General features: G+C 70.0%; 338 protein-coding genes and 4 tRNA genes (1 of these 342 cut by a window edge). 133 read left to right on the forward strand and 209 right to left on the reverse strand.

The annotated features are described in order from the left end of the window. Positions 1 to 254, reverse strand: the 5' portion of a protein-coding gene (locus ACQ143_RS06155) for a serine hydrolase domain-containing protein (protein ID WP_449569827.1). The gene continues 562 nt to the left of window position 1, outside the view; the window shows 254 of its 816 coding nt (coding positions 1–254); it begins with the start codon at positions 252 to 254; its stop codon lies beyond the left edge, outside the window. Positions 255 to 283: 29 nt separating this feature from the next. Next, positions 284 to 712 (reverse strand): DUF6630 family protein, encoded by a 429-nt coding sequence (locus ACQ143_RS06160; RefSeq protein ID WP_449569828.1) that lies wholly within the window; start codon positions 710 to 712, stop codon positions 284 to 286. A gap of 64 nt (positions 713 to 776) precedes the next feature. Here ACQ143_RS06160 and purU (ACQ143_RS06165) point away from each other — a divergent pair, with 64 nt between their 5' ends. Beyond that, positions 777 to 1655 (forward strand): formyltetrahydrofolate deformylase, encoded by an 879-nt coding sequence (purU, locus tag ACQ143_RS06165; protein ID WP_449569829.1) that lies wholly within the window; start codon positions 777 to 779, stop codon positions 1653 to 1655. A 36-nt stretch (positions 1656 to 1691) separates the two neighbouring features. Here the strand turns inward: purU (ACQ143_RS06165) and ACQ143_RS06170 are convergent, their stop codons facing one another. The 5 genes from ACQ143_RS06170 to ACQ143_RS06190 all read right to left on the reverse strand — a co-directional run bounded on the left by ACQ143_RS06170 (position 1692) and on the right by ACQ143_RS06190 (position 5969). Further along, on the reverse strand, positions 1692 to 2501 hold the full coding sequence (locus ACQ143_RS06170) for an IclR family transcriptional regulator domain-containing protein (RefSeq protein WP_449569830.1): 810 nt from the start codon (positions 2499 to 2501) through the stop codon (positions 1692 to 1694). Between the two features lie 32 nt (positions 2502 to 2533). Further along, the gene (locus ACQ143_RS06175; protein WP_449569831.1) at positions 2534 to 3709 is read right to left on the reverse strand and encodes a thiolase family protein; all 1176 of its coding nucleotides are present in this window, start codon (positions 3707 to 3709) and stop codon (positions 2534 to 2536) included. Between the two features lies 1 nt (position 3710). Further along, positions 3711 to 4376 carry a 3-oxoacid CoA-transferase subunit B gene (locus ACQ143_RS06180; RefSeq protein WP_449569832.1) on the reverse strand — a complete coding sequence of 222 codons (666 nt, stop codon included), beginning with the start codon at positions 4374 to 4376 and terminating at the stop codon, positions 3711 to 3713. Next, positions 4373 to 5131 carry a 3-oxoacid CoA-transferase subunit A gene (locus tag ACQ143_RS06185; protein ID WP_449569833.1) on the reverse strand — a complete coding sequence of 253 codons (759 nt, stop codon included), beginning with the start codon at positions 5129 to 5131 and terminating at the stop codon, positions 4373 to 4375. Before ACQ143_RS06185 ends, ACQ143_RS06180 begins: the two co-directional genes overlap by 4 nt. Positions 5132 to 5222: 91 nt before the next feature. Continuing rightward, a complete protein-coding gene (locus ACQ143_RS06190) occupies positions 5223 to 5969 on the reverse strand; it encodes an IclR family transcriptional regulator (RefSeq protein ID WP_449569834.1) in 747 nt (248 codons plus the stop codon). Positions 5970 to 6120: 151 nt separating this feature from the next. Here ACQ143_RS06190 and ACQ143_RS06195 point away from each other — a divergent pair, with 151 nt between their 5' ends. After that, a complete protein-coding gene (locus ACQ143_RS06195; protein WP_449569835.1) occupies positions 6121 to 8013 on the forward strand; it encodes an FAD-binding monooxygenase in 1893 nt (630 codons plus the stop codon). A gap of 13 nt (positions 8014 to 8026) precedes the next feature. Here ACQ143_RS06195 and pcaC read toward each other — a convergent pair whose 3' ends face one another. The 6 genes from pcaC to ACQ143_RS06225 all read right to left on the reverse strand — a co-directional run bounded on the left by pcaC (position 8027) and on the right by ACQ143_RS06225 (position 12970). Then, positions 8027 to 8428, reverse strand: coding sequence for a 4-carboxymuconolactone decarboxylase (gene pcaC / locus ACQ143_RS06200; protein ID WP_449569836.1), 402 nt, complete (start codon positions 8426 to 8428; stop codon positions 8027 to 8029). Further along, positions 8425 to 9201 carry an alpha/beta fold hydrolase gene (locus ACQ143_RS06205; protein ID WP_449569837.1) on the reverse strand — a complete coding sequence of 259 codons (777 nt, stop codon included), beginning with the start codon at positions 9199 to 9201 and terminating at the stop codon, positions 8425 to 8427. The genes pcaC and ACQ143_RS06205 overlap by 4 nt, the downstream gene beginning before the upstream one ends. Next, positions 9198 to 10667 carry a lyase family protein gene (locus ACQ143_RS06210; protein ID WP_449569838.1) on the reverse strand — a complete coding sequence of 490 codons (1470 nt, stop codon included), beginning with the start codon at positions 10665 to 10667 and terminating at the stop codon, positions 9198 to 9200. Before ACQ143_RS06210 ends, ACQ143_RS06205 begins: the two co-directional genes overlap by 4 nt. Then, positions 10657 to 11235 (reverse strand): protocatechuate 3,4-dioxygenase subunit alpha, encoded by a 579-nt coding sequence (gene pcaG, locus ACQ143_RS06215; RefSeq protein ID WP_449569839.1) that lies wholly within the window; start codon positions 11233 to 11235, stop codon positions 10657 to 10659. Before pcaG ends, ACQ143_RS06210 begins: the two co-directional genes overlap by 11 nt. After that, positions 11235 to 12098 (reverse strand): protocatechuate 3,4-dioxygenase subunit beta, encoded by an 864-nt coding sequence (gene pcaH / locus ACQ143_RS06220; protein WP_447946144.1) that lies wholly within the window; start codon positions 12096 to 12098, stop codon positions 11235 to 11237. Before pcaH ends, pcaG begins: the two co-directional genes overlap by 1 nt. Before the next feature lie 113 nt (positions 12099 to 12211). Next, on the reverse strand, positions 12212 to 12970 hold the full coding sequence (locus tag ACQ143_RS06225) for an IclR family transcriptional regulator (protein ID WP_449569840.1): 759 nt from the start codon (positions 12968 to 12970) through the stop codon (positions 12212 to 12214). A gap of 52 nt (positions 12971 to 13022) precedes the next feature. On the opposite strand from ACQ143_RS06225, the gene ACQ143_RS06230 reads away from it, so the two are divergent. The 3 genes from ACQ143_RS06230 (at position 13023) to ACQ143_RS06240 (ending at position 16605) form a co-directional block, all read left to right on the forward strand. Further along, positions 13023 to 13775, forward strand: coding sequence for an IclR family transcriptional regulator (locus tag ACQ143_RS06230; RefSeq protein WP_449569841.1), 753 nt, complete (start codon positions 13023 to 13025; stop codon positions 13773 to 13775). A gap of 122 nt (positions 13776 to 13897) precedes the next feature. Then, positions 13898 to 15082 (forward strand): 4-hydroxybenzoate 3-monooxygenase, encoded by a 1185-nt coding sequence (locus ACQ143_RS06235; RefSeq protein ID WP_449569842.1) that lies wholly within the window; start codon positions 13898 to 13900, stop codon positions 15080 to 15082. A gap of 278 nt (positions 15083 to 15360) precedes the next feature. Then, on the forward strand, positions 15361 to 16605 hold the full coding sequence (locus ACQ143_RS06240; protein ID WP_449569843.1) for an MFS transporter: 1245 nt from the start codon (positions 15361 to 15363) through the stop codon (positions 16603 to 16605). A 174-nt stretch (positions 16606 to 16779) separates the two neighbouring features. Here ACQ143_RS06240 and ACQ143_RS06245 read toward each other — a convergent pair whose 3' ends face one another. Continuing rightward, positions 16780 to 17271 carry a MarR family winged helix-turn-helix transcriptional regulator gene (locus ACQ143_RS06245; RefSeq protein WP_449569844.1) on the reverse strand — a complete coding sequence of 164 codons (492 nt, stop codon included), beginning with the start codon at positions 17269 to 17271 and terminating at the stop codon, positions 16780 to 16782. A 96-nt stretch (positions 17272 to 17367) separates the two neighbouring features. Here ACQ143_RS06245 and ACQ143_RS06250 point away from each other — a divergent pair, with 96 nt between their 5' ends. The 15 genes from ACQ143_RS06250 (at position 17368) to ACQ143_RS06320 (ending at position 31812) form a co-directional block, all read left to right on the forward strand. Continuing rightward, complete coding sequence (locus ACQ143_RS06250) at positions 17368 to 18285, forward strand: SDR family oxidoreductase (RefSeq protein WP_449569845.1); 918 nt, start codon at positions 17368 to 17370, stop codon at positions 18283 to 18285. A gap of 40 nt (positions 18286 to 18325) precedes the next feature. Beyond that, positions 18326 to 19216 (forward strand): amidohydrolase family protein, encoded by an 891-nt coding sequence (locus tag ACQ143_RS06255; RefSeq protein ID WP_449569846.1) that lies wholly within the window; start codon positions 18326 to 18328, stop codon positions 19214 to 19216. Then, entirely contained in the window at positions 19216 to 20403 is a 1188-nt protein-coding gene (locus ACQ143_RS06260; RefSeq protein ID WP_449569847.1) for an acyl-CoA dehydrogenase family protein, read from the forward strand. The genes ACQ143_RS06255 and ACQ143_RS06260 overlap by 1 nt, the downstream gene beginning before the upstream one ends. 15 nt (positions 20404 to 20418) lie before the next feature. Further along, the gene (locus tag ACQ143_RS06265; RefSeq protein ID WP_449569848.1) at positions 20419 to 20871 is read left to right on the forward strand and encodes a MaoC family dehydratase; all 453 of its coding nucleotides are present in this window, start codon (positions 20419 to 20421) and stop codon (positions 20869 to 20871) included. A 70-nt stretch (positions 20872 to 20941) separates the two neighbouring features. Next, positions 20942 to 21943: an ABC transporter substrate-binding protein gene (locus tag ACQ143_RS06270; RefSeq protein ID WP_449569849.1), complete on the forward strand. Its 1002-nt coding sequence runs from the start codon at positions 20942 to 20944 to the stop codon at positions 21941 to 21943. 122 nt (positions 21944 to 22065) lie between these two features. Next, the gene (menE, locus tag ACQ143_RS06275; protein ID WP_449569850.1) at positions 22066 to 23574 is read left to right on the forward strand and encodes an o-succinylbenzoate--CoA ligase; all 1509 of its coding nucleotides are present in this window, start codon (positions 22066 to 22068) and stop codon (positions 23572 to 23574) included. Further along, a complete protein-coding gene (locus ACQ143_RS06280) occupies positions 23571 to 24404 on the forward strand; it encodes an ABC transporter permease (RefSeq protein ID WP_449569851.1) in 834 nt (277 codons plus the stop codon). Before menE ends, ACQ143_RS06280 begins: the two co-directional genes overlap by 4 nt. Next, positions 24401 to 25177 carry an ABC transporter permease gene (locus tag ACQ143_RS06285; RefSeq protein WP_447946157.1) on the forward strand — a complete coding sequence of 259 codons (777 nt, stop codon included), beginning with the start codon at positions 24401 to 24403 and terminating at the stop codon, positions 25175 to 25177. Before ACQ143_RS06280 ends, ACQ143_RS06285 begins: the two co-directional genes overlap by 4 nt. Continuing rightward, on the forward strand, positions 25167 to 26024 hold the full coding sequence (locus ACQ143_RS06290) for an ABC transporter ATP-binding protein (RefSeq protein WP_447946158.1): 858 nt from the start codon (positions 25167 to 25169) through the stop codon (positions 26022 to 26024). Before ACQ143_RS06285 ends, ACQ143_RS06290 begins: the two co-directional genes overlap by 11 nt. Continuing rightward, a complete protein-coding gene (locus ACQ143_RS06295) occupies positions 26021 to 27235 on the forward strand; it encodes a multidrug effflux MFS transporter (protein WP_449569852.1) in 1215 nt (404 codons plus the stop codon). The genes ACQ143_RS06290 and ACQ143_RS06295 overlap by 4 nt, the downstream gene beginning before the upstream one ends. Before the next feature lie 139 nt (positions 27236 to 27374). Further along, positions 27375 to 27728, forward strand: a complete 354-nt coding sequence (locus ACQ143_RS06300; RefSeq protein ID WP_447946160.1) for a VOC family protein — start codon at positions 27375 to 27377, stop codon at positions 27726 to 27728. Between the two features lie 292 nt (positions 27729 to 28020). Beyond that, positions 28021 to 28827 carry a methylenetetrahydrofolate reductase gene (locus ACQ143_RS06305; protein ID WP_449570140.1) on the forward strand — a complete coding sequence of 269 codons (807 nt, stop codon included), beginning with the start codon at positions 28021 to 28023 and terminating at the stop codon, positions 28825 to 28827. Between the two features lie 11 nt (positions 28828 to 28838). Continuing rightward, positions 28839 to 29714, forward strand: coding sequence for a formyltetrahydrofolate deformylase (purU, locus tag ACQ143_RS06310; RefSeq protein WP_449569853.1), 876 nt, complete (start codon positions 28839 to 28841; stop codon positions 29712 to 29714). A 31-nt stretch (positions 29715 to 29745) separates the two neighbouring features. Then, positions 29746 to 31152, forward strand: coding sequence for a vanillate/3-O-methylgallate O-demethylase (ligM, locus tag ACQ143_RS06315; RefSeq protein WP_449569854.1), 1407 nt, complete (start codon positions 29746 to 29748; stop codon positions 31150 to 31152). A 78-nt stretch (positions 31153 to 31230) separates the two neighbouring features. Then, positions 31231 to 31812, forward strand: coding sequence for a PadR family transcriptional regulator (locus ACQ143_RS06320; protein ID WP_449569855.1), 582 nt, complete (start codon positions 31231 to 31233; stop codon positions 31810 to 31812). A 110-nt stretch (positions 31813 to 31922) separates the two neighbouring features. On the opposite strand, the gene ACQ143_RS06325 is transcribed toward ACQ143_RS06320, so the two are convergent. Next, positions 31923 to 33422 carry an aldehyde dehydrogenase family protein gene (locus tag ACQ143_RS06325; protein WP_449569856.1) on the reverse strand — a complete coding sequence of 500 codons (1500 nt, stop codon included), beginning with the start codon at positions 33420 to 33422 and terminating at the stop codon, positions 31923 to 31925. A gap of 158 nt (positions 33423 to 33580) precedes the next feature. Here ACQ143_RS06325 and ACQ143_RS06330 point away from each other — a divergent pair, with 158 nt between their 5' ends. Continuing rightward, positions 33581 to 34246: a GntR family transcriptional regulator gene (locus ACQ143_RS06330; protein ID WP_449569857.1), complete on the forward strand. Its 666-nt coding sequence runs from the start codon at positions 33581 to 33583 to the stop codon at positions 34244 to 34246. Between the two features lie 216 nt (positions 34247 to 34462). Here ACQ143_RS06330 and ACQ143_RS06335 read toward each other — a convergent pair whose 3' ends face one another. Genes ACQ143_RS06335 through ACQ143_RS06355 form a run of 5 tightly spaced genes read right to left on the reverse strand, consistent with a single transcriptional unit; the run spans position 34463 to position 39194 of the window. Beyond that, positions 34463 to 35731 (reverse strand): ABC transporter substrate-binding protein, encoded by a 1269-nt coding sequence (locus ACQ143_RS06335; RefSeq protein WP_449569858.1) that lies wholly within the window; start codon positions 35729 to 35731, stop codon positions 34463 to 34465. 2 nt (positions 35732 to 35733) lie between these two features. Continuing rightward, positions 35734 to 36819 (reverse strand): branched-chain amino acid ABC transporter permease, encoded by a 1086-nt coding sequence (locus ACQ143_RS06340; RefSeq protein ID WP_449569859.1) that lies wholly within the window; start codon positions 36817 to 36819, stop codon positions 35734 to 35736. 8 nt (positions 36820 to 36827) lie between these two features. Then, positions 36828 to 37709, reverse strand: coding sequence for a branched-chain amino acid ABC transporter permease (locus ACQ143_RS06345; RefSeq protein ID WP_449569860.1), 882 nt, complete (start codon positions 37707 to 37709; stop codon positions 36828 to 36830). A gap of 5 nt (positions 37710 to 37714) precedes the next feature. Then, a complete protein-coding gene (locus ACQ143_RS06350) occupies positions 37715 to 38425 on the reverse strand; it encodes an ABC transporter ATP-binding protein (RefSeq protein ID WP_449569861.1) in 711 nt (236 codons plus the stop codon). Further along, the gene (locus ACQ143_RS06355) at positions 38412 to 39194 is read right to left on the reverse strand and encodes an ABC transporter ATP-binding protein (RefSeq protein ID WP_449569862.1); all 783 of its coding nucleotides are present in this window, start codon (positions 39192 to 39194) and stop codon (positions 38412 to 38414) included. The genes ACQ143_RS06350 and ACQ143_RS06355 overlap by 14 nt, the downstream gene beginning before the upstream one ends. Positions 39195 to 39452: 258 nt before the next feature. Here ACQ143_RS06355 and ACQ143_RS06360 point away from each other — a divergent pair, with 258 nt between their 5' ends. From ACQ143_RS06360 to ACQ143_RS06375, 4 genes are read left to right on the forward strand one after another with little or no spacing between them, the layout of a single operon-like run. Then, entirely contained in the window at positions 39453 to 40826 is a 1374-nt protein-coding gene (locus ACQ143_RS06360; RefSeq protein WP_449569863.1) for an aminomethyl transferase family protein, read from the forward strand. Between the two features lie 41 nt (positions 40827 to 40867). Next, positions 40868 to 41713: an IclR family transcriptional regulator gene (locus tag ACQ143_RS06365; RefSeq protein ID WP_449569864.1), complete on the forward strand. Its 846-nt coding sequence runs from the start codon at positions 40868 to 40870 to the stop codon at positions 41711 to 41713. 35 nt (positions 41714 to 41748) lie between these two features. Then, the gene (locus tag ACQ143_RS06370) at positions 41749 to 42537 is read left to right on the forward strand and encodes a DUF1932 domain-containing protein (protein ID WP_449569865.1); all 789 of its coding nucleotides are present in this window, start codon (positions 41749 to 41751) and stop codon (positions 42535 to 42537) included. Beyond that, positions 42534 to 43136: a class I SAM-dependent methyltransferase gene (locus ACQ143_RS06375; RefSeq protein WP_449569866.1), complete on the forward strand. Its 603-nt coding sequence runs from the start codon at positions 42534 to 42536 to the stop codon at positions 43134 to 43136. Before ACQ143_RS06370 ends, ACQ143_RS06375 begins: the two co-directional genes overlap by 4 nt. Positions 43137 to 43214: 78 nt before the next feature. On the opposite strand, the gene ligM (ACQ143_RS06380) is transcribed toward ACQ143_RS06375, so the two are convergent. Next, complete coding sequence (gene ligM / locus ACQ143_RS06380; RefSeq protein ID WP_449569867.1) at positions 43215 to 44621, reverse strand: vanillate/3-O-methylgallate O-demethylase; 1407 nt, start codon at positions 44619 to 44621, stop codon at positions 43215 to 43217. Positions 44622 to 44763: 142 nt separating this feature from the next. Here ligM (ACQ143_RS06380) and ACQ143_RS06385 point away from each other — a divergent pair, with 142 nt between their 5' ends. From ACQ143_RS06385 to ACQ143_RS06400, 4 genes are read left to right on the forward strand one after another with little or no spacing between them, the layout of a single operon-like run. Next, positions 44764 to 45519, forward strand: a complete 756-nt coding sequence (locus ACQ143_RS06385) for a PIG-L deacetylase family protein (RefSeq protein ID WP_449569868.1) — start codon at positions 44764 to 44766, stop codon at positions 45517 to 45519. Further along, a complete protein-coding gene (locus ACQ143_RS06390; protein ID WP_449569869.1) occupies positions 45516 to 46217 on the forward strand; it encodes a 4-carboxy-4-hydroxy-2-oxoadipate aldolase/oxaloacetate decarboxylase in 702 nt (233 codons plus the stop codon). Before ACQ143_RS06385 ends, ACQ143_RS06390 begins: the two co-directional genes overlap by 4 nt. Beyond that, positions 46210 to 47289 carry a 4-oxalomesaconate tautomerase gene (locus ACQ143_RS06395; protein WP_449569870.1) on the forward strand — a complete coding sequence of 360 codons (1080 nt, stop codon included), beginning with the start codon at positions 46210 to 46212 and terminating at the stop codon, positions 47287 to 47289. Before ACQ143_RS06390 ends, ACQ143_RS06395 begins: the two co-directional genes overlap by 8 nt. Before the next feature lie 28 nt (positions 47290 to 47317). Continuing rightward, positions 47318 to 48310 (forward strand): VOC family protein, encoded by a 993-nt coding sequence (locus ACQ143_RS06400; protein WP_449569871.1) that lies wholly within the window; start codon positions 47318 to 47320, stop codon positions 48308 to 48310. A 141-nt stretch (positions 48311 to 48451) separates the two neighbouring features. Here the strand turns inward: ACQ143_RS06400 and ACQ143_RS06405 are convergent, their stop codons facing one another. Then, the gene (locus ACQ143_RS06405) at positions 48452 to 49561 is read right to left on the reverse strand and encodes a 5-methyltetrahydropteroyltriglutamate--homocysteine S-methyltransferase (RefSeq protein ID WP_449569872.1); all 1110 of its coding nucleotides are present in this window, start codon (positions 49559 to 49561) and stop codon (positions 48452 to 48454) included. 93 nt (positions 49562 to 49654) lie between these two features. Then, positions 49655 to 51868 carry a tannase/feruloyl esterase family alpha/beta hydrolase gene (locus tag ACQ143_RS06410; RefSeq protein ID WP_449569873.1) on the reverse strand — a complete coding sequence of 738 codons (2214 nt, stop codon included), beginning with the start codon at positions 51866 to 51868 and terminating at the stop codon, positions 49655 to 49657. A gap of 215 nt (positions 51869 to 52083) precedes the next feature. Between ACQ143_RS06410 and ACQ143_RS06415 the strand changes: the two genes are divergently transcribed. After that, positions 52084 to 52593 (forward strand): MarR family winged helix-turn-helix transcriptional regulator, encoded by a 510-nt coding sequence (locus tag ACQ143_RS06415; protein ID WP_449569874.1) that lies wholly within the window; start codon positions 52084 to 52086, stop codon positions 52591 to 52593. 55 nt (positions 52594 to 52648) lie between these two features. Here ACQ143_RS06415 and ACQ143_RS06420 read toward each other — a convergent pair whose 3' ends face one another. The 3 genes from ACQ143_RS06420 to ACQ143_RS06430 all read right to left on the reverse strand — a co-directional run bounded on the left by ACQ143_RS06420 (position 52649) and on the right by ACQ143_RS06430 (position 57445). Beyond that, positions 52649 to 53557, reverse strand: a complete 909-nt coding sequence (locus tag ACQ143_RS06420; RefSeq protein ID WP_449570141.1) for a serine hydrolase — start codon at positions 53555 to 53557, stop codon at positions 52649 to 52651. A gap of 89 nt (positions 53558 to 53646) precedes the next feature. After that, positions 53647 to 55626: a M13 family metallopeptidase gene (locus tag ACQ143_RS06425; protein ID WP_449569875.1), complete on the reverse strand. Its 1980-nt coding sequence runs from the start codon at positions 55624 to 55626 to the stop codon at positions 53647 to 53649. A gap of 31 nt (positions 55627 to 55657) precedes the next feature. Further along, positions 55658 to 57445 (reverse strand): lipase family protein, encoded by a 1788-nt coding sequence (locus ACQ143_RS06430; RefSeq protein ID WP_449569876.1) that lies wholly within the window; start codon positions 57443 to 57445, stop codon positions 55658 to 55660. Positions 57446 to 57539: 94 nt separating this feature from the next. On the opposite strand from ACQ143_RS06430, the gene ACQ143_RS06435 reads away from it, so the two are divergent. Further along, positions 57540 to 58859, forward strand: coding sequence for an MATE family efflux transporter (locus ACQ143_RS06435; RefSeq protein ID WP_449569877.1), 1320 nt, complete (start codon positions 57540 to 57542; stop codon positions 58857 to 58859). Between the two features lie 24 nt (positions 58860 to 58883). Here the strand turns inward: ACQ143_RS06435 and ACQ143_RS06440 are convergent, their stop codons facing one another. Beyond that, positions 58884 to 59567: a TrmH family RNA methyltransferase gene (locus ACQ143_RS06440; RefSeq protein WP_449569878.1), complete on the reverse strand. Its 684-nt coding sequence runs from the start codon at positions 59565 to 59567 to the stop codon at positions 58884 to 58886. Positions 59568 to 59670: 103 nt separating this feature from the next. On the opposite strand from ACQ143_RS06440, the gene ACQ143_RS06445 reads away from it, so the two are divergent. Both ACQ143_RS06445 and ACQ143_RS06450 read left to right on the forward strand, forming a co-directional pair. Beyond that, on the forward strand, positions 59671 to 60987 hold the full coding sequence (locus ACQ143_RS06445) for an Nramp family divalent metal transporter (RefSeq protein WP_449569879.1): 1317 nt from the start codon (positions 59671 to 59673) through the stop codon (positions 60985 to 60987). Between the two features lie 9 nt (positions 60988 to 60996). Next, positions 60997 to 61632, forward strand: a complete 636-nt coding sequence (locus ACQ143_RS06450; protein WP_449569880.1) for a metal-dependent transcriptional regulator — start codon at positions 60997 to 60999, stop codon at positions 61630 to 61632. Positions 61633 to 61712: 80 nt separating this feature from the next. Here the strand turns inward: ACQ143_RS06450 and ACQ143_RS06455 are convergent, their stop codons facing one another. Continuing rightward, entirely contained in the window at positions 61713 to 62669 is a 957-nt protein-coding gene (locus tag ACQ143_RS06455; RefSeq protein ID WP_449569881.1) for an SDR family NAD(P)-dependent oxidoreductase, read from the reverse strand. 42 nt (positions 62670 to 62711) lie between these two features. On the opposite strand from ACQ143_RS06455, the gene ACQ143_RS06460 reads away from it, so the two are divergent. Further along, positions 62712 to 63521, forward strand: a complete 810-nt coding sequence (locus tag ACQ143_RS06460) for an HAD-IIA family hydrolase (protein WP_449569882.1) — start codon at positions 62712 to 62714, stop codon at positions 63519 to 63521. Positions 63522 to 63749: 228 nt separating this feature from the next. Here ACQ143_RS06460 and pyrE read toward each other — a convergent pair whose 3' ends face one another. Then, positions 63750 to 64331, reverse strand: coding sequence for an orotate phosphoribosyltransferase (pyrE, locus tag ACQ143_RS06465; RefSeq protein ID WP_449569883.1), 582 nt, complete (start codon positions 64329 to 64331; stop codon positions 63750 to 63752). A gap of 187 nt (positions 64332 to 64518) precedes the next feature. Between pyrE and ACQ143_RS06470 the strand changes: the two genes are divergently transcribed. Genes ACQ143_RS06470 through ACQ143_RS06480 form a run of 3 tightly spaced genes read left to right on the forward strand, consistent with a single transcriptional unit; the run spans position 64519 to position 68352 of the window. After that, the gene (locus ACQ143_RS06470; RefSeq protein ID WP_449569884.1) at positions 64519 to 66063 is read left to right on the forward strand and encodes a Re/Si-specific NAD(P)(+) transhydrogenase subunit alpha; all 1545 of its coding nucleotides are present in this window, start codon (positions 64519 to 64521) and stop codon (positions 66061 to 66063) included. Continuing rightward, positions 66060 to 67463 carry a Re/Si-specific NAD(P)(+) transhydrogenase subunit beta gene (pntB, locus tag ACQ143_RS06475; RefSeq protein WP_449569885.1) on the forward strand — a complete coding sequence of 468 codons (1404 nt, stop codon included), beginning with the start codon at positions 66060 to 66062 and terminating at the stop codon, positions 67461 to 67463. Before ACQ143_RS06470 ends, pntB begins: the two co-directional genes overlap by 4 nt. 43 nt (positions 67464 to 67506) lie before the next feature. Then, entirely contained in the window at positions 67507 to 68352 is an 846-nt protein-coding gene (locus tag ACQ143_RS06480; protein WP_449569886.1) for an exodeoxyribonuclease III, read from the forward strand. Positions 68353 to 68466: 114 nt separating this feature from the next. Here ACQ143_RS06480 and ACQ143_RS06485 read toward each other — a convergent pair whose 3' ends face one another. From ACQ143_RS06485 to ACQ143_RS06495, 3 genes are read right to left on the reverse strand one after another with little or no spacing between them, the layout of a single operon-like run. After that, positions 68467 to 68991, reverse strand: coding sequence for a hypothetical protein (locus ACQ143_RS06485; protein ID WP_449569887.1), 525 nt, complete (start codon positions 68989 to 68991; stop codon positions 68467 to 68469). Between the two features lies 1 nt (position 68992). Further along, positions 68993 to 69523 (reverse strand): CoA transferase, encoded by a 531-nt coding sequence (locus ACQ143_RS06490; protein ID WP_449569888.1) that lies wholly within the window; start codon positions 69521 to 69523, stop codon positions 68993 to 68995. A gap of 39 nt (positions 69524 to 69562) precedes the next feature. Beyond that, positions 69563 to 71293, reverse strand: coding sequence for an FAD-dependent oxidoreductase (locus ACQ143_RS06495; RefSeq protein WP_449569889.1), 1731 nt, complete (start codon positions 71291 to 71293; stop codon positions 69563 to 69565). A gap of 58 nt (positions 71294 to 71351) precedes the next feature. Between ACQ143_RS06495 and ACQ143_RS06500 the strand changes: the two genes are divergently transcribed. Then, positions 71352 to 71960, forward strand: a complete 609-nt coding sequence (locus ACQ143_RS06500) for a helix-turn-helix domain-containing protein (protein WP_449569890.1) — start codon at positions 71352 to 71354, stop codon at positions 71958 to 71960. 7 nt (positions 71961 to 71967) lie between these two features. Here the strand turns inward: ACQ143_RS06500 and ACQ143_RS06505 are convergent, their stop codons facing one another. Both ACQ143_RS06505 and ACQ143_RS06510 read right to left on the reverse strand, forming a co-directional pair. Continuing rightward, positions 71968 to 72585, reverse strand: coding sequence for a dihydrofolate reductase family protein (locus ACQ143_RS06505; protein WP_449569891.1), 618 nt, complete (start codon positions 72583 to 72585; stop codon positions 71968 to 71970). A gap of 12 nt (positions 72586 to 72597) precedes the next feature. Further along, positions 72598 to 72936, reverse strand: coding sequence for a VOC family protein (locus tag ACQ143_RS06510; RefSeq protein WP_449569892.1), 339 nt, complete (start codon positions 72934 to 72936; stop codon positions 72598 to 72600). Between the two features lie 95 nt (positions 72937 to 73031). Between ACQ143_RS06510 and ACQ143_RS06515 the strand changes: the two genes are divergently transcribed. The 4 genes from ACQ143_RS06515 (at position 73032) to ACQ143_RS06530 (ending at position 77077) form a co-directional block, all read left to right on the forward strand. Continuing rightward, on the forward strand, positions 73032 to 74303 hold the full coding sequence (locus tag ACQ143_RS06515; protein WP_449569893.1) for a sensor histidine kinase: 1272 nt from the start codon (positions 73032 to 73034) through the stop codon (positions 74301 to 74303). Then, positions 74300 to 74989, forward strand: a complete 690-nt coding sequence (locus tag ACQ143_RS06520; protein ID WP_449569894.1) for a response regulator — start codon at positions 74300 to 74302, stop codon at positions 74987 to 74989. The genes ACQ143_RS06515 and ACQ143_RS06520 overlap by 4 nt, the downstream gene beginning before the upstream one ends. 106 nt (positions 74990 to 75095) lie before the next feature. Further along, positions 75096 to 75980, forward strand: a complete 885-nt coding sequence (locus tag ACQ143_RS06525) for an ABC transporter ATP-binding protein (protein ID WP_449569895.1) — start codon at positions 75096 to 75098, stop codon at positions 75978 to 75980. After that, on the forward strand, positions 75977 to 77077 hold the full coding sequence (locus ACQ143_RS06530; protein WP_449569896.1) for an ABC transporter permease: 1101 nt from the start codon (positions 75977 to 75979) through the stop codon (positions 77075 to 77077). The genes ACQ143_RS06525 and ACQ143_RS06530 overlap by 4 nt, the downstream gene beginning before the upstream one ends. A gap of 82 nt (positions 77078 to 77159) precedes the next feature. Here the strand turns inward: ACQ143_RS06530 and ACQ143_RS06535 are convergent, their stop codons facing one another. From ACQ143_RS06535 to ACQ143_RS06545, 3 genes are all read right to left on the reverse strand, one after another. Then, positions 77160 to 77735: an NADPH-dependent FMN reductase gene (locus ACQ143_RS06535; RefSeq protein ID WP_449569897.1), complete on the reverse strand. Its 576-nt coding sequence runs from the start codon at positions 77733 to 77735 to the stop codon at positions 77160 to 77162. Between the two features lie 129 nt (positions 77736 to 77864). Beyond that, on the reverse strand, positions 77865 to 78287 hold the full coding sequence (locus ACQ143_RS06540) for an arsenate reductase ArsC (protein ID WP_449569898.1): 423 nt from the start codon (positions 78285 to 78287) through the stop codon (positions 77865 to 77867). Further along, positions 78287 to 79600, reverse strand: coding sequence for an NAD(P)-binding domain-containing protein (locus ACQ143_RS06545; protein WP_449569899.1), 1314 nt, complete (start codon positions 79598 to 79600; stop codon positions 78287 to 78289). Before ACQ143_RS06545 ends, ACQ143_RS06540 begins: the two co-directional genes overlap by 1 nt. Positions 79601 to 79687: 87 nt before the next feature. On the opposite strand from ACQ143_RS06545, the gene ACQ143_RS06550 reads away from it, so the two are divergent. Further along, a complete protein-coding gene (locus ACQ143_RS06550) occupies positions 79688 to 80038 on the forward strand; it encodes a metalloregulator ArsR/SmtB family transcription factor (protein WP_449569900.1) in 351 nt (116 codons plus the stop codon). Between the two features lie 15 nt (positions 80039 to 80053). On the opposite strand, the gene rraA is transcribed toward ACQ143_RS06550, so the two are convergent. Further along, positions 80054 to 80521 carry a ribonuclease E activity regulator RraA gene (gene rraA / locus ACQ143_RS06555; protein WP_449569901.1) on the reverse strand — a complete coding sequence of 156 codons (468 nt, stop codon included), beginning with the start codon at positions 80519 to 80521 and terminating at the stop codon, positions 80054 to 80056. 89 nt (positions 80522 to 80610) lie between these two features. Beyond that, entirely contained in the window at positions 80611 to 82404 is a 1794-nt protein-coding gene (locus ACQ143_RS06560; RefSeq protein WP_449569902.1) for a glycoside hydrolase family 15 protein, read from the reverse strand. A 58-nt stretch (positions 82405 to 82462) separates the two neighbouring features. Between ACQ143_RS06560 and ACQ143_RS06565 the strand changes: the two genes are divergently transcribed. Then, complete coding sequence (locus tag ACQ143_RS06565; RefSeq protein ID WP_449569903.1) at positions 82463 to 83827, forward strand: glucose-6-phosphate dehydrogenase; 1365 nt, start codon at positions 82463 to 82465, stop codon at positions 83825 to 83827. Between the two features lie 41 nt (positions 83828 to 83868). Here the strand turns inward: ACQ143_RS06565 and ACQ143_RS06570 are convergent, their stop codons facing one another. Beyond that, the gene (locus tag ACQ143_RS06570) at positions 83869 to 86073 is read right to left on the reverse strand and encodes an ATP-dependent Clp protease ATP-binding subunit (protein ID WP_449569904.1); all 2205 of its coding nucleotides are present in this window, start codon (positions 86071 to 86073) and stop codon (positions 83869 to 83871) included. A 249-nt stretch (positions 86074 to 86322) separates the two neighbouring features. Here ACQ143_RS06570 and ACQ143_RS06575 point away from each other — a divergent pair, with 249 nt between their 5' ends. The 3 genes from ACQ143_RS06575 to ACQ143_RS06585 all read left to right on the forward strand — a co-directional run bounded on the left by ACQ143_RS06575 (position 86323) and on the right by ACQ143_RS06585 (position 89192). After that, on the forward strand, positions 86323 to 87483 hold the full coding sequence (locus ACQ143_RS06575; RefSeq protein WP_449569905.1) for a LuxR family transcriptional regulator: 1161 nt from the start codon (positions 86323 to 86325) through the stop codon (positions 87481 to 87483). 9 nt (positions 87484 to 87492) lie between these two features. Further along, complete coding sequence (locus tag ACQ143_RS06580) at positions 87493 to 87939, forward strand: helix-turn-helix domain-containing protein (RefSeq protein WP_449569906.1); 447 nt, start codon at positions 87493 to 87495, stop codon at positions 87937 to 87939. Positions 87940 to 88079: 140 nt separating this feature from the next. Continuing rightward, entirely contained in the window at positions 88080 to 89192 is a 1113-nt protein-coding gene (locus tag ACQ143_RS06585) for a class I SAM-dependent methyltransferase (protein WP_449569907.1), read from the forward strand. Positions 89193 to 89358: 166 nt separating this feature from the next. Here ACQ143_RS06585 and ACQ143_RS06590 read toward each other — a convergent pair whose 3' ends face one another. The 3 genes from ACQ143_RS06590 to ACQ143_RS06600 all read right to left on the reverse strand — a co-directional run bounded on the left by ACQ143_RS06590 (position 89359) and on the right by ACQ143_RS06600 (position 92885). Next, entirely contained in the window at positions 89359 to 90324 is a 966-nt protein-coding gene (locus ACQ143_RS06590) for a GlxA family transcriptional regulator (RefSeq protein ID WP_449569908.1), read from the reverse strand. A gap of 237 nt (positions 90325 to 90561) precedes the next feature. Then, complete coding sequence (locus ACQ143_RS06595; RefSeq protein ID WP_449569909.1) at positions 90562 to 91656, reverse strand: glycosyltransferase family 4 protein; 1095 nt, start codon at positions 91654 to 91656, stop codon at positions 90562 to 90564. Between the two features lie 2 nt (positions 91657 to 91658). Further along, complete coding sequence (locus ACQ143_RS06600; RefSeq protein ID WP_449569910.1) at positions 91659 to 92885, reverse strand: glycosyltransferase; 1227 nt, start codon at positions 92883 to 92885, stop codon at positions 91659 to 91661. Positions 92886 to 93038: 153 nt separating this feature from the next. Here ACQ143_RS06600 and ACQ143_RS06605 point away from each other — a divergent pair, with 153 nt between their 5' ends. The 5 genes from ACQ143_RS06605 (at position 93039) to ACQ143_RS06625 (ending at position 96299) form a co-directional block, all read left to right on the forward strand. After that, on the forward strand, positions 93039 to 93632 hold the full coding sequence (locus tag ACQ143_RS06605) for a hypothetical protein (RefSeq protein WP_449569911.1): 594 nt from the start codon (positions 93039 to 93041) through the stop codon (positions 93630 to 93632). Between the two features lie 115 nt (positions 93633 to 93747). After that, positions 93748 to 94491: an SDR family oxidoreductase gene (locus tag ACQ143_RS06610; RefSeq protein WP_449569912.1), complete on the forward strand. Its 744-nt coding sequence runs from the start codon at positions 93748 to 93750 to the stop codon at positions 94489 to 94491. A 35-nt stretch (positions 94492 to 94526) separates the two neighbouring features. Continuing rightward, on the forward strand, positions 94527 to 95108 hold the full coding sequence (locus ACQ143_RS06615; protein ID WP_449569913.1) for a TetR/AcrR family transcriptional regulator: 582 nt from the start codon (positions 94527 to 94529) through the stop codon (positions 95106 to 95108). Positions 95109 to 95118: 10 nt separating this feature from the next. Further along, positions 95119 to 96099 carry an NADPH:quinone oxidoreductase family protein gene (locus ACQ143_RS06620; RefSeq protein ID WP_449569914.1) on the forward strand — a complete coding sequence of 327 codons (981 nt, stop codon included), beginning with the start codon at positions 95119 to 95121 and terminating at the stop codon, positions 96097 to 96099. Between the two features lie 32 nt (positions 96100 to 96131). Continuing rightward, positions 96132 to 96299 carry an SDR family NAD(P)-dependent oxidoreductase gene (locus ACQ143_RS06625; RefSeq protein WP_449570142.1) on the forward strand — a complete coding sequence of 56 codons (168 nt, stop codon included), beginning with the start codon at positions 96132 to 96134 and terminating at the stop codon, positions 96297 to 96299. On the opposite strand, the gene ACQ143_RS06630 is transcribed toward ACQ143_RS06625, so the two are convergent. From ACQ143_RS06630 to dnaK, 11 genes are all read right to left on the reverse strand, one after another. Continuing rightward, a complete protein-coding gene (locus tag ACQ143_RS06630) occupies positions 96241 to 96693 on the reverse strand; it encodes an SRPBCC domain-containing protein (protein ID WP_449569915.1) in 453 nt (150 codons plus the stop codon). The two genes, ACQ143_RS06625 and ACQ143_RS06630, sit on opposite strands and share 59 nt — an antisense overlap. 113 nt (positions 96694 to 96806) lie before the next feature. Further along, positions 96807 to 98012, reverse strand: a complete 1206-nt coding sequence (locus ACQ143_RS06635) for an acyl-CoA dehydrogenase family protein (RefSeq protein WP_449569916.1) — start codon at positions 98010 to 98012, stop codon at positions 96807 to 96809. Next, entirely contained in the window at positions 98012 to 99091 is a 1080-nt protein-coding gene (locus ACQ143_RS06640; protein WP_449569917.1) for a phosphotransferase family protein, read from the reverse strand. Before ACQ143_RS06640 ends, ACQ143_RS06635 begins: the two co-directional genes overlap by 1 nt. Before the next feature lie 49 nt (positions 99092 to 99140). Further along, positions 99141 to 99551, reverse strand: a complete 411-nt coding sequence (locus tag ACQ143_RS06645; RefSeq protein WP_449569918.1) for an acyl-CoA thioesterase — start codon at positions 99549 to 99551, stop codon at positions 99141 to 99143. Positions 99552 to 99627: 76 nt separating this feature from the next. Further along, on the reverse strand, positions 99628 to 100083 hold the full coding sequence (locus ACQ143_RS06650) for a MaoC family dehydratase (RefSeq protein WP_449569919.1): 456 nt from the start codon (positions 100081 to 100083) through the stop codon (positions 99628 to 99630). Beyond that, positions 100080 to 100829, reverse strand: coding sequence for an SDR family oxidoreductase (locus ACQ143_RS06655; protein ID WP_449569920.1), 750 nt, complete (start codon positions 100827 to 100829; stop codon positions 100080 to 100082). Before ACQ143_RS06655 ends, ACQ143_RS06650 begins: the two co-directional genes overlap by 4 nt. A gap of 40 nt (positions 100830 to 100869) precedes the next feature. Further along, on the reverse strand, positions 100870 to 101970 hold the full coding sequence (locus ACQ143_RS06660) for an alcohol dehydrogenase catalytic domain-containing protein (protein WP_449569921.1): 1101 nt from the start codon (positions 101968 to 101970) through the stop codon (positions 100870 to 100872). Between the two features lie 129 nt (positions 101971 to 102099). Beyond that, a complete protein-coding gene (locus tag ACQ143_RS06665) occupies positions 102100 to 102534 on the reverse strand; it encodes a heat shock protein transcriptional repressor HspR (protein ID WP_449569922.1) in 435 nt (144 codons plus the stop codon). A gap of 59 nt (positions 102535 to 102593) precedes the next feature. Then, on the reverse strand, positions 102594 to 103571 hold the full coding sequence (locus ACQ143_RS06670; protein WP_449569923.1) for a DnaJ C-terminal domain-containing protein: 978 nt from the start codon (positions 103569 to 103571) through the stop codon (positions 102594 to 102596). A gap of 13 nt (positions 103572 to 103584) precedes the next feature. Then, on the reverse strand, positions 103585 to 104217 hold the full coding sequence (locus ACQ143_RS06675; protein WP_449569924.1) for a nucleotide exchange factor GrpE: 633 nt from the start codon (positions 104215 to 104217) through the stop codon (positions 103585 to 103587). Positions 104218 to 104222: 5 nt separating this feature from the next. Next, complete coding sequence (gene dnaK / locus ACQ143_RS06680) at positions 104223 to 106091, reverse strand: molecular chaperone DnaK (protein ID WP_449569925.1); 1869 nt, start codon at positions 106089 to 106091, stop codon at positions 104223 to 104225. Positions 106092 to 106319: 228 nt separating this feature from the next. On the opposite strand from dnaK, the gene ACQ143_RS06685 reads away from it, so the two are divergent. Then, a complete protein-coding gene (locus ACQ143_RS06685) occupies positions 106320 to 107768 on the forward strand; it encodes an MFS transporter (RefSeq protein WP_449569926.1) in 1449 nt (482 codons plus the stop codon). Between the two features lie 84 nt (positions 107769 to 107852). Here the strand turns inward: ACQ143_RS06685 and ACQ143_RS06690 are convergent, their stop codons facing one another. Together ACQ143_RS06690 and ACQ143_RS06695 are read right to left on the reverse strand one after the other, a co-directional pair. Then, a complete protein-coding gene (locus ACQ143_RS06690; RefSeq protein ID WP_449569927.1) occupies positions 107853 to 109763 on the reverse strand; it encodes a BCCT family transporter in 1911 nt (636 codons plus the stop codon). Between the two features lie 64 nt (positions 109764 to 109827). Further along, positions 109828 to 110415, reverse strand: a complete 588-nt coding sequence (locus ACQ143_RS06695) for a MarR family winged helix-turn-helix transcriptional regulator (protein ID WP_449569928.1) — start codon at positions 110413 to 110415, stop codon at positions 109828 to 109830. A gap of 120 nt (positions 110416 to 110535) precedes the next feature. Here ACQ143_RS06695 and ACQ143_RS06700 point away from each other — a divergent pair, with 120 nt between their 5' ends. After that, a complete protein-coding gene (locus ACQ143_RS06700) occupies positions 110536 to 111429 on the forward strand; it encodes a MarR family winged helix-turn-helix transcriptional regulator (protein ID WP_449569929.1) in 894 nt (297 codons plus the stop codon). Positions 111430 to 111675: 246 nt separating this feature from the next. Here ACQ143_RS06700 and dcd read toward each other — a convergent pair whose 3' ends face one another. From dcd to ACQ143_RS06760, 12 genes are all read right to left on the reverse strand, one after another. Then, on the reverse strand, positions 111676 to 112281 hold the full coding sequence (gene dcd, locus ACQ143_RS06705) for a dCTP deaminase (RefSeq protein WP_449569930.1): 606 nt from the start codon (positions 112279 to 112281) through the stop codon (positions 111676 to 111678). A 154-nt stretch (positions 112282 to 112435) separates the two neighbouring features. Next, positions 112436 to 114052, reverse strand: a complete 1617-nt coding sequence (locus ACQ143_RS06710; RefSeq protein ID WP_449569931.1) for a GMC oxidoreductase — start codon at positions 114050 to 114052, stop codon at positions 112436 to 112438. Between the two features lie 50 nt (positions 114053 to 114102). Next, entirely contained in the window at positions 114103 to 115605 is a 1503-nt protein-coding gene (locus tag ACQ143_RS06715; protein ID WP_449569932.1) for an MFS transporter, read from the reverse strand. 149 nt (positions 115606 to 115754) lie between these two features. Next, on the reverse strand, positions 115755 to 116273 hold the full coding sequence (locus ACQ143_RS06720) for an RpiB/LacA/LacB family sugar-phosphate isomerase (RefSeq protein WP_449569933.1): 519 nt from the start codon (positions 116271 to 116273) through the stop codon (positions 115755 to 115757). A gap of 39 nt (positions 116274 to 116312) precedes the next feature. After that, a complete protein-coding gene (locus ACQ143_RS06725; RefSeq protein ID WP_449569934.1) occupies positions 116313 to 117248 on the reverse strand; it encodes a VOC family protein in 936 nt (311 codons plus the stop codon). A gap of 14 nt (positions 117249 to 117262) precedes the next feature. Further along, positions 117263 to 118261, reverse strand: coding sequence for a fumarylacetoacetate hydrolase family protein (locus ACQ143_RS06730; protein ID WP_449569935.1), 999 nt, complete (start codon positions 118259 to 118261; stop codon positions 117263 to 117265). Then, the gene (locus ACQ143_RS06735; RefSeq protein ID WP_449569936.1) at positions 118258 to 119262 is read right to left on the reverse strand and encodes an amidohydrolase family protein; all 1005 of its coding nucleotides are present in this window, start codon (positions 119260 to 119262) and stop codon (positions 118258 to 118260) included. Before ACQ143_RS06735 ends, ACQ143_RS06730 begins: the two co-directional genes overlap by 4 nt. Beyond that, on the reverse strand, positions 119259 to 120392 hold the full coding sequence (locus tag ACQ143_RS06740; protein WP_449569937.1) for an FAD-dependent monooxygenase: 1134 nt from the start codon (positions 120390 to 120392) through the stop codon (positions 119259 to 119261). The genes ACQ143_RS06735 and ACQ143_RS06740 overlap by 4 nt, the downstream gene beginning before the upstream one ends. A gap of 44 nt (positions 120393 to 120436) precedes the next feature. Then, entirely contained in the window at positions 120437 to 121447 is a 1011-nt protein-coding gene (locus tag ACQ143_RS06745) for a cyclase family protein (protein ID WP_449569938.1), read from the reverse strand. Further along, a complete protein-coding gene (locus ACQ143_RS06750; RefSeq protein ID WP_449569939.1) occupies positions 121444 to 122412 on the reverse strand; it encodes a fumarylacetoacetate hydrolase family protein in 969 nt (322 codons plus the stop codon). The genes ACQ143_RS06745 and ACQ143_RS06750 overlap by 4 nt, the downstream gene beginning before the upstream one ends. Before the next feature lie 88 nt (positions 122413 to 122500). Then, positions 122501 to 123277 (reverse strand): hypothetical protein, encoded by a 777-nt coding sequence (locus ACQ143_RS06755; RefSeq protein WP_449569940.1) that lies wholly within the window; start codon positions 123275 to 123277, stop codon positions 122501 to 122503. Beyond that, on the reverse strand, positions 123274 to 124302 hold the full coding sequence (locus ACQ143_RS06760) for a Gfo/Idh/MocA family protein (protein WP_449569941.1): 1029 nt from the start codon (positions 124300 to 124302) through the stop codon (positions 123274 to 123276). The genes ACQ143_RS06755 and ACQ143_RS06760 overlap by 4 nt, the downstream gene beginning before the upstream one ends. A gap of 113 nt (positions 124303 to 124415) precedes the next feature. On the opposite strand from ACQ143_RS06760, the gene ACQ143_RS06765 reads away from it, so the two are divergent. Together ACQ143_RS06765 and ACQ143_RS06770 are read left to right on the forward strand one after the other, a co-directional pair. Then, on the forward strand, positions 124416 to 125672 hold the full coding sequence (locus ACQ143_RS06765) for an ROK family protein (RefSeq protein WP_449569942.1): 1257 nt from the start codon (positions 124416 to 124418) through the stop codon (positions 125670 to 125672). Between the two features lie 42 nt (positions 125673 to 125714). Continuing rightward, complete coding sequence (locus tag ACQ143_RS06770; RefSeq protein ID WP_449569943.1) at positions 125715 to 127124, forward strand: hypothetical protein; 1410 nt, start codon at positions 125715 to 125717, stop codon at positions 127122 to 127124. Between the two features lie 95 nt (positions 127125 to 127219). Here ACQ143_RS06770 and ACQ143_RS06775 read toward each other — a convergent pair whose 3' ends face one another. The 12 genes from ACQ143_RS06775 to ACQ143_RS06830 all read right to left on the reverse strand — a co-directional run bounded on the left by ACQ143_RS06775 (position 127220) and on the right by ACQ143_RS06830 (position 138390). Then, positions 127220 to 128092, reverse strand: a complete 873-nt coding sequence (locus ACQ143_RS06775; RefSeq protein WP_449569944.1) for a ThuA domain-containing protein — start codon at positions 128090 to 128092, stop codon at positions 127220 to 127222. 2 nt (positions 128093 to 128094) lie between these two features. Next, positions 128095 to 129099 carry a sugar phosphate isomerase/epimerase family protein gene (locus tag ACQ143_RS06780; protein WP_449569945.1) on the reverse strand — a complete coding sequence of 335 codons (1005 nt, stop codon included), beginning with the start codon at positions 129097 to 129099 and terminating at the stop codon, positions 128095 to 128097. 26 nt (positions 129100 to 129125) lie between these two features. Then, positions 129126 to 130286 carry a Gfo/Idh/MocA family protein gene (locus tag ACQ143_RS06785; protein ID WP_449570143.1) on the reverse strand — a complete coding sequence of 387 codons (1161 nt, stop codon included), beginning with the start codon at positions 130284 to 130286 and terminating at the stop codon, positions 129126 to 129128. A 47-nt stretch (positions 130287 to 130333) separates the two neighbouring features. Continuing rightward, positions 130334 to 130750: a C-glycoside deglycosidase beta subunit domain-containing protein gene (locus ACQ143_RS06790; protein ID WP_449569946.1), complete on the reverse strand. Its 417-nt coding sequence runs from the start codon at positions 130748 to 130750 to the stop codon at positions 130334 to 130336. 12 nt (positions 130751 to 130762) lie between these two features. After that, on the reverse strand, positions 130763 to 131542 hold the full coding sequence (locus tag ACQ143_RS06795; RefSeq protein ID WP_449569947.1) for a nuclear transport factor 2 family protein: 780 nt from the start codon (positions 131540 to 131542) through the stop codon (positions 130763 to 130765). Between the two features lie 15 nt (positions 131543 to 131557). Beyond that, positions 131558 to 132598, reverse strand: coding sequence for a sugar phosphate isomerase/epimerase family protein (locus ACQ143_RS06800; protein ID WP_449569948.1), 1041 nt, complete (start codon positions 132596 to 132598; stop codon positions 131558 to 131560). Further along, positions 132595 to 133701, reverse strand: a complete 1107-nt coding sequence (locus ACQ143_RS06805) for a sugar phosphate isomerase/epimerase family protein (protein WP_449569949.1) — start codon at positions 133699 to 133701, stop codon at positions 132595 to 132597. Before ACQ143_RS06805 ends, ACQ143_RS06800 begins: the two co-directional genes overlap by 4 nt. Next, a complete protein-coding gene (locus ACQ143_RS06810; RefSeq protein WP_449569950.1) occupies positions 133698 to 134102 on the reverse strand; it encodes a C-glycoside deglycosidase beta subunit domain-containing protein in 405 nt (134 codons plus the stop codon). The genes ACQ143_RS06805 and ACQ143_RS06810 overlap by 4 nt, the downstream gene beginning before the upstream one ends. Positions 134103 to 134157: 55 nt before the next feature. Beyond that, positions 134158 to 135687, reverse strand: a complete 1530-nt coding sequence (locus ACQ143_RS06815; protein ID WP_449569951.1) for a GMC oxidoreductase — start codon at positions 135685 to 135687, stop codon at positions 134158 to 134160. Then, positions 135684 to 136478, reverse strand: a complete 795-nt coding sequence (locus tag ACQ143_RS06820) for a TIM barrel protein (RefSeq protein WP_449569952.1) — start codon at positions 136476 to 136478, stop codon at positions 135684 to 135686. The genes ACQ143_RS06815 and ACQ143_RS06820 overlap by 4 nt, the downstream gene beginning before the upstream one ends. A gap of 106 nt (positions 136479 to 136584) precedes the next feature. Further along, entirely contained in the window at positions 136585 to 137421 is an 837-nt protein-coding gene (locus ACQ143_RS06825) for a carbohydrate ABC transporter permease (RefSeq protein ID WP_449569953.1), read from the reverse strand. 3 nt (positions 137422 to 137424) lie between these two features. Further along, positions 137425 to 138390 (reverse strand): carbohydrate ABC transporter permease, encoded by a 966-nt coding sequence (locus ACQ143_RS06830; RefSeq protein WP_449569954.1) that lies wholly within the window; start codon positions 138388 to 138390, stop codon positions 137425 to 137427. Between the two features lie 155 nt (positions 138391 to 138545). Between ACQ143_RS06830 and ACQ143_RS06835 the strand changes: the two genes are divergently transcribed. The 3 genes from ACQ143_RS06835 (at position 138546) to ACQ143_RS06845 (ending at position 145370) form a co-directional block, all read left to right on the forward strand. Next, positions 138546 to 141707, forward strand: a complete 3162-nt coding sequence (locus tag ACQ143_RS06835; protein ID WP_449569955.1) for a glycosyl hydrolase — start codon at positions 138546 to 138548, stop codon at positions 141705 to 141707. Positions 141708 to 141835: 128 nt separating this feature from the next. Then, the gene (locus ACQ143_RS06840; RefSeq protein ID WP_449569956.1) at positions 141836 to 143137 is read left to right on the forward strand and encodes an ABC transporter substrate-binding protein; all 1302 of its coding nucleotides are present in this window, start codon (positions 141836 to 141838) and stop codon (positions 143135 to 143137) included. A 73-nt stretch (positions 143138 to 143210) separates the two neighbouring features. Beyond that, complete coding sequence (locus ACQ143_RS06845) at positions 143211 to 145370, forward strand: glycoside hydrolase family 3 N-terminal domain-containing protein (protein ID WP_449569957.1); 2160 nt, start codon at positions 143211 to 143213, stop codon at positions 145368 to 145370. Between the two features lie 578 nt (positions 145371 to 145948). Here the strand turns inward: ACQ143_RS06845 and ACQ143_RS06850 are convergent. After that, on the reverse strand, positions 145949 to 147733 hold the full coding sequence (locus ACQ143_RS06850; protein ID WP_449569958.1) for an ATP-dependent nuclease: 1785 nt from the start codon (positions 147731 to 147733) through the stop codon (positions 145949 to 145951). 430 nt (positions 147734 to 148163) lie between these two features. Here ACQ143_RS06850 and ACQ143_RS06855 point away from each other — a divergent pair, with 430 nt between their 5' ends. Further along, positions 148164 to 149675, forward strand: a complete 1512-nt coding sequence (locus ACQ143_RS06855; protein ID WP_449569959.1) for a TIR domain-containing protein — start codon at positions 148164 to 148166, stop codon at positions 149673 to 149675. Positions 149676 to 150159: 484 nt separating this feature from the next. On the opposite strand, the gene ACQ143_RS06860 is transcribed toward ACQ143_RS06855, so the two are convergent. Together ACQ143_RS06860 and ACQ143_RS06865 are read right to left on the reverse strand one after the other, a co-directional pair. Beyond that, positions 150160 to 150423, reverse strand: coding sequence for a ribbon-helix-helix domain-containing protein (locus tag ACQ143_RS06860; RefSeq protein WP_449569960.1), 264 nt, complete (start codon positions 150421 to 150423; stop codon positions 150160 to 150162). A gap of 107 nt (positions 150424 to 150530) precedes the next feature. Beyond that, positions 150531 to 151139 carry a recombinase family protein gene (locus tag ACQ143_RS06865; RefSeq protein ID WP_449570144.1) on the reverse strand — a complete coding sequence of 203 codons (609 nt, stop codon included), beginning with the start codon at positions 151137 to 151139 and terminating at the stop codon, positions 150531 to 150533. Positions 151140 to 151302: 163 nt separating this feature from the next. Between ACQ143_RS06865 and ACQ143_RS06870 the strand changes: the two genes are divergently transcribed. Next, positions 151303 to 151794, forward strand: coding sequence for a hypothetical protein (locus tag ACQ143_RS06870; RefSeq protein ID WP_449569961.1), 492 nt, complete (start codon positions 151303 to 151305; stop codon positions 151792 to 151794). 60 nt (positions 151795 to 151854) lie between these two features. On the opposite strand, the gene ACQ143_RS06875 is transcribed toward ACQ143_RS06870, so the two are convergent. The 3 genes from ACQ143_RS06875 to ACQ143_RS06885 all read right to left on the reverse strand — a co-directional run bounded on the left by ACQ143_RS06875 (position 151855) and on the right by ACQ143_RS06885 (position 153852). Beyond that, positions 151855 to 153012, reverse strand: coding sequence for a PD-(D/E)XK nuclease family protein (locus ACQ143_RS06875; RefSeq protein WP_449569962.1), 1158 nt, complete (start codon positions 153010 to 153012; stop codon positions 151855 to 151857). Positions 153013 to 153295: 283 nt separating this feature from the next. Further along, entirely contained in the window at positions 153296 to 153571 is a 276-nt protein-coding gene (locus ACQ143_RS06880) for a type II toxin-antitoxin system RelE family toxin (protein ID WP_449569963.1), read from the reverse strand. Continuing rightward, complete coding sequence (locus ACQ143_RS06885) at positions 153568 to 153852, reverse strand: type II toxin-antitoxin system Phd/YefM family antitoxin (RefSeq protein ID WP_449569964.1); 285 nt, start codon at positions 153850 to 153852, stop codon at positions 153568 to 153570. Before ACQ143_RS06885 ends, ACQ143_RS06880 begins: the two co-directional genes overlap by 4 nt. Positions 153853 to 154004: 152 nt before the next feature. On the opposite strand from ACQ143_RS06885, the gene ACQ143_RS06890 reads away from it, so the two are divergent. Then, positions 154005 to 154784 carry a hypothetical protein gene (locus ACQ143_RS06890; protein ID WP_449569965.1) on the forward strand — a complete coding sequence of 260 codons (780 nt, stop codon included), beginning with the start codon at positions 154005 to 154007 and terminating at the stop codon, positions 154782 to 154784. Positions 154785 to 154840: 56 nt separating this feature from the next. Here ACQ143_RS06890 and ACQ143_RS06895 read toward each other — a convergent pair whose 3' ends face one another. After that, positions 154841 to 155395: a GNAT family N-acetyltransferase gene (locus ACQ143_RS06895; RefSeq protein WP_449569966.1), complete on the reverse strand. Its 555-nt coding sequence runs from the start codon at positions 155393 to 155395 to the stop codon at positions 154841 to 154843. Positions 155396 to 155700: 305 nt separating this feature from the next. Here ACQ143_RS06895 and ACQ143_RS06900 point away from each other — a divergent pair, with 305 nt between their 5' ends. Continuing rightward, positions 155701 to 156639, forward strand: coding sequence for a LysR family transcriptional regulator (locus ACQ143_RS06900; RefSeq protein ID WP_449569967.1), 939 nt, complete (start codon positions 155701 to 155703; stop codon positions 156637 to 156639). Between the two features lie 27 nt (positions 156640 to 156666). Here the strand turns inward: ACQ143_RS06900 and ACQ143_RS06905 are convergent, their stop codons facing one another. Genes ACQ143_RS06905 through ACQ143_RS06920 form a run of 4 tightly spaced genes read right to left on the reverse strand, consistent with a single transcriptional unit; the run spans position 156667 to position 161831 of the window. Then, positions 156667 to 158130 (reverse strand): family 43 glycosylhydrolase, encoded by a 1464-nt coding sequence (locus ACQ143_RS06905; RefSeq protein WP_449569968.1) that lies wholly within the window; start codon positions 158128 to 158130, stop codon positions 156667 to 156669. Then, positions 158127 to 159041, reverse strand: a complete 915-nt coding sequence (locus ACQ143_RS06910; protein ID WP_449569969.1) for an alpha/beta hydrolase — start codon at positions 159039 to 159041, stop codon at positions 158127 to 158129. Before ACQ143_RS06910 ends, ACQ143_RS06905 begins: the two co-directional genes overlap by 4 nt. Beyond that, positions 159038 to 160513 (reverse strand): C-glycoside deglycosidase beta subunit domain-containing protein, encoded by a 1476-nt coding sequence (locus tag ACQ143_RS06915; protein WP_449569970.1) that lies wholly within the window; start codon positions 160511 to 160513, stop codon positions 159038 to 159040. Before ACQ143_RS06915 ends, ACQ143_RS06910 begins: the two co-directional genes overlap by 4 nt. Positions 160514 to 160529: 16 nt before the next feature. Then, positions 160530 to 161831, reverse strand: a complete 1302-nt coding sequence (locus ACQ143_RS06920; RefSeq protein ID WP_449569971.1) for a C-glycoside deglycosidase beta subunit domain-containing protein — start codon at positions 161829 to 161831, stop codon at positions 160530 to 160532. A gap of 313 nt (positions 161832 to 162144) precedes the next feature. Here ACQ143_RS06920 and ACQ143_RS06925 point away from each other — a divergent pair. After that, positions 162145 to 162218, forward strand: a tRNA-Gly gene (locus ACQ143_RS06925). 16 nt (positions 162219 to 162234) lie between these two features. Here the strand turns inward: ACQ143_RS06925 and ACQ143_RS06930 are convergent. Together ACQ143_RS06930 and ACQ143_RS06935 are read right to left on the reverse strand one after the other, a co-directional pair. Continuing rightward, complete coding sequence (locus ACQ143_RS06930) at positions 162235 to 163452, reverse strand: tyrosine-type recombinase/integrase (RefSeq protein WP_449569972.1); 1218 nt, start codon at positions 163450 to 163452, stop codon at positions 162235 to 162237. Continuing rightward, positions 163449 to 164198, reverse strand: a complete 750-nt coding sequence (locus ACQ143_RS06935; protein WP_449569973.1) for a helix-turn-helix domain-containing protein — start codon at positions 164196 to 164198, stop codon at positions 163449 to 163451. Before ACQ143_RS06935 ends, ACQ143_RS06930 begins: the two co-directional genes overlap by 4 nt. Positions 164199 to 164270: 72 nt before the next feature. On the opposite strand from ACQ143_RS06935, the gene ACQ143_RS06940 reads away from it, so the two are divergent. The 6 genes from ACQ143_RS06940 to ACQ143_RS06965 are packed head-to-tail and all read left to right on the forward strand — an operon-like array spanning position 164271 to position 167151. Next, the gene (locus ACQ143_RS06940) at positions 164271 to 164525 is read left to right on the forward strand and encodes an excisionase family DNA-binding protein (protein ID WP_449569974.1); all 255 of its coding nucleotides are present in this window, start codon (positions 164271 to 164273) and stop codon (positions 164523 to 164525) included. Between the two features lie 8 nt (positions 164526 to 164533). Continuing rightward, positions 164534 to 165352, forward strand: coding sequence for a hypothetical protein (locus ACQ143_RS06945; protein ID WP_449569975.1), 819 nt, complete (start codon positions 164534 to 164536; stop codon positions 165350 to 165352). After that, positions 165349 to 165774 carry a helix-turn-helix domain-containing protein gene (locus ACQ143_RS06950; protein ID WP_449569976.1) on the forward strand — a complete coding sequence of 142 codons (426 nt, stop codon included), beginning with the start codon at positions 165349 to 165351 and terminating at the stop codon, positions 165772 to 165774. Before ACQ143_RS06945 ends, ACQ143_RS06950 begins: the two co-directional genes overlap by 4 nt. A gap of 2 nt (positions 165775 to 165776) precedes the next feature. Next, positions 165777 to 166001, forward strand: a complete 225-nt coding sequence (locus tag ACQ143_RS06955; RefSeq protein ID WP_449569977.1) for a hypothetical protein — start codon at positions 165777 to 165779, stop codon at positions 165999 to 166001. Then, a complete protein-coding gene (locus tag ACQ143_RS06960) occupies positions 165998 to 166414 on the forward strand; it encodes a hypothetical protein (protein ID WP_449569978.1) in 417 nt (138 codons plus the stop codon). Before ACQ143_RS06955 ends, ACQ143_RS06960 begins: the two co-directional genes overlap by 4 nt. Beyond that, on the forward strand, positions 166411 to 167151 hold the full coding sequence (locus ACQ143_RS06965) for a hypothetical protein (protein ID WP_449569979.1): 741 nt from the start codon (positions 166411 to 166413) through the stop codon (positions 167149 to 167151). Before ACQ143_RS06960 ends, ACQ143_RS06965 begins: the two co-directional genes overlap by 4 nt. A 99-nt stretch (positions 167152 to 167250) precedes the next feature. Here the strand turns inward: ACQ143_RS06965 and ACQ143_RS06970 are convergent, their stop codons facing one another. From ACQ143_RS06970 to ACQ143_RS07025, 12 genes are all read right to left on the reverse strand, one after another. Next, on the reverse strand, positions 167251 to 167841 hold the full coding sequence (locus ACQ143_RS06970) for a hypothetical protein (protein ID WP_449569980.1): 591 nt from the start codon (positions 167839 to 167841) through the stop codon (positions 167251 to 167253). A 517-nt stretch (positions 167842 to 168358) separates the two neighbouring features. Then, positions 168359 to 168784 (reverse strand): hypothetical protein, encoded by a 426-nt coding sequence (locus ACQ143_RS06975; protein ID WP_449569981.1) that lies wholly within the window; start codon positions 168782 to 168784, stop codon positions 168359 to 168361. Positions 168785 to 168854: 70 nt separating this feature from the next. Further along, positions 168855 to 169727, reverse strand: coding sequence for a carbohydrate kinase family protein (locus ACQ143_RS06980; protein ID WP_449569982.1), 873 nt, complete (start codon positions 169725 to 169727; stop codon positions 168855 to 168857). Then, positions 169724 to 170953: a glycoside hydrolase family 32 protein gene (locus ACQ143_RS06985; protein ID WP_449569983.1), complete on the reverse strand. Its 1230-nt coding sequence runs from the start codon at positions 170951 to 170953 to the stop codon at positions 169724 to 169726. Before ACQ143_RS06985 ends, ACQ143_RS06980 begins: the two co-directional genes overlap by 4 nt. Positions 170954 to 171037: 84 nt before the next feature. Beyond that, positions 171038 to 172060, reverse strand: coding sequence for a LacI family DNA-binding transcriptional regulator (locus ACQ143_RS06990; RefSeq protein WP_449569984.1), 1023 nt, complete (start codon positions 172058 to 172060; stop codon positions 171038 to 171040). A gap of 42 nt (positions 172061 to 172102) precedes the next feature. Beyond that, positions 172103 to 173443 (reverse strand): NosD domain-containing protein, encoded by a 1341-nt coding sequence (locus ACQ143_RS06995; RefSeq protein WP_449569985.1) that lies wholly within the window; start codon positions 173441 to 173443, stop codon positions 172103 to 172105. A gap of 19 nt (positions 173444 to 173462) precedes the next feature. Next, positions 173463 to 174299, reverse strand: coding sequence for a carbohydrate ABC transporter permease (locus tag ACQ143_RS07000; protein ID WP_449569986.1), 837 nt, complete (start codon positions 174297 to 174299; stop codon positions 173463 to 173465). Continuing rightward, positions 174296 to 175150: a carbohydrate ABC transporter permease gene (locus ACQ143_RS07005; protein ID WP_449570145.1), complete on the reverse strand. Its 855-nt coding sequence runs from the start codon at positions 175148 to 175150 to the stop codon at positions 174296 to 174298. Before ACQ143_RS07005 ends, ACQ143_RS07000 begins: the two co-directional genes overlap by 4 nt. A 131-nt stretch (positions 175151 to 175281) precedes the next feature. Then, entirely contained in the window at positions 175282 to 176562 is a 1281-nt protein-coding gene (locus ACQ143_RS07010; RefSeq protein WP_449569987.1) for an ABC transporter substrate-binding protein, read from the reverse strand. A gap of 171 nt (positions 176563 to 176733) precedes the next feature. Then, positions 176734 to 178227, reverse strand: a complete 1494-nt coding sequence (locus tag ACQ143_RS07015) for a glycoside hydrolase family 32 protein (RefSeq protein WP_449569988.1) — start codon at positions 178225 to 178227, stop codon at positions 176734 to 176736. Between the two features lie 66 nt (positions 178228 to 178293). Further along, entirely contained in the window at positions 178294 to 179130 is an 837-nt protein-coding gene (locus ACQ143_RS07020; protein ID WP_449569989.1) for a carbohydrate kinase family protein, read from the reverse strand. Between the two features lie 42 nt (positions 179131 to 179172). Then, positions 179173 to 180414 carry a serine hydrolase domain-containing protein gene (locus ACQ143_RS07025; RefSeq protein WP_449569990.1) on the reverse strand — a complete coding sequence of 414 codons (1242 nt, stop codon included), beginning with the start codon at positions 180412 to 180414 and terminating at the stop codon, positions 179173 to 179175. Positions 180415 to 180499: 85 nt separating this feature from the next. Here ACQ143_RS07025 and ACQ143_RS07030 point away from each other — a divergent pair, with 85 nt between their 5' ends. Further along, positions 180500 to 180808, forward strand: coding sequence for a DUF2470 domain-containing protein (locus ACQ143_RS07030; RefSeq protein ID WP_449569991.1), 309 nt, complete (start codon positions 180500 to 180502; stop codon positions 180806 to 180808). 96 nt (positions 180809 to 180904) lie between these two features. Beyond that, on the forward strand, positions 180905 to 181567 hold the full coding sequence (locus ACQ143_RS07035; protein WP_449569992.1) for a biliverdin-producing heme oxygenase: 663 nt from the start codon (positions 180905 to 180907) through the stop codon (positions 181565 to 181567). Between the two features lie 24 nt (positions 181568 to 181591). On the opposite strand, the gene ACQ143_RS07040 is transcribed toward ACQ143_RS07035, so the two are convergent. Further along, positions 181592 to 182968: an ATP-dependent DNA helicase gene (locus ACQ143_RS07040; protein ID WP_449569993.1), complete on the reverse strand. Its 1377-nt coding sequence runs from the start codon at positions 182966 to 182968 to the stop codon at positions 181592 to 181594. A gap of 43 nt (positions 182969 to 183011) precedes the next feature. On the opposite strand from ACQ143_RS07040, the gene ACQ143_RS07045 reads away from it, so the two are divergent. Beyond that, entirely contained in the window at positions 183012 to 184064 is a 1053-nt protein-coding gene (locus ACQ143_RS07045) for a hypothetical protein (protein ID WP_449569994.1), read from the forward strand. A 23-nt stretch (positions 184065 to 184087) separates the two neighbouring features. Here ACQ143_RS07045 and ACQ143_RS07050 read toward each other — a convergent pair whose 3' ends face one another. From ACQ143_RS07050 to ACQ143_RS07130, 17 genes are all read right to left on the reverse strand, one after another. Then, positions 184088 to 186064: a cytochrome c oxidase assembly protein gene (locus ACQ143_RS07050; protein ID WP_449569995.1), complete on the reverse strand. Its 1977-nt coding sequence runs from the start codon at positions 186062 to 186064 to the stop codon at positions 184088 to 184090. A 141-nt stretch (positions 186065 to 186205) separates the two neighbouring features. Beyond that, the gene (locus tag ACQ143_RS07055; protein ID WP_449569996.1) at positions 186206 to 186484 is read right to left on the reverse strand and encodes an HU family DNA-binding protein; all 279 of its coding nucleotides are present in this window, start codon (positions 186482 to 186484) and stop codon (positions 186206 to 186208) included. Positions 186485 to 186789: 305 nt separating this feature from the next. Then, positions 186790 to 187095 (reverse strand): 30S ribosomal protein S14, encoded by a 306-nt coding sequence (gene rpsN, locus ACQ143_RS07060; protein WP_449569997.1) that lies wholly within the window; start codon positions 187093 to 187095, stop codon positions 186790 to 186792. Between the two features lie 4 nt (positions 187096 to 187099). Further along, positions 187100 to 187270, reverse strand: coding sequence for a 50S ribosomal protein L33 (rpmG, locus tag ACQ143_RS07065; protein WP_029145259.1), 171 nt, complete (start codon positions 187268 to 187270; stop codon positions 187100 to 187102). Beyond that, the gene (gene rpmB, locus ACQ143_RS07070) at positions 187270 to 187506 is read right to left on the reverse strand and encodes a 50S ribosomal protein L28 (protein ID WP_449569998.1); all 237 of its coding nucleotides are present in this window, start codon (positions 187504 to 187506) and stop codon (positions 187270 to 187272) included. The genes rpmG and rpmB overlap by 1 nt, the downstream gene beginning before the upstream one ends. A gap of 139 nt (positions 187507 to 187645) precedes the next feature. Next, on the reverse strand, positions 187646 to 188371 hold the full coding sequence (locus tag ACQ143_RS07075; protein WP_449569999.1) for a DNA-3-methyladenine glycosylase: 726 nt from the start codon (positions 188369 to 188371) through the stop codon (positions 187646 to 187648). Then, positions 188368 to 189780 (reverse strand): hypothetical protein, encoded by a 1413-nt coding sequence (locus ACQ143_RS07080; RefSeq protein ID WP_449570000.1) that lies wholly within the window; start codon positions 189778 to 189780, stop codon positions 188368 to 188370. Before ACQ143_RS07080 ends, ACQ143_RS07075 begins: the two co-directional genes overlap by 4 nt. A gap of 1 nt (position 189781) precedes the next feature. Further along, positions 189782 to 190555 carry a TIGR03943 family putative permease subunit gene (locus ACQ143_RS07085; protein WP_449570001.1) on the reverse strand — a complete coding sequence of 258 codons (774 nt, stop codon included), beginning with the start codon at positions 190553 to 190555 and terminating at the stop codon, positions 189782 to 189784. Next, positions 190548 to 191579: a permease gene (locus tag ACQ143_RS07090; RefSeq protein ID WP_449570002.1), complete on the reverse strand. Its 1032-nt coding sequence runs from the start codon at positions 191577 to 191579 to the stop codon at positions 190548 to 190550. Before ACQ143_RS07090 ends, ACQ143_RS07085 begins: the two co-directional genes overlap by 8 nt. Beyond that, positions 191566 to 191970 (reverse strand): Fur family transcriptional regulator, encoded by a 405-nt coding sequence (locus tag ACQ143_RS07095; RefSeq protein ID WP_449570003.1) that lies wholly within the window; start codon positions 191968 to 191970, stop codon positions 191566 to 191568. The genes ACQ143_RS07090 and ACQ143_RS07095 overlap by 14 nt, the downstream gene beginning before the upstream one ends. 9 nt (positions 191971 to 191979) lie before the next feature. Further along, entirely contained in the window at positions 191980 to 192837 is an 858-nt protein-coding gene (locus tag ACQ143_RS07100; RefSeq protein ID WP_449570146.1) for a metal ABC transporter permease, read from the reverse strand. A gap of 23 nt (positions 192838 to 192860) precedes the next feature. Continuing rightward, a complete protein-coding gene (locus ACQ143_RS07105) occupies positions 192861 to 193673 on the reverse strand; it encodes a metal ABC transporter ATP-binding protein (protein WP_449570004.1) in 813 nt (270 codons plus the stop codon). After that, positions 193670 to 194653, reverse strand: coding sequence for a metal ABC transporter solute-binding protein, Zn/Mn family (locus tag ACQ143_RS07110; protein WP_449570005.1), 984 nt, complete (start codon positions 194651 to 194653; stop codon positions 193670 to 193672). The genes ACQ143_RS07105 and ACQ143_RS07110 overlap by 4 nt, the downstream gene beginning before the upstream one ends. A gap of 365 nt (positions 194654 to 195018) precedes the next feature. Then, entirely contained in the window at positions 195019 to 196356 is a 1338-nt protein-coding gene (locus ACQ143_RS07115; protein WP_449570006.1) for a dihydrolipoamide acetyltransferase family protein, read from the reverse strand. 36 nt (positions 196357 to 196392) lie between these two features. After that, on the reverse strand, positions 196393 to 197373 hold the full coding sequence (locus ACQ143_RS07120; RefSeq protein ID WP_449570007.1) for an alpha-ketoacid dehydrogenase subunit beta: 981 nt from the start codon (positions 197371 to 197373) through the stop codon (positions 196393 to 196395). Beyond that, complete coding sequence (locus tag ACQ143_RS07125) at positions 197370 to 198500, reverse strand: thiamine pyrophosphate-dependent dehydrogenase E1 component subunit alpha (protein ID WP_449570008.1); 1131 nt, start codon at positions 198498 to 198500, stop codon at positions 197370 to 197372. Before ACQ143_RS07125 ends, ACQ143_RS07120 begins: the two co-directional genes overlap by 4 nt. Before the next feature lie 103 nt (positions 198501 to 198603). Next, positions 198604 to 199671, reverse strand: a complete 1068-nt coding sequence (locus ACQ143_RS07130; protein ID WP_449570009.1) for a histidinol-phosphate transaminase — start codon at positions 199669 to 199671, stop codon at positions 198604 to 198606. 111 nt (positions 199672 to 199782) lie between these two features. On the opposite strand from ACQ143_RS07130, the gene ACQ143_RS07135 reads away from it, so the two are divergent. Next, a complete protein-coding gene (locus ACQ143_RS07135) occupies positions 199783 to 200178 on the forward strand; it encodes a phage holin family protein (RefSeq protein ID WP_449570010.1) in 396 nt (131 codons plus the stop codon). Here the strand turns inward: ACQ143_RS07135 and ACQ143_RS07140 are convergent. Both ACQ143_RS07140 and ACQ143_RS07145 read right to left on the reverse strand, forming a co-directional pair. Further along, positions 200175 to 201476 (reverse strand): hypothetical protein, encoded by a 1302-nt coding sequence (locus tag ACQ143_RS07140; RefSeq protein ID WP_449570011.1) that lies wholly within the window; start codon positions 201474 to 201476, stop codon positions 200175 to 200177. The genes ACQ143_RS07135 and ACQ143_RS07140 overlap by 4 nt on opposite strands. Beyond that, complete coding sequence (locus tag ACQ143_RS07145) at positions 201473 to 201760, reverse strand: hypothetical protein (RefSeq protein WP_449570012.1); 288 nt, start codon at positions 201758 to 201760, stop codon at positions 201473 to 201475. Before ACQ143_RS07145 ends, ACQ143_RS07140 begins: the two co-directional genes overlap by 4 nt. 106 nt (positions 201761 to 201866) lie before the next feature. Here ACQ143_RS07145 and ACQ143_RS07150 point away from each other — a divergent pair, with 106 nt between their 5' ends. Then, the gene (locus tag ACQ143_RS07150; RefSeq protein WP_449570147.1) at positions 201867 to 202382 is read left to right on the forward strand and encodes a low molecular weight protein-tyrosine-phosphatase; all 516 of its coding nucleotides are present in this window, start codon (positions 201867 to 201869) and stop codon (positions 202380 to 202382) included. Between the two features lie 28 nt (positions 202383 to 202410). Continuing rightward, entirely contained in the window at positions 202411 to 203790 is a 1380-nt protein-coding gene (gene purB, locus ACQ143_RS07155; protein WP_449570013.1) for an adenylosuccinate lyase, read from the forward strand. Between the two features lie 18 nt (positions 203791 to 203808). Here the strand turns inward: purB and ACQ143_RS07160 are convergent, their stop codons facing one another. Together ACQ143_RS07160 and ACQ143_RS07165 are read right to left on the reverse strand one after the other, a co-directional pair. Continuing rightward, positions 203809 to 204144: an amino acid transporter gene (locus ACQ143_RS07160; RefSeq protein WP_449570014.1), complete on the reverse strand. Its 336-nt coding sequence runs from the start codon at positions 204142 to 204144 to the stop codon at positions 203809 to 203811. Next, positions 204141 to 204779: an acyl-CoA synthetase gene (locus tag ACQ143_RS07165; protein ID WP_449570015.1), complete on the reverse strand. Its 639-nt coding sequence runs from the start codon at positions 204777 to 204779 to the stop codon at positions 204141 to 204143. The genes ACQ143_RS07160 and ACQ143_RS07165 overlap by 4 nt, the downstream gene beginning before the upstream one ends. Before the next feature lie 126 nt (positions 204780 to 204905). On the opposite strand from ACQ143_RS07165, the gene ACQ143_RS07170 reads away from it, so the two are divergent. Continuing rightward, on the forward strand, positions 204906 to 206348 hold the full coding sequence (locus ACQ143_RS07170) for a PQQ-dependent sugar dehydrogenase (RefSeq protein ID WP_449570016.1): 1443 nt from the start codon (positions 204906 to 204908) through the stop codon (positions 206346 to 206348). Between the two features lie 46 nt (positions 206349 to 206394). On the opposite strand, the gene ACQ143_RS07175 is transcribed toward ACQ143_RS07170, so the two are convergent. Genes ACQ143_RS07175 through ACQ143_RS07185 form a run of 3 tightly spaced genes read right to left on the reverse strand, consistent with a single transcriptional unit; the run spans position 206395 to position 207684 of the window. Continuing rightward, a complete protein-coding gene (locus ACQ143_RS07175) occupies positions 206395 to 206826 on the reverse strand; it encodes a hypothetical protein (RefSeq protein WP_449570017.1) in 432 nt (143 codons plus the stop codon). 1 nt (position 206827) lies between these two features. Then, complete coding sequence (locus ACQ143_RS07180; protein WP_449570018.1) at positions 206828 to 207244, reverse strand: VOC family protein; 417 nt, start codon at positions 207242 to 207244, stop codon at positions 206828 to 206830. A gap of 5 nt (positions 207245 to 207249) precedes the next feature. Further along, entirely contained in the window at positions 207250 to 207684 is a 435-nt protein-coding gene (locus ACQ143_RS07185; RefSeq protein WP_449570019.1) for a helix-turn-helix transcriptional regulator, read from the reverse strand. A 163-nt stretch (positions 207685 to 207847) separates the two neighbouring features. On the opposite strand from ACQ143_RS07185, the gene ACQ143_RS07190 reads away from it, so the two are divergent. Both ACQ143_RS07190 and ACQ143_RS07195 read left to right on the forward strand, forming a co-directional pair. Then, complete coding sequence (locus tag ACQ143_RS07190; protein WP_449570020.1) at positions 207848 to 209560, forward strand: DUF222 domain-containing protein; 1713 nt, start codon at positions 207848 to 207850, stop codon at positions 209558 to 209560. Positions 209561 to 209691: 131 nt separating this feature from the next. Continuing rightward, a complete protein-coding gene (locus ACQ143_RS07195; protein ID WP_449570021.1) occupies positions 209692 to 209982 on the forward strand; it encodes a DUF4287 domain-containing protein in 291 nt (96 codons plus the stop codon). 79 nt (positions 209983 to 210061) lie between these two features. Here the strand turns inward: ACQ143_RS07195 and helR are convergent, their stop codons facing one another. From helR to ACQ143_RS07220, 5 genes are all read right to left on the reverse strand, one after another. After that, positions 210062 to 212233, reverse strand: a complete 2172-nt coding sequence (gene helR / locus ACQ143_RS07200; RefSeq protein WP_449570022.1) for an RNA polymerase recycling motor ATPase HelR — start codon at positions 212231 to 212233, stop codon at positions 210062 to 210064. Between the two features lie 130 nt (positions 212234 to 212363). Then, positions 212364 to 213446, reverse strand: coding sequence for a DNA glycosylase AlkZ-like family protein (locus tag ACQ143_RS07205; protein ID WP_449570023.1), 1083 nt, complete (start codon positions 213444 to 213446; stop codon positions 212364 to 212366). A 39-nt stretch (positions 213447 to 213485) separates the two neighbouring features. Next, positions 213486 to 214283, reverse strand: coding sequence for an alpha/beta fold hydrolase (locus ACQ143_RS07210; protein ID WP_449570024.1), 798 nt, complete (start codon positions 214281 to 214283; stop codon positions 213486 to 213488). Positions 214284 to 214361: 78 nt separating this feature from the next. Then, on the reverse strand, positions 214362 to 215888 hold the full coding sequence (locus ACQ143_RS07215; protein WP_449570025.1) for an MATE family efflux transporter: 1527 nt from the start codon (positions 215886 to 215888) through the stop codon (positions 214362 to 214364). 132 nt (positions 215889 to 216020) lie between these two features. After that, on the reverse strand, positions 216021 to 218096 hold the full coding sequence (locus ACQ143_RS07220) for a heavy metal translocating P-type ATPase (protein ID WP_449570026.1): 2076 nt from the start codon (positions 218094 to 218096) through the stop codon (positions 216021 to 216023). Between the two features lie 91 nt (positions 218097 to 218187). Here ACQ143_RS07220 and ACQ143_RS07225 point away from each other — a divergent pair, with 91 nt between their 5' ends. The 5 genes from ACQ143_RS07225 to ACQ143_RS07245 all read left to right on the forward strand — a co-directional run bounded on the left by ACQ143_RS07225 (position 218188) and on the right by ACQ143_RS07245 (position 221754). Beyond that, complete coding sequence (locus ACQ143_RS07225) at positions 218188 to 219228, forward strand: mechanosensitive ion channel family protein (protein WP_449570027.1); 1041 nt, start codon at positions 218188 to 218190, stop codon at positions 219226 to 219228. A 17-nt stretch (positions 219229 to 219245) separates the two neighbouring features. Continuing rightward, entirely contained in the window at positions 219246 to 220166 is a 921-nt protein-coding gene (locus ACQ143_RS07230) for a DUF808 domain-containing protein (RefSeq protein ID WP_449570028.1), read from the forward strand. Positions 220167 to 220214: 48 nt separating this feature from the next. Next, entirely contained in the window at positions 220215 to 220796 is a 582-nt protein-coding gene (locus ACQ143_RS07235; RefSeq protein WP_449570029.1) for a dihydrofolate reductase family protein, read from the forward strand. 176 nt (positions 220797 to 220972) lie between these two features. After that, complete coding sequence (locus ACQ143_RS07240) at positions 220973 to 221149, forward strand: CsbD family protein (RefSeq protein ID WP_449570030.1); 177 nt, start codon at positions 220973 to 220975, stop codon at positions 221147 to 221149. 74 nt (positions 221150 to 221223) lie between these two features. Next, a complete protein-coding gene (locus ACQ143_RS07245; RefSeq protein WP_449570031.1) occupies positions 221224 to 221754 on the forward strand; it encodes a DUF488 domain-containing protein in 531 nt (176 codons plus the stop codon). On the opposite strand, the gene ACQ143_RS07250 is transcribed toward ACQ143_RS07245, so the two are convergent. Genes ACQ143_RS07250 through ACQ143_RS07265 form a run of 4 tightly spaced genes read right to left on the reverse strand, consistent with a single transcriptional unit; the run spans position 221748 to position 225540 of the window. Then, positions 221748 to 222503, reverse strand: coding sequence for an iron ABC transporter ATP-binding protein (locus ACQ143_RS07250; RefSeq protein WP_449570032.1), 756 nt, complete (start codon positions 222501 to 222503; stop codon positions 221748 to 221750). The genes ACQ143_RS07245 and ACQ143_RS07250 overlap by 7 nt on opposite strands. Next, entirely contained in the window at positions 222500 to 223546 is a 1047-nt protein-coding gene (locus ACQ143_RS07255; RefSeq protein ID WP_449570033.1) for an iron chelate uptake ABC transporter family permease subunit, read from the reverse strand. The genes ACQ143_RS07250 and ACQ143_RS07255 overlap by 4 nt, the downstream gene beginning before the upstream one ends. Next, positions 223539 to 224519 carry an ABC transporter permease gene (locus tag ACQ143_RS07260; protein ID WP_449570034.1) on the reverse strand — a complete coding sequence of 327 codons (981 nt, stop codon included), beginning with the start codon at positions 224517 to 224519 and terminating at the stop codon, positions 223539 to 223541. The genes ACQ143_RS07255 and ACQ143_RS07260 overlap by 8 nt, the downstream gene beginning before the upstream one ends. 10 nt (positions 224520 to 224529) lie before the next feature. Beyond that, on the reverse strand, positions 224530 to 225540 hold the full coding sequence (locus ACQ143_RS07265) for a siderophore ABC transporter substrate-binding protein (protein WP_449570035.1): 1011 nt from the start codon (positions 225538 to 225540) through the stop codon (positions 224530 to 224532). Positions 225541 to 225751: 211 nt separating this feature from the next. Between ACQ143_RS07265 and ACQ143_RS07270 the strand changes: the two genes are divergently transcribed. Continuing rightward, positions 225752 to 226207, forward strand: a complete 456-nt coding sequence (locus ACQ143_RS07270) for a flavodoxin family protein (RefSeq protein WP_449570036.1) — start codon at positions 225752 to 225754, stop codon at positions 226205 to 226207. Positions 226208 to 226213: 6 nt separating this feature from the next. On the opposite strand, the gene ACQ143_RS07275 is transcribed toward ACQ143_RS07270, so the two are convergent. Continuing rightward, on the reverse strand, positions 226214 to 226414 hold the full coding sequence (locus tag ACQ143_RS07275; RefSeq protein ID WP_449570037.1) for a zinc-binding dehydrogenase: 201 nt from the start codon (positions 226412 to 226414) through the stop codon (positions 226214 to 226216). 87 nt (positions 226415 to 226501) lie between these two features. Beyond that, entirely contained in the window at positions 226502 to 227566 is a 1065-nt protein-coding gene (locus tag ACQ143_RS07280) for a hypothetical protein (protein ID WP_449570038.1), read from the reverse strand. Between the two features lie 186 nt (positions 227567 to 227752). Here ACQ143_RS07280 and ACQ143_RS07285 point away from each other — a divergent pair, with 186 nt between their 5' ends. Next, on the forward strand, positions 227753 to 227881 hold the full coding sequence (locus ACQ143_RS07285) for a hypothetical protein (protein ID WP_449570039.1): 129 nt from the start codon (positions 227753 to 227755) through the stop codon (positions 227879 to 227881). Between the two features lie 308 nt (positions 227882 to 228189). Here the strand turns inward: ACQ143_RS07285 and ACQ143_RS07290 are convergent, their stop codons facing one another. The 6 genes from ACQ143_RS07290 to ACQ143_RS07315 form a co-directional block, all read right to left on the reverse strand. Next, the gene (locus ACQ143_RS07290; RefSeq protein WP_449570040.1) at positions 228190 to 228921 is read right to left on the reverse strand and encodes a Type 1 glutamine amidotransferase-like domain-containing protein; all 732 of its coding nucleotides are present in this window, start codon (positions 228919 to 228921) and stop codon (positions 228190 to 228192) included. Beyond that, on the reverse strand, positions 228918 to 231680 hold the full coding sequence (locus ACQ143_RS07295) for a glycoside hydrolase family 2 protein (RefSeq protein ID WP_449570041.1): 2763 nt from the start codon (positions 231678 to 231680) through the stop codon (positions 228918 to 228920). The genes ACQ143_RS07290 and ACQ143_RS07295 overlap by 4 nt, the downstream gene beginning before the upstream one ends. Positions 231681 to 231684: 4 nt before the next feature. Further along, complete coding sequence (locus ACQ143_RS07300) at positions 231685 to 232521, reverse strand: carbohydrate ABC transporter permease (protein ID WP_449570042.1); 837 nt, start codon at positions 232519 to 232521, stop codon at positions 231685 to 231687. Further along, positions 232518 to 233492: a carbohydrate ABC transporter permease gene (locus ACQ143_RS07305; RefSeq protein ID WP_449570043.1), complete on the reverse strand. Its 975-nt coding sequence runs from the start codon at positions 233490 to 233492 to the stop codon at positions 232518 to 232520. Before ACQ143_RS07305 ends, ACQ143_RS07300 begins: the two co-directional genes overlap by 4 nt. Continuing rightward, positions 233489 to 235573, reverse strand: coding sequence for a hypothetical protein (locus ACQ143_RS07310; protein ID WP_449570044.1), 2085 nt, complete (start codon positions 235571 to 235573; stop codon positions 233489 to 233491). The genes ACQ143_RS07305 and ACQ143_RS07310 overlap by 4 nt, the downstream gene beginning before the upstream one ends. Before the next feature lie 224 nt (positions 235574 to 235797). After that, positions 235798 to 237072 carry an ABC transporter substrate-binding protein gene (locus ACQ143_RS07315; protein WP_449570045.1) on the reverse strand — a complete coding sequence of 425 codons (1275 nt, stop codon included), beginning with the start codon at positions 237070 to 237072 and terminating at the stop codon, positions 235798 to 235800. Positions 237073 to 237255: 183 nt separating this feature from the next. Between ACQ143_RS07315 and ACQ143_RS07320 the strand changes: the two genes are divergently transcribed. Continuing rightward, positions 237256 to 238596: a DUF3863 domain-containing protein gene (locus ACQ143_RS07320; RefSeq protein WP_449570046.1), complete on the forward strand. Its 1341-nt coding sequence runs from the start codon at positions 237256 to 237258 to the stop codon at positions 238594 to 238596. Continuing rightward, complete coding sequence (locus tag ACQ143_RS07325) at positions 238593 to 241130, forward strand: family 78 glycoside hydrolase catalytic domain (protein ID WP_449570047.1); 2538 nt, start codon at positions 238593 to 238595, stop codon at positions 241128 to 241130. Before ACQ143_RS07320 ends, ACQ143_RS07325 begins: the two co-directional genes overlap by 4 nt. On the opposite strand, the gene ACQ143_RS07330 is transcribed toward ACQ143_RS07325, so the two are convergent. After that, complete coding sequence (locus ACQ143_RS07330; RefSeq protein ID WP_449570048.1) at positions 241115 to 241867, reverse strand: SDR family NAD(P)-dependent oxidoreductase; 753 nt, start codon at positions 241865 to 241867, stop codon at positions 241115 to 241117. The genes ACQ143_RS07325 and ACQ143_RS07330 overlap by 16 nt on opposite strands. A gap of 61 nt (positions 241868 to 241928) precedes the next feature. On the opposite strand from ACQ143_RS07330, the gene ACQ143_RS07335 reads away from it, so the two are divergent. Genes ACQ143_RS07335 through ACQ143_RS07345 form a run of 3 tightly spaced genes read left to right on the forward strand, consistent with a single transcriptional unit; the run spans position 241929 to position 244788 of the window. Then, positions 241929 to 242879, forward strand: coding sequence for an SIS domain-containing protein (locus ACQ143_RS07335; RefSeq protein ID WP_449570049.1), 951 nt, complete (start codon positions 241929 to 241931; stop codon positions 242877 to 242879). Next, complete coding sequence (locus tag ACQ143_RS07340) at positions 242876 to 243847, forward strand: NAD(P)-dependent oxidoreductase (RefSeq protein ID WP_449570050.1); 972 nt, start codon at positions 242876 to 242878, stop codon at positions 243845 to 243847. Before ACQ143_RS07335 ends, ACQ143_RS07340 begins: the two co-directional genes overlap by 4 nt. Beyond that, entirely contained in the window at positions 243844 to 244788 is a 945-nt protein-coding gene (locus ACQ143_RS07345; RefSeq protein WP_449570051.1) for a phosphotriesterase family protein, read from the forward strand. Before ACQ143_RS07340 ends, ACQ143_RS07345 begins: the two co-directional genes overlap by 4 nt. Here the strand turns inward: ACQ143_RS07345 and ACQ143_RS07350 are convergent. After that, positions 244775 to 247234, reverse strand: a complete 2460-nt coding sequence (locus ACQ143_RS07350) for a glycosyl hydrolase 2 galactose-binding domain-containing protein (protein WP_449570052.1) — start codon at positions 247232 to 247234, stop codon at positions 244775 to 244777. The two genes, ACQ143_RS07345 and ACQ143_RS07350, sit on opposite strands and share 14 nt — an antisense overlap. Before the next feature lie 135 nt (positions 247235 to 247369). Between ACQ143_RS07350 and ACQ143_RS07355 the strand changes: the two genes are divergently transcribed. The 8 genes from ACQ143_RS07355 to ACQ143_RS07390 all read left to right on the forward strand — a co-directional run bounded on the left by ACQ143_RS07355 (position 247370) and on the right by ACQ143_RS07390 (position 256273). After that, a complete protein-coding gene (locus tag ACQ143_RS07355) occupies positions 247370 to 247975 on the forward strand; it encodes a glucose-6-phosphate isomerase family protein (RefSeq protein ID WP_449570053.1) in 606 nt (201 codons plus the stop codon). After that, complete coding sequence (gene deoC, locus ACQ143_RS07360; RefSeq protein WP_449570054.1) at positions 247968 to 248678, forward strand: deoxyribose-phosphate aldolase; 711 nt, start codon at positions 247968 to 247970, stop codon at positions 248676 to 248678. Before ACQ143_RS07355 ends, deoC begins: the two co-directional genes overlap by 8 nt. After that, the gene (locus ACQ143_RS07365) at positions 248675 to 249646 is read left to right on the forward strand and encodes a shikimate dehydrogenase family protein (protein ID WP_449570055.1); all 972 of its coding nucleotides are present in this window, start codon (positions 248675 to 248677) and stop codon (positions 249644 to 249646) included. The genes deoC and ACQ143_RS07365 overlap by 4 nt, the downstream gene beginning before the upstream one ends. Positions 249647 to 249648: 2 nt before the next feature. Then, positions 249649 to 251115 (forward strand): xylulokinase, encoded by a 1467-nt coding sequence (locus ACQ143_RS07370; RefSeq protein WP_449570056.1) that lies wholly within the window; start codon positions 249649 to 249651, stop codon positions 251113 to 251115. A 53-nt stretch (positions 251116 to 251168) separates the two neighbouring features. Beyond that, a complete protein-coding gene (locus ACQ143_RS07375) occupies positions 251169 to 251891 on the forward strand; it encodes an SDR family oxidoreductase (protein WP_449570057.1) in 723 nt (240 codons plus the stop codon). Beyond that, positions 251891 to 252286 (forward strand): D-ribose pyranase, encoded by a 396-nt coding sequence (rbsD, locus tag ACQ143_RS07380; RefSeq protein ID WP_449570058.1) that lies wholly within the window; start codon positions 251891 to 251893, stop codon positions 252284 to 252286. Before ACQ143_RS07375 ends, rbsD begins: the two co-directional genes overlap by 1 nt. Next, complete coding sequence (gene eda / locus ACQ143_RS07385) at positions 252283 to 252900, forward strand: bifunctional 4-hydroxy-2-oxoglutarate aldolase/2-dehydro-3-deoxy-phosphogluconate aldolase (protein ID WP_449570059.1); 618 nt, start codon at positions 252283 to 252285, stop codon at positions 252898 to 252900. The genes rbsD and eda overlap by 4 nt, the downstream gene beginning before the upstream one ends. Positions 252901 to 253087: 187 nt before the next feature. Then, the gene (locus ACQ143_RS07390) at positions 253088 to 256273 is read left to right on the forward strand and encodes a chitobiase/beta-hexosaminidase C-terminal domain-containing protein (protein ID WP_449570060.1); all 3186 of its coding nucleotides are present in this window, start codon (positions 253088 to 253090) and stop codon (positions 256271 to 256273) included. 283 nt (positions 256274 to 256556) lie between these two features. Here ACQ143_RS07390 and ACQ143_RS07395 read toward each other — a convergent pair whose 3' ends face one another. The 4 genes from ACQ143_RS07395 to ACQ143_RS07410 all read right to left on the reverse strand — a co-directional run bounded on the left by ACQ143_RS07395 (position 256557) and on the right by ACQ143_RS07410 (position 259283). Then, positions 256557 to 257720 carry an IS30 family transposase gene (locus ACQ143_RS07395; RefSeq protein WP_449570061.1) on the reverse strand — a complete coding sequence of 388 codons (1164 nt, stop codon included), beginning with the start codon at positions 257718 to 257720 and terminating at the stop codon, positions 256557 to 256559. 87 nt (positions 257721 to 257807) lie between these two features. Further along, entirely contained in the window at positions 257808 to 258083 is a 276-nt protein-coding gene (locus ACQ143_RS07400) for a hypothetical protein (RefSeq protein ID WP_449570062.1), read from the reverse strand. Then, positions 258067 to 258561, reverse strand: a complete 495-nt coding sequence (locus ACQ143_RS07405) for a hypothetical protein (RefSeq protein ID WP_449570063.1) — start codon at positions 258559 to 258561, stop codon at positions 258067 to 258069. Before ACQ143_RS07405 ends, ACQ143_RS07400 begins: the two co-directional genes overlap by 17 nt. Before the next feature lie 17 nt (positions 258562 to 258578). Next, on the reverse strand, positions 258579 to 259283 hold the full coding sequence (locus ACQ143_RS07410) for a hypothetical protein (RefSeq protein ID WP_449570064.1): 705 nt from the start codon (positions 259281 to 259283) through the stop codon (positions 258579 to 258581). Between the two features lie 139 nt (positions 259284 to 259422). Between ACQ143_RS07410 and drmC the strand changes: the two genes are divergently transcribed. Then, positions 259423 to 260133 carry a DISARM system phospholipase D-like protein DrmC gene (gene drmC, locus ACQ143_RS07415; RefSeq protein WP_330170736.1) on the forward strand — a complete coding sequence of 237 codons (711 nt, stop codon included), beginning with the start codon at positions 259423 to 259425 and terminating at the stop codon, positions 260131 to 260133. Between the two features lie 274 nt (positions 260134 to 260407). Here drmC and ACQ143_RS07420 read toward each other — a convergent pair whose 3' ends face one another. Next, the gene (locus ACQ143_RS07420; protein ID WP_045246029.1) at positions 260408 to 260740 is read right to left on the reverse strand and encodes an ArsR/SmtB family transcription factor; all 333 of its coding nucleotides are present in this window, start codon (positions 260738 to 260740) and stop codon (positions 260408 to 260410) included. A 78-nt stretch (positions 260741 to 260818) separates the two neighbouring features. Here ACQ143_RS07420 and ACQ143_RS07425 point away from each other — a divergent pair, with 78 nt between their 5' ends. Then, a complete protein-coding gene (locus ACQ143_RS07425) occupies positions 260819 to 262855 on the forward strand; it encodes a heavy metal translocating P-type ATPase (protein WP_449570065.1) in 2037 nt (678 codons plus the stop codon). A gap of 39 nt (positions 262856 to 262894) precedes the next feature. Here the strand turns inward: ACQ143_RS07425 and ACQ143_RS07430 are convergent, their stop codons facing one another. The 20 genes from ACQ143_RS07430 to dnaB all read right to left on the reverse strand — a co-directional run bounded on the left by ACQ143_RS07430 (position 262895) and on the right by dnaB (position 283376). Further along, a complete protein-coding gene (locus ACQ143_RS07430) occupies positions 262895 to 263290 on the reverse strand; it encodes a DUF4307 domain-containing protein (RefSeq protein WP_045246023.1) in 396 nt (131 codons plus the stop codon). 10 nt (positions 263291 to 263300) lie between these two features. Further along, positions 263301 to 265280, reverse strand: a complete 1980-nt coding sequence (locus tag ACQ143_RS07435; RefSeq protein WP_045246025.1) for a cytochrome c oxidase assembly protein — start codon at positions 265278 to 265280, stop codon at positions 263301 to 263303. Between the two features lie 129 nt (positions 265281 to 265409). Continuing rightward, positions 265410 to 266426 (reverse strand): c-type cytochrome biogenesis protein CcsB, encoded by a 1017-nt coding sequence (gene ccsB, locus ACQ143_RS07440; protein WP_045246027.1) that lies wholly within the window; start codon positions 266424 to 266426, stop codon positions 265410 to 265412. A gap of 313 nt (positions 266427 to 266739) precedes the next feature. Next, on the reverse strand, positions 266740 to 268359 hold the full coding sequence (lnt, locus tag ACQ143_RS07445; RefSeq protein ID WP_101305216.1) for an apolipoprotein N-acyltransferase: 1620 nt from the start codon (positions 268357 to 268359) through the stop codon (positions 266740 to 266742). A gap of 3 nt (positions 268360 to 268362) precedes the next feature. Beyond that, a complete protein-coding gene (locus ACQ143_RS07450; protein ID WP_045246896.1) occupies positions 268363 to 269304 on the reverse strand; it encodes a cytochrome c oxidase assembly protein in 942 nt (313 codons plus the stop codon). Then, positions 269301 to 270989, reverse strand: coding sequence for a cytochrome c biogenesis protein ResB (resB, locus tag ACQ143_RS07455; RefSeq protein ID WP_045246897.1), 1689 nt, complete (start codon positions 270987 to 270989; stop codon positions 269301 to 269303). The genes ACQ143_RS07450 and resB overlap by 4 nt, the downstream gene beginning before the upstream one ends. Then, positions 270970 to 271737: a cytochrome c biogenesis CcdA family protein gene (locus ACQ143_RS07460; RefSeq protein WP_045246898.1), complete on the reverse strand. Its 768-nt coding sequence runs from the start codon at positions 271735 to 271737 to the stop codon at positions 270970 to 270972. The genes resB and ACQ143_RS07460 overlap by 20 nt, the downstream gene beginning before the upstream one ends. Beyond that, positions 271734 to 272333, reverse strand: coding sequence for a TlpA family protein disulfide reductase (locus tag ACQ143_RS07465; protein WP_045246899.1), 600 nt, complete (start codon positions 272331 to 272333; stop codon positions 271734 to 271736). Before ACQ143_RS07465 ends, ACQ143_RS07460 begins: the two co-directional genes overlap by 4 nt. Continuing rightward, complete coding sequence (locus ACQ143_RS07470; RefSeq protein ID WP_045246900.1) at positions 272330 to 272665, reverse strand: DUF6804 family protein; 336 nt, start codon at positions 272663 to 272665, stop codon at positions 272330 to 272332. Before ACQ143_RS07470 ends, ACQ143_RS07465 begins: the two co-directional genes overlap by 4 nt. After that, a complete protein-coding gene (locus ACQ143_RS07475) occupies positions 272662 to 273195 on the reverse strand; it encodes a signal peptidase II (protein WP_045246901.1) in 534 nt (177 codons plus the stop codon). Before ACQ143_RS07475 ends, ACQ143_RS07470 begins: the two co-directional genes overlap by 4 nt. A 77-nt stretch (positions 273196 to 273272) precedes the next feature. Next, positions 273273 to 273548 (reverse strand): TFIIB-type zinc ribbon-containing protein, encoded by a 276-nt coding sequence (locus ACQ143_RS07480; protein WP_045246902.1) that lies wholly within the window; start codon positions 273546 to 273548, stop codon positions 273273 to 273275. Continuing rightward, on the reverse strand, positions 273545 to 274261 hold the full coding sequence (locus tag ACQ143_RS07485; RefSeq protein WP_048809232.1) for a copper resistance CopC family protein: 717 nt from the start codon (positions 274259 to 274261) through the stop codon (positions 273545 to 273547). Before ACQ143_RS07485 ends, ACQ143_RS07480 begins: the two co-directional genes overlap by 4 nt. Before the next feature lie 13 nt (positions 274262 to 274274). Next, a complete protein-coding gene (locus ACQ143_RS07490; protein WP_045246903.1) occupies positions 274275 to 275294 on the reverse strand; it encodes an NAD(P)-binding domain-containing protein in 1020 nt (339 codons plus the stop codon). Next, a complete protein-coding gene (locus ACQ143_RS07495; protein WP_045246904.1) occupies positions 275294 to 275962 on the reverse strand; it encodes a DsbA family protein in 669 nt (222 codons plus the stop codon). The genes ACQ143_RS07490 and ACQ143_RS07495 overlap by 1 nt, the downstream gene beginning before the upstream one ends. Positions 275963 to 276053: 91 nt before the next feature. Continuing rightward, positions 276054 to 276506, reverse strand: coding sequence for a hypothetical protein (locus tag ACQ143_RS07500; RefSeq protein ID WP_045246905.1), 453 nt, complete (start codon positions 276504 to 276506; stop codon positions 276054 to 276056). A 215-nt stretch (positions 276507 to 276721) separates the two neighbouring features. Then, on the reverse strand, positions 276722 to 278827 hold the full coding sequence (locus ACQ143_RS07505) for a heavy metal translocating P-type ATPase (RefSeq protein WP_048809234.1): 2106 nt from the start codon (positions 278825 to 278827) through the stop codon (positions 276722 to 276724). Next, positions 278824 to 279168, reverse strand: coding sequence for a hypothetical protein (locus ACQ143_RS07510; protein WP_048809235.1), 345 nt, complete (start codon positions 279166 to 279168; stop codon positions 278824 to 278826). Before ACQ143_RS07510 ends, ACQ143_RS07505 begins: the two co-directional genes overlap by 4 nt. Then, positions 279165 to 279500, reverse strand: a complete 336-nt coding sequence (cmtR, locus tag ACQ143_RS07515) for a Cd(II)/Pb(II)-sensing metalloregulatory transcriptional regulator CmtR (RefSeq protein WP_067165134.1) — start codon at positions 279498 to 279500, stop codon at positions 279165 to 279167. Before cmtR ends, ACQ143_RS07510 begins: the two co-directional genes overlap by 4 nt. Before the next feature lie 7 nt (positions 279501 to 279507). Next, positions 279508 to 280452: a bile acid:sodium symporter gene (locus tag ACQ143_RS07520; RefSeq protein ID WP_431779296.1), complete on the reverse strand. Its 945-nt coding sequence runs from the start codon at positions 280450 to 280452 to the stop codon at positions 279508 to 279510. A gap of 359 nt (positions 280453 to 280811) precedes the next feature. Beyond that, positions 280812 to 283376 (reverse strand): replicative DNA helicase, encoded by a 2565-nt coding sequence (gene dnaB, locus ACQ143_RS07525; protein WP_449570066.1) that lies wholly within the window; start codon positions 283374 to 283376, stop codon positions 280812 to 280814. A gap of 356 nt (positions 283377 to 283732) precedes the next feature. Between dnaB and ACQ143_RS07530 the strand changes: the two genes are divergently transcribed. Together ACQ143_RS07530 and ACQ143_RS07535 are read left to right on the forward strand one after the other, a co-directional pair. Continuing rightward, positions 283733 to 284899, forward strand: coding sequence for a hypothetical protein (locus ACQ143_RS07530; protein ID WP_449570067.1), 1167 nt, complete (start codon positions 283733 to 283735; stop codon positions 284897 to 284899). A gap of 78 nt (positions 284900 to 284977) precedes the next feature. Continuing rightward, positions 284978 to 286369, forward strand: coding sequence for a chaplin family protein (locus tag ACQ143_RS07535; protein ID WP_449570068.1), 1392 nt, complete (start codon positions 284978 to 284980; stop codon positions 286367 to 286369). Positions 286370 to 286444: 75 nt separating this feature from the next. Here ACQ143_RS07535 and rplI read toward each other — a convergent pair whose 3' ends face one another. The 4 genes from rplI to rpsF form a co-directional block, all read right to left on the reverse strand. After that, positions 286445 to 286897 (reverse strand): 50S ribosomal protein L9, encoded by a 453-nt coding sequence (gene rplI / locus ACQ143_RS07540; protein ID WP_449570069.1) that lies wholly within the window; start codon positions 286895 to 286897, stop codon positions 286445 to 286447. 11 nt (positions 286898 to 286908) lie between these two features. Next, positions 286909 to 287163, reverse strand: a complete 255-nt coding sequence (rpsR, locus tag ACQ143_RS07545; protein ID WP_005054609.1) for a 30S ribosomal protein S18 — start codon at positions 287161 to 287163, stop codon at positions 286909 to 286911. Positions 287164 to 287229: 66 nt separating this feature from the next. Further along, a complete protein-coding gene (locus ACQ143_RS07550) occupies positions 287230 to 287739 on the reverse strand; it encodes a single-stranded DNA-binding protein (protein ID WP_449570070.1) in 510 nt (169 codons plus the stop codon). A 5-nt stretch (positions 287740 to 287744) separates the two neighbouring features. Then, entirely contained in the window at positions 287745 to 288083 is a 339-nt protein-coding gene (gene rpsF, locus ACQ143_RS07555; protein WP_449570148.1) for a 30S ribosomal protein S6, read from the reverse strand. A 282-nt stretch (positions 288084 to 288365) separates the two neighbouring features. On the opposite strand from rpsF, the gene ACQ143_RS07560 reads away from it, so the two are divergent. Together ACQ143_RS07560 and ACQ143_RS07565 are read left to right on the forward strand one after the other, a co-directional pair. Continuing rightward, complete coding sequence (locus tag ACQ143_RS07560) at positions 288366 to 289112, forward strand: hypothetical protein (protein WP_449570071.1); 747 nt, start codon at positions 288366 to 288368, stop codon at positions 289110 to 289112. Between the two features lie 21 nt (positions 289113 to 289133). Then, positions 289134 to 290300, forward strand: a complete 1167-nt coding sequence (locus ACQ143_RS07565; RefSeq protein ID WP_449570072.1) for a hypothetical protein — start codon at positions 289134 to 289136, stop codon at positions 290298 to 290300. 18 nt (positions 290301 to 290318) lie between these two features. Here ACQ143_RS07565 and ACQ143_RS07570 read toward each other — a convergent pair whose 3' ends face one another. Genes ACQ143_RS07570 through ACQ143_RS07590 form a run of 5 tightly spaced genes read right to left on the reverse strand, consistent with a single transcriptional unit; the run spans position 290319 to position 296126 of the window. Further along, entirely contained in the window at positions 290319 to 291653 is a 1335-nt protein-coding gene (locus ACQ143_RS07570) for a DUF6716 putative glycosyltransferase (protein ID WP_449570149.1), read from the reverse strand. Between the two features lie 2 nt (positions 291654 to 291655). Next, complete coding sequence (locus tag ACQ143_RS07575) at positions 291656 to 292528, reverse strand: N-acetylneuraminate synthase family protein (RefSeq protein ID WP_449570073.1); 873 nt, start codon at positions 292526 to 292528, stop codon at positions 291656 to 291658. A gap of 27 nt (positions 292529 to 292555) precedes the next feature. Further along, positions 292556 to 293794 carry a cytidylyltransferase domain-containing protein gene (locus ACQ143_RS07580; protein ID WP_449570074.1) on the reverse strand — a complete coding sequence of 413 codons (1239 nt, stop codon included), beginning with the start codon at positions 293792 to 293794 and terminating at the stop codon, positions 292556 to 292558. Continuing rightward, positions 293791 to 295152 carry a polysialyltransferase family glycosyltransferase gene (locus tag ACQ143_RS07585; protein WP_449570075.1) on the reverse strand — a complete coding sequence of 454 codons (1362 nt, stop codon included), beginning with the start codon at positions 295150 to 295152 and terminating at the stop codon, positions 293791 to 293793. Before ACQ143_RS07585 ends, ACQ143_RS07580 begins: the two co-directional genes overlap by 4 nt. Next, entirely contained in the window at positions 295149 to 296126 is a 978-nt protein-coding gene (locus ACQ143_RS07590) for a glycosyltransferase family 2 protein (RefSeq protein ID WP_449570076.1), read from the reverse strand. Before ACQ143_RS07590 ends, ACQ143_RS07585 begins: the two co-directional genes overlap by 4 nt. A gap of 135 nt (positions 296127 to 296261) precedes the next feature. Between ACQ143_RS07590 and ACQ143_RS07595 the strand changes: the two genes are divergently transcribed. Then, on the forward strand, positions 296262 to 296570 hold the full coding sequence (locus ACQ143_RS07595) for a hypothetical protein (protein WP_449570077.1): 309 nt from the start codon (positions 296262 to 296264) through the stop codon (positions 296568 to 296570). Positions 296571 to 296600: 30 nt separating this feature from the next. Here the strand turns inward: ACQ143_RS07595 and ACQ143_RS07600 are convergent, their stop codons facing one another. The 4 genes from ACQ143_RS07600 to ACQ143_RS07615 form a co-directional block, all read right to left on the reverse strand. After that, positions 296601 to 297800, reverse strand: a complete 1200-nt coding sequence (locus ACQ143_RS07600; protein WP_449570078.1) for a Fic family protein — start codon at positions 297798 to 297800, stop codon at positions 296601 to 296603. Between the two features lie 74 nt (positions 297801 to 297874). Continuing rightward, positions 297875 to 300049 carry a 4-alpha-glucanotransferase gene (gene malQ / locus ACQ143_RS07605; RefSeq protein WP_449570079.1) on the reverse strand — a complete coding sequence of 725 codons (2175 nt, stop codon included), beginning with the start codon at positions 300047 to 300049 and terminating at the stop codon, positions 297875 to 297877. A gap of 34 nt (positions 300050 to 300083) precedes the next feature. After that, positions 300084 to 301511, reverse strand: coding sequence for a CCA tRNA nucleotidyltransferase (locus ACQ143_RS07610; protein WP_449570080.1), 1428 nt, complete (start codon positions 301509 to 301511; stop codon positions 300084 to 300086). Positions 301512 to 301521: 10 nt separating this feature from the next. Beyond that, positions 301522 to 303102: a DUF7059 domain-containing protein gene (locus tag ACQ143_RS07615; protein WP_449570081.1), complete on the reverse strand. Its 1581-nt coding sequence runs from the start codon at positions 303100 to 303102 to the stop codon at positions 301522 to 301524. A 69-nt stretch (positions 303103 to 303171) separates the two neighbouring features. On the opposite strand from ACQ143_RS07615, the gene ACQ143_RS07620 reads away from it, so the two are divergent. The 4 genes from ACQ143_RS07620 (at position 303172) to trxA (ending at position 308505) form a co-directional block, all read left to right on the forward strand. Then, entirely contained in the window at positions 303172 to 305406 is a 2235-nt protein-coding gene (locus ACQ143_RS07620) for a DUF6049 family protein (protein WP_449570082.1), read from the forward strand. Further along, positions 305399 to 306997, forward strand: coding sequence for a murein biosynthesis integral membrane protein MurJ (gene murJ / locus ACQ143_RS07625; protein WP_449570083.1), 1599 nt, complete (start codon positions 305399 to 305401; stop codon positions 306995 to 306997). Before ACQ143_RS07620 ends, murJ begins: the two co-directional genes overlap by 8 nt. A 126-nt stretch (positions 306998 to 307123) precedes the next feature. Then, positions 307124 to 308110 carry a thioredoxin-disulfide reductase gene (gene trxB, locus ACQ143_RS07630; protein WP_449570084.1) on the forward strand — a complete coding sequence of 329 codons (987 nt, stop codon included), beginning with the start codon at positions 307124 to 307126 and terminating at the stop codon, positions 308108 to 308110. Between the two features lie 71 nt (positions 308111 to 308181). After that, a complete protein-coding gene (gene trxA / locus ACQ143_RS07635; protein ID WP_449570085.1) occupies positions 308182 to 308505 on the forward strand; it encodes a thioredoxin in 324 nt (107 codons plus the stop codon). A gap of 5 nt (positions 308506 to 308510) precedes the next feature. Here trxA and ACQ143_RS07640 read toward each other — a convergent pair whose 3' ends face one another. The 9 genes from ACQ143_RS07640 to rpmH all read right to left on the reverse strand — a co-directional run bounded on the left by ACQ143_RS07640 (position 308511) and on the right by rpmH (position 314570). Continuing rightward, complete coding sequence (locus ACQ143_RS07640; protein ID WP_449570086.1) at positions 308511 to 308852, reverse strand: tryptophan synthase subunit alpha; 342 nt, start codon at positions 308850 to 308852, stop codon at positions 308511 to 308513. A 34-nt stretch (positions 308853 to 308886) separates the two neighbouring features. Then, positions 308887 to 309855, reverse strand: a complete 969-nt coding sequence (locus ACQ143_RS07645; RefSeq protein WP_449570087.1) for a ParB/RepB/Spo0J family partition protein — start codon at positions 309853 to 309855, stop codon at positions 308887 to 308889. After that, on the reverse strand, positions 309855 to 310745 hold the full coding sequence (locus tag ACQ143_RS07650; RefSeq protein WP_449570088.1) for a ParA family protein: 891 nt from the start codon (positions 310743 to 310745) through the stop codon (positions 309855 to 309857). The genes ACQ143_RS07645 and ACQ143_RS07650 overlap by 1 nt, the downstream gene beginning before the upstream one ends. Before the next feature lie 651 nt (positions 310746 to 311396). Further along, complete coding sequence (gene rsmG / locus ACQ143_RS07655) at positions 311397 to 312026, reverse strand: 16S rRNA (guanine(527)-N(7))-methyltransferase RsmG (protein ID WP_449570089.1); 630 nt, start codon at positions 312024 to 312026, stop codon at positions 311397 to 311399. Positions 312027 to 312045: 19 nt separating this feature from the next. Next, the gene (locus tag ACQ143_RS07660) at positions 312046 to 312552 is read right to left on the reverse strand and encodes a Jag family protein (RefSeq protein WP_449570090.1); all 507 of its coding nucleotides are present in this window, start codon (positions 312550 to 312552) and stop codon (positions 312046 to 312048) included. Positions 312553 to 312588: 36 nt separating this feature from the next. Continuing rightward, a complete protein-coding gene (yidC, locus tag ACQ143_RS07665) occupies positions 312589 to 313650 on the reverse strand; it encodes a membrane protein insertase YidC (protein ID WP_449570150.1) in 1062 nt (353 codons plus the stop codon). Between the two features lie 81 nt (positions 313651 to 313731). Further along, positions 313732 to 314088, reverse strand: a complete 357-nt coding sequence (gene yidD / locus ACQ143_RS07670; RefSeq protein ID WP_449570091.1) for a membrane protein insertion efficiency factor YidD — start codon at positions 314086 to 314088, stop codon at positions 313732 to 313734. Beyond that, on the reverse strand, positions 314085 to 314423 hold the full coding sequence (rnpA, locus tag ACQ143_RS07675) for a ribonuclease P protein component (protein ID WP_449570092.1): 339 nt from the start codon (positions 314421 to 314423) through the stop codon (positions 314085 to 314087). The genes yidD and rnpA overlap by 4 nt, the downstream gene beginning before the upstream one ends. 9 nt (positions 314424 to 314432) lie before the next feature. Then, positions 314433 to 314570, reverse strand: a complete 138-nt coding sequence (rpmH, locus tag ACQ143_RS07680; RefSeq protein WP_022879826.1) for a 50S ribosomal protein L34 — start codon at positions 314568 to 314570, stop codon at positions 314433 to 314435. Positions 314571 to 314845: 275 nt separating this feature from the next. Here rpmH and dnaA point away from each other — a divergent pair, with 275 nt between their 5' ends. The 13 genes from dnaA (at position 314846) to ACQ143_RS07745 (ending at position 329168) form a co-directional block, all read left to right on the forward strand. Then, positions 314846 to 316261: a chromosomal replication initiator protein DnaA gene (gene dnaA / locus ACQ143_RS07685; RefSeq protein WP_449570093.1), complete on the forward strand. Its 1416-nt coding sequence runs from the start codon at positions 314846 to 314848 to the stop codon at positions 316259 to 316261. A 434-nt stretch (positions 316262 to 316695) separates the two neighbouring features. After that, a complete protein-coding gene (dnaN, locus tag ACQ143_RS07690) occupies positions 316696 to 317841 on the forward strand; it encodes a DNA polymerase III subunit beta (protein ID WP_449570094.1) in 1146 nt (381 codons plus the stop codon). A 73-nt stretch (positions 317842 to 317914) separates the two neighbouring features. After that, complete coding sequence (recF, locus tag ACQ143_RS07695) at positions 317915 to 319108, forward strand: DNA replication/repair protein RecF (RefSeq protein ID WP_449570095.1); 1194 nt, start codon at positions 317915 to 317917, stop codon at positions 319106 to 319108. Beyond that, the gene (locus tag ACQ143_RS07700; protein WP_449570096.1) at positions 319101 to 319598 is read left to right on the forward strand and encodes a DUF721 domain-containing protein; all 498 of its coding nucleotides are present in this window, start codon (positions 319101 to 319103) and stop codon (positions 319596 to 319598) included. Before recF ends, ACQ143_RS07700 begins: the two co-directional genes overlap by 8 nt. 123 nt (positions 319599 to 319721) lie before the next feature. Beyond that, positions 319722 to 321764 (forward strand): DNA topoisomerase (ATP-hydrolyzing) subunit B, encoded by a 2043-nt coding sequence (gene gyrB, locus ACQ143_RS07705; RefSeq protein ID WP_449570097.1) that lies wholly within the window; start codon positions 319722 to 319724, stop codon positions 321762 to 321764. A gap of 46 nt (positions 321765 to 321810) precedes the next feature. Then, positions 321811 to 324381, forward strand: a complete 2571-nt coding sequence (gene gyrA / locus ACQ143_RS07710) for a DNA gyrase subunit A (RefSeq protein ID WP_449570098.1) — start codon at positions 321811 to 321813, stop codon at positions 324379 to 324381. An 8-nt stretch (positions 324382 to 324389) separates the two neighbouring features. After that, positions 324390 to 324794 carry a DUF3566 domain-containing protein gene (locus ACQ143_RS07715; RefSeq protein WP_449570099.1) on the forward strand — a complete coding sequence of 135 codons (405 nt, stop codon included), beginning with the start codon at positions 324390 to 324392 and terminating at the stop codon, positions 324792 to 324794. Between the two features lie 72 nt (positions 324795 to 324866). Further along, positions 324867 to 324940, forward strand: a tRNA-Ile gene (locus ACQ143_RS07720). Positions 324941 to 324955: 15 nt separating this feature from the next. Continuing rightward, a tRNA-Ala gene (locus ACQ143_RS07725) sits at positions 324956 to 325028 on the forward strand. Positions 325029 to 325150: 122 nt separating this feature from the next. Next, the gene (locus ACQ143_RS07730) at positions 325151 to 326356 is read left to right on the forward strand and encodes a Fic family protein (protein WP_449570100.1); all 1206 of its coding nucleotides are present in this window, start codon (positions 325151 to 325153) and stop codon (positions 326354 to 326356) included. An 85-nt stretch (positions 326357 to 326441) separates the two neighbouring features. Beyond that, positions 326442 to 327023: a PadR family transcriptional regulator gene (locus tag ACQ143_RS07735; protein WP_449570101.1), complete on the forward strand. Its 582-nt coding sequence runs from the start codon at positions 326442 to 326444 to the stop codon at positions 327021 to 327023. 11 nt (positions 327024 to 327034) lie between these two features. After that, on the forward strand, positions 327035 to 328705 hold the full coding sequence (locus ACQ143_RS07740; protein ID WP_449570102.1) for an ABC1 kinase family protein: 1671 nt from the start codon (positions 327035 to 327037) through the stop codon (positions 328703 to 328705). A gap of 37 nt (positions 328706 to 328742) precedes the next feature. Next, positions 328743 to 329168: an NUDIX hydrolase gene (locus ACQ143_RS07745; RefSeq protein WP_449570103.1), complete on the forward strand. Its 426-nt coding sequence runs from the start codon at positions 328743 to 328745 to the stop codon at positions 329166 to 329168. Here ACQ143_RS07745 and ACQ143_RS07750 read toward each other — a convergent pair whose 3' ends face one another. Together ACQ143_RS07750 and ACQ143_RS07755 are read right to left on the reverse strand one after the other, a co-directional pair. After that, positions 329169 to 329645 (reverse strand): aminoacyl-tRNA deacylase, encoded by a 477-nt coding sequence (locus ACQ143_RS07750; protein WP_449570104.1) that lies wholly within the window; start codon positions 329643 to 329645, stop codon positions 329169 to 329171. It lies immediately after the preceding gene. A gap of 1 nt (position 329646) precedes the next feature. Continuing rightward, a complete protein-coding gene (locus ACQ143_RS07755; RefSeq protein WP_449570105.1) occupies positions 329647 to 330231 on the reverse strand; it encodes a DNA helicase in 585 nt (194 codons plus the stop codon). 89 nt (positions 330232 to 330320) lie between these two features. On the opposite strand from ACQ143_RS07755, the gene ACQ143_RS07760 reads away from it, so the two are divergent. After that, positions 330321 to 330878 carry a peptidylprolyl isomerase gene (locus ACQ143_RS07760; protein ID WP_449570106.1) on the forward strand — a complete coding sequence of 186 codons (558 nt, stop codon included), beginning with the start codon at positions 330321 to 330323 and terminating at the stop codon, positions 330876 to 330878. Positions 330879 to 330890: 12 nt separating this feature from the next. Next, positions 330891 to 331772 carry a rhomboid family intramembrane serine protease gene (locus ACQ143_RS07765; RefSeq protein WP_449570107.1) on the forward strand — a complete coding sequence of 294 codons (882 nt, stop codon included), beginning with the start codon at positions 330891 to 330893 and terminating at the stop codon, positions 331770 to 331772. Between the two features lie 81 nt (positions 331773 to 331853). Here ACQ143_RS07765 and ACQ143_RS07770 read toward each other — a convergent pair whose 3' ends face one another. Next, on the reverse strand, positions 331854 to 332093 hold the full coding sequence (locus tag ACQ143_RS07770) for a cell division protein CrgA (RefSeq protein WP_449570108.1): 240 nt from the start codon (positions 332091 to 332093) through the stop codon (positions 331854 to 331856). Positions 332094 to 332147: 54 nt separating this feature from the next. Here ACQ143_RS07770 and ACQ143_RS07775 point away from each other — a divergent pair, with 54 nt between their 5' ends. From ACQ143_RS07775 to ACQ143_RS07785, 3 genes are read left to right on the forward strand one after another with little or no spacing between them, the layout of a single operon-like run. After that, on the forward strand, positions 332148 to 332942 hold the full coding sequence (locus ACQ143_RS07775) for a class E sortase (RefSeq protein WP_449570109.1): 795 nt from the start codon (positions 332148 to 332150) through the stop codon (positions 332940 to 332942). Then, on the forward strand, positions 332942 to 333100 hold the full coding sequence (locus tag ACQ143_RS07780; protein ID WP_449570110.1) for a hypothetical protein: 159 nt from the start codon (positions 332942 to 332944) through the stop codon (positions 333098 to 333100). Before ACQ143_RS07775 ends, ACQ143_RS07780 begins: the two co-directional genes overlap by 1 nt. Positions 333101 to 333104: 4 nt before the next feature. Next, entirely contained in the window at positions 333105 to 333740 is a 636-nt protein-coding gene (locus tag ACQ143_RS07785; protein ID WP_449570111.1) for an anthranilate synthase component II, read from the forward strand. Between the two features lie 22 nt (positions 333741 to 333762). Here ACQ143_RS07785 and pknB read toward each other — a convergent pair whose 3' ends face one another. The 7 genes from pknB to ACQ143_RS07820 form a co-directional block, all read right to left on the reverse strand. Further along, entirely contained in the window at positions 333763 to 335457 is a 1695-nt protein-coding gene (gene pknB, locus ACQ143_RS07790; RefSeq protein WP_449570112.1) for a Stk1 family PASTA domain-containing Ser/Thr kinase, read from the reverse strand. 64 nt (positions 335458 to 335521) lie between these two features. After that, the gene (locus ACQ143_RS07795) at positions 335522 to 337294 is read right to left on the reverse strand and encodes a serine/threonine-protein kinase (RefSeq protein WP_449570113.1); all 1773 of its coding nucleotides are present in this window, start codon (positions 337292 to 337294) and stop codon (positions 335522 to 335524) included. Beyond that, positions 337291 to 338748 (reverse strand): peptidoglycan D,D-transpeptidase FtsI family protein, encoded by a 1458-nt coding sequence (locus ACQ143_RS07800; RefSeq protein ID WP_449570114.1) that lies wholly within the window; start codon positions 338746 to 338748, stop codon positions 337291 to 337293. The genes ACQ143_RS07795 and ACQ143_RS07800 overlap by 4 nt, the downstream gene beginning before the upstream one ends. Continuing rightward, entirely contained in the window at positions 338745 to 340124 is a 1380-nt protein-coding gene (locus ACQ143_RS07805) for an FtsW/RodA/SpoVE family cell cycle protein (RefSeq protein WP_449570115.1), read from the reverse strand. The genes ACQ143_RS07800 and ACQ143_RS07805 overlap by 4 nt, the downstream gene beginning before the upstream one ends. Further along, positions 340121 to 341362 carry a Stp1/IreP family PP2C-type Ser/Thr phosphatase gene (locus tag ACQ143_RS07810; RefSeq protein WP_449570116.1) on the reverse strand — a complete coding sequence of 414 codons (1242 nt, stop codon included), beginning with the start codon at positions 341360 to 341362 and terminating at the stop codon, positions 340121 to 340123. Before ACQ143_RS07810 ends, ACQ143_RS07805 begins: the two co-directional genes overlap by 4 nt. Before the next feature lie 12 nt (positions 341363 to 341374). Further along, positions 341375 to 341908 carry an FHA domain-containing protein FhaB/FipA gene (locus ACQ143_RS07815; RefSeq protein ID WP_449570117.1) on the reverse strand — a complete coding sequence of 178 codons (534 nt, stop codon included), beginning with the start codon at positions 341906 to 341908 and terminating at the stop codon, positions 341375 to 341377. Then, positions 341905 to 342639, reverse strand: a complete 735-nt coding sequence (locus ACQ143_RS07820) for an FhaA domain-containing protein (protein WP_449570118.1) — start codon at positions 342637 to 342639, stop codon at positions 341905 to 341907. Before ACQ143_RS07820 ends, ACQ143_RS07815 begins: the two co-directional genes overlap by 4 nt. A 144-nt stretch (positions 342640 to 342783) precedes the next feature. Here ACQ143_RS07820 and ACQ143_RS07825 point away from each other — a divergent pair. The 3 genes from ACQ143_RS07825 to ACQ143_RS07835 all read left to right on the forward strand — a co-directional run bounded on the left by ACQ143_RS07825 (position 342784) and on the right by ACQ143_RS07835 (position 344982). Then, positions 342784 to 342867, forward strand: a tRNA-Leu gene (locus ACQ143_RS07825). Between the two features lie 111 nt (positions 342868 to 342978). Beyond that, entirely contained in the window at positions 342979 to 343554 is a 576-nt protein-coding gene (locus ACQ143_RS07830; RefSeq protein WP_449570119.1) for a hypothetical protein, read from the forward strand. Positions 343555 to 343599: 45 nt separating this feature from the next. Beyond that, positions 343600 to 344982: an LLM class flavin-dependent oxidoreductase gene (locus ACQ143_RS07835; protein WP_449570120.1), complete on the forward strand. Its 1383-nt coding sequence runs from the start codon at positions 343600 to 343602 to the stop codon at positions 344980 to 344982. Positions 344983 to 344986: 4 nt separating this feature from the next. On the opposite strand, the gene ACQ143_RS07840 is transcribed toward ACQ143_RS07835, so the two are convergent. Beyond that, positions 344987 to 345628, reverse strand: a complete 642-nt coding sequence (locus ACQ143_RS07840; protein ID WP_449570121.1) for a GntR family transcriptional regulator — start codon at positions 345626 to 345628, stop codon at positions 344987 to 344989. A gap of 286 nt (positions 345629 to 345914) precedes the next feature. Between ACQ143_RS07840 and ACQ143_RS07845 the strand changes: the two genes are divergently transcribed. After that, positions 345915 to 346121 carry a cold-shock protein gene (locus ACQ143_RS07845; RefSeq protein WP_449570122.1) on the forward strand — a complete coding sequence of 69 codons (207 nt, stop codon included), beginning with the start codon at positions 345915 to 345917 and terminating at the stop codon, positions 346119 to 346121. Positions 346122 to 346164: 43 nt separating this feature from the next. Here the strand turns inward: ACQ143_RS07845 and ACQ143_RS07850 are convergent, their stop codons facing one another. Further along, the gene (locus ACQ143_RS07850) at positions 346165 to 347415 is read right to left on the reverse strand and encodes a hypothetical protein (protein ID WP_449570123.1); all 1251 of its coding nucleotides are present in this window, start codon (positions 347413 to 347415) and stop codon (positions 346165 to 346167) included. After that, positions 347412 to 348092 (reverse strand): HAD hydrolase-like protein, encoded by a 681-nt coding sequence (locus tag ACQ143_RS07855; RefSeq protein WP_449570124.1) that lies wholly within the window; start codon positions 348090 to 348092, stop codon positions 347412 to 347414. Before ACQ143_RS07855 ends, ACQ143_RS07850 begins: the two co-directional genes overlap by 4 nt. Before the next feature lie 52 nt (positions 348093 to 348144). Here ACQ143_RS07855 and nucS point away from each other — a divergent pair, with 52 nt between their 5' ends. After that, positions 348145 to 348834, forward strand: coding sequence for an endonuclease NucS (nucS, locus tag ACQ143_RS07860; protein WP_449570125.1), 690 nt, complete (start codon positions 348145 to 348147; stop codon positions 348832 to 348834). Positions 348835 to 349127: the final 293 nt, after the last annotated feature.

The raw sequence follows: 349127 nt of genomic DNA on the forward strand, positions 1-349127 counted from the left end.
AACGGCAGGCCGCTGGTGTGGTCGAGCAGATGCCGCACTGTGGATCCGGCGGGGCCGGCCGGATCGTCCAGGCCCATCTCACCCCGTTCGATCGCGACGAGGACGCCCCATGCGGTGAGGGGTTTGGTCACGGATGCCAGCGGCAGCACCTGCTGCGGATCGCCCTGCACCGCGAGGGTCTGCCCGGAGTCGGTCACCCCGACGCAGGCGGTGAAGGGGAAGTCGGCGGTCGCGGCGAAGGTCGTGGTCTCCACGTCCTCATCGTCCCATGTCGTGGTGCCGGTCAGCCGAAGAGGCGGGCTTGGCGACCCAGGTCGGCCGCCCGCGCGACGATCTCCTCCGCGTGCGCGGCGGGCACGACCACGAGCGGGTAGGCGTCGGGCTCTTCGGCGAGGTACACGATGCGCAGCCCGTGCGGTGCCAGCAGACGGTCGGCCTCCACGATCGCCGCGTCGAGGTCGTCGATGTCGGCCACGCCGGCGAGGTCGGCGCCGCAACGGAAGACCCGCGGCACTCCGGCCAGGCCATCGGCCAGTTCACCGCCGAAGTCGTCGCGCTCGAGGTAGGCGAGCGCCCCGCCGTCGTCGAGGGTGTCGATCAGCACCGTCCACGGATCACCGGCATCCGGGTCCACAGCCGCACGCCCGACGGCGGCGACGAGTTCGGGGTCGTCGTCGAGCAGGGTGCAGAGCCGGATCCAGTCGTCGGTCACAGGAACACGGTACCCACGGCGGCACCGGCACGCGGCATCGGCTCGGACACGGCAGAATCGAGGGATGACCACTGCCAGCCCGCACCTCATTCCCGACCACGCCTGTCTCATCGTGCACGGCAGCGACCGGCCGGGAATCGTCGCGGCGGTGTCGGCGATGATCACGCGCATCGGCGGCAACATCGTCGCGTTCGACCAGTACACCGACGACCCCGTCGGCGGCGCGTACTTCCAGCGTGTGGTGTTCCACCGCCCGCAGTTCGCCGCCGACCGGCCGAGCATCGAGGCGGAGATCGCCCAGACGCTCGCGCCGTTCGAACTGGACTGGTCGCTCACCGACCATTCCCTGCCCAAGCGCATGGCGATCCTCGCCTCGCAGCAGGACCACTGCCTGCTCGACCTGCTGTGGCGGCACCGCCGGGGCGAGCTGCCGGTGACGATCCCGATGGTCATCTCCAACCACACGACCTCCGCCGAGGACGTCCGCTCGTTCGGCGTCCCGTTCTTCCACGTGCCCTCGGTCGTGGGCCCCGACAAGTCGGCTTCGGAGGAGAAGATCCTCGAACTGCTGGCCGGCAACGTCGACTTCGTCGTGCTCGCGCGCTACATGCAGATCCTCTCCAGCGACTTCCTCGACCGGCTCGGGGTGCCGGTGATCAACATCCACCACTCCTTCCTTCCCGCGTTCATCGGCGCTGAGCCGTACAAGAAGGCCAAGGAGCGCGGGGTCAAGCTCATCGGCGCGACCTCGCACTACGTGACGACCGACCTGGACGAGGGCCCGATCATCGAGCAGGACACCGTCCGCGTCACGCACGCCGACACGGCCGCCGAGCTCGCGCGTCGCGGCGCCGACGTGGAGCGTCAGGTCCTCTCGCGCGCCGTGCAGTGGCACGCGCAGGACCGCGTGATCCGCCACGGCAACCACACGATCGTGTTCTGAGGCGCGCGGCGCGGTACGCGGACCGCGTTCGTCCGGCTAGACCAGCCGCAGCTCCGCGTCGATGGCGGCGGTGGTCTCGCGCAGCCGGGGCAGGTACCGATCGACCAGGTGATCGACGCTGTCGCGGGTGGCCGAGCTCGACACATTCACCGCGGCGACGACGCGGCCGTGCCGGTCGTGCACCGGCGCGGCCACCGACCGCAGCCCGGGCTCGAGTTCGCCGTCCACAAGCGCCCACCCCTGTGCCCGCACGGTGGCGATCTCGTCGCGCAGCGCGGCACGGTCGGTCACCGTGCGCGGCGTGAGCGCCGGGTGCGCGGAGTCGGAGAGGGCGGCGTCGAGTGCGTCGTCGGCGAAGCCGGCCAGCAGCACACGGCCCATCGACGTCGCGAACGCCGGGAAGCGGGTGCCGATCGTGATGCGCACGCTCATGATCCGGCGGGTCGGCACGCGGGCGATGTAGACGATGTCGTCGCCGTCGAGCACGGCCGCCGACACGCTCTCCCCCACTTCGTGCGACAGTCGCTCGAGGTGCGGCTGCACGATCTCGGGGATCGACAGCGCCGACAGGTAGCTGAAACCGAGCTCGAGCACGCGGGGGGTCAACGCGAACCTGCTGTCGTCCCGGCGCACGTACCCGAGGTGCTCGAGGGTGCGCAGGAATCGCCCGGCCGCCGCCCGGGGGATGCCGGCGCGACGGGCGACGTCGCTGAGCGTCAGTTCGGCATGCTCGGCGTCGAAGGCTCGGATCACCGCGAGGCCCCGCACGAGCGACTGGACGATGTCGCCGGTCGCCGCGGCGACGCCTTCGCCGGTGGCCGTGCCCGCGGCATCAACCTCACTCATCGCGTGCCCCCCGGCGCAGACCGCCTCATGGGTCAGCGTTCCAGGACGACGGCCATGCCCTGGCCGACGCCGATGCAGATCGCGGCGACGGCGACGCCACGGCCGCGGCGTGCCAGCTCGTGCGCCGCGTGCCCGATGATGCGACCGCCCGACGCACCCAGCGGGTGCCCGATCGCCAGAGCGCCGCCGTGGATGTTGACCTTCTCGGGGTCCAGGCCCTCCCAGCCGGCGATGTCGGCGAGCGCCTGGGACGCGAAGGCCTCGTTGAGTTCGACGAAGTCCACGTCGTCCCAGGTCTTGCCCGCACGGGCCAGGGCCTTGTTCGCCGCCTCGATGGGCGCCAGCGGGAACACGTCGGGGTCGACGCCGTGCACGGCGCGGGTGACGATGCGCGCGAGCGGTTCGGTGTCGAGGACGCCCTCCCCGCCCAGCAGCACCGCGGAGGCGCCGTCGTTGATGGAGGACGAGTTGCCGGCGGTGACACTGCCGTTGCCGTCCGGGGCGAAGAGCGCCTTGAGGCCGGCGAGCTTCTCCATCGACGTGTCGTCGCGGATGCCCTCGTCGCGCGCCAGCTCGGCGCCGGGAACCTGCACGATCTCGCCGTCGTAGACCCCGTCGGCCCACGCCTGCGCGGCGAGCCGGTGCGACCGCACCGCGAAGGCGTCCTGCGCCTCGCGGCTGATGCCCCACTCGCGCGCGACCTTCTCGGCGGACTCGCCGTTGCTGATGGTCCAGTGCGCAGGCAGCGCCTTGTTGACCATGCGCCAGCCGATCGCCGTGTTCCACAGCGTCTGGTTGCCGGTCGCCGGCCACGGGCGCGCCGACTTCTCGACGACGAACGGCGCCCGGCTCATCGACTCGACACCACCGGCGAGGATGATGTCGGCGTCGCCGGCCTCGATCGCGCGCGACCCCTGCACGACCGCCTCGACGCTGGACGCGCACAGCCTGTTGACGGTGACGCCGGTCACGCTCGTGGGGAATCCGGCCAGCAGCGCGCCGAACCGTGCCACGTTGCGGTTGTCCTCCCCCGCCTGATTCGCGTCGCCGAAGACGACGTCGTCGATGCGCGCCGGATCCAGACCGGTGCGCTCGATCGTGGCCTTCATGACGACGGCGGCGAGGTCGTCGGGGCGAACGCCCGACAGTGCGCCGCCGGCCCGGCCGAAGGGGGTGCGGACGGCGTCGTAGACGAATGATGCGGACATGTCAGTCCTCCGATCCGGATGCCGGGACACCGGCATCCACCAATGTCAGGCCGGTGAGCTCGCTCAGCGACGCGACCGTGTTGTCGCCGAACGCCTCGCGCACGGCGAAGCCGTCGGGCGTGACGTCGAACACGGCGTGGTCGGTGTAGACGCGGGTGACGCAGCCGACGCCGGTGAGCGGGTAGGTGCAGGATGCCACGAGCTTCGACTCGCCGGTCTTGGTGAGCAGGTCGGTCATGACGTAGACGTTCTTGGCGCCGATGGCGAGGTCCATCGCCCCGCCGACGGCCGGGATGGCCCCGGGCGCACCGGTCGACCAGTTGGCGAGGTCGCCGTTCTGGGCGACCTGGAAGGCCCCCAGCACGCAGACGTCGAGATGACCGCCGCGCATCATGGCGAACGAGTCGGCGTGGTGGAAGTAGGCGGCGCCCGGCAGCGCGGTGACCGGCTGCTTGCCCGCGTTGATGAGGTCGGGGTCGATGCGGCCGGGCTCAGGGGCGGCGCCCATGCCCAGCAGGCCGTTCTCGGTGTGGAGGATGATCTCCTGATCGGCCGGCAGGTAGTTGGCGACCTTGGTGGGCGCCCCGATGCCGAGGTTCACGAAAGATCCTTCGGGGATGTCGGCGGCGATGCGCTGGGCGAGCTCGTCACGGCTGATGCGGGTCACTGGTCGACCTCCGTCGCGGTGGGGGATGCCGGTGCCGGACGTCCTTCGACGTCGACGCCGCCGATGAATTCGCCGTCGCGCAGCCAGGGCCGCTCGCCGACGGCGACGACGCGGTCGACGAAGATGCCGGGCGTGACGACGGACTCCGGGTCGAGGGTGCCCAGCGGCACGATCTCGTCGACCTGGACGATCGTCGTCGTCGCGGCGGTGGCCATGATCGGGCCGAAGTTGCGGGCGGTCTCCCGGAAGACGAGGTTGCCCCAGCGGTCGCCGCGGTAGGCGGAGATGAGGGCGACGTCGGCTTTGATCGGGTATTCGAGCGCGTAGGTGCGGCCGTCGATCTCGCGGGTCTCCTTGCCCTCGGCCAGCTGCGTGCCGACGCCGGTGGGGCTGAAGAACGCGCCGATGCCGGCGCCGGCGGCTCGGATGCGCTCGGCGAGGTTGCCCTGCGGCACGAGCTCGAGTTCGATCTCTCCGGCGCGGTACAGCCCGTCGAACACCCAGGAGTCGTGCTGGCGCGGGAACGAGCAGATGATCTTGCGCACGCGCTTGGTCGCCAGCAGCGCCGCCAGGCCGACATCACCGTTGCCGGCGTTGTTGTTCACGATGGTGAGGTCGCTCGCGCCCTGCGCGATCAGCGCGTCGACGAGCTCGACCGGCTGTCCGGCCCGGCCGAAGCCGCCGATCATCACGGTCGAGCCGTCGGCGATGCCCGCCACCGCCTCCTCGACACCGGCCACGGTCTTGTCGATCACGCCGACCTCCTGTGTTCGCTGTGCGAACGCATGTGCGTTCTGCGGATAGTCTACCGCGAGGCGATGGAGTTGGTGAGGGGCCGAAACCCGCTCAGCCGCCGAGGGCGTCGCGGATCACTGCCGCGGAGCGCACCAGGCGCTCGGCGATCGCCGCGGGCTCGTGCGACGGGTCGACGTACACGACCGCGAGCGCAGCCGGCCGGCGCCCCCGCAGCGCGAGGGGCACCGCCACCGCCTTCACGGTCGGGATGACCTCGTCGTGGCTCGTCGCGTACCCGCGCACCGCGACCTCGGCGACCTCGGCGCGCAGCCGGTCGGACACCCCGGCCGGCCACTCGGCCTCGGGAAGCAGCGACAGGATCGCCTTGCCCGGCGCCCCGACGGTCACCGGATGCTGGTCCCCGGGGCGCTGGGCGACCGAGGCGACGGCGTGGCGCGGCTCGACGCTGGCCAGGGTGATGCACTGATCGCGCTCGAGCACGCCGAGGAAGCACGTGGCCGCCAGTTCGTTGGCGATCGCGGTCAGCTCCGGCAGTGCTTCGGCCTGGAGGTCGGGCGCGACGCCCGCGGCGAGCGCGGCCATGCGCCCGCCGAGCGTCGCCTTGCCTGCCGAGTCCCGTTCGACGAGCCCGTGGTGCTCCAGCGTGCGCAGCAGGCGATAGGCGATCGACCGGTGCACACCCAACCGAGCGGACAGCTCGTCGATGGACAGCGGCGCACCCGCGTCGGCCAGTGCCTCGAGGATCTGGATGCCACGGCTCAGCGTCTGGGAGGCCGGCGCCGTCCCGCCCGAGACCTGGGCGTCGCCCCCGCGCGTCTGTGCACCCGTCGCGACCATGCCCCACCTCCGCGACCGGGCATGCTTGCGCGATCGACATCACTTCGTATACGATCTGTCCAATAGTAGAACAGCTCGTTCGAATATAGAACGCGTTCTGCTCTTCCGTCAAGAACCCGACGAAGCCGTCCGGGGAGAGGAATCGAAGACGATGCAGTTCCACCACCACGGTTACGTGTCCGGCGACCCGCGCGTGCAGCCGGCGTCGGGCACCGGCATCCACCGCCCTGACGAGCTTCCCGACGAGATGGACGTCCTCATCGTCGGCTCCGGACCGGCGGGCATGCTGCTCGCGGCCCAGCTCGCGCAGTTCCCGACGATCACGACGCGCCTGGTCGAGCGCCGGGGCGGACGACTCGAGATCGGTCAGGCCGACGGCATCCAGGCGCGCAGCGTCGAGACCTTCCAGGCGTTCGGGTTCGCCGAGCGCATCGTCTCGGAGGCCTACTGGCTCACCTCGATGAACTTCTGGTCACCCGACCCCGCCGACCCTTCCCGCATCATCCGCACCGCCCGCGAGAAGGACGACCCGACCGGGGTGAGCGAGTTCCCCCACCTGATCGTCAACCAGGCGCGCGTGCTCGACTACTTCGCCGAGGCGGCCGCGAACGCGCCCGCGCGCGTCAAGCCCGACTACGGCTGGGAATTCGTGACGCTGACCGTGGACACCGAGGGCGACCACCCGGTGAAGGTCACTCTGCGGCGCAGCGCCGGCGACGACGAAGGGACTGAGCGCATCGTCCGTGCGAAGTACGTCGTCGGGTGTGACGGAGCCCGCAGTCGCGTGCGGGAGGCGATCGGCCGCAAGCACGTGGGCGCGGTGTCGTACCACGCGTGGGGGGTCATGGACATCCTGGCCGACACCGACTTCCCCGACATCCGCACCAAGTGCGCGATCCAGTCGCACGACGAGGGCAGCATCCTGCTGATCCCGCGTGAGGGCGGCTACCTGTTCCGCATGTACGTGGACCTCGGCGAAGTGCCCGAAGACGACAACGGCAAGGTGCGCACCACGCCGTTCGACGAGATCGTCGCCAAGGCGAATCGCATCATCTCGCCGTACACGCTCGACGTGCGCAACGTCGCCTGGCACAGCGTGTACGAGGTGGGCCACCGCGTCACCGACAAATTCGACGACGTGTCGGTGGAGGACACCGGCCGCCGCGATCCGCGCGTGTTCATCGCCGGCGACGCCTGCCACACACACAGCGCCAAGGCCGGTCAGGGCATGAACGTGTCGATGCAGGACGGGTTCAACCTCGGCTGGAAGCTCGGCCAGGTGCTCGAGGGCCGCAGCCCCGCGTCGCTGCTGACGACGTACTCCGGCGAGCGCCAGGTCATCGCGCAGAACCTCATCGACTTCGACCGCGAATGGTCCACGATGATGGCGCGCAAGCCCGAGGACTTCGCGAGCCCGACCGAACTGGCCGAGTTCTACACCTCGACGGCGGAGTTCCCCGCCGGATTCATGACCGAGTACCAGCCCTCCCCCATCACCGGGGAGAAGACCCACCAGAACCTCGCGACCGGTTTCCCGATCGGCAAGCGCTTCAAGTCGGCGCAGGCCACGCGCGTCGGCGACAGCAACCCCGTGCACCTCGGGCACCACCACCGCGCCGACGGACGCTGGCGCATCTACGCGTTCGCCGACGCCGCCGCGCCCACCGAGGCCTCGGCGCTGCGCGACTGGGCGGAGTGGGCGGCGACGTCCCCGGACTCGCCGATCATCCGGTTCACGCCGGCCGACACCGATGTCGACAGCGTCTTCGACGTGAAGGTGATCTATCAGCAGCCGCTGGATCAGGTGCAGATCACCGACGCACCGGAGCTGTTCTTCCCGCGCGTGGGTCCGTTCCAGGTGCGCGACTACGAGAAGGTGTACGCGACGCTGCCCGAGGACGACATCTTCGAGGCCCGCGGCATCGACCGCGGCGGCGCCCTGGTCGTGGTGCGGCCCGACCAGTACGTCGCGCACATCCTGCCGTTGACGGCCCGCACCGAGCTGACCGACTTCTTCGCGCAGAGCATGCTGCCCCAGCGCTGACCCGCGCCGCGGGCTACTGGTCGGCGGCGAAGACCTCGGCGGCGATGCGGAAGGCTGTGTTGGCGGCGGGCACACCCGCGTAGATCGCGGACTGCAGGATGACTTCCTTGATCTCGTCGAGCGTCAGGCCGTTGCGGCGGGCGGCGCGCAGGTGCATCGCCAGCTCCTCATGGTGGCCGAGCGCGATCAGCGACGACAGCACCGCGACCGACCGCGACCGGCGGTCGAGCCCCGGCCGTGACCACACGTCGCCCCACGCCACCCGGGTGATGAAGTCCTGGAAGTCGGCGGTCAGCTCGGTCGTGTTCGCGATCGACCGGTCGACGTGCGCGTCGGACAGCACCTCACGACGCACCGTCATCCCCTGGTCGTAGCGCTCCTGATCGCTCACGCCCTCGCCCGCCGGACGGGTCACGCGGCACCTCCCACGACCGGGTCGAAGAAGTCGCGCAGGGCGGCGGCGGTCGCGACCGGGTCATCGGCCGGCGCCAGATGCGACGCGTTAGGGATGCCGACGGCGCGGCCGTGCTGGACGCCTTCGGCGATCTCGACCGCCGACGTCTCCGGGGTCACGCCGTCGTGGGCACCCCACACCGCCAGCACCGGCACGGCGATCTCACCGAGCCGGTCGCGCACGTCGAACGTCGCGAGCGCCTCGCAGCACAGGGCGTACGACTCGTCGTCGGTGTCCTGCAGCACGTGCAGGAGGCGTCCGGTGATGTCCGGGTTCTTCTCGATCGAGCCCGGAGCGAACCACCGCTGCGCCGAGCCGGCGATGAGTGTCGACGTGCTCTGCGCGCGCACCTGTGCCGCGCGCTCGTGCCAGGCCTCGGGTTCGCCGATCGCAGCGCCTGAGCACACGATCGCGGCGGCGCGCACCCGGTCCGGGTGGCGCACCAGCAGCTCGAGTCCGACGCTGCCGCCGAGCGAGACGCCGGCGTAAAGGAACGGCGCGTCGACGGCGGATGCCACGGCGTCGGCGAGCTCCCCCACGGTGAAGCCCGCGGTCGCGGCGGGCGCGGCACCATGGCCGGGCAGATCCCACGCGATGACGCGGTACCGCTCGGCGAGGGCCGGGATGGTCGTCGACCACAGCAGCGTGGACGTGCCCAGCGACGGGCCGAGGACCAGCAGCGGGGCGCCGTCGGGGCCGACGGGCTCGGCGAGCGAGATGGCGGGGATGGTCACGCGGTCTCCTTCGGGTCGGGGTCCGGGGGTGAAGCGTCTGCGGGCGAGGAGCCCGCCGCGCGGACGAGGTCGGCGAGGTCGGATCCGCCCGCGCCGTCACCGGTCGCCCCGGAGCCGACGGCGTCGTCGACGAGCCGGCCGGCCAGGCCGGTGTAGCGGGCGGGGTCGAGCAGGTCGGTGACGAACGCCGCGGGGTCGAGGTCGCGCCCGCGCGCGAAGGCGGCGACGTCGGGGTCACTGGTCAGCGCGGCGGCGAGATCGCCGCCGGCGGCGGCCTCGGCCACCAGGGCCGACACACGGTCGGAGCCGAGCACGGGGCCGAGCACGATCGAGAGCCGTTCGGCGACAAGGAGCCCCCCGGTGACGGCGAGGGTGCGGGCGACGGCGCCGCTGTCGACCCGGAGCCCGGCCACCAGCGTGGCCGCGTGCGCGGAGGCGCCGAGAGCGAGGCGTAGCAGCTCGCGCAGCGCGGGCCATTCGGCATGCCAGGCGCCGTCGGGCCGTTCGTCGACGGCGAGGGCGGAGGCCGAGTGCAGTGTCGCCCCCAGGTGCGGTGCCCGCAGCGCGGCCGAGCGGATCAGCACGGATGCCGCCGGGTTCTGCTTCTGCGGCATCGCCGACGAGCCGCCGCCGGTGCCTTCGGCGAGTTCGCCGATCTCGGTGCGACTGCCGGTCGCGACATCGGCGGCGATGACACCGAGGGCGTCGACGGCCTGCACGAGCGCATCGCCCAGCTCGGTGACCGGCCACCGGGTGGTGTGCCACGGCGACTCCGGCGCCGCCAGGCCCAGCTCCTCGGCGAAGGCCGCCGGCAGTGCGGCCGCGGCCTCGACCCCGCCCAGCTCGGTGAACGAGGCGAGGGTACCGGCGGCTCCGCCCAGCTGTGCGGGCAGCTGGTCGCGCGCGTCGGCGAGGCGGTCGGCCGCCCGGCGCACCCCGCGCAGCCAGGTCGCGGCGCGCAGGCCGGTCGTGGTGGGCACAGCGTGCTGGGTCAGGGTGCGCGCAGCGGCCACCTCGTCCCGGTGCGCGGCCGCGAAGGCCGTCAGGGTGACGTCGACGGCCGCGAGCGAAGCCAGCACCTCGACGGCGGCGCGGCGCGCGACGAGCATGAGCGCGGTGTCGAGGATGTCCTGACTCGTCGCGCCCCGGTGCACCCACGCACGGGCCGGGTCAGGCACCTGCGCCTTCAGCAGCTTCACCAGCGGGATCACCGGGTTGCCGCCGGCGACCGCGGCGGCCGCGAGCGCGTCGAGGTCGATCGCGGCAGGGTCGGCGACGGCCGCGATGGCCTCGGCCGCGGCATCCGGCACCATCCCCACCCGTGCACCCGCGCGGGCCAGCGCCACCTCGGCGGCCACGAGGGCGTCGCGCACGGCGGCATCCGACACGACCGCGTCGCGCCCGACGGTCACGGGTGAGAGCAGCCCGACATCGATCGAGCTGCCACCACGTGCCTCAGAATGCAAGGAAGACGGTCTCCTTCTCGCCCTGCAGGTGGAAGTCGTGCTGCAGGTACCCCTCGGGGGTGCGCGTCGCGATGAGCGTAGCGCGCTCGTCCGCATCGAGCGAGGAAAGCAGCGGGTCGGCCGCCAGGAGCTCCTCGTTCTCGGGCAGGTAGATGCGCGTGTGCAGCTTGTTCGGCAGGCCCCGGGCATACACGATCGCGGCGAAGAACGGCGCCTTGCCGGGCTCGGCACCGGGGTTGCGGGTCCAGAACTCGTAGTGACCCTCGTCGGTCGTGAAAGTGCGGCCGAACCCGGTGAAGGTGTGGCCGTCGCGCTTGAGCGAGCCCCGCGCACGGGAGATCGTGCCGTCGGTGTCGGCGCCCCAGATCTCGATGATCGAGTCGGGGATCGGGTTGCCGGCCCCGTCGTACACGGTGCCGCCGACGACGATGGCGCCGGGGCTGTGCGGGAAGGCGATCTCGTTCATGCGGTCGAACTCGGTGCCGAACGCGAAAAACGGGCCGACGGTCTGACCGGCGGTCGGGGCGTGGGTCTTGGGACCCCATGCGGCGGGGGGCTGGGCAGCCATCAGTGCTCTCCCTCGGGCTCGAACCAGGTGGCATCGGGGCCGTCGACGACGATGTCCCAGCGGTAGCCCATCGAGAACTCGGGCACCGTCAGGTCGTGGTCGTAGGTCGCGATCAGGGCGTCCCGGTCGCGCTGGCGCCGGATGGTGTTGTAGATGGGGTCGAGGGCGAACAGGGGGTCGCCCGGGAAGTACATCTGGGTGACGATGCGCTGGGTGAACCCGGTGCCGAACAGCGAGAAGTGGATGTGCGCGGGCCGCCACGCGTTGATGTGGTTCTTCCACGGGTAGGGGCCGGGCTTGATGGTCGTGAACTTGTACTCGCCGTTGTCGTTGGTGACGATGCGGCCGGCGCCGGTGAAGTTCGGGTCCAGCGGCGCGGGGTGCTGGTCGCGCTGGTGGATGTACCGGCCGGCGGCGTTGGCCTGCCAGATCTCCACGAGCTGGTTGCGCAGCGGGCGGCCCCATGAGTCGAGCAGCCGGCCCTCGACGGTGATGCGTTCGCCCTGCGGCTCGCCGCTGTGCTGCAAGGTGAGGTCTGCCTCGATCGCGGCCACATCGCGCTGGCCGTATGCCGGCGACCACAGCTCGATCGACTCGGGGTCGACCAGGCGCGGGTTCTTCGTCGGGTGGCGCAGGATGCTGGAGCGATACGGCGGGAAGTCGTACAGCGTCGAGGGCACCGACTCCCCCGCCTCTTCACGGGCGTTGGCCTCGGCGTGCAGATCGATGATCTCCTGCGTGATCTGCGACTGCGGCGGCATGTCGGCCGACGCGAGGAGGGTCTCGGGTGCGGCCACGGTCTGTGTCTGGTCGATGATCACCGACGACGAGAACGCTTCCGAACCTTGTTCAGGCTGGGTCATGAGGTCTCCTTCGACACCCGGACAGACGGGTCGCGTCCAGGTTCGCACCCGGCGCGGCGACCCGCATGTCTGATTCTCATTCAGTGAGAATGGATGCCGGTGGGCGCGGCCGCTCAGGTGCTTCGCAGCTCGTGGTGCAGTTCCTTGGCGGCCTGCACGACCAACGGGGCCAGGCGCCGCTCGTCGGCGCGTTCGAGGTGGACGACCAGGCCGATGGCCGCCGGCGGCAGCCCGTCGACGCGGCCCACCGCCGCGGCCACGGACACGTTACCCAGGGTCATCTCCTCGCGCGTGGTCGCGTAGCCGAGTGTGCGGGCGCGGACCAGTTCGGCGCGCAGGCGGGTCTCGGAGGTGATCGAATGCACGGTCTCGCGCTCGAGCGGCGCGCGGAAGTACCGGGAGAGCCAGTCCTCGTCGCGCTCGGCCAGCAGCGCCTTGCCGACGCCCGTGACATGCAGGGGGTTGCGCCCGCCCACGCGGCTGAGGGTCGGAATGGACTGCCGACCGGTGAGGCGCCCCACGAACAGGGCGCTGGAGGTCTCGGGGGTGGGACCGTCGAGCACGGCGAGGTGGACGTTCTCGCCGGTGGCTTCGTACAGGCGCACCATGTGCGGCAGTGCGGTCTCGCGCAGTCGCAGCGACAGGGGGGACAGCTCCCCGAGCTCCCACAGCCGCGAGCCGACCGCATAGGTGTGTCCGGGGCCGCGCGTGAGCAGTCCTTCGGCGACGAGGGTCGCCAGCAGCCGGTGCAGCGTCGACGAGGCCAGGCCCGTGCGGTGGGCGAGAGCGGCGGCGGTGACCGCCGGTTCGTCTTCGGAGAAACAGCCCAGCACGCGCAGCACGCGTTCGAGCACACCCTCACCGTCGGCCATCATCCCTCCTGCCTGTGAGGTTACCGGCCGCGGCCCATGAGACAGTGGGCGCATGGCCAACTCGCCCTCCGGCGACTCGATGACCGACCGCATCGTGCGGGTGCTCGAGACGTTCACCGCCGACCGGACGATGCAGACCGCTTCCGAGATCGGACGGCACGCCGGACTGCCGTCGTCGACGGCGCACCGCATCGTCGACGAATTGGTCGCCGCCGGGCTGCTCGAACGCGACGAGGACCGTCGGGTGCATCTGGGGATGCGTCTGTGGGAGCTGGCCCTGCGCGGCTCGACGGCGCTGCGGCTGCGGCAGGCTGCCCTGCCGTTCATGGAGCAGGTGCAGGCCGCCGTGCGCGAGCACACCCAGCTCGCGGTGCTCGAGCAGGATGAGGCTCTGTTCCTCGAGCGGCTGTCGCACCCTGAGGCGGGCGCCAACATCACCCGCATCGCCGGACGGCTGCCCCTGCACGCGTCGTCTTCGGGGCTTGTGCTGCTCGCCTTCGCCTCGGCAGCGCTCCGCGAGCGGATCCTGACCGGGCCGCTGCGTGCGGTCTCCCCCGAGACGGTGACGGATGCCGGCCGGCTCCGTCGCGTGCTCACCGACATCCGGCGCAGCGGCATCGCCGTCGCCCCGGGGTCGATCGAGACCGTGTCGACGGGCGTGGCCGTGCCGGTGCGCGACGCCGGTGAGGTGGTGGCGGCGCTGTCGGTCGTGCTGCCGCGGGACGCGGATCCGACCGCGGCGATCGCGGCGCTGCGGGAGGCCGTGGTCGGCGTCGAGGCCGCGCTGCGCACCGCGCGCCGCTGACGCTCGGGACACTGTCGGGGCCTCCGGTATCCGGTTCGTTCCCATTGAACAGGAATCGGCGCCTCGGTCGTCGATCGCGCGGGACACTGGGGCGCACGAGACTTCCCGTCGAAGGAGACGTCATGACCACCACCCGCACCCGTGTCGCGATCGTCGGCGCCGGCCCGGCCGGCCTGCTGCTGGCGCATCTGCTGGGCATCGCCGGCATCGACTCGGTCATCATCGACCGGCGCACCCGCGAACAGATCGAGACGACGATCCGCGCCGGCATCCTCGAGCAGGGCACCGTCGAGATCCTCGACCAGTCCGGGGCGTCCTCGCGTGTGCGCACGGTCGGCCAGCGCCATGACGGCATCGAGTTGCGGTTCGCCGGCGCGGGCCGTCGCATCGACTTCGCCGACCTCGTCGGCCGCGGCGTCTGGCTCTACCCGCAGCACGAGGTGCTGAAGGACCTCATCGCCGTGCGGCTCGACAAGGGCCAGGACCTGCGATTCGGCGTCACGGCCGTGCGGGTCGAGGATCCGGCATCCGATCTCCCCCGTGTCGTCGCGACCGGACCCGACGGCGAGCAGATCGTGATCGAGGCGGAGTTCGTCGTCGGCGCCGACGGGTCGCGCAGCGTCGTGCGCGAGGCGGTGACCGGGTCGCAGACCGGCGGCTACTTCCGCGAATACCCGTTCGCCTGGTTCGGGATCCTCACCGAGGCGCCGCCGAGTGCCGACGAACTGATCTACAGCAACTCGCCGAACGGCTTCGCGCTCATCAGCCAGCGCAGCCAGACCGTGCAGCGGATGTACTTCCAGTGCGACCCGGATGCCGATCCGAACGCGCTCAGCGAAGAACAGCTCTGGCAGGAGCTGCAGTCACGGGTACCGGGGACGACGCTCAAGGAGGGCCCGATCTTCCAGCGCGACGTGCTGCGCTTCCGGAGCTTCGTGGCGCACGAGCTGCTGCACGGCCGAACCGCGCTCATCGGCGACGCCGCCCACACGGTGCCGCCGACCGGCGCGAAGGGCATGAACCTGGCGGTCGCCGACGTCGTCGTGCTGGAACGGGCGCTGCGGGCGCTGCTGCTCGACGGCGACGCGCGGCTGATCGAGGCATTCCCCGAGACGGCGTCGCACCGCATCTGGAAGGCGCAGCACTTCTCGTGGTGGATGACGAACATGCTGCACGTCGCGCCCGACGCGTCGGACTTCGACCGGCTGCGCCAGCTCGGCGAGCTGCGCTCGGTCGTGGAGTCGGAGGCCGGCCGCCGCTACCTCGCGGAGGCGTACACCGGGTGGCCGCTGGAGGGCCTCGCCTGACGGCGCTGATCCGCGGCGGGCCGGCATCCCGTCGCAGGCTGTGTGAGTTCCGGGTCACACGCCCGGGGGGAGTGGACGCTCAGCATCGCCGCGGGGCCGGCATCCCCCTCGCAGTCCATGTGAGTTCCGAGGCACACACCCGGAGGGTTGGACGCTCAGCATCGCCGCGGGCCCCCGGCATCCCTCTCGCAGACCATGTGAGTTCCGAGGCACACATCCGGTGAGCGGCCCCGCGGCGATGCGGGGCTTTGTGCGCGGCTGGGATATCGTCCGTACTCATGGCCTCACCGTCGCGGACGACGCCCCCGCCGCCGGCGCGCGGCGCCGCGGTTGCGATGCTGGTGGTCGCGGTGTGCCTGGTCGCGGCGAACATGCGGCCGGCCATCACCGGGCTCGGGCCGCTGCTGGACCAGATCGGCGCGGACACAGGGATGTCGATCGACGCGCTGGGCGTGCTCGCGGCCGTGCCGCTGGTGGCGTGGGCGCTGTTCTCACCCCTCGCGCACACGCTGAGCCGGCGGTTCGGGCAACCGCGCGTGCTGCTGGGCTCGCTCCTCGTCCTGCTCGCGGGCACAGTCGTCCGGTCGCTGCCCGGCGTGGGCGACGGCCTCGGCCAGGTGGTCTGGCTGTGGCTCGGGACAGCCGTCATCGGCCTCGGGATCGCGGTCATCAACGTGCTCATGCCCGCCGTGGTCAAGCGCGAGTTCCCCGGCCGGGTGGCACTGGTCACCGCGATGTACACGGCCCTGCTCGGCGGCTTCGGCGCGATCTCGTCGGGCGTCGTCGTGCCGATCTCGCACCTCGACGTGGGCGGCGACCCGGCCGGCTGGCGGGTGGCGCTGCTGGCCACCGGCGCCGCCCTGCTGCCTCTCGCGATCCTGGCGTGGTGGCTGACCCACCGCGGCCCACGCCATGTGCACGTCCGTTCGTCGACGCACCGCGGTCGCACCGGCATCTGGACAGACCCGGTGGCGTGGCTGGTCGCGGCCTACATGGGCTTCCAGTCGGCGATGTTCTACATGCTCGTGACGTGGCTCGCGGCGATCTCGATGTCGACCGGACGCTCCGAGGTCGTCGCCGGGATCGACGTCATGGTCTACCAGCTCATGTCGCTGGCGGGGGCCACGACGCTGCCGTTCCTGCTGCGCGGCCGCGTCGAGCGCTATATCCCCGCGCTCATCCCGGCCCTGGCGATCGCCGGGACGATCGGGCTCATGGTCGCTCCTGCGCCGATCACGCTCTGGACCGTGCTGCTCGGCCTGTCGTCGGGGTCCACCCTCGGCATGTCACTGACCCTGATGGCGCAGCGCGCCCGCGACCACGACGCGTCCAGCGCCCTGTCGGGCATGTCGCAGTCGGTGGGCTATCTGATCGCCGCGCTCGGACCCATCGCCTTCGGTTCCCTGCACTCGCTCACCGGTGGCTGGACCGCGTCGCTGTCGCTGCTGCTGGTCGTACTGGTGCTGCTCACCGTCACCGGCTTCTTCGCCGGACGCCCGCGCTTCGTGCTCGAGCGCCGCTGACCCCCGCGCGCGCTGCGCTTCCGCGCCGCGGCGCCCCCGTTTCCCGAGCCGCGTACCCGCGTGCGAGCCGCCCATGTGTGTACCGTCCACAGGTAGGCGGTTCGCACAGAAGTGGGCGTCTCGCGGAAGGGCTCGCACAGAAGTGGGCGGCTCGCCGAAGGTGGATGCCGCGGGTCAGTCGACGGCGGGGGCCCAGGCGAGTTTGCGCAGGGCAGGGGCCAGGGCCGCGACCTCGGTGGCGTCGAGCCGGGCGAGGAACTCCGCGTCGGCCTGATCGGCCGCCGCCCGCGCGCGGCGGAACAGCGCCTTGCCGGCCTCGGTGGCCACCACGACCTTGGCCCGGCGATCGGTGGGGTCGGGCTCGCGGCGCACGAGGTCGCGCGATTCGAGGTGGTCGACGACGGCGACGATCTGACTGGGGTCCAGCCGCAGGAAGTCCGACAGCTCGCGCTGCGACGGGCGCAGGCCCCCGGCCGCGATCGCCAGCACGGAGTACTGCCGCACCCGCAGCCCATGCTCGGCCAGGGCCGCATGCACGCCGGCCAGCGACAGCGCGTTGGCCCGCGCGAGCACGAAGCTCAGGCCCCCGCCGACGGAGGACTGCCAGAGGCGGTCGTCCGCCGACGCCGGAAGCACCGGCGCACGCCTTCGCGTCGTCTTCGACATGGCACTCATCCTAGAGCAGTTCATTGAACTCAGAAACCATTGACAATTTCAACTATGTCCACTTCAATGAGGGCATCACGTGTGAAGGAGCACCCCATGAGCCTTGACGGCAAAGTCGCCATCGTCACCGGATCGGGCCGCGGACTCGGTCTCGCCTACGCCCAGGAGCTCGCCCGCCAGGGCGCGGCGGTCGTGGTCAACGACGTCGACGAGGCCACTGCGGCCGCCGCCGTGGCATCCATCACCGACGCCGGCGGGCGCGCGGTCGCCGTCGTGGCCCCGGTCGGCCCGACCGAGACCGCCGACACGCTCGTCCAGACCGCCGTCGACACGTTCGGTCGGCTCGACATCCTCGTCACCAATGCCGGCGTGCTGCGCGACACGGTGCTGTGGAAGATGAGCGACGACGACTTCGACACCGTGATCGGCGTGCACCTGCGCGGCACGTTCACCACCGTCCGCGCGGCCGCCACCTACATGCGCGAGAACCAGATCGCCGGCCGCATCATCACGATCGGCTCGCCGACCGGCCAGCGCGGCAACTTCGGCCAGACCAACTACGCCGCCGCCAAGGCCGGCATCGTCGGCATGGTCCGCACGTGGGCGCTCGAGCTGAAGAAGGCCGGTATCACCGCCAACGCCGTCATCCCCGTGGCCGCCACCGCGATGACGGCGACCGTGCCCTTCTTCGCCGCCGCCGTCGAGGCCGACGCGAAGGGCGAGGCCATGCCCGCGTTCTTCCGCCACGACCTGGGCTTCGGCACCGCGGCCGATGTCGCCGGACTCATCGCCTACCTCGCGTCCGACGAGGCGGCCGGCATCACCGGTCAGGCCATCGGCATCGGCGGCGACCGCCTGCAGGTGTGGTCGCACCCGGAGGCCGCCACGACCGAGTACCGCGAGGGCGGCTGGACCTACGACGCGCTGATCGAGCGCGGCGCCGACGTCATCGGCGGCCACCTCCAGTCGGTCGGCGAGTCGTTCCCGCCGCTGCCCGAAGACCTCCAGCGCTGACCACCGCCCACCCCGACCGGAGACCCGAGCACCCGAAGCCATGACCCGCTACGAACCCGCGATCGACCTCGACGCCCTCACCGCGATCGACGTGCACGTGCACATCGAGGTCGACGCGCACGGCCGCTCGTCGCTGCCGGCGGATCTGTCCGAGGCCGCGTCGAAGTACTTCTCGGCGGAGGGCCCCCGGCCCGACCTCGACAGCGTCGCCGCGTACTACCGCGAGCGGAAGATGGCCGCCGTCGTGTTCACGGTCGACGCGCAGACGCAACTGGACCACCCGCCGCTGTCGAACGAGGAGATCGCCGAGGGCGCGGCCCGCAACAACGACGTGCTGATCCCGTTCGGCTCGGTCGACCCGCGCCGCACCGACGCCGTCGACCGCGCCCGGCGCCTCATCGAGGACCACGGCGTGCGGGGGTTCAAGTTCCACCCCACCGTGCAGGGCTTCGACCCGAGCGACGAGCAGCACTACGGGCTGTACGCCGCGCTGCAGGATGCCGGGGTGACCGCCCTGTTCCACACCGGACAGACCGGGATCGGCGCCGGCATGCCTGGCGGGCGGGGCTTCCGTCTGGCGCTGTCGAACCCCATGCTGCTGGACAGGGTCGCCGCCGACTTCCCCGACCTGCAGATCATCATGGCCCACCCGTCCGTGCCGTGGCAGGACGAAGCCCTGTCGGTCGCGACACACAAGCACAACACCTGGATCGACCTGTCGGGCTGGAGCCCGAAATACTTCCCGGAGTCGCTGGTGCGCGCCGCCAACTCCTACCTCAAGGGCCGCGTGCTGTTCGGCTCGGACTTCCCGCTGCTCACACCCGACCGCTGGCAGCGCGACGCGGCGGCGGCCGAACTGTTCAAGCCGGAAATCCTCCCCGGCATCCTCAAGGACAACGCCGCCCGGCTCCTCCGCCTCGGAGGCACGTGATGACCCTCGCCCGCGACGACGCGATCGGCCTCGACCCGTACGGGTACGCGCAGACCCACCTCAGCGACGGTGCGCGCCGTGTGCTGGCCGGCCTCGCCGCCACCCTCGAACGCGAGATCACGCCACTGATGCGCGACGCGTGGGAGACGGCGACCATGCCCGGCGCCGTGCTCGAAGCCCTCGTGCCGCTGGATCTCATGGCGCCCGAGGGCATGACCGCCGAAGAGGCCGACTCGTCCATGTTCAGCGGGTTCCGCAACTATGTGCTCGCCCGCGCCGACGTGTCGGTCGCGACGCTCTACAACGCACAGTCCGGCCTGTTCCGCGCCGCGGTGCGGCTGGGCGGGTCCGCAGCGCAGGTCGCCGAACTCGACCCGCTCGTGCGCACGTTCGCGCTGACCGGGGTGTTCGCCCTCACCGAGCCCGACCACGGCTCCGACATCGCGGGCGGCCTGGCCACGACCGCCCGCCGCGACGGGGACGACTGGGTGCTGTCGGGCCGCAAACGCTGGATCGGCGGCGCCGACACCGCCGACGTGCTCGCCGTCTTCGCCCGCGACACCGCCGACGGCGAGATCAAGCTCTTCCTCGTCGACCGCGTCGCCGTCGGCATCCACCTGGAGACCATCACCGGCAAGGTGTCGCTGCGCCCCATGCAGAACGCCGTCATCACGCTCGAGGATGTCCGCGTGCCCGAGGCCCGGCGTCTGCAGAACGTGGACTCGTGGCGGGACGTGTCGCGGATCCTGCGCACGATGCGCTCGGATGTCGCGTGGATCGCGGCCGGCCTGCAGGCCGGCGCCCTCGAGGCCGCCGTGCGGTACGTCCGCACGCGCGAGCAGTTCGGGCGCCCTGTCGGGGGCTTCCAGCTCGTGCAGGAGAAGCTGGCCCGCATGCTCGGCAACGCCGTCGCGGCGCTGGGCATGGCGGTGCAGCTGTCGCAGCGACAGGATGCCGGGGACTACAGCGACACGAACTCCGCACTGGCGAAGATGACCACCGCGCGCCTGGCCCGCGAGACCGTGGCGCTGGGCCGCGAGGTGCTCGGTGGCAACGGCATCCTCCTCGAGCATGACGTCGCACGGTTCTTCGCCGACGCCGAAGCCGTCTACTCCTACGAAGGCACCCACGAGATCAACTCCCTCATCGTCGGACGCGCCCTGACCGGCGTGGCCGCATTCGTCTGACACGAAAGGCCCCACATGCCCACCACCGCCGCCTACGCCGACGCCGCCACCCTCGCCGGCACCGACCTCGGGTTCAGCGACTGGACCGAGGTGACGCAGGACCGCGTGAACCTGTTCGCCGACGCCACCGACGACCACCAGTGGATCCACGTCGACCCCGAGCGCGCCAAGGACGGTCCGTTCGGCGGCCCGATCGCCCACGGATTCCTGTCGCTGTCGCTGACGGTCAAGTTCTGGTCGGAGCTGTTCGACCTCGAGGGCGTGACCACCAAGGTCAACTACGGGCTCGACAAGGTCCGCTTCGTGTCGCCGGTCAAGGTCGGCGACCGCGTGCGTGGCGGGGCCGTCATCACCGAGGTGACCGAGGTGCCCGGCGGCTACCAGTTCACCGTCGACCAGACCATCGAGATCGACGGCGGCACCAAGCCCGCCGTCGTCGCCCGAGGCCTGTATCGCTTCTACGCCTGAGCCGGAACCCAGGCGCCCCACAACTGAACATCGCACAGCAACCACCCGCAGTTACAAAGGAGTCACTGAAATGTCACGACGTACCCGCTTCACCGGTCTGGCGGCCCTGGCCACCGCCGGAGTCCTCCTGCTCTCGGCGTGCACATCCGGCTCGCCCAGCGGCGACCCGGACCCCACCGGCGACACCGACCCCGGCACGACCGACGAGCTCACCTCGATCAACGTCGGCCTGCTGGCCATCGCGCCGTCCGCGGCGGTGACCTACGGCATCAACGAGGGCATCTTCGAGAAGCACGGCCTCGATGTCGAGGTGGTCATCCAGGAAGGCGGTGCCGCCATGCTGCCGGCCGTCTCGACCGGTCAGCTCGACTTCGGCGTCGGCAACCCGCTCTCGGTGCTGGTCGCCTCCAGCCAGGGCGTCGACGTCCGCGTCGCGACCGGCTACTCGTTCTCGCTCGCCGAGGGCGACGACATCAACGCCGTCGTCACCCGCGCCGGTGACGGCATCGACAGCTGGGCCGACCTCGAGGGCAAGCGCGTGTCGGTCAACGCCGTCAACACGCAGGGCGACCTCACCATCAAGGAGTCCGTCGCCAAGGACGGCGGCGACCCCGACGCGGTGAACTTCATCGAGATCGGCTTCGCCGACGCGCTCGCGCAGCTGGACAGCAACAACGTCGACGCCGTGTGGATCCCCGAGCCGTTCATGTCAGCAGCCATCGCCGACCCGGAGAAGTACTCGGTGCTCGGCTACCCGAACCAGAACACCATCCCGGGCCTGCCCACGATGGTCACGTTCACCTCGGGCGCTGTCGCCGAAGACGCGGACACCCTCGAGAAGTGGCGTGCCGCCCTGGGCGAGACCCTCGATGCCGCCAACGACGACCGCGAAGGCCTGGCCGCCGCGATCGCCGAGCTCACCCCACTCCCCGAGGCCGCCGCCCTCGACCTGCGCCTGGAGCGCCTGTCGGCCGACCTCGACCCGCAGGTGCTGATCGACCTGAGCGACCTCGCCCTGAAGTACGACTTCATGGACAGTGAGCCCGACCTCGACACGGTGATCATCCCGTAATCCGCTCGGACGGGGGCGGGCGCCGCCCGGCGGCACCCGCCCCTGTCCTGCAATCCCGCTACAGCAACGAGGCACACCGAATGGAAAACCAAGGCCTGGGGACCTGGATAGAACGACGCCGCGTGAAATCGCACGGCGACACCGCGATCATCTCCGCCGAGCGGACCCTGCGCTACGAAGAGCTGGCCGACCGCATCGCCCGCCTGACGAACGTCCTCGCCGACCGTGGCGTGGTCGCCGGCGACCGCGTCGTCTACCTCGGCAACAACCACCCCGACTTCCTCACCACCTTCTTCGCGTGCGGCGCGATCGGCGCGATCTTCGTGCCCTTGAACACCCGGCTCGCTCCCCGCGAGCTCGAGTACATGATCGAGGACTCCGGGGCGCGCTTCCTCATCACCCACCAGTCGCTGCGCGAACTGGCCCGCGCGGCCGCGTGGTCGAGCGCGATCACCGGACGCCTCGTGGTGGACGGTCCGGCCGAGCCGCCCGCCGTCGAGTCCTTCGACGAGGCGCTGGCCGCGGCATCCACCGATCTGCGCGTCGCGCCGGTGACCTTCGACGACCCGGCCATGATCCTGTACACCTCCGGCACGACCGGTCGCCCGAAGGGCGCGGTGCTCACCCACGGCAACCTGACCTGGAACTCGATCAACGCACTGGTCGACTACGACGTCACCAGCGACGACGTGTCGCTGCTGATCGCGCCGATGTTCCACGTCGCGTCGCTGAGCATGGGCGCCCTGCCCACGCTGCTGAAGGGCGGCACGATCGTGCTGCACGACAAGTTCGATCCAGGGGCCGTGCTCGAGGCGATCCAGACTCACGGGGTCACCAGCCTGTCGGGTGTGCCCACCACCTTCCAGATGCTCGCCGAGCACCCGGCATGGGAGAGCACCGACCTGTCGTCGGTGCGCAAACTCACCTGCGGCGGGTCGAGCGTGCCGCTGCGGGTCATCGAGGCCTACGAAGCGCGGGGATTGAGCTTCTCCTCCGGCTACGGCATGACCGAGACCTCCCCCGGTGCGACCTCGCTGCCCTACCGCAAGGCGCGCGCGCACGTCGGCTCGTCGGGCCTGGCGCACTTCTTCACCGACGTGCGCATCGTCGGCCCCGACCTGCAGCCGCTGCCGGCCGGGCAGACCGGTGAGATCGAGATCAGCGGCCCGAACGTGATGCGGCAATACTGGAACCGACCGGATGCCACCCGTGAGGCCTACGACGGCGAGTGGTTCCGGTCCGGCGACATCGGACACCTCGACGAGGAGGGGTATCTCATCGTGAGCGACCGCCTCAAGGACATGATCATCTCCGGCGGGGAGAACATCTATCCCGCCGAGATCGAGCAGCTCATGATGGAGCTGCCCGAGATCGAAGCGGTGGCCGTCATCGGCGTGCCGGACCAGCGGTGGGGCGAGGTGCCCGTCGCCGTGGCCGTCGCCCGCCGCGAGATCGCCGCCGACGCCGTGCTGGCCCACCTGAACGGACGGGTCGCCAAGTACAAGGTGCCCCGCGCCGTCGCGTTCGTGTCCGGTCTGCCCCGCACCGCCAGCGGCAAGGTGCGCAAGGCCGACCTGCGGGCGCGGTTCACGACGCTCGAGGCGGTCACCGGACAGGAGGGGGGCTCATGACCGACACGATCACGCGCACGGTCGCCGTCGCGAACGCCCGGCGCCGGCGCCGCCGGTTCCGGCCACGACGGATGCTGCTAGGTGCGGCGGGGGTGCTCACGTTCCTCGGTGTCTGGGAGATCGCCTCCCGCACCGGGCTGGTCGACCCGACCTATCTGCCCCCGGCATCCACCGTTCTGGTCACCCTCGCGCAGAATGCGACGCTCACCGGCTTCTGGGAGGCGGTCGGACAGACCGTCACCAGCTGGGCGCTCGGCATCGGACTGGCGCTCGTACTGGCGCTGCCGCTGGGAGTGCTCATCGGGCTGTCGTCGTTCCTGCAGAAGGCGACGCGCACGACCGTCGAGTTCCTGCGGCCGATCCCCTCGGTCGGTCTCATCCCGCTGGCGGTGCTGCTGTTCGCCGTCCCGCTGCAGCAGAGCCTGCTGATCATCACCTACGGCGCGTTCTGGCAGATCTTCATCCAGGTGCTCTACGGCGTCGCCGACGTCGACACTGTCGCCATGAACACCGCCCGCAGCTTCGGCTTCACCTGGTGGCAGCGCGTGCGCGACGTCGTGTTCCCCACGATGCTGCCGTACCTGCTCACGGGGCTGCGCCTGGCGGCGGCCGTCGCGCTGATACTGGCGGTGACCGCAGAGCTGGTCATCGGCACGCCGGGGCTCGGCAACCAGATCGCCCTGTCGCGCAACGTCGGACTGTACGAGTCGACGTACGCCCTGGTCCTGGCCACCGGCCTGCTGGGCCTGGTCATCAACGTGGGCGTGCGACTGCTGGAGCGCCGGCTGCTGAGCTGGCACCAGTCGGTGCGCGGGGAGGCGGTCGTATGAAGAAGTTCCTCATCGCCGCGGCCTACGCGGTCGGGCTCCCGATCATCCTCATCGCCCTCTGGTGGCTGCTGAGCCTGAATGCGACGAGCATCTTCGTGCCCAAGCCCGCGGAACTGGTCGCCGAGTTCTTCGAGACCTGGGTCGGCGAGCGCTTCTTCAGCGATGTGCTGCCCTCGCTCGGCCGGTTCGCCGTCGGCACCGGGGTCGCCATCGTCCTCGGCGCCGTGCTGGGCCTGCTGATCGGCCTGAACCGCGACCTGCGTGCCTTCACCGAGCCGATCTTCGAGTTCTTCCGCGCGATCCCGCCGCCGGTGCTCATCCCGATCTTCGGACTCCTGATCGGCGTCGACGACACGATGAAGATCGTCGTCATCGCCGCCGGCGCGATCTGGCCGGTGCTGCTGAACACGATCGAAGGCGTGCGCGCCACCGACTCGGTGCAGACCGAGACGAGCCGGTCCTACGGCATCCACGGGTTCTCCCGGGTGCGCTACCAGGTGCTGCCGTCGGCGGCCCCGCAGATCCTCGCCGGGGTGCGCCAGGCGCTGCCCATCGGCATCATCCTCATGGTGATCAGCGAGATGTTCTTCTCCTCCTCGGGGCTGGGCTTCTCGATCATCCAATTCCAGCGGCGCTTCGCGATCCCCGAGATGTGGTCGGGGATCCTGATGCTGGGACTGATCGGCATCGCCGTCTCGGTGCTGTTCAAGTACGTCGAGCGCCGCATCCTCCGCTGGTACTACGGACTGAAGGACATCGAGAATGCCTCTTGAGAACACCCCGCCGCTCGTCGGCCGCGGCCGCACCCTCGCCGCCGAGGACACGCTGCTGTCGGTGCGCGGGCTGCAGAAGATCTACCACACCGACGGCGGCGACATCGAAGCCGTCCGCGACCTGACCTTCGACCTCGGCAAGAACGAGCTCACGTGCCTGGTCGGTCCGTCCGGGTCGGGCAAGACCACCCTGCTCAAGTGCATCGCGGGGCTGCTCGAACCCACCAGCGGCGAGGTCGTGCTCGACGGCAAGCCCGTGACGGGGCCGCCGAAGAAGATGGCCGTCGTCTTCCAGGAGTACGGCCGGTCGCTGTTCCCGTGGCTGCGTGTGGCCGACAACGTGGAGCTGCCGCTGCGCAACGCGGGCGTGCCGAAGGCCCGCCGCAAGGAGCTCGTCGAAGAGGCGCTCGTCAACGTGGGCCTGGACCACGTGCCGCAGTCGTACCCCTGGCAGCTGTCGGGCGGCATGCAGCAGCGGGTGGCGATCGCCCGCGCCATCGCCTACCAGCCCGAGGTGCTGCTGATGGACGAGCCGTTCGCGGCCGTCGACGCGCAGACCCGCGCCGACCTCGAGGACCTGGTGCGCAGCGTGCGCAAGTCGCTGGGCCTGTCGGTGCTGTTCGTCACCCACGACATCGACGAGTCGGTGTACCTCGGCGAGCGGGTCATCATCCTGTCGAGCTCGCCGACGGTGGTGCAGGAGGACCTCGAGATCGATCTGCCGGCCGAGCGGGACCAGCTCGAGACGCGGTCGCTGCCGCGGTTCACCGAGCTGCGCCACCACGTGTACGAGCAGATCCAGCTCGCGAAGAAAGGGTTCCGGCCCGACGCCGTGACCGCCTCGTGACCGACGCCGCCGCGTCCGGCCGCCGCGACCCGCTGGGCGGCGGCCGGATCTACGCGCTCGGGTTCGTGTCGATGACGGCGTCACTGTCGACCGACATGTACCTGCCGGCCTTCCCGTCGATGGCCGACGACCTGGGGGCGGCGGCCTCGGCGGTGCAGCTGACGCTCACCGCGTTCCTCATCGGCTCGGCGTTCGGGCAGCTGATCATCGGGTCGATCTCCGACGCGCTGGGGCGACGCCGCACGCTGATCGCCGCGCTCGCCCTGTTCTCGGCGTGCGCGCTGGGGGCCGCCTTCAGCCCGACGCTGTCGGCGCTCATCGCCATCCGGGCGGTGCAGGGCTTCGCCGGGGCGGCCGGCGCGGTGCTGTCCCGGGCCGTCATCGCCGACCTCGTGTCGCATGAGCGCGCGGTCCGTGCCTTCAGCACCCTGTTCGTGATGATCGCCCTGGGACCGGCGGTGGCCAGCCCCCTGGGTGCGCTGTTGGCCCAATGGGGCGGTTGGCGGGCGACGTTGGGCGGACTGGCGGTGATCGGCGCGGCGATGCTGGCGGTCGCGATCCTCGCCGTCCCGGAGAGCCTGCCGCGCGAGCAGCGGCATCCCTTCACCCTGGCGGCGCTCTCCGGCAACATCGGTCGGCTGCTGCGCCGCCCCGTGTACCTGGGGTACGTGCTCGCGTACGGTGCGGGGTACGCCGCCCTGATGACCTACATCAGTTCGTCGTCGTTCATCGTGCAGGATGCGCTGGGCCACACCGCCCTCACCTACGGCCTGACCTTCTCGGCGACGTCGGTGGCGGTGATGACCGGCGCTTGGCTCAACGGTCGCATCGCGGCGCGGTGGGGAGCACCGCCCACGCTGCGCAGCGCGCAGCTGCTCGTGGTGTCCGCGGCGGCAGCCCTCGCGGTGCTGGCACTGTCGGATGTCCTCGTCCTGTGGTCGTATCTGCTGCTGGCCTGCCTGTTCGCGGCCGGCTGCGGGGCGGTGATGTCGAGCGCGTCGGCCCTCGCGGTCGGCCACGCCGCCGGGACGGCGGGCGCGGGATCGGCCCTGCTGGGCTTCGCGCAGTTCGTCTTCGGCGCGGGCGCGTCACCGCTCGGCGGCCTGGCGGGAACGGCCACCGCGGTGCCCGCGACCGTCGTGATGACAGCGTTCGCCGCGATCGGCATCGGCGCGGCCCTGTTCGCCGCGGCGCGCGAGCGCACACCCTGACCAGGTCGCGGCCTTTGACCCGGTCTTGTCGCCGGACGCCGGGACCGTCTGCGCACTACCGTGATCAGCGAGCGCACCGCCGCGCATCCGCCGGGATGCGCGGGCTCGCCGTGCGCACCCGCTGCGTGAGGAGACGCTGATGACCAGCCACCAAGTGAAGATGATCGTGCTGTCGACCGAAGACCTCGACGAGTCGATCCGGTTCTACACCGAGACCCTCGGCTTCCCGCTGAAGTTCCGCGACGGCAACCACTTCGCCGCGCTCGACGGCGGCACGGTGACCATCGCCCTGGCCACCGCGATCGACCACCCGATCCCGGGCCAGGTCGTGGTGGGCATCAAGACCGACGATGTGGATGCCGCGGTCCAGGCCGTCGACGACAACGGCGGCGGACTGGCGCGCGGCCCCTACAACGACGCGCACGAACGCCGCGCCGTCGCGTACGACAGCCAGGGCAACGGCCTGGTCTTCTACTCGCCGCTCCCGCGCTGACCCGCGCCGCCGCGCGGGCCCGCGCCCCCGGCATCCGCCGATCGGCGAGAGAACAATGGGACGCCGAGAGAACGGGTATCACCCGCACCCTCGTCCGTCCGTTGTTCCCTCGCGGGGATGGTGCGCTCGGGGGGCCGGGAAGAATTTCCCTCTTGCGATTACCTATCTCCATAGGTAACGTGATGAGGGAGGGCGCGACGAAGCGCTCCGGAAGGGACTCGCTGTGGCATCCATCTCCCCCGCCCCCGATCGGGCGGCCGCTCTCCGCCTCGTCGACGGCTTCTCTCTCGAGATGACCGGCAAGGATGTGCCGGGGCTCGAAGAGGCCGCACCGGTCATCCCGGCCGGCACGAAGATCAATGTCACCTTCCTCGGCAACGAGGACCTCGAGATGCGGGTGGCGGCGGCCAAGGCCGTCAAGGATCTCGGCTTCACGCCGGTGCCGCACATCTCCGCCCGGCGCCTCGGGTCGCAGACGCAGCTCGAGGAGTTCCTCGCCGCCCTGCAGGCGGTCGGCGCGACCGAGCACGTGTTCGCCGTCGGCGGCGACCCGGCCGAGCCCGAAGGGCCCTACCCCGACTCGCTGAGCGTGATCCGTTCCGGCATCCTGCAGCAGTACGGCGTGAAGGAGGTGTCGATCGCCGGTTACCCCGAGGGCCACCCCGACATCGCCGACGACGTGCTCTGGCGCCACCTCGAGGACAAGTCCGCCGCACTGGCCGAGCAGGGCCTGGATGCCGTCATCCTCACCCAGTTCGCCTTCGACACCGACCCGGTGCTCGCCTGGATCACCGCCGTGCGCGACCGCGGCATCCACACCCCGATCCGCATCGGCACGCCCGGTCCGGCCGGCATCAAGCGCCTCATCAACTTCGCCCGCCGGTTCGGCGTGGGCGCCAACGCGATGATTGTGAAGAAGTACGGCTTCAGCCTGACCAACCTCATGGGCACCGCCGGCCCCGACCGCTTCGTGGGCGACCTGGCGCAGCTGCTGGCGCAAGAGCCCTCATCGGGCGAGGTGAGCCTGCACTTCTACACGTTCGGCGGCCTGCTGGCCACCTCCGAGTGGGCGCGCGACTACGTCGCCGCGAATTCGTGAGGGGCGAGGCGGTGACGGTGCACACCGAAGCGCTGCGCGACCATGCATGCCTCATCGTCCACGGCCCCGACCAGGCCGGTCTCGTCGCCGCGGTCACGGGCCTGGTGACCCGCAACAAGGGCAACATCGTCACGCTCGACCAGTACTCCGACAACCCCGAGGGCGGCGCGTTCTTCCAGCGCGTGGTCTTCCACCGCACGGGGCTCACCGCGGCGCTGCCCGAGATCGAGGCCGACCTCGACAAGACGCTCACGCCCTACGGCATGACGTGGCAGCTCACCGATCAGTCGGTGCCCAAGCGGATGGCCATCCTGGCATCCACCAGCGACCACTGTCTACTCGAGCTGCTGTGGCGGCACCGCCGCGGCGAACTCAACGTGTCGATCCCGATGGTGATCTCCAACCACACCAACACCGCGGAGGACGTGCGCTCCTTCGGCATCCCGTTCTTCCACGTGCACTCGCAGGGCCCGGACAAGTCGGAAGCCGAGGCGAAGATCCTCGAGCTGGTGAAGGGCAACGTCGATTTCCTGGTGCTGGCCCGCTACATGCAGATCATCAGCGAGGACTTCCTGGATGCCGTGGGCGTGCCCGTCATCAACATCCACCACTCCTTCCTCCCCGCCTTCATCGGCGCCGCGCCGTACCGCAAGGCGCGCGAGCGCGGGGTGAAGCTCATCGGCGCGACGAGCCACTACGTGACCAAGGACCTCGACGAGGGCCCGATCATCGAGCAGGACGTCGCCCGCGTCGACCACTCCATGACCGCGGCCGACCTGCAGGCCCGCGGCGCCTACGTCGAACGCGCCGTGCTGTCGCGGGCCGTGCAATGGCACGCCGAAGACCGTGTCATCCGGCACGGCAACCACACCATCGTCTTCAGCTGAAACCACCACAACGAACAGAGAGGTTCCACCCATGGCTGACAACCTGCAGCAGCTGCTCGACCAGACCAACCCGGTCGAGATGCTCCGCAATTCGCAGATCGGCTCGTACATCTACCCGGTCGTGCCCGCCGACTTCCAGAACTGGATCAAGGAGCAGAAGGCCTGGCGCGACACGGCCGTGCTCTACGACCAGTCGCACCACATGGACAACGTGTTTCTGAACGGCTCGGACGCCATCAAGCTGATCAGCGACACCGCCATCAACTCGGTCGCCAACTTCCCCGTCGACAAGGCCAAGCAGTACGTGCCGACCACGGCGGCCGGGCACGTCATCGGCGACGGCATCCTGTTCCGCCAGGGTGAGGACGAGTACGTGTACGTCGGCCGTGCCCCGGCATCCAACTGGCTGCTGTACCACGCCGAGACCGGCGGCTATGCGAACCTCGACATCTCCGTCGACCGCCGTTCCCCCTCGCGTCCGTACGGCCACGCCGTCTCACGCCAGTACTACCGCTTCCAGATCCAGGGGCCGCGGGCGTGGGACGTCATCGAGAAGCTCAACGGCGGGCCGCTCGAGAAGATCGGGTTCTTCAACATGGCGACCATGAAGATCGCCGGCAAGGACGTCCGCACTCTGCGCCACGGCATGGCCGGAGCCCCGGGACTGGAGATCTGGGGACCGTACGCCGACCACGACGAGATCCGCGACGCGATCGTCGAGGCGGGGGCCGAGTTCGGTCTCGTGCCCGTCGGCTCGCGCGCCTACCCGTCGAACACGCTCGAGTCGGGGTGGATCCCCTCGCCGCTGCCGGCCATCTACAGCGGTGAGGCCGAGCGCGGCTACCGCGAGTGGCTCGGCGTGGACAGCTACGAGGCCACCGGCACGCTGGCCGGCTCGTTCGTCTCGGACAACATCGAGGACTACTACCTCACCCCGTGGGAGCTCGGCTACGGCAACTTCATCAAGTTCGACCACGACTTCATCGGTCGCGACGCGCTCGAGAAGATCGACCCGGCCACGCAGCGCAAGAAGGTCACCCTCGCGTGGGATGCCGAAGACCTCGGCAAGGTGCTCTCCTCGCCGCTGAACGTGGACGGCCCGAACTACAAGTTCTTCGACCTGCCGCTGGCCAACTACGGCTCCGCGAACTACGACTCGGTCGTGGATGCCGACGGCAACGTCGTGGGCTTCTCGATGTTCACCGGGTACAGCGCGAACGAGCGCCGCGGCCTGTCGCTGGCCACGGTCGACCCTGACGTGCCGGAGGGCACCGAGCTGAAGGTCGTCTGGGGTGAGCCGGACGGCGGCACCTCGAAGGCGTCGGTCGAGCCGCACGAGCAGACCGAGGTCCGCGTCGTGGTCTCGCCGGTCCCGTACTCGACGGTGGCCCGCCAGACCTACCACGGCGGCTGGCGGACCGGCTACAAGAAGGACTGATCCTTCGCCGCGTCGAGGGGTCCGGGTCAGCCCGGGCCCCTCGAACTCGCTACGCTCGTCTGGCGGAAGGAGCCCCCCATGAGTCTGCGCTACGCGCTGCTGGCGATCCTGCGTGTCGGCCCCCTGTCGGGGTACGACCTGCAGAAGCAGTTCGCCCAGTCGGTCGGGCACGTCTGGCACGCTCCGGACTCGCAGATCTACCCGGAGCTGCGCAAGATGGCGTCGCTCGGGCTCATCGAGGGTGAGGAGCAGGCTCGCGGCGAGCGCGGCACCCGGCGCGTGTACCACGTGACCCCGGCCGGCAACGCGGCGTTCGAGGAATGGATGGCCTCGCCGCTGGACTATCAGCGCGTGCGGGATCCCGCCCATCTGCGCGCCGCCTATCTGGAGACCACGACACCCGAAGCCGCACGTGACTTCCTGCAGCGGCACATCGCCGTGTGGGAGGACGAGCTCGCGCAGTTCCAGGGGCAGCTCGACGCCATCGACCAGATGAGCAGCGCGATGCTGTCCCGCCGCCTCTCGGTGACGCCGCCCGCCGAGCACGAGCGCACGATCGCCTACAAGCGGTTCACCTACGAGGGGCTCGCCGCACGCGCCCGCGTCGAGATCGAGTGGGCCCAGCGCGGGCTCGAGCTCGTGGACCGCATCGAGGGCTGAGCCCGGCCCGCTTCGCCGAGCCGCCTACCTTCGTACGAGCCGCCCAGGTTCGTACGGTCCACAGGTGGGCGTCTCGTACAGAGCTGGACGGCTCGCGGGGAGTGAGTGGCTCAGTGGGCCATGCCGGCGAGGGCCTCGGGGTCGATGGTCGCGATCGAGCGGGTGTCCTGGAAGGCCCGGATCCCTGCGAGGCCCTGTTCGCGGCCGAAGCCCGAGGACTTCATGCCGCCGAACGGCGCGCGCAGGTCGAGGCGCGTGGCGCCGTGGTCGTTGACCCACACGTAGCCGCACACCAGTTGCGAGCCCACGCGCTGAGCCGCCTCGGGCGACGCGGTCCACACCGAGCCGCACAGCCCGCCCCAGGTGTCGTTGGCCATCTGGACGGCCTCCTCCTCGGTGTCGAACGCGATCACGGGGATGACGGGGCCGAACTGCTCCTGCGTCACGACGCGCAGCTGCGGGTCGGGGTCGACCACGAGCGCGGGCCGCACGAAGTTGCCGCCGGCCAGGTCACCGCCGGGCAGCTCTCCGAACTCGCGCACGTCGGCACCGGCATCCTTGGCCTCTTGGATGATCTCATCGACGAACGCCTTCTGCGCGGCCTGGTGGAGCGGACCCATCGTCGTGCCCTCGTCGAGGCCGTAGCCCAGCGTGACCTTCTGCAGCCGCGCTTCGAGCCCGGCGACCAGCTCGGCCTGCCGCGACCGGTGGACATAGACGCGCTTGGCGTTCATGCAGATCTGCCCGGTCGTGTCGTAGATCGCCGCGAACAGCCGGTCGAGGTGCTCGTCGTCCAGGATCGCGTCCTCGAGGAACACGGCGGCGTCGTTGCCACCGAGCTCCAGCGTGACCCGGGTGAGCGAGTTCGCCGCCATCGCCATGATGCGCTTGCCGCCGTTGACACTGCCGGTGAAGCACACCTTGGCCACATCGGGGCTCTCGATGAGCGCGGCCATGTCCTCGTCGCGACCGGTGACGATGTTCAGCACGCCCGCCGGCAGCTTCTCGGCCACCCGCTGCACGAGCCGCGTGATCGCCAGCGGCGTCGTGGGCGGCGGCTTCACGATGACGGTGTTGCCGGCCAGCAGCGCGTGCGGCAGCGAGGCGCCGAGGATCGCGATCGGCCAGTTGAACGGCACGATGATCGTCACCACGCCCAGAGGCTGGTAGCCGACGTCGGTCGATACCGGGATGGCGCCGGGCACCACCGGCAGCGTCGTGACCGCGTCGACCTCATCGGCGTGCATGAGTGCGAGGTTCCACCGGATCTCGAACACGAGTGCGTCGATCCACGCCTCCATGCGGATCTTGCCGTTCTCCTGCGACAGGATCGCGGCGTCGGTGTCGCGGTCGTCGGTGATGCCGGCGATGGCCTGAGTCATCTGGTGCGCGCGTTCCTGCGGGCTCAGCGCCGCCCACCCCGGATACGCGTCGCGCGCTGCCGCGATCGCGTCGGCGACGTCGGCGGGCGAGGCCGCGGCCGCATGACCCACGATCACTCCGGGCTTGCCGGGGTCGGCGACCGCGAGCGTCTCCGCGGTGGGGCGCTCCTGCCCGCCGATGAACAGGCCGGTCCTCACGGCGGCCGTCGTGCTGGTCGTATCGGTCATGGTGCACCTCACAGACGGGTCGGGTTGCTGTTCTCAGCGTGCCCCATCCGGGCCCAGCCTACAAGGGAGTCGCGCCAAAATCATCACAGATCTCGTCGACAATCCACCGGAGCGCCTATCCTGGGCACGAACCCCCCGCTCTTCCCGAGGAGATGCGCATGTCGGATGCCACGCAGACAGTCAGCCGGACCGGTGCGGAGGACGGCTTCGCCGACCTCGCCCAGCGCCTGCGCGACGCGATCATGCGCGGCGAGTTCGCCCCGCACCAGCGTCTCATCGAAGCCGACCTCAGCGACCGCTTCGGCGCGAGCCGAGCGACGGTGCGCACGGCGCTGCTGCACCTGGCCACCGAAGGCATCGTCGAGCGACTGCCCAACCGCGGCGCACGCGTGCGGTCGATCACGATCGACGAGGCCGTCGAGATCGTCGAGGTGCGGATCGGGCTCGAGTCGCTGTGCGCGCGCAAGGCCGCCGAGAACCTCACCGACGACGACGCCGCCGGGCTGCGCGCCCTCCGCGACGATCTCGAGCAGGCCGTCGCCGGCGGCGACCTCATGGCCTACGCGAGCCTGAACCAGGAGCTGGACCGGCGCATCCGCGAGCTGAGCCGGCACACCACGGCCGTGCAGCTGCTCGAGCGCCTGCGCGCGCAGTCGGCGCGCCACCAGTTCCGGCTGAGCTTCGTTGCCGGCCGGGCGGCCGTGTCGCTGGGCGAGCACATCGCGATCATCGACGCCGTCCTGGCCCGCGACCCCGAAGCGGCGGCCGCCGCGACCACGACGCACCTGCGCGGCATCATCGACGTGCTGCGCACCCTCGACTGAACACCCCGCGCGAACCCAGGATGCCGCCCCGCGGCCGATCGCCCGCAACGTCGCCCCGCGGCATCCACGGTTGACCCGCCGCGACAGACGAGGATGCCGCATCCCGCAACGCCGCCCCGCGGCATCCACCCCACGCACCGCGCACCCATGCCGAAGGGGCGGCCCGATCGCGGACCGCCCCTCCGATCATCGGATCAGCCGAAGCCGATCACCGGATCAGCCGAAGCTCTCGGCCGACTCGTAGCCCTTGCCGTTGTACTTCTGCACGACCACCTGCGACACCGCCGGGGTTCCGTCGGTGGTAGTGTCGATGGCCGCGCCCGGCAGCATGAACGGAGCGTCGAAGTCGGAGATGCTGCGCAGCGCCTCCATGAAGCTCTCGCGCGTGGGCTCCTCCATCTTCGTGAACGCCTCCTCGAGCACCGACGCACCGATCCAGCTCCACACGCAGTGCGGGAAGCCGGGGATGCCGTCCTGGTTGGTGTACTCGCCGAGGGCCTCGAGGAACGCCTTGCCCTCCTCGCTCTCCTGGAAGGCGGGGCTGGCCGCCGACTCGGAGAAGGCCACCGTGTAGATGCCGGGGAAGGCGTCGCCGCCACCGGGCTCGAGGATCGCGACCGGGCTCGACGTGTTTGACGGCAGGAACCAGCTGGGCAGCCAGCTCAGCTGCTGCGCCTTCTGCAGCGCCGAGATCACCAGCGGCGTGATCGACATGGCGTTGAAGAACACGTCGGCGTCGGTGCCGGCCAGTTCGGTCAGCTGCGCGTCGACGCTCGTGTCGGTCGCCTCGTAGGTGAGCTCTCCGACGACCTCGATGTTGTCGGCGCCGGCGATGGCCTCCTTGAAGCCCTCGACGTAGCCGTCGCCGTAGTCGTCGTTCTGCGACAGGATCGCGACCTTGTGCGGCTCGCCCGACTCGACCAGCAGCTCGCCGAAGGCGGCGCCCTCCTGCATGTAGGTGGGCACCAGGCCCAGTTGCCAGGGGCTCTGCTCGACGTCGCTGAACAGCGGGTCGCCGGTCATGACCAGCACCTGCGGCACCTCTTCGTCGATGGCCGCTTCGCGCCAGGCGCGGTTGGTGGGCGTGCCCAGGCCGATGCCGGCGGCGAACACGTCGTCGGCGACCATCTGCTGGAAGTTCGACAGCGCCTTCTGCGGGTCGTAGGTGTCGTCGTAGGTGGTGATCTCGATCGTGCGGGTCTTGCCGTCGCCGAACTCGATGCCGCCTTCGGCGTTCTTCACGCCGAAGTACGCCAGCGCACCGTCGGCCGTACAGTTGCCCGGGCCGGCGGTGGCGCCGGTCAGCGGACTCGTGATGCCGAAGCTGAGCTCGGTGTCGGTGATGCCGGGACTGGCGGTGACGCCGTCACCGTCCCCGTTGCCGTTGTCGCCGTCGTCGCCGCCACGCGCGCAGCCGGAGACGACGAGGGCGACCGCGGATGCCATGGCGACGATGCCGACGGCTCCCTTGACGCTTCTGTGCATTCTCATGCCTGACCTTGCCTCTCTGTTTCGGGTCCCTCCGTCGTGGGTGCCGCGTCGCGGGGCGGCGGAGTGGTCTGGATGCCGGTGCCGGCGGTGTCGGTGGTGCCACCGACGCCGGCGGTGCCGGTCGTGCTGCGCCGGCGCGCGAGGCGCCGGACGACGCGGGGCAGCGACACGAGGCCGCCGGGCAGCAGGAACAGCACGGCGACGAGGATGATGCCCTGGCTGATCGCGGTGATCGTCGGGTCGATCTCATTGGTGATCTGCGGCACCAGCACGTAGTAGGCACCACCGAGGAGGGAGCCGACGATGCTCGCCGCGCCGCCGACGACCATGGCGGCCAGCAGGCTGATCGAGTGGTGGAAAGCCAGCGTCTCCGGCGAGGTGTACTGCACGGCGACCATGTAGAGGAACCCGCTCACGCCCCCGAAGGTGGCCGCGATGGTGAACGCCATGACCTTGTAGCGGTACGGGGAGATGCCCATCGACCGCGCCACCGCCTCGTTGTCGCGCACGATGGCCATGGCCCGGCCGTATCGGCCGCGCACGAGGTTGGCGGCCAGGACGAAGGCGATGACGGCGATGAACACGACCACGTAGTACTGCCACTGGTCGTTGTCAAGGCCCGTCCACTCCGGCGCCGAGGAGAAGCGCGCCGAGGTGCCCTGGGAGCCGCCGGTGAGGTCGGAGAGCCGCTTGGCCAGGGGCACGCCGATGATCGGCAGCGCGATGGTCACCATCGCGATCGCGAGCCCGCCGAGCCGGGCGGCGGCGAGGGCCACGACCAGTCCGAGGATGCCGGGGATGATGCACGCGGCGACGAACACCACCACGATGTTCCAGTCGTTGACCACGCCGTACGCGGTGACATAGGCGCCCGCGCCCAGGAAGAAGATCTGCCCCAGCATGACCTGACCGGTGTAGCCCATGATGATGTTCAGGCCCAGCACCGCGACCGCGTAGACGCCGATGCGGGTCAGGGTCTGGTTGGCGAGCACGGGCAGCACGAGCGGCAGGATCGCGAGGATCACGACCACGCCGACACCCACACCCAGGCGCACCCAGGCGTTGTCCCAGAGTCTGCTCATCCGGTTCATCAGACGCGCACCACGACCTTCCGCCCGAACAGCCCCTGGGGCCGCAGCAACAGCACGACGAACAGGATCACGAAGGGCACGGCGATCTTGAGATCGTGCCCGATGATCGGCACATACACGGCGGCGAGGTTCTCGAGCACGCCGATGCCCCACGCCGCCACGACGGCGCCCATGGGGCTGTTCATCCCGCCGATGATGACGGCGGCCAGCGCGTAGACCAGGGCGGTGTCCATCATCCCGGGGGTGAGGGTCAGCTGCGGGGCGACCAGCGCGCCGGCGACGGCGCCGAGCGCGGCGGCCAGTCCCCACCCGATCATGAGGAGGCGTCCGACCGGCAGGCCCGACAGCGACGCCGACTGCGGATTGACCGACACGGCCCGCAGCGCCAGGCCGAGCTTGGTGCCCAGGAACAGCACCTGCAGCAGGACCATGATCGCGATGATCACGAGCGTCGTGCCCAGCGACCGGATGCTGATCACCGCACCGAACACCTCGACGGTGGACAGCGGGAACAGCGACGGGAACTGCCGGTTGTTGTAGCCCCACAGCCAGCCGCAGATGCCGGTGACCAGGGTCAGCAGACCGATGGTGACCACCACGGCCGTGTCGGGGTCGCCGCCCTCGAAGCGCCGGATGAGCAGCCGCTCCACGACGGCGCCGATGACGAACGAGACGACCACCGAGCCCAGGATCGCGAGGATCGTGGGCAGCCCCCAGCCGATCAGCACATACGCGATGTAGCCCGACAGCACCGCCATCGCGCCCTGCGCGAAGTTGATGAGGCCCGTCGACTGGTTCACCAGCACGATCGCCAGGGCCAGCGCCGCGTAGATCGAGCCCAGCGAGAGCCCGTCCACGACCAACTGGATGAAGGTGTCCATCTGCGTCACCCTCCCAGGTAGGCTCGGCGGATCTCGTCCATGCCCCGCAGTTCGGCCGACGAACCGGTGAGCACATTGCGTCCGGCCTCGAGCACCGTGGCGGAGTCGACGACCGAGAAGGCCAGGTTGGCGTTCTGCTCGACCACGAGCATCGCGATGCCCGAGTCCTGGCGCAGCCGGCGGATCGCCTCGTAGACGTTCTTGGCGGTGCTGGGCGCCAGTCCCAGCGAGGCCTCGTCCAGCAGCAGCAGGGTGGGCTTGGCCATGAAGGCCCGGGCCACGGCGAGCATCTGCTGCTCACCGCCGGACAGCGCCGACGCGCTCGAGGAGATCCGGTCCTTCAGCTGCGGGAACAGCTCGAGGCAGTAGTCGATGTCGGCGGCGACGCCCCGGCGGTCCTTGCGCAGATACGCGCCGACCCGCAGATTGTCGCGCACGGTCAGCTGGCCGAGCGTGCCGCGCCCCTCGGGCACGTGGGCGATCCCCAGCCCGGCCACCTGCTCGGGCCGCATGCCGCGGATGTCGCGGCCGGCGAACGTGATGCGGCCGCCCGCGCGGACGGCGCCGCTGATCGCACGCAGGGTCGTGGTCTTGCCCGCGCCGTTGGCGCCGAGGATGCCGACCGCGCCGCCTTCGGGCACGGTCAGCGACACGGCGTCGAGCACCTGCACCGGGCCGTACCACGCGGTCACGTCTTCCAGTTCAAGCAGCGTCATCGGCGGCATCCTTTCCGATGTACGCCTCGATGACGCGCGGGTCGGACTGGGCTTCGGCGGCGGTGCCCTCCATGAGCTTGCGGCCGTTGTCGAGCACGACGACGCGCTCGGTGAGCGCAGAGATCAGACCCATGTGGTGTTCGACCACCACGATCGTCACGTCGAAGTCGTCGCGGATGGCGCGGATCAGTTCGATCAGCCGGTCGACCTCCGCGTGCGGCAGGCCGGCGGCGGGTTCGTCGAGCATGAGCAGGCGGGGGCGCAGCAGCAGCGCACGCGACAGTTCGATGCCTTTGTGCAGACCGTGCGAGAGCTCGTCGGGGGTGCGGTCGGCCGCCCACCCCAGGTCGAGGCGATCCAGCAGCTCACGCGCCTCGGCCCGCAGGGCGCGCTCGTCCTTGCGGGTGAACGGCAGCCGCAGCGCCCATTCGACCGGGCCGCCGCGCAGCCGCGGATGCGCGCCGAGCATCACGTTCTCCAGCACCGTCTTGTCGAGCTGGAGTGCGGCGTGCTGGAAGGTGCGCGCCAGCCCCAGCCGCGACATACGCCAGGCGGGCTTGGCGGTCACCTCGACGTCGTCGATGCGGATGCTGCCGCCGGTGGGCCGGTAGTGCCCGCTGATGCAGTTGAACAGCGAGGTCTTGCCGGCGCCGTTGGGCCCGACCAGCCCGAAGATCTGACCGGGCTGCACGGTGAAGCCGACTTCCTGCAGCACCTTGATGCCACCGAAATTCAGACTCACATCGTGCACGGTCAGCTCAGCGGCCATCGCTCACCTTTCGCATCATCGCGTCGTGCAGGGGTTCGGGTAGTTCCTCGTGAATGGGAAGTTACGGAATCGCCGGAAAATTGTCAACGATTTTGGCGCGAGTCCGTCGTGCCGTGGCCGGATCGTGACCCGCCTCTCCTGCACCCTCTCGCGCGCACGCCGGCATCCCGCGGTCGGATTCTGTTCAACGGAACTTGCCGACAGCAACTGACGGGGCGGTCCTACTCTGGCCGCACCCGTTCCACAGGAAGGTCGATGATGACATCCGAGTCCCTCGCCCAAGCGATCGCCCGCGTCGGCAGCCCCGTCGAGCTGCTGCGCAACCAGAACTGGCCCGCGTTCACCTTCCCGGTCGCGCCCGAGTTCACCAACTGGCGCGATGAGCAGCGCGCCTGGAACACGACGGTCGCGCTCATGGACCAGTCGCACCACATGACCCAGCTGTTCCTGCACGGCGACGACCTGAACGAGCTGCTCGCCTCGATCTCGCCGAACACCTTCGCGACGTTCCGTCGCGGGGTCGCCAAGCAGCTCATCTCGGTCAACAAGGACGGCTACCTCATCGGCGACGGCATCCTGTTCTACAACGAGGAGGGACCGGAGGGCCGCGTGCTCATCGGTCACCACCTCCTCATCGACTGGGTGCGCTACAACGTGGAGAAGGCGCAGGCCGCCGGCAAGGACGTGCACCAGCGCCTGGAGGCCAACTCGCACATGCGGCAGGGGCCGCCGACGTTCTACCGGTACGAGCTGCAGGGCCCGCGGGCCGACGAGGTGATGACGAAGGTGTTCGGCGGACCGCCGCCGGAGATCAAGTTCTTCCACATCGGCGACGTGACCATCGCCGGCCGGCCGGTCAAGGCGCTGCGGCACGGCATGGCCGGCCAGCCCGGGTTCGAGTTCTACGGGCCCTGGGCCGACGCCGACACCGTGCTGGAGGCGCTCATGGATGCCGGTGCCGAGCACGGCATCCGTCGCGTCGGGGCGAAGGCGTACTCGTCGTCGCCGCTCGAGTCGGGCTGGGTGCCCACGCCGTTCCCCGCGATCTTCGACGACGACTTCGCCGAATACCGCGAATGGCTCCCGGCGGCGCGTGCGGGCTCGATCGGCGGCTCGCTGTATTCGACCGACATCCACGACTACTACATGACGCCCTACGACCTGGGGCTGGGACGCTCGGTGCGCTTCGATCACGACTTCCACGGACGCGAGGCGCTCGAGAAGATCGCCGCGGCGCCGCGGCGGCGCAAGGTGACCCTGATCTGGGATGCCGATGACGTGGCCGCCGTGGTCCGCTCGCAGCTCGAGCCGGGCACCCCCGCCAAGTACCTCGACTTCCCCAAGGGCCGGTACGGGCTGTTCCAGATGGACGAGGTGCGCGGCCCCGACGACGCGCTGGTGGGCATCTCCACCGACGCCGGCTACGTCGCCTTCGACCAGCTCTACATGTCGCTGGCGACCCTCGACGTCGAGATCGCCGAAGGCGCGCAGGTCGAGGTGGTGTGGGGCGAGGATCCGGTCTCGCGCAAGGACGGCGTCGACGCGGTGCACCGGCAGGTGCGCATCCGCGCGACGGTGGCGCCGGCGCCGTACCACGAGTTCGCCCGCACGGTGTATCGGGCGAACGACTGACGGGCGCGCGTTAGCATGACGGCATCATCGAGGAGGATGTCGTGGCGCGAGGATCCGGCGGCGAGACGGTTCTGCACAAGCATCTGCGCGTGCTCGACTGCTTCGACGCCTGGCATCCGTTCCTGACGCTCAGCGAGATCGCCGCCTCGGCCCGGCTGGCGCGCTCGACCGCGCACCGCCTGGTCGGCGAGCTCGAGCACGAGGGCCTGCTCGAACGCCTGCCCGACCGCACCTACCGGCTGGGTGTGCGGCTGTGGGAGTATGCCAGCCGCACCCCCGGGGCGGTCGGCCTGCGGGAGATCGCCCGGCCGTGGCTCAGCGCCGTGCACGAGCGGGTGCGCCAGCACGTGCAGCTGGGGGTGCTGAGCGGACGCGACGTGCTGTTCATCGAACGCATGTCGACGCCGGACGCGGTGGTCAATGCCACCCTCCTGGGCGGACGCATCCCGCTGCACGCCTCGTCGGGCGGCCTCGTGCTGCTGGCGCACGCCGACCCGGCGCTCATCACCGAAGCCACCGAGGGCGATCTGCGCACCTACACCGACCACACCATCCGCACGGGCACCGAGCTGGCCGCCGTGCTGCGCCGGGTGCGCGCCGAGGGATGGGCGGTGACCGAGGGACACATCCACCCCGAATCGCGCGGCATCGCGGTGCCTGTGCACGGCCCCGACGGGTCGGTGTACGCGGCCGCGGGGGTGGTGGTCCCAGCCGACGGCTCGTCGCCCGCCCCGTACATCGAGCTGCTGCATCGCGCGGCGCGCGGCATCACCCGCGACCTGGCCGAGGCGTACCGCGCCGACGTCGACGAGCGCCCGCACGGGATCCGCCAGCTCGTGCGCGGTTCGCGCCGCTCGCTCGCCTACCTCGAGAGCCTCGATCACTGACGGCCGGCCGGCACCGGCCGTTATCGTGAAACCACATGACGACGATCGCGATCCTCGGACTCGGCGAAGCCGGCCGCCGCTACGCGCAGGGTCTGGCCGCGGCCGGCGCCGGTGTGCGCGGCTACGACCCCGCGCAGCGACTGGACGACGCGGCCGTGCGACAGATGCCGACGCTCGCGGCGGCGGTCGAGGACGCCGACGTGGTCCTGAGCCTCGTGGCGGGGCACACCGCGGCACCCGTCGCCCACGACGCGCTGCCCCACCTGCCGCCCGCGAGCGTGTTCGCCGATCTGAACTCGGGGTCGCCCGCGGTCAAGGAGCAGATCGCCGCCGCCGCAGCCGACCACGGCGTGCACATGGCCGACGTGGCCGTGCTCGCCCCGGTCGTGCGGGCCGGTCACCGCACGCCGCTGCTGGCCAGCGGCGACGGGGCCGCGGCATTCGCGAACGCGCTGACACCATTCGGGGTCCCCGTCGAGGTGCTCAGCGCACCCGCCGGCGCCGCGGCACGATTGCGGCTGCTGCGGAGCGTGTTCATGAAAGGCCTGGCCGCCCTCACTCTCGAATCGCTCACGGCCGCCGAGGCCGCGGGCGCGGGCGACTGGCTGCGCGGCCAGATCGCCGCCGAGTTCGGGGGCGACGGCACGGAGCTCGTCGACCGGTTGGTGTCGGGCTCGCCCCGCCATGCCGCGCGCCGGTTGCATGAAGTGCGCGCCGCGGCGACGGAGCTCGACACCCTCGGCACCCCCGCCGACATCACCCGCGCGACGCTGACCTGGCTCGAACGCCTCGCCGCCGAGCCGGACGCGGAGCAGGGTCGATGACCGCGGCCGCCCGTCCGCCCCGCATCCACGACGATGCGCTCGACGACCTGGAGCGCACCTTCCTCTCCCGGGTGCGCGGACGCGTGCTCGAGATCGGGGCGGGCGAAGGCGAGAACTTCGGTGCGTTCCATCCCGATGTGGAATGGATCGGCCTGGAACCGGACGGCACGCGCCGGGCGGAACTGGCCACCCGCGCACGCGAGTGGGGCCATCCGGCATCCCCGCTCGATGCGGTCGCGGAGCGGATCCCGCTGCCCGACGACGCGGTCGACGCGGTCGTCGGCACCTATGTCATGTGCTCGGTGGACGACCTCGACGCCGCCCTGGCCGACGCCCGCCGGGTCCTCGTCCCCGGCGGGCGCATCGTGCTCATCGATCACGTCGCCGCGCCGGCGGGCACCGTGCACCGGGTGGTGCAGGAGCTGGCCACACCGCTGAGCCGGCGGTTGTGCGACGGCTGCCGATGGAACCGCGAGCCCGATGTCGCGTTGGCAGCGGCCGGCTTCACCGGCCACGACGTCCGCCGCGTGCGGGTGCGCGCGCTGCCGATGCCGGCGACGCCGGTGCTCCTGTTCGACGGGCGCGCCCCCGGGGGCTGACGCCCGAGGGCGACGGCGCGTGGATGCCGGAGCCCGGCCGCGCACGGCGACCGGACCCCGGCGGTTCGAGGGCCGGACTCAAGCGGTGCCGGCGGTGCGCCAGCCCCCGTGGTACTCCTGCCGGGCGGTCTCGGCGTAGGGCACGGGGCTGACGATCGCGCGGACGGCGAACTGCTCGTGCGGCTCGACGGTGGTCTTGGCCGATCCCCCGTCGGGCTCGCCCCACACCACGCGCACCTCGGCGCCGTCGGGCACGTTGCGGTCGACGGTGGCCAGCGACAGGCCGCGCTTCTCGTTCGCGGTGACGCCCGTGAACAGCGAGAGCCCAATGTTCGTACCGTCGGCGTCGATCACCGCGTCGTAGTTGCTCGACCCGTAGTTGGCGTTGGGCAGGTCGAAGAACTGGTAGCCGGGGCCGGAGCGGTCCAGCACCGTGGCGAGGATCTTCGCGAGGTCCTCGTCGTTCCAGGCCAGAGTGACCTTGCGGCGCTGCGTGGCCGGGTCGATCTTCTCCAGCGCCTCCCGGCCGATGAAGTCGTGGTCGAACTTCACGAACGAGCCGTACCCGAGATCCCACGGGTTCAGGTAGTAGTCGTCGATGTCGTCCGACACGAACGAGCCGGCGAGCGCGTTGATCGCCTCGTAGCTGTCCGCCGGCAGCCACTCACGGAAACGGCGCTCGATGTCGCCGCCGGTGTAGACGGCCGGCAGCGGCGAGGGGATCCAGCCCGACTCGAGGGTGTTCGACGAGTACGCGCGCGAGCCGCACGGCTCGATGCCGAACTCGCGGCCGGCCTCGAGGATCGCGTCTCGGATCTTGCCGTGCTCGGCGTAGGGCCCCCACAGCTCCAGGCCGGGTGCCCCCGCCATGCCGTGGCGGAGCGTGCGCACCTCGGAGCCGGCGATGGTCATGTGCCCCATGTGGAAGAACTTCACCCGCTCGACGGGGCCGCCGGCGAGCTTCTCGATGATGCTCCAGGCGTTGGGCCCCTGGATCTGGAACCGGTAGTAATCGCGGTGCACGGCCGCGCCGTACGGGCGGGAGGGCGACCGGTCGTCGTAGCGGGTCTGCACGTTGTAGCCGCCGGTCTCGGCGTGGAACTGCAGCCAATTCGCGGCCGGCGCGCGGCCGACGTAGACCAGCTCGTTCTCCGCCTCCCGGAACAGGATGCCGTCGCCGATCACCCCGCCGTTGGATGCGGTGGGCACGAACTGCTTGGCCGTGTCGACCGGGAAGTTCGCGAAGCTGTTGATGCCGGTATCGCTGACCAGCTTGATCGCGTCGGGACCGGAGATGAAGAAGTTCACCATGTGGTGGGTCTGGTCGTACAGCACGGCGGTCTCGCGCCATGCCTTCTGCTCGCGCCGCCAGTTGGTGAACTCGGCCGGGACGACCGGATAGATGTACGTGCCCAGCTGCGAGCCGCGGAGCATCTGGACGATGTTCCCCCGCTCGGCGATGAGCTCCTGCAGATTGCTGACCATGGGAATCCTCGACTTCCTTGTCTGTCCGTGATGGTACGGCGCCAATTTACCTATGTCCAGAGGTTATGGCCAGAGGTATCTCGTCACCAGGATTGTAGACAATCTGTTGACCAATCCGCTACGGGTGTGCTTCGCTGGGTGCATGAGCCAGACCCCCCAGGCCCTGCTGGTCGTCAGTGCCCACGCCGGTGATTTCGTGTGGCGCGCCGGTGGCGCGATCGCGGCGGCGACCCAACGCGGCGGCCGCGCGGTGATCGCGTGCCTGTCGTACGGCGAGCGCGGCGAGTCGGCGAGCCAGTGGCTGGCCGGCAAGAGCCTCGACGAGATCAAGCAGATCCGGCGGGACGAGGCGGAGGCGGCTGCGGCGGCCCTCGGCGCCGAGATCGAGTTCCTCGACCTGGGCGACTACCCGCTTATCGAGTCCCCCGAGGCCGTCGCGAAGCTCGTCGACGTGTACCGGCGCACCCAGCCCGACGTGGTGCTCACCCACCCACTGGCCGACCCGTACAACGGCGATCACCCCGCCGCGGCGCGCATGGCGCTGCAGGCGCGCGTGCTGGCCCAGGCGATCGGCGTCGCGAATGCGGACGGCTCGTTCCCGACCAAGGACGACATCATCGGCGCTCCCCCGGTGTTCTTCTTCGAGCCGCATCAGCCCGAGCAGTGCGACTTCAAGCCGGACGTGCTGCTGGACATCACCGCCGCCTTCCCGGCCAAGCGGGCGGCGATGGAGTGCCTGCCCGCGCAGAAGCACATGTGGTCGTACTACACCGACCTCGCGGTCCGCCGCGGTGTGCAGGTCAAGCGCAACGCGGCGGCCAACCTGGGGCTGGCGCACGAGACGATGGGTGAGGCCTACCAGCGGTACTACCCCCAGGTGACGGACGTCCTGCAGTGAGCGGGGTCATCGTCACCGACATCGCGCGGGCCGACCCGGCGGTGATCGACCGGCTCGCCGCCCACGGCGTCGCGACGGTGCACGAGGCGATGGGCCGCACGGGGCTGGTCGGCCCCTCGGTCCGCCCGATCCAGCAGGGCGCCCGCATCGGCGGGTCCGCCGTCACGGTGCTCAACTGGCCCGGCGACAACCTCATGATCCACGCTGCGATCGAGCAATGCCGGGCGGGCGACGTGCTCGTGGTCACCACCACCTCCCCCAACCGCGACGGCCTGTTCGGCGACCTGTTCGCCTCGGCGCTGCAGGCCCGCGGCGTGCGCGGCATCGTCACCACCACGGCGGTGCGCGACACCGCCGATCTGCGCGCGATGGGCTTCCCCGCCTGGGCAGCCGCCGTCTACGCACAGGGGTCGGTGAAGGCGACCGGCGGCTCCGTGAATGTGCCCGTGGTCATCGACGGCGCACCCGTGGCCGCCGGCGACGTGGTCGTCGCCGACGACGACGGGGTCGTGATCGTCCCCCGCACCGGCGTCGATGCGGCCCTGGCCGCCGCCGACGCCCGCGTCGCGAAAGAGGACGCCGACCGCGAGGCGTACGGCAGCGGCCGCGAGCTGAGCCTGGACCGCAAGGGACTGCGCCCGCTGCTGGCCGAGCTCGGCGTCCGCTACGTCACCCAGGCCGAGTACGACCGTGGCTGACCCCGTCCGCGACGGCATCGCCTGCATGCTCATGCGCGGCGGGACGTCCAAGGGCGCGTATTTCCTCGCCGGCGACCTGCCGGCCGATCCTGCTGAGCGCGACGACGTGCTGCTGCGCGTCATGGGCAGCCCCGACCCGCACCAGATCGACGGGCTCGGCGGGGCGCATCCGCTCACGAGCAAAGTCGCGATCGTGTCGCGGTCGCCTGAACCGGGCGTAGACGTCGACTACCTGTTCGCGCAGGTCGGCGTCGACCAGCCGGTCGTGAGCACGGCACAGACCTGCGGCAACCTGCTCGCCGGCGTCGCCCCGTTCGCGATCGAACGCGGGCTCGTGTCCGCCGCGGCGGACACCACGACGGTGCGCATCCGCCTGCTCAACACCGGCGACATCGCCACCGCCGTCTTCGCCACACCCGGCGGTCGCGTCGACTACGCCGGCGAGGCCCGCATCGACGGCGTACCCGGCCAGGCATGCGCGATCGACCTGGCCCTGACCGCGGCTCCCGGCAAGCCGCTGCTGCCCACCGGCAACGTGGCCGACGAAGTGGCCAGGCACCCGGTCACGCTCATCGACAACGGCATGCCGGTCGTGCTGATGGATGCCGCTGAGTTCGGCGTCGACGGCTCCGAGACCCCCGCGGCTCTCGAAGCCCGCACCGAGCTGGCGGCCGAGGTCGAGAAGGTGCGCCGGGCCGCAGGAACGCTCATGGGCCTCGGCGACGTCAGCGCGCAGACGGTGCCGAAGATGTTCCTGCTCGCGCCGCCGCGCGCCGGCGGCGCGATCGCCACGCGCGCGTTCATCCCGCACCGGGTGCACACCTCGATCGGGGTGCTCATGGCGGCGTCGGTCGCCGCCGGCATCCGCATCCCCGGCGCTGTCGGGGCCGACCTGGCGCAGCTGCCGGCATCCACCGACGCCCCCACCCCGCTCGAGCATCCCGGCGGCGTCTTCCCCGCCGACGTCCGGGTCGAGCGCGATGCGGACGGCACGTGGCGCGCGACCTCCCTGTCGCTGCGCACGGCCCGGAAGATCTTCGACGGTCGCGTGTTCCCGCGGCCCGCGCACTAGCATCCGACACGTCAGAGAGGACACGACCATGGCTGTACCCGAGAACTTCGACCTCGCCCACCTCGGCGCCGTCGAGCTGTTCACCCCCAAGTTCGAGGAGAGCCTGCACTTCTTCCGCGACCTGTGCGCCATGCGCGAGGTCGCCCGCATCGGCGACTCGGCCTACCTGCGCTGCTGGGACGAGTACCAGCTGTACACGCTCAAGCTCACCGCGTCCGACACGAACGGCGTCGGACGCACGCTGTTCCGCGCGAGCAGCGAACAGGCCCTGCAGCGGCGGGTCGCGGCGATCGAGGCGGCGGGGCTCGGCCACGGCTGGCGCGACGCCGAGGTGGGCGTGGGCCGCTCGTACGAGTTCGAGGACCCGGACGGGCACCTGATGGGCCTGTACTTCGACACCGAGCACTACGTGCCCGACGACGAGGACCGCCCGGCCCTGAAGAACCAGGCGTCGGCCTATCCCGGCCGCGGCATCAACGCCCGCCGCATGGACCACATCAACTATCTCGCCTCGGATGTGAACGCCGCCGGCGAGTTCTGGCGCGACGTCATGTTCGCGCGGGAGTCCGAGCGGGTGCGCCTGGACGACGGCCGCTACGGCGCGTGGTGGTTCCGGTTCAACCAGAAGTCGTACGACGTCGTGTACTCCGACGACTGGACCGGCGAGCGCGGCCGGTTCCACCACTTCGCGTTCGCCCCCGATTCCCGCGAGGACATCCTCAAGGCTGCCGACATCTGCCTCGAGAACGGGGTCTACATCGAGTACGGGCCGTACAAGCACGCCATCAACCAGACGTTCTTCCTGTATGTGTGGGAGCCGGGCGGCAACCGCATCGAGTTCGCCAACGCTCAGGCCCGGCTCATCCTCGACCCCGACTGGCCGGTCGTGGAGTGGAGTCAGGCCGAGCGCGCGAAGGGCCAGGCGTGGGGGATGAAGACGGTCGCCACCTTCCACACCCACGGCACGCCCTTCGTCGCCGACCAGGAGGAGATCGACCGCCGCGCGCTCGAAGGCCACTGAGCCCTACGCTCGCCGCCCCCGCCGCCGAAACGCCCACCTTCGGCCGAGACGCCTACTCTCGGACGGTCCGGTCGTAGGCGGCTCGCACGAGGATAGGCGTTTCGCGCAATGCGGGGCCCCGCGCAGCGCGGCCCCGCGGGGTCAGCGCCAGACGTCGGCGGCGATGTCGACGACCTCGCGGACCTTGGCCCACTGCTCGTCTTCGGTCAGCTGGTTGCCCTCTTCGGTCGACGCGAACCCGCACTGCGGGCTGAGCGCGAGCTGCTCGAGCGGGGCGAAGCGGGCCGCCTCGTCGATGCGCGCCTTCACGGCGGCCACGTCTTCGAGCTGCCCGGACTTGGTCGTGATCAACCCCAGGACGACGGTCTTGTCCCCCGCGGGCAGGAACCGCAGCGGCTCGAAGCCGCCGGCGCGCTCGCTGTCGTACTCGAGGAAGTAGCCGTCGTAGGCGGTGTTGGCCAGCAGCTGTTCGGCGACCGGCTCGTACCCGCCCGAGGAGATCCACGTCGAGCGGAAGTTGCCGCGGCACACATGCGTGGTCACCGTCAGGTCGTCGGGCTTGCCGTCGAGGATCCGGTTGACGATGTCGGCGTACCGCTCGGCAATCCCCTCGGTGCGGATGCCGCGGTCCCGCGCCTTGGCCAGCTCGGTCTCGCTGCACAGGTAGGCCCAGGCGGTGTCGTCGAACTGAAGGTAGCGGGCGCCGGCGTCGTAGAACGCGGCGAGGGCGTCGCGGTAGGCCTGGACGAGGTCGTCGACGATGTCGTCGCGCCCGGCGTAGCCGCCGCCGATGTGGTCGGGCTCGAGGCGGAAGTCGAGCACGGTGGGTGAGGGGATCGTGAACTTCGGGGTGGCGCCGGTGGAGCGGGCCAGCAGATCCTTGAGCGAGCGGAAGTGCGCGAGGAACGGGTGGGTGTCGCTGAAGCCGATCCGGCCGGCGACCTCGACGCCCCGCGGCTTGGTCTCGACACCGGTGAACTGGATGCCGTGGTCGAGCTCGACGATCTCGACCCCGTCGAGGAACCCGAAGAAGTCGAAGTGCCACCAGGAGCGGCGGAACTCGCCGTCGGTCGCGACCTGGAGCCCGGCCTCGGACTCCTTCTGCACGAGCTCGCCGATGGCGGTGTCCTCCGCGATGCGCAGGGCATCGGCATCCACCTCGCCGGCGGTGTGGCGGCGACGGATGTCGGCGAGGACGGCGGGGCGTAGGAAGCTGCCGACGATGTCGGCGCGGTACGGCGGGACAGGCATGAGTCGAGCCTACGCCGGGCGTCTGGGCACGCGGTGTGCCCCGTCACCGGACGAAACGGTGGGCCCGGCCCCGGGGAGTCGGGCCCACCGCTGTCACCTCAGCACGATCACCAGACCGTGCCCGGTGGCCGGGGCGACGGTGTCGGAGCCGGCGTAGGCGGCGGTGATGCGGTGCACACCGCGCGGCAGCGCGCCCACCTCGAACGTCGCGATGCCGTCGGCGACGGTGCCCTCGAAGGTGGCGTCGCCGACCGTCACGGTGACCGGCCCGTCGGCGTCCACGCGGGAGGGCAGGATCCGCACGGTGACGGTCACCGGTGTGCCGCGCGAGACGACGACCGGCTTCGCGGTCACGATCGCCACCGCCGCGTGGCGCACCTGCACCTCGGCGCTGACGGCCTCCGCCGTGCCGTCGGCGTTCGTCGCGGTCACGCGGACGCTCAGGGCATGGCCCTGGTCGCCCGGCCGCACCCGGTAGTCGGCGCGGTGCGCGCCGCGGATCGGCTCACCGTCGCGCAGCCACTGGTAGCGGTACGTGATGTCCGTCCCGCTCCAGTCGCCGGCCGATGCCGTGAGCTTCTTCCCCACCTGCGGGGTTCCGGCGATCGACGGGTCGACGATGACGATCGGCGCCTGGGACGTCGAGCAGGTGAAGCTCGCGGCCGACTCCGGATCGCCGCCGGTGTAGACCGCGACGGCCGGGTACACGCACAGCGGCCGGCTGCGGGTGTCGGACCAGTCGGCGGGCAGCTCGGGGTTGCCGGGGTTCACCGTCGCGACCAGCGCCTCGGGGGCGACGCCCTGCTCGACCCACGCGACGAGAGCGGCCAGGGCCGCATACCGGTCGGTGGCGGGGCCGCCGCTGACGTGCCCCATGCCGGGCACTTCGTAGTAGCGGACGAACTCCTCGGCAGCACCGCCGTAGTTCGCGTCGAGCGCGTCGAACCAAGCCGCGGTGTCGTCGGGCGAGAACACGCCGTCCGAGGCGCCGTGTGTGATGATCATCTTCCCGCCGCGGTCGCGCAGCGTGTCGAGATCGGTCGGGTCCGGCGGGGTCATGAACGACATCGCGCTCTCGGTGTAGATGCCGTCGGTCTCATAGATCTGCCGCGCGACGCGGTCGATGTCGACCGACAGGGCGTACTGCGGCAGGGCGTTCAGCGCCGGTGCGTCCGGCGGGGTGCCGAACACGTAGCCGACCGCGGAGGGGTCCAGCGCCACCGCGGCGAAGAACTCCCAGAAGCCCCAGCCGCCCTGCACCAGGCCCGGGTCGAACGGGAAGGAGCTGTAGATCTCCTCACCGTCGCTGGTGCGCGCCCCGGCGAAGATGGCGGCGACGACCGCCTGCTGCGCCGCCGTGAGGCAGGTGCCGTCGCGGTCGCTGTCGCAGGTGGGCACATCGCGTTCCACATCGAAGGCGGCCTGGCAGCGGTCGAGGGCCTGCACCATACCGTCGGCGAGTCCGTCGAGCCCGTCGCAGCGGGTGAGGATGCTCTCGGCCACGACGCGGCGCTCGGCAGGCGTGAACGCGGTGTTCAGGTCGGCGGGGTCGGTCGCCACCGTCGCGTACTGCTGCGCACCCCACAGCTGCGCCACCGCGGCCTGCGGCAGATTGAACCCGGGGGCCAGCGCGAGGAAGCCGTCGTACTCGTCGGCGTATCGCGCGGCGCCCACCATCGTGTGCCGCCCGCCGTTGGAGCCGCCGGTCATGTACGAGCGGTCGGGTCCGCGGTCGTAGCCGGCGGTGATGAGCGCCTTGGCCATGGGCGTGAGGGTGCCCACCGCCTGATACCCGTAGTCGAGTCGCGCCTGCGGGTCGAGACCGAACGTCGGGTTCTGCGCGCCGGAGTGCCCGGCATCCGAGCTGATCACCGCGAAGCCCATCTGCAGACCGCTCTCGCCGCCGCCGACGCCACCGAGCGCCGGGGCCACGGCGCCGTCCATGCCGCCGTTGGCCTGGTAGAGGTAGCGGCCGTTCCAATCGACGGGCAGGCGCATCTCGAACCCGATGGCGTAGGTCTGCCCGTCGACCGCGCTGACCCGTTCGTTCATGCGGCCCTGCACGAGACAGTGCGCGCCGACCCAGACCCCCTGCACGGGGCCGGCATCCACTTCTTCGGCGCGGGTGATGGTGGTCTGCGGATAGGTGAAGTCCGCCAGCTGCACGCACTCCTGCAGCGTGCCGGGCTGTGCGGCCGGCAGCGGACCGGCCGGCGTCGCGCTCGCGGTCGCGGTCATCCCGCTCAGGAGCAGCGCTGCCAGCGCCACCGTCGACGCGGCCAGACCGGCCGCCTTCCGGCGGTTCACCTCGCCCCTCCCGCACCTCGGGAGGCCGGACACATGATCGTGGAGAACATCGTTTTCCTCTCTGCGTCACGCCGCCTGTGCCCCATCGCACGACGGCCCGGCGGCGTCATCGCCGCGCGTTGGCGCCAACGTAGCGGGAAATCGTTGGTCTTGGCAATGGTTGCAATGCGCAATCAGCGTCGTCGCGGCGCGCACGCGGTGGCTAGACTCCCGGGATGTCCACCGTGTCGCCGTCGACCTCTGTCCCCCGCGTGGGCGCCGCCCGTTCCGCCGGCTCCGCCCGAAGCCGGGCAGACGACGTCGGACGCCTCACGGACAACATCGGGTTCCTCGCCGCGCGGCTCAGCTACGCCGCCGCCAAGGCCGGCCATCGCGCGCTCGAGCCGTTCGACCTCTCGATCCGCGAGTACACCGTGCTCGAGCTGTCGACGGTCGGTGCGGGCATGTCGCAGCGGGAGCTGGGGCGCATCATGTGCCTCGATCCGAGCAACGTGCTGCGGCTGGTCGACCGGCTGGCCGCCCGCGACCTCGTGGTGCGCCGGCGCGATGCGGCCGACCGCCGCGTCACCCTCATCTGCGCCACCGCGTCCGGGCGGCGCATCGCGGCCGACGCCGGTGACGCGCTCGAGCAGGCGCATGCCGAGCTGGTCGCGCCGCTGTCGCCCGCCGAGCAGGACACGGTCCTGGCCCTGTTGCGCCGCCTGGCGCTCGACCCGGAATCCTGAACGGCCGGAAACCCGGGACCGCCGGCGCGCCGCGTCCGGCCACACGGTCGCCGTGTCAGAACACGTGGTCCATGAGGTCGACGCCGAACGTGCGGAACGCGTCGTGCACACGCAGCCGGTGTGCGATCGACAGGTCGTCGAAGGCCACGACGAGGGCGTAGGCGACTCCGGCACGGGGCCCGGCGAGTACGCCCGCCTCGGCCCGGATGCCGTCGGCCCGGCCGGTCTTGTTGATGAACAGCAGATCGTGCCGGTCGTCGTCGTGCGCGAACGGGTCGAGTCCGGTGACGGATGCCACCAGCGACAGGTCGTGGTTGAGGCTCAGCCACTCGGAGACCTGGGCGCTGACGGCGGGCGAGACGAGGCGCGAGTTGACGAGCGCGGCGAACACCGCCGCGAGTTCGCCGGCGGTGCCCAGCGCCACCTGGGGTGCGTCGTCGGGCCCGCGGTGGTCGCGGAAGCCGTCGAGCAGCGCGAGGTGCTCCAGGCCCAGCTGTCCGATGCGTCGGCGCACCGCGTCCAGGCCCACGCGTTCGAGCAGCATGTTCGCGGCGAGCGCGTCACCGGTGGCCGCCACGAGCACGGCGAGGTCGCACAACGGCAGCGCCGGAGCCTTCAGGTGCTGCCAGACGCCGGCGATGCCGACCGGCTCGACCCCCGCACGGTCGGCGATCTCGAGCGGGTCGAGGGCGCCGTCCTCGAACGCGGCGGCCACTTCGATCAGCAGCGGCACCACCCCGAGGCCGGCCACCGGCAGCAGCTGGTGGTCGTCGCCGGCGAACACGACGGTGCCCCGGTCGAGGTCGGTCACCCGCACCGAGACCTTCGCCCCGGAGACCGCCAGCTCGTGCAGGGCCCGCAGCGTCGCGTCGAACGAGCGGCCGGAACTGGCCGGTCGTCGCGGTCGCCGCAACGCCGCGCGGGTGTTACCGCGCAGACGCTGGGTATCGCGCGCGGTGCGCATCGGTTCGTCGGTGGCGGCCGCGTCGATCGGACCGGTACCGCGCGCCGACGACCGGCGCCGGGGTCCCGGCTCGTTCGACTCGGTGCCGGTCACCAGATCGTGACGCGCTGTTCGGGGTCGAGCCAGAGCGCGTCCCCTTCGGCGACATCGAACGCGCGGTAGAACTCGTCCACGTTGCGCACGATCTGGTTGCACCGGAACTCGTTCGGCGCGTGCGGGTCGATCGTCAGCAGTCGGATCGTCTCGGCATCCCGTCCCTTCTGCTGCCAGATCTGAGCCCAGCTCAGCAGCAGACGCTGGATGCCGGTGTAGCCGTCGATGACGGGGCCGTCCCGCTCTTCGCCGGTGGCGGCCAGGTGCAGGCGATAGGCCTTGATCGCGATGCCGAGACCGCCCAGGTCGCCGATGTTCTCCCCGATCGTGAGCGCACCGTTGACGGTGTGCTCGGCGGCGAGACCGACCGGGACCAGCGCGTTGTACTGCGCGATCAGGGCGCCGGTGCGCTCCGAGAACGCGGCACGGTCTTCATCGGTCCACCAGTCGTTGAGCGCGCCGGCGCCGTCGTAGGCGCTGCCCTGGTCGTCGAAGCCGTGCCCGATCTCGTGGCCGATGACCGCGCCGATGCCGCCGTAGTTGGCCGCCGCGTCGCGATCGGGGTCGAAGAAGGGGTACTGCAGGATCGCCGCGGGGAACACGATCTCGTTCATCAGCGGGTGGTAATAGGCGTTGACCGTCTGCGGGGTCATCAGCCACTCGTCGCGGTCGATCGGGCCGCCGAGCTTGGCCAGCTGCCGGTCGTGCTCCCACGCGCCGGCGCGGCGCACGTTGCCGATCAGGTCGCCCTCGACGATCTCCAGCGCCGAGTAGTCCTTCCACTTCACCGGGTAGCCCACCTTGGGAGTGAACGCGGCGAGCTTCTCCAACGCGCGCTCGCGCGTGGCCGGGGTCATCCAGTCCAGCTGCGAGATCGACTGGCGGTAGGCCTCGATGAGGTTGGCGACCAGCTCGTCCATCGCGTCCTTCGCGGCCGGCGGGAAGTGGCGCTCCACGTACACGCGGCCGATCGCCTCGCCCATCGCCGCCTCGACCAGGCTCACCCCGCGCTTCCAGCGCTCGCGGTTGACCGGAACGCCGGTCAGCTCGGTCCCGTAGAACAGGAAGTTGGCGTCGACGAACGCGCTCGACAGGAACGGCGCCGACGCCCGGACGATCTGCAGGCGCAGCCACGCCTTCCAGTCGTCCAGCCGGTCGTCGGTCAGCAGCGCGCCGAGCCCTTCCAGGTAGCTCGGCTGATTGACGTTGACCTCGGCGAAGCCGTCCCGGTGGCCGGGGGCGACGGCATCCAGCCACGGGTCGAGGTCCGCGCCGGTCAGGGCGTTGAGCTCGGCCCAGGTCATGAGGTTGTAGGTGGCCACGGCGTCGCGGCTGCGGACGTTGTCCCAGTGGTGCGAGGCCAGCTCGGTCTCCAGGGCCAGCACCCGGTCGGCCTGCGCGGCCGCGTCCTCGACGCCGGCGAGGCCCAGCACGGTGGCGGCGTAGTCGCGGAAGGCGGTGCGGGTGCCGGCGAAGTTGTCGAGCCGGTAGTAGCTCTCGTCGGGCAGCGAGAGCCCGCCCTGCAGCACGAAGGCGACGTACCGCTGCGGGTCGCCGGGGTCGGGTTCGACGTACACACCGACGAACCCGCCGACGCCCTCCCGCTCGAGCGCGCCCACGGCGCCCAACAGGTCGGGGATGCCGGTGACGGCGTCCACCCGGTCGAGCTGCGCACGGATGGGCTCGGCGCCGAGCGCTTCGATGCGCTCGGTGTCCATGAACGCGGCGTACAGGTCGCCGATCTTGCGGGTCTGGGTACCCGGCTCGGCCGTGACGGCCTCTTCGATGATCGCGTGGACGTCCTTCTCGGCCTGTTCGGCGATGAGGTGGAACGAGCCCCAGCGTGCTTTGTCGTCCGGGATCTCGGTGCGCTGGATCCACGCGCCGTTGACGTGGCGGAACAGGTCGTCCTGGGGGCGGATCGTCGGGCTGAGCTCGGCGATCTCGATACCCGAGCGGAGGGGGTTCTCGGTCATGCCCTCAAGGATATGCGGCGCCGCGGCGGGGTCAGCCGTCGGATCGGGTGCACTCCATCTCATACGGCTCCCCGGCGAACCGGGCACGGGTCCACTCGAACAGTTCGGGGATGAGCGGGGAGGGACGTTCGACGAGGGCGGCGTGCTCCATGCCGCCGTACGTGCGGTAGTCGACCGGGGTGCCCGCGTCGCACATCCGCTGGACGAAGGCGTCCTGGCTCGCCGGGTCGATGATGCTGTCGGCGCGGCCCTGCGCGATCAGCAGCGGGGCGGTCATGGTGACCGGGGCGATGTTGGTGCGCAGGTGCCGGGCGAGGGTGCCCACGGTCGGGTCGGCGGCGAAGATGACCGGGTCACGGCTCATGCCCAGGGATGCCAGCACCGATACGACGGTGCCCGGATCGGACAGGCAGCGCGCGGCCATCGCCTCGACGATCGGCTGCGCACCCGGCCGGATGTAGCGGCGTGCGGTCACGTCGGGGTAGATCGACTCGAACGACTCGAAGGCGAACGAGGCGAAGATGCTGCCGCCGGTGATGGTGGACACGTCCTCGACCAGGGCGAGCGGGTCGCTGGCCGGGGCGAGGGCCGCGACCCCGCGGATCCACACCTCCGGCGCGTACGAGCGCGCCATGGACCCGGCCCACAGCGCCGCGCCGCCGCCCTGCGAGTGCCCCCACACGACGGTGCTGGCCCCCAGGTCGGCCTCTTCGAGCTGCCGGGCCGCGCGCACGGCATCCAACGACGCCGACGCGCTGGGCGGACCGATCAGATAGGGGTGCGGGCCCTGCGTGCCCAGGCCGATGTAGTCGGTGGCCACGATCGCCCAGCCCTCGTTGATGACCTGCCGGGTGACGTACATCGCGCCGGACCACAGCGGACGCTCCTGCAGCGACGGGGCGCAGTGCTGCGCGTAGCCGGTGGTCCCGTGGTTCCAGTCGATGACCGGCCAGCGCCCGTCGCCTTCGAGGGGGACGACGACGAGGCCGCTCGCAACGCGGATCTCACCGTCGACGCCGGTGGTCGTGTAGAGGATGCGCCAGGCCTGCGCGTTGGCGGGGATGTCGCGCGTGAACGGCTCGGCGCGCACCAGCCGGCCCGGCTCGTCGGGGGTGTCGCGGGGTGCGGCGTAGAACGCGTCGATCACGGTGGAGCCCTCGCGCAGCGGGGCGGTCACCCCGACGGTGACCACGGCCAGCACGACCGCGCCGATGGCCAGCGCGGTGCGGCCCCAGCGGCGCCAGGGCGGGTCGGGCGCGTCGTCGGGCACGCGGGAGCGGCCCCGACGCAGCCCGTTCCACAGGTCGGCGACGCCGCGCATGATGAGCCACGCTCCGAACACGACGGCGACCACCAGCAGCGTGATGTCGGGCCAGGCGAGGGCGAAGATCCCGAAGAGGATGCCGGCTGTGCCGAACGCCGCGTCGGCGATGCGCTCGTCCCAGGTGCGCCGGCGACGGAACGTCCCGACGATGCCGGCACTGCCGTTGAGCAGCAGGAGCAGGCCCACCAGGACGGCCACCAGGCGCACCGTCAGGCCGGGCCAGAACAGCACGAACACGCCGACGGCCAGCCACGCGCCGCTGACGACGATGCGCCAGCGGCGGCGTTCGGCGTCGTCAGTGCGGCCGGTGGCCTCGAGCACGCCGGTGAGCACCATGCCGCCGCCCAGCAGCACCGCGAGCACGTCCAGGGCCGTCGTCGGCCGGATGATGATGACCGCGCCGAGCCCGATCGAGACGGCAGCCAGCACGATGCGCAGCCAGAGCGGCATCCGGGCGTGGAGGCGCCCGAGGGGCAGTCGCGCCAGCAGCCCCATCGACGCTCCTTCCGCTCACGGTGTGTGCTTCAGCGAACCAGAGTACGTGGGGCGTCGTCGGCGCGGGCCGGGCAGGGCCGCATAGGCTCGGAAGATGGCCGCCGCGACACTCAACCGGGAGATCCTGCGGCTTGCCGTCCCGGCGCTGGGCGCCCTCGTCGCCGAGCCGCTGTTCCTCATCGTCGACGCGGCGCTGGTGGGCCATCTGGGCGTCGTGCCCCTGGCGGGCCTGGGCATCGCCTCGGCGGTGCTGCAGACGATCGTCGGCCTCATGGTGTTCCTGGCGTATTCGACGACGCCGGCCGTCGCGCGCCGGTTCGGCGCGGGCGATCACGGTGACGCGGTCAGCGCCGGCATCGACGGGCTGTGGCTGGCGCTGGGGCTGGGTGCCCTGCTCGCGGTGGCGGGCTGGTTCGCGACGCCCATGCTGGTGGGCATGTTCGGGGCGGATGCCGCGGTCGCCGAGCAGGCGGAGATCTATCTCGGCCTGTCGATGTGGGGGCTGCCGGCCATGCTCATCGTGTTCGCCGCGACCGGGCTGCTGCGCGGCATGCAGGACACGGTGACGCCGCTGTGGATCGCCGGGCTCGGCTTCGGCGCCAACGCGCTGCTGAACTGGCTGTTCATCTACGGGTTCGGCTGGGGCATCGCCGGGTCGGCGGCCGGCACGATCATCGCCCAGTGGGGAATGGTCGGTGCGTACGCGCTCGTGGTGGCGCGGCTGGCACGCCGGCACACGGCCTCCATCCGCCCGCAGCGGGCCGGCATGCGCGGGTCGGCACGGGCCGGCGGGTGGCTGTTCCTGCGCACGCTGTCGCTGCGGGCGGCGCTGCTGGCCACCGTGGGGGTGGCGACGGGTCTGGGCACCGCAGAGCTGGCGGGCTGGCAAGTCGCCTTCACGATGTTCTCCACGGCGGCGTTCGCGCTGGATGCGCTGGCGATCGCGGCGCAGGCGCTCATCGGCCGCGGGCTCGGTGCCGGTGACGAGCCGTTCGTGCGGCGGGTGCTCGGGCGCACGGTGGCGTGGGGCGTGTGGTTCGGCGTCGTGGTGGGGCTCGTGATCGGCGTCTTCTCGGGCTGGATCGGCCTGCTGTTCACCGGCGATCCCGCTCTGGCGGCGCTCATCCAGCCGGCGCTGATCGTGCTCGCGGTCGCCCAGCCGGTGTGCGGTGTCGTCTTCGTGCTCGACGGGGTGCTCATCGGCGCGGGCGACGCGAAGTTCCTCGCGATCGCCGGCGTGGTCAACCTCGTGCCCTACATCCCGGCGCTGCTGATCCTCGCGGCGGTGGCCCCGGCCGGTGTGGCCGGGCTCGCATGGCTGGCGGTGTGCTTCTTCGGGGTGTACATGCTCGCGCGGCTGACGACCCTGGGGTGGCGGGTGCGGCGGCCCGAGTGGGTCACCGCCGGCGCGTGAGGCGCCGCCCGCGCGGCGGATCGTTCACCCCCAGCGGCGGCACCACTCGTACATCACCACGGCGGCGGCCGCGCTCGCGTTGATCGACCGGGTCGACCCGTACTGGGTGATCTCGACCACGCTGTCGGCCGCCGCGACGGCTTCGGCCGAGAGCCCCGGACCCTCCTGACCGAACAGCAGCACGCAGCGTTCGGGCAGGTCGGCGCGGTCGACCGGCACCGACCCCTCGACGTTGTCGACGGCGACGATGGGGATGCCGGCATCCCTCGCCCAGGCGGTGAAGGCGGCGACGTCTTCGTGGTGCCGCACGTGCTGATAGCGGTCGGTGACCATCGCCCCGCGCCGGTTCCAGCGGCGCTTGCCGATGATGTGCACCTCGGCGGCGCCGAATGCATTCGCACTGCGCACGATCGACCCGATGTTCATGTCGTGCTGCCAGTTCTCGATGGCGACGTGGAACGGATGCCGGTGCTCGTCGAGGTCGGCCACGATCGCCGCCATCGTCCAATACCGGTACCGGTCGATGACATTGCGGCGGTCGCCGTGGGCGAGCAGCTCGCGGTCGTAGCGCTCATCGTCCGGCCACGCTTCGGGCCCGCCCGGCCAGGGACCGACGCCGACCGGCAGCTGCGGTTCGCGGTCGGCCGCAGGCTCGGACGCCCCCGGGTCGGGCGCGGGTGCGGCGCCGTCGGGCACGGATTCGGTCACCGGGACAGGCTACTCCGGCCTCCCCCGGCATCCTCGATTCAGGCGGCGACCCCGCGCCCGGTCGATCTTTTCGGCACCCCGAAATATCCGCTATGGTTTCGGTATGCCGAAATCTCTCACGGACGAGGGGTCCCACCCACCGATCGCCCCGGCGCCGTCGCCCCGGCGCTCACCCGGCCGCGTCGCCTGGCTGCTGGGCCCGGCCCTGGTCGCCGGTGTCGCCTATCTCGACCCCGGAAACGTCGCGAGCAACATGACCGCCGGCGCCCGCTACGGATACCTCCTGGTGTGGGTCGTGGTCATCGGCAACGTGATGGCGTGGCTGATCCAGTACCTGTCGGCCAAGCTCGGCATCGTGACGGGGCTCAGCCTGCCCGAGGTGCTCGGGCAGCGGTTCCGGCACCGGTGGACGCGGCGCGCGTACTGGGTGCAGGCCGAACTGGTGGCCATGGCCACCGACATCGCCGAGGTCATCGGCGGCGCCGTGGCCCTGTGGCTGCTGTTCGGGGTCCCGCTGCTGTGGGGTGGTGTCATCACCGGGGCCGTGTCGATCGTGCTGCTGCTGATCCAGTCGCGGCGCGGCGCGCGCAGCTTCGAGTTCGTCATCATCGGTCTGGTCGCGATCATCTCGCTCGGGTTCACCTACGGGGTGTTCATCGCGCCGCCCGACGCCGGTGCCACCGTCGACGGCCTGATCCCGCGGTTCGCCGGCACCGACTCGGTGCTGCTGGCGGCGTCGATCCTGGGCGCGACGATCATGCCGCACGCCATCTACGCGCACAGCGCGCTGGCGCGCGATCGGTTCCGCGCGCCGGCGCCCCGCACCGGGGCACGCACGGCGCACAGCGCCCGGGATGCCGGGCTCTCCACGACGCGACTGCTGCGCGCGACGAAGTGGGACGTCACCCTCGCGATGGCGATCGCCGGCACCGTGAACCTCTGCATCCTGCTGCTGGCCGCCGCCAGCCTGGCGGGCGTGCCGGGCACCGACAGCCTCGAGGGCGCCTACGCGGCGCTGCACGCCGGGCTAGGACCGGTCGTGGCCACGCTGTTCGCCGTCGGGCTGCTCGCCAGCGGCCTGGCCAGCACCTCGGTGGGCGCCTACGCGGGCGCCGAGATCATGCACGGCCTGCTGAAGGTGCGCGTGCCGCTGCTGGCGCGGCGCCTGGTCACCCTCGTGCCGGCGCTGGTCATCCTCGCGGTCGGCTTCGATCCGACGCTCGCGCTCGTGCTCAGCCAGGTCGTGCTGTCGTTCGGCATCCCCTTCGCCCTCGTGCCGCTGGTCGCGCTCACCGCGCGCGGCTCGCTGCTGGGAGAGCACCGAAACCGCGTGTGGACCACGGTGGCCGGGGTGCTGGCATCCGTCTTCCTCATCGGGCTGAACGCCCTGCTGCTGTGGCTCGTGTTCACCGGCGGCTAGCCTGAACAGGTGCCCTCCGCCGCGATCGACGACTACCTCAAGGCGATCTACCACCACACCGAGTGGCAGACCGCGCCGATCACGCCGTCGCAGCTGGCCGCGAAGCTCGGGCTCGCCCCGTCGACGGTGACCGAGATGGTGCAGAAGCTCGCCGCGCGCGGCCTGGTGACCCACCGCCCGTACGGACCGGTGTCGCTCACCGCCGACGGCGCGGCGCGCGCGGCCGCGATCATCCGGCGGCACCGGCTGATCGAGACCTGGCTCGTGCAGGAGTTCGGCTACACGTGGGACGAGGTGCACGACGAGGCCGAGGTGCTCGAGCACACCATCAGCGACCGGCTGCTCGACGGCATCGACGAGCGCCTGGGGCGCCCCCGCTTCGATCCGCACGGCGATGCGATCCCGGATGCCACCGGTGCGGTGCACCGCGAACCGTTCCTCCTGCTGGGCGCGGCCACCGCCGGGCACACCGGGCGGGTGCTGCGGGTGTCCGACCACGACCCCGCGCTGCTGCGCGCCCTGGACGAGGTGGGCGTGACCGTGGGCCGGTCGGTGACCGTCACCGACGGCGATGCGGTGCAGCTCGACGGGACCGCGGTCGCGCTGCCCGCCGGGGCCTCGGACGCCGTCTGGATCACGGCCTGACCCGCGGCGCCCACGGCGGCGTCTGCGTCGGCGGCGCTTTATGGCGGCGGTGGGTCAGCCGGCGCTCACGGCGGCGTGCGTCAGCGGCGCTTGCCGGCCTTGCGCGCCTTCTCGAACGGCCAGGGCACCCGGGTGGCATGCTCGCAGTAGTGCCACATGCGGGCGGCGACGTCGCGATCGCGGGTGATCCGCGGGACCACCGTCGCGCGGGGCTTACCGTGCACGCCGCGCGCCGGACCCCAGTACTGACCGCCCTCGACGGCCGGGTCGACCAGGGCGCGCACGAGCGACTGGGCGCCGCGCTCCTTGGACTGCGAGATCGGTGCCTGCAGGTTGTCGCGGAAGCGCTTGCGGCGGCTGGGCTCGTTGACCCCCGCGATGCCGCGGGTGCGACCGCCGATCGAGTACCCGGGGTGGGCGACGACGCTGGCCACCGGCACGTTCTCGGCGCGCAGCCGCCGGTCGGCCTCGAAGCCGAGTGCCGTGGTGGCCACCTTCGACTGCACATAGGCGCGCCACGGCGTGTACCCGTTCTCCAGCTCGGGATCGATGGGGTCGTACTGCCACATCGCCGTCGACATCGAGCCGATCCACACCATGCGTCCGTGGGCCGCGGCCAGCGACGGCAGCATCTCGCCGGCCAGCGCGTAGTGGCCCAGCACGTTGGTCGCGAAGACGAGCTCGTGCCGGTCGGCGGTGGTCTGCCGCTGCGCCGGCGGGTGCACGATGCCGGCGTTGAGCAGCACGCCGTCCAGGCCCGTCCGGCCCCGGGCGGTCGCGGCGGCGGCGCGGATCGATCCCAGGTTGCTGGTGTCCAGCACGAGCGTCTCGACCGCGGCATCCGGAACCTGGCGCAGCAGCGCCGCGCGCGCGGCGGCGAGCCGGTTGGGATTGCGGCCCGTCATCACCACGCTCGCCCCGGCGCCGGCCAGCTGCAGCGACGCGAAGAAGCCGAGCCCGGCGTTGGATCCGGTCACCAGGTACCGCCGCCCGTGCAGGTCGGGAAGGTCGGTCGGGTCCCAGGTATCGCGTGCCACAGCCCCGACACTACGTGCCCGCCGCCCGGATAGGCTGGCCCCATGCGGACACGCGCCGATATCGACTGCTGGCTGACAGACATGGACGGCGTCCTCGTCCACGACAACCGCCCCATTCCCGGCGCCGCCGAGCTGCTCGCGCAGTGGCGCGACACCGGCACCCCGTTCCTGGTGCTGACGAACAACCCCATCTTCACCCCGCGGGATCTCAGTGCCCGCCTGGCCCGGTCGGGCCTCGACGTACCCGAGGACCGCATCTGGACCTCGGCCCTTGCCACCGCCGAGTTCCTGCGCTCGCAGCATCCCGGGGGCACGGCCTTCGTGATCGGCGAGGCGGGGCTGACCACCGCGCTGCATGAGGCCGGGTTCGTCATGACCGAGACCCAGCCGGACTACGTCGTGGTCGGCGAGACCCGCCAGTACTCGTTCGAGGCGATCACCCTCGCGATCCGCTTCATCAACGCCGGGGCCCGCTTCATCGTCACGAATCCGGATGCCACCGGCCCCACCCCGTCGGGCGTGGTCCCGGCCACGGGGTCGTTCGCCGCGCTCATCACCCACGCGACCGGCAAGACGCCGTATGTGGTCGGCAAGCCGAACCCGATGATGTTCCGGTCGGCGCTGAACCGCATCGGCGCGCACTCGGAGTCGACCGGCATGATCGGCGACCGTATGGACACCGACGTCGTGGCCGGCATAGAGGCGGGCCTGCACACGATCCTCGTGATGACCGGCATCTCCGACCGTGCAGAGGTCGAGCGGTATCCCTTCCGCCCCGACGAGATCGTCGACTCGGTGGCCGACCTCATCGCGGTCGAACCGCTCGAGTCCGAGATGCCGGAGATCCTGTAGCGATGAACGAGTTCGAGCAGACGCTGCTGTTCGCCGCGACCACGGTCATCCTCGTGGGCACGCTCGTCGCCTTCGCGGTCCAGTACTTCCGCAACCGCGACCGCGACTGACCCCCGCGCGCCCCTGCGCGCGAGACGCCTACATTCGTGCGAACCGCCTAGCTCTGTGCGGCCCGCAGCTGGGCGGCTCGTACAGAAGTAGGCGGCTCGGCGGGCGGGCGGCGGCGGCTCAGACCTGGGGGGACAGACCCAGGTCGTCGAGGTCGATGGCGGCCAGCCACTGCAGCCCGGCGGCTTCGACCGCCGCCTGCGCGCCGGTCTTGCGGTCCACGACCACCGCGACGGCCACCGGTTCGGCGCCCTCGCGGCGCAGCGCTTCGACGGCCTTCAGCGCAGACTGCCCCGTGGTCGAGGTGTCCTCCACAACGACGACGCGCTTGCCCGCCACATCGGCGCCCTCGATCTGACGGCCGCGGCCGTGGTCCTTGGGCTCCTTGCGCACGACGAAAGCGTCCAGGGGCCGGTCGGTGCGCGCCGACTCGTGCATGATCGCGTTGGCGATCGGATCGGCGCCCAGGGTCAGTCCACCCACGGCGACGACGCCGTCGATGCCGCCGATGAGGTCGAGCATGATGCGGCCGATCGCGGGGGCGGCGCGGTGATCGAGAGTCAGCCGCCGCATGTCGACGTAGTACGAGGCGAGCTTGCCCGACGACAGGGTGAACTGCCCGTGGAACACCGCCTCCCGCCCGATGAGCTCGATGAGCTTCTGGCGGTCGGCTTCGAGTTCGGGGGTCGCGGCGACGGTCATGTCCCCGAGTCTACGGATGGCGCCCGCGCGCCGCGCACACCGGCATCCCCGCGCAGATCGTGACGAAATGGAAAGAGTCGCGATTCTTATCGCGTAATCCGGCGGATGGGGTCTTGACTGGTTCCTAGAGTCGGAAGTCGGCCCATTCGCGGCCGTACGATTGTGCCACCCGAACCCGAGGAGCCTCATGACTCAGATCGGCATCGTCGCCGAACGTCCCGGCGAGCGCCGCATCGCGGCCTCCCCGCTCACCGTGACCAAGATCCGCGAGCTCGGCTATGACGTCGTCGTCGAGTCCGGCGCCGGCGACGCGTCGTCGTTCCCCGACGAGGCGTACGCCGAGGCCGGCGCCACGATCGTCACGCGGGAGGCGGCCTGGGCGGCACCGATCGTGCTAAAGATCAACGCCCCCGAGCCCGACGAGATCGCGCTGCTCCAGCCGGGTGCCACGCTGATCGGCCTGCTCAGCCCGGCCCTGCGTCCGGACCTGCTCGAGGCTCTCGCAGCCCGCGGGGTGACCGCGCTGGCGATGGATGCCGTTCCGCGCATATCCCGCGCGCAGTCGATGGATGTGCTCAGCTCGATGGCCAACATCTCGGGATACCGGGCCGTGGTCGAGGCCGCGCACGAGTTCGGCCGGTTCTTCACCGGCCAGGTCACCGCCGCCGGCAAGGTGCCGCCGGCGAAGGTGCTCGTCGCCGGGGCGGGCGTGGCGGGGCTGGCCGCGATCGGCGCCGCGTCGAGCCTGGGTGCGATCGTGCGGGCCACCGACCCGCGTCCCGAGGTCGCCGACCAGGTGCGCTCGATCGGCGGTGAGTACCTCGAGGTGATCGTGCCCGACGAGCAGAAGGAGGTCTCGGCCGACGGCTACGCCAAGGCGACCAGCGAGGCCTACGACCGACGGGCCGCCGAGCTGTACTCCGAGCAGGCCGCCGAGGTCGACATCATCATCACGACCGCGCTCATCCCCGGTCGCGCCGCACCGCGGCTGATCACCGCCGCCGACGTGGCGCTCATGAAGCCCGGCAGCGTCATCGTGGACATGGCCGCCGCGCAAGGCGGCAACGTCGAGGGCTCGGTGCACGGCGAACGTGTCGTCACCGACAACGGCGTGATCATCCTGGGCTACTCCGATCTGGCCGGGCGCCTGCCGCAGCAGGCCTCGCAGCTGTACGGCACGAACCTGCTCAACCTGCTCAAGCTCCTGACCCCCGGCAAGGACGGCACCCTCGTCGTCGACGCCGAGGACGTCGTGCAACGGGCGGTCACCGTCGTGCAGGACGGCGCGGTGACCTGGCCGCCCCCGCCCGTGCAGGTCTCAGCGGCGCCGGCGGCCGCCGCACCACCACCTGAGCCCCCCGCCCCCAAACCCGCGATGTCACAGGCGCGCAAGTCGGTCCTGATCGCGGTGGGGATCGCCGCGCTCTTCCTCGTGTGCGCCTTCGCACCCGCGCCGCTGCCGCAGCACTTCCTGGTGCTGACGCTGTCGGTCATCATCGGCTTCTACGTCATCGGCAAGGTCGCCCACGCGCTGCACACCCCGCTGATGAGCGTCACCAACGCCATCAGCGGCATCATCGTCGTCGGCGCCATGGTGCAGATCACCGTGGACAACCTGCTCGTGCAGGTGCTCGCGGCTGTCGCCGTGCTCGTGGCCAGCATCAACGTCTTCGGCGGATTCGCGGTCACCCGCCGCATGCTCGCCATGTTCCAGAAGGGGGCCGACAAGTGAGCGTCGCGGCATCCATCGCCGGCGCGGCATATATCGTCGCCGCCCTGCTGTTCGTCCTGAGCCTCGCCGGGCTCAGCAAGCATGAGACCTCCCGGCGCGGCGTCGTCTACGGCATCGTCGGTATGACGATCGCGCTGCTGGCCACCGTCGCCCTGACCGCCGCCGGCGCCTGGGGCGAACCCGCCGGAACACTCGGCCTCATCCTGCTGGTGGTGGCCGTCGCCATCGGTGCGGCCATCGGCCTGTGGCGCGCCCGCGTCGTCGAGATGACCGGGATGCCGGAGCTCATCGCCCTGCTGCACTCGTTCGTCGGCCTCGCGGCCGTGCTCGTCGGGTGGAACGGTGCGCTGTACGACACCGGCCTCACCGGTGCCCTGGCCGACATCCACCATGCCGAGGTGTTCATCGGCGTGTTCATCGGCGGGGTGACCTTCACCGGATCGATCGTCGCGTTCCTGAAGCTGTCGGGCCGGATGAGCTCCAAGCCGCTCATGCTGCCGGGCAAGAACGTGCTCAACCTCGGTGCGCTGGTCGTGTTCCTCGCGCTCACCGTCTGGTACGTGATCACGCCGGTCCTGCCCCTGCTGATCGCCGTGACGGTACTCTCCCTGGCGCTGGGCTGGCACCTGGTCGCCTCGATCGGCGGCGGCGACATGCCCGTGGTCGTGTCGATGCTCAACAGCTACTCGGGATGGGCGGCCGCCGCGGCGGGCTTCCTGCTGAACAACGACCTGCTGATCGTCACCGGTGCGCTGGTCGGCTCGTCGGGTGCGTACCTGTCCTACATCATGTGCAAGGCCATGAACCGCTCGTTCCTGTCGGTCATCGCAGGCGGCTTCGGCATCGAGGCGCCGCGCGGCGACGACGGTGAGCAGGGGGAGCACCACGGGATCGATGCGGCCGCGGTGGCCGACCTGCTGGCATCCGCCTCGTCGGTGATCATCACCCCCGGCTACGGCATGGCCGTCGCCCAGGCACAGTACCCGGTCGCCGAGCTCACCGAGCGCCTGCGCGCGAAGGGTGTCGAGGTGCGCTTCGGCATCCACCCGGTTGCCGGCCGCCTGCCCGGCCATATGAACGTGCTGCTGGCCGAGGCCAAGGTGCCGTACGACATCGTGCTCGAACTCGACGAGATCAACGACGACTTCGCGAGCACCGCGGTCGTGCTCGTCATCGGCGCGAACGACACGGTGAACCCGGCGGCCGCCGAAGACCCCGGCTCGCCCATCGCGGGGATGCCGGTGCTGCGCGTGTGGGAGGCCGAGCAGGTCGTCGTGTTCAAGCGCTCCATGGCCTCGGGCTATGCGGGCGTGCAGAACCCGCTGTTCTTCCGCGACAACGCGCACATGCTGTTCGGCGACGCCAAGGAGCGGGTGGAGGACATCCTCCGCGCCCTCTGACACGAGGACGGCGACGTCGGTCGCCGCTCTTATGCTGGATGCCATGCGGCTTGCCACCTGGAACGTCAACTCGATCCGCGCGCGCGTCGTGCGCACCGTCGACTTCGCCGTGCGCGAGAACATCGACGTGCTCGCGATGCAGGAGATCAAGTGCAAGCCCGAGCAGTTCCCCTACGAGCCGTTCGAAGAGGCGGGGTACCACGTCGAGGCGCACGGCCTGAACCATTGGAACGGGGTCGCGATCGCCAGCCGCTCGCCGATCGAGGACGTGGAGTATGCCTTCCCGGGCATGCCCGGGTTCCTCAAGGGTCACGAGGGGCCCGACGCCCCGCAGGAGGCCCGCGCCCTCGGGGCGACCATCGACGGCGTGCGGGTGTGGAGCCTGTACGTGCCCAACGGACGCACGCTCGGCGACCCGCACTACGCCTACAAGCTGCACTGGCTCGACGCACTGCGCCAGTACACCGCCGACACGCTGGCCGCGCACCCCGACCTCCCGCTCGCGCTGGTGGGCGATTACAACATCGCGCCGACGGACGCCGACAACGGCGACCCGGCCGTGGTCGAGGGTGTTTCGACGCACGTGTCGCCGCCCGAGCGTGACGCCTTCCGCGCGCTGCTGGATGCCGGCCTCGCCGACACCGTGCGCCCGCTCATCCCCACGGGCTTCACGTACTGGGACTACCAGCGCCTGAAGTTCCCCCGCAATGAGGGCATGCGCATCGACTTCATCCTCGGCTCGCGGGCGTTCGCGGACGCCGTGGTCAGCGCCGAGATCCACCGCAACGAGCGCAAGGGCGAGATCCCGAGCGACCACGTGCCCGTCGTCGTCGACCTCGACCTGGGCGGCGGCGCCGAAGACGACGACGTGCCGATGATCTTCGGCTGACCCGCCCGCCCGCGCTCGCGCGCGCCTGTTTGTGCGCGCTCGCGCGCGCCTGTTTGTGCGCGCTCGCGTGCGCCTGTTTGTGCGTGCGCACGCCCGCTCGCGCACGCCCGCAGGTCACGAACTTCGCAGAATCGCGCGAACTTCGGATCGAAACGGCCCGATCAGTGCGAACTTGGTGCGTTTCTGCGAACTTCGTGTCGCTGCCCGGCATCCGACCGCAGGCCGAACACCACGTCGGCGCGTGCGATGGTCACACTGGCCACGCTCCGCCGCCCTGCCAGCCACGCACCGCGTCGAGGGATGCGAGCAGGCCCGCTTCGCCGACAGCGCCCGCCCGCCGTCGCGCGACACCGCGGTGGTCACCCGGATCCACGGGATCGTCACAGCCACGCGTCCCCGCCCGCGCCACACGGGCAGCGCGACCAGCAGTTCGTCGTAGGCGAGCTGACCGGCCGGGGTGTACCGCACCCCCGTGACGCCGACGACGGCGCGCCCGGCGATCGTGACCGGCCGCGCGCCGACCGGCGCATGCTCGGCCACCGCGCGGGGCAGCTCACGGACGGGCACGAGGAAGACCGACACCACGAAGTCGCCGCGCAGCCGCCAGGGCTCGGGCGGGTATCCGGCGGCCGTCACCACGTCACCGCGTCCAGTCCCGCAGCACCGCCGCGGGGTCGTCGAGCTCGGACCGCGGCGGCTGCACACGACCGGCCGGCGTGCGGGAGAACCGCGGCGCCGGGGCGGCCTGCACGACGCCGTCCGACTCGATCATGGTGCCGCGGGCGGCGACATGCGGATGGGCCGCCACCTCGTCCAATCCCAGCACCGGCGTCACACAGGCGTCGACGCCGGCGAACAGCTCCGCCCACGCGTCCCGCGGGCGTTGGGCGAACGTGTCGGCCAGGCGCTGCCGCAGGGCGGGCCAACCCGCGGTGTCATGCTGCGCGGAGGCGACCTCCGCGGCATCCGGCCACCCCAGAGTGTGCACCAGGGTGCGGAAGAACTCCGGCTCGAGCGCACCCACGGCCACCCAGCCGCCGTCGGCGCACGCATAGGTGCTGTAGAAGGGCGCGCCGCCGTCGAGGAGGTTCGCGCCCCGCTCGTCGGCCCACCGGCCGACGCCGCGCAGCGACCAGACCAGCTGTAGCAGCGAAGCCACTCCGTCGACCATGGCCGAGGCGGCCCGCGCCGGACCGAGCCGCGCGGCGCGTCACCGTACCCCCTCGGCACGGGAGACCTCCGATGCCCCGGCAGCTCCCGGCCGCAGCTGTGGCAGCGGCAGCCGCAGCGCGCCGGGAGCCGACGCCGGCACGACCGGGTGGTGCGGTGCGACCGGGTCGATGCGCCGATAGGCGGCGCCGAGGGGCGGGCGCGGGTCAGGCTCGCCCTTGTTGGGCCACAGGCTCATCGCCCGCTCGGCCTGCGCGGTGATGGTCAGCGAGGGGTTCACCCCGAGGTTGGCGCTGATGGCCGATCCGTCGGTGATGTGCAGCCCGTCGTAGCCGAACACGCGCTGGTAGGGGTCGATGACGCCGTCGCTCGGCGACGTGCCGATCGCGCAGCCGCCGATGAAGTGCGCGGTCATCGGGATCCCGATCAGATCGGCCGAGGTGCCCCCGGCGACGCCGTCGATGCGCGCGGCCAGGTCGCGTGCGACGCGGTGCGCGGTGGGGATCCACTCAGGGTTCGGCTCACCGCGGCCTTGCTTGGAGGTGAGCCGCCGGCCGAACAGGCCGCGCGTGAGGAACGTGGTGATGGAGTTGTCGAGCGACTGCATGACCAGGACGATCACCGACTGCTGGGCCCAGCGGCGCGGAGCGTGCAGGGTGAGGGCTTTGCGCCACCCCAGCCGGCGGTAGGTGCGCACCGCGGCGCGCCACCGCGGCATCCCCTCGACGGGGTCGACCAGGTGCGCGTTCAGCACCGAGAGCAGGCTCGACCCGCGCCCGTAGCGCACCGGCTCGACGTGGGTGTGCGCGTCGGGGTGGAACGAGGAGGTGATCGCCACCCCGTCGGTGAAGTCGGCGTCGCGTCGGCTCGAGCGGGCCGACAGCACGGCCTCGGAGTTGGTGCGGCTGAGTTCGCCGAGGCGGTCCGAGAGCCGGGGCAGGCCGCGCCGCTTGAGGCGGTGCATCAGGGTCTGCGTGTTCAGCGCGTTGCCGGCGAAGACGACGTGCTCGGCAGTGACAGCGAACCGGCGCAGGCGATTGCCGGTGCGGTGCCCGCCCACCCGGTAGCCGCCCTCGGGTTCGGGGCGCACGTCGGTGACGGTGTGCCGGGCGAAGATGCGGGCACCGGCGCGCTGCGCGAGCGGCAGGTAGTTCTTCACGAGGGTGTTCTTGGCGTTGTGCCGGCATCCGGTCATGCAGGCGCCGCAGTCGATGCAGCCGGCACGCTCGGGACCGATGCCGCCGAAGTACGGATCCGCGCTGATGGCGCCGGGTCCGTCGCCGAAGAAGACGCCGACGTCGGCCGGGTGGTAGGTGTCGGCCACGCCGTAGTCCTCGGCGAGTTCGGCCATGAGGGCGTCCAGCCGCGACCGGCCGGGATACGTCACGACGCCGAGCATGCGCTTGGCCTGGTCGTAGTGCGGTGCGAGCTCGGCCCGCCAGTCGGTGATGCCGGCCCACTGCGGGTCGCGGTAGAAGTCGTCCAGCGGTTCGTACAGCGTGTTCGCGTAGACGAGCGACCCCCCGCCGACCCCGGTGCCGCTGGCGATGAACACGTTGCGCAACAGGGTCAGGCGCATGATGCCGAAGCATCGCGCCACCGGCATCCACAGGTAGCGGCGGATGCGCCAGCTGGTCTCGGGCAGCTCGTGGTCGGCGAACCAGCGCCCCTGCTCGAGGACGGCGACCGAGTAGCCCTTCTCGGCCAGGCGCAGGGCGGCCACGCTGCCCCCGAATCCCGAGCCGATCACCACGACGTCGTAGTGCGTCATGTCCGGAGGCTATCGCACACTGTTGACACTCTGCCAATGGGCGATCAGACTGACGCTCGTGTCGGCGAAGAAGAGTCCGGATGCCGGGGGCGACCCGGCCGCGGCACGCCTCCGCCTCTCGCCGGACGAGCGCCGGGCGCAGCTGCTGACCGCGGCGCGGCGCCTGTACGCGCAGCGGCGCTACGACGACGTGTCGCTCGAGGAGCTCGCGGCGGCAGCCGGCGTGGCCCGCGGCCTGCTGCACCACTACTTCGGCTCGAAGCGCGAGCTGTTCCTGGCAGTGATGACCGACTCGGTGCGGCTGCCGGTGCGCGAGCTGCCCGACCTGGCCGGCCTCGACCTGCCGGAGCGCGCCCGGGTCACGATGGCGTGGATCCTGGACGGCGCGCGCACGTACGGGCAGGACTGGGTGAACGCGTCGGGGGCGGAAGGCCCCGCCGGCGGCGGCGACGTGCAGGCCCTCGTCGACGTGGCCGACGACAACGCCGCGCGGTTCGTGCTCGATGCGCTGGGGATGCCCGACGACGAGGCGCTGCGCGCCCGGCTGCGCCCGGTCGCGCCGTTCGTCAAGGCGCTGTGCCGCGAATGGCTGCAGCGCGGCACCCTCGACCATGACGACGTACTCGAGGCCGCCACCCAGGCGGTGCTGCAGGCCGTCCGGCGCTGAGCCGGCCTCAGGCCCCCTCCGCGTCCATCTCGCCGGTGATGACCGGACCGGCCGGTGCATAGCGCAGGCGCACGGCCCCGGACTCCGAGGTCACCGGCGGCGCGATCAGCCGCAGGGTCGACGGCACCGCCCCGTCGGGGAACACCTTCTTGCCCTGACCCAAGACGACGGGGTACACCCAGAGGCCGAGTTCGTCGTACAGGCCCGCGCCCAGCAGCTCCCGGGCGAACTCGACGCTGCCGATCACGTGGGTCTCGCGGTGGCGGTCCCGCAACCGGGCGATCTCGGCGCCGAGGTCCGCGTCGAGCTGTGAGGTGCCGGCCCATTCCAGTGCCGGCCGACCTCGCGAGGCCACGTACTTCGGCACCCGATTGAGCACCTCGGCGATGGCGCCGGACTGGTGTGGCCAGTACCCGGCGAAGATGTCATACGTGCGCCGGCCCAGCAGCAGCGCATCCATCCGGCCGATGCCGGCAGTGATCAGGTCGCTGCTCGTGCGGTCGGCGAACGGTGCCTGCCAGCCGCCGAACGCGAACCCGTCCGACGGATCCTCCTCGGCCCCGCCGGGCGCCTGGGCGACGCCGTCCAGCGTCGTGAAGATGTCGATGACGATGCGTCCGGTCATGGAGCCTCCCCCTCAGGCGAGTCCGGCGATGTAGGCGTCCGGGCCCTCCTCCGCCGCCTGCGGCTCCATGTAGACGAACTCGATGCCGTTGCCGTCGGGATCGTCGAGGTCACGGGAGTACATGAACCCGAGGTCCTGCGGCTCGGTCGGTTCACTGCCGCCGGCGGCCAGGCCCGCGGACAGCGTGGCATCCACGTGTTCGCGCGAGTCCCGGCTGATCGCGATGAGCACCTGTGCGTGGGTGGCGCGGTCGATCATCTTCTTGTCGGTGAAGGTGGCGAAGTACTCGTCGGTCAGCACCATGAAGAAGATGTTGTCGTCCCACACGATGCGCGGTGGGGATGATCCCACCCCCACAGCATGAAAAGCGCACGTCACCCTGTCAAGGGGTGCGGCTCCCCCGCACGACGGATGCCGGGGCACGGCGCCCCGTCTAGCGTGGAGGGATGAGCACGCCCTCCCTCCGGCAGCGTCCGACCGCCGCCGAGCTGCGCAACGACTACTGGCTGGCGCTCGCGCTGCTGGTGAGCGCGATCATCTCCACGACGCTCGGGGAGATCGCCGGGGTCTACGGCGACGAGGGCGCCGAGATGGGGGCGAGCCTGATCTACTGCCTCGCCCTGACGGCGCCGATCGCGGTGCGCCGGCGCTACCCCGAGGTGGTGCTCGTGGTCGTGGCGGTCGTGTTCTTCGTGGCGGTGACCCTGCGGATCCCCGACCTGTATGTCAGCAACATCGTCGTCTTCATCGCGATGTACACGGTGGGAGCCTGGGTCGACGATCGGCGACGCGCGACGATCGTGCGGCTGGTGGTCATCGCGGGCATGTTCCTGTGGCTGCTGGTGGTCACCTTCCAGGAGGCGACCTCGGGCGAGGACACCGGGATCTCCCACGCGGGACTGTTCTCGCCGTTCGCGGCGTATGTGCTCATCCAGTTCCTCATCAACGCCGGCTTCTTCGGGGGCGCGTACTTCTTCGGCGAGCGCGCTTATGCGCAGGCGCAGCAGCGTGCCGCGCTCGAGCAGCGCACCGCCGAGCTCGAGCGGGAGCGCGAGCTGAGCGCGGCTCAGGCCGTCGCCCTCGACCGCGTGCGGATCGCCCGCGAGCTGCACGACGTCGTCGCCCACCACGTCTCGGCGATGGGGGTGCAGGCCGGGGCGGCCCGCACGGTCGTCGAGCGCGATCCCGCCGCCGCGAAGACGGCGCTGGCCGCGGTCGAGCAGTCGGCGCGGTCGGCGCTGACGGAGCTGCGCCAACTGCTGGAGACCCTGCGCACGCCCGACGGCGACGTGCCGGGCGGGTCGACCCTGCACCTGTCGGCCCTGCCCGACCTGGTCGCCCATGCCACCGACAACGGCCTGCCGACGACGCTCACCATCGTGGGCGACGAGGTCGAGGTGAGCGACCTCATCCAGGCAAATCTCTACCGGATCGCGCAGGAGGCGCTCACCAACGCCCGCCGGCACGCCGGCCCGGCCGCCGTCGCCGACGTGCGCCTGCGATACGCGCCCGACGCGATCGAACTCGAGATCACCAACACCGGGCGGGTGCCGCTCGCCGGGCGCGCGGGACTGGGCCTGGTCGGCATGCGCGAGCGTGCGGTCGCCTCCGGCGGGGTGCTCGAAGCCGGGCCACGCGAGCGCGGCGGCTTCCTCGTGCGGGTGCGCCTGCCGCTGCCCGCACCGGTGGCCGCGGCGACGAGCGGTGCCGGCTCATGATCCGGGTGCTGCTGGTCGACGACCACGCGGTGATGCGGGCCGGGTTCCGCATGATCCTCGAGGCCGCCGGCGACATCGAGGTGGTGGGCGAGGCGGCGACCGGGCGGGAGGCCGTCGCCCTGGCATCCACGGTGACGGCCGACGTGATCTGCATGGACGTGCAGATGCCCGACATGGACGGGCTCGAGGCCACGGCGCAGATCGTGTCCGACCCGACGGCGACCGCCGCGGTGATCATCGTGACCACCTTCGATCGTGACGACTACCTGTTCCAGGCGCTGGCCGCCGGCGCGAGCGGATTCCTGCTGAAGAACGCGGGGCCTGAGGAGCTCGTCGCCGCGGTGCGGGTGGCCGCCGCCGGCGATGCCCTGCTGGCCCCGGCCGTGACGCGCCGGGTGATCGAGCGCTTCGCCGCCGCCGGAGCATCCGGCGACCCGTCCCCGGCCCCGGCGCGGCCAGCGGTGGCCACCGCCGAGGAGGTCCCGACGATCGCGACCCCGCTGACCGAGCGCGAGGCCGAAGTGCTGCGCCTACTCGCCCAGGCCCTGAGCAACGCCGAGATCGCGGAGCGGCTCTATATCGGCGAGGCCACGGTGAAGACCCACGTCTCGAACGTGCTGGCCAAACTCGGCGCCCGCGACCGGGTCGCCGCGGTCGTCTACGCGCACCGCCACGGCCTGGCCTGACCGTCGCTCCCCCGCCCGGCGGAACCGGCAGGATCCACCCCACGGGGGAGGTGGTGGCGACCCTCGGACCGTAGCGTCGAAGCATCACCACACCGAGGAGGAGCGGATGCTCGAACTGAGCGGGATCACCAAGAGCTACGGCACCCGCCGTGTGCTCGACGACGTCGGGTTCACCGTCGCCGACGGGCGGCTCACCGGCTTCGTCGGCGGCAACGGCGCCGGCAAGACGACCACGATGCGCATCGCCCTCGGCCTGCTGGCCCGCGACGCCGGCGAGGTCACGATCGACGGCGCACCGGTCACCGCCGCCGACCGGCGCCGCTTCGGCTACATGCCCGAAGAGCGCGGGCTCTATCCGAAGATGCGCGTGCTCGAGCACATCGTCTACCTCGCCCGGCTGCATGGCTTCAGCCGCGCGGATGCCACGACCCGCGCGACGGCTCTGCTCGAAGAGCTGGGGCTCGGCGAGCGCCTCAACGACAACGTCGAGACCCTGTCGCTGGGCAACCAGCAGCGGGCGCAGATCGCCGCCGCACTGGTCCACGACCCCAAGGTCCTCATCCTCGACGAGCCGTTCAGCGGCCTCGACCCGCTCGCGGTCGACGTCGTCGCCGGGGTGCTGCAGGGCCGCGCGGCCCAGGGCGCCGCCGTGCTGTTCAGCTCGCACCAGCTCGACGTCGTCGAGCGGCTGTGCGACGACCTCGTCATCATCGCCGGTGGTGCGATCCGGGCCGCCGGCGGTCGCGACGCGCTGCGTGCCGCACACGCACAGCGGCGGTTCGAGCTCGTGTCGGCGGGCGACGCCGGGTGGCTGCGCACCGAGCCGGGCATCGAGGTCATCGACTTCGACGGCGGGTACGCCCTGTTCGACGCCGACAGCGACGCCACCGCGCAGCGGGTGCTGCGCCGCGCCGTGGAGGCAGGGGACGTCGCCAGCTTCGCGCCGCAGCATCCCTCCCTCGCCCAGATCTTCAAGGAGGTCATCCAGTGAGCACCCCCGCTCTCGCCCCCTCGTTCGCGCAGAGCGTCTGGCTCGTCACCGAGCGCGAGGTCGCCTCGAAGCTGCGCAGCAAGGCGTTCGTGATCTCCACCGCGATCACCTTCGTGATCTTCCTGGCCGGCATCGTCTGGGCCGGTTTCTCCGCGCAGAGTCCCGAGCGCACCCCGGTCGCCGTCACCGCGGACACCATCGCGGTCGTGGCCGACCTGGACGACATGCTCGACGTGACCGAGGTCGCCTCGGCCGACGAGGCCCGCGAACTGGTCACGGAAGGCGAGGTCGACGCGGCGATCGTTCCCGGCGGCACCGACCCGTTCGACTACACCGTGGTCGGCGCCGACAGCGTGCCCTCGTCACTGATCAACGCACTGAGCGTGGCCCCGCCGGTCGAACTGCTCAGCCCCGCGCAGACCGACGACTTCCTGCGGTACATCGTCTCGTTCGGCTTCGGCATCGTCTTCTTCATGGCGGCGCTGTCGTTCGGCGCGACGATCGCCCAGTCGGTGGTCGAGGAGAAGGCGACCCGCGTGGTCGAGCTGCTGCTGTCGGCCATCCCGGTGCGGGCGCTGCTGGCCGGCAAGGTCCTCGGCAACACGATCCTGGCGATGGGCCAGGTGGTCGGCATCGCGGTGATCGCGGTGATCGGCCTGACCGTCACCGGGCAGGGCGAGCTGCTGACGGGCCTCGGCGCCCCGCTCGTGTGGTTCGCGGCGTACTTCCTGTTCGGCTTCATCCTGCTGGCGGCGCTGTTCGCGGCCGCCGCGGCCATGGTGTCGCGTCAGGAGGACATCGGCGCGACCACGACGCCGCTGATGTTCCTGATCATGGCGCCGTACTTCCTCGTGATCTTCTTCAACGACAACCCCGTCGTGCTGTCGATCATGTCGTACGTGCCGTTCTCGGCGCCGGTGGGTATGCCGGTGCGGGTCTTCCTCGGCGAGGCGCAGTGGTGGGAGCCGATCCTGTCCCTGCTGATCCTGCTGGCCACCTGCGTCGCGGCCATCGTCGTCGGCGCGAAGATCTACCAGAACTCGCTGCTGCGGATGGGCGCGCGGGTCAAGCTCACCGAGGCGCTGAAGTCCTCGTGAGCGGATGCCGGAGCACCGGCATCCTCGCTATGGGAAACGCCCCGGCTGTCTGAGGACGGCCGGGGCGTTTCATATACGCCGGTCAGGCGACGGCGACCTCGCGGGTCGAGACCACGCGCTCGATGAGCGTGGCGAACGCGGTGAGGTAGGAGGTGAGGAACTCGGCGGTCTGCGCGTCGGTGACCTCGCCGTCCTCGGTGAACAGGCCCGGCAGCGACTGGATGTAGCCCTCGGGCTGGCCGAGCGTGGGCGCGTTGTAGTGGCTGAGGATCGCCTTCAGGTGCTGCTGCGCGGCCGCGGTGGCGATGCCGCCGCCCGAGGTGCCGATGACGGCGGTGGGCTTGCCGTCGAACGAGGCCTGGCCCCACGGGCGGGCCGACCAGTCGAGGGCGTTCTTGAGCACACCGGGGATCGAGCGGCTGTACTCGGGCGTGATGATGATGACGCCGTCGACATCGGCGATGGCCTGCTTGAAGTCGCGCGCGACCTGCGGGTAGTCGGCGTCGTGGTCGGGCGAGTAGAACGGAAGGTCCTTGATCGGGATCTCGACCAGCGTGGTGCCCTCGGGGGCGAGACGCTCGAGCGCCTTGGCGAGGCGACGGTTGATCGAGGTCGACGAGATGCTGCCGACGATGTAGCCGATGGTCCGGTCGGTCATGTGTGTGCTCCTGACAGAAAGAAGGGCGCCCGCGTCCGCGGCCGCCGTGGTCGTACACACCCCTCAACACCTGCCCGCGTGATCTATTCCCGCGTATGAAGAAGATGACGAGAAGACGCGGCGCGGGTATCACGCCGTGGGGTCGGTGGGGACCAGCCCGGCGATCAGCGTCTCGACGCGGGCACGGATCTCGTCGCGGATCGGGCGGACGGTCTCGATGTCCTGGCCGGCCGGATCGGCGAGCTCCCAGTCCTCGTAGCGCTTGCCGGGGAAGATCGGGCACGCGTCCCCGCAGCCCATCGTGATCACGACGTCCGATTCGCGGACGGCGTCGACGGTGAGCACCTTCGGGGTGCCTCCGGCGATGTCGATGCCCTCTTCCGCCATAGCGGCCACGGCGACGGGGTTGATCCGGTCCTTCGGTGCGGACCCGGCCGAGCGCACCTCGATCCGGTCGCCGGCGAGGTGCTGCAGGTAGCCGGCGGCCATCTGCGATCTGCCGGCGTTGTGCACGCAGACGAACAGGACGGTGGGCTTCTCACTCGCAGTCATCAGCAGCACGTCCCCCCGCCGAGGTCGGTCGAGCATACTCCGGTCGCCGGCAGGGTGAGCTGAACCTGGCTCGCCGCGGCCATGTCCCCGGCCAGCCACGCGGTGATGGACCGGACCTGTTCGTACCCCGTGGCCAGCAGGAACGTCGGAGCGCGGCCGTACGACTTCATGCCCACGAGGAAGAACCCCGACTCCGGATGCCGCAGTTCCGCGAAGCCGTGTGGGGCCACCGTGCCGCAGGAATGCAGGTTCGGGTCGATCAGGGACGCCAATCGCGTGGGGGCCTCGACGATGTCGTCCAGCTCCAGGCGCACCTCGCGGAGCATGGACAGATCCGGACGGAAGCCGGTCGCATTGACCACGACGTCGGCGTCGAGGAACGCTTCTTCGCCGTGACGTCGCCCGATCAGCCGGATGCCCTCCGCGTGGCGCTCGACCCGGGAGATCTCGAACGAGTCGACGAGGCCGATGCGGCCGGTGCGGACGAGCTGGTCGACCCGCGACCCCAGCTGCGCGCGGTCGGCGAGCTCGTCGTCGGGCGAGGCGGAGACGCGGACGGCCGAGGGATTGCGGATCAGCCACGTGACGCGCGTGGCCGGCTCGTCCTCGGCGAGCCGTGCGAGGGCGATGAGCGTGTTCGCGGCGGAGTGCCCCGCGCCGACCACGACGGTGTGCCGGCCCGCCAGCGCCGCTCGGTCGACGCCGAGGACGTCCGGCAGCGCGTGCAGGACGAGGTCATCGACGTCCGCTGCGCCGATCGGGTCCAGTCCCGTCGAGGCGAGCGGGTTCGGCGTGGTGTAGGTACCGGACGCGTCGATGACCGCCCGCGCGGTGATCTCGTACAGGGTGCCGTCGTCAGCCCGCACACGCAGCAGGAACGGGGTCTGGGCGCGCCCCGCAGTGCGGGTCCGGTCCATGCCCTCCCGGGTCACCGCCACGACGCGGGAACCGAATCGGATCCGCGGCGCGATCTGCGGCAAAGTTGCAAGCGGCGCGAGGTAATCGTCGACGAGCTCGCGCCCGGTCGGTGCCCGGCCCTCGTCGGCGGGGGCGACCCAGCCGGCGGCCTCGAGCAGCCGGCGCGAGGCGGGGTCGATGAGGTGCCGCCAGGGCGAGAACAGCCGCGTGTGCCCCCAGAGGCGGACCGAGGCGGCGACCTCGCCACCGGCCTCGAGCACCGTGAAGTCGATGCCCTGCTCCACGAGGTGGGCCGCCGCGGCCAGTCCGATCGGACCGGCGCCGATGACGGCCACCGGCAGCGTCGCCAGCCGGTCGCTCGTGGCGGCACGCGGGGTGAGGTCGATCAGAGTCATGAGGGTCGCTCCGTCAGATATCGATGAACGTCGATGCTCAGTATCATCCCCGTATCGATACCTGTCAATATCGACTACTGTCTATGTATGGTCAGGATGCTCGACGTCACCGACGTCTCCCCCACCGCGTGCGCCACGCCGCTGGTGCGCGAGCCGCTCACGCAGCCGGACGCCGAGAGCCTCGCCGTGCGACTGAAGGCACTGGCCGATCCCGCCCGCCTGCGACTGCTGTCGATCGTCGCCGCGTCCGCCGGCCAGGAGGCGTGCGTGTGCGACCTGACCGATCCGATCGGTCTGTCCCAGCCGACCGTCTCGCACCACCTCAAGGTGCTCACCGAGGCCGGGTTCCTCAGCCGGTCCAAGCGGGGGACGTGGGCGTACTACCGCCTGGTCCCCGACGCCCTGCAGCAGGTCTCGGGGCTGCTGGCGCCCGCCTGAAGCGGATGCCGGCGCTCAGCGCTCGACGAGCACGCCGTCGGCGTCGGCCCACACGTGCCGCCCGGGCGTGAATACCACGCCGGCGATCTCGACGGGCACGTCGACCTCGCCGACACCCTCCTTCGCGCTCTTGCGCGGGTTCGACCCGAGCGCCTTCACCCCGAGCGGCAGGTCGCCGATGGCCACCCGGTCGCGGATCGCCCCGTGCACGATGATGCCGGCCCATCCGTTCGCGACGGCGGACGCCGCGATGATGTCGCCGACCAGCGCCGATTCGAGCGACCCGCCGCCGTCGATCACGAGCACGGCGCCGGCCCCCGGCGTGGCGAGCGTCGCCTTCACGAGCGCGTTGTCACGGTGGCAGCGGATGGTGCGGATCGGACCGTCGAACGTCGTGCGCCCGCCGAGGTCGTGCAGTTGGAGCGACAGTGAGTCCAGCTGGTCGCCGCGTTCGTCGTACAGGTCGGCTGTCGCGATGCTCATACCCGCAACGCTAGACCCGTGCCGGTGCGGGCACACCGGCATCCGCTCGAGAAGATCAGCCGGTCTTCCGCAGGCGAGAAAGCCCGGCGTCACCGCCGGCGCGACGTGCCCTCGGGGCGCCCGGCGAGGGCGTCGGCGGCGCGGACGAGAGCCAGGTGCGAGAACGCCTGCGGGGTGTTGCCGACGTGGCGGCGGTGCGCGACGTCGTACTCCTCAGACAGCAGCCCCACGTCGTTGACCAGATCGCACAGCCGGGCCATGAGTGCGGCCGCGTCGGCGTCGCGACCGGTGGCGGCGTACTGCTCGACAAGCCAGAACGAGCAGGCCAGGAACGGATGCTCGTCGCCGGCCAGCCCGTCGACCCCGGTCTCGGTGCGATAGCGCAGCAGCAGCCCGTCACGCATGAGCTCACGCTCGATCGCATCGACGGTCGCCAGCATCCGCGGATCGTCGTGCGCGCAGTAGCCGACCTCCGGCAGCAGGAGCAGCGACGCGTCGAGCGCGTCGGACCCGTAGTACTGCACGAAGTGGCCGCGCTCGGGGTGCACACCGTGGGTGTCGATCTCGGTGCGCAGGTGATCGCGCCACCGGATCCAGGTGTCGACGTCGCCCGCCAGCCCCGACTCGGTCACCGCGCGCACGCCGCAGTCGAGCGCGGCCCACATCATGACCCGCGAGTGGGTGAACCGCTGGGGCTCGCCGCGGATCTCCCACAGGCCGTGGTCGAGTTCGTCGATCGTGGCGATGACCCGGTCGATGAGCGCGCGTTGCAGCGGCCAGGAGAAGGTCGTCTCCTCGAGCCCCGCAGCGCGGGCGGCTTCGAGGGCGAGCAGCACTTCGCCGAGCACATCGCCCTGGAACTGCGACACGGCGCCGTTGCCGATGCGCACGGGCCGCGAGTCGGCGTAGCCGGGCAGGCTCTCGATCGTGCGCTCGGTGAGGTCACGCTCGCCGGCCAGGCCGTACATGATCTGCACGTCGGCGGAGTCGCCGGCCACCGCCCGCAGCAGCCAGCCCCGCCAGTTCTCGACCACGCCGAGGAAGCCGTGTCCGATGAGCGCTTCGAGCGTCAGCGCGGCGTCACGCAGCCACACGTAGCGGTAGTCCCAGTTGCGCTCCCCGCCGAACTCCTCGGGCAGAGACGTGGTGGCGGCGGCCACGATGCCCCCGGTGTCCGCGTGGCTGAGTGCGCACAGCACGAGCAGCGAGCGCACGACGGTGTCGTGGTGCGGCCCGGTGTGCTCGATGCGGTCGGCCCATTCCTGCCACCACGCCGTCGTCGCTTCGCGCGCCGCTTCGACGTCGAGGGGTGCCGGTACCGGCAGGTGCGAGGGGAACCAGGTCATCGTGAGGTCGATCACCTCGCCGGCGTCGACCGTGATCGCGCCGCGGTGGCTGTGGCCGTCGGCGCGCAGCGGGGCGCCGCGCACCACGGCCGCGCCCGGCCCGAGCACCGCCAGCAGAGCGGGCCCGTCGGGCTCGGTGACCTTGCGCACCCATGGGATGCCGCGGGCGTAGTCGAACCGGAGCCACAGCCGGGTCTCGAACTCCACCGTCCCGGACACCCCGACGATGCGGCGTACCACGTCGGTGCGACCGCCGTCCAGCGGCATGAAGTCGTGCACCTCGGCCACGCCCTGCTCGGTGGTCCACCGCGTGATGAGCACGAAGGTGTCGCCGTCGTAGCGGCGGGTGACTGCGGCATCCACATCGCTCGGGCACAGCTGCCAGCGGCCGTGGTTCTCGTCGCCCAGCAGCGCGCCGAACACGGACGGCGAGTCGTAGCGGGGCAGGCACAGCCAGTCGATGTCACCGGCGCGGGACACCAGCGCCGCCGTCCGCCTGTTGCTGAGCAGGGCATAGTCCTCGATCGGCGCGGGCATGCCCTCCATGGTGGCAAACCCCCTGTCTGATGTGAACCCACCGGGTTACGTTGAAGAGATGACCGGCGAAACCACGCTCGTGATCCTCGGCGCGTCGGGCGACCTCACCTCGCGCCTGCTCCTCCCGGCCCTCGGGCAGCTGCTCGAGCGAGAACCCGGCCGCCGACTCCGCCTGCACGGCGCGGCGACCCAAGACTGGAGCGACGACCGGTGGCAGCAGGTGGTGCGCACCGCCTTCGCCTCGGTCGGTGCCGAGGCGGCCCTCGCGCGGGTGGGTGAGATGACCTACCGGCGCGCCGACATCACCGCCGCCGACGAGCTCGCGGCGGTGCTGAAGGATGCCGGGGACCGGCCGATCCTGTACTTCGCGGTGCCGCCGGCGGTCACCGCGCGGGCGTGCGCCGCGCTGACCGGCATCCCGGTGCCGGAGCAGACCCTGCTGGCCCTGGAGAAGCCGTTCGGCGACGACGAGGACAGCGCCCGCGCCCTGAACGCGCTGCTGACGCAGATCGTGCCCGAGGAACAGGTGTTCCGCATCGACCACTTCCTGGGCCGGTCGACGGTGCTGAACCTGCTCGGCGCCCGGTTCGCGAACCGCGTGCTCGAACCGGTCTGGTCGGCCGAGCACATCGAATCGGTCGTGATCCGCTACGACGAGACCCTGGGCCTGGAGGGACGGGCGGGCTATTACGACCACGCCGGCGCCCTCGTCGATATGCTGCAGAGCCACCTGCTGCAGGTCATGGCGGTGCTCGCGATGGAGCCGCCCGCGACCCTCGGCGAACGCGATCTGCGCGACGCCCGCTGCGCGGTGCTGCGTGCCACGCGCCTGTGGCAGGACGACCCGGTCGTCGCGTCACGCCGGGCCCGCTACACGGCGGGGGTCGTGGAAGGCGCCGCCGTGCCGAGCTACGTGGACGAGCCCGGGGTCGATCCGGAGCGCCGGACCGAGACGCTGGCCGAGATGACCTGCGAGATCCGTTCGGCCCGGTGGGCCGGGGTGCCGTTCACGCTGCGTTCGGGCAAGGCGATCGGCGCGCGCCACACCGAGATCGTGGTGCGGTTCCGCCCGGTGCGTCACCTGCCCGACGGCTTCGGCGGATCGGCCGAAGGGTCGGTGCTGCGTTTCACCCTCGGCCCCGATGAGATGTCGCTCGAGCTGAACATCAACGGCCCCGGCGACCCGCTGCGCCTCGACCGGGCGGCGCTGGTCGCGAAGCTGGGCGAGGGGCAGCTGCTGGCCTACGGTGAGGTGCTGTCGGGGATCCTCGACGGCGACGCCGCCCTGGCCGTGCGCGGGGATGCCGCGGAGGAGAGCTGGCGGATCGTCCAGCCCGTGCTCGACGCGTGGCGGCGCGGCGACGTGCCGATGGACGAGTATCCGGCCGGGTCGGGCGGGCCGGCGCACTGGGCGCCGCTGTGAGGTGGGCGGCCGGGCCCGCACGCGCCCGGCCGCTCACTCGGCTACTCGTCGAGCAGCTCGGCCTCGATGACCTCGTCGTCCTCCGCCGGCGGCGGAGCACTGACGCTCGTGAGCACCAGTTGGGAGCCGTCGGCGGCGACATCGACCCGCACCACGTCGCCGTCGCGCACACCGCCCGACAGCAGCGCCATCGCCAGCCGGTCCTGGATCTCGGTCTGGATGAGCCGGCGCAGCGGCCGCGCCCCGAACAGCGGGTCGTAGCCGCGCTCGGCCAGCCACGCCCGGGCGTCGGGGGTGACGGCCAGAGTGAGGCGCCGCTCGTGCAGCCGGCGCTGCAGCGCATCGACCGACAGTTCGACGATCTGCGCGAGATCGCTCTCGCTCAGCGCCTGGAACATCACGATGTCGTCGAGCCGGTTGAGGAACTCCGGGCGGAACGCCTGGCGCACGAGCGCCATGACCTGCTCGCGGCGGGCCTCGTTCGACAGCATGGGGTCGATGAGGATGGGCGAGCCCAGGTTGCTGGTGAGCACGAGGATCGTGTGGGTGAAGTCGACGGTGCGACCCTGCCCGTCGGTGAGACGTCCGTCATCCAGCACCTGCAGGAGGATGTCGAACACCTCCGGGTGAGCCTTCTCGACCTCGTCGAGCAGCACGACCGAGTAGGGCCGGCGCCGCACGGCCTCGGTGAGCTGTCCGCCCTGCTCGAACCCGATGTAGCCGGGAGGTGCGCCCACGAGCCGCGCGACCGAGTGCTTCTCGCCGTACTCGCTCATGTCGATGCGCACCATGGCGCGCTCGTCGTCGAAGAGGAATTCGGCCAGCGCCTTGGCCAGCTCGGTCTTGCCGACGCCGGTCGGGCCGAGGAACAGGAATGAACCGGTGGGCCGGTGGGGGTCGCTGATGCCCGCGCGCGAGCGGCGCACGGCGTCGGACACGGCCTTCACCGCCTCCTTCTGACCGATGAGCCGCTTGCCGAGCTCGGCCTCGAGGTGCACGAGCTTCTCGGACTCGCCCTGCAGCAGACGCCCGAGGGGGATGCCGGTCCACGCGGAGATGACGGCGGCGATGTCCTCCTCGGTGACCTGCTCGTTGACCATGCGGTCTTCGGCCGGGTCGGCCTCGGCGCGCTCGGCGGCGGCGACCTCCTGCTCGAGCCGCTTGATGGTCTCGTACTCGAGCTTCGACGCCCGCGCGTAGTCGGCCTCGCGGAGGGCCCGGTCACGTTCGGTGTAGGCCTGGTCGAGCTGCTTCTTCAGCTCACCGACCCGGTTGAGGCCGGCGCGCTCCCGCTCCCACCGCGCTTCGAGGACCTGCAGCTCTGCGTTGGCGGCATCCATCTGCTCGCGCAGGGCCGCGAGGCGCTCCTTCGACGCGTCGTCCTTCTCCTTCTTGAGCGCGAGCTCTTCCAGGCGCATGCGGTCGACCTGCCGGCGGAGCTGGTCGATCTCGACCGGGCTCGAGTCGATCTCCATCTTTAACCGGCTCATGGCCTCGTCGATCAGGTCGATCGCCTTGTCCGGCAGCTGCCGCGACGGGATGTACCGGTTCGACAACGACGCGGCGGCCACCAGGGCGCTGTCGCTGATAGTCACCCCGTGGTGCGCTTCGTAGCGACCCTTCAGCCCGCGCAGAATCGCGATGGTGTCTTCGACGCTGGGCTCGCCGACGTACACCTGCTGGAAGCGGCGCTCCAGCGCGGCATCCTTCTCGATGAACTCGCGGTACTCGTCGAGCGTGGTGGCGCCGATGAGGCGCAACTCGCCGCGGGCCAGCATGGGCTTGAGCATGTTGGACGCCGCGACCGACCCTTCGCCGCCGCCGGCCCCCATGAGGGTGTGCAGCTCGTCGATGAAGGTGATGATGCGGCCTTCGGACTCGGTGATCTCCTTGAGCACGCTCTTGAGCCGCTCCTCGAACTGGCCGCGGTACATGGCACCGGCCACGAGCGCGGAGATGTCGAGGGCGATGAGCTCCTTGTTCTTGAGCGACTCGGCGACGTCGCCGGCCACGATGCGCTGCGCGAGGCCCTCGACGACGGCGGTCTTGCCGACGCCGGGCTCGCCGATCAGCACCGGGTTGTTCTTCGTGCGACGGGTCAGCACCTGGCTGACGCGGCGGATCTCACTGTCGCGACCGATGACCGGGTCGAGCCCGCCCTGCCGCGCGCGGTCGGTGAGGTTGATGCCGAACTGCTCGAGGGCGCTGGACTGCTCCTCCTGCCCCGGCGTGGGTTGTGCGTTCATGTGCTCTCCTGGAAGTCTGTCGGCCAAAGTTGAGCCGTCGTGACTCAACTTTATCAGCGGGTGGATGCCAGGGCAATTCCTCCCGCCTGCTGCACCCGCGCGCTTACGCGAGCCGCCCTTATCACTCACGCGAGCCGCCCAGCTCTGTACGAGCCGCCCACTTCTGGACGGCACAGAGCTGGGCGGCTCGTACGGACGTAGGCGGCTCGCACCCTCGCCGTCGCCGCCGCGCGGCGGTACCCTGTGCGCATGCCCGACGTGGGGACGGTGGTCGAGTCGGGCCGTCGGGCGTTCGCGGCGGCGGACTTCGGTGCGGCCTTCGAGCTGCTGGGCCCCGTCCGCGACGATCTGGAGGTCGACGACCTCACGCTGCTGGCCCGGTCGGCCTGGTTCCTGTCCCGCGTGCCCGACAGCATCGAGCTGTTCGAAGAGGTGTTCCGGCGTCAGAGCGCCGAGCCGGAGCCCGGCGCGGGCGCGGACACCGCCCTGCTGCTGGCGCTGCTGTGGTTCGCGCGCGGCGAGCTGACCATCATGTCCGGCTGGATGAGTCGGGCCCGCCGCCGGCTCGACCCCCTGCCCGACAGCCCCAGCCACGGCTACCTCGCGTACCTCGACGGCATGACCGAGGTGATGATCCACGGCACAGCGGCGGCCGACAGCATCGCCCGGCTGCACGACCTGGCCACCCGCCTGCGCGACCCGGCCGTCGAGGCGTTCGACCTCACCGTGTCGGGCGTGGCCGATCTGCGCCACGGCGATGTTGCCCGCGGGTTCGCGCGACTCGACGAGGCCATGCTGACGGTGATCGGCGGACAGGTACGGCCCGAATGGGGTGGGGACATCTACTGCACCGTGATCCACGTCTGCCACGAGCTGGCGGACTTTCCGCGGATGGCGGATTGGACCCGGGCCACCGAGCAGTGGTGTGCCCGGTTCGCGAGCGAGGCGGTGTATCCGGGCATCTGCCGCGTGCACCGGCTGGAACTGCGCGGCGTCCACGGCGACTGGGCGGGCGTCGAAGCGCAGCTCGCCGCCGAGAGTGCCGCGCTGCGGGAGCGCAACGACTGGGTCGCGGGCGAGGGCTTCTATCAACTGGGCGAGCTGCGCCGGCGGCGCGGCGATCACGCGGGCGCCCGCGAGTCCTACGGCGCCGCCCGTGAGCTCGGTATCGATCCCCAGCCGGGTGAGGCGCTGCTGCTGTTGGCCGAGCAGAACGGCGAGGCGGCCTGGGCGGCACTCACGGCGTCGCTGGGGCACCGCGATCTGCTCGCGCGCGTCCGGCTGCTGCGCGCCGGCGTCCAGATCGGCCTCACGACCGGTCGCACGACCGCGGCGCGCGCGTTGTGCCGCGAACTGGGCGCGGCGGCGAGCGCATACGGCAGCACGGGATTCGCCGCGTGGGCCGCGTAGGCCGAAGGGTTGTGCGCCCTCGACGAGGGCCGCCTCGCCGACGCGCGTGCCGACCTGCAGCGGGCCGCCGAGATCTTCGGCCGCGACCGCCAGCCGTACGAGCGTGCGCAGACGTTGCAGCAGCTGGCCGACGCCCACGAGCGCAGTGGTGATCGAGTATTGGCCGAGCGCGCCCGCGACGAGGCGGCGGCGATCCTCGACCGGCTGGGCGTGCGCACCCCCGGCCCGGCGGGCGAGGGAGAGACCGCAGACGTCGGGCCGCTCACGGGCCGGGAAGCCGAGGTGCTGGCATGCGTGGCATCCGGCGCGGCGAACCGCGAGGTGGCCGCGCAGCTGTTCATCAGCGAGAAGACGGTGGGCCGGCATTTGGCCAACATCTACGGGAAGCTCGGCGTGACCAGCCGCACCGCGGCCGCCGCCTGGTGGCTCGCCCGAGGCGCTTCGCCGCCGCGGTGAGGGTGGATGCCGGGTCTGCACCATCTGATGCATCCGACCCGCCGATCTGCATGATGCGCCCGACGCGGCGGCGGATGTGTCCGACATACCGTCGTTCCACGCCGCGCGACGACTGCGCGGTCGGAAACGGAGAACGACACATGACCACCACCATCGACACCCCGGTCCTCACCGGCCGTGAGCCGAGCCCGGACGGGGCGGCGTTCGCCGATCGCATCGCTCAGGCACTGCTGGGCTGGGCGGAGTTGAATGCGATGTACCTCGGTGATCGGCTCGGCTGGTACCGCAGCCTCGCCGAGCAGGGCCCGGCCAATGCGGCCGAACTCGCTGAGCGCACCGCCACCTCGCCGCGCTATGCGCGCGAGTGGCTGGAGCAGCAGGCGGTGACCGGCATCCTCATCGCCGACGACACCCCCGACGCCGCCCGGCGCCGCTTCGCCCTGCCAGTCGGCGCCGCCGAGGCGCTCGTCAACGAGCACAGCCTCGCCTACACCGGCCCGCTCGCGCGGATGGCCGGCGCCGTCGGCGCGCAACTGCCCGCGCTCGTCGAGGCGTATCGCACCGGAGGCGGCGTGAGCTGGCAGCAGTTCGGCCGGGACGCGCGCGAGGCCCAGGCCGCGGCCAACCGGCCCTGGTACGCCCGCCTGCCCCAGGTGTTCGGGCAGGTCGAGCACATCCACGCGGTGCTGAACCGACCCGACGCACGCGTGGCCGATGTCGGCGTCGGCGGGGGCTGGTCGGCGATCTCGCTCGCCTTGGGGTATCCGCACCTGCGGGTCGACGGGTTCGATGTCGACGCCCCCTCGGTGGCGCTCGCCCGTGCCAACGCGCGGGCGGCCGGGGTCGACGACCGGGTGCACTTCCACCTCGCCGACGGTGACGCGCTCGCCCGCTACGCGCCCTTCGACGCCGTGTTCGCCTTCGAATGCGTGCACGACATGTCCCACCCGGTCGATGTGCTGCATGCGATGCGCCAGGCCGTGGGCGACGACGGCGTCGTCGTGATCATGGACGAAGCCGTCGGCGAGAGCTTCGGCGCCCCCGGCGCGGACCTCGATCCGCTCATGTACGCGTACAGCCTGTTCGTCTGCCTGCCCGACGGCATGAGCGATCAGCCCAGCGCCGCGACCGGCACGGTGATGCGGCCCGGCATCCTGCGGGAGTATGCGCAGGCGGCAGGATTCGACGACATCGCGAACCTGCCTATCGAAGGCTTCAGCGTGTTCCGGTTCTACGAGCTCACCTTCGGCTGACCTGCTGCCCCGGCGCTCTCGCGCTCTCGCGAGCCCGCCCTCGCACGAACCGCCCAGCTCTGTACGAGCCGCCCACTTCTGGACGGCACAGAGCTGGGCGGTTCGTACGAACGTAGGCGGCTCGCGGGGCGGTGTGTGGAGGCAGGGGCGGGCGGTGAGGCGCGCGTCAGGAGGCCATGGCCGTGGGGCAGGCGAAGCGCGCGCGGTAAGCGGTCGGCGTCGTGCCCAGGGTGCGGCTGAAGTTCTGACGCAGCACGGCGGCCGAACCGAATCCGCACTCGTAGGCGATGGCATCCAGCCCCAGATCGGTCTGTTCGAGCAGCCGCTGCGCCTGGATGAGGCGCTGTCGCCCGAGCCACGCCGCCGGCGTCGTGCCCAGGTCGGCCTTGAAGCGGCGCGCGAACGTGCGCGGCGACATATGGGCGCGCGCGGCGAGCTGGTCGACGGTGAGGTCCAGCCGGAGGTTGGCGAGCATCCAGTCTGTGACCGGTGCCAGCGAATGCGAGGGCGAGACCGGCAGGGGCGTCGCGATGAACTGCGCCTGTCCCCCGTCGCGCTGCGGCGGGACGACCATGCGCCGCGCGATGGTGTTGGCCATCTCGGCGCCCAGTTCGAGGCGCAGCAGGTGCAGGCAGGCGTCGAGGCCGGCGGCGGTGCCGGCGCTGGTGATGATGCGGCCGTCCTGCACGTAGAGCACGGTGGGGTCGATCTCGACGGCCGGGAACATCCGGGCCATGGCCTCCGCATACTTCCAGTGGGTCGTCGCCTTGCGCCCGTCGAGGACCCCCGCCGCACCCAGCACGAACGATCCGCTGCACACGCTGAGCAGCCAGGCGCCGCGGGTCACGGCCCCACGCACGGCGTCGATGACGCGGGGGTCCACGCGTTCCCAGTGCTCGCGCGGGATCGGCGTGATCACCACGAGGTCGGCCTCGTAGGCGAAGGACAGGTCGAGGTCGACGTTGAGGGAGAAGCCCATCTTCGACGGCACGACGCCGGGGTCGGGGGTGACGACGCGGAAGTCGAAGTTGGGGATGCGGTCGTCGGACCGGTCCAGCCCGAACGCCTCGCAGGCGAGCCCGAACTCGAACGGAGAGAAGCCGGGAAGGACGACGCAGGCGACGGTACGCATGGCAGAAATCATACTCACATGTGCAGTCCTGCCACTAGTGGCGGGATGGAGCTGGGCGTAGCGTTCCTGCCATGTTCCTTCTCATCCTTCTTGCGGCCGTCGCCGTGACCGCCATCGCCGCCACTGTGCGCGCGTGGATCACCGACGACTACCGCGCGGTGCCCACCGATCCGCGCCGCCTGCCCTGAGCCCGCGCCGCCCCCCGAGCGCCACGCGCCAGCGCGCGAGCGCCACACGTCAGCGCACGAGCGAGGCGACCGCGTCGAGCAGGAGGTCCGCCGACCGCGGCCACGTGAACCGCGCGATGTGGGCCTGTCCGGCATCCACGACCCGCGCACGCACCGTCGCATCGTCGAGCGAGCGCACCTGGGCGGCCACGGCGAACGGGTCGTCGGGGTCGACATAGAGCGCGCCGTCGCCGGCGACCTCGCGGAAGATCGGCATGTCGGTGACGACCGCGGGCACCCCGAGCCCCAGGGCCTCCGCCAGCGGCAGCCCGTACCCTTCGTCGCGGCTGGTGGACACCAGCACGGCATTGTCGGCCAGCGCCGCCGCGTATTCGGCGTCGGTGACCCCGTCGTGGAACACCAGGTCGGCGTCCGGGGCGAGGGCGGCCAGCTCGGCACGGCGCTGCGGCGAGATGCGCGAGAGCAGGTGCAGCGTGCGTCCGGGCAGCAGCAGCATCGCCCGCACCAGCGTCTCCACGTTCTTGTACGGCATGAACGAGCCCATGTAGACGAGGTTGCGCACCGGCCCGTCACCGGCGACCGTCACCCCGTCGGGCAGCTGCGCGGCCAGGCGCTGGGGTGCGTTGGGCACGACGATGACCGGCCGCTTGGTGAGACGCACGCGGGCGAACTCGGCCGCGGAGGTCTCGCTCACGGTGGCGACCAGGTCGGCGGCGTTGAGGGTGATCCGCTGCGGCACGTACGACAAGTGGAACAGCCGCCAGCCCAGCCGCACGAGCGCCGGCAGGTCGCGCGGTGGGGTGCGGTGCCGGTAGTAGATCGTGTCGTGCAGCGTCAGGATCAGCCGGTACCGGCGCCCCAGCGCGCCGATGGTCTGCATGGGTGAGAACACCACGTCGGGCCGGTGCCGGTTGAGCACCAGCGCGGTGAACGGCTCGCGCCACGACGTCGGCCCGTGGATCTTCAGCGTCTGCGCGCCGGCCGGCAGCAGCGGCACCTGTGCGTCGTCCCAGATGAGGAACGTCACCTCGACGTCACGCGTGGATGCCGGCTCCGCCACCGCCGCGGCCAGTTCGGCCGAGTACCGGCTGATGCCGTCGTGGAAGTCGGTGCGGATGTAGCGCGCGTCGAAGAACAGCCGCATCGTCAGCTCGGTACGGCCTCGCCGCGATACAGCTTCTCGAACGTGTCGAGGGTGCGTTCGATGTCGTGGATCTCGACGCCGGCGAGCGACGCCTGCTGCATGCGCAGGTACTCCTCGGGGGTCGCGGTGAGCACGCGGCGCAGCTTGTCGGCGAGGTCGTCGGCGTCACCCGGCTCGAACAGGTACCCGTTCTCCCCGTCGTGGACCAGGTGCGGAAGCGCCACGGCGTTCGCCGCGACGACGGGCAGACCCGAGGCCATGGCCTCCATCGTGGCGATCGACTGCAGCTCGGCGACCGATGCGATGGCGAACACGTCCGCACGGGTGTAGGCGGCGCGCAGGTCCTCCTCGGACGTGCGGCCGTGGAAGGTGACACGCTCCTCGAGACCGAGGCGATGCGCGGCCAGCTCCAGGCTGCGGCGCTGGTCACCACCGCCGATGATGTCGAAGTGCAGATCGAGTTCAGGCACGAGCTTGGCGATGGCCTCGAGGGTGACTTCGATGTGTTTCTCGGTCGTGAGCCGACCGACGAACAGCACACGTTTGTGCTCGCGCGGCGTCAGGTCGGGCGTGTAGTTGCGCTTGTCGATGCCGCAGCTGATCGGGATGACGCCGTCGATGTCGATGGTCCGCTCGAGGAACTCGGCGGCCCGACGGGTGGGTGTGGTCACCGCGCGCGACATGCCGAAGGTGCGCTTGGCGTCGTCCCACGCGAGCTTGATGACCACCTTGTCCAGCAGCGGCGGCAGGGTGGTGAAGTCGATGATGTTCTCGGCCATCACGTGGTTGGTCGCGATCACCGGAATGCCGCGCTTGCGGGCGATGCGGGTGAGCCCGCGGCCGATGACGATGTGCGACTGGCTGTGCACGACGTCCGGCTTCACCTCGCGCAGCACGCGGCGGGCGTAGTGCTTGCTCATCCACGGCAGCACGAACCGCAGCCAGTCGTGCGGGTACCAGCGCCAGCCGGGCAGCCGATGCACGGTGAGCGGTTGCCCCTCGATGATCTCGGTGAAGGTGCCGTGCTGCGAGTGCGTGACGCTCGGCGTGACGACATGGACATCGTGGCCGCGCGCGGCCAGACCAGCCGACAGCCGCTCGGCGAAGCGCGCGGCACCGTTCACGTCGGGCGCGAACGTGTCGGCCGCCATGACGATGGTCAGCGGACGCTTCGGCGCGGACCCGGTCGAGGGACCGTGCGCGGGGTCGGGAGTCGCGGGGGAAGTCACGGGATCTGTGGCTGCCAATCTCTGCGTCAGCGGTGCCGCGGATCGCGGCGTACCGGCTGTCGAGTCTACCGGCCACCGGCGCCGCGACCCGGGCGACACGGTCGCCGGGCTCGCCCGGTCCGCTCCCAGCATCCAGCACCTAATCTGGACGGCATGCCCCGACTGCAGGCCGACGCCCCCGCCGACCGCTGGGTTCCGGTGACCGGTTCGCTCGGTTTCCGTGGCCGCCGGCACCGCAAGGCGGCGATCCGCATGCTCATGGGCCAGGCCGGTGCGGCCACCGGCGCCGCTCCGCGTCCAGGGGGCGGGTTCGCCGCCTGGGCGATGAGCCAGGCCGCGCCCCTGCTCATGCGCAAGGCCGACGGCCGCGTGCTGGTGTGGGTCTGGAAGGACGACCCTGCGCTGCTGGTGACGATGGCGCAGATCCAGCAGCTCACACCCCAGCTGCGGACCGCGCGCGCGATGATGCCGATGGAATACGACGACACCGAGTCGTTCCGCAACCCCTACCTGGGCGTGGGTGAGAAACTCGCCATGCCGCTGCCGTCCGAGCCGCGCACGCCGCCGTTCGCGACCTACACGTGGGACACCGGCACCCACCTGGTGACCCTCACCGCGGTGTGCGGCGACCGCGAGCGCTTCGGCACCGTGATCGGCGCCGTCGACGAGCTTGCGCGCACGCTGCGCGTGGTCGACGACGTCGCGGTGGGCGAGCCGCCCACGGTGCTGCGCCTCGACCCGAGCTGACGACCGGGTTCGCCCGGCACCACGTCGGCGCCGCGGGCGCTTCGACCGCCAGACGCGCGCCGCGTCGCTCGTGCTAGACTTCGTACCGACCAGCCGGTATGTGCAAGGAGGCATCATGGCCCTGGGGCGTTTCGATGACACGGTGACCCTCGTCACGGGCGCCAGCCGCGGGATCGGATTCGCGATCGCGCAGCGCTTGATCGCCGAGGGCGGCCAGGTCATCATCACCGGCCGCAAGCAGGAAGCGCTCGACGAGGCGGTCGCCACCCTCGGGCCGGCCGCCTCCGCCGTCGCGGGCCACGCCGACGATGCGGACCACCGCGCCGCCGTGTTCGCGCACATCGAGCAGCACCACGGCCGGCTCCACCATCTCGTCAACAACGCCGGCATCAACCCCGCCTACGGGCCCGCGCTCGACCTCGACCCCGCCGCGGCCCGGAAGATCCTCGACGTCAACGTCATCGCCGGCCTGGAATGGTCCCGCGACGCGGTGCGCGCCGGGCTCGCCGGCGCCATCGTCAACATCGCGTCGATCTCCGGCGTCGCCGCCGCGCCGAACATCTCGTTCTACGGGGTCTCCAAGGCCGCGCTGATCAACCTCACGATGCAGCTCGCCGACGAACTGGCCCCCGGCATCCGTGTCAACGCCGTCGCCCCGGCGGTCGTCAAGACCCGCTTCGCCCGTGCCCTGTACGAGGGGCACGAGCAGGAGGTCGCCGCGGCCTACCCGCTGCGGCGGCTGGGCGAACCGGCTGACGTGGCCGGGCCCGTGGCGTTCCTGCTGTCACCGGATGCCGCGTGGATCACCGGCCAGACGATCCTCATCGACGGCGGCGCGTCGATCCGGCCGATCGGCTGACGGTCCGGCGGTCCCCCACGCGCGAAGATGGACGCATGAAGCAGACCAGTGTCGCCGATGAGGTCACCCGCGCAGCCGTGGAGCTGTTCGCCAGCCAGGGCTACGCCAATACGAGCGTGCAGCAGATCGTCGAGGCAGCCGGCGTCACCAAGGGCGCGATGTACCACTACTTCCAGTCGAAGGATGACCTGCTGTTCGGCATCTACGACCGGCTGCTGTCGCTGCAGAAGCGCCGGCTCGATGAGATCGTGGCCGCCGGTGGTGACAGCATCGAGGCGGTGCTGCGCACCGCCTGCATCGACGTCATCGAGACGTCGATCGCCTATCTCGCCGAAGGCACCGTGTACTTCCGCAGCGCACACATGCTGTCCGCGCCGCGCCAGCAGGAGGTCACCCGGCGCCGCCGCGAGTACCACGACACCTTCGCGGCGCTGCTCGAACGGGGCCAGCGGGAGGGAGTGTTCCGCACCGATGTCCCGGTGCCGCTGCTGATCGCGCACTTCTTCAGCGACGTGCACTATCTGTCGCAGTGGTACTCGCCCAGCGGGCCCGAGTCGGCATCCCAGGTCGCCGCCCAGCTCACCGATCTCTACCTCACCGGCATCCGCACAACCTGAGGAGCACCGCATGCGCGCATGGCACGTCACCGCCCACGGAGAGCCCCGCGAGGTCCTCTCCCTCGTCGAGACGGACGATCCGGTGGCCGGGCCCGGCGAGGTGCTGGTGCGCGTGGCGGCCGTGGCCGCGAACTTCCCCGATGTGCTGCTGTGCCGCGGGCAGTATCAGGTCAAGCCCGAGCTGCCCTTCACCCCCGGCGTCGAGTTCGCCGGCACCGTCGTCGCACTCGGCGACGGTGTCACCGGGTTCGAGATCGGCCAGCGGGTCGTGGGCGGGATGATCGGGGTGCTCAGCGAGCTTGCCGCCGTCCCGGCGCGCGACGTGCACCCCACCCCTGCCGCGCTCAGCGACGCGGAGGCCGCCGGCCTCATGGTCGCCTATCAGACGGCGTACTTCGCGCTGCACCGCCGCGCCCGGCTGCAGGCCGGCGAATGGCTGCTCGTGCACGCGGCCGCCGGCGGAGTGGGCGCGGCCACCGTGCAGCTGGGTGTCGCCGCGGGGGCACGGGTGATCGCCGTCGTGGGATCCGAGGCCAAGGCCGCCGTCGCGCGCGAGGCCGGCGCGGAGGAGGTGCTGATCCGCGGCGTCGACGACCTGCCGGCGCGCGTCAAGCAGATCACCGGCGGCCACGGCGCTGACGTGGTGTTCGATCCCGTCGGCGGCACGGCGTTCGACGCGTCGACGCGGTGCATCGCCTTCGAGGGGCGCATCGTAGTGATCGGGTTCGCCAGCGGCGAGATCCCCCAGCTGAAGACGAACATCGCCCTCGTGAAGAACTTCGCGGTGCTGGGCCTGTACTGGGGACTGTATTCGGAGCGGCGTCCCGACCTCGTGATCGAGGCGCACGAGGCCCTCACGGACCTGGCCGCATCGGGCGCGATCCGGCCCGTGGTCGATGAGGTCGTGCCGTTCGAGAAGGCCCCCGACGCGATCGAGAAGCTCGCCCGCGGCACCACCGTCGGGCGGGTCGTGATCGAGGTCGGGGCGTGACCGGCGCCTCGGGTGACGGCAGCGGCGGCCAGGTGGCCGGCAAGACCGCGCTGATCACCGGCGGCGCACGCGGCCTCGGCGCGGCCTACGTGCGCGCGCTGCACGCCGAAGGCGCCCGGGTGGTGCCGTGTGTGCAGTGCCCTACTCGCCGGATTCGGCGAGTTCGGCGAACCGGCCGAGCAGGTGCGGCCACTCGCTGAACTTGGCTCGACTGCGCGCGTTGCCCGCATTCCACCCGCCGTGGGTCAGGGTGACGAGGGTGCCGGCATCCGACCGCGCGAAGTCCACCGCCACGCGGGTCGGGTGCGAATGCGGCAGCGCGAGATGGAACGACATCACGAACCGCTCCCCCGTCTCCCACTCGCGCACGGTGCCGATCGGGATGTCCTCACCGTCGTGGCGCAGCGCGACCTCGCCGCCTTCGACCTCTTCGATGTCAGCGCCCTCGTAGGTGTCGGGATCGGGGGTCAGCCGCGGATCCCACCATTCGCCGAAGCGCTCGGTGAACACCTCGAACGCGTGCACGGGGTCGACCGCGACCTCTCGTGTGACGACGATCGGCGCGGTCGCGCGGTCGGTGTTCGCTGCGGTCATCGGCTCGGTCCTTCTCAGCGGTCAGGGCACAGTCTGCTCTCCCTGTCGGCGGGATGCCAGAGGGGTACCTCGCGGCCCTCGCACGGCCGGCCACGGATCGGCTGCGGCGACGGTCAGGTGCGGCGCAGCTGGGCGCGGCCGAGGCTGTTCAGGTGCACTTCGTCGGGGCCGTCGGCAAGGCGCAGCGTGCGCACGCCGGCGTAGAGCTCGGCCAGCGGGGTGTCCTGGGAGACCCCGGCGCCGCCGAAGGTCTGGATGGCGCGGTCGAGGATGCGCTGCACCGCGCGGGGCACGGCGATCTTGATCGCCTGGATCTCGGTCATGGCGCGCCGGTTGCCGACCGTGTCCATGAGCCATGCGGTCTTCAGGACGAGCAGCCGCAGCGCCTCCAGCTCGATGCGCGACTCAGCCACCCACTCGCGGACCACGCCCTGTTCGGCCAGGGTGCGCCCGAACGCGACGCGCTCCCCCGCCCGCTCGATCATGAGCGCCAGGGCGCGCTCCCCCATACCGAGCGCCCGCATGCAGTGGTGGATGCGGCCCGGTCCCAGCCGCGCCTGCGCGATGGCGAAACCGTCGCCCTCGCCGGCGATGAGGTGGGAGGCGGGCACCCGCACGTCGTCGAAGACCACCTCGGCGTGGCCGCCGTGGTCGCGGTCGTCGTATCCGAAGACGGTGAGCGGGCGGACGACCTGCACTCCGGGGGCGTCGCGCGGCACGAGGATCATCGACTGCTGCCGGTGGCGCGGGGCGTCGGGGTCGGTCTTCCCCATCACGATGAAGATCTTCGCGTCGGGGTTCATCGCCCCGGTCGACCACCACTTGTGCCCCGTGATGACATACTCGTCGCCGTCGCGGCGGATCCGGGTGGCGATGTTCGTGGCATCCGACGAGGCGACCTCGGGCTCGGTCATGCAGAACGCCGACCGGATCTCGGCCCGCAGCAGCGGCTGCAGCCACCGGTCCTTCTGCTCCGGTGTGCCGAAGTCGTTCAGCACCTCCATGTTGCCGGTGTCCGGCGCGGCGCAGTTCATCGCCACGGGCGCCAGGCGCGGACTGAAGCCGGTGATCTCCGCGATCGGCGCGTACTGCAGGTTCGTGAGCCCCGCACCGGCGTCGCCGGGCAGGAACAGGTTCCACAGTCCGGCCTCGCGGGCCTTCGCCCGGAGCCGGTCGACCACCGGACGGAAGTGCCACTGGTCGGGCGTCGCATCCAGCTCGCGCTGCAGCACCGGCTCGACCGGCACCACCTCGTCGTGCACGAACGCCCGGGCCCGCTCGGCCAGCTCCCGCGTGGTCTCGTCGATCGCGAAGTCCATCAGCGCGCCTCCAGTCCCTGCCGTGCGAGCGGCTCGACGAGCGCGCCCATCGTGTCGAACCCGTCGCCGACGGTGTCGCCGGCCTGATAGCGGAAGTGGATGCCCTCGAGGATCACCGCAAGCTTGTACGCGGCGAACGCGCGGTACCAGGACAGGTCGGGCAGCGCGACGCCGGCGTGCCCGGCATAGGCGTCGGCGAGCTCGTCGAAGTCCGGGTACCCGGCGGCCGGGTCGACGGGGCTGGGCACGACGCCGGCGAAGTCGGCCGCCACCTGCCCGATCTCCCAGTACAGCGCGAACATCCCGAGGTCGACGAGGGGGTCGCCGAGCGTGGCCATCTCCCAGTCGAGGATCGCGGTCAGGTGCGGCTCGGGCCCGTCGACCAGCGCGTTGTCGACGCGGTAGTCGCCGTGCACGATCCCGCTGCGGCGGGTCTCCGGCATCCCGTCACCGAGCCGGTCCTGCAGCCGGTCGAGCAGGGGCGTGGCCCGCGAGCGCGAAGCGTCCAGCTGACGCCGCCAGGTCGACAGCTGCCGGGCGAGGTACCCTGCCGGGCGTCCGAAGTCGGCCAGGCCGACGGATGCCGGGTCGACGGCGTGCAGGTCGGCGAGGGTCGTGATGAGGTCGAAGCTGAGCGCGCGCAGCCCGGCGGGCAGGTAGTCGGCGTTCTGCGTGCGGCGCGAGAGCACCCGGCCCGGGGCGCGTTCCATGAGGAAGAACGGGGTGCCGGTGATGGCCCCGCCGGTGTCGTCGACGATGTCGACCGCGACCGGTACCGGCACGGCGGTGGGTCCGAGGGCGGCGATCACGCGGTGTTCGCGGCGCATGTCGTGGGCGCTGGAGAGCACATGCCCCAAAGGCGGACGTCGCAGGATCAGCGGGATGCGCGCCCCCGCGACGGCGTAGGTCAGGTTGCTGCGGCCGCCGGTGATCACGGTGGCGCTCAGCGGCCGGTCCGCCAGCTCCGGGTGGGCCTCGGCGAGCCACGCGGTGAGCGCGGCGGTGTCGAGCCCCGGTAGCGCGCTCGTGGTCAGCCCCTGGGTCATCGTCGACCGCCCTTCCTCGTCCACCCTGAGCATACCGCCCGGTCGGTTTGTAGCCAAACCCGCGCGCCGTCGCGGCGCGGAGCTACGCGCCGAGGTGGGCGGTGACGGCGTCGCGCACAGCGGCCGGGACCGGCACCGGGCGGCGCGTAGCGGCATCCACGAACACGTGCACGAACCGGCCGACGGCGATCGGCTCGTCCTCGGCCGGGCGCAGGATGCCGAGCGCCCACGTGATCGACGTCGATCCGAGCCGCTCCACGCCGATGCCCACTTCAAGCGGTTCGGGGAACGACGCCGACGCGCGGTACTCGCACGACGAAGCGACGACGATCGCGATCTCGCTGCCGGCGGGGTCGAGGCCGGCCTCGGCGATCATCCAGGCGTTGACGGCCGTGTCCATCGCCTCGTAGTAGACGACGTTGTTGAGGTGCCCGTACTGATCGTTGTCGCGCCACCGGGTCGAGAACGGGCGTCGCACCGGATACGCCGTCACGACGCGCCCCCGTCCACGCGCAGCAGCACCCGGAACGCGACGCGGGCGCGCGCAGCGCTCGGTTCGTCGCCGACGCTCACTGCGGCACGAACAGGGCGATCGTCTCGGCCACCAGTGCCGGGCGGTCGCCCCCTTCGATCTCGACGGTCGTGCGCAGGCCCACGCGGGTGCCCTGGGCGCCCGGCTCGGCCGAGACCACCTCGGTCGTCGCGCGCACGCGCGATCCGGCGCGCACCGGCTGCAGGAACCGCACCTTGTCGAGCCCGTAGTTGACCGCCATGCCCACGCCGTCGACCTGGAGCAGGCCGTCGACCAGCCGGGGCAGCAGCGACAGGGTCAGATAGCCGTGCGCGATCGTGCCGCCGAAGGGCCCGGCCGCGGCGCGCACGGCGTCGAGGTGGATCCACTGCCAGTCCTCGGTCACGTCGGCGAACCCGGCGATGCGGTCCTGCGAGATCTCGAACCACTCTCCGGTCGCGGCCTGCCCGACCGCTGCCGGCAGCTCCGCGACCGATGCCACCCGGATGCTCATGCGCGCGGCCCGCCCGCCACGTACAGCACCTGGCCGGAGACGAAGCCGGCCTCTTCACGGACGAAGAACGACACGGCCGCGGCGATGTCCTCGGGCGTGCCACCGCGTCCGACGGGGATCTCCTTCGCGTTGGCGGCGACGAAGTCGTCGAACGACACCCCGAGCCGCTCGGCCGTGGCCCGGGTCATGTCGGTCTGGATGAACCCCGGAGCGATCGCGTTCGCGGTCACGCCGAAGCGGCCCAGCTCGATCGCGAGGGTCTTCGTGAACCCCTGCATGCCGGCCTTGGCGGCCGCATAGTTCGCCTGGCCGCGGTTGCCCAGTGCCGACGTCGACGACAGGTTGACGATCCGGCCCCAGCCGGCCTCGACCATGTGCGCCTGCACGGCCTTGGTCATGAGGAACGCCCCGCGCAGGTGCACGGTCAGCACCGCGTCCCAGTCGTCTTCGGTCATCTTGAACAGCAGGTTGTCGCGGATGATCCCGGCGTTGTTGACCAGCACGGTCGGCGCCCCCAGCTCGGCGACGATCGTCTCGACGGCAGCGGCGACGGCGGCGCTGTCGGCGACGTTCGCACCCACGGCGAGCGCACGACCGCCGGCGGCTTCGATCGCGGCGACGGTGTCGGCGCAGGCGGCTGCGTCGAGGTCGAGCACGGCGACGGCGAACCCGTCGGCGGCGAGACGCTGTGCGGTGGCGGCGCCGATGCCGCGGGCGGCTCCGGTGACGATGGCGGTGCGGGTCATGCGATTCCCTTTCGGTGGTGGATGCCGGTGGCCCGGCGGGTCAGAAGGTGATGAGCTGGCGCAGCTCGCCGCCGGCGGCGAGCCGGTCCATGGCGGTGTCGATCTCGTCCAGCCGGATGCGGCTGGAGACGAGCTTCTCGAGCGGCAGCCGTCCCGACCGCCACAGCTCGACGTAGTGCGGGATGTCCCGGCTCGGCACCGCCGAGCCGAGGTAGCTGCCGATGACGGTGCGCGCCTCGGCGGTCAGCTGCAGCGGCGAGATCTCGCTGCGGGCATCGGGGGCGGGCAGGCCCACCGTGACGGTCGTGCCACCGGGCGCGGTCAGCGCGATCGCGGTCTCGAACGCCCGCGGGTGCCCCGCGGCCTCGACGACGGCGGGGGCCCGGATGCCGGCATCCACCGCCGCGTCCGGTGTCAGCGCGTCGCTCGCCCCGAGCGTCCGGGCGAGGTCCAGCTTGGCGGGCACGGCGTCGACGCCGACCACGTCGAGCCCGAGGGCGACGGCCACCAGCAGCGCGGCCATGCCGACACCGCCCAGGCCCACCACGATCAGGCGTGAACCGGATGCGGGGCGCGCCGCGTTGAGCACGGCGCCCCCGCCGGTGAGCACGGCGCAGCCGAGCAGAGCGGCGATCTCGGCCGGCACATCGGCCGGCACCGGCACGATCGAAGTGCGGTGCACGACGGCGTGGCTGGCGAACGCGCTGGCTCCGAGGTGGTGGTGCACGTCGGTGCCGTCGCGGTGCAGCCGGATGCCACCGCCGACGAGCGTCCCGGCGTTGTTCGCCGCGGTGCCGACTTCGCAGGGCAGTCGGCCGTCGGTGCGGCATCCCGCGCACTGCCCGCAGCGCGGCAGGAAGGTCAGGACCACCCGGTCGCCGACGGACAGGTCGTCCACACCGGCACCGAACTGCTCGACGATGCCGGCGGCTTCGTGGCCGAGGAGCATGGGCGTGGGCCGGCGCCGGTTCCCGTCGACCACGCTGAGGTCGGAGTGGCACACGCCGGCGGCTTCGATGCGCACGAGCACCTCGCCAGCGCCGGGCGGATCGAGCTCGAGGGGTCCGACGGTGAACGGGCGCGTCTGCGCGAACGGCCTGCGCGCACCCGACAGCTCCAGCACTGCCCCGGTGATCTCCATGTCGACCTCCTCGTCGTCGAATCCGACGCTACCCCTCGCCCAGGATACCGACTGCGCGGTATGGGGTGGACGACAGGATGCCACGGGGACGACAGGATGCCACGGGATCGCCCGCCGCGCCGCCGCACCTCAGTCGTCGTGCGCGCGCGGACGCCAGAGTACGACCTCGGTCGCGCGGCGGACGCGGGTGCCGTGGCGCAGCGTCACGACGTTGCCGGACGGCCCGGCGGCGAACACGCGCACGCCGCGCCGGTTCTCCACCTCTTCGCGCAGGCGCTGCTCGAGCTCGCTCACCTCCTTCCGCAAGGCGCGCACGTGGTCCTCCAGGTCGAGGATGCGCGCGATGGCGGGCAGGCTCATGCCGTCGGCCGACAGCTGGGCGACCTCACGCAGCTGCTCGACGTGGCGCAGCGAATAGCGGCGCGAGCCACCCTGCGTGCGCGCCGGGACGACGAGCCCCAGCCGGTCGTACTGCCGGAGTGTCTGCGGGTGCATGCCGGCCAGTTCCGCGGCGACGGCGATCGTGAAGATCGGCGCCTCCTCATCGACGGGTCGATCGACCATGGCACTCCTCCTCTGTCATCCTCGTGCCCGTGCCGGGCGCCGCGTCTCGCCGCGCCGGGTCACTCCCGAGCGCGGCTCATCAGCTCCGCCCGCGGGTTCTCCTTGGGCTCGAGCTCGCGGAACCGCTCGAGCGCCTCCCGAGCGCGGTCGTCCAGGTGCGTGGGCACGACCACCTGCACCTCGGCGAGCAGGTCGCCGGTGCCCTTGGCAGTCTGTACGCCGCGCCCCTTGACCCGCAGCACGCGCCCGGAGGGGGTGCCCGGGGCGACGCGCAGCTTGACCGGGTCGCCGCCGAGGGTCGGGACCTCGATGGTCGCCCCCAGCGCCGCCTCGGTGAAGGTCACCGGCACGGTCAGCCGCAGGTTCAGCCCGTCGCGGGTGAACACCGGGTGCGGACGCACGGTCACGGTCACCACGATGTCGCCGGGCTCCCCGCCGTCGGGCGAGGGCCGCCCGCGGCCGCGCAGCCGGATCTTCTGCCCGTCGGCGACACCGGCGGGGATCTTCACCTTGAACGGCTTGCCGTCCTCACCGGCCAGCGAGATGGTCTCGCCGCGCACCGCCGTCAGGAAGTCGAGCGTCGTGCGCGCGCTCACGTCGGCGCCGCGCTGCGGCCCGCCGAAGCCCCGGAACCCGCCCGAGGGCTGCCCGAACCGGCCCGAGCCGAACCGCCCGCCGCCCTGCTGTCCGAACATGGCGAACAGGTCATCGAAGTCGGCCTGCTGCGCACCACCGCGACCGAAGCGGCTGAACACGTCCTCGAATCCGCCGCCGGAGCCGGGCGCCTGGAAGCGGGCACCCGACCCCATGGCGCGGATCTGGTCGTACTCCTCGCGCTCCTTCTTGTCGCTCAGCACGGCGTACGCCTCGCTGATCTCCTTGAACTTCGCCTCGGCGGCGGGGTCGCCCTGCGTCGAGTCGGGGTGGTACTTGCGCGCGAGCTTGCGATAGGCCTTCTTCAGATCGGCGTCGGTGACGTCCTTGGACACCCCGAGGATCTTGTAGAAGTCCTTGTCGAACCAGTCCTGACTGGCCATGCGCTCTCCTCGACTACTCCGCCGGGACGGCCACGACGACCTTCGCGGGGCGAAGCTCGGTCGTGCCGATGCGGTAGCCGACCTCGACGACCTCGAGGATGGTCGGCGTCTCGGTACCGGGCGTGGGCGCCTGGAAGATGGCCTCATGCTGGCGCGGGTCGAACTCCTCGCCGGCCTCGCCGTAGCGCTCGACGCCCAGGCGCGAGACGACCGCGCGCAGCTTCTCGGCGATCACGGTCAGCGCGGCGCCTTCGATGAGGTCGCCGTGCTTCTCGGCACGGTCGAGGTCGTCGAGCACCGGCAGCAGCTTGGCGGCCACCGATCCGGTGGCGCGCTCGTTCTCCAGCTGACGCTGCTCCTCCGTCCGACGGCGGTAGTTGGCGTACTCGGCCTGGACCCGCTTGAGGTCCAGGACCAGGTCGTGCTCCTCGGCGGGCGCGTCGGCGACGGCGGCCTCGTCGGTCTGGGCCGCCGCGAGGATCTCCTCGATCGTGAGCGCGTCGGCCTCGGCGTCGGCGTCAGCCGGAGCGTCGGCCGCCGCGGGGGCGTCCTCCTGCGACTCGGGGTCGGAGACCTGCGCCTCCGACCCCTCCTCGCCGAGGACCTCGTCGCCGTCGTCGGGCTGTTCGAAGTCCTTGTTCGTCATATGTCCTACTTCGTCTCGTCTTCGTCGTCCACAACCTCGGCGTCGACGACGTCTTCCTCAGCGGATGTCGCGCCCTCGGCGTCCGGGCCGCTCTGCGCACCGGCATCCTGAGCCTGGTCGGCCTGCGACGAGGCGTAGATCGCCTCACCCAGCTTGCCCTGGCTCTGGCTGAGCTTGTCGAACGCATCCTTGACCGCGTCGTCGTTGTCGCCGGCCAGCGCGGTCTTCAGCGCGTCGACGTCGCCCTGCACTTCGGTCTTGACGTCCTCGGGCAGCTTGTCGGCGTTGTCGGCGATGAGCTTCTCGACGGAGTACGCGAGGGTCTCGGCCTGGTTGCGGACCTCGGCGGCCTCACGGCGCTTCTTGTCCTCGGCGGCGTGCTCCTCCGCCTCCTTGACCATGCGGTCGATGTCCTCCTTGGGCAGCGACGAGCCGCCGGTGATCGTCATCGACTGCTCCTTGCCGGTGCCCTTGTCCTTCGCCGACACGTGGACGATGCCGTTCGCGTCGATGTCGAACGTGACCTCGATCTGCGGGATGCCGCGGGGAGCCGGAGCGATGCCGGTCAGCTCGAACGTGCCGAGCGGCTTGTTGTCGCGGGTGAACTCGCGCTCGCCCTGGAACACCTGGATCGCGACCGACGGCTGGTTGTCGTCGGCGGTCGTGAAGGTCTCGCTGCGCTTGGTCGGGATGGCGGTGTTGCGCTCGATGAGCTTGGTCATGATGCCGCCCTTGGTCTCGATGCCGAGGCTCAGGGGGGTGACGTCGATGAGCAGCACGTCCTTGCGCTCACCCTTGAGGACACCGGCCTGCAGGGCGGCGCCGACGGCGACGACCTCGTCCGGGTTCACACCCTTGTTGGCGTCCTTGCCGGTCTCCTTCTTGACAAGCTCGGCGACCGAGGGCATACGGGTGGAGCCACCGACCAGCACGACGTGGTCGATGTCGGACACCTTGATGCCGGCCTCGCGGATGACGTCTTCGAACGGCTTCTTGGTGCGGTCGAGGAGGTCCTTGGTGAGGTCCTCGAACTTCGCACGCGTGACCGTCTCCGACAGCGACACGGGGCCCGAGTCGGTCAGCGACAGGTAGGGCAGGTTGATGGAGGTGCTCGTCGAGCTCGACAGCTCCTTCTTGGCCTGCTCCGCTGCCTCCTTCAGACGCTGGAGGGCGATCTTGTCGTTCGAGACGTCGACGCCCGTCGTGTCCTTGAACTGCTTGAGGAGGTAGTCGACGAGGCGCTGGTCCCAGTCGTCGCCGCCGAGGCGGTTGTCACCGGCGGTCGCACGGACCTGGATGGTCGAGAAGTCGTCGTCCTTGCCCACTTCGAGCAGCGAGACGTCGAACGTGCCGCCACCGAGGTCGAACACGAGGATGAGCTCGTCTTCCTTGCCCTTGTCGAGGCCGTACGCGAGGGCCGCGGCGGTGGGCTCGTTGATGATGCGGAGCACGTTGAGGCCCGCGATCTCACCGGCCTCCTTGGTGGCCTGGCGCTCGGCGTCGTTGAAGTAGGCGGGGACGGTGATGACGGCATCCGTCACGGTGTCGCCCAGGTACTGCTCGGCGTCGCGCTTCAGCTTCTGGAGGATGCGCGCCGAGATCTCCTGCGGCGTGTAGTTCTTGCCGTCGATCGACTGCGTCTTCCAGTCGGTGCCCATGTGGCGCTTGACCGACGTGATGGTGCGGTCGACGTTGGTGACGGCCTGGCGCTTGGCGGTCTCGCCGACCAGCACCTCGCCGTCCTTCGTGAACGCGACGACCGACGGGGTCGTGCGGAAGCCCTCGGCGTTGGCGATGACCTTCGGCTCGCCGCCCTCGAGGACGGCGACGACGGAGTTCGTCGTACCGAGGTCGATACCCACTGCACGTGCCATGTGTGTTCTCCTTCTTGTGGAACGCGGGAAAAGCCTGGGGGAACCAAAGATGAGTCATACCGACTCAACTTCGTCCGGGTTCCAGAGTAAACCTCGACGCCCGCCATGTCAAAACGAACTTGATACGGGTCGTATCAAGTTTTGTACCGAGCCCGACTCGCCTTGGCCGATAGCCTGAGCACGCGCCGTACCGTCGTCGGCACCGTCTGTTCATCGAGGAGCATCATCATGGCCGATGTGAATCCGGAGTCCGCCCCCCAGCCGCCGTCCCCTGCCGACACCCGGGCTCTCGGGGCCATCGGGGAGGTGTTCCAGAACGCGGTCGAGCGCGACATCCCACGCAAGCAGGTGCGGTCGTGGGCGATGTGGGACTGGGCCATGCAGCCGTTCAACACCGTCATCTTGACCTTCGTCTGGATCGCGCTCTACCTGACCTCGCGGCAGTTCCTCGACCCGGCGGTGCGCGAGTCGGGGCTGCTCGCGGACGGCTCGTACATGAACTGCAACGAGTCGCAGTATCAGGACAGCGATTACTGCCAGGGCCTCACCGACCTGTCGGAGTGGTGGGGCTGGGCGAACTTCGCCGCCGGCATCCTGATCCTCGTGCTGGCTCCTGTGCTCGGCCAGCAGGCGGACGCCCGCGGCAGCAAGAAGAAGTGGATCATCGGGGCCACCATCGCGATCGCCCTCATCCAGTTCCTGCTCTTCTTCGTCGAGGCCGACCCGAAGTACTTCTGGTTCGGTGCGCTGGCTGTCGCGATCGGCGCCGTCGTCTCCGAGATCGGCAACGTCAACTACTACGCGATGCTCTCCGAGGTGTCGACGCCCAAGACCGTGGGGCGCGTCTCCGGGCTCGGGTGGGGCCTGGGCTACATCGGCGGCGTGGTCGCGCTGATCGTGTGCATCCCGGTGCTGTTCGGGCTCGGGCAGGACAACCCGCTCGCCTACAAACTGGTCGCCGTCGTGTGTGCGGTGTGGACGCTGGTGTTCTCGATCCCGCTGTTCCGCAACGTCCCGGAGTCCCCGGCGTACCGCGCGTCCGAGAAGGTGGGGCTGTTCGCCTCGTACGCGGTCCTGGTCCGCAACCTCAAGCGCCTCTTCCAGACGAACCGGTCGACCTTCTGGTTCCTGCTGGCCGCGGCGGTCTACCGCGACGGCCTGGCGGGCGTGTTCGCCTTCGGCGCCGTGCTGGCCGCGCAGGGCTTCGGGTTCTCCTTCCTCGAGGTGATCGTGTTCGGCCTGGCGGCCAACCTCGTCGCCGGGGTGTCGACGCTTCTGGCCGGCCGGGTCGACGACGCGATCGGCGCGCGCAAGCTCATCATCATCGCCCTGTCGGGCCTGGTCGCGATGGCGTTCGTGGTGTTCATCCTGCGCGAACTCGGCACGATCGTGTTCTGGGTGTGCGGCCTGGTGCTGTGCGCCTTCGTGGGCCCGGCCCAGGCGGCCAGCCGCAGCATGCTGACGCGCTTGACGCCGGTCAGCATGCAGGGTGAGATCTTCGGCCTCTACGCCACGACCGGCCGCGTCGCCTCGTTCCTGTCGCCGCTGGCCTGGTCGCTGTTCCTCGCCTGGTTCGGTGGGATCGTCTACGGTGTGCTCGGCATCGGCCTCGTGCTGCTGATCGGCCTGATCATGCTGCTGTTCGTGAAGCTGCCCGCCCACCAGCGCGCTCGATAGGGGGTGGATGCCGGGACCCCGGCATCCGGTGGTCCCTCGCGTGTCGGCATCCGGCGCCGCAGTGTCTTCGGTGGCGGAGGTCCGTCAGTCGTGCCCGCCCGACAGCGGGTCGTGGCCGCGGGCGGTGCGGGTGCGGTCGGGGATGTCGGTGGCGTCGCGCCCGACGTACGGGTCGTGCTCGACGATCTCGTCGACGTCGTCGGTGGGCACCCCGTCCGGTTCGGCGTTCTCCGCGGCCAGCGATGCCGGCCGGGCATGCCGCACGGCCGGGCCGGGGACGATCGGCGCGGGAATGACCGGCGGCGCCTCGCGCCGGGTGAGGACGCGGGACAACCGTCGCATCCATGCCGGTTCGCGCAGTGCGCCGCGCGTGGTGGGTTCCTCGACTTCGAGGCCGTAGTACTCCCCGATGTGGTCGACGAACTGTGCCCGGGCGGCCCGGTCGTAGGCGCGCCGTTCGCGGGCGAACGCTACGACGGTCGACCAGCAGATGAGCAGCATGACGATGCTGAACGGCAGCGCGATGATGATCGCGGCGGTCTGCAGGGCGACCAGGCCGCCGGTGAGCAGCAGCGCGATCGCGAGCACGGCGGTGGTGAGGGTGAAGAAGGTGCGCACCCAGCGCGGCGGCTCGATCTGACCGCCGGTGGCGATCATGCCCATGACGAGGGCGCCGGAGTCGGACGAGGTGATGAAGAAGATGCCGATCAGCACGATGACGCCGACCGTGAGCACGCTGGTGCCGGGGATGAACTCCAGCATCTGGAACAGAGCCGTGTTGAGGTCGACGGTGCCGTCGGCCTGCCGCAGGGCACCGGGCTGGTTGAGCTCGATGTACAGCGCCGAACCGCCCAGCACCGCGAACCAGAGGATCGTGATGAGGGTCGGCACGATGATGACGCCTGCCACGAACTGCCGCACGGTGCGGCCGCGGGAGATGCGGGCGATGAAGATGCCGACGAACGGTGCCCACGAGATCCACCAGCCCCAGTAGAACGACGTCCATCCCGCCTGCCACGCTTCACCGTCGGCGCCCTGGAAGGCGCTGACGTTGAAGGAGAGCCCGATGTAGTTCTGGATGTAGTTGCCGATCGACTGCACCCATTCGCGTAGCAGGAACTCGGTCTGCCCGAACACGAGCAGGTACACGACGAGGACCGCGGCGAGGATCAGGTTGAACGACGACAGCCATTTCATACCCTTGGTGACGCCGGACAGCACCGAGGCCAGCACGAAGACGGTGATCACCCCGATGATGGCGATCTGCACCATCTCGGTGGGTTCGGCGAGCCCCGCCGCGTCGAGGCCGGCCGAGATCTGCAGCACGCCGAGCCCGAGCGAGGTCGCGACGCCGAACATGGTCCCCACCAGCGCGACGACGTCGACGACGTTGCCCCATCCGCCGTGCACGCGGCGCCCCAGCAGCGGTTCGAGTGACCAGCGGATCGAGACCGGGCGCTTGCGGCGGTGGATCGCGTAGGCCAGGCCGAGGCCCACGACCACGTAGATCGCCCACGCCTGCACACCCCAGTGCAGGTAGGTCTGGCTGAGCGCGGCCTGCGCGAGCTGTTCGGGGGTGCCGGTGACCCCCGGGCGCGGGGTGACGAAGTGGCTGAGCGGCTCGCTCACGCCGTAGAAGACCAGTCCGATGCCCATGCCGGCGGCGAACAGCAGCGCAAACCACGCGCCCAGCGAGAACTCGGGCTTGTCATCGTCGGCGCCGAGGCGGATGTCGCCGTACTTGCTGAAGCCGAGGAACAGCGCGAAGACGACGAAGAACGCCGCGATGAGCACGTAGTACCAGTTGAACCCGTTGACGATCGTCGACTGGATGGCGTTGAAGACCTCCTCCGCGACGTGCGGCGCGATGAGCGCGAACGCGCTGAAGGAGAGGATCACGATCGCGGCGGGCCAGAACACCCAGCGTTCGATCGTCGAGCGCCGCGGCGCAGGGGTGGCGAGGTCGATCTGCGCGTCGTTCACCGAGGTGGCCATGGTCGTCACCCTAGCGAGCACGGTTTCCGAGCGGAACGGGTTGCGCCGCCGGGCAGAACGTGCGTCAGGCCTCGTCGTCGGGGCCGGGCCAGGCCGCGGCGAGCTTGGCGAGCAGGCGCGCGAGCTCCGCGCGTTCCTCGGCGCTGAAATCGGCCAGCGCGGTGATCAGTTGCTCCCGCCGCCGCCCGTGCAGGCGCTGCGCGAGGCGGGCGCCCTCGTCGGTGAGGGCGACGCGCGTGCGCCGGGCGTCGTCGGGATCGGCCTCGCGGCGCACGAGCCCGCGATCGACCGCCTGCTGGATGAGCCGCGAGGCGCGCGGCTGGTCGACGCCGATCGCCTCGCCCACTTCACTGACGGTGAGGGGGTGGGATGCCACGGCGAGCGCCTCGAGCAGGCGCACCCGCGCGGGCGCTCCCCCGCGGCCGCCGGGACCGAAGGGGTGCGGGCCGGGGCCGAACGGACCGCCCGGGCCGAAGGGACCGCCGCCGAAGGGGCCGTGACCCGGACCGTGCCCGGGGCCGAAGGGTCCGCGCGGATGGTGGGAGTGGTGTGGCCCGGCACCGCGCGGGCCCCGGCCCCCACCGCCACGAAGACGGGCGAGAGCCACCAGGAGGGCATCGAGTTCGGCGCCGGTCGGCTCGGAATCGGTCACGCCTCAAATTTACATGCCTCTTGACATGTTCCTGCATTCCATGTCATAGTGCATGTACATGCCAAACGACATGTAATTCTTCGAACACCGATCCTGTGCCCTCCATACAAAGGACTTCCCATGACTTCTGAGAACACTGATTTCCCCACTTCCTCCTCCCGCCCGCTCGGCTACTGGCTGCGCGCCGTCGACCTGCTGATCGAGCGCGAGTTCGCGCAGGCATTCGCGGATGAAGGCGTGAGCCGCCGGGACTGGCGCATCCTGTCGGTGCTGGCCGGCGACGTCGAAGCCCCGGAGCTGCTCGAACGCATTCAGAACAAGAAGCTGCGCCGGCTCGTGGAGCGCGGCTGGGTCACCGAGACCGAAGGCGAGTGGGTGCTGACCGACGAAGGCCGTGCCGCCACGGAGCGGCTCGGCGAGCTCGTCGCCGGCATCCGCGCGAGGGTCTCGGGCAGCGTGCCCGACGAGGACGTCGCCACGACCCTGCGCACGCTCGAGGCGATCGCCCGCGAGCTGGGCTGGACCGAGGAGACCGCCGCCCGCGGCTTCGGTCCCGGACGTCGCGGCGGCTTCGGCCGCGGGCGTGGCGGGTTCGGCCGCGGACGTCGGGGCGCGTTCGGCCGTCCCTGTTTCGGCCCGGGCGACTTCCGCGCCGGATTCGGTCGCGGCTTCGGCTCGGGCGACGACGCCGACGGCTTCGGCCACCGGTTCGGTCCTGGCTTCGGCCTCGCGTACGGCCGCAGCTTCGGCTCAGAGGGTGACGGCGGCGGCTTCGGTGATGGCGACTCGTTCGGGCCGCGGCATCCCTTCTTCGCACGTGGCAGCTACGGCCCCGGCCACGGCTGCTATGGCGAGCACGACGGCCATGCGCACCACGGCCACCACGCCCACACCCACGGCCACCGCGGCCACGGCGGCGGTCACCGTCGCGGCGGCCGGGACCACAACGCTGCGCAGCGCGCCTACGAGCGCGGATTCGACGCAGGCTTCACGCGCGGCCGCGACGCCGCCTGAACCCGGCCACAGCTCGATGCCCGTCCCGCCCCGGGGCGGGCGTCAGCTATCCCCCGCACACCCACCGCGCCCGAACTTGACGCAAATGTGGGGTATGCGCACTCCATACCCCACACACGCGCCAACTCAAACAGCCCCCGCACAGCCCCCGCGCCCGAACTTGGCGCATACCGGGGTTATCCCCGCGGGATACCCCACATACGCGCCAACTTCCCGGCGCACGGACGGTCCGTGGCCAGAAACCAGTCAGCCGCCGACGGCCCCGGCATCCGTTCCACCGACATCCGTGCGGTGGAAGTTCTGGAACGATCGTGACGCGGTCGGGCCACGCTGGCCGTGGTACCGGTTCATGTACGGGCCGGTGCCGTACGGATTCTCGGTCGGCGAGGTAAGGCGGAAGAAGCAGAGCTGACCGATCTTCATCCCGGGCCACAGCTTGATCGGCAGCGTCGCGACATTCGACAGCTCAAGGGTGACGTGGCCCGAGAATCCCGGGTCGATGAAACCGGCGGTCGAGTGGGTGAGCAGGCCGAGCCGTCCCAGCGATGATTTGCCCTCGAGGCGGGCGGCGATGTCGTCCGGCAGGGTGACCTGTTCGAACGTCGAGCCGAGCACGAATTCCCCGGGGTGCAGGATGAACGGCTCGTCGGGCGCGACTTCGATCAGGTGCGTCAGGTCGGGCTGGTCCTCGGCGGGGTCGATGAAGGGGTACTTGTGGTTGTCGAACAGCCGGAAGTAGCGGTCGAGGCGCACGTCGACGCTCGACGGCTGGACCATCGACGGCTCCCACGGGTCGAGGCCGACACGGCCTGAGGCGATCTCACCACGGATGTCTCGGTCACTGAGCAGCACGCGTCCAGCGTAGTGTGCGCGCCCGTGACCGGATGCCGGTTCGCTGCGCTGGCCGCGAACCTCATGAGTGTGTTCACGGATGCCGGGGCCACCGCCGACAAGAAAGCGGCGCGAAACGTGCTCCCGCGCCCTCTCAGAGCCGAGGTGAGGCGGGTCAGCCTACTTTCGGCACAGCCGCGGTCCCCGCGCGCTGTTCTGCCAGTTCGGGCAGCTCCGCCACGAGCGCCCGCGCCCCGCGCGCGGCGATCGCGACACTCGTGAGCGTCGGGTTCATGGTGTTCGCGGTCGGGATGGTGCCGTTTCCGCCGACCCACAGACCCTGCACGCCCCACACGCGCGAGGACGGATCGGCCACCGAGGTGCCGTCGTCGGCGACGCCGATGCGGGTGGTCCCCATGTAGTGCAGGCTCGATCCGTTCGGCAGCAGCCGGGGCTCGGCGACAAAGGTTCCGAGCGCGTGGCCGGCTCGCTTCAGGCGCTCCGTCGCCGCGGCGATCTCGGCGCTTTCGGTGTCGGTCAGCACGTAGTCGATCGTCATGTTCGGCAGGCCGCGGTAGTCGAGCTCGTCGTCGTGGAACGTCACGCCGTCCTCGACTCGCGGGTGCTTGCGCACGCCGTAGCCCATGTTGACGTAGCCCCAGCGGTTGTCGGCGTGCGGGTTCGACGGGTCGAGCTGGAACGGCGGGTTCTCCGCGTACATCACCTGTAGCGAGAACGGGTGGTCGGGCTCGGAGAACGGGATCCGGTTGACGGCGGCGACGGGGTCGGCCGGGTTGTGCGAACGACGCTCGAGCTCGGCGTCGAGGTCGGCCTCGGTGGCGAACCGGCCCATGCGCTCGGCATCGAGTGCGACGGTCGAGATCACGACGTGGTGCTCGGTGAGGTAACGGCCGAGGGCGGCCGGACGGATGCCGGATGCCCACAGCAGCTGCGGAGTGCGGAAGGCGTCGGCGGCCACCACGACGGCATCCGCCGCGAAGAACGACTGCTCGCGCGTGCGCAGGTCCTCCACCGTCACACCGGTGACGCGGTCGCCCTCGCGCTCGATCCGCCGCACGAGCGACAGGTCGCGCAGCTCGAACCGCTCGGACAGCGGCGACGCAGGGTCGATGAGCGGTCCCAGGACGACATCGGCGCCCGCCCAGCGCATCGAGCCGTCTGGCTGCGGGTCACCGGCGACCGGCAGCGTCGACGCGCCGTACCCCTCCGGTAGCTCCGCCCCGAACTCCTCTTCGAGCAGCGACCGGATGGCGTCGCCAACGGCGGAGTCGGCGAACGCCGCGCTCTGCACGTGCAGCAGCCGTTCCGCCTCGGCGATGAGGCCGTCCCACTCGGCATCCGCAATGAACGGCAGCTTCTCGCTGAACGCCGGCGCCGGCGTCGCGCAGGTCCAGTGCGCCCCCTGGCCGCCCACATTGGTCGCCGCGGCCGCGGCGGGGAACGTCGGCGCGTGCGCCGATCCCTCGCCGCCGAAGTCAAGCAGGTGCGTGCCTTCGCGTGCCGTGAACATGCCCTCCACGACGACGCCGGCGGGGATGCCGAGGGTCTCGCGGTGCGAGCCCGACTGCGGACCCTGCGACATCTCGCGGGCGCGCTGCTTGGCCGCCGGATCGGCGATGTTGCGCACGCTCTCGCCGGGGATCTCGGTAAGCTGCGGGCCGGCCTCGAACATCACGACGTGCGCGTCGGGTGACCCCTCGAGGATGAGGCGGGCGTAGGCGGACCCGATGGGGCCCGAGCCGACGACGGCGACGACGGGGTGGGTGCTCATGTTCTCTCCTTCGAGACGTTCGGGTTCGGGTTGAGTGTCGACGACGGCGCTCATGCCGTGACGGATGAGGACGGGACCGTGGCCTCGGCCGGCTCGGCGTCGCGCTTGTCGGACAGCGTGCCCGCCGGCAGCAGCACCGCGGCGATGATGCCGAGCACGTTGACGGCGGCGATGCCGAGGAAGATCGGCGCGAACACGTCGTGGTAGATGCCGGCGACCTCGTTGCGCACGGCGATCGGCAGCGCGTGGACGACATCGGGGGTGAGCGACGAGGCATCGAGCCCCGCCGGGAGCGCTGCCGCGACGCCGAAGCCGATGAGGCTGCCGATGACCGCCGTCGCCACCGTGGCGCCGATCTGGCGCACCAGGTTGGTCGTCGCGGTGATCGCCCCCAACTCGCTGCGCCGCACGGCGCTCTGTGCGATGGCGAAGATGAGGCTCATGAAGCAGCCCGTGCCGACGCCCACGATGAACATGATCGCCGCCGGCACCCACAGCGGCAACCCCGCCGGCAACAGCCCCATCGCGAGCAGTGCCACCGCCCCGACCGAAGTGCCGACGATCGGGTAGACGCGATAGTGACCGGTGCGGCTCGCCCGCGAGCCGGTGACGAGGTTGGCGACGAGCATGCCGAACACCGTCGCGATCGGGACGATGCCCGACACCGTGGCCGACGTGCCGTAGGCGAGCTGGAAGTACGTCGGCAGGTACGCGACGACCGAGAACAGGCCGATGCCGATGATCGCCGACAGCGCGACGGCGCAGGCGATCGTCCGGTTGCCGAGGGAGCGCACCGGCACGATCGGCTCAGGCACCCGGAACTCGATGGCGAAGAACGCCGCGAAGAAGACGGCCGCGACGGCCAGCGCGACGATCGCCGCGGGGAGCGCCCCGGCATCCGCGATCCAGGTCACGCCCAGCACGAGCGCCACCATCGCGACGGTGAACGTGACGGCGCCGGCGATGTCGATGCGCGGCCGGGCGCTGGGGACGACGTGGGGTACGGCGTAGACCGCGAGGGCGAAGGCCGCCAGGCCCACCGGCACGTTGATCCAGAAGACCCACTGCCAGCCCCAGAAGTCGGTGATGAGACCGCCGAGCACCGGCCCGACGACGATGGCGATCGGGAACGCGGCGCCGATGACGGCGAGCAGGCGCGGCCGCTCCCGCGGCGATGCGACGTACGCGACGATCGTCTGCGACATGAGTTGCAGGCCTGCCGAGCTCATTCCCTGCAACACGCGCGCGGCGATGAGCTGGGGCAGATCCTGTGCGAACCCGCACGCGAGGGAGGCGACGACGAAGACCCCGAGCGAGACGAGGAACACCAGGCGCGGCCCCACGATGTCGCCGAGCTTGCCGATGACGGGGAGCAGCACCGTCGCTGCGAGCGTGAAGCCGACGACGACCCAGGCCATCTGCTCGAGCGCGCCGAGCTCGCCGGCGACGGTGGCGAGCGAGGTGGAGACCACGGTGTGATCCAGAGCGCCGAGGAACGAGACGGTCAGGAGCGAGCCGACGAGGATGCGAAGGCGGAGAGGAGACAGGTGCATGTGCGCTTCACCCGAGAGATCGGGCCGTCGACGCGACGAGGTGTGCTCGCCGCGGGTCGTTCCGCAGCGAGACGGGTTCACACGCGAACCCCGACGTCGCAGCCATTCTATCGCTACTTAGGTTGCAAATCAACCAAAGTGAGGGGGAATCACTCGTAGGAGACGATGATCCGCTCCGGCTCGAACTGCACGGCCCACCCCTCGATCGTGCCCGAGTTCTCGTACTCCTCTATCTGCAGGATCTGCCGTCCGCGGTCGACGTTGTGGGGCAGGTGCGAGGTGACGAAGGCGGCGAGCGTGAGCCACGCGTTCTCCTCGAACGCGATGCCCTCGAGCACGAGGACGTTCGCATCGACGACCTCGCGCGTGGTCGCCGCCGCACGCGGCGAGGCGGCGCCGACCGCGCGGGCACCGTTGACCTTGTTCGCGGCGACGACGCCCGCCGCGCCCTCGTCGACCACCAGCACACCGAACGCGTCGACCCCGGCGTCCTGATCGGCGACGACGGCGGTGCCGACGCGGATCGCGAAGATCGGGTAGTCGTCACCCGGGTCGAGCGTGTCTGCGCCGTGCCAGACGACCTCGTGGCCGGCGACGCGCGCACGCGCTTCCAGCGCTCGGCCGAGCTCGTAGCCGCCGTGGTCGGCGGCGAAGTGGATCCGTGTCATGATCTCGTCTCCTCAAGAATGGCGTGTCGGATGCCGCCGTCACACCGGCGGCGCGACGAACAGGCCCTTGTCGATGTCGTTGAACGACTCACGCGCGATGAGCTCGCTCATCGCCTGTGCGGTGCCCCACTGGTCCTGGCTGGAGACCTGCGTCATGTCGAGCCGGTGCGGCTCCCAGGTCTCCTCGTCGAGCACCGCGAGCTCGGTCGTGTACTCGATCGTGTTGCCGGCCGGGCTCAGGAAGTAGGCGAAGGTGTTGTCACCGGCGTTGTGCCGCCCGGGGCCCCAGATCATCCGCGCTCCGGAGCGGAGGATCTTGCCGGCGCCGCGCATCCATTCCTCGATGCCGCGCATCTCGAACGACAGGTGGTGCAGGGAGTGGTGCGGTCCCTGCGCGATCGCGAGCGAGTGGTGGGTCGGGTTGCAACGCATGAAGTGCATCATCGGACCGCCGTCGGGGCGCACGAGCGAGTCGGAGATGTCGAAGTCGAGGTGCTCGATGTACCAGTCGGCGGACTGCTGCAGATTGGCCGAGTTGAACACGACGTGCGACAGCTTAGCGGGAATCGGCTCCCGCTCGCGGATCTTGCGAGCCTGACGGGTGCGGTACCCGACGGAGAACTCCAGCACGCGTCCGTCGCCGTCGAAGACGCGGAAGCCGTGCCCGCCGTCGAACACCTCGAGCTCCTGCGGCTCGTGCACGAACTGCACACCCTCGCCTCTCAGCTTGTCGGCGAGCGCGTACAGGTCGTCGCGGCTGGCCACCGCGAACCCGACGAGGTCGATGCGCTTCTCACCGTCGCGCAGGCGCAGGATGTACGGCTCGGTGGAGCCCTCCGCGGCGAGGTAGCTGAGACCGTCGGCGGCGTGCACCTCGGTGAGCCCCCAGTAGGTCGTGAAGAAGTCGCGCTCCTCGGCGAAATTCGGCACCGCGAGCGCGGCGTAACGCAGGTGGGAGACGAGTCGTTCGGTCATCGTCGACCCCTTTCTCAGTTGGTTCTGATCTCGGTTCGGGTGCGGGTGCGCGGACGCGGCGCCGCGCGAGGAAGGTCGGGCACGGCGACCGCAAGGCCGACGCGAGCGACGAGGTCGCCCACGCCTTCGATGCGCAGCGCCACCTCGTCGCCCTCCTGCAGGGGCGGCGGCACGAGTGCCCCGGCGCGTCCCCAGAGTTCGCCGAGGCACCCGCCGTTTCCGACGGTGCCGGAACCCAGCACGTCGCCGGGAACCACTCGAGAGTTCCGCGACGCGTACGCCACGAGCACACCGAAGGGCCAGCCCATGTTCGAGACGAGGTCCTCCCCCACGAGCTCCCCGTTGATGCGCGCCTCGGCGCGCACCGCGAGAAACCCGTCGTCGTCGACGAACGGCGCCAGCTCGTCGGCCGTCACGATCCAGGGGCCCAGCGACAGACCGAAGTCCTTGCCCTTGGCCGGCCCGAGCCGCACCTTCATCTCACAGCTCTGCAGGTCGCGGGCGGACCAGTCGTTCATGACCGTGTAGCCGAAGATGTGCGCGGCACCGGCATCCGGCGTCAGGTTAGCGCCGTCCGACCCGGCCACGCCGCCGATCACGGCGGCGAGTTCCAGCTCGAAATCGAGCCGCTCGGTCACCGGCGGCGAGACGGGCTCGCCGGGGCCGAGCACGGTGTGCGGGTTGGTGAAGTAGAAGGTCGGGGCGTCATACCACTCCGGAACGACCTCGCTCTTGCCGTCGACGCTCGCCGAGACGCCCTCGACGTGCTCCTCGAACGCGACGAAGTCGCGGACGGATGCCGGCAGCAACGGCGCCAGCAGCGTCACCTCGGCGAGGGGGCGCCGCACGTCGGCTCCGGCGTGGAGCGCGCGCGCGTGCAGCTCGGGCGCCGCGGCGAGTCCCGCGGCGAGGACGTCGGCGACGCTCAGCGCGTCGGGGAACGGCACCACGGCGCCGTCCTCGACGAATCCCTCGCCGATGCGGTCGCCGTCGCGCCAGCGTGCGATCTTCACGAGCGCACCGCCGCGGGAATGAGGGCGTCGGCGTTGCCCGCGAGGATGCGGTCTTCGATCTCGTGCGGCAGTCCCGCCGAGCGCACGAACGAGACGGGATCATCGAGCCCCATGTCGAACGGGTAGTCGCTGCCGAGGACCACCCGCCCGCCGCCCGCAGTCTCGACCAGGCGGCGCAGCGCGATCGGATCGTGGACCACCGTGTCGAACCAAATGTGCCTCAGGTAGCTCGACGGCTCGTGCGCGCAGCCGCGGGCGTCGGGGCGCACCCGCCAGGCGTGGTCGCTGCGGCCGATCGCGGTGGGCAGGTATCCGCCGCCGTGCGCGACGACGAGGGTGAGCGCGGGATGCCGGTCGAGCACTCCCGCGAAGATCAGGTGCGACAGCGCGACGGCGTTCTCGGCCGGCTGCCCGACCGTGTTGGCCAGGTAGAACCGGTCCAGCCGCTCGTCGAGGGAGCAGCCGAACGGGTGCAGGAAGACGACGGCACCCAGTTCGGCGGCGCGCGCCCAGAACGGCTCGAGGCGCTCATCCGAGAGTTCGACGTCGCCGGCGAACGACGAGATCTCCACTCCGGCCAGGCCCCGCCCGAGCACGGCGTCGTCCAGTGCCTCGACGATGCGCGCGGGATGCTGCAGGGGCACCACGCCGAGCCCGGTGAGCCGCTCGGGAGCGAGAGCGACGTGCTCGGCGACGAGACGGTTCGTCTCCCGCGCCACCCACACCGCGAGATCCTCGTCGGCCCACGGGTAGAAGTGGTTCGGGGACACCGACACCCATTGCCGGTCCACGCCCTGCCGGTCCATCTCCGCCAGCCGCACGTTCACGTCGGTGAGCCGCGGGACGCGCTCGCCCACCATCGGTCCCGATACGGCGAGGCTCGCCGCCCCGTTGCGACGCAACTCGAGATCACCGGCGGCCGCGAACCCCTCCGGGTCGCGGCGCTGCACCTCGGCCTGCAGGCCAGGCAGCAGCAGATGGGCGTGGACGTCGGTGGTCATGCCGGCTGCGCCATCTGCTGTGCGATGCCGAAGATCAGCCCACCGGCATCCGCGTCACGGTTGTGCTCGAGCTGCCACTGGCCGAGCTGCGCCGATGCCTCCACGACGGCGGTCGCCCGCGGCAGACGGCGGGCGTGGAAGGCATCCCACAGGCCCTGATCGATCTCGTCGGCGGCCACCAGCAGCTCCGTGAGGACGAGCGCGTCCTCGAGCGCCTGCGCGGCGCCCTGCGCGATCGTGGGAGGGCAGCTGTGGGCGGCGTCGCCGATGATGACGACGCGGCCGCGGTTCCACGGCCCTTCGACGACGTGCTTCGTGAACCAGGTGTAGTTGACCTGGGCGCCCGCGGCGAGGCTCTCGCGGATGGAGACCCACGGCCCGTTGTAGGCCATCGACTCCCCGATCATGATCTCGGTCGCCTCGGCGTCGGTGACACCGAACCGGTCCTGCGCCTCCTCGACGAGGAAGGCGTACATGGTGTCGTCGCCGGTGGGGGTGTAGCCCGCGATGAAGACGGGGCCGCCGTAGTACAGCTCGCTCGTGGTGACCTCGGCGGGGCGCGTGACGAACGCGCGCCAGATGCCCATGCCGAAGGGCTCGGGCTTCGTGTCGATGCCGATGAGGTCGCGCACGGTGGAGTTGAGACCGTCGGCGCCGATCACGAGGTCGTAGACCCCGACCACGTCATCGCCGACCGACAGCGCGACGCCGTCAGCGGTCTCGTCGAGGCCGGTGACCTTCGCGCCGTAATGAAGGTGTGCGCCCACCTCCTCGGCGCGGGCGACCATGATCGCGGCGAGATCCGGGCGGTACATGCCCCCGCACGCGGGGAAGTCCGGGCCACCGGTCTGCACATCGGGCAGCTGCGCGACGATCTGGGCATCGGGTCCCGGAGCACGCAGGTTCAGGCCCTCGAAGAAGTAGCCCTTCTCCTGCACCCTGTCCCAGATGCCCAGCTCGCCGAACGCGCGCAGCGCGTTGCCCTGCAGCGTGATGCCCGACCCGAGCGCGCTGATCTCGGGCTTGGCCTCGTACACGTCGACGGTCACTCCGGCCTTGGCGAGTTGGATGGCTGCGGCGAGCCCGGCGGCACCGCTGCCGACGACGGCGACCTTGGTCACGGCGGTCATATCAGAACCTCTCTGTTCTCTGGTTCGGGGAAGGGGATGACGGGTCAGAGGATTGCGACGGGGTTGATCGGCGAACCGACCGCGCCCGTGATCGGCAGCGGCGGCGCCGAGAGCAGGAACTCCCAGCGCCGCTGCTCGGCGCAGATGTCGCCGAGCTCTTCGAGATCCCACATCTCGCCGATCGTCAGCCCCATGTTCGGAATCACGACCTGGTGCAGAGGCTGGAACGACGGCACGTCGAACTCGTTCGGTCGCACCTCAAAGCCCCAGGTGTCCGTTGCGATCGCGGCGATCTCGCTGCGGTGCAGCCACCCGGCGGTCGTCAGCGACAGCCCCGGCGCGGCGCCACCGGCATAGTCGCCCCAGCCCTCGCGACGGGTGCGACCGTATTGACCGGTGCGCACGAGCACGATGTCGCCGCGGGCGATCGCGACGCCCTGCGCGACGGCGGTGGCATCGAGTTCCGCAGCGGCGATCGCGTAGCCGTCGTCGAGTTCGCCGGTGTCGGGCCGGAGGTGGCGCCCCACGTCGAGCAGCACGCCACGGGAGACGATGACCGACGCGGCGTGCTCGATGCCGGTGACGAGGTCGCCGTTGCTCGTGACGACATCGCCCGCGCGACGCCCGTTCCAGGCGAAGCCCTGATCGAAGATGTGGCCGAGGCCGTCCCACTGCGTCGAGCACTGCAGCGGCATGGCGATGACGTCATCGGCGCCGCCGATGCCGTGCGGAAAGCCCTGGTTGCCGCGCTCGGCATCGGTTCCGGTGTCGGTCATGGTGTGCACGGGATTCGTGCGGCGGCGCCAGCCCTTCTGCGGTCCGTCGGTGTCGAAGGCCTGCGCGAGCGAGACGACCCGACCGGTGCCGACGAGGGATGCCGCGGCGAGGCGCTTGGCGTCGTCGATGAAGTTGAGGGTGCCGAGCACGTCGTCCTCACCCCAGCGGCCCCAGTTGCGATAGGCCTCGGCGCGGGCGCGGATCTCGGCGGCAGGGTCACGGCGGTCGAGGTCGGCCGGGTTCTCGCTGACCGGTCCCCGATCCTGTCGAAGGGTCATGCGCCCGCCCCCTCGGCCACGCACCGCACGACCTGCGTGCCGAGCCCCGTGATCGACCCGGTCATGACGTCACCGTCGCGCAGGAATCGCTTCCAGTGCTGCCCGTTGCCGGCGGGGCTTCCGGTGAGGAGCAGATCGCCCGGCAGCAGCGGAACCGTCTGCGAGGCAGTGGCGACGAGGGATGCGATGTCGAACAGAAGGTCGTCGGTGTCGCCGTTCTGCATCACCTGGCCGTTGAGGTCGAGCGTGACCGTCAGCTTTCCGCCGTCGACGAACGATGCCGGGACGAGGAACGGTCCCGTCGGCAGGAAGCCCGGCGCGTTCTTCGCACGGAACCAGTCGGTGCCGATCTCCTTCATATCCTTGCGAAAGACGAGGTCGCGGGTCGTGATGTCGTTGACGATCGTGTAGCCCGCCACGTGGCGCATCGCATCGTCGCGGGAGACGCGGAACGCCTCGGTGCCGATGACGACCGCGAGTTCGAGTTCCCAGTCGTGTACGTCGCTGTAGCTGGGCAGCACGAGGGGAACGTCGTCGCCGACGACGCAGGCAGGCAGGCCGATGAAGAAGTAGGGCTCGCCGTTCGCGGCACGGTCGTCCATCAGGTTCGCCGCGAACGCCCGTGCCTCCTCCGGCGTGCGGTCGGTGTTCTGGGTGAGACCGGCCGCGACGAGCTCGATGACGTGCTGGCGGTAGTTGGCGCCGGCCTGCAGCACCTGGCGCGGAGTGACCGGCGCCGTCAGGGTGACGTCGCCCAGGGGCCGCCAGCCGTCATCGTCGAGGTCGGCGAGGGGCCGAAGCCGCTCCCAGTCGCCCGCCGCCAGAAACGCGTTGAGGTCGGCCGCACCGAGGTCTGCGGGAGAAAGCGCGCGAACGCGGTCACCCACCACCAGACCGAGGGCGATGTTGTCGCCGTCTCGGAAGCGTGCGAGAGCGAAGGGGGCGGTGGGCCCGGTCGACGTCATCGTCATTCCTTTCACGATTGCACTTCCACTATCTGTCGAGATCAGACATAAGGGAATGCGATTGTCGCAATAGTGGGGATCACCATCTTCAATACGCGCGGCTGGGGGCAGTTCCCATGACACCGGCCGCACAAGAGAGGTCGTGCGCCCACTCGGCGATGTCGGTGGCCGCGCGGGCGCCCGAAAGCACGTCGAGCGCCCGGCGCAATGCCACGCGTTCGGACGACTCCCATCGTCGCGGGAGCACCCATTCTCCGGCGCCCGTCGAGTGGGTCACCGTCGTCCGACCGGCGATCGACACGACCTCGGTGCGGTGGACACCGATCGTCGTCGCCCGTAGCCGGGCAGGACCGGCCGCACCGAGTCGCTCGGAGGCGACCACGCCCACGCCGATGCCGCCTGCACCGGCGAGATCCGCGAGGACGGCATCTGCGACGCGATGCCCCGAGCGCAGGGTCAGAGGGCTCCCGGCCAGCACCCGCCCCCACCCCATCGCGTCCACGAGGACGTCACCGAGCGCCCCGCGCGCCGTCAGCGCCTGCACCGTGACCGCCACAGGAACCGCATCCGCCCCGCCGTCGGCCCGCCGGGCGTCATGAATGTCGTCATCGCGCAGGCTCGGTCGGTTCAACACGACCGAGACACCCGTGGCACTTAGTCCGGCGAAGTCACCGGCGTCTGCCCCCGGCCGATCGACGACGATGACCCGCACGCCGCGGCCGACGGCACGCAGCGCCACCGCGATACCGTCGGCATCCGCCCGCACGACCGAGATCTGTGCGTCGCGTTCGCGCAGCCGGAGTCGCGCCGGCAGTTCAGCGACCGCGATCCGGTAGCCCGGAAGCGCTGTGGCGACGCCGATCATGCTGCCACCTCCGCCAGAATCCTCGCGGCCGCACCATCGGCGAGCACGATCGCGAAGTGCGCATCGGCGCGGATGCCGTCGAGGTCGGTGTCACCGCCGTCGAGGGCGTCCGCCCATGTTCGCCACTCCTGCACGTACCCGTCCTCCGACTCGGCCACATACACCGTTTCGACGCCGTCTTCCCGCACGGCGCGGACCGACGCGCTGCCGCCGTGCACGAAAGACGGCGGAAACTCGATCTCGAACTCGTCTGTGGTGGTGGCCACCGTCATCCGCCAGAGCGCCTCGGCCCCTTCGGGAAGCAGCACTGCCGTGGCCTGCACCAGCACGTCGTGCACTCGGAACGCGACGGCGCATCCGATCGGGGGCACGAACCGCGCCGAGAGCACTTCGGGGTCGCCGGGGGCGAGATCTCGCACGAGCGGCAGATCGTGGATCAGGAGCCCGAGAACGAGCTGCCGGACGATCCCGGCCCGCACCCCGGCGTCACGCATGTCCGGCGCGGGCCGCACCGGCTGCGCGGGCACCGGCTCGGTGACGACGTCGTGATACCGGGCGTTCGGCGGCAGGGCGACCGTGATCGAGATCGCACGCACGCGTCCGCCCGCCGCAACGTGATGCTTGGCCTGGCCCCACGCCGGATCGAACAGGTGATTGGTGCCGACGACGAGCGCGACTCTCGCAGCGGCCACCGCGTCGACCACGGCATCGGCGTCGTCGTGGCTGAGGGCAAGCGGTTTCTCACACAGGACGCCGCGGACCCCGGCGGCGACCGCAGCCAGCGCCTGCTCGGCGTGCAGGTGCGGCGGGCTGGCGATGACGACAGCCTCGACCCGCGGATCGGCGAGGAGCTCTGCCGTACCCGTGGAGTGGCGTGCGCCGACCGACGCCGCCACATCGGCGGAGCGCCCGCTCCCCCCGTCGCTGACGTGCACAATCTCGAGGCGGTCGGCCAGGCGGCCCGCCGTCGGCAGGTGCAGCGCCGCACTGCCGGGACCCGCGCCGATGATGCCAATGCCGGTCATGACGGCCTCCTCGTCGTCGACCTTTTGCGTGAATAGTACCTAAGTTTCGGGTGTCAGGATGAATCAAGCCGCTCAATTGTTCGCACAACCATAGTGTTGTGTCAGAATCAAGCATGGCCAGCGAGTCCACCCTGCGGTTCGGCGCACAGACCGACGAAGTGACGAGCCTGCTGCGCATCGTCAACATGGTGCGCACCGGCGAGGCGTCGACCCGCCCCGAAATCGGTCGGCTGACCGGACTCGGGCGCGGCGTCGTGACGCAACGCGTCGACCAGGCGATCACGATGGGCTTCCTGGAGGACGGCGAGTTCGCCCCCTCCTCGGGCGGTCGCGCACCTCGCACCCTGCGCTTCCGCGCGCAGGCGGGTCGCATCGTGGTGTGCGCACTCGGCGGCCTGCACGTCCATTTCGGCGTCACCGACCTCGACGGCGCTCTGCTCGATCAGGCGCATGAGGACTGGGACATCTCCCGCGGACCGGCGGACACACTCGACCGCGTGCTCACCGTCGTCGACGAGCTTCTCGCTCGCACCGGTGACGCCCCGGTCTGGGCATGCATCGTCGGAATCCCCGGGCCGGTGGACTTCGAGACCGGTCGCCCGGTGGCGCCGCCCATCATGCCGGGGTGGAACGGCTTCGACATCCGGCGCCGATTCGAGGATCACCTCTCCGCGCCCGCGTGGATCGACAACGACGTGAACCTCTTGGCGCTCGGCGAACGCGCACGCGAGGGCGGACACGACACGAACCTCATCTACTGCAAGATCGGCACGGGCATCGGGGCGGGGCTGCTCTCGGGCGGGCACCTCCACCGCGGTGCGAACGGCGCGGCGGGCGACATCGGTCACGTGCGCGTCCGAGACTCCGACGCCGCGTGCCGATGCGGCAAGATCGGGTGCCTCGAAGCCGTCGCCAGCGGATGGGCGATGGTGCGGGACGCCGAAGTGCGGCTGACCGAAGGCGCCGACAGCCGCCTGTCCGCCGAGGCCGGGTCGTTGACCCCCGAGATCATCGCGCGGTCGGCGGAGCACGGCGACGCCCTCGCCATCGAGCTCATCCAGAAGTCCGCCCATGTGATCGGAGAGACGATCGCCACGCTCGTGAACGTGTTCAACCCGGGCGTGATCGTCATCGGTGGCGCCGTCGCCTCGGCCGGCGAGATCTACCTCGCGGAGGTGCGCCAGCGGGTCTACGAACTGTCGATCCCCCTCGCGACGCGCGACCTGTCGATCATCCAGTCGCACAGCGACCCTGCCGAGCCGCTGCGCGGCGGGGCGGAACTCGCCCGCGAGCAGCTATTCGAGGCGACATTCCCGCGCTGGTTCGCGGAAGGACGCCCGACCATCGCGACCATCCGGGGCACGGCGTGACCTTCTTCCAGTTTTCGACATAAGACGGTATGTTTGGGCCCTATGACGCTTCCGGTGTTGCGCGACGATGCGCTTCGGTCCACGGACCACGGTTTCGAGATCCTGCTGAGCCTGCCCTGGATCCGCTCCCTCCCCGCCGAGAGCCTGCGCGGCGTCGCCGCGCGGATCGACGGACGAGCGATCGCGGTCGACGTGCACACTCCCGACGGCTGGTGGTACCTGCAGGACCGGGTGGCGCTGCGGGGCGTTGAGGCGCTGCGCCCCGGCCGGCACGAAGTGGAGGTCACCTTCACGCTGGCCGTGCCGTACCTCGCCGCCGGTCCCGACGGCCCGTTGCAGTTGCCGTTCCGTGCGACCCGGCCCCTCACGCTGGACGCACCGGCGACACCGACATCCTCGGCCACCGCGACGGGGGCGGGGCGCGCCGACGCTGCGCGAGGCACCGCCGACGGGGAGGACCTCGCCCCCGGGTGGGTGCTCACGGCATCCGCCTTCAACTGGACACCCGAGGTCATCCACGCCGAGCGTCCGGCCACCGACATCGCCGTCGGCGTGGTGCAGAGCGGCATCGCCGACGCGATCGAGATCGAGGCGGGTCAAGTCTGGCGCACCTACCCGGATCCGACGGATGCCGATGTCGGTGCCTTCCGCCGCGAGCTCGACGCCGCCGGAGGCCGCGTGTCGATCGTCGGCGCAAGCATCGATGAGTGGACCGCCGACGGCAGACGGCGCAGCGACGCCGAGCGCCTCGCCTTCCTCGTACCGCAGCTGCGCGCGGCCGCGCGCGTCGGCGCGATCGGTGCGCGGGTCCCCCTCGGCCAGGCGGGGCCGGAGCTGCTGAAGATGCTCCAGCCGATACTCGCCGAACTCGACATCGTCCTTTTCGAGGAGGCTCAGGGACAGCAGACGCCGCAGGCCGCGGCATCCGCCTACGACGACATCGCCGCCCTCGATGACCCGCGCATCCGAGTGCTGCTCGACATCAGCATGCTCATGCCGGCACTGCCGGTGAGCTACCTCGGGCGACTTGCTGCGGCGGGTGTTCCTGCCGATCTCATGCGGCGTCTGGAGACCTCGTGGCGCGCCCCCGAGACCCACGGCGCGGTGCTCGAGCTGCTGCGCGCCGGCGGGGTGCCGGGGTCGGTGCACACCCTGTACATGAACCTGCTGGTGCGGTTCGGACGGAGCGATGCCGCCGACGTGCGCGACATCCTGCCCCTCACCCGCGGCGTGCACCTCAAGTTCTGGGACCTCGACGACGCCGACGGACGCGTGTCCACCCCCATCCGCGACATCGGTCGCGAACTGCACGCCGCCGGCTTCAGCGGTACCTTCTGCAGCGAGTGGGGCGGCAACGAGTGGCTCGACGACGACGCGGCCGACATGACGCGCCGGCACCTCGCGCTGGCCCGAGAGAGCCTCGCCGTCGCCACCGGCGCCACCGTCGCGTGAGCAATCTGGCCTGATCGGCAGCTCGAGGCCGGCGAGGCGCAGATCGCCGCCGACGTCCGCGCCGGTACGGGTTGCCCGCTACCGAGTCGTGAGGCTCAGCCTTCGCCGTTGTAGTACGGCCAGGGGTTGATGCGCCGATCGCCGCGTCGATCGGGTCCGGTCAGTGTGACCTCTCCCGTCGCTGCCCACTCCACGCCGCGCGGAAACATGCGGATGAACTCGATGCGACGGAACGTGTCGATGTCGTGACCGATCGTGATCGTGAACGAGCGGCCCGCGCCGTATTCGTTGATCCACGCGATCGGCTGGTCGGTGTTCATGCCGGGAAGATCGGCGATACCGCCCGGGGGGATGTCCACCGGGTAGTGCGGCATCGGCCAGATCGGCGCGTTCTCGTACGACTCGAGGTCGTCGAAGGTCGTCAGCAGCACCTGCGCGCCGTCGTAGATCTCGACGCCGGTCAGGATGTCGTCGCCGGTGACCGTCCACCGCGCGCTGATGCCCTCGGTGATCGGATGCCGCGGCTCGACCGTGTCGAGCTGCGCCTCGCCCCAGGGCCGCGGCCGCAGCCCGGTCTCCCACGCGCTCAGCTTCGAGCCGCGCATGACGTTGTACTCCTCCGGGTAGCCCCAGCGGTCTTCCTGCGCGGCCGAGCCGTGGAACCAGACGATGCCCTTGCCGTCGTCGTGCACGAACTTCAGCAGCGCGGCGTCGGTCTCGGCACCGAACCCGACAGCCTTGTCGTGGTACCCGTCGCGGCCCTCGAACACGACGATGACGACGTCGTACTTGTCGATGATGTCGGCGCCGAGGCCGCGCGGGTCTTCGACGACCCGCACGTGGAAGCGGCCGGTGTCTTCGAGCAGCTGGGTCAGCCAGGTGTTGTGCTGACGGAAGCTGCGGTGCTCGTTGTCGTGCTCCCGGGTCATGTGACCCGACAGGATCAGGACCTTCAGCTTGTCGGCCATGGTCAGCCCTTCGTCGAGAAGGCCGCGTCGAAGGCAGCATGGGGCGGGGTGATCTCGGCGAGGTCGCGGACGAACGCGATCGCCTGCTTCGCGCCGATGAGACGGTCCATGCCGGCGTCCTCCCACTCGACGCTCGTCGGGCCGTCGTAGCCGATCGCGTTCAGCGCGCGGAACAGCGGGTTCCACTGCACGGCCCCGTGCCCGGTCGACACGAACGTCCACCCGCGGCGCGGGTTCGCCCACGGCAGGTGCGATCCCAGCACGCCGTTGCGGCCGTCGAGGTTGGTGATCGACTCCTTCACGTGCACGTGGAAGATGTGCTCCGCGTAGTCGAGGACGAACGCCACCGGGTCCAGCTGCTGCCAGATGAAATGCGATGGGTCGAAGTTGAACCCGAACACGTCCGGGCGTCCGATCGCCTCGAGCGTCGCCTTCGCCGTCCAGTAGTCATAGGCGATCTCGGACGGGTGCACCTCGAGAGCGAAACGCACCCCCTCCGCCTCGAACACGTCGAGGATCGGGTTCCACCGCGCGGCGAAGTCATCGTAGCCGGCCTGGACCATCTCGTCGGTCGCCGGCGGGAACATCGCCACGTACTTCCAGATCGACGAACCCGTGAACCCCGTCACGGTCTTCACGCCCAGCCGCGCCGCGAACCGGGCCGTGTCCATGAGGTCCGCCGCCGCGCGACGGCGGACCCCCTCGGCGTCCCCGTCTCCCCAGACGCGGTCGCTCAGGATGTCGCGGTGGCGCTGATCGATCGGGTCGTCGCACACCGCCTGACCGGTGAGATGGTTGGCGATCGCCCACACCTTCAGGCCGTTGCGCTCGAGAATGTCTCGGCGCGACTGCACGTACGCGGCATCCTCCCACCGGGACACGTCGATGTGGTCGCCCCAGCAGGCGATCTCGAGGCCGTCATAGCCCCACTCGCCCGCGAGACGCGCGACCTCCTCGAACGGCAGATCGGCCCACTGGCCGGTGAACAGGGTGATGGGACGCGACATGCGTGCTCCTCTCGGGTGATCGGTGGTCAGACCGCCGGGACGGCCGCGACGCTGCGGGTCCAGGCGGAGTCGGCGGCATGGCTGCGTTCGACGGCGTCGAGCACGCGCTGCACGGACAGCCCCTCGGCGAACGTCGGGTGCACATCGGCCCCGGCATGAATGCCCTCGACGAAGTCCTTCGCCTGATGGACGAAGCCGTGCTCGTAACCGAGCACGTGGCCGGCGGGCCACCACGCCGCGACATACGGGTGAGCCGCGTCGGTCACGAGGATCGTCGTGAATCCCTGCAGCTCCTCTGGGGCCGAGCGGTCATAGAACTGCAGTTCGTTCAGGCGCTCCAGGTCGAAGGCGAGCGCACCTCGGTCTCCGGAGATCTCGATCGTCAGCGCGTTCTTGCGGCCGGTCGCGAAGCGCGTCGCTTCGAACGACGCCAGCGCGCCGTCCGAGAGGCGCCCGATGAACAGCGCGACGTCGTCGACGGTGACTTCACCGAAGCCCTCCGCCGCCGTTCCCGTGAGCCCCGAGCCGGAGCCCTGCAGCGGACGCTGCTTCACGATCGTCTCGACCGTGCCCGAGACCGCGTCGATGCGGTGACCCGTGACGAACTGGACCATGTCGATGATGTGCGCGCCGATGTCGCCGAGAGCACCCGAACCGGCGTGCTCCTTCTGCAAGCGCCACGCCAGCGGCATCTCCGGGTCGACGAGCCAATCCTGCCGGTACGAGGCGCGCACCTGCTGCACGCGACCCACCTTGCCGTCCGCGATGAGATCACGCAGCAGCGTCACGGCGGGCACGCGGCGATAAGTGAACCCGACGGTCGCACGGAGGCCCCGCTCGGCGGCGCGCGCGGCGGCATCCGCCATCGCCTCGGCCTCGGCCGTCGTGTTCGCCAGCGGCTTCTCGCACAGCACGTGCTTGCCCGCCTCGAGAGCCGCGATCGCGATCTCGGCGTGCGAGTCACCGGGGGTGACGATGTCGACGATGTCGATGTCGTCACGTGCGACGACCTCGCGCCAATCCGTCGCCGACTCCGCCCAGCCCCACTTCGCCGCGGCCTGGGCCACGGCATCCGCCGACCGGCCGACGACGACCGCCATCTCGACGTCGACCGGCAGATCGAACATCCGCGGAGCCTGTCGCCAGCCGACCGAGTGGGCCGACCCCATGAAGCCGTAGCCGATCATCGCCACCCGCAGCGGCCGGGTGGACCCGCCCTGCGCCTGTCGGAACGTCACGCCAGCACCAGTTCGCGCTCGACCGGCACCCGGTTGGTCACGTAGCGGCCCGGTCCCCCGTCGACGCCGGGCATGATCTGCATGTACAGCAGACGCATCGTCAGCACGACCTCGACCGTGAGCTTCTCGCCCGCCTCGGGCGCACGTCCGAGGTCGATGAGCACCTCGGGCTTCTCGGCGACGAACCACAGCGTCTCGGACTGCTCCGGCAGCTCCTCGATGCGGTACTCACTGCCCTCGAGCACGAAGCGGAGTCGGTCAGTGGGGATCTGCTCGCCGTTCACCGTCGCGTCCACGCCGTCGACCGCCGAGAGCCACAGGCTCCGGTACCAGGGCAGCTGCACCGCGACGGCGAGTCCGGTGTCGGTGCGCCGCACGTCCTTCTCAGAGAAGAGCGAGTTGTGAGTGGCCATCGGCCCTCTCCTTTACTTGAACGTGTCCTCGAACGTGTCGTGCGCGACAGGCGGCACGGGTTCGAGTTTCTGAACGGTGGTGGGACTGTAGGGGTGGTTCTTCGACGGCACCGGCTCATCCGCCGGCGGCATGAACACGGGCTTGCCGTCGTCGCCGAAGTACATGAGATCGAGGTCGAAAGCGCCCTGGTTCTTCAGGCCGAAGCTGACCCAGTTCTCCTCGAAGGGTGCCCGGGCCAGCTCGTAGCAGCGGAACTTCCAGAACCGCCACTCGCCGTCCTGCTTGAGGAAGTCGATCGCGTACTTGCACCACACCCAGTGCGCCCAGACCTTCTTGCCGAGCACCTCGTCGGGCGAGTACATGTCGGGAAAGGCCTTGGCGACCTCCGGATCGGTCAGCCCTGACTCCGTGCCGGCCATGAGCCACACACCCTTGGCGGTCTGCCCGTCGGCGGCGACCTCGATGACCGGCGTCGTGGTGGCGTGCAGGATGAGCTTGCCCTCGGGGCTCGGCCGGTCGCGGTGGTAGCGGGTCACGCTCTCCCACGTCGTGTACTGCCCTGCGTTGGTGTACCGCGCGCGGATGCCGGGGGTCCCCTCCTTCACCCACAGCGGGATGATCTGCTCGTCTTGGAAGGCGTTGTGCAGGTACATGTAGCGGTTGAAGAGGTTCTCGACCTGGCCCCGGTCCTCGGCGCGTTGCGCGAGGGCACGGGCTGCGGTCACCTCGACCCGCAGGCGCGAGATCTCGGCCGCGAGCTCTTCGACGGTTGTGACGGCGGTGTCAGACACTTCGGGCTCCTGTTCTCAGACCGTGGCGGATGCCGCGGCTTCTTCGATGGCACGACGCATGAGCACGTGCTGCTTGCGGACGAGGTCGATCGGGTCGGCCTCGCCGAGGTCCTGGAAGGCGTGGCCCTCCCATTCGCTGGAGAGGTATCCGCGGTATCCGCCGGCGACGAACTGGCGGACGATGCGCGGGATGTCCATCGCCGGCTCGTCGCCGTTCGCATCGATGTCATAGAACTTCGCGTGCACGTGGAAGGTCTGCGGCATGATGTCGAGCCACTCCTCCGGCGCGACGAGACCGTGCATGTTGAAGGCGAGCCGCGTGAACGGCCCGAACCGTAGGAAGTCGACGCCCTCACCGGAGAGGTAGTCCTCGAACTTCTGGTTGCGCACGTGCATCGGGGCCGGCTCATGCCAGATCTCGTCCATCACCGCGAAATGCTTCGGGTCCATGCCCATCTTCTCGAGCTGCGCGAGCAGAGTCGGGGAGAGCGAGTGCATCGTCGACGAGAAGTCGGCGGTGAACCCGAGCCGGTCACTGTCGAGTTCGGCGTAGAGCTCGCGGATCTGCTGCACCTTCGGGCTGTTCGGTCCCTCCGGCGCGTGGATCTCGTACGCGAGGCGCTGGTCGTACTTCTCGGCGAGCGGCAGGAGGCTGCGCAGCAGCTCCTTGCCGGCCGAGCGGATGACGACGGTGCGGAACCCGAGCGTGTTCGCCGTCTTCAACTGCCGCGCGAAGAACTCGTGCTCCTCGTCGGGCGTCATGTCGCGATCCTTGCGGCGGCCCATGTCGAGGTTGGTGCCGACGGCGCTGGCCTCCAGCCCGTACTTCTCCAGCGAGTCGAACCAGAGCTTCGTGAACTCCGCATCCACATCGGGGTACGTGCGCAGCAGCTGCGCGATGTTGAACTCAACGCCGGGGCCGATGGCGTTCTCGGCGACGGCGGCGATGAGGGTCTCGGGGGTGAACACCCCAGCGGCGAACTCGCTCGTCATCGAGTACAGGGTGGTGCCGAGCTCGATGCCCGTGCCGGCGATGCCTCCTGCGTTGTCGCTCATGCGGACGCTCCTTCGGTCGTGGGCAGCCAGCTATGCAGCTGGGTGCGGGCTTCGCCGGCATCCGTGATCATGCGACTGCCGGCATCCGTCGCGGCGGAGCGCTGGATGGCCTGCTCGTCGCGGATGATCTCGAACGGCGACTGCCAGTGGTTCCAGTGCCAGCCCTCGTACTCACTCGAGATGGCGCCCTTGTAGCCGTTGTCGACGAGCAGGCGCACGAGGTCGCGGACGGGCACGGAAGGCTCTTCGTGCTGGTCGTCGATGCCGAAGAACTTGCCGTGCACGTGCTTTACCCACGGGATGATCTCGAGCCAGTCGTCGACGCGCGCGGGGCCGAACAGGCCGGTGCCGTTGATGGCAAAATCGATGCCGAGATCAGGGCGCCCGTTCTGCGCACCGAGCTGGATGAAGCGGCCGAAGCGCTGACCGTGCTCGGCCTGGTCAGCCGGCGGGCCGGCCTCGTAGAACTCGTCCCACAGAGCGACGACCTTGGCGAGAAGCTCTTCCGACGCGCCGCGGCGACGGTACGCCTCGATGAGCGACGGCGCGAAGCCCGAGACGGTGGCGCCCCAGTCCATCGTGAACCCGAGGAAGGGCGAACCGACCTTCTCATAGCGGTCACGCAGCGCGAGGATGCGGGGGTGCGACGCGTACTGGTCGGCGTGCACCTCGAGCGCGAGGGTCACACCGTGCTTCTCAGCGATCGGTGCGAGCCGCTCCATCGAGTCGGGCTCGATGGAGATCTGCACGCGTGCGATGGGGAAGCCGAGCTTCGAGGCCGCCTCGATCTGACGCGTCATGTAGGCGATGAGCTCGTCCTGGTCGAGGAGGCGATCGCGGTGGATGCCGATGTCGGCGTTGACGGCCAGGCTCGTCGTCACCATGCCGGTCTCGGCCACGAGGTCGCGGAACCAGCCCGCGAAGCGGTCGTCGATGTCGGGGAAGCCGCGGAAGCTGGAGAACCCGATGATCTCGAGTCCGGGGCCGTAGCCGTCGGACGCGACCTTGCGGATGAGGCCTTCGAGGTCGTACTCGCGCCCGTGGAAGGCGCGGGTGAAGCTGTAGAGCGTGACCCCCTGAATCGGGGTGCCGACCGCGGTCATGCCGCCACCGCCTTCCGTGCCGTCATGGTCTTCGTGTCGTGCTCCTCGATGTGGAGCGTCTCGGTGTCGCTGATGATGATGTAGGGGATGTACAGCGTCAGATCGACGCTCACCTCGTGGTCGGCGTCCGCGGCGACCTCGAGGTCGCCCGACAGCACCGCCGAGTCGGTCGGGAACCACCACTCGTCGGTGTTGGTGCGCAACTCGTCGAAGGTGAACTCGGTGTCGTTCATGCGCCACCTCAGCGATTCCGCGGGGGCCGCGACACCGTCGATGGTGAGGCCGGCGCCGGCGATGCACGATCCGGGCAGCGCGCGATACCAGGGGATCCGTACCTCCACCTGCGCGCGGGGGCCGTCGACGACGAGCGTGCCCTGTTCGATGATGCGATCGGGGATCATCCGAAGCTCCTGACTACTTTGTCCTTGTTTCTACACTTTAATGTCGGAATCACACTTAAGCAAGCGATTCCGCGAGATGCCGCGCGCCCCGCACCGCCAGCGCGACCGCCGTGAGCGTCGGGTTGCACGCCGTCGCCGTCGGGATCACGCCGTTGCCGGCGACGAACACGCCGGGCGCGCCCCACACCTCGCTGTCGGGCGAGCACACGCTCGTGCCATCGTCGGCCTGCCCCATGCGCACCGTGCCCTGGTAGTGCAGCGACGATCCCAGCGGCATCGTGAACGGTCGGTCCTCGAGCGGTTCTCCGACGGCGCGCCCGAGGCGCACGATCTCCTCGCGCGCGTGGTCCAGCACCGCTTGGTCGCGCTCGGTGAGGGTGTAGTGGATCGTCATGGCGGGCATGCCGTAGGCATCCGTCTCGTCGCCCGCGAACTCCACACGGTCGCTGTCCTGCAGGTCCTTCGCGCAGAACAGGCCGAGACCGACGATCGAACCGGGGGTGACGGGGTCGTCGTCGGCGAGCGGCACGGGAGATGCGTCGAGCTGCATGATCTGGCCGTGGAACGGCATCGCGTCGGTGAACGGGATCCAGCTGACGCCGCTCTGCTCGCTGAGACCGATTGCGCCCGGCCGGTCGGCCGAGACGGCATCGGTGTCGCCGACGGCGTCACGGATGCGGGCGGCGAAGACGACCTGCGCCTGGTCGTTGAGGTAGCGCCCCAGGGCGGCGGGACGGATGCCGGACGCCCACAGCAGCTGCGGCGTGCGCAGCGCGTCGGCGGCGACCACCACGAAGCGGGCGCGGACCTCATGGGTCGCGCCGCTGCGACGGTCGGTGACGACGACGCCCGCCGCCCGGCCATCCTCGAGGAGCACGCGCGTGACGAGCGACTCGTCGAAAAGCGTGAAGTTTGGGTTGGCGCGGGTTTCCTCGCCGAACACGACGTCGGAGCCCGACCAGACGAGGTTCCCGTCCGTGCGGCGGTGCACGGCGAGCGGCATCCGCTGGGCGCGAGCGTGCTCGTCGCGACCCTCGTCGACGGCGGCGGCCAGCCGCTCGCGGACGAGCGCCGCGTACGGTGAGGCGTCGAAGGCGTCGGTCGTGACGCCGAGAAGCCGCTCCCCCTCGGCGAGCAGTTCGTCGAGGTCGTCGACGAAGCCGATGCGCTCGCTCTCGTTGGGGCGCGGGCAGGCACCCGTCCAGTGCGCGCTCATGCCGCCGACATTGCTGGAGAACGCTGCGACCGGCAGTCCGTCTTCGCCGTCGACCTGGTAGCCCCGCTCGAGCAGGAACGTACCCGGGCGCCCGCGACGCTGGCCGCTTTTGACCGCACCGGGGTCCTTCACGGTGTCGGCGCCCTCACCCGGCCCCTGGGACGCACGCTGCGCGGCGGCGCGCGCCTCGGCATCCGCGATGTTCTTGACGTGCGCACCGGGCGGGTCCGACACCGTCGGGCCGACCTCGAACATGGCGATCGTGGACTGCGGAGCCTGCTCTGTCAGGATGCGCGCGAACGTGGCGCCGGCCGGGCCGCTGCCGACGATGGCGACGTCGACCTCGGCGGGGTAGACGCGCGCGTTCACGCCGTCGCCGCCAGTTCGACGATGTGCCGCACCGATACCGCCGACTCCTGCGTCGGGTAGTACTCCAGCCCGATCGGTCCGTCGTATCCGGACGCCCGGAGGATGCGCAGGCGCTCGGGCCAGTCCAGCGACCCGGTGCCCGGCTCACCGCGGCCCGGGGCGTCGGCGAGCTGCACGTAGCGGATCAGATCGCCGGCGTTCTCGAGCTCGGCGGCCATGTCCTCGCCCTCGACGGCGGAGTGATAGATGTCGTAGAGGATACCGAAGAAGGGCGAGTCGACGCCGCGCGCGACGTACACGCCCTCGGCCGTGCGGTCCAGCAGCGAGCCGGGGTGGTCGACGCGGACGTTGACCGGTTCGAGCACGAGGGTGATGCCCGATCCGTCGATCTGGGCGGTCGCCTTCTGATAGATCTCGATCAGCTTGTCGAGCTGGACCTGACGCTTCCACCCGCCGAAGCCGGTGCCGCTGCCCACGACGATGCGCGGCGTGCCGAGCTCGTGGGCGATCGCGACGCCCTCGTCGAGCTTGCGGAAGAACTCGGAGTGATCCCACGGCGGGATCATGAACTGCGTGCGGGGCTCGGCGAGCTGCGCCGTCAGCTGCGTGCCGGTCTCCTCGAGCGCGGCCTTCAGCGCGGGCAGGTCCTTCGGCGTCGACGGCGCGTCGGCACCGGTCGGGCCCCACATCTCCACGGCGTCGAATCCGGCCGCCGACGCCGCACGCACACGGTCGTGGTAGTCGCCGGCTTCGGTGAAGAGCAATTCGATGTTGGGTGCGAGCTGATACATGGGTTCCTCCTGGAGACGCGGTTCGGATGTGGTGGGCGACGTGCGGATGCCGCGGCATCCGCTCGACGATCCGGTCGCCCCCGAATCGGTGCGGGTCACCCCGCGGTCAGCCTTTAAGGCCTCCGGCGAAGCCCTGGATGAACTTCTTCTGCGCGAACGTGTAGAACAGCAGGATCGGGATCATCGAGATGATCACGACGGCGAAGATCTTGTTCCACGCCGAGACCAGACCACCGACGTAGGTGTACATCGCGACCGGGAGGGTCTGGGTGGTGGAGCCGCCGAGGAAGATCAGCGAGTTGAAGAAGTCGTTCCAGACGATGAGGCCGGCGAGGATCGCGACGGTGCCGGTGGCCGGTGCCATCAGCGGCAGCACGACCCGGAAGAACGCCTGCGTGGGCGAGGCGCCGTCGATGACCGCCGCCTCTTCGTACTCGGTCGTGAGTCCGCGGAAGAAGCTCGCGTAGAGGAAGACACTCAGCGGCAGCAGGAAGCCGATCCACAGCAGGATCATGCCGAGGTGGTTGCCGGTCAGTCCGATCGAACGTGCACCGATGTACAGCGGCACGGTGCCCAGCTGCGCGGGCAGGATGATCGCGATGAGCACGAGGTAGAACGTGAGGTTCGTCCACGTGCGGGTGCGGCGGGTGATGACGTAGGCGGCGAGCGACCCCAGCAGCACGAGGCCGACGATGGCGCCCGCCGTGATGATGACGCTGTTGAGGATGCTCATCGGGATGCTGTTGCGCCCCTCGGAGGTCAGCACGGTGACGAACGCCGAGAAGTCGATCGACGTCGGCGGTGCGACGGCGCTCGTCGTGAGCGCCTCCTGGTCGGACTTCAGCGCGGTGACCACGAGGATGTACAGCGGCAGCAGGCCGATGAGGGTGATGATCCAGACGACGACCTCGCGGACGGCGGTGGCTTTCGTGTAGCGGAACATGGTTCAGGCCCTTCCCACCGCGTCGCGGTCGCGGGTGACGTACTGCTGGAAGATCGCGAAGATGAGGATGATGACGGTCAGCACGAGCGCGAGCGCCGAGCCGAAGCCGAACTGTCCGAGCGAGAAGGCCTGCTTGTAGACCTGCGTCGCGAGGGTCTCGGTCGCCCCTGCTGGACCGCCGCCGGTGAGCGCGAGGATCTGGTCGAAGATGCGCAGCCCCTGGATGATGCCGAGGGTCGTGGCGATCGCGATGGAGGGGCGGATGGCGGGAACGGTGACGTTCCAGAACCGCTGCCACATGTTGGCGCCGTCGAGGGCGGCCGCCTCCTCGATCTCCATGGGCACCGATGCGAGACCGGCGAGGTAGATGACCATGGTGAAGCCGGTCTGCTGCCAGACGACGGTGACGAGGATCGCCCAGATCGACCAGACCGGGTCGGCGAGCCACACCTTCTGCAGCTCCTCGAGGCCGAGCGCGCCGAGGATCCCGTTGAGCGGACCGTTGAACTGGAAGATGAACTTCCACACGTAGGCCACGGCGAGGGGGCTGAGCACGACCGGCATGAACAGGAGCGTGCGCAGGATGTAGCGGGTTTTGAGCGTGCGGTTGATCGCGAGGGCGAACAGGATGCCGAAGACGTTGGTGAGGATGACGGAGCCGAACGCGAGGAACAGGGTGTTCCAGACGGCGCCCACCAGCGCGGAATCTTCGAAGATGCGCACGAAGTTGTCGACGCCGATGAAGCTCCAGTCGCCGAGACCGGTCCAGTCGGTGAAGGCGAAGAAGCCGCCGGTGAGTGTGGCGAGGTAGTGCACGCCGACCACCAGCACGATCGCCGGCAGCGCCCACCACCAGTGGCCGTAGCTGATGAGCGGCCGCTTGCTGCGGTCGTAGGGCCGCGGCGTGCGCCGGGCGTTCTTGGGTACCGTGAGCGTTCTCGTGCTGTCGGGCTCGATCGTCGATGTCATCGTGTCCTGACTCCGTCGTCATGCGCCCCCCTCGGCGGAGGCGACGTGGGATCACTCTCGCACGCTTGCGTCGGAACCACACATCACATATACCGATATCGGGCATAAGTGGGTGGCGGGCGTCACCGCCGGGGTGCGCTGGCAGGATACCAAGCGTGGACACGCACGATGACGAGCGCCCCCTGCACCGCCGGCTCTGGCAGGCGTTCACCGACCCGTCCGACGAGGCGCGCCCGCGCGTCTGGTGGCATTGGATGGACGGCAACGTCGACTCCGACGGCCTCGAGGCCGACCTGCGCTGGCTGCACCGGGTGGGCGTTCGCGGGGTGCAGATCTTCGACGGCGGGATGGGTGTTCCCCTCGTCGTCGACGAGCCGGTGCGACCGGGCACCGACGCGTGGCGCGCGGCGATGCGGCGGGTGCGGACGGTCGCTGCCGAGCTCGGCATGGAGGTGGCGGTCGCCACCTCGTCGGGGTGGAGCGCCGCCGGTGCGCCGTGGGTGCAACCCGCCGACGCGATGAAGAAGCTGGTCTGGTCCGAGACCGTGATCGACGGCGACGGCCCGGTCGATATCGAGCTCGCGCCGCTGCCCGACGTCGAGGGGCTCTATCAGGACAGCGCGCGATGGGGTGCGACCGATCCGCGGCGGTGGTGCGTGGACTGGCGCGTCGTCGCCGTCCCCGCAAGCCCGGAGCAGGAGCCGCTGCATCCCGCCCGCATGGCACACGGCGACGACGCGGTGGATGCCGAGGTGCTCGTCGACGGATCCTTCGAGCGTGCGATCCGACTGCCGCGGTCGCCGGATCGGTGGTCCGAAGCATTCATCACGCAGCAGTTCGACGAGCCCGTCACGGTGACGGCGGTGACGGTCGGCCTGCCCGGACCGCGCGGCTTCGGCGCCGCCCCGTCGCCCGATGCGGTGCTGCAGTGGCTCGACGACGACGGGATCGCGCACGACATCGTCGCACTGGCGCCCACCGGCATCCCAGCGCGCACGGCATCGTTCCCGCCGGTCACCGCGCGGGCGTTCCGCCTGGCGCTGTCGGGCGCGAGCGCCGCCGAGGCGCTGCCGCCGATGGCGGACGGCGTGCGGATGCCGCCCGTGCTGCGCTCCGCAGACGCGTTCGAGGTGACGCAGTTCGCCCTGCATCCGCGAGGCCGCGTGCACCACGCCGAAGCGAAGGCGGGGTTCGGTGTCGTCGCCGACTACGACGCTGTCGACACACCGATCGCCGCCGGGGTCGGCGCCGTGCAACCGGACGAGGTGCTCGATTTGACCGCGTTCGTCGAAGGCGGGCGTCTGCGGTGGACGGCTCCGGCGGGGCGGTGGCGCGTGCTCCGATTCGGGGCGTCGCTCACGGGTCAGACGAACGGCCCCGCACCCGCGGATGCCACCGGCCTCGAGGTCGACAAGCTCGACGGCGCGCGGGTCGCCGCCTACCTCGACCGTCATCTCGCCCACTTCGCTCCGGAAGGTGCCGATGCGCTGCTGAGCGACAGCATCGAGGCAGGTCCGCAGAACTGGACGGATGCCATCGCCGACAGATTCCGTGACCGGTGCAGCTACGACCTGACCGACCGCCTGCCGGCGCTGGCCGGGTACGTCGTGGGGTCGGCGCCCGAGAGTGACCGGTTCCTCTCCGACTACCGGCGGACGCTGGTCGAGCTGCTGGCCGCCGAGTACTACGGCACCCTTGCCGCGCAGGCGCGACGGCGCGGCATGACCAGCTATGCCGAGGCGCTCGAAGACGCTCGCCCGCAGCTCGGCGATGACCTCGCGATGCGCTCCCACGCCGACGTGCCGATGGGTGCGATGTGGACGTTCCCGCCGCACGCCGGACCGCGTCCGACGTACGTCGCCGATCTGAAGGGCGCGTCGTCGGTCGCGCACGTGTACGGCAGGCGGTGGACGGGCGCCGAGTCGTTCACCGCGTTCGACGAGCCGTGGTCGTCGACGCCAGGTTCGCTCAAGCACGTCGCCGACCTGCAGCTCGCGCTCGGCGTGACCCGCTTCTGCATCCACACGTCGCCGCATCAGCCGCTCGCGGCGCCGCCGCCGGGGATCGCACTCGCGCCGTTCCTCGGGCAGGTGTTCACCCGGCACGAGACGTGGTCAGCGCTGGCGGGACCGTGGATCGACTATCTCGCGCGGTGCAGCGCCGTGCTATCGGCCGGACGACCCGACGTGCAGGTCGCGGTGTTCGTGGGCGAAGAAGCGCCCGTGACGGGCCTGTTCGCTGAGCGGTTCGACCGCGCTGTGCCCAGCGGCTACGACTTCGACTACATCGGACCGGATGCCCTGCGTGAGGTGGTGCGCGTCGATGGCGGCGATCTCGTCGCCGAGGGTGCGCGGTATCGCGTGCTGCTGCTGAGCGGCAGCTCACATCGCCTCACCGTCGCGACGGTGGAACGGATCGCCGATCTCGTCGACGCCGGCGCGACGGTCGTGGGGCGCCGCCCCGACCAATCGCCGTCGCTCGCCGACGATGCGCACCGGTTCCGGCGCGCGTGCGACCGCATCTGGGATGCCGGGCGCCCGAACGTGCACGACACCGATGACGTCGCCGGTGTGCTGGCTGGCCTCGGCGAGCAGCCCGGCCCTGTCCGCGACGAGGGGGTGCGCGTCATCTCCCGCCTGGTCGATGGCGAGCGCATCACGTTCGTCGCCAACCCCGACCCGGCGCCCAGGCGCGTGCGGGTGCACACCGATGCGCCGATGAGCGTGTGGGATCCGGTCTCCGTGACCACCACGCCCCTGCCGGCCACCGACGAGGGCGGCCTGCTCGAGCTGCCGCCGTTCGGATCGGCCTTCCTCGTTCCCGCCGCCGGACCGGCCGACGAGCCGCTGCACGAAGCCGGCCGAGCGCACGACTGGCGGGTGACTCCGCCCGGTGGTGAACCGACCGCGCTCGGTGCGGACCCGCGACCGTGGACCGAACTGGACCCCGGGCGGTCCGGCGTCGCGACGTATCGCGCGACCCTGACGGTGACCGCCGATGCTGCGCAGGCCTCGCGTGCCGAACTGTGTCTCGGCGAGCTCGCAGGGGTCGCGCGGGTGCGTCTCGACGGCGAAGCGGCCGGCATCGTGTGGACGGCGCCGTGGCGGCTGGACGTGACCGGGAGGCTGCGAGAGGGCCCGGTCTCGATCGAGATCGACGTCGCGAACCCGTGGCGGAATCGGCTCATCGGCGAGGCGACCGCGGCATCCGGTGAGCTGTTCGCGCCGATGACGACGGTCTTCGAGCCCGACGCGGCTCCGCTGCCCGCCGGGTTGTCGGGCGGCCTGACGCTGTGGACATCGGCACCGCATCACTGACGCTATTGCCCAATATAAGCGCACCAAATGTCAGAAACCGGCATATGTGTGCCATGCTGGATCAACGGCCAGCGGCCGTGCCAGCAACCCGAAATCGCTGGCGACAACGAAGTCACGAAAGGGTCGACATGACACAGCAGACAGCCGGCCGGCGCACCAGGGCCGCCCTCATTGCGGTGCCGCTCATCGGCGCACTCGCGCTCGCGGGGTGCACGGGTGGAGACGGCAACACCGGCGACAACGGCGACAACCCGGATGCCGAGGGCGCCGGGTCGTTCTCGGTGATGGTCGCGCAGGCCAACGACCAGGACGACTACTACGCCAAGATCCTCGACGAGTACTCGCAGGAGACCGGCGCCGAGATCGAGGTCATCCCCTATCCCTCCGACGCGTACAACACGCAGGTCACGACGCAGCTGCAGGGCGGCAACGCGGCAGACGTGATGATCCTCGCACCCGGCACGGGCCAGCCGATCTCGGTCGTGACCCTCGCCGACGCGGGCTTCCTCGAGCCGATCGACAGCGCCGCGAGCGTCATCCCCGAGGGGACCGAGACGCTCTACGGCTCCGACGGCAACGCGTACGGGCAGCCCACCGGGCTCATGCCGGTCGGCTTCGTGTACAACGGCGCTGCCGCTGAAGAAGCGGGCATCAGCGAGTACCCGGCGACGTACGACGAGCTGCTGGATGCCTGCGCCACGGCGCGCGATGGCGGCAAGTCGTTCACGGTGCTGGCCGGTGCGATCGCGTTCAACACCGGCCTCATGTCGATGCTCGTCTCGGCGACCCGCGTGTACGACGAGACGCCGGATTGGAACGAGCAGCGCGCAGCAGGCGACGTCACCTTCGCCGACAGCGACGGCTGGCGCGAGACCCTCGAAGACATCGTCGAGATGAACGAGTCGGGGTGCTTCCAGGACGGCGTCGCAGGCGGCACGTTCGACAACATCACGGCCGGCATCGGCGGCGGTACGGCGCTCTCGGCTGCCGTTCCCGGTTCGGCTGCGACCTCGATCGGCGCGGCAGCGGGCGTCGACCTGACCGTGCAGGCGTTCCCGCCGGCATCCGGCCAGAGCGACCTGCTGCTCGCCTCGGCCAACTACGCGTGGGCCGTCAACGCCAGCTCCGACGACTCCGCCAAGTCCGCTGCGGCCGACTTCCTCGAGTGGGTCGCAGGTGAAGAGCAGTCGAAGACGTTCGCCGACCTCGCCGGCATGGTGCCGATCACGGGCGCGACGACCGAGAACCTGCTGGCTCCGTACCAGCCGGTCGGCGAGCTGCTCGAGACGGGCGCATACGTCGGTCTACCGAACGCCACGTGGCCGAACCCGGCCGTCTACGACACGCTGGGCTCGGGTGTGCAGGGTCTGCTGACCGGTCAGAAGACCGTCGACGACGTGCTCGCCGACATGGATGCCGCCTGGGGCTGAGCCTCATCCACCACGACTGATGCCCGGGGCGCGCTCGCCCCGGGCATCATCACGTTCACCCCGGAGACGTCACATGAATCCCAGCGACTGCGTCCGCGGACTGCTCGCCCGCATGACGGATGCCGAGAAGCTCGCCCAGCTGCAGATCGTCTTCCGACCCGGTGCCGACGATGCGGCAGAGCTCGTCCGCTCCGGTGTGGGTGCGACGTTCTGGCCGCGGTCGGCTGCTGCCACCAACACGCTGCAGCGGATCGCCGTGGAGCAGACCCGGCTCGGCACCCCGCTGCTGATCGGGCTCGATGTGATCCACGGTCAGCGCACGATCGCGCCGATCCCGCTGGCGCAGGCGGCATCGTTCGATCCCACGATGGTGCAGGGCCTGGCGCGGCTGGCTGCCGCCGAGGCGCGCTCGGGCGGGGTCACGTGGACCTTCTCGCCGATGGCCGACATCAGCCGCGATCCGCGGTGGGGGCGCGTGTCGGAGGGATTCGGCGAGGACGTCCACCTCACTTCGCTGATGACCCGTGCGATGATCAGCGGCTACCAGGGCGACGACCTCGCCGACCGCGGGTCGATCGCGGCGACGGCGAAGCACTTCGTCGCGTACGGCCAGCCCGAGGGCGGCCGCGACTACAACACCGTCGACGTGTCGGAGCATCGGCTGCGAAACGTCTCCCTCGAGCCGTTCCGGGCTGCCGTGGCCGAGGGCGCCGCGTCGGTCATGGCCGCGTTCAACACGGTCTCCGGCATCCCGATGCACGCGCACCGGCGGCTGCTGACCGGTGTGCTCAAGCAGGAGTGGGGCTTCGACGGTGTCGTCGTCGGCGACGCGGACGGCGTGCGCAACCTGCTCCCCCACGGCGTCGCCGAAGATCTGGAGTCGGCGGTGCGGCTCGCGTACGAGGCCGGGCTCGACGTCGAGATGGGCGGCGCGCCCGCCGAGGTCGGTGCGGCGCAGGTCGATCCGGCGCGTCTCGACGACGCCGTCGCGCGGGTGCTCACGCTCAAGGAGCGGCTGGGCCTGTTCGAGCGTCCCTACGTGGACGAGGATGCCGAGGTCGTCGCGCCGACTGCAGTCGCCCGCGCGCAGGTGCGTGCCGCGGCGGTGCGGTCGATGGTGCTGCTGACCAACGACGGCATCCTGCCGCTGGCGCCGACCGGTCGCGTGCTGCTGACGGGTCCGTTCGCCGAGTCGACCGACCACCTGGGCGCATGGACACAGTCGTTCGGCGCGCCCGCCACCGATGTCGCCACGGCGCTGCGCGAACGGCATCCCGACGCCACTGTGGTCGTCGAACCAGGTACGGACGTCTTCGGCGCGGATCACGACGTGGATGCCGCGGTCGCGGCGGCAGCGTCGTGCGACGTCGCCGTGGTGCTGGCGGGTGAGCCGAGCCATCTCAGCGGTGAGGCCGCGTCGCGCAGCGACCTTCGCCTGCCCGGCCGGCAGGAGGAGTTGATCACGCGGCTGGCGGGCACCGGCATCCCCGTGGTCGTCGTGCTCGTGACCGGTCGTCCGCTGGTGATCGCCGAGTTGGTCGACCGGGTCGCGGCGGTCATCGTCGCCTGGCATGGCGGCACCGAGGCAGCGCCGGCGATCGTCGACGTGCTGTTCGGCGACGCGGAACCGGCCGGCCGGCTGCCGATGAGCTTTCCGCGGTCGGCCGGGCAGGTGCCGATCTATGCTGCGCACGAGCGCACCGGGCGACCGGCGACCACGGGCGGCACGCTCGTGGCCGACACGACCGACATCGGCGTGCACGGGCCCGACAACGTACACGAGAAGTACACGTCGAAGTACCTCGACCTCGATCTCGGGCCGCAGTTCGCGTTCGGCCACGGGTCGGGGTACGCCACCTTCACCACCGATGCGGTGCGGATCTCGCGAGCAGAGGTCTCGCTCGCCGAGCTCGATGCCGGTGCGGTCGCGACGCTAGGGGTCGACGTGACGAACGTCTCAGACCGCGCCGGCGACCAGACGATACTGGTGTTCGTCGAGGATCCCGTCGCCTCCGTCGCGCAGCCGGTCCGGCGCCTGGTGGCGTTCGAGCGGCGGTCTCTCGCTGCTGGTGAGACGACGACGTTCTCGTTCGAGATCGGGCGTGAGCAGCTCGCCACGTGGTGGGTCGACGACGTCGCCGCGACCCTCGCGGTCGAGCCCGGTCTGTTCCGGCTGCACGTCGGACCACGGCTCGACGAGACGACGGTCGTGGAGCTCCGCGTCGGCGGTTGACGGTTCGACGCCGTGCGGGTGGACGAAGAGACTCTGGCCGTCTCGCGCGTTCCCGCGACGTGACTTCTCAGGCGCGACGTTGCAGTTGTCGTCCGGTCTTCGTGCATTTCACCGGACGGGTCTTGCGAACCTACCGCGCTCCGGCGAAAGGTGAGGGCGCTGTCCGCGGGTCGGGGTGGGCGGTGAGGGACCGTCCATCGCGCTACATTTGAGCGCCGGCCCGGCCAAAGGCACAGTCGCCGTTCGGATCGGGTGTCCGCGTCAGTCCGCTTCCAGAGAGGCCTAGAACGGGCACCGAATTCAGCTCGTGGCTTCACCGGACGCAGGCGAGTCTCGCTTCTCCTTGCGCGCCGCGATCCTCGATCTCTTCCGGTGTCGCCCGGCGCTTCTGCACCGGTGTGGCGCTCGTGCTTCCGTACGGTATGTGGCCCTCGGCATTGAGGCGATCACCCACCCCTGGCCGGCTCCTAGCGCGTCTGTCCCTCGGCATGCTGCCGATGCTCTCGCAAGTTAGCGCTTGAGCAGCGCCGCTCGCTTCGCACGTCGTTGATCCGCGACCGGCTCCCGAGCATCGAGCTTCACGCGCGCGCAACCATGTCTTCCAGGTGGCTGATCACCTTCGCCACTTCGGGTGCAAGCGCCCGCGGGGGCATCGCCTTGGCCAGCGTCTGCACATTCAGTGTCCGATTACCGTCCGCGCTGAGCGCGCGGTTGAGCGAACGGATAACGAGCTTTGCGTCGACGATCGACAGACGGCCTTCTTCTGTGGCCCACGTCTCATCGAACTCGATAGCGCACCGCTCCAGAACGGTTCGTTCAGACAGCTTTCCGGTCCCGCCGACCTTGAGGCGTCGTTCATCAAGCCTTTGCGACTGGAGCGCGATGGTGGCCTCGCCTCGGTGCTCTTCGATAGCTGAACTCAGAAGCGTCTCGGCTCGACCTATCGAGATGCCAGCAACCTTTGCGATAGCAGCGGCCTCCAGAACATAGTTCTCTAGCTCACGCCGCGTCCAGACGTGGATTATCGCGTTTGTCGACCTGATCTGCGCAAGTTCGAACTCAATAGCCTCAGTCGTTCGCAGATCGCCGTCGAGGATGACCAGCGAGTGGATGTCTCCACCGAGGGCCGCCATGGTTTCCGCGAAAGCGCCCGCGCGCCAGTTTTTCCCGAAGCCGCCCAGAGGGACCGTTGCATAGTTTTCGGACCTAGCTACGCCCATTTTTCCCAATGTTCGCGCGAATGCCGCGATGACTGGAGCATCATCGCCTTCCACGAACAACACGGTTCGACTTCGCAGCGCACGTCCAACGCCGAGCTCGTAGCCGCTGCCCAGACGGCGGCCCAGCAACGCCAATGAGCCATCTGTCCGGGGTCGCTCAGCATTTCTGCGCGAGCGATCGATCCACACAGCGCTTCCCGGATTGGCTTCTGCGAGAACTTCGACACTGTGTGTAGCAATGATCGTCTGTTGTGGCGAAGTGAATAGTGTGCGAGCTAGCCGACGCTGTAGATCCGGATGAAGAAAGACGTCGGGCTCATCGAGGATCACGACATCGGCGCTGCGCTGCCGCCACAAGTGGAACAACGCTTGGAGCCAGATCTGGACTCCATCCCCCGCCCAGCCGATCTCGCGTTCGTGTCGAGATCGTTCCTCCTCATAGAAGAGGTCGAAGGCGTCCGTGTCGCTTCCGTAAGAGCGGTTGATCGTGAGATTACTCAGTTCTGGGGTGCGCTCGTAAACGAACGAGCAAAACTCTTCCCAGTCGTCGGAGCTCAGCCTCGACAACGCGTTTCGGAAGTATCTCGAAGATCGGCGACTGCTGAGGTACTTCTTCACAGTTTCGTCTGTTACGAGGGACTCGTGCTGTTCAAGTGGCGTCAAGGTTGGGACGATTGCGATCGACGGCACCATCGTCAGCGCTACTGTGCGCGGCGGCGGATTCACATCTCTCGGTGGAAAGACAGAGAGCGTGCCGGTAGGGGGAGGTTCGTCTGGATCGTCCACAGTCGCCCACGACGCGACGACCCGCGCCCCGAGGCTCGTCGTGACCTCGATTCGAGTTTCCGATGGACGGAAGTCATGGCGGATATTGTCGCTTGAGAACGCCGATGATTCGATCGCGGCGGCAGTGATAGGCCAGCCACGGACCGGACGACCTTCAACACGGCCAACCGTCGTCGGCGCAGTTCGTCGAGCGGTCGGTATCATGGCCGCGATTAGGCGGAGAGCGCCAAGGGCGGTGGACTTACCCGCATTGTTCGCGCCGATGAGGATATTCTCCGCACGCAGCGCGATCGTGTGTTGCTCGAACCCTTTGTAGTTCACGAGCTTCAGCGTCTTCAATGTTTGGCGCGGTGTCACCGTATTCCCCCTCGATCCCTTCATGATGGCACTCAGCACCCGCGCTGGTCCGACGCGCGACACCGCGTGGCGGCATGGTGCTCCTGCGCTGAGGCCCAAGCGAATCTGAGCCTGATTGCGGCGACGGTTTCGTCTGCCGCGAGCAGTTGCGCTTGAAGATCGGCTCTCGGAATGCGATTGGCGGCGAGTTCGAGTTCTGCGCTTCGCATCCTCGCAGCGTCCTGTGCCGCTCGATTCAGGCTCCGGCGCTTGAAGGCGAGGCTCCTCCTTGCCGCACGGAGATGCTTGCCCACGCAAGTCCACATGACGCCGCCGCGTCCCCGGCTAACTGGAGTTCTCTCTCCCGGGCTCGTGTCCGTGCGACGCCCCAGTCGGGCTGGACCGAATGTCTGCGCTCGCGATGTCGGGCTGTTTACATACGATGAGCTTCATGACTGTGCTCCGCGTCGAAGAAGTCTTCAAGACTTCCGGCATCCCAACGCATACCTTCGTGCGCCCTGCCGCTTTCCCGCGATTGAAAGTCGCGCTACGGACTCCCGGCCGCGGTGTCATCGTCGAGGGTCCATCAGGAATCGGGAAGTCGACAGCGATCGACAAGGCGCTCCGCGAACTTGAGCTGGACAACGACGTCACTCGGCTGAGCGCGCGCGAGCCCACGGACGTCGAGTACCTCGAGGTGCTCCCCGACCTCGGAAACTTCGGGACCGTGGTGATCGACGACTTTCACCGGCTCGAAGAGTCAGTCAAAGCCAGGATTGCCGACCTCTTAAAGGTCACTGCTGACGCGGAGGACGAGAAGCGAAAGCTGGTGATTATCGGCATCAACGACGCCGGGAAGTCTCTAGTCGAAACATCGCCGGACCTCACTAATCGACTCGAAGTAGTGCGCTTCGAGGTCGAGTCGCCGCAGAAGATCCAGGAGCTTGTCGAGGCGGGCGAAGCGGCCCTGAACGTCACGATTGCGGCGAAGCCGCACATCGTCGAGAAGTCCCGCGGCAGCTTCTACATAGCGCAATTGCTCTGCATGAATGCCTGCATTCAGGCCGAGGTGATCGAGCGACCTGAGGAAACGGCAGACGTGGCCACCCCCTACGCGGCCGTCCAGCGTCAGGTTGTCGAAAGACAGCGCGACCGGTTTGGCGACGCGGTTCGGAGTTTCGCACGCGGAACGCGCTTCCGGCCGAGCGGGCGCGCCCCGTATCTGCATATCCTTCGTTGGTTGTCCGAGTCTGACGCCTGGGGAATCTCCCTACACGACGAGATGCGTCGACACCCGAACGAGAAGGCCAGCGTTTTCCTGGTGCTTGATCGCGGGTACCTCGAGAAGCTTGTAAACACTCCCGAGATCAGTCGCCTACTTCACTTCAACCCTCATAGCGCGATCCTCTCCGTCGAGGATCCGATGCTCACATTCTATCTTCGGTCCATCTCGTGGCCGGACTTCGTGCGTGAAGTTGGCTTCGCAAAGGTGGATTACGACGAGACATACGACATCGCGCTGTCATTCGCCGGTGAGGATCGCGCGTACGCCGACGCGATGCGCGATGCACTGGAGGACCTTGGGCACACCGTCTTTTACGACATGACGGAGCAGCACCGTTTCCTTGGAGAGGACGTCGAGTCGTTTCTCGCGCCCATCTACGAGTCAGGCTCGCGATACGTTGTCGCGATTCTTGGGGAGATGTACGGCCGCAAGCGGTGGACCCTGTTTGAGGCCAGCAAATACAAAGACCGCATCGCGCAGGGCCAGGTCATCCCGATTTGGTCGACCAAGATTCCTCCCGGGCCCTTTGACGAGACGCGCGACCGAGGTGGATTGAACTTTGACCCTGATGCTGCGGCGCTCCCTCAAGCGCTAGAGCACGCGGCGGTCATTTCGAAGAAGCTGGGGCTGGTCGATGAGGAACTCGACATTCCCGTTGTCAGCGAGGTGAAGCCCTAAGACGAAGCAATCCAGTTGTTATTGGCGAAAGATCGGCAGATACCCCGTTGCGCCCGCTTTCCGCCGTGATCTGAGCGACTCGCTGTGATGTCTGAGGTTCTTTCAGCTCATCGACCGCTATGCCGCCCGCTGCGGCACCGCATTCGAGCATCGCTCGAATAGCGATCCCCATACGGGCAGGGCGACGGTTGAGGGACGGTGGCGTCCACCCGCCCCGTGGCCTGCGGTGCGATGGCGTAGCCTGCGGACGTCAGGGTAGGAGGTCAAGCATCTTCGAGCGCGCCTTCATGGCGTGGATCACGAGCTCGTTGCCGCTGTCGAGACAAGCACCACGGTCTCGAGGAGGCGTCCTTGTGTGTCGAAGCCGAGTCGCAGTTGGCGGGCAGGGGAGTCGTCGTCGAGGTATTCAATCCAGACGGGCCAGGAAGCCGCTTGCCGGATGTCCTCGGGCGCGATTTCGTGTTTGAGGCGGAGTCGTGGATGTTCACGCCGCGTACGCGGCGATCGCCTCGCGGATCAACTCCGATCGCGACTTGTGTTCTCGGGCGGCACGCGCGTCCAAGGTGGCGAGCTCGTCGACGGTCAGACGGAGCGCCACGACTTGTGCCGGCTCGGCGCCCCGCCCCGGCCGTCCGCGCCCGCGGCGCTTGAGAGCGTCAACGTCGTAGCCGGCTTCGGCCTCGTTTACCCATGCCGTGATCTGCTCATCGGTGACCGGTACACCGTTGATCGTCTCGCCGTTGCTCATGATCGCATCGTAATACGAAAATGGGAATCGCCCTAGACCCCTGGCGCGGTGAGTAGGTGACTCGGTCCGCACCGCGAGGGCATCAGCGGGGTGGCCGCGGCGCCGGGTCAGAAGATGTGTGCTTCGCAGGTGGCAAGGAATGCCACGCGCCGTCGGTTGAGTTCGCGGTAGACGGTGGCGCGAGACACGTTGAACAACTCGGCTATCTCTGTCTGGCTGTACTCGCCTCGATCCTGCACGTCGAACAGCAGTTTGCGTTGCGTGGTCGACAGCTTGGGTTGCTTGCCCTTCAGGTGTCCTTTCGCGCGGGCGACCGCCATTCCTTCCTTCGTGCGCATGCTGATCAGGTCGCGTTCGAACTCGGCCACCATCGCGAGCACGTTGAACAGCAGTCGCCCGACCGGGTCTGTGGGGTCGTATCTGCTGCCGCCGAGGCTGAGTGCGACGCCCTTCGTGGTCAACTCGTCGGCGATCTCTCGTGCGTCCCGGACAGAACGGGCGAGCCGGTCGAGCTTGGTGACCACGAGGGTGTCGCCCTCGCGGACAGCAGCGAGGGCCTCTCGAAGTCCGGGCCTGGCACGGTTGGTGCCGGTCAGTCCGTGATCGACGTAGATGTTCGAATCGAGGACCCCGAGGTGGAGCAGCGCATCCCGTTGCGACGTGAGGTCCTGATCGGCGGTGGAGACTCTGGCATAGCCAATCTGTATTCCATTCATGCCGCCGAGGGTGCTACTCGCCGCGCGCAGGCGCACCCGGGGTGGATCCCCAAACGGGCGGTGCCCGGCGAGCGCGCCGTTGCGGGCATTCATCCACTCTCCGGGCGAGTCAGTGCGCTCGCCCGTCACAGGTGATGTCTGTGGTTGTCCGTACGTTGCTGTCATGGAGGATCTTGTTCCGGTAGTCGCCGCCGGCATTGGCGCACTCGCGACCATCGCCGTTCAGCTGCTCATCTCGCGTGGTGAGCCCGCGGACCTAAAGCGACTTGCAGCGATCAACGCAGTGCTTGAGACCATGCCTCCGGGCGAGGCCGGGTGGAGCGATCTCTCCACCGCGCGCTCGCAATTGGCGGTGAAGGTTGCACAGGCCGTGAGCTCACCCCCTCGTACAATCCGCGTTCTTCGTCTGCTCGGATGGTTGCTCGCGATCCTCGGGGCGATCTTCTTTGCGGGCTCAATCGCGCTGTTCGTCGTTCTCACGCCGGCAGGTCAACAGGCCGCGGGTGTCTGGATGCAGGCTGGCCTCTACATGCTGTTCCTCGCGCCGCTGATCTTGTATGTCTCGTGGCTCTGGCAGGAGCTACGTGGCCTCCCGAAGTCGATCCGCGACACCGTTGATGCGGCGCGAGCTCCTCTCGCTCAGCGGGCTGGCTAGTTGGTGATCTCCGCGCCCTGTTCGATCGATTTCTGGCTGGATGCGCCGCATGGATGGGCGCTACGAGGACCCTCGCGGGTGCCGCAGCTGGAGGTCTTCAAGAACATGCAGGAACTCGGCCGTGATGTCGGCGTCCGGATCCCGCCAGCCGACGCCGAGTGGTCGATGGTTGAAGTCGCTGTACATCGCCTCTGCCTTACCCCTGATCGGGTAGGCCTTGATCGCGAAGCCTGTCCAGTCCTTGCCGGGGTACTGCCCGAGCATCAGCTCGACGCAGTTTCCACCGCTGAGTTCGTAGCCGACGTAGACCACCGCGACTCTGCCGTCACTGCGGCCCCACGCGCGATCATTGCCGGACACAACCCAGGAGTGTCCGAGATGCCCTCTTGCATCGAGCTCGCTCCGAATCAGGGTGTCCAGGGCTTCGGCGCGACGGCGCAGTGTCTTGTTCACGCGAGCCAGCGCCTTGAAGAACTCCCCAAGCTGGTCGCCCTGGCCGGCCGTCGCGGCCCAGAACTGATCAAGCATGTCCGCTTCGGCTCTGGCACTCACTCGCTGCTCCTTCTCGCTGGTGTTCTCGATGAATTGGACGAGAAGATCCATGCTTCGTTCATCGGCCCCGGCAGCCTTGCCGACTGCGCGGACGAACGGCTCGAAGAACTCGTCGTAGGTGAGCGATCCAGAGATCCACTCCGACCCAATTGCGGGGAGGGATCGCCGTGTGGGAGCCAGAACGATCGAGAGCACGTTTGCATGGGACGCGGCGGCTCGGCGGGCGTACGACTCGAACGGATTGCTGATCGCGGCATCGATCTTGTTCTCTATCGCGATCGCGAGGTCGAGATCATCGTTGGCGAGCAGGATGTCGATCCGGTTGCCGTCATCCGTGACGGCCTCGGTCTCCACCTTCCACTCGTGCGAACCGCGAAGGGCCGCGGTGTCGATCGGTGATGATGGCCTACCCAGAAACCCGACGGTGGGTAGACCGTCCAGCAATCCGAGGAGGGTATCGATTCCGATTGAACCGAGCCCGTGACGAGAATCACGGGGATCCAAGAAGTAGGCCAACACGCGAGACGCTACAGTCTCCCAACGCGGAAACCCCGACAGCTCGAAGATATTCACGGGACGTGCCGGCGTACGGACCTCTCGGAAGTCGTTTGCGAGGAACGCAAGCAGCGCCCCGGGCGGGGCAACATCGCGGTCAGCGGACACCACATCGGAAGCGTACCCGTCGCGTCGACAGCGACCGCCAGAACGCAGTCGGCATTCGCGGTGGCGCCGCCAGCCTCGATCAGTACAGGTGGCACCTGCGTGGTGACTTCAACCAGATCGTGTGCACCACCAGACCCACCGGCCATGAGCACCCGAAAATGATCCGAGCGGATACGGCGATGTGCCCCGGTGGGACGCTGAGCGGATGGATTGGATACAGATTGGATACGCCAGGGTCTCGGCCACTGATCAGGACCTCACGTCCCAGCGTGACGCGAGACGATGTTCAGCGACGGTGGTAGGCGTCGCGGCGGTGTTCGATGGTGACAATCTCGATGATCAGTCGTTCGTCCTCGATCCGGTACAGCACCCGGTACTCGCCCCGGCGTGCTGAATACAGCGGCGCCAGCGGCTCACGCAAAGGCTTCCCGACCCTCCGCGGGTTCGCAGCCACAGGGCCGATGATGAACTCGAACGCCGCCGCCGCCACAGCCTCTGGGAGCGTGACCTCCAGCGCGCGCCTGGCCGATCGGGTGAAGACGACCTCGTACTCGGCACTCACCCGGCGAGCCGACCGCGCGCGACCATCGCCGCGCGAACCTCATCCGCAGACGACACATCGCCCGACTCGAGCTCGGCGATCGCCGTCCGCAACGCTGCGACCTCGTCTGGGCTGCTCAGGATGTCGACCGTCTCCACAAGAGCGTCATAGTCCTCAGCGCTCATCAACACCGCGACGCGGGCACCATTGCGGGTGATCTCGAAACGCTCATGCGTGGTGGCCGCTGATTCGATGTGCTTGCTCAATGATGCGCGCGCGTCTGCCAGAGAGAGTACGGTCATGTACAGAATTCTAGCGCGAAAGGCGCAAGATGACACTGCGCGGCTTCGTTACCCTCACAGTGCAGTGCCCCGCATACCGATCCAGATCACGCCCGTCTTGCGGTCCCTCGTAGGCTCGAGTTGTGTCTGAGTCCAAGGAATCACCGGAGCGGGTGGCGGCGGCGATCAACACCCTGAGCGCGTTCTGCGGTGCCCGGGATGTGCCGGCACTGACCCGCGAGCAGCTTGATGCTCACTACGGCTGGGATCAGGCGGACGTCGTCATCCTCTTCGGCGGGAGCCTGCTCAGCGGTGTGGCGACCCTGGCAGCCGCCATGCGGGCGAACATCGCACGCACGACGATGATCGTCGGCGGCGAAGGCCACACCACCAGCTCGCTGCGTGCAGAGAGTGCGCGAGCACTTTCCGGTTCCGAACCGGCGGGCACGACGGAGGCCGAGATCTTCCAGCACCACCTCGGCGCCAGGTTCGGTCTGCAAGTCGACCTGTTGGAACGGGAGTCGACGAACTGCGGCAACAACGTGACCAACGCGCTGCGCATCCTCGAGGAGCGCACCCTGCCTCACGATCGGGTCGTCCTGATCCAGGACGCGACCATGCAGCGCCGGATGAGCGCCGGCTGGCAGCACGCCGACCCCGGCGCCGAAATCGTGAACTTCGCGGCCGGTACGGCGCACGTCACCGCCACCGACGACGGCGAACTCCGCTTCGCGAACGCGCCGGACGACATGTGGCCGATGGAGCGATTCGTGTCGATGCTGCTCGGCGAGGTGCGGCGCCTTCGCGACGACGATTCCGGCTACGGCCCCCGTGGAACCGGATGGGTCGTACACGTCGACATCCCACCCGCCGTGGCGGAGGCCGCCGCGCTGCTCGGCACGCTCGACGCCTTCGCGCCGGGCAGCGCAGACCCGAAGTGGAGTTCCCGGTAGCCCATGAGCGTGCGCAGCGGCTGATTCGAGAAGATTGAGGACCCCAGCGCGAGGGCTCACTCCGTGGCGACGAGGTCCTTGACGTAGAAGAGCGAGTCTCCGTGCCTCGCGTCGGGTTCGGTGCGCGAGGTCTGGACGAAGCCGAGCTTGGCCATGACGCGTCGCGAGGGTGCGTTCCAGTCGCGGACGGTCGCCCACAGCCGGGTGTGTCCGAGCGACTCGGCCCAGCCGATGATCCCCTGCCCAGCCTCGGTCGCCAGCCCCTGACCCCACTCGCTGCGAAGGAACTCGTAGGCGAGCTCGGGCTCATCATCCGGGCCATGGACGTTCGCGACGAGACCGCAGTAGCCGATCGCCTCACCAGTGTCCTTTCGGACGGCGACCAGCAGGCCAAGCGACGGTGACGGATCGTCACGCCGGATCCAGTCCTCGAGGTCCTCGACGCTCGGGCGCCCGTCGGCCGTGACGCGGCGGTGCGGGGGAACACGAGGGTCGCGCTCCGTCCACAGCTGCCGCTGCATGGCGGCGTCAACCACCAGCCACCGGCGCAGCAGCAGGCGGTCCGTCTCGAGCACCGTGCTGCCGTCCGGCGGCGCCGCTGGAATGCTCATGTCGACCATGGTGCCTCATCGCACCCCAACCAGTCCGCGAAGCCCGCCGACCAGGATGGCCGCGCACACGAGCGGGCTCAGACCACTGCAGGCTTATCGTCGACGGTCCCGCCGCCGAGGTTCCCGCCAGCGGGGTGCTCTGCTTCTGAAGCCGAAGTGGCTGCGTGTCACACATGACGCGGCTGCCTCGTCACGGGCATGCCTCGTTCGCGGACACCATAAACAGCACGGCATCCGTTCTGGTTCAGCATCACTCGCGTTGATACGCTTGGGGGAAGCACACCCGCATCCAGGAGCACACCGCCGTGTCCGACCTCACGACTCTCTCTCGGCTCGATCTGAACCTGCTCGTCTCGCTCGACGCGCTGCTCACCGAGCGCAGCGTCACGCGTGCCGCCGCGCAGCTGCACCTCAGCCAGCCGGCGCTCAGCGCGTCGCTCGCGCGGCTGCGTACTCACTTCGGCGATGAGATCCTCGCCCGCAGGGGCAACACGTACGAGCTGACACCGTTCGCGCAACGGCTGACCGAGCACACCGCCGCCGCCCTGCAGGCCGCCCGTCGCGTGTTCGAGAGTCAAGCGACCTGGGCGCCGACCGAATCGACGCGCGAGTTCCAGATCTACGGCTCCGACTACGGCATCGTGACGGTCGGCAGCGTCGTCTCGCGCCTCGCCGCCGAGCGGGCGCCGGGCGTGCGGTTCCGGTTCCTGCTGCACAACCCCACCATCGTCGACGACGCCTCCAGCCGACTGCGCGGGGTCGACGGGATGATCATCCCCCACGGCCCGCTCTCTGACACACCGTTCGTCGACCTGTGGCGCGACGACTGGCTCGCGGTCGTCGACGCCGACAACGACGAGGTCGGCGACCAGTTGACGATGGAGCAGCTCGCCGACCTGCACTGGGTGATGACGTTCCAGTCGCGGTCCGCGTTCACCTCCGCTGCGCGCCAGGTACAGCAGCTCGGCATCGAACCGCACGTCGACGTGGTCATCGAGAGCTTTCTCACCCTGCCGCATTTCATCGCCGGCACCCGTCGCGTGGGGTTCATCCAGTCGGCGGTCGCCCCGCTCGCACTGCGGTCTGCCGCGGTGCGCACGGTGCGCCTGCCCTTCGACGCGGATCCGCTCATCAACGCACTGTGGTGGCATCCCGTCCACGCGCGCGACCCCGAGCATGCGTGGCTGCGGGAGCTGTTCGTCGAGGCGGGTGCGCTCGTGCAGGCCGGCGCGCACGGCGACTGAGCCGAGGCGTCGCCACGCGGGTCCGCGTCACGCGATCGGCGTGTAGCGGAAGTCGCGGAACCTCGCGGCACCGGATCCCGCCGCGTACAGCGAGGGCCGCAAACTCAGCAGGTCGCCGGTCGTATTGACGTGGTAGCCGCTGGTCTCGTAGCGGATCGCGTGGCGCGTCCATTCGCCGGCGGGCTCACGGTACCAGCCGGTCACGATGTGCCGGTCGTTGCGCAGGCGCAGCTGCAGGCGCCGCACCGCAGGCGCCGGTTCGCGCCAGTGCGTGCGGATGCCGCCGGAGTAGCTCAGCATCCGCTCCCCGTCGATGCCCATGCCGCAGAACAGCCGGCCGTTGAAGAACAGCAGCAGTCCCGCCTCCACCTCGCCGGCAAGGTCCACATCGACCTCGACCTCGTAGGCGTGGTCACCGGTCAGCATCGCGAGGGGTGACGTGTCGGCCGGGCTCGACCCGCGACCCTGCAGCACAAGACCGTCGCCGTCGGCCGTGATCCGCTCAGCCTCAGCCACGGTCGGAGCATGAAACGCCCACCGCTCCCCCAGCCGCAACGGCGCGAACTCGTCGTTGAAGGCCGTCGGCGCCGCCTGGGGCGCAGCTCCCGCGGGCGCGTCGAGTGCGCCACCGACGTCTGAGACGGCGGCGTCCGGCCAGTCGTCGGCGCTCCAGCGGATCGGTTCAAGCAGAATCTGCCGGCCGAGCGTGCGGTACCCGTTCTCGTAGCCGTGCGAGACCATCCACCAGTCGTCGCCGTGGCCCGGCACGAGCGTCGCATGCCCGCGCGACCACCACTGCTCATCAGCCGACTCGGTCCGCGCGATCGGGTTGCGCGGGTGGTTTTGCCATGGGCCGTGCACCGAGCGCGACCTCGCGACGATCACCATGTGTCCGGTCGGCGGACCCGCGGTGCCGCCGACCGCGCTCACGAGGTAGCACCAGCCTCCGCGCCAGAACAGCTTCGGCCCTTCCAGCGCGTAGGCCTCGGTGATCCACTCGTCCGGGTAGCGCCAGCCGTCGTAGACCTGCTCGATCTCGCCGACGGTGGCGAGTCCGTCATCGGTCAGCCGCACTCGCCGGATGCCGCTCATGAAGAGGTACCGCTGGCCGTCCTCCCCCGCGACGTGACCCGGGTCGATCGCCCCGCGGATGCCGAGGTCGATCGGCTCGGACCACGGCCCCGCCATCGAATCGGCGTGAATCACGAAGATCGACGCGTCGGTCAGCGCGGACCACGGCGCCGGAATGAACGGGATGTAGATGAAGAAGCGGCCGTCGTGCTCGGCGATGTCGACGGCGAAGGTATTGCCGATCGGATGCGGCAGCGCCGCCGTCACGTGCTCCCAGTTCACGAGGTCGCTCGACCGGTACAGCAGGAGCCCCGGCGCCGCCTCGAACGAGGAGTACGTCATCCAGTATTGGTCGCCGACCTTGATGATCGCGGGGTCCGGCCGGTCACCGGGGAGGATCGGGTTGCGGAACGTCGTCATCGGCGCACGATCCAGTCGGCCACGACATCGATCGTCCGGGCAGCTCCGGCGTCGCCCGGGTGGTCGATGTGCCCGTGTTCCGCGCCGGCCTCCAGGTGGAGCTCGACGGGGATGCCGGCTGTCTGCAGCGTTGCCGCGAGCGCCTCGCCGGAAGGTCGCAGCTCATCGAGTTCGCACACCACCACGAGCGTCGGCGGAAAGCCGTGCCCGTCGTCGAGCCCCGCGAATGCCTGCGGGTCGTGCAGTGCCGCATCCGATCCTGCGTAGTTCAGCGCGAGCTGCCCGTGCGGCGATGCCGGGTCGACGTCGGCAGACGCGGCGGGCGCGTTCGGATGCACCACCGGGTACACCTGCACCAGCGCCGACGGCAGCGACTCGCCCGCGTCACGCAGCCGCACGACGGCGCCGGCTGTGAGCGCCGCACCGGCGCTCGCACCGCCGAGCACGAGACGCGAAGACGCGACACCCAGCAGTTCCTCCGCCTGCGCGACCGCGAACCCCCACGCCGCCAGCACATCGTCGGAGGGCGCCGGATAGTGCACGCCGCCCAGGCACTTGCGGTAGTCGACCGACAGCACCGGAATGCCGCGGGCGGCCAGTTCGCGTGCGACCCAGTTCGACTCCGGCATGTCGAGATGCCCGCCGATGAACGCACCGCCGTGCACCCAGACGAGACCGGCCCCCGTCGGCGTCGCCGAACTGTCACGGTAGGCCCGCACCGGGACGGTGCCGCCGGCACCTGTGACTTCGGCATCCACCGTCTCGACAGCCGCCAGGTGCGGGAATCGTGCGACGAGCGATGCCGTGTGAATATCGGTGCGCGGGTCGGCGGGCTCACCGTGCGCGGCGAGCCACGCGAGCGCCTCGGGCACCGGCAGCCGCCGGAAGTCGGGCAGGTCGTCGCTCGTCACGCCGGCTGCACCTCGCGCATCGTCGCACGGATGAGGTCGTGCTGGCGGCGCACCAGCAGCAGCGGGTCGACCTCGCCGAGCTCGGCGAAGGCGTGGCCCTCCCATTCGCTCGACCAGAACCCGCGATAGCCACCCTCGACGAACACCCGGACGAGCTCGGGGTAGTCGATCGCCGGCTCCTGGCCCGACTCGTCGATGTCATAGAACTTCGCGTGCACGTGCAGGATCTGCGGCATGATGTCCGCCCACTCCCGCGGGTCGACATGACCGTGCATGTTGAAGGCCAGGTGGGCGAACGAGCCGAGGCGCCCCGGGTCGAAGTCGCGCCCACGGAGGTAGCCGATGAACTCCTCCTGGCGCTCGCGCATTGAGGCATCCGTCGCCCAGATCTCCTGCAGACGGGCCACCGCCTCCTCGTCCAGCCCGGCGCGCGAGACGGCACGGAGCAGGGTCGGGCTCATCGCGTGCATCGTCGAGGAGAAGTCCGCGACGAATCCCAGCAGCGGCGAGTCCAGCTCGGCGTAGGTCTCGCGGACCTTCATGATCGCCTCGTGATTCGGGCCCATCGGCGCGTGGATCTCGTAGGCGAGCTTCAGCCCGTCGCGCTCGGCGATCGGCAGAAGCCGTCGCAGCAGCTCGGGCTTGGCCGACTGGATGCGCACGAGCGGGAAGCCCAGCTTCTTCGCCCCCTCGAACATGAGCTGGGAGAACTCGAACTCCTCGTCGGCGGTCATGTCGCGGTCGCGACGCCTGCCCATGTCGAGGTTCGCTCCGAACGAACTCGCGATGAACCCGTGCCGGTCGAACGCCGCGCGCCAGCGTGTGACGAACTCATCCGAAACCACGGGATAGGTCGGCACCATCTGCGAGGCGACGATCTCGATCCCCGGTCCGATGCCGAGCTCGGCGACCCGGTCGAGCAGTCCGTCGAAGTCGAACCAGCCGGCGCGGAACTCCGCGCTCGCCGAGTACAGCGTCAACCCCAGCCGGAAGGGGTCATGCTCGGTGGCCGGCGGCGCCGCGGGAACATCCCGAACCATGGCGGGGGCCGGGGCATCGGCATCCGTCACCGTGAGCGTGTACACGTCGCGGACGACATTCGGCACGTACATGCCGGGGCCGCCGTCCTGCCCGGGGGCGATTTGCATGTACGGCAGCCGGAGCTGGCCGAGCAGCACCACGTCGTGCTCCTCGCCCAGGGCCACCGGAGTCTCACGCTGTGCGATCAGCAGCGGATGTTCCTGCAGGAACCACAGTCGCTCACTCTGCTGCGGCAATTCATCGAGCGCATAGGTGCGGTCGCCGAACTCCACGCGCAGGTCCTCCTGCGCCACCGCTTCGCCATCGACGGTGAGTTCGAGGCTCGACACCGACGATAGCCAGAGGCTGCGGTACCACGGCAGCGTGAGCCGCAGCGCGAGGCCGTCGGGATGCGGGCGGAGGCTGTCTTCGTGGATGAGTCCGTTCGGCATGTCTGCGTCTCCTGTCTCAGAGCGTGTCGGCGACCTGGCGCATGAGCGAGTGCTGCCGGCGCACCTGCTCGATCGAGCGCCACGGGATGCGCTCGCCCTCGTACTCGCTGGAGAGGTAGCCGGTGTATCCGGCATCCTTCAGCGCACGCAGCACCGGCTCCCACGGGATCTGCTGGTCTTCGAGCGCGTCGTCGATGTCGTGGAACTTCGCCTGGATGAAGACGACGTGCTCGATGATGTCGAAGACGTCGGCGGGGTCGACGCCGATGCCGTCGAGGAAGTCGGGACGACGTCCCGGCAGTTCGCCCGGCCGCAGCGGAATGGGCCGGTCCTGGAAGATGCCGGTGTCCAGCAGCAGTCCGAAATGCTTCGTGCCGGTACGGCGGATCAGCTCGATGTAGGCGTCGACGACCTCGTGCTTGATCGGCGTTGGCGAGTGGATCTCGGGACAGATGACGACGTCGAGCTCTTCGGCGAGCGGGAGCGACGCCTCGACCACCTCGGTCCAGATCGGATGCGGGATGAGATCATTCGACACCACGCCGATCTTCGGGCGCACGAAGCGGAAGCCGAGCCGCTTCGCCAGACGCAGGTCGCGCTGCAGAGCGGCGGCACCCTCGTCGACGGTCATATCGCGGCCGTTCTCGCCGCTGGAGTGCAGGCGGGTGTCGATCCAGGAGCCGTAGTTCGTGGGCTCGAGGCCGTACGCAGCGAGCAGCCGGAACCAATCGTCGACCCACTCCTGCGGCGGGTCGGGGTAGTTCGGCACGTGCCCCTCGCCCAGGATCTCCACACCCGTGGCGCCGAGGTCGGCGATCGACCGCAGCGCCGTCTCGAGATCCATGTTCGTGCCGTAGTCGCCCATGTAGCTGTACAGCGAGACGCCGTAGCGGAAGGGCGTGCCGGCCGCCTCGGGCGAGAGCGTGACGTGCTTGCTCACCTGGTAGCGGCTCGGCTGGTGCTCCTGGGGGATGTACGACATCCGCAGGCGCAGGTCGATGGAGAGCTCATGGATGCCGTCGGGAAGTCCACCGGGCAGCGGGACCGTGATGATGGCCGCGTCTTCGAGCTGCCAGCGCACGCCGCCGCTCTCCCACAGATCGGCAAGCGTGTATGTCTTCCCCTGCAGTGTCCACGTCGGCACGGCAGGGGCGACGTCGACGAGACCGGGGATGCTGACGCCGATGCCGTCGATGAGGTTCGCCGCCATGCCCCGGTACGACGGCATGCGCACGCGGAACTGGAAGCCGGTGATCTCACCGCCGTCACGCACGTTGCGGAAGCCGACGGACTGGATGAGGTCTCGCTCGAGAAGCATCTTCGCTTCCTCCCTGGGATATCGATACTTTCAGCCTAGAGGTCTTAAGTGATAATTAAGCATAAGAAACATTTATGTCGACATAAGGAGCGGTGCTGCCGGGAGGGAGAGTCGTCGTCAGATGGGCGCGCTTACGATGTGGCCGCGGCGTCCGCGCGGGCGTGGCGGCTTCGGTAGCCTCGGTGTGCGAAGCAGATATGATCGAATAGGTGCGGCCGCTCGCGCCTGGCCGAACAACTGAAGAAAGCAATGTGTGCACTGACGTGTGCACCAAGCCTTGACCGGGTCCAGGACCCAGTGTTTTCAAGGCTTCGGGGCTGTAGTTCAATGGTAGAACTTCTGCTTCCCAAGCAGACAGCGCGGGTTCGATTCCCGTCAGCCCCTCCACTTACGAAACGCCCGATCAGGGCAGGTTTCCATCGCCCGCAACTTCGAGCCGAATGACCGCCTCCAAGCCCTGCCGTGCCATAGACGTGCCAGTAGGCCGCGCGAAAGCACCCCCGGCGAGCGCATCCATCGCCCCCGCGAGCACCGCATTCCGCTCCTCGGCCGCGTGCTGGTAGATGAGCGCAGCGCGGGCCGTTCGGTGCCCGGCGCGCGCCATGAGTTCGCGGGTCGTGCCCCCGGCCTGTGCGGCGAGCGTCAGCCCCGCGTGGCGCAGGTCGTGCACGTGGAACTGCCCGAGTCCGATGCCGCGGGCCGCCTTCCGCCAAGCGTGCCCGAGCGCGTTGCCGGTGATGGGCTCGCCGTCCTGGCGAGGGAACAGGGGCGACTTCGGGAACCCCGTCGTGCTCGCGAGGTACGCCTCCACCTCGGCCGCGATGCTCGGCGGCAACGTCACCGTGCGCGCCTCACCCGTCTTCGTCGCCGTCGCGATGCTGCGGCCGCGCACGTAGATGTGCTGCCGCTCGACCCGTAGCGCGCCGTTCGCATAGTCGCCGCGCTGGAGGGCGACCAGTTCGCCGACCCGCAGGTGCGCGCCGAACGCGACCCTCACCGGCAGGTGCCACTTCTCCGGCATAGCGGCGACGATCGCCGCCAGACTCTCGGGCGACAGGTACGGGCGTTCGGGATCATCGACCTGCCCGGCCCCGTCGATCTGGCACGGGTTCTCGCTGATGAGCCGGTCGCGCACCGCAGCGTTGAGGATCGTGCGGAGCAGGCTGTACGCCTGCCGCAGTCGCGCCTCACCGGTCGCGCCGGGCCGGTTCCTCACGGCCTTCGCGAGCGCCTTCCTCGTGCGGGCGTACCAGGCGCGCACGTCGGCGGGGGTAAGGGCGGAGAGGGCGCGGTCGGCGAGCCCGGCGAGCGGCCCCGCGAGGAGGTCTTCGTACAGGGCTTGCGTCTTCGGGGCGAGTCGCCCGCGGGTGCCACCGTTCGCGACCCACTCGGCCGCGTACTCGCCGAACGGTCGGAGCCCGGCGCGGTGGTCGCGGTAGGTGCCGCGCATGCGGTCGGCTCGGACGGCCGCGAGGTGGTCGAGAGCGTCGCGCTTCGTGTCGAACGTGCTCGGTGCGCTCATGGGGCGGCCCGCCGCGTCGGGGTATCGGGCTTGCCAGCGGCCGGAGGGCAGTTGCCGCACCGAGCCGAACGATGCGCGGTTCTGCTTGCGTGCGCTCATCGCCGGGCCTCCGTCTGCACGCGCAGGTCGATGCCGTTCCCGGTCGCGTCGCGCTCGGGGCGCCAGATGTTCGACCGCAGCGCCCTCGGGCTCAGCACGTCCTCGGCGGCGACCATCGCCGGGGATGCGTTCGCGAGCAGCACGCCTAGGCGGTTGGGCTCGGTGAACGGCGATCGCGGCACGGGGTTGCCCTCACGGGCGAGGAGCGCCGCGTGCGCCATGTCGTCGGCGACCGTCTCGTTGAGTTCGCTGGCCGCACGCTCGCCCTCATCGTCGGCGTACGCCTGCACCTGGTCGCGCAGCGCCGGGAACTCGCCGACAAGCCGCCGCACCACGCCCACCGCGTCTAGGTACTGGCTCCACCCATTGCGCACAGTCGTGAGCGCTGCCGCCGCGTCGCGTAGCCGCGCCATGCCCTCGACCTCGGGCATCCGCGACGGCCCCGCGGCGAGCGCGTCGGCACGGACGACGGTGCCGCCGAGGTCGACCTCCTCGGGCATCGCGAGCAGATCGGCGACCGTCACCCCGAGCACGTCAGCGGCCGCGAACAGGTCGGCGGTGCGGCAGGGCTTCTCGCCCTTCTCGACCTGCCAGACGGCGACGTGCGACCAGCCCTTGCCGATGCGCTCTCTCATGCGCTTGGAGAACTCCTCTCGGCTGTAGCCCCTCGCCTCGCGCCAGTCGCGGATGCGCTCGCCGAGTGCGACGTCGGCGGCCCGCGGTGTGTCCATCGCTACGTTTTCCATAAGCCCCACTCTATACCCGTAGCGATCCCCCGTAACGTGTGCAACATGCCGAACGAACCGGGAGGAATAGACATGACGAACGACCTGCAAGCGCACGCCGACCTGGCAGACGAAATCCTCGAACCCCTGCGCCAGCCGCTGACGCTCGCCGACGTGCGCGACCGTGCCGTGCTTCGCATCGAGGAGGCCGCCGAGGTGATGGGCGTCTCCCGACAGGTCGCCTATCGCGAGATTCGCGCCGGGCGGTGGCCGTCGATCCGGCTCGGCCGCTCCGTGCGCGTACCCGTGCCTGCGCTTCGCCGCGCACTCGGCGACCTCGAAGACTGAGCCCGCCAATGACCATCGCCGGGGGCGCACCTGCGCTCGACGTCGACGGGGCGCGGCCTGCCGTAGCCCTGGTCGCCGCACTCCCGCGCGACTGGCCGCTGAATGCCGCTGACCGGCTCGTACTCATGGCGCTCGCCTGCGACTCGTTCGACGGGCTGACGAGCGCGCCCGGCTATGAAGCGCTCGCCGACTGGACGGGCATGCAGCGGTCGACTGTCGTGGGAGTTCTCGCCCGGCTCGCGAAGCCGCAGACCGACCGCGAGGGGCGCCACCGGCCCGCGCTGATCGCTCGCGAGAACAGCACCCGCGGGGGCCGCTACCGCACAACGTGGCGGCTCCTCCTGGAACCGGTCGGCGCCACCGACCAGTTGCCTGCCGAGCCTGTGGATAACTCGCCCCAACCGGTCGGCCGCACCGACCGGCTACCGGTCGGGCAACCGGTCGGCGAACCGGTCGGCGCCACCGACCGCTCCCTAACCCTTTCCCGGGGGGTTACCCCCCTACCCCCCGGCCCGCTCCGAGAGCGGTTCGAACGACTCGCGGCAGACCGCCGCCTGCCCATCGACGTGGACGAACTGATCGCGCATGCGCACCGGCTCGGACACGGCGACCTCGATGCGGGATACCGCGAGGTCGATGAACGCACTGTCGCAACGCTCGACGGGGCTCGCGACCGCCGCGCGGTGCTTCGCTCTCGGCTCGCCGCACCAGCACCCCCACCAGCGCCGCGGCGAGCGCAGCGTGCACACGTCCACGACTTCGACCCCGGATCCGGCTACTGCGCCGGGTGCACCGTCCGTAACGACGCCCAGGAGGCAATCGCATGACCGACCTCGACCCCGCCGAGCACGCTCTCGGCGACCGCCCCGCACCTCGGCGGCTGAACAAGGTGCAGCGCGCCACGCGCCGCGCTGAGGCGATCACCCTGCGCCGGGCAGGTGTGCGCGTCGATACGATCGCCGAACGGCTGGGGGTGTCGCCTCGCACCATCCAGGCGTGGCTCCACGAGGCGATCGCCGACATTCCCCGCGAGGCCGCCGACGACCTGCGGATGCTCGAACTCGACCGGCTCGACGCGCTGTTCGCGGCGCAGTACCGGGCCGCGCTCGCCGGGGACGGGCAGGCCGTCGACAAGTGCCTCAAGGTGATGGAGCGTCGCGCCCGGCTGCTGAACCTCGACGCGCAGCACGCGGCCGGGCTGGAGGCCGTTGGGTCGCTGCTCGATCGGCTCGTGAACGGGGAGGCGTGAGCATGGTCTACGCACCGCCCCGCCCGAGCGACCTGCAAGCCGCGTTCACTCGCAAGCGCCGCACCGTCGCGCGATACCGCGACGTCGTGAACGGGCTCGACCGGGCCGACGCCGACGCCGTGACCGCGTATGTCGCCGCGCTCGCCGCCGAGTGCGCCGCCCTGCGTGTCCGTGCACGGCAGGCGACTGAGGCGCTGGAGCGAGCGGCCCGCGGGGGTGCCCGATGAGCGCCACGACCTACCGCAGCGTGCACGGTGCCCTCCGACGGGCTCACGGCCCCGCCAGCGGCTACGCCTGCGCCGCCCCCGACTGCGACCGGCAGGCGACGGATTGGGCGCTCTGCGGGGAGCCGACGCGGCTCGGCACCGTCTCCCCCGCGAACGACCGCGCGGTGGTGTGGAGCACCGAGCCGAGGGACTACGCGCCCCTCTGCCGACGGCATCACCGGATGCTCGACGGTGGCGGCGACCTGACGTTCTGCCCGGCAGGCCACCACCGCGCCACGTTCGGCACCACGAACAGCGGCGAGTGCCGCGGGTGCGATCGCGACCGCCAGCGCCGCCGCCGCGCCTCCAAGACCACCCCGCACCGCGGGGACACCGGCCGACCGGCCACAACCACAGAAGGGGGTCACTCGTGACCATCGACCTCGCAGCCCTCGCGACTGCACAGAACGCCTACCTGCACGCCCTCTCCGGGGTGCTCACCATCGATGACCGCAACCTGTCACCCCACGGAGTGCACGAGCGCCGCCGCACGACCATCACGCAGGCGCAGGAGGCGCTGAGCGCCCACCTCCCGGCCGAACTCCCCGAGGTCGACCGCTCGCCCGCCCTCGACCCTCTGCGGCCCACCACGGCCGACGGCGTGGCCGTCCAGGCTCGCGAGTGGCGGAAGGTGGAGGCGTTGCTCGCCGCGGGCCGCAACCTCGGTCGCATCATCGCGAACGCCGACCGCGACCGGCTCGCCGCGATCGCCGACGGCATCGAGGTCATGCCCGAGGTGCTGAACAGCGCCGACGGCGAGCGCATCGCCGAGGAGGTGCGCGGGGCGGTCTTCGACCGTCTGGTCGCGCTCGGCGACGAGGAGGCCGTGCGCATCGCTGCCGAGGAGGCCGCCGCCGCTCCCGTGCTCGCCGCCCGCGCCTACCTGGTCGACACCCTCGACCGGGGAGCGCCGGGGTACGACGGGCTCGCCCCCATCCACGCCGTCGACCCGACCCTGTACGCCCTCCTGCGGGACGGTGCCGCGCAGCACGACACTGCGGCGATCGAACGGATGATCCGCGACGTGCGCGTGGCCGATGAGCGGGCCGGTCTCCCCCGCTCCGAGCCGTGGCGCACCGCCGGACCCGCCGAGGTGCACGAGGTCGCCTGACGTGACACCCGAGGGGCGGTCACCAGCGCTGTGGCCGCCCTTCCGCACGTCCGGGCACCACCACCGCGGCGCAACACTGCCGACGCCCTCACTGGGCGCTCAGGGCCGCTCGTCGGCCTTCGGCATCAGCCGCAGGTGGCGTACCGCATGCGCCTCCCTCGGCGACCCCAGCGCGCTACGCCAGATCACCCGCTCCTCCACGTCGTATCGACCCGGCCCGGCCGTGAACCCGATGACCCCGGGCGTCTTCCACGGCCCCGATGCTGCAACCTTCGCGTCGTAGAACTCGCGCACACCAGGCACCTCGACCGCGACCGTATCCCCGTGCCCGACCTCCTCGGCCTGCCCCATCGCGAGCGTGCCACGGAAGCGCACCTGCACGACCACCCCGACGGCGACGTGGAGGCCGATGTTCGTCACGACGTACACCCCAGGCTCCGTCCACACCCCATCCCACCGGACATCGTGCTGCTCGATCGCCCGCGCGTCGGCGTACGCGACGACCTCAGCCGACTCCTTCGCGATGCGGTTCGCCTCCTCCGCGATCGCATTCCCCTGCGCGGCCGCGTCGGTCGCCTTTCGGGCGCGCACGTAGCCGAGGATGCCGAGCACCAGCCCCGTACCACCGAACACGACCGCCGCGCCCGCAGCCACCCACGCGGCGACCGCCGCCGACACCTCAGCATCCATGACCCTGACGGTACCGGTCACGTCCGACAGTTCGCGTACCAACCTGCCGACCGCCACCCCACCACCCAAGCCCGAGCATTGTGCAACGTCCAGGCGATTGCGCGCCCGATCGACCGCCCTGAGCCGTGCCAGATTCGTGCCATAAGGGGCCGATTCGGGATGGCACGGCGCGATACGGGGCGAAACTGCCCCCGTGCACGCGCCCCGAAAGACGCGGCAATCCGGGGGTGCTCAACATCCCTGCCGACTGCTTCCCAAGCAGACAGCGCGGGTTCGATTCCCGTCAGCCCCTCCACTGTCAGGTATCAACCTAGGTTGGACTTTCTCAAGGTAGTTCGGACTGGCGCCAGACCGGCTCAATCCCTGAGATCGGCAGCACCGCTGTCCGGAGCAAGCGCCCCGTTCTTTGCTCGGAAGCCTTCGGCAGCAGACGGTCGGCCGATGATTCGCGACGACAAGATCGACGTCTCGCGCGACCACGAAAGAGGGCTAGCGGTACCAGCTCTACCCAAGCGAATCACTCGGGCAGGGTGATGCCCGAGATGATCAATTGCTCGCGTTGCAGTTCGAGAGCGTCGGGAGTGCTACCCCAGATGTTGACGGCCATGCTGTCCTTTACGGACGCGATCCCCACGCCAGGAACACCCCAATTCACAAGGTAGTAGCCCTCGACGTCGACACCCTCGTGCACTTCGACCTCACCGACAGCAGGGATTGCGAAGGAGAGTGACTCGGAGATCTGGACGGAGGAGCCTTCCAAGTCGCAATCGGGCGCGCGGTCAGAACCCATCTCATCGACGTCGATCGTCGTTACAGGGCACGGAGCCAGCTCGTCCGGGCCCGGAGGAACGTCCACGCCGATACCTCCGCCAGAGCACGCAGTGAGCAGCCAGACCGCCGCGACGGCTACCAATGCTCGCGACGATCGGCCATCAATGCTCATAGGATCACGCTAACCGCAACGCGTTGGTGTCTCTCGGGTGTGACAGGTTCGGCACGTGGAGATGCTCGGATTAGCCTCCAAGCTCCTCGCGCCACGGAAGGTCCGCCCCTCGGCGACTCACCGTGACCGCGGCGGCGTTGACGCATCGTCGGAGCAGCGGCTCCAGGTCCTCTGCAGGCGCGTTCCAGTCCTCAAGTTCTGCGAGAGACGCCACAAGAGACGCCATGAAAGTATCGCCGGCGCCAACCGTGTCGACGACCTCTACCTTTGCTCCGGGCACACGCACGCGACCATTGCTGCTGGCGATAACCGCGCCCTCGCCGCCCTCGGTGACGGCAATGATCTGGGGCCCAAGCGACATCAGCCTTTCTATGACCGCGTCGATGGGCAGGCCCGGGTAGACGTACGCGGCGTCCTCGTCACTGAGTTTCACGGCCGAAGCGATCTTCGCCAGCTCCTCCACGCGCCCCCTCACATCGGTGCCCGCGAGCAGCGCCGGGCGGATGTTGGGGTCGAAGGTCACCCGCTGTCCGCTCGCAGCCGCCAGCCGGGCGAGTGCCACGACGTCGCTTGCCCCCGGCTCCAGGAAGCACGCGATCGATCCCACATGCAGGATGTCGTGCCCGCCTGATGCCGTTCCTGGGAGACTCCATTCGATGTCGAAGTCGTACGTGGCGCTTCCGTTCGGACCGACCACCGCGCGCGCTGTGGATGTCTTCTCCAGACAGAGAGATTCCGGCAGCACGGAGACACCAGACTGCGCGAGGTGCTCCATGATGCGGCGGCCGCGGTCATCGCCGCCGATCGCGGTGAGCAGTTCGACGGTGACGCCGAGTCGCCCGAGACCGAGTGCGACGTTCGCGGGTGAGCCGCCGACGATCTCCTTGCCGTCGACGATGTCGATGAGAGCCTCACCTACGACGAGGACACGTGACGTACTCATCGGGCCAGTCCATATACCGAGCAGGTGTCAGCCTCGACGATGACAGCGAGGTCGTCGCCAGCTGGCGACAGGGCACACGCGAAGATCCCAGCGTCGGAACAGACCTCGAGGATGGGCCCGTCGAGGATGATCCGCACCGACCCGTCGACCGGAATCTGCACCGTCTCCTCACCGGCCGAGACTTCCAGCTCGCGGCCCCGGCGCGTCAGTTCGAGGAGCGCCTTCCCGCCTGACTCGACACGAAGCGGGCCGTCCACGGCGTCCCACTCGATGTCAGCCGCCAATCCCGACACCCGACCGTCGCCCAACCTCTGCGTACGGTGCGCCGCGACGTCCGGGTGCGGACGGGCGATGAGTCGATCCTCGGTGGCCTCGAGGCGATAGGGGATGCTGTGCGCGCCTGCCCAGCCGTCTCCGCCGATTCCGCGGAGCCAGAACGTGAGTGCGGGAGCCCCCTCCTTGTCTGCGAAGAGCGAGGGTGCGTACAGGCTCGGCCCCCACGTGAGCCGTTCCCACCGCTGCGCATCGAACCGGCCATCACGGAACACGCCGGTGGCATACGCCGCGTAGTGCAGCTCGTCCGCATCCCAGATCGACGACACCATCACTGCACGATCATCAAACGTGAAGACCTGCGGGCACTCCCAGAGCGCTCCCGTCCACACGGGATCGCGTTCGGTGGTGTGCCGTTCGAGCGCCACTCCGTCGTAGTCCCAGGCGTCCAGGTCTTCGGACACGTATGTCAGTGCCATTGCAGTGCCGTCGCGGCCTGCAGCTCCGACGAACATGCGCCAGCGGTCGCCCTCCTTCCGGATGAACGGATCGCGGTAAGCGATGAGGTCGAGGCTCTCGGGCGCGGTAACGACGACGTCGCCCTTCGTCCACGTATCCCACGATGCGTCGTCTGGGCGCGCAACGCGCACCCTGCCGATGCCGAAGTCGGGCGTCGACACGGCGGTGTAGAAGGCGCGTGCCTCCGAACCGTCCTTGACGATGCAGCCGGTCCAGATGCCGTCGTCGCCCTCACCCGGTTTGAGCGCCACGGGTCGCTCCTGGAGGCTGAGCAGATCCGTCCCGCTCGCGTGGCCCCAATGACAGTTCGGCGCCCAGACGGTGGAGTCCGGCACGTGCTGGAAGAACACGTCGTAGCCGCCATCGCGGGCGGTGATGCCGTGGGGATCGTTGATCCATCCGGACGCGGGCGTGAAGTGGACAGCGGGGCGCATGTGCTCTCTTTCGGCGTGGAAAAGCGAGAGGGCCCGGGCGCGAGTCTGCAGAAACGTTGCGGGCCCTCTCGCGGTCGTGGGGGTCTATGAGGGCGGGGCGACAGACCCGCGATGGATGACGGGTCCGCGGAGCAGAGCCGTCGGCGTCGCAGCGGTCGCACCGTCGATCTGGTTGAAGAGCTGCTCGGCGGCCCACACGCCCATGTCGTAATGGGGCAGCTCGATCGTCGTCAGGCCGGGGTGGATTCCGTCGGCGACGAATTCGTGGTTGTCGAAGCCCATGATCGACACGTCCTGCGGGATCCGGAGACCGAGTTCCGCAGCGGCGCGGTACGCCCCCATGGCCAGCCGGTCGTTGAAGCAGAAGATCGCCGTCGGCCGCGGCGAGCGTGACAGCAGGGCCACCGCTGCCTCATAGCCGCCCGCGGGGTCGGTCTGGGCAGTCGCGAGCGCGAGCGCGCCGGCCGGGATGCCCGCTTCTTCCATCCGCGCCGTGAAGCCGGCGAGCCTTCCGGAGGAGGCGGGGATGTCATCGATGTTGTTGATGAATCCCAGTCGCCGGTGTCCTGCCCCGATCAAGACGTCAGCGGCGTCCCGTCCGCCGGCGACCTCGTCGGGGGCGACCCACGGAACCCCGGCGGTGGTGCATTCGGCGTTCAGGATGACGGTGGGCACGGACGCCAGTTGTTCGGGCAGCGCGAGGTCGCGGTGGAACATCGACGCGTAGAGGATGCCGTCCACCTGCCGCCGCAGAAGCTCCTCGATCTCGCGCGCCTCGACATCGCGCTGGTAACCGGTGGAGACCACGAACAGCACCGCGTCGCGAGAGATCGCGACTTCCTGCGCACCGAGGACGAGTTTGCCCGCGAAGGGAGTGGTGACGATCTCGTCGCCGATGAGCCCGATCGAGTTCGAACGCTGCGTGCGCAGAGACTGGGCGAGACCGTTGGGCACGTAGCCGAGGCGCGCGGATACCTCCTCGATCCGCTGACGCGTCGCGGGGTTCACCCGAAGTCCCGGCACGTTGTTGAGGACGTGCGACACGGTGGTGATGGATACGCCCGCCTCAGCAGCCACCTGCTTGATCGTGACTCGCTTCTGCTTCAAGGTCTCATCTCCATTCGGGGTCGGCGGCGACCCGTCGGCTTGCTACGCACCGACCGACGGCGTGGCGCGGACAGCGTTCGCAGACCTGTCTACGGCAACCTGGCCGTGGGTGCCCGAGTCGAGCACCGTATTGCCCGTGGAGGCGGCGTCGATCTGCACCGTGGTGACGGCGAGGCGACGATCCGCGCCCGTCTCCAGCAGGGCTCCGACCTGGGCCTCATAACAGGAGTCGTTGGCGGCGGCGCTGATGTTCTTGGCCACTGTGTGGTTGTTGGACACGAAGTTGCCGATGCCTTCCGCGATGCGGACGATGACGGGCTTCACTCCGGCCGGCGTGACATCGTTCGCGTCGACCACCTCGGAGAAGTGGTTCCCGATGATGCTGTTGTCGCTGCCGTCGACGTGCAGGAGGCCGAAGTCATCCGTGGTGCCGTTGTCGACCCCGAAGAACGGTGTCCAGGGCTCCCGGTCCCGAAGGAGGTGGTTGGCCGACACGAGGTTCTCGGAGCTGCCGCCGGTCAGGCGCACCATCCCGGGATAGAAGGAGTGCAGCCGGTTGGCGGTGACGGTCGACCGCGTGACGCCGTGCAGGTGCACGCTGCTGCGGCCGCGGGGGAAGACGTTGTTCGCAGCGATCAGCAGCCCGCCGTGGTTCTCGGCATAGATGGAGTGGCCGGCTGGCCCGGCGCCGATGAGGTTGTCGGTGATCTTGGAAGCCTGCCCCCATCCGCGCAGCTCGATGCAGCTGCCGCATTCGGCGACGAAGTTGTCGTGGATCGAGAGCGCGTCAGCGTTGCACATGACGACGGCGTTCTCGAGGTAGACGAAGCCCATCCCGTTGATGCGGACGGAGTCGTTGGCCGTCGCCGCGTAGATGCCCGTCTTGCCGTTGACGTAGGAGTTCTCCGGGTTGCCGTCCGCAGCCGAGCCGGTGAAGTGGAGGCCGTCGATGCAGAAGCCGGAGAACTCGACGGAGCTGATGCGGGGATCACCCTCACGCGCGACGACGAAGGCGGCCCCCGCGGAGGGGTCGTCGCTCTCTGCCGCCGGCAGGTCGACGAGCACACGGCTGCCGCCCGGCCAGAGCTCGTGCAGCGCTGGCCAGTCTTCGGCGGGCACGTTGAAGCGGATGCTGGACGACGTGAAACCGTGACCCGAGCCCTGGATCCTCACGAAGCTCATGTCGATCCGCACCTGCGTGCGGAGACGGTAGTCCCCGGGCGGGATGTGGATCACCGCTCCCGGCTTTCCGCCATCACAGACGTCGTTGCGGTCCTGACGCTTCTTGACATCGGCCAGGATGCTGTTGATGACGGCTCCGATGTCGTCGTGCGGGTCGCCGTGCTCGCCGCTGGTGACGACAAAGGTGCTCTCGCTAGTCATGTCATGGGCTCCGATCGGGTCAGCCCTTCACCGCACCGAGCGTGAGCCCGGCGACGATGTGGCGCTGGAGGAAGAGGGTCAGGATGATGACCGGGACCGAGTAGACCGCGGCCAGCGCGGTCATGCCACCCCAGTCGAGCCCGAACTGGCTCTGGAAGTTCGCGATGACGACGGGTGTCGTCTGCGCACGCACCGATGTGAGCAGCAGCGAGAAGAGGAATTCGTTCCACGAGGCGAGGAAGGCGAAGATCGCGGTGACTGCCAGTCCCCCCGACACCACAGGGAGTACCACGCGGATCATCGCTTGAAGCCGGTTGCATCCGTCCATCTGGGCCGCTTCGCTGAGCTCGTCCGGTACGGCCTCGAAGAAGCTCGCCATGAGCCAGATCGACAGCGGCAGCGAGATCGTGGTGTGCGCAAGCGCGAGCCCGAAGGACGTGTCGGTGAGCCCCATGCTTCGCATGATCTCGACCAGCGGCGCGCCGACCGCGATCGTCGGGACCATTCGCGTGACGAGCGCCGCAAGGATGAAGACGCGGCCGGAGGGTGTGCGGAATCGCGTGATCGCGTATGCCGCGGGCACCGCCAGGACCAGGCTCAGACCGGTCGAGATCAGAGCCGTGACGACGCTGTTGATGAGCGCGGCATCGACGCCCTGGCGGGTGAGCGCCGACACATAGTTCTCGAGCGTCCACACGGTGGGGACGACGCTCGGCGGAACCGAGATCGCCTCCAAGGGAGTCTTGAATGACGTCAGCAGCAGATAGACGAACGGGAACCCGTACAGGACCAGCGTCGCCGCGAGCAGCGCCCACAGGAGGATGCGGCTGCGCCCCCGTGTTTCGAGAGGATTCATCGCGCACCAGCTCCCGGTCGCCAGATCAGAAGGATCGCCGCGATGGACACAGCGAGCATCGCCAACAGGTAGAGGGTGCCCATGGCACTGGCCAGCCCTGGATCGCCGAATCGCGTCATGGTCCGGTAGATGAGGAGGCTCAGGGTCGTTGTGCTGCCCTGCGGTCCGCCGTCGGTCTGAATGAGGATCACGTCGAACGCGCGGGCCGCGTCGATGCCGCGCACGATCAGCGCGACGGCGATCACGGGGCGGAGCAGCGGGACGATGATGTTGAAGAGGATGCGGGGATAGCGCGCACCATCGAGCCGAGCAGCCTCGATGATGTCGCCCGGGATGTTCTGAAGCCCGGCGAAGAGCACGAGAGTGATGAACGAGGTCGTCAGCCAGATATCGGGGATGGCGACGGAGAAGAGCGCCAGGTTCGGGTTGCTCAGCCACTGCACCTGATCAGGGCTGGAGAGGATGCCGACCTGGAAGAGCAGCTCGTTGATGATCCCGAAGTTGTCGATGAGCAGGAAACGCCACAGCAGTCCGGCCACGACGGGGGCGATCATCAGCGGGTACATGAAGAACGTGCGGAAGACGGTCGAGCGGCTCCCCAGAGCCGTGAACAGGAGGGCGACGGCAAGCCCGAGGGTGAACTCCATCGCGACGACGAAGAAGGTGTAGACGAGGGTGCGCACCGATGCGGAGGTGAACGCCTCAGATGCGAATGCGGCGATGTAGTTGTCGAGACCGATGAAGGTTCGGCCCGCTCCGGCGAACGGGGAGATCTCGAAGAAGCTGTCGTAGACGAACCGCAGCAGCGGCCAGAGGACGAAGGCCGCGAGGAAGAGAGCTGCCGGAAGCATGAGCAGCAGCGCGAACCGGCGGTCGCCGCGCTCGCGGCGACCGAGTCGTCGGCTCTTTCCGGCCGTCGTCGGGGTGGCCGGAGCCACCCCGACGACGGACTGGGGAGATGTGGAAAGCACGAAGCGAACTCCTACTTGACGATCGATTCGATCTGCGCCTTGGCGTCAGACAGCAGCTCAGCGGTGTCGGCGCCCGGCTCCACGGCCTTCTGAAGCGTGGGGATCAGCACCGAGTCGACGATCTCCTGCCACTTCTCGGTCTTCGGTCGCGGAAGCGACTGCGCCGCGTTGAGCGTGTCGACGAGTGCCGCGTAGTTCTCGAATCCCTCTTCGCCCGCCTTGCTCTCGAACGCGCTGGCGCGTGCGACGAGACCGAGCGAGGTGTCGGCCGACAGCTCGTTGTGCTCGTAGGCGAACGCGATGAAGTCCTTCGCCGCATCCTGCTTCTGGCTCGTCGCCGGCACCGAGAGGTACCAAGCGCCCGGGACACCTGCGACGCCGGCCGGGCCCCCGATCATGGGCGCGACGCCGATCGAGTCCTTCACCGGCGAGTCGTCTGGGGTCTGGCGGTACGCGTGACCCCAGAAGCGCATCATGGCGAGGTTGCCCTGGTAGAAGAGGTTCTGAGCCCCGGCCCAGTCGAGCTGCGCGGCACCGGACGGCGCGTACGGCAGCAGGCTGACGTAGAAGTCGAGCGCCTCCTTGTGCGCAGCGTTGTCGATCGTGACCTCGCCGGTGTCCGCGTCGAGGACCATGTGCTCCTCGCCCGCCTGCGAGACGGTCGCCAGCCACTCCGTCTCTACGGCACCCTTCACATCCGTGCCGTAGAGGTCGATCTTTCCGTCGCCGTCAGTGTCGCGCGTGAAGAACTCGGCCACGTCGCGGTACTGCTCCCAGGTGGTCGGGGCCGCGAGTGCATAGCCGTACTTCTCCTCGAAGTCCGACTTGTTCGCTTCGTCTTCGAACAGGTCGGTGCGGTAGAACAGCACCTCGGAGTTCGTCCACACGGGCATGCCGACGAAGGCGTCGCCGATCTGCGCCTCACTGACGAGACCGTCGAACAGGTCGTTCTTGACCTCGTCCGTGTAGAGGTCGTCAAGCGGGGCGAGAGCGGGAGCGAACGAGGAAAGCCAGATCGCGTCCAGCGCCGCGATGTCGAAGGAGGGGCTCCCCGCCTGGAGGTCGGCCGAGATCCGGTCGTAGAGGCCTGCGTACGGCAGTTCGACCAGCGTCACCGTTGTACCGGTCTCGGTCTTGTAAAGGTCGGCGATGGGCTGCAGCTCAGCCTTGCCGCCACCCTCGACCACGATCGTGAGCTCGTCGGCTGCCGCCGTCGGCTCTGCGGTCCCGCCGGCGCCGCAACCGCTCAGGACGACCGCGGACACACTGACCGCGGCGAGTGCGGCTCCCACGCGCCGAGCGCGCCCATCCGCCTGTGTGCGAAGCTTCTTCACTTCGACTCCATTTCGCTTGTGTTGTGAGTTGCAGACTCGACGCCAAGACGTTTTGGCAAAACGTCTTGGCAAGAGTAAAGCCCACAAGTGACGCGCGTCAAATGAGGATTCGTGTCTGTGTGAGCGGCCTCATGCCGAGCCGCTGCGCCGCGGGCCGCGACGGCCGCTCGTCATGCGAGCTGCGCGAAGAGGATGAACGACCGAATGCGCCACGTGCGCGCCCTCGGTCGCCTTGATCCGCACGGCATCACTCCCTCGAGACCACGCACGCGTCGTGAACATCCCGCCGCCATCGATGAACACCTCAAGGGCAGAATGATCAGCCAGTATCCGGAGGCGCATCAACGCACCCTCCGCGTGATCGAGGTCGAGTCGGCGCACGCCTCGCTCCGCAGGGCCTTCGACGATGACGGACGCCACCCCCTCCGCCGAACGGACCACGCTGACCCGAGCGGCCGCCCCACCCTGGTCGTCCAGACGCACGGCGACACCGACCTCGGCTCCGGCCTCGATCTTCACGTCGAGCTCCAGATCCCACATCGGGCCGACGTCGATGGTCACGCTCCCCGACTCGAACGCTAGGGTCTGGGGCTCACCCCGCAGGGCCGCGAGTTCCGCCACCGGAGACGGTACGAGCCGGTCACAGGACAGGTCCACCTCGAGGGGCACACCGGCGTGCCCTGCCCAGCCTGCCCGGTGGTGATCGGCTTCGCTTCGCAGGTCCTGGCTGATCGACCAAACGAGCGTCCGCCCGTCAGGATGAAAACTGGGCGTCGCCCCCGTGAAGTATCCGCCGAAGTCGAGGTCGCGGGGCGTCGAGTCGTCGGCGACGAATGTACCACTGTCAGGGTCCCACCTACCAAGCCAGTACCACTGGTGCTGGAGCGAGTGCTCTGTCGGTGACGGCCACCACGGAGTGACGAGCAGCGCGTGCCGCCGGCTCCCGCCCCGTCCGACGGGGACGAGCGACGGCAGCTCCCACATCACGCCTGTCTCGGGCAACGACCTACTGTCGCCCACGTACAACGGCCCGCGGTAGCGCCACGGACCGCTCGGACCGGGCGCCTCGTATAGGAGCGCGGTTCCCCCCTCGCTCTCGATCCCACCCCCGACGAGCTGGAACCACCGATCATCCTCGCGCCACACATAGGGGTCACGGAACTCGTTCGTGAGCAGGCGTCGCCCTTCACGGGTCAGCGCATCCTGTGCGTCGTGGATGAAGGTCACCGGGTGGGTCGACGGCGTCCATTCCCGGAGTTCCGGGTCACGAGAGTCCACGGCTCGCGCGACCGCCGTTCGCTGATTCGGGCTGTCACGGTTATCGCCGGCCGTGAAGAAGATGACGGGCTCGCCGTCGGCATCAACCGTTGAGCTGCCCGACCATATGCCTTCGGGTGCGATGGCGACATCACCGGGTACGAGCGCCGAGCCAAGGTCCACCCAGTCCACCAGATTGTCACTGGCGGCGTGGCCCCAAGAGATGTCACCCCAGAACGGTCCCCGCTCGTTGCGCTGATAGAACATGTGGTGACGTCCGCCATGGTGAAGCACACCGTGGGGTTCGTTCATCCATCCCGTCGGCGGCATGAAATGCCAGCGAGGTCGGTCCGGATCGTCAGGCACGGAGACCGCCGCCCACGGGTCGCACGGATGGACGTGTGGCGCTTCTGAGAGTCGGCATCCACCCCGTCACCCCAGCACAGGGTGCATATGCTCCGAACCGAGCGCGACCACGGCCTGCGCCGCCCCCGCCTCGAGGCACGAAGCGACACCGCGCCCGGCGAGATGCGCCGCCAGGAACCCGGCGAAGAATGCGTCGCCGGCACCGTTGGTGTCGATGACGTCCGCGGGCACCGCGTCGACGGAGAAACACTCACCCGCGGCATCCATCGCGATCGCCCCGCGCGCACCCCGCGTGCACACGGCCAGCCGCGGCCCGCGCCGCAGGCACGACGCGAGCAGCGCCCACGGGTCGTCGGTCGCGTCGTCGTTCATGAACACGACGTCCGCCGCGCGCAGGAACGGCTCGTGGAACGCCGACCGCCCGTCGTAGTCGTGCAGGTCGGTCCACAGCGGCGCCGGGCCCGTCCCCCGGGCGATGAGAGCCACGCCCATCGCGCTCAAGTCCACGACCGCGACCTCGGCCCCGCGCAGCGCTGCCGCCACCGCGTCGAGCGTCGAGGCGTCGCTCTCGCTGGGCGTCGCCACGTACAGGGAGATGCGCTCACCGGCATCCGTCATCAGATTGACGTGCTGTTCCGTCGTTCGTGATGGATGCCGCGTCGCCGCCACCCCTGCCCGCGCAAGCGCCGCGGTGACCCGGTTCCCCTCGTCGTCGTCAGCGGCGAGGAAGTGCAGTTCGGCCGGCACCTCCAGCGCCGCGAGGTGCACGGCTTTTCCGGCCGATGTCCCACCCAGCGTGTGCACCGACCCGGTCGCGAACTGCATGTGCGGCACGGGCTCGGGCAACCGGTCGAGCGTGATCAGGTGATTCCACGATGCCGGCCCGCACACGACGACGCTCATGCGCTCAGTCAACCGCATCGCCGACGCGGTCCGGCGCTGCCGCTACGAGCAGATGGCGTTGTCGTCGATGACGGCGGTGAGGCTCTCGGCGGTCCAGGGCAGGCCGGTCTCGGCCACGGCGCCGTCGGCGCCGGGGATCTTCGACCCGATGGCCGCGAGCTGCCACGCCAGGCTCCGGGCGATGACGCTCGACCCGCGCGAGTTGTTGAGCACGACGGCGACGGTCATGCCGGTCTCCCGATCCGCGAACGCGGCGGTCAGGTAGCCCGGGAACGAGCCGTACTGGCCGATCAACGACCCGGCCTGGTAGGTGCCGCCCTTGGCCGTGAACCACGACGGCTGGTTCGAGCTGATCTGCAGCGGCTCGGCGAACCGCCCCTCGGCGTCGTACGGACGGACCTCGGTGGCCAGGGCCTGCACATAACGGCCGAGCTCGGTGAGGTTCGTGGTGACCCCGGCCGCCGCATAGCCGGCACTGGTCGACAGTTCGGTGACGTCGAGCAGGTTCGAGCAGTCGGCCTTGCCCTCGGTGTTCGCGGCCCAGTACGCGGGCAGCGGATTGTTCCCCGCCGGCGCACTGCTCAGGCCCGTTGCCGTCAGCTCGAGCGGCTCCGCCACGTACTGGTCGTACAGCTCCGCCATCGGCGTGCCCGTCGCACGCTCCAGCGCCACCCCGAGCAGCAGGTAACCGGTGTCGGAGTCGCGATACCGGCCGCCGGGCTCACCGCTGAGCCCGCTCGCCATGCCGTACGCGATGAGCTCCTTCGGCACCCACGGGCGCTCGGGGTTGAGCAGCATCCGGTTCAGGATCTGGTTCGTGTACCCGCCCAGACCGCTCGTCGAGTCGCACAGCTGGCTCAGTGTCACGTTCTCGAGCGAGTCCATGCCGATGAGCAGGCTGGAGACGGTGTCATCGAGGTCGACCTGCCCGGCATCCGCCACCGCATAGAGGACATCGCAGGTCATGGCGCGCGTGATCGGCCCCGCCCGGAACGTCATGTCCGCATCGACCGCCGCGCCCTCGAGCGCCGTCGACCCGACACCGGTGACCCAGGACCCCGCCCACGGCACCCACACACCCACGAGGGCACCGGTGGCACCGCTCGCGGCCATCGCGTGCTCCACAGAGGCCTGCAGCTGGCCGCGCACCTCTTCGGGAAGTTGGCCTTCCGCCTGCGCCGGCAGTCGGTCGACGACCGTAGCGGGCTCCGGCGAACAGGCCGACAGGGTCAGCGCGAGCAGCGCCGCGGCCCCGAGGGCGATCGCGCGCCGAGCGCGGTGCATGCGCGGCATCCGTCCACCCCCGAAAATCGTCTCTGAAGATTAGAACACATCCGGTGCCCAACCTCGGGATCCGTAGGGTGAGGTCATGGCTCACACTTTCGACGCCGACGCCCTGACCGGCGTGCTCGGCCACATGAACGCCGACCACATGGACGACAACCTGCTGATCGCCCGCGCATTCTCCCCGCTGGCCGACGTCGTTCGCGCCGAGATGACGACGTTCGACGGCGATCGCGGCCAGTGGCATGTGATGTGCGCAGACGGCGCCGAAGACGTCATCTCCGTGCCGTGGCCGGGCGGCCCGATCACCGAACGGCGAGAGGTCCGGCGCGAGATCGTCGCCCTCTACGACGAGGCGTGCGCGCGGCTGGGCGTCACGCCCCGCCCGCACTGACCGGCATCCAGAACACGCACCGGCATCCGGAAGCCGTCCCGCCCGGCATCCGAACCTTCAGTTTAGGTGAGCCTTACTTTCAGCTAGGCTGACGGCATGGCCGACCCGATCCTGTTCTCCACCTCGTTGCGCAAGCGCTCCGCCGGGGCCCACTCCGACAGTGAGGGCGCGGGCTTCATGTCCGACCTCATGCGCGGCAAGGGCACTCGCGACGACTACATCGCGCTGGTGGCGCAGCACTGGTTCATCTACGAAGCGCTCGAGGCCGCGGCCGAGCGCATGCGGGCCGACCCGCTGGCATCCGTGTTCATCAGCGAGAAGCTCACCCGCCTGCCCGCGCTCGAAGCCGATCTCACCTTCCTGCTCGGCGCCGACTGGCGCGACCAGATCGAGCCGCTGCCCACCACGCGCCGCTACGTCGACCGCATCAACGAGGTCGGTGCCACGTGGCCGGGCGGGTTCGTCGCGCACCACTACACCCGATACCTCGGCGACCTGTCGGGCGGCCAGTTCATCGGCACGGTGATGGCCCGGCGGTTCGGCTTCGAGACCAACGGCATCGGGTTCTACATCTTCGACGAGATCGCCGACCCGAAAGCGTTCAAGGACGTATACCGCGAGCAGCTCGACGCGGCCCCCTGGAGTCCCGAGGAGCAGGAGCGCGTCATCGACGAAGTGCTGGCGGCGTACCAGTTCAACACCGACCTGTTCGACGACCTGGCCGCCGCGAAGGCGGGGGCGGCCGAGCAGGTCGCCTGAACCACCCGCGGCACCGCCCCGGCGCTAACCGCGCGCGGCCGCTCGGACCCCGGCCATGAACCGGCGCACATCGGTGTCGACCAGGATGTCTGCCGGCCGCAGCGGCCGCGTCAGATACAGTCCGTCGAGCGAGGTCAGTCGCGAGAGCGCGACGTAGGTCTGGCCGGGCGCGAAGGCCCCCGACCCCAGGTCGATGATCGCGCGGTCGTAGGTCTTGCCCTGCGACTTGTGGATCGTCACCGCCCACGCCAGCCGCAGCGGGAACTGCGTGAACTCCGCGACGATGTCACGGGAGAGCTTGCGGGATGCCGGGTCGTACGCGTAGCGGAACCTCTCCCACACCGTCGGCTCGACGTCGTGCTCCTCCCCGTCGAGCTCGACGCGCACGGTCTCCCCGGCGATGCGGATGACGGTGCCGATCGACCCGTTGACCCAGCGGGGCCCGTCGCCCCCGTACCCGCTGTCGTTGCGTAGGAACATGACCTGCGCCCCGACTTTGAGCTGCAGCTCCTCGTCCGCCGGATACGACGCGTCGCCGCGGCCGAAGTCGCCGGAGATCTCGGCCCGCGCCGTCTGCACCGGACCGGGCAGCGCGTCGAGGTGGCGCTGGTTGATGCGGTTGACGATGTCGTTGCGCGTGGCGAGGGTGATGATCGGCGGCTCGCCGTCGACCGGGGGCGGGGGCGTGCGCGCGCCGGTCGCATTGAGCCGCTCGGCGATATCGGCGGTGACGATGCCGTGCCGCACGGCGTTGAGCATCGCTTTGAACTCGGGGTCGGCCTGCCGGTGGATGTCCCGCAGCTCGCGGATGTGCAGCGGCGCACCCACGCGGCCGAGGTCGAGCAGACCCCCGGTGCCGATGGCGCCGCCGTCGGGCGGGCCCGCCCACACGTGCGCGTCGAAGAACCAGAACGACCGGTAGTGGTCCTGCAGGTACTTGCGCTCGTCGCCGCGCGGCGGAACGGGCGCCAGCTGGTAGGGATCCCCGAACATCACGATCTGCACCCCGCCGAACGGCTCCGAGCGGCGGCGCCGCGCCTGCCGCAACGACCGGTCGATGGCATCCATCAGGTCCGCGTTGACCATCGAGATCTCGTCGATGATGAGCGTGTCGATGGCGTTGAGAATCTTGCGCGTGGCATCCGACTGGTCGATCTCGCTGTCGGCGATGAGCCCGATCGGCAGCCGGAACAGCGAGTGGATGGTCTGCCCGTCGACGTTGAGGGCCGCGACGCCGGTGGGCGCGCACACCGCGATCTGCTTCTCGGTGTGCCAGGCGAGATGCTGCAGCAGTGTGGATTTGCCGGTGCCGGCCCGGCCGGTGACGAACACGTGCTCGCGGGTGTCCTCGATGAGGCGGAACAGCTCCTCCTGCTCGGGTGACAGGGTCGGCGTGCTCACCGGATCCATGCTATCTATCAGGTGGCTTTTCTAGACTGCGTCTGTGCAAGAGGTGGAGAACGTGCCGCGGCGTCGCAGCCTCGGTTTCGACCTCACCGCGCTGGCCCTGGTCGGCGTGCTGCTGGTGGCCGCGCTGGGCGCCGGTGCCGCCGTCGTGTACCAGCAGCTGTACAGTCCCGCCGCGTTCGTGGGGCGCTACCTCGACCTGCTCGGCGACGGTGCGGCGGCCGACGCCCTGGCCGTCCCCGGCGTGAAGATCGACTCCCGCGATCTGGCGGATGCCGGACTGCCCACGAACGCCCACGACGCCCTGCTGCGCCGTGCCGCGCTGGCTCCGCTCACCGACGTCGAGGTCGTCGGCACCGAGGAGCGCGACGGGGTCACCGCGGTGACGGTGGAGTACTCGGCCGGCCCACACCGCGGCACCACCACCTTCCACATCGAGCAGCAGGGCTGGATCGGCGTCGCCCCGTCGTGGCGGTTCGCCCAGAGCCCGCTCGCGGTCATCGACCTGCGGGTGCGCGGCGCCATGCAGTTCGAGGTGAACGGCTTCGAGATCGACAAGCGCCAGGTGGCCGTCGACGGCGTCGACGTCGACCCCCTCGAGCCGGTGCCGCTGCTGGTGTTCTCCCCGGGCCTGTACTCCCTGTCGGTGCAGACCCCGATCTCGACGAGCCCGGGCGTCGCGGTGCTGTCGGACACGCCCGCCGCCGACATCCCGGTCGACCTGCAGACCGAGCCGACCGAGGAGTTCGTCGAGGTCGTGCAGGAGAAGGTCGAGGAGTTCCTCACCTCGTGCACGCAGCAGGAGGTGCTCCAGCCCACGGGCTGCCCGTTCGGCTTCTTCGTGCGCAACCGCATCGTCGACCTGCCGAAGTGGTCGATGACCAGCCAGCCCGAGATCACCGTCGTGCCCGACGGGGCCGGCTGGGCGATCGAGCGCACCGATGCGGTCGCGCACATCGAGGTCGACATCCAGGACATCGGCACCGGCGCGATCAGCCACTGGGACGAGGACGTGCCCTTCCAGATCACCGGCGAGATCGACATCCTGCCCGACGGCACCGCCTCGATCCAGGTGTCACCGGCCGACTGACCGCTCCGTGGAGCCGGCGGCTCCTACCGGCCGGCGCGGGCGTCCCGCTCGGCGAGCGCGGCCAGGCGTGCGTTGTATGCCTCGAGCTCCTCGTCGCCGGTGCGGTCGGCGTGCCGGTCGGCGCGGCGCTGGGCCTTCTCGTCGGAACGGCTCCACTGGATCGCCACCGTGATCGCGAGGATCAGGGTCGGGATCTCACCGATCGACCACGCCACGCCGCCGCCGACGTACTGGTCCTCCAGCGGCGTCGGGCCCCAGGTGCGCCCCATCGACCCGAACCACTCGGCGACGAACAGGCCCTCGCTCATCATGATCGACAGGCCGAAGAACGCGTGCATGGCCATGACGGCGATGAGCGTGAGCAGCCGGAACGGGTAGGGCAGGCGCAGCGGAACCGGGTCGATGCCCACGAGCGACTGCACGAACAGGTACCCCGAGATGAGGAAGTGCGCGACCATCCACTGGTGTCCGATGTGGTCGTACATCGACCAGCGGAACAGGTCGGTGTAGTAGAAGGCCCACAGCGACAGGATGAAGATCGCCGCCGCGACCAGCGGGTGGGTGATCACGCGGGCGTACGGGGTGTGCACCGCCCACAGGATCCACTCGCGTCCGCCGCGCGTGCCGTCGTCGCGCCGGGCGATCGCCCGTGCCGCGAGCGTGACCGGCGCCCCGAACACGAGGAACATCGGGATCGCCATGCCCAGCAGCATGTGCCCGATCATGTGCACGCTGAACAGGTACTCCTGGTAGGCGTTGACGGCCCCGCACGTGACCCACACCAGCACGGCCAGGCCGCACAGCCACAGCACGGTGCGATAGACGGGCCACTTGTCGCCGCGGCGGCGCAGCCGCCACACACCGACCAGGTAGAAGAACGCACCGAACCCGGCCACGAACGCCCACACGATGTCGAGGTTCCACTCGGTGAACCAGCGGTCGATGGTGAGCTCCGGCGGCAGGGGGCGCCCGGTGAGGAACATCGCCGGCGTCCGCTCGGGCGGCAGGGTCGTGTCGACCGGCGGGGGCGTGCGCGCCAGGGCGACCGCGACGCCGCTGGCGATGCCCATGAAGGCGAGCTCGAGGCCGACCAGTCCCCAGAAGCGCCGCGCCGCGGCATCCTCCCGGATTCTGCCGATGATCCGCTGCCGGTACCAGGCGCCCAGCGCCCCGATCGCCAGCAGCGCGAGCACCTTCGCGATCAGCAGCGCGCCGTACGGCGACAGCAGGTTCTCCCACGCGACGACGCCGACGACCGCGCGCACGACACCCGACAGGGCGACCACGGCGAAGGCGGCCAGGGCGATGGTCGAGTAGCGGCCGAGCACGTCGGCGAAGCGCTCGCGGTCCAGCTGCGGGCGGATGACGACCAGCAGCAGCAGGCCGCCGACCCACACCGCGGCCCCGCCCATGTGGAACAGCAGCGCCGACACCGCGATGTTGTGGCCGCTCTCGTCGCCGGAGTGGCCCTGCGTGGCCATGGGCAGCAGCGCGGCGGCGGCCAACGCCGCGACGATCAGGGTCGACGTCCAGCTGCGCACGGCGAAGGTGAGCACCGTCAGCACGGCACCGGCGATGGTCGTGATCGACCAGGCCAGTCCCGACGGCGTCTCGACCAGGTAGCGGCCCAGCTGCTGGCCGAACTGGGCGTCGGCGCTGGGCGTCGCGTTGAAGATGTTGAGGAAGGTGAAGTACGCGGTGCCGGCGCTGGCGAGCGTGAAGACGGCCGCCGAGGTGGAGGACACGTCCAGCGCCGTGTCGAAGGGACGGTCGCCGGCGCGCAGCGCGAACAGTGCGAGCACGAGCGATCCGATCATGCCGGCCGCCGAGAGGTTGACCACGAGGGTGGTCAGCGGCAGACCCCAGCGCACGACCGGCCCGGGGTCGCTGAGCACGAGCGGCGCAGCGCCGCCCCCGTAGGCGAGACCGAAGATCAGGGCGAGCACTGCAGCCGCGATCAGGATCGCGGGACCGGCGATCCGAAAGACGCGGGAGTTCACCCCTCCAGCCTAAGTCGGCGGCAGGGCCGTGGATGCCGGGGGCGGCGCGGTCCCGGGCGGGATGCCGGCGGCGCCGGGCACGCAGCGCCGGAAACGATGAAGGGGGGATGCCGCGTGGCATCCCCCCTTCATTCGTCAGGCTTACTTGACGGCGGCCTTGAGCTTCGAGCCGGCGGTCACCTTGACGCGCTTGCCCGCGGGGATCTTGATCTCGGCGCCGGTCTGCGGGTTGCGGCCGGTGCGGGCCGCGGTGTCGACCTGCTCGAAGGCGATCCAGCCGGGGATCGAGACCTTCTCGCCCTTGGCGACGTTCTCGGAGACGGTCGAGAAGAGCGCGTCGAGCACGCCCGAGACGGTCGACTGGCTCTGGCCCGTCGCACTGGCGATGCTGGCAACGAGCTCGGTCTTGGTGATGGCCATGGGGTTGTCCTCCAGACGGCAGCGTATGCCGCCTTCAGTTACTACGGACCGGACGACTCACGCCGCCAGGTTGGTCGGTTGGACCGGTCCCGAATATACCCACGATCCGCGTGATTCCGCGGATTTCCGCCGTTCTGGCGCCATCTTTCCCGGCGTGTCGCCCCGCATCCGTGACGCATGTGGCAGATGTGACACCGTCCACCCCCGCGATCACCACCCCCGCGAGGGCCACCCACCATCCGCCGGGAGCGCGAAAGGCCCGGACCTCGTGGGAGGTCCGGGCCTTTCGGGTGTCGTGCGGGTGCTTACCAGCTGGACTTGGTCACACCGGGCAGCTCGCCACGGTGGGCCATGTCGCGGAAGCGCACGCGCGAGATGCCGAACTTCGACAGGTGGCCGCGGGGGCGACCGTCGATGGCGTCGCGGTTGCGCAGACGCACCGGCGACGCGTTGCGCGGCAGCTTCTGCAGCCCGATGCGAGCGGCTTCACGCTGCTCGTCGGTCGAGTTCGGGTCCACGAGGGCCTTCTTCAGCTCGGCACGCTTCTCGGCGTAGCGGGCGACAACGGCCTCGCGCTGCTTGTTGCGCGCGATCTTGCTCTTCTTCGCCATGAGATCAGCGCTCCTCTCGGAATTCGACGTGCTTGCGGACCACCGGGTCGTACTTCTTGAGCACGATGCGGTCGGGGTTGTTGCGGCGGTTCTTGCGCGTCACGTAGGTGTACCCCGTGCCGGCGGTCGAACGCAGCTTGATGATCGGACGAACGTCCTGAGCCTTCTTCGCCATCAGAGCTTCACACCCTTCGCGATCAGGTCCTTCACGACCGACTCGATGCCGCGGGCGTCGATGACCTTCATGCCCTTGGCCGACACGTTCAGCGTGACCTTACGGCCGAGCGACGGAACGAAGTAGGTCTTCTTCTGCACGTTCGGGTCGAAGCGGCGCTTCGTCCGGCGGTGCGAGTGCGAGATGTTGTGACCGAAGCCGGGAACCGCTCCGGTCACCTGGCACACTGCTGCCATAGTGATTCTCCTTAGTACCGTGACGCCGGACGACGCCACCCAAGATCCCTTGTCTGCACCCCACCCGTGCGCACGGCGCAACCGCCGGGTTCATGGTGTGGGATACGTACTGCGTGCTGGAGTGCGCGCAGACAAGGGGTCAGTCTAGCACGGGCGGCGTGTCGCGCTTGACATCGGCTTCGGCCTGCGCCGCGGCCTCGGCCGCACCCCTGCCCCATCGGAACGGCGACACGGTCGGGTCGCCCGCGATCCAGAACCGCCACGGGAAGGCGGCGGTGCCGGCGCGTCCGGCCACCCCCACGCGGGGCCCGGTCGCGATGTCGGCCACCGGCTCGGTCGGCAGCCACAGCCGTGCGGTCGCTCCGTCGCGGGGCTGTCCGGTGACCGCGTCGATGCCGTCGTGCCGGGGATGCCGGAGGCCGATGGCGTCGCCGAGCCGGCCCGGCCCGCGGGCCAGTTCCCGGGGTGTGCGCGCGGCCCGGCGGCGCGCGAACGCGGCATCCTGCCCCTCGATGACCTCCCCGGCGCGCAGGAGCACACCGCCGGCCTCGCCCGCCGGCCCGCAGACCACGTTGACGCACGAGTGGATGCCGTGGCTCAGGTACACGTAGAGGTGGCCGGGCTCGCCCCACATGGTCGCGTTGCGGGCGGTGCGTCCCATCCGGGCGTGCGAGCCGGGGTCGGGGATCGGGCCGGTGCCCTGACCGTGGTAGGCCTCCACCTCGGTGATGCGCACCGCGACGGCGGCGTCGTCGGCGACGACGCGCAGCACGCCGCCGAGCAGGCGCGGGGCGACCTCGAGCGGCAGCGCGGTCAGGTCGGCGCGGGTGGCGGGCACGAGGCCGGCGGGGACGCGGTCGTTCATACGGGCGGTCCGTTCTGGCACCACGAGATGCCCAGGCCGGCGAGGTCCACGACCGGGGCCGCGTCCTCGAGCGCGACGATGCGGGTCTCGAGGCGCCGGGGCAGGGGCAGCTGGTAGCCGTCGTAGGGGTTGTCCACCGCGTCGGGCGCCACCAGCAGTGCGGCGTAGCGGCCGCTGGGCGAGACGCAGGTGTGCAGCAGGGTGTCGTCGGGGGCGACCGAGGCGACCACGGTCGCGGCGCCGTCGGCGGTGACCACCGCGACATCGGTGGCCTGCAGGTCGAACCCGTCGACCTGGGCGAGCACGCGCAGGGTCGCCCCGCTCGTGCCGGGCAGCGGCGTGATGGCGCCGGGCTGCCCGTCGGCGGGGGCGGTGGCCGCCAGCGGATGCTCCTCGGCGGTGGCGAGGTCGATCACGACCGGTCCGTCGATGCGCTCGACGATCGCCTGCGAGGAGCCGCGGGCGATGCCGTCGATGCCGATCGCGGCGCCCAGCGCCACCGCTTCGGTGCCGGAGACGAGGGTCAGCGCCCCGTCGAACGTGAGCATGAGGATGCTGTCGGTGCCGGGCACGAACCGCCAGTCGATGACGCGCGGGTCGGCGCCGTCGAGGGTCACCGCGGTGGGTGGGGCCTCGAGCTCGGCCGCCTGCAGCGACGCCGTGTACAGCGCGCTCTCGCGGCCGCCGTCGGCGCCGATGTCGGCATCCGTGAAGGTGTAGCCGACGAGGTCGCCGCGGTCGGCGCTCTGCAGGTTGCTGACCACGCCCTCGCCCGGCAGCGTCAGCTCGCGCTCGTCCCCGCCGTCGGGATCGGTGACGATGAGGTGCGAGCGCCCGGCCTCGTCGAGGGTGGAGATCACCAGATGAGTGCGCGTGGCACGGAAGTCCTCGATATGGGGGTGGCGGAACACGGCGCGGGCCTCGCCGCTGAGGTCGGTGCGGAAGATCGTGTCCTCGTCCTCCCCGCGCTGCAGCAGCTGGAATTCGAGCGCCGGCGTGGTGAACGTCTTCTCCAAGGTGGATGCCGCTCCCCCGCCGACCGGAGTGACCTCGGCGATGCGGATCGTGTACTCGGTGTCGTCCCACAGCGGCAGGGCGAAGCGCACGCCGACGCTGCGCCCGGAGGTGTCGACGGTGAACTCCGTGGCCGGCGTCACGCTCACCTGCTCGACGCCGACCTCGGCGAGCGCCTGGGTGGTGGTGAAGATGACCCGCGAACCGGATGCCGCGACGGCGGCGTCCGGGTCGACCTGCACGCCCGTCAGGCGCGGCCCCTGCACGAGCGAGAGCGCGGCGCCACTGAGGGCCACCGCGGCGATGACGGCCACGACGACGGCGAAGGTCGAGGCGAATGCCCGCCCGCGGCGCCGCTGGGCACGGGCGCGGCGGGTCTCGGGGGTCGTCGTCACGTCAGTACTCATACGGGTCGGCGGGGGCGGCGATCTGCTCGACGTGGGCGTCGGCGATCTGCAGCCGACCGTCGACGTCGCGGATGGTCCCGGTCACCGTCACCCATTCGCCGGTGGCAGGCACCTCGCCGGTGGCCACGGGGATGCGGGCGGGCTGCGCGTCGATGACGCAGTGGGTGACGACCAGGCGGGTCAGGTCGAAGCCCTCCTCGCCGGGGGTGACGAAGCCGGTGAGCACGATCTCGTCGCCGTCGAAGGCCTCGGGGTTGGTCGCGGTGGCGAACACGCTCGCCCACTCCCCCACCCCGAAAGAGGCGGTGTCGCCGGTGGCGGCCAGCGCGACGGTGTCGGCTCCCTGGAACAGCGGCGGAGTGCCGGTGTCGCGCGAGATCGCGATGTCGGCCGACAGGGTCGCGGGAGGCACGAGCAGCATGACCCCGACGACGCCGGTCGCGAGCACGCCGCCGGAGATCGTGGCGACGGCGCCCACCCCAGGCCTCGCGTGATCGTGATCGTGATCGTGGTCGTGGTCATGAGCGTGGGCGTGGTCGTGCCCGTGGTCTGCTTCGGCGCCGAGCGGCAGCGCGAAGGTCGCGACGGCGCCGATCAGCAGCAGCACCGACATCGACACCGCGAACCACGACGACTCCGGGTTGATGTACAGGCCCAGCCGGTCCTGTACCGCGAGCGTCACGGTGACGGCCGCGATCGCGGCGGCCAGGCCCACGCCCAGCAGGCGGGTGACCAGCGACGGCAGCACCGGGTTCTCACGCAACGAGGTTCACCACCGTCCCGATCGCGGCGCCCGACAGCACGACGACGACCACGAGCCCGGCGAGCACCTTCGTGCGGAAGGTGGTGCGCAGCAGCGCCAGCATCTTCACGTCGACCAGCGGGCCCACCAGCAGGAACGCCACGAGCGATCCGGGGGTGAACGTCGAGGCGAACGACAGCGCAAAGAAGGCGTCGACGTTCGAGCAGATCGACACGACCATCGCCAGGGCGATCATCGCCACGATCGACAGCGCCGGATTCGACCCGATCGCCAGCAGCACGTCGCGGGGCACGAGCACCTGCACGGCACCGGCCAGCGCCGAGCCGATGACCAGGGCCGGCATGACGGCCCGCAGCTCCACCACGAGCTGGGTGAGACTGCGGCGGCCGCGGCCACCGGCATCCACCCCGCCCTCGGCGACCGCGCACGCCGCGCGGAACCGGTCGGTGACGAGGCCGTCGGGGTCGGGATGCCGGCTGTACAGCCAGCCGATGAGGTTCGCGATCGCGTAGCCGCCCAGCAGCCGCGCGACGAGCACCCCGTCGTCGAAGCCGAACGCCTGATGGGTGGTGATGATGACGATCGGGTTCACGATCGGCGCGGCGATGAGGAAGGTCAGCGTCTCCGAGACCGAGAATCCGCGCATCATCAGGCCGCGGGCGAACGGCACGTTGCCGCACTCGCACACCGGCACGAGCATACCCAGCAGGGACAGCACGGCGCGGCGGCCCCACGGGTTGCGCGGCATCCACCGCTCGATGACGCCCGGCGGCACCCACACCTGCACGACGATCGAGAGGATCACGCCGAGCACGATGAACGGCAGCGATTCGATGAGCACGCTCAGCGCGAGGGTCACGCCGTCCTGCGCGCGGGTGGGCAGGGGGGATGCCGGGGAGATCACCGCCAGGGCGATGAGCGCGGCCACCACGAGCACGCCGATGCCCAGCGCGACGACGGTCCGGCCGGGCGCCGGGCCGCGCGGGGGCGCGGAGGCGCCGAGTGCGGTGTCAGTCCGCGACACGGTTCCCCGCGGTGCACCGGGCGCACAGCCCGAAGATGTCGACGACGTGCTCGGCCTGCGTGAAACCGTGGGTGGCGGCGGTGCGCTGCGCCCACTCCTCGACATCGCGCGCCTGGATCTCGACGGTCGTGCCGCACGACCGGCAGATGAGGTGGTGGTGGTGGCCTTCGCTGGCGCAGGCGCGGTAGATGGCCTCGCCCTCGGGGCTCTGCAGCTGGTCGGCGTCGCCGTTGGCGGCCAGGGTCGCGAGGGCCCGGTAGACGGTCGCCAGGCCGATGCCGGTGTTGTCGTCGCGAAGGGTCGCGTGCAGTTCCTGCGCGCTCACGAAACCCCCGGCGTCGGCGAGTGCGGCACGCACTCGCTCCCGCTGCCAGGTGTTGCGCTGAGCCATGCCCGGAGTCTACCCAGCGGCCGTGGGAGCGGGCTGGGCGGTGCGCCGCACCCGGTCCCGGCGGCCGCCGATGATGCGGCACACGACATAGATGAGGAAGGACAGCGTCGTGATGTAGGGGCTGACCGGCAACGTGCCCATGACGGCCAGGAGGATCCCCCCGACGGCGGCGACGAAGCCGAACAGCGCCGACAGCACCGGCACCGCGACCGGTCCGGATGCCACGCGCATGGCGGCCGCGGCGGGGGTGACCAGCAGGGCCATCACCAGCAGGGCGCCGATGATGTGCACGGCCACCGCCACGGTCAGGCCCAGCAGCAGCATGAATGCGAGCGACACGGCCGTGGTGGGCACGCCCCGTGCGGCGGCGGCCTGCGGGTCGAGCGAGTCGAAGCGCAGCGGTCGCCAGATGAGCAGGAGCGCGACGAGCACGGCGGCCGAGATGCCGATGAGCCAGCCCAGCTCGCCGGTCTGCACCGACACGATCTGCCCGGTGAGCAGGCTGAACCGATTGGCGCTGCGGCCGTCGTAGAGCGAGAGGAAGAGGATGCCCAGGCCCAGGCCGAACGACATGAGCACCCCGACGATGGAATTGCGCTCGCGGGCGCGCGCCCCCAGCCATCCGATGAGCGCCGCCGCCACGAGCGACCCCACGATCGATCCGGTGACCACGTCGGCGCCGATCAGCAGCGCGGCGGCGGCCCCGGCGAACGACAGCTCGCTGATGCCGTGCACCGCGAAGGCCATATCGCGCTGGATGACGAACACGCCGATGAGCCCGCCGACCAGGCCCAGCACCGCGCCGGCCCACACCGAGTTGGCGACGAGCGCCAGCACCTCGCCGTAGTAGGGCAGGCCGCCGAACATCGCGTCCCACACGTCGTCCCAGGTCACAGGTCCGCTCCGTGGTCGTGGTGGTGATGGTGGGATTCCTCGGCGTCGGGCGCGCCGACCACGACCAGGCGATCGCCGGCGCGCAGCACGAAGACGGGGGCGCCGTACAGGTCGGTGAGCACGGGCGAGGTGAGCACGTCCTTCGGGGCACCGAGGGTGAACCGGCCGCCGGCGAGGTAGAGGATGCGGTCGACCTTGCCCAGCACGGGGTTGATGTCGTGGGTGACCAGCAGCACGGCGGCGCCCGACCGGCGGTGCTGGTCGATCATGCGCACGACGGCCTGCTGGTTGGCCAGGTCGAGGCTGGTCAGCGGTTCGTCGCACAGCAGCAGCCGCGGGTCGTCGGCGAGCGCCTGGGCCACGCGCAGGCGCTGCTGCTCACCGCCGGAGAGGCTGCCGACGGGCCGTTCGGCGAACGCGGTCGCCCCGGCGGCCTCGATCAGCGCGTCGACGCGCTGTCGTTCCCCGCGCCGTGGGATCGGCAGCCCGAACCGGTGCCCGTCGACCCCGAGCGCGACGAGGTCACGGCCGCGCATCGCGGTGTCCGGGGGCAGGGGCCGCGCCTGCGGCAGGTAGCCGATGCGGCGGTTGCCGCGGCGGCGCACCGGTTCGCCGAGTGCGACGATCTCTCCCTCGCTGAGCGGCACGAGTCCGAGGATCGCGCGAAGCAGCGTGGTCTTGCCCGAGCCGCTGGGGCCGAGCACGGCGATGAGCTCACCGGGCGCGACGTCGAGGTCGAGACCGCTCCACAGTTCGCGGTCGTCCCGGCGCAGCGCGGCACCGCGGATCTGCAACGGTGACGTGCTCACCTCGAAAGCGTACCGGCGAGGTCGGCGATGTTCTGCGCCATCCAGGTGAGGTAGGTCTCGCCATCGGGCACCAGCTCGGTGAACTCGAGCACCGGCACATCGTGCGCAGTGGCGGCCTCGATCATGCGGGTGGTCTCGGCGCCGCCGGTCTGCGCGTTCGCGATGAGGACGGCGACCTCCCCGGACTCGACGACCCGCAGCGCTTCGAGCAGGCTCACCGGCGGCACGTCCTGCCCCTCTTCGACGGCTTCGCTGAACGCGGGCGGGGTCGCGTTGACCAGGCCCGCCGCCGCGGTCAGGTAGAGCGGCACCGGCTCGGTCGCGAAGACCCGAGTGCCCTCGTGCGCGGCGGCGATGTCGCCCAGCGCCGCCTCGAGGTCGGCGATGCCGCCCGTGAATGCCGCGGCGTTCTCGGCGTAGGTCGCGGCACGGCCGGGGTCGATCTCGCCCAGCTCGTGCGCGATGTCCTCGGCGAGGTGCGCCATGGCGTGCGGGTCGTACCAGACGTGTTCGTTGAAGCCCTCGATGTGGTCGTGGCCCGCGTGATCGCCGTGGTCGTGCGCGGACTCGTCGTCGCCGTGGCCGGCATCCTCGCCGTGTCCGGCGTTGTCCGGGTACTCGTGGGAGAACGTGACGGCGCTGAGCACGACCGCGTCGGTGCCGCTCGCGTCGATGAGGTCGTCGATGAACGCGTCGTACCCGCCGCCGTTGGCGACGATGAGGTCGGCCTGCCGCACGGTGAGCTGGTCGCGCGCCGACGCCTCATAGGAGTGCGGATCCTGCGACAGCGAGGAGACGATCGTGCTGACCTCGACCTCGGCGCCGCCGATGGCCTCGACGATCGATCCGTACACGCTGGTGGATGCCGCGACCCGCACCGCCGCGTCGGATTCGGCGTCGGACGGACTCGACGCGCACCCGGCGAGCGCGAGCACGGCGGCCGCGCCGAGCGCGACGGGGGCGAGGGTTCTGCGGTTCACGGGACGACTATACCCGCTATTGATAATGGTTCTCAACACCACTCCTCCGGGCGCCCCGCGCCGCCCCGACCCCGTTCGCCTGTCACAAACAGCCGCCCGACCCGACCGTTTGTGACAGCCGAACCAGGGGGCAGCTCAACGAGGGACAGCTGAACCAGGGGATGCCGGGAGCCAGGCCGAGGCACCCTGAGGCCGACGGGCCCGGCGCGGCGGACCCCCCGAGCGCCCCAAGCCCCGTTCGCCTGTCATAAAGGGACGCCTGACGCGACCGTTTGTGACAGGGGAACCAAGGGAAGGGTGAAATGGGGGATGCCGGGCCTCCGGCCCCGGCCGGCCCCCCGGCCGGCCTCAATCCAGACGCGCCCTCAATCCAGAAGCAGCGCGGGCTCCTCGAGGATCGCGGCGATGTCGGCGATGAAGCGGCTCATGCCGTCGCCGTCGATGACGCGGTGGTCGAACGATCCCGACACCGTGGTCACGTAGCGCGGGCGCACCTCGCCGTCGACGACCCACGGCTTCTGGCGGATCGTGCCCATGGCCACGATGCCCGACTCCCCCGGGTTGATGATCGGGGTTCCGGCATCCATCCCGAACACGCCGATGTTGGTGATCGTGATGGTGCCGCCCTGCTGGTCGGCCGGCGTCGACTTGCCCTCGCGCGCCGTGAGGGTCAGCTTCTCGAGCGCGCGGGCCAGTTCGCGCATGTTGAGGTCCTGCGCGTCCTTGATGTTGGGCACGAGCAGGCCCCTCGGCGTCGCGGCGGCGATGCCGAGGTTCACGTAATTGCGCACCCGGATCTCGGCCGAGCCGTCGTCCTTCTCGATCCACGCGGCGTTGACCATCGGCGTGCGCCGCACGGCCCAGATCACCGCGCGCGCGACGATCAGCAGCGGCGACACCCGGATGTCGGCGAAGTCCGGCGAGGCCTTGAGCCGCTTGACGAGCTCCATCGTGCGGGTCGCGTCGACGTCGGTCCACACCGACACGTGCGGCGCCGAGTACGCCGAGCGCACCATCGCCGACGAAGTCGCCTTGCGCACGCCCTTGACGGGGATCGCCTCCTCGCGGCTCTCGTCGAAAGAAGGGGTGGATGCCGGTGTCCCGGCCGCGACGGAGATCGTGCGTTCGCGCTCGGCGGGGAGGTCTGGGGTCGCGATGTTGCGGAACACCGAGGCCTGCGACGCGTGGGCCACGACGTCCTCGCGGGTGACTTCGCCGGCCGGGCCGCTCGGGGTGACCTGGGTGAGGTCGACGTCGAGATCCCGGGCGAGCTTGCGCACCGGCGGCTTGGCGACCACGCCCACCGACGCCCGCACGGCCTCGGTGCGCGCGGCGGGCTTCTTGCGGCGTGACGTGACCGCACCGCCTGTGCCGTAGCCCACGAGCACGGCGCCGGCGGCATCCACTTCGGCGGGCTTCTCGCCGTGCGCCGACTGTCCGGTCGTGACGTCCGGTGCCGCCCCGGCGGCGGTGATCGTGATGATCGGCGCGCCGACCTCGACGGTGGCGCCCTCGGCGACCAGCAGCTCGCCGACCGTCCCGTCGAACGGCGACGGCAGCTCGACCAGCGACTTGGCCGTCTCGATCTCGACGAGCACGTCGTCGACGGCCACGGTGTCGCCGGGGGCGACGCGCCACTGGACGATCTCGGCCTCGGTGAGTCCTTCACCGACGTCGGGGAGGACGAAGGTCTGCGTGCTCATGTGTGCTCCTTAGCGCGGCGGACCGCGAGAGAGATGTCAGTAGGCGAGGGCGCGGTCGACGGCCTCGAGGATCCGGTCGGCGTCGGGCAGGTACTGCCCCTCGAGCTTGGCGGGCGGGAAGGGCACGTCGAAGCCCGACACCCGCAGCACGGGCGACTCCAGCGCGAAGAACGCCTTCTCCATGACGGTGGCCGCGATCTCCGACCCGACCGACGCGAAGCCCGGCGCCTCCTGCGCGTAGACCATGCGGCCCGTCCGGCGCACCGAATCGAGGATGGGGCCGTAGTCGACCGGCGACAGCGACCGCACATCGATGACTTCGCACGAGGTGCCCTCGGCCTCGGCGAGCGCGGCGGCCTGCAGCAGCGTCGTGACCATCGCGCCGTGGCCGACGAGGGTCACATCGGTGCCCTGTCGCACCCGCCGCGAGGCGTGCAGCCCCAGCGCCCGCTCGGCGGTGTCGACCTCACCCTTGAGCCAGTACTTCGCCTTCGGCTCGAGGAAGATCACCGGGTCGGGCAAGGCGATCGCGTCCTGGATCATCCAGTAGGCGTCGTTGGGCGACGCGGGCGACACGACGCGCAGGCCGGGCGTGTGCGCGAAGTACGCCTCGGGGCTCTCCTGGTGGTGCTCGACGGCGCCGATGTGCCCGCCGTACGGGATGCGGATGACGACGGGCATCTGCAGGGCGCCCTCGTGCCGGTTGGTGATCTTGGCCAGCTGCGTGGTGATCTGGTCGAACGCGGGGAACACGAACCCGTCGAACTGGATCTCGACGACCGGCCGGAATCCGGCCATCGCCAGCCCGATCGCGGTGCCCACCAGGCCCGATTCGGCCAGCGGCGAATCGATCACGCGTTGCTCGCCGAACCGTGCCTGCAGTCCCTCGGTGACGCGGAACACGCCGCCGAGGCGGCCGATGTCCTCGCCCATGAGCACGACGTGGTCGTCGGCGGCCAGGGCGGCGGCGAGCCCGGCGTTCAGGGCTTTGGCGAACGGCAGTGTCTCGGTGCTCATGCTCCGCCCTCCTGGAACGACGCCTCGTACTCGGCGAGCCAGCGGCGCTGCTCGTCGACGAGGGGATGCTGCTCGCTGTACACGTGGTCGAACATGATGCCGACCGGGATGTCGCCGAGCGCGTTGGTGCGCACGCGGACGTCCTCCGCATAGTCGCGGGCGGCGGCGTCCACCTCGTCGAAGAAGGACTCGGCCGCACCGCGCGACTGCAGGTATGCGCGCATGCGGGCGATGGGATCCCGCAGCGCCCAGGACGACTCCTCGTCGGTGGTGCGGTACTTCGTGGGGTCGTCGCTGGTGGTGTGCGCGCCCATGCGGTAGGTCATCGCCTCGATGGCGCGGGGGCCGCCGCCGGCGCGCGCCTCGTCCAGCGCGACCTTCGAGACGGCGTAGCTGGCCAGCACGTCGTTGCCGTCCACACGCAGCGACGGCATCCCGTACCCGGCGGCGCGCTGGTACAGGGGACTGCGCGACTGGGTGGTGACGGGCACCGAGATGGCCCACTGGTTGTTCTGCAGGAAGAACACCTGCGGCGTCTGGTAGCTGGCGGCGAACACCATCGCCTCGTGCACGTCGCCCTGACTCGACGCGCCGTCGCCGTAGTAGACGATGACGGCCTGGTCCTTCTCGGGGTCGCCGGTGCCGCAGCGCTTGTCGAACACCAGCCCCATGCCGAACCCGGCGGCGTGCAGGGTGTGCGACCCGAGCACGAGCGTGTACACGTGCGTGTTGCCGTTGCGCGGGTCGGTGGGATCCCAGCCGCCGTGGGTGAGCCCCCGCATGAGACGGATGATGTCGAGCGGGTCGACGCCGCGCGTTGTGCACACGACGTGCTCGCGGTACGACGGGAAGATGTGGTCCTGCGCGCGCGCCGCCCGCACCGAGCCGACCTGGGCGGCCTCCTGCCCGAACGACGGCGGCCACAGCGCCAGCTGACCCTGCCGCTGCAGGTTGGTGGCCTGCCGGTCGAAGGCGCGCACCACGACCATGTCGCGGTAGAAGGTCTCGAGCTCGGCGTCGCTCAGCGCCTCGATCAGCGGCACGTACGGTTCGGCTTCGGCGGTCGGAGCGAACGTGCCTTCCGCCGTCAGGACGCGCACGATGCCGGATTCGTCGGGCGAAGTCATGGGTTTCACGCTATCGCGAGGTCCATTCCGGGCTCTGCATGACATCGACAATGGATGCCGGAGTTCGCTGGCCCGTGGCCACAGTCCCCCGCGCTGGGCGGGCTCAGCGTGGCGCGAGGGCCGCCGCGGTCTCCACGATCCGGTCGATCGAGGCCTCCTCGCCGACCGTGATGCGCACGCCGTCGCCGGCGAAGGCCCGCACGATCAGGCCGGCCTCGGCGCAGGCGGCGGCGACCTCGAGCGCCCGGTCGCCGGCGGGCAGCCACACGAAGTTGCCCTGCGTGTCGGGCACCTCCCACCCGGCCTCGCGCAGCCGGCCGGCCAGGCGGTCGCGGCGCTCGGCGATGACCGCGACCCGCTCGAGCAGCTCGGGCTCGGCGTCGAGGCTGGCCAGGGCGGCCTGTTCGGCGGCGGCGGTGACGGACAGGGGGATGCCGGTCGAGCGCGCCGCGTCGAGGATGCGCGGGTGGCCGACCGCGTAGCCGACCCGCAGCCCCGCCAGCCCGTACGCCTTGGAGAAGGTGCGCAGCACCACGACGTTGTCGCGGCCGGCCGCCAGCACGCGGGTGCCGTCGACGGCGCCGGACGCGGTGACGAATTCGGCGTACGCCTCGTCGAGCACGACCAGCACGTCGGCGGGCACGGCGTCCAGGAGCGTGTCGAACTCGTCCTGCGTGACGATCGTCCCGGTCGGATTGTTCGGGCTGCACACCACGACCATGCGCGTGCGGTCGGTGAGCGCGGCGATCATGGCCGCGATGTCGTGGCGGCCATCCGCGGTGTTGGGCACCATCACGGCCGTGGCGCCGGTGACGGTCACCATACCGGGGTACGCCTCGAACGAGCGCCACGAGAACACAATCTCGTCGCCGGGCGCGCTGGTCGCCTGCGCCAGCTGGTAGAGGATCGAGACCGACCCCGCCCCGATGTGCACCCGGTCGTCGCCGACACCGTAGCGTTCGGCGATGCGGGCCCGCAGCCGCCCGGCCGACGCGTCCGGGTACCGGTTGATCGCCGTGGCCCCCTGCACCGCGGCGACGACGCCGGGCAGCGGGTCGAACGGGTTCTCGTTGCTCGAGAGCTTGAAGGCCTCCGGCCCGGCCTGCGTGCCCTGCTTGTAGGCGGGCAGGGACGCGATCTCGGGGCGGATGCGCACGGGGATGTCGGTCACGCGACGAGTCTACGGATCAGCGCCCGTCAGCGGTGGCCTCGTCGCAGCTCCGGCGCCACCCCGGGATCGCCCGTTCCCTCGCGGCGCACTCCCTGCCAGACTGAGGCCACTATGCGATTCCTGATCCGCGTCATCATCAACGCGTTCGCCATCTGGGTCGTGACGCTCATCGACCCGCTGCGCGTCGATGTCATCGCGTTCGCCCCCGGTGAGACGCTCCAGCTCGTGCTCACGCTGCTCGCCGTCGCGGCCGTGTTCGCCATCGTGAACACGGTCATCGGCACGATCATCAAGATCGTCGCCTTCCCGCTCTACATCCTGACGCTGGGTCTGATCTCGCTGATCATCAACGGGTTCCTGCTCTGGCTGACCGCTTGGCTCACGCTCTGGTGGGAGTGGGGCCTGCGGGTCGAGGACTTCTGGCTGGGCGTCGTGGCCGCTCTCGTCATCACGCTCATCAACTGGATCCTCGGCATCATCCTGCGGCCGCAGACCAAGAAGCGCTAGGCACCCCCTCCCCCGCTGTCGCCCACGGTCCGGCGGCGCGCGGTGTACATCGTCGCGGTGACCGCGGTCGCCGTTCCGAGGTGCGCCAGGTGCTCGTGCACGACGTCGATGCGCGGGTCGGTCGACGCGTCGAGCAGCCGGGCGGTCTCCGCGTAGGCGTCCAGCTGGTGCACATCGAAGGTGACGTCGGAGAGCCGGCCGACCGGATCGGCCACCCGTTCGGCCACGAAGCTGCCCGGCGCGCCGCTGTCGCCGGCGAACCCGCCGCCGGCCAGGGCCGAGACCGGGTCGTCGGCGTGGCGCACCGCGACCTGGAGCGTCCGGTCGCCGACGTCCGCCTGCACGGGCGACCCGAACGTGAACACCGTGCCGACGTGGAACTCGCCCTCCAGCGCCACCCGCGAGATCGCCATGGCCCCCTGGGAGTGCCCGGCCAGATGCACGGTATCGCCGCGCGTCGCCCCCGCGGCGTGCAGCGCCTGTACGACCGCGTCGTACGAGGCCGAGCGCACCCCGCCGTACAGCTCGAGGTTCGACCGCATGTCGAACGGCTCGCCCTCCTCGCCGAATCGCGTGCCGGTCACATACGCGGCGAACTGCCGCGACCCGTCGGGCAGGGTGTAGCGCTCCACCCGGACCTGCCCCTCCCCCTCGCGGGGCAACCGACCGACAACATCGGCGAGGGATGCCGGGGCGGTGACCGGCGCCGCCCGGCGGGCCCGCAACCGCACCGGCTGCGCCGGGCCGTGCAGCCGGGCGCCGGCATCCACCGGCCCGCGGCCGGCCCCGCGGACACCCGCGAGCAGCAGGGCCATGAGCAGCGAGGCGGCGACCGCCGGGCCGGGCGACAGGGCCAGCGCCTGCGCGGTCTGCGCGAGCAGCTCGTGGTGGCCGGCGGCCCGCCACGACAGCGCCTCAGCCGCGGCCCGGAGCCGGTCGCCCGCCGGCAGCGTCGCGGTCATCGCGTCGATGCGCGCCTCGAAGCTGCGGGCCCGCAGCTCGTCGCCGGCTGCGGCGGCCGCCGCCTGCAGCGCGCGCAGCTCCACGATGTCGTAGATCGTGGCGAGGGTGCGCAGGTCGGCCTCGGTGTCACGGATGTGCGCGATGGTGTCGCCGACGACCGGGTGGGGCAGTGCGGCCCAGGCGCCCTCGGCGGTGATGATCGCCCCGATCTCGAACAGCCGTTTCTGCACGACCTCGCACCCGGCCGCGAGCGAGGCCAGTTCACCCGCCGCGTGCCGCAGATCGGCGGTGTCGACGGCGACGATGCCGCCGCTGCGAATGTCCAGGTCACTCATCCGTCGTACCGCTGCGACGCCGACCGCAGCCGCTGCTGCTCCCACTCGAGGTTGTGGTCGGCGATCTGGATGCCGTCGGCCAGCCGGTCGAGGCGCTGCCGCAGCTGGTCCACCGCCGCGCGGTACCGGTCGAGCGCCGCGGACTGCCAGTCGCTGGTCGCCGCCAGCGCCCGCGCCCGCGCGCGCAGCCCGTCGACGTCGCCGTGCAGGGTGTGCAGCCGGTCGCGGGCGGTCTGCAGCCGGTGCGCGGACGCGAGCCACGGGTCGGTGGTGGTGCTCGACATGGCCCGATCCTCCCGGCCCGGGCCGGTGTCGAAGGACCCGGATGCGGGATCGGTGGACAGCGTCGGGAAACCGGCATCCTGTGCAGGAAGCGGTGCATTCGCCATGATGGAAGCCGTGCCCGCATCTCCAGAGCCCTTCCGTGTGATCTTCGTGTGCACGGGCAACATCTGCCGCTCCCCGATGGCCGAGGTGGTCTTCCGCTGGTTCGCCGATCAGGCGGGGCTGGGTGATCGGGTGGTCTCGAGCAGCGCGGCGACCGGTGACTGGCACGTCGGGGAGCGCGCCGACGCCCGCACCCTCGAGGCGCTCCGCCGCCGCGGCTATGACGGCTCGAAGCACCGCGCACGGCAGTTCGTGTACGCCGACTTCGACCGCAACGACCTGGTGGTCGCCCTCGACCGCTCGCACGAGCGGATCCTCGCCAGCTGGGCGCGCACCCCCGACGACGCCGACAAGCTCGCGCTCATGCTGTCGTTCGCCGGCCGGGACGACGACCAGCTCGACGTGCCCGACCCCTACTACGGGCACCCCGGAATGTTCGACGACGTGCTCGCTATGATCGAGGGTGCGAGCCGGGCGCTCTTCCGGCAGCTCGAACCCGCCATCCGATCGACGTCCTGAGCGCCCGCCCCACACCGATCGGAGCCTCGTGACCTCTCTTCCCGCCCAGCCGCTCAGCCCTCTCGACGGTCGCTACCAGGCGGCGGTGACCGCACTGGCCGACTACCTCTCGGAAGCGGGGCTCAACCGCGCCCGCGTCGAGGTCGAGGTGGAGTGGATCATCGCCCTGGCCGACCGGTCGCTGTTCGGGTCGACCCCGCTCGCCGACGGCGACAAGAAGCGCCTGCGCGCGCTGTACCGCGACTTCGGGCAGGCCGAGATCGACTGGCTCGCCCAGAAGGAAGCGGTCACCCGCCACGACGTGAAGGCCGTGGAGTACCTGGTGCGCGACCGGCTCGACTCGCTGGGCCTGAGCGCGATCGCCGAGCTGACCCACTTCGCCTGCACGAGTGAGGACGTCAACTCCGCCTCGTACGCGCTGACGGTCAAGCGCGCCGTCGAGAACGTGTGGCTGCCCAAGCTCCGCGCGGTGATCGCCGCGATCCGCGAGCTGGCGGTGACCCACCGCGACGCGGCGATGCTCTCCCGCACGCACGGGCAGCCCGCGACGCCCTCCACGATGGGCAAGGAACTGGCGGTGTTCGCGTGGCGCCTCGAGCGGGTCGCACGGCAGATCGAGGCGGGGGAGTACCTCGCGAAGTTCTCGGGCGCGACCGGCACCTGGTCGGCCCACCTGGCCGCGGCGCCCGACGTCGACTGGCCGGCGCTGTCGCGCACGTTCATCGAGGGACTGGGCCTGGACTTCAACGTGCTGACCACCCAGATCGAGTCGCACGACTGGCAGGTGGAGCTGTACGACCGAGCCCGTCACGCCGGCGGCATCCTGCACAACCTCGCCACCGACATCTGGACCTACATCGCGATGGGCTTCTTCGCGCAGATCCCGGTCGCCGGCGCCACCGGCTCGTCGACGATGCCGCACAAGATCAACCCGATCCGGTTCGAGAACGCCGAGGCGAACCTCGAGATCTCGGGGGGGCTGTTCCAGACCCTGGCCTCCACCCTGGTCACCAGCCGCATGCAGCGCGACCTCACCGACTCGACGACGCAGCGCAACATCGGCGTCGCGTTCGGGCACTCGCTGCTGGCGCTGGACAACCTGCAGCGGGGGCTCACCGAGATCTCGCTGTCGCGTGACGTGCTGCGCGCCGACCTCGACGCGAACTGGGAGGTGCTGGCCGAGGCGATCCAGACCGTCGTGCGCGCCGAGATCACCGCCGGCCGGTCGCAGATCACCGACCCGTACGCGCTGCTGAAGGACCTCACCCGCGGCCGCCGGGTGGGCGGGCCGGAGCTGGCCGAGTTCGTGGAGGGTCTCGACATCAGCGACGAAGCCAAGCAGCGCCTGCTGGCCCTCACGCCCGAGACCTACACGGGCCTGGCCGACCGTCTCGTCGACGAGCTCTGAGCGGGGCGACTCCGGAGATCAGCGGGCGGAGCCGTCCGCGCCGGTGTCGTCACCGGCATCCTTCGCCTGCTCTTCGGGCGGCAGCAGCACCGGACGGTCGATCGGCTTGTCGAGTTCGGCGGGGTCGACCGCGAGGATCAGCAGCGCCATGATCACCAGCGTGGCGATGAACGAGATGCCCGCGACCACGAGCGACACGATCACGACGTGACCGCGCTGCGATTCGCTGATGCCCTGGAAGAACCCCATCGACATCAGGGCGATGAACCCGCCGAACAGGGCCGCCGCGAAGGCGAAGCCCAGCAGCTGCACGGGCTTGAGCAGATCGCGGCGGTGGGAGCGGGATTCGGTCATGGGGTCTCTCCTGCGGATGTGTGCGCGCTCGCGGTGTCCGGCTCGGTCTCGGTGCGCGGCGAGAAGCCCGCGATGCCGAGGAAGACCGCGACGATGGCGCAGTAGCCGCCGAACAGTCCGACGCCGATGGTGACACCGGTCAGCGTGAACGAACGGCCGGCTTCGGCGATGAAGTACTCCAGGCTGTAGGCGGGATTGACCACCAGCAGTCCGACGCCCAGAACGAGGGTGAGGATGCCGATGAGCACGCCGTCGCGGCCCGTGGGGTCGCCGGTGCGGCGGCCGCGGATGCCGCCGATGAGCTCGACGAGTCCGGTCAGCAGCGCCCATGCGATGACGAGGACGAAGAAGCCGATCTCGGTGCGCACGGCCGGAAGACCGCCGATCATCCCGGCGACGAGGGTCAGGACGCCGAGGATCAGCGGCACGGTGCGGGTCCCGGCCGTGTAGACGAGCCAGCATGCCAGCAGCAGGACGAGCGCGGTGGCGATCGCGAAGCCGCTGAACACCGCGAGGCCGACGCCGGCCGAGTGATCCGGCGAGAAGGTGACCATGACGGCAGCCAGCGCGGCGAACAGGGCGCGCGCAAGCTGGACATGTCGCACTTCGAAGGTGCGGGCGGCGGTGGTGGTCACGGCAGAACCCATCAGGGCAGGCGGATCAGAACCTCTCCAGTCTAGGCGTCGTGGCCGAGAGGATGCCGATGGCCGCGACCACCGGTGCCCTCCTGCCGGTCGCCGCCACCCCGTAACATCGCCTCCATGTCGACCGTCGCCGCCGCGATCGCCTGCGTCGTCCTGCTGGGCCTGGCCGTGCTGCAGGTGCTCGTCGCCTGCGGGCTGCCCTACGGCCGGTTCGTGTGGGGCGGGCAGCACACCGTGGTCCCGACACGGCTGCGGGTGGGCAGCGCCGTCGCGGTCGTGCTCTACGCCGCCATCGCCGCGCTGCTGCTCAGTCGCGCCGGCATCCTGCCCGGCGGCACCTCGGTCGTGATCGTCGTGCTCACGTGGATCGTGTGCGCGTACTTCGTCGTCGGCATCGCTCTGAACCTCATCTCCCGGAGCCTGCCCGAACGCTGGACTATGGCGCCGGTCAGTGCGGTGCTGGCCGTGTGCGCGCTGATCCTCGCGCTGGGCGGACCCGGGACAGCCGGGGCGGAGCCCGAGACCGTACCGGGCACGCCGACCGCCTCGGCCGCCCCGACCGCCGAGCCGTCGCCCGACGAGACCGCCTCCGAACCCCCGGCACCGACCGGCCCGGTCGACATCGTCACCGGCCTGCGCGCCCCGTGGTCGATGGTCGTGGTGGACACCTCGGTGCTCATCAGCGAGCGCGACAGCGCCCGCATCCTCGAACTCACCGGCACGGGCGACCTGCGCGAGGTCGCCACCGTCGACGGCGTCGTGCCCGGCGGCGAGGGCGGCCTCCTCGGCCTCGCCCGCGACGGGGACGACGGTCTCTACGCCGCCTTCACCGCCGCCGACGACAACCGCGTCGTACGGTTCACGCTCATCGGCACACCGGGCGACCTCGGCGTCGCCGACCCGGCAGTGGTCATCGACGGGCTGCCGAAAGCCGGCATCCACAACGGCGGACGCATCGCCTTCGGTCCCGACAGGGCGCTGTACATCGCGGCGGGGGATGCCGGAGACCCGGCCGGTGCGCAGAATCCCGAGTCGCTGTCCGGCAAGATCCTGCGGGTGAATCCCGACGGGTCGATCCCCGCCGACAACCCGACCGCCGGGTCGCCGGTCTACAGCCTGGGCCACCGGAACGTGCAGGGCCTGGCCTGGACCGACGACGGCACGATGCTCGCGAGCGAGTTCGGGCAGAACGCCTGGGACGAGCTGAATGTGATCGTCGCCGGCGGCAACTACGGCTGGCCGGTCGTGGAAGGAACCGGCGGCGAAGGCCAGGGCTTCCGCGATCCGGTGCAGGTGTGGGAGACGAGCGCGGCCAGCCCCAGCGGTATCGCGGTGATCGGCGACGCGCTGTACATCGCGAACCTGCGCGGCCGCGTGCTGCGCGAGGTGCCGCTGGCCGACCTGGGCTCGTCTAGGGAGCACCTGGCGGGGGAGTACGGCCGGTTGCGCGACGTGATCGCCGGCCCGGACGGCACCGTCTGGGTGCTGACCAACAACACCGACGGCCGCGGCGATGCCGCAGACGGCGACGACCGCATCGTCAGTGTCCCCGTGGGGTGACGATGCGGTCGTGGCGTGGTGTGGTCGGTCGTGCGGGCGTGGCCGGTCAGCTCACCGCCTTCTTGACGAGCTCGCGGACCTTCTTCTCCACGGCATCCGTTACTTCCACGACCGCGTACGAGACCGCCCACATCGGCCCGTCGTCGAGGTTGGCGGGGTCGTCGAACGAGACCGTGCCGTACCGGGTCTTGAACTTGGATGCCGGCTGGTAGAAGACGACGACCTTGCCGTCGCGGGCGTACGACGGGAAGCCGTACATCGTCTTCGGGTTCAGGTCGGGGGCCTCTTCGGTGACGATCTTGTTCAACAGGACCGCCACCTCCTTGTCGACGCCGGTCAGCTTGTCGATGGCGGCGACACAGGCTTCGACCTCTCGCGCGAGTTTGGCGGCGCCTTTCAGGCCCTTCGAGGCGCGCAGCTCTTCGGCGCGCTGCTTCATCGCTTCGCGCTCTTCGGCGCTGAATCCCTTGTCGGCCATGTCAGTTCTCCTTCTTCTGCTGGATGCGGATAAGGTTGCCGGCCGGGTCGCGGAACGCGGCATCCCGGACCCCGTAGTCCTGCTCGATCGGTTCCTGCACGATGTCGGCGCCGGCGGCCTCGACCTGCGCGAAGGCGGCGTCGAGGTCATCGGTGGCCAGGTTCACGCCGAAGTAGCTGCCCTTGGCGATGAGTTCGAGCAGCGTCTGCTTCTCGTCCTCGGTGACGTCGTAGCCGACCCCCGGCGGGTGCAGCACGATCGCGGTGTCGGGCTGGCCGGCCGGACCCACGGTGATCCACCGCATGTCCTCGTACCCGACGTCGAGCCGCACCTCGAACCCGAGCACGTCGCGGTAGAACGCCAACGACGCGTCCGGATCGGTGTGCGGGAGGAAGCTGGAATGAATGGTGATGTCCATGCGGATCACGGTACGAGCGTCGCTGCGGGCCTCGCTTCTCGATTCCTGATCGGTTTGGTGAGGTTCTTGGCGATGCACGGCAGCATGCCGGGACGGAACGGCGCGCCCTGCTCCCGATACACGCTCGGCGCGACGCCGACCAGCTGCGAGAACCTCGAACTGAAGGTGCCCAGCGACGAGAATCCGACCGCGAAGCAGATCTCGGTGACGCTGAGGTCGCCGCGCCGCAGCAGCGTCATCGCCCGTTCGATGCGCCGCGTCATGAGATACGCGTAGGGCGGCTCGCCGTAGGCGAGAACGAACTGCCGGCTGAGGTGGCCGGCCGACATGTGCACGTCACGCGCCAGCGACTCCACATCGAGCGGCTGCGCGTACTCGCGGTCCATCCGGTCGCGCACGCGCCGCAGCAGCGCAAGGGTCTGCAGGTCGGGGGCACCCATTCCCCCGATGATTCCACGCGGGGCGAGAGGATGCCACGGGTTGGGCGGATCGGCTGGGATCGCCGACCTCTGCGGCGGTGTCGGACACGTGTGCGGTGGTCGCATGTTTGACTTCTCCACATTCATCGTTGCTTTGTTCGATATCTCAAGCTAGAATGGATGCATGACCCTCGAACAGCTGTCGCCTCCCGACCTCGGGACGGGCGCGCGCGGGGTCATGGCGATGATCGACCGGGTGGCCGACATCCGCGCTCAGATAGCGGCGCTCGAAGCGGCCGAGACGGAGGCCCTCGCCGATCTCGGCGACGCCGTCGACGCACAGATCGAGGCCTTGCCGGCCACGCAGCGGGCGACGGCGCTTCCGCTGCGCGATGCGTCCGCTCGCCTGGGCGCACGGGTGCGGCTGTCGGATCGGGCGATCCAGGGCCAGATCGTCCAGGCGCAGCAGACCGTGCGGTGGTTTCCGATGACGGTGGCGGCTTGGCGGGAGGGGCGGATCAGCCGCGCTCACGTGCGCGTCATCACGGACGCCGGCGCACTCCTCGACGACGAAGATGCGCGCGCCCGGTTCGAAGCCGAGGTGGTGCCCGTGGCCGAGGGGGAGACGGCCACGCGCACGCGTCCGATCGCCGAGCGGTTGGCCGAACGGTGCAACCCGGTGCCGTTCGCCGAACGGCACCGCCGAGCCCGCGACAATCGCAAGGTGCGCGTCTCCCGCCTCACCGACGGCATGGCCCGTCTGACACTCGACATCCCCGCCGTCCTCGCCCACGCGGCCATGGACCGTGCGACGAGCATCGCCCGCCTCAACCTCACCGAAGTCGACGACGCCGCCCTGGCCCGGGTGTTCGGAACACCGGTCGGCTCGCGCGCTTCTCGCGGCCCCGGTGGTTCTCGCGGCCCCGGTGGTTCTCGAGGCCCCGGTGGTTCTCGCGGCCCGGGTGCTTCTCGAGGCCAGGGTGGTTCCGCGCGGCCCATGGGCAGTGCGCTCGAACTGACGCTCACCGCGCGGGTGCGGACGGCGCTGTACGCGGGTGGTGCTGCCGCCGCGTCCACCGACGCGTCCTCACGCACCGTGGCTTCCATCGCCGGTCTCAGCGACGACCGACTCCTGACCGGCGTGGACTTCGTATCGACTGCCCGGCTCATCGACCCGCGGTCCGCCCACGCCCGTGGCATCGCCGCAGGGCAGAGCCGCCACGAGCGCGAATCGGAGCCCGACGAGCGCACGCTCGACCAGCGGCGGGCCGACGTGATCACCGAGTTGCTGCTGGCCGGCGTGCCCCTCGGAGCCGACGCCGGACCCATCGCCGCGGTCATCGGGCAGGTGCAGATCACCGTCCCCGTGCTCTCGCTGCTCGCGGGCGACGACACCGTGGGCACCGAACCGGCCGAACTCGACGGATACGGCCCCATCGATCCCGCAACGGCGCGCATGCTCACGGTCGACGCCCCCGGCTGGGACCGCGTTCTCACCCATCCGATCACCGGCACTGTTCTCGAGGTGGACCGGTACACACCGACCGCCGCCCAGCGCCGTTACCTCCGCGCCCGAGATCGGCACTGTCGATTCCCCGGGTGCAGCATGCCCGCGCGCAGATGCGACACCGATCACACCCACGACCACGCCCAGGGCGGGCGCACCCAGCTGTGCAATCTCGCATGCATCTGCCGGCGACACCATGTGCTCAAGCACCACACGTCCTGGCGGGTCATCCACCGCCGTGGGGGCGTCCTCGAATGGCACGACCCCGATGGGCACATCTACACCGACACCCCGCCACCTCCCGTCGCGTTCGTTCCGGCGGACCTCATCGAGCGCACCCGCAACCGTCACGGCCTCTACCTCCGCGACGACACCCCGGCGCCGTTCTGACGCCCCGCCCGCGCCGTTCCGGGGCCACGCCCGCGCCGTTCTGACGCCGCGCGTTCACGCAGGAGACCACTAGCGCCGCGAACTCCCGTGCGATAGCGTGCGCACGCCACTCATGACCGAAGGGGACGCACATGTCGTTTCAGGCATATCTCGACGCCGTCGAGAAGAAGACCGGGCTGACACCCCGCCAGCTCGTCGACATCGCCCGCGAGAAGGGGTTCGACGAGACCACCAAGGCGGCCCCCATCGTCGAGTGGCTCGCCGCCGACTACGGTCTGGGCCGCGGGCACGCGATGGCCATGGTCCACGTCATCACCAAGGGCCCCAAGATCAGCGCGAAGCACGTCGGAACCACCGGTTCCCACGCCGACGACAGCGACACACTCTGGCTCGACGGCGCCGCGACCAACCCGGCGGGCTGACCACCGAACGCCGCCGACCCGGCGCGCGGACCGTTGCGCGCCACGAAGCCGGCGCGCTGCCAACCCGACGGGCAACGAGCTACCCCGTCAGCACCGCGAGCCGCTGGGTCGCGCGGGTCATCGCCACGTAGCGGTCAACCGCACCCGTGATGCCGTCGCCGAACCGTTCCGGATCGACCAGCACGACGAGGTCGAACTCCAGACCCTTCGCGGTCTCCGGCGTGAGGTAGCGCACACGGTCGCCGCCAGCCCCGTCACCGCCCACGCGCTCCACCGGATCCGCGGAGATCACACATGCCATGCCCTCGGCATGAGCCGCGAGCCAGCCACCGACGATCCCCTCGAGCTCGTCGACCGATCCGTGGTGCACCGGGATGCCGGAGCTGCGCACCGCGGTCGGCACGTTCGCATCCTCGATCACCGCGCGGATCACCGGCTCGGCCTCCCGCATGACCTCCTCGGGCGTCCGGTAGTTCACCGTCAGCGACGACATATGCACGTCACGGAATCCGATACGCTCCAACCGTTCCTGCCACGTCTCGGTGAACCCGTGCCGCGCCTGCGCGCGGTCACCGACGATGGTGAAGCTGCGCGAGGGGCAGCGCCGCATCAGCATCTGCCACTCCGCATCGGTCAACTCCTGCGCCTCATCGACGATCACGTGCGCGAACGGACCGGCCAGCGCGTCGGGATCCAGCGCCGGCAGCAGCGCATCGTCCACGAGGCTGTGCTGGGCGTCCGCTCCCCGCAGCATCCGCACCTCGCCGAGCTCCGAGTCGTCGGCGGCGATGATCTCGTCGACGACCCGTCCCATCTGCGCGCGCTGCTCGGCCAGCGCCGCCTCGCGCCGACGCCGCACCCGGTTCTGCTCCGGATCACCCACGCGCAGCCGCGCGGCGTCCAGCAACGGCAGGTCCGACGCGGTCCACGCCCGTCCGTCCTCCCGCTGCAGCGCCGCCACCTCGTCGGCGGTCAGCCAGGGTGCGCACCGTCGCAGGTAGGCGGGAACCGTGAACAGGTCGGCCACGACGACCTCGGGGCTCAGCAGCGGCCACGCCTTCGCGAACGCGCGACCCAGCACCTCGTTGCGCGCCAGCGCACGGCGCGCCTGGGTCAGCGGCGCATCCCGCTCGCCGAGTTTGTCGGTGAGGATGTCGAGCAGCTCCTCCCACACCTGGTCGCGGGCGTCATTGTGCGTGGCCCCCGCATCGGCGGACGCGAACGCATCGGCCCAGTCGTCGGGGGTCACCCGGACATCGGCCCACGGGGTCTCGACGAGCAGCGGCGTCGTCGGCGGCTCCTCATAGAGCGCGACGGCCGGTTCGATGGCCCGCTCGAGCGCGGCCGACGCCTTCAACGCGGCGACCGCCGGGTCGTGCTCGACGCCGGCATCCACCCCCTGCGGAAGCAGATCGCGCAGCGTGCACAACTGCACCCCCTCCTCACCCAGGCTCGGAAGCACATCGTCGACGTAGGCGAGGTACGGCTGGTGCGGCCCGACGAACAGCACGCCGCCGCGTCCCGCCTGCAGGCGCGGGTCGGCGTACAGCAGGTATGCGGCGCGGTGCAGCGCCACCACGGTCTTGCCGGTGCCCGGCCCACCGTCGACGACCAGCGCGCCGCGGGAATCGGCGCGGATGATCGCGTCCTGGTCGGACTGGATCGTGCTGAGCACGTCGCGCATGCGCGGCGAGCGCGCCGAGCCGAGGCTGGCGATGAACGCCGACTCGTCGTCGAGCGCGGCGCCGGATGCCGCGGCGTCGGCCGCGAGCACCTCATCCCAGTAGTCGCTCACGCGCCGGTTCGTCCAGCGGTACCGACGCCGGCTGACGAGTCCCATCGGGTGGGCGCGGGTCGCAGCGAAGAACGGCTCGGCGGCGGGCGCACGCCAGTCGACGAGCAGCTGCCGACCGTCGTCGGCGGTCAGACCGAACCGGCCGATGTAGATCGGTTCATCCGTGTCGGCGCGCACCATGCGCCCCAGGCACATGTCGAGGCCGAAGCGCCGCAGCAGCCGCAATCGGCTGCCCAGGCGATGGATCTCGAGATCCCGGTCGAGCGCCTGCTGGCCGGCGAGCGCGGGCTTGCGCTGTTCGGCCGCGAGCTGGGCCTCCAGCCGCGTGGTCGTGCGCTCCAGGGTCTCGGCGATCGCCGCGAACTGCGCGGCGTCGGCGGCGATCAGCTCAGGGTCGTTCTTGGCGGCCAGGCGCTCGGGCAGGTCGAAAGCACTCGCGGTGCGGGTGGACGGCATCCGTCTCCTCTCAGCGGGATCATGTCCCGTGCGTCGCGGGATGATTTCCCGCGCGACCTGCGATTCTGCCCCACGAGGGGGCCCTTGCCGCAAGACCCCCCTCGCGCGCGATAATGGAAAGGGAAGGCGATCACGCCAGCCCGGCCACCGGCACCCCCAGCCACTGCGCCAGGTCGTCGATCTCGGCGCGCACCATCTCCATCTCGTCGGGTTCGAACGGCACGAACTCGTGGATCGCGTTGACCCGCAGCACCTCGGCCTTGCGATCGTGTTCAGCGTCGAGCATCCCCACGAAGCGGTCGCCGAGCAGGATCGGGTGCGCGAAGTAGCCGTAGACGCGCTGGGCCTTCGGCTTGAACTGCTCGAGCACATACGCGAACTCGAACACCTCCTTCAGCCCGGGTCGATCGGCCAGCAGCGAGTCGTAGGGGTTGAGGAACGCGACCCGTCCGGCCCCCTCGTCGAGGGCTGCGAGCGCTGCGGGGTCGACGCGGAACTTCCACGTGCTGCCCTCGACCACGGCCGGCTCCCCCTCCTCACCGACCGGGCTCCAGTACCAGTGCGGCCGCGCGATCCCGACGGCCTGGAGCTTGCGCTGCGCCAGCAGGTGCGCGGCCTCCTCGGCGTCGTAGTCGGGCAGATCCGTCGGGTACACCCGCTCGGCGAGGTCCCAGCGCCGGTGCCGGCCTTCGCGCCCCACGACCGCGACCAACCCCTGCCGGCACAGGAAGTCGAGCATGATCGGCACCTGGTTCGCGCCGGTCCAGCCGTCGGGCGCACGGTCCACCTGGGCGGTGTTCGGGATGTCGGCGGTCAGCGTCGGCCCGTCGGCGCGCAGCCGGGCGAGGATCTCCCGTTTGAACCTGCCGTTCGCCTCGAGCCACTGCCGACTGCTCTCGCGCGTGGGCCAGGCGCGCATGGTCGGCAGCATGTACGGCAGCAGGCTGATCGGGCGGAAGGTGCCGCCGAACTCGAACAGCAGGCGGTCGTCCTCGGCGGCCTTGCGCAGGTGGCCGGGCTCGTACGACCAGCCGATGCGCGACCACGCCATCGTGTGCTCGCACGGGGCGATCGTGGCGGTCGGGTCGATCTTGATGTAGGTGAGCTGCTCGGCCACCTCGACGACATCGCCGGGCCGGTCGGCGTCGAGCAGCTGCGCCCGCACGACGATGCGGCGCGCGTCATCGCGGGTCAGGCGGTGCGGCTCGGCCACGCCGACGAGGCTACGCCGCCGCGCCACCCGGCGGAAGGGTCAGGATGCCAGGAACTCCAGCGCTGCTGCGCGGAACGCCCGCGCCCCCGGGGTGTTGAAGTGGTGCCGGCCCGGGATCTCGACGAACCGGCCCTGAGCACACGCGTCGGCGAGGGCCCGCGAGCCGTCGATGACGGCATCCTCCGACCCGGTCGCGAACAGCACGGGCTGCTCGGGGGCGCGCTCGGGATCGGGGTCGATCATGCGCGACGCGCGCATACCCTCGGCGATGGCGAGGAGCGCGCGCAGGTCGTTGCCCGACACCCGGTCGGACAGCGCGATGTAGTTCTGCGTGACGGTGTCGGTCACCGCGGTGCCGTAGGTGATGTACGCGCGCACCTGGTCCAAATCGAGACGGGCGAGGGGGATGCCGTCGGGGACACCACCGAGCACGAGGCGGTCGACGCGGTCGCCGAGATCGCGGGCGACCTCCCACCCGACGCGGGCCCCGAGCGAGTATCCGACGTAGTGCGCCTGGTCGACGAGGTAGGTGTCCAGCGCGGCCTCGACGTCGACGGCGAGCGCCCGCGGCCGGTACGCGGCCTGGTCGTGGGGCTTGTCGCTGAGCCCGTGGCCGCGCAGGTCGACGGCCAGCACCCGGTAGCCGGCCCGCGTCAGGTCGCGGACCCAGCCGGTGTTGACCCAGTTGTCGCGTGCGCTCGACGCGAAGCCGTGCACGAGCACGACGGTCGGATCGCCGGGGTCACCCCACGTGTAGGTCGCCATCCGGTACCCGTCGCCGACCATGATGTACTGCGGGTCGGGCATCTCGGTCAGCATCTGCAGGGCGGTGGTCACCCTTCGATTCAACACCCGTCGCGCGGCGTCCGGCAGGGAGGGTGCTGCCTCACCCGCGACCGGCAGCGAGGCGCTGCCTCACCGGCGTCCGGTCAGGCGCTCCCGGGCCGGCCGCCGCCGGGCGAAGATGCGCACGAGGTTGCCGCGCTGCGCGCCCGCGGGCGACTGGGGGAGGGCGATCGGCTGCGTGACGATGGCATCCACGATCATCGACCCGTCGGTGGGGCCCACGACGGGGATCGGCGTGGTCGGCGTCACCGTCTCGGGGTTGATCGGCATGCGCGCCAGTGCGCTGTGCGCGTGCACGTACGCCGGGATCAGCACGACGGCCGCTCCCACCCAGGCGAGCGGGTTGCTCAGCGCGACGCCGACGAAGCCGAACATCGCCCCGAAGATGACCGCCGCGCCCACGCGCATCGCGAGCTCGACGACACCCGTGACGGTCGGGATCAGCGTATGCCCGAGGCCCTGCAGGGCACCGCGCAGCACGAACAGCACACCGAGTGCGCTGTAGCTGACGCCGTTGACGATCAGCATGAGGTGCGCCAGTTCGACGACTTCCTGTGAGCCGTCGCCGACGAACAGGCCCACCATGTACGAGCCGAAGAGCACGAGCAGGGCGCCCAGGATCAGGGCCGCGATGATCGACATCCACACTGCCTGCACGACACCGCGGCGGATGCGGTCGGGGCGCCGGGCGCCGAGATTCTGCGCCGCGTACATCGACACCGCAAGCCCGAGCGACTGCAGCAGGGCGACGGCCAGGCCATCGACGCGGGATGCCGTGGTGTAGGCCGCGACGGCGTCGGCACCCAGCGTGTTCAGCGCCACCTGCACGGCAAGCGTCCCGATGGCGATGATCGAGGCCTGGAAGCCCATCGGCAGGCCGAGCCGGAGGTGCTCGGTCAGGTCGGCGCGGGTGACCTTGAAGTCGGCGCGGCCGACGTGCAGCACGGGCACGCGACGGCGCACGTACTCGAGGCACAGGAGCACCGAGACCGCCTGCGAGACGACCGTCCCCAGCGCCACACCGCCCACGCCCCACCCGAGCGGACCGACCATGGCGATGACCAGGCCCACGTTCAGGATGCAGGCGAGCGTGAGGAACACCAGAGGCGTGCGCGAATCACCGATGGCGCGGATGATCGCCGCGAGGAAGTTGAACGACATCATCGCGGCGGCGCCGAGGAAGCTGACCTGCGCGAAGACCGTCGCCTCGGCGACGAGCTCGGGCGGGGTCTGCAGCATCACGAGCGCCGGTTCCGCCAGCAGCGGCGCCGCGATGGTCAGCACCACGCTGGTGGCGGCGGTGAGGATCGTGCCGGACGCGACCGACCGGCGCACCCCGGCATAGTCGCGCGCGCCGAAGGCCTGGGCCGTCGGGATTGCGAAGCCGGACGTCAGACCCCAGGCGAAGCCGAGCAGGAGGAACAGCAGGCTGCCGGTCGCGCCGACGGCCGCGAGCGCGTCGACGCCGAGCTGGCGGCCGACGACGATGGCGTCGGCGAACTGGTAGAGCTGCTGGACGACGTTGCCGATCAGCAGGGGCACCGAGAACATCAGGATGACGCGCCAGGGACGGCCGGTCGTCAGGGTGGTGGACATGCGTGGGGGCTCTCGAAACGAAGAGACGGGCAGAAGACGAGGGAGGGATGCCGATGGCAACCCTTGATGGTATCGAATCGTTTCGGGGAAGTCGCCGGGAATCTCCGGCGTCAGGTCGTCGGATCTGCGACGTCACACCGGTGCATGGCGGAGGTCGAGCCGGCGCAGCAGCTGCGCGTTGACGGCGACGACGATCGTCGACAGCGACATGAGCACGGCGCCCACCGACATCGGCAGCACGAACCCGATCGGGGCGAGCACGCCCGCGGCCAGCGGCACCGAGATGAGGTTGTAGCCGGCGGCCCACCACAGGTTCTGCACCATCTTGCGGTAGCTCTGCGTCGACAGCGTGACCATCGACAGCACCGCGCGGGGGTCGTCGCCGGCGAGGATCACGCCGGCCGAGGCGATGGCCACATCGGTGCCCGCACCGATCGCGATGCCGACATCGGCCTGCGCGAGCGCGGGGGCGTCGTTGACGCCGTCGCCGACCATGGCGACCCGCCGCCCCTCGTCCTGCAGGCGCTGCACCGCGGCCGCCTTGTTCTCGGGGCGCACCCCGGCGAACCACCGGTCGATGCCGAGGTCGCGGGCGACGGCGGCCGCCACCGCTTCCGCGTCGCCGGTGATCATCACCACGCCGATACCGAGCCGGCGCAGGGCGTCCACGGCATCCCTCGATTCGGGCCGGATCTCGTCGGCGAGCTTGAGCGCACCGGCGACCTGCCCGTCGACGAGCACGTGCAGGATGATCGCACCGTCGGCACGCCACGAATCCGTGATGTCGAGCTCGACCACCGTCTCCTGCTCGAGCAGGTAGGGCCCGCCGACCTGGACGACGCGGCCGTCGACGACCGCGCGCACGCCGGTGGCCGGTTCGGAGTGGAAGTCGGTCGCCGTCGGCACGCTGACCCCGCGCGCGGTCGCGGCGGCGACGATCGCGCGGGCGAGGGGGTGCTCGGAGTCGGTCTCGGCCGCCGCGGCGAGCGCGAGCAGCCGGTCGGCGTCGAAACCGGCGGCGGGTTCGACCTCGAGCACGGCGGGCGCCCCCTTGGTGAGGGTGCCGGTCTTGTCGAACAGCACGGTGTCGACGGTGCGCATGCTCTCCAGTGCCAGGCGGTCTTTGATGAGCACGCCGGCGCGGGCGGCCCGCTCGGTCGCGATTGACACCACGAGGGGGATCGCGAGCCCCAGCGCGTGCGGGCAGGCGATGACGAGCACGGTGATCGTGCGTACGACGGCGTCGTCGACGGACCCGACCAGGGTCCACACGATCGCCGTGACCACGGCGGCGGTCAGCGCGAACCAGAACAGCCAGCCGGCCGCGCGATCGGCGATCCGCTGTGCGCGTGACGAGGAGTTCTGCGCGTCGCTGACGAGCTTGCGGATGCCGGCGAGCGCGGTGTCGTCGCCGACGGCGGTGATCTCGACGCGGATGCCGGAGTCGGTCGCGATGGTCCCTGCGACGACCGGGTCGCCCGCTTCGCGGCGCACCGGATTCGACTCGCCGGTGATCATGGACTCGTCGACGCTCGCGCCGCCGGCGATGATGCGGCCGTCGGCGGGCACGCGGCCGCCGGGGCGGACGACGACCAGGTCGCCGACCCGGAGCTCGTCCGGGGCGACCACCACAGTGGTGTCGCCGTCGACCCGCTCGGCTTCGTCAGGCAGGAGCGCGGCGAGCGAGTCGAGCGCCGAGGTGGTCTGGGCCAGCGAGCGCATCTCGATCCAATGGCCCAGCAGCATGATCACGATCAGCAGCGCCAGTTCCCACCAGAAGTCGAGTTCGTGGTGCAGGATGCCGAGGCTCGCACCCCACGACGCGACGAACGCCACGGTGATCGCGAGGCCGATCAGCAGCATCATGCCGGGTGTGCGGGTACGCAGCTCGGCGACGGCGCCGGTCAGGAACGGGCGGCCGCCCCAGACGTACATGACGGTGCCCAGCACCGGTGAGAGCCACCTCGCCCACGCGGCGTCCGGCAGCGGGTAGCCGATGAGGTGCGCGAACATCGGGGAGAACCCTACGACGGGCATGGCGAGCACCAGCATGATCCAGAACAGCCGGCGGAACTGACCGACGTGGTCGCCGTGCCCGGCGTGCGCATCATGGCCGACGGGGCCGGCATGGCCGTGGTCGGCGTGGCCGGCATGCGCGGCGTGGTCATGCCCGGCGTGCGCGTCCTGCGCGGTGTGGTGTTCGCTCACGTCTCGGACGATACCCCCCTGGGGTATGGGTTGCAACCCCCGACGCCATCGGCTCTAGGCTGGGCGGGCCGACCGACAGAGAGGAAACTCAATGTTCGACTCCCGCACCTGGCTGGGCACCCTGGTGGTCGCCGTCGTCGCCCTCATCGTCCTGGCGGTGGTGCTGATCGTCCTGCGGGTCGTCACCCGCGCCGTGTCCCGCAGGCGCGAATGGCTGCGCGAGATGTTCGACCGGGGGCTGCCCCGCATCGCCGTCGTGCTGACGCTCGTGGTGCTGTGGATCGTGGGGGCGGTCACCGCCCCGGGCGCGCAGTCATGGTGGCCGGCCGTCTCCCACGGCTTCCTGATCGCGACGATCATCGCCGTCGCGTGGCTCGCCTCCTCGGCGGTGACCTCGGCGATCACCCGGGCGATGAGCGTCTACACACCCGAAGACGTGCTCGACCCGCAGTCCCGCCGCCGGCGCACGCAGCTGTCGGTGGTGCGCCGGCTGCTCGTCGTGCTGATCGCGGTGTTCGCCATCGGCGCCGTGCTGTTCACGTTCCCGGCGGTGCGGGCGGTCGGCACGAGCGTGCTGGCCTCGGCCGGCATCGTGAGCATCATCGCGGGCCTGGCCGCACAATCCACCCTGGGCAATCTCATCGCCGGCATCCAACTCGCCTTCAGCGACGCGGTCCGCGTCGGCGACGTCGTGGTCGTCGAGGGCGAGTGGGGGAGGATCGGCGAGATCACCCTGTCGTACGTGGTCGTGAACATCTGGGACGAGCGGCGCCTCGTGCTGCCGTGCACCTACTTCACCAACCAGCCGTTCGAGAGCTGGACGCGACGCTCCGACAAGGTGCTGGGCACCGTGTTCATGGATCTCGACTGGCGGGTGCCGCTCGACGACGTGCGCGCGAAGTTCGACGAGATCCTCGAGGCGACGCCGCTGTGGGACCGCCGGGCGTCGAGCGTCGTCGTCACCGACGCGCAGGGCGGGTGGATCACCGTGCGTTTCGTGGTGTCGGCGGCGAACTCGGGCGACCAGTGGACCCTGCGGTGCCTCGTCCGCGAGCAGATGGTCACCTGGCTGCAGCAGAACCACCCCGACGCGCTGCCCGTGAGGCGCGTGCGCATGGAACAGACAGCCTGACGCGGTAGCGTTCTGGCATGTCTGTTGGTCTTCTCGCGGTCGTCGATGACATCCTCAGTGCGGCCATGAAGGCCTCGGCCAAGACCGCGGGTGTCGTGATCGACGACGCCGCCGTCACGCCGCAGTACGTGCACGGGCTGCTCCCGGCCCGCGAGCTGCCGGTCGTCGGCAAGATCGCGCTCGGGTCGCTGGTGAACAAGTTCGTCATCATCATCCCGATCGCCTTGCTGCTGACCGCCTTCGCGCCGTGGGTGCTGCCGTTCCTGCTCATCATCGGCGGGACGTATCTGTGCTTCGAGGGCGCCGAGAAGGTGCTCGAGTGGTTCGGCTTCGGGCACGGGCACGCCGACGAGGGCGAGCGCGACGAGAAGCGCCTCGTGCTCGGTGCGGTGCGCACCGACCTGATCCTGTCGACCGAGATCATGCTGATCTCGCTGGCATCCCTCGACGCGGGCATGGGCATCTGGATGACCCTCGCGGTGCTGAGCGTCATCGGCCTGCTCATGACCGGGGTCGTCTACGGGGCCGTCGCACTCCTGGTGAAGATCGACGACATCGGTCTGAAGATGGCAAAAGACGACGACCGGCGGGTGCGCCACACCGGCACCCGCATCGTCCGGTCCATGCCGGCGGTGTTCCGCGTCATCAGCGTCATCGGCACCGTCACGATGCTGTGGGTCGGCGGCCACCTGGTGCTGCAGAACCTCGGCGAGGTCGGCTGGGCGCTGCCGCTGGACCTGCTGCACGGCATCGAGCACCTGCTCGCGCCGCTGGGCGCGGTCATCGTGTGGATCGGCGAGACCCTCGTCTCGGCGATCGCGGGGCTGGCGCTGGGCCTGGTGATCGTCGGCATCGTGCTGGGCATCGGCAAGCTGTTCGGCAAGAAGCCGACCTTCACCGAGGGTGGTGTGTCGCCGGTGGTCGTCGCCCGCCACTGACGCCGCACCCCTGGCATCCCCCACCCCGCAGGCCTACCATCGGCTTGCATGGGACGGGTCGTGTACTGGATGAACGTGTCGCTCGACCTGAGAGTGCAGGCGCCCGACGGTCCACACGGCGGCGACGACTGGGTCACGATCGATGAGCAGCTTCACCGCGCGTTCAACGCGCGGGCACGGGAGCTGGCGGTGATGATCCAGGGCCGCGTCATGTACGAGATCATGTCCCCGTTCTGGCCCGACGCCCGCGACGACCAGACCCTGCCCGATTACCTGCGCGAGTTCGGCGACATCTGGACGTCGGTGCCGAAGGTGCTCGTCTCACGCACCCGCACCAGCGCCGGCGACAACACGCGCGCCATCGGGGCGACCGGTGACGCGATCGCCGAGCTGGCACAGCTGCGCCGTGACACCGACGGCCGCATCGGCGTGGGCGGGGTGGACATCGCCACCCAGATGCTGCGCGCCGGCCTCATCGACGAGCTGCTGCTGTTCACGCACCCCGTCGTGCTCGGCGCCGGGCGCCCCCTGTTCGACGAGACGACCGGGCCGCTGCGTCTCGCCCTGATCGAACAGACGAGGTTCGACGGCGGCGTCACGATGCACCGTTACGACGTGCTCAGCGCCTGATGAGCGGGTGCCGCCGGACCGGCCTGGTGCCGGCATCCTGCAGCCGCCGGTCGGAGCACATTACGCGACGGATGCCTCGGCGGCAACCCCCTCTGTCGATGCGATGATCCGCTCTAATCTGACCTCTCACAGACGAGCTCTGCATCGGGCAGATGCGAGGAAGAAGGGAGCAGTCCATGGGTTTGGGAGATGACATCAAGCACAACGCCGAGGAGTGGAAGGGCAAGGCCAAGGAAGCCGTCGGCGACGCGACCGACAACGAGTCGATGGAAGCCGAAGGCAAGCTCGACCAGGCCAAGGCACACGCCAAGAAGGTCGGCGACGACGTCAAGGACGCCTTCACCGACAAGTAGGCCGACGTCCCGGAGATGCCCCTGCCGTCCCCGCAGGGGCATCTCTCTGTGTCGTCGGCGGATGCCGCGCGCCCATGCCCCTGTTCACCGTCGGTCATTCGAACCACACGCTGGAGGAGTTCACCGCGCTGCTGCAGGCAGCCGAGGTCGGACTCGTGGTCGACGTGCGCAAGCTCACCGGGTCACGCGCCCACCCGCACTTCAACGACGACGTGCTCGCCGTCGCGCTGCCGGATGCCGGCATCTCCTACCGACAGCTTCCGGCGCTGGCCGGGCGCCGGCCCCGGGCGAAGGACGTGCCCGACGAGGTCAACGCCCTGTGGCGCAACCGCAGCTTCCACAACTACGCGGACTGGGCGCTGGGCGACGAGTTCCGCGACGGCCTCGACCGGCTGCGCACGTGGGGCGGTGACGTGGCGACGACGGTGATGTGCTCGGAGGCGGTGTGGTGGCGCTGCCATCGCCGCATCATCGCCGACCACCTGCTGGCCGCCGGCGAAGAGGTCTCCCACATCATGCCGGGGCCGCGGCTGGACGCCGCCGCCCTCACGCCCGGCGCGGTCGTGGCCGCCGACGGGTCGGTGTTCTACCCCGCCGGTCAGTAGTAGACGGCCAGCGCGCCCTGCGGGCCGTCGATCACCCGCACCGGGGTCTCGAAGACGCGGGTGAGCACCTCGTCGGTCATGATCTTCGACGGCGGGCCGAACTCGACCACCCGGCCGTCCTTCACCGCGCAGATGTGGTCGGCGTAGTGCCCGGCGAAGTTGATGTCGTGCAGCACGATCACGATCGTGCGCCCCAGTTCTTCGGCGGCCCGGCGCAGGTGCTTCATCATCTGCACCGAGTGCTTCATGTCGAGGTTGTTGAGCGGCTCGTCGAGCAGCACGAACTCGGTGTCCTGCGCGAGCACCATGGCGACATAGGCGCGCTGCCGCTGGCCGCCGGACAGCTCGTCGAGGTACCGGTCGGCCAGCGCCGTGAGGTCGAGGAACTCGATGGCGCGGGTGATGACCTCGTCGTCCGCGCGGGTCAGCCGCCCCTTCGAGTGCGGGAACCGTCCGAAGCCCACGAGCTGGCGCACGGTGAGCCGGGTGATGAAGTGGTTCTCCTGCCGCAGGATCGACACGATCTTGGCGAGGTCCTTCGACTTCGTGGTGGTGACGTCGTAGCCGGCGATCTCGATCGTCCCGGCATCCACCCCCATGAGCCGCCCGATCATGGTGAGCAGCGTCGACTTGCCGGCGCCGTTGGGGCCGACCAGCGCCGTGACCCCGCCGGCGGGGATCTGCAGGTCGACCGGACCGATCACGACCTCGGTCGTGTAGTCCTTGCGCACGTCGGTGAGCGTGATCACAGGCGTCCCTTTCTCAGGATGACGAACAGGAAGACCGAGCCGCCGACCAGTTCGATGATGATCGACACGACGCCCTGCGCGTAGAAGACGTTCTTCATGATGAAGTAGGCGCCGGCGAGCACCACGAAGCCGGTGAGCACGGCGACCGGGAAGATGTGCCGGTGGTCGTACGTGTCGGCCAGCTGGTAGGCGAGGGTGGCGACGAGGAACCCGAGGAACACCATCGGGCCGACCAGCGCCGTGGACACCGCCATCAGGATCGAGACCAGCAGCAGCACCCGCATGACCTGGCGGCGGTGATCGATGCCGAGGCTCATGGTGGTGTCGCGGCCCAGTGACAGCACGTTGAGGCGCTGCGCGTCGGCCCACAGCAGCGCGCCGGCCACGATGACCAGCGGGATCGCCACGGGGAAGTACTCCGGGCTGGCGTTGGAGACGTTGCCGAACAGGCGCGCGGCCAGCACGTCGAACTCGCTCGGGGTCAGCAGGCGCTGCATGAACGACGACACCGACCCGAGCCCGGCGCCGATGACGATGCCGACCAGCAGCATGATCTGCAGGTTGCCGTAGCGGCCCGACAGCAGCCAGCCGTACAGCAGCAGCGAGAAGCCGACCATGAGGGCGACCTGCAGCACGAACTGCGTCATGCCCTGCAGGGAGACGAGTCCGGCGACGCCGAGGAAGTAGACCGACGAGGTCTGCACCGCGGTGTAGAGCGACTCGAACCCCATGATCGACGGCGTGATGATGCGGTTGTTCGTCGCGGTCTGGAAGCTGACGGTGGCCAGCGCCTGGCACACGGCGACGATCGCCAGGACGACCAGGTTGGTGACCCGCAGCTGCGCGATGCGCCAGAACCCGTCGGTGCCGAACGGCATGGGGTTGTCCCACGCGAGCAGGCCGATCGCGAACACCGCGGCGAGCACGATGAGCACGGTCAGCGCGACGATGTAGCGGCGGCGGGCGCGCGGTGACCCGAACGCGCCGAGGGGCCGGGGGGATGCCGGGGCGGCTGTGCCGCGGGAGTTGAGCGCCCTAAACACGGCGCCGCTGCCGGAGGAGGAGGAAGATGAACACAGCCGCACCGAGGATGCCGAGGATGAGCGAGACAGGCACTTCGAACGGGGCGATGATCGTGCGCCCGACCAGGTCGCACACCGTCACGATGGCGATGCCGAGCAGGCACACCCACGGCAGGTTGCTGCGCAGGTCGTCGCCGCGCACCATCGAGACGATGTTGGGCACGATCAGCCCCAGGAACGGCAGGTTGCCCACGACCACCGTGACCACGCCCACGGCGATCGCGATGAGCATGGTGCCCACCATGACCATCCGGTTGTAGTTGACGCCGACGCTGGTGGCGATGTCCTCGCCGAGGCCGGCCACGGTAAACCGGTCGGCCACGATGAAGACGACCAGCGCGACCACCGCCACGATCCACAGCACCTCGTACTGGCCGCGCATGACCGAGGTGAAGCTGCCGGCGAACCAGACCCCGAGGGTCTGCAGCGCGTCGGACTGCAGTGCGATGAAGGTCGACACCGAACCGACGACGGCGCCCAGCATGATGCCCACGATCGGGACGATGAGCGAGGAGCGCAGCGACACCCGCCGGAGGAACAGGAAGAACACCATCGTCCCGACGAACGCGGCGATGATCGCCCCGATCATCTTGGTCATGATGCCTGCGGTCGGCATGAGGATCATCACCGCGAGCAGGCCGAGGCCGGCCCACTCGGTGGTGCCGGTGGTGGTGGGCTCGACGAAGCGGTTCTGGGTGAGCAGCTGCATCACGAGCCCGCACATCGCCATCGCGGCGCCCGCGAGCATGAGCGCGATCGTGCGCGGGATGCGGGTGATCGCGAACATCTCGCTGCCGTCGGCGGCGCCGAAGATGTCGTAGACGCCGGTGAACAGCGACAGCGCCAGCAGCGCTGCCACGACCACGACTCCGATGAGGAGTGCGGGATCGAACAGTCTGCCGGCGCGTCGCCGGACCGGTGCGGTCGTGGTCATGACCGCGTGCTTACGCGGCGGCCTCGAGGGCGTCGGCGAAGGCGTTCAGGAACTCGGTGTAGGTCTGAATGCCCTCGTTGGTGTAGGTGTCGGCGGGCATGTAGATGATGTTGCCCTCCTGCACGGCCGTAACACCCGCGAGTGCTTCTGAGTTCTCGAGGATCTCGGCACCGGGGACGTAGGCGGGATCGTCGGCCGCGACCGCGGCGTCACGGTCCATGACGAGGATCCAGGTCGGGTTGGAGGCGGCGATGGCCTCGACCGAGATGTCGTCGCCCTGGTGGTCGTCGGTGGCGTCGTCCACCTCGAGCGCGGGGGTCAGGCCGAGGAACTCGAACACCGGGCCGAGCGTGCGGCCGACGCCCGGAGCCAGGTAGCCGATCTCGCCGCCGGAAGTGTTGACGGCCATCACGGTGTCGGCCTTGTCGTAGGCCGCCTTCGCGCGCTCGATGGCGGCGTCGAGGGCGTCGTTGAGCTCCTTGGCCTCGGCCTGCTTGCCGAAGATCTCGCCCAGCACGGTGGTCTGGCGCTTCAGCTCCTCCTCGAAGGGCTCACCGTCGCGGGGGTCGAGCTCGAGGATGACGGCGTCGGGGGCGAGGGAGACGAAGTCGTCGTGGTACTGCGCGAAGCGCTGTCCGTTGATGATGAGCTGCGGGGCGACGGCGACGACGGCCTCGAGGTCGGGTTCGCGGTGCGAGCCGAGGTCGATGATGTCGGAGTCGGTGGTGTACGAGATGGTGTCGGGCATGAGCGACACGGCCGCGGCCGTCAGCTCGACGCCCCAGTCGGCGAGCGTCTCGAAGGTGCGGTTGTCGGTGGCCACGACCGAGGTCAGCGGCAGGTCGATCGTGTGCGCGCCGTTGTTGTCCGTGACCTCGATCGAGGTGGTCTCGGCGACCGGTTCGGCCGGGACCTCGGCGGAGGCGGTGGCACAGCCGGCCAGCAGCAGGGCGCCCAGCGCCAGGGCGCCGGTCTTCAGAGCGAGGGAGGAACGTGACGAGCTGTTCGGTGTGGCGTGCACGAGATTGCCTTCTCCAAGAAAGGTCGCGCCCGGGAAACGGCGGAAGCCGAACCTGAAAGCGACGTTGATGTTAGGTAAGGGTTACCTTAGTGCGGTCGAATGCGGGATGTCCACTTTGTTGCGCCGGGACAATGTCGCGGCATGCTGACGTGGGGGCGCGCGCCCCTGGTGTGCCGGGCTCGTGGGCGCGTCTCCGGGTTAGTCTGGCGGCATGCCCCGGCTGCTCGTCGTCCACCACTCGCCGTCGCCGGCGGTGCGATCCATCGCCGATGCGGTGCTCGCCGGCGCCCAGACGGCACGCGATGAGGGCGTCGAGGTCGTCGACCGCGCGGCGCTCGAGGGGACCAGTGCCGACGTGCTCGCCGCCGACGGTTATGTCTTCGGCACGACCGCGAACTTCGGGTATCTCTCCGGCGCGCTCAAGCACTTCTTCGACACGACCTACAACGACACCCGGCTGACGACGGCCTCCCGGCCGTTCACCTACTGGATCCACGGCGGGCACGACACGACCGGCGCCGAGCGCGCGATGACGTCGATCGCCGCCGGGTTCGGCCTGAAGCTCGTGGCGCCGCCGCTCGTGTTCACCGGGCCCGTGGATGCCGCCCACCTCGAGGCTGCCGAGGAGCTCGGCGGCACCGCGGCATGGACGCTGAGCCTCTCGTGACCTCGGTCAGCCGCGCCCGTGCGGCGTGACCACCGCGCGGCCGGACAGCGTCCCGTCCTGCAGCTTTCGGTACGCCTCGAGGGCGTCGTCGAGGGCGTAGTACTCGATGTCGGGGACGATCTTGCCCTCGCGGTAGAGCGCCGCGACCTCGTGGAGTTCGGCGATCGTGCCCCAATAGGTGCTGGTGAAGTCGACCTCGTACGGCACGGCGAAGAAGTTCCAGTCGAACGACCCGCCGGCGATGCCGACGATCTGTGAGGCCTCGCCGCCGATCGCCGCCGGCTTCTCGGTCGCTCAGCGGGCGGGTGGGAGTTCGGACGGACTCCAGCGCCAGTCGTCGTGCGGGCGGGTCCACTCTTGGCGCTGTGGAGTCCATTCGCGGGCCACGTCGGTGAGCCAGATGGTGGAGTCGGGAGCCCAGCCGCCGATCACTGACCCGTATTCCTCGTTGACCTCGATCAACGTGGTGGCCGCGGACAAGTACCCGAGCGTCGTGAGGTGCACGGCATCCCACCGCGCGGCAACCCGCTCCCAATCAGGGATCAGCCACGGTCCGTCACGCCCGGTAACCCGGAACCAGTCGTGTCGCCGGGACGCGGTGACCTCCATCGGGTACTCGCGGCAGAGACCTGCCCAATCCTCCGGCGTCTGGATTTCGAGTGTCCGCCCCGCTCCGCGCACGGGGATGATCGTCGCGACCTCCCAGCCGAGAGAGTCTTCCACCAGCTCAAGAGCATCCGCCGGACTGCTCCGCGTCGCGAGAAGCGTCTGCGGCACCGACCACCAAGTGCCCGACCAGTTGGCGTGAGGGTCCCGGGGTCGCTCGCGTGCTGAGCGTTCCTCGTCCGCACGCTGGGCGCGGGTCCACTCGGCCAGCACGACTGAAGGGTCCCGCACCAGGGGTTCGCTGTCCGCAAGCGGACACCACTGCACTGCCCACTGTGCGTACCCGCGGGGCGCGGTGAGGTCGGGCATCGCGGTGACCAAGCGCTGCGCGACACGGTCGAGCGCGCGCAGTACCGGCGGAAGTGCGGCGACGGTATCCGCGCCGTCGGGCTCCTGCCAGTAGCGCGCCTGATCGACCGACGCCTGCAGCGCCTCCCTCAGGACGTCCGCACGGATATCAGTCAGGTCGACATCGTCGATGAGAGCCGCGAGGTCATCGGCGCTGAACGTCGGGTCCGGTGCCGGGTCGGAAGTACCCCCAGGGAAGCGGAGGAGCGTGCCCGGATTCGCATCGAGCCTGTGACCGAGCCAGAACAACGCAGTGTGCGCCGTCTCATCAGTGCGAGCGACGTACTCCAGACACATCCGACGACCGCGCGGACCACGCAGCAAGGCATTCGCTAGATCATCCACCGTCCCAGCTTGCCGGACAGTCGCGCATCTCCTCACGAATGCCGGCTCACATCACGGTGCGCTTCTCCCGCTGTAGGTTCCCGCTCAAGATGGCGGTGGATGCTGGGATTCCACGGTACTTGGCAGTGGCTGCGGGGTCAGGATTCCACGCAATGTGGCGAACTCCTACATCGATGGGGCGACCTGTTGGGCGCGCTCGGACCGCATCGCTCCAGCGTGGTGTGCCTCTACCTGCCGCGGCTGGCGCCGGTCGACCGCGACGTGCTGCGTCAGGTGCTCGTGCGCGCGCTCGACGAGACCCGCGCCGGAGGCTGATCAGTTCCGGGGACACCGGTGGCAAAAGCAGGCTGAACCACACCGACGGGGCGGGGCGAGCCCTGGTCGGCGCGATCTGGCCTGCTTTTGCCACCGGCACGCGTGCCGCTACAGGCGAAACAGCTCACGAGGCGAGGCTCGCTGCCGCTGAAGTGCGAGCAAGCCTGTATGCGGCAACGCGGAAGACCCGCACCAGCTGCTGATCCGCCCCCCCGGACGCGCTCCGCGCGCGAGTTCGGTACGCAGGAAGACGCCGGCTGGGCAGGACCACAGCCGCAGAATCATCCTGCGGCGCGGAGTTCTCCTGCTCAGCGGATGCCGGGGATGCCGGGAAGGAGGCGGGACGGCATCCGTTCCTCGACCACACCGTCGCCCGCCCGGCTCACCCGGTGAACGCCGCCCGCGGGCGACTCGGTGAGGAACTCGACCGCCGCGGTCCCGTCGTAGCGGACGGCGGTGCCCTCATCCAGCCCGAAGCCATCGGGCAGGATGCCACGGGCCACCGCATCATGCAGGAGCGGCCTGCGACCCGGCTGCGAGTCGTAGTGCACCCCGAGCGAGCCCGGGATGAGGCCGAGCGCGTCGGTCTCCAACGCCAACTCCCCGAACGACGATGTCGGACCCCCGCGGTGCCAGCAGATCGCCCCCGCCGAGGTTCCGGCCAGCACGACGCCGCGCTCCCACGCGGCGGTCAGCACCCGCTCGAGGCCGTGGCGACGCCAGACGCTGAGGAGGTTGGCGACGCTGCCACCGCCGACCCAGATGAGGTCACGGTCGGACAGCGCCTCGTCGAGGTCGATCACCGTACGGCCGAACAGGCGCACGTGCATCGCGTCGACGCCGGCCTTCCGGGCGGCCGCCTGCTCCCGCTCCTCATCGGCGAGCTGGTCGCCGCCGGCCGTGTTCACGTACGCCACCCGCACGCGACGGCCCGTCACACCGGTCAGCTCGACCGCGTAGCGCTGCACCGGGCTGAGGTCGACACGGTCCTCGCCGCTGATCCAGCCGGTGCACGTCGCGAGGATGGTGCGCCGACTCACCCGTCGACCGCGACCGAGTCGGCGTTCCAGGCGCGCACGCGCACCCCGGTCACGTCGCCGTCGCCCACGTGGAACGGCACCACCCTGCGCTCGCCCGGCTCCAGCCCGAACGCGTTGTCGGCCAGCCATCTGCCGGGCTCGTGCGGGAACCCGTCGATGATCACCAGCGGTGCCGGGTGGGCGCTGATGTTCTCGATCACGAAGGCGTCGCCGTTACGGCGCGCGGCCAGCGTGGTGCGGGGCTGATCGCGCAACGGCGCCGTTCCCTCGAAGTACGGAGCGAGGAGCTCATCCGCGGGCCGGTCGGACAGATCCTCCAGCCGCATCGCCTCCAGGGCGCGTGCCGCCGGCGCGTCCGCGCGCGCGTTGAACGCGTACCAGGTCGACGCAATCCGGATGCCGTCCGCACCGTCCAACGCGACGGACAGCACGAGCGGTGCGAGGTGCTCGGCGGGCACGGTCGTCTCCAGCGTGAACGCGTCGGCGCGGGTACCGGCATCCCGTGTCACGTCGGCGGTCTGCTCCGCCAGGATGCGGAACTTCGCGTCGTACAGCCGGGCTGTCACCCGGGCGCGAGCGAGCGAATCGGGGGTGTCGTTGCTCACGACCACCCGCGCGGAGAACGTGTCGCCCGCGTCGAACTCGGTTCGGTCGGTGACCGCGAAGGCCGACCGCGCGGCGCCGAACTGCGCGGCGCGGTAGTAGGAGAGCTTCGGCCGGCCGTAGTAGTCGATGATCGACCACGATGCTCCGGGGAAGGCCTCGCCGATCTTGTAGAACCAGTAGCCGGCCGTCTGTTCGCCGGCCTCGGCACGCATCCGCTCGGACGCGAAGCGGAGGGCGTCGCCCTGGGCGATCTGGCTGTACTCGATGAACGTCGACCAGTCGGTGAGCGGTCCGTAGTGGGCGTACCGGGCCTGCTTGAACAGATCGAACAGCGAGAACTGCGACTGATGCTGCACGATCGCCCCGTGGGCGGGCGGAGGCCACTGTTCCAACAGCGCCGGGTCGAGGAAGCGCTGCATGCTCTCGACGTCGCATTGGCTCGACAGTCCGTACTCGCCGAACACCGCCGGCAGGTAGTCGCGGTACGCGTCGACGGGCATGCCCTCGTGGTACACGCCGTAGAAGTGCTCGCTCCCGCCCCACGGATCGGTGCGGTGGAATCGCCGCGTCGGATCGAGCTGCGCGACGCGGCGCCCGATCACCGTGAGCGCGTCGTCGGACGTACGGGTCGCGGGGTTCTCGTTGCCTCCGCCCCACAGCACCAGCGAGGGGTGGTTGCGCAGGCGCCGCACGATGCGCGAGGCCTGCTCGTCGATGACGGCGAGCGCGGGCGCGGATGCGTCGATGCCGAACGACAGCGGGAACTCCTGCAGGACCAGGATACCGAGGCGATCGCATTCGTCGAAGAACGCGTCGCTTTCGACCGTGCCACCGCCCCACGCCCGCACCATCTGCAGGTTCGCCCGCCGGACGAGATCGAGGAGGTGCCGGTCGATCTCGAATCCGCGACGGGCCATCGAGTCGGTCCAGCACCAGTTGGCGCCCTTCACGAACATCGGCCGCCCGTTGACGACGAGTTGCCAGTCGTACTCCTCTTCGCCTTCGACGACGCGCCGTGCCGCCAGCGGGAGGTAGTCAACGGTGCGCACCCCGAACTCCAGGGTCTGCACGTCACCGGCCACCGCGACCTCGAGGCGATGCAACGGTTGCTCGCCGTAGCCGAACGGCCACCAGAGGTCGGCCTCGGGCAAATGCAGGTCGAGGGCGTGACGGGACGTCCCGGATGCCGCGGCCACCGTGGCACCCGTGCGCACCGCGACCGATCCGTCGGGGCGCCGGATCTCGACCGCGACGTCGATTGGAGGGCCCGTCACGTCGGCCCTCGTGACAAGGTCCCACTGCACGCGCACGTGCGCGGCACCGTCATCGTCGAGGCGCGTCGTCGCGACGAAGACGTCGGCGAGCTCCACGTCGGGCACGGCCTCCACGACCACCGACCGCCACAGCCCGATGCTGATGAGATGGCCGTAGTGCCACCCCCACCCCGGCGACGGCTTCATGACACCGTGCCAGTCACGCGGCGGCGGGTCGATCCGCACCACCAGCTCGTTGTCACCGTCGAAGCGCACGAGCGCGGTGATGTCGATCTCGGGCCCGCCGTACATGCCGGCGTGCTGAGCGATCGGCTCCCCGTTGAGATAGACGGTGCCGGAGTAGTCGATGCCGTCGAAGCGCAGCCGCACCCGCTTGCCCCGCCAGTGCTCCGGTACCCGGAACTCGCGGGCGTACCACCACTCCTGCTGCTCGACCCTCGTGCGGCGGAAGTGCCACGGCCACGCAGCGGGCTCACCGTGCGCGATCAGTTCGTCGTAGGTGTTCGCATCCTGCAGTGGGTCGGGAATCACCCCGGCTTCGACGAGCGAACCCTGCACCGTGCCGGGAACGGATGCCGCCACCCACGACGACCGGTCGGTTTCGGGCAGGTGCCAACTCACCGGCTGGCGGCGCACGGCATCCGCGTCATCGCCCACCCAGCGGTCGATCGAGAACTCCCGGCCCGGGAGGGCTCCCGCCAGCTTCCAGGCACCGTCGAGCGAGAGCGCCTCGCGCGGGACGCCGTTGCCTACCGCCGTCGCGGGCGTCGCCGTGGCAGCCACCACCGGCAGCGCGGCGTGGTCTGCGGTCCACCGATCGCCCCACAGGGGCGAGGCCAGCCAGCGGCGGCGCTCGATGGCGTCGAGCGATTCCAGCATCCTGCTACTTCACCGCGCCCGCGTACAGACCGCTGACGAAGTACCGCTGCGCGAACACGAACAGCAGCAGGATCGGCAGGCTCATGATGAGCACGGCGGCCATGATGTTCCCCCAGTCGGCGAGGTACTGCGCTTTGAAGTACAGCACACCGGTGGTCAGCGTCCGCTTGTTGGGGTCGGTCAGCAGGAGCTGCGGCACGAGATAGTCGTTCCACACGCCGACGCCCTGCAGCACCCAGAAGGTCGCGATGGCCGGGCGGCCGAGCGGGAAGAAGATGCGCCAGAACAGCTGGAAGTAGCCGGCACCGTCGATGATCGCCGCCTCGACGATCTCCTTGGGCACCTGACGCATGAACGCAGCCATGAGGAAAATGCCGAACGGGAGTGCTCCGGCGATGTAGAGCACGATGACGCCGGCGTAGCTGTTGATGAGACCGAGGTCACGCACCACCCGGAACTGGGGCACGAGCGCCAGCTGCATCGGCAGGAAGATGCCCGCGGCGAGGAGCAGGTAAACGCCGGAGCCGATCTTCGTGGCCTGACGCACGATCGCGTACGAGGCGAGCGCCGCCACGAAGGTCGCGATCGTCATGCTCACGAGCGTCAACAGGATCGAGTTCGCGAACAGGTTCGCGAAGCCCGCCTCGACCCACGAGGTGACGAAGTTGTCGAACGTCGGGTTCTGCGGCAACCCGGTGGGGTTCGTGAGCACCTCGAGGTTCGGTTTGAAGGCCGTGATCACGATGATCACGATGGGATAGATCATCAGGATGCTGAGGATGATCAGCAGGACGTTGACGGGGATGCGGCGCGCTGCGCGCGCGACGGTGCGCGTGTTCATCGAACGCCCTCCTCTTCGGCGATGCGGTTGTTCAATCGGTTCTGGGCGGCAGCGATCGCGATCAGGACCACGAGCACGAGGACCGCCATCGCCGACGCGTACCCGAAGTTGTTGTTCACCATGCCCTCTTGGAAGACCTGGGTCATGTACAGCTGGGTCGAGTTGCCCGGCCCGCCTCGGGTCATGAGGTACACGGTGTCGAAGGCGCGCAAGGCCCCGTTGATCGAGAGCACCAGCACGAGCCCGATGGAAGGGAACATGAGCGGGAGGGTGATGTAGCGCAGCGTCTTCCAGCCGCGCGCGCCGTCGACGCGGGCAGCCTCGAGGATCTCGCCGGGGATGGTGGAGAGCCCCGCGAGGAAGATCACGATGTTGAAGCCGAGCCCGCTCCACAGGTCGACCAGGATCACGCTGTAGAGGGCGAGATCGTAATTGCCGAGCCAGTCCTGGGCGAGTGCGCCGAGGCCGATGGCATCCAACATCGTGTTGATCGTCCCCGAGGTGGGGTCGTACATGAAGCTCCACACGAACACGATCGCGACGGGCGAGATGACCATCGGCGCGAAGAAGATCGCGCGGTAGATGTTGCCCAGCATCAGCTGTCGGTGCAGCAGCACGGCGATGAGGAACGCGATCACCGTCTGCACGACGATCTTGAAGAACGCGTAGATGGCGGTGTTTCCGACCGCCTCCATGAGCACCGGGTCGCCGGAGAAGATGCGCACGAAGTTGTTGAACCCGACGAACTCCCACGGACGGTTGAAGCCGCGGGCGTCGGTGAAGCTCGCGACGACCACCTGGAGCATCGGATAGACCGTGAAGATCAGGTAGAGCGCCAGTGCGGGCGAGACCGCGATCCAGAACTTGCCGGTGGAGCTGCGCCCGGTCCACAGGCGTTCACGAAGCGTGCGGGTGTGCTTCGGATCGTCGAGGGCGAGGACGCGGATGTCTTCGACGCGCGTACTGCTCATAGTGTTCCAATCGGTTCGGGTACCGGCACGATCAGCAGCGCGTCACGCGCACCGACCACGATGGCATCGGCATCCAGCGCGGACGTGCTGCCGTCGAGTCGCACGGCGGCGGAGGGTCCGAGGCCGGCGATCGTCAGGGTGAGGGGCTCGTCTGCGTCGTTGGCGACCACCACGAGCCGGGAGCTGTCCTGCGCATCCGCCCAGACGGTGCGCAGCGGGTGGGGTGTGCCGTCCAGCGCAGTGATGCGGATGCCGTCGTCGTCGACCATTTGCCCGTTCCACAGCCAGTCGGCGTACCGGGCCCGGAGGCGGTCGACCTGTCCGGCGACGGCGACGGTGGCGGGCATGTCGCCCGGTCGCCCCTTGAAGTTGAAGGGTTCGAGGCTCATGCCGTAGCCGTAGAGCAGGCTCTGGACGGCCATGTTCCGGTCGTCGAAGCCGGTGAGGGCGGTCACGATGCGGGCGTCGGGACGCAGCATCCGCCCGAGCGGCCGGTGCTGGCGCGAGGCACTGCGGAAGTACGAGACGTCGTAGTGCTCGAACTGGTCGTCGTACGCGCCTTCCGCCGCGATCACGAAGGTGTCGGCGTGCGCGCCGAGCGCGGCGCGCATGTCGGCGAGGTACTCGGCATCCCAGGTGAACGCGCTGGCTCCCGGCTCGTGTCCGTGGTCGTCCGCGAAGCACAGCAGCGCGCGCCCGTGGTACAGCGATTCGTCGGCGAGGATGCCATCGGCTCCCCACGCGGCGAAGCCCGCCACCTCGTCGGCGAAGCGCCGCCGAAGCTCCGCGACTCCGAAACACAGCGGCAGGTACCACGGGGTGCTGATGCCGTAGCGCTTGCGCGAGGAGTGGTAGACCGGGCCGGGCTGCGCGTACGGCTGACCGTTCGGATCGCGCGCGACGAACCGCTCGAGGTCGTTCCAGTGCGGACCGGGCTTTTCGACCCACACGTACTTCACGTAGAGCACGGTGGCCACGTCGAGTTCGCGCGCGCGGGCGAGGGCCCTGCGCAGTCCCGCCTCTCCTCCGAGCTTCTCGGCGGGTCGGTGCCAGGGCACCTGACCGTCCTGACCGCCCTCGTTCCAGCCGGTGATCTGGATCGCGCGGATGCCGGCGGCGGCGCACTCCTCGATGATGTCCACGAGCGCGTCGAAGTCGTATCGCGGCTCGCCCTCCGTCGACATGAGCTGCACCTGCAGCCACGTGCGGGGCTCCGCAAGCCACGGAGCGCCGGAGCGGCGCGTCGGCCCCTGCGTGGCGCGGTAGACGTCGGTGCCACGCTCCCAGGTGCCCGCGTAGGGAGCGACCGTCATCGCCGGAAGCTCCGCGCGGAGGCCCGGGGCGACGGGGAAGTGGATCGCGTCGAGAGTCACCGCGGCATCCGCCCCGGCATCCCGCGCGATGCTGTCGTCGAAGCCGGGTTCGAGCGATGCACGCCAGCCGATGAAGTCGAGGGTCGGCTGCGACGGCTGCACGGTCAGCCCGCCGTGCTCGCCGGCGAGCACGACGAACGGTGAGGTCGGGTTGCCGACCAGTTCGGGACGCAGGTTGCCGCTGGCGTAGTCGGGGAACATCGTGCCCCAGTAGGGCGCGTTGCTGTCGAACACCGGCAGGAGCGAGATCCGCGTCCCGGTGGAGTAGTCGACGCCCCGCAGTTCGAGCGCACCGGTGGACGGACGGATGCCACGCAGCGACGGGAAACGTACGGCTTCGACGACACCGGCATCCGATGCGGGGAGGTCGAGGTCGAAGCTCAGCGTCAGGTCGAGCCGACCCTCCGCGACGGTGGCGCGCACCTCGATGGAGCCCGGCACCTGCTCGCCGGCGGAGGTGAGGAGCGACTCCCACCGCAGCGTCAGCGACGAACCGACGCGGTCCGCGGAGGTGAGCGTCTGGTCGGCGGTGGCGATCACGACCGTGCGGTCGCCGCCGCGCGGAACCTCCAGCACGTAGAGCGAGCCGGCCAGGTCCGAACGAAGCCACGGGCCGACCAGAGCGTCGTGGATGGAGACGATTCCGCCCGTCACGGCGTCGAAGGTCACGGCGGCGCGATCGTCTTCGATCGTGAGCTGCTGGGGCACGGAGCACATCCTCGGTCTCGCTGATTTCGCCGGATTCTCGCGAATCTCGGGCATGTAGCCATACTACATGAGAGGGGTGGGAATGCCGACGAGAGGTCCGAAATGGCCGCTAATCGGGTGGGTATCGGTAGCTGTGCTACCGGAAGGGAGCCGGACGGGACCGGATGGGGCCCGACCATGCCGAAGGGCCCGGCGACGTCGCGTCACCGGGCCCTTCGGAGAGATCAGCCGTTGTTGGCGATGTACTGCTCGAGCGCCACATCGAGGTCGGTGAGCACCCCGGCGGTGTCCTTCTGACCCGCAATGAGGTTCTGCAGCCCGACCAGGAGTGCGTCCTGGATGGCGGGGTCGGTGGGCGAGAAGGCCGCGATGAACTGCCGACCCTCCCACGCCGCCTGCATGTCGGGGAACAACGGGTCGACGTCTTCACCGATCTCGACCGAGGTCGTCGTCGGGAAGAGCTTCACCTTGCCGAGGAACTCGGAGTAGACCTCGTCCTGCATGAAGAAGTCGAGGAACTTGTGCGACGCCGCGAGCTTGGCATCCCCGTTGTTCGGGTTGGCACCGAAGCGCACCTGGTAGGTGCCCCAGATGGCGTCGGCCGGCTCATCGGTGGTCGGGAAGTTCATGTACGCGACGTCGAGGTCGGCGGCGCGCGCGTCGGAGAGGATCCACGTCGCGGGGAACATGGCCGCCTCGCCCGCGAGGAAGGCGGACTGCGCAGCGGTCTGGTTGGTTCCCACCGGGTTCGGCATGTAGAAGGGGACGAGCTCCTTCACGATGTCGAGCGACTCGGTCCACGCCGCATTGCCGCTGAAGGTCGCCTCGCCGGCCGACATCTGCGCGCCGAGCTCCTCGTTGGCGCCGTGCTCGGCGAGCGGGTAGTAGACGACGAACTGCGGCCACCAGTTGTCCTGCGCGCTCATCGCGAGCGGGATGACGCCGGCGTCGACGAGCTTCTGCGAGGCCGCCTTGAACTCCGTGTACGTGGTCGGCTCTTCGGTGATGCCGGCCTTCTCGAACAGCGCCTTGTTGTAGATGATGCCGTTGCCCGAGACCGAGATCGGCAGGTTGTACGTGCCGCCCCCGCGCTGGCTGTCCTCCGCTGCCTCCGGCGTCAGGCGCGAAAGGTAGCTCTCGCCGCCGTCGGAGAGGTCGGCCGCGAAGCCGTCCTGAATGAAGGTGTTGATGTTGCCGAGGTCGAATCCATACACATCCGGACCGGCGCCACCGGAGAGGCGGGTCTTCAGGATGTTGTCGTAGTCGTTGGTGTTGAAGAACTCGGCGTTGATCGTGATGCCCGGGTTGGCATCCTCGAACTGGTCGATGACGTCCTCGTAGGCCGTCTGCGTGTCGCCGCCGTCTCCCCACATGAGGAAGCTGAGTTCGACGTCTTCGACCTCGCCGTTTCCCTCACCGCTGGTCGTGCATCCCGCCAGGGCGCCGACCGCGAGCACCGCGACGCCGGCCAGTGCTGCGCTCTTGAGCCACTTCGTCATGGCTTCTCCTTTATCTCCGTCGATAGCCGCGGCAGTGCGCTCCGCGACGTGTGGATGTGATTGGTAGCGATACTACACACTTTGGGTCGATTCGCCAGGTTCTTCTCGAGAAATCTCCTCCAAGTGGCGGATTTGGCTAGTAGCACTACGTTGTTTCGCTCCCTCCCTGTAGGGTGACTCGACATGACCGCCCCCGCGGCGCCCGCTTCTCTCGGGCGCAACCTCACCGTCAACACCGTCATCCGACGCCACCAGATCGAGGCGACTCGCACCCGGTCGCTGTGGGAAGACGAGTCGGAGCTGCACTCGGCCGAACTCGTCGAGAAGTTCTCGACGGCCGTGCGCGACGCCCTCCCCGGGGCGCGCCTGACCTGGGCGCTGTCGTGGGGGGCACTGACCGACACGAGTCGACGGTATCGCGACATCCGCCGCACCCTCTCGGCCGTGGCCGACGCCCACGGCGATGACATCACTTTCGTGCCCGGCGGATTCTTCGCCAACCTCTACGGCACGCGCGACGAGGTGGCACGCGACATCGAGGATGCCATGGTGGTGCTCCACGACGAGTTCGATGCGCCCACCCGGTCACTGGTGGCGGGGTTCCTCTCGGCCGAGAACATCTCGCGCGCGCGAGATGCCGGCATCCGCACGGTGCAGGGGAACATCTGGAGTCAGTTCGACATCGACCTGCAAGACGGCGACGGCTCCCTCGCCTACCCCTACTACCCGTCGCGTCAGCACTTCCTCGTCCCCGGTCGCGGCGACGACCGCATCGACGCGGTGCAGTTGGACGGCTGGACCGTCGACCTCGTCGCCGCCCGCACCGCCGGGATGTCGTCGGAGTTCAACTCTCGGCTCGGGCTCGGGCCGATCGAGACGCTGCACCGCCTCCCCCGCCGTGACGCGCTCGTGGAACTGGATGCCACCAGCGCCGCCCACCTGAACGACCGCAACGTCGAGCGCAACGGCATGGGCTGGCTCACGGTGAACTACGAGATCAGCGAGGTGGCCCGCGGACTCCAGCACGATGCCGGCATGCTCGATGCCTGGGCCGGCTGGCTCTCGGGGCTGCGCGAGCGCTGGCCCGACCTGCAGATGCCCACGATCGCCGAGTTCGGCGATCGGTGGCGCGCACGGCATCCCGACAATGAGAACCTCGCCTACCTGCTGGAACAGTCCGGCAGCGGTGTGCAGGCCTCCCGGGCCGGTGAGACGGTGACGTGGTTCATGACGGCCGACTTCCGCCTGGGGGTCGTCACCGATGCCGACGGTGTCGACGTCTTCGACTACACCGCCTACCGCGGCGACGAGCGGGAGCCCACCGGCAGCGGTGACCGACGGTGGAGTCTTCTCGGCGAGATCAACCAGAAGCGCACCCGCCCCCAGGATGCGCCGGTGCCCCTGGCGCGCTTCCTCGCCGAGCACCCCGACATCGACGCCGCACTCGCAGAGCGGTACGGGGACGCGCCGGAGCTGGCGCGTCTGCGCGCCGGGGCAACGGTCGAGGAGCTGTCGGGCGCATGATCTCCCTCGCCCGGCTCACCGTCGAGCACGCGGTCGACCCGGTGGGCGTCGATGTCGTGCCCCGCTTCGGCTGGAACATCGACACCGACCTGGACGGCATCCGACAGCTGGCGTGGTCGCTGACCGTGTGGGATGCCGACGGCGTGCTCGTCTGGACCTCCGGCCGGGTCGACGGCGACGCGATGGTCGACATCGCCTACGCCGGGGCGCCGCTGGCATCCCTCCGCCGGTATCGGTGGCGGGTGGGGGTGGCGACCACGGCGGGCGACCTCTCCGCCGACGCGACGTTCGTCACCGGGGTGCTCGACGGCGACTGGCGCGGGGCACAGTGGATCGGTGGGGCGGCAAGCACGGCGAGCGCTCCCTTGCTCCGGCACGAGTTCAACGTGACGGAGTCGCCGACGGAGGCCTACCTCGTCGTCGGGGCGGGCGGGTTCGCGCAGGTCGAGCTCGACGGTCTGCCGGTGGACGACAGCCTGCTGGGTCCCGGCTTCACCGACTACGACGAGGCGGCCCAGTACACGGTGATCGACGTCACTTCTCGCCTCTCGCCCGGGCGTCACGCGCTGGGCGCCGAACTCGGACGCGGCTTCTACGGCATGCGTGGCAAGAACACGTGGAACTGGGAGACGGCGCCCTGGCACGACGACCCGTGCCTGCGTGTGCTCCTTCTCCTGCGAAGTGCCACGGGCGAAACGGTCGTGGCCACCGGCCCGGACTGGACGACGGTCGAGGGGCCGACATCCTTCGACGACCTGTACGCCGGCGAAGACCACGACCTGCGCCGCGCACGGCCCGGGTGGAGCGTGCCGGGAACCGAGACTTCGGATGCCGTTCCGGTCCGCCTCGCGCGCGGACCGCTCGGCACGCCCGTCGCCCAGCGGCAGCCACCGATCGCGGTCGCGGAGTGGCTCGATCCGGTCAGTACGGCCGCGCTGGGCGAGGGGCGCTGGGTCGCCTCCTTCCCCCGCGTGATCGCGGGATGGGTGGAGGTCGCGGCAGACGGTGAGGCGGGTGAGGTCGTCGAGCTGCGCTTCGGCGAAACGCTGCGCGCCGACGGCACTCCGAACTGCGTCGATGAGAAGGGGTACTTTGACGGCCGCTTCCAGACCGACCGGCTGACCCTGGCCGGAGGGCGGGCCACGTGGCATCCGCGGTTCACGTGGCACGGGTTCCAGCACGTCGAGGTGCGGGCCGCGCGACTGCCGCGGTTGCGCGCGGCGGTCGTCCACACCCGCGCACCCCGCATCGGTCGATTCTCCTGCAGCGATCCCCTGCTGACGACGCTGCATGAGCTGACGGTCAACACGATCCGCAACAACCTCCACGGCATCCCCACCGATACGCCGAAGTACGAGAAGAACGGCTGGACGGGCGACGGGATGGTCGGTGCCCGGATGATGCTGCAGAACCTCGACACCCACGAGCTGCTCGCCAAGTGGTCGACCGACATCGCCGTCTCCCGGCACGGCGCGGGCGCACCCGAGGTGATCGCGCCGCACGGCGGCTGGACGATGGACTGGACGCCCGCGCCGACCTGGCACGCCGCCCTGCTGCTCGTGCCGTGGGAGATCTACGAGCAGCGCGGTGACCTGCGCGTGTTGAGTGATACCTGGCCGGACGCCCGCGACTATCTGCGGTTCGAGCTGGATCGCTGCCCGAGCGGCATCGCCGAGACGACCCTCGGCGACTGGGTGAGTCCGGAGACGGATGCCGGTGGCGGCAACGCCCCGGAAGACCCGCGGGTCGCCGCCACCGCCTATCTGATCGCGATGTGCGACACCGCGGTGCGGATCGCCGGGCTGCTCGGTGAGCCGACGGAGGAATGGGAGCGTGCGGCAGCGCACGTGCGCTCCGCCTTTGTCGACGCGTTCTGGGACGACGCCACGGCGACCGTCCAGGGCGACGGCGACGAAGGGTACCGGCAGGCGCACACCGTGCTCGCCCTCGCCTTCGACGCGCTCCCCGTGCCGGCCCGCGGGCGGGCGGCCGATCGCCTCGCCGCCGACGTCCGGGCACGGGCAGACCACCTGTCGACCGGTGCGCTCGCCACCAAGTACCTCCTCCCCGTCCTCACACGGTGGGGGCACGCGGATGCCGCCGTCGCCATCGCCCGGCAGACCACCTTTCCCAGCTGGGGTTACTGGGTGACCCACGGGGCGACGTCGCTGTGGGAGCACTGGAAGCCCGAGTCGCGCTCGCGGGGACACTACTTCCTGGGGACGATCGACGACTGGTTCTACGGCGAGGTCGCCGGCCTCCGTCCGCTCGAGGCGGGGTGGCGGGTGGCCCGAATCGCACCGGCCGTCGTCGGCACCGGCATCCGCTCGGCCGAGGCGTCGGTCACGACGCCGCACGGAGAGCTGTCGGTGTCGTGGCGGGTGGAGGGCGACGAGGTCGTGCTCGACAGCGTCGTGCCCGTGGGCGTGACCGCACGCCTCGAGCTCGGTGGGATCGTCGAAGAAGTCGGCGCGGGACACCACCACCGACGGGCCACTCTGCCGCTACGCGGAGGAGATCACCAGGCCGAGTAGCCGCCGTCGATCAGCACCACGGAGCCGGTCATGTACGACGCGGCATCCGATGCGAGGAACGAGACGAGCGAGGCGATCTCTTCGGGAGTGCCGAGTCGTGCCATCGGGGTGCGCCGCACCCAGTCGTCCCACCAGTCCTCCGGCACGCCCTGCTTGGTGAGTTCGGTGCCGACGTAGCCGGGCGCAACGGCGTTGACGCGGATGCCGGCCTCGGCGAACTCGATCGCGAGAGACTTCACCGCCAGGTGCACCGCCCCCTTCGAGGCGTTGTACGCGGCCTGGCGCTGCGGCGCGTTGGCGATCTCGCCCGACATCGAGCCGATCGCGACGATCGATCCGCCCGTGGTCATGTGCCGCGCGGCCTCGCGGGCGCACCAGAACGTGCCGGTCGCGTTGACCGCGAAGACGCGGTCCCACGCTTCGCGCGACAGGTCGAGCGAGGACTCGTGGTTGGCGATCCCCGCCGAGGTGACGAGGATGTCGAGGCGCCCGTGTCGGGCGACGACGTCCGCGAACACGGCCTCCACCGAGGCGGCATCCGTCACGTCGAGGTGTACGTATTCGACCCGCTCGCCGAGCGATTGCGCCGCCTCGTGTCCCGCGTCGTCGAGCAGGTCGGCGATCACCACGGTGGCGCCGAACTCCACGAGCGCACTCACGATCGCGCGTCCGATGCCGCGCGATCCGCCGGTGACGACGGCGACTCGGTCACGCAGTTCGAGCAGTTCTCGGTACATCGTCGGACCCTTTCGGAACAGGTGCGCTATGGTGTGTAGCAATACTACATGGAGGTCTCCCATGACGATCGACCCGACCCGCGGCACCGATGCCGCGACGGAGGATTCGACCGACACGCTCCTCGAGCGCATCACCCGGCAGCTTCCGCTGCTGCGGCGCTCGGAGCAGCGCGTGGCGGCGATCGTGCTCGACAACCCCGGCGGTGTCGTGCACTTCACGATGGCGGGCCTGGCCGAAGCGGCCGAGGTCAGCGAGCCCACCGTCATGCGCTTCTGCGCATCGGTCGGGTGCGAAGGCTTCCAGGATTTCAAGATCCAGCTCGCCCAGACGCTCGCCCTCGGCCTGCCGGTGACGCACTCGTCGATCACCCCCGAAGACTCCAGCGCCGACCTCGCCGAGAAGATCTTCAACCACACGATTTCGAGCCTCGACCGCGCGCGACGCACCCTCGACCCGCAGGCCGTCGACGAGGCGATCGCGCTCCTGCTGGATGCCAGTGACATCCTGTTCGTCGGGTTCGGCGCGAGTGGCATCATCGCCCAAGACGCGCAGCAGAAGTTCCCGCTCTTCGGCATCCCGTGCCAGGCGCCCGAAGACTTCCACCAGCAGTTCATCGCCGCCACGATGAGCAGCCCGCGCAGCGTCACCGTGGCGATCTCGAACACCGGACACACCGAGCAGACCGTGACCGTCGCCGAGGCTGCGCGCAAGGCGGGGGCGAGTGTCATCTCGATCACCGGCCGTCAGAGCCCGCTGTCCGAATTGGCGTCGGTGCCCCTCATCGCGCGCACCTTCGAGGACACCGACATCTACACGCCGTCGACGAGCCGCCTCGCCGGTCTCGTGGTCATCGACGTGCTGGCCACCGGGGTGGCGCTTCGGCGTAGCCCCGCCCATACCGAGGCGATCCGCCGCATGAAGAGCGAACTGGCCGCGATGCGCGCCGGCGGCAATGCCGAGACGGGCGACGCCTCGGATGCCGGAACGGATGCCGGAGCCGTCTCGTCGTGAACGCCCGCGTGCTCGTGACGTCGAGGTCGTTCGGAACCGGCGGCCGCGACCTCGCCCGTGAGCTCGTCGATGCCGGCTACGACATCGTCCGCGCCGCGCCCGCCCACACCCTCGACGATCTGGCCGCCGTCCTTCCCGACGTCGACGGGTGGATCGCCGGCACGGGCCCCATCACCGCCGCGCACCTGGAACTGGCACCGCGGTTGCGGGTGATCTCCCGGTACGGCGTCGGGTACGAGAAGGTCGATGTCACCAGCGCCGCCGCCCGCGGCATCACCGTCACCAACACCCCGGGGGCCAACTCCCCCGCCGTGGCCGAGCACACCGTCGCCCTGCTGATGGCGGCGCTGCGCGGCATCCCTGCGGCCGACCGGCGGGTGCGGCGCGGGGACTGGTCGGCCTGGATGGCCCGCGAGCTGTCGGCGCTTACGATCGGCGTCGTCGGGCTCGGGCGCATCGGGCGCCTCGTCATCGATCGACTCTCCGGGTTCGGCCCGCGCGTGCTCGGTGTCGATCCCTGGGTGGCGCCGAGCGATCCGCTCTTCGAGGTCATCACTCCGACCGATGTGCCGACCCTGGCCCGCGAGGCCGACATCCTCACCCTGCACGCCCCGGGGGGACAGACCGTCATCGACGCGGAGTGGCTCGCGGCATCCGATCGACCGGTGCTCATCGTGAACACGGCGCGCGCCGACCTCATCGACGAGGCGGCCCTCGCCGATGCGATCCGGCGCGGACGCGTGAGCGCCTACGCCGCCGACACGCTCGCCACAGAGAACCACGGCTCCGAGAACAGCGACGAGGGCGCATCGCCGCTGCTCGCCCCCGACCTCATCGACCAAGTGATCATCACCCCGCACCTCGCCGCCCAGACCCGCGAGGGCGTCGACGGCATGGGAGGCCTCGCGACCGAGAACCTGCGGGCAGTGCTCGAGGGGCGTCGCCCGCCGTACCCGGTCGCGTCGTGACGGGATTCGTCCGCACGGTGCGGGGTGACCTCGACCCCGCCGCGCTCGGTCGCGTGAACTACCACGAGCACCTCTTCCAGGTCTCCCCGCTCCTGCGCGGTGACGACCTCGACGACGAGACTGCCTCACAGGAGGAAGCCCGCCAGTTGGGCGCCTCCGGGTTCGAGGCGATGGTGGATGCCACGCCCCTCGGGCTCGGTCGACGACCTGACGCGATCCGTCGCATCTCGGAAGCGACCGGACTCCACGTGGTGATGACGACCGGGGTGCACCGGCGCGAGCACTACCGCGATGATCACCCGCTCCTCACCGCCTCGGTGGACACGTTGGCGGCCGCGTTCCTGCGTGATCTGACCGTCGGCGACGCGGAGGATCTGTCGGGTGAGACGGATGCCGCATCGGCGGATGCGCTTCGGGCGGGGGTGCTCAAGGTCGGGCTCGGCTACTGGCGCATCGACCACGCGGCGCAGACGGCGATCGCCGCGGTCGGAGAGGCCCACCGTCGCACCGGAGCGCCCGTGATGGTCCACCTCGAACACGGCACCGCCGCCTTCGAGGCCCTCGACGCTCTCGCGGCGGCGGGTGTCGCCCCCGACCGCGTCGCGCTCGCGCACATCGACCGCAACCCCGACCCGGTCCTCCACGCCGAGCTCGCCGCGGCCGGCGCCTACCTCGGCTACGACGGCGCCGCGCGTGCCCGCGAGTGGCCGGACTCGGTGCTCGTCGACTGCCTCGTTTCCGCCGCGGGAGCCGGAGCGGCCTCGCGCATCCTGCTCGGCGGCGACGTCGCCCGCCGGTCCCGGTACCGCGCATACGGCGGTATCCCGGGACTGCGCTACCTCGGCGACCGGTTCGTGCCGCGCGTGCGCGACGCCGGTGGCGACGTGCTCGCGGATGCCGTCCTGCGCACCAACCCCGCCGCCTGGCTCACCTGGCGCTGACCGCGGGCAGCACCAAATCGTTCGCGGTGCGCACCACCTCGGGAGCGGTGAACAGTTCCGGAGCGAGGCCGGCGGGTGCGGTCACTGTGAACACGGCCTCCTCACCCGCGAGCAGGGTCACGAGCGCCCGGTCGACTCGCGCCTCGGGGTGGACCCGATCGACGTGCAGGGTGATGTCTTTCGCGGCTGACCGAGCGCGCACCCGCACCGCGTAGCCACCGGCGACCGCCACCGATGTGACCTCCAGCGGCCGAGGGTCCAGGGCGAGCGTGGGGTCCTCGCCGAACCACCACAGCGCTCGCTCCCCCGATGCGAGGTCGACCACCAGCACATGGCGCGCCGGATCGCTCGCCTCGATCGACAGGCGAATCGTCGCCGCCTCCCGCGCGCCGACTGCCACCGCGCCGTCGTGCCGCGCGACCTCACGGCCATCGACGTCGACGACGCGAGCCGTGAAGCCCGACTCCCACCGACTATTGGTGTCGTTGTGGACCACCAGCGCCGGACGGCCCTCGCGCGGTTGCACGGTAGCCAGCCGCTCCGCGTAGGCGGCGCGCAGCGCATGCCACAGCGGCTTTCGGTGACCGTGACTGTCGACGGCCGCCCACGAGATCACCGGCCAGCAGTCGTTCAGCTGCCACACGATCGCACCCTGGTTGAGCGGATGCAGCGAGCGGAAGTGCTCGATGCCGAACCGCACCGCGCGGGCCTGGTTCAGCTGCGTGGCCCAATGCCAGTCGGCGATCGTCGCCGGCTTGGCGATGTGATCGCCGAGCCCGCGCTCGAGCTTGCCGTTCCCGTCCTGCGCCTTCTGATGCACGAGCATGAGGCGGCCGTACGGGTCGGCGGGCTCATCGTGGACGACCGAGAAGAGCGTCGACCAGGCGGGCGGACCCTGGAAGCCGAACTCCGAGACGAAGCGCGGACGATAGTCGCGGTACACGTCGTAGTCGACACGGTTCCAGACATCCCAGATGTGCGTCGTGCCGTGGGCGGGATCGTTCGGGTGCACGTAGCTGCTGAAGCCGTAGGGGCTGCCGGGCGAGTAGGGCGTCGTGGGGGCGAGTTCACCCACGATCTCGGGGAACAGTCGCTGGTAGTAGCCCTCTCCCCAGGTGGCACCCTGCAGCGCCGTGCGCCAGTTCCAGTCGACCCAACCCCAGATGTTCTCGTTGCCGCCGTTCCAGACGACGAGGCTCGGATGCGACGAGAGTCGGGTGACGGCATCCCTCGCCTCCGCGGCGAACTCATCCCACAGCTCAGAGTCTTCGCTGTACGCGGCGCACGCGAGAAGGAAGTCCTGCCAGACGAGCACCCCCTGCTCATCGGCGAGATCGTAGAAGTCGTCGGACTCGTACACCCCGCCGCCCCACACGCGAAGCAGGTTCATGTGCGCGTCGGTGGCGTCGGCGAAGCGCTCGGTGAGGCGCTCGCGGGTCACCCGCGGGAAGAAGGTGTCCTCGGGAATCCAGTTCGCCCCGCGGATGTAGACGGGGATGCCGTTGACGATCACCTGGAACGGACTCCCGTCCGCGTCGGCCTCGACGTCGAGCTGCACCGCGCGAAACCCGATCCGCCGACGGACCTCGCGCCCGGTGCCCACGGTCACCACGAGGTCGTACAGCCGGGCCTCGCCGTACCCGCGCGGGTACCAGAGCTCCGCATCCGGCGCTTCGACGGCGAGCGCCACCGTGGCGGTGCCCGCGGGCACGGATGCCGTGACGGTCACCCCGGCCACCCGCGCCGTCACCTCGACGGCATCCGCGTTGGCGTCCACGGAAGGAGCCCACTCGAGGTCCACGTGCACGTCGGCGCGGCGCGGGTCTCCCCCGATGCCGACGACCGGGCGGACGGCGGCGATGCGCACGTCGGTCCAGGACTCCAACCCGATCCGTCGCCAGATGCCGCTCGTGACGAGGGCGGGGCCCCAGTCCCAGCCGAAGTTGCAGGCGGACTTTCGGATCGCGTTGAACGGGTGCACGTAGGAGTGCGGGCGCTCACCGAGTACCTGCTCACGCTCGCGTGCGTAGGCGATCGGGGAGCGGAAGTCGATGACGAGGGCATTCTCGCCGGCGCGGAGGATGCCGTCGAGGTTCCACCGATAGGTGCGGTGCTGGTTGACGGTGGCACCGACCTCGACACCGTTGACGCTCACGCGGGCGACGGTGTCGAGCCCTTCGGCGACAAGGTCGTGCCGGGTGTGGCCGTCGGGTTCGAAGACGAACGTTGTCGTGTAGCGCCAGTCGCTGTGGCCGATCCAGGCGAGGGCGGCCTCGTTGTCATCGAGGTACGGATCGGGAATGGCCCCCTGCGCGAGTAGATCGGTGTGAACGACCCCCGGCACCGTGGCGGGAATCGTCGCTCCGGCGATGGCCGCGAAGGCCGGCGGTACCTCTCCGGCGAGGTGCGTCAGGGTCCAGTCGTCATGCAGGTCGCGAGAGATCACGCTTCTAGAACTAGCACAGTCAAAGTAGCCCAACTACCGCATACTGCCGTTTTCACGGCCTGATACCGCGTTCGTTGCATGGATTCTGAGGATTCGCGTAGTATCACTACAGAACCGCTACGAATGGACCACTGCATGTGCGCCGCTGCACGACCGGCTGAACCAGCCACCCTCACCGTCGAGGCGATCGGGGGCACCCTCCCCGGCTCCTCGGAACGATACGAGAAGCGCCTGCCCGAACTGGCGGGCATCTACCGCGACAGCGCCGCCTTCGAGGCCGCTCTCGCCGCCGACGACGGCGCCCCCGTCTACTGGGTGGAAAGCAGCACGCCCGAGTCCGGCCGCGGCGCTCTCACGATCGGGCTCAGCGTGCTGCGCGCCGGGCGTATCGGTGATGAGTTCGCCATGACGCGCGGTCATCTGCACGCCCAGGCTGAGTTCGCCGAGCTCTACTACGGGATCGCGGGCAGCGGTGTGATGCTGCTCGAGAGCGTCGATGGCGAGTCACGCGCGCTTCCCATCACGCCCGGTGTCGCCGTCCATGTGCCGGGAGGCTGGGTTCACCGCAGCGTCAACGTGGGCGACGACACCCTCGTCACCCTCTTCGCCTACGCCACCGAGGCCGGGCAGGACTACGGCATCATCGAAAGCGCCGGCGGCATGAAGCAGCTCGTCGTCACCGACGGCGCGAACGGCTGGACGACGCGGACCAATCCCGACCACGGAGGCTACCGTGCCTGACCTCACTCCGGCTCCCGGAGCCGCCGCGGTCCTCGCCGACCTCGCGGCCCATATCGACATCAGCTGCGTGCAGGCTCAGCACTCCCGCGCCGACATCGAGGAGCTCGCCCGCCGCGCCGTCGCCGGCGGGTTCGTCAGCGCCCACGTCCTTCCCGGCTGGCTCACCGACCTGCGCGAGCTACTGGCAGGCTCATCAGTGCTCTCCGGGTCTCCCGTCGGGTTCCCGAGTGGCGGCGCCACCACCGCTACAAAGGTCGCGGAAGCTCGCGAACTGCTGGACCTTGGCGCACAGGAACTCGACGTCGTCGTCGCGGTCGGTCGTCTGCGCTCGGGCGACGTGGCGTACGTCACCGAACAGCTCGCCCGCGTCGTCGAGGTCGTCGACGGTCGCGTGCCCTTGCGCGCGATCCTCGAAGTCGGGCACCTCTCCGACGACGAGATCCGCGCCGGCGTCGATGCCGCCATCGCGGCCGGGGTCCCCTGGATCAAGACCGGCACGGGATGGTCTGGCCGCCCCACCACGGTGCACCACATCGAGGTGATCGCCGAGCGTGCGGCCGGACGCGCCGCTCTCAAGGCGGCCGGCGGCATCCGTGATCTCGAGACGGTGACCGCGATGGCTCGGCTCGGCGTGACCCGCTTCGGGATGAACGCGGATGCCGCGACCGCTGCCGTCGCCGCGAGCGAACGGCGCCCGGCATGACTGCCGTCCCGACCTTCACCGCGCACGATCTGACCCCCGCGACCAGCCCGACACTGTACTTCATCGGGGTGACCACGGGAAGCTCGTCGATCCAGAAGGTGTTCCCCGCGTGGGCCGAAGAACTCGGCCTCGACGGCGCCGTGCTGAAGGGCATCGACCTGCCCCTGCACGCGCCGCGCGAGGACTACCGCCGGGTCGTGGAGTTCATCGCCGGCGACCCGCTGAGCCTCGGTGCCCTCGTCACAACGCACAAGCTCGACCTCTTCGCCGCGTGCGAAGACCTCTTCGACGAGATCGATCCGTTCGCCCGCCTGATGGGCGAGACCAGCTGCATCTCCAAGCGGGGCAGCGCGCTCATCTGCCACGCGAAAGACCCGATCTCGAGCGGCCACGCGCTCGACGCGTTCCTGCCCGCAGGCTTCTGGGAGAAGGCACCCGCCGATGCCCTCTGCATGGGCGCCGGCGGTTCGACGATCGCGATCAGTTGGTATCTCTCGCAGCGGGCCTCGGGCGCCGATCGGCCGCGCCGCATCATCGTGACGAACCGTTCGCCGCAGCGCCTCGCGCACATCCGCGAGATCCATGCGCAGCTGGACACCGATACGACGTTCGAGTACGTGCTGACGCCCGACGCCTCCGACAACGACCGGGTGCTGGCATCCCTCGCGCCCGGATCGGTCGTCGTGAATGCGACCGGGCTCGGCAAGGACGCTCCCGGCTCGCCGCTCACCGACGACGCCGTCTTCCCCGAGGGGGCGACCGCGTGGGATCTCAACTACCGGGGTGACCTCGTGTTCCTCGATCAGGCCCGGCGGCAGGAGCAGACTCGCTCGGTGCGGGTCGAAGATGGTTGGATCTATTTCGTGCACGGGTGGACGCAGGTGATCGCCGAGGTCTTCGACGTCACGATCCCGACGTCCGGCCCCGTCTTCGACCGGCTCAGCGACATCGCCCGCTCCACGCGTTGACGATGGCCGACCTCGCGCTCGCCTACGACCTCGGCACCGGGGGCTGCAAAGCGTCCCTGTGGGATGCCGATGCGCGGCTGCGTGCAGAGACCGTCGTCCCCTACGGCACCCACCACCCCGCCCCCGGCCGGAATGAACAGCGGCCGGCAGACTGGTGGGATGCGGTGGTACGCGCCACGCGGGAGCTGTTCGACACCCCGGGTGCGGATCCCGCCGACGTGGCGGGGATCGCCCTGTCGGGGCACAGCCTCGGTATCGTCCAGGTCGATGGGGCGGGCGAACTCGTGTCCGAGCGCACGCCGCTGTGGTCGGACGCGCGTGGGCGCACGGAGCAGGTGTTCGCCGCCGTCGAGGAGGCCGAGTGGTACCGGCGCACCGGCAACGGCTTCGGCGCCCCGCTCTACCCCCTCTTCAAGTCGGTCACCCTCCGCGCAGAAGACCCGGAGGCCTGGGCACGCACCCGGCACCTCCTCGGCTCGAAGGACTGGATCAACCTCCGCCTCACCGGGCGAATGGCGACCGATCACTCGATGGCATCCGGCTCCGGCGCGTATTCGCTGGCCGCTGGTGCCTACGACCCCGAACTGCTGGATGCCGCGGGCCTCGACCCCGCTCTGCTCCCGGCGCCCCGCGAGGCGCACCACGAGCTCGGCCCTCTCACCCGGCACGCCGCCGCGGAGCTCGGTCTCCGGGCGGGCATCCCCGTCTTCACCGGCGCCGTCGACAACGCCGCGATGGCGGTGGGTTCGCGCGGCACAGCGGAGGGGCGCATCTACGCCGCGCTCGGCTCGTCGAGCTGGATCACCGTCACCTCCGCCTCTCCCGTGCTCCACGAGCATGCGCGCCCGTACGTCTTCCGTCATGCGGTTCCGGGATTCCACATCAGCGCCCTGTCGACCTTCAGCAGCGGGACAAGCCTCGAGTGGCTCCGCGGCATCGTCGCCCCCGATCTCGAGCTCTCCGCAGTCATCGACCTCGCCGCCGAGAGCGCACCCGGCGCGCGGGGAGTCGCGTTCGCGCCCACCCTGGCGGGCGGCACTCCGCTGGAGGGTGGAAGCGCGGCACGCGGTGTGGTGACGGGTCTCGAACTCGGCACTGCGCGGTCCGACCTCGTGAGGGCCTGCCTCGAGGGCATTGCGTTCTCGCTCGACCGCAGCCTCACCCTCATGCGCAGCCTGAGCGGAACGACCGAGGACCTGCTCATCTCGGGCGGCGGCAGCCGTTCCGAGGTGTGGAACCGGATCTACGCCGACATCCTCCGCACGCCACTGCTCCGCACCCGCGTCGACCAGCAGGCCGCTGCCCTCGGCGCCGCGACGATCGCCTTCGTCGGGCTCGGCGTATGGGATGGCTACACGCGTGCCGACCAGGCTCACCGCGACATCGACCGCTACGACCCGCTCGACCCCGCGGCTTACGACCTCGCGCGCGAACGATTCGCGGCCGCGGTGCGCGCGGCATCCGCCTGACCCGTCCCACCCGACCCACACCCGAACGTTCGACCTCTCTTGGAAGGGATCCCATGACCTCGCTCCCCCTCGTCGTGATCACCGGCGCCAGTTCCGGCATCGGTGCCGCGACCGCCCGCGCCTTCGCGGCGGCCGGACACCCGCTGCTGCTGATCGCGCGCCGCCTCGAACCGATGGCCGCGCTCGGTCTCGCCGACGCCGAGCTCGCCGCCGTCGACGTCACCGACACGGATGCCGTGCGCGACGCGGTCGCCCGCGCCGAAGAGCGCTTCGGTCCGGTGGATCTGCTCGTCAACAACGCCGGCCTCATGGCGCTCTCGTCGGTCGCCGAGCAGGACCCCGTGCTCGTTCAGGAGCAGTTCGACGTCAACTGCGTCGCCCTGATGAAGAACAGTCAGCTCGTGCTGCCGGGAATGCAGGCCCGTCGCCACGGCACGATCGTCAACATCGGGTCGATCGCGGGCAAGCAGCTCTACACCGACCACACCGTCTACAACGGCACGAAGTACGCCGTCCACGCGATGACCGAGGGTCTTCGTCGCGAGAACGCCGCCCACGACGTGCGGGTGCTGCTGGTGGCGCCCGGCATGGTCGACACCGGACTCCTCGGTCACACGGATGGAGCTGTGCTCGACGGCTACCTCGACTACAAGCGCAGCATCGGCGGAGGTCTTCACCCCGACGACATCGCGGCGGCGATCCTGGCCGCCTACCAGCTGCCCCAGCACGTGAGCTTCCGCGAGATCGTGGTGGCCCCGACCTCTCAGGACGCCTGATGAAGCGCGCCGGCATCCTCCACGCCGAACTGAGCGGGCACATCGCCCGACTCGGCCACACCGACGAGTTCCTCGTCGTCGACTCCGGGTTCCCGGTGCCCACTGGCGTCCCCGTCGTCGACCTCCGGGTCGTCTATGGGCTTCCGGGGTTCGTCCCGGTCCTGGATGCGGTGCTCGCCGAGGTCGTCGTCGAACGCAGCGTGGTCGCCGAGGAGCTCGCGGCGGCCAACCCGCCGATCGACCAGGTATTCGCCGATCGGCTCCCCGAGACCGAACGAGTGCCGCACATCGAGTTGAAGCGGATCGCGACCCGGGCGAGGTTCGCCGTCCGAACCGCGGAAGACACGCCCTATGCGAACGTGTTGCTGACCGCAGGAGTGGGGTTCCCCGTATGACCACCGACATCTTGGGTGGGGAGCGCATCGTCCCCGTCGTCGTCCTCGACGATCCGGCCATCGCGCCCGACCTGGCCGACGCTCTGGCGGCGGGCGGCATCCGTTGCGCAGAGATCACCCTGCGCACGCCCGCCGGCATCGAGGCCATCCGCGCCGTGGCCGGGCGCTCTGACTTCCTCGTCGGCGCCGGCACCGTGACCGCCGTGGCGCAGGTCGACACCGTGTTCGATGCGGGCGCTCGCTTCGTCGTCTCGCCCGGCTTCGACGACGCCGTCGTCGCCCGCTGTCAGGAGCTCGGCCTGATCGTCGTACCGGGTGTGGCCACCGGCACGGAGATCCAGCGTGCAGTGGCGGCGGGCCTGCAGCACCTGAAGCTCTTCCCCGCGCACCTCATCGGCGGACGGGCGGCCGTGCGCGCGTTCGCCGGGCCGTTCCCCGATGTGCGGTTCTTGCCCTCGGGAGGTGTGTCGGCGAGCAATGCGAAGGAGTACCTCGACGACCCGGCGGTTTTCGCCGTCAGCGGGTCGTGGATGGTGCCCGCGCGCGCTCTCGCGTCGGGCGACGTCGAGACCGTACGCCATCTGTCGCAGGAGGCTTCCGCCGCGATCTCCTGATCTGCACCGATAGCAGTTTCCGTAGCCACACTACCTCTACTACCTCTTTCGAAGGCCTTGCGGGTGCATTATCGGGTCGTTTACCGTGTAGATCACCCCTTAGCGCGTAGTGTCACTACCTGGTGTTACCGATGACGTTCCCGAACCAGCGGCCTGCGCTCTATCGATGGAGATAGGAGAACAACCGATGCGACGACGAATCGGTCCGGTGATCGCAGCGACGGCGGTGGTCACGGCGGGCGCCCTCGTCCCCGTGTTGCCCGCCGCCGCGGAAGACGCCGAACGCACAGTGACGGTGAACCTCGACGAGGTGGTGCAGGAGGACTACCTCGGCATCGGCGTCAACGTCATCCCGTGGAGCCTGTTGGAAGGAACCACCACCCTCGGCTACGACGATGCCGACTGGGAGGTCGACGTCGAACGCATCCTCACGGTTCAGCCGAAGGTGGCGCGTGTCTGGTTCCAGATCGACTGGATGGAGCTGGAGAAGGGCCAGTACGACTTCGAGAGCCCGGAGATGCTCGCGTTCTACCGCTACCTCGACGCCTTCGAGCAAGCCGGCACCGAGGTGCTCTTGAACTTCGGGTGGAAGGTCGGCGAGCGCGTGCACGACTGGTTCCTCTACCCCGGCGTGACCAAGCCCTACGAGAGTGCCCCCGGCGACCTCGATGCCTACGGCCGCTCGGCATCGGCTCTGCTGGACGAGCTCATCACCCAGCGCGGTTACGACAACGTCGACTACCTGACGTTCTACAACGAGCCCAACGGCAGCTGGGACTTCGAAGGCCCCGCCGACCAGAAGGCCTATTACGCCGAGATGGCCCGGAAGGTGCACGACCAGCTCGTCACCGACGGCCTGCGCGACGAGGTGGAGATCTGGGGTCCGGAGGAGGTCAACGCTCCCGACTGGACCGAGTACATGGCTGACAACGCGGCAGACGTGTTCGACCAGTACTCGTTCCACCTCTACGGAGAGTCGTACGACTTCCTCGGCGAAGCCATCGACCAGCGGCGTGATTCGATCGGCGATGCGCCGCTCAATCTGTCCGAGATGGGGTGGACCAACCCCGGCACGAGCGTGTGGGAGACCGGCTACTCCAACTACATCATCGGCAGCGCCAACAACGGGGTGCACTCGAACCTCGTCTGGCAGATGAACGGCGTCATGACCGACGATCCCGCCGGTGACACCAACGGCGCGTTCAACATGTGGGACTCGCTCGTGCTGGGCCTCGCGCCCACCGCAGCCTTCTACGAAGCCGGACTGCTGATGCGCTACATCCCGGCGCACAGCACCGTGCTCGGCACGGCGACCTCCGATGACGACGTGCGCGCGACGGCTTTCCGGGACGCGGACGGTGAGCTCACCGTGCTCGTGGAGACCCAGTCCGGCGAACCCAAAGACGTGCGGGTCGAGTTCACCGGTGGCGACGTCACCGACGGATTCACCCGCCTCGCCTTCTCCGACTCGGTCGTCGACGTCGAGAAGAACGCGCTCCTGCCCGCCTCCACAGGCACCCTGACGCCGGCGGCGAACAGCTTCACCGACACGCAGATCGGTGATGAGCACACCTTCGCGATCTACACGACCTCTCCGGCCGCGACCCAGATTGCTCTCGACCCGGTGCAGACGACCATCGCCGGCGGCGAGCAGGTCGATCTGGATGCCGAGATCATCGACGGTGCCGGCAGCCTCACCTGGACCGTCGTCGGTGGCGGCAACGGCACGGTCGACGCCGACGGCGTCTTCACCGCTCCGCAGGTGACCACCGAGCGCACCGTCGCGGTGCGCGCCACCCTCTCCGAGGGTGTCTACGGCGTCGCCCAGGTGCTGGTCACCCCGGCGTCGACCGACGGCGTCGCCGACGCGCCCGTGTTCAGCCTGGAGCCGGGCCTGTACCGGTCGACCGAGGCAGTCACGATCACGACGGGCACGCCGGATGCCGAGATCCGCTACACGACCGATGGCAGCGAGCCGACGGCATCCTCGACCCTCTACGCCGGTCAGCTCATCCTCGACCCGCTGCGCACGACGTACCTTCGGGCCATCGCCGTCGCGGACGGCCTCGAGGACTCGGGTGTCACCTCTCGCCTGTACAAGGTGCTCGACGTGCAGATCGCTCCCGACGGGTACCGGTTCTGCCAGTACCAAGACGGCGGCACGTGTGAGTTCACGGGTGAAGCGAGTGTCGCGTTCGGCTCGGAGGGCCTGTTCTCGTACGGCACCTTCACCGGCGGCGTCGAGTGCACCGCGGCGAACTTCGGTGGCGACCCCAACCCGGGTGGTGACAACCGCTGCTTCGTCAACCCGGAGATCCCCGACGAGGAGCCGCTGGTGACCATCTTCAACGCGGGGTTCGAGAGCCCCGCGACCGGCGGCACCTCCAACGGTCCGATGGTCAACGGGTGGACCTTCAGTGCGCGTGCCGGCATCCAGCACAACAACAGCGTCTTCAACCCCGCCTTCCCCGCACCCCAGGGTGAGCGGACGGCCTACCTGAAGACCGACTCGGGCCTCGGAAGCCGCATCGACCAGGTCGTGCGCTTCCCGGAGGGTGAGTACGCGATCACCTTCTACGCAGCCAACCGTGCGGACTTCGGCGGCCTGCAGGAGTTCGACGTGTTCGTCGACGATCAGTTGCTGGGGCACTACGCCCCGACGGCCGACGGCGCGTACACGTTCCACGAGACGGCGCCGTTCACCGTGGATGCCGGGGAGCACACGATCTCCTTCGTCGCCACGACCGTGACCGCCGACAACACCGGCTTCGTCGACGACGTCAAGGTCATCGCCGCTGAGGCGCAGACACCGGACACCGTGAAGCCCACCGTCGCGCTGGCAGCGCCGACGGCTGCGGGTCCGCACAAGTCGCTCGCGCTGAAGGTCGACGCGAGCGACGACCGCGGGCTGGCGAAGATCGTCGCCAACGCCTACCGCAGCGGAACGCTCGTGAAGAGCACTCAGTCGCCGGCGGGCGGTGCCCTGACGGCGTCCCACACCGCGTCGGTCTCGCTGCCCGACGGTGCCTACACGATCCGCTACAACGCACACGACCTGGCGGGCAATGTGTCGCAGACCAAGACGTTCGACGTCACGGTCGACGGCACGGCGCCGACGGTCAGTGTGAAGAGCGGTGGCTCGTTCACGGTCGGAGGTGACGGTGTCTACGAGAAGGTGAGCTTCAAGCTGTACGACGCTGGCAAGATCGACCGGGTAGTGCTCAACGGGAAGGTGAAGGACCTCACCGACAACGCGTGGTCCGACGTCAACTTCATCGCGCCGGGAGTGTTCGGGGCCGTCGCCGGCGCGAACACGCTCGTCGTGCACGACGTCGCCGGTAACGCCACGACGGTCGAGTTCACCCTGCAGTAAGCGCGTGAGCAAAGCGGGGGTACGGAACTCCGTGCCCCCGCTTTCGGTTTCCATGCATGTCCGTGGACTGGACAGCGCGTCCTGACCCCGTCGGACTGACAGGTTCGCCACACGGAGGGTAGAACTGATGATGGCTGGTGATGACCACACGGACTGCCAGCGGATGATCCGCGACATGATCGTACGCAGCACCGAACCCGGTCCCACAGAGCCGTGTGTGTACCGGGTTGACGGCGCTCACTGAAATTCCCCACTTCTGCTCGGCGGGTTCCAGCGGTCGTCGCTACACGGCCTTGGTCTGAAGGTTAGCGAAGAGGTCGTGGGGTGTCTTCCAGTCGAGGGTCTTGCGCGGCCGACGGTTGAGCTCGTCGCTGACCCGCTGGAGGTCCTCAGCGGTGTGCAAGCGGAGGTTCGTGCCCTTCGGGAAGTAGTCGCGTAGCAGCCCGTTCGTGTTTTCGTTCGTGGGTCTCTGCCAAGGCTTGCCGGGGTCGCAGAAGTAGACCGGCATGCCGACGGTCTCCGCGACGGTGTGGTGGTGGCTCATCTCGCTGCCTTGATCCCACGTTAGGGACCGCCGCATCGCTGGCGGGAGCGCGCTGAACGTCGCGATAAGTTGATCGCGGACGGCGCCGGCGCGGGACTCGCCATCGAGGTGGAGCAGGATCGTGTACCGGAAGGTGCGTTCGACGAGGGTGCCGATCGCGGAGCGGTTGTAAGCGCCGACGATGCAGTCCCCCTCCCAGTGACCGGGCTCGAGTCGCTCCAGTACCGTGGCCGGCCGCTGATCGATCGGGGTGATCGGCACGATGAATCGTGGCCGGCGCTGATCACCGCGACGGCGAGGACGCCGGTGAGGCCGCCCCGTGCGCAGGACGGCTCTCGGATCCCTCGCGATCACGCGGGTTGGGGCGTACAGCGCTTGGTAAATCGTCTCGACCGCGATCGGCGTAGCGTGCTGGGTGGCGAGCTCGTGCGCGATCTGTTCGGGGCTCCAGTGCTCGTCGAGATGCTTCTGAACCAGGCCTCGCAACGAAGCGTCGGTTTCGAGCCTGCGAGGCTTCGGGCGCGGCCGCCGCGCTCGCATCAGCGCGTGCGCGGTGAACGGGTGATACACGCCGTCGCTGGCACGGTTGCGGGTCAGCTCACGAGCGACCGTCGACACCGCCCGTCCCAGTTCCGACGCGATCGCCCGCGCCGACTTCCCAGCCCGGTGACCGTCAGCGATGACCACTCGCTCGGCCTCACTCAAGTACCGGTCGGACTCAGCCTTGCCCTCGTAGCGCCCAATGACCGGCTCGATGATCCGCGTCCCGGTGGAGGTCGCGACGCTGCCGCCGTTCTTCCACCAGTGCCCCGTCTTGCGATCGATCCCGAGACGCCGGCACGCCTCTGAGATCGACACTCCCTGCTGCAGCAGCTTCGCAAACGATCGCTGCTTGTCCACCATCGGCTGTCGTCCCGGACGACGCGTTGAACCAGATCTCATACCTACCCACTTACCTCAGGTGTAGCGACGATCCCTGGAACCCGCCGATCAACTCTGGGGAAATTCGCTGAGCGCCGTCACCTTTTCGGCCGCGATCTGGGATGGATCCGCGAGATCTGCAGCGACCTGATCCTGTTCATCAACCCACCACGGTCGCTCGGAGGTCAGGAGGTATCTCGATAGTTCGCCGATCCTGCGCACCATCAGCGTTTCCATCGCGCTGTCGAAGAGAAGGAATGCGACCCGCAGGTCTTCCAGGGTGTCGCGAAGAAGTGCGTCCCGAGCCGTAAAGACCTGCGCCCCAATCTCAGCGGCCCGCTTCATCTCTCCAGTCCGTTCGAGTGGCGTCGCCCATGACCGCGTGTGGAGTCAGACTCCTACGCGGAACACCGACGATCCCGAAGAGCGCGAGGAAGAAATACACGGCAAACAGCGCGAGCACCGCGCCAACCAGCACCGCGACGACGTTCAGGAGCAGAATCAACCACTCGCCGAGGTACGCCATGCGCCACGCCGCGCCGGTGGCGTCAAGTAGATACGGCACGGCGAGCAGCGCCACGCTGATGCTCCCCAACCTGAAACTCTCGCGGCGGTCAAGCGGCATGAAGCCCACAACAGCGAGCGCTATCGAGACCCAGAGAATCATGACGATCTGCCACGAGATCTCGTCGTCGGCCCAGGTCCATTCGATTCGCAGGCGCTCGATTGCGAATGCGAACCCGAGTGCGACGACATAGAGCAGCACGGCAAAGACGACTGAGCATGGGCCGTGAAGTCTCGGCGGCGGATCTGCCTCGACCATCTCGGCGGGTGTCCAACTCAACGGGACTCCTTGCGCACGAAATGTTCGTAGAGCATCGCCGGGAGCGCCTTCCCCAGTTCGGCGTACAGGCCGCTGTCGTTGAACAGGTCGTCGATGAACGCAGGCGTCTCGTCCCGCACCCCGAGCAGAGCCTTCGTGAACGCCTTCGGTAGCGCCGGAGATTCGGCGAACTGCTGCGGGCTGTTCACCGCCGCCTGGTTCGCGAGCTCCACGTCCAACGCCAGCTTGCCGACGATGTGGTTCATCTGCAGGTCGATGACGCCGACGCCGTACTTGTCGCCGAGGCGTTCGTTGAGCTTGTGGATGATCTCCTCGAGAGCGGACCGGTGCTTCTCGTGTATCGCACCGGATCCGATCGCGGTGATCGGATCCAGACCCGGCCCCTGCTCGAGGTTCAGCTTCACCGACTCGCCCGCGCTGATCTTGTAGCCGACGAGGGTCACGTCTGAGATGTCGACGGGTTCGATGATCGTCGCGGTCGAGAGCTGAGGGAGTATGCGGCGGAAGAAGTAGTGCCGGCGGGGCAGGTCGGTGTCTTCGAGGTTGCGGGCCTGGGAGATGAAGTCGTAGAACTTCACGAAGTTCCCCACGTCGGCCTTGAACAAGCGCAGCTCGTCCTGCTCGGCCTTGTCGTCATCCAGCACTGCGGCGATCCACCGCTTCTGGAACCGATCGACCGTCGGCGCGGTCGCTGCCGACACCTTCGAGTTCGCGTTGACGCCACCGACCAGGGCGGCGTCGAATGCCTGCTCGAGAAGGCCAACCGCTTCCTCGACCGACGGTTCCTGCTCGACCTCCCGACCGCGAACGGACCGACCGTGCCAGGGTTCTTCGGCAACTATGGCCTCTGACCCGCTTGCCGAACTCGGCACCTTCCTCACCGCAACCGAGGCGGAGCGGCTCGCCCTGCAGTTCGAGACCGGCACGCCCGTCAGCGTCGCCGTCCGCGAGATCGCGATCAGCCGGCGCGAACAGGTGAAGGACCTGCTCGCCGCCTCCGGGTTTGGACCCGGCGACCGCGAACGTTCCACCAGTGTCCTGCGCGCGATCGCCGGCGCAAAGACCGTTCTGCGCGAGCTGACCCCGGTATGGACAATGCCCGGCAACGAAGCCAACACCGGCCACCTGACAAGCGAGTTCCACCGCATCGTCGGAGCAGCACGGCAGTCGGTTACGGCGGCGACCTATAACTTCCAGGACACGTCACAGATGTGGACGGCGCTGAAGGCAGCGTCCGAGCAGCCCGGCGTCGTCGTCACCGTCTACGTCGACGCCGCAGTCGCCGGCGCCTCGACGGTCAAGGCGCAGCTCCCACGAGCCACGGTGTACCGCTCTGCGCTCCTGCCGAACGGCAAGCAGGTCGTCAGCCACGCGAAGTTCATCGTGGTCGACCACGAGCTGCTCCTGATCACCAGTGCGAACTTCAGCTACTCCGCCGAGAACCGCAACGTCGAGTTCGGCATCCTCGTCCGCGATACTGCCCTCGCCACGTCGGTCGAGTCCGCCATGACGAGCAAGCATGGGTCGCTCTACGAGCTCATCAACGCCTGATCCGTCAACGCCACCAGAGGCACGAGATCGCCGATGTGTAGGTTCCCGCTCGAGATGGCGAGGAATGCCGCGATTCCACGGTAGTTGGCTGGGGTTTCGGGTTCAGGATTCCGCGAGTAGTGGCGGATTCTTACAAGAGCTCATGGCCGTCGCGGCGATCGGCTACACACCATGCAGCGTGTCCGAACCGGCAGCGACGCGCTCTCCCCGGCCGCAGCAGCGCCCCCCGACGTGAACGGGAATACTCTCGTCAATCGGGGAGCTCCGGCAGGCGTCATCCTCCGCCGGGCAGATGCTCGAGGTGCCCGATGGCCTCCTCGAGCAGTTCGGAGACGTGGTCGTCGAAGAGCGAGTAGTGGATGTGCCGGCCGTCGCGCGTGCCAAGGACCAGGCTCAGATGCCGCAGCAGCCGCAAATGGTTCGATGTGGTCGTCTGTCCGATGTGCAGCTGTTCGCTGAGGTCGGTCACGGTGCTCGGCTGAACACTCAGCGCGCTCAGAATGCGCAGCCGCACAGGTGACGCCAGTGCCTGCATGATCTCGGCGAGACGCTCAGCATCCGCTACGGACAGGGTGCCTGCTTCCCGACGCGTCTCAGTACCGGCCATGCTCACCATTGTGCCCTCCGACCACGATAATCATTCACAACTACAATATATCATGATCTTGTGATGTATCCTGGTCGCATGACTGCTTCTTCCCCGACGACTACCGCGCCCGCTGCGGAGACGCACGACCATTCCCACGGTTCGGCCCGGTGGGAGCTGTGGTTCGCGATCGCCGCGGGCGTGACCTACGCCGGCGGGATGATCGCCGAGTTCGCGTTGGGGCTGCCGATGGTCGGGTGGCCGTTGGTGTTCTTCCTCGCCACCTACTTCTTCGGTGGGTTCTTCACGTTCCGCACCGCGATCGCCTCGACGATGCGAGGGAAGTTCGAGGTCGACTTCCTCATGCTGGTGGCCGCGATCGGCGCCGCCCTCATCGGCCGGTGGGCGGAAGGGGCGGTGCTGCTGTTCCTGTTCAGCCTCGGCCACGCGCTCGAGGAATACGCCCTCAGCCGTGCCAGCAAGTCCATCGAGTCCCTGGCCGAGCTCGCTCCCCGCAGCGCCCTGGTGCGCCGCGGCGGGGACGAGCCGGTGGAGGTGCCGGTGGAGGAGATCGTCGTCGGGGACATCGTCGTCATCCGCCCGAACTCCCGCATTCCCTCAGACGGGTTCGTGATCTCCGGGGTGTCCGCGGTGGATCAGTCCGCGGTCACCGGGGAGTCGATTCCGGTGGAGAAGGAGCCGGTGGCCGACCCGGAGCGGGCGATGCGCACCGTCGACACCCTGCCCGCCGCCAACCGTGTGTTCGCCGGCACCGTGAACGGGTCCGGCGTGCTCGAGGTCGAGGTCACCGCGACCTCCGCGGACTCGACGCTCAGCAAGGTCGTCGAGCTCGTCCGCTCCGCCGACCAGGCCGCCTCCCCCACACAGCAGTTCATCGACCGGTTCCAGCGTTGGTACGTGCCCGCCGTGATCCTCGGGGTCGCCGTCACCCTCCTGATCTCCTGGCTCGCGTTCGCGCAACCGTTCCCCGACGCGTTCTACCTCGCCATGACCGTGCTCGTCGCCGCCAGCCCCTGCGCGCTCGCGATCGCAACCCCGGCCGCGGTGCTGGCAGGGGTCGCCCGTGCTGCGCGTGCCGGGGTGCTCGTCAAGGGCGGCGCCCCGCTCGAGACGCTCGGGCGGGTCAAGGCGATGGCGTTCGACAAGACCGGCACCCTGACCTGGGGTGCCCCCCGGGTGACGTCCGTCACCCCCGCCGCCGACGTGCCCGAGTCCGAGCTGATCCGCACTCTGGTCGCTGTCGAAGCGCTCAGCGATCACCCGCTGGCCGAGGCGATCGTCCGCGACCTCGAGCCCCTCGTCCCCCAGGCCGAGCGCCTCACCGCGACAGACCTGAACGCGGTCGTCGGGCGTGGCGTCACGGCGACGATCGACGGCGAGCGGGTCGACGTCGGCAACCTGCGCATGTTCGACGAGCAGCAACTCGCGCTGACCGGCACGCTCGCCGACGCGTACACGCAGGCGCGGGACTCCGGGCAGACGCTGATGATCATCCGCCGTGGCGACCGGTTCCTCGGCATCGTCGGCGTGATGGATGCGTCCCGCGCGGAGTCCGCCCAGGTGCTCAGCGCGCTCCGGGGCGCGAACGTGGGGCAGCTCGTGATGATCTCCGGCGACAACCAGCGCGTCGCCGACGCGGTCGGCCGGGAAGTCGGCGTCGACACCGCGATCGGCGAACTGCTCCCCGAGGACAAAGTCGCTCAGATCACCCGCCTCGCCGAAACCCACCGACCGATCGCGATGGTCGGCGACGGCGTCAACGACGCCCCCGCGATGGCCCGCGCCGACGTCGGCATCGCGATGGGCGCCGCCGGCTCCACCGTCGCGTTGGAAACCTGCGACATCGCGCTGATGAGCGACGACCTCGGCCGCGTCCCGTTCGCCGTGCGGCTCAGCCGCGCCACCAGCCGCATCATCCGGCAGAACCTCATCGCCAGCCTCGCGATCGTCGCGTTCCTCATCCTCGCCACCTTCCTCGGCCTGAACATCGGCGCGGTCGTACTCATCCACGAAGGCTCCACCCTGATCGTCGTCGGCAACGCACTCCGCCTGCTCAACTTCGAGCGCGGCAAAGAGCACCACGGCATCGACCACGAAGACAGGCCCACCGCTTGAGAGACTCAGCCGGCGCAGGCGACGGCCTCCCTTGCGCGGCTATGTGGCCCAGCAGGATTGCACGGTGCCGGTCGTTGCCTGCGCGACGGTCGGGATGGTCTCCACGAGTGCTCGTGTGATCTCCTCGGACGCGGGGTACTCGATGACCCGCCAACCGACGATGCCGAAGTCCTCATCCAATGCCTGCACCGCGCATGCGAACGACGTCCCAGCGGGTGGCGTGGCTTGGAAGGATACGGTCACGGTGCGCGCATCGACCAGCTCGTATCCGGTCTCGTCGAATCCGACGTCGTCGAGCGAGTTCGAGACAGTCAGCCACGAAAGCCCGGCGACAGACAGGATTGCCGCCGTCGCGACGGTGACCCAGAACACGCGGCGGCGGATGGGCCGCGGTCCCCGACCGTAGCGGTCGGCGAGCTCCTCTTTCGTCGTCACGTAGTGCGCCCTATCTGCGGCTGCGAGCATCGCGGTCGGCGAGCTCGGTGAGGCGTGCGTTGTAGGCCTCGAGCTCGGCTTCGCCGGTGCGGTCGGCGTGCCGGTCTCGCCGCTTGGTCTCGCGGTCGTCGCTGCGACTCCACTGAATCGCGACCGTGATCGCGAGGATCAGGGTGGGGATCTCACCGATCGACCACGCGATACCGCCGCCGGTGTACTGATCCTCGAGCGGTGTGACACCCCAGGTGCGACCCATCGACCCGAACCAGTCGGCGACCATCAGCCCCGACTGCATCATGATGGCGATGCCGAAGAACGCGTGCATCGCCATCACACCGATGAGCAGCAGCAGCCTGCCGGCGTAGGGAAGCCGCCACGGCACCGGGTCGATGCCGATCAGGGAGAGCGCGAACAGGTAGCCGGTGATGAGGAAGTGCGCGATCATCCACTGGTGGCCGAGGTGGTCGTACAGCGACCAGCGGAACAGGTCGGTGTAATAGAACACCCACAGTGAGCCGATGAACAGGGCGGCCGCGACGAACGGGTTCGTCAGGATGCGGGCGACGGGCGAATGCACCGCCCACAGGATCCACTCCCGCCCGCCGCGGGTGCCGTCGTCGCGTTTGCGGATCGCCCGGGCGGCGAGGGTCACCGGGGCGCCGGCGACCAGCAGCACCGGGATCGCCATCGTGAGCAGCATGTGCCCCACCATGTGCATGCTGAACAGGTAGTCCTGGTAGACGTTGACGACGCCGCCGGTGACCCAGACCAGCAGCACCATGCCGGCGACCCACATGATCGTGCGATACACAGGCCACGCGTCGCCGCGCCGGCGCAGCCGCCACACCCCGGCGAGATAGAAGAAGATCGCGAACCCGGCGAGCACCGCCCACAACATGTCCACGTTCCACGCGGTGACCCACCGTTCGATCGTGAGCTCCGGGGGCAGCGGGGCACCGGTGAGGCGTTCTGCCGGCGAGGGGATCTCGGGAAGCGGGGCCGGGTTCGGTGGCGGAGTGCGGGCCAGCGCTGCGGCGGCGCCGCTGGCCACACCCATCAGTGCCAGCTCGAACGCGATGAGCATCCAGAAAGGGCGGGATGCCGCGTCGGAGCTGCGCATCCTGCCGATCAGGCGGGTGCGGTACCACGCCCCGAAGAGGCCGAGGCCGACGAGCGCGACGACCTTGATGCCCAAGATCGCGCCATAGGGCGAGAGCAGATCGGACCACTCCTGCAGGCCGATGGCGGCGCGCACCGTGCCGGACACGGCGACGAGCACGAACGCGGCCAGAGCGATGCTCGAGTAGCGGGCGACGAGATCGGGGATGCGGCGACGGTCGAGGGCTGGACGGACGGCGATGAGCAGCAGGAGCCCGCCGAGCCACACCGCGGCGCCGATGATGTGCAGGATGAGCGCCATCATCGCCTCGTGGTGGAAGGCGTCATCGCCGGAGTGCCCCTGCGTGCCCATCGGCACGAGCGAGGCCACCGCCACCAGGGCGACCAGAAGCGTCCCGACCCAGGACCGCACGGCGAATGTCAGGACGGTGAGGGCGGCGCCGGCGACCGTCGTGATCAGCCATGTCCTGCCGACCTCGAGCTCGACGAGGAACCGGCCGAGCTGGGCACCGAACTGGGGGCCTGCGTCGATGGCCGGGTTGAACACGCTGAGAAGCGTGAGGAACCCGGTCGCGCCCGCGGCCACGGTGAACAGGGCTGCAGAGATCGACGCGGTATCGAGGGCGACGTCGAACTCGCGCTCACCGGCCCGCAGCGTGAACAAGGCGGTCACGAGCACACCGACCATGCCCGCGGCGGCGAGATTCACGACCAGTTTCGTGACCGGAAGCCCCCAGCGCACAACAGGGCCGGCGTCGCCGAGTGGGATCTGCGCAGCACCCCCACCGAACCACAACGCCCCGACCAAGGCGATGAGTGCGACCCCGCCGAGGATCGCAGGCCCTGCGACCCGCAAGACGCGAGGAGTCATTCCTGTCGCGGTCGGAGTGACCGCTGTCCGCGTTCAGTGGCATCCGCACCCGTGGTGGCGGGAATCGAGAGTATCGGGGTCATGTGCGTGCTTTCGGCTCGGGCAAGAGGGCGGGGCAGGGGTGCGGGGTCATGTGAGCCCGGAGTAGGAGTGGAGGCCCTGGAAGAACATGTTCACGATCGTGAAGTTGAACAGCACCGCGACGAACCCGATGATGGACAGCCAGGCGGAGCGGGTGCCGCGCCAGCCGCGGGTCGCGCGGGCGTGGATGTAGCCGGCGTAGAGCACCCAGATCACGAACGTCCACACCTCCTTGACATCGAAGCCCCAGTAGCGACCCCAGGAGTCGTTGGCCCAGATCGCGCCGGCGATCAGGGTGAACGTCCAGAACACGAACCCCACGATCGCGAACCGGTACGCGAGGGACTCGAGCACGTCGGCGGCGGGCAGAGTGCGCAGAAACCCAAGACCGTCGGCGCGGGCAGTGTCCGAGGATGCTCGGGTGCGGCGCTCCCGGCGGGCCTGCAGGAGCTGGGTGATGGAGATGCCGCAGGCGATCGCGAACAGGGCGGTGGCCAGGGACGCGACGAAGACGTGGATGACCAGCCACACGCTCTTGAGCGGATCCATCAGCGGAACGACCTCGACGTAGAACGAGACCGTCGCGCCACCCAGCAGCAGCACCACCATGCCGATCAGGAACGCACCGAGGAAGCGGAGGTCGTAGCGGCGCAGCACCAGCAGGTAGACGGCCACGATCAAGACCGTGCCGGTCAGCGCGAACTCGTACATGTTCGCCCACGGCACCCGCTCCGCGGCGATGCCGCGCAGGATGGTGCCGGCCAGGTGGAACAGGAACGCGAGGACCGTCAGCGACGTCCCGATCCGCGCCCACAGCAGCCGTTGACGCTGCGCGGGCGGCGTGCGAACACTGTCCACCGACCCACTCTGGGCGTTGTCCGTCTGCTGGCCCGCCCGTGCGGTAGCGCCGGCCAGGACCGGCTCCCGCTGCGGGACGCTGGCGGGGACGGAGCGCCCGGCCAGGTCGATGGTGTACGCGATGAACGCGAGCAGGTAGGTGGCGATCGCCGTCCACACCAGCAGCAGTGAGATGCCGTCGAGGGAGAGCGCGTCGGTTCCGGTCATGGCAGGGTCGTCCTCTTCGTCGTTGCGGTCAGGGGGTGCCCGCGAGCGGGGTGGCGCGGTAGATCCGTGCACATCGGTCAGCCCGCGTTCGCTTCCAGCCAGGCCAGCGAGTCCACGGCCGCGCTCAATGTTCCCGCCGTCAGCAGAGTGCGCCGGCTCACCCCGGCCCGGAATGCGCGGCTCTCCGCGGGCGTGGGCGCGCACCCACACTCCTCCGCCGTCAGGTCACCAGGAAGGGTGAGATCGCTGCCCGTCGCCAGCGTTCGCAGCGACCAGGCCAGTCGACCTCCGGCAGGCCTCATCCGTGGCGTGTTCATGGGTGCCTCCCCGGATCAGTCGAACGATCTGCGGCGGCCGCACGCGTGCGGGCACGGTGGGAGAACCCCGCCGCGGTGAGAGCGCCGGCGGCAGCGAGGACGATGAGAGCGGTGAGCCAGGGACCGAGGATCACCGCCGGGGTGAGTCCGGTGCGCAGCGGGACGGTGGTGATCGACGCGTCAACGGTGTCGACGCCGATGCTGTCGACGGTGGTGCCGTCCGGGGTGATGACCTGGCTGGTGCCCACCGTGGAGACGTTGACGACCGCGCGGCCGGTTTCGATGGCGCGCATCCGGGCGAACGCGAGCTGCTGCAGGTTCTCGTCGGTGCCGCGGAAGTCGGCGTTGTTGGTCTGGAACACGAACACCTCTGCGCCGGCGCGGGCACCGTCCCAGATCACGGCGTCGTAGATCACGTCGAAGCAGATCGCCAACCCCACCCCGACGTCGCCGACCTGCACGAGCGGCGGGTTGCTGCCGGGGGTGTATTCGCGTTGGATCAAGCCCACCAGGTCGGGGACGATCAGCTCGTAGAACCACCGGTCCGGCACGTACTCGCCGAACGGGACCGGGTTGACCTTGTCGTGCCACTGCCGGCCCGTGGGATCCGCGGTCCACAGCAGGGACGTGTTGAAGACATCGTCGCCGCGGGTGGTGGCGGCGTTCATCAGCAACGGCGCCCCGGCCGAGCGCACGACCCGGTCCAACGCCTCGGCGGCGGCGGGATCACTGAGCGGGTCGGCGTCGACGCCGCCCTCCGGCCAGGCCAGCAGATCCATCGGCTGCCCGTACAGCGGCACCGTGGCGGCGGTCTGCGCGGCCAGGACGTCGCCGGGCACCTTGTCGTCGAAGTACCCGGTGGGGCCGTTGCCCTGCACCCATCCCACGCGGAACTCCCCGGCCGGCGCGGTGGGGAACTGCGGCGCTATCACCAGGAGAGCGGCGACGCTCACAGCAGGGTGCAACCCGAGCATGAAGCGGATGCCGCCGGCGCGGATCCACTGCACCACAGAGGCGCACAGAATGACGATCAGCAGGGACAGGCCGGTCACGCTCGTCCACGACACGGCCTCCGCGAGCGGGCCGCCCACCTGGGTCATCCCGAGGCGCGCCCACGGGAACCCGGAGTACGGCCACGCACCCATCACCACCTCACGGGCCGTCCACAGAACCCCGATCAGCGGCGGTACCGCGAGCAGCTGCACGAGGCCGCGGGCCGGATAGCGGGCGGTCCACCGGTAGGCGAGCGCGATCGGCACCGCGCCCGCGCCGAACAGGACCGCTTCCAGCCCGGCGAGGGCAAGCCACGGCACCGGGCCGAGGAACTCCCCCACCCACACCAGATGGGTCGTGTAGAACACGGCGCCGAACACAGTGCCGACCAGCAGCGCCCCGCCGATGCTGCGGCCGATCAGGGCCACCAGGGCGACCGTGACACTCACGAACGTCAACGGCCACCACCCCACCGGTGCGGAGGCGAGATCCAGCAGCAGGCCGGCGGCCGCGGATGCCAGCACCGCCGCCCACACCGGCAGCGACCATGCCGCCACGGTGCGGCGCGGCGTCTCCTGCTCCGGCGCGGCGGCCGGGGCGGGTGTCGGCAAAGGCGTGCGCATCGGTCAGGTGTCTTTCTGGTGGAGTCGGGTGAGGTAGTCGTTGTACGCGTCGAGCTCAGGGTCGCCGTGTGCGTCGGCGCGACGGTCGGCGGCGACCGCTTGGGCGGTGTCGTCGCGGAACCAGCGGTGCATGACGTAGATGAGCATCAGCAAGGTGGGGGCCTCGCCGTAGGACCAGGCCAGCCCGCCGGCGAGGCGCTGGTCTTCGATCGGGTCGATGCCCAGCGCGCTCGTCGGGCCGGCGAACCCGTCGATGAGGGTAGTGGTGGCCATCATCAGGAAGACGCCGAAGAAGGCGTGCAGGGCGGCCTCGGCGAACACGTCCAGGGCGCGGCCGCCGTGGCTCATCCGCACCGGCAGCGGGTCCGACGACAGGATCGGGATGGTGAACAGCATCCCGGCGACCAGGAACCCGACCTCGAGGAGGGTATGGCCGGTGACGGTGGACAGGATCGGATCGGCGAAGTTCGCCAGGTACAGACCGTAAAACGCGGCCAGGTATAGCGGCACCGCCAGCCACGGGCTGAGCAGCCACCGTGCGGTGCGACTGCGTAGCCCGGCGTGCGCGGCGCGGAGCACCAGGAGACCTGGGCCGTGGTGCGGGGTGGCGCGCAGCAGCAGGGTGCCGGGAGAGCCGAGGACCAGCAGCGGCGGGATCGCCATCATCAGGGTGAGCTGCTGGAACATGAACACCGAGAACAGGGCGTACCCGAAGTTCTCCACCGCCAGGCCGGTGACCGCGGCGAGGGCGACGCAGCCGAGCAGGAAGCTGACCGTCCGCCACACCGGCCAGCCGCGGCCGCGGACCCACATCCGGATCGCACCGGCCAGGTAGGCGACCGCGAGGAGTCCCGCGAGGAGCGGTAGCACCGGAGCCGGAAGCGGGGCCGGGGTGAGGAACCCGCCGAGGGTCGGCGGGGCGTCCGGGATCCACACGGTCGTCACGGTGTGTCCTTCGCAGGCTGGTCTACGCCGAGGGCGTGCGCGTGGCGGGTCGCGAACTCGTCGACGGCGCGCGCCAAAGCGGGGTCTTCGCCGCGGGCCAGTCCCGCGTACTCGACGTGCACACCATCCGGGGTGGTGCGGGCTTTCACCCAGAGCCGGCGGCGGGGCACGAACAGGCCGGCGAACAGGCCGAGGGTGGCGAGCACGGAGAACGCGAGCACCCAGCCGCTGCTGGGGTCGCGTTGGATCTGCAGCGACGCGAACCGCTTCACCGGCTCCTCCGCCGTGACCTCCTCCCAGGTGATCGTGCCCCACCCGTTCGGCAGGTCGACGGTGGCGCCGGGGGTGAGCTCAAGGGAGTCGGCGGCGGTGTCGCCGCCGGTGTGCTGGGTGAGCCCGTCGACCTCGAGCGTGTACACCGACCTCGGAGTGCCGTCGTCGATGCCGAGATCCCCGCTGAACACGTTGAGAGTCAGCACCGGATTGACCACGTCCGGGTAGACGGAGGTGAACGCGCCGGAGGGCAACACCCCCTGGGTGGGGTAGAAGAACCCGACCAGCCCGACCTGTTCGGGCAGCCCGTCCGGGATCTTGATGATGCCCAGCGAGGTCATGTTGGAGTCCTGCGGCAGGAACGGCTGCGACTCGCTGTACACCACCTCGCCGGCGGCGTCGCGGATCGTGAGGGTGGGGGCGTAGCCGTTGCCGAGCAGGTAGATGCGATCGCCGTCGACGGTGATCGGGTAGTTCACGATCACGCTCTGCGCCCGATCGTCCTGCCCGGGTTGGCGGATGGTGATGTCGGCGGAGAAGTCTCCGGCCTGGCCTGCGCCGGGGGTGCCGGGCAGCCGGTAGGAGACCTGGAAGTCGTCGAGGGTGAGCGAGTAGGGGGCAAGGCCCGTGCCGTCGACGAAACGGCCGGGGTTGAACGAGGAGTAGTCGCTGAGCGCGTTCACGAACGTGGTGCCCTCCACCACCACCCGCTGCCCGGTATACGCGAACGACCCGCCGATCGCGACCGAGACCAGCACGCCGACGAGGGCGACGTGGAAGATCAGGTTGCCGGTCTCGCGCAGGTAGCCGCGCTCGGCCGACACCGACGCGGCTCCGCGGGCGTCGTATCGCTCCACCCGGTATCCGGCCTTGCGCAGCTGCTCTGCCGCGACGTCGATCGCGTGCGCGGCCGGGTCGGTCCTCCCTTCCTCTCTCGGCAAGGTCAGTTCCCGGTACTCCGAGAGCCGCGACAGCCGGGCCGGGGTGCGAGGGGGGCGGGAGCGGAGCGCCTTGTAGTGGTGCTTGGCGCGCGGGATCACGCAGCCGATCAGGGAGGTGAACAGCAGCAGATAGATCGCGGAGAACCACGGCGACAGGTACACGTCGAACAGGCCGACCGCATCGGCGAGGGGGAACACGTCAGGGTTGTCCCGCTCCCACTGGATGACACCGTTGGGGTCGGCGCTGCGCTGCGGGAACAGGGACCCGGGGACGGCGGCGATCGCGAGGAACAGCAGCAGGACCAATGCGGTGCGCATGCTGGTCAGCTGCCGCCATGCCCACCGCAACCACCCGGTGATGCCCAGCGCCGGCTGGGTGATCTCCGTCGCGGATTCGCTGTCGGCGTGGTCGCCGGGGCGTAGCGGGTCGGCGGTGACGTCGATGCCGGTGTCAGAGCGGGAGGGGGACATTGATCACCACCTGTTGCAGCTGCGACATCAGTGCCGTCCACAGCCCGGTCACCATCAGCAGGCCGAGGGCGATGAGCATGGCCCCGCCGATGATGTTCAGGGCGCGGATGTGGCGGCGCAGGAACGTCACCGATCGGGACGCCCACCCCCATCCGGCCGCGAGGATCAGGAACGGGATGCCCAGGCCCAGCGAGTACGCGAGCCCGAGCAGGCCCGCGCGGGCGGGGTCACCGAGGTTCCACGACATAGAGATGATCGCTGCGAGCGTCGGGCCGATACAGGGGGTCCAGCCGACGCCGAGCGCGAACCCGAGAAGCGGCGCCCCGATCAGCCCGGTCCTACCCTGGGCGCGAGGGCGGAGGGTGCGCTGGGCAATGCCGAAGAAGCCGAGGAACACCAGGCCGAGGGCGATGATGACGACCCCGAAGACGCGAGTGAGCACATTGGCGTATTGCAGCAGCAGGTACCCGAAGGTGCCGCCGAGGATCGTGACGGCGACGAACACCACGGTGAACCCGGCGATGAACAATGTCACGCCCAGCAGCAGCCGCGCGCGCTCCGCCGTCACCGTGCGCCCCCCGTCCAGCGTGGGGGCCGCGGTCGTCGTGGTGGTGCTGCCGAGGTAGCCGAGGTAGCCAGGCACCAGCGGCAGCACGCACGGGGACACGAACGACACCAGCCCGGCGAGGATCGCGACCGGGATCGCGACCCACAGGGCGCCGTCGACGATCACCGCTCCCGGATTCATGAGGTGTCCTCGGCGAGGGTGTCGGCGACCAGGGTGGACAGGATCGACGCGCTGGCCAACTGCCCGATGATCCGCGCCGCGACCCGCCCCTCCTGGTCGATGACCAAGGTGGTGGGGGTGGCCTGGATCGGAGTGACCTGCGCGAACGCGAGCTTGACCCGTCCGTCGTTCACGTCGATCACGCTCGGGTAGGTGACGTTGTTGTCACGGGCGAACGACAGTGCGGTGGCTGGCTGGTCGTAGGTGTTCACCCCGAGGAACGCGACGCCCTGGTCCTGATACTCCTGCCAGACCTCCTCGAGCATCGGGGCTTCGACGATGCACGGCCCGCACGCGGCGTACCAGAAGTTCACCACCAGCACCCCGCCGCGGTAGTCGTCACTGGACACCGTCTCCCCGGTCTCGGTGACGCCCTCGAACACCACCGGCTCCCCGCGGTCGGCATCCGGGATCTCGACGATCTGGAAGTCACCGGCGATGTAGCCCTTCTCGCTTCCGTCCCGGTACTGCTGCGCGAGCGAGTCGCTGGACGTGCACCCGGCCAGCAGCAGCGCCGCGACCAGCGTCATGGCGGCAAGGACGCGGCGGCGGATCATGCGCGCTTGACCTTGATCAGGGCGCCGGCGACCAGGAACACGACCGCGGCGACCGGCTGCGCCGCAGTCCACACCGGGCCGGTGAACGGGAACGGGAACACCGGGTTCCAAATCACGGCGATCACGACGAACACAGGCAACCACCACCACTGCCGCGCCTGGATCGCGAACCACCCCACGATGACCGCGAAGATCGCGGCGACGAACAGCACAACGGTGAACCAGTCCCCGCCCATCAGTACCGGCGCGAGGAACAACACCGCCGCCGCGAGCAGCCCCGGCGCGAACGCGTTGCGCTGGTATACGGACGAGGTCCGCTGCTTCGCCATCATGACCCGCTCACCACGGAGCCCGTCGCAGGCGCCGCGCTGTCCGCGCTGACGCGGGAGCGGCGGTGTCGGGTCCACAGGCTCAGGCCGAGGACGATGACGCCGGCACCGAGGGCGACGTCGGCGAGGTTGCCGATGAACAGGTTCCCGTAGGCGAGGAAGTCGGTGACGTGCCCGACCCCGAACCCAGGGGGGGAGAACAGCCGGTCGATCAGGTTCCCGATCGCGCCCCCGAGGATCAGGCCGATCCCCATCGCCCACCATCCGGTCCGCGCCCGCGCGGCGGCGACGACCAGCAGCACCACGGCACCGACCCCGAGGAGAGTGAGCAGCCCGGTGACCCCGGCTCCGAGGGAGAGGATCGCGCCGGGGTTGAACGCGAGCTGCAGCCCAAGCAGATCCCCCAGCAGCGGGATCCGCTCCTCCTGACTCAACCCTCCCAGTGCGGCCGCCTTCGTCGCCTGGTCGACCAGGACCACCACAGCGGCGGCCAGGCACGCGACCGCGAACCGCCGGGTCTGCTCACGAACCATCAGCGGCTCCTCCTGCGTTCGCGAGGGCCGCTGATAACCCGGTCATCAGACCGGCTATCAGGAAGAGGTTTTTGGTGTCAGAAGTCGAAGAGGTCACCGAGGAACCCTTCCTTCCGCCGACGCCCGGAGCGACCGTGATGATCCCTGTCGCGGTCAGAACGGTGGTCGCCCTCGCGCGGATAGGGGGCGGTGCTGGTTTGCCGGCCGCCGCCGGCAAGGTCGGCGGCGCGGTCGATGATCTTGTCGAGCTCGCCACGGTCCAGCCAGACGCCCCGGCACTGCGGGCAGTAGTCGATCTCGACCCCGGAGCGTTCCGTGATCAGCAGGGCGGTCCCGTCGACCGGACATTTCATGAGGGGTTCTCCTTCTGTTGCTGGTCGTCGGCGGTTCCACCATCCGCGGCGGCCGCGGCCGCGGCTGCTCGGTCGCGGCGACGACGCTCTCTGGCCACCATGAGCACGACCACCAGCGCGCCGCCCAGCACGATTACGCCACTCAGGACCGCAAGGACGGGGAGGAGTTCCCCACCTCCGGATGGCCCGTTGTGAACCTCTCCGGACGTATTGGCGGCAGATGTGGGAGACGGGTCGGGTGTCTGCTCCTCGGTCGCTTCGGGGGTAGGGGCGCTGGTGGGGACGGTGACCGCTTCGACGGTGTACTGGTACTCGTTGCTGATCGGGTGCCCGTCGCTGGACACGACCCGCCACCGCACCGTGTACACGCCCGCCTGACCAGGCGTCACCGCCTGGGTGACCGTGGTCCCGTCGATGACCGGATCCCCCGATGCGATGTTCTGCCCGTCCGGGGCGACCACCTCAATGATCACGGCGCTGAAATCGGTGAGGATCTCGCCGCTGAACGTCAGCGAAATCTCCTCCGGGACCACGCTGACCGTGGATCCGGCTTCCGGGGAGGAGGAGACGATCTCATCGTGCGCGGCTGCGGGCGCCGCGGTGGCGAACAGGAGCCCGGCGGCCAGCAGCAGCGTCGTCAGAGTGGACAGGAGGAGGATGCGTCTCCGTGAGCCGGATCGGTGCGGGTGTTCGTGGTCGGTGACGGTGGTCAAGGCGGTGGTCCTTTCAGGGCCGGTTGATGATGTGCTGGGCGATCGTCGTCGCGTCTTTCCAGACCCCGGCGAGGGTGTCGGAGCCGCGGCCGCCGTACTGCGGCATCCCCGCCACGAACAGCCCGGGCAGGCCGGTCAGGGTGCGCCGCGGCCGGTCGACGCGGGCCGGTTCCGGGAGCCAGTCGTCGCCAGGGGTGTAGCCGGTGGCGAGGATCACCGAGCGGGGGGATGCCTGCGTGCCATCGGCGAAGGTCACCCCGGCGCCGGCCGCGTCCTGCACCGCAGCTGCGATCGTGACCCCGACGCGGCGCAGCTGCTCATAGCTGTCGCCGAAGATCGGCTCGGGGCGACGCTCCCGCGAGAACAGCGGCACCCTCTCCCCCGCCGCGGCGGGATAGCTCATCGCGGGGCGATGCTGCCGCCGGGTTCGCACGGACAGCGTCACGGTGTGCGACGCGGACAGTTCGCGGGCCAGCTGCACACCGCTGTTCCCGCCGCCCACGATGAGCACGTCGCCGACGGGGATCTGCTTCGGGTACAGGTACTCGCTGCTGTGCAGCACCACCCCGGGCATCGTCAGCAGAGACGCCCACTCCGGAATCCGCGGGTGCGCGGCCGCGCCCGTCGCGCAGATCACGTTGCGGGTCTGCACCTCCCCTGCCGTCGTCGACAGCAGCAGAGTCGAGCCGTTCCCGCGATGCTCCACCCCGGTCGCCTGGATGCCCCAGACCGTCTCCACGCCCAGCCCGGCTTCCACGAAGGTGAGGTAGTCCGCCATCTCGTCCACTCGCGGATGCCGGCGCTGGTCACCCAGCAGCCGCCGCGGAGACAGCGCGCTATGCCGGGCGTCGCTGAGAAGCTCCATCGAATGCCACCGTGAGGACCAGGAACGCTGCCCCGTGCTGGCGGCGTCGATCACCACAAACTCGTGCTGCGGCCGCAGCCCTTCCGCGGCCAGAGCCGCGGCAACCGCGAGCCCAGACTGCCCGGCGCCGACGATGATCGCCCGCCGATGCGTCAAACCCGCCCGCATCACCGGCCACCGTTCACCGCAGCCTGGATGGCGTTCTCGAGGTCGTCCCACTCCTGCAGCTCGAGCAGCTCACCGTCGAGGAAGAACGTCGGCGTGCTGCTCACCCCGAGCGCCTGGCCCTCCTCGAAATCCAGCTCCACCCGCTCCGCCGTAGCCGGGTCCGCCACGGCGGCGTCATAGGCGGCCATGTCCAGACCGATCTCCTCCGCGAAGCCACGGAACAGGTCGGCGCGAGACTCCTGCGCCTCACCCCACTCCGCCTGCGTCTCGAACAACCGGACATACATGTCCTCGAACCGGTCCTGCTGCGCGGCCGCTTCCGCCGCGACCGCCGCGTTCTTCGAATTGAAGTGACCGGGCAGCGGGAAGTAGCGGACCACATACGTGATCTCCCCAGCGAACTGCTCCCGCATATCCTCCACGATCGGGAAGAACGCGCCACACGCCTCGCACTCGAAGTCGAGGAACTCCACCAGGGTGACAGCGCCCTCCCCGCCGTCGTCGAGGACATGCGAGCTCTCCCGCACCACCTGCGGGGATGCGTCACCGCCCCCAGATGAAGGTGGAGCGGACTGGCTCTGATTGACAAGGACATAGATCAACGCGGCGATCACCATCACCACCACAACGGCAATGGTGACGAGCGTCGCCTTCACAGGGGTTTTCATCGGGTACTCCAAACCAAGACACGGCACAGGACAGAACCCGGGCACGCAGCCCGGGACGAAGCGCCACCCGGAAAGGGTGGCGTGCCAAATGTCAGGTTCGGGAAAGACCCAACTGCGTCAACGAAAAGACAATCGGGTGAGCACGGGCAGCCGGCGCCGGAAGCAGCGAAGGCATCCGTGGCCCGTCACCGAGAACCGGAGGCATCCGCCGACGCCACAACCCCCGCAGCACCACCATGAACGTCAGCCCGCACAACACGCCCAACATGCACAGCGCAGCGCCCACCAACGCGTTCGGCCCAGAAACGACGCCACCGGCGACCGCCTCATGCTCGACTGGGGCGTCTGCCACGGGCTCGACGTGGGGGTCCATGAACCCAGAAATCACCAGCGGAACAGGAGTCGAACCGTCCGCCTCTGTGTGACCCGTCGCTGCCAGACCCAACATCAGCAGCAGCGCCAAACCGACGCTGGTAATGAGCCTCATTATCAACAATTGCTCATTCAGCGTCGTGGAGCGCGGAGTCCGGGCCGAAGAGACCATCGCCCACAGCCTACCATGCGCACCTAAACCCATTCGGAGCCCGGTTCACCCGAGCACGGGAGCGCCGGCAGCGCCGGCCGGGTCCGGCGCGGCTAGCCGGTCAACCAGGACGATGACGACGGCAACGGTGGCGAAGGTGGCTTTGATGGGGGTCTTCACAAGGGCCGGTTCCAAGTCGGGCGGTGTTCTGCCACCGCGGGGCGAGGGGTCGGTGGTCAGGCGTGGGCGGGTTCGGGCTGGCGAGCGGGCACCGTGGCGAGTTGCCGTAGCGCAGCGGGGCGACGGGCGGCGCGGACGCCATTGAGGATGACGACGACCTCGGCGATCTCATGCACCAGCACGACGCCGGCGAGCCCGAGGATGCCGAACAGGGCGAGCGGGAACAGCGCGACGATGATCGCCAGAGCCAGACCGATGTTGGCGGTCATGATGCGTCGGCCGCGGCGGGCGTGGGCGAGGGCGCCGGGGATGAGGCGGAGGTCGTGGCCGATGAAGGCGACGTCGGCGGACTCGATCGCCGCCGCGGAGCCTTTCACACCCATCGCGATCCCGACCGTCGCCGTCGCCAGTGCCGGGGCGTCGTTGATGCCGTCGCCGACCATCGCGGTCGGTTGCTGCGTGACGAGCGCCTCAATCGCGGCGGCCTTGTCGGCGGGCAGCTGCTCGGCGCGAACGTCGGTTACGCCCGCCTCGGCGGCGATGGCGTGGGCGGTGCGGGTGTTGTCGCCGGTGAGCATGATGGTCTCAATGCCCTGCGACTGCAGCATCCGGACCGTCTCGGCCGACTCCGGGCGCAGCTCGTCCCGCACGCCGATCAGGCCGGCGATCTGCCCGTCCGCCTCGACCACGACGACGGTCATGCCCTGCGCGGCAATCGCCTCCGCGTTCAACTGCTGGCCGGCGGGATGGAGCCAGCGGACATTGCCGACCCGGATCGCCCGGCCGTCGACGGTCCCGGTGATGCCATGCCCGGCCTCCTCGACCACCTCCGTTGCGGGGCTGGCGACGGGTGCGGCCGCGATGATGGCCGCGGCGAGGGGGTGGGTGCTGGTGGCCTCCACGGCGGCGGCCCAGGCGAGCAGGTCGTCGCGGGTGATACCGGGTGCGGGCTGGACGTCGACGACGGTGGGCTCGTTGCGGGTGAGGGTGCCGGTCTTGTCGAGGGCGACGGCGCGGATCGTGCCGAGCTGCTCGAACGCTTCACCTGACTTGATGACGACGCCGAACTTTGACGCCGCTCCGATCGCGCTGATCACCGTCACGGGCACCGCGATGGCCAGCGCGCACGGGGATGCCGCAACCAGGACGACGAGGGCGCGTTCGATCCAGGTCCACGGGTCGCCGACCAGCAGCCCGAACAGGGCGACCACGGCAGCGGCGATCAGGACGACGGGAACGAGCGGCTTCGCGATCCGGTCGGCGAGGCGTGCCCGGTTGCCCTTGCGGGCGTGGGCCTGCTCCACGAGGGCGACGATCTGGGTGAGGGAGTTGTCGCGGCCGTCCGCAGTTGCCTCGATCCGCAACGTCGCCGCCCCGTTGACCGAACCGGCGGCGACCGGATCGCCGGGGCCGACCTCGACCGGGATCGACTCGCCCGTGATCGCCGACGTGTCCAGGCTCGACCTACCCTCCACGACCACGCCGTCTGTGGCGATGCGATCGCCGGCACCGATGACGAGGATGTCCAGCTCACGCACGTCCGCGGCGGGGATCGTGACGTCGCTGGTTAGGCGGGAGACGCGGACAGTGTCGGGGATGAGGGACAGAAGGGCGCGCAAGCCTTCCTTGGCGCGGTCCATCGCCCGGTCTTCAAGCGCCTCGGCCAGGGAGAACAGGAACGCCAGGGTCGCGGCCTCGCCAACGTGGCCGAGCAGGACCGCGCCGATCGCGGCGATGGTCATCAGCAGCCCGACCCCGAGGCGACCGCGGATGAGGCGGCGGATCGCGCCGGGGACGAAGGTGTAGGCGCCGGCGAGCAGCGCCGCCCACTGCAGCACCAGCGCCGGGATGTGCAGACCAGTCCACTCGAACGTGTATCCGGCGAGGAGGAACAGCCCGGACAGCGCGGAGGGAAGCAACGCGAAGTCGCGCCACCAGGGCGGGCGGACCTCCGGCTCCTCGTCCGCCTCGGTGGGGGTGGTGGCGAGGTCGGGGCCGCAGCAGGCATCGCCCGCATCGTGCACCGCGCTTGGCGCCGCGGTCTTGGAGGAGGGTTCCGCGGCGCAGCAGGCGTCACCGGTCGAGAGCGGCCGGGACAGTTCGATGCGCCGGACCGTACCGGGCTTGCGCGGCTCGTTGGGGCCGCAACACTCTTCGCTCACTGCACGCTCTCCTTCGTTGCGGGGGCGGGCGTCTGCTCTAGGAACGTGAGCGCGGCCAGTGCGTCATCGGTGCCGGTAACGGAAAGGCGCAGGTCGGGGTGGGTCGTGTCGATCGCCCAAGTCGCGAACGCGCAGCAGGACTGCTCGGTGCGGACCAGCTCCGTCAGCCGGGCGGTCGCGTCGTCGATCTTTGGGTAGTGGACGGTGATCTGGGCGGCCGTCCTGTCGATGTCGAGGAGGTAGTCGTCGTTGAATTCCTGCCACGCGGCTAGCTGTGCAGCACCAGCGCCGGGCGTCAGCGTGCAGGCCACCGGCAGCAGGTCACGGTCGATGAGGCTCATGCGCAGCACTCGCACTGATCGTCCATGCACGGGGCGCCCTCGTCGACGGCGACGACCGCCTCGAGCAGCTGTCGCAACCCCTGGGTCAGATGCGGGTCGGCGATCTCATACCGGGTGCGCCGACCTTCCGGTGTGGCGACGATCAACCCGCAGCCCCGCAGGCACGTCAGATGATTCGAGACGTTCGTGCGGGTCAGCTCGAGATCTCGTGCCAGCTCAGCCGGGTAGCCGGGAGCGTCCAGCAGTGTGAGGAGGATCCGGGAACGGGTCGGGTCGGCCATCGCCCGACCCAGCCGGTTCATCACATCGAGGCGAGAAGTAAGAGTCAGCACAGGCTGACTATACATTCTCCGCTGTACTAATGCGAGGGCGGATGAGTCGCGGTACCCCGGCGACCATGACCACCATTGCGACGAGCTCCACCAAGGTCTGAGTCACTACAACCAACGGCGTCAGAGCGAAAGATGCCGGCAGCGCGAGAGCGAGCGGGAGCACGACCAGCGAGTTGCGGGTGACCCCGCTGAACGTGGCCGCCCGGCGGCTGGGAACATCCAAGCGTGCCGCGCTCCCGAGGAGCGCACCGAGTGGTGCCACGATTAGGACGAACACGACGAACACGGGAACCGCGATTAGCAGCTGGCCGAGAGCGCTGCTCACGCCGAAGACCTGCGAGCCGATCACCACGGCGAGAGTCAGCATCATCAGCGGCACCATTGCCGCCAGCACCACGCCCTCGATCGCGCGGCCGGCACGGAACCGTTTCGCCAGCAGCTGCGTGGCGGCGGCGAGAACGAGCGGCAGCACGATCAACAACAGAAATGCCTCCACGAACGGATGCGGGTCGAACGCACCCACCACCTCGGCGCCGGCCATCAGCCACAGGTACACCGGCAGCAACACGATCTGCAGAAGCATCAGCAGGGGCGTGGCAGCAAGCAGCCGCGCACGTGCACCGCCAGCCAGGCCAGTGAACACAATCACGTAATCCACACACGGCGTCAGCAGCACGAACAACACCCCAACGAGCACCGCCTGATCAGCCGCCACGGCGCGACTCAACCCGAACACGACCACCGGCACGACGACGAAGTTCAGGACGAGCACGACGCCCAGGAACCGCCAATCCGTGAAGGCCCGGCCGATCGCCGTGAACGGCACCCCCAGGAACGTCGCGTACAGCAACAACCCGAGCACGGGATTGATCGCCGACTCGAGCGGATCCGCCACCGCCGGCACGAGTAGACCGACCACCGCACCCACGGCGATCGCTGCGAGGTAGAGCACTACCTGATGCCGCTCCCACCACTCCACAGCTGTGCACACGAGCACAAGCCTGTCGAATGTAGCCGGTTCGCCCCTAATCGAGTGAGCGAGTAACCCTTCACCCCCAGCCAATGGCAGGACTGCTAGGTGCATGCCAACTACCCGCGGAATCTGTCATTTCGGATAGGAACCGACACGGCACTTACACGCATCGTTCTCACCAATCTTTCGGATCCGCCACTTGTCCGCCACTTCATCTAAGAATCCGCCATCTTCGCCGAGAACCTACACGATGACCGCCGAGCCGAAATGTCCATATGGACACACCGTGGACATTTCATCTGCGAAAAGGACAACTTCAAAAAAAACCTACAATCCCGCTACCCGAAGTCCTGGGCCATGTCAGTGAAACGTGAGAAGTGGCCCTGGAAGGCGACGGTGATGGTGTCGGTGGGGCCGTTGCGGTGCTTGGCGACGATGAGGTCGGCCTCGCCGGCGCGGGGACTGTCCTTCTCGTAGGCGGCCTCGCGGTGCAGCAGCACGACCATGTCGGCATCCTGCTCGATCGAGCCGGATTCGCGCAGGTCCGAGAGCGCGGGCTTCTTGTCCTGCCGCTGCTCGGGGCCACGGTTCAGCTGTGACAGGGCGATGACCGGCACGCCCAGCTCCTTCGCGAGCAGCTTCAGCGCACGCGAGAACTCCGACACCTCCTGCTGACGTGACTCGACGCGCTTGCCACTGGTCATCAGCTGCAGGTAGTCGATGACCACCATCTTCAGACCCACCCGCTGCTTGAGCCGGCGGCACTTGGCGCGGATCTCCACGAGCGTCATGTTCGGGCTGTCGTCGATGTACAGCGGGGCGTCGTTGATGCGCCCGCGCGTGGCGGCGATCGTCGTCCAGTCGCGCGAGTCGAGCGTGCCCTTGCGCATGCTCTGCAGCGGCACCGCACCCTCGGCGCTCATGAGACGCATCGCGATCTCGCTCTTCCCCATTTCGAGCGAGAAGAAGATCGTCGGCATGTTGTGCTTGATCGCCGCGGCCCGCGCAAAATCGAGAGCCAGCGTCGAGTTGTGCGTCGGGATCATCGACTCACCGGCAAGGTACAAGTGCTCGTCGTTGTCGACCTCGACGCAGCGCACCGGAACGCTGGCGACCGGGCGCACGGCCGTCACGTAGCGTCGACCGATGCGCAGGGTGCTCGTCGGTCGCTCCTGCGCGTGAAGCGCGCGCTTGCGCTCCAGTCGGAACACATCGTCAGTGGTCGAGAAGTTCAGGATGTAGCAGGTGGACGACTCCTCGCTCCGGCCCGCGACGCGCTTGGTCGTGCGGCCGCACTTGTACCCGAGGCTGACGATGAGCTCGTAGACGCTGTCGGCGAGCCGTTTGTTGGTCACGGAGAACTGGCACGACCCCACGCCACGCACCACCGTCCCGTCGGTGTCCATCAGTCCGGCGAGCAGACTGCGTCGCTGTGCCTCCGAGGCGCGCAGATACTGCGCGGGGATGTGCTTGTCGCCGAGCACGCCGAGGGTGCGCAAGAGCCCCGTGAAAGACCCGTGTGCGCGGTGGCAGGCCATGCAGCGCTGGGCCTCGCCCGAGTACGGCTCACCGCAGTCCGGGCACGAGAGGCGCTCCGGGTGCGCACCCTTGTTCTTGGGTCCGCACGAGCGGCCGCACGTGCGGACGTGCGGGTGCCGCGCAGTGAACTGCGTGCCGCACACTTCGCACTTGCGGATCAGCAGCGTGCGTTCCTCGGTCTTCAGCGCGTAGAGCATGTTCCCGCGCGACTCGACCCGCACGCCGTCGCGGGCGATGAGGGCGGGGATCTCCGCGGTCTCGCTGGTGATGCGGGCGCCGGCGCTGTGGCCGTCGCCGAGCCAGGTGCCCAGGGCGTAGGGCGGAATCGGCAGCTCAGCTTCGGTCCCCGCCAGGGGTGCGGCGTTGGGCACGGAGTGGTTGGCGCGCTCGTCCGCACCGACGGTCAACGTTGCGCGCATCTGTTCCGTTGTGACGATCTGCGCAGCGCCACCGCGTCGACGCGTCGAGCGGGTCTCGGTCACCCACTGGTGCTGCGCGTCGGCGATGATCTTGGACCCGTCCGAGAACTCGACTTCGTAGCAGGGACGACCGGTCATCACCTCGGTCGCTGCCACGACACGCGTGGGTCGGCCCTGAGCGTCGTAGAGCTCGTCGCCGACCTGCACCTCACCCATCGTCGTCCACCCACGGGGTGTGGGCAGGGGGGTGTCGAGCGCCAGGGCCTTACCCATCGCAGGGCGGGCGGCGATGATGATCATCTGCCCGGGGTGCAGACCGTTGGTGAGCTGGTCGAGCCCGGCGAAGCCGGTGGGGATGCCGGTCATCTGACCGTCGCGCCCACGCGCGGCCTCGATCTCTTCGATCGCCGCGCCGACGGCGACCTCGAGCGGCACGTAGTCCTCGGCCTGCTCGGCGCCGGTGACCGAGTAGATCTCGGCCTGCGCGTTGTTGACGAGGTCGACCGCTTCGCCCTGGCCGTTGTAGCCCATCTGCACGATGCGCGTGCCGGCCTCGACGAGGCGGCGCAGCAGCGCGCGCTCGCTCACGATCGACGCGTAGTAGCCGGCGTTGGCCGCCGTCGGCACGATCGAGGTGAGCGAGTGCAGGTAGTCGGCTCCGCCGGCGCGCTGCAGGTCGCCGGTCTTGAGCAGCTCGTCGGTGACGGTCACCACGTCAGTGGGCTCGCCGTGCGAGTAGAGGTTGAGGATCGCCTCGAAGATCAGCTCGTGCTTGGGCACGTAGAAGTCGGTGCCGCGCAGCGTCTCGATGACATCGGCCACGGCATCCTTCGACAGGAGCATGCCGCCGAGGGCGCTCTGTTCGGCGATGAGATCGTGCGGGGGTGTCCGTTCGTGGTCTCGAGGCGCGCCGAGTCGCTCGTCCGAGATGTCCGCGATCGACATTCATGCCCCCTTCTGCGGGCCCTCTCCCCGGGGGCCTCCCGACACGTTAGGCACGGGTCCCGACACCCGCAAACCAGCCTGTGGATAACTATGTGGACAAAATGCGTGAAACGCCGCGCCGCCTGTGTATGACTGCTGTGGAGAACTCACCGTTTTCCGGGGACTTTCACCTGCGTTTTACCGTCCGACCTGGTGTTTTTCGTTTCACACCCTGTGGACGGGGATTGTGGTTGAAGTGTGGGTTGAGGGTTCCCCACAGTGTGGAGTACCTGGGGACAGAACCGGGATTTGTCAAGTGCGAATCCGAGGCCGATCAGTCGTCGGCGTCGGTCCCGGTCAGCGGGCAAATCCCGCCCGTGTCCACAGGGCTTGCCCAGAACCTGGACGGCGGCAACCCCTCGACACCGGGAGCAGTGCCGGGGTACGGTCTGAGGTCCAGGCATCCCGACGACACCGCGGCACCGCGGCGTCGACGACTCGTCGTGGAGGTGAACGTGGGCACACGCGGCATCCGGTGGCGTCCTGCGCGCCTCGCGGCGGTGCTGACGGCCGGTGCTTTCGCGGGTGTCGCTCTGTCGCTGCTGTTCGGCTCGTCCCAGGCCCAAGCCGACGACGACGAACCCCGGGGTGCGCTGAGCTCCGTGACCGACGTGATGTCGGTCGCCACCGAGGTGGTGGTCCCGATCGTCGAGCACGCCACCGCACCGGTCGCGAAGACGATCGACGTGGTGGTCAGTGACCCGGTGGTCGTCGAGCCTGTGCTGTCGGTCGTCCGAGAGACGACGACGGCGCTCCCGCCCGCGCTCGAACCCGTCCGTCCCGTCGCCGACGCCGTGGCCCCCGTGCTGGAGGCCGCGAAGCCTGTCACCCGTGCCGTCGCCCCGGTCGTCGAAGTCGTGCAACCGGTGGTCGGCAGCGTCGCGCCGGTCCTCGACGCCGCGCAGCCGGTCGTCGACAGTGTCGCACCGGTCCTCGCCGCGGTGAAGCCGGTCACCGACGCCGTGGCCCCCGTTCTCGACCCGGTGCGCGATGCCCTCGCTCCCGTCACTGCACCGATCCTCGACGCCGTTGCGCCCGATCGGGGAGTCCCCGCACCCGACCAGCCCGGGGCCGCACCGGTGCCCGCGCCAGGCGTGGATGCCGGTGGTCCCGCGTCGCCGGCCCCGGCACCGCCGGAGTCGAACGCGTCGGGCGCCGAGTCCAACCCACCGGGCGCGCCTCCGGCATCCATGATTCGTGTGCACCTCTGGTCGGCACCGGCCGCAGCAGCCGGTGCACCGCCGGAGACGATGCGCCAGAGCGCCCCTGCCGCCGCCGACGCGCCGGGTGCGCTGCCTGCGCCGGCGCTGGTGCCCCCGTCTTCCACCTTGTCATCCGGGTCGTCGGGCCCGGGGTCCGGCGTGTGGGCGCTGACCGCCCTCGCTCCGCTCGTCGCGCACCGTGCCTGGGTGCGGCGGACGGGGGCCGGGGACGAATCCGCGCCGGCCTCACCCGTGTTCGACACCGACGTCTCTCCCGACTGATCTGGGCGGGCCGCGCTCTGCGGCACGCCTCCGCCGCGCATCCGCGCGCCGGAAATCAGATCACTCAAGGAGAGAACCATGAAGACCTTCATCACGCGTGCCTTGTGGGGCACGCTCCTGGCCGGAGGCATCACCGTCTTCGGCGCGACGGTCGCGCAGGCGGCCGAGACCTCGGGCGAGGACGGGCTGCTCTCGGGCACCCAGAGCCTCATCTCGATCGACCTGCCGATCACCATCGGCGACAACGCCCTCACGCTGCTCGGCGACTCGCACAGCTCGTCGACGCAGGACGCTCCGGCGGAAGCCGGTACGGCGCCGGCGGATGCCGGTTCGGCGTCGACGTCCGGCTCGGACGGCACCGCGTCGGGTACCCAGGCGGTCATCCCGATCACGGTGCCGATCACGATCGGCGGCAACGCGATCTCGGTCCTCGGGGACAGCGAGACGGATGCCGCGGCGCAGCCCGCCGAGGCGGCACCCGCCGAGGACGCGGCCGCCGAAGACCCGGCCGACGCTCCGAGCACCGGGGCGACGACCACCGGTGAGGACGCTGTCGCCTCGGGCACGCAGGTCGCCGCACCGGTCAACGCACCGGTGACCGCGACGGGCAACGCCATCGCGCTCATCGGCGACGGCAGCACGTCGGCTTCGGCACCGAGCACGGCTGCACCGGCAGAGGGCACGAGCGTGCCGGCGGTGTCGACCGACGGCGCAGACGGCACCGCTTCCGGCAGCCAGGTCGTCGCACCCATCACGGCGCCCGTGAACGTCGGCGGCAACGCCATCACGCTCGTCGGAGACAGCGACTCGACCAGCGCGTCCGCCGCGCCCGGCACCACCGGGACGGACGACACCGCACCGGCACCGTCCACCGACGGCTCCGACGCCCTGCTCGGGGGCACCCAGGTCGTCGCACCCGTCGCCCTGCCGATCACCGTGGGTGGCAACGCCATCACGCTGATCGGGGACAGTGACTCGAGCAGCGCTCCCGCCGCGCCCGGCACCACCGGGACGGACGACACCGCGCCGGCACCGTCCACCGACGGCTCCGACGCGCTGCTCGGGGGCACACAGGTCGTCGCACCCGTCGCCCTGCCGATCAACCTCGGCGGCAACGCGATCTCGCTGATCGGTGACACCAGCACGACACCCGCAGTGGTGGACACCGACCCGGGGACGGACCCCGGAACGGATCCCGGCACAGACCCCGGAACGGACCCGGGCACGGACCCCGGCACGACGCCCGGCACCGACCCCGGAACGGACCCCGGCACGACTCCCGGCACTGACCCCGGCACCGACGACGGGTCGACGGACGACGGCGCCCCGGTCTCCGGCGTCGCCGCGGCCGATCCGGTCGCCGTCACCGCGCTGGCCGAGACGGGCGGTCAGGTCGTCGGGCTCGGCCTCGCCGTGGTCGCGCTGGTGAGCGGGGTGGCGCTGCTGGTGCTGCGCCGCCGCACCGTGTGACCCGGCCGTAAACGACGGATGCCGCGGCCCGGACCCTCCGTGGAGGGCCGAGTCGCGGCATCCGGCGTGCGCGCCTTACTTGGCGGCGACCACCTGCAGAGTGATCACGGCGGTCAGGTCGTCGCGCAGGCGAACGGTCGCCTCGTGCTCACCGACGGCCTTGATCGGGCTGGTGATGTGGATCTTGCGCTTGTCGAGGTCGCCCAGGCCCGCGGCCTTGACGGCGTCGGCCACGTCGGCGGTCTTGACCGAACCGAACAGACGGCCTTCCTTGCCGGCCTTGACGGTCAGCTTGACGGTGTTCGACTCGAGCGCTTCCTTGAGCGCCACGGCCTCTTCGTGGTCGTGGATCGCGCGGGCGTCACGGGCGGCGCGGATCGACGCCACCTGCTTCTCGCCACCGCGGGTCCAGGCCACCGCGAAGCCCTGGGGGATGAGGTAGTTGCGGGCGTACCCGTTCTTGACCTCGATGACGTCACCGGCGCTTCCGAGCCCGGCAACCTCGTTCGTGAGAATCAGCTTTGCCATTGAGGTGCTCCTTAGCGGCCGGCGCCGGCGTAGGGCAGGAGCGCCATTTCGCGCGCGTTCTTGATCGCCTTGGCGATCAGACGCTGCTCCTGCACCGAGACACCGGTGATACGACGGGCGCGGATCTTCCCACGCTCCGAGATGAACTTGCGGAGGGTTGCGACGTCCTTGTAGTCGATGACGCCGACGCGGATCGCCTTCGCGGGAGCGGCGTTCTTCGCGCCCTTCCGCGGCTTGCGGCGATCGCCGGTAGCCTTTCCAGCCATGTTGTGTCCTTAATTACGGGTGGATGCCGCGGCATCCACTGATCTGTGTGAGGTGAACGCCCGGGTTCAGAAGGGCGTGTCGTCGCCGTAGCTCGTGCCGGGAGCGCTCCATGCATCGGGCGCGGCCGAACCGGGGGTCGACCACGGCTCGTCCTGCTGCACCTGCGGGCGCTGCTGGCCACCGCCACCGCCACCGAAGTTGCCGCCGCCGGAAGCGGCGCGCGTCACCTGGGCGGTCGCGTAGCGCAGCGAGGGGCCGATCTCGTCGACCTCCAGCTCGATCGCGGTGCGGTTGTTGCCCTCGCGGTCCTGGTAGGAGCGCTGCTTGAGGCGACCGGTCGCGATGACCCGCATCCCCTTGGTGAGCGAACCGGCCACGTGCTCGGCGAACTCGCGCCACACGCTCGCGCGGAGGAACAGCGCTTCGCCGTCCTTCCACTCGTTGGCCTGACGGTCGAAGTTGCGCGGCGTCGAGGCGATCGTGAAGTTCGCGACGGGCAGGCCGTTCTGCGTGTACCGCAGCTCGGGGTCTGCCGTGAGGTTGCCCACGATCGTGATGATGGTTTCGCCGGCCATGAGCGTTACGCCTTCGCGGCCTTGCGGGCTGCCTTGGCCTCGGCGCGCTGCTTCTCGGCGGCGACCTGGGCGATGGCTTCCTCGGCGCGGAGCACCTTGGTGCGCATGATCTGCTCGTTGAGACCCAACTGACGGTCGAGCTCCTGCGTGGCCTCGGCGGTCGCAGTGAAGTTGACGACGGCGTAGATGCCCTCGGTCTTCTTCTGGATCTCGTAAGCCAGCCGGCGACGGCCCCAGATGTCGACGTTGTCGATCGAGCCACCACCGTCGGTGATGACCTTCAGGAACCCGTCGAGCTTGGGCGCGACCTGGCGCTCGTCGACCTCGGGGTCGAGGATGACCATGAGCTCGTACTGGTGGGAGTGCGTCACTAACCCACCTCCTTCGGACTAGAACGGATACCGGGCGGTTCCCGGCATCAGGAGGGTTGTTGCACATCGTCCGCCGATTCGCGCGCAGGGGCGCATGCGGACAACCTCAACAGTTTAGCGGATGCCGGGCGATGTTCGTGTCGCAGGAGATTTCGAGGATCCCGGGCGCGCCGCCCCCGCGACACGCCGCGGGCGCGCAAAAAGTCCTGCGACATGAACCAGGGCGGGTGCGGAGGCGCCGGGTAGCGTGACGGTATGGAGTGGACGGCGGGGGTGGATGCCGGGGACTGGATCCGCGAGCGGGTCGACGACCCGTGGCGGGGGACAATCCACGACGTCGTGCCGCGCGGCTTCGCCGCGTACGCGCGGGTGCCGCACCGCAGTGAGACGCCCGAGCTGCCCGAGGGGCCGAGCGCCGAGCTGGTCGCGATGATCGCCGGCATCCTCACCGCGCACACGACGACCCCCGACGACGGATTCGTCGGCCTGTGGGAGGGCACCGGCGGCCTGCTCGGGCACTTCGGCGAGGCCGGGTCACGGGCGTTCTTCCAGTTCGGCGACCCGGGCGACGGGGCCCTCGCCCACCACAACGCGATGCTGGGCCACGCCGTGAAGGACCGGTTCAACAACCCGTACCGCAAGCAGACCTGGCAGGAGGGCATCCTCTCGCGCGAGATCTCCGAGGGACCGCGGCTCGAGCTGCCGGGGCGGGGCCACGTGCTGTTCCGCGGGGGCGTGCGCGAGCTCGCCTCGTCCGACTGGGTGCTGCACGTGCCGTGGCGCGACCGCATCGCCGAGGAGCACGGGTTCGAGCCGTCGGCCGCGGCCCCGAGCATCGTCTGGCCGGCCGACCGCGCCTGGGTGATGGTCAGCGAAGTGGACCTCGACTGCACGCTCGTCGGCGGTGAGGCCGCACTCATCGCCGCCCTGGTCGCCGACACGCGCTTCGACGCCCAGCCGGTGCCCGCCGACGCGGCCCTGACCGCCGACGACGATCGCTGAGCACCGGGTAGCCTGGCCGCGATGACGACACCGCCCCCCGCGTCGCTGCCGTTCGACGCCCGCCCGCTGACCGACCCGGTCGACAAGACCGAGATGCGCGCCCACCTCGACCGGCTGCGTGGCCAGGGCCGGCTGCCCGGTGGCACCTCGACGGTCGCGACCGTGGTGATGACCGTGATCGCGGTGGTGTTCGTCTTCTTCTTCGCCTCGACGTTCATGCGGGTGGCCGTGGGCATGATCCAGGCCGTCGGCGATGCACCCGGCGGCTTCGGCGTGCTTTTCGGAATCGGGCCGCTCGTGGTCTTCGGCGTCTTCCTCGCCGGACTCGGAGCGCTGATCTACCGGCAGCTCCGCGGCGGCAAGCGCGAGCGCTGGTACCGGCTCGACCGGTTCGCCCAGGCCAACGGCATGAGCTGGCACGCCCAGGCGAAGAATCCCCCGCTGCCGGGCATGATCTTCGCGGTCGGCCGCGACCGCACCGCCACCGACATCGTCCGCGGCGAGCGGCCCCGGTTCGTCGAGTTCGGCAACTACAGCTACACGACGGGGTCGGGCAAGAACCAGACCACGCACCACTGGGGCTACATCGCCGTCAAGCTGTCGTCGCCGCTGCCGCACATCGTGCTGGATGCCACGGGCAACAACGGCCTGTTCGGCTCGAACCTGCCGTCCTCGTTCGACCGCGACCAGCGGCTGCGGCTGGAGGGCGACTTCGACCGCTATTTCTCGCTGTACTGCCCGCAGGGGTATGAGCGCGACGCGCTCTACCTGTTCACGCCCGACATCATGGCGCGGTTCATCGACAACGCCGCGGCGCTCGACGTCGAGATCGTCGACGACTGGCTGTTCCTCTACGCCAAGCGCCAGTTCTCGACCCTCGATCCGCGCACGTGGGCGTGGCTGTTCTCGGTCGTGGCGGCACTGCTGGACAAGTTCGCCCAGTGGGAGCGGTGGCGCGACGACCGGCTGGCGGCGGCCGCGGCCGTGCCCCCGACGGGCGGAGCCGGCGCGGCGGTGAGCGCCGCGGCATCCACGCCCTTCGCCGCCCCGACCGCAGCACTGCGTCCGCCACCCGGCGTCGCGGCTCAGGGGCGACGGCTCAAGGGCGGCGTCCCGTGGGCGACAATCGCGATCGTGGGGGTCTTCGCGGTGTTCTTCGTCCTCCTCCAGTCGCGCGTACTGTTCTGACGACCGGAGCCGGCCGGATCACTCGATGCCGGCCAGGGCGGGGCGCCGACGCCGCACGATCGGATCCTGATAGCGCGCCGGAGTGACGGTGAAGTCGGTGGTGTCGTCGGCCCAGGTCATGGCCCCGCGCCGGCCGCGCAGGCGCCGCAGCGTGAGCGCGACCCCCACCAGCGGCGTCGCCACCGTCATTGCGACCGCGCCGGCCAAGGTGTGGTCCTCGGTGCCGAGCACACTCTTGCGCTGCCAGGCCGCGTGCAGCGCCCCGCCCCGCGGCCGGGGGATCGGACGGGCCGGCAGCAGGCCGTGGCGCCGCCGGGCGACGAGGTCGACGACCTCGTCCCACCACGTCGATTCGGCGGGGTCGTGGAAGTAGTTGTCCCTCATCCACAGAGGGTGCGGGTGGCGGAACCGACGCGCGACGACGTCGTCAGCCGAGCCGAGCACGCCGCTGCCGGCAAAGGCGGTGTTCAGGTGCGTCTTGCGCACCCCGAACGTGTCGAGCGCGATGACGGGGATGCTGCGGGCCATCGCCTCGATCGCGGCGGTTGAGCTGACGGTCACCAGCCCTTCGGCACCGGCGAGCGCTTCGGCCATCGGGGCATGCGAGAACACGAGGTTGTCGGGCCGGTCGGCCAGCAGGTCGGCGTAGGCGGTCACCTCGTGGTGGGTCTCGGTCTCGCCGCGGTCGGGCCGCGAGCGCAGCTTCACCACGACGCGGCGCGTGGGGTCGGCCAGCGCGGCGCGGCGCAGGATGTCGGCGACCACGCGGCGGTCGGCGCTCTCCCGCGGCACGATGGCCTGCGCGGCGAACACCAGGTCGGTGCCGCCGCTGCCGCCGTACTGGCGGCGCGCGTACGGCAGGGTGGCCAGGCCCAGGTGCAGCGGTGCGCCCAGCCGTCGCCCCAGCTCGTCGAACGCGCGCAGCTCGCGCCGCGAATGCACGACCATGAGGTCGCTGTGCCGGCGGTACAGGGCGGCGCCGCGCTGGGCGGGGATCGAGATGCCCGGGAGCCCCGTCACCACGACCGGCCGGGGGTGCACCCGGTCGATCTCCCGCTGCACCAGGCGCACGAAAGGTCCGCGGCCGGAGACCACGACCACGTCGGGGCGGTCGCGGGCCAGCCATGCGGCGAGGCCGCCGTGGTCTACACGGGTCACGCGGTCGGCGTCGAAGGCGGTGCCGGCCAGGGCGGCGCGCTCCTGCTCGGCGCTCACGCACAGGGGCGTGCGCACCAGCAGCAGGTGGCGGCTGACATCGGGCACGGCGTCGATGAGGTGGGCGGCCCACTTGACGAACGAGTCGGCGTCGGCGATCGCCACCACGCGCAGCCGCGGAGGACGTCCGAAGCGCATGGTCACACCGCGATGCGCCGCAGCTTGGCCATCGGCGCCTGCTCGCTGTCGTACACGCGCTTGACGCCGTCGCCCAGCGCGCTCTCGATGACGCGGATGTCGCGAACGAGGTGCTCCAGGCCCGTCGGCTCGAGCGACGCGGCGTGGTCTGAGCCCCACATGGTGCGGTCGAGCGTGATGTGCCGCTCGACGGCGACGGCGCCCAGGGCGACGGCGGCCAGCGAGATCTGCAGACCGCGCTCGTGACCGGAGTAGCCCACCGGAATCCCCGGGTAGCGGTCCCGCAGCGCGGGGATCATCCGGAGGTTGGCCTCTTCGGGCTCGAGCGGGTAGGTGGAGGTGGCGTGCATCAGCACGACCCGGTCGGTGTCGAGCTCGGACAGGGCGCGGTCGATCTGGTCGATCGTCGACATGCCGGTCGACAGGATGACCGGCTTGCCGGTGTCGCGCAGGGCGTGCAGCAGCGCGGTGTCGGTCAGGCTCGCCGAGGCCACCTTGTGCGCGACGACGCCCAGGTCTTCGAGGAACTCGACGCTGGGCACGTCCCACGGCGAGGCGAACCAGTGCAGGCCGTGCATCGTGGCGTGGTCGCCGATCTCGATGTACTGGTCGCGGTCGAACTCGACGCGGTGCCGGTACTCGAGGTACGACATCGTGCCCCACGGGGTGTCCCGCGGCACGTCGCGCATGTGCGCGGGCGTGGCGATCTCGGGGGTGCGCTTCTGGAACTTGACGGCGTCCGCGCCGGCGCGCGCGGCGACGTCGATGAGCTGCTTGGCGATCTCGACGTCGCCGTTGTGGTTGAGGCCGATCTCGGCGATGACGTAGACGGGCGCAGCGGCACCCACCGTCTGCGATCCGATGCTCACGGTCATGGCGTCTCCTCCGGTGTGCGTGTGCTCTCAGCGTGCGCCCGAGCTGTGAACGCCGCGTGAATCGGCGGTGTCGCCGGCCTGGCCGTCAGGCGGCGAAGCGGCGGTGCTGCGCCCGTCGAGCACACGGTCGGCCAGTTCGCGCACGGCGCCGTCGCCCCCGCGGCGGGTGAGCACGAGTCTTGCCGCCGCGCGTACGCGCGGGTGGGCGTCGGCGGTCGCGGTCGGCCAGCCCACCAGAGCCAGCGCGGGCAGGTCGTTGACGTCGTTGCCGAGGTAGGCGATGCGGGCGAGGGGGATGCCGGTGTCGGCGGCCCAGGCGCGCAGCGCGGCCGCCTTGTCGTCGACACCGTGGAGCACCGGCACCCCGAGCTTGCGGCCGCGGGCGGCGACGACCGGGTTCGTCTCGGTCGACAGGATGAGGATGGGGATGCCGGCGCGTCGCAGCAGCCCGACGCCCATGCCGTCGCTGCGGCTCACGCGCACGAGCTCGCGGCCGTCGGCGTCGGTGAGGGCGGTGTCGTCGGTGTGCACGCCGTCGAAGTCGGTGACGACGCCATCCACATCGAGGGGTCCGGTCTCCGGGGCCAGCAGCGGCGCGAGGGCGTCGGCGCGGGCGAGCTGGTCGAGGTCGTCGATCTCGATCGCAGTGGACTCCGGCACCTCGATGACGGCGGTGCGGCCGAAGAACCGGTGCCCGCTGCGCCGGAAGCCGGCGGCACTGAAGGCGTAGAACGCGCCGGTCTCGAGGTAGTGCGGTTCGCGGTCCTGGCGGCGGGGGCGGCGGGCGGCGTCGTGGTTGATCGCCGCGGCGGTGCCGTCGGTCGCGCGTCGCCACAGGAAGCCGTAGGACTCGTGGGCCGCGAACGCGCTGTCGTATCCCTCGCCGATGGCGGCGACGGCGGCGTCGATGCCCGCGCTGGGGAGGAACGGCGAGGTGGCCTGCACGAACACGACGATCTGCGGGGTGAGGCCGTCGGCGGCCAGCACGTCGAGCGCGTGCAGCACGGCGCTCTCCGAGGTGGCGGTGTCGCCGGCGAGCTGCGCCGGCCGCGCGACGATGCGGGCTCCGGCATCCGCGGCGATGGTGGCGATCTCGGCGTCGTCGGTCGACACGACGACGAGATCGACCGTGGTGGCCTGCGCGGCGGCGCGCACGGCGCGGGCGATCAGCGGCACCCCGCCGACCCGGCGCACGTTCTTGCGCGGCACGCCCTTCGACCCGCCGCGGGCGGGGATGACGGCGACCACCTGCACGACGTCGGTCATGTGCCGCGCACCGCCTTCCACGCGCGCCCGGCACGACGGTGGGCGCCGCGCAGCGACAGCCGGGCCTGTTCCAGCCGTCCGGTGCTGCCCGAGGCGGCCAGCATCCGGTCCAGGATGCCGGGGGGCGGCGCCCCGGGCAGCCGCAGCTCCGTCAGGCGTGCCGGCGCGAAGTACCGGTCCCGCTCGACCGCATCGAGCTCGCCCAGCAGGGTCTCGGCGCGGGGGCGCAGGCTCGCGGCGACCCGCGGCTGCATGGCGAAGCCGACCGCGTCGACGAGGTGCTGCAGGCGCCCGGGAGCGGCGTAGGGCGACGGTGAGCGGGTGAGCGCGTCGACGATCGTGACGGGGATCCGGTTGCTGTTCTCGTAGGGGTCGAGGCGCTGCAGCAGCACCTCGGTGCCGACGGCGGCCGGCGGCGTGCCGTACAGGGCGCGCAGCGTGGGCAGCGCCGTGGAGAATCCCGCGACGACGCCGGTGACGTGCAGGCGGGCGGCGACGACCTCGGCCGGCACGGCCCCGGTGTAGGTCTCGAACGCGAGGCCGAGCTGGGCCGCCCGGTCGGCCACCGCGGCGGCGAGCGCGGGCGGTGCCGACGGGTGCGGTTTGAACACGATGCGCTCGGGCACGAAGCGCCGGGCCTCGTCGACCATCCGCCGCTGCATCTCCTGCTCCTCGGCGGCCGACATGAGGCCCAGTGCGGCCAGGTACTGGCCGAGGATCAGCACGGTCGGCATGGGTGAGGTGGCCAGCACGTCGAGGTCGGCGTCGGCGGTGTGCACGGCGACCTCGTCGACGACGGCACGAAAGCGGTCGACCGGCAGCGGTGCCGGTCGGGCGGTGCCGGCAAGCAGCAGCGGGGTCACCCCCGGCACGACGTCGGCGTACACGACCGATCCGACGCGGCCGGTGAGCGTGTGCGGGAGTCGGCGGCGCAGCGGCGCGTAGGTCATCAGCCCATCGCCGATGATCGTCACCGGTGCCGTGGGGAACAGCCGCAGAACGGTGAGGGCCGGGGCGACCTGCGGGGACTGCAGAAACAGCTCGACCGCACCGTCGCCGATCCCCCACGCGCGGCGCAGCAGCCGTTCGAGCAGCACGAGCTCTTCGACGTCGGGCTCCCAGCGGGTGGGCAGCGTCGGGGCCACGAGCGCCCCGACCGACTCGACGTGGTCGAACCGGGCGATCAGGCTCCGCAGGTGCGGGGACGCCTCGAGGTCGGCGACGGTCTCGGGGGTGGTCGCCGCGTTCACCGTCAACAGGATCCGGTCGCCGTCGGCCGGGGGCACCTCCCCGGCATCCATCGCCGCGACCGCGGTCATCAGCCCGTAGGCGGAGTTCAGCACGAAGACCTGGGTCATGCCCGTCGGACCTCCCGCACCGTGCGGGCCAGCAGCCGGCGCCGCCGGTCGGAGAGCCGTTCCAGCGCGGTGTCGAATTCCGCGGCGGGCATGCGGGCGACCAGGTCGCGGATGCCGGTGCGCAGGCGGGCGCGGTCGGCCACGGCCATGCCGCGCGCCCGGAACAGGTGGTGCGAGCAGATCGCGAGGGTCGTCGCGACGATCTTGGGCCGGAACCGCGCGGCCTCGCGATCGGCTTCCACGGCGTCGAGCGCCTGCGCGAGGGCCGGCAGGAAGTCGAGCTGGCGGCGGTCGAGGATCTGGGTGAGCGAGTCGGTCACCCCGCGGCGGTAGAGCAGGGTCGGCGCGTCGACGACGGCGAACGACTCGGCGCCCAGGTGCAGCCGCCAGATCCAGGGCCGGTCCTCGGCGGTGAACAGGCCGTCGGGGAAGGCGGCCAGCCCCTCGTCGATCGTCCGGCGATGGAACATGCCCGCCCACGCATACGGGTAGTCGACCATGGTCGACTCGTCGGCGGGCAGGATCGCGTCGCGGGGTGAGACAGCGCGGCCGCGCCACGGGAACGGGGCGCGCACCAGCCGGCGGCTGCCTTCGGTCGCGGTCACGTGATCGGTGCGCACGAAGTCGGTGCCCAGGGCCTGCATGGTCTCGACGAGGGCCTGCAGCCGCAGCGGCTGCATCCAGTCATCGCCGTCGACGAAGACGTAGTAGTCGCCCTCGACGCGCCCCAGCCCCTGGTTGCGCGCACTGGCCAGGCCCACCGGCTCGGGGTTGGTGATCACCTCAGCGTGCGCGAATTGCTCCCCGTAGTGGCGCATCTGCGCGCCGGTGTCGTCGCGTGAGCCGTCGTCGATCGCGACGAGCTTGAGACGGTCGAGGTCGTCGAACTGGCGGGCGAGGGTGGTCAGCGTCGTCGCGATGTAGGCACCGGCATCCTTCGCGGGGAGGATGACGGTCACGACGGGTTTCACCACGGGGGGATGTTCGCAAGCCTGTGTGACAGGCCGGTGGCACCGCAGTGAACGTGCGGGGAACGACCCGGACCCCTGACGCCGGCCGGTCGATCGAGTTACCCTCGGGATCCATGGGGCGCCGAGCAGGCGGCATCCGTGTCGTGGATCTCGACGATGGCGATCCACGAGGGCGAGCCCGCGGCGATCGTCCTCGACAATGTGCGCCGGTTCGCCGCCCGCGGCGGACGGCTCGTCTACGGGAGCGACATGGGGAACGGGCCGACGCCGGTCGACCTGCGGGACAGTGAGCTCGCCGCGCTGCGCGCGGCCGGCGTCGACGGGGACGCGCTGCTGCGCACGCTCGCGCCGCGCGACCCGTTCGCCCCCGGCGCCGCGCTGCTCCTGCTCCCCGACGGCGACCCCGCCCGTGCGCGTCTGCTGACGCTTCAGGACCTGGAGGAGTGAGGTTTCAGTCGCGCAGCGCCGCGCGAGAGCTCACGCGCGGTCGGTGAGAACGGAGAGCACGCGCGGAGCGAAGAACCGTCGCCGGTAGGCAGCGGGATCGAGCACGTCGAGAATGCCCAGATCCACGAGTTGGCCGACGAGCTTGTTCGCCCGCGCGTACGAGATGGACAGCGCGGACTCCACGGTCCGGACGGTGAAGGAGGGGTTCGCGATGGCGAGGTCGACGAGTGCGTGAGCGCTGTCTGCGCGCAAGCGCGATGCTCGAAGTCGGTCTTTCAGCTCGCTCTGTACAGCGACGAGCGCGACCATCTGCCGACGCGTCTGGTCGGCCGCCGCCTGCAAGCCCTGAGCGAAGAACCCCACGAAGGGATCCCACTGCCCGTGCGTGCTCACGCCGAGGAGCCGCTCATAGTAGGTCGCCCGCCGCGCTTCGAACCACGGTGACACTGTAAGGGTGGGCTCCGATAGGACACCGCTGGTCAGCAGCTGGATCACGACGAGGTACCTACCGAGTCTGCCGTTGCCATCGCGATAAGGGTGCAGAGTCTCGAACTGGTAGTGCGACATCGCCGCCGCAACGACCGGGTCGATCGCGGAGGCGTGATCAGCACGCATCCAGTCGATGAGGTCGCGCATCCCTGTCTCGAGCGCGTATCCCGGTGGAACGGGAACGAACCTGGCCGCGTGTACCGGAAAGCCCCCCGGGTCAGCCTCTTCTCGTCGTCCGATGACCACCTGGACATCCCGCAACTGGCCCGAAACGGCGTGCAATGGCGTGCCGCGCATGAGTACGCCCTGCAGCTCACTGAGCATGCTCACCGACAGGCCCTGCCCGCGGGAGATCGCGTCGAACCCGGCGTTGGCCATACGCACGTAATTAAGCACCTCGACGAGCGCCGCGGTTGCCGGATCATCCTCGTCAGCCGTCAGCACCTCGCTCAGCGGTGCATATGTTCCCTCGAGCGCGGACGTACTCTGCGCTTCACGACGAAGCGTCGGCGTGCGGAGCAGAGTGGGATTGGGCAATTGACGTGCCGTGCTATCGAGCGCGGCGAGAGCGGCTCTCGCATTGCCGACAGCAAGGTAGGTCGCCGGAGAGAGTTCAGGCGTCACGTCACGGAGCGGTTCGGGCACGAAAGCCGAGTGCGTCCACGCGCCAAGTTCCGGGTCGATCCCCTTGATCGGAATCAACGCTCCGGGAGCACCGAGTTGGAACATTGACAGGTCCACAATGTGACTCTAATGGCCTTTGAGTCACATTGTCAGATGACAATGTGCCTTTTGTTCCTGGTGCGAAGCACGGTTCAGTCGCGCAGCGCCGCGTCGACCGCGCCGGTCAGTGCGACGAAACGCGGGTCGGTGGCGAGGTCGTCGAGCAGCACCGCGGTGCCGGCGGCGTCGGCCAGCGGCACCTGCCAGTTGGGGTACTCGGTGTCGGTGCCCGGCTGATTCTGCACGCGACGCTCACCCACGGCATCCACCAGAGCGACACCCAGCAGGCGTGACGGTGCGGCGGTCAGCAGCACGTGCAGCGCGGTGATGATCTGCTCCTCGGTCGCGTCGGCGTCGATGAGGCCGCGGTCCTTCAGCAGCGCGAGCATGGCGGACCGTTCGCGGGCGGCATCGGCGAGGGCGTCGTCGACGGACTGTTCGAGGAGCCCGAGGCGGGCGCGCAGCGCGACGTGCTCGTCGGCGAGGTAGCCGGCGGTGGGCGGCAGATCGTGGGTGTTGACGGTGGCCAGCACGTCCCGGCGGTAGTGCTCGGGCGGCCGGGGCGCGTCGCCGTCCTGCTCGAACCACAGCACCGAGGTGCCCAGGATGCCGCGGGCGGCCAGCTCGTCGCGCACCCACGGCTCGACCAGCCCCAGATCCTCGCCGATGACGACGGCGCCGGCGCGATGCGCCTCGAGGGCGAGCACCCCGATCATCGCCTCGTGGTCGTAGCGCACGTACGTGCCCTCGGCGGCGCCGGCGCCGGCGGGGATCCACCACAGCCGGAACAGGCCGATCACGTGGTCGATGCGCAGCGCGCCGGCGTGCCGCAGCAGCGAGCGCACCATGTCGCGCAGGGCGGCGTAGCCGGTCTCGGCCAGCGCCCCGGGCAGCCACGGCGGCTGATTCCAGTTCTGCCCCTGCTGGTTGTACATGTCCGGCGGCGCGCCCACGGTGATGCCCTGCGCGTAGAGATCGCGTAGGGACCACGCGTCCGAGCCGGCCGGGTGCACGCCGACGGCGAGGTCGTGCATGATGCCGATGCGCATACCCGCCGCGCGCGCCGCCTGCTGCGCGTGGGCGGCCTGCTCGTCGGCGACCCACTGCAGCCAGCAGTGGAAGTCGACGCGGTCGGCCAGCTCCTCGGCCAGCTGTGCGACCAGCGGTGAGCGGGCATCCGACGCCTCGGCCGGGCGCTCGGTGCCGGCGTAGTGCTCGTCGAGGGCGCACCACAGGGCGAACTCGCGCAGCGCGGCGCCTTCGCGGGCGATGAACGCGTCGAGGTCGGCCTGGCGACCCGGCGAGCGCGGCGCGGCGAACACGATCTCCAGCGCGGCGAGCTTGGCCGTCCACACCGCGTCGCGGTCGATCCGGTCGGCGTCGGTGTTCAGGTCCGCCACCGCGGCGTGGGCCTGGGCGAGACGTGCCCGTGCCCCGGCATCCAGATACGCGACCTCGCGGATGTCTTCGGGCCGCACGTACAGCGGGGCGAGGAAGCGGCGGGTGGCCGGGCGGTACGGGGAGGCCTCGATCGGCACGGTGACCTCGGCGGCATGCACGGGGTTGACCAGCAGGAAGTCCGCGCCGCGCGCCCCGGCGATCGCGGCCAGATCGCCCATGTCGGCGAAGTCGCCCATCCCCCACGACGCCCGCGACCGCACCGAGTACAGCTGGGCCATCAGGCCCCAGGACCGTCCCCCGCGGCCGGGCCGTGCGGGCGGTTCGGGCAGCCGGGTGGGCGTCACCACGAGCGTGCACTCGGCGGTGCGGTCGGGCTCACCCCCACCGTGCGGGCGCTGCACGACGTGCACGGTGTGCCAGCCCAGCGGCAGGTCGGACGGCAGCGGCACCTGCACCCGCCACACGATGACGCCCTCGACCAGGCGGGATTCGGGCCGCTGCTCGGGGATCGGCAGGTCGCGCCGGCCGCCGTCTTCCAGGGCGACGGTGAGGGTGACGTCGTGCCGGTCCGCCACGTTCACGACCAGCATCCCGCCGCCGGCGCGGACGACGACCGTCGGGGCGATGAGCCGCCGCCAGGGCTGCGAGATCGCCTCGGCCAGCGCCGCGTCGACCTCGGCGTCGGTCTGCGGGTCGACGCCCATGGCGGCCAGCACGGCGCGCAGGGTGCGGGCGGGCACCGTGACGTCCTCACCGAAGAACGACCAGTAATGGGTGGCGACGCCGTGCGCCTCGGCGAGCGCCGCCAGCGCGGGCGACGGGGGGTCTGCTGCCGGGTTCTCGCCGGTGATCGGGCTCTCGCTCATGGCCGTCCCTTCGTCTGGCTTCATCCTGCCAGCGTCAGCCCCGCCTCGACCACCACTCCCGCAGTCGGCGCTCCGCCTCCTCCTCGCCGAGGATGCCCTCGTCCAGGCGCAGGTCGAGCAGGAAACGGTAGGCCTCGCCGACCTCGCGGCCGGGTCGGATGCCGAGCACCTCCTGGATGCGGTTGCCGTCCAGCTCCGGGCGGATCGCGTCGAGCTCCTCCTGCGCGGCGAGCTCGGCGATGCGCCGCTCGATGTCGTCGTACGCGTTCTTCAGCCGGGCCGCCTTGCGCTTGTTGCGCGTGGTCACGTCGGCACGGGTGAGGATGTGCAGGCGCTCGAGTTCGGCGCCGGCGTCGCGCACATAGCGGCGCACGGCCGCATCGGTCCACGCGCCCTCGGAGTAGCCGAAGAACCGCAGATGCTGCTCGATCAGCTGGCTGACCGAGCCGATCGTCGCCCCGTCGAACCGCAGCGCCTGCAGGCGCTTGCGGGCCATGCGCGCGCCCTTCACGTCATGGTGGTGGAAGCTGACGCCGCCGCCGGGCTCGAGCCGGCGCGTGGCGGGCTTGCCGATGTCGTGCAGCAGGGCGGCCAGGCGCAGGGTCACGTCGGGCGCGGCGTCGGGGTGGCGCTGCTTCTCGAGGTCGATCGTCTGCGCGAGCACGGTGAGCGAATGCTCGTAGACGTCCTTGTGGTGGTGGTGCTCGTCGACTTCGAGGCGGAGGGCCGGCACCTCGGGGAGGAACTCGGCCATGAGGCCCGTGTCGACGAGAATGCGGATGCCGCGGCCGGGGTCATCGGTCTGCAGCAGCCGCACGAGTTCGCCCTGGATGCGTTCGGGACTCACGATGCGGATGGTCTCGCGCAGCTCGCTGATCGCGGCCAGGGTGTCGTCGGCGACGTCGAAGCCGAGCTGGGCGGCGAAGCGGGCGGCGCGCATCATGCGCAGCGGGTCGTCGCCGAAGCTCACCCGGGGGTCGATCGGGGTGCGCAGCACGCCTGCCACGAGGTCTTCGACGCCGCCGCCGGGGTCGACGAGCGCGGGCCCGGGCACCCGCAGCGCCATCGCGTTGACGGTGAAGTCGCGACGCGCGAGGTCGTGCTCGAGGTCGTCGCCGAAGGCGACCGTGGGCTTGCGGGTGGTGCCGTCGTAGCTGTCGGCGCGGTAGGTCGTGATCTCGACCTGTTCGCCGTCGACCTTGGCGCCGATGGTGCCGAACGCCCGGCCGATGTCCCACGTGGCCGTCGCGATCGGCTTCACGATCTTCAGGATGTCGTCGGGGCGCGCGTCGGTCGTGTAGTCCAGGTCGTGGGTGATCCGCCCCAGCAGCGCGTCGCGCACCGGCCCGCCGACGATCGCGAGGTCGAAACCGGCGTCGGCGAACGCCGCCCCCAGCCGGGCGGTGACCGGGGATGCGGCCAGCTCGCCCAGGCGCGCGAGCCCCTCGGCCATGTTCAGCATGGATTCGAGCCTAAACGCCCGCCGCCGCTGCCGCCGACGCATCGGGGGCGGCGGTGAGGAAGCCGGTGAACAGCAGCTCCCGCACGCGCGGGAGCAGTTCGGCGCGCAGCGCCCCGGCATCCACCTCGAGCAGTTCGGCGATCGCATCAATGAGCAGCCCCACCGGCAGGTCGCCGTCGCAGGCCCCGACCAGCGCCGCCAGTGCGGGGTCGGCGTCGATGACGCGCCCGAACCCGCCGCCCTGGCGCAGCTCGATCACTTGCGGGGCTTCGGCGCCGGGCACATGGTGGCGGGCCTCGGTGACATCGCCGGCGACGGTCAGCACCGCGCGGGACAGAGCGGCGTCGTCGAGCGCCTGCACCCGGTCCCAGGCGGCCAGCGCGTCGCGCAGGTGGGGGCCGAGCGGCCCGGACACCGGCTGCGTGATCCGCTCGTAGCGGGCGAGCGAGGGTGCGGACGCTGGGCGGCGCAGCAGCAGGTAGCCGAAGCCGATCGCGGTGACGCCGCGGGCGGCGAAGTCGGCCAGCCACGCCTCCACCAGCCGGGCGTAGTCGGGCGAGCCGGGTGCCGTGCCGCCGTCGCGCACCCACAGCTCCGCGTACCCGAGCGGATCGAGCACTTCACGTTCGACGACCCACGCGTCGAGGGGCACGGCGGCCGCCTCCACCCACGCCCGCACGCGGTCAAGGCCGTCCGCACCGTCGCGATACTCCCAGTTGCCCAGCAGCTGGGCGACCCCGCCCGGGGCCAGCACGTCGCCGACACCGGACACGAACGCGGCGACGAGGTCGTCCCCGGCCATGCCGCCGTCGCGGTACTCGTACGCGGGCACGCCCTCGACGCGGGGCGTGATCACGAACGGCGGGTTGGACACCACGCGGTCGAAATGCTCGCCGGCGACCGGCTCGAACAGGCTCCCGTGGTGGGTCTCGATGCCGTCGACCTCGTTCAGCAGGGCGTTCAGGGCGGTGAAGCGCAGCGCGCGCTCGGAGATGTCGGTGGCGACTACCCCGTCCGCGTCGAGGCGGGCCCGCAGCGCCTGGATGCCACAGCCGGTGCCCACGTCCAGCACCCGTCCGGCGGTGGGCAGCTGCAGTCCGGCCAGGGTCAGCGACGCGCCGCCGACGCCGAGCACGTGCCCGACCGGCAGGGCGCCGCGGAGCGCGGCCTCGTCGAGGTCGCTCGCGATCCACCACTGACCGCCGGCATCCGCGGTGTCGGATCGCTCCGGGTGCCGGCGGACGGCGCCGGCGTAGTCCTGCGGGCGCACGAGCGCGAGCGGCACGACGAGCCCCTCGTCCACGCGCGCCAGTCCCAGGCGCACGAGCGCGCCGATCCCGCCCACCGGCAGGGCCGCGGCCACGGCATCCGCCTCAACGGGCACCCCGAGGAACAGCAGCCGGCACAGCGTCGCGACCGCGTCGGACCTGTCGCCCAGGGCGGTCAGTGCCGGACCGTGCAGACCGTGACCGACGGCCTCGTCGGCGATCGGCCCCCAGGCGTCGCGGACGGCATCGGCGGTATACCCGGCGGCGGCCAGGTCGGCGCGTAGCGACCGGACGGCGGCGGGGTCGGGCTCAGGCAGGGTCATCACAGGTCTCCACCACTAGAATCGCACCTGATCGTGCGGTCATGGATCGCACAGGAGTCGAATCCCGTCATGACCATGAACCCGCGTGTCCGGGGCCTGCGCGCCCCGCGCCAGAGCGTCGACCGCGCGCTGCGGCGCGTGGTGGCGGCGGCCGCGGCCCTGTTCGTCGCCGCCGCGCTCGTGCTGGTCCCCGGCACCCAGGTGCGGGCGGCCGAGGTCGGCGAGGCGCTCACCTTCGCGATGGCGCCGCGTGCCGACGGCGTGCTGTCGCCGGGTCAGAGCCTGCTGATCGCGCTGACCGCCGACAACCGGTCGTCCTCGTCCGTGCACGGCGGCGAGGTGATGGTGTCTCTCGGGCGCGCCCCGCTGGCCGACCGCGCCGCCGTCGCGGCGTGGCTGGGGCCGGACCGGCCCGACGTGGCCGTCACCGAGCTGGCCGAGGTCGCCTTCGAGGTGATCCCGCCGCTGGGCGAGCGCACGATGGAGATCATGATCCCCGCCGCGCAGTTCGGCAGCGAGGACCTGACGCCGGGCGTGTACCCGCTGCTGGCCACGTACACGTCCGACCAGCGGGTGAAGACCGCGGCGGCGGTGGTGACCGTGCCGGACGACACGACCGCGGAAGCCGGCGTCGCGGTGGTCGTGCCGCTCACCGCCAAACCCACCGGCGCGGGACTGCTCACCGCGGACGAGCTGGCGCTGGCCACCGGAGAGAGCGGCGCGCTGCGCGATCAGCTGGACGCGGTGACCGGCACCGATGTCATCCTCGCCGTCGATCCCGCGATCCCCGCAGCCATCCGGGCCCTGGGCGCACGCGCCCCCGAATCGGCCGTGCTCTGGCTCGAAGACCTGCTGGCGCTGCCCAACGAGCGCTTCGCCCTGGAGTTCGGCGACGCCGACCTCGCGGCGCAGGTGCACTCCGGACTGGCCCGGCCGCTGACCGTGCCGACTCTCGCGTCGTACCTCGACCCGGCCGACTTCGCCGACGTCACCCCGGAGCCGGAACCGGAACCGGAACCCAGTCCCAGCTCCGGCGCCGGCGCAGGGGCCACGGCGGGCACGACCGGCGGACCGGACGCGGTGCCGGCGACCCCGACCACCACCCCCACCCCGACCCCCACGCCCGACGCGCCGGACGACGCCGAGCCCGGTGCGCTGCCCGACACCGATGCGCTGCTCTCGATCGGCACCACCGTGGGCCCGGTGCTGTGGCCGGCCACCGGCACCGCCGGCGCCGACGTCGTCGAGACCCTGGGCGCAGCGATCTCCGACCAGGCCCCTTACGTGCTGGTGCCTTCGACGGCCTCGGCCGCCGCCGGATCTCGCGCCATCGCCGGTGAGGCCCAGCTGCTCGTGTACGACGCCGAGGTGTCGGCCGCGCTCCGCGACGCCTCGCGGGCCGTGGGTGACATCGCCCGTGCCGGCCACCTGGCCGCCGCGACGGCGTTCGCCCGGTTCGCCCCCGCCGGCAGCACCCTGCTGGTCACCGTCGACCGCGCGGGCGCCCGGACCGGGGACGCCCTGCGCGATGCAATCGAGACCGCCGAAGACCTCCCGGGCCGCACGACCGTCGACTTCGACGAGATCGCCTCCGCCCGCCCCGTTCCCACGAGCATCGTCGACATCGAGCCGGAGGCCGCGCGGGTCACCGTGCTCACATCGCTGCGGGACGACGAGTCCGCGCTCGCCTCGTTCGCGACGATCCTGGCCGACCCCACCCTCATCACCGGGCCCGAGCGCGCGTCCATGCTGCAGCTGCTGGGCAACGGCTGGCGCGTCTGGCCGGACGCCTGGACCGACGAGGTCGCCGCGCACACCGCCGCGACCCGCGCCACACTCGACGCGGTGGGCATCGTGCCACCCAGCGACCAGGTGCTGCTCGGCTCGAGCGCGCCGATGCGCGTCGCGATCCGCAACGACCTGCCGTGGCCGGTCTCGCTCGTCCTGCTGGCCCACCCCAGCGACGCCCGCCTCGTGGTGCAGAGCACGACCCCCGTCGACGCCGGCCCGCAGCAGAACACCCGCGTCGAAGTGCCGGTCGAGGCCCGCGTGGGCAGCGGCGAGTCGTCGATCGACATGCGGCTGCGCAGCCCCACTATGGTCGCCGTCGGCGACGAAGTGCGCGTGGCCGTGTCGGTGCGCGCCGAATGGGAGGGCGTCGGCGTCGTGGTGATGGCCGTCGCCGTGGCCGGGATGCTGGCGATCGGCATCCTGCGCACCGTGGGCCGCGTGCGCGCCCGGCGTGCCGCCCGTGCCGGCGAGGGTGGGGATGCCGGTGCCGCCGACAGGAGTGATGATGTCTAGCCTCGGTCGTGCCAGTGCCCTCGTGGGCGCGGGCACCCTCGTCTCCCGGGCCACCGGTCTCGTGCGCAACATCGTGCTGGCCGCCGCCCTGCCGATCGTCGGCTCGGGCGCAGCCGACGCATTCGCCGTGGCCAACCAACTGCCGAACAACATCTACGCGATCATCTCGTCGGGCCTGCTCGCCGGTGTCATCGTGCCGCAGATCATCAAGGCCGCCGGTCATAAGGACGGCGGGAGCGCGTTCGTCTCGAAGCTGCTCACCCTCGGTGTCATCGCCCTGGGCGCGACCACCGTGCTCGCCGTCATCCTGGCGCCGGTGCTCGTGCAGATCTACGGGTCGCGCCTGGGGTCACAGACCATCGCGCTGACGCTCGCGTTCGCGTACTGGTGCCTGCCGCAGCTGTTCTTCTACGGCCTGTACGCGCTGCTGGGCGAGATCCTCAACGCGCGCCGCATCTTCGGGCCGTTCGCCTGGTCTCCGATCGTGAACAACCTGGTGTCCATCGTCGGGTTCGGGGCTTTCATCTGGCTCTTCGGACCGTTCTCGGCGGTGTCCGGCTGGACGCCGTCGATGATCGCCCTCATCGCCGGCACCGCCACCGCCGGCATCATCGCGCAGGCGCTCGTGCTGCTGCTGTTCTGGCGCCGCGCGGGGCTGCACGTGCGGCCCGACTTCCACTGGCGCGGCATCGGCCTGCGCCACATCGGGCGTCTGGCCGGCTGGACGTTTCTCATGGTCGTGGTCGGCCAGATCGCCGGCGCGATCCAGGTCAACCTCGTCGGCGCGGCCTCCAAGGAAGGGGCGGCGGTGGCGGCCATGCAGTTCGCGTGGCTCGTGTTCATGCTGCCGTTCTCGGTCATCGTCCTGTCGATCGGCACTCCCTACTTCACGCAGCTCAGCGAGCACGCGGCCGCCGGGCGCACCGACGCCGTGCGCGCCGACCTCGACACCTCCACGCGCACCATCGGAGTGTTCATCATGGCCGCCCTGGCCGCGATCGTGGCATCCATCGTGCCGATCTCGCGCGTGTTCACCGAGTCGTCGTCCAGCGCGGTGTCGTTCGCCCTCGTCCTGGCCGCCTACCTCGTGGCGCTCGTGCCGCTGTCGGTGCAGTTCGTGCTGCAGCGCACCTTCTACGCGTACCACGACACCCGCACGCCGTTCCTGTTCACCCTCGTGCAGGCGATCCTCGTGTCGGTCACGGCCGTGCTGGCCTACGTGACCCTTCCGCTGTCGCTGCTCGCCTTCGGCGTCGCGCTGGGGCAGTCTGTGGCCAACATCGTGCAGCTGGCCCTCGCGGTCTGGCTCCTGCGCCGCAAGATCGGGCCGCTCGGGCTCGGCCGCGCAGTGCGGGCATACGCACGGTTCTTCGGCGCCGCGATCCCGGCCGCCGGCATCGGCTGGCTCGTGTTCCTGCTGCTGGGCGGAGTCGACGGATGGGCGACCTCCGACAAGTTCGTGGCCATCCTCGCCACGGCCGTCATCGCCGCGGCCACCGGCCTCGCCTACATCGCGGCGCTGATGGCGCTGCGCGCCCCCGAGCTGCAAGGGGCACGCCGCGCGGTGCAGCGGTTCCTGCCCGGGCGCTGAGCCACCGGCATCCTGCACAGAAGTCATCCACCCACCGGAACGAAAGCGGGTGCGGGAATGCGCCGCGATTACGATGGGTTGCACGCGGTGGGTCGACCAGCGCCCACGTCACAGGAAGGCATCGTCGTGCGTCAGGTCATCATCATCGGGTCGGGTCCTGCGGGATACACCGCCGCCATCTACGCGGCTCGCGCCAACCTCGAACCCCTCGTGATCGCCAGCTCGGTCGAGGCCGGCGGTGAGCTCATGAACACGACCGACGTCGAGAACTTCCCCGGGTTCCCCGAGGGCATCATGGGCCCCGACCTGATGACCAAGATGCAGGAGCAGGCCGAGAAGTTCGGCGCCCAGGTCGTCTACGACGACGTCGTCGAGCTGGACGTCTCCGGGGACGTGAAGCGGGTGACCCTGGGCAGCGGGACCGTGCACGAAGCCGCGGCCATCGTGTTCGCCACCGGCTCGGCGCCCCGCAAGATCGGGATCGACGGCGAGGCCCGCCTGGCCGGCCACGGCGTCTCGTACTGCGCGACCTGCGACGGCTTCTTCTTCCGCGACCGCGCGATCGCCGTGGTCGGCGGGGGCGACTCCGCCATGGAAGAGGCCACGTTCCTGACCAAGTTCGCGTCGAAGGTGTACGTGATCCACCGCCGTGACGAGCTGCGCGCCTCCAAGATCATGCAGGAGCGCGCGTTCGCGAACGAGAAGATCGAGTTCGTCTGGAACAGCGAGGTGATCGACATCACCGGTGAGGACGCCGTGACCGGCGTCGTGCTGCGCGACACCGTCGACGGCAGCACCCGCGAGCTGCCGCTGGAAGGCGTGTTCGTGGCCATCGGCAACGACCCGCGCACCCACCTCGTGCACGACAAGCTCGACCTGACCGAGCACGGCACCGTGTGGGTCGACGGGCGCACCTCGCGCACCTCGGTCCCGGGCGTGTTCGCCGCCGGCGACGTGATCGACCCCACCTACCGCCAGGCGGTCACCGCCGCCGGCAGCGGCACCGTGGCCGCCCTCGACGTCGAGCACTACCTCGCCGCCCGCGGCGACGCCGGTGCCCCCGAGGTCACCGCGGCCGAGATCGACGGGCTCGCCGACGTCGGCGCGGTCTGACCCGGAACAATCCGCGTGTCGTCGGCGTTGGCTCTGACGACACCCGCGACCCCTATGAAGGAGACAGGACTATGACCGCCAAGGCCACCACAGAGAGCACCTGGCAGCAGGACGTCATCGACGCCGAGGGCCCCGTGCTCGTGGACTTCTGGGCCGAATGGTGCGGCCCCTGCCGCATGGTCGGACCGATCCTCGACGAGATCGCGAGCGAGAACCCCGACAAGATCACGGTTCTCAAGCTCAACGTCGACGAGAACCCCAACCTCGCCATGAAGTACCAGATCACGTCGATCCCGGCGATGAAGGTCTTCAACAAGGGTGAGGTCGAGAAGACGATCATCGGCGCCAAGCCGAAGTTCGCCCTCGAGCAGGACCTCGCCGGCTACATCGGCTGATCTGCTCAGCTGGCCTCGGCCTGGGATGACGCATCCCAGATGCGGTGTGGCGGGCGTCCCAACAAGTGCCACACCGCGCCGGTGAGCGGCGGGTGGTCGATCGCGATCTGCCGCAGGATGTCGTAGTTCTGCGGCGCCGTGGGCGTGGTCACGCCCGCGCGGTCGAGCCGCTCGCGCCGTTCGATGATGACGACGAGTTCGTCCACCGAGGGCAGCACGTCCATGAAGTCCCACGGGTCCTGGCCCGCACGCAGCCGCGCCTCGATCAGCACCGACAGCTCGTCGGCGGCTTCGGCACGCAGCACTTCCAGGCTGACGTTGCGCGGGGGGTCTGGCTGATCGAACACCCAGCCAGCCTACGTCGGGATCCGGACAGGCGGATCAGAACGAGCCGTATTCGGTCTCGCCGATTTCCGCGAGGATGCGATTCAGGTCCTGGATGGTGGCGAAATCAATGATGATCTGGCCTTTTTTCGCCGTCAGGTTGACCTTGACGCTGGTGTTCAGCCGGTCGCCGAGGCGCGTGGCGACCTCGTCGAGGTGAGCGCGCCGGCTGCCGGCCTGGGGTGCCGGCCGCTTCGTCGTGCTCTGCGGCTTCTTCGCGGCCGCCTCCGCTGCACGCACCGAGAGGTCCTCGTTGACGATCTTGTCCGCCAGGCGCTGCATGGCGTCCTCATCCTCGACCGAGAGGATCGCGCGCGCGTGCCCCGCGCTCAGGACGCCGGCGGCGACGCGCTGCTGCACCGGGACCGGAAGGCGCAGCAGCCGGATGGTGTTGCTGATCTGCGGACGGGACCGACCGATGCGACGGGCCAGCTCCTCCTGGGTGATGCCGAAGTCCTCCAGCAGCTGCTGGTAGGCGGAGGCCTCTTCGAGCGGGTTCAGCTGCGAACGGTGCAGGTTCTCCAGGAGCGCGTCGCGGAGCAGGTCTTCTTCCGCCGTCTCCCGGAGGATGGCCGGGATGGCGGTGAGTCCCGCTTCGCGCGCGGCGCGGGTGCGCCGCTCACCCATGATGAGCTCGTACTTGCCCTCGTCGTTGGTGCGCACCACGACCGGCTGCAGGACGCCGAACTCGCGCACACTGTGCACGAGTTCCGCCAGGTCATCCGGGTCGAAGTGCAGACGGGGCTGGCGCGGGTTGGGGACGATCTCGTGCGGGTCGACCTCGATGAGGCGCGTGCCCGGCACCTCGACCAGTTCGGGCTCGGCCGCAGCGGCGTCATCGGTGCGAGCGGGGGCGGGGGCACCCGGGAAGAACACGTCGACGGGGCGCTGCGTGGCCACACCCGGCTCACTCGTCGGGATGAGGGCGCCGATGCCGCGGCCCAGTCCAGTCCTCTTCGCTGCCATCAGGAAGCTCCCTCTTTCGTGTGCTCAACGAGTCCGCGTCGCGCGATCTCGACCGCCGCCTCGCGGTAGGCGATCGCGCCGGCCGATTGACCGTCATAAGAGATGACGGTCTGGCCGAAACTGGGGGCTTCCGAAACACGCACCGACCGCGGGATGACGGTGTCGAGCACCTCGTCGGTGAAGTGCGAGCGCACCTCCTCGGCGACCTGCTGCGCGAGACGCGTGCGGCCGTCGTACATCGTGAGCATGATCGTCGACAGGTGGAAGCCGGGGTTCAGGTGCTTCTGGATCATCCGCACACTGCCCAGCAACTGGCTGAGCCCCTCGAGCGCGTAGTACTCGCACTGGATCGGGATCAACAGCTCCTGCGCCGCGGTGAAGGCGTTGATGGTGAGCAGGCCGAGGGACGGCGGGCAGTCGATGAGGACGAAGTCGAGGTGGGAATCGGGGGCAGCCAGGTAGTCCTCGAGAGCGGTCTTCAGCCGATGCTCACGCGCGACCTGCGAGACGAGCTCGATCTCGGCGCCGGCCAGGTGGATGGTGCTGGGCGCGCACAGAAGGTTGGGGGACTCGGGGCTGGTCTGGATGATGTCGGCGAGCGGGAACTCGTCGATCAGCACGTCGTAAACGCTCGGGATGTCGGCCGAGTGCGGCACGCCCAGCGCGGTGGAGGCGTTGCCCTGCGGGTCGAGGTCGATGACCAGCACGCGTGCACCGAGGCCGGCGAGAGCCGACGCGACATTCACGGTGGTGGTGGTCTTGCCCACCCCACCCTTCTGGTTCGACACGGTGATCACGCGGGTGCGACCGTCGAACTGGATGTCGACGGCCTCGAGCACCTTGCGGCGCGAGGCGAGATCAGCGATTTCCCGGGCGATCGGGCTGTCCATGAAGGAGGGTGCGGGAGAGGTCGCGTTCTCCGATTCCTGCACCTGTAACTCCTGTTCTGCGGGGCCCATCCCACTGTAGTCGAGCTTCGGCGTGGCCTCGGACGCCGTCGGTGCGTTCTTCCGCTGCTGACGGCTTGGCATCCACCGTTTCACGTGAAACATCTCATCCTCTCCGCCGCTGACCGGCTATGCGCCTCTCTCCACTGTCCCCGCCGTTTGCGCTGCGTGCGGCAGTGCCACGCGGAACGCGCGGAGTTGCGCAGCGGCGTCTTTGTCAGGATGCCGCGCTCGTCGGGAGTGGCGCCGGCCGGGGTTCGGATCGGTGGAGAACCGGGTCCTCCGGTGCACATGGGGAGGAGGTACGACCGCGGGATGTTTCACGTGAAACACCCGTCGGTCGGCCGCTAGCTTCTTGATGATCCGCAGCCCAGGTACGGACGACGCGGGTGCAAGTGCCAAGTAGACATCCAACGAGAGTTGCGGCAGCCCACGGGCATGAAACACCGCGACCGAGCGCCGCGACCAGAGCCGTTTCACGTGAAACACAGCGGTTCACATCGAATGTGTCGCTGCACCGCAGTAGAAACGTTGCTCGGTGAGGTGACCGGCCGATCTCACCGACGTTTCACGTGAAACATCCGCGAGGAGGTTTCACGAGGCGCGCACCGTCGCGCGCACGACCCGCGTCGGCTCCGAGACCACGCCGACGCCCACGGGCTCGACGCGCACATCGGACAGCCCGAACTTGCGGATCTGCTTCGCCGCCGCGGTGATCTCGTTCTCGGCGTTGGCGCCCTTGAGCAGGATCAACTCGCCACCGTCGCGCACCAAGGGCGCGGTGATCGGGATCAGGGTGCGCAGCGCACTCACGGCCCGGGCCGTCACGGCATCCAGCACCGGGCCTTCGGTCCAGTCCTCGGCACGCGCCCGGACGATCTCGACGTTCTCCAGCCCGAGCGCGTCTACTTGCTCACGCAGCCAGGTAATGCGCCGATCCATGGGCTCGATCAGCACCCACTGCACATCCGGGCGCGCGATCGCCAGCACGACGCCGGGCAGACCGGCCCCCGAGCCGACGTCGCCGACACGGGATCCGGCCGTGAACAGGGGAGCGGCGACCGCGCTGTTGAGCACATGGCGTGTCCACAGCCGGGGCGGTTCGAGCGGACCGATCAGCCCGCGTTCCTCACCGTGCTCAGCGAGGGCCGCCGTGAAGGCGCGGGCGCGGTCGATGTGCTCGCCGAACAGGTCGACGGCTTCGCGGGGTTCTTCCTCGATCATGACCGTTTCACGTGAAACATCAGCCGCGGGTGATTACCGTGTGACGGTCCGCACCCTCGCCGTAGGACTCGGAGGTGAACCCACGGTCCGACACGATGTCGTGCACGAGCTTGCGCTCGTAGCTTGACATCGCCGGCAGCGACGCCTGGGATGCGCCGTCTTCCAGTCGCGCGATGGCGCGATCGACCAGCTGCTCGAGCTGACGACGACGCGTGTCGCGCGAGCCGCCGATGTCCAGGATCAGGCGGGAGAACCGACCGGTCTGCGTCTGCACCGCGATGCGCGTGAGCTCCTGCAGAGCCTGCACAGTCTCGGGATCGGACAGGAGCGCAAGTGCCTCCTGGTCCTCGTTCTCGACCGACACGTACGCGCGGTCACCACGCACGTCGAGCGCCAGGTCGCCGTCAATGTCGGCGATGTCGAGAAGCCCCTCGAGGTAGTCCGCCGCGATGTCGCCCTCCTGCTCGAGCTGCTCGACGGTCGCGGTCTGGCGGGGGGCGGGCGAGGCCTCAATGTTGTCGGTCATGGCTGGTCCTGTCTGCACGTGATCGGGAATCGAGGGTCACTGGGCGGGCGGCTGCGGGGGCTTGTTCTGCCCCTTCTTCGGCGGCTGCTTCTTCTTCGCGCGCTGCTTGCTCATCGGCTGCTGGCGCTTGGGTGCCTGCTCCTTGGCCCGCTGCGCCTCTTCGTACAGGCGCTGCTGCTCGGCCTGGTACTTCTCCAGGGGCACGATCTTGCCGTTGGCATCGAGGGCCTTGCCCTTGCGCGCGAGACGCTCTTCGCGGGCCTTCGCGGCCTCCGAGCCGGGCGTCGGCAGGTTCCGGATGACCACGAACTGCTGGACCATCGTCCAGATGTTGGAGGTGAACCAGTAGAGGACCACGCCCAGGGGGAAGAAGACACCGGAGAAGATGAACGCCAGCGGCAGCACGTACAGCATGACCTTCTGCATCTGGTACGCCTGGCCGGTCTTGGCCTCGGGGGAGAGGTTCTTCGAGATGATCTGCAGCTGGGTGAAGAACTGCGAAGCGATCATGAGGACCACCAGGATGATGAGGATCACCACGGTGGTGGTCTGCCCCAGGCCGATCGCCTCGGTCATATTGGTGTGCAGCGGCGCGACACCGAACAGCTTCGCGTTGTAGAACTCCCAGGTGAGGTCTTTGTTGAGCAGACCCACGCCGCCCACGCCCCACTCGGCGTGCTTCTTCACGTCACTGAGCGTGTAGAACATGCCCAGGAGGATCGGCATCTGCACCAGCAGCGGCAGACAGCTCGACACCGGCGTCGTGCCGTGCTTCTTGTACAGCGCCATCGTCTCGCGGCTCATGGCCTCGCGCGACAGCTGGTCCTTCTTACCGCGATACTTCTCCTGCACTTTTCGCAGTTCAGGAGCGATTTCCATCATCTTGCGCTGGCTCTTGATCTGGCGCACGAACAGCGGAATGAGCGCCGCGCGCACGACGATCACCAGACCGATGATCGACAGCACCCAGGTCAGCCCCGAGTCGGGTTCCAGGCCGAACGACGTGAGCAGCCAGTGCCAGAACACGAGCAGCGCCTCGACGAGCCACTTGAACGGCCACATGATGGCGCTGAAGAAGTCGAGCGAGCTGCTGGGCATCGGCGTCGTCGGCGTCGGGACGACCGGGCTGGGGGTGGCGGCCAGCCGGCCCAGGGTCGAGGTGAAGAGATCCAGCAAGGATCAGTCCTTTCTGAGGGGTACGACGAAACCGTGCGGAGTCAGTTCGTGACGGAAGTGTCGATGGGCGGGCACGTCGTCGATGCCGCCCGCGGCCCACGGGTGACAGCGCGCCAGTCGAGCGGCGGTCAGCGCTGCGCCCTTGACGACGCCGTGCTGTTGCACCGCACCCACCGCGTAGGCCGAACAGCTCGGGTAGTACTTGCAGACATCGCCGTACAGCGGCGAGATCACCGTGCGGTAGGCGTGCAGCGCCCCGATGACGAGGTTGCGGGGGATCAGCGGCACCGCCGGCAGCGCCGTGGATGCCGAGAATCGACCCGCGCCGGTGGACGCCGTCGGCAGGGTGGTGGCACTCATGCGGCCGCCCGGCGGTTCAGACACCGCACGACCTGGGTGCGCAGGTCGTCGAACTCGGCATCGCCGGCTCCGGGCAGCGCGCGGATGACCACGTCGACGCCGTCGCGGACGTCAGGCAGCGACTGCACGCAGATCGCCTTCAGCCGACGACGCACCGTGTTGCGCACGACTGCACCGCCGATCTGCTTGCTGACGATGAAACCGAACCGCGCGGGACGCGGTTCGGTCGTGGTGACGACGTAGGTCACCGTATGTGCACCGGCACACCGGGCACCCCCACGGACGACGGCCCGATAGTCCGCCCCGCGGGTGATGCGGTTCCCGCGCGCCAGCACTGCGGCCGGTCAGGCCGACAGCTCGGTGCGCCCCTTGGCGCGGCGAGCCGAGAGGATCGCGCGACCGGCACGCGTACGCATGCGGGCGCGGAAGCCGTGCTTCTTGGCGCGGCGGCGGTTGTTGGGCTGGAAAGTGCGCTTGCTCATGAGAGATCACTCCGGATCGGCGGTCACCCGAACGCTCTAGACCGGGGACACTGGGTACAAGGGGACTGCCCGAAGGCATAAGTCAACCGACTAAGGATACGTCGACTCCGCGAAGATCCCAAACCGCGGTCCCACAAACATGCCATTATCCACCGATCCCGTGATCGCCTGGTCTCGACACGCGGCGGCGGCCTACAGTGGTGCGGACGAGTTATCCACAGGTGTGAATTAGTATCGAGGTTCATCCGCACACCGCGAACCGAGCCGGGGGGGCCATGTCACAGCACGAGATTCCGGACGTCCCTGTCTGGACCGCCGTGCTGGATGTCCTCGCCGACGACGACCGCGTCACGCCGCAGCTGCAGGGCTTCCTCAATCTCGCGGTGGCCCAGGGCGTCATGAGCGGGACGCTATATCTCGACGTCCCGAACGAGCTGACGGCCGCGCAGATGAACAAGCGGCTGCGCACGCCCATCATGGAGGCGCTCGCCCACGTCGACGCCGAGCCGGCGGCATCCAGTTTCCGGGTCGTCGTCAACCCCGAACTGGCGGATGCGCACCTGACCGCTCCGGTACCGATCCAGTCGGTCGCCGTTCCGGCATCCACCCCCCGTCCCACGGAGGAGTACGTCGAGCCGACGCCGATGGCTTCGCGCAGCGACACCCGGCTGAACCCGAAGTACACCTTCGACAACTTCGTCATCGGCCAGTCGAACCGGTTCGCGCACGCGGCCGCGGTGGCAGTGGCCGAAGCGCCGGCCAAGGCGTACAACCCGCTGTTCATCTACGGCGACTCGGGTCTGGGCAAGACCCACCTGCTGCACGCCATCGGCGACTACGCGCTGAGTCTGTACGCCGGCATCCGGGTGCGGTACGTCTCCAGCGAAGAGTTCACCAACGACTTCATCAACTCGATCGCCAACAACCGCGGCGCCGCCTTCCAGGCGCGTTATCGCGACGTCGACATCCTGCTCATCGACGACATCCAGTTCCTGCAGGGTCGCGCCGAGACGCAGGAGGCGTTCTTCCACACCTTCAACACGCTGCACGATCACGACAAGCAGGTCGTGATCACCAGCGACGTGCCGCCCCGCCACCTCACCGGCTTCGAAGACCGCATGCGCAGCCGCTTCGAGTGGGGCCTCATCACCGACGTGCAGGCGCCCGACCTCGAGACGCGCATCGCGATCCTGCGCAAGAAGGCGCAGTCCGAGCGGCTGCTTGTGCCCGACGACGTGCTCGAGTACATCGCCACGAAGGTCTCGTCCAACATCCGCGAGCTCGAGGGCGCCCTCATCCGCGTCTCCGCCTTCGCGAGCCTCAACCGCTCGACGCTCGACATCTCCCTGGCCCAGACCGTGCTGCGCGACATCGTCGACACCGACGACGCGAACATCATCTCGCCCACCGACATCATCACCGCCACGGCACAGTACTTCCGGCTCTCGGTCGACGATCTGTACGGTTCGAGCCGGTCGCAGGCGGTGGCCACTGCGCGACAGATCGCGATGTACCTGTGCCGCGAGCGCACGAACCTGTCGCTGCCGAAGATCGGGCAGCTGTTCGGCAACCGTGATCACACCACGGTCATGTACGCGTACAAGAAGATCAGCGAGCTCATGAAGGAGCGCCGCTCGATCTACAACCAGGTCTCCGAGATCACCACGCAGCTCGGCCGCGTCGGCCGCTGACGTCCGTGGGACGCCCGATCGGCGCCCATATATTCCTCGATCCGCGCTTGACACACGTCGCGCGGATCCGCATCATTCCGTTCTGCACAGTGTGGACAGCCTGTGGATAACTTTTCGTCGGATGCGGATTCCTGTGAGTGGATGCCGGAGTCCTGTGGATGACCGGACGTGTACCACGATCCGCATGACGACGCGGAAGAACAGCCATCCGCAGCCCGCCCACAACTTACACGCATGTGGTTTCCGCTCGCCGAGCGGCATCGGCGGAGTTATCCACACTTTCCACAGGGGTTAACACCATGACAGATATTTCCATCATGAAAAGTCGATTCGATCACCCTGTGGACGGCCGGGCCCGGGCGGCGAAGACTTCCGAACACGACGGGTTCGGGCACTAGCATGGGAAGGCCCGCCACACCGACAAGGGAGCACCAGTGAAGTTCCACGTGAATCGCGACGTGTTCAGCGAGGCCGTGTCGTTCGTCGTGAAGCTTCTTCCGCAGCGCAACCCCCAGCCGATCCTGGCCGGTGTGCTCATCGAAGCATCCGAAGACGGCCTGTCGCTCTCGGCGTTCGACTACGAGGCGTCCGCCCGGACGATCATCGAGGCGACCGTCGACGAGCCCGGCACGATCCTCGTGCACGGCCGACTGCTCTCCGAGATCGCCAGCCGCCTGCCCAACGCTCCCATCCAGGTCGAGCTCGGCGACGAGGGCGGCATCCTCCTCACGTGCGGATCGGCGCGGTTCACCCTGGCATCCATGCCGGTGCAGGAGTACCCGGCGATCCCCGAGGTGTCGGGCGAGGCCGGGCTCGTTCCCGCCGAGGACTTCGCCACCGCGATCGCGCAGGTCGCCTTCGCCGCCTCGCGTGACGACGTCACCCCGGTGCTCACCGGTGTGCAGCTCGAGGTCGCCGGCACGCAGCTGAGCCTGGTCGCGACCGACCGCTACCGCGTCGCGCTGCGCGACATCCCGTTCGACGGCGGCGGGGTGGCCGGCGATGACGAGGCGACCACCGCGCTGGTGCCCGCCCGCACGCTCACCGAGGTCGGCAAGACCTTCGCGCACTCCGGCGACATCCAGGTGACCTTCTCGGGGTCGGGCGACCGCGAGATCATCGCGTTCACCGCCGGCAACAAGACCGTGACCTCGCTGCTGATCAAGGGCAACTTCCCGCCGGTGCGCCGGCTGTTCCCCGAGCAGACCGACCACTACGCCGTCGTCAACACCAACGAGCTGGCCGAAGCCGTGCGCCGTGTCTCGCTCGTGCTCGACCGCTCGGCGCCGCTGCGCTTCACGTTCACGGCCGATGGCGTGTCGATGGACGCCTCCGGCACCGAGCAGGCACGCGCGACGGAGTCCGTCGATGCGACGCTCACCGGCGAGGAGGTCACGCTGGGTCTCAACCCCCAGTACCTGCTCGAGGCGCTCGGCGCGGTGCGCAGCGAGTTCGCCCGCGTCACGTTCACCTCGAGTGAGAACGCGAACAAGCTGAGTCCCGTGCTCATCACGGCGCAGACCTCGGGCACCCCGGAGAGCTTCAAGTACCTGCTTCAGCCCAACCTGCTGCTGCGCTGACCGGCGCTCCGGCGCCCGGGCGTGGGATGGCACCGGGCGGGGCCGGGTCGCCGGGGCGGATTAGGGTGATCTGGTGATCGTGGAGCAGCTGAACCTGGTGGACTTCCGCAATTATGCGGCCGTCGACCTGACGCTCCACCCCGGCGCGAACGTCTTCGTCGGCCGCAACGGTCAGGGCAAGACGAACCTCGCCGAAGCCATCGCCTATTTCGCCACGCTCGGCTCCCACCGGGTGTCGCAGGACGCCCCCATGGTGCGGCACGGTGCGGATGCCGCATTCGTCCGCGCACGCCTCGCGCACGGCGACCGGCGGGTGCAGCTCGAGGCGCAGCTGAACCGCACCGGCTCGAACAAGGCGCGCGTCAACGGGTCGCCCGTGCGCACCGCCGAGCTCCCCCGGTACGCGCAGGTCGTGCTGTTCGCCCCCGAAGACCTCCAGATCGTGCGCGGCGATCCGACCTCGCGGCGCCGTTTCGCCGATCAGCTCCTGATCCAGCGCGCGCCGCGCATGGCGGGCGTGCTCGGCGACTACGACCGCGTCCTCAAGCAGCGCACGGCACTGCTCAAATCCGCGCGCGCCCGCGGCATCCGCGGTGAGGGCCTGTCCACGCTCGACGTGTGGGACGACAAGCTCGTCCAGTTCGGCACCGACATCATCCGCGCACGCCTGGCACTGGCCGCCGACCTCGCGGTCCCGGTCGCCGAGGCCTACACCGCGATCGCCGGTGCCGACCACCGCCCCGAGCTGGAGTGGTCGCTGACCGTGGGCGGCGCCGACCCCGAAGACGACGAGGATGCCGGAGACGCCACCCCGACCGTCGTCGAGCACGGTCCGGTCCCGGGTGCCGACGAGGTGGCCGAGCGGTTCCGTCAGGCGCTGGCGACCAAGCGCACCGCCGAACTGGAGCGCGGTGTCACGCTGGTCGGACCCCACCGGGACGACCTGGTGCTGCGGGTGCGCGGGCTGCCGGTCAAGGGATACGCCTCGCACGGCGAATCGTGGTCGGTCGCGCTCGCGCTCCGCCTGGCATCCGCGCGCCTGCTGCGCGAACAGTCCCAGCTCGGTGACCCGGTGCTGATCCTCGACGACGTCTTCGCCGAACTCGACGCCGATCGCCGACGTCGGCTGGGCGGCCTCGTCGCCGACTTCGAGCAGGTCATCGTGACCGCGGCGGTGGATGCCGATGTGCCCGACGGCCTGCGGGCGCGCACCGTCCGGGTGCACGCCGGCACGATCCAGGTCGAGGAGGAGGACGGGGATGACTGACCCGGCCGCACACGACGACGTGCCCGAGACCATCGCGACCTACCTGCGGCTGCGCGGGCTGGAACCCTCGGCGGCCACCCGGCGGCGGCGCCGGCGCCGCACGGACGACGATGAGAACCAGCCGTTTACCAAGGGGCGCGATCCGCAGGGTGTGGGTGATGTCCTGGCACAGCTGACCCGTCAGTCGGGGTGGGATTCGCAATTGGCGCGTGAAGACCTCGTGCTGCAGTGGCGCGATGTGGCCGGCGACGAGACCGCGCGGCACGCCCATCCGGTCGCGCTGGGCGACGGCGTGCTCACCGTGCAGTGCGATTCGACGGCGTGGGCGAAGAACCTCCACCTGATGCGGGGCGCCATCGTCACCGAGATCATCCGCCGCTTCCCCGAGGCCGGCGTGCACAGCATCCGTTTCGTAGGGCCGGACGTCCCCTCGTGGAAATGGGGCCCCAGAGCCGTTCCAGGGCGCGGTCCTCGCGATACCTACGGTTGAGCCACGTCCCACGGCATCCGGATCGGTTTTCGTGCGCCACAGGGCCGTTCAGCGCGCGAAACCTGTCGCAATCACGATAGAATGGAGTGATTCCAGAACACCGATGTGGAGCGCTCGAAACCTATGACGTCTGAAACCCCCGACAGCGTTCCTGAGGAACTCGAGCCGCACACCTCCGCGAAGGTTCCCACCGAGTACGGGGCCGACGCCATCCAGGTGCTCGAAGGCCTCGAAGCCGTCCGCAAGCGCCCCGGCATGTACATCGGATCGACGGGCGAGCGCGGTCTGCACCACCTCGTCTACGAGATCGTCGACAACGCGGTGGACGAGGCCCTCGCCGGATACTGCGACACGATCTCCGTGACGATCCTCGAAGACGGCGGACTGCGTGTCATCGACAACGGCCGCGGCATCCCCGTCGACCCGCACGCCTCCGATCCGACCAAGTCGACCGTGGAGGTCGTGCTCACCGTCCTGCACGCCGGCGGCAAGTTCGGCGGCGGCGGTTACGCCGTGTCGGGCGGTCTGCACGGTGTCGGCTCCTCGGTCGTCAACGCCCTGTCGACGCGGTTCGAGGTGGAGATCCGCCGCCAGGGCCACGTGTGGCGGCAGATCTTCTCGAACGGCGGCAAGCCGGAGGCTTCTCTCCAGAAGGGCGAGGCCAGCGACGAGACCGGCACGGTCGTGACGTTCTGGCCCGATCCCGACATCTTCGAGACGGTGCAGTTCGACTACGACACGCTGCGCACCCGCTTCCAGCAGACGGCGTTCCTCAACAAGGGGCTGCGCATCACGCTGGCCGACGAGCGCCCCGACTCCGCGTACGTCGTCGACAACCCCGACGGCACCAGTGAGACGAAGCAGCCGTACGACGACTTCCTGTACGAGCGCGGACTGGTCGACTACGTCGAATACCTGAACAAGGTGCGCAAGGCCGAGGTCGTCAACGAAGAGATCATCGAGATCGAATCCGAAGACACTGTGCGGCACATCTCGCTCGAGCTGGCGATGCAGTGGACCACCAGCTACACCGAGAACGTGTTCACGTTCGCGAACACGATCAACACGCACGAGGGCGGCACCCACGAAGAGGGCTTCCGCGCGGCGCTGACCACGCGCGTGAACAGCTATGCGCGTGACAAGGGCCTGCTCAAGGAGAAGGACGACAACCTCACCGGCGACGACATCCGCGAAGGGCTCACCGCGGTCATCTCGGTGAAGCTGTCCGAGCCGCAGTTCGAGGGTCAGACCAAGACCAAGCTCGGCAACACCGAGGCCAAGGCGTTCGTGCAGAAGATCGTCGGCGATCAGCTCACCGACTGGCTCGACCGCAACCCGGGCCAGGCCAAGCGCGTCATCACCAAGGCGATCGATGCGGCCACGGCGCGGATGGCGGCGCGGAAGGCCCGCGAGACCGCGCGGCGCAAGAGCGTCTTCGAATCGGCATCCATGCCCGAGAAGCTGAAGGACTGCACGAGCAAGGATCCCTCGATCAGCGAGATCTTCCTCGTCGAGGGTGACTCGGCCGGCGGTTCGGCCGTGTCCGGCCGCGACCCCGAGCGCCAGGCGATCCTGTCGCTGCGCGGCAAGATCCTCAACGTCGAGAAGGCGCGCCTGGACCGGGCGCTGGGCAACGCCGAGATCCAGGCGATGATCCAGGCCTTCGGCACCGGCATCGGAGAAGACTTCGACGTCGAGAAGGCCCGGTACCACAAGATCGTGCTCATGGCCGATGCCGACGTCGACGGTCAGCACATCACGACGCTGCTGCTCACGCTGCTGTTCCGCTACATGCGCGGGCTCATCGAAGCCGGCTACGTGTACCTGGCGCAGCCGCCGCTGTACCGCCTCAAGTGGAGCAACGCCGCGCACGAGTACGTCTACAGCGACCGCGAGCGCGACGCCCTGCTGGCCGACGGCATCGCCGCCGGCAAGCGCATCCCGAAGGACAACGGCGTGCAGCGCTACAAGGGTCTGGGCGAGATGAACGCGAAGGAGCTGTGGGAGACCACGATGGATCCGGCGACCCGCACGCTGCGCCAGGTCACCATCGACGACGCCGCCGCGGCCGATGAGATCTTCACCGTGCTGATGGGCGAGGACGTCGAGGCCCGCCGCGGGTTCATCCAGCGCAACGCCAAAGACGTGCGCTTCCTCGACATCTGATCGCCGCCGCCTCCGGCTCCGGCACTCGATCCCGATAGGTATGTGAATGACTGACGCAGAACGCCCCGGCCCGACTCCCGGGTACGAGCACGGCAACATCGACCAGGTCGACCTCCAGGTCGAGATGCAGCGCAGCTACCTCGACTACGCGATGAGCGTCATCGTCGGGCGCGCGCTGCCCGACGTGCGCGACGGCCTCAAGCCGGTGCACCGCCGCGTCATCTACGGCATGTACGACGGCGGCTACCGTCCCGACAAGTCGTACTCCAAGTGCGCGCGCATCGTCGGCGACGTCATGGGCCAGTTCCACCCGCACGGTGACTCGGCCATCTACGACGCGCTCGTGCGCCTGGTCCAGCCGTGGTCACTGCGGTATCCGCTCGCCGACGGCCAGGGCAATTTCGGCTCGCCGGGCAACATGGGCGCCGCCGCCCCCCGATACACCGAGACCAAGATGGCCCCGCTGGCCATGGAGATGGTCCGGGACATCGGCGAGGACACCGTCGACTTCGAGGAGAACTACGACGGGCGCACCCAGGAGCCCACGGTCCTGCCGGCCCGCTTCCCGAACCTGCTGGTCAACGGCTCGGTCGGCATCGCGGTGGGCATGGCCACCAACATCCCGCCGCACAACCTGCGCGAGGTCGCCGACGGTGCGCTGTGGGCCCTGGAGAACCCGGATGCCACGCGTGAAGAGCTGCTCGACGCGCTCATGGCCCGCATTCCCGGACCCGACTTCCCCACCGGCGCGCAGATCCTCGGCACGAAGGGCGTGCGCGAGGCGCAGCGCACCGGCCGCGGCTCGATCACGATGCGCGCGGTCGTCGAGGTCGAGGAGATCCAGGGGCGGACGTGCCTCGTGGTGACCGAACTGCCCTACCAGGTCAACCCCGACAACGTCGCCGCGAAGATCCGCGACCTCGCCCGCGACGGCAAGCTGCACGGCATCGCCGACATCCGCGACGAGACCAGCGACCGCACCGGCCAGCGCCTGGTGATCGTGCTCAAGCGCGACGCGGTGGCCAAGGTCGTGCTGAACAACCTCTACAAGCACACCCAGCTGCAGGAGAACTTCGGCGCGAACATGCTCGCGATCGTCGACGGGGTGCCACGCACCCTGCCGCTCGACGCGTTCGTGACGCTGTGGATCGACCACCAGGTCGAGGTCATCGTGCGGCGCACGCGGTACCGCCTGGCCGAGGCCGAGAAGCGCATGCACATCCTGCGCGGCTACCTCAAGGCGCTCGACGCGCTCGACGAGGTCATCGCGCTGATCCGCCGCTCGCCCACCGTCGACGAGGCGCGCGAGGGCCTGAAGGCTCTGCTCGAGATCGACGACGAGCAGGCCGACGCCATCCTGTCGATGCAGCTGCGTCGCCTCGCGGCTCTCGAACGGCAGAAGATCATCGACGAGGCCACCGAGCTCGAGCTGAAGATCGCCGACCTCAACGACATCCTCGGCTCGCCGGCGCGTCAGCGCACGATCATCAGCGCGGAGCTCACCGAGATCGTCGACAAGTTCGGCGACGAGCGTCGCACCCACATCCTGCACGGCTTCGACGGCGACATGTCGATGGAGGACCTCATCCCCGAAGAGGAGATGGTGGTCACCGTCACCCGCGACGGCTACATCAAGCGCACCCGTAGCGACAACTACCGGTCGCAGCACCGCGGCGGCAAGGGCGTCAAGGGTGCGCAGCTGCGCGCCGACGACGTGGTCGAGCACTTCTTCGTCACCACGACCCACCACTGGCTGCTCTTCTTCACGACGAAGGGCCGCGTGTACCGGTCGAAGGCGTATGAGGTGCCCGAGGCTGGCCGCGACGCGAAGGGTCAGCACGTCGCGAACCTGCTCGCGCTGCAGCCGGGCGAGGAGATCGCCCAGATCCTCGCGCTCCGCGACTACGCGGCGGCGCAGTATCTGGTGCTGGCCACCCGCGACGGCAAGATCAAGAAGACCGCGCTGACCGATTACGACACCAACCGTCAGGGCGGTATCATCGCGATCCGCCTGCGCGGGCAGGAGGAGGAGACCGGCGGCGACGAACTGGTCAGCGCCATGCTCGTCGACGAGACCGACGACCTGCTGCTGATCTCCCGTCAGGGCATGTCGCTGCGCTTCACCGCCAACGACGAGTCGCTGCGCCCGATGGGGCGGTCTACCGAGGGCGTCAAGGGCATGTCGTTCCGCGAGGGCGACAGCCTGCTGTCGGCGTCGGTGGTCACCGAGGACGGGTACGTGTTCGTGGTCACCCAGGGCGGCTACGCCAAGCGCACCGAGGTCGGCCAGTACCGGGTCCAGGGCCGCGGCGGTCTGGGCATCAAGGTCGCCAAACTCAACGACGATCGAGGCGAGCTGGCCGGGGGTCTGATCGTCTCCGAGGACGACGAGGTCTTGGTGGTTCTTGCCAGCGGCAAGGTGGTACGCTCTGCCGTGGCCGAGGTGCCCGCCAAGGGTCGCGACACCATGGGAGTCGTGTTCGCACGTCCGGATGAAGACGATCGCATCCTCGCCATCGCCCGCAACGGCGAGAGCGCCGTGACCGAAGTGGCGGCATCCGAAGACGAGACCCCCACCGCCGACGACACCGAGCCGGTGGCATCCGAAGAGAGTTGACCTGACGCATGAGCACCGTAGCCGACAAGCTCGCCAAGAAGTCGTCGAGCAAGACCAGCGCCAAGCAGGTGCGCCTGCGCCTGGTGTACGTGGACTTCTGGTCGGCCGTGAAGCTGTCGTTCCTGGCGGCGGTGGCCCTGGCGATCGTCACGATCGTGTCGATCTTCCTGGTGTTCATGGTGCTGCAGTCGACGAACATCATCGCGCAGCTCGATGAGATCTTCGTCGCCTTCACCGACGGCAGCTTCCGGATCCAGTCGTTCCTGAACCTGCCGCAGGTGATGGCGTTCGCGGCGATCGTGTCGATCCTGAACCTCATCGTGGTGACGGTGCTCGGCGCCGTGGTCGCCGGCATCTACAACCTCATGGTCAAGGTGACCGGCGGGCTGCTGGTCGGCTTCACGTCCAACTGACCTGATTTCGGGATCGCCCCCGAATCAGGTAAAGTCTTGGAGGTTGACGACGCACGACGTCGATCTCCATTCGGGGCTATAGCTCAGGCGGTTAGAGCGCTTCACTGATAATGAAGAGGTCCCAGGTTCAAGTCCTGGTAGCCCCACAGAAAGACCCGTTCGGGGCCTTAGCTCAGTTGGTAGAGCGCCTGCTTTGCAAGCAGGATGTCAGGAGTTCGAATCTCCTAGGCTCCACAGTCAGTCAGAACCCCGGATCCCCGTGATTCCGGGGTTTTCTCGTTGATGAACGCGTCGCCCCGCTGCCACACTGCACCCATACCGAACTATAATCACGCATCCTTAGGTATCGTGGTCGCATGACAGCGGAAACGGGTGATTCGTCTTCGTGGCCGGCCGTCGGTCATGAAGAGCGGCCCTGGCAGCGCTCTGGCGATGAGGTCGCCTCGCGGCGCGTGCTGCTACAGGCCCGCGGCCCCTACTCTGCGGCGGTGCCGCCGCACATCGCCGAGCTGACGGTCGCCCTCGACAGTGAACTGACCGCGGCCGCCGACGACGCGAGCGCGGAGCTGGCCCGCTTCGACGCGGAGGCCGGTTTCATCGCCGCGCCATTTGCGTCGATCCTCCTCCGCACCGAATCGGCATCCAGCTCGGAGGTGGAGAACCTCACCTCGAGCGCGAAGCAGGTCGCCCTCGCCGAGATCGGGGCGTCCAGTTCAGGCAACGCGAACCTCGTCGTCGCGAACGTCCGCGCCGTGCACGCCGCGCTGGCGCTGGCGGACCGGATTGAGGAGGAGTCGATCCTCGCCATGCACGACGCCCTCCTGCGTGAGAGCGCTCCGCAGTTCGTCGGCCGCTGGCGTGACCAGCAGGTGTGGATCGGGGGCGGAGCGATCTCTCCCCACGCGGCGACCTTCGTCCCACCGCACCACGAGCGCGTGCCTGAACTGATGGGCGACCTGATCGTCTTCACACAGCGCACCGACATCCCCGTACTCATCCAGGCAGCGGTCGCGCATGCGCAGTTCGAGACGATCCATCCGTTCCCCGACGGCAACGGCAGAACGGGCCGCGCACTGCTGCAGGGGATGCTCCGCCACGGCGGACTCACCCGCAACGTCACCGTCCCCGTCTCCGCGGGACTGCTCGCCGACCTCGATGGCTACTTCGCCGCACTGTCGGCCTACCGCGAAGGCGACCTCCGGCCCATCCTCGAGACCGTCGTGAACGCCTCGTTCAGCGCCGTGCACAACAGCCGCGCCCTGGTCGACGACATCCAGACCGTGGCGTCGCGGTGGGATGAGCTGGTGACCGCTCGGAGCGACTCGTCGGTGCACCGCGTCAAGGAGCACCTGCTGCGACAGCCGGTCGTGACCGCGAAGACCATCGCCGAGGCTGCCAGAGTGAGCGACGTCGCCGCACAGAACGCCATCGACCGTCTCGTCGATGCCGGGGTGCTGGTCAAGGTCTCCTCCGGTCGCCGTAACCGCATCTGGGCGGCACCCGACATCCTGCAGGCACTCGACGCCTTCGGCGCCCGCGCACGCCGCGGCCGGCTCGGGTGACGCAAAAGTCCTACACCCTCGTTCCGTTCCAGGTCTGAACGATATATCGTCGAGTATCGTTCGATATCGATCGGGAGGTCACATCATGAACGGTCAGTTCCCCTCCGGCATGTTCGGCAACAGCTCCTCGGGCTTCGGCAGCGGTGCCGACGCCGGCCCGGGAGCCGCGATCTGGGACGCCCTGTCCCAGCTGCGCACCGCCTTCGAACAGCGCATCCCGAGCCCTCCGCGCATGCAGCGTGGCGACGTGCGGGCCGCGGTTTTCGCGCTGCTGGCCGAGCAGCCCATGCACGGCTACCAGATCATCCAGGAGATCTCCGACCGCAGCGGCGGCACGTGGAAGCCGAGCGCCGGTTCGGTGTACCCGACTCTGCAGCTGCTTGCCGACGAAGGCCTCATCGAGGCCGAGGAGCAGAACGGGCGCAAGACGTACTCGCTGACGGATGCCGGAAGAGCCGCCGCCGCGGACGCCGACAAGCAGGCGCCGTGGGAGACCTCCTCGTCCCGTCCGGGTGCGCACCTGGCCGCACTGCCGAAGGCCGGCATGGAGCTGGCGGCCGCCGCCGCACAGGTCGGCCGCACCGGAACGCCCGAACAGGTCGAGCAGGCGGTCGGCATCCTCGACGACGCACGCCGTAAGCTGTACGCCATCCTCGCCGCCGACTGAACGGAGCGCGCATGCACCGCGGCGCGCACCGCGCACGATACCGACGCATCCTCGGGTTCGCCGCCCGGCTCCTGCTGCAGACATGGTGGTTCGAGCTCGTGCTGCCCCGCATCGGGTTCGGCCGCATCGCCGTGCGCACCCGCGCCGCACGGATGCGCGAGGCCGCGCAGCGGTTCCACGTGCTGGCGGTCGCCCTCGGCGGGCTCATGATCAAGGTCGGCCAGTTCCTCTCCTCCCGCCTTGACGTGCTGCCGCCGGAGGTGACCGACGAGCTGGCCGGACTGCAGGACGAAGTGCCCCCGGTGCCGTTCGCCGAGATCCGTCCGGTCGCCGAGGGCGAGCTCGGGATGCCGCTGGAACGCGCGTACGCGTGGTTCGACCCCGCACCGGTGGCCGCCGCCTCACTCGGACAGGCGCACCGCGCACGCCTGACCGCTGAAGGTGAGGCGGATGTGGGATTCGCCGACGTCATCGTCAAGGTGCAGCGCCCTGGCATCGACGAAGTGGTGAGCGTGGACCTCGCCGCCCTGCGGCGCATCGCCGCGTGGCTGAGCCGCATCCGTTTCGTCGCCCGCCGGGTCGACGCTCCCGCGCTCGTGGAGGAGTTCGCCCGGACCTCCGGCGAAGAGATCGACTACCTGCATGAGGCCGGAAATGCAGAGCGGTTCGCCGACATGTTCGCGGGCGACCCGCGCGTGGGAGCCCCGGTCGTCGCATGGGAACGGACCACCCGGCGCGTACTGACCCTCTCGGACGTCACCGCCGTGAAGATCGGCGACACCGTCGCCCTCCGTGCGGCCGGCATCGACCCCGCGCAGGTGGCGATGGTGTTCGCGGAGATCATGCTCGACCAGGTGTTCACCCACGGGTTCTTCCACGCCGACCCGCATCCGGGCAACATGTTCGTCGCCCCCGACAAGGCGACCGATACCGGCTTCCGCATCACCTTCGTCGACTTCGGGATGATGGGAGAGGTCCCCTCGTCGATCCGGGACGGCTTGCGCACGCTGCTGGTCGCTGTCGCCGGGCGCGACAGCGCCGGTCTCGTCCGCGCTGCGCAGCAGATCGGCGTCCTGCTGCCGGGGGGCGACACCGTCGAGCTCGAACGCGCACTGGCCACCCTCTTCGCCCGGTTCGGCGGGATGGGGTTCGCCGAGTTGCGCGAGGTCGACCCGCGCGAGTTCGCCGAGTTCGCTGCCGAGTTCGGCGACACCGTGCGCGCGCTGCCGGTGCAGCTGCCGGAGAAGTTGCTGCTGCTGTTCCGGGCGGTGTCCCTGACGTCCGGCATGTGCTCGAGCCTGGACCCCGTCTTCAACATCTGGACGCCGGTCGAACCGTACGCGACGCGGCTGCTGCGCACCGAAGGCGGCGGGCTCGTGCAGGATCTCGCCGCCCAGACGGCGCGCAACGCCGGCATCCTCTGGCGCCTGCCGCACCGGATCGACCATCTGCTCGACGGTTTCGACCGTGGCACCGTCCGCGTGGACACCTCGCGGGTCGAGAACCGTCTCGATCACATCGAGGTCCTCGTGCGGCGCGGCATCGCGGCCGTGCTGTTCGCCGGGCTGCTCGTCGGCGGCGCGCTCACCCTGCCGGCGGTGCCGGTGCTGGGCGGCATCCTGATGGGAGTGTCCGCTCTGCCGCTGCTGGCCGCCGGGTTCGGTGGGCGCTCCCGCGGGTAGCGTGCCCGCCAGCGTGCCCACTCGCTAGGGTGAGCGCATGGATCTGCGGGTGGCCGCCTACGCCGTCATCATCGACGAGACGCGCAACATCCTGCTCGCGCACTGGCACGAAGGTCGTCGCGGTGCCTGGACCCTTCCCGGCGGCGGCATCGAGGACGGCGAGCACCCCGAGGCCGCGGCCCGGCGCGAAGTGCGCGAGGAGACCGGCTTCCGCGTCAGTCTCGACGGGCTGCTCGGCATCCACTCGCGCGTCATCCCCGCCGCCCGGCGCCTGACCGCCGGGAGCATGGAGCCGCTCCACGCCCTGCGCATCATCTACCGCGCCCACATCACGGGCGGCCGGCTGCGCAACGAGGTGGGCGGATCGACCGACCGTGCGCAGTGGTTCCCGCTGTCGGAGGTCCGTCGCATCCCCCACGTCAAACTCGTCGACGTGGCCATCAAGATGGCGGATGTCGGCTGATCAGCCCTCGACCGGCTGCGAGATGTCGGCGACCGTGGCCGTATAGGCGGCGATGAGGGCGTCGGCGTCGACGAACATGCTGTACCCGCGTGCCCCCGCGCCCAGGGCGATGCGCCGCCCGACGATGGACGCGTCCGCGTACACGGGCCACTCGGTGGTGCTGCCCACCGGCACGATCGTCCCGCGTTCGAACCCGGTGGCCGCCAGGGCCAGCTCGGGCTCGGGCAGGCGCAGCTTGTTCACGCCCACCACCGCGCGCAGCTTCGGCCAGGAGATCGCGCGGTCACCCGGGATCAGCGCGAACAGATAGGTGTCGTCCGAGCGCTTGACCACGAGCGTCTTCACGATGTCGGCCGGCTCGATCCCCAGAAGCGCCGCGGCCTCGGGGAGGCTGCGGGCATCCGGCCGTTCCCGCACATCGATGACGAGTCCGCGACGCGCGGCGGCGTCGCGGACTCGGTCGAGACCTTCGGTCACGTCAGGCGTCGGGCGCACGCAGGGGGTCGTCGGCCACCCACAGTTCGTCGTCGGCGCGCAGCGTCTGCCAGGCGGCGTAGAGCACACCGATCGCCGCGGCGGCACCGAGGATCAGGGCGATGACGCCACCGGCGCCCATGCCCTTCTTCTTCTGCGCGGGCGCCGCGACGTTGACCCGCAGGTCCTTCGACGCCTTCTTGGCGCGCTTGGCCGCGTTCTTCTGCAGGGCGGCCAGGTCGAGCTCGCCGAATCCCCGGCCGGCGGCCAGACGCTCGCGCTTCTCGCTCGCGGCATCCCACACCGACAGCGCCGACCCGATGACCGCTCCGGCGGCGGGGACGAGCTTCTCGTTGTAGAGCTTCTGCGAGGTCTTCAGGCCCTGGTCGACATAGGGCGCCGCGTAGCGCTCGTACTTCTGCTGGACGACCGGCTGGATGTGCTCGCGGTTGTAGTTGCCGAGCTGGCGTCCGGCCTCCCGGGCCATCTGGCCCGCCTGGGTCAGCAGCACCTGCTGGTCCTCCCACAGGTTGTTGGCCTGCTCCTGGAGCTTACGGAGCTCCTTCTTGCGCTTGCGGCTGAGGCTCACGGGGCCCTCCCTAGATCTGGGACGTTTTCCCCCATCTTGCCAGACGACACCGGCCGCAACAGGGGCTTGCAAATGTGAGAATGGTGGGTATGACGTTCCACACCGCTGTCGCGACTCTGCACACCAACCACGGCGACATCGTCGTCAACCTCTTCGGCGACCACGCACCCCGCACGGTGCAGAACTTCGTCGGACTGGCCGACGGCACCGGGGCGTGGACCGACCCGGCCACCGGCAAGCCCGGCGAGGGCCCGCTGTACTCCGACGTGATCTTCCACCGCATCATCCCCGGGTTCATGATCCAGGGCGGCGACCCGCTCGGCCAGGGCGTGGGGGGCCCGGGCTACACGTTCAACGACGAGATCCACCCCGAGCTCACCTTCGCCAAGCCCTACCTGCTGGCCATGGCCAACGCGGGTCTGCGTCGCAACGCCATCACCGGTCAGCCCGAGGGCACCAACGGCTCGCAGTTCTTCATCACGACCGACCCGACGCCGTGGCTCAACGGCAAGCACACGATCTTCGGCGAGGTCGCCGACGACGCCTCGCGCGCGGTCGTCGACGCCATCAGCGCGGTGCCCACCGGCCCCGGTGACCGTCCGGTCGACGACGTCGTTCTCTCGTCCATCGACATCGCCACGGTCTGAGCCCGCTTACCCGTGAGCACCGCCTTCGGCAGCAATCCCGAGAACTTCTGTTACCGGCATCCTGACCGGCAGAGCTTCGTGCTCTGCCAGCGCTGCCTGCGCACGATCTGTGTCGAGTGCCAGACCCCGCTGCCGGTGGGCGTGATCTGCCCGGAGTGCCTGGCCGCGCAGCAGGAGGACCAGCGCAAGCAGCAGAAGGCGCACGCCGCCACGGTGAAGCGGATGCCGCGGCACCTGCGACCGGTCCGCCGCAGCGACTCACGGCCGATGCTCACCTACGCGCTGGTGATCCTCACCAGCGCGCTGTACCTGGTCGGGATGATCCCGCAGATCGGCGCCCAGGTGGAATGGCTGCTCGCCTTCAACAGCGCATTCGTCCTGCCCAGTCCCGCGTTCCAGCCGTGGCGGCTGCTCACGGTGACCCTCGTGCACGCGAGCATCTGGCACGTGGCGCTGAACATGCTCGCGCTGTGGGCGCTGGGCCGCAGCCTCGAACCACTGCTGGGGCGGTGGCGGTTCCTGGCGCTCTACCTGCTCAGCGCGCTCGGCGGTTCCGTGCTGGTGGCGCTGCTGGCACCGGGCACCTGGGTGGTCGGGGCGAGCGGCGCGGTGTGGGGTCTGCTGGGCGCGATGTTCATCATCGGCCGGCACATCGGCGCGAACGTGACCGCGATCGCGGTGCTGCTGGGCCTGAACCTGGTCATCACGTTCCTGCCCGGATCGAACATCTCGTGGCAGGCGCACATCGGCGGCGGCCTGGTCGGCCTGCTGGTCGGCTTCATCTTCGCGCGCACGCGCGCGGTGCGGCAGCAGAAGACGCAGGTGTGGCTGCTGGTGGCCACCGCGGTCGGGCTGCTCGCGCTGCTGGCGATCCCCGCCGTGCTCTACGTGTGAGTTATCCACAGGTTCATCCACAGGTGGGGATGAATCACACCGGTGTAATTCACATGTGAATGGATTGTGGACGGATGCCGGTCAGCGCCAGCGGGTGGTCATCAGGAAGCCGACGAAGGCGATGCCGAAACCGACCACGAGGTTCCACGCGCCGATGCCTGGGATCGGGTACACCGAGCCGCTGAGGTAGAACACGAGAACCCAGACCAGCCCCAGAATCATCAGCCCCAGCATGATGGGCTTGAACCACACCGGATTGGGGACGGGCTCCCCGTCGGTGTTCGGGGTCAGAGGTTCATCGCCCTTGTCTGAACGTGCCATGGTCCGAGTCTACCCGGCGGCTCTGATTCAGCTTGCTATGCGAGAATCCGAAACGTGGAACCGTCCAGCGCTCCCCTGACCCGCCGTGCGCGCGCCGCACAGGCGCGCCCGCGCCGCCGCGTGTCGGTCGTGGGCGTCATCGGCGAGCTGCTGATCACCGTCGGGGTGGTCGCCCTGCTGTATGTGGCGTGGCAGATGTGGATCGGCGACATGATCATCGGCGCGCAGAAGCAGGCGGAGGCGCAGGCGCTGTCGCAGCAGTGGGCGCAGGAGTGGGAGAGTGTCCCGCCGGACGAGCCGGCCCCCACGCCCACGGATGCCGGTGAACCGGCCGAGCCGGTGATCCCCGTCCTCGAGCAGCCCGGCCACGGCACCGACTTCGGTGTCATGAAGATCCCCCGGTTCGGCGCGGACTGGCAGTTCACCATCACCGCGGGGGTCACACGCCCCGACATCCTCGACCAGGGCCACATCGGCCACTACCCCGACACCGCCATGCCCGGTGAGGTCGGCAACACCGTCTACGCCGCCCACCGCTGGACCTCGGGTCAGCCGTTCGACCCGATCGACAAGCTCGTCGTCGGCGATGCCATCGTGGTCGAGACCAAGGAGGGCTGGTACACGTACCGGTTCCGCACCCTCGAATACGTGCAGGCCTCGCAGGTCGAGGTGCTGCTGCCGGTGCCGCAGCGCGCCGACCTGTCCGCGGACGGTCGATACCTGACCCTGACCAGCTGCGCCCCCAAGCTCAACATGCTCGAGCGCATCATCGCGTACGCGCTGTTCGACGAGTTCACCCCCCGCGCCGACGGGCCGCCCGCGGCGCTGACCGGAGAGGCGGCCGCCTGATGTACGCAGCACTGTGGCGGATCCTGCCCGGGCCGGCGTGGGTGCGCGTGCTCATCCTCCTCGTCGCGGCCGCCGCGATCCTCTACGGCCTGTTCTTCCACGCCTTCCCGTGGATCTCGCACTTCATCACGCCGACCGAATCCACGCTCGGCGGATGATCGGATGACCACCTCCGTCCTCGTCGTCGACAACCACGACAGCTTCGTGCACACCCTCGTCGGGTACCTGCGCGAACTCGGTGCGGGGTGCGAGGTGGTTGAAGCGGATGCCATCGACGCGGCGCCCACGGCCCGCGCCGGGTACGCGGGCATCGTCATCTCTCCCGGACCCGGAACCCCGGCGCGCGCCGGCGCGTCGATCGCGCTCGTGCGGGAGTGTGCCGCGGCGGGCACACCGCTGCTGGGCGTGTGCCTCGGACATCAGGCGATCGGCGAAGCGTTCGGGGCCACGGTCGGCGAGGCGCCCGAACTCATGCACGGCATGACGTCGGCTGTGCACCACGACGGGTCGGTGCTGTATGCGGGACTGCCCGACCCGTTCACCGCGACGCGCTACCACTCACTGGCGATCGTGCCCGAGACGCTGCCGGCCGAGCTGACGGCGACCGCGCGTACCGACTCCGGCGTGATCATGGGCATCGCCCACCGGAGCCTGCCCCTCCTCGGTGTGCAGTTCCACCCCGAGAGCGTGCTCACCGAGGGCGGTTACCGGCTGCTGGGCAACTGGCTCGAGAGCGTGGGCCTGTCAGGCGCCGCCGAGCGGGGTGCGCGGCTCACGCCGCACCGCGAGATCGCCTGACCACGCCCGGGTGGGGCCGCGGTCACTCGCCGGTGCAGACCGTCAACTGCACGGTCGAATGGATCGGCACGTCGCCCACCGGCGTCTGCGAGGCGACATAGGAACCGGCAGCATTCGCCGCGCACCCGGGGTCTTCGATGACCTCCGCCGTGAGGCCGAGCTCCTCGATCTCGGCGACGACGGCCTCAAGCGGGAAGGTCCTCATGTCGTCGATCGTGACCTTGCCGCTGGCGACCTCCAGGCTCACCACGGTGCCCAGCGGGACTTCGGTGCCCTCGTCGTAGGCGGCCGAGATCACGGTGCCCTCGGCGAGATCGGGGTCGTTGCGGCTGGTGACCGCACCCAGCGTCAGCCCGGCGTCGGACAGCGCCGCCGCCGCCTCGGTGCGCGACAGGTTGATCAGCTGCGGCACGGTGGCCATCTCCTGCCCGGTCGACACGTAGACCCGGATGGTCTGGCCGCGCTCGACCGAGGTGCCGGTGGTCGGGTCGGTGCGCACGACGTTGCCCTCGGCGATGTGCTCGCTGCTCTCCTCGAGCCGCTCGGCTTCCAGATCCTGTTCGAGCAGGATCTCGTTCGCCCGGTCCCACGACATGTCGACGACGTCGGGCACGAGGCGGGCGTTGGCCGGGATCTGCGACCCGGGCTGGATGGTCAGCACCCAGATCAGCAGCGAGATGAGCAGTACCGCGAGCACGGCCACGCCGGTCCAGATCCACGCGACCGGCGGCCCCGTCTGGGTGCGGGTCATCGTCGTGTCGGTGCTGAGCTGCCGCAGCGACCGGGCGGTCTCGGCCGCCTGACGGGGGCTCGCCCCGTAGAGCTCGCTGGTGAGGGTCTTCACCTGGCGGCGGCTGGGCGTGCGGCCGTCGCCGGCGGCATCGAGCGCCGAACGGAACTCCGCGGCGGTCTGGTACCGCTGGAACGGGTCCTTGGCGATGGCGCGCAGCACGACGGCGTCGAGCGTGCGGGGCACGGTGTCGACCACGTCGGAGGGGGTGATGGGGGTCTCGCTCACGTGCTGGTAGGCGACGGCCACCGGGGTGTCGCCGCGGAAGGGCGGGCGGCCGGTGAGCAGCTCGTACAGCACGATGCCCGCGGAGTACAGGTCGGCGCGGCCGTCGACGGGCTCGCCCTTGGCCTGCTCGGGCGAGAAGTAGGCGGCGGTGCCGATGATCGCCGTGGTCTCGGCGACCGTCGAGGAGGAGTCGGACACGGCGCGCGCGATGCCGAAGTCCATCACCTTGACCTGGCCCTGGCCGGTGACCATGACGTTGCCGGGCTTGATGTCGCGGTGCACGACGCCGGCGCGGTGCGAGTATTCCAGCGCTTCGAGGATGCCGTCGGTGTAACGCATGGCATCCGCCACGGTGACCGGGCCGGCCGCGATGATGTCCTTCAGCAGCCGGCCGCGCACGAGCTCCATGACGATGAACGGCACGGGGCGACGCGACCCGTCGACCTGCACCTCCGCGTCTTCGCCGGCGTCGTAGACACGGACGATCGCGGGATGCGACATGCGGGAGGCGGCCTGGGCCTCGAGGCGGAACCGGGTGCGGAAGGCGCTGTCGGCGGCCAGTTCCTTGTCGAGCACCTTGATGGCGACCTCGCGGCCGAGGGTCAGGTCCTGCCCGCGGTACACGCTGGCCATGCCGCCGCGGCCGATGAGCTCATCGAGTCGGTAACGGCCCGACAGGACGCGCGGCTCTGCTGACACTTCTCTCCCTGGGCTGAACAGGCCTCAGCCTATCCGACCGGTTCTGACACCCTTTTGGGGGCGGTCACCCCTCGTCGGCGGAGCCCTCGCCGTCCTCGGCGGCGGGCGGCTCCTCGGTCGGCGCCGGGGCGATGGTGGCGGTCGCTTCCGGTGCGCTGTCGGAGTCACGGCCGGACGCGCCATCGATCGTGCACGTCACGGTGTACGTGACGGTGAGCAGACGGGTCGGCTCCCCGGTCACCGTGACCTGCGCGGGGCGGTCCCCGGCGTTGAACGACGCGTTGGTCTGGCCGTTCATCTCGAACGTGCCGTTGATCACCTCGAGGTTATAGCTGGTGGGCGAGCCGGTGCCGGACGGGCAGTTGAAGCTCGGCCAGGTCACCTGCACGGTCGAACCCAGCTCGACGGTGGATGCCGGTGCTCCGTTCACCTGGATCTGCGCCGCCGGGGGCGTGCCGATGGGCGTCACGTCGTCGTACGCGGTGAGGGTGATGCGGTCGTCGAGGCCGACGTTGCCGGCGACCGGGTTCATCTCGTAGATGACGCCGACCTGGTCGGTGGACGGCGCCGCACTGCCGGTCTCGCACACCACGCCGGTGAGGTCGTTCTCGGCGGCGATGGCGATCGCCTCATCGCACGTGCGGCCGAGGAAGCCGAGCGAGGTGATGTCGACGCTCGCGGCCGGGGTCTCGGTGTCGGTCGGCTCGGGCTCATCCTCGGTCTGGGTGTTCGCCGGGGTCGTGTTCACCGGATCGGCTTCGCCCGGGTTGCCGAGCAGCGCCCACAGGGTGCCGCCCAGCACGAGCAGGAGCAGGACGATCAGGACGACCAGCGGCCACGTCCACGGGCTGCGCTTCTTCTTGGCCGAACCGTCGGCGTCACCGGCCACGGGTGCCGGAGCGGTGGCGGGCATGAGGCGGGTGGTGGCGTCGTCGCCGGTCGGGGTGAGCAGCTGCGTCACCTCGTCGACGGTCTCGGCGCCGGCGATGGCCGGGACGATCGCCGCCGCGCCCGCGACATCGCCGCGCCGCAGCGCGGTGGCGGCGCGCGAGACGGCCGAGGCCGACACCGGGCGGTCTTCGGGCTTCTTCGCGATCATGCTCATCACGAAGTTCTGCACCGGCTCGGCCACCGTCGCGGCCAGCGGCGGCGGGGCGTCGTTGATCTGCGCCATCGCGATGGCGACCTGCGACTCACCCGTGAACGGACGCTTGCCGGCCAGCGACTCGTACGCGACGATGCCCAGCGAGTAGATGTCGGTGGCGGGGGATGCCGGGTGCCCGGACGCCTGCTCGGGCGAGAGGTACTGCACGGTGCCCATGACCTGGCCGGTCGCCGTCAGCGGGACCTGGTCCGCGATGCGCGCGATGCCGAAGTCGGTGATCTTCACGCGGCCGTCGGGGGTGATCAGCAGGTTGCCGGGTTTGATGTCGCGGTGCACGAGGCCGGCGGCGTGGGCCGCCTGCAGCGCCTGTGCGGTCTGCGCGACGATGTCGAGCGTCTTGTCGGTCGACAGCGAGCCTTCGCGCTCGAGGATCGTCGACAGTGCCTCGCCGGGCACCAGTTCCATCACCAGGAACGCCGAGCCGTTCTCCTCGCCGTAGTCGAAGACGCTCGCGATGCCCTCGTGGTTGACGAGGGCGGCGTGGCGGGCCTCGGCACGGAACCGCTCGAGGAAACCCGGATCGCCCATGTACTCGTCTTTGAGGATCTTGATGGCGACCGTGCGTCCGATGACATGGTCGGTGGCCTCCCAGACCTCGCCCATGCCGCCGATCGCGATCCGCGAGTCCAGTTCGTAGCGCCCGCCGAAGCTCACACCCTGCGTCGGTCTCATCTGCTCAGCACCGCCTCAATGACTTTCTTCGCGATCGGAGCCGCGATTCCGTTGCTCGTACCCGACTGGCCGAGCCCTCCACCGTTCTCGATCACGACCGCCACGGCGACCTCCGGGTCATCTGCGGGTGCGAACCCGGTGAACCACAGGGTGTAGGGATCACCGGGACCATGCTCGGCGGTGCCGGTCTTCCCGGCCACGTCGACCCCGTCTATTCTTGCACCGCTGGCGACGCCCTCACGGACACCGCTGACCATCATGTCGGTCATCTGACCGGCGAGGGTGCGCGACAGCGCCTGGCCGAACTCGGTGCTCTCGAACTCCTGCTGCACGGTCAGATCCGGTGCCACCACGGCATCCACCATGCGCGGGTTCATCACGACCCCGTCGTTGGCGATGCCCGCCGCGACCATCGCCATCTGCAGCGGCGTGGCGATCACGTCGCCCTGGCCGATGCCGCTGAGCGCCGTCTCCGGGTCGTTGAGCCCTTCGGGATAGACGGACGCGGTCGAGGTCAGCGGCAGCTCGAACGACAGGTTGAAGCCGTACTTCTCGGCCTCTTCGCGGATCGCCTCGTCGCCGAGCTCGACGGCCAGCTGCGCGAACGGGATGTTGCAGCTCAGCCGCAGCGCGGTGGCGATGCTCGCCTCCTCGCCCGGCCCGCAGGTGCCGCCGTCCCAGTTGCGCAGCACATTGTCGGTGCCCGGCAGGGTGTAGGCGGCGGGGTTGGGGAAGGTCGACTCGGGGGTGTAGTCGCCCGAGGCGAGCGCGGCCGAGGCGACCACGAGCTTGAACGTGGATGCCGGCGGATTGAGGTTGCCGGCGATCGCACGGTTGGAGAGGGGCTTGAGGGGATCGTCCGCCAGCTGTTCGTAGGCCGTGTTGACCGCCTGCGCGTCGTGCGAGGCCAGCAGGTTGGTGTCGAAGCTGGGGCTCGTGGCCAGGGCCAGGATGCGCCCGGTGTCGGGCTCGATCGCCACGACCGCGCCCTCGTAGCCGTCGAGGGCCTCGAATGCGGCCTGCTGGCCGCGCGGCAGCAGGCTCAGCATCACGTTGGATCCGCGTGGCGGCTGCCCGGTGATGATGCGCTCGAGCCGGCTCAGGAACTGCGAGTCGTCGGTGCCGCTGAGCACGGCGTTCATGGCCTGTTCCAGACCGGTCGACGACTGCAGCACCGGGTTGATATACCCGGTCACCGGAGCCCACATCTGGGCGTCCCGGTAGGTGCGGATCCAGCTGTACACGTCGTCGCTGGGCACAGAGCTGGCGATGACGCTGCCGCCGGCGATGATCGTGCCGCGCTGCACCTCGTACGAGTCGTACAGCGCGCGCCGGTTGTGCTCGTTGGTGCGCAGCTCGTCGGCGCCGATGACCTGGATGTAGCTGGTCGAGGCGAACAGCGCCAGGAACATGAACAGCATCACCAGGCTGAGGCGGCGGATCTCCTTGGTCATCCGATCACCACCCGCGGGCGGGAGCGCACGGCATCCGAGATGCGCAGCAGCAGCGCGACGATCAGCCAGTTGGCCACCAGCGACGAGCCGCCCGCGGCCAGGAAGGGCGTCGTGAGGCCGGTGAGCGGGATGACACGGGTCACTCCGCCGACCATGATGAACACCTGCAGCGCGATCGTGAACGACAGGCCGATCGCCAGCAGCTTGCCGAAGTCATCCTGCCCGGCCACGCCGATGCGGATGCCGCGGCTGACGAACACCATGTACAGCAGCAGGATCGCGAACAGGCCGATCAGGCCGAGTTCCTCACCGAGGCTCGGGAAGATGTAGTCGCTCCACGACAGCGGGGTGAGCTCGGGCCGGCCCTGACCCCACCCGGTGCCCATCAGGCCTCCCTGGGCCAAGCCGAACAGGCCGTTGACGAGCTGGTGGCTGGAGTTGTCCATGAGGTCGGGGTTGAAGGCGTCGAGCCAGTTCGTGAAGCGGGCCTCCACATAGGGCAGCACGCGGGAGGCGGCGAGGGCGCCGGCCACCGCGAGCAGGACGCCGATGAGCACCCAGCTGGTCTTGCCGGTCGCGGCGTACAGCATCGCGACGAACATGCCGAACAGCAGCAGCCCGGTGCCGAGGTCGCGCTGCAGCACGATGATGGCCATCGAAGCGAGCCAGACCACCAACAGCGGACCGAGCTCGCGGGGCCGCGGCCACGTCATCCCGAGGAACCGGTGCCCGACCGAGGTGAGCGCTTCGCGGGTGCGGACGAGGTAGCCGGCGAAGAAGACGCCGAGGCAGATCTTGGCCAGCTCACCGGGCTGGAACGAGAAGACGCCGCCGATCGACACCCACACGTCGGCCCCGGCTTCGACGCCGAGCCCGGGCACGAACGGCAGCAGCAGCAGCAGGATGCCGGTCAGGCCGAACAGATAGGTGTAGCGGAACAGCACGCGGTAGTTGCGCAGGAAGATCACCACGGCCACCGCGCCCGCGACCGCGATCGCCGCCCACACCAGCTGCCGGGTCGAGAGGGCATCCCACCCCTCGTCGCCCAGGGCGATGTCGATGCGGTAGATCATGGCCAGGCCCAGACCCGACAGCACGCTCGCGATCGGCACCACGAACGGGTCGGCCTGCGGCGCTTTCAGGCGCAGGACGATGTGCAGGATGAGGGTCAGCAGGCCCAGCCCGCCGCAGTAGTAGAGGAAGGTGACATCGAGCGTCTCGCGGGTGCCCAGCTGCACGAGGGCCGCGGCCGCGGCGGTGATCACGAACGAGAACAGCAGCAGGCCGAGCTCGCGGTTGCGCTGCGTCTGCGGCATCCGGAGCCTGCGGAGTGCCTTCACGACGGTCGTGTCGGTGTCGACGGGGGCGGACGTCATGGCGTCGTCTCCGTTCGCGGTCTGAGGTTGTCGACGATCGCCTCGGCGTCGGCGAGCGAGCGGGCCGAGATGGTCTGCTCGACCGCCGTGCGCTGGTAGCCGGGCAGATCGGCCAGCAGGATTCCGGTGTCGTGGTACGGGTCGGACAGGCTGATCGGGCCGATGTCCTGCTGGATGCCGCGGAAGATCACGACCGTGTCGTCGTCGGCGCCGACGAAGAAGCGCGTCTGCGTCCACGAGTAGGCCATGAACGTCGCCGCCACGAGTGCGGCGATGATGGTGAGGAAGCCGATGCTCCACCACACGCGGCGACGTCGGGCGCGCCGGCGGTCCTCTTCGATGAGCTCTTCGAGGAACTCGCTCGACGGCTCGAAGTGCGTGGGCTCGTTGGCGGCCTGCCGGGCGGGGTGGAACCAGCCGCCGACCCGGCCGGTGCGCGCGGCCGGCACTTCGACGCCGGTGGGGGCGGCCGCCGCACCCACGATGGTGGGGGTGCCGCTGAACAGCGGGTGGTTGCCGCCGACGTCGACGAGCACGACCGTGACGTTGTCGGGGGCGCCACCGTCGAGGGCCTGTTTGAGCAGGAGGTCGGCGGTGCGGCCGGGGGCCAGGCCCTGGCCGAGCACCTTGGCGGTGTGGGTGTCGTCGACGACGCCGGACAGACCGTCGGAGCAGATCAGCCACCGGTCGCCGGGCTGGGTCGGCATGATGAACGTGTCGACCTCGGGGTCGGGGTCCATGTCGCCGAGCACGCGCATGAGCACCGAGCGCCGGGGGTGGTAGCGCGCCTCCTCGGGCGTGATACGGCCGGAGTCGACCAGGCGCTGCACGAAGGTGTGGTCCGCGGTGATCTGGGTGAGCGCGCCGTCGCGGTAGAGATAGAGGCGCGAGTCGCCGATGTGGGCGATGACGGCGTAGTCCTCGACCATCATGAGGGCGCTGACGGTCGTCCCCATGCCGGCCAGCTCGGGCTTGCGGGCCACGGTGTCGATGAGCTCGGCGGCGGTGTCCGCGATGGCCTCGCGCAGGGCCCGTTCGGCCTCGGCGTTCGAGGTGAAGGGGCGGTCGAGCTCCTGCAGGCGCCGTACGGCCAGGCTCGAGGCCACATCCCCGCCGGCGTGCCCGCCCATGCCGTCGGCGACGACGAACAGGTTCGAGCCGCAGTAGCCGGAGTCCTGGTTGTTGGAGCGGACCTTGCCGGTGTGCGAGATGGCGGCGCTCGAGCCCTCAAAGACCATGGGTGGCGCCGTTTACTTCCGCAGCTCGAACGTCGTGGCGCCGACCTTGATCGGGGCGTCGACGATGACGGGCACGGGGGTCGTGACCCGCTCGCCGTCGTGCCACGTGCCGTTGGTCGAGTCGAGGTCCTGGATCATCCACTGCTCGCCCCACAGCAGGAGGCGGGCGTGGTGGCTGGAGGTGTAGTCGTCGCGGATGACCAGGCCCGACTCGCTCGAGCGGCCGATGGTGAGCGGTTCGCTCCCCAGCGGAAGCTCGAGTCCGGTCTTGGGGCCGCTGGTGATCACGATGCGCGCGACGGCGTCGCGGGTGGCCTTCTCCGGGCCCTTGGGGCGCGAGGGCTTGCCGGCCGGTGCCATCGGAGCCACCGGCGCGGTGGCGGCGTGCGCCGGTGCGGCGGCAGGCGGGGTGGCGGCGGGCTCGGGCAGTTTGCGCACCTTCACCCCGAACAGGTCGGCGCGCAAGGAGTAGACGACCGAGAACACGAAGAACCACAGCAGGATCAGGAACCCGATCTGCAGCAGCAGGAGGGTCAGTTCACTCACGGGCGGCCTCCGATGTCGAAGACGCGCGTCGCGTCGTCCGGCGGCAGCGGGGGCCGGGGCGGTGCCGCCTGCGCGACGACTCGGAAGGTGATGTCGGTGCGACCGATGGTGATGACGCCGTCGGGTGCGAGCCGCGCCTCACTGATCTTGTGACCGTCGAGCTTGGTGCCGTTGGTCGAGCCCATGTCGCGCACCATCGCGCGCTCGCCGTCCCACAGCACCTCGGCGTGCCGGCGGCTGGCGCCGGCATCCGTGATCGTGACGTCGGCGTCGGTCCCCCGGCCGATCACCGTGCGCCCGCGGGTCAGGGCGTGGCTCTCACCGGCCACCTCGAGCACACCGCGCCAGGTCACCTGGCCGCCGGCGGCGGTCCGGCTGGCCACGCGGACCGTGCCGGTCGACAGCTGCTCGTCGGCGCGGATGTCGATGGTCACGGGACCGGCGAAACTGAATCCCTGGGCGGCGGCGTGCTCGTCGACCAGCTGGTGCAGTTCGTCGTCGAGGGCGGCGCCCAGCGCCTGCATGCGCTCCTGATCGGCCGGCGCCAGGCGCACCTCGAAGGTGTTGGGGGCGAGGATGCGGTCACGGCTGACGACCGCGGCCTTCGCGTCGAGCTCGCTCCGCAGCGCGGAGGCGATCTCGACAGGCTGAACGCCACTGCGGAAGGTCTTCGCGAACGCGCTGTTCACCGCGCGTTCGAGTCCCTTCTCGAAGCTGTCAAGTAGTCCCACGGGGCTCCTCAGGCTCGCCGACCGGTGCGACCATGCTAATTGCACAGGCTGAACGTGCGCGGGAGGCCCCTCCGGACGGGCGATTCTGCGCGGCGGTCGACGCGTGATATCCTCGGGAGGTTGAGTTCGCCGTCAGGTGGATTCGCGCGAGTGGCGGAATAGGCAGACGCGCTGGCTTCAGGTGCCAGTGCCCGAAAGGGCGTGGGGGTTCAACTCCCCCCTCGCGCACAGCGAGGAATCAGCCCCCGACCTGGGATTCACCGGGCGGGGGCTGTTCCGTTCCCGGGACGATGCGATGTCGGGGGTGCACACCGACCCACCCGCGTGCCACCGTTTCCCATGGCCGACTGGTCGGAGAGCCTTCCCGCGGCACCGAAGCGTGCACCCGAGTTCGACGACGACTTCCGCGACGGGCTGAGCGCGCGGCGGTGGGTGGCCGGCTACCTGCCGCAGTGGACCACTCCGGAGCGGGCCTGCGCACGATACGAGATCGTCGCGGACGGCGTCTCGTTGCGGATCGACGCGGACCAGCCCGATTGGCGACCCGAGGACGCGCCGCTGCGCGTGTCGAACCTGCAGACCGGCGTCTTCTCCGGCCCGGTCGGGTCGGCCACCGGGACCCATCGCCACCGCGCCGATCTCGTCGTCCGCACCGAGACACCCCTCCGCCTGCTGTTCGCCCCCACGCACGGCCGTGTCGAGATCACCGTCTCCGCAAGCCGGGACGCCGGCTGCATGACCGCGGCGTGGCTCGTCGGGACCGAACACCGTGGCCGACGTCACGATCCCGCTGGATGCCTCGGCACCCCACACCTGGACGGTCGTGTGGGGCGACGGGCAGACGTTGATCGGATGCCAGGGGCGCCGGGTGCGTGCCTGGCAGTGAGCGGGGGCGGGATGCGTGACGATGTGTGACGGGTCGGCTTGCCGACCGGGCGCGGGTGAAGTTGTCTCGGGGGCATGACCCGGCAGATCCGTTTCAACGCCTTCGACATGAACTGCGTCGCCCACCAGGCGTCCGGCATGTGGCGGCATCCTCGCGACCGTTCCCGCGAGTACAACACGATCGCGTACTGGACAGACCTCGCCCGGCTACTGGAGAAGGGCACCTTCGACGGGCTGTTCATCGCCGACGTGCTCGGCACCTACGACGTGTACGGCGGGACGAACGAGGCCGCGCTCCGCAACGGCGCCCAGGTGCCGGTCGGCGACCCGATCCTGCTGGCGTCCGCCATGGCCGCGGTGACCGAGCACCTCGGCTTCGGCATCACGGCGGGCACCGCGTTCGAGCATCCCTATCCCTTCGCGCGGCGCCTGACGACGCTCGACCACCTGACGAACGGCCGCATCGGCTGGAACGTCGTCACCGGCTACCTGCCCAGCGCGGCGCGCAACATGGGCGCGGATGACCAGATGGAGCACGACCGCCGGTACGACCACGCCGACGAGTACCTCGAAGTGCTCTACAAGCTGTGGGAAGGTTCGTGGGAGGACGACGCCGTCATCGAGGACCGCGAGACCGGCGTGTTCACCGACCCCGCCAAGGTGCACCCCATCGAGCACCACGGCGAGTGGTTCGACGTCCCCGGCATCCACATCTCGGAGCCCTCGCCGCAGCGCACCCCGGTGATCTACCAGGCGGGCGCCTCGCCCCGTGGCGTCGCGTTCGCCGCCGAGAACGCCGAGGCGATCTTCGTGGCCGCGCCCTCGACCGAGGTGCTCGCCGGCACGGTGAAGCGCATCCGCGACGGCCTCGAGGCCGCCGGCCGCGACCGGTACGACGCCAAGATCTACACCCTCATCACGATCGTGACCGGGGCGACCGAGGAAGAAGCGCGCGCGAAGAAGGCCGAGTACGACCAGTACGCCTCGACCGAGGGCGCGCTCGTGTTCACCTCGGGGTGGATGGGCGTGGACCTGTCGACCTACTCGTGGGACGAGCCGCTGGGCAACGTGAAGTCCAACGCGATCCAGTCGACGCTGCAGCATCTGCAGGAGGAAGCCGACCTCGGCCGCGAGTGGACCGTCGGCGACCTGGCCCGCAAGAACGCGATCGGCGGCCTCGGTCCCACCATCGTGGGCTCGGGCGAGCAGATCGCCGACGAGCTGCAGCGCTGGCAGGCCGAGACCGACGTCGACGGCTTCAACCTCGCGTACGCCGTCGCGCACGAGACGTGGGAGGACGTGATCGAGCACGTGATCCCGGTGCTGCGCGCCCGGAACGCGTACCCCACGGCCTACACGCCGGGCACCCTCCGGCACAAGCTGCAGGGTGAGGGCGACCGCGTGAAGGACACCCACCGCGCCGCCAAGTACCGCGTGGGCGCACGCGTGGGGGTGTGACCGATCAGGCCACGCCGTGAAGATGGCGCAGGGCCTGCTCGGCGCCGTCGGCGTCACGGGACGCGATGCAATCGCGTAGGCGCGTATACCCCTCGGCGCGTTCGAGCGGTGTGCTCATGAACGGCTGCCACCCGCGGAGGTTGCGCAGGATCGCCAGCGAGGCCTCGCGGATGAACGTCGTGAACACGGTGTTGTGCGTGGCCCGCGTGACGAGCACGAACATCTGCGTCGACGCTTCGAACAGCTGCAGCGCATTGCGTGAGGCGGCCGCCGCGACCACGGCATCCGCTGCCTCGACGAGCCCGGCGAGCTCGTCGTCGGAACAGGCCTGCAGGGCGATGCGCAGGCCGTTGCCCATGAAGTAGGTGGTGAACACCTCGGTGTCGCGGCGCAGGGCGTCATCGACTTCGGACACCCGCGTGTAGCGGCCGACGGCCACCTCGACGAGGCCGAAGCGTTCGAGCCGCTGCAGCGCCTCGCGGACCGGCGTGCGCGAGACCCCCAGCTGCGCGGCGACGTCGATGTCGCGCAGACGCTCACCCGGCGAGAGCCGGCCGTCGAGGATCGCAGCGCCGATCTGCTCGTACACGGCGTCGCCGAGGATCACACCATCGGTCACGTCGATGGGGGACAGGGTCGCGGGCATCCGGATCAGTGTACGGCCGGACGGGCGTGTCGCGGCCGATCGACGCTCTCCCGGGACGGGCGATATATCAGTAGAGTGGGCAATGCCACGCTCTGCGTGGCCTATCCGGGGGGATCCATCGACGCCCGGGCTCATGTCTCACACGACGCCCGGGCGTCGAGTGGGCGTCGATCATGCAACATTTGTGTCACCATCTGACGACAGGGCACGACAGCACGTGCCAAGGCCCCGTAAGTTGGGGACACCGACGCGACTTGCGTCGGCATACGCATAAGTAAGGCAGTTCATGAGCGTCAGCGGCACCGTCAAGTGGTTCAACTCGGAGAAGGGCTTCGGGTTCATCGCGCCCGATGAAGGCGGCGCCGACGTCTTCGCCCACTATTCGGCCATCGATGCGAGCGGTTACCGCTCGCTCGAGGAGAACCAGCGCGTCGAGTTCGAGATCGCGCAGGGCCCCAAGGGCCTGCAGGCCGAGAACATCCGTCCCCTCTGAGTCCCGAGCCCTCCGGGGCTGAAGGATTCACCCACGTGGGGCGTCAGCCCCGCGTGAGGCGATCGTAATCTGCGAGCGCCGAGGCATCCTCGGCGTTTCGCAGCGCTCGCCGCGCAGCGTCAAGTGCGGCCACCGGATCGGCTGCGCCGCGCGCCCGGGCGAGTTCGTCCTGCGCCGCGGCCAGCCGCACCCGGGCGTCGGCTCCGGCGCGCGCCACCGCAGGCTCTGCCCGGGCGATCGCCGCCCGCGCGGCCGCCAGGCTGCCGGGCAGCGCCGTCCGTGCGCCCCGCAGCCGTTGCTGCGCCGTGCGCGCATCCCCCAAGGCCAGATCGAGCCGGTCACGCAGCCGCGCGACGGCATCCACCGTCGCCGTCGGCCGACGCCGTGCATGTCCGGCCCACTCGTCCAGGCTCTCGGCGATCTGCCGCATCTCGGCGCCGAGCCGGTCGGCATCGTCGGGTTCGAGCCGGGCCCGCACCTCGCCGGCCTGCTGCAGCGCAGCCCGCGCCGTCGCGATCTCTTCGTCGACGGCCATCGCGGCCTCGGTCACCAGCCGATGGGTCTCTTCGAGCGTGCGCGCGGCGGCATCGGCCCGCCGCAGCTCACGTTCGGCGCGCCCCAACTCGGGCAGCACCGATCGCGTCGGGTCATCGACATGCTCAGCCGCTTCGCGCAACAAGCGGTCGGCTTCGGCCAGCGCGGCCACCGCCTCCCGCGCACCGCGATCGGCCGTCGTCCACTCCGACGCATCGAAGCGGGCGGCGAGCTCGGCACGCAGCGCTTCGGGGTCGCCGAGCTGTTCCCGCAGCCGATCCGCGCGCTCGCGCGCAGCGGCCAGCTGGGCGGCTGCCGACACGTTGCGCTGCATCCAGTCGGAGTGCTCACGGCGGGCGTGGTCGATCGTGGCCAGCACCGCGTCGACCCGCGAGGCGATGCGGCGCGAGGCGCGACGGATCTCATCGGGATGAGTCTGGTCGGTGAGCTCGGCGTACTCGGCGAACGCCTCATCGCGCGCGTGCTGCGCGGCCAGGCGTGCGCGGCGCAGCGACGCCGGCGCGGTGCCGTCGTAGAGCGCCCCCGACAGCGCCACCTCGAGATCGAGCTCGTCGACGGCGTTGTCCAGGCGCACGAGGGCGGAACCCGCGGTGGTGCGCTCGGCTTCGGCCGCCGCCCGCGCGCGCGGCGACCGGCGCGCGCGGCGCAGCGCCCAGATCGCGCCGGCGGCGAGCACCGCGGTGGTGCCGAAGACGACGAGCGCGGGCAGCACCCACGCCCACACGGCGGCGAGGTTCATGTCCCCTCCGGGACCAGCAACAGCGCGCGCAGTTCGTCGATGGTGTCGACGACCGCGTCGGCGCCCTCGGACTCGTGCGGCCAGCTGAAGCCCCAGCGCACGAAGACCACCGGGACCCCGTGCACGGCCGCGCCGTCGATGTCATGGTGGCGGTCCCCGATCAGCACCGGCCGGCTGGTGTCGTAGCCGAGTGCCGCCAGGCGCCGGAGCGACTCGCCGATGATGTCGGCCTTGGATGCCAGGGTCTTCTCGTCGGGGGTCGCCCCCGTGATCGACTGCAGCATCGGCGCGAGGTCGAAGTGCTCCATCAGGGCGCTGACCTGCACCTCCGGCTTGGAGCTGGCCGTCGCCTGGGGGATGCCGGCATCCCCCAGCTCGGTGATGAGCTCGCCGATGCCGGGATACAGCCGCGCGCCGTTCGTGTAGCCGTCGGCCTTGCCGATGCGGCGGTACAGCGTCGTGGCCGCGGCGGCCTGCTCGGGCGAGAGGCCGACGTTGGTCTGGAACGACTCGTGCATCGGCGGGCCGATCCAGTGCACGAGCTCGGCCCGCGTGGGTGCGGGAAGGCCCAGCTCGTTCAGGCACAGCGTCAGGCGGCGGAGGATCCCCTCGGAGGCGTCGACGACGGTGCCGTCGACGTCCCACAGGACACAGCTGAACGGCGACCGAGATGTCATGGCATCCACCCTACAAACGGCCCCGGGCCGCAGCGCAGGTAGGCTCGTCGCCGTGCGCCTCGTCATAGCTCGTTGCTCCGTTGATTACACCGGCCGCCTCAACGCGCATCTGCCGGAGGCGACGCGGCTGCTGCTGCACAAGGGCGACGGGTCACTGCTGGTGCACTCGGACGGCGGATCGTACAAGCCGCTGAACTGGATGAGTCCGCCGTGCACCCTCAGCGTCATCGAGCCCGACGAGACCGACGTCGACGTCGTCGAGAAGTGGCGTGTCACGCACGCGAAGACCGGCGACTCGCTGACCGTGCGCATTTACGAGGTGCTGCACGACTCGGCGCACGAACTCGGCGTCGACCCGGGACTGGTCAAGGACGGCGTCGAAGCGGACCTGCAGCGACTGCTGGCCGAGCAGGTGTCGGTGATCGGCGAGGGCCTGACCTTGGTGCGCCGCGAGTTCCCCACGGCCATCGGCCCGGTCGACCTGCTGCTGCGCAACCCGGAGGGCGGCACCATCGCCGTCGAGGTCAAGCGGCGCGGCGACATCGACGGGGTCGAGCAGCTCACCCGCTACCTCGAACTGCTCGGCCGCGACCCGCACCTGGCCCCGGTGACCGGCGTGTTCGCGGCGCAGGAGATCAAGCCGCAGGCCAAGGTGCTGGCGGGCGACCGTGGCATCCGTTGCGTCACCCTGGACTACGACGAGATGAAGGGCATCGAGTCGGGCGCCCCGCGCTTGTTCTGAGGTCTTCCCGGGCAGCTCGGCTGCGCGGCGCGCTGGTGGCAACGCGCTGGTCGCAAGTTGGCGCGTGTGGGGCTTATGGATGCCCGATACCCCACGTAAGCGCCAACTTCGGGGTGGGCGATTGCGGCGCGCGTGGCAAGTTGGCGCGTGTGGGGCTTATGGATGCGGCAGATTCAGGGGGTCAGTGCAACACCTGAATCTGGAGGTGGGGCGTGGGTCCTGAGGTGTTGTTGGAGTCTCGTGTGGGGGTGTTGCGACTGGCGGTGTCGGTGGGCAGCGTGCGGGAAGCGGCT

This window comes from Microbacterium pollutisoli, from assembly GCF_053586795.1.

Bases quoted from the DNA above. Each gene is read 5' to 3' on its own strand.
- purU (WP_449569829.1), top strand. From the start codon at position 777: ATGACCACTGCCAGCCCGCACCTCATTCCCGACCACGCCTGTCTCATC.
- ACQ143_RS06170 (WP_449569830.1), bottom strand. From the start codon at position 2,501: ATGAGTGAGGTTGATGCCGCGGGCACGGCCACCGGCGAAGGCGTCGCC.
- ACQ143_RS06175 (WP_449569831.1), bottom strand. From the start codon at position 3,709: ATGTCCGCATCATTCGTCTACGACGCCGTCCGCACCCCCTTCGGCCGG.
- ACQ143_RS06190 (WP_449569834.1), bottom strand. From the start codon at position 5,969: ATGGTCGCGACGGGTGCACAGACGCGCGGGGGCGACGCCCAGGTCTCG.
- ACQ143_RS06195 (WP_449569835.1), top strand. From the start codon at position 6,121: ATGCAGTTCCACCACCACGGTTACGTGTCCGGCGACCCGCGCGTGCAG.
- pcaG (WP_449569839.1), bottom strand. From the start codon at position 11,235: ATGGCTGCCCAGCCCCCCGCCGCATGGGGTCCCAAGACCCACGCCCCG.
- pcaH (WP_447946144.1), bottom strand. From the start codon at position 12,098: ATGACCCAGCCTGAACAAGGTTCGGAAGCGTTCTCGTCGTCGGTGATC.
- ACQ143_RS06225 (WP_449569840.1), bottom strand. From the start codon at position 12,970: ATGGCCGACGGTGAGGGTGTGCTCGAACGCGTGCTGCGCGTGCTGGGC.
- ACQ143_RS06230 (WP_449569841.1), top strand. From the start codon at position 13,023: ATGGCCAACTCGCCCTCCGGCGACTCGATGACCGACCGCATCGTGCGG.
- ACQ143_RS06235 (WP_449569842.1), top strand. From the start codon at position 13,898: ATGACCACCACCCGCACCCGTGTCGCGATCGTCGGCGCCGGCCCGGCC.
- ACQ143_RS06240 (WP_449569843.1), top strand. From the start codon at position 15,361: ATGGCCTCACCGTCGCGGACGACGCCCCCGCCGCCGGCGCGCGGCGCC.
- ACQ143_RS06245 (WP_449569844.1), bottom strand. From the start codon at position 17,271: ATGTCGAAGACGACGCGAAGGCGTGCGCCGGTGCTTCCGGCGTCGGCG.
- ACQ143_RS06250 (WP_449569845.1), top strand. From the start codon at position 17,368: ATGAGCCTTGACGGCAAAGTCGCCATCGTCACCGGATCGGGCCGCGGA.
- ACQ143_RS06255 (WP_449569846.1), top strand. From the start codon at position 18,326: ATGACCCGCTACGAACCCGCGATCGACCTCGACGCCCTCACCGCGATC.
- ACQ143_RS06260 (WP_449569847.1), top strand. From the start codon at position 19,216: ATGACCCTCGCCCGCGACGACGCGATCGGCCTCGACCCGTACGGGTAC.
- ACQ143_RS06265 (WP_449569848.1), top strand. From the start codon at position 20,419: ATGCCCACCACCGCCGCCTACGCCGACGCCGCCACCCTCGCCGGCACC.
- ACQ143_RS06270 (WP_449569849.1), top strand. From the start codon at position 20,942: ATGTCACGACGTACCCGCTTCACCGGTCTGGCGGCCCTGGCCACCGCC.
- ACQ143_RS06280 (WP_449569851.1), top strand. From the start codon at position 23,571: ATGACCGACACGATCACGCGCACGGTCGCCGTCGCGAACGCCCGGCGC.
- ACQ143_RS06285 (WP_447946157.1), top strand. From the start codon at position 24,401: ATGAAGAAGTTCCTCATCGCCGCGGCCTACGCGGTCGGGCTCCCGATC.
- ACQ143_RS06290 (WP_447946158.1), top strand. From the start codon at position 25,167: ATGCCTCTTGAGAACACCCCGCCGCTCGTCGGCCGCGGCCGCACCCTC.
- ACQ143_RS06300 (WP_447946160.1), top strand. From the start codon at position 27,375: ATGACCAGCCACCAAGTGAAGATGATCGTGCTGTCGACCGAAGACCTC.
- ACQ143_RS06305 (WP_449570140.1), top strand. From the start codon at position 28,021: ATGACCGGCAAGGATGTGCCGGGGCTCGAAGAGGCCGCACCGGTCATC.
- ligM (WP_449569854.1), top strand. From the start codon at position 29,746: ATGGCTGACAACCTGCAGCAGCTGCTCGACCAGACCAACCCGGTCGAG.
- ACQ143_RS06320 (WP_449569855.1), top strand. From the start codon at position 31,231: ATGAGTCTGCGCTACGCGCTGCTGGCGATCCTGCGTGTCGGCCCCCTG.
- ACQ143_RS06325 (WP_449569856.1), bottom strand. From the start codon at position 33,422: ATGACCGATACGACCAGCACGACGGCCGCCGTGAGGACCGGCCTGTTC.
- ACQ143_RS06330 (WP_449569857.1), top strand. From the start codon at position 33,581: ATGTCGGATGCCACGCAGACAGTCAGCCGGACCGGTGCGGAGGACGGC.
- ACQ143_RS06335 (WP_449569858.1), bottom strand. From the start codon at position 35,731: ATGCACAGAAGCGTCAAGGGAGCCGTCGGCATCGTCGCCATGGCATCC.
- ACQ143_RS06340 (WP_449569859.1), bottom strand. From the start codon at position 36,819: ATGAGCAGACTCTGGGACAACGCCTGGGTGCGCCTGGGTGTGGGTGTC.
- ACQ143_RS06345 (WP_449569860.1), bottom strand. From the start codon at position 37,709: ATGGACACCTTCATCCAGTTGGTCGTGGACGGGCTCTCGCTGGGCTCG.
- ACQ143_RS06350 (WP_449569861.1), bottom strand. From the start codon at position 38,425: ATGACGCTGCTTGAACTGGAAGACGTGACCGCGTGGTACGGCCCGGTG.
- ACQ143_RS06355 (WP_449569862.1), bottom strand. From the start codon at position 39,194: ATGGCCGCTGAGCTGACCGTGCACGATGTGAGTCTGAATTTCGGTGGC.
- ACQ143_RS06360 (WP_449569863.1), top strand. From the start codon at position 39,453: ATGACATCCGAGTCCCTCGCCCAAGCGATCGCCCGCGTCGGCAGCCCC.
- ACQ143_RS06370 (WP_449569865.1), top strand. From the start codon at position 41,749: ATGACGACGATCGCGATCCTCGGACTCGGCGAAGCCGGCCGCCGCTAC.
- ACQ143_RS06375 (WP_449569866.1), top strand. From the start codon at position 42,534: ATGACCGCGGCCGCCCGTCCGCCCCGCATCCACGACGATGCGCTCGAC.
- ligM (WP_449569867.1), bottom strand. From the start codon at position 44,621: ATGGTCAGCAATCTGCAGGAGCTCATCGCCGAGCGGGGGAACATCGTC.
- ACQ143_RS06385 (WP_449569868.1), top strand. From the start codon at position 44,764: ATGAGCCAGACCCCCCAGGCCCTGCTGGTCGTCAGTGCCCACGCCGGT.
- ACQ143_RS06400 (WP_449569871.1), top strand. From the start codon at position 47,318: ATGGCTGTACCCGAGAACTTCGACCTCGCCCACCTCGGCGCCGTCGAG.
- ACQ143_RS06405 (WP_449569872.1), bottom strand. From the start codon at position 49,561: ATGCCTGTCCCGCCGTACCGCGCCGACATCGTCGGCAGCTTCCTACGC.
- ACQ143_RS06415 (WP_449569874.1), top strand. From the start codon at position 52,084: ATGTCCACCGTGTCGCCGTCGACCTCTGTCCCCCGCGTGGGCGCCGCC.
- ACQ143_RS06420 (WP_449570141.1), bottom strand. From the start codon at position 53,557: ATGCGCACCGCGCGCGATACCCAGCGTCTGCGCGGTAACACCCGCGCG.
- ACQ143_RS06425 (WP_449569875.1), bottom strand. From the start codon at position 55,626: ATGACCGAGAACCCCCTCCGCTCGGGTATCGAGATCGCCGAGCTCAGC.
- ACQ143_RS06430 (WP_449569876.1), bottom strand. From the start codon at position 57,445: ATGGGGCTGCTGGCGCGACTGCCCCTCGGGCGCCTCCACGCCCGGATG.
- ACQ143_RS06435 (WP_449569877.1), top strand. From the start codon at position 57,540: ATGGCCGCCGCGACACTCAACCGGGAGATCCTGCGGCTTGCCGTCCCG.
- ACQ143_RS06445 (WP_449569879.1), top strand. From the start codon at position 59,671: ATGCCGAAATCTCTCACGGACGAGGGGTCCCACCCACCGATCGCCCCG.
- ACQ143_RS06460 (WP_449569882.1), top strand. From the start codon at position 62,712: ATGCGGACACGCGCCGATATCGACTGCTGGCTGACAGACATGGACGGC.
- pyrE (WP_449569883.1), bottom strand. From the start codon at position 64,331: ATGACCGTCGCCGCGACCCCCGAACTCGAAGCCGACCGCCAGAAGCTC.
- ACQ143_RS06470 (WP_449569884.1), top strand. From the start codon at position 64,519: ATGACTCAGATCGGCATCGTCGCCGAACGTCCCGGCGAGCGCCGCATC.
- ACQ143_RS06480 (WP_449569886.1), top strand. From the start codon at position 67,507: ATGCGGCTTGCCACCTGGAACGTCAACTCGATCCGCGCGCGCGTCGTG.
- ACQ143_RS06490 (WP_449569888.1), bottom strand. From the start codon at position 69,523: ATGGTCGACGGAGTGGCTTCGCTGCTACAGCTGGTCTGGTCGCTGCGC.
- ACQ143_RS06495 (WP_449569889.1), bottom strand. From the start codon at position 71,293: ATGACGCACTACGACGTCGTGGTGATCGGCTCGGGATTCGGGGGCAGC.
- ACQ143_RS06505 (WP_449569891.1), bottom strand. From the start codon at position 72,585: ATGACCGGACGCATCGTCATCGACATCTTCACGACGCTGGACGGCGTC.
- ACQ143_RS06515 (WP_449569893.1), top strand. From the start codon at position 73,032: ATGAGCACGCCCTCCCTCCGGCAGCGTCCGACCGCCGCCGAGCTGCGC.
- ACQ143_RS06520 (WP_449569894.1), top strand. From the start codon at position 74,300: ATGATCCGGGTGCTGCTGGTCGACGACCACGCGGTGATGCGGGCCGGG.
- ACQ143_RS06525 (WP_449569895.1), top strand. From the start codon at position 75,096: ATGCTCGAACTGAGCGGGATCACCAAGAGCTACGGCACCCGCCGTGTG.
- ACQ143_RS06535 (WP_449569897.1), bottom strand. From the start codon at position 77,735: ATGACCGACCGGACCATCGGCTACATCGTCGGCAGCATCTCGTCGACC.
- ACQ143_RS06540 (WP_449569898.1), bottom strand. From the start codon at position 78,287: ATGACTGCGAGTGAGAAGCCCACCGTCCTGTTCGTCTGCGTGCACAAC.
- ACQ143_RS06545 (WP_449569899.1), bottom strand. From the start codon at position 79,600: ATGACTCTGATCGACCTCACCCCGCGTGCCGCCACGAGCGACCGGCTG.
- ACQ143_RS06550 (WP_449569900.1), top strand. From the start codon at position 79,688: ATGGTCAGGATGCTCGACGTCACCGACGTCTCCCCCACCGCGTGCGCC.
- rraA (WP_449569901.1), bottom strand. From the start codon at position 80,521: ATGAGCATCGCGACAGCCGACCTGTACGACGAACGCGGCGACCAGCTG.
- ACQ143_RS06560 (WP_449569902.1), bottom strand. From the start codon at position 82,404: ATGCCCGCGCCGATCGAGGACTATGCCCTGCTCAGCAACAGGCGGACG.
- ACQ143_RS06565 (WP_449569903.1), top strand. From the start codon at position 82,463: ATGACCGGCGAAACCACGCTCGTGATCCTCGGCGCGTCGGGCGACCTC.
- ACQ143_RS06570 (WP_449569904.1), bottom strand. From the start codon at position 86,073: ATGAACGCACAACCCACGCCGGGGCAGGAGGAGCAGTCCAGCGCCCTC.
- ACQ143_RS06575 (WP_449569905.1), top strand. From the start codon at position 86,323: ATGCCCGACGTGGGGACGGTGGTCGAGTCGGGCCGTCGGGCGTTCGCG.
- ACQ143_RS06585 (WP_449569907.1), top strand. From the start codon at position 88,080: ATGACCACCACCATCGACACCCCGGTCCTCACCGGCCGTGAGCCGAGC.
- ACQ143_RS06590 (WP_449569908.1), bottom strand. From the start codon at position 90,324: ATGCGTACCGTCGCCTGCGTCGTCCTTCCCGGCTTCTCTCCGTTCGAG.
- ACQ143_RS06595 (WP_449569909.1), bottom strand. From the start codon at position 91,656: ATGCGGCTGTTCTTCGACGCGCGCTACATCCGCACCGACTTCCACGAC.
- ACQ143_RS06605 (WP_449569911.1), top strand. From the start codon at position 93,039: ATGCCCCGACTGCAGGCCGACGCCCCCGCCGACCGCTGGGTTCCGGTG.
- ACQ143_RS06610 (WP_449569912.1), top strand. From the start codon at position 93,748: ATGGCCCTGGGGCGTTTCGATGACACGGTGACCCTCGTCACGGGCGCC.
- ACQ143_RS06615 (WP_449569913.1), top strand. From the start codon at position 94,527: ATGAAGCAGACCAGTGTCGCCGATGAGGTCACCCGCGCAGCCGTGGAG.
- ACQ143_RS06620 (WP_449569914.1), top strand. From the start codon at position 95,119: ATGCGCGCATGGCACGTCACCGCCCACGGAGAGCCCCGCGAGGTCCTC.
- ACQ143_RS06630 (WP_449569915.1), bottom strand. From the start codon at position 96,693: ATGACCGCAGCGAACACCGACCGCGCGACCGCGCCGATCGTCGTCACA.
- ACQ143_RS06635 (WP_449569916.1), bottom strand. From the start codon at position 98,012: ATGGACTTCGCGATCGACGAGACCACGCGGGAGCTGGCCGAGCGGGCC.
- ACQ143_RS06640 (WP_449569917.1), bottom strand. From the start codon at position 99,091: ATGCTCAGGGTGGACGAGGAAGGGCGGTCGACGATGACCCAGGGGCTG.
- ACQ143_RS06650 (WP_449569919.1), bottom strand. From the start codon at position 100,083: ATGAGCATCCGGGTGGCATCGGTCGCGGAGCTGCCGGCAGCGGTCGGG.
- ACQ143_RS06655 (WP_449569920.1), bottom strand. From the start codon at position 100,829: ATGACCCGCACCGCCATCGTCACCGGAGCCGCCCGCGGCATCGGCGCC.
- ACQ143_RS06660 (WP_449569921.1), bottom strand. From the start codon at position 101,970: ATGGAGATCACCGGGGCAGTGCTGGAGCTGTCGGGTGCGCGCAGGCCG.
- ACQ143_RS06665 (WP_449569922.1), bottom strand. From the start codon at position 102,534: ATGGTCGATCGACCCGTCGATGAGGAGGCGCCGATCTTCACGATCGCC.
- ACQ143_RS06670 (WP_449569923.1), bottom strand. From the start codon at position 103,571: ATGGCCAGTCAGGACTGGTTCGACAAGGACTTCTACAAGATCCTCGGG.
- ACQ143_RS06675 (WP_449569924.1), bottom strand. From the start codon at position 104,217: ATGACGAACAAGGACTTCGAACAGCCCGACGACGGCGACGAGGTCCTC.
- dnaK (WP_449569925.1), bottom strand. From the start codon at position 106,091: ATGGCACGTGCAGTGGGTATCGACCTCGGTACGACGAACTCCGTCGTC.
- ACQ143_RS06685 (WP_449569926.1), top strand. From the start codon at position 106,320: ATGGCCGATGTGAATCCGGAGTCCGCCCCCCAGCCGCCGTCCCCTGCC.
- ACQ143_RS06690 (WP_449569927.1), bottom strand. From the start codon at position 109,763: ATGGCCACCTCGGTGAACGACGCGCAGATCGACCTCGCCACCCCTGCG.
- ACQ143_RS06700 (WP_449569929.1), top strand. From the start codon at position 110,536: ATGACTTCTGAGAACACTGATTTCCCCACTTCCTCCTCCCGCCCGCTC.
- ACQ143_RS06710 (WP_449569931.1), bottom strand. From the start codon at position 114,052: ATGAGCACCCACCCCGTCGTCGCCGTCGTCGGCTCGGGCCCCATCGGG.
- ACQ143_RS06715 (WP_449569932.1), bottom strand. From the start codon at position 115,605: ATGCACCTGTCTCCTCTCCGCCTTCGCATCCTCGTCGGCTCGCTCCTG.
- ACQ143_RS06720 (WP_449569933.1), bottom strand. From the start codon at position 116,273: ATGACACGGATCCACTTCGCCGCCGACCACGGCGGCTACGAGCTCGGC.
- ACQ143_RS06725 (WP_449569934.1), bottom strand. From the start codon at position 117,248: ATGACCGAACGACTCGTCTCCCACCTGCGTTACGCCGCGCTCGCGGTG.
- ACQ143_RS06735 (WP_449569936.1), bottom strand. From the start codon at position 119,262: ATGACCACCGACGTCCACGCCCATCTGCTGCTGCCTGGCCTGCAGGCC.
- ACQ143_RS06740 (WP_449569937.1), bottom strand. From the start codon at position 120,392: ATGACCGCCGTGACCAAGGTCGCCGTCGTCGGCAGCGGTGCCGCCGGG.
- ACQ143_RS06745 (WP_449569938.1), bottom strand. From the start codon at position 121,447: ATGACCCTTCGACAGGATCGGGGACCGGTCAGCGAGAACCCGGCCGAC.
- ACQ143_RS06750 (WP_449569939.1), bottom strand. From the start codon at position 122,412: ATGACGTCGACCGGGCCCACCGCCCCCTTCGCTCTCGCACGCTTCCGA.
- ACQ143_RS06755 (WP_449569940.1), bottom strand. From the start codon at position 123,277: ATGATCGGCGTCGCCACAGCGCTTCCGGGCTACCGGATCGCGGTCGCT.
- ACQ143_RS06760 (WP_449569941.1), bottom strand. From the start codon at position 124,302: ATGACCGGCATTGGCATCATCGGCGCGGGTCCCGGCAGTGCGGCGCTG.
- ACQ143_RS06765 (WP_449569942.1), top strand. From the start codon at position 124,416: ATGGCCAGCGAGTCCACCCTGCGGTTCGGCGCACAGACCGACGAAGTG.
- ACQ143_RS06770 (WP_449569943.1), top strand. From the start codon at position 125,715: ATGACGCTTCCGGTGTTGCGCGACGATGCGCTTCGGTCCACGGACCAC.
- ACQ143_RS06775 (WP_449569944.1), bottom strand. From the start codon at position 128,092: ATGGCCGACAAGCTGAAGGTCCTGATCCTGTCGGGTCACATGACCCGG.
- ACQ143_RS06780 (WP_449569945.1), bottom strand. From the start codon at position 129,099: ATGTCGCGTCCCATCACCCTGTTCACCGGCCAGTGGGCCGATCTGCCG.
- ACQ143_RS06785 (WP_449570143.1), bottom strand. From the start codon at position 130,286: ATGATCGGCTACGGCTTCATGGGGTCGGCCCACTCGGTCGGCTGGCGA.
- ACQ143_RS06790 (WP_449569946.1), bottom strand. From the start codon at position 130,750: ATGGCCACTCACAACTCGCTCTTCTCTGAGAAGGACGTGCGGCGCACC.
- ACQ143_RS06800 (WP_449569948.1), bottom strand. From the start codon at position 132,598: ATGAGCGACAACGCAGGAGGCATCGCCGGCACGGGCATCGAGCTCGGC.
- ACQ143_RS06805 (WP_449569949.1), bottom strand. From the start codon at position 133,701: ATGACCGCGGTCGGCACCCCGATTCAGGGGGTCACGCTCTACAGCTTC.
- ACQ143_RS06810 (WP_449569950.1), bottom strand. From the start codon at position 134,102: ATGATCCCCGATCGCATCATCGAACAGGGCACGCTCGTCGTCGACGGC.
- ACQ143_RS06820 (WP_449569952.1), bottom strand. From the start codon at position 136,478: ATGTATCAGCTCGCACCCAACATCGAATTGCTCTTCACCGAAGCCGGC.
- ACQ143_RS06825 (WP_449569953.1), bottom strand. From the start codon at position 137,421: ATGTTCCGCTACACGAAAGCCACCGCCGTCCGCGAGGTCGTCGTCTGG.
- ACQ143_RS06830 (WP_449569954.1), bottom strand. From the start codon at position 138,390: ATGACATCGACGATCGAGCCCGACAGCACGAGAACGCTCACGGTACCC.
- ACQ143_RS06840 (WP_449569956.1), top strand. From the start codon at position 141,836: ATGACACAGCAGACAGCCGGCCGGCGCACCAGGGCCGCCCTCATTGCG.
- ACQ143_RS06845 (WP_449569957.1), top strand. From the start codon at position 143,211: ATGAATCCCAGCGACTGCGTCCGCGGACTGCTCGCCCGCATGACGGAT.
- ACQ143_RS06855 (WP_449569959.1), top strand. From the start codon at position 148,164: ATGACTGTGCTCCGCGTCGAAGAAGTCTTCAAGACTTCCGGCATCCCA.
- ACQ143_RS06860 (WP_449569960.1), bottom strand. From the start codon at position 150,423: ATGAGCAACGGCGAGACGATCAACGGTGTACCGGTCACCGATGAGCAG.
- ACQ143_RS06865 (WP_449570144.1), bottom strand. From the start codon at position 151,139: ATGAATGGAATACAGATTGGCTATGCCAGAGTCTCCACCGCCGATCAG.
- ACQ143_RS06870 (WP_449569961.1), top strand. From the start codon at position 151,303: ATGGAGGATCTTGTTCCGGTAGTCGCCGCCGGCATTGGCGCACTCGCG.
- ACQ143_RS06885 (WP_449569964.1), bottom strand. From the start codon at position 153,852: ATGACCGTACTCTCTCTGGCAGACGCGCGCGCATCATTGAGCAAGCAC.
- ACQ143_RS06895 (WP_449569966.1), bottom strand. From the start codon at position 155,395: ATGAGCATTCCAGCGGCGCCGCCGGACGGCAGCACGGTGCTCGAGACG.
- ACQ143_RS06905 (WP_449569968.1), bottom strand. From the start codon at position 158,130: ATGACGACGTTCCGCAACCCGATCCTCCCCGGTGACCGGCCGGACCCC.
- ACQ143_RS06915 (WP_449569970.1), bottom strand. From the start codon at position 160,513: ATGCCGAACGGACTCATCCACGAAGACAGCCTCCGCCCGCATCCCGAC.
- ACQ143_RS06920 (WP_449569971.1), bottom strand. From the start codon at position 161,831: ATGCTTCTCGAGCGAGACCTCATCCAGTCCGTCGGCTTCCGCAACGTG.
- ACQ143_RS06930 (WP_449569972.1), bottom strand. From the start codon at position 163,452: ATGAGCGCACGCAAGCAGAACCGCGCATCGTTCGGCTCGGTGCGGCAA.
- ACQ143_RS06935 (WP_449569973.1), bottom strand. From the start codon at position 164,198: ATGGAAAACGTAGCGATGGACACACCGCGGGCCGCCGACGTCGCACTC.
- ACQ143_RS06940 (WP_449569974.1), top strand. From the start codon at position 164,271: ATGACGAACGACCTGCAAGCGCACGCCGACCTGGCAGACGAAATCCTC.
- ACQ143_RS06945 (WP_449569975.1), top strand. From the start codon at position 164,534: ATGACCATCGCCGGGGGCGCACCTGCGCTCGACGTCGACGGGGCGCGG.
- ACQ143_RS06950 (WP_449569976.1), top strand. From the start codon at position 165,349: ATGACCGACCTCGACCCCGCCGAGCACGCTCTCGGCGACCGCCCCGCA.
- ACQ143_RS06955 (WP_449569977.1), top strand. From the start codon at position 165,777: ATGGTCTACGCACCGCCCCGCCCGAGCGACCTGCAAGCCGCGTTCACT.
- ACQ143_RS06960 (WP_449569978.1), top strand. From the start codon at position 165,998: ATGAGCGCCACGACCTACCGCAGCGTGCACGGTGCCCTCCGACGGGCT.
- ACQ143_RS06970 (WP_449569980.1), bottom strand. From the start codon at position 167,841: ATGGATGCTGAGGTGTCGGCGGCGGTCGCCGCGTGGGTGGCTGCGGGC.
- ACQ143_RS06975 (WP_449569981.1), bottom strand. From the start codon at position 168,784: ATGAGCATTGATGGCCGATCGTCGCGAGCATTGGTAGCCGTCGCGGCG.
- ACQ143_RS06980 (WP_449569982.1), bottom strand. From the start codon at position 169,727: ATGAGTACGTCACGTGTCCTCGTCGTAGGTGAGGCTCTCATCGACATC.
- ACQ143_RS06985 (WP_449569983.1), bottom strand. From the start codon at position 170,953: ATGCGCCCCGCTGTCCACTTCACGCCCGCGTCCGGATGGATCAACGAT.
- ACQ143_RS06995 (WP_449569985.1), bottom strand. From the start codon at position 173,443: ATGACTAGCGAGAGCACCTTTGTCGTCACCAGCGGCGAGCACGGCGAC.
- ACQ143_RS07000 (WP_449569986.1), bottom strand. From the start codon at position 174,299: ATGAATCCTCTCGAAACACGGGGGCGCAGCCGCATCCTCCTGTGGGCG.
- ACQ143_RS07005 (WP_449570145.1), bottom strand. From the start codon at position 175,150: ATGCTTCCGGCAGCTCTCTTCCTCGCGGCCTTCGTCCTCTGGCCGCTG.
- ACQ143_RS07020 (WP_449569989.1), bottom strand. From the start codon at position 179,130: ATGAGCGTCGTCGTGTGCGGGCCGGCATCGTGGAATCACCTGATCACG.
- ACQ143_RS07025 (WP_449569990.1), bottom strand. From the start codon at position 180,414: ATGCACCGCGCTCGGCGCGCGATCGCCCTCGGGGCCGCGGCGCTGCTC.
- ACQ143_RS07030 (WP_449569991.1), top strand. From the start codon at position 180,500: ATGGCTCACACTTTCGACGCCGACGCCCTGACCGGCGTGCTCGGCCAC.
- ACQ143_RS07035 (WP_449569992.1), top strand. From the start codon at position 180,905: ATGGCCGACCCGATCCTGTTCTCCACCTCGTTGCGCAAGCGCTCCGCC.
- ACQ143_RS07055 (WP_449569996.1), bottom strand. From the start codon at position 186,484: ATGGCCATCACCAAGACCGAGCTCGTTGCCAGCATCGCCAGTGCGACG.
- rpsN (WP_449569997.1), bottom strand. From the start codon at position 187,095: ATGGCGAAGAAGAGCAAGATCGCGCGCAACAAGCAGCGCGAGGCCGTT.
- rpmG (WP_029145259.1), bottom strand. From the start codon at position 187,270: ATGGCGAAGAAGGCTCAGGACGTTCGTCCGATCATCAAGCTGCGTTCG.
- rpmB (WP_449569998.1), bottom strand. From the start codon at position 187,506: ATGGCAGCAGTGTGCCAGGTGACCGGAGCGGTTCCCGGCTTCGGTCAC.
- ACQ143_RS07075 (WP_449569999.1), bottom strand. From the start codon at position 188,371: ATGAACGACCGCGTCCCCGCCGGCCTCGTGCCCGCCACCCGCGCCGAC.
- ACQ143_RS07095 (WP_449570003.1), bottom strand. From the start codon at position 191,970: ATGGCTCAGCGCAACACCTGGCAGCGGGAGCGAGTGCGTGCCGCACTC.
- ACQ143_RS07100 (WP_449570146.1), bottom strand. From the start codon at position 192,837: ATGTTCGGCGGCCTGCCCTACTACGGCGAGGTGCTGGCGCTCGTCGCC.
- ACQ143_RS07115 (WP_449570006.1), bottom strand. From the start codon at position 196,356: ATGAGCACGCAGACCTTCGTCCTCCCCGACGTCGGTGAAGGACTCACC.
- ACQ143_RS07120 (WP_449570007.1), bottom strand. From the start codon at position 197,373: ATGAGCACCGAGACACTGCCGTTCGCCAAAGCCCTGAACGCCGGGCTC.
- ACQ143_RS07125 (WP_449570008.1), bottom strand. From the start codon at position 198,500: ATGACTTCGCCCGACGAATCCGGCATCGTGCGCGTCCTGACGGCGGAA.
- ACQ143_RS07135 (WP_449570010.1), top strand. From the start codon at position 199,783: ATGCGATTCCTGATCCGCGTCATCATCAACGCGTTCGCCATCTGGGTC.
- ACQ143_RS07140 (WP_449570011.1), bottom strand. From the start codon at position 201,476: ATGAGTGACCTGGACATTCGCAGCGGCGGCATCGTCGCCGTCGACACC.
- ACQ143_RS07145 (WP_449570012.1), bottom strand. From the start codon at position 201,760: ATGTCGAGCACCACCACCGACCCGTGGCTCGCGTCCGCGCACCGGCTG.
- ACQ143_RS07150 (WP_449570147.1), top strand. From the start codon at position 201,867: ATGGAAGCCGTGCCCGCATCTCCAGAGCCCTTCCGTGTGATCTTCGTG.
- ACQ143_RS07160 (WP_449570014.1), bottom strand. From the start codon at position 204,144: ATGACCGAATCCCGCTCCCACCGCCGCGATCTGCTCAAGCCCGTGCAG.
- ACQ143_RS07170 (WP_449570016.1), top strand. From the start codon at position 204,906: ATGTCGACCGTCGCCGCCGCGATCGCCTGCGTCGTCCTGCTGGGCCTG.
- ACQ143_RS07175 (WP_449570017.1), bottom strand. From the start codon at position 206,826: ATGGCCGACAAGGGATTCAGCGCCGAAGAGCGCGAAGCGATGAAGCAG.
- ACQ143_RS07180 (WP_449570018.1), bottom strand. From the start codon at position 207,244: ATGGACATCACCATTCATTCCAGCTTCCTCCCGCACACCGATCCGGAC.
- ACQ143_RS07185 (WP_449570019.1), bottom strand. From the start codon at position 207,684: ATGGGTGCCCCCGACCTGCAGACCCTTGCGCTGCTGCGGCGCGTGCGC.
- ACQ143_RS07190 (WP_449570020.1), top strand. From the start codon at position 207,848: ATGACCCTCGAACAGCTGTCGCCTCCCGACCTCGGGACGGGCGCGCGC.
- ACQ143_RS07195 (WP_449570021.1), top strand. From the start codon at position 209,692: ATGTCGTTTCAGGCATATCTCGACGCCGTCGAGAAGAAGACCGGGCTG.
- helR (WP_449570022.1), bottom strand. From the start codon at position 212,233: ATGCCGTCCACCCGCACCGCGAGTGCTTTCGACCTGCCCGAGCGCCTG.
- ACQ143_RS07215 (WP_449570025.1), bottom strand. From the start codon at position 215,888: ATGTCCACCACCCTGACGACCGGCCGTCCCTGGCGCGTCATCCTGATG.
- ACQ143_RS07225 (WP_449570027.1), top strand. From the start codon at position 218,188: ATGTTCGACTCCCGCACCTGGCTGGGCACCCTGGTGGTCGCCGTCGTC.
- ACQ143_RS07230 (WP_449570028.1), top strand. From the start codon at position 219,246: ATGTCTGTTGGTCTTCTCGCGGTCGTCGATGACATCCTCAGTGCGGCC.
- ACQ143_RS07235 (WP_449570029.1), top strand. From the start codon at position 220,215: ATGGGACGGGTCGTGTACTGGATGAACGTGTCGCTCGACCTGAGAGTG.
- ACQ143_RS07240 (WP_449570030.1), top strand. From the start codon at position 220,973: ATGGGTTTGGGAGATGACATCAAGCACAACGCCGAGGAGTGGAAGGGC.
- ACQ143_RS07245 (WP_449570031.1), top strand. From the start codon at position 221,224: ATGCCCCTGTTCACCGTCGGTCATTCGAACCACACGCTGGAGGAGTTC.
- ACQ143_RS07260 (WP_449570034.1), bottom strand. From the start codon at position 224,519: ATGACCACGACCGCACCGGTCCGGCGACGCGCCGGCAGACTGTTCGAT.
- ACQ143_RS07270 (WP_449570036.1), top strand. From the start codon at position 225,752: ATGCCCCGGCTGCTCGTCGTCCACCACTCGCCGTCGCCGGCGGTGCGA.
- ACQ143_RS07295 (WP_449570041.1), bottom strand. From the start codon at position 231,680: ATGCTGGAATCGCTCGACGCCATCGAGCGCCGCCGCTGGCTGGCCTCG.
- ACQ143_RS07300 (WP_449570042.1), bottom strand. From the start codon at position 232,521: ATGAACACGCGCACCGTCGCGCGCGCAGCGCGCCGCATCCCCGTCAAC.
- ACQ143_RS07305 (WP_449570043.1), bottom strand. From the start codon at position 233,492: ATGAGCAGTACGCGCGTCGAAGACATCCGCGTCCTCGCCCTCGACGAT.
- ACQ143_RS07315 (WP_449570045.1), bottom strand. From the start codon at position 237,072: ATGACGAAGTGGCTCAAGAGCGCAGCACTGGCCGGCGTCGCGGTGCTC.
- ACQ143_RS07320 (WP_449570046.1), top strand. From the start codon at position 237,256: ATGACCGCCCCCGCGGCGCCCGCTTCTCTCGGGCGCAACCTCACCGTC.
- ACQ143_RS07325 (WP_449570047.1), top strand. From the start codon at position 238,593: ATGATCTCCCTCGCCCGGCTCACCGTCGAGCACGCGGTCGACCCGGTG.
- ACQ143_RS07330 (WP_449570048.1), bottom strand. From the start codon at position 241,867: ATGTACCGAGAACTGCTCGAACTGCGTGACCGAGTCGCCGTCGTCACC.
- ACQ143_RS07335 (WP_449570049.1), top strand. From the start codon at position 241,929: ATGACGATCGACCCGACCCGCGGCACCGATGCCGCGACGGAGGATTCG.
- ACQ143_RS07355 (WP_449570053.1), top strand. From the start codon at position 247,370: ATGTGCGCCGCTGCACGACCGGCTGAACCAGCCACCCTCACCGTCGAG.
- ACQ143_RS07365 (WP_449570055.1), top strand. From the start codon at position 248,675: ATGACTGCCGTCCCGACCTTCACCGCGCACGATCTGACCCCCGCGACC.
- ACQ143_RS07370 (WP_449570056.1), top strand. From the start codon at position 249,649: ATGGCCGACCTCGCGCTCGCCTACGACCTCGGCACCGGGGGCTGCAAA.
- ACQ143_RS07375 (WP_449570057.1), top strand. From the start codon at position 251,169: ATGACCTCGCTCCCCCTCGTCGTGATCACCGGCGCCAGTTCCGGCATC.
- rbsD (WP_449570058.1), top strand. From the start codon at position 251,891: ATGAAGCGCGCCGGCATCCTCCACGCCGAACTGAGCGGGCACATCGCC.
- eda (WP_449570059.1), top strand. From the start codon at position 252,283: ATGACCACCGACATCTTGGGTGGGGAGCGCATCGTCCCCGTCGTCGTC.
- ACQ143_RS07390 (WP_449570060.1), top strand. From the start codon at position 253,088: ATGCGACGACGAATCGGTCCGGTGATCGCAGCGACGGCGGTGGTCACG.
- ACQ143_RS07395 (WP_449570061.1), bottom strand. From the start codon at position 257,720: ATGGTGGACAAGCAGCGATCGTTTGCGAAGCTGCTGCAGCAGGGAGTG.
- ACQ143_RS07400 (WP_449570062.1), bottom strand. From the start codon at position 258,083: ATGAAGCGGGCCGCTGAGATTGGGGCGCAGGTCTTTACGGCTCGGGAC.
- ACQ143_RS07405 (WP_449570063.1), bottom strand. From the start codon at position 258,561: ATGGTCGAGGCAGATCCGCCGCCGAGACTTCACGGCCCATGCTCAGTC.
- drmC (WP_330170736.1), top strand. From the start codon at position 259,423: ATGGCCTCTGACCCGCTTGCCGAACTCGGCACCTTCCTCACCGCAACC.
- ACQ143_RS07420 (WP_045246029.1), bottom strand. From the start codon at position 260,740: ATGGCCGGTACTGAGACGCGTCGGGAAGCAGGCACCCTGTCCGTAGCG.
- ACQ143_RS07425 (WP_449570065.1), top strand. From the start codon at position 260,819: ATGACTGCTTCTTCCCCGACGACTACCGCGCCCGCTGCGGAGACGCAC.
- ACQ143_RS07435 (WP_045246025.1), bottom strand. From the start codon at position 265,280: ATGACTCCTCGCGTCTTGCGGGTCGCAGGGCCTGCGATCCTCGGCGGG.
- ccsB (WP_045246027.1), bottom strand. From the start codon at position 266,426: ATGACCGGAACCGACGCGCTCTCCCTCGACGGCATCTCACTGCTGCTG.
- lnt (WP_101305216.1), bottom strand. From the start codon at position 268,359: ATGCGCACGCCTTTGCCGACACCCGCCCCGGCCGCCGCGCCGGAGCAG.
- resB (WP_045246897.1), bottom strand. From the start codon at position 270,989: ATGTCCCCCTCCCGCTCTGACACCGGCATCGACGTCACCGCCGACCCG.
- ACQ143_RS07460 (WP_045246898.1), bottom strand. From the start codon at position 271,737: ATGAATCCGGGAGCGGTGATCGTCGACGGCGCCCTGTGGGTCGCGATC.
- ACQ143_RS07465 (WP_045246899.1), bottom strand. From the start codon at position 272,333: ATGATCCGCCGCCGCGTCCTTGCCGCCATGACGCTGGTCGCGGCGCTG.
- ACQ143_RS07470 (WP_045246900.1), bottom strand. From the start codon at position 272,665: ATGATGGCGAAGCAGCGGACCTCGTCCGTATACCAGCGCAACGCGTTC.
- ACQ143_RS07475 (WP_045246901.1), bottom strand. From the start codon at position 273,195: ATGGTTCGTGAGCAGACCCGGCGGTTCGCGGTCGCGTGCCTGGCCGCC.
- ACQ143_RS07480 (WP_045246902.1), bottom strand. From the start codon at position 273,548: ATGAAATGTCCGGTCGACGGGACCGCCCTGCTGATCACGGAACGCTCC.
- ACQ143_RS07490 (WP_045246903.1), bottom strand. From the start codon at position 275,294: ATGCGGGCGGGTTTGACGCATCGGCGGGCGATCATCGTCGGCGCCGGG.
- ACQ143_RS07495 (WP_045246904.1), bottom strand. From the start codon at position 275,962: ATGAAAACCCCTGTGAAGGCGACGCTCGTCACCATTGCCGTTGTGGTG.
- ACQ143_RS07500 (WP_045246905.1), bottom strand. From the start codon at position 276,506: ATGGTCTCTTCGGCCCGGACTCCGCGCTCCACGACGCTGAATGAGCAA.
- ACQ143_RS07510 (WP_048809235.1), bottom strand. From the start codon at position 279,168: ATGAGCCTCATCGACCGTGACCTGCTGCCGGTGGCCTGCACGCTGACG.
- dnaB (WP_449570066.1), bottom strand. From the start codon at position 283,376: ATGTCGATCGCGGACATCTCGGACGAGCGACTCGGCGCGCCTCGAGAC.
- ACQ143_RS07535 (WP_449570068.1), top strand. From the start codon at position 284,978: ATGAAGACCTTCATCACGCGTGCCTTGTGGGGCACGCTCCTGGCCGGA.
- rplI (WP_449570069.1), bottom strand. From the start codon at position 286,897: ATGGCAAAGCTGATTCTCACGAACGAGGTTGCCGGGCTCGGAAGCGCC.
- rpsR (WP_005054609.1), bottom strand. From the start codon at position 287,163: ATGGCTGGAAAGGCTACCGGCGATCGCCGCAAGCCGCGGAAGGGCGCG.
- ACQ143_RS07550 (WP_449570070.1), bottom strand. From the start codon at position 287,739: ATGGCCGGCGAAACCATCATCACGATCGTGGGCAACCTCACGGCAGAC.
- rpsF (WP_449570148.1), bottom strand. From the start codon at position 288,083: ATGGTCATCCTCGACCCCGAGGTCGACGAGCGCCAGGTCGCGCCCAAG.
- ACQ143_RS07560 (WP_449570071.1), top strand. From the start codon at position 288,366: ATGGAGTGGACGGCGGGGGTGGATGCCGGGGACTGGATCCGCGAGCGG.
- ACQ143_RS07565 (WP_449570072.1), top strand. From the start codon at position 289,134: ATGACGACACCGCCCCCCGCGTCGCTGCCGTTCGACGCCCGCCCGCTG.
- ACQ143_RS07570 (WP_449570149.1), bottom strand. From the start codon at position 291,653: ATGCGCTTCGGACGTCCTCCGCGGCTGCGCGTGGTGGCGATCGCCGAC.
- ACQ143_RS07575 (WP_449570073.1), bottom strand. From the start codon at position 292,528: ATGACCGTGAGCATCGGATCGCAGACGGTGGGTGCCGCTGCGCCCGTC.
- ACQ143_RS07580 (WP_449570074.1), bottom strand. From the start codon at position 293,794: ATGACCGACGTCGTGCAGGTGGTCGCCGTCATCCCCGCCCGCGGCGGG.
- ACQ143_RS07585 (WP_449570075.1), bottom strand. From the start codon at position 295,152: ATGACCCAGGTCTTCGTGCTGAACTCCGCCTACGGGCTGATGACCGCG.
- malQ (WP_449570079.1), bottom strand. From the start codon at position 300,049: ATGAGCGAGAGCCCGATCACCGGCGAGAACCCGGCAGCAGACCCCCCG.
- ACQ143_RS07610 (WP_449570080.1), bottom strand. From the start codon at position 301,511: ATGCTGAACATGGCCGAGGGGCTCGCGCGCCTGGGCGAGCTGGCCGCA.
- ACQ143_RS07615 (WP_449570081.1), bottom strand. From the start codon at position 303,102: ATGACCCTGCCTGAGCCCGACCCCGCCGCCGTCCGGTCGCTACGCGCC.
- ACQ143_RS07620 (WP_449570082.1), top strand. From the start codon at position 303,172: ATGACCATGAACCCGCGTGTCCGGGGCCTGCGCGCCCCGCGCCAGAGC.
- murJ (WP_449570083.1), top strand. From the start codon at position 305,399: ATGTCTAGCCTCGGTCGTGCCAGTGCCCTCGTGGGCGCGGGCACCCTC.
- trxA (WP_449570085.1), top strand. From the start codon at position 308,182: ATGACCGCCAAGGCCACCACAGAGAGCACCTGGCAGCAGGACGTCATC.
- ACQ143_RS07645 (WP_449570087.1), bottom strand. From the start codon at position 309,855: ATGGCAGCGAAGAGGACTGGACTGGGCCGCGGCATCGGCGCCCTCATC.
- ACQ143_RS07650 (WP_449570088.1), bottom strand. From the start codon at position 310,745: ATGGACAGCCCGATCGCCCGGGAAATCGCTGATCTCGCCTCGCGCCGC.
- rsmG (WP_449570089.1), bottom strand. From the start codon at position 312,026: ATGATCGAGGAAGAACCCCGCGAAGCCGTCGACCTGTTCGGCGAGCAC.
- ACQ143_RS07660 (WP_449570090.1), bottom strand. From the start codon at position 312,552: ATGACCGACAACATTGAGGCCTCGCCCGCCCCCCGCCAGACCGCGACC.
- yidC (WP_449570150.1), bottom strand. From the start codon at position 313,650: ATGCCCAGCAGCTCGCTCGACTTCTTCAGCGCCATCATGTGGCCGTTC.
- yidD (WP_449570091.1), bottom strand. From the start codon at position 314,088: ATGAGTGCCACCACCCTGCCGACGGCGTCCACCGGCGCGGGTCGATTC.
- rpmH (WP_022879826.1), bottom strand. From the start codon at position 314,570: ATGAGCAAGCGCACTTTCCAGCCCAACAACCGCCGCCGCGCCAAGAAG.
- dnaA (WP_449570093.1), top strand. From the start codon at position 314,846: ATGTCACAGCACGAGATTCCGGACGTCCCTGTCTGGACCGCCGTGCTG.
- ACQ143_RS07700 (WP_449570096.1), top strand. From the start codon at position 319,101: ATGACTGACCCGGCCGCACACGACGACGTGCCCGAGACCATCGCGACC.
- gyrB (WP_449570097.1), top strand. From the start codon at position 319,722: ATGACGTCTGAAACCCCCGACAGCGTTCCTGAGGAACTCGAGCCGCAC.
- gyrA (WP_449570098.1), top strand. From the start codon at position 321,811: ATGACTGACGCAGAACGCCCCGGCCCGACTCCCGGGTACGAGCACGGC.
- ACQ143_RS07715 (WP_449570099.1), top strand. From the start codon at position 324,390: ATGAGCACCGTAGCCGACAAGCTCGCCAAGAAGTCGTCGAGCAAGACC.
- ACQ143_RS07730 (WP_449570100.1), top strand. From the start codon at position 325,151: ATGACAGCGGAAACGGGTGATTCGTCTTCGTGGCCGGCCGTCGGTCAT.
- ACQ143_RS07735 (WP_449570101.1), top strand. From the start codon at position 326,442: ATGAACGGTCAGTTCCCCTCCGGCATGTTCGGCAACAGCTCCTCGGGC.
- ACQ143_RS07740 (WP_449570102.1), top strand. From the start codon at position 327,035: ATGCACCGCGGCGCGCACCGCGCACGATACCGACGCATCCTCGGGTTC.
- ACQ143_RS07745 (WP_449570103.1), top strand. From the start codon at position 328,743: ATGGATCTGCGGGTGGCCGCCTACGCCGTCATCATCGACGAGACGCGC.
- ACQ143_RS07760 (WP_449570106.1), top strand. From the start codon at position 330,321: ATGACGTTCCACACCGCTGTCGCGACTCTGCACACCAACCACGGCGAC.
- ACQ143_RS07770 (WP_449570108.1), bottom strand. From the start codon at position 332,093: ATGGCACGTTCAGACAAGGGCGATGAACCTCTGACCCCGAACACCGAC.
- ACQ143_RS07780 (WP_449570110.1), top strand. From the start codon at position 332,942: ATGTACGCAGCACTGTGGCGGATCCTGCCCGGGCCGGCGTGGGTGCGC.
- ACQ143_RS07785 (WP_449570111.1), top strand. From the start codon at position 333,105: ATGACCACCTCCGTCCTCGTCGTCGACAACCACGACAGCTTCGTGCAC.
- ACQ143_RS07795 (WP_449570113.1), bottom strand. From the start codon at position 337,294: ATGAGACCGACGCAGGGTGTGAGCTTCGGCGGGCGCTACGAACTGGAC.
- ACQ143_RS07800 (WP_449570114.1), bottom strand. From the start codon at position 338,748: ATGACCAAGGAGATCCGCCGCCTCAGCCTGGTGATGCTGTTCATGTTC.
- ACQ143_RS07805 (WP_449570115.1), bottom strand. From the start codon at position 340,124: ATGACGTCCGCCCCCGTCGACACCGACACGACCGTCGTGAAGGCACTC.
- ACQ143_RS07810 (WP_449570116.1), bottom strand. From the start codon at position 341,362: ATGGTCTTTGAGGGCTCGAGCGCCGCCATCTCGCACACCGGCAAGGTC.
- ACQ143_RS07830 (WP_449570119.1), top strand. From the start codon at position 342,979: ATGGCCGACTGGTCGGAGAGCCTTCCCGCGGCACCGAAGCGTGCACCC.
- ACQ143_RS07835 (WP_449570120.1), top strand. From the start codon at position 343,600: ATGACCCGGCAGATCCGTTTCAACGCCTTCGACATGAACTGCGTCGCC.
- ACQ143_RS07840 (WP_449570121.1), bottom strand. From the start codon at position 345,628: ATGCCCGCGACCCTGTCCCCCATCGACGTGACCGATGGTGTGATCCTC.
- ACQ143_RS07845 (WP_449570122.1), top strand. From the start codon at position 345,915: ATGAGCGTCAGCGGCACCGTCAAGTGGTTCAACTCGGAGAAGGGCTTC.
- ACQ143_RS07850 (WP_449570123.1), bottom strand. From the start codon at position 347,415: ATGAACCTCGCCGCCGTGTGGGCGTGGGTGCTGCCCGCGCTCGTCGTC.
- ACQ143_RS07855 (WP_449570124.1), bottom strand. From the start codon at position 348,092: ATGACATCTCGGTCGCCGTTCAGCTGTGTCCTGTGGGACGTCGACGGC.